Origin of the sequence: Pseudomonas sp. SG20052 (genome assembly GCF_031766055.1) — a bacterium.
Lineage (GTDB): Bacteria > Pseudomonadota > Gammaproteobacteria > Pseudomonadales > Pseudomonadaceae > Aquipseudomonas > Aquipseudomonas mandelii.
Window position 1 is genome coordinate 6065801 of the sequence record NZ_CP134498.1, and the last position, 461373, is coordinate 6527173.

Consider the following 461373-nt stretch of genomic DNA (forward strand, 5'->3'; position numbering starts at 1 on the left):
CGCTGCAAATTACTCGAACAACACCTTCGCGGCGAATAATCTTGCAGTTGCGGCACAGCTTTTTCACCGATGCACGAACTTTCATCACCAACTCCTCGAACCTTATGGGTACTCAGCGCAACATGCCGCTGCCGTAACCCTTCAGGTTGGCTTTCTTCATCAGGGATTCGTACTGGTGCGAAACGAGGTGCGATTGTACTTGGGACATGAAGTCCATCACAACCACGACGACGATCAGCAACGAGGTCCCGCCAAGGTAGAACGGAACGTTTGCTGCAACCACCAGGAACTGGGGCAACAGGCATACGGCCGTCATATATAGAGCACCGAACAGGGTCAAACGAGTCAGAACGCCATCAATGTAGCGCGCAGACTGCTCACCTGGACGGATGCCCGGAATAAAGGCACCGGACTTCTTCAGGTTTTCCGCTACGTCTTTCGGATTGAACATCAACGCCGTATAGAAGAAGCAGAAGAAAATAATCCCTGCACTAAACAGCAGAATATTCAACGGCTGACCAGGAGCGATCGACTGCGAGATGTCCTGCAGCCAGCCCATACCTTCAGACTGACCGAACCAGGTACCCAACGAAGCCGGGAACAGCAAAATGCTGCTCGCGAAAATGGCCGGAATAACACCGGCCATGTTCACCTTCAACGGCAAGTGGCTAGTCTGCGCAGCAAAGACCTTACGACCCTGCTGACGCTTGGCGTAATGAACAGCAATACGACGCTGACCACGCTCAATGAACACCACAAAACCGATAATCGCTACTGCCAGCAAACCGATGGCAACCAAGGCAAAAATGTTGATATCACCCTGACGCGCAGACTCGAAAGACTGCCCGATCGCTCTCGGAAGACCGGCGACGATACCTGCGAAAATCAACATCGAGATACCGTTGCCAACACCACGCTCAGTAATCTGCTCACCCAGCCACATCATGAACATCGCACCAGCCACAAACGTGGATACCGCGACGAAATGGAAGCCAAAGTCACCAGTGAACGCAACGCCCTGCCCCGCCAGACCAATGGACATGCCAATTGCCTGAACGAGAGCGAGGACGACAGTGCCGTAGCGGGTGTACTGGGCAATCTTGCGACGCCCAGCTTCACCTTCCTTCTTCAACTGCTCCAGCTGCGGGCTGACGGCTGTCATCAGTTGCATGATGATCGATGCCGAAATGTACGGCATGATCCCCAGTGCAAAGATACTCATCCGCTCCAGCGCGCCGCCGGAAAACATGTTGAACAAGCTAAGAATGGTCCCCTCATTCTGTCGAAACAGGTCCGCGAGTCGGTCCGGGTTGATACCTGGAACCGGGATGTGTGCGCCTATTCGGTAGACGATAATCGCCAGGAACAGAAAACGCAGACGAGCCCAGAGTTCAGACATACCGCCTTTGCCGAGCGCAGAGAGAGCACCTTGCTTAGCCATTTATTCCTCGAACTTGCCGCCAGCTGCTTCGATAGCCGAACGCGCACCTTTGGTGGCGCCGATTCCCTTTCCGATGGTAACAGCGCGAGTAACTTCCCCGGACAGCATGATTTTCACACGCTGTACGTTGACGTTGATCACGTTGGCATCTTTCAGGGACTGCACAGTGACGATGTCGCCTTCCACTTTAGCCAGCTCGGACAGACGCACTTCTGCGCGGTCCATGGCCTTCAGGGAAACGAAACCGAACTTAGGCAGGCGACGATGCAGCGGCTGTTGACCGCCTTCAAAGCCTGGAGCAATGGTGCCACCGGAGCGGGAGGACTGACCTTTGTGGCCACGGCCACCGGTCTTGCCCAAACCACTACCGATACCACGGCCCGGACGATGCTTTTCGCGACGGGAACCCGGCGCTGGACTCAGATCATTGAGTTTCATCGATTAACCCTCGACACGCAGCATGTAGTAAGCCTTGTTGATCATCCCGCGATTCTCGGGAGTATCAAGTACTTCTACAGTGTGACCGATGCGACGCAGACCCAGACCCTTAACGCACAGTTTGTGGTTAGGGATGCGGCCGGTCATGCTTTTGATCAGCGTAACTTTAACGGTAGCCATGATCAGAAGATCTCCTTGACGCTTTTGCCACGCTTGGCGGCAATGGATTCAGGAGACTGCATAGCTTTCAAACCTTTGAAAGTGGCGTGAACCACGTTTACCGGGTTAGTCGAGCCGTAGCACTTGGCCAGAACGTTCTGAACGCCAGCAACTTCGAGGACAGCACGCATAGCGCCGCCAGCGATGATACCGGTACCTTCAGAAGCAGGCTGCATGTACACCTTCGAAGCGCCGTGACCGGACTTCATTGCGTACTGCAGAGTGGTGCCGTTCAGATCAACTTGGATCATGTTGCGACGAGCAGCTTCCATTGCCTTCTGGATCGCAGCAGGCACTTCACGTGACTTGCCACGGCCGAAGCCAACACGCCCTTTACCATCACCTACCACGGTCAACGCGGTGAAAGTGAAGATACGGCCGCCTTTAACGGTTTTGGCTACGCGGTTAACTTGAACCAGCTTCTCAATGTAGCCTTCGTCGCGCTTTTGGTCGTTATTTGACATAACTTAGAACTCCAGCCCAGCTTCACGAGCAGCATCAGCCAGCGCCTTGACGCGGCCGTGGTACTTGAAGCCAGAGCGGTCGAAAGCCACCTGCGAGACGCCAGCGGCTTTTGCACGCGTAGCGACCAGCTGGCCAACCTTAGTGGCCGCGTCGATGTTGCCAGTGGCGCCATCACGCAGTTCTTTATCCAAAGTCGAGGCAGATGCCAGGACTTTGTTGCCGTCGGCCGAAATGACCTGGGCGTAGATGTGCTGCGACGAGCGGAACACGCAGAGACGCACGACTTCGAGTTCGTGCATTTTCAGGCGTGCTTTGCGAGCGCGACGCAGTCGAGTAACTTTTTTGTCGGTCATTTGCTATGCCCTACTTCTTCTTGGCTTCTTTACGACGGACGACTTCGTCCGCGTAGCGCACACCTTTGCCTTTGTACGGCTCTGGTGGACGGAAGTCGCGGATCTCGGCGGCCACTTGACCTACCAGCTGCTTATCGATGCCCTTGATCAGGATATCGGTCTGGCTAGGAGTCTCAGCGGTGATGCCTTCCGGCAGTTCATAATCCACTGGGTGCGAGAAGCCAAGAGCCAGGTTCAGCACTGTGCCTTTTGCTTGCGCTTTGTAACCAACACCGACCAGCTGGAGCTTACGCTCGAAGCCTTGGCTTACGCCTTGGACCATGTTGTTTACCAACGCACGAGTGGTACCAGCCATTGCGCGAGTTTGTTGATCGCCATTGCGAGCAGCGAAACGCAGCTCACCAGCTTCTTCAACGATCTCAACGGACGAATGGATGTTCAGTTCGAGAGTGCCCTTGGCACCCTTCACCGAAAGCTGTTGGCCTGCGAATTTTACTTCGACACCGGCTGGCAGCTTAACGGGGTTCTTAGCGACGCGTGACATGCTTATCCCCCCTTAGAACACAGTGCAAAGAACTTCGCCGCCGACACCGGCAGCGCGCGCAGCACGATCCGTCATCACACCTTTGTTGGTGGAGACGATAGACACACCGAGACCGCCACGAACTTTTGGCAGATCATCGACGGACTTGTACTGACGCAGGCCTGGACGGCTAACGCGCTTCACTTCCTCGATGACCGGACGGCCTTCGAAGTACTTCAGCTCGATGGACAGCAGTGGCTTGATTTCGCTGCTGATCTGATAACCCGCAATGTAACCTTCGTCCTTCAGGACTTTGGCAACAGCTACCTTCAAAGTAGAAGATGGCATGCTTACGACGGACTTTTCAGCCATCTGGGCATTACGGATTCGAGTTAGCATGTCCGCTAACGGGTCCTGCATACTCATGGGCTAGACGCTCCTAATACAAAAAAATTAGCCTTGCGGCTACTACTTGTCGCCGAGCTCATCCATGCGGAAAAAGCACGGGCTCAGGCGAGCCGGGTATTCTAGACACACCCCACAAATGAATCAAGCCCCAAAAGGGGCTTGATTCAAGTTCAAGGTCACCGGTGGTCAGGATCTTGCGATCCCGAACACCGAGACTTTGATAGTGCTTACCAGCTGGCTTTAACCAGACCAGGTACGTCACCACGCATTGCAGCTTCACGCAGTTTGTTACGGCCGAGGCCGAACTTGCGGTAAACGCCGTGTGGACGACCGGTCAGGCGGCAGCGGTTACGCATGCGCGAGGCGCTTGCGTCACGTGGCTGCTTCTGCAGAGCTACTGTAGCTTCCCAACGTGCTTCTGGACTTGCGTTCAGATCAACGATGATAGCTTTCAGTGCTGCACGCTTTTTGGCGTACTTGGCAACCGTGAGCTGACGCTTCAGCTCGCGGTTTTTCATGCTCATCTTGGCCATTTTCCTACTCCAATCAGTTGCGGAACGGGAATTTGAAAGCACGCAACAGGGCGCGACCTTCATCATCGTTCTTGGCAGTGGTGGTCAGGGTAATGTCCAGACCGCGGAGAGCATCGATCTTGTCGTAGTCGATTTCCGGGAAGATGATCTGCTCTTTTACGCCCATGCTGTAGTTACCACGACCATCGAAGGACTTGGCATTCAGGCCGCGGAAGTCGCGAACCCGAGGCAGGGAGATCGACAGCAGACGATCCAGGAATTCGTACATACGCTCACGGCGCAGAGTCACTTTGACGCCGATCGGCCAACCTTCACGGACTTTAAAGCCAGCGATGGATTTCCGAGCGTAAGTCACAACGACTTTCTGACCGGTGATCTTTTCCAGGTCGGCAACAGCGTGCTCGATGACTTTTTTGTCACCGACAGCTTCGCCCAGACCCATGTTCAGGGTGATTTTGGTAACGCGTGGAACTTCCATCACGTTCGAAAGCTTAAGTTCTTCCTTAAGCTTCGGTGCGATTTCCTTCCAGTAAATCTCTTTTAGTCGTGCCATGGTCTTCTACCTAGCAGTGTTCAAGCATCAACCGCTTTTTGGGTCGACTTGAAGACACGAATTTTCTTGCCGTCTTCTACTTTGAAACCAACGCGGTCAGCCTTGTTGGTTTCGCCGTTGAAAATGGCGACGTTAGAAGCGTCCAGTGGAGCTTCTTTTTCGACGATACCGCCTTGTACGCCCGACATCGGGTTAGGCTTGGTATGACGCTTAACCAGGTTCAGACCACCAATAACCAGACGGTTATTAGCGAGAACCTTAAGCACCTTACCGCGCTTACCTTTGTCTTTGCCGGCGATCACGATGATCTCGTCGTCACGACGAATCTTTTGCATGTCGGATCTCCTTACAGCACTTCTGGGGCGAGCGAGACGATCTTCATGAACTTCTCAGTACGAAGTTCACGGGTCACTGGCCCAAAGATACGGGTGCCGATCGGCTCTTGCTTGTTGTTCAGAAGAACAGCAGCGTTGCCATCAAAGCGGATAATGGAGCCATCAGCACGGCGTACGCCGTGACGAGTGCGGACTACAACAGCAGTCATCACTTGGCCTTTTTTCACTTTACCGCGAGGAATTGCTTCCTTGACGGTAACTTTGATGATGTCACCGATACCAGCGTAACGACGATGGGAGCCACCCAGCACCTTGATGCACATAACACGGCGAGCGCCAGAGTTATCGGCCACATCGAGCATGGATTGAGTCTGAATCATATAATTTCTCCGACCCCTAGTCCTTAGACTTCCACAGCGCGTTCGAGAACATCAACCAGCGCCCAAGACTTAGTCTTGGCCAAAGGACGAGTTTCACGAATAGTGACTTTGTCGCCGATGTGGCACTGATTGGTTTCGTCGTGCGCGTGCAGCTTAGTCGAACGCTTAACATATTTACCGTAGATCGGGTGCTTAACGCGACGCTCGATCAGAACGGTGATGGTCTTGTCCATTTTGTCGCTGACAACACGGCCAGTCAGCGTACGGACGGTTTTTTCGGCTTCAGCCATGATTACTTACCTGCCTGCTGTTTGAGCACAGTCTTCACGCGAGCGATGTCACGCTTAACTTGCCGGAGCAGGTGAGACTGCCCCAACTGGCCAGTTGCTTTCTGCATGCGCAGATTGAACTGGTCGCGCAGCAGGCCGAGCAGTTGCTCGTTAAGCTGCGGCGCGTCTTTTTCACGAAGTTCATTCGCTTTCATCACATCACCGTCCGTTTAACAAAAGCGGTGGCGAGCGGCAGCTTTGCAGCAGCCAGGGCAAAAGCCTCACGCGCCAGCTCTTCAGAAACGCCCTCGATTTCATACAGGACTTTGCCTGGCTGAATCTGGGCTACCCAGTACTCCACACTACCCTTACCTTTACCCATCCGAACTTCGAGTGGCTTTTTGGAGATAGGCTTGTCCGGGAATACACGGATCCAGATCTTGCCGCCACGTTTAACGTGACGGGTCAGAGCACGACGCGCTGACTCGATCTGACGAGCGGTGAGACGACCACGAGCTACAGACTTCAGCGCGAACTCGCCGAAGCTGACTTTGCTACCGCGCTGAGCCAGACCACGGTTGTGGCCTGTCATCTGCTTGCGGAACTTCGTACGCTTTGGTTGCAACATTTGGCGTACCCCTTACTTAGCAGCTTTTTTACGAGGCGCTGGTGCTTGTGGTTTCAGTTCTTCTTGGCGACCACCAATTACTTCGCCTTTGAAGATCCAAACCTTTACACCGATCACACCGTAAGTGGTGTGAGCTTCGTAGTTGGCATAGTCGATGTCGGCACGCAGGGTGTGCAGTGGCACACGACCTTCGCGATACCATTCAGTACGTGCGATTTCAGCACCGCCGAGACGACCGCTCACTTGGATTTTGATGCCTTTGGCACCAATGCGCATGGCGTTTTGTACAGCGCGCTTCATAGCGCGACGGAACATTACGCGACGCTCCAGCTGCTGAGCTACGCTCTGCGCAACCAACATACCGTCGAGTTCCGGCTTGCGGATTTCTTCGATATTGATGTGCACAGGCACACCCATTTGTTTGGTCAGGTCCTGACGCAGTTTCTCAACATCTTCACCTTTCTTCCCGATAACGATACCTGGACGAGCGGTGTGGATGGTGATACGTGCAGTTTGAGCCGGACGATGGATATCGATACGGCTTACGGACGCGCTTTTTAGTTTGTCTTGGAGATACTCACGCACCTTCAGATCAGCGAACAAATAGTCCGCATAAGTCCGACCGTCTGCGTACCAGACGGAGGTGTGTTCCTTGACGATTCCCAGGCGAATGCCAATGGGATGTACTTTCTGACCCATCTCTTCGACTCCGTTACTTGTCAGCAACCTTGACAGTGATATGGCAAGACCGCTTGACGATGCGATCAGCACGGCCTTTGGCACGTGGCATGATTCGCTTCAGCGAACGCCCTTCGTTGACGAAAACGGTGCTGACCTTGAGGTCATCAACGTCTGCGCCTTCGTTATGCTCGGCGTTGGCTACGGCCGACTCCAGCACTTTCTTCATGATCTCGGCGGCTTTCTTACTGCTGAAAGCCAACAGGTTGAGCGCTTCGCCCACCTTCTTCCCGCGGATCTGGTCGGCGACCAAGCGGGCTTTCTGGGCGGAGATTCGAGCGCCCGACAACTTAGCGGCTACTTCCATCGTTCCTTACCCCTTAACGCTTGGCTTTCTTGTCTGCCACGTGCCCACGATATGTGCGGGTACCGGCAAACTCGCCTAGTTTGTGGCCGACCATGTCTTCGTTCACGAGAACTGGAACATGTTGACGACCGTTATGAACTGCAATGGTCAGACCGACCATTTGTGGCAGGATCATCGAACGACGCGACCAGGTTTTAACTGGTTTGCGATCGTTCTTTTCCGCCGCCACTTCGATCTTCTTCAGTAGGTGAAGATCAATAAAAGGACCTTTTTTCAGAGAACGTGGCACTGTCGTATCCCTCTATTTACTTGCGACGACGGACGATCATTTTGTCGGTACGCTTATTACCACGAGTCTTCGCGCCCTTAGTCGGGAAGCCCCATGGCGATACCGGATGACGACCACCAGAGGTACGACCTTCACCACCACCATGTGGGTGGTCAACCGGGTTCATGGCAACACCACGAACGGTTGGGCGAACGCCACGCCAGCGTTTGGCACCAGCTTTACCCAGCGAACGCAGGCTGTGCTCGGAGTTCGAGACTTCACCCAGGGTCGCGCGGCATTCAGCCAGCACTTTACGCATCTCACCAGAACGCAGACGCAGGGTCACGTAGACACCTTCACGAGCGATCAGCTGAGCCGAAGCACCAGCGGAACGAGCGATTTGCGCGCCTTTACCTGGCTTCAATTCGATGCCGTGTACGGTGCTACCAACTGGAATGTTACGCAGTTGCAGAGCGTTGCCCGGCTTGATCGGCGCCAAAGCACCTGCGATCAGCTGGTCGCCAGCACTCACGCCTTTAGGGGCGATGATGTAGCGACGCTCGCCATCTGCGTACAGCAGCAGAGCGATGTGAGCAGTACGGTTTGGATCGTATTCGATACGCTCGACAGTGGCAGAGATGCCATCTTTGTCGTTGCGACGGAAATCGACCAGACGATAATGCTGCTTATGGCCACCACCGATGTGACGAGTGGTAATGCGACCATTGTTGTTACGACCACCAGTCTTCGATTTTTTCTCGAGCAGCGGTGCGTGAGGAGCGCCTTTATGCAGCTCCTGGTTGACCACCTTGACCACAAAACGGCGGCCAGGGGAAGTCGGTTTGCATTTAACGATTGCCATGATGCACCCCTTCCTTACTCAGCACTGCTGCTGAAATCGAGATCTTGGCCTGGCTGAAGGGAGATAACTGCCTTCTTCCAGTCATTACGCTTGCCCAGACCGCGAGCAGTGCGCTTGCTCTTACCCAGAACATTCAGGGTAGTAACACGCTCTACTTTCACGCTGAACAGGCTTTCGACGGCCTTCTTGATTTCCAGCTTGGTTGCGTCAGTTGCAACCTTGAAAACGAACTGGCCTTTCTTGTCAGCCAGAACCGTAGCCTTCTCGGAAACGTGCGGGCCAAGCAGAACTTTAAATACGCGTTCCTGGTTCATCCCAGCAGCTCCTCGAATTTCTTCACGGCCGACACGGTGATCAACACCTTGTCGTATGCGATCAGACTAACTGGATCGGAACCTTGCACATCACGTACATCAACGTGTGGCAGGTTACGAGCAGCCAGGTACAGGTTCTGATCAACTACTTCAGACACGATCAAGACGTCAGTCAGGCCCATGCCGGTCAGTTTGTTCAGCAGATCTTTGGTCTTCGGTGCATCAACAGCGAAGTCCTGAACCACAACCAGACGATCAGTACGCACCAGCTCAGCAAGGATGGAACGCATTGCTGCGCGATACATCTTCTTGTTCAGCTTCTGGGTGTGATCCTGAGGACGAGCTGCGAAAGTGGTACCGCCGCCACGCCAGATTGGGCTACGGATAGTACCGGCACGAGCACGGCCAGTACCTTTCTGACGCCATGGGCGCTTACCGCCACCACGAACGTCGGAACGGGTCTTTTGCTGCTTGCTACCTTGACGGCCGCCGGCCATGTAGGCCACGACTGCTTGGTGAACCAGCGTCTCGTTGAATTCGCCGCCAAATGTCAGTTCGGAAACTTCGATCGCTTGAGCGTCATTTACATTTAATTGCATGTCAGCTTCCCCTTAACCGCGAGCCTTGGCTGCTGGACGTACAACCAAGTTGCCGCCAGTAGCGCCAGGAACAGCGCCCTTGACCAACAACAGATTGCGTTCAGCGTCCACGCGCACTACTTCGAGGGACTGCACGGTCACGCGCTCAGCGCCCATATGACCGGACATTTTTTTGCCCTTGAATACACGACCAGGAGTCTGGCACTGGCCGATAGAGCCTGGAACGCGGTGGGACACGGAGTTACCGTGGGTATTATCTTGCCCGCGGAAGTTCCAACGCTTGATCGTACCCTGGAAGCCTTTACCCTTGGACTGACCGGTTACATCAACCAGTTGACCAGCGGCGAAGATTTCAGCGTTGATCAGATCGCCGGCCTGGTACTCGCCTTCTTCAAGGCGGAATTCCATTACGGTACGACCAGCGGCAACGTTCGCTTTAGCGAAGTGGCCAGCTTGAGCGGCTGTAACACGCGAAGCACGACGCTCGCCTACAGTGACTTGCACTGCACGATAGCCATCGGTCTCTTCAGTTTTGAACTGGGTGACGCGATTCGGCTCGATCTCAATGACCGTGACCGGAATGGAGACACCTTCTTCGGTGAAAATACGGGTCATACCGCATTTACGACCGACTACACCAATAGTCATGTTGTAAACCTCATGAGTGTACGGGGCTTTCACCCGCTATGGCCGCCCATTTCAGAGCGTTACACGACTAAGACCGAGTCTTAGCCGAGGCTGATCTGTACTTCCACACCGGCCGCCAGATCAAGCTTCATAAGAGCATCAACGGTTTTATCCGTTGGCTGGACGATGTCCAGTACGCGCTTATGAGTACGGATCTCGTACTGGTCACGCGCGTCTTTGTTGACGTGCGGGGAGACCAGAACGGTGAACCGCTCTTTACGGGTAGGCAGTGGAATTGGACCACGCACTTGAGCACCAGTACGTTTCGCGGTTTCCACGATTTCCTGGGTGGATTGGTCGATCAGGCGATGGTCAAAAGCCTTCAACCTGATACGGATTTGCTGATTTTGCATTGGATTTCAGACTCCGGCTGCTATTCCCACCGAGCGCAATACGCCCGTTAAAAGGAGGCGCAATTCTATAGACGCCCCATATAGGTGTCAACCCAATAAAAAAGCCCCCGCTAAGCGGGGGCTTTTTCAATTCATCAAAGCCAACTCGAAAAGAGCTTACTCGATGATTTTGGCTACGACGCCAGCGCCGACGGTACGACCGCCTTCACGGATAGCGAAACGCAGACCGTCTTCCATTGCGATGGTCTTGATCAGGGTGACAACCATTTTGATGTTGTCGCCCGGCATTACCATTTCAACGCCTTCCGGCAGTTCGCAGTTACCAGTCACGTCAGTAGTACGGAAGTAGAACTGTGGACGGTAGCCTTTGAAGAACGGAGTGTGACGACCGCCTTCTTCTTTGCTCAGAACGTAGACTTCAGCTTCGAACTTGGTGTGCGGCTTGACCGAACCTGGCTTAACCAGAACCTGGCCACGCTCAACGTCGTCACGCTTGGTACCGCGCAGCAGAACGCCGCAGTTCTCGCCAGCACGACCTTCGTCGAGCAGCTTACGGAACATTTCAACACCGGTGCAGGTGGTGACGGTAGTGTCACGCAGACCAACGATTTCCAGTGGATCCTGAACCTTGACGATACCGCGCTCGATACGGCCAGTTACAACAGTACCGCGACCGGAGATCGAGAATACGTCTTCGATTGGCATCAGGAACGGCTTGTCGATAACGCGAACTGGATCTGGAATGTAGCTGTCCAGAGTCTCAACCAGCTTACGAACGGCAGTGGTGCCCATTTCGTTGTCGTCTTGGCCGTTCAGAGCCATCAGAGCCGAACCGATGATGATCGGAGTGTCGTCACCTGGGAAGTCGTAAGTGCTCAGCAGGTCGCGCACTTCCATCTCAACCAGTTCCAACAGCTCAGCGTCGTCAACCATGTCAGCCTTGTTCAGGAAGACAACGATGTACGGAACGCCAACCTGACGGGACAGCAGGATGTGCTCACGGGTTTGTGGCATCGGACCATCAGCGGCCGAGCAAACCAGGATAGCGCCGTCCATCTGAGCAGCACCGGTGATCATGTTCTTCACGTAGTCAGCGTGACCTGGGCAGTCAACGTGAGCGTAGTGACGGATCAGCGAGTTGTATTCAACGTGCGCGGTGTTGATGGTGATACCACGAGCCTTTTCTTCCGGAGCGCTGTCGATTTTGTCGAAAGCAACAACGGCCGAACCGAAAACTTCGGAGCAGACGCGAGTCAGAGCAGCGGTCAGCGTGGTTTTACCGTGGTCGACGTGACCGATGGTGCCAACGTTGACGTGCGGGAGGGTACGGTCAAATTTTTCTTTAGCCACGACAATTAACTCCTAGCCTAAAGGGGCTGAATCAGCCTTGTTTTTTGGTAACGGTTTCGACGATGTGCGACGGAGCCGTATTGTATTTTTTGAATTCCATAGAGTAGCTTGCGCGACCTTGGGACATGGAACGGACGTCAGTTGCATAACCGAACATCTCGCCCAGCGGAACCTCAGCACGAATTACTTTGCCGGAGACCGTGTCTTCCATACCCAGGATCATGCCGCGACGACGGTTAAGGTCGCCCATCACGTCACCCATATAGTCTTCAGGTGTAACAACCTCTACCGCCATGATCGGCTCAAGCAACTCACCACCGCCCTTCTGGGCCAGTTGCTTGGTTGCCATGGAAGCAGCCACCTTAAACGCCATCTCGTTGGAGTCGACGTCGTGGTAAGAACCATCAAACACGGTAGCCTTCAGGCCGATTAGCGGATAGCCGGCCACAACGCCGTTCTTCATCTGCTCTTCGATACCCTTCTGGATAGCCGGGATGTATTCCTTAGGAACCACACCACCCACTACTTCGTTCAGGAATTGCAGACCTTCCTGACCTTCGTCAGCAGGAGCAAAACGAATCCAGCAGTGACCGAACTGGCCACGACCGCCGGACTGACGAACGAACTTGCCTTCAATTTCGCAGCTCTTCGTGATGCGCTCACGGTACGAAACTTGTGGCTTACCGATGTTGGCTTCGACGTTGAACTCACGGCGCATCCGGTCAACCAGGATGTCCAGGTGCAACTCGCCCATGCCGGAGATGATCGTTTGACCAGTCTCTTCATCAGTCTTGACGCGGAAAGATGGATCTTCCTGAGCGAGCTTGCCCAGAGCGATACCCATTTTTTCCTGGTCATCCTTGGTCTTAGGCTCTACGGCAACCGAAATAACCGGCTCCGGGAAGTCCATGCGAACCAGGATGATTGGCTTGTCAGCGTTGCACAAAGTCTCACCAGTGGTGACGTCCTTCATGCCGATCAAGGCCGCGATGTCACCAGCGCGTACTTCCTTGATTTCTTCACGGGCGTTTGCGTGCATTTGCACCATACGACCCACACGCTCTTTCTTGCCTTTAACCGAGTTGATCACGCCGTCGCCGGAGGCCAACACGCCCGAGTAAACTCGAACGAAGGTCAAGGTACCCACGAATGGGTCGGTAGCGATCTTGAACGCCAGAGCCGAGAACGGCTCGCTGTCGTCTGCGTGACGCTCCATTTCCTTGGTCTCGTCATCCGGGTCTGTACCCTTGATGGCAGGAATGTCGGAAGGAGCAGGCAGGTAGTCGATCACGGCGTCGAGAACCAGGGGAACACCCTTGTTCTTGAAGGAAGAACCGCAAACAGCCAGAACGATCTCACCAGCGATAGTACGCTGACGCAGAGCGGCCTTGATTTCCGCGTTGGTGAGTTCTTCACCTTCGAGGTACTTGTTCATCAGCTCTTCGCTGGCTTCAGCCGCAGCTTCAACCATATTGCCGCGCCATTCGTCAGCCAGTTCCTGCAGTTCTGCAGGGATAGGCTTGCGAACTGGAACCATGCCTTTGTCAGAATCATTCCAGTAAACAGCTTCCATAGCCATCAGGTCGATCTGACCCTGGAAGTTGTCTTCGGAACCGATAGCCAACTGGATTGGAACCGGGGTGTGACCCAGACGCTGTTTGATCTGACCGATCACGCGCAGGAAGTTCGCACCAGCACGGTCCATCTTGTTTACATAAACAAGACGTGGAACGCCGTACTTGTTGGCCTGACGCCATACGGTTTCCGACTGAGGCTCAACACCCGAGGTGCCGCAGAACACAACGACCGCGCCGTCGAGAACACGCAAGGAACGCTCAACTTCAATAGTGAAGTCAACGTGGCCCGGGGTGTCGATGACGTTGAAGCGATACTGGTCTTTGTGCTGCTTCTCGGAACCCTGCCAGAAGGCGGTAATAGCAGCAGAAGTAATGGTAATACCACGCTCCTGCTCCTGCACCATCCAGTCTGTGGTCGCGGCGCCGTCATGCACCTCGCCCATTTTGTGACTTTTGCCAGTGTAAAAAAGGACGCGCTCGGTGGTGGTGGTTTTACCAGCATCCACGTGAGCAACGATACCAATGTTACGGTAGCGATTAATCGGTGTAGTACGAGCCATAAAGCCCTCGCAAAATTAGTGACGCTAAAATTAGAAGCGGTAGTGCGAGAAAGCCTTGTTGGCTTCAGCCATACGGTGCACGTCTTCACGCTTCTTAACTGCAGCACCTTTGCCTTCAGCAGCGTCCAACAGTTCGCCAGCCAAACGCAGAGCCATAGACTTCTCGCCGCGCTTACGGGCGAAGTCTACCAACCAGCGCATTGCCAGAGCGTTACGACGGGACGGACGAACTTCGACCGGAACCTGGTAAGTAGCACCGCCTACACGGCGCGACTTTACTTCGACCAGCGGAGCGATGGCGTCGAGAGCTTTCTCGAAGATTTCCAGGGGATCGCTGTTCTTGCGTTCTTTAACCTTTTCCAGCGCGCCATAAACGATACGCTCGGCAACGGCTTTCTTGCCGCTTTCCATTACGTGGTTCATGAACTTGGCCAGGATCTGGCTGCCGTATTTTGGATCGTCAAGCACTTCGCGCTTGGCTGCTACGCGTCTTCTTGGCATGGATAAGCCCTCAAACGGTCTTCAGGTTCGCTCGGAATCGGTGCCCTTTCGGGACGCCTCCGACCTTACTCTTATCGACTCAGAAAAATAGAAAATCAGTTCTTACAAAAAGCCGCTACTACTTAGGCTTCTTGGTACCGTACTTCGAACGACCCTGGTTACGACCTTTAACGCCGGAAGTATCCAAAGAACCGCGTACGGTGTGGTAACGAACACCTGGCAAGTCTTTTACACGACCGCCGCGGATCAGTACCACGCTGTGCTCTTGCAGGTTGTGGCCTTCACCGCCGATGTACGAGGAAACCTCGAAACCGTTGGTCAGACGCACACGGCATACTTTACGCAGTGCCGAGTTAGGTTTTTTCGGCGTGGTGGTATACACACGGGTGCATACGCCACGACGTTGCGGGCAGTTCTGCAGCGCAGGCACGTCGGATTTCTCGACGATACGCTTACGCGGCTGACGTACCAGCTGGTTGATAGTTGCCATCTACTAGCTCCACTGTTGTCTTGCGACGCTATTGTCTTGCAAGAAAAGCAAAATGGCAGGAACGAATTCCCGCCAAATTTAGGGGTACAAGAGTCTAAAGAGGATCTTGTCCCCAGTCAAGGCAAGGCCCCGACCTCCCCGCTCATCCAACCTCGACAAATTGTCTCGATTCGATGAACGGAACGACCGGGGCCCCACACTCATTTACCGCAGAACTCAGTTACCGCTCGAGTTCAGTGCTTCGGTCAGTGCAGCTTCCACTTCACTGGCGCTAACGCGCAACGGTTTGTCAGCATCACGGCGGCGCTTGCGCTCGCTGTGATAAGCCAGACCGGTACCGGCCGGGATCAGACGACCCACGACTACGTTTTCTTTCAGGCCGCGCAGGTAATCGCGCTTGCCGGTTACCGCCGCTTCGGTCAGTACGCGAGTGGTTTCCTGGAAGGAAGCCGCCGAGATGAACGATTCGGTGGACAACGACGCCTTGGTGATACCCAGCAGCACGCGAGTGAACTTGGAAACGAATTTCTCGTCGCCAGCCAAACGCTCGTTCTCTACCAGAACGTGAGTCAATTCCATCTGGTCGCCCTTGATGAAACTGGAATCGCCGGATTCAGCGATTTCAACTTTACGCAGCATCTGACGCAGGATGGTCTCGATGTGCTTATCGTTGATCTTCACGCCTTGCAGACGATAAACGTCCTGGATCTCGTTCACGATGTACTTGGCCAGCGCACTCACACCCAGCAGACGCAGGATGTCGTGTGGATCGCTTGGGCCGTCGGAGATAACTTCGCCGCGGTTTACCTGTTCGCCTTCGAAGACGTTCAGGTGACGCCACTTCGGAATCAGCTCTTCATACGGATCGCTACCGTCGTTCGGGGTAATGACCAGACGGCGCTTGCCTTTGGTCTCTTTACCGAACGCGATGGTGCCGCTGACTTCAGCCAGAATCGAGGCTTCTTTCGGACGACGGGCTTCGAACAAGTCGGCAACACGCGGCAGACCACCGGTGATGTCACGGGTTTTCGAAGTCTCTTGCGGAATACGAGCGATAACATCACCGATCGCGATTTTCGCGCCGTCCGCTACACCGACCAGGGCGTTAGCAGGCAGGAAGTACTGAGCAATTACGTCGGTACCCGGCAGCAAGAGATCCTTGCCGTTGTCATCAACCATCTTCACAGCAGGACGGATATCTTTACCGGCAGCTGGACGGTCTTTGGCGTCGAGTACTTCAATGTTGGTCATACCGGTCAATTCGTCAGTCTGACGCTTGATCGTGATGCCTTCTTCCATGCCCACGTAGGTCACGGTACCTTTCATTTCGGTAACGATTGGGTGAGTGTGCGGATCCCACTTGGCCACGATTGCGCCAGCGTCGACCTTGTCACCTTCTTTAACCGAAATCACAGCACCGTACGGCAGCTTGTAACGCTCGCGCTCACGACCGAAGTCATCAGCGATCGCCAGCTCACCGGAACGGGACACAGCAACCAGGCAACCATCCACTCGCTCAACGTGTTTCAGGTTATGCAGACGGACGGTACCGCCATTCTTCACCTGAACGCTATCAGCTGCGGAGGTCCGGCTTGCCGCACCACCGATGTGGAACGTACGCATGGTCAGCTGGGTACCCGGCTCACCGATGGACTGGGCAGCGATAACGCCGACCGCTTCACCGATGTTCACCTGGTGACCACGAGCCAAGTCACGGCCGTAGCACTTGGCGCAAATGCCATAGCGGGTTTCGCAGCTGATCGGCGAACGCACGATCACTTCGTCGATGCTGTTCAGCTCGATGAACTCGACCCACTTCTCGTCTACCAGCGTGCCGGCAGGAACGATGATTTCTTCGGTACCTGGCTTGAACACGTCACGAGCAATGACACGACCCAATACGCGCTCGCCCAACGGCTCGACAACGTCACCGCCTTCAATGTGCGGAGTCATTACCAGGCCATGTTCGGTGCCGCAATCGATCTCGGTCACAACCAGATCCTGCGCCACGTCTACCAGACGACGAGTCAGGTAACCGGAGTTCGCAGTTTTCAACGCGGTATCCGCCAAACCTTTACGAGCACCGTGAGTGGAGATGAAGTACTGAAGTACGCTCAAACCTTCACGGAAGTTCGCAGTAATCGGCGTTTCGATGATGGAACCGTCCGGCTTGGCCATCAGGCCACGCATACCGGCGAGCTGACGGATCTGCGCAGCAGAACCCCGTGCGCCCGAGTCGGCCATCATGTACATCGAGTTGAAGGACTCTTGGTCGACTTCGACGCCATGACGGTCGATGACTTTCTCTTTCGAGAGGTTGGCCATCATCGCCTTGGAAACTTCGTCGTTCGCCTTGGACCAAAGGTCGATCACTTTGTTGTACTTCTCGCCCTGGGTTACCAGGCCGGAGGCGTACTGACTTTCGATCTCTTTCACTTCGTCGGTAGCAGCACCGATGATGCGGGCTTTTTCATCCGGGATAACGAAGTCGTTAACACCGATGGAAACGCCGGAGATGGTCGAATAAGCAAAACCGGTGTACATCAACTGGTCAGCGAAGATCACGGTCTCTTTCAAACCAACCACGCGGTAGCACTGGTTGATCAGCTTGGAGATCGCCTTTTTCTTCATCGGCTGGTTGACGACGTCGTATGACAGGCCAGGTGGAACAACCTGGAACAACAGCGCACGGCCGACAGTGGTGTCGACGATACGGGTGTTCTTGACGCTGCCACCATCACGATCGTTGACGGTTTCGTTGATCCGCACTTTGACCTTGGCGTGCAGTGCGGCTTCGCCGGCACGGAACACACGGTCAACTTCTTGCAGATCCGCGAACACACGACCTTCGCCTTTGGCGTTGATCGCTTCACGAGTCATGTAGTACAGACCCAATACAACGTCCTGCGACGGAACGATGATTGGCTCACCGTTGGCTGGCGACAGAATGTTGTTGGTCGACATCATCAACGCACGCGCTTCCAACTGGGCTTCCAGTGTCAGCGGTACGTGCACGGCCATTTGGTCGCCGTCGAAGTCGGCGTTGTACGCAGCACAGACCAGAGGGTGCAGCTGGATAGCCTTACCTTCGATCAGCACCGGTTCAAACGCCTGGATACCCAGACGGTGAAGGGTCGGTGCACGGTTGAGGAGAACCGGGTGTTCACGGATCACTTCAGCGAGAACGTCCCAAACCTCTGGCAGCTCGCGCTCGACCATCTTCTTGGCAGCTTTGATGGTGGTAGCGAGACCACGCATTTCCAGCTTGCCGAAGATGAACGGCTTGAACAGCTCGAGGGCCATTTTCTTCGGCAGACCGCACTGGTGCAGACGCAGGGTCGGACCTACGGTAATTACCGAACGACCGGAGTAGTCAACACGCTTACCGAGCAAGTTCTGACGGAAACGACCTTGCTTACCCTTGATCATGTCAGCCAGGGATTTCAGAGGACGCTTGTTCGAACCGGTGATAGCGCGGCCACGACGACCGTTGTCGAGCAGTGCATCGACAGCTTCCTGCAACATACGCTTTTCGTTGCGCACGATGATGTCCGGAGCGGACAGATCGAGCAGACGCTTCAAGCGGTTGTTACGGTTGATCACTCGACGATACAGATCGTTGAGGTCGGAAGTCGCGAAGCGACCGCCATCCAGCGGGACCAGTGGACGCAGATCTGGCGGCAGAACCGGCAGAACGGTCAGCACCATCCATTCTGGAAGGTTGCCGGAACCCTGGAAGGCTTCCATCAACTTCAAACGCTTGGACAGCTTTTTGATTTTGGTTTCGGAGTTGGTTTGCGGAATTTCTTCGCGCAGACGGCCAATCTCGTGTTCCAGGTCGATAGCGTGCAGCAGTTCACGGACAGCTTCGGCACCCATACGGGCATCGAAATCGTCGCCGAACTCTTCCAGCGCTTCGAAGTACTGCTCGTCGTTGAGCAGCTGACCTTTTTCAAGGGTGGTCATGCCTGGATCGATAACGACATAGCTCTCAAAATAGAGAACGCGTTCGATATCACGCAGGGTCATGTCCATCAGCAAGCCGATACGCGACGGCAGCGATTTCAAGAACCAGATGTGGGCAACTGGCGAGGCCAGTTCGATGTGCGCCATGCGCTCACGACGAACTTTAGCCAGCGCGACTTCAACGCCGCACTTCTCGCAGATCACGCCACGGTGCTTCAAGCGCTTGTACTTACCGCACAGGCACTCGTAATCCTTTACCGGGCCAAAGATCTTGGCGCAGAACAGGCCGTCACGTTCAGGTTTGAACGTACGGTAGTTGATGGTTTCCGGCTTTTTAACTTCACCGAACGACCACGAACGGATCATCTCAGGCGATGCCAATCCAATACGGATGGCGTCGAACTCTTCGACTTGACCCTGGTTTTTCAGCAAATTCAGTAGGTCTTTCAAGGCCTTTCCTCCTGGCGGAGCAGAGAGCGGGCAATCCTGCCCCGCTCTCGATTCGCGTCACGTGTTATTCGGTTTCCAGATCGATATCGATGCCGAGGGAACGAATTTCCTTGATCAACACGTTGAAAGACTCGGGCATGCCCGGCTCCATACGGTGATCGCCATCCACGATGTTTTTGTACATCTTGGTACGGCCGTTCACATCGTCCGACTTCACTGTGAGCATTTCTTGCAGAGTGTAAGCAGCACCGTATGCTTCCAGTGCCCAGACCTCCATCTCCCCGAAACGCTGACCACCGAACTGCGCCTTACCACCCAGCGGCTGCTGGGTAACCAGGCTGTACGAACCGGTAGAACGAGCGTGCATCTTGTCGTCTACCAAGTGGTTCAGCTTCAGCATGTACATGTAGCCAACAGTAACCGGGCGCTCGAACTTGTTGCCGGTACGGCCGTCGGTCAGCTGCATCTGGCCGCTTTCTGGCAGGTCTGCCAGTTTCAGCATGGCCTTGATTTCGCTTTCCTTGGCGCCGTCGAACACTGGAGTGGCCATTGGAACGCCGCCACGCAGGTTCTTCGCCAGATCCAGGATTTCCTGGTCGGAGAAGCTATCCAGATCTTCGTTACGACCGCCGATCTGGTTGTAGATCTCGTCGAGGAATTTACGAAGCTCAGCGACTTTGCGCTGCTCTTCGATCATCCGGTTGATCTTCTCGCCCAGACCTTTGGCCGCGAGGCCCAGGTGGGTTTCAAGGATCTGACCAACGTTCATACGCGAAGGTACGCCCAACGGGTTGAGGACGACGTCGACCGGAGTGCCATTGGCATCGTGCGGCATGTCTTCAACCGGCATGATCACGGAGACCACACCCTTGTTACCGTGACGACCGGCCATCTTGTCGCCCGGCTGGATGCGGCGACGGATTGCCAGGTAAACCTTGACGATTTTCAGCACGCCTGGAGCCAGGTCATCGCCCTGCTGCAGTTTGCGCTTCTTGTCTTCGAACTTGTCGTCCAGCAGACGGCGGCGATCAACGATGTAGGCCTGAGCCTTCTCAAGCTGCTCGTTCAGAGCATCTTCAGCCATGCGCAGTTTGAACCACTGACCATGCTCAAGACCGTCGAGAACTTCGTCGGTGATGTCCTGACCTTTCTTCAGGCCGGCGCCGCCTTCGGCTTTGTGGCCGACCAGAGCGGAACGCAGACGTTCGAAAGTGGCGCCTTCAACGATACGGAACTCTTCGTTCAGGTCCTTGCGGATCTCGTCGAGTTGAGTCTTCTCGATCGACAGTGCACGAGCATCACGCTCAACGCCGTCGCGGGTGAAGACCTGTACGTCGATGACGGTACCCTTGGTGCCGGTAGGCACGCGCAGGGAGGTGTCTTTAACGTCGCTGGCTTTTTCACCGAAGATGGCACGCAGCAGTTTTTCTTCCGGAGTCAGCTGGGTCTCGCCTTTCGGAGTGACCTTACCAACCAGGATGTCGCCTGCGCCTACTTCAGCACCTACGTAAACGATACCGGCTTCGTCCAGCTTGTTCAGTGCAGCTTCACCCACGTTCGGGATGTCTGCAGTGATTTCCTCTGGCCCAAGCTTGGTGTCACGCGCCACACAGGTCAGTTCCTGAATGTGGATCGTGGTGAAGCGATCTTCCTGAACCACACGTTCGGACAGGCAGATGGAGTCTTCGAAGTTGAAGCCGTTCCATGCCATGAACGCGATGCGCATGTTCTGACCCAGAGCCAGCTCACCCATATCGGTGGACGGACCGTCGGCCATGATGTCGCTACGCTGAACCCGATCACCTTTACGCACCAGCGGACGCTGGTTGATGCAGGTGTTCTGGTTGGAGCGGGTGTACTTGGTCAGGTTGTAGATGTCGACACCAGCTTCGCCGGTTTCAACTTCGTCATCAGCAACTCGAACCACGATACGGCTGGCGTCGACGGAATCGATAACGCCACCACGACGAGCCACGACGCAAACGCCGGAGTCACGAGCTACGTTACGCTCCATGCCGGTACCGACCAGCGGCTTGTCAGCGCGCAGAGTTGGTACAGCTTGACGCTGCATGTTCGAACCCATCAACGCACGGTTGGCGTCGTCGTGCTCGAGGAACGGGATCAGCGACGCAGCAACCGAAACTACTTGCTTCGGCGATACGTCCATCAAGGTGACGTCTTCAGGCGCCTTGACGGTGAATTCGTTCAAGTGACGAACAGCTACCAGCTCGTCGATCAGGACTTTCTTGTCGTTCATCGTGGCCGAAGCCTGAGCGATCACGTGATCAGCTTCTTCGATGGCGGACAGGAACACGATCTCGTCGGTGACCAGAGCGTCTTTCACCACACGGTACGGGCTCTCGAGGAAGCCGTACTGGTTGGTGCGCGCATAGGCAGCCAGGGAGTTGATCAGACCGATGTTCGGACCTTCCGGCGTTTCAATCGGGCATACACGACCATAGTGAGTCGGGTGTACGTCACGAACTTCAAAGCCAGCACGCTCACGAGTCAAACCGCCAGGGCCGAGTGCAGACACACGACGCTTGTGGGTGATCTCGGACAGCGGGTTGTTCTGGTCCATGAACTGGGAAAGCTGGCTGGAACCGAAGAACTCTTTCACCGCCGCAGCCACTGGCTTGGCGTTGATCAGGTCTTGCGGCATCAGGCCTTCGCTTTCAGCCATCGACAGACGCTCTTTGACCGCACGCTCAACACGTACCAGGCCAACGCGGAACTGGTTCTCGGCCATTTCGCCTACGCAGCGAACACGACGGTTACCCAGGTGGTCGATGTCATCGACGATGCCTTTACCGTTACGGATGTCGACCAGAGTCTTCAGTACCGCGACGATGTCTTCTTTGCACAACACGCCCGAACCTTCGATCTCGGTACGACCGATACGACGGTTGAACTTCATCCGGCCGACCGCAGACAGGTCATAGCGCTCAGGGCTGAAGAACAGGTTGTTGAACAGAGTCTCGGCAGCGTCTTTGGTTGGCGGCTCGCCTGGACGCATCATGCGATAGATCTCGACCAGCGCTTCCAATTGGTTGCTGGTGGAGTCGATCTTCAGAGTGTCGGAGACAAACGGACCGCAGTCGATATCGTTGGTGTACAGAGTTTCGATGCGAACAACCTGGGCCTTGGCGATTTTCGCCAGGATCTCGGTGTTCAGCTCGGTGTTGCACTCTGCCAGGATTTCGCCGGTTGCCGGATGCACGATGGCCTTGGCTGTAGTGCGACCCAGAACGTAGTCCAGAGGCACTTCCAGGGTCTTGAGACCGGCTTTTTCGATCTGGTTGATGTGGCGCGCAGTAATACGGCGACCAGCCTCAACGATGACCTTGCCCTTCTCATCCTGAATATCAAGAACAGCGATTTCACCACGCAGACGCGAAGCAATCAGTTCCAGACTGAGGGTTTCGCCGCTCAGGTGGAAAACGTTGGTGGTGTAGAACGCGTCGAGCACTTCTTCAGTGGTATAGCCGAGCGCGCGCAGCAGTACCGATGCAGGCAGCTTGCGACGACGGTCGATACGCACGAACACGCAGTCTTTCGGGTCGAACTCGAAGTCCAGCCACGAACCGCGGTAAGGAATGATGCGCGCGGAGTACAGCAGTTTGCCGGAGCTGTGCGTCTTGCCACGGTCGTGGTCGAAGAACACGCCCGGGGAACGGTGCAGCTGGGAAACGATTACACGCTCGGTACCGTTGATTACGAAGGTACCGTTCTCAGTCATCAGGGGGATTTCACCCATGTAGACTTCTTGCTCTTTAATGTCCTTGATCGCTTTGTTCGACGATTCTTTGTCGAAAATGATCAGACGCACTTTTACCCGCAAAGGTACGGCGTAAGTCACACCGCGCAATACGCATTCTTTGACATCAAATGCCGGTTCGCCCAGGCGATAACCGACGTACTCCAGCGCAGCATTGCCGGAGTAGCTGATGATCGGGAAAACGGATTTGAAGGCCGCATGCAGGCCCACGTCGCGGAACTGATCTTTAGTCGCTCCCGCTTGCAAGAATTCACGATACGAATCCAGCTGGATGGCCAGGAGGTACGGCACATCCATGACGTCCGGCAACTTGCTAAAGTCCTTGCGGATACGTTTTTTCTCAGTATATGAGTAAGCCATCAGCGTTCCCCAGCTTGGTCACCTGCTTGTTTGGCCCCTCCCGACGGGAGCAGCCAGAAAATCGTGCAAACCCCATGGTTTGCGCCACCGCATCGGGTGGTTACAGCTCGTTACCAGCACCGACCCAGTCGGCTGCCAATAACGGAAAAAGGCCGGTGGCAAGAGCCACCAGCCATCAGCCTTTCGCTTAACGCTCGGGCTGGAGGAGCAAAGTCGATGCTTACTTCAGCTCGACTTTAGCGCCTGCTTCTTCCAGAGTGGCTTTGGCTTTGTCAGCTGCGTCTTTCGAAACAGCTTCCAGAACGATGCCAGGAGCGCCGTCAACTACAGCCTTGGCTTCTTTCAGGCCCAGACCGGTCAGTTCACGTACTGCCTTGATCACGTTAACTTTCTTCTCGCCAGCTTCCAGCAGCATGACGTTGAATTCAGTTTGTTCTTCAACAACAGCAGCGACAGCAGCTGGACCAGCGGAAGCAGCGGCAGCAGAAACGCCGAACTTCTCTTCCATGGCCTTGATCAGCTCAACGATTTCCAGAACGGATTTTTCGCCGATTGCTTCGATGATTTGGTCGTTAGTCAGAGACATGACTATAAATTCCTGTATTGGGGTGACAGCCTACGCGGCCGTCGAAATAAACAATAAACGCTGAAAGGTGTCGCTCAGCCTTAGGCTGCAGCGGCTTCTTTCTGGTCGCGAAGAGCCGCCAGAGTACGAGCCAATTTGCTGGTTGCGCCTTGAATCACGCTCATCAGCTGAGAAATTGCTTCGTCACGGGTCGGCAGGCTTGCCAGTACGTCGATCTGATTAGCCGCGAGGAACTTGCCCTCGAACGCAGCTGCCTTGATCTCGAACTTATCCTGACCTTTTGCGAACTCTTTGAAGATACGAGCAGCAGCGCCCGGATGTTCTTTGGAGAATGCAATCAAGGTCGGGCCAGTGAACACGTCGTTGAGCACGTCATATTGAGTGCCAGCAACGGCGCGCTTGAGCAGGGTGTTACGTACAACACGTACGTAAACGCCAGCTTCACGAGCCTCTTTACGGAGTCCGGTCATAGCGCCTACTGTTACGCCACGGGCATCAGCCACGACAGCGGACAGAGCAACTTGGGCAGCCTTGTTGACTTCAGCGACGATGGCCTTCTTGTCTTCAAGTTTAATTGCCACGGGAAAAACTCCTGCTTGTTACCGTTTCATCCAACCGAGGCCAGATGTCGTTTTGGTGTCTGATTCGGTAAGGAACCGGGAGCACCATCTGCGTAGGCTTGAGGTTTAAGACTTGCGTCGCCTACGGTCTTGGATAGCCCCCGCCAGGCAGGGACCCCAATCTTTCAATTGGCGCAATCGCTTGCGCCAACCTGTGTCTTACGCGTCGAGCGAGCCTTGGTCGATGACCAGACCTGGACCCATGGTGGTGCTCAGGGTAACGCGCTTGACGTAAATACCTTTCGAGGAAGCTGGCTTGATACGCTTCAGATCAGCGATCAGGGCTTCAACGTTTTCCTTCAGCTTGACGGCATCAAAGCCGACTTTGCCAACGGAGGTGTGAATGATGCCGTTTTTGTCGGTGCGATAACGAACCTGACCAGCCTTGGCGTTTTTAACCGCGGTAGCTACGTCTGGCGTTACGGTGCCGACTTTAGGGTTAGGCATCAGGCCGCGCGGGCCCAGGATCTGACCCAACTGACCAACAACGCGCATGGCATCCGGGGATGCGATAACTACGTCATAGTTCAGGTCGCCGCCTTTCATTTCGGCAGCCAGGTCGTCCATACCTACACGGTCAGCGCCGGCAGCCAGAGCGGCCTCAGCAGCTGGACCCTGGGTGAACACAGCTACGCGAACGGTCTTGCCAGTGCCGTGTGGCAGCACAGTAGCGCTACGAACAACCTGGTCAGATTTACGCGGGTCAACACCCAGGTTTACAGCAACGTCGAACGACTCGCTGAACTTGACAGTCGACAGCTCAGCCAGCAGGGCGGCAGCATCTACAAAGTTGTAGGACTTGCCCGCTTCGATTTTGCCGGCGATAGCCTTTTGACGCTTGGTCAACTTAGCCATTACACACCCTCCACGTTAAGGCCCATGCTACGAGCAGAACCGGCGATAGTACGCACGGCTGCGTCCATATCAGCTGCAGTCAGATCCGCGTTTTTGGTTTTCGCGATTTCTTCCAGCTGAGCACGGGTCACGGTGCCAACCTTAACGGTGTTCGGACGAGCGGAACCGCTAGTCAGACCAGCAGCCTTCTTCAGCAGAACCGAAGCAGGGGTGGACTTGGTTTCGAAAGTGAAGCTACGGTCGCTGTAGACAGTGATGATCACTGGAGTCGGCAGACCTGGTTCAATACCCTGAGTACGGGCGTTGAAAGCCTTGCAGAATTCCATGATGTTCACGCCGTGCTGACCCAAAGCAGGACCAACAGGTGGGCTTGGGTTAGCCTGAGCGGCCTTCACTTGCAGCTTGATGTAAGCGGTAATCTTCTTGGCCATGAGGCACTCCAATTACGGGTTCGAACGCCTCGAAAGGCTCCCCGGTTACTTGCGCGTTTATCCCAGTGACGACAAAACCCCACAGCCTAGGGCTGCGGGGTTGGGATGCTTGCTCAGCTAGACCTTTTCGACCTGACTGAACTCTAACTCTACCGGAGTAGAGCGACCGAAAATGAGCACTGCCACTTGGATCCGGCTCTTTTCGTAGTTAACTTCTTCGACCGTGCCAGTGAAATCAGCAAACGGCCCGTCATTGACACGTACCGACTCACCCGGCTCGAACAACGTCTTCGGCTTCGGCTTGTCGCTACCATCAGCAACACGACGCAGAATCGCTTCTGCCTCTTTATCAGTGATCGGCGCAGGTTTATCAGCTGTACCACCGATGAAACCCATCACCCGAGGAGTATCCTTGACCAAGTGCCAAGTACCCTCATTCATGTCCATCTGAACCAGCACATAACCTGGGAAGAATTTGCGCTCGCTTTTGCGTTTCTGGCCATTACGCATTTCAACCACTTCTTCAGTGGGAACCAGAATCTCGCCAAAGCCATCTTCCATGCCAGCCAGCTTTACGCGCTCTACCAACGAGCGCATGACATGCTTCTCGTAACCGGAGTAAGCATGCACAACGTACCAACGCTTAGCCACGGGACACCCTTAGCCGACAATCAAGGAAACAAGCCAGCCGAGCAGGGAATCAAGCCCCCACAACAGCAACGCCATAACCAGAACAACAGCCACAACAATCAGCGTGGTCTGCGTGGTTTCTTGGCGAGTTGGCCACACGACTTTACGAATTTCGGTGCGAGCTTCCTTAACCAGTACAAAGAAAGACTTGCCCTTGACTGTCTGCAGGCCTACAAAGGCAGCTACGACAGCAATGGCGAGCAATGCAAGTACGCGGTACAGGATCGGCGAAGCAGAGTAATACTGATTGCCAACAACGCCAACAACCACCAATGCGACTACTACAAGCCACTTGAGCAGATCGAAGCGAGAGCCTTGAGCTTCAGCTTTAGGAGTCATCTATGAAGATCCTGTGAAAAGAAAGCCAGACACACCAAGTGAATCTGGCAGGTCAGGAGGGAATCGAACCCCCAACCTACGGTTTTGGAGACCGTCGCTCTGCCAATTGAGCTACTGACCTAAAACAAAATCAGGCCGACCATTATGCCGGCCCGAAAAAGACATTACAACAATTTACTCGATAACTTTGGCTACGACACCAGCGCCGACGGTACGACCGCCTTCACGGATAGCGAAACGCAAGCCATCTTCCATCGCGATGGTTTTGATCAGAGTGACAGTCATTTGAATGTTGTCACCTGGCATCACCATTTCAACGCCTTCTGGCAATTCGCAGTTACCAGTCACATCAGTTGTACGGAAGTAGAACTGCGGACGATAACCCTTGAAGAACGGAGTATGACGCCCTCCTTCTTCCTTGCTCAGAACGTAAACCTCAGCAGTGAACTTGGTATGCGGCTTGACTGTGCCCGGCTTGACCAGAACCTGGCCACGCTCGACATCATCACGCTTGGTACCGCGCAGCAGAACGCCGCAGTTCTCGCCAGCACGACCTTCGTCGAGCAGCTTGCGGAACATCTCAACACCAGTACAAGTAGTTTTGACAGTGTCACGAAGACCAACAATCTCAACTTCTTCCTGAATGCGGACAATGCCACGCTCAACACGACCAGTCACAACAGTGCCGCGACCGGAGATCGAGAACACATCCTCGATCGGCATCAGGAACGGCTTATCAATAGCACGCTCAGGCTGCGGAATATATGTATCCAGCGTCTCGACCAACTTCTTGACGGCAGTGGTACCCATCTCGTTGTCGTCTTGACCGTTCAACGCCATCAGCGCCGAACCAATGATGATAGGAGTGTCGTCGCCTGGGAAATCGTAAGTGCTCAACAGATCGCGCACTTCCATCTCAACCAGCTCCAACAGCTCAGCATCGTCAACCATGTCAGCCTTGTTCAGGAAGACAACGATGTACGGAACGCCAACCTGACGGGACAACAGGATGTGCTCACGGGTTTGCGGCATCGGACCATCAGCGGCCGAGCAAACCAGAATAGCGCCATCCATCTGAGCAGCACCGGTAATCATGTTCTTTACGTAGTCGGCATGACCTGGACAGTCAACGTGTGCGTAGTGACGCACAGCCGAATCGTACTCAACGTGAGCTGTGTTAATGGTGATACCACGTGCTTTTTCTTCTGGGGCGCTATCGATCTTGTCGAAGTCAACCTTTGCCGAACCGAAAACCTCGGAGCAGACACGGGTCAGCGCAGCGGTCAGGGTAGTTTTGCCGTGGTCTACGTGACCAATGGTGCCTACGTTGACGTGCGGCTTATTACGTTCGAACTTTTCCTTAGCCATCGAAGCAACCCCCAGCAGAAGATTTAAACAGTAATACCAGCCATTAAAACAAAGGCAGATATTTTCATATCTGCCTTGTTATATGGAGCTCTTGAGCGGATTTGAACCGCTGACCTCACCCTTACCAAGGGTGTGCTCTACCAACTGAGCTACAAGAGCGTAACGCCTTTGCAGGACCTGCAAACTTGGAGCGGGTAGCGGGAATCGAACCCGCATCATCAGCTTGGAAGGCTGAGGTTCTACCACTAAACTATACCCGCGGAGCTTGCAGCTCTCGCTAAAAATGGTGGAGGGGGAAGGATTCGAACCTTCGAAGTCGTAGACGTCAGATTTACAGTCTGATCCCTTTGGCCGCTCGGGAACCCCTCCTAAGCGAGCCGGCATTCTATATCATGCCGACCTTCTGTCAAGCATTTTCTCATTAAAAACCTGAGGTTAGCTGCGTTGACACCGCTTCGTACCGCTGACCGTTAAAGGTCTTCACTGCGAAGCGGGCGCCATTCTATGCAAACTATTCCGAAGGCGCAACCCCCTCGCACGGCATTATTTTATGTTTTAACTCATTGAATTCTTTGGAAAGGTTTAGCAACTGAAGATCATCCACTAAACGCCGGCTTTCAGGTGCTACACGGAGCCAGTAGCCAGACGGATCAGAGGAGTCTTTTGGCAAGGCTTGAACTTTGATATCCATCCTACCCAGTCGGCGCTCAGCTGCCAGGGCGACCTCCTGACGGGTGAAACCACCCAAATAAAGGCAGCCACTATCGGCCGACGCCAACTTTACCTTCTCACGTCCTGCATCAGCTGCCTCGCTTAGCAAACGGATATCCTGGTGCGATCCTCGATACAAACTCAAAGGCGTTACATCTTTCGCACGCAGCGGGGCCTCTTGTTGATGCCAGATGTAATAGAAGACATTGAGAACCAGCAACAGCAGGAACAACCAACGCATAAGAACCTCAAGACAAAGGGCATGCCATCGCCAGACCTACAAACACCAGGTCTGGAACCAGCCTGGCATCCGGTACGATTTCAGAGACGAGCGTCGCATCGCCTCCCGTGAGGAATACCGCAAAATCCTTCCCCCAATAACTACGCGCCATTTCCAGCTGAGTCAGGACAAACCCCCTCAACATCAGCGAACATCCACGCTCAACCGCCTCAACAGTTGTGCGACCAGGCACGAGGCTTTCCAGCGCACGCTCGGCAGCGATATCGCCATAGCGAATCTTACGGGTATGAGTTCGCAACTGGTTGCGCATCAGAGGCATTCCAGGGCAAATAAACCCGCCAAGATGCTCTCCGTCCCCCGCAATAAAATCAGCAGTCACTGCCGTACCGAAATCGAGCACCAGACACGCTCCTGGGGAAAGATGAAATCCACCAAGCATCGCAAGCCATCGATCAAGTCCCAACCGCTCGAACTCTTCGTATCCATTTCGAACGCCAGCCATCTCGCGCGCCGGCGCGGCACATATCGCGGACACTGAGAACGTTTGTGCCAGTAGAGAAGTCAATGCAGCAGTCTCTTCGGTCGTTCTCACGCTGACCAACCGGCAATGTTTGAGGGACAGCCCCTCAAGTCGATTCAGGCTTTCCAGCAACGCGAGATCCGAATCCACCACCCCCTCTCCAAACACCTGCTTGGCATCCGCATAGAGAACGCGCCACTTTATAAAACTGTTTCCGCAGTCGAGCTCAAGAATCATCACGCAACCTCAGGCTGAGCTCACCACCACTAAAGACTTTTTCCACACCATTTACCTTCAAGCGTAAGGCACCCTGGCTGTCGATACCCAACACCTCACCATCAATCTGGTTGACACCAGCAATCAACGAGACTGCCCGCCCTTGCCAAAGATGGTTCTGCTCCCATTCCCGCTGAATGGCGGAAAACCCATCAATCTGATGACGGGTCAGATACTTCTGAAGCATCAACCCTAATTGCGAGACAAGGTGATTGCGATCAAGCACCCCGCCCGACTCCAGCCGCACGGATGTCCATTGCTGATCAATCTCATCGGTTGCCTGCATGTTCACATTAATTCCAACACCCAGCACCACGTGACACACGTCAGCAGGATCACCCACCAACTCGAGCAATATCCCGGCGATCTTTTTCTGACCAACCAGAACATCGTTGGGCCACTTCAAGCCCGCGCCCGGGATACCGAGATCTCTCAACGTTTGCATGACAGCAAGCCCGACCACAAGACTCAACCCTTCAAGCTGACGCATTCCACCTTCGATGCGCAATACGAGGCTGTAATAGATGTTTTCTGCGAAAGGACTGGCCCAATTTCGCCCACGTCGGCCGCGACCCGCAGTCTGCCGTTCGGAGAGCACCAAAAATGGTGCAGCCTGGCCTCGGTGTATTGCGCGCAACGCTTCAGCATTAGTGGAGTCAATTGAGTCGAAGAGCAGAATAGGCCAGTCGCACGAGGGCGCCTGTTCTTTTATGCGGGCAGGATCAAGCAGCGTCAGTGGCGTAGCCAATTGATAGCCACGTCCGCGCACCTTGTGGATAGACAAGCCAAGCTCAGCTTCTAAATGCTGTAGCTGCTTCCATACCGCACTACGACTGATGCCCAAGGCGACGCCCAGGGCCTGACCCGAATGGAACTTGCCATCCTTAAGAAGCTTTAACAACGTCAGCATGCAAGTCTCGCCTCACAATGAGGCCCGCATGATAGCCATGCCCCGGGCCGTTGCATAGAAACCCGGAGAGCCAGATTTTCCTGCGGACAAAACAAAACCCCTACCTGCATACGCAGATAGGGGTTTCGGAATTTAATCTTGACGATGACCTACTCTCACATGGGGAAACCCCACACTACCATCGGCGATGCATCGTTTCACTGCTGAGTTCGGGATGGGATCAGGTGGTTCCAATGCTCTATGGTCGTCAAGAAATTCGGTAGCCAGGTCGCTTGCCTTACGGCGCACGCTCCAGCGAATGGGTATGTGATAGATCTCGGTGTTTGTGAACAATCGAACTTTCGGTTCATTTCGTCTTCACACACCGCAATCTGGTGCCTTTTCAGGTCAGCAAATTGCTTGGGTGTTATATGGTCAAGCCTCACGGGCAATTAGTATTGGTTAGCTCAACGCCTCACAGCGCTTACACACCCAACCTATCAACGTCGTAGTCTTCGACGGCCCTTCAGGGGACTCAAGGTCCCAGTGAGATCTCATCTTGAGGCTAGTTTCCCGCTTAGATGCTTTCAGCGGTTATCTATTCCGAACATAGCTACCCGGCAATGCCACTGGCGTGACAACCGGAACACCAGAGGTTCGTCCACTCCGGTCCTCTCGTACTAGGAGCAGCCCCTCTCAAATCTCAAACGTCCACGGCAGATAGGGACCGAACTGTCTCACGACGTTCTAAACCCAGCTCGCGTACCACTTTAAATGGCGAACAGCCATACCCTTGGGACCGGCTTCAGCCCCAGGATGTGATGAGCCGACATCGAGGTGCCAAACACCGCCGTCGATATGAACTCTTGGGCGGTATCAGCCTGTTATCCCCGGAGTACCTTTTATCCGTTGAGCGATGGCCCTTCCATACAGAACCACCGGATCACTAAGACCTACTTTCGTACCTGCTCGACGTGTCTGTCTCGCAGTCAAGCGCGCTTTTGCCTTTATACTCTACGACCGATTTCCGACCGGTCTGAGCGCACCTTCGTACTCCTCCGTTACTCTTTAGGAGGAGACCGCCCCAGTCAAACTACCCACCATACACTGTCCTCGATCCGGATAACGGACCTGAGTTAGAACCTCAAAGTTGCCAGGGTGGTATTTCAAGGTTGGCTCCACGCGAACTGGCGTCCACGCTTCAAAGCCTCCCACCTATCCTACACAAGCAAATTCAAAGTCCAGTGCAAAGCTATAGTAAAGGTTCACGGGGTCTTTCCGTCTAGCCGCGGATACACTGCATCTTCACAGCGATTTCAATTTCACTGAGTCTCGGGTGGAGACAGCGCCGCCATCGTTACGCCATTCGTGCAGGTCGGAACTTACCCGACAAGGAATTTCGCTACCTTAGGACCGTTATAGTTACGGCCGCCGTTTACCGGGGCTTCGATCAAGAGCTTCGCGTTAGCTAACCCCATCAATTAACCTTCCGGCACCGGGCAGGCGTCACACCCTATACGTCCACTTTCGTGTTTGCAGAGTGCTGTGTTTTTAATAAACAGTCGCAGCGGCCTGGTATCTTCGACCGGCATGGGCTTACGCAGTAAATGCTTCACCCTCACCGGCGCACCTTCTCCCGAAGTTACGGTGCCATTTTGCCTAGTTCCTTCACCCGAGTTCTCTCAAGCGCCTTGGTATTCTCTACCCAACCACCTGTGTCGGTTTGGGGTACGGTTCCTGGTTACCTGAAGCTTAGAAGCTTTTCTTGGAAGCATGGCATCAACCACTTCGTGTTCTAAAAGAACACTCGTCATCAGCTCTCGGCCTTAGAATCCCGGATTTACCTAAGATTCCAGCCTACCACCTTAAACTTGGACAACCAACGCCAAGCTGGCCTAGCCTTCTCCGTCCCTCCATCGCAATAACCAGAAGTACAGGAATATTAACCTGTTTTCCATCGACTACGCTTTTCAGCCTCGCCTTAGGGACCGACTAACCCTGCGTCGATTAACGTTGCGCAGGAAACCTTGGTCTTTCGGCGTGGGTGTTTTTCACACCCATTGTCGTTACTCATGTCAGCATTCGCACTTCTGATACCTCCAGCAAGCTTCTCAACTCACCTTCACAGGCTTACAGAACGCTCCTCTACCGCATCACCTAAGTGATACCCGTAGCTTCGGTGTATGGTTTGAGCCCCGTTACATCTTCCGCGCAGGCCGACTCGACTAGTGAGCTATTACGCTTTCTTTAAAGGGTGGCTGCTTCTAAGCCAACCTCCTAGCTGTCTAAGCCTTCCCACATCGTTTCCCACTTAACCATAACTTTGGGACCTTAGCTGACGGTCTGGGTTGTTTCCCTTTTCACGACGGACGTTAGCACCCGCCGTGTGTCTCCCATGCTCGGCACTTGTAGGTATTCGGAGTTTGCATCGGTTTGGTAAGTCGGGATGACCCCCTAGCCGAAACAGTGCTCTACCCCCTACAGTGATACATGAGGCGCTACCTAAATAGCTTTCGAGGAGAACCAGCTATCTCCGAGCTTGATTAGCCTTTCACTCCGATCCACAGGTCATCCGCTAACTTTTCAACGGTAGTCGGTTCGGTCCTCCAGTTAGTGTTACCCAACCTTCAACCTGCCCATGGATAGATCGCCCGGTTTCGGGTCTATTCCCAGCGACTAGACGCCCTATTAAGACTCGCTTTCGCTACGCCTCCCCTATTCGGTTAAGCTCGCCACTGAAAATAAGTCGCTGACCCATTATACAAAAGGTACGCAGTCACCCAACAAAGTGGGCTCCCACTGCTTGTACGCATACGGTTTCAGGATCTATTTCACTCCCCTCTCCGGGGTTCTTTTCGCCTTTCCCTCACGGTACTAGTTCACTATCGGTCAGTCAGTAGTATTTAGCCTTGGAGGATGGTCCCCCCATATTCAGACAAAGTTTCTCGTGCTCCGTCCTACTCGATTTCATGACTAAGAGATTTTCGCGTACAGGGCTATCACCCACTATGGCCGCACTTTCCAGAGCGTTCCGCTAATCTCAAAGCCACTTAAGGGCTAGTCCCCGTTCGCTCGCCACTACTAAGGGAATCTCGGTTGATTTCTTTTCCTCAGGGTACTTAGATGTTTCAGTTCCCCTGGTTCGCCTCTTAAGCCTATGTATTCAGCTTAAGATAACCATCTTATGATGGCTGGGTTCCCCCATTCAGACATCTCCGGATCAAAGTCTGTTTGCCGACTCCCCGAAGCTTTTCGCAGGCTACCACGTCTTTCATCGCCTCTGACTGCCAAGGCATCCACCGTATGCGCTTCTTCACTTGACCATATAACCCCAAGCAATCTGGTTATACTGTGAAGACGACATTCGCCGAAAATTCGATAATACTCAATTAAGAGCAACTCACAAATTTTACCTTAGCCTGATCCGTTACCAGTGAAAGTAACGTCCAGTCTATCTTTCTATCACATACCCAAATTTTTAAAGAACGATCTAGCCAAAGACTAGAAATCAACATTCACCATCATCACGATGGAATGCTCATTTCTAAGCTTTCAACAAACAGAAGCAGTAGTGGTGGAGCCAAACGGGATCGAACCGTTGACCTCCTGCGTGCAAGGCAGGCGCTCTCCCAGCTGAGCTATGGCCCCGTATTTCTACAGGTTCCCACACAAAATTGGTGGGTCTGGGCAGATTCGAACTGCCGACCTCACCCTTATCAGGGGTGCGCTCTAACCAACTGAGCTACAGACCCAATTTCGGGCTGCTTCTTATCGTCTTCTTCAATGAATCAAGCAATTCGTGTGGGAACTTATGGAGCAGCTGATGTCGTCGATTAAGGAGGTGATCCAGCCGCAGGTTCCCCTACGGCTACCTTGTTACGACTTCACCCCAGTCATGAATCACACCGTGGTAACCGTCCCCCCGAAGGTTAGACTAGCTACTTCTGGTGCAACCCACTCCCATGGTGTGACGGGCGGTGTGTACAAGGCCCGGGAACGTATTCACCGCGACATTCTGATTCGCGATTACTAGCGATTCCGACTTCACGCAGTCGAGTTGCAGACTGCGATCCGGACTACGATCGGTTTTCTGGGATTAGCTCCACCTCGCGGCTTGGCAACCCTCTGTACCGACCATTGTAGCACGTGTGTAGCCCAGGCCGTAAGGGCCATGATGACTTGACGTCATCCCCACCTTCCTCCGGTTTGTCACCGGCAGTCTCCTTAGAGTGCCCACCATTACGTGCTGGTAACTAAGGACAAGGGTTGCGCTCGTTACGGGACTTAACCCAACATCTCACGACACGAGCTGACGACAGCCATGCAGCACCTGTCTCAATGTTCCCGAAGGCACCAATCCATCTCTGGAAAGTTCATTGGATGTCAAGGCCTGGTAAGGTTCTTCGCGTTGCTTCGAATTAAACCACATGCTCCACCGCTTGTGCGGGCCCCCGTCAATTCATTTGAGTTTTAACCTTGCGGCCGTACTCCCCAGGCGGTCAACTTAATGCGTTAGCTGCGCCACTAAGAGCTCAAGGCTCCCAACGGCTAGTTGACATCGTTTACGGCGTGGACTACCAGGGTATCTAATCCTGTTTGCTCCCCACGCTTTCGCACCTCAGTGTCAGTATCAGTCCAGGTGGTCGCCTTCGCCACTGGTGTTCCTTCCTATATCTACGCATTTCACCGCTACACAGGAAATTCCACCACCCTCTACCATACTCTAGCTTGTCAGTTTTGAATGCAGTTCCCAGGTTGAGCCCGGGGATTTCACATCCAACTTAACAAACCACCTACGCGCGCTTTACGCCCAGTAATTCCGATTAACGCTTGCACCCTCTGTATTACCGCGGCTGCTGGCACAGAGTTAGCCGGTGCTTATTCTGTCGGTAACGTCAAAACAGATACGTATTAGGTAACTGCCCTTCCTCCCAACTTAAAGTGCTTTACAATCCGAAGACCTTCTTCACACACGCGGCATGGCTGGATCAGGCTTTCGCCCATTGTCCAATATTCCCCACTGCTGCCTCCCGTAGGAGTCTGGACCGTGTCTCAGTTCCAGTGTGACTGATCATCCTCTCAGACCAGTTACGGATCGTCGCCTTGGTGAGCCATTACCTCACCAACTAGCTAATCCGACCTAGGCTCATCTGATAGCGCAAGGCCCGAAGGTCCCCTGCTTTCTCCCGTAGGACGTATGCGGTATTAGCGTCCGTTTCCGAGCGTTATCCCCCACTACCAGGCAGATTCCTAGGCATTACTCACCCGTCCGCCGCTCGCCACCAGGTACAAGTACCCGTGCTGCCGCTCGACTTGCATGTGTTAGGCCTGCCGCCAGCGTTCAATCTGAGCCATGATCAAACTCTTCAGTTCAAACATCTTTGGGTTTTTAAGAAACCCTAAACTTGGCTCAGCAATCGTTGGTTACATCTTTGATTTCTCGCGGAGTAACTTGTGATGCTGATAATCTTGTTGACTATCAGTCTGACTCCACAAGCACCCACACGAATTGCTTGATTCAGTTGTTAAAGAGCGGTTGGTTAAGATCTTTCGTCTCAACCGAGGCGCGCATTCTACAGCAGCCTCTGTTGCTGTCAAGCGGTTATTTCAGAAGTTTTCAAAGTTTCCTTTGCAACTTCAACCACTTGCGCTTCCGATCTCTCGTTAGCGGGAGGCGAATTCTACAGCGTTACTCGCTGCTGTCAACACCTCTTTTTCTCCGCTTTCGACCGAGAAGATCGAACCGTCAATCAAGCCAAACAACCCTGCTTGATCAACTCCTTCTGGGCTTCGATGACCTGAAGCAACTCGCTGTCGAAAACTGCGTAACTCTTTGTTTACCAAGGAGTTTTCCGTTTCGACTGCGCCGGAAGTGGGGCGAATTATAGACTTCCAGAATCTGCCGTCAACCCCTAACTTAAGCTTTATTCAGATTTGAGCGTAATACGCGCAAATGCCTTCTTTCCGGCCTGGCAAACATGGGTCGCGCCCAGCACGTATATAAAGGCGCGATCAACAACCTCTCCATCTATACGCACACCGCCGGAATTCAGCAGATCACGGGCCACCGCCGAGTTCTTCACCAACCCTGCCTTATTAAGGACAGCAGCAATCGGCATGTCTTCAGTAGCCGTCAGCTCGATCTCCGGCAGATCGTCCGGCAACTCGCCATCCTTCATACGATTGCCCGCTGCACGGTGAGCATTGGCCGCGGCCTCTTCACCATGGAAACGCGCAACGATCTCTTCGGCCAGCTTGATCTTGATGTCACGAGGATTGGCGCCCGCCTCGACATCAGCACGGAATGCGTTGATTTCATCCATGGAGCGGAAACTGAGCAATTCGAAGTAGCGCCACATCAGCGCATCCGGAATAGAGACCAGCTTGCCATACATGACACCCGGCGCTTCCTGGATACCGACGTAGTTGCCCAAGGACTTGGACATCTTCTTCACACCATCCAGACCTTCGAGCAGCGGCATCGTCAGAATGCATTGAGCCTCCTGACCATAACCGCGCTGCAGTTCACGCCCCATCAGCAGATTGAACTTCTGATCGGTACCGCCCAACTCGACATCCGCGCGCAAAGCGACCGAGTCATACCCTTGAACCAGCGGATAGAGGAACTCGTGAATAGCGATTGGCTGGTTGGTCGTGTAGCGCTTGTCGAAGTCATCACGCTCAAGCATGCGAGCCACGGTGTACTGCGAAGTCAGACGAATGAAGTCCGCCGGCCCCATCTGGTCCATCCAGGTGGAGTTGAACGCCACCTCGGTTTTGGCCGGATCAAGAATCTTGAAGACTTGAGTCTTGTAGGTCTCGGCATTCTCGAGAACCTGCTCGCGGGTGAGCGGAGGACGCGTTGCGCTCTTGCCGCTCGGATCACCGATCATCCCGGTGAAGTCACCTATAAGGAAGATCACCTGGTGACCCAGTTCCTGGAACTGGCGCAGCTTATTAATAAGCACGGTATGGCCCAGGTGCAAATCCGGCGCGGTCGGATCGAAGCCTGCCTTAATACGCAGCGGCTGGCCACGCTTGAGCTTTTCGATCAGCTCGGACTCGACCAACAGTTCTTCCGCACCACGTTTAATCAGCGCTAGCTGCTCTTCAACCGACTTCATAACAGACCCGCAAGGCTCGAATTCAAAGGGGACCAACCATACAAGATCACGCGTCAAATACAAAGTTTGGCCGGCGCAATGACGCCAATCCGCTGGCAGAGTGACCGCGGACTTGCTTCAGAGATGATTTGGTTATATTTTATACAGTTATTTCATCTTCATCATGTCATTCATCTTTTCCAATTCATCTTTTTCAAAGTCAAAAATTACCTATGATCAAAGAATCGTCTAAAGCGCCACCGCTTTACCCGAAGACCCACCTGCTCGCAGCAAGTGGCATCGCCGCTCTTCTGAGCCTGGCGCTTCTGGTATTCCCTTCCAGTGATGTAGAAGCCAAAAAGACGACGCTGAGTCTTGAGCTGGAAAGCCCTGCTGAACAACTGACACAAGATCAAGACGCTGCTGAAGCCGTTCAAGCCACAAATGAACCGGCAGACTCCCCGTTCGCGCAGATCGAAAACAGCGCTGAAGAGCCACAGGAAACCGCCCAGGCCGAGCCTGTACCTGCCCCGGACATCGAAGAAAAGAAGACCCCAAACCACAGGGAAGTGATCGTTTCCAAAGGCGACACACTGTCCACGCTGTTCGAGGAAGTAGGCCTCCCCGCCACTTCGGTGCATGAAGTCATGGCCAGTGACAAGCAGGCCAAGCAATTCAGCCAGCTCAAACGCGGCCAGAAACTCGAATTCGAACTGACCCCCGACGGCCAGCTGAGCAACCTGCACAGCAAGCTCAGCGACGTCGAAAGTATTACCCTGACCAAGAATGACAAGGGTTATACGTTCAACCGCATTACCGCCAAGCCAACCGTGCGCTCCGCCTACGTTCACGGCGTGATCAACAGCTCGCTATCGCAGTCTGCCGCGCGTGCCGGGCTGTCCCACAGCCTCACCATGGACATGGCCAGCGTGTTTGGCTATGACCTCGACTTCGCCCAGGATATCCGCCAGGGTGATGAGTTCGATGTGATCTACGAACAGAAGGTCGTCAACGGCAAGGCTGTCGGCAACGGCCCGATCCTGTCCGCACGCTTCACCAACCGCGGCAAGACCTACACCGCCGTGCGTTACACCAACAAGCAAGGCAACAGCAGCTACTACACCGCCGACGGCAACAGCATGCGCAAGGCGTTTATCCGCACGCCAGTGGACTTCGCCCGCATCAGCTCGAAATTCTCCCTGGGTCGCAAACACCCGATCCTGAATAAGATCCGCGCTCACAAAGGTGTCGATTACGCAGCTCCACGCGGCACGCCGATCAAAGCGGCCGGTGACGGTAAAGTGTTGTTGGCCGGTCGCCGTGGTGGTTACGGCAATACCGTTATTATCCAGCACGGCAACACCTACCGTACGCTGTACGGCCATATGCAAGGCTTTGCCAAAGGCATCAAGACTGGCGGCAGCGTCAAGCAAGGCCAGGTAATCGGTTATATCGGCACAACCGGGCTCTCCACCGGCCCACACTTGCACTATGAGTTCCAGGTCAATGGCGTGCATGTCGACCCACTGGGCCAGAAAGTTGCGATGGCCGACCCTATTTCCAAAGGGGAACGCGCACGCTTTCTTGCGCAGAGTCAGCCGCTGATGGCGCGCATGGACCAAGAGAAAGCCACCATGCTGGCTTCGAAGCGCTAAATCATGACGCTCTATATCGGTGTGATGTCCGGAACCAGCCTCGATGGCCTGGACATTGCGCTAATCGAGCTGACCCCGGCGATCAACCTGATCGCCACGCACTACACCCCCATGCCTGACTCCCTGCGCGCCGAGCTGCTTGGCTTGTGCGCCAGCGGCCCGGACGAGATTGCCCGCTCCGCCATCGCCCAGCAGAACTGGGTGAAACTGGCGGCTCAGGGTATTAACACTCTCCTCCACCAACACAACCTGAAACCCGAAGACATTCGTGCGATTGGCAGCCACGGCCAGACCATTCGCCACGAACCGGCGCGTGGCTTCACGGTACAGATCGGCAACCCGGCCCTGCTGACCGAGTTGACCGGCATCACCGTGGTCAGCGACTTCCGCAGCCGTGATGTGGCCGCTGGCGGGCAAGGCGCGCCATTGGTGCCGGCCTTTCACGAAGCGTTGTTTGATGAACGTGCCGGCAATCGTGCGGTGTTGAATGTCGGCGGATTCAGCAACCTCAGCCTGATCGAGCCCGGCAAACCTGTCGCCGGTTTCGACTGCGGCCCGGGCAACGTCCTGCTGGATGCCTGGATTCATCAGCAACGCGGCGACAATTTTGATCGTGACGGCCAATGGGCTGCCAGTGGCAAGGTTGAACCGGTTCTGCTGAATGAATTGCTGAGTGATCCATTCTTCGTAACCAAAGGCCCGAAAAGCACCGGCCGCGAAGTGTTCAACCTGCCATGGCTGACACAGCATCTCTCGAAGCTCCCGCCCTTCGCCGCGGAAGATGTGCAAGCAACCCTGCTCGAACTGACAGCACTGACCATCGTCGAGTCATTGCAGCACGCCCAATCGGACACGCAGGAACTGCTGGTCTGCGGTGGTGGCGCGCACAACGCCACGCTGATGAACCGTTTGGCCGCCCTGCTGCCGAACGCGAGTGTCAGCAGCACTGCCGCTTACGGTGTGGACCCGGACTGGGTCGAAGCCATGGCATTCGCTTGGCTGGCTCATTGCTGCCTGGAAGGCATCGCCGCCAACCGCCCGAGCGTCACCGGCGCCCGCGGCCTGCGCGTACTCGGCGCCATCTACCCGGCATAAGCGCCGCACAGCAAAACGCCGCAAAGCCCTGAAGCCATGCGGCGCTTGATACTGCGGTGAAGCGCGATCAGATCGAGAACGAAGAGCCGCAACCACACGTGGTGCTCGCATTCGGATTCTTGATCACAAAACGCGAACCTTCCAGACCCTCCTGATAATCCACCTCGGCACCGGCCAGGTACTGGAAGCTCATCGGGTCTACGACCAGACTCACACCTTCGCGCTCGACAATGGTGTCGTCGTCGGCCACTTCTTCATCGAAGGTGAAGCCGTACTGAAAACCTGAACAACCGCCGCCCGTAACGAATACGCGCAGCTTCAAGCGATCATTCCCCTCTTCATCGACCAGGCTCTTCACCTTGTGCGCGGCACCGTGGGTGAATTGCAAAGCGGTGGGGGTGAAGGATTCGACGCTCATGCTGACTATCTCCCGGCGTTACGCCGCCATAATGCGTGATGACGCGCATTATCCGCTTCTCCTAGAAAATCGGTCAACTATTGTTATGGTATAGCAATAAAACCGATTGCCGGTTCGAAATGCAAAAAGGCCCGTCAGACGGGCCTTTTTGCTAAGCGGGATAAAGCCTTACGGCAGCATGCCGGCGTGGGACAGGCCCAGGCGCTCATCCAGCCCGAACAGAATGTTCAGGTTCTGCACCGCTTGACCCGACGCACCCTTGACCAGGTTATCGATTACCGACAGCACCACCACCAGATCGCCGTCCTGCGGACGATGCACGGCGATACGACAAACGTTGGCACCGCGAACACTGCGGGTTTCCGGGTGGCTGCCCGCCGGCATCACGTCGACGAACGGCTCGTTGGCGTAGCGCTTTTCAAACAACGCCTGCAGATCCACCGAGCGATCCACGACGGTCGCATACAGCGTCGAATGAATGCCGCGAATCATTGGCGTCAGGTGCGGAACGAAGGTCAGACCGACGTCCTTGCCCGCTGCACGACGCAGACCCTGGCGGATTTCCGGCAAGTGACGGTGACCTTTGACGGAGTAGGCTTTCATGCTTTCCGACGTCTCGGCATACAGCGAACCGACCGAAGCGCCACGACCGGCACCGCTGACACCGGACTTGCAGTCAGCAATCAAACGCGTGGTATCGGCCAGGCCGGCTTCCAGCAATGGCAGGAAACCCAATTGCGTCGCCGTTGGATAGCAACCCGGCACCGCGATCAGGCGCGCATCCTTGATTTGCTCGCGATTGACTTCCGGCAAACCGTAGACCGCCTCCTCCAGCAACTCCGGTGCGCCGTGAGGCTGGCCGTACCACTTGGCCCACTCGGCAGCGTCTTGCAGACGGAAGTCAGCCGACAGGTCGATGACCTTGGTCCCCGCCGCGAGCAACTCACCGGCCAGTGCATGGGCAACACCATGAGGCGTGGCGAAGAACACCACATCGCAAGCCCCCAGCGTCTTGATGTCCGGAACACTAAAGGCCAGGCCGTCGTAGTGGCCTCGCAGGTTCGGGTACATGTCGGCCACGGCCAGACCGGCCTCGGATCGGGAAGTGATCACAACCACTTCAGCTTGCGGATGCTGTGCCAACAGACGCAGCAGTTCGACACCGGTGTAACCCGTGCCGCCGACGATACCGACCTTGACCATAAACCTGCCCTCAACGAACCCACTGGAAAGCCGTCGATAATAGGGGCCGCGCGGCCCTGCGACAACCGCTTAGGTGACGTGTGGCGGCTCATGTGTCCCTTCTCGGGCATATCGCCCAACTTTTGGCGAGTGGCTTTTGTGGCCTGGCAAGGCCCCGCGACGAGTCATAGCTCGCTATGGCGAGGAGCGGCAACGCAGTCTGGCCGCAAAAGACGCCGTCAAAATTGAACAGTTATGTCCGAGACGGGACACTTTCTCTACTATTCGGGCTACCGTGAACCTGGGAATAACTAAAAATGCTTTATCTATGGCTCAAAGCGCTTCATATCGTCAGCATGGTCTGCTGGTTTGCCGGCCTGTTTTACCTGCCCCGTCTGTTCGTTTATCACGCCCAAAGCGAAGACACCGTCAGCAAGGAACGCTTCAGCCTCATGGAGCGCAAGCTGTACCGCGGCATCATGGGCCCGGCGATGATCGCTACCCTGATATTCGGCATTGCACTGATCTGGCTTAACCCGAGCCTCTTCAGTCAAGGCGCGTGGATTCACGCCAAGCTTACCCTGGTGGTGATCCTGATCGGCTACCACCACATGTGCGGCGCACAGGTGAAGCGTTTTGCCCGTGGCGAAAACACCCGCAGCCATGTCTTTTATCGCTGGTTCAATGAAGTGCCGGTTCTGATATTGCTGGCTATCGTAATTCTGGTCGTCGTTCGGCCGTTCTAATAAGCACAACTCACCGGGGTACTTCCAATGTCGCTGCCCGCTTTGCTCGAACAACGCTTGCGTCTGCCGGTAGTGGCAGCGCCGATGTTTCTGATTTCCAATCCGCAATTGGTGCTCGCCTGCTGCCGTAACGGCGTCGTCGGCAGCTTTCCTGCGCTGAACCAGCGCGAGAGCAGCGGCTTCAAGGCCTGGCTGGAAGAGATCGAAGCAGGGTTGGCGACACTGGAGAACCCGGCGCCTTATGCGGTCAACCTGATCGTTCACAACACTAACCCACGGCTACAAGCTGACCTCGCGATCTGCATCGAGCATAAAGTACCGATCGTGATTACCAGTCTCGGTGCAGTGAAAGAAGTAGTCGATGCCGTTCACAGCTATGGCGGACTGGTGTTCCATGACGTGACGACGCGGCGCCATGCCGAGAAAGCCGCCGAGGCCGGTGTGGACGGCTTGATCGCCGTGGCAGCGGGTGCCGGTGGACACGCTGGAACCTGGAGCCCGTTCTCGCTGATTGCCGAGATTCGCCAGTTTTTCGACAAGACCCTATTGCTGGCAGGCTGCCTTAACCACGGCCACGAGATCCTTGCTGCGCAATTGCTCGGCGCTGATCTGGCCTATTTCGGTACGCGATTTATCGGCACCACCGAAAGTCATGCGCCTGACGCCTACAAAGAGATGCTGCTGACGTCCAGAGCCGCAGACATCGTCCATACGCCGGCAGTGTCAGGCGTACCGGCGAGTTTCATGCGTCAAAGCCTGGAGGCTGCCGGTTTCGACATGGCGGCACTGCAAGGCAAGGGCGAAGTCGACTTCGGCTCCAAACTCAAGCCGATCAGCGATGAAGCCAAAGCCTGGAAAACCGTGTGGTCTGCGGGCCAGGGTGTCGGGGAAATCGATGATTTGCCGAGCGTCGATCAATTGGTCGCTCGACTTGACGCGGAATACCGCAAGGCTCTGGAACTGGCGGCCGAGCTGCCCAAACGCTGGCCACGATGAGATGAAAGTTTGGCCAGCCCGCCCCGGCTGGCCTTACAATCCACGCTTGAAACACACCCTATTACAAATTCTCGCGACAAGGATGCCTCGCAATGAGCGACAACCGTTTCAAGATCGTGTTCGACGGCGCTCTGCTGCCAGGCGTTGACGCCGCCAGCGCCAGAGAGAACCTGGCTAAACTCTACAACAGCCAAGTCGCAGCCGTCGAACGGCTATTCAATGGCAAGACGGTTACGCTCAAGAAAGACCTGTCGCACGCCGACGCGCAAACCTACCTTCAAGCGCTGACGAAAACCGGCATCGATGCTCGCATCGAAAGCGAATCGTCCATTGAGCTGAACCTGGACGAAGCCCACGAGCACAGGCCTGTCGCCAGCCAACCGGCATTTGCCGACCCCGCATCCCCTTACGCACCACCCCGAGCCACTGTCGGCGAAAGCCTGCCCGCGTATGCTCCACTCAAGCCATTCAGCGTTGAAGGCCGCATCGGTCGTTTGCGCTATCTCGCCTGGACGATGGTCCTGACGCTGGTCACCCTGGCCGTCGGTTCGGTATTGGCCATTTTCGCCTTCGCCATCATCAGCGCCGATTCGACCGCAGGCCTGATACTCGGTGGCCTGGTTGCGTTCATGCTGTTCATTGCCATGGCGGTCGTGAGCATTCAGATCAGTGTCCAGCGCCTGCACGACATCGGCTGGTCCGGCTGGCTCTGGTTGCTGAACCTCGTACCCTTCGTAGGCAGCTTCTTCCCGTTCGTGATCATGATCGCCCCGGGCACCAACATCGCCAATCGCTATGGCGCGCCGCCGCCACCCAACACCACGGCGGTCAAAGTGTTGTCTTCATTGTGGGTGGTGTTGATCGCCATCGTCTTGGTTGGCGCGCTGGCCGGAGGCCTTACGGCGATCCAGGAAGAGTATGAAACTGCTGCCGAAACCAGCTATGACAGCAGCTCGGTAATCACTGAAGAAGTGGAAGTCGAGCCGGCCGCAGAGGCTGAGCAGGCACCCGATTCTGCAGACGATGAAGCCGAATAAGCCCCAGTCCCTGTAGACTCTGCGAAAGAATGAACAGCGCTCCCCGCCCGTGACACCCGCGTCGCCGGCGCGGAGCTGCTGCGATGGAGAACTGCATGACCCGTTACGCTCTGATCACTGGCGCTTCCAGTGGGATCGGCCTGGCGATGGCCGAAGCGCTGGCCCGCCGAGGCCGCAGCCTGATTCTGGTGGCCCGACAACGTGATCAGCTGGAAAGTATTGCCATTGAACTGACCCAACGCTTTGGCGTGGAAGTGCTGTTCCGCGCCTGCGACCTCGGCGAACCGCTACGGCTGTCCGGGTTCCTGCTGGAACTGGAAGAAGGTGACCGGCAAATCGATTTGCTGGTCAACTGCGCCGGCATCGGCACCTGCGGACCCTTTCTGGCCCAGGACTGGATGACCGAGCAGGACCTGATCGAAGTGAACATCCTGGCCCTCACCCGCTTGTGCCATGCCATCGGGAACAGCATGGCCTTGCAGGGGGGCGGACAAATTCTGAACGTCGCTTCAATGGCGGCATTCCAACCCGGCCCGTGGATGAGCACGTACTACGCCAGCAAAGCCTATGTGCTGCATTTTTCCGAAGGGTTGCGCGTCGAACTGAAGAAATGTGCGGTCAAGGTCTCGGTGCTGTGCCCCGGCCCAACCCGTACCGGGTTCTTCCGTACCGCTCAACTGGACACCGGCAAACTGGCCGACAGCAACATGCTCATGAGTCCCGAAGAGGTTGCGCTGTATACGGTGCGCGCCCTGGAGAAAAATCGAGCGATCATCATTCCCGGTCGAGGCAATCGCTGGCGCGCCCTCCTGCCACGGCTTGGCTCTCGCTGGCTCAATCGGACAATCGCTGGCATGGTCAACAAGGCCTACTGCCCGCGCTGACCCGGCCTCAAGGTAAAAGGCTGGGCTCGGGGATAACCCATGAGTACACTCAAGCCAGCCCAAACAACGGAGAAAACAGCTGTGGATACTCTGTTCACCAAGATCATCAACCGGGAAATCCCGGCGAAGATCATCTACGAGGACGACCAGGTACTGGCCTTCCACGACATCGCCCCACAGGCACCGGTGCATTTTCTGGTCATTCCGAAAAAAGCGGTGCGCACCCTCAACGACCTCACCGAGGAAGACAAGGCTTTGGCCGGACATATTCTGTTCACCGCCCAGCGCCTGGCCCTGGAACTGGGCTGCGAAGAAGGTTTCCGTGTGGTCATGAACTGCAATGAACTGGGCGGGCAGACTGTCTACCACATTCATATGCATGTGCTGGGTCAGCGCCAGATGCACTGGCCGCCGGGCTGATTGCAAAAAGCTTCGAGGGAGTGGCCAGCCACTCCCGTATGACCCAGCGCAAACCTTCCCCGGCCGATTGGGTTAAACTGGCCGCCGAGATTCCTCCCGGAGGTCAGCATGACTACCCAGCGTCACTACTCGCCGATTGACCGTCTTCTGCTGCAAGCCGATGCCGCGATGCGAACGTTGCTGCCTTTCAGTGGCCAGCCATACCGTCCGTCGCCAGCCATCGTGCAGCCGGATGCGCAAATGAGTGACGAAGACACCCGCCACGTTGCTGGCTTGATGCGCATCAACCATACCGGTGAAGTCTGCGCCCAGGCGCTGTATCAGGGTCAGGCCCTGACTGCCAAGCTGCCGCACGTGCGGGCCGCCATGGAACATGCTGCCGAAGAAGAAATCGATCACCTGGTCTGGTGCGAGCAACGCATCCAGCAACTGGGCAGCCACACCAGCATTCTCAACCCGCTGTTCTACGGCATGTCGTTCGGGATTGGCGCAGTGGCCGGATTGATCAGCGACAAGGTCAGCCTGGGTTTTGTCGCCGCCACCGAGCATCAGGTGTGCAAACACTTGAACGAGCACCTCGAGCAATTGCCGGCGGAAGATGAAAAGTCCCGGGCCATTCTCGAGCAAATGCGGATTGATGAAGAACATCATGCCGAGAGTGCGCTGGATGCCGGAGGTTTTCGTTTTCCGGCGCCGGTGAAGTTCGGGATGAGTCTGTTGGCCAAGGTAATGACCAAGAGTACCTACCGGATCTGATCGATACGTTGCCTGACAGGGCCTCTTCGCGAGCAGGCTCGCTCCCACAAGGTTCTGTATTCCAGACATGAAAAAGGCGACTGCCGTGAGGAAGTCGCCTTTTTTGTGCTTGAAATCTTAGTTCGGCATGTTGCGCGCGTAGAAGATTTCCAGCATTTCGTGTTTCACACGGTCAGTCACCTGAGCACGCTGCTCGGAAGACAGGTTGCTGGTGGCATCGCCGAGCAGGTAGTTATCCAGTTCGAAGTTCTTCAGCAGCATTTTGGTGTGGAACAGGTTTTCCTGGTACACGTTCACGTCGGTCATCTGGTACGCGCCGCGGGTGTCTTCGGACAGGTAGTTCTGGATCGAGTTGATCTCGTGGTCGATGAAGTGCTTTTTGCCTTCCACGTCACGGGTGAAGCCGCGCACGCGATAATCCACGGTCACGATGTCCGAATCGAACTGGTGAATCAGGAAGTTGAGCGCTTTAAGCGGTGAAATCACGCCACAGGTCGACACGTCAATGTCCACACGGAATGTCGCAATGCCGTCGTCCGGGTGGATTTCCGGGTAGGTGTGCACCGTGATGTGGCTCTTGTCGAGATGGGCCAGGATAATCTCGGGCAACGGGCCCGGCGATTCTTCGATCTGGCTGTCGGTCGGGGTTACCGGCTCTTCAGAGATCAGAATCGTGACGCTGGCGCCCTGGGGTTCATAGTCCTGACTGGCAATGTTCAGGATGTTGGCACCAATGATATCGACAACTTCCGTGAGGATCTGCGTCAGGCGTTTCGCGTTGTACTCTTTATTGATGTACTCGACGTAAGCCTGTTGGTCTTGCGGGGTTTCCGCGTAGCAGATGTCATAGATGTTGAAGCTCAAGGTCTTTGTCAGGTTATTGAACCCGTGGAGCTTGAGTTTGCTTTTCACCGTTAAAAACTCTCTATGTATTGCGGCCCGGGCCGCGTGATCAAGCATGCCCGTCAGATGCGAACAACGCAGCTGCGTAGGACGGTTAACACCTCTTCGCGATGGCGATTTTGGTTGTCTGTTCGGGTTCGCAGCCTGTCGATGACGAGGCCGTTACCCTGAAAAAAGTGGCGCATTATGCAGACGTCAGCTTGGGATCGCCAGAGTCTGCACTGCTTTTATGATAGTTGAATGTCGATTCAACCGAGTTCGATGATTTCGTAGTCGTGGGTAATGGCCACGCCAGCCGCGCCCAGCATGATCGAAGCCGAGCAATACTTCTCCGCCGACAGCTCGATGGCGCGTTTGACCTGGGCTTCTTTCAGCCCCCGGCCCTTGACCACGAAGTGCATGTGGATCTTGGTAAAGACTTTCGGATCCTCGGTCGCACGCTCGGCTTCGAGAAAGGCTTCACAGCTTTCGACGGCCTGACGGGACTTCTTGAGGATGCTGACCACATCGAAATTGCTGCAACCGCCGACACCCAGCAGAAGCATTTCCATCGGCCGGACACCCAGGTTGCGACCACCTGCATCGGGCGGACCGTCCATGACCACGACGTGTCCACTGCCGGATTCACCGAGGAACATGGCTTCGCCAGCCCATTGGATGCGTGCCTTCATCGCCAGACTCCACTGCATAAAAAAGGGTCGCCAGCTTAGCACAGGGCCCCGGACTGACAGTGCCTTGCATTTGTAGGGCATAACCTTCTGAACCGTAGGTAAATTCTCGAATATTGCAGGAAGTGTCTGTTAAGCTGGCGCCAATTCGCTGGCGCATGGCCAGCCTTTGCGCAGCCGTCGTCTGCGACTCATAAAAAAACCAAACACACCGTGAAGTCTTTTCGGGATACAACCATGGTTGCTATTGCCCCAACCCCCAAAATCAAGAACCTCGACAAGCTGTTGATGCATTGCCAGCGCCGTCGTTATGCGGCCAAGAGCAACATCATTTGTGCCGGTGATCGCTCGGAAACGCTGTTCTTCATCATCAAGGGTTCGGTCACGATCCTGATCGAGGATGACGACGGCCGCGAAATGATCATCGCCTACCTGAACTCCGGGGACTTTTTCGGTGAGTTGGGTCTGTTTGAACAAGCTGGGCTTGAGCAGGAACGCAGCGCTTGGGTACGCGCGAAGATCGAGTGTGAAGTCGCGGAAATCAGCTATGCAAAATTCCGCGAGCTGTCCCAGCAAGATCCAGACATTCTTTACGTGCTCAGCGGACAAATCGCACAGCGTCTGCGCAATACCACGCGCAAGGTCGGCGACCTGGCCTTCTTCGACGTAACCGGTCGTGTCGCCCGCTGTCTGCTGGAACTGTGCAAACAGCCGGATGCCATGACCCACCCGGACGGCATGCAGATCAAAGTGACCCGCCAGGAAATCGGCCGGATTGTCGGTTGTTCACGGGAGATGGTCGGTCGCGTGCTCAAGGATCTGGAAGAACGCAACCTGGTGGACGTCAAAGGCAAGACCATGGTGGTCTTTGGTACGCGCTAAGCCTTGAACATGTCTGCCAGCAACTGGCGATAAAGCGCATCAAGCCGCCCGAGCGCATCGGGTGCGGCAAATTTCTCATGCAGGGCAATGTGGCTTTCGGCGCGAACCCGCTGCTCCAGGCCACAGGTTTCATTGAAGCGATTGACTGCGGCGACCATCGACTCGCGTTCGTTATCCAGCAACAACGCACCGTGTACCAACCCGACCGGACGCGTGCCGCCCTTGCTCTGGCGCCAGCGCTGGGCAGTGCCGACCACCTTGCGGCCGTCGAGGTTAACGTTGAAACGGCCATCGCAGAATGCGCCGTCGACTTCGCCCAAGGACGAAACGCCGCCCAGCTCATCCAGTAACTGACAGATCGGGTCGCAGAGTCGGCGGTAAGCGCTTTCGATTCGATTTTGATCGCCTTCGCTACGCGGGGGTGCGTAGACAAGGGCGATATTGATGGTGGAAGCCGATTGCGGCACTGGCTCGCCGCCGGTTTCACGCAACAGCACCGGCCAACCGGCGGCGGCTGAGACTTCGCAGGCCGTTTCGAAGCCGGGTAGACGATTCAGGCGTCGGGGCATGACCAGTGCGCGGTCGCTGGGTTGCCAGAACAGCAGACCAAACTCAACATCACCGGCACAGACAGACGCCAGCAGATCCTGTTCGGCCTGTAAGCCGGCTTCGACAGTCAAAGAGACGATTGAGGTCATAAGGTATTCCGTTGGACATGAAGTCTGTGGTGCTACTTATGCCGCCATCGCGAGCAAGCTCGCCCCCACAAGGAGTTTTCTGACACCGCAGATCCAATGTGGGAGCGAGCTTGCTCGCGATGGGGTCGACTCGGCCTGAGCCTGATCAGTCGAGGGTCGAACCGCTGACCGGACCGCCGCGCTCAGGAAAGAACAGGCGCTGCAGTTCAGTGCCCGGGCTTTCAGCGCGCATGAATGCCTCGCCCACCAGGAACGCGTACACGTCGCTGATTTCCATCAGTTCCACATCGGCCCGGTTGAGAATGCCGCTTTCGGTAATCACCAGGCGATCACGCGGAATACGTGGCAACAGGTCAAGGGTGGTTTCCAGGCTGACGTCAAAGGTGTGCAGGTTGCGGTTGTTCACGCCGACCAGTGGCGTGTCGAGGGTTTTCAAGGCCCGCTCCAGCTCGTTGCCATCATGGACTTCTACCAGCACATCAAGGCCGACGCTTTTGGCCACGGCCGCCAGCTCGGCCATTTTCACGTCGTCCAGTGCGGAGACGATCAACAACACGCAGTCAGCGCCCAAGGCACGGGCTTCGACGATCTGGTACGGGTCGATCATGAAATCCTTGCGGATCACCGGCAGGTTGCACGCTGCCCGCGCCTGCTGCAGATACGCATCGGCACCCTGGAAGTAATCGATATCGGTCAGCACCGACAAGCACGTCGCGCCGCCCTTCTCGTAGCTTTTGGCGATGTCGGCGGGAACGAAGTGCTCGCGGATCACGCCTTTGCTTGGCGACGCTTTCTTGATTTCGGCAATGACGGCCGGTTGTTTCGACTTGGCCTGAGCAATCAATGCCTGGGCAAAACCACGGGGTGCATCGGCCGCCTTGGCCAGACTTTCCAGCTCCGCCAGACTCACACGGGCGCTACGCTCGGCGACTTCCTGGACTTTGCGGGCCAGAATGTTTTCCAGAACCGTCGGTACACTCATCCCTCATTCTCCACTTTGAATACCGCGGTAAATGCACCCAACTCCTCAAGTTTTTCCCGAGCGAGGCCTGTGTGCAGCGCATCGTGCGCCAGGGCAACGCCTTCTTTCAAACTGGTCGCCAGGTCGGCGGCGTAAAGCGCCGCACCGGCATTGAGCACAATCATCTCGGCGGCTTTCTGACCGCTCTCGGTCTTGCGCTTGCCCAAAGCATCGCGAATCAGCTCAAGGGACGCCGCCGGACTTTCCACTGCCAGGCCGTGCAGGCTCTGGCTCTTCATGCCCAAGTCTTCTGGCTCGACCCAATATTCGGTGATCTGGTCATTCTTCAGTTCTGCCACATAGGTTGGCGCCGCCAGGCTGAACTCGTCCAGGCCATCCTTCGAGTGCACCACCAGCACGTGCTTGCTGCCCAGACGTTGCAAGACTTCGGCCAGTGGCCGGCACAACGCCTGACTGAACACACCCACCACCTGATGTTTCACGCCGGCCGGATTCGTAAGCGGGCCGAGCATGTTGAACAAGGTACGCAGGCCGAGATCCTTGCGCGGGCCGGCGGCGTGCTTCATGGCACTGTGATGGGTCTGGGCAAACATGAAACCGATGCCGACGTTATCGATGCAGCGAGCCACCTGCACCGGGGTCAGGTTCAGGTAGATCCCGGCCGCCTCCAGCAGATCGGCGCTGCCGCTTTTGCCCGACACCGCACGGTTACCGTGCTTGGCTACGGTGCAACCGGCTGCAGCGACTACGAAGGAGGAAGCCGTCGAGACGTTGAAAATGTTCGCACCATCACCGCCGGTGCCGACCACATCGACGACGCCGTCGAGGGTCTTGAGTTCGACCTTGTCCGCCAACTCGCGCATGACAGAGACCGCGCCGACGATCTCGTCGATGCTTTCGCTCTTCATACGCATGGCCATCATGAACGCGCCGATCTGCGCATCCGTGCATTGCCCGGTCATGATTTCGCGCATCACATCACGCATTTCATCGGTGCTGAGGTCGAGCTGATCGACGATACGGCTCAGGGCTGTCTTGATATTCATGAAAAGTCCTTAGCGCGTGCCGCCGGTTTGTTTGAGGAAGTTTGCGAACAGCTCGTGGCCCTGCTCGGTGAGGATAGACTCGGGGTGGAACTGCACACCCTCAATGTTCAATGTCTTGTGGCGCAAGCCCATGATCTCGTCGACCGAGCCGTCTTCGAGCTGGGTCCAGGCGGTCAGTTCCAGGCAATCGGGCAGGGTTTCGCGCTTGACGATCAGCGAGTGATAACGCGTCACCGTCAGCGGATGATTCAGACCTTCGAACACGCCCTTGTCCTCGTGGAATACCGGGCTAGTCTTACCGTGCATGACTTGGCGGGCGCGGACTACATCACCGCCAAAGGCCTGGCCGATGGACTGGTGGCCGAGGCAGACGCCGAGAATCGGCAGCTTGCCGGCGAAATGCTTGATCACGTCGAGCGAGATGCCGGCTTCGGTCGGTGTGCAAGGACCGGGGGACACGACGATGCGCTCAGGGTTGAGGGCTTCTATGTCGGCAATGGTGAGTTCATCGTTGCGCACGACTTTGACCTGGGAGCCGAGCTCACCGAGGTACTGCACAACGTTGTAGGTAAAAGAGTCGTAGTTATCGATCATCAGCAACATGGCGTTTGGAACCTCTTGAATTCACTGACTTTTAATACAGCCTTCGAATGATTACCCGCAGCGTCCTGCGCTTTTTCAGTCGCCGGGTGCGCCAGCAAAGCGGTATGTCATACGGGTGAAGAAGGCAAAGCGGTACAGGTCCGGCGGGGCCGGCAAAAGAATTCAGGCGCGCCAACGCCAGCGGGCGTGTGCCTTGATGACTTGATCCAGAAGTTTGCTGATGATCAACACGGGGAAGGTCTCATTCATACGTCTCGGCACAGTAACTTAGCTGGGCAGAGCGTGCAATATGGCCGTGGCGACTGGCTGCGAAACAATCGAAGGGTTCGCGACCGATGGCAAAAGGCCGGAAGTTTTTGGTACTGTCGTTTCGTTCACTACAACAATAAATAAACGGACTTGCTCATGATCAAACAGACGTTGTTTGTACCGCTCGCAGGATGCTTGCTCGCCGCGGCCTGCGCCCAGGCGATCGCCGCGCCTAACCCTTACTCCAATTTCGTCGTCTTCGGCGACAGTCTCAACGATGCCGGGACCTTTGCCGACACGGGCGGGCCTGCCGGCTCGACCCAGCGCTATACCAACCGCACGGGGCCGGTTTACCTGGATGGCAACGGTGAAGTCCGCTCGCTCAACTCCACGCAGATCCTGGGGGGGAAACTGGGGTTCTCGGCGGATCAGACCGCCTCATCGTCCTCGGCGGTACGTGCCAGCAATGGCCAGCCCGATGGCAACAACTGGGCCGTCGGCGGTTATCGTACCGACCAGATTCTCGACTCGATCACCAGCACCTCCGCCACGGGTGATCGCACCCGGGCAGGCTACCTGCCGTCGAACAATTTCCGCGCCGACCCGAATGCGCTGTATTACATTTCGGGCGGTGGTAATGACTTCCTTCAGGGGCGCGTGACCAGCCTGCCCCAGGCCAGCGCTGCCGCCGATCGTCTGGTCAGCAGCGTGCAAACCCTGCAACAGGCCGGTGCTCGCTACATCATGGTCTGGTTGCTGCCGGACATCGGCTTTACCCCGGCCTTCAACGGCACCCCGCTGCAAGCGTTCACATCCCAGCTCAGTTCTCAGTTCAACACCGAACTGGTAAGCCAACTGCAAAACGTCAATGCCAACGTCATCCCGCTCAACATTCCGGTGCTGCTCAAAGAGACGTTTTCCAACCCGGCGCAGTTCGGCCTGGCCACCGACCAGAACCTGAGCGCCACCTGTTTCAGCGGCAGCAGCTGTACCGAAAACGCCCGTTACGGCATCAACAGTGCGACGCCGGACCCGACCAAGCTGATCTACAACGACTCGGTGCACCCGACCGAAGCCGGGCAGCGTCTGATTGCCGATTACGCTTACTCGCTGCTGGCCGCGCCATGGGAAGCCACCCTGTTGCCACAAATGGCCCAGGGTACGCTGCGCTCTCATCAGGATGAGTTGCGCAACCAATGGCTGGCCGATTGGGAAAACTGGCAAGGCGTGGGCCAATGGCGAGCGATTGTCGCCGGCGGCGGACAGCACCAGGATTTCGACAGCCAGCGCAGTGGTGCCAGTGCTGACGGCAATGGCGCCAACCTCAACATCGGTGGCAGCTACCGGCTGAATGACGCGTGGCGTGTAGGTTTGGCGGCGGGCTTCTACAACCAGAAGCTCGAAGCCGGCGACAACGATTCGGACTACAAGCTCAATACCTACATGGGCACGGCATTCGCCCAGTACCAGCAGAATCGCTGGTGGGGTGACGCGGCCGTGACGGCCGGGCATCTGGATTACGACAGCCTCAAACGCAAATTCCAGCTGGGGGTCAATGAACGCGGGGAGAAAGGCGATACCGACGGCTACCTGGTGGCTTTCAGCGGTCGCGTGGGGTACGACATCGCGCCGATGGCGAGCAGCCCGTGGCACTTGTCGCCATTCGTGAGCGCTGATTTCGCCAAAGTTGAAGTCGACGGTTACTCGGAGAATGGCGCCGACTCCACTGCGCTGACATTCGACGACCAATCGCGCATTTCCCGGCGTCTCGGCCTTGGCCTCCAAGGTAAGTACCAGATCACCTCGCAAACCCAAGTCTTCGGCGAACTGGCTCACGAGCGTGAGTACAACGACGATACCCAGGATGTGACCATGAACCTCAACAGCCTGCCGAGCAACCGCTACACCCTGGCCGGCTATACCCCACAGACCAACCTGAACCGCCTGAACCTGGGCGTGAGCCACAACCTCACCAAGGACCTGGCTTTGCGGGCGAGTTATGACATTCGCAAGGATGATGACTTTACCCAGCAAGGCATTAACGTAGGCGTTGCGCTGGACTTCTAAACATCAGGCAAAAAAAACGCGGCGCCCTCCACAGGCGCCGCGTTTTTTTTATGCTGAACACTTATTGTGGCGAGCGATCTTGCTCGCGCTCGGCTGCGAAGCAGTCGTCGATTGGGCCTGCTTCGCAGGCCAACGGGAGCAAGCTCCCTCGCCACAACGGCTCACTCCCACAGATGTTGCGTGAACTCAGGCGTCCGGGGTTTGTTCGGCCAAGGCTACGGCGCGGAACATCGCGCGGCGCTTGTTCAGGGTTTCTTCCCATTCCAGCGCCGGCACCGAATCGGCGACGATGCCGCCGCCGGCCTGCACGTGCAGCTCGCCATCCTTGATCACGGCCGTGCGGATCGCAATGGCGGTGTCCATGTTGCCGTTCCAGGCGAAGTAGCCCACCGCCCCGCCGTAGACGCCACGCTTGACCGGCTCCAGTTCGTCGATGATTTCCATCGCCCGAATCTTCGGCGCGCCCGACAATGTGCCCGCCGGCAGAATCGCCCGCAGCGCGTCCATCGCAGTCAGCCCGGCTTTCAATTGGCCAGTGACGTTGGAGACGATGTGCATCACGTTGGAATAACGCTCGATGACCATCTTCTCGGTGAGTTTCACCGAACCGATTTCCGACACCCGACCGGTGTCGTTACGGCCCAGGTCGATCAGCATCAAGTGCTCGGCGATTTCCTTGTCGTCCGACAGCAGGTCTTTTTCCAGCGCCAGATCGGCCTCTTCGTTAGCCCCGCGTGGGCGAGTGCCGGCAATCGGGCGCACGGTGATCAGGTTGTCTTCGACCCGCACCAGCACTTCCGGCGAACTGCCGACGACGTGGAAGTCGCCGAAGTTGAAGAAATACATATAAGGCGTCGGATTGAAGCAACGCAGCGCCCGGTACAGATCGATCGGCGCAGCCTTGAAGTCGATCGACATGCGCTGGGACGGCACGACCTGCATGCAGTCACCGGCCAGGATGTATTCCTTGATGGTGTCGACGGCTTTTTCGTAATCGTCCTGGGTGAAACTCGAACGGAATACCGGGTCAGCCGACTGTTGCTTGCTGAAATCCAGGCCGCGGCGCGGGGTGATCGGCTGACGGAGTTTTTCCAGCAGCTCTTCCAGTCGCGCCTGGCCTTGCTCGAATGCATCGTCCTGCGACGGATCGGCGAGCACAATGGCGTGCATTTTCCCGGCGAGGTTGTCGAACACCACCACCGCGTCGGAGACCATCAGCAGAATATCCGGTACGCCCAGCGGATCCGGGTTCGGGCATTTGCCCAGACGTTTCTCCACATAGCGCACGCAGTCGTAACCGAAGTACCCCACCAGACCGCCATTGAAGCGCGGCAGGCCGGGAATGGTTGGCACGTTGTAGCGGGCTTTGAATGCTTCGACGAAGGCCAGCGGATCTTCGGCTTCATGGCTTTCGATCTCGACGCCGTCGTGGGTCACGCTGACGTGATGATCATGAACCCGCAGCACGGTGCGGCACGGCAGGCCAATGATCGAATAACGGCCCCACTTCTCCCCGCCCTGCACCGATTCCAGCAGGTAGGAGTTTGGCTCGTCGGCCAGTTTCAGGTAGATCGACAGCGGCGTGTCGAAGTCGGCCAGGGTTTCGCAGGCCAACGGGATACGGTTATAGCCGGCAGCGGCCAAACGCAGGAATTCTTCGCGGATCATGGGGTAGCCTCGTGGCTTGAGGTGCTAACAGTCAGGTATGCAAACGCGCCGGAAAGCCGGCCAGAATCGAGTCAGGCGCGCCAACGCCAGCGGGCCAGGGCCTTGATGACTTTCATCCAGAGTTTGCGAGTGACCACCACGATGACGTTTCCAGAAGGGGATTGAGCAACGTCGGGCAACGTTATCTCAGAGGCTGGATCCAGGCAACCGGGAATTAGCTTGCGCAGATCGTCGATCACCAGCGCCGGCGACTCTTCCGAAATCGGCCGACCGTGGTTGTAGCCGTAGCTGAGGGCCACGCACTTGACCCCTGCCGCTTTCGCCGCCAGCACATCGCTGCGTGAGTCGCCGACAAACAGCGACTGCGAGGCCGGTATGTTGGCCATTTTCATCACGAAAAACAGCGCGGCCGGGTCAGGTTTCTTCTGCGGCAAGGTGTCGCCGCCGATGATCCATTTGAAGTAACGGCCGATTTTCATCTGATCCAGCAGTGGCGCGACGAAGCGCTCCGGCTTATTGGTGATCAGCGCCATTTCGACACCCTGCTTGTGCAGCCATTTCAGGGTGTCACGCACGCCGGGATAGACCACGGTCAGATCATGGCTCTCGCTGTAAGCCTCCATGAAGATATCCAGCGCGCCCTCGGCTTCGCCATCGTCGACCGCCGAATGGTCGATGCCACCGGCCAGCGCACGGCGGACCAGCACCGGCGCGCCATTGCCGACCCATTCACGCACCGACTCGATGCCGGCGGGTTGACGCCCCAGTTTGAGCAGCATGTTATCCACGGCCACAGCGAGGTCGGGGACCGAGTCGACCAGCGTGCCATCCAGATCGAACATCACCAGCCGTGGCAGACGCCCCGGAAACAGCTGCTCAAAGCCACTCATGGACGAGCCAACGCCAGTTCGGAACGCATCTTTTCAATCACCTCTTGGTAGTTCGGTGCATTGAAGATCGCCGAACCGGCGACGAAGGTGTCCGCGCCAGCCGCAGCGATTTCACGGATGTTGTTCACGTTGACGCCGCCGTCGATTTCCAGGCGGATGTCACGGCCGGAGGCATCGATCAGCGCGCGTGCTTCACGCAGTTTGTCGAGGGTGCCGGGAATGAACTTCTGCCCGCCAAAGCCCGGGTTGACGCTCATCAGCAGAATCATGTCGACCTTGTCCATCACGTACTTGAGTACGTCCAGCGGCGTCGCCGGGTTGAACACCAGGCCGGACTTGCAGCCGCCCTCGCGGATCAGTTGCAGGGAACGGTCGACGTGCTGCGTGGCTTCGGGGTGGAAGGTGATGTAGGTCGCGCCGGCCTCGATGAAGTCACCGACAATGCGGTCCACCGGGCTGACCATCAGGTGCGCGTCAATCGGCGCGGTCACCCCGTATTTGCGCAGCGCGGCGCAAACCATCGGGCCGATGGTCAGGTTTGGCACATAGTGGTTGTCCATGACATCGAAGTGCACGAAGTCGGCGCCGGCGGCCAGGACGTTGTCCACTTCTTCACCCAGGCGGGCGAAGTCGGCGGAGAGAATCGACGGAGCAATGACGAAGGGCTGCATGACGCACCTTTTTTGAGCAGAATCACGATGGCGCGCATTGTATACCTCATGCTTTGACGCGCGCGACGTGGCCGCGATGATCAGTACGCCGCTCGGTAGATCTTCTCGATATCGACGGCGCTCAATTTACGTGGATTGTTGCGCATCAGGCGCTCGATCCCCGCCGCTTCCACAGCCATGGCCGGGATCGCATCCTCCGGCACACCGAAACTGCGCAGACCTGGCGGAATCTCTACCGCAGCGCACAATGCGGTCATTGCCTCCACGGCTTTGTCCGCTGCTTCATTGGCGCTCAGATGGACAGTCCTCACCCCCATGGCTTCGGCAATATCCTGCATACGCTCGACGCAGGCCATCTTGTTCCACGTCATGACATACGGCAGCAGCAAGGCGTTGCTGACGCCATGAGCGATGTTGAAACGCCCGCCCAGCGGATACGCCAGCGCATGCACCGCGCCGACCCCGGCATTACCGAAGGCCATGCCGGCCATCAGGCTGGCGGTGGCCATGTCTTCGCGGGCTTGCAGGTTGGACGGGTTGGCGTAGGCCTTGGGCAGCGCTTTGGCGATCAGCTTGATGGCGCCGATGGCCAGGGCATCGGTGATCGGCGAGGCGTTGACCGACAGGTAGGATTCGATGGCATGCACCAGCGCGTCGACACCGCTGGCGGCGGTGACGCTGCGTGGGCAGGTCAGGGTCATTTGCGGACTGACCAGCGCCACGTCCGGCAATAGATAGTCGCTGACAATGCCCTTCTTCAATTGCGCGACCTTGTCGGAGAGGATCGCCACATTGGTCACCTCCGACCCGGTGCCAGCCGTGGTCGGGATGGCGATCAGCGGCGGGCCTTTGCGCGGCACCTGATCCACACCAAACAGATCCTCCAGCGCACCGTGGTAACCGGCGTAGGCCGCGACGCTTTTGGCGATGTCGATGGCGCTGCCGCCGCCGAGGCCAATCAGACCGTCATGCCCGCCCTCGCGGTAAACCCGCATGCAGTCTTCGACGATGGCGATTTCCGGGTCTGGCAGCACACGGTCGAAAATCTCGTATGATCGATCGCCCAACTGCGCCAGCGCCAGCTCGACCGTGCCGGACTTGACCAGCGCCGCATCGGTGACGATCAGCGGGTTGTCGATATCCAGGCGGGTGAGTTCGGTGGCCAACTGCTCGATGGCACCTGCGCCAGTGATCAGTTTGTGAGCGATCTTGAAAGAGGAAAGACTCATCGTGCGCAGCCTCTTATAAATAGGGGAGCTGGGCACAATAGTAGCTGGGGATTGGGGTTTGTCTGCTATTCAGGTTGTGAATGACCCAACATCCCGAAACACCTTGAACTCCTGTGGGAGCGAGCCTGCTCGCGATAGCGGAGTATCAGTCGACATCAATATTGAATGTCAGTCCGTCATCGCGAGCAGGCTCGCCCCCACAGGGGATGGTGTGTGGGTTTAGACCTGGGCGGTGCGCAGTTTTTCGCTGCGGCCACGCAGCCACTCGAGGGTCAGCAACAGGATCACCGAGAAGGCGATCAGCAGGGTTGCTGCAGCGGCAATCGTCGGGCTGAGGTTTTCGCGGATCCCGCTGAACATCTGCCGAGGCAACGTCGCTTGTTCGGGACCGGCGAGGAACAGCGTCACCACCACTTCATCGAACGACGTCGCGAAGGCAAACAGCGCACCCGAGATCACACCCGGCGCAATCAGCGGCAACGTCACCCGGCGGAACGCCGTCAGCGGCGAAGCCCCCAGACTGGCAGCGGCGCGCACCAGGTTATGGTTGAACCCCTGCAAGGTCGCCGAAACAGTAATGATCACGAAAGGCACGCCCAGCACCGCGTGCACCACGATCAGCGAGAAGAAGCTGTTGCCCAGGCCCAACGGCGCAAAGAACAGGTAGCTCGCCACACCGATGATCACTACCGGCACCACCATCGGCGAGATAACCAGGGCCATGACCAGCGCTTTGCCCGGGAAATCACCCCGAGTCAGGCCAATCGCCGCCAGCGTTCCGAAGATCATCGCCAGCACCGTCGCCGCCGGAGCGACGATGATGCTGTTCCTCAATGCCCGCATCCATTCCGCCGAGGCGAAGAAGTCCTGATACCAGTGCAGCGAGAAGCCTTGCAGCGGATAGACCAGGAAACTGCCCGAGTTGAACGACAGCGGAATGATCACCAGCACCGGCAGAATCAGGAACAACAGAATCAAGCCGCAGAGAATCCGCAAGCTGTAGAACCACACCCGCTCAATGGGCGACATATAAGGACTCAGCATTTCATTCTCCCCTTAGCTCAGGCGCAGGCGACTGGCGCCCACCAGCCAGCTGTAAATCAGATAAAGCACCACGGTCGCCAACAGCAGCAGCCCACCGAGTGCGGTCGCCATGCCCCAGTTGATGCTGGTGTTGGTGTAGAAGGCGACGAAGTAGCTGACCATCTGATCGTTCGGGCTGCCCAGCAACGCCGGGGTGATGTAGTAGCCGATGGCGAGGATGAACACCAACAGGCAACCGGCGCCGACACCGGCATAGGTCTGCGGGAAGTACACCCGCCAGAAACTGGCGAACGGGTGGCAGCCGAGGGAAATCGCGGCGCGCATGTAGGTCGGCGAAATGCCTTTCATCACGCTGTAGATCGGCAGAATCATGAACGGCAGCAGGATGTGCACCATGGAGATGTAAACGCCTGTGCGGTTGAACACCAACTCCAGCGGCTTATCGATGATGCCCAGCGCCATCAGGCCGCTGTTGATCAAGCCACCCGATTGCAGTAACACGATCCACGCGGCCACCCGGACCAGGATTGAGGTCCAAAAAGGCAACAACACCAGAATCATCAGCAGATTACTTTGGCGTGACGGCAGGTTCGCCAGCAAGTAAGCCAAGGGATATGCCAGCAACAAGCAGATCACGGTGATGATCAGGCCCATCCAGAACGTGCGGGCGAAAATGTCGAGGTAGATCGCCTGGTCAGGCGTAGCCGGTGCGATTTCGCCGAGGTCGTCGATGCGATGATCGACAGCCGCCAGCAAATAGTACGGTGTGATGTTGCTGGTATTGCGGCGCACCGCTTGCCAATAGGCCGGGTCGCCCCAGCGTTCGTCGAGGCCTTCCAGCGCTTCTTTATAAGAGGCCGGTTCAGTGGCGAACGGCAAGGCGCGGGCGGTTTTGGTCAGCAGGCTGCGGTAGCCGGCCAACTCCATGTTCAAGCGCTTGGACAAGTCGCCCAGGGTCTGATTCTTGCGCGCTTCAGCGAGGTCTTCGCTGGCCGCTTTGTACACCGGCTCGGCGGGCAGGCCGCGGCCGTCCCAACTGGCGATGGCCGCCACAGTGCGCGGCATGCCGCCGACCACTTCTGGGTTACCAACGCTTTTGTAGAGCAGCGCCACGATCGGCACCAGGAACACCAGCAACAGAAACAGCACCAGGGGCGCGATCAAGGCCTGGGCCTTCCAGCGGTTGATCCGCTCGGCGTGCTTGAGCCGCTGCTTCAAGGTGGGGTCAGTGCCCGCGTTCAGGGGAATGGCGGTGGCCATGGCGTACTCCGGAAATCTTTGATCGTTGCAGAGGCAGGCAAGCCACCTCTGTTCCTGATAACTACATATCACCCCTGTAGGAGCGAGGCTTGCCCGCGAAAACGTCGGCACATTCAACATTAATGCTGACTGACACGCCGCCTTCGCGGGCAAGCCTCGCTCCTACAGGGGACTGATCGTTCCCACGCTCTGCGTCACAGGGACGCGGACCATCCCGGGCGGCATTCCCACGCAAAGCGTGGGAACGATCATCCGCAGAACCGTCGTCCTGTGTGACTTGCTTATTTGGCAGCCCAGGAATTGAAGCGCTGCTCCAGTTGCTCGCCGTTGTCAGCCCAGAAGCTGACGTCGATCTGCACCTGGTTGGCGATGTTTTCCGGGGTGGTCGGCATGTCTTTCAGGACATCCTTGTCCAACAACGGTACGGCTTGAATGTTGGCCGGGCCGTAAGCGATGTTTTCCGAGTAGGTCTTCTGCTGCTGCGGCGCCACCGAGAACGCGATGAATTTCTTCGCCGCTTCAGCGCGCTTGGCGTCCAGACCTTTCGGGATAGCCCATGCGTCGAAGTCGTAGATACCGCCGTTCCACACGACTTTCAGGTTGCTTTCTTTCTGCACGGCGGCGATCCGGCCGTTGTAGGCCGAGCTCATGACCACGTCACCGGACGCGAGGTATTGCGGCGGTTGTGCGCCGGCTTCCCACCACTGAATGCTTGGCTTGAGCTCATCGAGTTTCTTGAATGCACGGTCCTGACCGTCTTTGCCGGCCAGCACTTTGTAGACGTCTTTCGGCGCAACGCCGTCGGCCATCAGTGCGAATTCCAGGGTGTACTTGGCGCCTTTACGCAGGCCGCGCTTGCCCGGGAATTTTTTGGTGTCCCAGAAATCCACCCAGCTGGTCGGTGCCGAGGCCAGTTTGTCGGCGTTGTAGGCCAACACGGTCGACCACACGAAGAAACCTACGCCGCAAGGCTGGATCGCGCCCTTGACGTAATCTTCGGATTTGCCGAACAGCGCAGGATCAAGTTGCTCGAACATGTCTTCGTCGCAACCGCGAGACAGTTCTGGCGACTCAACTTCCACCAGGTCCCAGGACACGCTCTTGGTGTCGACCATGGCTTTGACCTTGGCCATCTCACCGTTGTATTCGCCAGCCACGATCTTGCCGTTGCCTGCCGCTTCCCACGGTGCGTAGAAGGCTTTGACCTGCGCCGCCTTGTTCGCCCCGCCAAAGGACACCACGGTCAAATCCTGGCCCGCCGCCATCGCGTGTGCCGCACCGATCATGCCTATGACCAAAGCGGTGAATTTCAGGGATCTCAACATTTATTGTTCTCTCCACGTGCAGGGTTGGTGTTGGTGTAGCCGGGGCGATCAGTTCGCCTCTAGAAGGGGGTCGAGCGCGCGAACGTGTTCGACCTGCCAGCCAAGCGGTACCACGTCGCCGACAGCCAGCGCGGGATCGAGCTCGGCAATCGGTTGTTTCACGAAGAAGTCGGTCTTGCCGCAGACTTCCAGGCGAACCCGGACGTGGTCGCCCAGATAGATGAATTCCGCTACCCGCCCTGAGAAGCGGTTGACGCAGGACTCGCTGGAGCCGTTGAGGCTTACGCGTTCCGGGCGAATCGACAGCGTGACCGGTTCGCCGGTTTTGCCGACGTTGACCGCCAGGGCTTCAACCTTTTCACCGCGGCCGAGCTCGACGATGCAGCGGTCGCCGGTCTGGCTGTGCAAGCGGCCGTTGAGGCGGTTGTTCTCGCCGATGAAATTGGCGACGAAGGTGTTTTTCGGCTCTTCATAGAGGGTGCGCGGCGCGGCGATCTGCTGGATCTCGCCCTGATGGAACACCGCCACGCGGTCGGACATGGTCAGGGCTTCGCCCTGGTCGTGAGTCACGTAGACCACGGTCACGCCGAGGCGCTGGTGCAGGTGTTTGATTTCCATCTGCATGTGTTCACGCAGTTGTTTGTCCAGCGCGCCGAGGGGTTCGTCCATCAGCACCAGTTGCGGTTCGAACACCAATGCGCGAGCCAGGGCCACACGCTGTTGCTGACCGCCGGACAGTTGTGCCGGGTAGCGCTGGGCGAAGGCATCGAGCTGAACCATGCTCAGCACGCGTTTGACCCGGTCACTGACATCGCTCTTGTTCAAGCCGCGCACGGTCAGCGGGAACGCCAGGTTCTCGGCGACGGTCATGTGCGGGAACAACGCGTAGTTCTGGAACACCATGCCGATGTCCCGCTTGTGCGGCGGTACGTTGTTGATGGAGCGTCCGGCCAGCTGGATTTCGCCGGCGGTGGGTGTTTCGAAACCGGCGAGCATCATCAGGCTGGTGGTCTTGCCGGAGCCGGAAGGCCCGAGCAAGGTGAGGAACTCGCCTTTGCGAATCTCCAGGTTGAGGTCTTTGACGATCAGGTTCTCGCCGTCGTAGCTTTTTTGCACTCCACGAAAGCTGACCAGAATGTCACTGGCCCCTGCGTTTGAATCGACCTGGCTCATACCCACACCTTTTTTGTTGATGACTGCTGTGGACTAAGCCTAGTGGACGCTGCCGACCGCGCAAATCGGGGCGCAGGAGAGAATCGCCTCAGCGGGATGGAAGGTTGGGTGTAGGGATTGCCCTACAAGGATGACGCGTTTTGGCAAACGCAGCGGCAAGTGGTCAGCTAAGGGCCGCAAGGACGGGCAAAAGCAGGTTTGCGGTGTGTCGCAAATGGATATGACGACGAGATTCCTGTAGGAGCGAGGCTTGCCCGCGAAGGCGCCCGCGCTGGCGCTAAAAGCTTCGCGGGCAAGCCTCGCGCCTACAGAGGATCGCATTCAGATCTAGAGGAGTTTGTGTTCCATCGCGTACTTCACCAGTTCCGCCAGTGAGGTGATGTTGAGCTTTTGCATCAGCCGCGCCTTATGGGTGCTGATGGTTTTGCTGCTCAGGGCCAGTTGCTGGGCGATATCGTTAACGTTGGCGCCCTGGGCCAGGCGTTCGAACACCGAGAACTCACGCTCCGAGAGCAATGAGTGCAACGGCCGCGAATCGGTCAGGCCGACTTCGAAGACCATGCGGTCCGCCAGGTCCGGGTCAATGTAGCGACCGCCCGCAGCGACCTTGCGGATCGCTGTCAGCAACAGCGCCGGATCGCTGTCCTTGGTCGCATAACCCGCGGCGCCGACCTTTAATGCCCGGGCAGCCATTTGTGCCTCGTCGTGCATCGACAACACCAGGATGGCCGGCGGATTGTTCAACGCACGAATCCTTGGAATCGCTTCCAGGCCATTGACGCCAGGCATGGAGATGTCCAGCAACACCACTTCGCAGGGCACATGCCGCAAGGTTTCGAGCAACTGCTCGCCATTGCTCGCCTCCCCTACCACCAGCAAGTCCTTGGCCAGGCCAATCAACTGCTTGATGCCTTCACGGACGATGGTGTGGTCTTCGGCTACCAGTACACGGATCACAGTCTTCTCCATTCTTTTTATGTAAGAGCCAAGATCATTCTCGGGCAAGCTCGCTCCTAAAGTGGACTGCGGGGTATATCAGCTATCTGCGCACCTGCCCGAATCCCTGTGGGAGCGAGCCTGCTCGCGATGACGAAAGCAAAGTCACCACGAAGACTTCAGCCCTCATCCACCGGCACTCGCACACTCAACGTGGTGCCCTCCCCCGGCTCACTCTCCAGCGACAACCGCCCGCCCATGATCAACACCCGCTCACGCATGCCGACCACACCGAAGGACGTTGCCCTGCCCGTGGCGGGGACAAATCCTACGCCATCATCGCTCACCGTCAGACACAACTCGTCACCTTCCAGCGTCAATGTCAGTTCGACAGTATGCGCCTGGGCATGCCGCATAACATTGGTCAGCGCTTCTTGAAGGATTCGGAACAGCCCAATGGCCTTGGCATCACTGAGCACCGGCAGGTTCTCCGGCACCTGCACCAGACATGGAATCTGCGTGCGCGCCTCGAAGCGCCGGGCCTGCCACTCGATCGCCGAGGCGATCCCGGCATCGAGAATCGGTGGTCGCAGCGCGGTCGCCACATCGCGCACCAGTTGGAACAGCTGCGCAATCAGGCGTTTCATGCTGTTCAAGCGCTCGTTCAGACCAGGGTCGAGCTGGGCGTAGGCCAATTCGCACATGGAGGTTTCCAGCTTCAGCACGGTGAGCATCTGACCCAGTTCGTCGTGGACCTCGCGGGCAATGCGCGCTTTTTCCTCTTCCCGTACGCTCTCCAGGTGAGCGGAAAGCTCACGCAGTTGCTCGCGAGAACTGGCCAGTTCCAGTTCGATGCGCTTGCTCTCGCTGATGTCCCAGACAATCCCGTCCCAGACATAGGCGCCATCTTCGAGCCGACGAGTGATGGCCTTGATCTCGGCCCAGCGCTGCTCGCCCGAACGAGTAAGAATCCGCCCCTGCCACGACCAGTCACTGTCGGTGTCCAGCGCATGGTCCTGAGTCTGGTGATAGCTGGCCTTGTCGTCCGGGTGCACCAGGCTGCGCAGGCCTTTGTCACGGTGGGCCAGGGTCGCTGGCGAATAACCCGACAGGCTCTCGCTGCCTTCGCTGATGTAGGCAAAGTCGATCTGCCCTGTCACCGGCGCCCGCTCAAGGCGGAAGACCAATCCCGGAACGTTGGCCGCAATCCCCTGCAACCGCGCTTCGCTTTCCTGCAACGCCGCCAGGGCGCGACGACGTTCGGTGACGTCGTTGAGGTAGACCACCAGGTATTCACCACCACGAAAGCGCATAAAGCTCAACGAAACATCGGTCGGCAGGATGCTGCCATCCGCTCGCACACAGTTGGTTTCGAAACTTTGCGGCCCTTCTTCGCTGGCCCGGGCACGCTTCCACAGGTTCAGCCAGCGGTCCATGTGCAGGCCCGGCTCAAAGTCGATCAGCGGCCGATCCATGATGCCGCCGACCGGATACCCGAGCATGGTTTCGGCCGCGCGGTTGGCGTAGCGCACGTGGCTGTCCCAATTGACCCAGAGGATGCCGACGGTGCTCTGATCGATGGAAAATTGCGTGAGGCGCAACGCCTCTTCGCTGGCCTCGCGCAGGGCGATGTCCTCGCGCGCCTCCAATAGTCGCTGTTCCAGACTGTGCTGCTGGCGGCGCTGCCAGAACACGATGGCCATGCTGCTCAACATCAACACCGCCATCAACAGGGTGAGGTTTTGCCAGAAGCCCGGGGTCTCGGTCAGGCGCGGGTATTTGGGTTGCAGCCATTGGTTGTGCAGCTGCTCCAGGTCCTTGGCCGGAATCGCCCGAAGTGCGCTTTCGACGATGCCCGCCAGTTCCGGTTGGTCCCGCCGAGTGGCTACTCGCAGCAATTGCGGCAAGCCGATGTCACCCACCACGACCAGCCCGGCAAATTCAGGCTCGACGGACAGCCGCCCCAATTGCGCTTCATCGACCACGGCATAACCGGCCTGCTGACTCAGCAACAATTGCAATGCCTGGCGCTCGGTCGGTACGCCTTGCAGGTTCAGGTGGGGATAGTTGCCGCGCAGATAGTCAGCCGTCGCACTGGGCATGCGCACAGCGACGCGGGTTTGGCTGTCGAGTTTTTCCAGCTCCACCGCGCCGGTGCTTTTCTGGTCACTGACCACCAGTTGCGGCACCCGCATGTAGGGGTCGGAGAATTGCCAGAACCGCAGGCCGGCGGGGGTTTGGGTGAGCCCGGGAGCGATGTCGATTTCACCCTCGCGCGCGGCGGCTTCCAGTTGCGCAAGGTCGGGGAAATTACGCCAGCTCAGCTCGACCTTGAGCACTTTGGCCAGCCATTTCATCAACTCGACGTTGACCCCCGACAGGCGCTGCAAGCGGCGATCGTATTGCGCGTAAGGCGCCTGCAGCACCAGCCCGACACGCAATTCGCTGTGCGCCGCCAGCCACTGTTGTTGCTGGGGCGACAGGGGCGCGACGTACGTCGGTGGCGCGGAAGCCGCCCAACTCATCAAGGGAAACCACAAACAGCCGATAACCCACAGGCAGCGAAAACGCATCATCGAAGTCTCACACACTGACAAATACTGACCAACCCATTAGGCTGCCGGAATAACTTCTGGCCTGGAATATCCGATGCCCCCTGTCTACCGCCTGGCACTGCCAGCATTGTGCCTGTCGCTGATCCTGCCTTGCGCCTTTTCCGTCGAGGCGGCCGACCCGGCGCCTGCCGCTGCGGAAAAACCCGCAGAAGAAAAACCGGTCGAACGCCAGCCACTGCTTGAGCGTAGTCAGGAAGAAGCGACAGCACTTGAGCGACAAATCCCCGCGCAGGAACAGCAACAGCTGCAAGCGGGCACCGACACCTTTCTTGCGCTGTGGAAACCGGCCAACACCGCCGAGCCCAAAGGCGCGGTGATTATCATCCCAGGCGCAGGTGAAACCGTTGACTGGCCGCAAGCAATCAGCCCGTTGCGTAACAAATTGCCCGACGCGAAGTGGAGCAGCCTGAGTATCACCTTGCCGGACGTGCAAAGCGACGCCATTGCACCACGCGTCATGGAAATGCCGCCAACGCTCAAGGCGCCGGAAACCGGCAGCAAGGACTCGACCACGGCAGCTCCCATCGAGCAAGCGGCAGGTGGTGAAGCGGAAGTAGCCGACAAGGCCATCGCCGAAACCACCGAGGAACAGTCAAAGGCCGCCGCCGAACGCATCTTTGCTCGAATTGATGCGGCCATTGCGTATGCCGAACAGCAAAGCGCTCGCAGCATCGTGGTGTTGGGCCATGGCACAGGCGCTTATTGGGCCGCGCGCTATTTGAGTGAGAAGCAGCCGTCGCAAGTGGAAAAATTTGTGATGGTCGCGGCACAGACGCCTGCCGCGGCGAAACCCGAACTGGTCGAACTGACGCCGACACTGAAGCTGCCGACGGCAGATATCTTCTACATGGATAAGCCGCTGGATCGCAACGCAGCACTGGCACGGATGCAGGCTAGCAAGCGCTTGAAGTCTTCGGCGTTCAGCCAGGTGTCGCTCAAGGCGTTGCCCGGTAATGCCAGGGCAGAGCAAGAGCAACTGGTACGCCGGGTGCGCGGGTGGTTGAATCCGCAGAAGGCGGCGGACTGAAAGACCGCGTCGCCCCCATCGCGAGCAAGCCTAGCTCTTACAGGTTCTGTGTTGTATGACGCGAAACCTGTAGGAGCGAGGCTTGCCCGCGAAGACGGTATCCCTGGCGACACGAATCTTTCCAGCTACCGAAAATCCCGCCGCTCACGAATCAACGTATAAGCCGTATGCAGTTCGCGAGTCTTGTCCGTCGCCTCACGCACCTGCAACGCCGTCGCACCGCTGCCGGCAATCTTGTCCGGATGATGGCGACTGAGCAGGCGTCGATAGGCACGCTTGATCTGCGCCGGCTCGCTGGTCGCCGTCACCCCCAACAACCGTAAGGCATCCTGATAAGTCAGGGTGCTGCTGACTTGCGGTCGCTTGTGCTGATCGTAGTCAGCCGCCAACGCCAGTACTTGTTGCGGCGTCCAGCCCAGCCACTTGCCCCACAGGGCCAGCAATTCACGTTCATTATTCCCCGCACGCCCATCGGCCCAAACCATGCGCCAACAGGCGCGCAATACGCCTTCCGCGGCGTGGGGCTGAGCACTCAAGCGCCGCAGATACCCGCGCAACCGGTCACGGCCCGACTTGCCGCGATTGAACGCGGCAATGGCACGACGCTGCGCCGGTTCGGTCATTTCCAGCGCACGCATTTCCTGGCGAGCCTGCTGGATGTGACCATCCACCACGTGTCCATCGCTCTTGGCCAACCGTCCCAGCAACACGAACAACAGTTCATCGTTGCGCAGCATCGGACGACCGCCGAGCTTTTCACGCAAATGCCCCCAGCTTTGCAGGTGCAAGCGCCGATCCAGCGCCTGTCCCAGCAAAGCACCGAGCATGGCCCCCGGAATGCTGGCTATGGCAAAGCCCGCTCCGGCTCCAATCAGAGTCCCTGGCCACAGCATCTCAGCGTCTCGCTTCTATCAGGGTTTCAACTTCAGCCAGGCGTTCGTGCGTGCCGACATCCACCCAGTGTCCGCTCAGGCGTTCGCCGGTAACCTGTCCATCCGCCATCGCTTTGCGCAGCAACGGCGCCAGTTTGAAGGCGCCGGCCGAGCAACCGTCGAACAGTTGCGGATGCAGCACGGCAATGCCGCTGTAGGTCAGGGTGTCGGCGTCGGGCTGACCGTCGCGCACTTGCCCGTCGACCAGCGTGAAATCGCCGGTCGGGTGATGGGCCGGATTGTCCGCCAGCACCAGGTGCGCCAACCCGGCGATGGGTTGATGCAGCACGCTGAAGTCGTAGTCAGTCCAGATGTCACCATTGACCACCAGGAATGCTTCATCGCCCAGCAGAGGCAATGCGCGGAAGATACCGCCGCCGGTTTCCAGTGGTTCCCCTTCCGGTGAGTACTGAATACGCAGGCCGTATTGCGAGCCGTCACCCAAGTAGCTTTCGATCTGCTGACCGAGCCAGGCGTGGTTGATCACAATCTCGGTAAACCCGGCGTTTGCCAGGGCTTTCAAGTGGTACTCGATCAGAGGCACGCCGCCGGCACGAACCAGCGGTTTGGGCGTGGTCAGGGTCAGCGGGCGCATGCGCTCGCCTTTGCCGGCCGCCAGAATCATCGCCTTCATGCAGGGGCTCCAGCGCGCAGGCTCAGCAGCAACACATCCAGCTCGGCCAGCTCAGGACGGCGGGCGATCACTGCATCTATATAAGCAAAGAAGCGCGGCACATCGGCCAGGTAGCGCGGCTTGCCGTCGCGATGACAGATGCGGGCGAAAATGCCGATCACTTTCAGGTGACGCTGCACGCCCATCAGGTCGCTGGCGCGCAGGAAGTCTTCGAAATCAGGCTGCACGGGAATGCCGAGATCTCTGGCTTGCTGCCAATAATTTTCCAGCCAGGCGTGCACACGCTCCTCGGGCCAACTGAGGAAGGCGTCCTTGAACAGACAAGTCACGTCATAGGTCACCGGGCCGTAGACCGCGTCCTGGAAATCCAGCACGCCGGGGTTCGGCTCGCTGAGCATCAGGTTGCGAGGCATATAGTCGCGATGCACCAGCACTTTAGGCTGGGCCAGGGCGCTGTCGATCAGCAGCTCAGTCACGTGCTGCCAGAGCATTTGCTGCGCCGAGTCGAATTCGATGCCCAACTCGCGCTTCACGTACCACTCGGGGAACAGCTCCAGCTCACGACGCAGCAAAGCCACGTCGTAACTCGGCAACGGCGCGACCATCGGCAATTGCTGGAAAGCCAGCAATGCTTGCAGGGCATCCTTGAACAAATCGTCGGCGTTTTCGCTATCAATCACGTCCAGATAAGTCTTGTTGCCCAGGTCATTGAGCAAAAGAAATCCGCGCTCGAGGTCTTCGGCATAAATTTTCGGCACATTTATTCCGGACTTCGCCAACAAAAAAGCGATATCCACGAAGGGTTTGCAGTTTTCCTGGGGCGGTGGCGCGTCCATCACGACGAAACTTCTGCCTTCGCCTTCCCAGCGGAAATAGCGCCGAAAACTCGCATCACTACTGGCCGCGGTCAATGTGGCCGGGGGTACGACGCCCCAGCCCTGTTCTGCAAAGAGGATAGCCAACTGCTCATCGAGCCAAACTTTCAGGTGTTGCAAACGTACATCTTGGTCAGGCATTGCAAGGGTCTCCGACGGCGCTAGCCGTCAAGCGGGTCATGCTTTATTATCCAGCATCTTTTTCAGACCATCGAGAGGCGTGCGGCCCACACCGCGGGCAGATGGCACGCAGGAAGCCCGGACTAATAAGATGGCATTGAAATCCCCCGCGTTTCGTAAAAAATTTCCGTTGTTGGTTACCGGCAGTCTGCTGGCCCTGCAACCCCTAGCCACTTCTTTCGTGGTCGCCGCGGAACAGTATGACTGCTCAGTCTCTGCTTCGGGTGCCTGGGACTGTGCGCCAAAAGCGCCAGCGGCGGCATTGCCTCCGCGTCCCGTCCATGACGGCAGCGCAGTTTCCGCCACCGGCGAACCTGCGTCCGAAAGTGGCACCAGTGAAGACACTGGCGCCAAGCCTGTGCTGGTTACCGAGTCCAAAGGACGCGGCCTGAAGTCGCGTAGTGCAGACTACAGTCACCTCGACTGGGTTCCGCGCGAGAACCTCACGGCAGCGCAACTGGCCGAGACCGGTCCTTACTGCTCTGGTTCCTATATCGAACCGATTCGTCCTGGCATGAATGACAAGACGAATAAAAGTGACGCTCCAACCTTTATCGGCGCGAAAGCCTCCCGCTATAAGCAGGAAGAGCAAGTCGCGACCCTGGCCGGTGACGTCGTCATGCGCCAGGGCAGCATGCAGGTTGAAGCCGACGAAGCGAATCTTTACCAGGCCGAGAGCCGTGGCGAACTGAGCGGCAACGTGCGCATTCGCGACAACGGCGCACTGATCGTGGGCGACCACGCCGACGTGCAGCTCGATACCGGTGAAGCCAAGGTCGATAACGCCGAATACGTGATGCACAAATCCCGTATCCGCGGTAACGCGCTGTACGCCAAACGTGCCGAAAACGCGATCATCCGCCTCAAGGATGGCACGTACACCACGTGCGAACCGAACAGCAACGCCTGGCAGCTCAAGGGCAACAACATCACCTTGAACCCGGCGACCGGCTTCGGTACCGCAACCAACGTGACACTGCGGGTCAAGGACATTCCTGTCCTGTACACGCCGTACATCTATTTCCCGATTGATGACCGTCGTCAGTCCGGCTTCCTGCCGCCGACTATCGGCACGGGCAGCGATACTGGCTTCATGCTGGTCACACCGTATTACTTCAACCTGGCACCGAACTACGACGCCACGTTGTATCCGCGTTACATGAGCAAGCACGGCCTGTTGATGGAAGGCGAGTTCCGTTACCTGACCCCGTCCAGCGAAGGTCAGTTTGGCGCCGCGTACCTCAACGACGAAGACACCGATCGCAGCAAGCAGACCGACTACCAGAAAAATCGCTACATGTATAACTGGCAGCACAAGGGTGGTCTGGATTCGCGGGTCTTCACGCAGGTTGATTACACCAAGATCAGCGATCCGTATTACTTCCAGGATCTGCAGACTGATCAAATTGGTGTGAAGAGCGCCGATTACGTGAACCAGCAGGGTTCCGTCACTTACCGTGGCGACAGCTATACCGCTCGCGTGAACGCTCAGGCTTTTCAGCTGGCGACCGTTTCAAACATCACGCCGTATGACCGTTTGCCGCAGATCACCTTTGATGGTGCACTGCCGTATCATCCGGGCGGACTGGATTTCAATTACAACACTGAAATCGTGCGGTTTGATCGTGACTTGGAAAACGGCTCCTTCACTGATGAAGACGGCAACGTGTCCCCACGCCTGGACACAAACGTTTTCGGGCTGGCTCGCGCAAACGGTGATCGCCTGAATGTCGCCCCGGTTGTCAGCTATCCGATGAATGCCAGCTATGGTTTCCTGAAGCCATCCTTGAAGTACCAGTACACACAGTACCAACTGGATCTGGACAACAAGGGTAAAGCCGACATTGCGGCGCAGAATGCGGAACAAGACAAACTCAACGGTACCTTCGGCACTAACCAGAGCCGTGGCGTGCCGATCGCGAGCATCGACAGCGGCCTGTATTTCGATCGCAACACCCAATGGTTCGGCAAAAACTATCGCCAGACACTTGAGCCGCGCCTGTACTACCTCTATGTCCCGGAGAAGGATCAGGAAGACATTCCTGTCTTTGATACCGGCGAATACACTTTCAACTACGCGTCGCTGTTCCGTGACAACCGGTTCTCGGGTTCCGACCGCGTCGGCGACGAAAACAAGCTGTCGCTGGGTATAACCAACCGCTGGATCGAAGACAACGGTTTCGAACGTCAACGCATCAGTGTCGGCCAGGCCTTGTACTTCAAGGACCGCGAAGTTCAGTTGCCGGGTATCGATGCAAAGACCCGCGACGATGCGCACTCCAACGTGTCGCCTTATGCGCTGGAATACGAATACCGCTGGAACCGCGATTGGCGCACCACGGCCGACTACAACTGGGACCCGGACAGCCGCAGCCCTCGCTCGGGCAGCGCGATGTTCCATTACCAGCCTGAAGACAACCCGAACAAGGTCATCAACGCCGGCTATCGCTATCGCAATGACCAGGTCCGTTACGACCAGAACACCGGTAAATGGTCGGTGGGCGGTGGTGACTACGGCACCCCTGGTCAACCTGGCTACGTGAAGGACTACTACAAAATCCAACAGCACGACTTCTCGGTGATCTGGCCGGTCGTGCCGCAATGGAACGTCATCAGTCGCTGGCAGTATGACTACAACCGCAACCGTACCCTGGAAGCCTTCGGTGGTTTCGAGTACGACAACTGCTGCTGGAAACTGCGCCTGATCAATCGTTACTGGGTTTCGTATGACGAATTCAGTCAGAACGCCCCGGAAAACGAAAAAGGCGACCACGGCGTATTCCTACAAATCGTTCTGAAAGGTCTCGGCGGCCTCACCGGCGCCAAAGTAGAGAGCTTCCTCGACAAAGGCATCCAAGGTTATCGTGAACGTGAAGACCAAGCTTTCTGATTGTCTGCGCCCGCTAGTGCTGGGCGCGCTGTTCCTGGGTACTGCGGCGAACGCCGCGGTACAGTCCATCGATAAAGTGGTGGCTATCGTCGACAACGACGTGGTCATGCAGAGCCAACTGGACCAGCGTGTTCATGAAGTTCAGCAAACCATCGCCAAACGCGGTTCTGCGGTTCCGCCGGCCGGCGTGCTGGATCAGCAGGTGCTTGAGCGTCTGATCGTCGAAAACCTGCAATTGCAGATCGGCGAGCGTTCCGGCATCCGCATTACCGATGAAGAACTGAACCAGGCTGTCGGCACCATTGCCCAGCGCAATAACATGTCGATTGATCAGTTCCGTGCGGCCCTGACTCGCGACGGCCTCTCTTATGAGGACGCACGGGACCAGATTCGTCGCGAAATGATCATCAGCCGTGTGCGCCAGCGTCGTGTGGCCGAGCGCATTCAGGTGTCTGAACAGGAAGTGAAGAACTTCCTCGCTTCCGACCTCGGCAAAATGCAGCTGTCCGAAGAATTCCGCCTGGCCAACATCCTGATTCCTACGCCGGAAAGTGCCAATTCCGAAGCGATTCAGAATGCGGCGAAACAGGCTGATGCGGTTTACCAGCAGCTCAAGCAAGGCGCTGACTTCGGTCAGTTGGCAATCGCCAAATCCGCCAGCGAAACCGCACTGGAAGGCGGCGATATGGGCTGGCGTAAAGCCGCTCAATTGCCACCTCCGTTCGATCGCATGCTGAGCACCATGACCGTTGGCGACATTACCCAGCCAATGCGCACGCCGGGGGGCTTCATCATCCTGAAGATCCTCGACAAGCGTGGCGGTGAGACCCAGACCCGTGACGAAGTGCACGTGCGTCACATCCTGGTCAAACCGAGCCCGATTCGTGACGAAGCAAAAACCAAAGCTCTGGCTGAATCGCTCTATACCCGAATCGAAGCGGGCGAAGATTTTGGCGAACTGGCGAAAAGCTTCTCGGAAGACCCGGGTTCCGCCCTCAACGGTGGCGACCTGAACTGGATCGACCCGAACGCATTGGTGCCCGAGTTCCGCGAAGTGATGGCCAAGACCCCGCAAGGTCAACTGTCCAAGCCGTTCCAGACTCAATATGGCTGGCACGTTCTGGAAGTCCTTGGCCGCCGCGCCACCGACAGCACGACCCAGGCCCGTGAGCAGCAGGCGATGACCGTACTGCGTAACCGCAAATACGACGAAGAACTGCAAACCTGGCTGCGTCAGATCCGTGACGAAGCGTATGTAGAGATCAAACTCCCTGGTGCAGACCAGGCAGCGCAGTGAAACCCAAGCGTTTCGCGCTGACACCCGGCGAACCGGCCGGCATAGGTCCTGACCTGTGCCTGCTGCTCGCCTCGCAAGCCCAGCCACATCCCCTGATTGCCATAACCAGCCGCGACCTGCTCCTTGAGCGGGCCGCGCAGCTGGGTGTGGTCGTCGATTTGCTGCCGGTAACACCGGACAGTTGGCCGGATGCCCCGGCACCCGCCAACAGCCTGTATGTCTGGGATACCCCGCTCAATGCACCGGTCATCGCCGGGCAACTGGACAAGGCCAATGCGGCTTTCGTTCTGGAAACCCTGACCCGTGCGGGCCAAGGCTGCCTCGACGGGCATTTCGCCGGCATGATCACCGCCCCCGTGCACAAGGGCGTGATCAATGAATCGGGCATTGCCTTCTCCGGGCACACCGAATTTCTCGCTGACCTGACCCATACCGCACAAGTGGTGATGATGCTTGCCACCCGCGGCTTGCGCGTGGCGCTGGTCACCACTCACCTGCCCCTTCGGGAGATTGCCGATGCAATCACCCCGGAGCGTCTGGAACGGGTCACACGCATTCTGTACTCCGACCTGCAACAAAAGTTCGGCATCGCCCGGCCACGCATCCTGGTCTGCGGGCTAAACCCGCACGCCGGTGAAGGCGGACATCTGGGCCATGAAGAAATCGACATTATCGAACCTACATTAGAGCGCCTGCGCGGCGAGGGCATGGACCTTCGCGGCCCCCTGCCCGCCGACACTCTGTTTACCCCCAAATATCTGGAGCACTGCGACGCGGTGCTGGCGATGTACCACGACCAGGGCCTGCCTGTGCTGAAATACAAAGGCTTCGGCGCGGCAGTCAACGTGACCCTGGGCTTGCCGATCATCCGCACATCGGTCGACCACGGCACTGCCCTGGATCTGGCCGGCAGCGGCAACATCGACACCGGCAGCCTGCAAGTCGCCCTGGAAACCGCCTACCAGATGGCCGAGACCCGTATATGACCGAGCATTACCAACACCGGGCGCGCAAGCGTTTTGGCCAGAACTTCCTGCACGATGCCGGCGTTATCGACCGCATCCTGCGCTCCATCCACGCCAAGCCTGAGGACCGCCTGCTGGAAATCGGCCCGGGCCAGGGTGCACTGACCCAGGGGCTGCTGGGCAGCGGCGCGCAACTGGACGTGGTGGAGCTGGACAAAGACCTGATCCCGATCCTCAATCAGCAGTTCGCCGGCAAGAGCAACTTCAACCTGCATCAGGGCGACGCGTTGAAGTTCGATTTCAACAGCCTGAACGCAGCCCCGGGCAGCCTTCGGGTCGTCGGCAACCTGCCATATAACATCTCTACGCCGCTGATTTTTCACTTGCTGCACAACGCCAGCCTGATTCGCGACATGCACTTCATGCTGCAAAAGGAAGTGGTCCAGCGTATGGCGGCGGGCCCTGGTGGCGGTGACTGGGGCCGTCTGTCGATCATGGTTCAGTATCACTGCCGGGTTGAGCATCTGTTCAACGTTGGCCCCGGTGCGTTCAATCCGCCACCGAAAGTCGATTCGGCCATCGTGCGTCTGGTGCCTCATGCGGTGCTGCCGCACCCGGCCAAGGATCACAAGCTGCTGGAGCGTGTTGTGCGCGAAGCCTTCAACCAGCGCCGCAAAACCCTGCGCAATACCCTCAAGTTGCTGCTGAGCAACGACGAAATCACGGCAGCCGGTGTCGACGGCAGCCTTCGTCCAGAGCAGCTCGACCTTGCCGCCTTCGTGCGCCTTGCCGACAAGCTCAGCGAACAAGTCTTGGCTACTCCCGCCGTCGACTGACAGCCGACGAGCGTTATCGGGTAGGACACCAGCGCCCATGTCTGGTTTACTACCCGATACTTGGCCTAGACTGAGCTCCATCAGCTACGCCCCGCGTCCCGCTTCGCTTTTAAGGCCTCTTGCATGTCCGATCCTCGTTATCAGGTCGACGTCAGCGTCGTCACCCGCTATCTGGCAGAACAATCGCAACCCGAGCACAACCGCTTCGCCTTTGCCTACACCATTACCGTGCACAACAATGGCGAGCTACCGGCCAAACTGCTGTCTCGGCACTGGGTCATCACCGATGGCGACGGACATGTCGAAGAGGTTCGCGGTGCGGGCGTTGTCGGCCAACAACCGTTGATCGAACCAGGCAAGAGCCATACCTACAGCAGCGGCACCGTCATGACCTCCAAGGTCGGTACGATGCAGGGTACTTATGAAATGATCGCCGACGACGGCAAACACTTTGACGCCGTTATCGCGCCATTCCGCCTGGCGGTGCCCGGAGCCCTGCACTGATGGCGACGTATGCCGTCGGAGACCTTCAAGGCTGCCTTGAAGCCCTGCAATGCCTGCTCAAAAAAGTCGCTTTCGACCCTGCAAAGGATCGCCTGTGGCTGGTGGGCGATCTGGTCAACCGTGGCCCGCAGTCGCTGGAAACCCTGCGTTTTCTCTACAGCATCCGCGAATCGCTGGTGTGCGTGCTAGGCAACCATGACCTGCACCTGCTGGCCGCCGGTAAGAACATAGAACGCCTGAAGAAAACCGATACCCTACGCGAAATTATCGAAGCCCCCGATTGCGCCGAGCTGCTGGAATGGCTACGCCAGCAAAAACTCATGCATTACGACGAACAACGTAACGTTGCGCTGGTGCATGCCGGTATTCCCCCGCAATGGTCGCTGCGCAAAGCACTGAAGTACGCCGCCGAGGTCGAGACGGCGCTGCGCGACGACAATCTGCTGCCGCCCTACCTCGACGGCATGTACGGCAACGATCCGGCGAAATGGGACAGCGACCTCAGAGGCGTCACGCGCCTTCGGGTGATCACCAACTATTTCACCCGCATGCGTTTCTGCACGGCCGAAGGCAAGCTGGACCTCAAGAGCAAGGAAGGCCTGGGCACTGCGCCACCCGGCTACAAACCCTGGTTCCAGCACAAGGAACGCAAGACCAAAGGCGTGAAAATCATTTTCGGGCACTGGGCCGCGCTTGAAGGCCAGTGCAACGAACCGGGCATCTCTGCGCTCGACACGGGTTGCGTCTGGGGCGGTGCCCTGACGATGATGAACGTCGACAGCGGCGAACGCCTGTCCTGCAAATGCGACGAGCATGGCCATGCCGCCGCGCCGCCAGTCGCCCCACGAACTAGCGAACAAACGCCAGCCAGCGCCCAGCGCTAGACTGCGCTTTCAGCCGAGCCACAGGAGCCCGCCATGAGCGAATTCAAACGTATCCCCCCAGAACAGGCACAGGCCCTGCGCGCACAAGGCGCCGTGGTGGTCGATGTCCGTGACCCCGCGACCTATGCCGCCCTGCACATCAGCGGCTCGAAGCATCTGGACAATCATTCCCTGCATGCCTTCATTCAGGCGGCCGATCTGGACGCACCGACCGTGGTGGTCTGCTATCACGGCAATTCCAGCCAGGGCGCCGCCGCATACCTGATCAGCCAGGGCTTTTCCGACGTGTACAGCATGGATGGCGGTTTTGAGCTGTGGCGTACGACTTATCCTGCGGAAACGGCGCAAGGCACTTCCGAATAATTTTTTTGTAACGTGCAAGCCCCGTCCCCTGTGGGCTCGCGCGGTGGCAGACGAACGGTCTGCCACAACTAATTACGTATCTCGCCTTTACCTCCTGAATAAGCAACTATCCTTAAGCGCAGGCCATCCAAAACAGGGGAGAGCCGGTACACCGGCGCGCGGGTCATCGGGAGTAGCTTTCGAGGTCGTCAGCTTCGAAAGAGTTCTGGGGGGTAAACAGCGACTGCATATCCGGTTGCTGCCAGCATCGACTGAATGATCCGGCGTCGGCTCCACGTATCGAGCGAGGTGACGTCATGAGTATCTTTAGCCACTTCCAACAACGCTTCGAGTCCACACGCCAGGAAGAACTCTCGCTGCAAGAGTATCTTGAGCTGTGCAAACAGGACCGCAGCGCCTACGCCTCCGCCGCCGAGCGTCTATTGCTGGCCATCGGAGAACCGGAGCTGCTCGACACCTCGACCAACTCGAGACTGTCGCGAATCTTTTCCAACAAGGTGATCCGCCGCTATCCGGCCTTTGAAGACTTCCACGGGATGGAAGAATGCATAGACCAGATCGTGTCGTATTTCCGCCATGCCGCTCAGGGCCTGGAAGAGAAGAAACAAATCCTCTATCTGCTCGGCCCCGTCGGTGGCGGTAAATCGTCCCTGGCCGAGAAGCTCAAACAACTGATCGAGAAAGTGCCCTTCTACGCCATCAAGGGCTCGCCGGTATTCGAGTCGCCGCTGGGTCTGTTCAACGCCACTGAAGATGGTGCGATCCTCGAAGAAGACTTCGGCATTCCGCGGCGCTACCTCAATACCATCATGTCTCCATGGGCCACCAAGCGCCTGGCCGAATTCGGCGGTGACATCAGCCAGTTCCGCGTGGTGAAACTCTATCCGTCGATCCTCAACCAGATCGCGGTGGCCAAAACCGAACCGGGCGATGAAAACAACCAGGACATCTCGGCGCTGGTGGGCAAGGTCGACATCCGCAAACTGGAGGAATACCCACAGAACGACGCTGATGCCTACAGCTATTCAGGCGCGCTGTGCCGGGCCAACCAGGGCCTGATGGAATTCGTCGAAATGTTCAAGGCGCCAATCAAGGTGCTGCACCCATTGCTGACCGCCACCCAGGAAGGCAACTACAACAGTACCGAAGGCCTCGGGGCGATTCCGTTTACCGGGATCCTGCTGGCTCACTCCAACGAATCGGAATGGCACACCTTCCGCAACAACAAGAACAACGAAGCCTTCATCGACCGGATCTATATCGTCAAAGTGCCGTACTGCCTGCGGGTCAGCGACGAGGTGAAGATCTACGACAAGCTTCTGTTCAACAGCTCTCTGGCCAAGGCCCATTGCGCACCCGACACCCTGAAAATGCTAGCCCAGTTCACCGTGCTCTCACGCCTCAAGGAGCCGGAAAACTCCAACATCTATTCCAAGATGCGCGTGTATGACGGCGAGAACCTCAAAGACACGGATCCGAAAGCCAAGTCGATCCAGGAATACCGCGACAACGCCGGTGTCGACGAAGGCATGAACGGTCTGTCGACCCGGTTTGCGTTCAAGATCCTGTCCAAGGTCTTCAACTTTGATCCGCACGAAATCGCCGCCAACCCGGTGCATTTGCTCTATGTGCTGGAACAACAGATCGAACAGGAACAATTCCAGGCCGAGACCCGTGAACGCTATCTGCGCTTCCTCAAGGAGTACCTGGCACCGCGTTATATCGAATTCATCGGCAAGGAGATCCAGACTGCCTATCTCGAGTCTTACAGCGAGTATGGCCAGAACATCTTCGATCGCTACGTGCTGTACGCAGACTTCTGGATCCAGGACCAGGAATACCGAGATCCGGAAACCGGCGAAATCCTCAACCGCGTCGCGCTGAACGAAGAGCTTGAGAAAATAGAAAAACCGGCCGGCATCAGCAATCCGAAGGATTTCCGCAACGAAATCGTCAACTTCGTCTTGCGCGCCCGGGCCAACAACAATGGCAAGAACCCGACCTGGCTCAGCTACGAAAAACTGCGGGTGGTCATCGAGAAGAAAATGTTCTCCAACACCGAGGACCTCCTGCCTGTCATCAGCTTCAATGCCAAGGCCAGCAAAGAGGACCAGCAGAAGCACAACGACTTCGTCACACGGATGGTCGAGCGGGGCTACACCGACAAACAGGTACGACTGCTGTCCGAGTGGTACCTGCGGGTCCGGAAATCGCAATGACGCAGCGGCAAGCCATAAGCTACAAGCGGCAAGAAAAAGCGCGTAAGCCCTGATATCCGGGCAGCTTCTACTTGCAGCGTGTAGCTCACAACTTGAAGCCGCCCGGAGGGGCCTATGAGCTATGTGATCGACCGACGTCTCAATGGCAAGAACAAGAGCACGGTGAACCGTCAGCGGTTTCTGCGGCGTTATCGTGATCACATCAAAAAGGCCGTCGAAGAGGCGGTCAGTCGGCGTTCCATTACCGATATGGAACACGGCGAACAGATCAGTATCCCCGGCCGCGACATCGACGAGCCGGTGCTTCACCATGGACGTGGTGGCAAGCAGACCGTCGTGCACCCCGGCAACAAGGAATTCACCAGCGGCGAACACATTGCCCGTCCGCCAGGCGGTGGTGGCGGCAGAGGCCCAGGCAAGGCGGGCAACTCGGGCGAAGGGATGGACGAGTTTGTCTTCCAGATCACCCAGGAGGAATTCCTCGAATTCATGTTCGAGGACCTCGAACTGCCGAACCTGGTCAAGCGCAACCTGACCGGCACCGACACCTTCAAGACCGTGCGCGCGGGTATCAGCAACGAAGGTAACCCGTCGCGAATCAACATCATCCGTACCCTGCGCTCAGCCCATGCCCGGCGAATCGCCCTGTCTGGCAGCAGCCGGGCAAAGTTACGGGAAGCCAAAGAAGAACTGCTGCGACTCAAGCGGGATGAACCGGATAACTTCGGCGATATTCAGGAGATCGAAGCAGAAATCGAAAAACTCAGTGCGCGCATCCATCGCGTTCCCTTTCTCGATACCTTCGACCTCAAGTACAACTTGCTCATCAAGCAGCCGAACCCCAGCTCCAAGGCGGTGATGTTCTGCCTGATGGACGTGTCCGGCTCAATGACCCAGGCGACCAAAGACATCGCCAAGCGCTTTTTCATCCTGCTGTACCTGTTTCTCAAGCGTAACTACGACAAAATCGACGTCGTTTTCATCCGCCACCACACCAGCGCCCGCGAAGTGGATGAGGAAGAGTTCTTCTACTCCCGGGAAACCGGCGGCACCATCGTCTCCAGCGCCTTGAAACTGATGCAGGAAATCATGGCCGAGCGTTATCCGAGCAATGAGTGGAACATCTACGCGGCCCAAGCCTCCGACGGTGACAACTGGAACGATGATTCGCCGATCTGCCGCGACATTCTGATCAACCAGATCATGCCGTTCGTGCAGTACTACACTTACGTTGAGATTACCCCGCGCGAACACCAGGCTTTGTGGTTCGAATACGAACGCATCGCTGAAGCTTTCTCTGACACTTTTGCCCAGCAGCAACTGGTCTCGGCCGGGGATATCTACCCGGTCTTCCGTGAACTCTTCCAGCGCAGGTTAGTGACATGACCGCCAAAGAGCAGAAGCGCCAACCCATTTCCACCGGCTCAGAATGGACATTCGAGCTGATCCAGGCCTATGACAAAGAAATCAGTCGCCTGGCGGCTCGTTATGCCCTGGATACGTACCCTAACCAGATCGAAGTGATCACCGCCGAGCAGATGATGGACGCCTACGCCTCCGTCGGCATGCCACTGGGTTATCACCATTGGTCCTATGGCAAACACTTCCTCAGCACCGAGAAGTCCTACAGCCGTGGGCAGATGGGGCTGGCCTACGAGATTGTGATTAATTCAGACCCATGCATCGCCTATCTGATGGAAGAAAACACCATCTGTATGCAGGCCCTGGTGGTCGCTCATGCCTGCTATGGCCACAACAGCTTCTTCAAGGGCAATTACCTGTTCCGCACTTGGACCGACGCCAGCTCGATCATCGATTACCTGGTTTTCGCCAAGCAGTACATCATGCAATGCGAAGAACGCCACGGCATCGATGCAGTGGAGGACCTGCTGGATTCCTGCCATGCGCTGATGAACTACGGGGTCGACCGCTACAAACGCCCGTATCCGATCTCGGCTGAAGAAGAACGCCGCCGGCAGAAGGATCGGGAAGAGCACTTGCAGAAACAGATCAACGATTTGTGGCGGACCATTCCAAAAGGGGCCGACAAGTACAGCGACAAGGACAACGCGCGCTTCCCCGCCGAACCTCAGGAAAACATCCTGTACTTCATCGAAAAACACGCGCCGCTGCTGGAGCCCTGGCAGCGGGAAATCGTGCGCATCGTGCGCAAGATCGCCCAATATTTCTACCCGCAACGCCAGACCCAGGTCATGAACGAAGGCTGGGCCACGTTCTGGCACTACACGCTGATAAACGACCTGTATGACGAAGGCCTCGTTACCGACGGCTTCATGATGGAGTTTCTGACGTCCCACACCAGCGTGGTCTACCAACCCGGCTTCGACAGCCCCTACTACAACGGCATCAACCCCTACACCTTGGGTTTTGCCATGTACCGTGACATCCGCCGCATGTGTGAACACCCTACCGAGGAGGATTACCGCTGGTTCCCTGAGATAGCCGGTACCGACTGGCTGTCGAGCATCAAGTTCGCCATGAGCAGCTTCAAGGACGAAAGCTTCATCCTGCAGTACCTGTCACCGCAGGTGATCCGCGACCTGAAGTTGTTCAGCATTCTCGATGACGACCAAAAGGACGACCTGCTGGTCCCGGCCATTCACGATGAAGGTGGCTACCGCACCATTCGCGAAACACTGGCCGCGCAGTACAACCTGGGTAATCGAGAGCCCAATATTCAGATCTACAGCATCGACCGGCGTGGCGACCGCTCCCTGACCTTGCGTCACCAGCAGCACGACCGCAAACCGCTGGGCGAGTCCACCGAGGAAGTGCTCAAGCACCTGCACCGGCTGTGGGGCTTCGACATTCATCTGGAAACGCTGCAAGGCGACCAGGTCATGAAAGTCCACCATGTGCCGCCCAGAAGCGAGCACAGCGAGGGGGATTACGGCCGGCTGGACCTCGCCGTCATTCATCTTTGATCCTGTTTCTGCCTCCGGAAGTTCGACGCAAAGGTTATTCTGTCGAGCTAACGGAGGTTTTTTATGCGGATTTATAAAGTCGGCGGCGCGGTACGCGATCGCCTGCTGGGCAAACCTGTCACCGATATCGACTGGGTCGTGGTCGGTGCCACCACTGAAGAAATGCTCGCCCAGGGTTATCGCCCCGTGGGTGCTGACTTTCCGGTATTTCTTCACCCCAAGAGCGGTGAGGAATACGCCCTCGCCCGTACCGAACGCAAAAGCGGACGTGGTTACGGCGGTTTCACCTTTCATGCCAGCCCCGAAGTCACCCTCGAAGAAGACCTGATCCGTCGCGACCTGACAATCAACGCCATGGCCGAAGATGATCAGCAGAATCTGACCGACCCTTACCACGGCCAGCGCGATCTCGAAGCCCGAGTGCTTCGTCACGTTTCCCCCGCGTTCGCCGAAGATCCGCTCCGTGTCCTGCGCGTTGCCCGCTTGGCAGCCCGATACGCAGGACTGGGCTTCACCGTTGCGCCTGAAACTTTGGAGCTGATGCGCCAACTAAGCGAATCAGGTGAATTGAAGGCGTTGACGGCGGAACGCAGCTGGAAAGAGATTTCCCGTGCACTGATGGAAGATCAGCCACGGGTGTTCATTGAGGTGCTGCGTGAATGTGGCGCGCTCAAAGTGTTAATGCCGGAAGTTGATGCTCTGTTCGGCGTGCCGCAACCGGCAACCCATCACCCTGAGATCGACACGGGGGTGCACACCCTGAGCGTCCTTGAGCAAGCGGCGCAGCACAAACAGCCGCTGACCGTGCGCTGGGCATGCCTGCTGCATGATCTGGGCAAAGGGCTCACGCCCGAGGAAGAATGGCCACGCCACATTGCCCATGAGCACACGGGCCTGAAGCTGATCAAAGCGGTGAATGAACGGTTCAAGGCACCGAAAGATTGTCAGGAATTGGCATTGCTGGTGGGTCAGTACCACACCCACGGCCACCGCGCCCTGGAGCTGAAACCCTCGACGTTACTGGACCTGCTGCAGAGTTTTGACGTTTACCGTCGGCCGCAGCGGTTTGAAGAGTTCATTGCGGCGTGCGAGATGGACGCCCGCGGCCGCAAAGGGCTGGAGCAGAGAAGTTACCCACAGGCGGATTATTTACGCGGAGCGGCGACTGCGGCGCGGAACGTGGCGGTACAGCCGTTGCTGGAGAAGGGATTCAAGGGGCCGGAGCTGGGTGAGGCGATCAAGCGTGAGCGACTAAAAGCGCTGAAGGCCTACAAAGAGGCGGCGTCTGCCTGAAAAGCTTCGCGGGCAAGCCTCGCGACTGCAAGATCCAAGTCGTTTGCGATGGGGCGAACGACGCAAAACTTGCAGGAGCGAGGCTTGCCCGCGAAGGCGTCATCCGCCTCACAACAAATTCGAAGGTGTCAGCTGTTCACCGCGCCACTCAAACGCCACCGGCGCCAACACCTGATCAATCTGCGCCTCACGCCACAACGTCGCAAAGCTTTTGCCTACCCCCGGATGCACTCTGTCCGGCGCAATCAGGGACAACGGCCACAGCACAAAGGCATTTTTCAGAATCTCTGCCCGCGGCAGGATCAATCCATCGAAATTGCCCACCAGATCGCCAAACAGCAGCACGTCGATATCCAGCGGTAAACCCTTGCGGTCGGGCGCGTACCGGCCATTGTCCGCCTCGATGAATTTCAATCGACGGTCCAGCTCCATCAGCGGCAAATCGGTGTAAGCCGACACCACGAAATTGAAGAACGGACCGCTCTTGATCCCCACTGGCTGGCTTTCGAACACCGCCGAGCAACGGATATCCACCAGGAAGCCTGCCAGGGCTTCCAGGCCCGCCTGCAAATGGGTTTCGCGCTCGATATTGCTACCGAGCCCGAGATACACCTGAGTCAGCGACATCCGCGCTCGATCTCCACGCCCACACCACCGGTGGCCGCCGGGACGGCGCCAGGCTTGGTCAGTTTGAGGCGCATCCAGGTGATCTTGAATTCGCTCATCAATACTTCAACCAGACGCTCGGCAAAGGTCTCGACCAGTTGGAACTGTGCCTGCTCGGCAAAGGCCTGGATGCGCGACGAAACGCTCGCGTAATCGAGCGCCAGGGTCAGGTCATCGCCTGCCGCTGCCGGGCGATTATCCCAGGCGAAGCTCAGATCAAGTCGCAGGCACTGTCGGATGCCTCGTTCCCAGTCGTAGGCACCAATCACGGTGTCGACTTCCAGGCCCTCGATAAACACTCTGTCCAAGCACTTTTCTCCGCTGCACGACAAGGGCGCAATGCGCCGTTAGAATCAGGGCGTCCTCGCCCGGAATAGTTAGCATGTTTTGGTTACTGGCGACCCTCGCCTACCTGCTCGGCTCTCTGTCCTTCGCCATTTTGCTCAGCCGCCTGACCGGTAACCCCGATCCGCGAATGAGTGGCTCGGGCAATGCCGGCGCCACCAACATGTTGCGCCTGGCCGGCAAAAAACTCGCCATCCTGACCCTGATCGGCGACCTCTGCAAAGGCCTGTTGCCGGTGCTGATCGCCGGTGTTGCGGGTCTTTCGCTGCAAGAACAGGCCTGGATCGGCGTCTGTGCCGTCATCGGCCACCTGTTCCCGCTGTACTTTCGCTTTCGCGGTGGCAAGGGTGTCGCCACCGCGGCAGGAATGCTCCTGGGCCTGTATCCGCCAGCTGCATTGCTGGCGGTTTGCGCCTGGTTGCTGACGTTCTACCTGACCCGCACCAGCTCCCTCGCCGCATTGATCGCCACGCCGCTGACCCTACCGCTGCTGGCCTGGCAAGCACCTGCGGCATTGCTACCCATGAGCGCACTCACGGGGCTGATCGTCTGGCGTCATCGCGGCAATCTACGCGACCTGTTTGCCGGGCGCGAACGGCATTTTTAAATACCGGACGTGAGCCCCGCTCATCACAGCGCCGACAGTTGCTCCATCGGCCAGCGCGCCTGCACGCTGATCGCCAGGCTTTCGTGCTGGCCGGCCTGCAAGCGCTGGCAACCGGCAAACGCAATCATCGCGCCGTTGTCGGTGCAGAACTCCGGACGGGCATAAAACACGTCGCCCTTCATGTCACCGAGCATCTTTTCCAGGGAGGTGCGCAGCGCCTTGTTGGCGCTGACGCCCCCAGCGATCACCAGACGCTTCATGCCCGCTTGTTTCAGGGCGCGCTTGCACTTGATGGTCAAAGTCTCCACCACGGCCTGCTGGAACGCCAGCGAGATGTCGCAACGGGCTTGCTCGCTGTCGTCCCCGGCGCTGACGCTCTGCTGCCAAGTGTTCAGGGCGAAGGTTTTCAAGCCACTGAAGCTGAACGCCAGGCCCGGGCGGTCGCACATGGGACGCGGAAAAGTGAAACGTCCTGAAACGCCCCGCTCCGCCAGCTTGGCGATTTCCGGACCGCCCGGATAATTGAGGCCCATCATCTTCGCGGTCTTGTCGAATGCTTCACCGGCGGCGTCATCGAGGGTCTCGCCCAAGAGCGTGTAGTGACCGATACCGTCGACCTGAACCAGCTGCGTATGACCACCCGACACCAACAAAGCGACGAACGGGAATTGTGGCGGCTGCGGCTCCAGCATCGGCGCCAGCAAGTGGCCTTCCATGTGGTGCACACCCAAGGCCGGAATGCCCCAGGCAAAGGCCAGCGCCTGAGCGCAAGAGGCGCCCACCAGCAAGGCACCGACCAGGCCAGGACCCGCGGTATAAGCGATGGCATCGATCTCGGTCGGCACACAGTCAGCTTCGGCCAACACCTGACGAATCAAGGGCAGCATACGCTTGACGTGGTCGCGCGAGGCCAGCTCCGGCACTACACCGCCATAGGCGCGGTGCAGGTCGATCTGACTGAACAGCGCGTCGGCCAGCAGGCCGCGCTCACTGTCATATAATGCGACACCGGTTTCGTCGCAGGAGGTTTCTAATCCCAGTACTAGCATGGGTTTGCGCCTTGTTTAGGCTGAATTCGAAGGCGCGCATAATAGTCGCCATGGGATGCCCCGACTAGCGGTTTTCGATCAGAGGCTTTGCATTCCGGTCGATGAGGAGTTAACATCCGCAACCCTTAAAAACCGACGTCTTCAAGTGCTCTTTTGCCGCGAGGATGTTGACCCCGGTAATGAATGAAGGTAGCTCTGGATGCCAGCCGTCAAAGTAAAAGAGAACGAACCCTTCGACGTAGCTCTGCGTCGTTTCAAGCGCTCCTGCGAAAAAGCCGGTGTACTGGCTGAAGTTCGTAGCCGCGAATTCTACGAGAAGCCTACTTCTGAGCGTAAGCGCAAAGCAGCAGCCGCTGTTAAGCGTCACGCGAAGAAAGTTCAGCGCGAACAGCGCCGCGCCGTTCGTCTGTACTAATACACAGACGTTCGTAGCAAGCTTCTGCCAAGCCCGGCCCTCAGCCGGGCTAATGGCATTTGCGGAAAACGCTTGATGCTTCACCGTCAAAGCCGCAGACGCGACCGAGACAAACCTGCTTCGCAGCGTCAGACCTGGCTCTTTTGCCAGCGGTGCACGTCTTTTCTGACGAGCCTTCCAAGGCTACTGACGAGCACACCCACTGATTCCTCTTACGACGATCAGCCCAAGGCACCTTCTTGCGTGCCCGCTTATGAGCTATCCGAGGCCCTCGACTGGCCGCAGCGGATTTCAGCGAAATACTTTCGTATAGTCGAATACTGATTGGTACTAACGTCAGTGGATTTTCGGCAGATACACTTCCCGACAGCGATTACGCAGACGACACCGGTCGAGCCGCACATTTTGCGCGCCTCAAACAACGACCCGCGTTCGGCCGCTCATCGTTTTGGGTCCATTTCAGCGCAGATGACGAGAACGCCATGGCCGGGCTAATTCCCCAGAGCTTCATTGACGACCTTCTGAACCGCACCGACATCGTCGATGTGGTCAGCTCGCGCCTGCAAATGAAAAAGGCCGGTAAAAACTACACCGCCTGCTGCCCTTTTCATAAAGAAAAAACCCCGTCCTTCAGCGTCAGCCCCGACAAGCAGTTCTATTACTGCTTCGGCTGCGGCGCGGGCGGCAACGCCCTCGGCTTCATGATGGACCACGACAACCTGGATTTCGTCCAGGCTGTCGAAGAACTGGCCAAAGCCGCGGGCATGGAAATCCCCCGCGAAGAAAGCGGTCGGCCGCACAAACCGCGGCAACCGACTGATTCGCCGCTTTACCCGCTGCTGACTGCAGCCGCCGACTTCTACCGGCAAGCCCTGAAAAGCCATCCATCGCGCAAAGCGGCTGTGGATTATTTGAAAGGTCGTGGGCTGACCGGCGAAATCGCCCGGGACTTCGGCCTCGGCTTCGCGCCGCCCGGTTGGGACAATCTGTTCAAGCACTTGAGCAACGACACCCTGCAACAAAAAGCCATGGTCGACGCCGGCCTGCTGATCGAGAACGCCGAAACCGGCAAACGCTATGACCGCTTTCGCGATCGCGTGATGTTCCCGATCCGCGACAGCCGCGGACGCATCATTGCTTTCGGCGGCAGGGTATTGGGCGACGACAAGCCGAAATACCTGAACTCACCGGAAACCCCCGTATTCCATAAAGGCCAGGAACTCTACGGCCTTTATGAAGCACGCAAGAACAACCGCAACCTCGACGAAATCATCGTCGTCGAAGGCTACATGGACGTCATTGCCCTCGCCCAACAAGGCTTGCGCAATGCCGTCGCGACCCTGGGCACCGCCACCAGCGAAGAGCACTTGAAGCGGCTGTTTCGCGTCGTGCCTAACGTGCTTTTTTGCTTCGACGGCGACCAGGCCGGCCGCAACGCTGCTTGGCGCGCACTGGAAGCTGCCCTGCCGTGCCTGCAAGACGGGCGGCGCGCGCGCTTTCTGTTCCTGCCCGAAGGTGAAGACCCCGACACGCTGGTCCGCTCCGAAGGCACTGACGCTTTCCGCGCGCGAATCAACCAGCACGCCCAACCGTTAGCGGATTATTTCTTTCAGCAACTGACCGAGGAATCGGACCCGCGCTCGCTCGAAGGCAAGGCCCACATGGCCACCCTCGCCGCGCCGCTGATCGACAAGGTCCCTGGCGCCAACCTGCGCATCTTGATGCGTCAGCGCCTGACCGAAATTACCGGCCTCAGCGGTGAAGCCGTGAGCCAACTGGTTCAAAGCGCACCTCAAGATGCGCCGCCGGCATACGACCCGGGCGTCGATTACGACGCCATGCCGGATTACAGCGACTACCATCAGCCGCAGGCACAAGAGATGTATGTGCCGCAGCAGGAATGGACGCCGAAGAAACCCGGAGCGGGCGGCAAGAAGTGGGACAAGAAGCCCTGGGACAAAAACGGCAAGCGAGGCGGTGATCGCGATCAACCTAGCGCCCCGCGCACACCGATTGCTGTGGAAGCCCCAACCCTGATCGCACTTCGCACGCTCATTCATCACCCCGATCTGGCTAGCAAGGTCGAAACCGCCAACCACTTCGCCAATGAGAGCAATACCTACGCTCAGTTGCTGGTAGCGCTGATCGAGGCCGTGCAAAAAAATCCTAAGCTAAACTCTATTCAGTTGATGGCCCGCTGGCACGGGACTGAACAGGGGCGTCTGCTCAAGGCTTTGGCGGAAAAGGAATGGCTGATTGACGGCGACAACCTTGAACAACAGTTTTTAGACACCATTACTAGGCTATCGGCAAGTCAACACACGGATAGCCTGGAAGTACTTATCAGGAAAGCAAGGCAGCCAGGATTGACCGCGGAGGAAGCAAATCAGATCGCAAATCAGATGCGCGACCTATTAAAACGCAATATGGCTGTATCAACCCCGACCTCAACTGGCGCGTGAGGTCATAGCTCAGGTATAATCCTCGGCTTGTTTTTTGCCCGCCAAGACCTTCAGTGGATAGGGTGTTATGTCCGGAAAAGCGCAACAGCAGTCTCGTATCAAAGAGTTGATCACACTTGGTCGTGAGCAGGGTTACCTGACTTACGCGGAGGTCAACGACCACCTGCCGGAGGATATTTCAGATCCGGAACAGGTGGAAGACATCATCCGCATGATTAACGACATGGGGATCAACGTATTCGAGGTTGCGCCAGATAAGGATTCCCTTATGCTGGCCGACGCCGATACTGACGAAGCCGCGGCCGAAGAGGCAGCAGCAGCGTTGGCAGCGGTCGAGACCGACATTGGTCGTACCACCGACCCAGTGCGCATGTACATGCGCGAAATGGGTACGGTAGAGCTCCTCACTCGTGAAGGCGAAATCGAAATCGCCAAACGTATTGAAGAGGGTATCCGTGAAGTGATGGGCGCAATCGCGCACTTCCCTGGTACGGTTGACCACATTCTCTCCGAGTACACTCGCGTTACCACCGAAGGTGGCCGCCTATCCGACGTCCTGAGCGGTTATATCGACCCGGACGACGGCATTGCGCCGCCTGCTGCCGAAGTGCCGCCGCCTGTCGATCCGAAAGCCGTTAAAGCGGACGACGATACCGACGACGACGAAGCTGAAGCCAGCACCGACGACGAAGAAGAAGCCGAAAGCGGTCCGGATCCGGTCATCGCAGCACAGCGTTTTGGCGCTGTCTCCGATCAGATGGAAATCACCCGCAAGGCGCTGAAAAAGCACGGTCGTGGCAACAAGCTGGCAATCGCCGAGCTGGTGCTGCTGGCTGAGTTGTTCATGCCGATCAAACTGGTTCCGAAGCAATTCGAAGGCCTGGTCGAGCGTGTTCGCAGTGCCCTGGATCGTCTGCGTCAGCAAGAGCGCGCGATCATGCAACTTTGCGTTCGTGATGCCCGCATGCCGCGTGCCGACTTCCTGCGCCAGTTCCCGGGCAACGAAGTTGACGAAAGCTGGACCGATGCACTGGCCAAAGGCAAAAGCAAATACGCTGAAGCCATTGGTCGCCTGCAACCGGACATCATTCGTTGCCAGCAAAAGCTGACCGCGCTGCAAACCGAAACAGGTTTGACGATCGCCGAGATCAAGGACATCAACCGTCGCATGTCGATCGGTGAGGCCAAGGCCCGCCGCGCGAAGAAAGAGATGGTTGAAGCGAACTTGCGTCTGGTGATCTCCATCGCCAAGAAGTACACCAACCGTGGCCTGCAATTCCTCGATCTGATCCAGGAAGGCAACATCGGGTTGATGAAAGCGGTAGACAAGTTCGAATACCGCCGCGGCTACAAATTCTCGACTTATGCCACCTGGTGGATCCGTCAGGCGATCACTCGCTCGATCGCCGACCAGGCCCGCACCATCCGTATTCCGGTGCACATGATCGAGACGATCAACAAGCTCAACCGCATTTCCCGGCAGATGTTGCAGGAAATGGGTCGCGAACCGACCCCGGAAGAGCTGGGCGAACGCATGGAAATGCCTGAGGACAAGATCCGCAAGGTATTGAAGATCGCTAAAGAGCCGATCTCCATGGAAACCCCGATCGGTGATGACGAAGACTCCCATCTGGGTGACTTCATCGAAGACTCGACCATGCAGTCGCCAATCGATGTCGCCACTGTTGAGAGCCTTAAAGAAGCGACTCGCGAAGTGCTGTCCGGCCTCACTGCCCGTGAAGCCAAGGTTCTGCGCATGCGCTTCGGTATCGACATGAATACCGACCACACCCTTGAGGAGGTTGGTAAGCAGTTCGACGTGACCCGTGAACGGATTCGTCAGATCGAAGCCAAGGCGCTGCGCAAGCTGCGCCACCCGACGAGAAGCGAGCATTTGCGCTCCTTCCTCGACGAGTGATCACAGAACCCCCGGCCCAGGCCGGGGGTTTTGCTTTCTACAGATAAAATCCCCCGTACCTCCCCCCCGCCGAATTGCCCGTCTACACTCGAAACATTCCCCGAGCCATAACGAGACCGTTATGCCCAGACTGCCGACCGTGCTTTTTTTGCTGTCGCTGATGACCTGGACCGCAACGGCTGGCGCGCTGACTCTGACCGACGAAGAACGTAGCTGGCTGGCGGCTCACCCGGACTTGCGCCTGGGTGTCGACGCGTCCTGGCCGCCGTTCGAATTTCGTGACGACCAGGGCCGCTATCAGGGCCTGGCGGCGGACTACATCAACGTGATCCGTCAACGGCTGGCCGTCAAACTGACGCCCATCGAACCGATCAGCTGGACCGAAGTCCTGCAACAGGCCAAGCAAGGCAAGCTGGACGTCTTGCCGGGCATCATGTCGACCCCGGAGCGCCAGTCGTACCTGTCATTCACTCGTCCCTACCTGGACTTTCCGATTGTCATCCTCGCCCATGTCGGAGGCCCCCAACCGCGCAAGCTCGAAGAGCTCTACGGGCTGAAGATCGCTGTGGTGGAAAACTATGCGCCCCATGAGCTGTTGCGCACGCACCACCCCGACCTGAATCTGGTGGCGATGCCCAATGTCAGCTCAGCCTTGCAGGCGTTGGCCACCGATGAAGTGGATGCGGTCGTGGGCGATCTCGCCTCCAGCGTCTGGAGCCTGCGTCAGCTCAAGCTCGACGGCCTGTATGTCAGCGGCGAAACGCCCTATCGCTATCAATTGGCGATGGCCGTGCCCCCCGACAACAAGATACTGGTCGGAATTCTGGACAAAGTCCTGGCGGACATGACTTCAAGTGAAATCAGCGCCATTCAGGAGCACTGGGTGGGCAATGTACTGGATCACCGAACCTTCTGGTCCGACTTGCTGGTCTACGGTCTGCCCGGATTGCTGTTTCTGATGATCACGCTGGCCGTGGTCATCCGGATCAACCGCCGGTTGAGTTCGGAAATCGCCCGGCGGGTCGACCTAGAACAAGAGCTGCGCAGCAGTGAATACCATTACCGCGGGCTGGTGGAGAGCCTTTCCGCAATTGCCTGGGAAGCACGGATCAGCGATTTCACCTACAGCTACGTGTCTCCGCATGCCGAAGAGCTGCTTGGCTATCCCCTGTCCCATTGGCTCATTCCGGGGTTCTGGCGCAACATCATCCACCCTGCGGACCTGACCCGGGCCCAGACATTCTGCGATCACGAAGTGCTCGCCGGGCGCGATCATAGCGTCGATTACCGCGTTATCACCGCCGACGGCCGCTGCCTGTGGGTGCGCGATATCGTCAGTCTTATCGAGCATGGCCATGAGCCGGTTATGCGCGGATTGATGATCGACATCAGCGACGCCAAGCGCACGGAAGAAGCGTTGAGACTCTCCGAGCAAAAATTCGCCTCCGTGTTTCAGCAATGCCCGGACATCCTGGTGATTGCGCGGCTGTCCGACGGCTGCCTGCTCGAAGTCAACAACGCGTTCGAAGAACAAATTGGTCTCAAGGCCGAAGATGTCATTGGCCAGACCGCCACCGACCTCAACATCTGGGGCATCCCCGGCGTCGGGCCGGGCCTGCTGCAGCGCCTGCAAGCCGGCAGCATCCGCAACCTGGAGATGCCTTTTCGACGCAGCAATGGCCAGGTGTTTACCGGTCTGATTTCCGCCGAGCCCTTCGACCTCGATACGACCCCTGCGCTGGTCGTCGTGGTGCGCGATATCAGTCAGCTCAAGGAAACCCAGCAGCAACTGCAAACCTCCGAAGAAAAATTCGCCAAGGCCTTCCACGCCTCACCGGACGGCTTGTTGCTGTCGCGGCAGAGCGACGGGTTGCTAATGGAGGTCAACGAGGGTTTCAGCCGCATCACAGGCTTCAACAGCGCGATGTCCGTGGATCGCTCAGCCCTGGAGCTGGGGATCTGGGTCAATCTCAACGAACGTAAACAGATGCTCGACTTGCTGCACCGGGATGGTTTCGTCCGCGACTTCAGTTGCCACATCCGCCGCAGTGACGGGCAGATCCGCCTTTGCGAGGTGTCAAGCCGTCCGCTGCCGATCGGCGACGAAGACTGCATGCTGACCATCGCCCGGGACATCACCGAGCGGCACCTGATGCAGGAGAAACTGCAACAGGCCGCCACGGTGTTCGAGAGCACCGCCGAGGGCGTGTTGATCACCGACACCCAACAGCACATCAGCGCGGTCAACCGAGCGTTCACCGAGATCACCGGTTACAGCGAGAGCGAAGCACTCGGCCACACCCCTCGCTTGCTCGCCTCGGGGCTTCACGACAGCGCGTTCTATGCGGCGATGTGGCATCAGCTGACGGACGAAGGTCACTGGCAAGGCGAGATTTCCAACCGACGCAAGAATGGCGAGCTCTACCCGAGCTGGCTGACCATCAGCGCCGTGCGTAACCGGGAAAAATTCATCACTCACTTCGTGGCGGTGTTCGCGGACATTTCCAGCCTCAAACACGCGCAGGCCAAACTCGACTACCAGGCGCACCACGATCCGCTGACCGGTCTGCCAAACCGTACGCTGTTCGAGAGCCGACTGCTGACCGCACTCAATACCCAACAGGAAAACGGTGGCCAGGGCGCGGTGCTGTTCCTCGACCTGGATCGCTTTAAACACATCAACGACAGCCTTGGCCATCCGGTGGGCGACCTGCTGCTCAAAGGCATTGCCGTGCGCCTCAAAGAGCAGCTGCGCGACATCGATACCGTCGCGCGCCTGGGGGGCGACGAATTCATCATCCTGCTGCCCGGCCTGCAACAATCCAGTGACGCCGACAACATTGCCACCAAGCTGCTCAATTGCTTCGCGGCACCTTTCCAGGCCGGCGAGCACGAGTTTTTTATCAGCGCCAGCATCGGCACCAGCCTGTACCCAAAGGATGGCTGCGACGTCGCCACGCTGGTCAAAAACGCCGATGCGGCGATGTATCGCTCCAAGGCCAAGGGCCGCAACCGGGTGGAAAGCTACACCCGCGACCTCACCGCCCAGGCCAGCGAACGCGTGGCGCTGGAACATGAATTGCGCCGCGCCATCGAGCGCAATGAGCTGTTTCTCTATTACCAACCGAAAATCAGCCTCGCCGACCATCGACTCGTCGGCGCCGAAGCGCTCATCCGCTGGCAACATCCGACCTTCGGCTCGGTGCCGCCGGAACACTTCATTCCCTTGGCGGAAGAAAACGGCATGATCCTGCAGATCGGCGACTGGGTGCTGGAGACAGCCTGCCGACAGATGAACGAGTGGAATCAGGTCTACGAGTGCCTCGGTCCCCTCTCCGTCAATCTCGCAGGTGCTCAATTGCGTCAGCCGAACCTGCTCGGACGGATCGAGCAACTGCTCAAAGACAACGGCCTGGCGCCCGGTTTACTGCAACTGGAAATTACCGAAAACTTCATCATGAGCCAGGCCGAAGAAGCGCTGGCAGTGCTGCACCAACTCAAACACCTGGGCGTGCAATTGGCCATCGACGACTTCGGGACCGGCTACTCGTCTCTGAGCTACCTCAAGCGCCTGCCACTGGACATCCTCAAGATCGACCAGTCCTTCGTCCGCGGCCTGCCTGACGATCCCCACGATGCAGCGATTGTTCGCGCCATCATTGCCCTGGGGCGCAGCATGCAATTCACCGTCATTGCGGAGGGCGTCGAGACCCTCGCACAGCAACAATTCCTCGCCGAAGAAGGCTGCGAACAGATCCAGGGCTACATCGTCAGCCTGCCGCTTCCCCCCGACGAATTCGCCGCGACGTTTCTTCGTATAGCCGTATCGGATTTTTCGGATAGCACAGCCGAGAAACCATCGCTATAATCCGCGGCCTACTGAGGGCCTATAGCTCAGTTGGTTAGAGCAGAGGACTCATAATCCTTTGGTCCACGGTTCAAATCCGTGTGGGCCCACCAAACAAGAAAGCCGCGCTGATGCGCGGCTTTCTTTTGATTTAACGAATCACGTCAATAGTGCTATCGAAGCGACTGACCGGATGAGATTGAGCGCTTCCCAGCGGCGAAAGCCGTAACTGCGCAACGCGGTTCGCAAGTGGTGTCCGGATCTGCTTTACCAAATCGAAGAAGACGCCTATGGCGTCTTTTTTCGTTTCTGCCCTAGCAATACAGCCCTGCTCATAATCCTTTGGTCCACGATTCCTCCGTGTGGACCCACCAAACACGAAAGCCGCGCAAATGCGCGGCTTTTTTTCTGCGACTAACGTTTGGCCTAAGAGATCAGACCAGCCGAACCACCAAGGCAACAGCAACAATAGTCACGAGCGCCAGCGCGGCACCGAGTCCAAACGGCAGTAGGATTGCTCGGGTCGCGATGGGGGATGGGCTACGCATGTCTTCGGCCAAGGCGGCCACGTCACGGTGTAACTGTTCAATGCTGGCTTGAATCGTAGGAGGTGTGGACATACTGCGTCTTCCTGCAGGGATCACGGGTCACGCCTAATGCGCTAACCCTTGTTAGATAAGGTGGGCTGCTAAGCGGTAAAACTCAAGCACCTCCGATCATTGATCGCTTCCGTGTGTTAGGGATTTTAAAGCTTGGACCACAATCCGACGGCGGCGACAACGGCGGTCACTAGACCGGCGCCTACTGCGAACGGATACCAAAAAGCCTCCTGCCTAAGCTTGCTTTCTTCCGCCATAAACTTGCGGGTTTCAGCAATGAATCTCCGGATTTCGACTTGAAGCTTATCGAGCTCCAGATTTTTGCGGTCATTTTGTAGCATCAGTCATCCTGTCGGGACTCGGGTCGCGTCCTGTGCGCTGCTCCGCGGCGGGACATGCGTTTTTTCCTGTCTGCCGTCTAGGTTATATTTTGCGCTGACGTGAGGTTATCGGATGACGTCTGCCAAGGTTGTAGGCAAACTCCGAGAATTGCGTAATGGGTGCGTTTGGGCACTTTGCCGCCTTGTTGGCGTTCTCTTCGACGGGATACTCTCCGGACGTCGCTGCAAATGCAGTGATCGGGTGTGGTAACCCGGTGAACCAGCGCAACAGTGCACTCATCACGAAGATAGGCAGTTTTTTATGCCTGTGATCTCGATATGGCAGCTGTGCGTGGGACGCCTTCGGGCGTGCCGGTTTCCTTGGTTCCCGGTTTACCACCCTGCGTACAGCTGCCACCCTTTCGTGTGGTAACGAAAGTGGCAGCTCCTCGAACCTAGGAGTTATATCGTGAATAAAATAAATCCATCCGCAATTTCAGACCTGAAAACCATCGGTTTCACCCCACTCATCTACTGCTCGGATCAGGCGTTGTTCAACGTCCGCGCCGGTGTCCCCATCGTTGATGCATTGTCACAAGCCTCCGATCTGCTGTTCCTCGCAAAATCATTTGCCGAGGACGCTGCCTACGCAAGAGACACTGACCGCCACGCCTGGGCCGCGCACTATCTGACGGCGATGGGTAAGGCGGTGATTGATGATGTGGTGAAGGTGCTAACGCCGAGACCGGCTCGGACCGCGACGGAATCAGAGGAGTAGCGCGCACTATCCCACTGAAAGACGCCCCGATTATTCGGGGCTTCCAGTCGTGACCGAGCGTGCAATGCGCGCCCGGAAGTTACTCCCTGTGCGAATCGGCACCATCGTTGCCAGCCCCAACGCGCAACCCCGGAATCGCCCGCACCAACCCCATCCGCTCAAGCCCCTCCCTCGTCAAAACACCCTCATACGTATCCGCCGACCGCCCCCATTGCTCCACGATACCCATGCCATCTACCAACGCTTCGCCCAACCCAATAATCGTATCGGCCAACTGCTCAACGATTGTTTGAGTCCGTAACCACAGGCGATCCGTAATCTCTTTCAGCTCGGCGGTTACGCGATCAGGCGAAGCCGGATCCGTATCGGGGTAGGTGATGTTGCGCAGCAAGTGCCGTAACTCCCTGATTTTTGCGTAGTCCTGTTCTGCCCCAAGTTCTCCCCTCAGGATGGCGGCCGCTTTCGGCTTATCGACGCGTTTGCCGGGCGAACGCTTTGAAGCCAATGACTGCGCCATGGCGCCCGCAAAGAGAACCATCATTCGGGCTTGCAGATGCTCCTTCATTGCCTCAATCGTCGTAATTGAACGCGCCAAGGTAATGGAAGCGCCCGCTTGATGCCTCAAGTCCATGGTCACTGTCAGGCTCACATCACCCGTTTCAAACCCCAAGACTCGGGCAACGACGTAGTGACCCATTTCGTGATTGGCAATCTGCACTGCGTGATCCCGGACAGCGGGAGGCATGTTCTTTGTCATTTTGATCACCTCGCATCCCTCGATTTCTCATTCGACTATGACTGACAGCTGGTGTCCATCCTGTCTTCCGCGCGGCGTCTGACGTTCTCTGACATCCGCCGTGCCAGCCGTGCTGTAACATGCCAGCCCACTGATTTGTGTTGCTGGAGACGACCCTTGCCTGACACCCGCCCACCCGTTCTTGACGAAATCGACCGCCAACTGATCGCGGCCTTGCAGATCAACGCCCGTGAAAGCGTGGCCATGCTCGCTCGCCAGTTGGGAATCGCACGGACCACGGTGACTTCTCGTCTGGCACGGCTGGAAAAGGCAAAAGTCATCACCGGTTACGGCGTGCGTTTGGGCCAACGGGTGGTGGACGGTGGATTGCAGGCGTACGTCGGGATCACGGTGCAACCGCGCTCGGGCAAGGAAGTGTTGCGCCGGCTCAGTGCCATGGCCCAGGTGCAGCAGTTGTGTGCGGTGAGTGGCGAGTTTGACTACGTGGCGTGGCTGCGCACGGAATCGCCGGAGCAGCTGGATCAACTGCTGGATCAGATTGGCAGTGTCGATGGGGTGGAGAAGACGACGACTTCGATCATCTTGAGCAGCAAGATTGATCGGGGGCAGCCGGTTTGATTTGCAGCGTCTTGAGGGCCTCATCGCGAGCAGGCTCGCTCACACATTGGTCAGTGTGTAGTAGTTTGTCGTCATAGTGACCAAAAAATTAGCAAAACGACGACACATTGCGTCTTATTAACGTGTTCTACGCTCTCTAGAATGGCTGCCATCTTTTCCTATACTCAGATGCGCATTCCGCGTCGGGTCGCCAGTAAGGTCAGTCATGAACAAGAACAATCGCCATCCTGCAGACGGTAAAAAACCAGTCACCATTTTCGGCCCGGACTTTCCTTTCGGCTTTGACGACTGGATCGAACACCCGGCCGGCCTGGGCAGCATTCCGGCACACAATCATGGTGCCGAAGTGGCGATTGTTGGCGCGGGTATCGCCGGTCTGGTGGCAGCTTATGAGCTGATGAAACTGGGCCTCAAACCCGTCGTCTACGAAGCTTCGAAAATGGGTGGCCGTCTGCGTTCCCAAGCGTTCAACGGGACCGATGGCATCGTCGCCGAACTGGGCGGCATGCGCTTTCCGGTGTCGTCCACGGCGTTTTACCACTATGTCGACAAGCTCGGTCTCGAGACCAAACCCTTTCCCAATCCGCTGACGCCAGCCTCTGGCAGCACCGTGATCGACCTGGAAGGCAAAACCCATTACGCACAGAAACTGGCAGATCTTCCTGCACTATTCCAGGAAGTGGCTGACGCTTGGGCAGATGCACTGGAGGCTGGCTCGCAGTTCGCCGATATCCAGCAAGCGATCCGCGACCGCGATGTGCCACGCCTCAAAGAGCTGTGGAACACCCTGGTTCCGCTGTGGGATGACCGAACCTTCTACGACTTCGTCGCTACCTCCGAAGCCTTCGCCAAGCTCTCATTCCATCACCGCGAAGTGTTCGGCCAGGTCGGTTTCGGTACCGGCGGCTGGGATTCGGACTTCCCGAACTCGATGCTGGAAATCTTCCGCGTCGTGATGACCAACTGCGACGATCACCAACATCTGGTCGTCGGCGGCGTCGAACAAGTGCCGCAAGGCATCTGGCGTCATGTGCCGGAACGTTGCGTGCACTGGCCCGAAGGCACCAGCCTCAAGTCGCTGCACAGAGGCGCGCCACGATCCGGGGTTAAAAAAATCGCTCATGCCCCGGACGGCCGTTTTGCGGTCACCGATAACAACGGCGACACCCGCGAATACGCGGCGGTACTGACCACCTGCCAGAGCTGGCTGCTGACCACCCAGATCGAATGCGACGAAACCCTGTTCTCGCAAAAGATGTGGATGGCCCTCGACCGCACCCGCTACATGCAATCGTCGAAAACCTTTGTGATGGTCGACCGGCCATTCTGGAAGGACAAGGATCCGGAAACCGGCCGCGACCTGATGAGCATGACCCTCACCGATCGCCTGACCCGCGGCACCTACCTCTTCGACAACGGCGACGACAAGCCGGGGGTGATTTGTCTGTCGTACTCGTGGATGAGCGACGCACTGAAAATGCTGCCGCACCCGGTGGAAAAACGCGTGAAGCTGGCGTTGGACGCATTGAAAAAGATCTACCCGAAAGTCGACATTGCCGCGCGAATCATCGGCGATCCGATCACCGTGTCATGGGAAGCCGACCCGCACTTCCTCGGTGCTTTCAAGGGCGCCCTGCCCGGCCACTACCGCTACAACCAGCGGATGTATGCGCACTTCATGCAGGACGACATGCCGGCCGAGCAACGCGGGATCTTCATCGCAGGCGACGACGTTTCATGGACGCCGGCGTGGGTTGAAGGCGCGGTGCAGACCTCGCTCAACGCGGTCTGGGGCATCATGAAACACTTCGGCGGTGAAACTCACGCCGAGAACCCGGGTCCAGGTGATGTGTTCAACGAGATCGGTCCGATCGCCCTGCCCGAGTAAAAGGAGTTCCAAATGCGCGTAGCCCTTTACCAATGTCCACCGCTGCCCCTGGATGTCGCCGGCAATCTGCAGCGCCTGCATCAACTGGCGCTGGAGGCCAAGGGCGCTGACTTGCTGGTGCTGCCGGAGATGTTCCTGACCGGCTACAACATCGGCATCGATGCCGTCAGCGTGCTGGCGGAGGTGCACAACGGTGAATCGGCGCAGCAGATCGCGCGCATTGCCAAGACCGCCGGGATCGCCATTTTGTACGGCTATCCCGAGCGCACCGAGGACGGGCAGATCTACAACGCCGTGCAGTTGATCGACGCCAACGGCGAGCGCCTGTGCAACTACCGCAAGACTCACCTGTTCGGCGACCTCGATCACTCGATGTTCAGCGCCGGGCAGGATGATTTCCCCTTGGTGGAACTCAACGGCTGGAAGCTCGGCTTTTTGATCTGTTACGACCTCGAGTTCCCGGAAAACGCCCGACGCCTGGCCCTGGCCGGTGCCGAGTTGATCCTGGTGCCGACGGCGAACATGGTGCCCTTTGACTTCGTTGCCGATGTCACCGTCCGCGCCCGCGCCTTCGAAAACCAGTGTTATGTGGCATATGCCAACTATTGCGGGCAGGAAGGTGAGATCAACTATTGCGGCCAGAGCAGCATCGCTGCACCGGATGGCAGCCGCATCGCCCAGGCGGGCCTGGATGAAGCACTGATTGTCGGTGAGCTGGATCGTCAGTTAATGGTCGAATCCCGTGCCGCCAATCGCTACTTGGTCGATCGCCGTCCTGAGCTTTACGGCGACCTTAACAAGCGCTGATCCATCGTAATCCGCTAGCATTAGCGCTTCTCTGTCCTGGAAGTGCTCATGCCTGCGCTGAATCATCCCCGCCCCCACACTGAAACCCTGGCCAATGGCCTGCGGGTGACGCTGCGTCATGCTCCCGATTTGAAGCGCTGCGCCGCGGCGTTGCGGGTTTTCGCGGGCAGTCATGACGTGCCGCTCGCATGGCCTGGCCTCGCGCACTTTCTTGAGCATTTGTTGTTTCTGGGGACGGAGCGCTTTCCCGCAGGGCAAGGGCTGATGGCCTACGTGCAAGGTCATGGCGGCCAGGTCAATGCGCGCACCAGCGAACGCACTACCGACTTCTTTTTCGAACTGCCGCCTCAGGCGTTTAGCGGTGGGCTGGAGCGTCTGTCAGACATGCTCGCTCATCCGCGTATGAATCCGGACGATCAGCGGCGGGAACGGGAAGTGCTGCACGCCGAATTTGTCGCCTGGTCCCGGGATGCCACGGCTCAACAGCAGTTCGCGCTGTTTGACGGGCTGTCGACGGCTCACCCGCTACGGGCGTTTCATGCGGGCAACCGTTACAGCCTGCCGGTGCCGCAGCCGGAGTTTCAGCAAGCGTTGAGGGATTTCTATCAGCGGTTTTATCGGACCGGGCAGATGACGTTGAGCCTGGCCGGACCGCAGAGTCTCGATGAGTTGAGGGCAATGGCTCAGCACTTTGGCGATCTTCTCGCCGTAGGGGAAAAGGTTGCGCAAGAAGCACCTGCACCGCTTATGGACTCTTCCGACAATAGTTATCAACAGGCTGGCGAACGTCGGCTCGATCTACTGTTCGCGTTCGAAGCGTTGCCCGACTCATCCCGCGAGGCATTAGCGTTCCTGTGCCATTGGCTGAACGCCGCTAAACCTGGCGGTCTGCTGGCTGAATTGCGCGAGCAAGGGCTGGCGGACAGCCTGAAAGCCGCGCCGCTGTATCAGTTCGCCGGCCAAGCCTTGCTGCACATTGAATTCACCACAACTAAACCGGGGAACGCGATCCGCGAACGGCTTGTGGATTGGCTGGGCTTTTTTGCCTCTCACCAGAACTGGACCGAGTTGCGCCAAGAGTACGCCGCCCTGCTCGACCGTCAGCAACACGTCAGCGGTGCCCTGCAACTGGCGCGACTGGACAGTGAGCAGCTTGAAGCCGGTTTATCCGAACAAGGCGTCATAGCGCTCAAGGACATCCTGAAAAAAATCGGCGCTGTGGATAACTTCTCCGGCGAATGGCAATTGCCAGCGCCAAACCCGTTTTTACGCACAGAAGCACCAGCGACCAATGCCGGATTGATTCGCGGCCAGACCAGCAAACACCGCGGCCTGCGGACGTTTGCCCAGGATCGCTCGCGCAGCCGTCGCGAAAACTCGCCGATGCAGTTCAGTCAGGCGTTGCCGGACAACACGGATGAGGGCGCGATTTATCTGCGCTGGCGACTGCAGGCCAAACCTCATCCCCGTGTTCAATCGAACCTGGAAAATCGCCTGCAACCCTTGCGTGAAGATGCCCGCCAGGCGGGGGTCGAGTTTTCCTTCAGTGCATCAGGCAATGAATGGCTGCTGAAGATGACAGGCCTGCAGGAGCCCATGCCGACCGTCCTCGAACATGTGCTGAAAGAGCTGACAAAACCCGATGTCGGTTTCCCACAGGAAGAACCGCCAAGCATGCCGTTGATACCGATCAGACAGCTGCTGAAAATGCTTCCCGAGCATTCACTTGAGCGCACCGCTGAAAGTGATGACGTGCAGCAGCTCTGGGCGAGCGCACGCTGGCAAGGTCTGGCGATGGGCCTGTCGGCGCAGACGCAAGCAGCGATGGGCCTGGCACTTAGCCGCGTGCCCGGTGCTGCGGACGATCAGCCGTCGCCGCCCACCTCGATAAACGCGCTGCATCTGTGGAGCACGCTCGACACCGGTTCCAGCGAACACGCGCTATTGCTGTTTTGCCCGCCGGCCACGCAAGACATCACCGACGAAGCCGCTTGGCGTTTGCTCGCTCACCTGTGCCAGACGCCGTTCTATCAGCGCCTGCGGGTTGAACTGCAATTGGGTTATGCCGTGTTCAGCGGCCTGCGTCAGTTCCATGGGCAGACCGGGCTGCTGTTCGGCGTTCAATCACCGAGCGTTGTCCCTCAGGATCTGCTGGAGCACATAGAGCGTTTCTTGAACGAAATGCCCGCACTGATTGAAGGCGTCGATGATGCGACCTTCATTGCCCAGCGCCAGGCCTTGGCCGACCAATTCCACGCCACCGCACTGCCCCACGCTCAGGCGGCCGAACTGCTCTGGCAGGGCAAACTGGCGGGCCACTCGTCGGATTATCTGGAGCGGTTGCCTGAAGCGATCCTGCTGATCGACCGCAACGCATTGGAAGAAGCAGCCCGGCGACTGAATCAGGCCGAAGGTGGCTGGCGCTGTCTGGCCAGCAGCGCCTGCGCGACAGCACCTTGGCAAGCGGCAAAATGATCATTACCGACGCTGCAATTAGCTTTCTCAAAGATTCGCGGCCAATCGCTCTGTAATTTTGAGTAACATAGCCACCTAACTATCTGAACATCTCCGACTGGAGGTGGACTATATGTATAGGTCTCAACTGTCTCATCACCTGAAGGAGCGCTCCCATGTCCTGGTCCAAACCTGCTTACACCGACCTGCGTATCGGCTTTGAAGTCACCATGTACTTTGCAAGCCGCTAAGGTCTGCCGTTGTAATGATGTGCAACGCCTCGGTTTACCGGGGCGTTTTTATTTTCAGCGTTGAAATGGAGCGCCCATGTTTGTCCAGATTCTAGGTTCCGCCGCCGGCGGCGGTTTCCCCCAGTGGAACTGCAACTGCGTGAACTGCGCCGGTTTTCGCAACGGCAGCCTGAACGCCAAGGCGCGTACCCAGTCGTCCATCGCGATTTCCGATGACGGCGTGAACTGGATCCTGTGCAACGCTTCGCCGGACATCCGCGTCCAGCTGCAAGGCTTCACCCCGCTGCAACCGGGCCGCGCCCTGCGCGATACCGGCATCAGCGCAATCATCCTGATGGACAGCCAGATCGATCACACCACAGGTCTGCTCAGCCTGCGCGAAGGTTGCCCGCATCAGGTCTGGTGCACCGACATGGTCCATGAAGACTTGAGCACCGGTTTCCCCCTGTTCACCATGCTCAAGCATTGGAATGGCGGGCTGAACTGGAACCGCATTGAACTCGACCGCAGCTTTACCATCCCGGCCTGCCCAAGCCTGCTCTTCACCCCGCTGCCCCTGCGCAGCGCCGCGCCGCCCTACTCGCCGCACCGCTTCGACCCGCACCCGGGCGACAACATTGGCCTGATCGTCGAAGACATGAACACCGGCGGCAAACTGTTCTACGCGCCGGGCCTGGGCAAAGTCGATGCGCCGCTGCTGGACATCATGGCCGCCAGCGATTGCCTGCTGGTGGACGGCACGATGTGGGACGACGACGAAATGCAGCGCCGTGGCGTCGGCACGCGCACTGGACGGGAGATGGGCCATCTGGCGCAAAATGGCCCCGGCGGCATGCTCGAAGTGCTGGAACAGTTGCCCAAGCAGCGCAAAGTGCTTATCCACATCAACAACACCAATCCGATTCTCGATGAAGATTCGCCGGAGCGTGCCGAGTTGGCTCGGCGCAAGGTTGAAGTGGCGTATGACGGCATGAGTATTGTGTTGTAGCGGATGGCCTCTTCGCGGGCAAGCCTCGCTCCTACAGTGATCGCGTGCCCCTGTAGGAGCGAGGCTTGCCCGCGAAGGCGTCGGACCAGACACCAGAGAATCCACCGGTCATCCCCGGAGAACCGCAATGACTGACACCCCAATGTCCCCCGCCGAATTCGAAGCAGCCTTGCGCGCCAAGGGCGCCTATTACCACATCTATCACCCGTACCACGTGGCGATGTATGAAGGCCGGGCGACCCGCGAGCAGATCCAGGGTTGGGTCGCCAATCGCTTCTACTATCAGGTGAACATCCCCCTGAAGGACGCTGCGATCCTCGCCAACTGCCCGGATCGCGAGATCCGTCGCGAGTGGATTCAGCGCCTGCTCGACCATGACGGCGCCCCCGGCGAAGACGGCGGCATCGAAGCGTGGCTGCGTCTGGGCCAGGCCGTCGGGCTCGACCCGGATCAGCTGCGCTCGCAGGAACTGGTCTTGCCGGGCGTACGTTTCGCCGTGGACGCCTACGTAAACTTCGCCCGCCGGGCCAGTTGGCAGGAAGCCGCCAGCAGCTCGCTGACCGAGTTGTTCGCGCCGCAGATCCACCAATCGCGCCTCGACAGCTGGCCGCAGCATTACCCGTGGATCGACCCGATGGGCTACGAGTATTTCCGCACCCGTCTCGGCCAGGCGCGCCGTGACGTGGAACACGGTCTGGCGATCACTTTGCAGCACTACACGACGCGTGAAGGCCAAGAGCGCATGCTGCAAATTCTCCAGTTCAAACTGGACATCCTTTGGAGCATGCTCGATGCCATGAGCATGGCCTACGAACTGAACCGCCCGCCGTATCACAGCGTGACCGACCAGCGGGTCTGGCATAAAGGAATCACCTTATGAGTTTCGATCGCAGCAAGACCCCGACGTGGCGTCAGGGCTACCGCTATCAGTACGAACCGGCGCAGAAAGGCCATGTCCTGCTGTACCCGGAAGGCATGATCAAACTCAACGACAGCGCTGCGCTGATTGGCGGTTTGATTGATGGCCAGCGTGACGTAGCGGCGATCATCGCCGAACTGGACGCGAAGTTCCCCGACGTGGCCGAGCTCGCTGAGGACATCGAGCAGTTCATGGAGGTTGCCCGTGCTCAGCACTGGATCGAACTTGCCTGATTCCGTGTCAGGCACGTTACCGCCAAAACCTGAAATCGGCCTGCCGCTGTGGCTGCTGGCCGAGCTGACGTACCGCTGTCCGCTGCAATGTCCGTACTGCTCCAACCCGCTGGACTTCGCCGAACAAGGCAAAGAACTGAGCACCGAGCAGTGGATCAAAGTGTTCCGCGAAGCCCGGGAAATGGGTGCCGCACAGCTGGGCTTTTCCGGCGGAGAGCCGCTGGTGCGCCAGGACCTTGCCGAGTTGATCGCCGAGGCGCGCAAGTTGGGTTTCTACACCAACCTCATCACGTCCGGCATTGGCCTCACCGAGCAGAAAATCAGCGACTTCAAGAAGGCCGGTCTGGACCACATCCAGATCAGTTTCCAGGCCAGCGACGAACAAGTGAATAACTTGTTGGCGGGTTCGAAAAAGGCCTTCGCGCAGAAGCTGGAAATGGCTCGTGCGGTGAAAGCCCACGGCTACCCGATGGTGCTGAACTTCGTGACCCATCGGCACAACATCGACAAGATCGACCGGATCATCGAGCTGTGCATCGCCCTTGAAGCGGACTTTGTCGAACTCGCCACCTGCCAGTTTTACGGTTGGGCACAGCTCAATCGGGTCGGCCTGTTGCCGACCAAAGAGCAATTGGTTCGCGCCGAACGCATCACCAACGAATACCGCGCCAAACTGGAAGCCGAAGGTCATCCGTGCAAGCTGATTTTCGTCACGCCGGACTACTACGAAGAACGCCCGAAAGCCTGCATGAACGGCTGGGGCAGCATTTTTCTTACAGTCACGCCGGACGGAACCGCACTGCCGTGTCACGGTGCCCGACAGATGCCGGTGCAATTTCCGAACGTGCGCGATCACAGCATGCAGCACATCTGGTACGACTCGTTCGGCTTCAACCGCTTCCGTGGTTACGACTGGATGCCCGAGCCATGCCGCTCCTGCGACGAGAAAGAAAAAGACTTCGGCGGCTGCCGCTGCCAGGCGTTCATGCTCACGGGTGACGCCAGCAATGCCGACCCGGTGTGCAGCAAGTCGGAGCATCATGGCGTGATTCTCAAGGCCCGCGAAGAAGCCGAACACGCGACCCAGACCATCGAACAACTGGCCTTTCGCAATGAACGAAACTCACGCCTCATCGCTAAAAGCTGAACCCTTCAGCGCTTCCCGGGCCGTCGCAGCCGGTATCGACTTCGCCGAGCTGTTAGTCGGCCAGCATGGCCTGTTCTGGAACGAATACCGTCCCGAAGATGCCGCCTGCAGGATCTGGCATTGGCGCGACGGCCAGGCCCGTTGCCTGACGTCGGCAGGCTTCAGCGTGCGCAGTCGGGTGTACGAATATGGCGGTGGCGCGTTTTGTCTGACGGATGACGGGATTGTTTTCGTCAACGAAGCAGACCAGCAACTCTACCGGCAATCGCTGGCGGGCGAGACGCCTGAGGTGCTGACCTCCGGGGAATGCCGTTACGGCGATCTGCAGTTTGCCAACGGACAGGTTTTGGCGGTTGAAGAGAACCGGGATCGGCACCGTCTGGTGGCGATTGATGTGGCTGACGGCCAGCGTCATCTGCTGGCCGAAGGCGCCGATTTCTATGCCGCGCCGACGCTGAGTCCGGACTCGCAACGATTGGCGTGGATTGAATGGAGCCGCCCGGATCAGCCATGGACCGCCACTCGCTTGATGGTTGCCGAGCGCCAGAATGATGGGAGCTTCGCTCAACCGCGTTGTGTGGCGGGCGATGGTGCGCAGGAGTCACTGCAACAACCGCGTTTCGACAGCGACGGCCACCTGTTTTGCCTGACGGATCGCGGCGGCTACTGGCAGCCTTGGGCGGAGTCCGCAGACGGCCTGAGCCAGCTGCCGAGTGCCGCCGCTGACCATGGGCCGGCGCCGTGGCAGCTGGGGGGCAGCACCTGGTTGCCGCTGGGCGAAAGCAGCTACTTGGCCAGCTGGACCGAAGGCGGGTTCGGCAAACTGGGAATCTGCGGTGACGCCGCTGAAGATTTCACCGGTGATTACAGCCGTTTTCGTCATCTCGCACTGGATGAACAACTCATCTATTGCATCGCGGCATCGCCGGTCAGTTCGTCGGCGGTGATCGCAATCGAGCGCGATACCCGCCAGGTCAAAATCATCGCCGGCGGGATCGCACCGTTGCCCGCCGAGCGCATCAGCGTCCCGCGAACCTTGCGCTACCCGAGCGGTTCGGGCGAGGCCCACGGCTTCTTCTATCCGCCGATGACCGGCGAGGCGAAACCGCCGCTGGTGGTGTTCATCCACGGCGGCCCGACCTCGGCCTGCTACCCGATGCTTGATCCACGCATTCAGTACTGGGCGCAACGCGGCTTCGCCGTGGCCGATCTCAACTACCGCGGCAGCAGTGGCTATGGCCGGGCGTATCGCCAGGCGCTGCATTTGAGTTGGGGTGACGTGGATGTCGAAGATGCCTGCGCGGTGGTCGCTTATCTTGCCGATCGCGGCTTGATCGACGGCGACAAGGCGTTTATTCGCGGCGGCAGTGCTGGCGGTTACACCACGCTGTGTGCGTTGGCCTTTCACAACGTCTTCCGCGCAGGCGCCAGCCTTTACGGTGTCAGCGATCCCGTGGCACTGGGCCGCGCGACCCACAAGTTCGAAGGCGATTATCTGGATTGGCTGATTGGCGATCCGGTTGAGGATGCCGAACGATACGCCGCGCGTACTCCGCTGCTGCATGCGAACAACATCAGTGTTCCGATGATTTTCTTTCAGGGCGAACTGGACGCCGTGGTGGTGCCGCAACAGACCCGCGACATGGTCAAGGCGCTACAAGACAATGGCATTCTGGTTGAAGCGCATTACTACGCGGACGAACGTCATGGCTTTCGCAAGGCGGGGAACCAGGCCCATGCGCTGGAGCAGGAGTGGTTGTTTTATCGGCGGGTGATCGAACTCGCAAGCTGAAACCGCGTCGCGCCCTTCGCGGGCAAGCTTCGCTCCTACAGGTACGGTGTTATCCCGTAGGAGCGAGGCTTGCCCGCGAAAGCGATCTATCTGACGCCGCAGAACTCAGCGCTTGGCGATGATGTACACCGCATGCACGATCCCCGGAATGTAACCGCACAACGTGAGCAAAATATTCAGCCAGAAAGCGCCGGCGAAACCGACTTGTAGAAACACGCCCAGTGGTGGCAACAGAATGGCAATGATGATGCGAATGAAATCCATGGGGCAGCTCCTGATGTGAAGTGAACTCGTGTGAGCCCTACTGCTAATCGACACGCGCCGTTCGTCAGGGTTCAGTAGGAACCTGGCGCAATAGCGAAACCTCATGAATCGCAGGCAAAAAAACGCCCCACGCGAAAGAATCAAACGTGGGGCGATGCGTTATTACCGCGAGACGGTTCTGGAATTCGTGCGGGAAAAGTCTGATCAGACCGCAATCCCCTTGCGGCACTGCAGTTGTGCGGTGCGTACGCGGGAAAAGGCGCGGGACAGGCGCAGGATCATTTCGTCGATGTTGGCGTTGCTGACCGTGAGCGCCGGGGTAAAGCGCAGGCAATCGGGTTGTGGGGCGTTGATCACCAAGCCTTCGGACAACGCGGCTTTGACCACGGCTTCAGCGGAATCGTCGGACAGGGTCAGTCCCCAGAGCAGCCCTTGCCCGCGCAACTCGCCGTGACCATAGCGATAGGACAAACGACTCAAGGCTTCGCGCAGGTGCTGACCGGTTTCAACCACATGATCGAGAAAAGCCTTGTCCTGAATCGTGTTCAACACGGCAAGACCGGCAGCGGTCATCAGCGCATTGCCATGATGAGCGCCCGACAGGTCGCCCACCTCGAAACAACAGGCCTTGCCCCGCGCCAACAACGCAGCCAATGGCACACCACCGCCAAGCCCTTCGCCGAGGACGACGATATCTGCCCGAACACCGTGGACCTGTTCGGCAAGCAACGTGCCGCAGCGACCGAGGCCGGTGTGCACGTCGTCGAGGATCAACAAAATGCCCAGCTCCCGACACAGGCGTTCGACACCCTTGAGGTAATGCGCGGTGGCCGGAATCACCCCGGCTTCGTTTTGGATCGGTTCGAGCAGGATGGCCACGGTCCGGGCATCGACCGCCGCGTGCATCGCCGCCAGATCATTGAAGGGAACGGGGTGAAAGTCCGACGGTGAAATCGTCCAGGGACTACGGCCATGGCAGCCGTTGCTGGCCACGATGATCCGTGAGGCCCCGCTGCGATGCAGTCGACCCCATTGACGTGCCAGTTGAATCGCGGCCTCACAGGCTTCGGTGCCGCTGTTGAGCAGGTACGCCTGATCACTGCCGGTGCTATTGCAGAGCCGCTCGGCAAGGTTGAGCATGCCGCGGTTATGCAGTGCGAAACCCGGGTTGATCAGCGATTGAGCCTGTTCTGATATCGCATTGACCAGCACCGAAGGGCTGTGGCCCAGGCTGTTGGCGCCGCCACCCTGCGAGAAATCCAGGTAAGCGCGGTCATCGCTGTCCCACAGCCAGGAGCCTTGGCCGCGGACAAAAATCTGCTTCGGCCGCTCGACACTGGGCATCAGGCACTCGCGGGAAAGGTTGTCGCGTCTGGACGCTTGGGAAGTGTCTACGACCAAGTCGTCGAGGCTCGGTGGAGTGCGACGCAAGTTGAACAGATTCATCCGCAAAAGCCTCGCTTGAGGTTTTTTGCCTTACCTATGCAAACACCATCAACGTAAACGGTATTCATCGTGCGCTCTGGCCCTGTAAGCCTTGTGAATGCGGTTAGACTAGGCCCAGACAAGGCGTTGAGCCATTTCGATTTCCCAGCATTTTCGATAAGCGCACCTTATGGATTTCAAGCAACTGCGTTATTTCGTCGCGGTCTATGAAGAAGGCCACGTCGGCCGGGCGGCCGAGCGACTGTCAATCTCCCAGCCGGCGCTGTCCCAGCAGATCCGCCAACTCGAACAAAACCTTGATGTAAGCCTGTTCGAACGCAGCAGCAAGCGCCTGCTACCCACTCTGGCCGCCCATACTTTGTACAACCACGCCCTACCCTTGCTCGATGGCCTGCAACGGGCCCGCGAGGCATTGGGCAACTTCAAGGGTCAGGCGCTGCGCACCTTGGCCATTGGCGTGTTGCAGACGGTTCACACCAGTCTGGTGCCGCAGATGCTCGAACGCGTGCGCAAGGCGCAACCGCATCTGGTGGTGCAGATCTATGAATTGACTGGCCTGGAAATCGAGCGGCGGTTGCTCAATGGTTCCCTCGACATCGGCATCAGCTACCTGCCGCCCCGACAGCCGGGGTTGCACGGCGTCATGCTGTACGAAGATGAACTGACCCTGGTGATCCCGGCGGACCACCCGTTGCGCGAGTTCAAGAAAGTCTCGATGAGTCAGGCCGCCGAGTTGCCCATGCTGTTGCTGGGTGAAGAGTTTCAAGTGCGGCAGATCTGGCAGACACAACTGGCCAATCTGGGACGACGGCCGCAGGTGCAGGCGGAACTGAACAACATGGCGGGGATTCTCGACAGTCTGCCCCACACCCGGCTGGCCACCGTGCTGCCCGGGCGCTCGCAAAAGGCGCTCGGCAACAATGAATTGCTCTGGAAACCGCTGACCGAGCCGCGAGTGCCGCTGAAAGTCGGATTGGTGTGTCGGGATGTGCAGCGGCAACAAGCCTCGCTGGCCCTATTGCGCACGCTGTTGGAAGAAGTGATGAACGGGCCCGACGACCGTTTGAACAGCTCGACTGCGCTCGACGGGCCGCGCTGAATACTTTTCTGCGGGCAAAAGAAAACCCCGCCGAAGCGGGGCTTTGCAGACTGTTTCCCTGACATCCATTTCACTCCGCCGTCCTAGCAGAATCCTACGTGTCCGTGTTGTTGCTTTGCGCTTCCTGCGCGACGTCCATGTGAAGTAGATTAGCTCTGGATCCAATCTTCGCCTATGGGAGAACAGCAGCACGTCATGTAAGAGAATGCTTACATGACGCTATCGGGTCAGAACTGTCCGGCGTCCAGCAGGAACAGCGACTCGCTCCCCGCCTTCACCGACGCACTCAACGAGTGAATACGCGGCAGCAGACGGGCGAAATAGAACCGCGCCGTGCCCAGCTTGCTCGCGTAGAAATCATCCTGCGCTTCTTTGCCGAAGGCCGCCTTGGCCATCAGGGCCCACATGTAGGCGTAAGCCACGTAACCGAAGGTTTGCAGGTACTCGACCGACGCCGCGCCGATTTCGTTCGGGTTGTTTTTCGCCCGGTCCAGCAACCACGAAGTCAGCTCGTCGAGGGTGGTGACGGCATCGTTCAGCGGCTTGGTGAACTCCGCGAGATCAGCGCTGGCGGTGGCGGTGAAATGACGAATCTCATCCGCGAACAGGTTGTAGAACGCCCCGCCCGTGCCGACGATCTTGCGTCCTACGAGGTCAAGCGCCTGAATGCCGTTGGTGCCTTCGTAGATCTGGGTGATGCGCACGTCGCGAACCAGTTGTTCCTGACCCCACTCACGGATGTAACCGTGGCCGCCAAAAACCTGCTGGCCGTGCACGGTGGTTTCCAGACCGAGGTCGGTCAGGAACGCCTTGGCTACTGGCGTCAGCAGTGCGACCAGATCTTCCGCGCGTTTGCGGACGGTCGCGTCTTCGCTGAACTTGGCCGTGTCCAGTTGCATGGCCACGTAAGTGGAGAACGCACGACCGCCTTCGTTCGAGGCTTTCATGGTCAGCAGCATGCGACGCACGTCCGGATGGACGATGATCGGGTCAGCGACCTTGTCCTTGTTCTGCGCGCCGGTCGGCGAACGGCTTTGCAGACGGTCGCGGGCGTATTCGACGGCGTTCTGGTAGGAGCGCTCGCCGGTGGCCAGGCCCTGGATACCGACGCCCAGACGCTCGTAGTTCATCATGGTGAACATCGCCGCCAAGCCTTTGTTCGGCTCGCCGACCAGGTAACCCACGGCTTCGTCGAAGTTCATCACGCACGTCGCGGAGGCCTGGATGCCCATCTTGTGTTCGATCGAACCGCAGTTCGCCGGGTTACGCGCGCCCAGGCTGCCATCGGCATTGACCATGAACTTCGGTACCAGGAACAGCGAAATGCCTTTCGGCCCCGCCGGGGCGTCCGGCAGTTTGGCCAGCACCAGGTGAATGATGTTCTCGGTCAGGTCGTGCTCGCCGCCGGTAATGAAGATCTTGGTGCCGCTGACCTTGTAGGAACCGTCGGCCTGAGGCTCGGCCTTGGTGCGGATAATCCCCAGGTCTGTACCGGCGTGCGGTTCGGTCAGGCACATAGAACCGGCCCAGACGCCGGCATACATGTTCGGCAGGTACGCAGCTTTCAGTTCTTCACTGGCGTGGGCGTTGATCGACAGGCAGGCACCGGCGGTCAGCATCGGGTACAGACCGAACGACAGGCTGGCGGAGTTGACCATTTCTTCGACTTGCGCCGACACGGCCTTGGGCATGCCCATGCCGCCGTAGGTCGGATCGCCACCGACACCGACCCAACCGCCTTCAGCGTAAGTCTGATAAGCCTGTGGGAAACCGGCCGGCGTGGTGACGGCACCGTCCGCCCAATGGCAACCTTCTTCGTCAGCTGCACGGCTCAGGGGCGCGATGCTTTTGCTGGTGACCTTGCCGGCTTCTTCGAGAATGGCTTCGACGGTTTCAGCATCAACGGTCTCGGCCAGCGCAGGCAGCTGCGCCCAGAGTTTGGCGACCTCGAAGACTTCATTGAGGACGAAGCGCATATCGCGCAGGGGCGCTTTGTAGTCAGCCATGGCAAACCTCGCAAGATCTAAACAGGTGATTCGTGGGAATGATGTTTTCGTTGGGCTCGAGTGTAACCCAACAACTTTTGCGACACATAGGGTCAGGCCGTGACCGTTTTGTAATTTTTAGTCAGCAGCATTTCAGCTGAGCAGTTCTCGTTGGCAGAACGCATTCGCGGGCAAGCCTCGCTCCTACAGGTCGGGGTCACGCATATCCCGTGAACGACACTGACCTGTAGGAGCGAGGCTTGCCCGCGAAGCTTTTAACAATCGTCAGAGCGCAAACAACTCCGCCGGCAACTTCATCAAACAATCACTCCCCGCTTCGATAGCCGCCCGATGAGCGGCAGTACGCGGCAGCAAACGCTTGAAGTAGAACTCGCTGGTCGCCAGTTTGCCTCGGCAGTAATCCGCATCACCGCTGCCAGCATCGAGTTGCGCCTGGGCCACCAGCGCCATGCGCAACCACAGATAGCCGAGGATGATGTAACCGCTGTACATCAAGTAATCCACCGACGCCGCACCGACTTCGTCCGGATTCTTCATTGCGGCCATGCCAACCTTGGCGGTCAACTCGCCCCACTGTTGATTCAGTCCATTGAGTTGCGCCACATAGCTGGCCAGTTGTGGATGCTCGGCATTCGCCGCGCAGAATTTGTGGACGATTTTGGTGAAGCCACGCAGCAATTTGCCCTGACTGCCGAGCACTTTGCGCCCGAGTAGATCCAGCGCCTGAATGCCGTTGGTGCCTTCGTAGATCGGCGCGATCCGGCAGTCGCGAACCAATTGCTCCATGCCCCATTCACGGATAAAGCCGTGACCGCCAAACACCTGCATACCGTGGTTGGTGACCTCCAGACCGGTGTCAGTCATGAAGGCTTTGCAGATCGGCGTCAGGAAGGCCAACAGGTCTTCGGCGTCCTGACACGCCGTTTCATCCGGGCTCAGGTGCGCGACGTCCAGCAGCTGCGCGGTGAAATAGGTCAGCGCGCGGTTGCCTTCGTTGAAGGCTTTCATGGTCAGCAACATCCGGCGCACGTCAGGATGAACGATGATCGGATCGGCGGCTTTGTCCGGTGCTTTCGCGCCAGTCAGCGCGCGCATTTGCAGGCGATCGTTGGCGTACTTGATGGCCCCCTGGAAACTCGCCTCACCCAGACACAACCCCTGCATGCCAGTGCCGAGCCGTGCGTGGTTCATCATGGTGAACATGCAGTTCAGGCCCTTGTTCGGCTCGCCGATCAAGAAGCCCTTGGCTTCGTCGAAGTTCAGCACGCAGGTCGCCGAGGCCTTGATGCCCATTTTGTGTTCGATCGAGCCGCAGGAGACGCCGTTGCGCTCGCCGGCTTCACCCTCGGCATCGGGTAGGAATTTGGGAACGATGAACAGGGAAATACCCTTGGTGCCTGCCGGAGCATCCGGCAGTTTCGCCAACACCAGATGAATGATGTTGTCGCTCATGTCGTGTTCGCCGGCCGAGATGAAGATCTTGCTGCCGGAAATCGCGTAGCTGCCGTCGGCTGAAGGCACGGCGCGGGTTTTGATGATGCCCAGGTCAGTGCCGCAATGCGCCTCGGTCAGGCACATGGTGCCGGTCCATTGGCCAGCCGTCAGTTTGCTCAGGTAGGTGTTCTTCTGATCTTCGGTGCCGTGGGCGTGGATGGCCGACATCGCCCCATGGGTCAGGCCGGGGTACATGCCCCACGAAGTATTGCTGGAGCCGACCATCTCACTGATGACCAGGCCCAGAGAACTTGGCAAACCCTGGCCGCCATACGCCGGATCAGCTGCCAGACCGTGCCAGCCACCTTCCACGTACTGTGCGAAAGCCTGCTTGAAGCCTGTAGGCGTTGTCACCACACCGTTGTCGAAATGGCAGCCTTCTTCGTCACCGCTGCGATTCAACGGTGCGAGAACGTTCTCACAGAATTTCGCGCCTTCTTCGAGGATCGCATTGACCATGTCCGGGCTCGCGTCGGTGGCGCCCAGCGCGGCGTAGTTGGTGTGGAAGTCGAAGACGTGGTCGATCAGAAAGCGCATGTCGCGCAGGGGAGCTTTGTATTCGGGCATGGTCGTTTCTCCGTCAGCAGATCGTTCAAACCTACTGCCGCCCACCCTGCCTCACAATCACAGTCCAGGCGCTGAATGCGCCATCATCACTCAACCCGCAGCGGCGTCCATGCGCACCGCGCCACGGCGAGTCTGACCGAATGCCACCACGCAATTTCGCCCGGCGCCCTTGGCGCTGTAGAGCGCTTCGTCCGCGGACTTGAGTACTTTTTCGGGGGTGCGCTGCTCTTGTCGTTCGGCCACGCCGATGCTGACAGTGACCGACACACTGGTAGCGCCCGAACCTGCACGTTTCTGGCGACCTTGCTGGTCGTCCTGAGGACGGCTGTCCTGATTGCGCAACTGAATGTTGTAGGTGGCGATGGATTCGCGGATGACTTCCAGGTGCGGCATGCACTCTTCGAGGGTCTTGCCCGCGAACACCAGGGCAAATTCCTCACCGCCGTAGCGATATGCCCTACCGCCTCCTCCGATTTTCGACAGCTTACTGGCGACCAGTCTCAAGACCTGATCGCCGACATCGTGACCATGGGTGTCGTTGAATTTCTTGAAGTGATCGACGTCGCTCATGGCCAGCACGTAATTGCGCCCCAGCCGCTGCATCCGCTCGTTCAAGGCGCGACGACCCGGCAGGCCAGTGAGCTCGTCGCGGAAGGCCATTTGATAGGCCTCGTGGGCGACCGCGGCGGCAATCATTAACATCACCTGACTGCACATGATGTTCAGGGTGAACGGCAGGATGAAAGTTTTCGGCAACGCCCAGAACAATCCGACCAACCCCACCAGTTGTGCGGCGTGCAAGGGTCTGGGGTTACGCCAGTATTGCCAGCTCAGCAGCAGGAACGAGGCGATGAACACGGGATAGGACAACTGGATCAGGCTCATCCAGGCGCCATGCAGCGCTGGCCAGCGGATTTCCGACAGCCACATCAACAAGGCCTGGGGATAACTTTGCTCCAGCCCGAGCGCGACACTGCCAACAGCGAGCAATACCGCGAAGCGCGCCACCATGTCCTGAAACAAGTGGGTGCGTTCCTGCCATGCGGCGAACACGCCGAACAACAGCGGCAGCAATAGGCAACACAGGTGGAACACCACTGCTGCATCTTCACGGACCTTGCCGTTGTCGCGGTAATAGTCGGTCTGGGTGTCGAGCAGAAAGTAGGCGATGTACACCGTCACCATCAGAAACAGTTCGCGCTGACGTCGGTAAACCGCGCAATACGCACCACCGAGTAACAGCACCAGGGTCGGCAACACGTTGAACAGCGAAGTGAAAAAGACGTTGAGGTCCTTGATGTAAGCGGCCGCAAGCCCCGCAAGCAAAAGCAGTAACGACGGTAGGAAATGGCTGATACGTACAGCGGAAGAACGCGGCAAGGGTAAAGCTCCGACCGTCATGACAATAGATGGCATTGTGCCCACCTACTGTAACGGCAGAAATGCCGACTTACTGAGTCGATTGTCAGGTTTTTTTAGCGGGTGTTTCAGTGGCCGCAGACCGAATTGGCAGTGACTGGCTCCCATCAAAGATCGCGGGCGAGCTTTTACTTTCTCCAAGAACAAAAAAGCCGCTACCCCGGAAGGGATAGCGGCTTTATGAAGAACTGCGTTGAGGCTTAGTAGCCCAGTGCGAAGTCTTCTTCTTTCATGTCCATCAAGTTGTTGGCACCCGACAGCATGGTTGCAACATGAGTGCGGGTGCGCGGCAAGATGCGCTGGAAGTAGAAGCGCGCAGTCTGCAGCTTGGCGGTGTAGAACGCCTCTTCGGAAGTGCCGGCAGCCAGTTTCTCGGCAGCCAGACGCGCCATGTCAGCCCAGAAGTAGGCCAGGCAGGCGTAACCGGAGTACATCAGGTAGTCCACCGACGCCGCGCCGACTTCTTCGCGGTCCTTCATGGCAGCCATACCGACCTTCATGGTCAGCTCGCCCCATTCTTTGTTCAGTGCAGCCAATGGCTCGACGAACTCTTTGACCGCTTCGTTGCCTTCGTTGGTCTGGCAGAACTTGTGGACGATCTTGGTGAAGCCTTTGAGGGCTTCGCCTTGAGTCATCAGCACTTTACGACCCAGCAGGTCGAGTGCCTGGATACCGGTGGTGCCTTCGTACAGCATCGAAATGCGGCTGTCGCGAACGTTCTGCTCCATGCCCCACTCGGCGATGAAGCCGTGGCCACCATAGATTTGCACGCCGTGGTTGGCAGACTCAAAACCGACTTCAGTCATGAAGGCTTTGGCGATTGGCGTCATGAACGCCAGCAACGCGTCGGCTTTTTTCTTCTCTTCTTCGTCTACGCCGTATTTGACGATGTCGACTTGCTTGGCGGTGAAGTAAACCATCGCGCGGTTGCCTTCGGCGAACGCTTTCATGGTCAACAACATGCGACGTACATCAGGGTGAACGATGATCGGATCAGCGGCTTTTTCCGGCGCTTTCGGGCCAGTCAGCGAGCGCATTTGCAGACGATCGCGAGCGTATTTCAGGCCGCCCTGGAAGCCGATCTCGGCGTGGGCCAGGCCTTGCAGCGCGGTGCCCAGACGAGCGGTGTTCATAAAGGTGAACATGCAGTTCAGGCCTTTGTTCGCCGGGCCGATCAGGTAACCGGTGGCTGCGTCGAAGTTCATCACGCAAGTGGCGTTGCCGTGGATACCCATCTTGTGTTCCAGGGAACCACAGGTCACGGCGTTGCGGGCGCCGATCGTACCGTCTGCGTTCGGCATGAACTTCGGCACGATGAACAAAGAAATGCCTTTGGTGCCAGCCGGTGCATCCGGGAGACGTGCCAGCACGATGTGGACGATGTTGTCGGCCATGTCGTGTTCACCGGCCGAGATGAAGATTTTGGTGCCGGAGACTTTGTAGGAACCGTCGGCTTGAGGTTCAGCCTTGGTGCGCAGCATGCCCAGGTCGGTGCCGCAGTGCGGTTCGGTCAGGCACATGGTGCCGGTCCATTCACCGGACACCAGCTTGGTCAGGTAAGCCTCTTGCTGCTCAGGCGTACCGTGCTCGGAAATGGTGTTCATCGCGCCGTGCGACAGGCCTGGGTACATGCCCCACGACCAGTTGGCTTCGCCAACCATTTCGCTGACGGCCAGACCCAGAGACTCCGGCAGGCCCTGGCCGCCGTGTTCTACGTCGTGGGCCAGGCTTGGCCAGCCGCCTTCAACGAATTGCTTGTAGGCTTCTTTGAAGCCAGTCGGGGTTTTAACGCCGGACTCGCTCCAGGTGCAGCCTTCGGTGTCACCCACGCGGTTCAGCGGAGCCAGCACCTGCTCACAAAACTTGGCGCCTTCTTCGAGAATGGCGCTAACCATGTCTGGAGTTGCGTCTGCGCAAGCCGGAAGGCTCTGATAGTGCGCTTCGTAGCCGAGCAGTTCGTCACGAACGAAGCGAATATCACGCAAGGGGGCCTTGTAGTCAGGCATAGCGATAAACCTCTGCTGATGTAACCGGGAATGAACGACCGTGTTGATTTGTTGTGACGGTCAAACAGTTGTTTGAAACATACGTTTACGCCCAAATCTTGTCAAGCGCCGATCTTTTGCCGTTCGTCATCACGCGCACAAATGCCGGACCGCAGCCGCGCCGCCGCCGTTGACAACGCAACAAGCCATGCAGGAAAGATTAGTTGAGGGAGAAGGACTTACGCACAAAAACGCCGCGAATAGTCGCGGCGTTGGCAGGACGGGTTCAGCGAGGGGTCAAGCGTAGGTATCAATCAACGTTCCAAGCATTTCATCGGACGCCTTGGCGACTTTCACGCCGGCCTCCACCTGAAACTTGCCCTGGGCCATCTCGACCATATTGCTGGCCAGGTCCGATTGCTGGCTGCGGTCAACCGAACGCAGGCGGTCTACCTGAACCTCGGAAGACTGGCTTGTCACCGAACGCTCGAGGGTACTGCTGGCGATCTGGCCGGAAGCCTGATCGACACGGTTCTGCCCTGTCTGAATAGTGCTCAGACCGGCATAAAAAGCGGTGTTTCCTGAGATTTCCATGGGAGAACTCGTCCTAAATAGGAACAACAGCGGCCATTGAAACAGACCTGATGGCAAAAGGCCCGACAAAAACACTAATGGCACAGTGCCTTGTCATAGGCAAAACCTCAATCCAGCAGATCCAGTTGCAGATGCTCCGCCACCGCTTCTGCGGTGACCGATTTGAGTTTTGGCACCCGTCCAAGGCAAGGCGCGGGAATGCGCTCGGCAAGGGTCGCGAGGTTTTCTTCCAGGCGCGAGGTCTTCGGATCGATGATATTGGCCACCCACCCCGCCAACTGCAAACCGTCCTGGGCAATCGCCTCGGCGGTCAGCAGCGCATGATTGATGCAACCCAGGCGCACGCCGACCACCAGGATCACCGGCAGGCCCAGCGCCATTGCCAGATCCGACAGATTGTCCTGATCCGCCAACGGCACGCGCCAGCCGCCGGCGCCTTCGATCAAGGTGAAATCGGCCTGCATGTCGAGAATCGCGAGCATCGGCGTCAACAGTGATTGCACCGTCAGCGCCACGCCCGCCTCCCGCGCGGCTAGGTGCGGAGCAATCGGCGGTTCGAACGCCACCGGGTTGACCTGTGCATAAGTCAGCGGCAACGAGCACTCGGCCAGCAGCGCCAGCGCATCGGAATTACGCAACCCCTTGGGCGTCACATCACAGCCGGAAGCGACTGGCTTGCCCGCCGCCGTGCTCATGCCCGCCGACCGCGCAGCATGCAACAGGCCGGCAGCAATGGTGGTCTTGCCGACATCAGTGTCCGTGCCGGTAATGAAATAAGCAGCGCTCATATGGGTTTCTCCAACACGGCGTAGACCACTTGATAAGTCGCCGGCAATCCTTCGGCCTGACGAAACTGCTCATAAGCCTCGACCAAGCCAAGGATCCGCGCCCGACCGGTCAAACCGCCCGGCCGACCGGGGTTCAAGTTGTGTGCGCCCAACGCCTTGAGTTCATGCGTCAGGCTGCGCACGTCCGGGTAATGCAACACATGAGGACGGGTCTCCAGACTGACAATCCGCAAGCCACTGGTCGCGCACAGCTGTTGATAAATACCGAACTCGCGGAAGCGATTGACGTGCACCATGCCATCCACTTGACGCCAGCTGTCACGCAACTCAAACAGCGTCCCTACACAAAGACTAGCAAACGCGAATACCCCGCCCGGCTTGAGTGCCCGAAACGCCTCACTGAGCACCGATTCGAAATCCGCGCACCACTGCACCGCCAGGCTGGAGAAGATCAGATCACAGGTCGAATCCTGCAACGGCAACCGTTCTGCATCCCCGGCGATGAAATGGGTGGCGCCGCCTAATGGCCGGGCGTGTTTGAGCATGCCCTCGGCGATGTCCATTGCCAGTCCGTTGCCCGAAGAAAAGCGCTCGCCCAATGCCCGGCTGAAATGCCCCGTACCGCAGCCCAGATCCAGCCAGACACCCGGCACAAAATCACCGGGCAAACGGCTCAACAACTGGCTGCCGACATCGCGCTGCAATTCGGCCACGCTGTCGTAGCTCGACGCCGCGCGGGAGAAGGAGGCCGCCACCTGGCGCTTGTCAGGCAAGCCGCCGGGTAGATTGGGGAAAGATAAATCAGTCATCACCGGACTCGTGCAAAAAGGCCTGGATCGCCCCCGCCACACCGTGGGGGTCTTCCAGCAGAAACGCATGGCTGGCCTGTTCGATCAGGCCGATTTCGACATCCGGCAGCAAGGCCAGCAACTCGCTCGCTGCCTCGGCCGGGACCAGACCGTCGAGGCCGGCGAACAAATGCAGTTGCGGACCACGAAATGCCTGCAAGGCTTGACGGGTATCTAGTTGGGCGAGCACTTCCAGACCGCTCATCAGCACTGTTTCAGAGGTGTGCGGCGCCCCACCGAGCAACAACCGCGACAGCCCGCGAGGATCTTCCGAGCCTTGGGCGCAAAGGAGTGAAAAGCGCTTCAACGTCATTCGCGGATCGGCCTTGCAACCGGCGAGAAACGCGTCGAAGGTTTCGCCAGCCATCGCGCTCGGCCATTGCTCATGGGCGACAAAAGAAGGATTGCTCGCCAGGGTCAGCAAGCCACAGCAACGATCACCACGACGCGCCGCCAGCTCAGACGCAAGCATGCCACCGAGGGACCAGCCACCGAGCCAGGTGTCTTGCGGGATCGTCGAATCCAGTTCATCGAGCCACTCTTCAATATCGCTCGATTCCAGTTCCGGCAACGGCTCGATCTCGACCCGCAGATGCTCATCCAGCCCCTGCAAGGCGGCCGCTAAAGGCTCCAGCGGTGAAATGCCGAGGCCCCAGCCGGGCAGCAGAATCAGTCGATCACGCATGGCTTGGCTCCGGTCCCAGTAATTGAAAACAATCGGCCAGTCCATTCAACAATAGCTGCACCTGCGCTTCGCTGTGGGCGGCGGTCAGGGTCACGCGCAGACGGGCGCTGCCGGCGGGCACGGTGGGCGGACGAATCGCCGTGACCATCAGTCCGCGCTCGCGCAGCATCTGCGACAGTCGCATCGCACGCCCGGCATCGCCGATCATGATCGGCTGGATCGGCGTGAAGCTGTCCATCAACTCCAGGCCGATCTGCTCGGCGCCATGGCGAAACTGGCGGATCAGCGTCTTCAGATGCTCGCGTCGCCAATGTTCAGTGCGCAGCAGCTCAAGGCTTTTCAGCGTCGCGCAAGCCAGGGCCGGTGGCTGGCTGGTGGTGTAGATATAGGGGCGGGCAAACTGGATCAGGCTTTCGATCAGTTCTTCGCTGCCGGCCACAAAGGCTCCTGCCGTGCCGAATGCCTTGCCGAGGGTGCCGACCAGCACCGGCACGTCTTCCTGACTCAGGCCGAAATGCTCGACAATCCCGCCGCCGTTGGCGCCCAGCGGGCCGAAGCCATGGGCGTCATCGACCATCAGCCACGCGCCCTTAGCCTTGGCTTCCCGGGCCAACGCCGGCAAGTCGGCAATATCGCCGTCCATGCTGAACACGCCGTCGGTGACCACCAGTGTATTGCCGGTAGCCTTCTCCAGCCGCTTGGCCAGGCTGACCGCGTCGTTGTGCAGATAGCGATTGAAACGCGCGCCGGACAACAAACCGGCATCCAGCAACGAGGCATGATTGAGGCGGTCTTCCAGCACCGTATCACCCTGCCCGATCAACGCGGTGACCGCGCCGAGGTTGGCCATGTAACCGGTGGTGAACAGCAGCGCACGCGGGCGACCGGTCAGGTCGGCCAACGCTTCCTCCAGCTCATGATGCGGCGTGCTGTGGCCAATGACCAAATGCGACGCCCCGCCACCGACACCCCAACGAGCAGCACCGGCGCGCCAGGCTTCGATCACTTGCGGATGATTGGCCAGGCCCAGGTAATCGTTGTTGCAGAACGCCAGCAATGGCTGACCGTCGACCACCACTTCCGGGCCTTGAGGGCTTTCGAGCAGGGGACGCTGGCGGTAGAGGTTTTCGGCACGACGGGCAGCAAGGCGTGCGGCGAGATCGAAAGACATGCAGGCCTCGTGGATCAGAATTCAGTAACGATCGCAGTACCTGTGGGAGCGAGCCTGCTCGCGAAAGCCATCGAACAACCAACATGTATGTTGAATGTGAATGCCTCTTCGCGAGCTGGCTCGCTCCTACAGGGTTTTGCATTCCTTCAGAAGGATCAGTGGAGCGTCAAACAGCCGCGTTATAGAACTGCTCGCTGCTCTTCTGCTCAACCAACGCTTGTTCGATCGCGGCCTGATGCACTTCGTCCGCGTGCTCTTCGCGCGCTTCCGGCAGGATCCCCAGGCGCGAGAACAGTTGCATGTCCTTGTCGGCCTGCGGGTTGGCGGTGGTCAGCAGTTTTTCGCCGTAGAAAATCGAGTTGGCACCGGCGAAGAACGCCAGGGCCTGCATCTGCTCGTTCATCGCTTCGCGGCCAGCGGACAGGCGCACGTGGGATTGCGGCATCAGGATGCGCGCGACGGCGAGCATGCGGATGAAGTCGAACGGGTCGATGTCCTCGGCGTTTTCCAGCGGCGTACCGGCGACTTTCACCAGCATGTTGATTGGCACCGACTCTGGATGCTCGGGCAGGTTGGCCAGCTGGATCAGCAGATTGGCGCGGTCATCGAGGGACTCGCCCATGCCGAGGATGCCGCCGGAGCAGATCTTCATCCCCGATTCACGCACGTAAGCCAGGGTTTGCAGGCGCTCGCTGTAAGTGCGGGTGGTGATGATGCTGCCGTAGAACTCCGGCGAGGTGTCGAGGTTGTGGTTGTAGTAATCGAGGCCGGCGTCGGCCAGCGCAACGGTCTGGTCCTGATCCAGGCGCCCCAGGGTCATGCAGGTTTCCAGGCCCATGGCTTTCACGCCTTTGACCATTTCCAGCACGTAAGGCATGTCTTTGGCCGACGGGTGTTTCCACGCCGCGCCCATGCAGAAACGGGTCGAACCGATGGCCTTGGCGCGAGCGGCCTCTTCGAGGACCTTCTGCACTTCCATCAGCTTTTCTTTTTCCAGGCCGGTGTTGTAGTGACCGGACTGCGGACAATATTTGCAATCTTCCGGGCAGGCGCCGGTCTTGATCGACAGCAGGGTGGAAACCTGGACGCGGTTGGCGTCGAAATGCGCGCGGTGCACCGTTTGCGCCTGGAACAACAGGTCGTTGAATGGCTGAACGAAAAGTGCTTTGACTTCGGCCAAAGACCAGTCATGACGCAGGGTGGCAGAGGTGCTGGCGCTCATGGGCGTTTCCTTGTTTATGCTTGGCAAGCGACTGGGGAAGGGAATACCCACAGACGCGACACGGATGTTCGGCATATTTAAGGAAGAGTGATGCACTGTCAACCACGATACGTAGGACCGGTTTACATCTGGTCAAATAATAACCAACACTGTTTGCTCTGCAGTGAAGCCACCGAGGACGTCAGGCCGATCTGCATGGCCTGTGAAACCGACCTGCCCTGGCTGGGCGATCACTGCCAGACCTGCGCGCTGCCGTTGCCTGCGTCAGGCCTGACGTGTGGCCCATGTTTAAAGCTGCCGCCGGCTTTCGAGCGGGTCGCCGCGCCCTGGACGTACAGCTTTCCGGTGGACACATTGATCACGCGCTTCAAGCACAGCGCCAAGTGGCCGTTTGGCCGCCTGCTCGGCGAACTTCTAGCGCAGTTCCTGCAACATCGCTTCGATGAGGACCTTGATCGGCCCGACGTTCTGGTCCCCGTTCCGCTGGCTGCAAAACGCCTGCGTCAACGGGGTTTCAACCAGGCCGCGATGCTCGCCCACTGGCTCAGTAGTAGCCTCGACATCCCTTGCGATGAACAACTGCTGCTGAGGATTCAGGACACCAGCGCGCAACAGGACCTGAATGCCGACGCTCGCAAAAAGAACCTGCGCAATGCGTTTGCCCTGACGGACGATGCGCCGGTCAAAGGGCGGCACCTGGCAATTGTGGACGACGTGCTGACCACCGGCGCCACGGCTCAGGCCCTGGCTCGCCTGTTGATGGACGCGGGCGCGGCTCGGGTAGATGTTTATTGCCTGGCCCGCACGCCCAAACCCGGCGACGCAGCCTGACGTAACGCCATGCACAAAACCTGTGGGAGAGAGCCTGCTCGCGATGGCGGTGTATCAGACACATCAACGGTGACTGTGATGGCCTCATCGCGAGCAAGCTCGCTCCCACAAGGACGTGGGCTGACTTGACTCCCAGGCTTCCAGCCGCCAACGTCCTCCCCATCGCCACAGCCCAAAGCGCCTTACCATGTCCTTGCCCACCTTGTTGTCCCAGCACATTGTCCGTCGCCCGCAGCGCATCGCGTTGCTGCAACATATTGCCGAACAGGGCTCGATCACCCGCGCCGCGAAAAGCGCGGGACTGAGTTACAAGGCGGCGTGGGACGCTATCGATGAGCTGAACAACCTAGCGCAAAAACCGCTCGTGGAGCGCAGCGTCGGCGGCAAGGGCGGTGGTGGCGCCAAACTTTCAAGTGAAGGCCAGCGAGTGCTGCGCCTTTATCAAAAACTGCAAGCCTTGCAGGCCCAGGTGTTGGAAGCCGCCGAAGATGCCAGCGACCTGGACCTGCTCGGTCGGCTGATGCTCAGAACCAGCGCGCGCAATCAATTGCACGGCAAGGTCGTGGCGATCGACAACCAGGGGCACAACGATTGGGTCCGTCTTGAACTGGCCGAAGGCTTGACCCTCGATGCGCAGATCACGCACGACAGCACCCTGCGCCTGGAGCTGGAGACCGGCACCGAAGTCGTGGCCCTGATCAAGGCCGGTTGGCTGGAGTTACTGGGCATCGATCAACAAGCGACACCGGGTAGCAACTTTCTGAATGGCATCATCGAAGAAATACTCGACGCCCCAGACGGCCCCAGCGAAGTGCGCATCGGCCTGCCCAATGGCCAGACACTCTGCGCGCTGGCCGAGCCGCAGCACCTGAGGAGCCAGGGGCTTGCCACCGACAAACCGGTGCGGGTGCAGTTCGCGCCGTCCAACGTCTTGCTCGGCACACCGCTCTGAAACAAAAGTTTCATCATTGCTCTTTAAGGTGGCTGCAAAACCAGCAGGGAGCCTGATGTGAGCCTATTAGAAGAAAACCAGTCCACCGACCTCGAGAAAATGGTCGGCCTCAGCCGTCGCGGTTTCATCAGCGCCGGCGCCCTCTGCGGTGCGGCCATGTTCCTCGGTGGCAACCTGCTGAGCCGCAGCGTATTGGCCGCGAGTGTCAGCGCAGGCTCCAGCAAATTGTTGGGTTTTGACAGCATCCCCGCCGCCACCAGCGACGCAATCACCCTGCCGCCGGGCTACAAGTCCTCGGTACTGATCAGCTGGGGCCAGGCATTGCAAAAAAACGGTCCGGCATTTGACCCGAGCGGTAACGGCACCGCCGAGCAACAGGAAGTCCAGTTCGGTGACAACAACGACGGCATGAGCCTGTTCGAATTTCCCGGGGAAAAAGACCGGGCGCTGATGGCAATCAACAACGAATACACCAACTATCGCTACCTCTACCCGCACGGCGGCATGCCGCAATCGGCCGAAGAGGTGCGCAAGGCACTGGCCTGCGAAGGCGTGTCGGTGATCGAAGTGCAACGCAAGAACGGCCAATGGGCGTTCGTCCAGGGCTCGCGCTACAACCGACGCATTCACGGCAACGCACCGATCAGCCTCAGCGGCCCGGCTGCCGGCCACGCACTGGTGAAAACCAGCGCCGACCCGCAGGGCAAGCATGTCCTCGGCACCTTCCAGAACTGCGCCAACGGCATGACGCCGTGGGGCACATACCTGACCTGCGAAGAGAACTTCACCGATTGCTTCGGCAGCAGCAATGCCGAGCAGAAGTTCGATGCCGCGCAGAAGCGTTATGGCGCAGTGGCGGCCAGCAAAGAGATCAACTGGCATCAACACGATGAGCGGTTCGACCTGGCGAAAAATCCGAACGAGCTCAACCGTCACGGCTGGGTCGTGGAAATCGACCCGTTCGATCCGCAATCGACGCCGGTCAAACGAACTGCGCTGGGCCGCTTCAAACATGAAAACGCTGCGCTGGCTGAAACCCATGACGGTCACGCCGTGGTGTACATGGGCGACGACGAACGCGGCGAGTTCATCTACAAGTTCGTCAGCCGCGACAAAATCAACCACAAGAACCCCAAGGCCAACCGCGACCTGCTGGACCACGGCACCTTGTACGTGGCGCGCTTCGATGCGGGCGACAGCAACGCCGATCATCCGAAAGGCCAGGGCGAATGGATCGAACTGACCCACGGTAAAAACGGGATCGACGCCAGCAGCGGTTTTGCCGATCAGGCCGAAGTGCTGATTCACGCGCGCCTCGCGGCCAGCGTGGTGAAGGCCACGCGCATGGACCGTCCGGAATGGATCGTCGTCAGCCCCAAGGATGGCCAGGTCTATTGCACGTTGACCAACAACGCCAAGCGTGGCGAGGACGGCCAACCGGTGGGCGGGCCGAACCCGCGCGAGAAGAACGTCTACGGGCAGATTCTGCGCTGGCGCACTGATCGTGACGATCACGGTTCCAAAAGCTTTGCCTGGGACCTGTTTGTGGTCGCCGGCAACCCGGGCGTCCACGCTGGCACGCCGAAGGGCGGTTCGTCGAACATCACGCCACAGAACATGTTCAACAGCCCGGATGGCCTGGGCTTCGACAAGGCCGGGCGGTTGTGGATTCTCACCGATGGCGATTCGAGTAATGCAGGCGACTTCGCCGGCATGGGCAACAACCAGATGCTGTGTGCCGATCCGGTGACCGGGGAGATTCGTCGGTTCATGGTCGGGCCGGTTGGTTGCGAGGTCACGGGGATCAGCTTCTCGCCGGATCAGAAGACGCTGTTTGTCGGGATCCAGCACCCTGGAGAGAACGGGGGCTCGACGTTCCCGGAGCATCTGCCGAATGGCAAGCCGCGGTCTTCGGTGATGGCTATCACGCGTGAAGATGGCGGGATCGTCGGCGCCTGATCGGGCCCCATCGCTAGCAGGCTAGCTCCCACACGGGATCTGCGACACACCGCAAATCCCCTGTGGGAGCTAGCCTGCTAGCGATGGCAACACCACTCATCTCAAGCCTTAACACTAAAGACGCCCCGTCTGCGCTACCATGCTTGGCCGGACGCGGCAGCCTGCTGCGCGCAGGAGTCAGCATGGCCCACCCGTTTGCAACCCTCACCCCAGACCTCGTGCTCGATGCCGTCGAAAGCATCGGCTTTCTCAGCGACGCACGCATCCTGGCGCTCAACAGCTACGAGAACCGCGTCTATCAAGTCGGCATCGAAGACTCCGAGCCGCTGATCGCCAAGTTCTACCGCCCACAACGCTGGACCAACGAAGCGATTCTCGAAGAACACCAGTTCACTTTCGAACTCGCCGAGTGCGACGTGCCGGTAGTGGCGCCGATGATTCACAACGGCGTCAGCCTGCATGAACACGCCGGGTTTCGTTTCACCCTGTTCCCCCGCCGTGGTGGCCGTGCGCCGGAGCCGGGCAATCTTGATCAGCTGTATCGACTGGGTCAGTTGCTCGGCAGGCTGCACGCCGTCGGCGCCACCAAGCCGTTCGAACACCGTGAAGCGCTGGGCGTGAAGAACTTTGGTCACGATTCGCTGACCACCCTGCTCGAAGGCAATTTCGTCCCCAAGAGCCTGCTGCCGGCCTACGAGTCCGTGGCCCGCGACCTGCTCAAGCGCGTGGAGGAGGTCTACAAGGCCACCCCGCACAAGAACATCCGCATGCACGGCGATTGCCACCCCGGCAACATGATGTGCCGCGACGAAATGTTCCACATCGTCGACCTCGACGACTGTCGCATGGGCCCGGCGGTGCAGGACATCTGGATGATGCTGGCGGGGGATCGCCAGGAATGTCTCGTTCAACTGTCGGAACTGATGGACGGCTACAACGAATTCCACGACTTCGACCCACGGGAACTCGCGCTGATCGAACCGCTGCGCGCCTTGCGCCTGATGCACTACAGCGCCTGGCTCGCCCGCCGCTGGGACGACCCGGCGTTCCCGCACAGCTTTCCGTGGTTTGGCAGTGAACGGTATTGGGGTGATCAGGTGTTGGCGTTGCGCGAGCAATTATCTGCTCTCAACGAAGAACCGTTGAAGCTCTTCTGACAACCAGATCCCCAGTAGGAGCGAGGCTTGCCCGCGAAGAACGATAACGCGGTCTGCCTGAGATACCGCGTTATCGTTCTTCGCGGGCAAGCCTCGCTCCTACAAAAAATACAACACATCTATACAATCCCCTCTTTGTTAGCTGCCTAAGCAAGGATTCTGCATGCAAGCTGCCAACCCGCGTCGCGGGTACATCCTGGGCCTGAGTGCCTACATCATCTGGGGCCTGTTCCCGATCTATTTCAAAGCCATCGCCAGCGTGCCGGCCGTGGAGATCATCATTCACCGTGTGCTGTGGTCGGCGCTGTTCGGCGGGTTGTTGCTGATGGTCTGGAAACACCCGGGATGGTGGCAGGAACTGCGGGATAACCCGAAACGCCTGGCGGTCCTGGCCCTGAGCGGCACGCTGATTGCGGCCAACTGGCTGACCTACGTCTGGTCGGTGAACAACGGGCGCATGCTTGAGGCCAGTCTCGGTTACTACATCAACCCTCTGGTAAACGTGCTGCTGGGGATGTTGATCCTCGGTGAGCGGCTGCGGCGCATGCAGTGGATCGCGGTGGGGCTGGCGGCCATCGGCGTGGCGCAGCAGGTGTGGCAAGTCGGCAGCTTGCCGTGGGTGTCGCTGGTGTTGGCGCTGACGTTCGGCTTCTACGGTTTGATCCGCAAGCAAGCGCCCGTCAAGGCGCTGCCCGGCCTGGTGGTGGAAACCTGGATGCTGGTGCCGATTGCCATTGCCTGGCTGCTGTTCAATCAGACGGCCACAAGCGCTCAGCCCGAGTTCTGGACCACATCCGAAGCCTGGTGGCTGGTCGCAGCCGGGCCAGTAACGCTGGTGCCGCTGGTGTGTTTCAACGCCGCCGCACGGCATCTGCCCTACACGACGCTGGGTTTCCTCCAGTACCTGGCGCCGACGCTGGTGCTGTTGCAAGCCGTGCTGTTGTTTGGCGAGCATTTGTCTTCCAGCACGCTGGTCGCGTTTATCTTTATCTGGGCAGGTCTGGCGGTTTACAGCGTCGATGCGGTGATCAGTCTTCGCCGCCGCAGCTGATCAAAAAACACACAAACCTCTGCGAGCCACGTCCTTCGTGGCCTGCAGTGATCCTTCCCAAGGTTATCCACAGCGTGATCCCCGCCGTTTGTGCGCAACTTGTTGAAACTGATGGTTTTTTGATCAGATCTAGAAGAAGCCCGGCCGGCGTGGGCTGGCGGGCTGTCTCTACAGGTTATCCACAGGCAGGTGCACGTTTAACTTGGATAACCCGGTCAGGGTTCACTGCGCAGCACCAATTCCACCATCAGATCGTCGGCCAGGGTTTCCAGGCGCGACTGCAAGACATCCAGCGATAAGGTCAGCGGCACCGCCAGGATCGCTTCGGCGTGAAACAACGGCTCGCTGCTCATCGGTGCCGGACGCACTTCGGTCACCAGACGCTCCAGGCTCACCCCTTGCTCACTCAGCAGGCGAGTGATGTCACGGACAATCCCCGGGCGGTCATTGCCCACCAACTCCATGGCAATCGGTTTCCAGGTGCAGGATTGCTCAATGCCGCTTTCGGCGATCAGCACGCGAATACCGTGGGCGGACAACGCCTTCAGGGCATCGACCAGCTCATCGTAAGCCTCGGCCGGCACGCCCACCCGAAGAATCCCGGCGAACTGCCCGGCCATGCGCGACATGCGGCTCTCCAGCCAGTTGCCGCCATGCTCGGCAATGCATTGGGCAATGCGCTCGACCTGCCCTGGCTTGTCCGGAGCGAAAACAGTGAGTACGAGGTGGTCCATGGCGCAGCCCTCTTTTGTTATAGAAAAAGAAGTATAGGCAAGGGTTGTTACGGCGTTGAATCGGCGGACGCCTTCGCGGGCAAGCCTCGCTCCTAGAAGGAGCCGCCCCCTGTAGGAGCGAGGCTTGCCCGCGAAAGGAGCGCCGCGAAGAACATCGCGAACAATAAATCGTGTACAAGTTTTTATATTTAACTGGAACAATCCAATAGTTTTTTGAGAACATCCCGTACCCCGACGTGACCGCAATGCGTCATGGGGTCGCAGAACGACGTAATTAGTCTAATTTTCACAAGCGCAATTCATCATGTAGTATGCCGCAGCGCGCACTACATAACGTTGGATCGATGTCTGCCACAGGCACACTCGCAGCCCTGATAGCCCTGTCAGCAAGGCCTCAAAGCCGTTGATCGGTTCCATCCCAGCCGCCCGAAATGGCATGTACTGGTGGAAGGGGTTTGTGGTTTAAATAGCCAGAGGCTTCATTGTTAATTTGAAGAGCTGAAAAGCGAAATAGCTGAGCAGAGTGAGGCAAGCAATGACTGAACACGTTCAAGTCGGTGGCCTGCAGGTCGCCAAAGTCCTGTTCGACTTCGTGAACAACGAAGCCATTCCCGGTACCGGCCTCACCGCCGATAAGTTCTGGGCCGGTGCCGACAAGGTCATCCATGACCTGGCGCCGAAGAACAAAGCCCTACTCGCCAAACGCGATGATTTCCAGGCTCGTATCGATGGCTGGCACCAATCCCGTGCCGGTCAACCACACGACGCTGTGGCCTATAAAGCCTTCTTGCAAGACATCGGTTATCTGCTGCCAGAAGCGGCTGATTTCCAGGCAACGACCCAAAACGTCGATGACGAAATCGCCCGCATGGCCGGTCCACAGCTTGTGGTTCCGGTGATGAATGCCCGTTTCGCGCTCAATGCCTCGAACGCCCGTTGGGGTTCGCTGTATGACGCGCTCTACGGCACCGATGCCATCAGCGAAGCTGACGGCGCGGAAAAAGGCAAAGGCTACAACAAGGTTCGCGGCGACAAGGTCATCGCCTTCGCCCGCGCCTTCCTCGACGAAGCCGCGCCCTTGGCGGCCGGCACTCACGTCGATTCCACCGGCTACAAGATCGTTGACGGCAAACTGGTCGTCGCCCTCAAAGGCGGCAGCAACACCGGCCTGCGCAACGATGCACAGCTGATCGGTTTCCACGGCGATACAGCCGCACCGACTGCAATCCTGCTGAAAAACAATGGCCTGCACTTCGAAATCCAGGTCGATGCCAGCACCCCGGTCGGCCAGACCGACGCTGCCGGTATCAAAGACATCCTGATGGAAGCTGCGCTGACCACCATCATGGACTGCGAAGACTCCGTCGCCGCTGTCGATGCCGATGACAAAGTGGTGATCTACCGCAACTGGCTCGGCCTGATGAAGGGCGACCTGTCGGAAGAAGTCTCCAAAGGCGGTCAGACCTTTACCCGCACCATGAACGCTGATCGCACCTACACCGGTGTCGACGGTAAGGAACTGAGCCTGCATGGTCGTTCGCTGTTGTTCGTGCGCAACGTCGGTCACCTGATGACCATCGATGCGATCCTCGACAAAGATGGCAACGAAGTGCCGGAAGGCATTCTCGACGGCTTGATCACCAGTCTGGCAGCGATCCACAGCCTCAACGGCAACAACTCGCGCAAGAACAGCCGCACCGGTTCGGTCTATATCGTGAAGCCGAAAATGCACGGCCCGGAAGAAGCCGCGTTCACCAACGAGCTGTTCGGTCGCATCGAAGAAGTCCTCGGTCTGCCGCGCAACACGCTGAAAGTCGGGATCATGGACGAGGAGCGCCGCACAACGGTCAACCTCAAGGCCTGCATCAAAGCTGCGAGCGAGCGCGTGGTGTTCATCAACACCGGTTTCCTCGACCGCACGGGCGATGAAATCCACACCTCCATGGAAGCCGGCCCGATGGTGCGCAAGGCGGACATGAAGGCCGAGAAGTGGATCGGCGCCTACGAAAACTGGAACGTCGATATCGGTTTGAGCACCGGCCTGCAAGGTCGCGCCCAGATCGGTAAAGGCATGTGGGCGATGCCCGACCTGATGGCGGCGATGCTCGAACAGAAAATCGCTCACCCGCTGGCCGGCGCCAACACCGCCTGGGTTCCATCGCCGACTGCCGCTGCGTTGCACGCGCTGCATTACCACAAGGTCGACGTGTTCGCCCGTCAGGCCGAACTGGCCAAACGTGCCCGCGCGTCGGTTGACGACATCCTGACCATCCCGCTGGCGGTGAACCCGCAGTGGACTGCGGAACAGATCAAGAACGAACTGGACAACAACGCCCAGGGCATTCTCGGTTACGTGGTGCGCTGGATCGATCAGGGCGTGGGTTGCTCGAAGGTGCCGGACATCAACGACATCGGCCTGATGGAAGACCGTGCGACGCTGCGGATTTCCAGCCAGCACATCGCCAACTGGCTGCGTCATGGCATCGTCACACATGACCAGGTCATGGAAAGCCTCAAGCGCATGGCGCCGGTGGTTGACCGCCAGAACGCCAACGACGCGCTGTATCGTCCGCTGGCACCGAACTTCGACAGCAACATCGCCTTCCAGGCGGCGGTCGAACTGGTGGTTGAAGGCACGAAGCAGCCAAACGGCTACACCGAGCCGGTCCTGCACCGTCGTCGCCGCGAGTTCAAGGCTGCCAATGGCCTGTAACTGAGCACTGACGCCGGACAAAAAAAAGGCCCTGATCGAAAGATCAGGGCCTTTTTATTTCAGATTCCGGTGCATCCATTCCCAACTCATGCTTGACCAGCGCCAACAGCTTGCCGGTATTGACAGGTTTGAGCAGGAAGTCGACCACGCTCAAGTGCATTGCAGCAATCGCGTCTTGTACATCGGCGTCGCCGGAAACGATGATGATCGGCATGGCCGCCCTTTCCGACTGGCGAACCTGGCGGATCAGGTCCAGGCCATTGATGTGTCCCATGCGCAGATCGGTAATCACCAGGCCGATCGAGGGTTTCTCGTCCAGCATTTTGAGTGCGGTTTCGCCACTGGCGGCGGTCATGCAACGAATACCGTCCAACGCAAGAATCTCCGACAACAGCTCACGCGAGTCTTTATCGTCGTCAACGATCAGCACCCGCTGCGCCGGTAAATCGGGTTCGAGCATGACGGCACTCAGCGCCTCGCGCTCGGCGTCACTCAAAATATCGTGGTCGGACATGGCTTTCTCTACGTTTTCAATTCAATCCCCTAGCACTTTCGTCAGACATCGCTAAGTAGACCTTCAATGTGCACTTCGTCGGAAACTTTTCCTATAGCCAATGTAGGAGGTTTTTCCTGCATTTGCGTCAGACATTTCCTAACTTCCGAAGCCTGCACGCCCCGACCTAGACTTACGTCCAATGGGCACCCTGCATGTACGAGCCGACCATGGGGGTAGTCATCCGACAACAATTCAAAAAAGACTGCGGTAATGGTTATGAGTAGAGAGGACGCCTTTACACAGGCAGGGAAAACCGCGGTGTTGCAGAACATCCAGGGCACTTTGCAATTCCTTCAGCGATTCCCGCCCTTCAATCAAATGGAACACGCGCACCTGGCGTATCTGGTTGAACAATGTCAGCTGCGTTTTTATGCGCCCGGCGAAAGCATCATCAAACCGGCCGACGGGCCGGTTGAGTATTTCTATATCGTCAAACAAGGACGGGTTGTGGGTGAGCGCCCGCATACGGCCAAGGGCGGCACCGAAACCACCTTCGAAATCACCACCGGCGAGTGTTTCCCCCTCGCCGCGCTGCTGGGCGAACGGGCGACCCGCACCGAACACTTGGCGGCCGAAGACACCTTTTGCCTTCAGCTCAACAAGCTGGCGTTCATCAAGTTGTTCGCCCTTTCCACCACGTTTCGCGACTTCGCCCTGCGCGGTGTCAGCAGCCTGCTGGATCAGGTCAATCAGCAAGTCCAGCAAAAAGCCGTGGAAACCCTAGGTACTCAATATTCGCTGAACACGCGACTGGGCGAATTGGCCATGCGCCACCCGGTGACTTGCAGCCCCGCCACGCCATTGCGTGAAGCCGTGACCCTGATGCATGAGCAACAGGTCGGCAGCATCGTGATTGTCGACGAGCGCAAAGCCCCGCTGGGCATTTTTACCCTGCGCGACCTGCGCCATGTGGTGGCCGACGGCACTGATGACTTCAACGAAGCGATCGAACGCCACATGACCCAGGCGCCGTTTTTCCTGTCACCGGACCACAGCGCCTTCGATGCGGCGATCGCCATGACCGAACGGCACATCGCCCACGTCTGCCTGGTGAAAGACCATCGTCTGTGCGGCGTGGTGTCCGAGCGCGACCTGTTTTCCCTGCAACGGGTGGACCTCGTCCATTTGGCGCGGACTATTCGCAGCGCCCAGAAAGTGGAAAACCTGGTGGCGCTGCGCGGCGAGATCGGCCAACTGGTCGAACGCATGCTGGCGCACGGTGCCTCCTCGACCCAGATCACCCACATCATCACCTTGCTCAACGATCACACCGTGTGCCGGGTGATCGAACTGACCCTCGCCGAAAAAGGCGACCCTGGGATTCCATTCAGTTGGCTGTGCTTCGGCAGCGAAGGTCGCCGCGAACAGACGCTGCACACCGATCAGGACAACGGCATTCTGTTCGAAGCCCGGGACGCGGCGCATGCCGCCGAAATTCGCGGCAAATTGCTGCCGATTGCCCAGCAGATCAACCAGAGCCTGGCACTCTGCGGCTTCACGCTGTGCAAGGGCAACATCATGGCCGGCAACCCCGAACTGTGTTTGTCCCGGGCCGAATGGGCGCGGCGTTTTGCGGCGTTTATTCGTGAGGCGACGCCGGAGAACCTGCTGGGTTCGAGCATTTATTTCGACCTGCGGGTGGTCTGGGGCGACGAACAAGGTTGCGAGCAGCTGCGTCGTGGGATTCTCGATCAGGTGAATGACAACCGGTTGTTCCAGCGGATGATGGCCGAGAACGCCTTGCGCAACCGCCCTCCGGTCGGACGTTTCCGTGAGTTCGTGCTGGCGCGCAAGAATGGCGAGAAAGCCACGCTGGATCTGAAGGTCCAGGGGCTGACGCCTTTCGTCGATGGCGCCCGATTGCTGGCCCTGGCCCATGGCATCGAGTCCAACAATACCCTGGAGCGCTTTCGCGAACTGGTGGCCAAAGAGGTCATCGAACGGCTCGACGGCGCTGCGTATGAAGAGGCCTACCACTTCATCCAGCAAACCCGCATGCAGCAACATCAGCTACAGACTCGGGAGAACCTGCCCTACTCCAACCGGGTCGATCCGGACAGCCTCAATCATCTGGACCGACGGATCCTGCGTGAGTCCCTGCGCCAGGCTCAACGCCTGCAAAGCAGCCTGGCCCTGCGGTATCAGCTATGAGCCTGTTTTCATGGCTGCGACCGGCAGGCCCAAGCCTGACCGCTGAACTCCAGCAACGTCTGCAACGCTTACCCTCGGCGGCCGATCTGAGCGAATGCAGCCTGCGCGAGCAGCGTTGGGTGGTGCTCGACCTGGAAACCACTGGCCTGAACCTGAACAAGGACCGGGTATTGTCCATCGGCGCGGTGGTGATCGAAGACGGAGCGATCGATTTCAGCCAGCAGTTCGAACGCACGCTGCAATGCGCCGATATGAAGGTAGGGCCCAGCGTATTGATTCATGGTCTGGGGCCTAGCGCGATTGCCGCTGGCAGCGATCCGGCTCAGGCACTGGTCGAATTTATGGAGTTCGTCAGAGACAGCCCGGTGCTGGCGTTTCATGCGCCGTTCGATCAACACATGCTGGGGCGTTCGCTGAAAGAGCATCTGGGCTACAAATTGCAGAATACGTTTCTGGATGTGGCGGACATCGCACCGTTGCTGTGTCCTCAGGCGCACATTCGCGATGCCGGGCTCGATGACTGGATCGACTGGTTCAAGCTGGAAGTCTTCGAACGGCACAACGCCAGCGCCGATGCGTTGGCCACCGCGGAGCTGGCGTTGATTCTGTTCAGCCGGGCGCGGCAGCAGCAGATTCATAGCCCGTTGGATTTGCAGCAGCGGGTGAGTCAGTGGAAACGCCGGCAGCGGGCGCCGTCCTTCTAAATCTGCGGCGCCTGTTCTGACGCCTTCGCGGGCAAGCCTCGCTCCTACAGGTTTTGTGTCGATCTGTGGAACGACGACATCCTGTAGGAGCGAGGCTTGCCCGCGAAGAACGATAACGCGGTCCACCTGAAGACTCCCCATCAAAAACCACCTGACCAGTGGCCAATTGCTTACCTCCCCCGCCTCTGCCACAATCGCGAACAATTCTCGTTAGTTAACACTTCCCAATCGGTGATGCTGCGTGTCGTCAGTCCAAAGCCCCCAAAGTGAGCTCGTTGGTGCGTTGTATCGCGACCATCGCGGATGGCTATTGGCTTGGCTGCGACGCAATGTGGCCTGCCCACAACGAGCCGAAGACCTGAGTCAGGACACCTTCATGCGCCTGCTCGGCCGTGATGAGCTGAAGGAGCCTCGTGAACCGCGGGCGTTTCTGGTGGCGATCGCCAAGGGCTTGCTGTTCGATTATTTCCGTCGCGCAGCGCTGGAACAGGCCTACCTCACCGAATTGATGCTGATCCCCGAAGGCGAACAACCGTCGGTGGAAGAACAGCAGCTGATCCTCGAAGACCTGAAAAACATCGACCGCCTGCTTGGCAAGCTTTCCAGCAAGGCCCGGGCGGCGTTTCTCTATAACCGCCTCGACGGCCTCGGCCATGCGCAAATCGCCGAGCGTCTGGGCGTGTCAGTGCCTCGGGTTCGCCAATACCTGGCCCAAGGCATTCGTCAGTGCTACATCGCGCTGTACGGTGAGCCGGTATGAGCCCGGCCAGTTCCAAACCGGTATCAGCCCAAGTGCTGGACGCCGCGATTGCCTGGCAATTGTCCCTGGATTCCGGCAGCCCGGTGGAGCGCGAAGAGTTCGCCAAATGGCACGCCGCCCACGAGGAACACGCGCGGGCCTGGCGCCAGCTGGGCATGCTCGACCAGCGTTTCAGCGTCGCCAGCGGCCCGGCGCGCACGGCGTTATTGCAATCGCGCGAAAGCCTTCGCCGGCGGGTGCGCAAGCTCGGCAGTGGCCTGGCCAGCGTCGTCGCAGTAATCGGCTTGGCGCTGTTCGTCGGTGATCGTCATTTGCCCATCGACTATTGGCTGGCCGACCAGCGCACCGCCACCGGCGAACAGCGCATCCTGCGCCTGAGCGACGGCACGCTGATCAACCTCAACACCCACAGCGCGGTGGACGTGCGTTTTGACGAGAAGCAGCGGCTGATCATCCTTCAGGAAGGGGAAATTCTCGTCGAAACCGGTCATGGCGACGCGCGGCCGTTTATCGTCGAAACCCGTGAAGGCAGCCTGCGCGCGCTGGGTACGCGGTTCCTGGTCAAGCGCGAGGACGACGGCACGCGACTGAGCGTGTTGCAGTCCGCGGTGGCCGCCCATCCGCAGTCGAGCCCTGAAGAGCAGATCCTGCGTGAAGGCCAGCAAGTGCTGATGCGCAGCAATGGCCTGGGCCCAATCGTCGCGCTGAACCTCGGCGCCGATGCCTGGACCCGCGGCATGCTGGTGGTGGACAACACACGACTGGAAGACCTGGTGCACGAACTCGGTCGATATCGACGGGGGCATTTGGGCGTTGCGCCGGAGGTGGCTGACCTGCGGATCACCGGTAGCTTCCCCCTGCACGACACCGACAAGGCGCTGAGCGCGCTGCTGCCGACCTTGCCCGTGCAGATCGAACAGCACACGCCGTGGTGGGTGACGGTGGCGAAGGCCGATGCGAAGCCCTGAGGGGTGTTGCGTCTGATCGGCCGCCTTCGCGGGCAAGCCTCGCTCCTACAGGATGTCATCGCTCCACAGGTCGACACAAAACCCGTAGGAGCGAGGCTTGCCCGCGAAGAGGCCGTCCACAACAGCACACATCTAGACTCAGCCCCCTCACTTACTGAATCGAAATTATTTTCATCCAGCCCTATCACTTTGGGATTCTCATTCGGCACCTAGGCAATTGAGAAATATTTCCATTCAGGAGCCGCTGTATGTCCCGTTCGCTAGACACCTTGTTGCGCCCCAGCTTGCTGGCCATCGCCATTGCCCTTTGCGCCCCGCTGGCCAGCAGTCAGCTGATTGCCGCTGAACAGGCGTCCAGCGTTCGCGCCTACAACCTGCCGGCCGCGCCATTGGCCAGCACGCTGAACCAGATCGCCAGCCAGGCGGGCCTCGCGCTATCGTTGAACCCTTCGCTGGCCGCGGGCAAGACCTCAGCGCCGGTCAAGGGCCAGTACGACGCCGCCAGCGCCCTGCGTGAAGCCTTGCGCGGCACCGGTCTGCAACTGGAACAAAGCAACGCCGGCACCTACAGCCTGGCCGCCATCCCCGAGGGGACGCTGGCCCTGCCGGAAACCGCCGTCATCGGTGTTCAAAACACTGAAAGCGCCTGGGGCCCGGTGGAAGGCTACGTCGCCACGCGCACCGCCGCCGGCAGCAAGACCGACACCGCGCTGGTCGAAGCGCCGCGCTCGATATCGGTCGCCACTCGCCAGCAAATGGAAGATCGCAATGTGCAGAACCTCGATGACGCCGTGCGCTACATGCCCGGCATCGTCGCCAGCAGCTACGGCAGCGACACCCGTGCCGACTGGCTGCGGGTCCGGGGCTTTGAGCCGACCCAGTTCCTCGATGGCCTGCCGCTGCCGAAAGGCACCTACGCCAACCCGAAACAGGAAACCTGGAACCTCGATCGCCTCGCCCTGCTGCGCGGCCCGGCGTCGTCGGTGTACGGCCAGACCCCGCCGGGTGGCTTGCTGGACATGGTCAGCCGCCGTCCAAGCGCTGAAGACAGCCACGAGATCCAGCTGCAATACGGCAGCGACAACCAGCGCCAGATCAACTTCGCCAGCACCGGCAAAATTGACGACGAAGGCCAGTTCCTCTATAGCCTGAGCGGCGTGGTGCGCGACAGCGGCACGCAGATCGACCACGTCGACAACAAGCGCTACAACATCGCGCCAAGCCTGACCTGGAACATCGACGAAGACACCCGCTTCACCCTGCTCACGCAATTCACCCGCGACGATACCGGCATCACGAGCCAGTTCCTGCCGGTGCAGGGCACCAAGATCGACATGCCGTTCGGCAAGGTTTCCCATCATAAGAATCTCGGCGACCCGGACTGGGAATACTACGACCGCACCTACTACGCTCTGGGCTATGCGTTCGAACATCGCTTGAACGACGTCTGGCAGTTCAAGCAGAACCTGCGTTACACCAAATCCGATCTGTCGTTCCAGGGGCTCACTGTCGGCTCGTATCCGTTCACCCAGGTGGATAACGAAGGCAACGTCGGGCGCACCAGCACCATCGTCGATGAAGACATCAGCCAGTTCGCCGTGGATAACAATTTCCAGGCTGACTTCGCCACCGGCGATGTCCGTCACACCCTGCTGCTGGGTCTCGACCACCAGCGCAGCAACACCAACTACACCTCGATTTTCGGCGACGGGCTGACCACCAACGTCAACAACCCGATCTATGGCCAGCCCATCGTTCGTCCACCGCGCTCCACCGCGTTCTACGACTACAACCAGAAGACCTATCAGACCGGCCTGTACGTGCAGGATCAAATGGCCCTCGACCAATGGCGCCTGACCGTCGGCGGACGCGAGGATTGGGTCCACACCAGCACCGAGTTCTTCAACAAGGGCGACGCCACCAACACCCAGCGTGACAAGAACTTCAGCGGCAACGCGGCAATCAGCTATGTGTTTGATTCGGGCTTCGTGCCGTACTTGTCGTACGCCGAATCCTTCCAGCCCACCACTGGCGCATCAGCCTCGGCCACCGAATCGTTCAAGCCGACCGAAGGCAAGCAGTGGGAATTGGGCATCAAGTACCAGCCACCGGGCAGCAACACCCTGCTCAGCGCAGCGGTGTATGACCTGACCCAGAAAAACGTCTCGGTCACCACCACCGTCGGCGCCACACCGATCACCAGCCAGACTGGCGAAGTGAAGGTCAGGGGCCTGGAGCTGGAAGCGGTGTCCGACGTGACCGAAAACCTGAAAATCATCGCGGCCTACACCTTGGCCAAATCCGAAGTGCAGAAAGGCGACTACAAGGGCAACCGACTGCAACTGATGCCCAACCAACAAGCTTCGCTGTGGGCCGATTACACCTGGCACACCGGCGTGCTGGATGGCTTCGGCATTGGCGCCGGCGCTCGCTACACCGGCAACACCTACGGCGATCAGGGCAACACCTGGCTGGGCAAGGCCGACGCCTACACCGTGTTCGACGCGGCGGTCCATTACGACCTCGGCCGCCTGGACAACAGCCTGAAAGGCGCGTCCCTGGCACTGAACGCCACCAACCTGCTGGACAAGGACTACATCTCTACCTGTGACAGTTTCTACTGCTACTACGGCGACCAGCGCAGTGTCGTCGCCAGTGCAACTTACAAGTGGTAAATGCCTGAGCTGAACGCTCCAAGACCAAGCCGTCCTTCGGGGACGGCTTTGGTATTTCTGAAGGCCATCAAATGAAAAGTAAAACAATTCGCCGCTGGTCGTTCATCCACACCTGGACCAGCCTGATCTGCACCGTGTTCCTGCTGATGCTGGCGCTGACCGGCCTGCCGTTGATCTTCCACCACGAGATCGACCACCTGCTGGGCGATGCCGCCGAGTTGAAGCAAATGCCGGCGGACACCCCGCAGCTGAATTTGCAGCAGTTGGTGCAGGCGGCGGAAAAACATCGCCCCGGCGAAGTCATGCAGTATTTCGGCTTCGACGAAGAAGAGCCCAACGCCGCGATCGCCATCATGGCGGCCACCGCCGGTACCGAGCCCAATTCGTCGCACACCTTCATGCTCGACGCCCGCACCGGCGAAGCGCTGGAGATGCCGTCGGCCAACGGCGGTTTCATGATGGTGATGCTGCGCCTGCACGTGGACATGTTCGCCGGTCTGCCGGGCAAGTTGTTGCTGGCGTTCATGGGGCTGATGTTTGTCGTGGCCATCATTTCCGGGACGGTGCTGTACCTGCCGTTCATGCGCCGCTTGAAATTCGCCAGCGTGCGCCAGGACAAATCCACTCGCCTGCGCTGGCTCGACCTGCATAACCTGATCGGCGTGGTCACCCTGACCTGGGCACTGGTGGTCGGGGTGACCGGCGTGATCAGTGCCTGCGCCGACCTGCTGATCGCCGCCTGGCGCAACGACGCACTGAGCACGATGATCGCACCCTACCGCGACGCGCCACCGCTGACGCAATTGGCACCCGCGACCCGTTTACTCGACATCGCCAAGGAAGTCGCGCCGGGCATGCAACCCGATTTCATCGCCTTCCCCGGCACGCGGTTTTCCAGCGAACACCATTACGCCGTGTTCATGAAAGGCAGCACCCACCTGACTTCGCACCTGCTGACCCCGGTGTTGATTGACGCCAGCACCCTGCAAGTCACGGCGGTGGCGGAACGACCGTGGTACATGGACGCCATGGGCATGTCGCAACCCCTGCACTTTGGAGATTACGGTGGCATGCCGATGAAAATCCTCTGGGCGACTCTGGATGGGCTGACCATCGTCGTGCTGGGCAGCGGGGTTTATCTGTGGGTAGTGCGGCGCAAGGCGGCAAAACCTGCGCTCGAGCAAGCGGAGGCTCAAGCATGAGGCCACGACAGTCGAACTTCTGGAAGGTCTTCGCCACGCCCACCGTGATCGCGCTGCTCAGTGCCGCGGGGTTGTTCGCCGCGTTGCTGGGCGACGGCGTGTGGGATGCCTTGAGCTGGCTTGGCCTGGGCGTCCCTGCCGTCCTGGCCCTGCGCGGCCTGCTGCAACGCCGCTGATCCTTGTGGGAGCGAGCCTGCTCGCGATGGCGGCCTGACATTCAACAGGGGTGCTGAATGTAAACGACCTCTTCGCGAGCAAGCTCGCCCCCACGATCTTGAGCAATCTCTTGAACGCGCTATGCTGCCCAGCATTGCCCAACTCCGAGACGCTGCCATGTCCGCCCCCAGCATGACCCTGTTCCACAATTCGTTATCGCCCTTCGTCCGCAAAGTCATGGTGCTGCTGCACGAAACCGGTCAGACCGACCGCGTGGCGTTGCAAGACTGCGTGCTCACACCGGTAAGCCCGGATCAGGCGCTCAACGAAGACAACCCGCTGGGCAAGATCCCGGCCCTGCGCCTGGCCGACGGCAACGTCATCCATGACAGCCGGGTGATCCTCGATTACCTCGATCATCAACACGTCGGCAACCCGCTGATCCCCCGCGACGGTTCGGCCCGCTGGCGCCGTTTGACCCTGGCCTCGCTGGCCGACGGGATCATGGACGCGTCGGTGGTGGTTCGGTACGAAGTGGCCCTGCGCGCCCCCGAAAAACAGTGGGACGAATGGCTCGATGGCCAGCGCGACAAGATTCGTCGCGCGCTGGCGCTGTTGGAGAAGGACGCGATTGCCGAGCTGACCAGCCATTTCGATGTGGCGGCGATCAGCGTGGCGTGTGCGCTGGGTTACCTCGACCTGCGCCATCCGGATCTGCAATGGCGCGAGGCGAATCCGCAATTGGCGGCCTGGTATTTTGAGGTGAGTCAGCGGCCGTCGATGGTGGCGACGATGCCGAAGGTTTGAATCTTCGCTGACGGTTCCGGCCTCATCGCGAGCAGGCTCGCTCCCACAGTTGATCGGTGGTGTGCACGAACCTTGTGTTCACTGCAGATCCCATGTGGGACCGAGCCCGCTCACGATGGCACCACACCGGGTCAACAGGAAACAAACCGAATATCCGCGCCACCAACTCTTCCCTCACCCGCTGATCCTCGCGCAACCCCAACGACCGGCTCATTCCACCGCCCCCAGATCAAACGCCAACGGCTTGGCCGGCTTCTGCCCGATCCCGTACCAATCCAGCTTGCGGGTCAGCACCATGAACACGCCGAGCAAGCCGAACAGCAGCAACGAGCCCATCAACAACGCGTAGTCCTCGGCACTCAACAAGCCGTAGAGCAAGCCATACAACGCCGCCAACCCCGCCGAAAAGCTCAAGCCGTGACGCGCGCTTCGCAACACATGGCAGACATAGAACCCGATCAGCAACACGCAGCCGCCGGCCGACAACAGATAAGCCAGGGCAAAACCGATGTGCTCCGACAGCGACAGCAGCAACAGGTAGAAGAATGCCAGCGCAACCCCCACCAATGCGTATTGCACCGGGTGCACCGCCAGGCTTTTCAGCACTTCGAAGAGGAAGAATCCGGCGAAGGTCAGCACGATGAACAGCAGTGCGTATTTGATCGCCCGATCGCTCTTGAGGTATTGGTCCACCGGATCAATGAAACTCACGCCAAAGCTGCGGCCGCTGTACGCCTCGCAGCCACCGCCGGATACGCAACTGCTCAGCGCTTCCTGCAGGTTGGTGGAGAAAAACGAGGTCTGCCAGTTGGCGGTAAACCCCTGATCGGTGACTTCACGCTGGGCCGGCAGGTAGTTGCCGATAAAGCTTGGGTGCGGCCAGTTGGCGCTCAGCGACACCTTGCTGGTCTTGCCCACGGGAAGGATCTGCAACTGACCGGTGCCTTGCAGCCGCAGGTCGAAACCGAAGGTCAATTCCGTGGCTTGCCTGGCATCCAGCGCTGGCAATGTCACGTGTACACCTTCGCCTAACCAGCCCACCTGGGTCCCCGGAACAAAGTCCAGCCGCTGGTCATTGAGTTCGAGTTTCAGGGCGTTTTCGATGCCGCGAATGTCGCTGATACCGACGGCCAGAAACGGCTGGTCGAACTGATAATCGGCAAAATCTTCCTTGATGCCCAGTTGTGCCGGGACCGAGAAATGCCCGCTGATGCGGTTGTCGGCGTGGAACAGGCGCGCCTCGTAAATGCCTCGGGAGCGCAGTTCGGTCTGCACCTGGCCATCGAGTTCGAAGCGTTCCGGGAGGAAATACAGACGACCGCGCTCCTCACCGACTTCCTGATAACGCTGGTTGGTTTTTTCGTTGAGCTTCCAGGTGCGCACCACTTTGCGATACGGCACCACCATCAGCGGCCCGTTCAGTTGCTGGCTGTAGCTGGAGCTGCGGGCAATGTCTTCAAGCACACCGTCGCGCAATTGCTGGCGGTCCTGGATGACGCCGTTGATCATCAGCAACGGAATCAGCAATAGCAGAATCAGAAGGGCGATTGCCCCCAGTTTTAGGGTCAGGCTGCGGTTCATGGGACTCTCCCTGTTTGGATGGGGAGAGTCTGGAATCGGTGTGTGGGGGATTTATGAGGGGAATATGGAGATTGTGTGGAGTCTGGGCCGGCCCCATCGCGAGCAGGCTCGCTCCCACAGTTGATCTGCGGTCCCCCAGCAGGAGTGAGCCTGCTCGCGATGGGCCGCAACTCGGTCCTAAGCCAGGCGCAACCTGACTTCAACACCACCCTCGACATTGCCGATGCTCAATGCCCCACCATGCAGCTTCACCACTTCCTCCACAAAGTTAAGCCCCAACCCGGTGCTCTTGCACCCACTGTCCGGGCGCGGCAGCGAGTAGAAACGTTCGCTCAAACGCGGCAACGCATAGTCGGGAATCGCCTCGGCCTGGTTGAACAACCTGAACTCGATCTGCTCGCCGACCCTCTCGGCGCTGAACCGCAGCAGCCCCTGAGGCGGGGTGAAATCCAAAGCATTCTCCAGCAGATTCCCCAGCGCCTGCCGCAACAGAAACGGCTCGCCATGCAGGGTCATATCCGGCGCGATCCTCTGTTCCACGCGCAACTTTTTTCCTTCGATCCGCGCGGCCTGGGCGTTGAGCAACTCATCCACCAAACCCGCCAACGGCACCGCCACCCGCTCTTCCAGCCCTTGACGCTGTTCGACCTGGGCCAGGTTCAGCAACCGCTCAATCAACTGCTGCATCCGCACACTTTCACTGTCGATGTTGCTGACGAAACGCTGCTGCTGAGCCAACGGCATTTCACCTTGCAGCAGCTCCGCTGCACCGCGAATCGCCGCCAATGGGCTTTTCAATTCATGGGTCAGGGTGTGCACATAACGCTCGACGTAGGCTTTGCCTTCCAGCTGGGTTCGCATCTGTTCCACCGCTGTCGCCAGTTGCTCCAGTTCCCCGCCACGGTAATGCGGCACCTCGACGCGCCGGCCTTCGCTGACAGCCTGAGCATAGGCGGTCAACCGCCGTAGCGCCGCACTCAGCCACCATGACAACAGCGCGCCGAACACCAGGCCCAGGCCGATCAACCCCGCGCCGTAGACCAGCAATCGACGTTCGGTGCGATCAACGTAAGGCTGCAACGAACTGTTGGGCTTGGCCACGGTGACCACGCCGATGATCTGGCCGTTGTCGCGAATTGGCGCGCCGACGTGCATCACCGAAGAGGTCGCATCGTTCGGATCGCTGCGGGTGGAACGTGCGCCGTATTCACCGCGCAACGTCAGGTAGACGTCGTTCCATCGTGAATAGTCCTGCCCCACCGCTGCGCCACTGGAGTCCAGCACCACGAGGCCTTTGGCGTCGGTGACGTAAATCCGGTGGTTGACCTGGTTCTTCGGCAAGCCCCAGATGCTTGCCTTCGGCTGCCGTTCGCCATAGGCCCTGAGCAGCTCGGGCCAGCGGTTCTGGTTGAGGGTGCCGGCCTTGAAATCGTCGCGCAGGATCTCGGCCATCAGGTTGGCGGTGTCGACCAGGGTTTCTTCCGTGGACTGGCGCACCCCTGGGCGGATTTCTTCCATCACGGTGTTGAGCACGAAGTAACCGGTCAGGCCGATAAACAGCACGTAGACCAGGAAAATCCGGATCCCCAACGGCATCAGCTGTGCCCCGGGCTGTAGCTGTAACCGAGGCCGCGATGGGTCTGGATCGGTTCGGCGTCAGCCTTCACCAGACGCAATTTGGCGCGCACGCTTTTGATATGGCTGTCGATGCTGCGCTCGTAACCGGCATCGGCGGCCACGCCCAGCGCATCGAGCAATTGCTCGCGACTGAAGACGCGTTCGGGTTGTTCCAGCAGGCATTGCAGCAGACGGAATTCGTGCCGGGTGAGATTCAATGGTTGATTGCGATAGCTGATCTGCACGCGTTCGCAGTCGACCCGAAACAACGCCGATGAGACTTCGGCCACCGGTCGCGGCGCCATGCGCTTGAGAATCGCCCGGACCCGCGCCGCGACTTCCCGGGGGCTGAACGGCTTGACCACGTAGTCGTCGGCGCCGATTTCCAGGCCCACGACGCGGTCGATTTCTGCGTCACGGGCGCTGAGGAAGATTACCGGCACTTCGCTGAAACGCCGCAGTTGCTTGCAGGTCTCGAAGCCGCTGATGTCTGGCAGGCCGATGTCGAGAATGATCAGGTCGGCCGGGGTCTGGCGCTGATGCTCCAGCGCCGCCGCGCCGAGGCTCAACCAGGTCGTGGTGAACCCCTCGCCCTGCAACGCGAATATCAGGGTGTCGGCAATCGCCGCTTCGTCTTCGACAATCAGGATATGAGGCATGGCGTCCGAGCCCGGCAGTTAAGTGGGCGAACGGTGCCCCAAGCCTCTCGTTCCGTCAATCAGCAGTCGGGTTTGTCGGCAGTGAAACGCCGCGCCGGGTTCACCGCCGCACCGAATTCACGCAAGGCCTTGGCACCGATCAACAGCGGATAGTTGAAGCTGCTGCGATCGGTAAGGTTGACCTCGACAGTGCGCTTGACGTTGCCCAGGCACAGTTCCAGATCGACTACCGGGCGCTTGGTCGGCTCGACGGCTTCCTTGTCATCGTCATCCTCTTCGGAGCGGGTCTTGATCTTGCTGATCCGCGCAACTTTGTGCTCGTAGACCTTGTTGCTCGCATCTTTGGTGGCGAGGCGGAAACGGACCCACTCGTCGCCGTCGCGGGTGAAGGTTTCGATGTCCTTGGCCGACAGCGAGGCCGTCAGGGCGCCGGTGTCCATTTTGGCCTTGAGGACTTCGCCGCCGATTTCCGGCAGCGCAATGTATTCGTAACGCCCGTACAGCGTCGGCTCGGCGGCCAGGACCGGCAGGGCCACGAGAGAAAGCAGTGCAAGGAGGGATTTCACGTAATGGGCATCCTTTGGGAATGGGGGCGCAGTGGCCAAATTCTAGACCGCAAACAATAAAGATAGTTGGACGGCCACCTACCTTTGTGGCGAGGGAGCTTGCTCCCGTTGGGCGGCGAAGCCGCCGTAAATCCATTCAACTCGGTGTTCCTGACACGCCGCTTCACATTAGCTTTTGGGGCCGCTTCGCAGCCCGGCGGGAGCAAGCTCCCTCGCCACAGGTGATCTCATCAGGCGGCAAGCATAACGATGTAAAGGTGAAACATTCGTCACCGCCGATTTGGCCTGCGGCCCGAAGCTGAATATCATGACGCGCCCAAACGCTTTCAAGAGTTACTTATGCGCCGCCTGCTCACCGGCTGTTTCGTTACCCTGCTGCTGTTGCTCAACACCCTGGTCCTGATCGGGCCGCTGATGGTGTTTGCCCTGCTCAAACTGGTCTTGCCTGGTCGCTATCGCGACTACGCCTCATGGGCGGTGATGTGGATCGCCGAAACCTGGGCCGAGATCGACAAGCTGATCTTCAAGTGGTGCATCCCGACCCAGTGGGACATTCGTGGTGGCGAGGGTCTGCGCGTCGATACCTCATACCTGGTGATCAGCAACCATCAATCCTGGGTCGATATCCCGGCGTTGATCCAGGCCCTGAACCGCCGCACGCCGTTCTTCAAGTTCTTCCTCAAGAAGGAGCTGATCTGGGTGCCATTCCTGGGGCTGGCGTGGTGGGCCCTGGATTATCCGTTCATGAAGCGCTACACCAAGGCATTCCTGGCGAAGCACCCTGAGTTGGCCGGCAAGGATCTGGAGATCACCAAAGCGGCGTGCGAGTTGTACAAGCGTCAGCCGGTGACCGTGGTCAATTACCTGGAAGGCACCCGATACACCGCAGCGAAAAGCACTCAGCAGCAGTCACCCTTCACTCACCTGCTCAAGCCCAAGGCCGGCGGCGTGGCGTTTGTCCTGGCGGCAATGGGCGAACAGCTGGATGCCGTGCTTGATGTGACGGTGGTGTATCCGCAGCAGCAGATTCCGGGGTTTTGGGATTTGCTCAGCGGCAACGTGCCGAGGGTCATCATCGACATCAAGACCCGAGAACTCGACCCGGCGCTGTGGCAAGGCGATTACGAAAACGATCCGGTGTTTCGCGAAACGGTCCAGAACTGGGTCAACCAGCTCTGGATCGAGAAGGATCAACGCATCGACGCGTTGCGCGCCGAGCGCCGTTGAATCAACTGCCGGTGCCGGCGCCCCAGATCCCGCCCAGGCTTTCCAGCAACGAGCCACCAACGCCCTGCTGACCGAGGTATTGCAACAGCACCGGGGCAAACTGGCCGATCATGCCGCTGTCCATGCCCAACGCGCTGAAAGCGTTGTTCAGATCGTTGGTGTTCTTCACGGCACCCAAGGCATTGTCCAGACCGGCCGCCTTGCCAGAAGACCCAAGCAGGCCGGCCAGCGCACCCAGCTCACCGCCGCCGGACAACTTGTCGATGCCCGGAACGCTTTTGGCCAGTTCCGAGTAATCGGTCGAGCTCAACTGATTCTTCGCCAGCCCCAGCATCGCTGCGGTGCCACCGACGGCTTGCTCGGGTTTAACGTTCAACTGCGAAGTCAGCGCGCCGAGCAGCCCGGCGGTTTCCTGCGTCGGTGCGGCGGCCGTGGCTGCGTTTCCGCCCTGCATGCTCGAGGCCGCTTTGGTCACATCGTCCAGGCTGAAACCGGCGAAGACCGGGCTGGCCGCGAGGGTCATCAGCGAAGCCAGTGCTAAACCGCGTGAAATCTTCATCCAGACATCCTCTTGCGCCGTGAGAGCCGCCCGTGTGTGGGCGGGAAAACTGCCGATTTGACCGGGGTTTTGGTCGCATTGTTCCATACCAACGTTGCCATTTTTTGTGCTGAAAACATCGCAAATTGACTAACTATAAAAAATACTAGTTTTTGCCACAGATATAAAAAGGTTATTCAATACATCAAGCCATTATAAAAACCTGTCAGATCTGACAGTTGCGACCATTCCACAGCGCAACTTAAGCTTAATTTGTGACAACGGTACCGGGGTATAAACCGCTACATGGCGGCTCGCACCTCTTCGTTTTTGAATACGTAGGAAGCATTGAATATGTCGAACAGACAGGAAGGTACGGTCAAATGGTTCAATGGGGAAAAGGGCTTTGGATTCATCACTCCTCAAGGTGGAGGAGATGATCTTTTCGTGCACTTTAAAGCAATAGAATCAAGCGATTTTAAAAGTCTGAAGGAGGGGCAAACCGTCAGTTTTGTTGCAGAAAAGGGGCAGAAAGGAATGGAGGCTGCGCATGTATGGCCCGATGGTAAAAATCCCGTAGATTATTGAAAACTCTATCAGACCTGCGCTGCCTGCTGGTTAGCGCGGGCCACTCTTATCGGAGATGCAGCGATGAGGCGAAAAACTGAAAAGTGCAATACCTCGGTCATACACGAATCTACTTCGTCGCCATCGAAAAGTCTGGAAATCATAGATCTGGAAATTCAGCCAATTATCTTTTGCATCAACCCTGGGGACTGTCATCCAAAGGTCAGCGATAAGGTGACGTATGACCTAGCCCAAGGCGATAACGGACAATGGCACGCAGAAAACATCATAGTTGTAAGCGACAAAAAGCCTCATTAGACCTTTTTGATCTTTGACAATAGGTCCAGCTTCTCTTGTGCATACCAACTGAAACTGTTGTTTTTTTGGTTACGGTAATTCGCTGGCAATAGGTATCAATGCGACTGCCTATTACGGATAACTAATAAAGACAGGAAAAACTCCATGCGAACAAAAATTATTGCAGCGTTTTAGCAATCCTGACCGTGAGTAACTATACTTACGCAGATACTTGCCCTGAACCCTCATCTATTTACAAAACAAAAAGTGGCTTTGAAGCCAAGGACAAATCCGGCCATATCTGGAAAGGAGAAGATCCGGGACAACCGGTCGATGTTAAGACTCTGGTTTTTGAAGATGCGGCGTATATCACTGAAGACGAAACCGAAAACGGGCCAGTGAAAGTCAGTCAGTTGAGTTGCCGCTACCAAAATCTGGCCTTGTTTCTAGACAATGTAGTCAACTGGAAAGCCGCGGCGCCTGCGAATTGGGACGAATCGAATCGCTGTTATTCTAAACCCAACAATGACTGCTCATTCTCTTTGAGCAATTAGGTGTCACCGGACAGCCATAAAAAAGGGCGACATCTCTGTCGCCCTTCTCCCGTCTTGCGTAACGCTTACGCCGCACTGAACAACTTATGCGGATCAATCACAAACTTCTTCGGCACGCCCGCATCGAACTCGCCATAACCGCGTGGCGCGTCATCAAGGCTGATGACTTCCACGCCAACGATGTCGGCAATGTGAATGCGGTCCCACATGATCGCCTGCATCAGCTGGCGGTTGTACTTCATCACGGGCGTCTGGCCGGTGTGGAAGCTGTGGGATTTGGCCCAGCCCAGGCCGAAGCGGATGCTGAGGCTGCCCATTTTTGCGGCAGCATCGACGGCACCTGGATCTTCGGTCACGTACAGGCCCGGGATACCGATTTTGCCGGCAACCCGTACCACGCCCATCAGCGAGTTGAGCACGGTGGCCGGGGCCTCGTGTTTCACGCCGTCATGGCCGTGGCCGCGTGCTTCGAAGCCTACGGCGTCGACGGCGCAATCCACTTCTGGTTCGCCCAGCAGTGCAGCGATTTGTTCGTGCAGCGGGGTGTCCAGGGACAGGTCGGCGATTTCGAAACCCTGGGCCTTGGCGTGTGCCAGGCGGACGGTGTTGACGTCACCAACAATCACCACCGCCGCGCCCAGCAGGCGGGCGGACGCGGCAGCGGCCAGACCGACAGGGCCGGCGCCAGCGATGTACACGGTGCTGCCTGGGCCAACGCCGGCGGTGACTGCGCCGTGGTAACCGGTCGGCAGGATGTCGGAGAGGCAGGTCAGGTCGCGGATTTTTTCCATCGCGCGATCACGATCAGGCAGTTTCAGCAGGTTGAAGTCGGCATACGGCACCATCGCGTATTCAGCCTGGCCGCCGGTCCAGTCGCCCATGTCGACATAACCGTAAGCACCGCCCGGACGCGCCGGGTTAACGCTCAGGCAAACACCGGTATGCATTTCCTTGCAGGAACGGCAGCGCCCGCAAGCCACGTTGAACGGCACGGAGACCAGATCGCCGATCTGCAGGTTTTCGACGTCGCTGCCCTTCTCGATTACTTCGCCAGTGATTTCATGGCCCAGCACCAGGCCGGTCTGAGCAGTGGTACGGCCGCGCACCATGTGCTGGTCGGAACCACAGATGTTGGTGGAAACCACACGCAGGATGACGGCGTGGTTAATCTTCCTGCCGCGCGGGTCCTGCATTTTCGGATAGTCGATTTTTTGCACCTCGACCTTGCCATTGCCGAGATACACCACACCACGATTGCCAGACATGCTTTCACCTCGCTGTTGTTTTTATGTAGCGGTCGCGTCGCCATGAAGCGGCGGCGCGTTGATTGCTCTGGTTGTTGCCTGTGTGTCTTGTGTTGCCTGATAGGGCCTCTTCGCGAGCAGGCTCGCTCCCACATTTAATCGGGGGTGTACACACGTCTGTGACCAACACAAAACCTGTGGGAGCGAGCCTGCTCGCGAAAGCGAACTAGAGAACGACCGTGCGATTGGCGTTGAGAAACACTCGTCGTTCAATGTGATACCCGACGGCCCGCGCCAGGGTCAGCCCTTCGATATCCCGACCTTTGGCGATCAAGTCTTCCGGGTAATGACTGTGGTCCACCGCCTCCACGCCCTGGGCGATGATCGGGCCTTCGTCCAGGTCGTTGTTGATGTAGTGCGCCGTGGCGCCGACCAGTTTCACGCCCTTGTTGTAGGCTTGGTGATAAGGCTTGGCGCCCTTGAAACCCGGCAGCAACGAGTGATGGATGTTGATCGCCTTGCCGTCGAGTTTGCGGCACAACTCTGGCGACAGGACTTGCATGTAGCGGGCAAGGATCACCAGTTCAGCGCCGGACTCTTCGATCACCTGCCACACCTGACGCTCTTGCGACGGCTTGTCGTTCGGGTCCAGCGGGAAGTGGTAATACGGAATCTGATGCCAGTCGGCCAACGGTTTGAGGTCCGGGTGGTTGGACACCACGGCGGCCACGTCCATCGACAATTGGCCAATACGTTGGCGGTAGAGCAAATCGTTGAGGCAGTGATCGGCCTTGGAGACCATGATCACCACTTTTGGCCGGTAGTTCGGCGGTGTCAGCTCGAAGACCATGCCGAAGGCTTTGCCACGCTCTTCCAGTCCGGCGCGGAAGGCTTGCTCGTCGAAGCCATCGGGCTGGCGGAATTCCACGCGAATGAAGAAACGGCCCGAGAGCCGATCATCGAAGGAATGGTGCTCGGTGACGTAGCAGCCCTGCTCGAACAGAAAGCGGGTCACCGCGTCCACGGTGCCGAGGACGCTTGGGCAGTCGGCGGTCAGAATCCATGTGTCTGGGGCGCGGCTCATAGTGCGGTGACTCCTGCTGCTACAACTGTGATCAGAGATAACTCTGTGGCGAGGGAGCTTGCTCCCGCTGGGTTGCGAAGCGACCCCAAAATCAGCGACCGCATTCACTCAGGAGGAATGCGGGCTCAGGTTTTACGACTGCTGCGCAGCCGAGCGGGAGCAAGCTCCCTCGCCACAGGGGAACGATCATTAAGCCTGGACGCTCAGGCCGTATTCCGCCGCCGCATCCTGCAACCACAACCACCAGTAATCCGAGAAGCTGCGACGGATCAGCAGTTCCCAGGTGTCTTCGGCGGTGTGGCGGATCACCAGTTGCGACTTGGCAAACACGGTGCCGACAGCCTTGCCCACCGGGAAACTGTTGGGGTGCACGTCGTAGCTGGTGGATTTCATCAGCACCTGGCGCACGTTCGGGCCGCTCAGTTCGAGGATCTGCTGGCCACCGCTGACGTTGGTGATCGCGATGTGCAGGTCGCCCAGCGCTTCACGCAGTTTTTGCTCGGCGGCGAATTCTTCACCGGTCGGCACGATCAGCAGCCATTCATCCGGCCCCATCCATTGCAGGCTGGTTTCGCCTTTGACGACGACGGTCAGCGCGGCCGGCAGTTCGATCCCGAGGGCTTTGTGCACGCCAGCGGCGAACGCCGCATCGTGGCCATCACCACGAATGGTCAGGTGGCCGAGGAGTTTTTTCTCACGCACGATCACGCCGGCGCTTTTACGGCCCTTGCCCACCAGGCTGGCGAGGTCGGCATGATGCAGCGACGACTCGGCCTTGGCCCCGGTGGTTGGGCGTTGTTGGTACACATTGGCTGCGGTCATAAAGCACCTTTCCTGAATTCTGTTGGTTCCTGTGGTGGCTGCACTGCCGTCATCGCCAGCAGGCTAGCTCCCACATTTGACCGCGATCTCCTGTGGGAGCGAGCCTGCTCGCGAAGGCGGTAGCAGGCACCCCACAGGACCCGAAGCCATTAGATGTTCTGGCGATCACCCTTTGGATCGAAGAACACCGAAGAAACGATTTCCGCCTCGATCACGCTGCCATCGGCCAGTGGTGCGAACACGCGCTCACCGATGCGCTTCAAACCGCCCTTCACCACGCCCATGGCAAACGAATAGCCCAGGGAGTTGTGCAGGTAGCTGGAAGTGACGTGACCGACCATCGTCATCGGGATGGTTTGCTTGGTGTTGAACACCAGTTGCGCACCTTCCGGCAGCCATTTGGTCGGGTCGATCGGTTTCAGGCCCACCAGCTGTTTGCGTTGATCACGCACGCAGTCTTCGCGGTTCATGCCACGCTGGCCAATCCACGAGAACGGTTTGGTGCGACCGACGCACCAGCCCATGTTCAGGTCGTCCGGGGTCATCGAGCCGTCGGTGTCCTGACCCACGATGATGAAGCCTTTCTCGGCCCGCAGGATGTGCATGGTTTCGGTGCCATACGGGGTCAGGTTGTACTGCTTGCCAGCCTCGACGATTTTCTCGAGCACGCCCATCGCATAGTCGGCTTGCACGTTGACTTCGTACGACAGCTCACCGGTAAACGAAATCCGGAAAATCCGCGCCGGCACACCGCCGACCAACGCTTCTTTCCAGGTCATGAACGGGAAGGCTTCGTTGCTCAGGTCGGCGTCGGTCACTTCGCTGAGCAGCTTGCGGCTGTTCGGCCCGGACAGGGTCATGGTTGCCCAGTGATCCGTCACGGACGTGAAGTACACCTTCAGGTCTGGCCATTCGGTCTGGTGGTAGATTTCCAGCCATTGCAGCACGCGAGCAGCGCCGCCGGTGGTGGTGGTCATCACGAAGTGGTTATCGGCCAGGCATGCGGTCACGCCGTCGTCGAACACCATGCCGTCTTCTTTGCACATCAGGCCGTAACGGGCCTTGCCCACGTCGAGCTTGGTCCAGGCGTTGGTGTAGATGCGGTTCAGGAACTCGCGGGTGTCCGGGCCCTGGATGTCGATCTTGCCCAGGGTCGAAGCGTCCAGCAGGCCGACGCTGTCGCGCACGGCTTTGCATTCGCGCTTCACCGCAGCGTGAATGTCTTCACCGTTTTTCGGGAAGTACCAAGGACGCTTCCATTGACCGACGTCTTCAAACTCGGCGCCGTTTTTCACGTGCCAGTGATGCAGCGCGGTGTGACGCACCGGTTCGAAGATGTGCCCACAGTGACGACCGGCCACGGCGCCGAAGGTTACCGGCGTGTAGTTCGGGCGGAACATGGTGGTGCCCATCTGCGGGATGGTCACGTTCAGCGAACGGGCGGCGATGGCCAGGCCGTTGACGTTGCCGAGCTTGCCCTGGTCAGTGCCGAAGCCCAGTGCGGTGTAGCGTTTGACGTGCTCGACCGACTCGAAGCCTTCGCGGGTCGCCAGTTCGATGGCGGCGGCGGTGACGTCGTTTTGCAGGTCGACGAATTGCTTCGGTCCGCGTGAGGTGCCTTTTTCGTGCGGCACCTGGAACAGCGCCAGGGTGGGCTCTTCGAGACGGCTCAGGGCTTTCGGCAACGTGCCTTCGACCACACTGAAACCGGCTTCGCTGGCTGCGCGAGCGCCGCCTTCAAAACCATCGGCCAACGAATCGCCGAGGCCATAGACGCCGTTGATGCCACCGACGCACACGCGTTTCTGCGGTGCTTCGCCCGGTACGAAACCGAGGATGTCTTCACGCCAGATCGGTTTGCCACCCAAGTGCGAAGCCAAGTGAACCACCGGACTGTAACCACCGGAGCTGGCAATCAAATCGCAATCAAGCCACTCGCCAGGGCTGGTCACGGCGTGTGCTTTGACATCGATCGCGGCGACGCGAGCGGCGGTCACGTGCTTGCTGCCACGGGCCTCGATCACGGCGCTGCCGGTCAGGATGCGAATGCCTTTGGCGCGCGCTTCTTCAACCAATGCACCGCGCGGATTGCTGCGGGCGTCGGCGATGGCCACCACTTGCAGGCTGGCATCGAGCCAATCCAGGGCAACGCGGTAGGCGTGATCGTTGTTGGTCGACAGCACCAGTTTCTTGCCCGGTGCCACGCCGTAACGGCGAACGTAAGTCGAGACAGCGCCGGCCAGCATGTTGCCCGGCACGTCGTTGTTGCCGTAGACCAGTGGACGCTCGTGAGCGCCGGTTGCCAGCACCACACGTTTAGCGCGAACCCGGTGGATGCGCTGACGCACCTGGCCAATCGGAGCACGGTCGCCGAGGTGATCGGTCAGGCGCTCGTGAATGGTCAGGAAGTTATGGTCGTGGTAACCGTTGACCGTGGCGCGCGGCAACAGCAGCACGTCCGGGGTGTCTTTCAGTTCGGCGATGACGCTGGCGACCCACTCGGCCGCTGGCTTGCCGTCGAGGCTTTCGCGGGAGTCGAGCAGGCTGCCGCCGAACTCTTCCTGTTCATCGGCGAGGATGACACGAGCACCGCTGCGCGCAGCCGCCAGTGCAGCGGCCAGACCTGCGGGGCCACCGCCGACGATCAGCACGTCGCAGTGCTGGTTCATGTAGTCGTAGGTGTCCGGATCGTTCTCGGTCGGCGAGCGGCCAAGGCCGGCGGCCTTACGGATGTACTTCTCGTAAGTCATCCAGAACGATTGCGGATACATGAAGGTTTTGTAGTAGAAGCCCGGCGGCATCAGCTTGCCGCCGACCTTGCCGAGAATCCCCATCATGTCGTTGTTCACGCTTGGCCAGCCGTTGGTGCTGGTGGCGACCAGGCCTTGATACAGCGCTTGTTGCGTGGCACGTACGTTCGGGATCTGCGTGGCTTCGGTCGCGCCGATCTGCAGCACGGCATTCGGCTCTTCGGCGCCGGCAGCGAAGATGCCCCGCGGACGGGAGTACTTGAAGCTGCGACCGATGATGTCGACACCGTTGGCCAGCAGGGCAGCGGCCAGCGAATCACCTTCAAAGCCTTTATAGACCTGACCGTTGAAGGTGAAGCTCAGCACTTTGTTGCGGTCGATCCGTCCGCCGTTGGACAGGCGATTGATCTGGCTCATACCTTCTCTCCCAGAGCCGTGGCGGCCGCTTTCGGGCTGTCGGTCTTGTCGGTGAACTGCGGCTTGGCGCCGATCTTGTAGGTCTCGAGAATCTCGTAGGTCACGGTGTCGCGGGTCGCGTTGAAATACTGACGGCAACCGGCGACGTGATCCCACAACTCGTGGTGCAGACCGCGAGGGTTATCGCGGAAGAACATGTAGTCGCCCCACTCCTCGTCGGTGCAGGTGTTCGGATCCAGTGGGCGCGGAATGTGCGCCTGGCCGGATGCGTGGAATTCCTCTTCGGAGCGCAACTCGCCGCAGTGAGGACAGAAGATATGCAACATGGGGATTTCTCCTGTTAGTGGGCAACCGCAGCAGCGCCGTGTTCATCGATCAACGCACCGTTGTGGAAACGGTCGATGGAGAAAGGTGCGGCCAATGGGTGCATTTCACCCTTGGCCAGACTCGCGGCAAACACGTTGCCCGAGCCAGGTGTGGCCTTGAAGCCGCCGGTGCCCCAACCGCAGTTGAAGAACATGTTCGGGACCGGGGTTTTCGAGATGATCGGGCAGGCATCCGGTGTGGTGTCGACGATGCCGCCCCACTGCCGGTTCATGCGCACGCGGGACAACACCGGGAACATCTCGACGATGGCCTGGATGGTGTGCTCGATCACCGGGTACGAACCACGCTGGCCGTAGCCGTTGTAGCCGTCGATACCGGCGCCGATCACCAGGTCGCCCTTGTCGGACTGGCTGATGTAACCGTGTACGGCGTTGGACATGATCACGCTGTCGATAATCGGTTTGATCGGCTCGGACACCAGCGCTTGCAGCGGATGGGATTCGATCGGCAGGCGGAAACCGGCCAGCTTGGCCATGTGCCCGGAGTTACCGGCGGTCACCACGCCGACGCGCTTGGCGCCGATGAAGCCTTTGTTGGTTTCAACGCCGATGCACACGCCGTTTTCCTTGCGGAAGCCGATCACTTCGGTCTGCTGGATCAGGTCCACGCCCAGTGCGTCAGCGGCACGGGCAAAGCCCCACGCCACGGCATCGTGACGAGCCACGCCGCCGCGACGCTGGACGGTCGCGCCCATTACCGGGTAGCGGGTGTTCTTCGAGCAGTCGAGGTACGGGATCTCGTCGGCCACTTGCTTGGCATCGAGCAGTTCGCCGTCGACGCCGTTGAGGCGGTTGGCGCTGACCCGACGCTCGGAATCACGGATGTCTTGCAGGGTGTGGCACAGGTTGTAAACGCCGCGCTGGGAGAACATGACGTTGTAGTTCAGATCCTGGGACAGGCCTTCCCACAATTTCATCGCGTGTTCGTACAGGTGCGCCGACTCGTCCCACAGGTAGTTGGAGCGAACGATGGTGGTGTTGCGCGCGGTGTTACCGCCGCCCAGCCAGCCTTTCTCGACCACGGCCACGTTGGTGATGCCGTGCTCTTTGGCCAGGTAGTAAGCCGTGGCGAGACCATGCCCGCCACCGCCGACGATGACCACGTCATAGACCTTTTTAGGGGTCGGCGTGCGCCACATTTTCTGCCAGTTTTCGTGATGGCTGAGGGAGTGTTTGAAGAGGCCGAAGCCCGAGTAGCGTTGCATAGTCATTTACTCCAAAACCGCGCTCAGCGATAAACCGGGAAGTCCGCGCACAGGGCCGACACTTGCTGGGCAACATTCGCTTCCACGTCGGCGTCGCCGAGTTTGTCGAGGATGTCGCAGATCCAGCCGGCCAGTTCCACGCACTGGGTCACCTTGAAGCCGCGCGTGGTCACCGCCGGGGTGCCGATGCGCAGGCCGGAGGTCACGAACGGCGACTGTGGATCGTTCGGGACAGCGTTCTTGTTGACGGTGATGTGGGCGCGACCGAGTGCTGCATCCGCCTCTTTGCCGGTGAGGCCCTGACGGATCAGGCTGACCAGGAACAGGTGGTTATCGGTGCCGCCGGACACTACATCGTAGCCGCGTTTGATAAACACGCCGGCCATGGCCTGGGCGTTGTCGATCACTTGTTGCTGGTAAACCTTGAAACCAGGCTCCAGCGCTTCCTTGAAGCACACGGCTTTACCGGCGATGACGTGCATCAGCGGGCCGCCCTGTGCGCCGGGGAATACCGCAGCGTTGAGCTTTTTCTCGATTTCTTCGTTGGACTTGCACAGGATCAGGCCGCCACGCGGACCGCGCAGGGTTTTGTGGGTGGTGGTGGTGACCACGTCGGCGTACGGCAGCGGATTCGGATACAGGCCAGCGGCGACCAGACCGGCCACGTGGGCCATGTCGACGAACAGTAGCGCACCGACCTTGTCGGCGATCTGACGGAAACGTGGGAAGTCGAGGGTCTTGGAGTAAGCCGAGAAGCCGGCAACGATCATCTTCGGTTTGCATTCGACCGCCAGGCGCTCGACTTCGTCGTAATCGATCAGCCCGGTTTTGGTGTCGATGCCGTACTGCACGGCGTTGTACAGCTTGCCCGAGGACGACACTTTGGCGCCGTGGGTCAGATGACCACCGTGGGCCAGGCTCATCCCGAGGATGGTGTCGCCCGGCTGGATCAGGGCCAGATACACAGCACTGTTGGCCGAAGAGCCGGAGTGCGGCTGGACGTTGGCGTAGTCGGCACCGAACAGTTGCTTGGCGCGTTCGATGGCCAGCGCTTCAACTTTATCGACGTGCTCGCAGCCACCGTAGTAGCGCTTGCCCGGATAGCCTTCGGCGTATTTGTTGGTCAGGCCGCTGCCTTGCGCTTCCATGACGCGTTTGCTGGTGTAGTTCTCTGACGCGATCAGCTCGATGTGATCTTCCTGGCGTTGCTCCTCGGCATTCATCGCCGCCAGCAGTGCATCGTCGTAACCCTGGATCTGGTCTTGCTTGCTGAACATCGCGTCTCTCCCAGCGGCATCTATGCGCCATTCGTCTCGGTAAGGCACCGGTGTTTCGACAGTGCCCTTTGATGCGATGGTATGACCGGCGCAGACAGGCCAAATGCCTACGGACGCCACGCAAAGGTGCGTTTACGACATAGCGGGAAATGGCATGCCGAACACACTCCTCAAATCACCAAGGAACCCCTGTAGGAGTGAGCCTGCTCGCGATAGCGGTGGGTCAGGAAACATCAATGCTGGCGGTGACGGCCTCATCGCGAGCAGGCTCACTCCTACAGGGGTCAGGCGATTGCCTGGCGCATTGCGAGCAACAGCAGAAAATGCAGCGGATACAAGGCATACGCCCAACGCCGCATTGGCGGCGGCTGGAAATGCCGGATATGTCGCAACAGGAACAACCCGAGCAATGGCGCAATCAGACAAGCGGCAATGCCGAGGAAGGCTGCTCGGTTGCCGATCCGCGCGGAGTAAAACAGCACCTCCCATTGATTCGCCGCCAGGCACACCAACCCCGGCAACAGGCTGAAATACCAGGGCCGGCGGATCACCAGCAACGTCGCCAGCGGCAGCAGCACCCCGAAGAATCCAAACATCAGCCACTGCGGGAACAGCGCCGCCAGCGCCAGCGCGACCACCGCGAGCAGTCGTGATTGCAGGCGTTGATCCTGCCAGCCACGGGCCACCAGCAATCCCAGCGCCAGCGTAGGCAACACGTTCAAGGTGTCGGGATCGGGAATGTACATCCGGTAGGGAATTTCGCTCAGGGCGCTGAACAACAGCAACCAGCCCAGGTAACGCCACTGGCCGTCGGTCGTCGTGGCACCAGTGCGCGCAAGGTTGGCCGCCATCGCCAGGCAGAACCACGGAAACGCCAGCCGTCCCGGCACATACAGCAGATCGACGGAGTAACCGACATATCGCAGGTGATCGAGCACCATGCTCAATAGCGCCAGCCACTTGAGCAGATCCAGTGCCCCATCCCTTTGCGTCATGTGCATAATTGCCCGTCGTCTTTGTAGTGTTCTGTCAGACGCATCCCGTGTGCTCGCCGGATGATCTTCGGTAAAGTGCGCACCATCATTGACCACGAGGCGCTTCACCATAAGCGTCTCGACCACGGAAAGCAGGGCCATGACCGATAAGAGCCAACAATTCGCCAGCGACAACTATTCCGGTATCTGCCCTGAAGCCTGGGCTGCCATGGAACAGGCCAACCACGGCCACCAACGCGCTTACGGCGACGATGAATGGACCGCACGCGCGTCCGATGATTTCCGCAAACTGTTCGAAACCGACTGCGAAGTGTTTTTCGCCTTCAACGGCACCGCGGCCAACTCGCTGGCCCTGTCGTCGCTGTGCCAGAGTTACCACAGCGTGATCTGCTCGGAAACCGCCCACGTCGAAACCGACGAGTGCGGCGCGCCGGAATTCTTCTCCAACGGTTCCAAGTTGCTCATTGCCCGTACTGAAAACGGCAAGCTGACCCCGGAATCGATCCGCGAAGTCGCCCTCAAGCGCCAGGACATCCACTACCCGAAACCCCGCGTCGTGACCCTGACCCAGGCCACCGAAGTCGGCAGCGTCTACACCCCGGAAGAAATCCGCGCCATCAGCGCCACCTGCAAAGAGCTGGGCCTGAACCTGCACATGGATGGCGCGCGCTTCTCCAACGCCTGCGCATTCCTCGGCTGCTCCCCGGCCGACCTGACCTGGAAAGCCGGCGTCGATGTGTTGTGCTTCGGCGGCACGAAAAACGGCATGGCGGTGGGTGAAGCGATTCTGTTCTTCAACCACAAACTGGCCGAAGACTTCGACTACCGCTGCAAACAGGCGGGGCAACTGGCCTCGAAAATGCGTTTCCTGTCGGCACCGTGGGTCGGGATTCTGGAAAACGACGCCTGGCTCAAATACGCCCGCCACGCCAACCATTGCGCGCAGCTTCTTGCAGAACTGGTCAGCGATATTCCCGGCGTGGAACTGATGTTCCCGGTACAGGCCAACGGCGTGTTCCTGCAACTGTCGGAGCCGGCCATCGCTGCCCTGACGGCCAAGGGCTGGCGTTTCTACACCTTCATCGGCAACGGCGGCGCACGCTTCATGTGCTCGTGGGATACCGAAGAAGAACGCGTACGTGAATTGGCGGCGGATATTCGCGAAGTCATGTCCCACTGATTCCTTCAAACAGCAACCCGATCCCCTGTGGCGAGGGAGCTTGCTCCCGCTCGGCGGCGCAGCCGTCGTAGAACCAGCCAATGCGGTCTGCCAGACAGACCGCATTCTCAGTATTCGGGGCCGCTTCGCAGCCCAGCGGGAGCAAGCTCCCTCGCCACAAAACCCCTTTCCCCCTCCCCTGATCACTCACCCTGAAACTCTTGGTCTACATTGATTGGCGAGCCGCTTCTATCCGCTCAGACAATAATAATCAGGAGCGTACGCATGTCCTTACAAGGCAAAACCCTGTTCATTACCGGTGCCAGCCGTGGGATTGGTCGTGAGATCGCGCTGCGAGCTGCGCGGGATGGGGCCAACATTGTGATTGCCGCCAAAAGCGCCGACCCCCACCCCAAACTGCCCGGCACGATTTTCAGCGTGGCCAAGGAAGTTGAAGACGCGGGCGGCAAGGCGCTGGCCTTGCAGGTGGATGTTCGCGATGAACTCGCGGTACGCGAGGCGCTGGCCCAGGCCCACGAACATTTCGGCGCCATTGATGCGCTGATCAACAATGCCGGGGCGATCAAGCTGACCGGCGTTCAACACATCGAGCTCAAGCGCTTCGACCTGATGCACCAGATCAACACCCGCGCCGTGTTGCTGTGCAGCCAGGCTGCGCTGCCCTATCTGAAAAAAACCAAGGGTCACATTCTTAACCTGTCGCCACCGTTGAACCTGGCGACGAAATGGTTCGCCCAATACAGCCCCTACACGGTGACCAAATACGGCATGAGCATGCTGACCCTGGGCATGAGTGAGGAATTTGCCAGTTATGGCATCAGTGTCAATTCGTTGTGGCCGCAGACGATGATTGCGACGGCGGCCATCGAGTTTCAGCTTGGCTCGAGGGAATCCTTCAAACACGCACGAACGCCGGCGATCATGGCCGATGCTGCTTACGCAATTCTGGACAGCAGCAGTCGCAGCATTACCGGGCGGTTGCTGATTGATGAGGACATTCTGCGGGAGCACGGCGTGACCGAATTCGATCATTACCGTTTCGAGCCCGGCACCAACGACACGCTGATGCCAGATTTGTTTGTCGACTGAAATACCAACACCTGTAGGAGCGAGCCTGCTCGCGATAGCGCCGGCACATTCACCACCGCTATCGCGAGCAGGCTCGCTCCTACAGGTTGCGCGGCGCGAATCAGAATTCGATGCGCACGTCGCCCTTCGGCACGCTGCAGCACGACAGGATGTAGCCTTCGGCTTCGTCTTCCTCGGTAATCCCGCCGTTGTGGTCCATTTCGACCTCGCCACCCAGCTTCAGCACTTTGCACGTGCCGCAAATGCCCATGCCGCAGGCCTTCGGAATCAGCAAGCCCAGCTTGGCCGCCGCCGCATGCACGGTTTCACCCGGGGCCACGCGAATGCTCTTGCCGGAGGAGATAAATTCGACTTGATGCAGGTCCGCCAGATCGACTTCCGGCGCGTCGGCAGCAATTTCGGCCTGTTCCACCGCATCGGCACGGGCTTCCGGCGGCGTGGCACCGAAGGATTCCTCGTGGTAACGCGACATGTCGAAACCGGCGGTCTCGAGCATGCGCTTGACCGCGTTCATGTACGGCGTCGGGCCGCAGCAGAACACTTCGCGCTCCATGAAGTCCGGGGCCATCAGTTCGAGCATCTTGTGGTTCAGGTAACCGCGATAACCCGCCCACGGCTCACCCAGACCATGCTTCTCGCAGATCAGGTGAAGGCTGAAGTTATCGATCCGCGACGCCATGTGTTCCAGCTCGCGGTGATAAATGATGTCTTTGGGCGAGCGGGCGCTGTGGATAAACACCATGTCGACGTTGCCGTTGGTGTCGTAGAACCAGCGCGCCATCGACATGACCGGCGTGATGCCGACGCCGCCGCTGAGGTACAACACCTTCGGCGCGGTGAAGTCCATGGCGTTGAACAGCCCGACCGGCCCGTGCACCGCCAGCTCCTGACCTTCATGCAGCGTGTCGTGCAACCAGTTCGAGACTTTGCCGCCCGGTACGCGCTTGATCGTCACCGAAAAGCTGTACGGCACCGATGGCGAGCTGGAAATGGTGTAGGAGCGCATGATCGGCACGCCTTCGATTTCCAGCTCCAGGGTGACGAACTGCCCCGGCTTGAAGAAGAACAGGATCGGCTGGTCAGCCATAAAGCAGAAGGTGCGCACATCCCAGGTTTCCTGGATGACTTTGACGCAACGGACGATGTGTCGACCGTTGGCCCAGGTCTGGGTGGTTACCGGATTCAGGAAGCTGTTGGACATGCTGTTCTCCACCGCCGATGGTCGGCCTTATGTTGGCGATTCTGCGTATAGCGCGAGCCACCCATTTACCTATCTGCGACATTCACATACTTATCGCGACCAGCCCCCAACTACCGGGGGTTGCGCGTCGGGAACAGATTGGGCCATGTCGCCCATGGATAAGGTTCTGCCCAGCGCCGGCCCCACACTCGCTCCATACCAAGACACAATCTTTACACTTTGCTTTACACCTTGCGTAGCAAACCGGTGGCCGGTGTAACGGGGTTGGGTGGAGCAGGTCCGGATGCATGAAATTCTGAGCCAAGGCGCCGCGACGACTCATAGCGCGCTATGGGGAGGAGCGGCAACGCAGGATCAGAACTTCATGCGCCGGACCTGCCCGCCCAACCCCGTTACACAGGCCACATAGCCACTTTCGCCGGCCACACAGAATGGCCTTGAGGATCAAATCGATGGACGTCACCGCAAAAATCAGCTTGGGCGATCCGCTGGAACCCGCACGCAAGGCCACCGCGCAGATGCTGCAAGAGCGCGAGCGCACTTTCTCGCTGCCGCAGCCGTTTTACTCTGACGAGCGGCTGTTTGATATCGACATGCAGGAAATCTTCCAGAAAGAGTGGTTGATCGCCGGCATGGCTTGCGAGATCCCGACCAAGGGCAACTACCTGACCCTGCAAGTCGGCAAGAATCCGATCATCGTGATTCGCGGCGCCGAAGGCGTGATCCATGCATTCCACAACGTCTGTCGTCACCGCGGCTCGCGTCTGTGCACCAGTGAAAAGGGCAAGGTTGCCAAACTGGTCTGCCATTACCACCAGTGGACTTACGAACTGGACGGTCGCCTGCTGTTCGCCGGCACCGAAATGGGCGCCGACTTCGACATGAAGCAGTACGGCCTCAAACCGGTGAACGTGAAGACCGCCGGCGGCTACATCTTCATCAGCCTGTCGGAAAACCCGCCAGCCATTGATGACTTCCTGTCGACGCTGAACCATTACATGGAACCGTATGACATGGAAAACACCAAGGTGGCGATTACCACCACCTTGATGGAAAAGGCCAACTGGAAGCTGGTGCTGGAAAACAACCGCGAGTGCTACCACTGCAACGCGTCGCACCCGGAACTGCTGAAAACCCTGCTGGAATGGGACGACGTCACCGACCCGCGTGCCGACCAGGCCTTCAAGGACCACGTCGCGGCCTCCGCCGCGGCCTGGGAAGCCGAGAAGATCCCTTACGCCCACGCCAGTTTCGGCCTGCGTAACCGCATCGTGCGCATGCCGCTGCTCAAGGGCACCGTGTCGATGACCCTGGACGGCAAACAGGGCTGCGCCAAACTCATGGGCCGCATCAAGAACCCGGACCTGGGCTCGATGCGCATCCTGCACCTGCCGCACTCGTGGAACCACTGCATGGGCGATCACATCATCGTCTTCACCGTGTGGCCGATCAGCGCTCAGGAAACCATGGTCACCACCAAGTGGATCGTCCACAAGGACGCGATTGAAGGCGTGGACTACGACGTGGAGCGCATGCGCCAGGTCTGGGACGCCACCAACGACCAGGATCGCCGTCTGGCCGAAGAGAACCAGCGCGGGATCAACTCCACGGCGTACCAGCCTGGGCCTTACTCCAAGACCTATGAGTTTGGTGTGGTGAACTTTGTGGACTGGTACAGCGAGCGTCTGTTGAGCAACCTCGGGGCCGAGCCTGCGCCTTACCTCAAGGGCGTTCCGGTTCAGGGCTAACAGCAAAAGCATCGCGAGCAGGCTCGCTCCCACAGGGGATCTTTGGTGCGCTGAAGATCGAATGTGGGAGCGAGCCTGCTCGCGATGACGGCCTCACATTCACCCGATCAACTTGAAGACCACCGCACGCTGCCATCCTCCCCGATAAACGTCTCTTCGATGTGCTCCCCCACCAACCGCACCTTCACATACCCATTCAACACCCGATCCGGGTACGCCTCATCCCGCGCATTCTCGGTTTCCGACCACAACACCCGTGTATGCCCGTCCAGCTCGCTGGCATTACCATACGGAATCGCCCCATGCCCGGCGCAACGCGCATGCAGTCCACCCTGGGCCGCATAGCAAATGCCATTGTGCAAATGCCCCCAATACCAGTAATCAGGCTCCCGACCCAACGCATCACAGACCGGCTGATACAACGCCGTCTTGTTGTGCCCGGAAATATCGAACCCCTGATGGTGACTGAGCACCATGATCTTCTTGCGCTGGGGCAGCTCTTTCATCCAGGCGATCTGCTCCTTGTTCAGCGTGCCGTCCATGTACAGATTGATAGCGTCTGACGCATAGGCCGTGTCGAGCCCGACCACCAGCCAATCGTCGTTGTACAACGCGAAATAACTGGTGCCCTGCTGCGCCGGAAAACGCTTGGCCAGTTCCTTGAAATAACCGTGGGCGCCGCTGTACATCTCGTGATTGGAATTGAGGGTGAACGAGCCGTGCTTGCCCATGGGCCAGCCGACCATGTCGACGTCTTCCTGGGAATGGGTACCGGCGTAATACACATCCCCCAGGTGAATAGTGAAATCGGCCTGAGCCAGTTGCATCTGGTTGGCCACCGCCACTGCCGGGGCGTGGCTGTCGAACGGACCGGTGCCCCAGTCGCCAGCGATCGCCAGCACCACGTCACTGTCCATCTTCATCAATGCCGGGTTAGTGGCGAACGGCGCGTGATGGCGCAGGTTTTCGATCCACTTGAGCAGCGCTTCGCTCCACAACAGATCCAGCAGTTCCCACTTGCGACAGCCCAGCAGACTGCCGTCCTTGAGCACCCGGGTCTGCAACTGGTCGACCGATTGCGGTAAAGGCGTGGCGTTGCCGATGTGCAGGATCGACAAACCGTGGGACAACTCCCACGGCACGCTCGGCTGATCGACCGGCAGATCGCCGTGTTTGAGCACGTATTGCGCCTGATCGTGGCCACGCTGCAACAGGGCGACGATGGCCTGGAACTCCTCGGGCTCAAGCTCGCTGATGAGCTTTTTCCAGGACATTTCCAATCGCGTGAACAGCCCATGCACGCGAACTTTGACCTTGTCGTATTCATGTTCCCAATGAGTAACTAATGACATGTTGGCATTCCTCCATCCGTAGTGGGATCACAGGGTTTTCATGAACTCGATGAGCGCCCGTTTATCGATGTCCGACAGTTGCGTGCCGTACAGGTGGCCGCTGTTGTGGTTGCCCTCCAGGCGCGTGTCGTATTTGAAGTCCGCCGAGGCCTTGGCCTGCGCCCCGCTCGTGACGAAGCCGACCTTTTCCTGGTCGTACACATCGGAGCCGGTGTAGAACACCGACGGCCGCTGTTCCGGCGTCTGCAGCAAATCCCACAGCGTGGGCACCGAACCGTTATGCAGGTAGGGCGCCCGCAGCCAGACACCATCGGTCGGCGTGTTGCTGTAGCTCTGGGTCTTGCGATAGGCGTTGAAGTCGAATGGCGGTTTCTTGAAGGTGTGGAAGGCCTCCACCAACCCCGTAGTGAACGAGTTCAGGCGATGGGGATCGGTGCCCAGTTCGTCGATGTGGGTGGTGACCTGGCCGGTGTCGGTGCGACCGAAGTCGTGACAACCGGCGCAGTTCTGATCCCAGAGCGGTTTGCCCTGGGCGACCTTGGCCTGGTCCAGCGCGAACGGCCAGGCGGGTGGCTTGGTGCCCAGCAGCCAGTTGGTCACGCGGTTGAAGCTTTCCGGCAGCACCGATTCCGGCGTCGCGCCCACGGCCATTGCCGCTGCGTAGTTGCGCTCGTGGATGTCGTTGTTGTTGCCGTCCCAGTGCAGGTACAGCGACTCCCGGGGTTTCTGGTTCCACACTTGCGGCAGGTCGACGGTGCCGATGGTCGAGTCATCCGGGAAGCCGAACACCACCATTTTCGTCGGGTTAAAGGTGTCGGTGCGCCCCGGTCCCTGTTGCGGGCGCAGCTTCTGCCAGGCGTAGGCCTGTTTCTGTTTGAGCAACGCGCTCTTGGCCATCGGAATGATCAGGTAGCGGTTGTACAAGCGCTCGAAAAACCCGAGTTGGAACTTGCCGTTGATCGCAGTCATCACCGCGTCGGTGGTGAATGTCGGATCGCTGGCGCAATCGTAGGCGAACCACTGAAAGGCTTGCAGTTGAAGGGTGTTGGCCGGGGCGGTGGCCACCGGGATGGCGACATCGCTGGCATTCGCCCGGTAGGAACCGGTGTGACACAGGGCGCAGTTCGGCTCCACGGTCGGGTAGCCAATTTGCCGCTTGGCCATGCCGATGGGCAGGTCCTTGCCGTTCTCAAAGAGGAAACCGAAGACTTCATAGCCGCCGGGTCTGGGCAGTTTCTCGGGGCACATCTGCGGCAGCACGGCGAACAGGTAATACGGGATGCGTGCTTCGATGCCGAGGCCGATGGCGGCGTACTTGTAGTGGTCTTCGTCGGAGGCGTACTTCTCGGCGGGCACCACCCGCAGCATCTGGTACCAAGTCTCGTAACCGATAAATCCCAGCACCAGGACCACGATCAGCGTGCCGACCTTGAAACTGTGCCGCTGCCAGCGCAGCGCCCAGCCGGCACGCCATTCCCGCCAGCCGTCACAGAGCAACGCCAACGGACGATTGGCCGGCGTGCTGCCCAGGTACAGCAGGATGCCGAGGATCAGGAACATGCTCAGATCGCCCATCAGCATCGGCACGAACACTGATGCCTGGCTGCTGGTGTTGATCAGGTAGATCCAGAACGCCACGGCGATCAGTCGCGACAACACACATAACCAGGAATGCACCACAAATCGCAGTGCGTTGAAGCCCGACGGCATGTAGAACACGCTGATACCCACCAGCAGCATGCCGGCGTTTTCAAGCCATGGATCGGAGAGTTGCGGTGGCATGCCGAGCATCGAGGTCAGCAGCGCCGGAGCGAAAAGCGCCGGGATCGCGAAGACCATGTTCATCACGATGCCTAGCCAGATGAAGCGTTGGAACCAGCGGATGTAACTGTCCATATCATCCATTTCCTTCTAATCCTGAACACCGTCCACTGTGGGAGCGAGCCTGCTCGCGAAAGCGGTGTATCAGGCAACGTCAATGTTGACTGTGCCGCCGCTTTCGCGAGCAGGCTCGCTCCCACAGGTTGTGCGAAAAATCTCCAGCCACTGGCGGTATTAGCCGAGGGCGGTTTTCTCCAGGTGTTGCAGGATGATCGGGTACACATCGACCACCGCGTCCTTGCCGAACATGCAATCGATATGGCCGTACCCCGGCACCACATGCCGGCTGTAACGCTCCGGCCCATGGACCTTGCACACGCGGTCATAAGTCTTGAGCGTGCTTTCCGGCAGGTAGCACTGGTTGTCCGCGCCGCTGATAAAGCAGATCGGCATGCTCAGCCGGTCAAAGTGCGGCATGTAGACGTCGTCACCCTTGAAGTCCACCAGATGGCCTTTGCGCACGATCAGCGCCAGGTGCTCGAAGGTGTGCATGTTCGACTCGCCAAACAATTCGTGCAGGTTGTCGTGCAGGGTTTCGTTGAGGGTGTCGTGGCGATACAACGACGCGTACATGAAGGTGATGCGATGGCACACCGGGTTGGTGCAGTAGCCTTGGGCCTCGATCCGGGCGTAGCCGTTGAGCGCCTTGTCGTAGAGCTTGTTGAACCAGTTCTCCTTGTTGTCGGCATACGCCGTGAGGGATTTGATGCCGATGGCGTCGAGCATGCCCGGCAGGTGCAAACCGGCCTTGAGCCCGGTTGCCGTGGCGACCACCGTATCCGCCGCGATCTGCGAGCAGACCACCGAGCGCACGCCCTGCAGACCGGCCAGCAACGACATGAAGAAGGTCGTCGCGCCGTAGCAATGCACCACGCACTGCACGTCCGCCGCCTCGGTTGCCTGGCGGATCTGCGCGATGGCCGCCTTGAAGTCGTACTGGGCGATCTGGTCGCCGTTCCATTCCTTCTTGCTCGCCGGCAGCAGGATGCTCACCCGCAAATCCAGGAGCCAGACGTCGTACTCGTGCTTGCACAAAAACTCCAGCAGGTTGGTCTGGATGGTGTCGGTGGAGAAAATATTCGAGCCCACGCCCAACCCATGAACCAGCATCACCGGCCCTTTGCTGCCGCCCTGATAACGGGTCACGCGCAATTCGACGTTGTCTTCGGTCTGGAAGAAATGCACCACCGGCGACGGCGCATCCAGGGGTCGTTTGAGCCGTGGCGGTGCGTCGGGATTGAAGTAGATGTCGCCGGCGAACACGCCGCCATAGCTCTCCCAGAGAATCCCGGCGAAGAACTTGCCGAACCGCGCCAGGCCTTCGATGCGTTCGCGTTCGTTGCGGGCGTTGAGCACCTTCATGGTGGTCATTTGCTTGGCAAAGTCGGTCGGATGGATGTGCATCACCCCGCTGCCGATCACCTCGCCGGTCTTGTCCGGCCCGCGATACAGCGTCACGTAGAGGGTGCTGGTGTCGTGCCAGATGTTCAGCACGCCGTTGTCCTCGGGCACGGTCTTGAAGGCGCTGAAGTAAAAGTCGCTGCCGTCCTCGGCGGTCAGTTTCATGTCGTACTTCATGTGGCGTACGCCGACCTGCTGCTGATACTGCTCGAACAGGTTGAACACGCCGTTGCTGGCGGTCAGCGGCTGCGGCGACAGGCTCGGGGCGTTGACCGTACCGACCAGCGTCGCGGCGTGCTCCGGCTCCTTGATCATGCGATTGAGGTCGTTGGCGGTGATGGTCAGGGTGAAATCGATGGGCGAGTTATCTGCCTCGCCGCGTTTGGCCGCCGCTTCGTAGACCTTCAGGTCAGTACTTTGGGCTGCGGTGAAGGCCCGGGAAAAGTAGCCTTTCATGGTTTCGGTGAATTGCACGCCGAGCGTTGGCGGCGCCACTTGTTTGCGTGGGGCCGAAGGCAGCGTGTAGTCGATCTGCCAGCCGCGATCGGCGGCCAGCAGGCCCATGTTGCGTTCGCTCACCGCGGAAATCGTCAGCAACGGATTGACCGCCAGGGACGTCGGAATTACCGCGCCGTCGGTCACGTACAAACCGGCATACACGTCAGTCCCGCTGGCGCCGCTGAACACCTGGCCCTTGTGGTTGACCACGCCCTGCCCCGCGTCCTCGCCCATGACGCAACCGCCCAGGGGGTGTACCGAGACGATGCTGTGCTTGAGCAATTTGGTCCAGATCGGGTTCTCGACCCAGATGCCGCCCAGCGCCTTGGTGCTCAAGTGCAGCCGTTCATTGCCGATCTTGACGTTTTCCTGCTCGCCAACGCCCGGCCAGTCGATGCGCAGCTGATCCTTGCTGTCCAGCACCATCCGGCCCTTGCCGTCGTCGTGGCTCATGATCAGGTACGTCTGCATGTTGTGCAGCGCGCCGTAATACGGGCCACGGAGGAAGCTTTCGGCTTCGCGTTCCTTGTACTTCAACTTGCCGGTAAAACTGTCGTCGGTGGGCTGACCGATCAGCTCGGCGAACCCGGCCATGCTCGGCACCATCGGCCGACCGAGGGCACCGGGGATCGATCCTTCTTCGATGACCATGCGGCTACGCCAGTCGCCTTCGGTGCGCATGTCGATGACCGAGGTGATGCACGGGCCGACCGGCTGCAATTCCTTCGCCGGATGCGCGCCGAAACCGATGCCATTGATCGGTTGTGCGCAATTGTGACCGAAGCCGAGGATGTCGCCGTTGCCGCTCATGTTCTCGCCGAGCTGGCCGGACATCGACAGGCCTTTATCCCGGGAGCGCAGGAGGATTTCGGTGGAGCCAAGGGTGCCGGCAGACACCACGACGATGTCGGCTTTGACGAACAGCGTCGGCGCCGAGAACTTCTCGCGGCCACTGTCCAGGTACTGGAAGTGCACGATCCAGCCATCGCCGTCGCGTTCCAGATGCCGCACTTGCGCCTGGCAGAAAATCTCCGCGCCATGGTTCCAGGCGTCCGGCAGATAATTCATCAGCGTGGTGTTCTTGGCCTTGTTGTTACAGCCCGAGACGCAGTCGCCGCAATGGTTGCAAGGCAGTTGCTCAACGCCGACATGGTTGAGGTTGTTCGGCAGTTTGTCGAAGGTCACGTTGATCGGCGGCCGGTAAAAATGCGCGCCTTGCTTGAGGTAGTCCGCCGACTTCTTGTTGGCTTCGAGTTTCGGCAACACCGGTGAAGTGCTGGGATACGGATTGGGCTTGAGCATTTCCCGCGCCCGGGCGTAACCGTCCTTGAGCAAGGTGTCGCGATGTTCGCGCACCGCCAATGGCCAGCGCGGATCGTCGAAGACACCGGGCTCCGGTTCGAGGGCGACGTTGGCGTTGATCAGCGACGTACCGCCCAGGCCGCAACCGACCACCACGTTCTGCTGGGCGTTGACGTGCAGATCGAACAACCCGGTGCGCGAACCGATGTGGCCGTCCGGGTCGTGCACCTGCAATTCCTCGGTGGCTGCCAGCATCGTGTTCGGGTATTCGCCGGGTTGTATCTCCCGGCCCCGTTCCAGCAGGCAGACCCGCTTGCCGGCGCGGGACAGGCGCGACGCCGCGATCCCGCCGCCGTAACCCGAGCCGATGACGATTACGTCGTAATGTTCCTTGATGTCGCTGATGGGCGTTGCGATCCGTGTCATGGGACTTTCCTCTATCAGGCAGATAGGGCAACTCTGCGGTTGCCTGCAATCGATGGGCGAACGAGTACCTGGCCACTGAGTGAACTCAACGGCAGCACGCGGGTGTCACTACGAAAGGTCGGGCGCTATAGGCGAGCGCGCTGATTGGCGGCGTGGCGGTGAATGCGTTTGCGCAACAAGACCGCCGGGAGGGGCACGCACGTTGCGAAGAAAATGGGGGCGGGCTGGCTATCCATCACGCGTTCTCCCTGAACCAGATGTGGATAAATGACGGCGGTCCTTGTGACCTGTGAGTGAAGACAGGCGACCGATCGAAGTCAAGCCAGCGGCTTAGAACTGTATGAAATCTGATCTATTCCATTCAAGCCTATACGGGACGTGGCTTTCAGGGTTTGGCGAACAAGTTATCCACACCTCCACCCACAGCTAATGGGGACAAGTGTGGATAGGCGGGAAACTTTCTCCACAGAAACCGAAGAAAAACCGTGACTTATCCAGAAGCCCGGTTTTCCACAGCGATTGGTTGTTTTTTGATCTAAAGCTTGCAGGGCACGTTATACGTGGCTTGCGGCGGATGGCGAACACCTTATCCACAGAAGCGCCAACAGACTTTGGGGGCAACTTCCGCCGATCTGTGGAAAACCTCTGAAAACCGCAATATATCGGGCTTTGCGGGTGATTAGTCGCGCAAAACCGCTGATTTGATCGTTTTTTAACCATCTACCTGACAAGCCCGTTTTATAAGGCCTATAGCGGACAGCGAACATCTTATCCACAGATGCGCTAACAGAGATTGGGGGCAAGTATTGGCTAGCGGACAAACTTATCCTCTGGAAAAAGCCTGTAAAAACCGCTAGTTAGCCTGGTTGTTTTTTGTACGAAGGTTTGCAGGGCTTGTTTTGTATGGTGTGTAGCGAAGGGCGAACATGTTATCCACAGAAGCGCTAACAGGGATTGTGGGTAACCATGGGTTTCCTATGGGATGGAAACGCCAACCTGAATCTGGCGCAACATCGGGTTAATGTTCATGGCCGGTACATCAGGTAGGCCTCCCCCGTGACCCGAATCATTGGATGGGGCGTGATCTGGCAGGTGTCGACGATGCGGAAGCCATGACGCTCATAGAACCGACGCGCGCCAGTGTTGGCGGCGTAGTCGATCAGGCTCAAGCCGTTGAGCCCGAGCCGGTTGGCACGGTCGTAGGCGTAGGCAAGGAATTGCTTGCCCAGGCCCAGGTTGCGCCAGCCTTCATGCAACGCCAGGCTGGAGATGTAGAGGGTGTCGGGGATTTCCATCTTCGCGTAGGGCGCCAGGACCGGATCGGTCGTCGGCTCTGCCAGCGGATCGTGACGCATCACGTAACTGTGCAGCATGCCGATGACCTGGCCCTCCGACTCTGCGATAAGGCAGTTCTGCCAGGAGAAATCCACGTCGTCGCGGGCGTAACGAATGGCGCCGACGTCCAGCAGATCCTGACCGGGCCGGGCGAGTTGGCTCCAAATGTAATCGGCAGCCCCCTCCGATGTGATTTGAAACAGACGCGCAATCTCACGCGCATCGGCGCGCACTGCCGAACGAAATTCTACTGCCATTGTTTCCCCATACATGTCGGTGACACGGACACCCTGTGGGAGTGAGCCTGCTCGCGAAAGCGGTTGATCAGTCGCAAGGATGTTGAAAGACCCACCGCTTTCGCGAGCAGGCTCGCTCCCACATGGGTTCTGTGCTGATTTTCGGTTAGCGGACGACGCCTTCTTCGATCAGCAACTTGAGAATCGCCTCAGCCCCGGCCTGCGCGGTCACGCCTTTGAGCACTTGCCCACCGCCGCCACTGGCCTTGGCCGTCGCAGCTTTCATCCGGTCCGCGCCGCTCTTGGCCTTGATCACCTTCAAACGTTTTGGGCGTGGCTTGGCCGGTTGCAGCGTGGCGACGGCCAACAATTCATCGTCGATCACTTCGACTTCATCGGCCTGCAGCACACCGCGCCGCGCCGGGCCGTAGGCGCTCTGCCGAGGTTTCGGTGCAGCGTTATCCACAGTTGCGAGAAACGGCAGCCGCACTTTCAACCGACGGCGTTGACCGCGAGGCAAGGCTTGCAGCACCAGCGCTGAATTACCGTCGATGGATTCCACTTGAGCCAGCCCCACCACCAGCGGCCAGCCGAGGCTTTCCGCCAGCAGGAACGGGAGCATGCCCGAGCCTTCGCCGGTTTCCGCCTGACTGCCGGTCAGCACCACTTGCGCCCCGGCGTCGCGCAGGTAAGCGGTCAATGCCGGCAGTGCATCGGCGCCTTGCGGTTGTTCGAGCACATGCAGTTGTTCCAGGCCCATGCCCAGATAAGCGCGCAACGCCGGCTCTGCGACATCGCCGGCATGCAGCACGTGCAAGTTATCCCCAGCCAGTTGCAGACCCAGTTCCACCGCCCGCGCATCCTGCTCCGCGCGACGTGGCCGGCCGGAGGTCGGGTGGGCGCCGATGGACACCAGGCTGATGATTTTCGTGCTCATAACCCTTTCCTTTCCTTAAGCCGCATCGCGCTTGGCTTCGTTGCGGTAAGCCTCTACCGCCGCGATCAAGGCTTGAAGAATCTCGGCGCTCTCACCGATCACCGACAGGTCGGCTCGTTTGATCATGTCGCAGCCAGGGTCGAGGTTGATTGCCACCACCTTGTCGCAGGCACCAATGCCTTGCAGGTGCTGGATCGCCCCGGAAATCCCCACCGCCACGTAAACCCGCGCGGTGACCCAGGTACCGGACGCGCCGACTTGGCGATCGCGCGCCATGAAGCCATCGTCCACCGCCACCCGCGACGCGCCTTCGGTGGCGCCAAGGGCTTCAGCGGTCCTGTGGAAAAGTCCCCAGTCCTTGACTCCGTTGCCGCCGGAGAAGATGAATTCGGCTTCGGCCATCGGAATCGCCGCCGGATCCACCGCCACCGCGCCCAAATCTTCAATGCGCGACAAGCTGCGTGCGACGGCTGTGGATAACTCCACGGGCAACGCTTCGTGACGGGTTTCGCTGACCGGTTCTGCGCACTCGACAGCGGCCAGAATCAAGCGTGCGACCGGACGCGCAAGGTCCTGTAAACCGGCACCGGCGCGGCCGATGCATTCCTGATCCTTGACCTGCCAGACCCGCGTGGCCGGGCGTTCGCCCAGTGCGGCGGCAAAGCGCCGACCGAGTTCACCGCCACCGCTGCGGCTGTCCGGCAGCAGCCAGTGACGCGGACTGAACTGGTTATCCACAGCCCGCAGGCCCTGGACGCGTTGCTCCGGTGCATAACCGCTGAATTCATCGCCGTCCAATACCAGCAAGCGATCGACGCCTGCGGTAGTGAAAGCGTTTTCTTTGTGTTCGCCGAAAACCACGGCCAACACCGCGCCTTCCTTGCCGGCCAGTTGATGAGCCAGACCGAGCAAGTCGCGGTCGTGGCTGCTCAAGCGGCCGCCGACCATGTCCGGCACCACGCTGATGTAAAACGCAGGTGCAGGCACTTGATGCAGTGGCAATTGCACTTCCACAGCCGCCGAGCGTTTGGTCGCGCCGCCCTGCTGAGCGCCGCTGCGGTCAATGCGCTTGATGCCGTTGGGACCGATAAAACCGATGCCGTGCAGGTTCTTGCGGATGACGCCGTTAGGGCCCATCCAGCTGTGTTGCGCCGGTTGCATGGCCGCGTGCAGCGGGTGCAGGCGGTTACGGGCAATCCATTCGGCGCGGGGGTCGCGGCGGATAATGTCGCTCATCAGTGGGCCTCCGCAGGTTCACGTTGGGCCGGTTTGGTCGGCTTGCTCGGCGCCGCGTCTTCGAGCAACGCGTCCGCCACCAATTCGGCGATGTCCTTGATCAGCGGACGCGGTTCGACCACGCCTTCGAGCATCGCGGTGCATTGCGGGCAACCCACGGCCACCAGTTCGGCGCCGGTTTCGCGGATGTCGTCCATGCGCATGTCAGGGATCCGTTGCTTGCCCGGAATGTCGGTGATCGGCGCCCCGCCACCGCCGCCGCAGCAGCGCGAGCGGAAACCGGAGCGTTGCATCTCTTTGACTTCAATGCCGAGGGCGCGCAGCACTTCACGCGGCGCCTCGTATTCGCCGTTGTAGCGGCCGAGGTAGCACGGGTCGTGATACGTCACGCTGCTGCCTTTGTGCTGGCCAAGGTTCAAGGCGCCAGCGCCGATGATTTCGGCCATGTAGGTGCTGTGGTGCTGCACCAGGTAGTTGCCGTCGAAGGCGCCGTATTCGTTTTTCAGCACGTGGAAGCTGTGTGGGTCGCAGGTGACGATGCGGTTGAAGCTGTACTTGGCCAGGGTCTGGATGTTGCGTTTGGCCAACAACTGGAACGTCGCTTCGTCGCCCAGGCGTCGGGCCACGTCACCGCTGTCGCGCTCTTCGAGCCCCAGCACCGCGAAGTCGACCTTGGCTGCTTTCAACACTTTGACGAAAGCGCGCAGGGTGCGCTGGTTGCGCATGTCGAAGGCGCCGTCGCCAACCCAGAACAGCACGTCGACGGATTTCTTCTCGCTCATCAGGTTGAGGTTCAAATCCGCCGCCCAGTTCATCCGCCCGCCCGGCGCGAAACCGCCCGGGTTATCGGTGGCGATCAGGTTTTCCAGGACTTCGGCGCCCTTGTTCGGAGTGGCGCCTTTTTCCAGGGTCAGATGGCGGCGCATGTCGACGATGGCGTCGACGTGCTCGATCATCATCGGACATTCCTCGACACAAGCCCGGCACGTGGTGCAGGACCACAGGGTCTCGGCGTCCACCAAACCGTTGACGATCGGTTGATGCGGGTTGCCGGCGTGCTCGCCGATGGCCTTGCCCGGATACGGGCTGCCAGCGAACTTGGCGTCGGTGCCACCGGCCAGGCCGACGACCATGTCCTGTATCAGTTTTTTCGGGTTCAGCGGCTGGCCGGCGGCGAATGCGGGGCACGCGGCTTCGCATTTACCGCACTGCACGCAGGCGTCGAAGCCGAGCAGTTGGTTCCAGGTGAAATCCTTGGGTTTTTCCACGCCCAACGGTGCGCTCGGGTCGTTCAGGTCCAGCGGTTTCAAACCGGTGGAACGGCCGCCGCCAAAGCGTTCGGCGCGACGGTGCCAAGCCAGGTGCAGGGCCCCGGCAAAGGCATGCTTCATCGGCCCGCCCCAGGTCATGCCGAAGAACAGTTCACTCACACCCCACAAAACACCGAGGCCGAGGATCGCTGCCACCACCCAACCGCCGAAGTTTTCCGGGAGGATGCCGGCCACCGGCAGGGTCAACAGGAAGAAGCTCGCCGAGAACGCCAACAGGCTTTTCGGCAGGCGCATCCATGGCCCTTTGGACAGGCGCGCCGGTGGGTTGCGACGACGCAGGTAGACAAAGATCGCACCGACGAACATCACCACCGTCATCAACAGCAGCGCGTAACCGAGGATGCGGTTATGCAGGCCGAAACCGTGCACCAGAATCGCCAGCACGATGGACGCCACCGCACCACCGGCGGTGGCCACGTGGGTGTTGGCGATGTATTTGTCCCGCGCCACGACGTGGTGCAAATCGACCATGTAGCGCTTGGGCATGGCGAACAGGCCGCCGATCAGGTCGACCTTGGAGGCACGGCCCCGGCGCCACATAGCCACCCGCCGCAACGCGCCGAGGACGGCAAGGCCCAGGGCAGCGAACAACAGGATTGGAAGAAGGGTGTTCAACATGGTGGAGCTCCCAAAGACCGCAGGGTCTTGCAGGCCAAACTACCTGGATGCCTTGCCCGATTCCTTGTAGGAGCGAGGCTTGCCCGCGAAGGCGATGGATCAGCCGACATCACTGTTGAATGTCAGGACGCCTTCGCGGGCAAGCCTCGCTCCTACAAGGGTTATCCACAAGCTCTTAGAAATCCTTGCACAACCGCAGCGCGTCGTAGATCGCGGCGTGTGTATTGCGCTGCGCCACGCAGTCGCCGATGCGGAACAGCAAGTAGCCGTCGCCCGCCTGGCTCAGCGAAGGTTGCGGCTTGATCGCGAACAGGGCTTCGATGTCCATCTGGCCTTTGTTGCGCGAGCCTTCCTTCATGGCGTAGTAGATTTCTTCGTCCGGACGCACGCCGTTTTCAACGACAACCTGGTCCACCACCCGCTCCTCTTTGGCGCCGGTGTATTCGTTTTCCAGCACCGCCACCAGCTTGTCGCCCTCGCGGTAGACCTTCTCCAGCATCATGTCGCCGGTCATGATCACTTCTTTGGGGTACATGCTGCGGTAGTACGTCGGGAATGACGTACCGCCAATCGCCACGCCCGGCTTGATGTCGTCAGTAACGATCTCGACCTGGCTGCCTTTGTCAGCGAGGAAGTCGGCGGTCGACATGCCGGTGAATTCGCAAATGGTGTCGTAGACCAGCACGTTCTTGCCCGGCGCGACCTTGCCGTCGAGGATGTCCCAGCTGCTGACCACCAGGCCTTCAGCCGCGCCCCAGTGTTCGTTTTGTTCCAGGAACGGATGACCGCCAACGGCGAGCACCACCACATCCGGACGCAGGTCGAGAATGGTGGCCGCATCGGCCGCCACACCCAGGCGCAGGTCGACTTTCAGACGCGCCAATTCCAGCTGGAACCAGCGAGTGATACCGGCAATCTGGTCCCGTTGCGGGGCTTTCGAAGCGGTAGTGATCTGCCCGCCAATGAATTCTTTCTTCTCGAACAGGGTCACGTCGTGGCCACGTTCGGCCGACACACGCGCCGCTTCCATCCCGGCAGGACCGGCACCGACCACCACAACCTTGCGCTTCACACCGGTCGATTTCTCGATGATGTGCGGCACGCCCATGTATTCACGGGAAGTCGCGGCGTTCTGGATGCACAACACGTCCAGGCCCTGATACTGACGGTCGATGCAGTAGTTGGCGCCGACGCATTGCTTGATCTGGTCAACCTGACCCATTTTGATCTTCGCGATCAGGTGCGGGTCGGCGATGTGGGCGCGGGTCATGCCGACCATGTCCACGTAGCCGCCTTCCAGAATACGGGTCGCCTGGTTCGGGTCCTTGATGTTCTGCGCGTGCAGGACCGGGGCCTTGACCACTTCCTTGATACCGGCCGCCAAATGCAGGAACGGCTCCGGTGGATAACTCATGTTGGGGATAACGTTGGCCAGGGTGTTGTGGGTGTCGCAACCCGAACCCACTACGCCGATGAAGTCGATCATGCCGGTGTCGTCGTAGTACTTGGCGATCTGCTTCATGTCCTCGTGGGACAAGCCGTCCGGGTGGAACTCATCACCGCACAGACGGATGCCGACGCAGAAATCCGGGCCGACTTCAGCCCGCACAGCCTTGATCACTTCCAGGCCGAAACGCATGCGGTTCTCGAAGCTGCCGCCCCATTCGTCGGTACGCTTGTTGACCCGCGGGCTCCAGAACTGGTCGATCATGTGCTGGTGCACGGCGGACAGCTCGACGCCATCCAGGCCACCGGCCTTGGCCCGTGCCGCAGCGCTGGCATAGTTGCCGATCACCCGCCAGATTTCTTCCGGCTCGATGGTTTTGCAAGTCGCACGGTGCACCGGCTCGCGGATGCCCGACGGCGACAGCAGAGTTGGCCAATGCTCGCCATCCCAGCGGGAACGACGGCCCATGTGGGTAATCTGGATCATGATCTTGGCGCCATGCTTGTGCATGGCATCGGCCAGGTTCTGGAAGTGCGGAATGATCCGGTCGTCGGCCAGGTTGACCGACTTCCACCAGCCTTGCGGGCTGTCGATGGCCACGCTGGAGGAACCGCCGCAAATCGCCAGGCCGATCCCGCCCTTGGCTTTCTCTTCGTAATACTTGACGTACCGGTCGGTGGTCATGCCGCCGTCGGTCGCGTAGACCTCGGCGTGCGCGGTACTGAGCACGCGGTTGCGGATGGTCAGTTTGCCGATCTGGATCGGCTGGAACATTGCTTCGAAAGCCATGGCGGGTTCCTCGACTTACAACGGCTTGACGGTGAACAAACCGTCGTCGTGGCCTTCTTCGGAGCCACCGTAAACCTGTTCGGCGACAGTGCGGATCTTGCTGCCACGGGCTTGCAGAATCTGGTCCATGGCCCCGGCAAACCAACCGGTGAACATGTAGTCGACCTTGCGCCCGACCTTGCCGTACACGTAGACGAACGCCGAGTGTTCGAGCTTGACGCTGGCGGTGCCCTTATCGAGGTCGATGTCCTGGATCTTGAACAGGCCCCAGCCGCGTTGCGACAGGCGCTTCATGTAGTGCTCGAACACCGCGACGCCTTCCAGGCCGTGGCACTCAGCTTCTTTTTCACACCAGTGCCAGGCGGATTTGTAGCCGGCCTTGTAGAGGATTTCGGCGTAGGCGTCGGCGCCCAGCACTTCCTCGATGCCCATGTGGTTGTTGACGAAGAAGTGACGCGGCACATACAGCATCGGCAGGGCGTCGGAAGTCCAGACACCGGTTTCGCTGTCGACTTCGATTGGCAATTGCGGGGCGATCTTGGCCATGGAAACTTAACTCCAGAAAATTTTGGGTGTTGCCCCCGGCGCGGACGGCCGGGGGAAAGAATTCTTCAGATGCGGCGGCTTATTCGCCCCAAACGTCTTTCAAGACGTTGACCCAGTTCTCGCCCATGATCTTGCGCACCACACGCTCGGAGTGGCCGCGCTTGAGCAGGGTTTCGGTCAGGTTCGGGAACTCGCCGACGGTGCGGATGCCCAACGGGTTGATGATCTTGCCGAAGCTGGTCAGGCGGCGGGCGTAGCCCTTGTCATGGGTCAGGTACTCGAAGAAGTCCTGGCCATGGCCCTGGGTGAAGTCGGTGCCGATACCGATGGCGTCTTCACCAACGATGTTCATGGTGTATTCGATGGCCTCGGCGTAGTCGTCGATGGTCGAATCGATGCCCTTGGCCAGGAACGGCGCGAACATGGTCACGCCGACAAAACCGCCGTGATCGGCGATGAACTTCAGTTCTTCATCGGACTTGTTGCGCGGATGGACTTTCAGGCCCGACGGCAGGCAGTGGGAGTAGCACACCGGTTTCTTCGATTCGAGAATGACTTCTTCAGACGTCTTGGAGCCGACGTGGGACAGGTCGCACATGACCCCGACGCGGTTCATCTCGGCAACGATTTCACGACCGAAACCCGACAGGCCGCCATCGCGCTCGTAGCAGCCAGTCCCCACCAGGTTCTGGGTGTTGTAGCACATCTGCACGATACCGACGCCGAGCTGCTTGAAGACCTCGACGTAGCCGATCTGGTCTTCAAACGCGTGAGCATTCTGGAAGCCAAAGAGGATGCCGGTCTTGCCCTGCTCCTTCGCTTTACGGATGTCGGCGGTAGTGCGAACCGGAATCACCAGGTCGCTGTTCTCGCGGATCAGCTTCTGGCTGGCGGCGATGTTGTTGACGGTGGCCTGGAAGCCCTCCCACACCGACACGGTGCAGTTAGCCGCGGTCAGACCGCCCTTGCGCATGTCTTCGAACAGCTCACGGTTCCACTTGGCAATAATCAGCCCGTCGATAACGATGCTGTCGGCGTGCAATTCGGCTGGGCTCATCAGGCTGTCCCCTATTAGCGATTCATGCGCCGAATCGTGTGCCGGCGCTTTGGGGCCAGCATATGCCTGAGGACCGGGGCAGCCGGGTGCAAAAACGACAGGGGGTTTGCCGAAAGCGTCAATCCGCGACAAAGGGTCGTTGATCGACGCAATCGCCCACCTGTTCAAGGGCCGCTGCTTGGGCCAGAATCCGCTGCATTACTGAATAGGCACTGAAAAATAGGGGCTGCGTCGCAATGAGAACGATCTTCCTGGCTTTGGCACTGATAGCGACCGGCGTACACGCAGCTGAAGAGGCCGACGACAACCCCTGCGACAAGGTCGAAAACGACGTCCAGACCCTGGAATGCTCCGCCTACAGCAGAACCACGGCCGAAGACCTGCTCAAGGACAACTACCAAAGCCTGACCGAGCGCATGCAAACGGCCTACGGCAAGAACCCGGCGCAACTGAGCGACATCACCGCCAAGCTCAAGGCCGCGCAGCAGCAGTGGCTGAAAACCCGGGATGCGGATTGCGCGGTGGAAGCGTTTCCGGCGACCAGTGGCAGCAAGGCGTTCACCATTGCGCAGAACGATTGCGTGGCGCGGATGAGTGATGAGCGGTCGGAGTTTTTGGAGTCGATTGGGCAGGAGTGAAAACATAAATATGGAGAATGATTTGATCCCTCACGAAGTAGTCAGCCTTATCGTTGATGGCGCGTTACCGGTCAGGGCCTGGCGTGAGCACCTTAACCTTACACAGGATGAGGTGGCCAAACGCATGGGCATTTCTCAACCTGCTTTTGCCCAGCAAGAGACTGTAGCGAAGCCTCGCAAGGCCACCCGCGAGAAAATTGCCGCGGCGTTTGGCATCACGGCTAATCAACTTGAGCTGTAGGCTGCACACAACCATTTGTGAAAGGGATCGAAATGAAAATCTGCGGCATCGAAATCAAAGGCAGCGAAGCGATCATTGCCGTCGCGTCCCTGGACGGTCAGACGCTGAGTCACGTAGCCCTGCCCACCAAGAAAATCGCCCTCGACGATGACGACGAAGCCGCGAACGTCAAAGTCTTCGCCGCTCAGGTGGCGTCGTTTGTACGCGAGAACTCCATCGACCGGATCGCGATCAAGAAGCGCAGCAAGAAAGGCGAGTTCGCCGGTGGACCGACCACGTTCAAGATCGAGGGTGTGTTTCAGCTGCTGGAAAATTGCGAGGTGACGCTGCTGTCGCCGCAAACGATCAATGCGCAGAGCAAGAAGCACAACGTGGAACTGCCAGCGACGCTGAACAAGTATCAGCATGAAGCCTACAAAGCAGCCTGCTCGGCCTTAATGAAGAAATAAGATCCACAACAAATCATAACTGTGGGAGCGAGCCTGCTCGCGAAAGCGGTGGGTCAGTCGACATCAATGGCGGCTGACAGATTGCATTCGCGAGCAGCCTCGCTCCCACAGGTTTTTTTGGTGTTGTTGGAATCTGTGCTCAGACCAGCTCTCGCCCATCCCCAAGCCGTCGGCGATCCTCGCGCGGGCACCGCGCAAACTTCGCCCGATAGCTGCGGGTGAAATACGACGGCGATTCAAAACCGCACGCAATGCTCACCTCCAGCACACTCATGTCCGTCTGTCGCAGCAACTGCCGGGCCTTCTCCAGCCGCAAGCGCAGGTAGAAATTGCTCGGCGTGTCGTTCAGGTGCAACCGAAACAGGCGCTCCAACTGGCGCCGCGTCACCTTGATCGATTCGGCTAACTCAAGCGTACTCAGCGGTGGTTCGCTGTGCTGCTCCATCTCCCCAATCACATGCACCAACTTCTTGTTGCTGATGCCATAGCGCGTGGCGACTTCCATGCGCTGGTGGTCTTTGCGCGGGCGGATGCGCCCGAGCACGAATTGTTCGCTGACCTGGATCGCCAGGTCCGGGCCGTGGGCCTGGGCGATCAGGTCGAGCATCAGGTCGATGGAGGCTGTACCGCCGGCTGAGGTGATACGGCGGCGATCGATCTCGAACAGCTCCTGGGTGACGCTGAGCTGTGGATAAGACTCCTTGAACGCGTCGATGGCTTCCCAGTGCAGGGTCAGGCGATGGCCGTCGAGCAGGCCGGCTTCGGCGAGGACGAAGCTGCCGGTGTCGATGGCGCCGAGAGTCACGCCCTCGTTGTCCAAGCGGCGCAGCCAGTGCTCCAGCGCGGGCGTGGCGAATTTCAGCGGTTCGAAGCCGGCGACCACCAACAGGGTTGCACCTTTCTTTAGCGGCTCCAGCGCCGCGTCGGCGTTGACCGACATGCCATTGCTGGCCAATACCGCCCCGCCGTCAGCGCTCAGCACGTGCCAGCGATACAACTCGCCGCGAAAGCGATTGGCGACCCGCAGCGGCTCGATGGCCGAGATAAAACCGATGGCCGAGAAACCCGGCATCAACATGAAGTAGAAGTCCTGGGACATGGAGCGCACTCGACTGGCAGGTAACGAGAGGGCGGGTAGCGTGTGGACGTTGATACGCCACTTGCAACAGGCTTTCAAGAGCGCAGGTCGCTGCAGTGCAAGAGCTGGTCGCCGCAGTGCGCTTTCACGGGGCCTTAGCTGCGTAACTTGGCATCACCGGCGCACAAAGATGCCGGAACCCACAATAACGTCTGCCGAGGAACCCCGACATGAAACGACTGATCAGCAGCTGTGTTCTTGCACTCAGCGGTACCGCCTTCTTGAGCGCCAGCGTCATGGCGGCCGAACCTGCTTCATGCCAGAACGTGCGCATGGGCGTCGTGAACTGGACCGACGTGATCGCCACCAGTGCCATGACCCAGGTCCTGCTCGATGGCCTCGGCTACAACACCAAACAAACCAGCGCTTCCCAGCAAATCATCTTCGCCGGGATCCGCGACCAGCGCCTGGACCTGTTCCTGGGTTACTGGAACCCGTTGATGACCCAGACCATCACGCCGTTCGTCGACGCCAATCAGGTCAAGGTGCTTGAAGCGCCTAGCCTGAAAGACGCCCGCGCCACCCTCGCCGTTCCGACTTACCTCGCCGACAAGGGTCTGAAAACCTTCGCCGACATCGCCAAGTTCGAAAAAGAACTGGGCGGCAAGATCTACGGCATCGAGCCTGGCTCGGGCGCTAACACCCAGATCAAGGCAATGATCGCCAAGAACCAGTTTGGCCTCGGCAAATTCCAGCTCGTCGAGTCCAGCGAAGCCGGCATGCTCGCGGCGGTGGATCGCGCCGTGCGCCGCAAAGAAGCTGTGGTGTTCTTCGGCTGGGCGCCGCACCCGATGAACGTCAACGTGCAGATGACTTACCTCACCGGCAGCGAAGACGCTCTCGGCCCGAACGAAGGCATGGCCACGGTCTGGACCGTCACTTCGCCGAACTATGCGCAACAGTGCCCGAACATCGGCAAATTGCTGAGCAACCTGACCTACACCGCCGAAGACGAGAGCCGGATGATGCAGCCGCTGCTGGATCACAAAGACGCTTTCGAATCGGCCAAACAATGGCTGAAAGATCACCCGCAAGACAAGCAACGCTGGCTCGAAGGCGTCACCACCTTCGATGGCAAACCGGCCGCTGACAATTTGAAACTGACCAGCAAATAAACCCCGATTGAACCACCGGATCGCAGCCCTACGGGGCTGCGAACGGAATCATCACGCCTGCAAGGAACCCGCCTCATGAACCACGACGTCATCATCACCTGCGCACTCACCGGTGCTGGCGACACGACCAGCAAGAGCCCACACGTGCCGGTCACCCCGAAACAAATCGCCGCTGCCGCCGTGGAAGCCGCCAAGGCCGGTGCCACGGTCGTTCACTGCCACGTGCGCAACCCCGAAACCGGCAAATTCAGCCGTGACGTGGCCTTGTACCGCGAAGTGATGGAGCGCATCCGCGAGGCGGACGTCGACATCATCGTCAACCTCACCGCCGGCATGGGCGGCGACCTGGAAATCGGCGCGGGCGAGAACCCGATGGAGTTCGGTCCGAACACCGACCTGGTGGGTCCGTTGACCCGTCTGGCCCACGTTGAAGCACTGTTGCCGGAAATCTGCACCCTCGACTGCGGCACCCTGAACTTCGGCGACGGTGACACCATTTACGTGTCCACCCCGGCGCAACTGCGCGCAGGCGCCAAACGCATTCAAGAGCTGGGCGTGAAGGCCGAGCTGGAAATTTTCGACACCGGTCACCTGTGGTTCGCCAAGCAGTTGATCAAGGAAGGCCTGCTCGACGATCCGCTGTTCCAGCTGTGCCTGGGCATTCCGTGGGGCGCGCCGGCCGACACCACCACTATGAAAGCCATGGTCGACAACCTGCCCGCGAACGCGGTGTGGGCCGGCTTCGGCATCGGTCGCATGCAAATGCCGATGGCGGCGCAAGCGGTGCTGCTCGGCGGCAACGTGCGGGTTGGCCTGGAAGACAACATCTGGCTGGACAAGGGTGTGCTGGCGACCAACGGCCAACTGGTCGAACGCGCCTCGGAAATCCTCAGCCGCCTCGGTGCCCGCGTCCTGACTCCGGCGGAAGGCCGGGCAAAAATGGGCCTGACCAAGCGCGGCTAATCCTCCACGCACATAACCTGTAGGAGCGAGGCTTGCCCGCGAAGGCGGCATTCCTGCCGGAAGAGATCCGTCGGATGTACCGGCCTCTTAGCGGGCAAGCCTCGCTCCTACAGAGATCACCGAATTCTTTTAGGACGACGCCATGAGCTTTATCACCGAAATCAAAACCTTCGCAGCCCTGGGCAGCGGTGTCATCGGCAGCGGTTGGGTATCCCGCGCCCTCGCCCACGGCCTCGACGTTGTCGCCTGGGACCCGGCGCCTGGCGCCGAAGCCGCGTTGCGCAAGCGCGTCGCCAATGCCTGGGGTGCGCTGGAGAAACAAGGCTTGGCACCGGGTGCTTCACAGGATCGGCTGCGCTTTGTCGCAACCATTGAGGAATGCGTTCGCGACGCCGACTTCATTCAGGAAAGCGCCCCTGAGCGCCTCGATCTGAAACTGGAACTGCACAGTAAAATCAGCGCGGCGGCCAAGCCCAATGCCTTGATCGGTTCCAGTACTTCCGGTCTGTTGCCGAGCGAGTTCTACGAGAGTTCGACGCACCCGGAACGCTGCGTGGTCGGGCACCCCTTCAACCCGGTTTACCTGCTGCCGCTGGTGGAAGTGGTCGGCGGCAAAAACACCGCACCGGAAGCCGTTCAAGCGGCGATGAAAGTCTACGAATCCCTGGGCATGCGTCCGCTGCATGTGCGCAAGGAAGTGCCGGGGTTCATCGCCGACCGTTTGCTCGAAGCGCTGTGGCGGGAGGCGCTGCACCTGGTCAACGACGGTGTGGCGACCACCGGAGAAATCGATGATGCGATTCGCTTTGGCGCGGGTCTGCGCTGGTCATTCATGGGCACGTTCTTGACGTATACCCTGGCGGGTGGCGATGCCGGTATGAGGCACTTCATGGCGCAATTTGGGCCGGCGTTGCAGTTACCGTGGACGTATCTGCCGGCACCGGAGCTGACCAACAAGTTGATTGATGATGTGGTGGATGGCACCAGCGATCAGTTGGGCACGCACAGCATTTCCGCGCTGGAGCGCTATCGTGATGATTGCTTGCTGGCGGTGCTGGAAGCGGTGAAGACCACCAAAGAGAAGCATGGGATGGCGTTCGCTGACTAAACACCCCCCCTGTAGGAGCGAGGCTTGCCCGCGAAGGCAATTTCCCTGCCGCAAGAGATCCGTCGAATGTACCGGCCTCTTCGCGGGCAAGCCTCGCTCCTACAGGCCTCAACCATTTCGGATGTGACGACATGCCCGCACTCACCACCTACCAAACCAAAATCATCCCCGACTGGGTCGACTACAACGGCCACCTGCGCGATGCCTTCTACCTGCTGATTTTCAGCTACGCCACCGACGCCCTGATGGATCGCCTGGGCATGGACAGCAACAACCGCGAAGCCAGCGGCAATTCGCTGTTCACCCTCGAACTGCACCTCAATTACCTGCATGAAGTGAAGCTCGACGCTGACGTCGAAGTGCGTACCCAAATCATCGGCCACGACAGCAAACGCCTGCACCTCTATCACAGCCTGCATCTGGTCGGCGACGACAAGGAACTGGCGGGCAACGAACAAATACTGCTGCACGTGGACCTCGCCGGACCTCGCTCCGCACCGTTCAGCGAAGACACCTTGAGCAAGCTGCAAGCCATCGTCGCCGAGCAAACCGACCTGCCAACCCCCGCCTACATTGGCCGAGTGATCGCATTACCCCCTAAAAAATAACAAGGAGATCGCCATTGAACACCGCCGCTTTTGCCGACTTCCGTACCTACCCGTTGATCAGCGCGTTGTCCGCCGTGCAAACCCTGGCGGATCGAATTCAAGTGCAGTGGGCTGACGGCCGGGTCAGCCCCTTTCATCATCAATGGCTTCGAGATAACTGCCCGTGCCCGCAGTGCGTCTACACCGTGACCCGCGAGCAAGTGCTGGAAATCGTCGACGTCGCAGAGGACCTGGTGCCGACAGCGGCAAACGTCGACGCCGAAGGTTGCCTCAGCGTCGAATGGCAGGACGGCCACCTAAGCCGCTTCGACCCGGGCTGGCTGCGGGCTCACGCCTATGACGACGAGTCCCGTGCCGAACGCCGTGCCGGCAAACCAAAATCCAGGCTGTGGAAAAGCGACTTGCAGCTGCCGGCGTTCGAATACCAGGCGCTGATGAACGACAACGACGCCTTGCTGCAATGGCTGCTGGCGGTGCGCGATATCGGCCTGACTCAAGTGCGCGGCGTACCCACCGAACCCGGCTCACTTAAACTGATCGCCCAGCGGATTTCCTTCATCCGCGAGAGCAATTTCGGCGTGCTGTTCAACGTGCAATCCAAGGCCGATGCCGATAGCAACGCCTACACCGCCTTCAACCTGCCGCTGCACAGCGATTTGCCGACCCGAGAGTTGCAACCGGGGCTGCAATTTCTGCATTGCCTGGTGAATGACGCGGACGGTGGCGAGAGTATTTTTGTCGACGGCTTTGCCATTGCCCAAGCGTTGCGCGAGGAAGATCCCGAGTCGTTTAAAAGCCTCTGCGAAATCCCGGTGGAGTTCCGCAACAAAGATCGCCACAGCGACTACCGCCGTCTCGCGCCGATCATCGCGCTGGATGCCTTTGGGCAGGTGTCGGAAATCCGCATGGCGAACTTTCTACGCGGACCGTTTGATGCCTCGGTCGAGGACATGCCCAAGCTGTACCGCGCTTATCGGCGGTTTATTGCAATGACCCGCGAAGCGCGATTCCGGGTCATGACGCGGCTCAATCCCGGTGAGCTGTGGTGCTTCGACAACCGCCGCACCCTTCATGCCCGCAATGCGTTTGATCCCGCCAGTGGCGCCCGTCATTTTCAAGGGTGCTATGTTGATCGGGATGAATTGTTGTCGCGGATCCTTGTGTTGCAACGCTAGACCGCGTCATCGTTCTTCGCGGGCAAGCCTCGCTCCTACAGGGGATCGCATATCCCCGTGGGAGTGAGCCTGCTCGCGATGTCGTCAGCCCGGACACCCCATCCCGCCCTGATTCACAGGCAAAAAAAACCCCGATCAAGCCGTGACAGGATCGGAGCTGAGGAGGGTACTGTTGAGGAGCCTTCGCGCGAGGGTGACCAAACCTTCGTGTTGCCAGCTGAATCCAGTGTGCCCACTCTCCCCTTTCGCAAGTTAGCCGAAAACGACCTGTTCATAGGTATCGCGGCCATTGCGACAAAACGTCCTTGCCGCCACCTCTTGCCCCGATGAGAATCGAATCACGACACCGTTCCCTGAAGAAGGATTGCGTCATGATGTACGCCGATTTGATTGACCAGGAAGACCTGTTGGGCCAGCTCAAGGCGTTAGGATTTGCAGTGCCCCCTGGCGCTAACGCCGAGCAGGCCTGCGAGTGCGCGGTACGGGGTTTGAACAACGAACGGGCAACGGAACTGCGAACCATGGTCAAGCAGATGTACACCAGCAGCGCGACCATTCTGCCGGCCGTGCGCCAGGCGATCGACAAGCAATTGCTGCCGGCGCTGGCGGAGTATCAGCAGAGCCGTAGCGCCTGAGTAGCGCCTCACCATGATCGTTCCCACGCGCTGCGTGGGAATGTAGCCCGGGAAGCTCCGCGTCCCTGCCGAAGCGGACGCAGAGCGTCCATTGAGGCATTCCCACGCAGCGCGTGGGAACGATCAGAGCATTAGAGCCTTACGCTGGCAAACGTCGACTCATTACGCGCCTGACTCAGCGCCGACAACGGCCCGGACAGCGGTGACAGCACCAGTGCTTGCGGCAACGGCATCATCGCCACCTGTTGCGTGGTGTTGGAACCTACGCGTTCGTCACGCGGCGGAATGCCGAAGTATTCGCGGTAGCACTTGGAGAAGTGCGGCGTGGACACGAAGCCGCAGACCGACGCCACTTCGATGATCGACATCGGCGTTTGCTTGAGCAGCTGCCGGGCACGGATCAGGCGCAGTTTGAGGTAGTAACGCGACGGCGAGCAGTGCAGGTATTTCTGGAACAGGCGCTCCAGCTGACGACGGGAAACAGCGACATACACCGCCAGTTCGTCGAGGTCGATCGGCTCTTCCAGGTTAGCTTCCATCAGCGCGACGATTTCCTGCAACTTCGGCTGGTTGGTGCCGAGCATGTGCTTGAGCGGCACGCGCTGGTGATCCTGCTCGTTGCGGATGCGCTCGTAGACGAACATTTCCGAGATCGCGGCCGACAGTTCACGACCGTGATCGCGGCTGATCAGGTGCAGCATCATGTCCAGCGGCGCTGTGCCGCCGGAGCTGGTGAAACGGTTACGGTCGAGGGTGAAAAGGCGTGTGCTCATGGCTACACGGGGGAAAGCTTCCTGCATCGCGGCCAGGCATTCCCAGTGCACGCTGCAATCAAAACCGTCCAGCAGGCCGGCGCACGCCAGGGCCCAGCTGCCGGTGCAGACCGCACCGAGACGGCGGGACTGACGCGCCTGGCTTTGCAGCCACGACACGTGCTCGCGGGTAACGGTGCGCTGGATGCCGATGCCGCCGCAGACAATGATGGTGTCCAGTGGGGGCGCTTTGTGCATGGAGCAGTCGGGGGTGATCTGCAGACCGTCACTGGCCCAGACCTGACCACCGTCGACGGTGAGCGTGGTCCAGCGATACAGCTCGCGGCCGGACAATTGGTTGGCCATGCGCAGGGGTTCTACTGCGGAGGCCAGAGAAATAAGCGTGAAATTGTCCAGCAGCAGAAAGCCGATGGATTGAGGCGCACGGTTCTGGGGTTGAGCCCCGGAGTTGAACGTCGTCATCGCGGTATCTCCTCACACAAAGCGGGTGATGGCCTCAGGCGGAGGCTCTTGTTATTGCCATCGTTCTCGCGTGGGAGACGGGCTTTGTAATGACAGAGCAATTGCCATGCCTAAAGTTGAATGGTCATTCAATAACTCCTGAAAACGACATCGCGGTGTGTCTAAATAAGCCTTGCCGCGAGTGGGGGTTATAAGTGCCATTATCGGCGGGTGGCGCTCTGCCCCGTTGGGCATGAGCAAATCGGTAGCACTTGTGGGAACAGGGCTACGGCGACTTATTGGAGAGTGTCACCACAAGCACAGGTGACAGGCGGTAATGGCCAGGTTGGATCCCTGTCCTGGGTGAAGCCGCTTATCCGTAAGCGACGCGCCAAAACGTGGCGCGTTTTAATTCTGGTGTTCACTTAGCGCGCAGTTTTGACTGGTCTTCTCTCGCAGATGACTTTTCTGTGGCGAGGAAGCTTGCTCCCGCTGGGGCGCGAAGCGGCCCTGAAAACTGCAAACGCGAACTTTCAGATATACCCGGTCGCAGGCTATTCGGCTGCTGCGCAGCCGAGCGGGAGCAAGCTCCCTCGCCACAGATATTCATTTCACCAGAGAGTTAAGCGTTATCAGCACTCAACCGCGCTCACCGCCAACCCTCCCCGCGAAGTCTCTTTGTATTTGTCATGCATATCGGCGCCGGTATCACGCATGGTGCGGATCACCCGATCCAGCGAGATAAAGTGCTGACCATCCCCGCGCAGCGCCATCTGCGCCGCGTTGATGGCTTTCACCGCGGCAATCGCATTGCGCTCGATGCACGGCACTTGAACCAGCCCGCCCACCGGGTCGCAGGTCAGGCCGAGGTTGTGTTCCAGGCCGATTTCCGCCGCGTTGCACAACTGCTCCGGGGTCGCGCCAAGGATCTCCGCCAACCCGGCCGCAGCCATCGCGCAGGCTGAACCGACTTCGCCCTGACAACCGACCTCGGCCCCGGATATCGAAGCGTTCTTCTTGCACAGAATTCCCACCGCCGCAGCACTGAGGAAATAGTCGACCACGTTGGCGTCCGTCACCGCCTCGCTGAACTTCATAAAGTAGTGCAACACCGCCGGAATGATTCCCGCCGCACCGTTAGTCGGTGCCGTCACCATGCGCCCACCGGCAGCGTTCTCTTCGTTGACCGCCAAGGCGAACAGATTGACCCATTCCATGGCGCTCAAGGTCGAGCCGATGACGTTGGGTTTGCCCAGCTCTTGCAGGCTGCGATGCAACTTGGCCGCACGACGGCGCACATTCAGGCCGCCAGGCAAGATGCCCTCGTGCTTGAGGCCCTGATCGACGCAATCCTGCATGGCGCGCCAGAGCTTCATCAGACCGCTGCGAATCTCTTCCTCGCTGCGCCAGACCTTCTCGTTAGCCATCATCAATTCGGCGACGCGCAGGTTGTGCTTCTGGCACAGGCTGAGCAGTTCGACAGCGCTGGAGAAATCGTAGGGCAACACGGTGCGATCCAGATCGACCACGCCGCTGGAAGCCTGCGCTTCATCCACGACAAAACCACCGCCGATGGAATAGTAGGTGTCGCGATGCAACTCACCGTGTTCGCCTTCGACGATCAGGGTCATGGCGTTGGGGTGGAACGGCAGGTTTTCGTCGATCAGGCGCATGTCGCGGGCCCAGATAAACGGCACCGACAAGCGACCGTCGAGCAACAGCGTGTGGGTCTCGCGCAAGGTTTCAATACGGATGCCGATTTGCGACGGATCAATCGCGTCCGGCCACTCGCCCATCAGGCCCATGATCACAGCGTTGTCGCTGCCGTGACCGATGCCGGTGGCCGATAACGAACCATAAAGCTGAACTTCAACGCGCCGCACTTGTTCCAAAAGACCCTGCTCACGCAAACCTTGCACGAACAGCGCGGCGGCCCGCATAGGTCCCACGGTGTGCGAACTGGAAGGGCCGATACCGATTTTGAACAGGTCGAAAACACTGATAGCCATTACTGCCGAACTCCTGGATGTGCCAACTCCAGACGCAAAAGCGCCCAGTGACGGAGCTGCTACGCTCAAGCTGCAATCCGCCGAGATTGGCCGCATCATCAGGCTTTTTCCGTGTCGTTCGACGTCTCACACCGACGCACTCATGCTCACTAACGCCGCAGGCGTTTTACGCTGCGTTTTCGCCGTTTTTTTGCGGATCAGGGAGGCAAAGGAGGCTGAAAAAAGCTGTAAACGACGTCACCGACACTGGATGCGACCATCCCTGTACTGGTTACGACGCACCCTGTAGGCGTCAGATTTTCACTGGTACATGATCGTATCGACTCGATTGCAAGGCGCCGTGGTAGAGCTGTCTCCAAAACGCCATCCAACCGCAACCTATAAGTGCGGTGGTCCAGTCGGAACACTGCCAAAAAAAACACCAAGGAGTCCATCCATGAAAGGTTCCCCGTCGTTGTTGTTGGCCGCCATGCTGAGTCTGCCGTTACTGGCTCAAGCTGCAGAACCCGCTCAGTGCAGCACCGTAAACTTCTCCGATGTCGGCTGGACTGACATTACCGTCACCACCGCCACTACCAGCGTCGTTCTCGATGCCCTGGGCTACAAGACCAAAACCACGATGATTTCCGTTCCGGTGACCTACAAGTCCCTGGCCGACGGCAAGAACATGGACGTGTTCCTGGGCAACTGGATGCCGACCATGGAAAACGACATCAAGGCTTACCGTGATGCCGGTACCGTGGAGACCCTGCGCGCCAACCTCGAGAACGCAAAATACACCCTCGCCGTGCCCGAAGAGTTGTATAACAAGGGTCTGAAAGATTTTGCCGACATCGCCAAGTTCAAGAAAGAACTCGACGGCAAGATCTACGGCATCGAACCGGGCAACGACGGCAACCGCCTGATTCAGAGCATGATCGACAAGAACGCCTTCGGCCTGAAAGACGCCGGCTTCAAGGTGGTCGAGTCCAGCGAGGCAGGCATGCTCTCGCAAGTCGATCGCGCCCAGCGCCGCAACACCGCCGTGGTGTTCCTGGGCTGGGAACCGCACCCGATGAACACGCGTTTCAAGATGAAGTACCTGACCGGCGGCGACGACTTCTTCGGCCCGAACTTCGGTCAGGCGACCATCTTCACCAACACCCGCAAGGGCTACGCGCAGGAATGCAGCAACGTCGGTCAGTTGCTGAAAAACCTGGTGTTCACCCTCGACATGGAAAGCACGCTGATGGGCAACGTCCTGGACGACAAAATGAAGCCTGACGCGGCCGCCAAGGCCTGGCTGAAAAAGAATCCACAGGTGCTCGATACCTGGCTCGCTGGCGTAACCACCATTGACGGTAAACCTGGCCTGGAAGCCGTGAAAGCCAAGCTCGCGCAGCCTTGATTTAGGAAGCATCGCTTACGCCGGGCGGGTTCGCTCGCCCGGGCTGTTTATTTCCTTGCATGCGGACGTTCACTACCATGCTGATTGATCAGAAAATACCTCTAGGCCAGTACATCGCGGGCTTCGTTGAATGGTTGACGCAACACGGCGCCAACACCTTCGACGCCATCGCCGTGTCACTGGAAACGATGATCCACGGCGTGACTTTCGCGCTGACCTGGTTCAACCCGCTGGCATTGATCGGCCTCATTGCACTACTGGCTCACTTCGTTCAACGAAAGTGGGGGCTGACCGTTTTCGTCATTGCCTCCTTTCTGCTGATCCTCAACCTGGGGTACTGGCAGGAAACCATGGAAACCCTCGCCCAGGTGCTCTTCGCGACCCTGGTCTGCGTGGTCATCGGCGTACCGTTGGGTATCGTCGCCGCGCACAAACCGATGTTCTACACACTGATGCGGCCGGTGCTCGATCTGATGCAGACCGTACCGACGTTTGTGTACCTCATTCCTACCCTGACCCTCTTCGGGCTGGGCGTGGTCCCGGGTCTGATCTCCACGGTAGTGTTCGCGATTGCCGCGCCTATCCGCCTGACCTACCTGGGCATCCGTGATGTTCCCGCAGAACTGATGGACGCCGGCAAAGCCTTCGGCTGCTCGCGCCGCCAGTTACTCGCACGCATCGAACTGCCTTACGCCATGCCAAGCATCGCGGCCGGTATCACCCAGTGCATCATGCTGTCATTGTCGATGGTGGTGATTGCGGCTCTGGTGGGCGCCGACGGCTTGGGCAAACCTGTGGTCAACGCACTGAACACTGCTGATATCGCCCTGGGCTTCGAAGCCGGCCTGGCGATCGTACTGCTGGCGATCATGCTCGACCGTATCTGCAAACAACCCGACGCTAAAGCAGGGGGTGACGCATGAGCATTATTCGCTTCGAAGACGTCGACGTAATCTTCTCCAAAGATCCACGCGAGGCGCTCAAGCTCCTCGACCAAGGCATGACCCGCGACCAGATCCTGAAAAAAACCGGGCAGATCGTCGGCGTTGAAAAAGCCAGCCTGGACGTGGAAAAAGGCGAAATCTGCGTGCTGATGGGCCTGTCGGGCTCCGGCAAATCCAGCCTGCTGCGTTGCATCAACGGCCTCAACACCGTGAGCCGTGGCAAGTTGTTCGTCGAGCACGAAGGCAAGCAGATCGATATCGCTTCCTGTACCCCGGCAGAACTGAAAATGATGCGCACCAAACGCATCGCGATGGTGTTCCAGAAATTCGCCCTGATGCCGTGGCTGACGGTGCGCGAGAACATCAGTTTCGGTCTGGAAATGCAGGGTCGCCCGGAGAAAGAACGCCGCAAACTGGTGGACGACAAGCTTGAGCTGGTGGGCCTGACCCAGTGGCGCAACAAGAAGCCTGACGAACTCTCCGGCGGTATGCAGCAACGCGTGGGCCTGGCCCGTGCGCTGGCGATGGATGCGGACATTCTGCTGATGGACGAACCGTTCTCGGCGCTCGACCCGCTGATCCGCCAAGGCCTGCAGGACGAATTGCTGGAACTGCAAAGCAAGCTGAGCAAAACCATTGTGTTCGTGAGCCACGACCTCGATGAAGCCCTGAAGCTCGGCAGCCGTATCGCAATCATGAAAGACGGCCGAATCATCCAGTACAGCGTGCCGGAAGAGATCGTGCTCAACCCGGCGGACGACTACGTGCGGACCTTCGTCGCGCACACCAACCCGCTGAACGTGCTGTGCGGTCGCAGCCTGATGCGCACCCTGGACAACTGCAAACGCATCAACGGTTCGGTGTGCCTCGATCCGGGCGGCGATTCATGGCTGGACCTGGCCGAAGGCAACACCATCAAAGGCGCCCGCCAGAACGGCGCGAGCCTGGATCTGCAGAACTGGATTCCAGGGCAAGCGGTTGAAGGCCTGGGTCGTCGGCCAACGCTGGTGGACTCGAACATCGGCATGCGCGATGCGCTGCAGATTCGTTATCAGACCGGCAACAAACTGGTGCTGCACGACAACAACAAAGTGGTCGGGATTCTGGGCGACAGCGAGCTGTATCACGCACTGCTCGGCAAGAACCTGGGTTAAGGCAACAGACACAAAAACGCCGCGAGAGGATCGCGGCGTTTTTGTTAGTGCAGATATTTGGCTTGGAATGCTGATAACTGTGGCGAGGGAGCTTGCTCCCGCGGGGTTGCGTAGCAACCCCAAAACCAGACACCACGGTCATTCAGAAAGACCGCGTTATCGTTAAATGCGACTGCTACGCAGTCGAGCGGGAGCAAGCTCCCTCGCCACAATGGATCTGCGGTGCAGCAACTTGCACCGCATGACCTCAAGTTTCAGCTATAGACACGGCCAAGGAGCTGCCGATGGCTTTCGAACTGATCGAGCACGTCACGGGTGATCTGATCCTGAGTGAAGCCCATCAAGTCGTAATCCTGGCTGCCGTTGTGCAGGTAAACCTCGGCGCGGTAATAGCGCGCACGCGGTTCGTCAGCGCTTTCGGCCGACACCGTTTCACTCGCCGCCGCCAGATAGCCATCCAGGCTCACTTCGTAGACAAAAGGGTTGCCCTCTTCCATCTCGATGCGCACACCCATGCAGCGCTTGGACTTGCCCAGCAACGTTTGCACGTCCAGACCCTGGGTACGCAATTGCACGGCCGCATCTTCCAGCGCCGGGCTGACTTGCTTGTCCATGAAACGCTGAACGATCGACTGATTCGGTTGCAGGTCCAGCTGCGTCAAACGCTCGCTGAAACCACGGCGACCGCGTGCTGCGAGCTCCGCTTGCTCCTGTTCGATCTGCACGTCCTGGCGCATCGCCTTGTGCAGGCCAAACATGAAGAACACCAGCACCACCGAGAACGGCAGACCGGCCAACACCACCATGGTTTGCATCGCTTCGAAGTTACCGGCGAACAGCAGGCCGATGGTCACCAGGGTGATCACCGCCGACCAGAAGATCCGCAACCAGTGCGGCGCATCTTCATCGACGTTGCCGCCCTTGCAGGAAAGGTTGGCCATCATCACCGCGCCAGAATCCGCCGGGGTCAGGAACAGCACGAAACCGACGAAGATCGACACGCCGATCACAATCTTCGATGCCGGGTAATGCTCAAGCAATTGGTAGATCGCCATCGACGGCTGTTCGAGCGCCGTCTTTCCGAGCTCCACCGCCCCATGGTTCATCACCAGGTCCAGGGCCGAGTTACCGAAGATCGACAGCCACGCCAGGGTGAACCCCAGCGGGATCAGCAGCACGCCGGCCACCAGTTCACGCACCGTGCGACCACGGGAAATACGCGCGATGAACATGCCGACGAATGGGGCCCAGGAAATCCACCAGGCCCAGTAGAACAGGGTCCACAAGCCCAGCCAGCGGTCGGACTTCTCACTGTCGCCTTCGTAGACGTAGAGGTCGAAAGTCTTCAGGACCACGCCGTTCAGGTAGTCGCCGACGTTCTGCACGAAGCCGTTCAACAGGTGCAAGGTCGGGCCGAACAGCAGCACGAAAATCAGCAGACCGCTGAACAGTACGATGTTCAGGTTCGACAGACGGCGAATGCCGTTTTCCACACCCGACACAGCCGCGATGGTCGCCACGGTGCTCATCACGATGATCACGATCAGCAGGTTGGTGTTGCTGTGTTCCATGCCGAACAGGTTTTCAAGGCCCGACGACACTTGCAGCGAACCAATCCCCAGGTTCGTCACCAGCCCCAGCAGGGTTACGAACATGCCGAAACCATCCACCGCATGGCCGGCCGCGCCTTTGACCCAACGCTCGCCCACCAGCGGATACAACGCCGAACGCAACGCCAGCGGCTGGTTATGACGGTAGGCAAAGTACGCCACGGCCAGGCCGACCAAGGCGTAGATCGCCCAGCCATGCAGGCCCCAATGCAGGAATGTCAGCTGCACAGCCTGACGGGCGGCCATGTTGCTGGCAGCCACGCCTTCCGGCGGGTTGAAGTAATGGTCCAGCGGCTCGGAAGCACCGAAGTACAGCAGCGAAATGCCGATACCCGACGAGAACAGCATCCCCGCCCACGCGCCGTAGCTGAAGTCCGGGGTGTCGTCCTTGCTGCCCAGCTTGAGCTTGCCGTAGGACGAAAACGCCAGGCCGACGACAAATACCAGGTAGGCGGCGATCACCACCATGTAGTACCAGCCGAAGCTGCGGGACAACCAGGCCTGGGCGATGCCGAGCAATCTGCCGGCCTCTTGCGGGGCGATGATCAGAATGGCGGTCAACAACAGAATCAGCGCGGTAGAGGTGTAGAACACCCAACCGTTGACCGTCACCTTCTCGGGCGGGGTCTTTATTAGAGAGGCAGAACTCATGGCACAGATGCTCCAGGCAGTGCGAGAGAAGAACACAAGGCAACGCGGTACCCGACCAATCGGTTAGTTGGCAGCCGACCGACGGGTGATATAAAGACACCCCGAAAAAAGCCCGAAGCCCGGAACGCCAGTGCGTAGGGGTTTCGAGCCGTTTTGGATGTCGGTTTATCGTCATTTACACGTAGGAAAAATCTGTAAGCAGCGACGAATTGTCGCAGATCTTATTCTTTGTTGATTGAACGTTCAATCAAAACAAAATAGACTGGCCCTCAATCCGATAGACGTTTTACGTCCGCCGGAAGGCCTAAGGAGATGTGCAAGATGCCCAAGGTCGGTATGCAACCCATCCGCCGCCAGCAATTGATCGAAGCCACATTGCAGGCGGTTGATCAGGTCGGAATGGGGGACGCCAGCATTGCGCTGATCGCCCGTTTGGCCGGTGTCTCGAATGGCATCATCAGTCACTATTTTCAGGACAAGAACGGCCTGATTGCTGCCACGGCGCAGTATCTGATGAGTGTCCTGAGCGAGAACGTCACCGCGCGCCGTCAGGCGCTGGAGGACAGCAGCCCGCGGGCGCACCTCCAGGTGATCATCGAAGGCAACTTCGACGCCAGCCAGGTCAATGGCCCGGCAATGAAAACCTGGCTGGCCTTCTGGGCCACCAGCATGCACCACCCGTCTTTGCACAGGTTGCAGCGGATCAACGATCACCGCCTGTATTCCAACCTGTGCTGCCAGTTCCGCCGTGTATTGCCGCTCGATGACGCGCGCAGTGCAGCCCGGGGCCTGGCAGCCCTCATTGACGGTTTGTGGTTGCGCGGCGCGCTGTCGGGAGATGCTTTCGACACCGAGCAGGCGCACCGGATCGCTTACGAATACATGGACTTTCAACTGGCCAAGCAGGTGAGTTAGAGCACACATAAATCGCTCAACCCCTGAACTGCTGCTGATCGGTGTTGCCACAACCCTATGGCTTCACTCCAGTGGCCTACGCCAACCACTTATGCACTTGCGAGGACACTATGGCCCGTTTCGAACTGCAAAAACTTTACATCGATGGCGGTTACTCCGACGCCAGCAGCGACGCCACCTTCGAAGCCATCAACCCGGCTAACGGTGAAGTCCTCGCAACCGTACAGCGTGCGACAAAGGAAGACGTTGAGCGCGCCGTCGTCAGCGCCGAAAAGGGCCAGAAAATCTGGGCCGCAATGACCGCCATGGAGCGTTCGCGCATCCTGCGTCGTGCCGTTGACATCCTGCGCGAGCGCAACGATGAGCTGGCCGCCCTGGAAACCCTGGACACCGGCAAGTCGTTCTCCGAAACCAAGTATGTCGACATCGTCACCGGTGCTGACGTGCTGGAGTACTACGCAGGCCTGGTGCCCGCCATCGAAGGCGAGCAGATCCCGCTGCGTACCACGTCGTTCGTCTACACCCGTCGCGAGCCGCTGGGTGTCGTCGCCGGTATCGGCGCGTGGAACTACCCGATCCAGATCGCCCTGTGGAAATCCGCGCCAGCCCTGGCGGCCGGTAACGCGATGATCTTCAAGCCAAGCGAAGTCACTTCCCTGACCACGCTGAAACTGGCCGAGATCTACACCGAGGCAGGCCTGCCAGCCGGCGTGTTCAACGTGTTGACCGGCAGCGGCCGTGAAGTCGGCACCTGGTTGACCGAGCACCCACGCATCGAAAAAATCTCCTTCACCGGCGGCACCGACACCGGTAAGAAGGTCATGGCCAGCGCTTCCGCTTCGTCGCTGAAAGACGTGACCATGGAACTGGGCGGCAAATCCCCGCTGATCATCTTCGACGACGCCGACCTCGATCGCGCCGCCGACACCGCGATGATGGCCAACTTCTACAGTTCCGGTCAGGTCTGCACCAACGGCACTCGCGTGTTCGTGCCGACTCACCTGAAAGCCGCTTTCGAAGCCAAGATCGCTGAGCGCGTTGCGCGCATCCGCATCGGCAACCCGGAAGACGAGGACACCAACTTCGGCCCGCTGGTCAGCTTCGCCCACATGGAAAGCGTGCTGGGTTACATCGCCAAAGGTAAGGAAGAAGGTGCTCGCGTGCTGTGCGGCGGCAATCGTCTGACCGAAGGCGACTTCGCCAAAGGCGCGTTCGTGGCCCCGACCGTGTTCACCGACTGCACCGACGAGATGACCATCGTTCGCGAAGAAATCTTCGGCCCGGTGATGGCGATCCTGACCTACGACACCGAAGAAGAAGTGATCCGTCGTGCCAACGACACCGACTTCGGCCTGGCCGCCGGCATCGTCACCAAGGATCTGAACCGCGCTCACCGCGTGATTCATCAACTGGAAGCCGGTATCTGCTGGATCAACGCCTGGGGCGAGTCCGACGCGAAGATGCCGGTCGGCGGCTACAAGCAGTCCGGTGTTGGTCGTGAAAACGGGATCAGCTCTCTCAATAACTTCACGCGCATCAAGTCCGTGCAAGTCGAACTGGGTGAGTACGTTTCGGTATTTTGATTAGCTGATCCAGCGACAAGCGGCAAGCTTCAAACTGCAAGTAAAAGCAGTTTGGTTTGCCGCTCCATCTCAACACCGCTCGCTGCTCTCTTGCAGCTTGAAGCTTGAAGCTTGAAACTCCCGGAGGGCCTATGTCCCAAGAATTCGATTACATCATCATCGGTGCCGGCTCGGCCGGTAACACCCTGGCGACCCGTCTGACTGAAGACGAAGGCGTCACCGTCCTGCTGCTCGAAGCAGGCGGCCCGGACTACCGTCTGGACTTCCGCACGCAAATGCCGGCCGCCCTGGCGTTCCCGCTGCAAGGCCGTCGCTACAACTGGGCCTACGAAACCGATCCAGAGCCACACATGGACGGTCGCAAGATGGAATGCGGTCGCGGCAAGGGCCTCGGCGGTTCCTCGCTGATCAACGGCATGTGCTACATCCGCGGCAACGCGATGGACTACGACAACTGGGCCAAGCTTCCAGGTCTTGAAGACTGGGACTACCTGAACTGCCTGCCGTACTTCCGCAAGGCTGAAACCCGCGACATCGGCCCGAACGACTACCACGGTGGCGACGGTCCGGTCAGCGTGACCACGCCGAAAGCCGGCAACAACCCGCTGTTCCACGCGATGGTTGAAGCAGGCGTACAGGCCGGTTACCCGCGCACCGAAGATCTCAACGGTTACCAGCAAGAAGGCTTCGGCCCGATGGACCGCACCGTGACGCCGAACGGCCGCCGCGCCAGCACCGCTCGCGGTTACCTGGACATCGCCAAGAAGCGTTCGACCCTGACCATCGTCACCCACGCCCTGACCGACAAGATCCTGTTCGAAGGCAAGCGTGCCGTTGGCGTGCGTTACTTGATCGGTGCCGCTGAAGAGCGCGTTGAAGCCCGTGCCCGCAAAGAAGTGCTGCTGTGCTCCGGCGCCATCGCGTCGCCGCAGATTCTGCAACGCTCCGGCGTCGGCCCGGCTGAACTGCTGAACAAGCTCGACATCCCGGTGGTCCATGACCTGCCCGGCGTCGGCGAAAACCTGCAGGATCACCTCGAGTTGTACCTGCAATACGCCTGCACCCAACCGGTCTCGCTGTACCCGTCGCTGCTCTGGTACAACCAGCCGGCCATCGGCGCCGAATGGCTGTTCAACGGCACCGGCATCGGCGCCAGCAACCAGTTCGAAGCGGGCGGTTTCATCCGTACCCGCGAAGAATTCGATTGGCCGAACATCCAGTACCACTTCCTGCCGGTCGCGATTAACTACAACGGCAGCAACGGTGTGAAAGAGCACGGTTTCCAGGCGCACATGGGTTCCATGCGTTCGCCGAGTCGTGGTCGCATCCAGGCCAAGTCCAAGGATCCGCGCGAGTACCCGAGCATCCTGTTCAACTACATGGCCACCGAGCAGGACTGGCAGGAATTCCGCGACGGCATTCGCCTGACCCGTGAAATCATGCAACAGCCCGCACTGGACGCTTTCCGTGGTCGCGAAATCAGCCCGGGCATCGACGTGCAAACCGATGAGCAGCTCGACAAGTTCATCCGCGAACACGCCGAAACCGCGTTCCATCCTTCCTGCTCGTGCAAGATGGGCACCGACGAGATGGCCGTGGTCGATGGCGAAGGTCGAGTGCATGGTCTGCAAGCCCTGCGTGTGGTCGATGCCTCGATCATGCCGATCATCACCACCGGCAACCTGAACGCACCAACGATCATGATCGCCGAGAAAATCGCCGACAAGATCCGTGGTCGCCAGCCGTTGCCACGCAGCAAAGCCGATTACTACGTGGCCGGCGATGCGCCGGTGCGTGGCAAGCCGTTGCGGGAAGTGAGCCTTACCGCTCAGTAAGACTTAATACCGAGGTGCGCCCTTCGCGGGCAAGTCGAATCGTCGCACCGCTCGCTCCTACAAGGGAACGCGATTACTTGTAGGAGCGAGGCTTGCCCGCGAAGGCGCCCGACCAAGCAACACATCTCTAACTGACACATACCGGTAATCCCTTCCTACACCGCTCCACCCTTGATCCTACCCCCCGCCCAGGCCTAATCTAGCGCCACGCAAACGTTTCACCCCCCTTCGCAACACCGCTGCACCGCCACTCCAGACCAAGGAGGTTCCCGAATGTTCGATTTCCACCCCCAGCTCAAGCAGCGCTTCGCTGCCTTGCGCACGGGCGCTGAATTCTTTTCGCTGCGTTATGTACGCGAGTCCGGCCAGTACCTGTCGGTGCGCAAGAATGTCGCCGAACCTCCGAGCCTGAGCCGTGACGAAGGCGCGATGCTGACCGTGCGTGTCAACGGCGTCGAAGCCTACGCCGCGACCAACGACCTGTCGCAACAAGGCCTGCAAGCCGCACTGGAGAAGGCCGAGCAACAAGCGCGCCGACTCAAGCCCCACGCCCTGCTCGACCTGAGCGCACAGGTGGTCTCCAGCGACCGCGCCGACTACTTTTCGCCGAACCTCGACCAGCCCTTCCCTTCCCTGAGCGATTGTTACCAACTGCTCGGCGCCGAATCCGCATCCGTGCCCAAGGACGAGCGACTGGTGAACTGGGAAGTGAGCATCGGCATCACCCATGTCGAACAGATCTACCTCAGCAACGCCGGTGCCGAACTGCGCCAGGCCCAGCGGTTCGTCTACCCGAGCCTGGAAGTCACGGCCTACGACGGCAACGACAGCCAGACCCGAACCCTGGGCCGCGAGAACTTCGGTCAACAGGGCGGTTTTGATGTGATCAGCCGCTGCGGCCTGGTCGGCGCCGGTCCGAAAATCGCCGATCAGGCGCTGCAATTGCTGCTGGCGCCGAACACCCCGAAAGGCCCGCGTGACCTGCTGCTGATGCCGGACCAGATGATGCTGCAAATCCACGAATCGATTGGCCACCCATTGGAACTGGACCGCATCCTCGGTGACGAGCGCAATTACGCCGGCACCAGTTTCGTCAAGGCAGACGACTTCGGCAGCCTGCAGTACGGCTCGAAACTGCTGAACGTGACCTTCGACCCGGAGATTCCCGAACAGCTCGCCAGCTATGGCCATGACGACGACGGCACTGCTGCCAGCAAACAATTCCTGATTAAAGAAGGCTTGCTGCTGCGCCCATTGGGCGGCGCGCTGTCGCAGTTTCGCGCGGGCATGGATGGCGTGGCCAACAGCCGCGCCTGCAGCTGGAACCGTCCGCCGATCGATCGCATGGCCAACCTGAACATCGAGGCAGGCGATCAACCGCTGGAGCAGATGATCGGCAACATCGAGCACGGCATCTTGATGAGCACCAACCGGTCCTGGTCCATCGACGATGCCCGCAACAAATTCCAGTTCGGCTGTGAATGGGGCCAACTGATCGAAAACGGCGAACTCAAAGGCGTAGTCAAGAACCCGAACTACCGGGCGATTTCCGCGCAGTTCTGGAAAAACCTCAGCGCCGTTGGCGATGCCAACTCCGTCAAGGTCCTGGGCACGCCGAACTGCGGCAAGGGCGAACCGAACCAGGTGATCCGCGTCGGCCATGCCTCGCCGGCCTGTGTGTTCAGCAACGTTGATGTGTTTGGGGGGGATGCCTGATGAGTACTTCAAAAAGTCAGGCCGATGCGTTCAAGGCCTTGGTCAATTGGCTGCGTGATGCGATTCGCGAGCCGGAACAGTTCACTCTAAGTTACGCCGCCGAATCCTCGGCCTTCGTGCGCTTCAACCACGCCAAGGTGCGTCAGGCCGGCCAGGTGCAGCAGGCGAGCGTCGGTTTCAAGCTGATCAACGAGGGTCGGCATGCTGACCTCAACATCACGCTGGCCGGCGATCAGGAAGTCGACCTTCAGCGCCTGGCCGAAGGTCTGCAACAGTTGCGCGAAACCTTGCCGCTGCTGCCGCAGGATCCCTACCTGCTGCTCAACCACAACAGTTGGCAGAGCAAGAACGTGCAGGAGCATCCGCTGCCGGACACCGAGCAGGTCGTGGCCGAAATCACCCAGGCCGCCGAGGGGCTGGATCTGGTCGGCTTCTACGCCGCCGGCCCGATCAGTCGTGGTTTCGCCAGTTCTTCGGGGGCGCTTGGCTGGCATCAGGCCAACAGCTTCAACTTTGATTTCAGTCTGGTCCATGAAAACGGCCAAGCGGTGAAAGCCAGTTACGCCGGGCACGACTGGAACAGCGAAGGTTTTGCCAAGCGCTTTGCGCAGGCGCGTGAGCAGTTGGCATTCCTCGGCAGACCGCAACGCACCCTGGCGCCCGGTCAGTACCGCGCCTATCTGGCACCGGCAGCCTTGGGAGAAATAATGGACATGCTGGGCTGGGGCGGTTTCTCGGCACAGTCGATTGCCACCAAAAGCAGCCCGTTGCAGAAGCTGTATGCGGGCGACAGTGCGTTCAGCCCATTGGTGTCGGTTGATGAAAAGGTCAGCGGTTCGTTGAGCCCGGCGTTCTCGGGCGAAGGTTATCCGCGCAGCGATCTTGGCTTGATCGTCGAAGGCAAGGCGGGCGCGCAGATGGTCAGTTCACGCAGTGCCGCCGAATACGGCCTGACCGCCAATGGCGCCAGCGGCGGTGAAATGCCGAGTGCTGTGAACATGGCCGCCGGTACGCTGCCCGATGCAGAGATTCTCAAGCAACTGGGCACCGGTCTGTACATCAGCAACCTCTGGTACCTGAACTACTCGGACCAACCGGCGGCACGCCTGACCGGCATGACGCGATTCGCGACGTTCTGGGTCGAGAACGGCGAGATTCAGGCGCCGGTGAGCACCATGCGCTTTGATGACAGTGCTTACAGCCTGCTTGGTTCCCAACTGGAAGCGTTGACCGAGGAGCGTGAGCTTATGTTGTCGGCCAGCACCTACAGCCAGCGGGCCACAGCCTCGGCGTTGTTGCCGGGGGCGCTGATCAGCAAGCTGACCTTGACCCTCTGACACCGATCGTGCCCACGCTCTGCGTGGGAATGCCTCAATGGACGCTCCGCGTCCGCTTCGGCAGGGACGCGGACCGTCCCGGACTGCATTCCCACGCGGAGCGTGGGAACGATCATTAACTCCGACTCACACGAGGTCCCATGCCCAACCGCCCGCCTCTCGACGCTGTCACCGCCCGCTGGGTGCCGTGGGTCGTCGCCATCGCCTTCTTCATGCAGTCCCTCGACGGGACCATCCTCAACACCGCCCTGCCCGCCATGGCCCGGGATCTGGCCGAAGATCCGCTGCGCATGCAGGGCGTGATCATTGCCTACATGCTCACCGTCGCGCTGCTGATCCCCGCCTCAGGCTGGATCGCCGACCGCTTCGGCACCAAGAAAATCTTCTTCGGCGCAATCCTGCTGTTCAGCCTCGGCTCATTGCTCTGCGCCTTGTCGAGCACCCTGAGCATGCTGATCGGTGCCCGAGTGATACAAGGCCTGGGCGGTGCGTTGATGCTACCGGTCGGGCGACTGGTGGTGCTGCGCGCCTATCCGCGCTCGGAGCTGGTGCGGATCATGGGCTTCATCACCATCCCCGGCCTGCTCGGCCCGTTGATCGGCCCGACCATGGGCGGCTGGATGGTCGAATACCTGACCTGGCACTGGATCTTCCTGATCAACCTGCCGGTGGGCGCCATCGGCTGCTACGCCGTGTGGAAGTTCATTCCCGACCTGCGCGGCACTGAACGCACGCGTTTCGACAGCCTGGGCTTTTTGCTGTTCGGCGCGGCGATGATTCTGATCACCATCGCCATGGAAGGCCTCGGTGAACTGCACCTGCCGCACTTGCGGGTGATGTTGCTACTGTTCGGCGGCATGGCGTGTCTGGCGGCGTATTGGCTGCGCGCCGGGCGCATCGATAATCCGCTGTTCGCGCCGTCGCTGTTCAAGACCCGGACGTTTGCCGTGGGCATCCTCGGCAACCTGTTCGCCCGCCTGGGCAGCGGCGCCCTGCCGTTCCTCGTGCCGCTGCTGCTGCAAGTGGCGCTGGGTTATTCGCCGTCACAAGCCGGGATGAGCATGTTGCCGTTGGCCGCTGCGGCGATGGTCGCCAAATCGGTGGCGCGTCCGCTGATTGAGCGCCTGGGCTATCGCATCGTGCTCACCGGCAACACCCTGGCGCTGGGGCTGATGCTGGCGAGCATGGGCCTGGTCAGCGAGCAGACGCCGTACTGGCTGCTGCTGGGGATGCTGGCAATTCTCGGCGCGATCAACTCCTTGCAGTTCACCGCGATGAACACCGTGACCCTGATCGACCTCGACGACGCCAGCGCCAGCAGCGGCAACAGCCTGCTGTCGGTGGTCGCGCAATTGTCCCTGAGCCTTGGCGTTGCCTGTGCCGGCGCGTTGCTCGGCGGCTTTACGGCAGAGATCGGCAACGATGGCGTGGACACGGTGCTGGGTGCGTTCCAGCTGACGTTTGTGACGGTCGGAATCATGGCGATGCTGGCCGCGACGATCTTCTCCCAGCTCTCAAAGGAAGACGGACGGCGCGTCAGAAGCCCGGAAGAACACATAGAGCCTTAGTTTCCAGACGATAAGTGCCTGCGCTCGGCGACTTCTCGTCTGGAAACTACGGGCGAATGGCCATGGGACTGATACACTGCGCGACATTTTGTTTTGCAGGCCAGTCCCGTGACCACCATTGCCACCGCTTTTAATACTTTGCCGCTATCCGCCGCCATGCTGGCTAACCTCGACTCTTTGGGTTATGCCGAGATGACGCCGATCCAGGCGCAAAGCTTGCCGGTGATCCTCAAGGGGATGGACCTGATCGCCCAGGCCAAGACCGGTAGCGGCAAGACCGCCGCCTTCGGTGTCGGCCTGCTGAACCCGATCAATCCGCGCTTCTTCGGTTGCCAGGCGCTGGTCATCTGCCCGACTCGCGAGTTGGCCGACCAGGTCGCCAAGGAAATCCGTCGCCTGGCCCGCGCCGAAGACAACATCAAGGTCCTGACCCTATGCGGCGGCGTGGCTTTCGGCCCGCAGATCGGCTCGCTGGAGCACGGTGCGCACATCATCGTCGGCACTCCTGGTCGGATTCAGCAGCACCTGCGCAAGGGTTCGCTGATTCTCCATGGCCTGAACACGCTGATCCTCGATGAAGCCGACCGCATGCTCGACATGGGTTTCTACGATTCCATCGAAGAAATCATCGCCCAGAGCCCTGAACGTCGCCAGACCCTGCTGTTCTCCGCCACCTATCCGACGGGCATCAAGCAATTGGCGGCGAAATTCATGCGTAACCCGCAGATCGTGAAGGCCGAAGCGTTCCACGACGACACGCAGATTGAGCAGCGCTTCTACGAAATCTCCCCGGAAGAGCGCATGGACGCGGTGGTCAAAGTCCTCGCGCATCACCGTCCGGCGTCCTGCGTCGCCTTCTGCTTCACCAAGCAGCAGGTTCAGGAAACCGTCGATCACCTGACCTCCAAAGGCATTTCCGCCGTCGGCCTGCACGGCGATCTGGAACAGCGTGACCGTGACCAGGTGCTGGCCATGTTCGCCAACCGCAGTACTTCGGTACTGGTCGCCACCGACGTTGCCGCGCGCGGCCTGGACATCGATGCGCTGGACATGGTGATCAACGTCGAGCTGGCCCGTGACTCGGAAATCCACATTCACCGTGTCGGCCGTACCGGTCGTGCTGGCGAGAAAGGCATTGCGATCAGCCTGGTCGCGCCGTCCGAAGCGCACCGCGCCCAGGCCATCGAGCTCCTGCAGAAGTCGCCGTTGAGCTGGGATCAGCTGGACAACCTCAAATCCCAGGGCGGCGCACCGCTGCTTCCGGTGATGAGCACACTGGTCATCGGCGCAGGCCGTAAAGACAAAGTGCGTCCGGGCGACATTCTGGGTGCACTGACGGGCGATGCCGGTATTCCGGGCGCTCAGGTCGGCAAGATCGCGATTTTCGACTTCCAGGCATATGTGGCTGTTGAACGCGGGATCGCCAAGCAAGCCTTGCAGCGCCTGAACGACGGCAAGATCAAAGGCCGTTCGTTGCGCGTTCGTATCCTCTAAGAACGCCGCAACTCCCCCTGCCTGATCGTTCCCACGCTCCGCGTGGGAATTCATCCCGTGACGCTCCGCGTCACAGAGCGGACGCAGAGCGTCCATGGCGGCATTCCCACGCAGAGCGTGGGAACGATCAATATAAGCTCCTGTGTGAGGACACCGTTTTGCGCTCTACCGAAGTCGTGATCATTGGCGCTGGCGCCGCAGGGTTGATGTGTGCGCTGACCGCCGCCGGACGTGGGCGCAAGGTGATGTTGCTCGACCATGCGAACAAGGCCGGCAAGAAAATCCTGATGTCGGGCGGTGGCCGCTGCAATTTCACCAACATGTACACCGAACCGGGCAATTTCCTCTCGCAAAACGAACACTTCTGCAAATCCGCACTGGCGCGCTACACCCAGTGGGATTTCATCGGCATGGTCGCCAAGCACGGCGTGCCGTATCACGAGAAGAAACTCGGCCAACTGTTCTGCGATAACAAATCCAGCGACATCCTTGAGATGCTGCTCACCGAATGCGATCAGGTCGGCGTCAGCCTGCACCTGGACACCTCGATCCAGACCATCGAGAAGCTCGAAAGCGGTTACTTGCTCGACACGACGCTCGGTCAACTGACCTGTGAATCCCTGGTCATCGCCACGGGTGGTCTGTCGATTCCGACCCTGGGCGCCACCGGTTTCGGTTATCAGGTCGCCAAGCAGTTCGGTCACGACCTGCTACCGACCCGTGCCGGCCTGGTGCCGTTCACCATCACCGATCAGCTCAAGGAACTGTGCACCGAGCTGTCCGGTACATCGGTGGATTGCCTGGTGAGCTGCAACGACCAGAGCTTTCGCGAGAACATCCTGTTCACCCATCGCGGCCTCAGTGGCCCGGCGATTTTGCAGATTTCCTCGTTCTGGGAATCCGGCGACACGGTCGAGATCAACTTGATGCCGGACCACGACGTGCCGAGCTGGCTGCAACAGCAGCAAGCCGAACGCCCGAACAGCGAGTTGAAAACCCTGCTCGGTGAAATCTTCACCAAGAAGATGGCCAACTTGCTGGCGGACAACTGGTTCGTCTCCAAACCGATGAAGCAATACACCCACGCGGAAATCGCCGACATCGCCGAAAAACTGGCGAGCTGGAAAGTGGTTCCTGCCGGCACCGAGGGCTATCGCACTGCGGAAGTGACTTTGGGCGGTGTCGACACTCATGAAGTGTCATCCAAGACCATGGAATCGCTGAAAAGCCCTGGCCTGTATTTCATCGGTGAAGTGCTCGACGTCACCGGACACCTGGGCGGCTTCAACTTCCAATGGGCCTGGGCCTCGGGTTATGCCGCCGCGCAGTACGTCTGATACACCGCGTCATCGTTTTTCGCGGGCAAGTCGGATCGCGAAGGCGTCCGAACAGACAACACTGAACAATCAAGGAACAGATTTTGCTGTCAGATGTGATCGGCGCCATTGCGTCGACGTCATTACTGGCTCAATTTAGCGGCATTGCCTCGGAAGGCCTTCGCACTTCATGTCATCGACCTCATTTCGTCAGTCGCTGCGCCGTCTCTGGGCGCTGGATAAATTCAGCTACAGCGTGCGGGTGTTCATCGCCCTGACCGGCAGCATGGCCGTCTGTTGGTATCAGGATGAAATGGGGCTGCTGATCCCTTTGTTCCTGGGGATCATCGCCAGCGCCCTGGCCGAGACCGACGACAGTTGGCAGGGCCGCCTCAACGCGCTGGCCGTGACGCTGGTGTGCTTCAGCGTCGCCGCCCTCTCCGTCGAATTGCTGTTCCCCTACCCCATCGTTTTTGTCATCGCCCTGGCCCTCGCCAGTTTCGGCCTGACCATGCTCGGCGCCCTCGGCGAACGCTATGGCGCGATTGCCTCGGCGACGTTGATTCTGTCGGTCTACACCATGATCGGCGTGGATCAGCGCGGCGGCGCGGTCACCGATTTCTGGCACGAACCGGTGCTGCTGGTGGCCGGCGCCGCCTGGTACGGCTTGCTCTCGGTGCTGTGGCAGGCGATGTTTTCCAACCAGCCGGTGCAGCAGAGCCTGGCTCGGTTGTTCCGTGAACTGGGTTTTTACTTGAAGCTGAAATCGTCGCTGTTCGAGCCGATTCGGCAGATGGACGTGGAAGCACGCCGACTGGAACTGGCGCAGCAAAACGGTCGAGTTGTCGCGGCACTCAACGCTGCCAAGGAAATTATCCTGCACCGGGTCGGCAATGGACGACCGGGTTCGAAAGTCAGCCGCTACCTCAAGCTGTACTTCCTCGCTCAGGACATCCACGAGCGCGCCAGTTCTTCGCACTACCCTTACAACGCGCTGGCCGAGGCGTTCTTTCACAGCGACGTGCTGTTCCGTTGCCAGCGTCTGCTACGCCAGCAAGGCAAAGCCTGCCGGGCGCTGGCGGAATCGATCCAGATGCGCCAGCCGTTCATCTATGACGCCAGCTTCGCCGAAGCGTTGAGCGACCTGCACGCCTCCATCGAACACTTGCGCATCCAGAGCAACCCGGCCTGGCGCGGTCTGTTGCGCTCTTTGCGGGCATTGGCCGCCAACCTCGGCACCCTCGACCGTTTGCTCAGCGACGCCAGCAACCCCGACGCCCTGGCCGACGCCACCGACAGCAGCCTGCTCGACCGCTCGCCGCGCAACCTCAAGGATGTATGGATTCGCTTGCGCACGCAGCTGACGCCGACCTCGCTGCTGTTCCGCCATGCACTGCGCCTGCCCCTGGCCTTGAGCATCGGCTACGGCATGGTGCACTTGATTCACCCCTCGCAAGGTTACTGGATCATCCTCACCACGCTGTTTGTCTGCCAGCCAAACTACGGCGCCACTCGACGCAAACTGGGCCAACGGATCATCGGCACCGCGATTGGCCTGACGGTGGCCTGGGCGCTGTTCGATCTGTTCCCCAATCCGCTGGTCCAGTCGTGCTTCGCGATCGCAGCCGGAGTGGTGTTCTTTATCAACCGAACCACGCGCTACACGTTGGCGACCGCCGCGATTACCTTGATGGTGCTGTTCTGCTTCAATCAGGTCGGTGATGGTTACGGGCTGTTCCTGCCGCGGCTGTTCGACACCTTGCTCGGCAGCTTGATCGCCGGGCTTGCGGTGTTCCTGTTCCTGCCGGACTGGCAGGGCCGACGCCTGAACAAAGTGCTGGCCAATACCCTGACCTGCAACAGCATTTACCTGCGCCAGATCATGCAGCAATACGCCGCCGGCAAAAGCGACGACCTGGCCTATCGCCTGGCCCGGCGCAATGCGCACAACGCTGATGCGGCATTGTCGACGACGCTGGCCAACATGCTCATGGAGCCAGGGCATTTCCGTAAGGAAGCGGATGTCGGGTTTCGCTTCCTGGTGCTGTCGCACACGTTGCTCAGCTACTTGTCGGGATTGGGTGCGCACCGTGAAACCCAGTTACCGACGGATGTTCGCGAGCATTTGATCGACGGCGCGGGCGTGAGCCTGGCGGCCAGCATCGACGAGATCGCCCAAGGGTTGGCGAGCAAACAGCCAATTGCGATTCAGAGCGATGCCGAAGAGGCGCTGGCCAATGAGTTGGAGCAAATGCCGGATGAGATCGATGAAGGGCAGCGGCTGGTACAGACGCAGTTGGCGTTGATCTGCCGGCAGTTGGGGCCGTTGCGGACGTTGGCGGCGCATCTGATCAAGGACACCAGTGAAGCCTGAGATCTGTAGTGACTGGGCGAGCCCCATTGCGAGCAGGCTCGCTCCCACAGATTCGGTGCAAATCCTGTGGGAGCGAGCCTGCTCGCGATAGGGCCATCAGCCACACCGAGGCTTACATCCCATGCTGCTTCATCAACCGCTCATAACTGCCATCAGCCTTCATCTCCGCAATCTCGCGATCGAAACCGGCGACGATCTGTTCATGCTGCGGATTTTTCAGGCTGACCAATATGTGCAAGCTGTTCTCGCTCAATGCCTTGGGCAGGAACTCCACGGCATTACGCACCTTGGATGATTCCCGAGCCAGGTAATAACGGGCGACGTATTCGTCTTCCAGCGTCAACTTGACCCGGTCTGCCGCGACCATGCGCACGGCCATGGCGAAGTTATGCACGGGGACTTTCTGCAACGACACGTCCTCATCGAATTCCGGTGAATAGGCATAACCGCGCACCACTGCAATCGGGTAAGTGTGCAATTGCTGCAAGTTGTTGTATTCGATGGGCGCGTCTTTACGCTTGAGAAAACGCACGCGGTTGAGCAGGTATTCGCCGGAAAACTGGCCCAGCTTGGTGCGCTCGTCGGTGTACCAGGCGTTGACCAGCACGTCGTAACGGCCTTCACCGACGCCGAGCAACGCTCGCGCCCAGGGCACCTGCTCGAAATCACTGGCGTAACCGGCCCGTGCCAGCGCAGTGCTGACAATGTCAGTGGCCAAGCCACCGTTGACCAGCGTGGCGTCGGTAAACGGTGGCCAGGCGTCGGCGACCAGACGCAGCTTCTCCGCTGCCGCGCTCTGTGTCAGCAACAGCAGCACGATCAAAGCAAACGCTCGATGCAATCGCGGCATGCTAGAAAATCCTTAGCGGGCGGGCTGCCCGACGCATTTTTCTGCCAAAACTCCAAGACACATGTATCAGCACCCAAGTACTCAACATTAGCTCATTGAAGCCACTGCACTGCGCTCAATCGCAGATTACACAAAGAAGACAGTGCCGCGAGAAATGAATGATGGCATTTTGGCCTTCGTCACAGATTGCTCCGTCATAAAGACATATATCGCCGGGACGCTTAGTATCCGAAGGACGTTGCTCAAGGAAAGTGAAGATGACAATCGATTGGGTCTGCAAACACCACAGCGATCTGGGGAAAGAGCAGCTGTACGCCATTCTCCAGTTGCGCGCAGAAGTGTTCGTCGTCGAACAGAAATGCGCTTATCAGGATGTCGATGGCCAGGATCTGGAAGGGGACACCTGCCATTTGATGGCGTGGGACGGGGATCGGCTGGTGGCCTATCTGCGCTTGCTCGACCCGGAAACGCAGGGCGGCGACGTAGTGATCGGGCGGGTGATTATTGCGCCTGGCGCCCGTGGCACCGGGCTGGGGCACGAGTTGATGGCCCAGGCGTTGAAGCAGGCCGCGAAACGCTGGCCCGAGGTGCCGATCTATCTTTCGGCCCAGGCGCATTTGCAGGGGTATTACGGGCGGTACGGGTTTGTGGTGTCGGGTGAGGAGTTTCTGGAGGATGACATTCCGCATATCGGGATGCGTCGCCCCTGAGTGGCTCTTCGCGGGCAAGCCCCGCTCCTACAGGGATTTCACCGCACCTGCAGGAGCGAGGCTTGCCCGCGAAGGCGTCATTGGCAACGCCACAAATCACGGGTATTCCAGCACCGCTTTAATCTGCCGCAGATTCCGCTCGATCCACCCCCGATCAATCGCCCCCCACTCGCGAATCCGATAGCGCCCCGCATGGTTGCGCGCGCCCTCTTCCTGCTCGAACTCGCAAATGATGTCCAGGTCCGCCAATGCGGCAATTGTGTCCTGCGCCGTGCGCCGGGGCATGCCGGTTGCTTCGGTCAGCGCCGGGACGCTGCTGGCCAACCCGCTGTCGATCAGGTAGGCCACGTACAACCGGCGATAAAAGCTGCTCTTGGTCTTGCTTACATCCATTCAAACACTCCCTTTACTGCATATCCCGCCACGTCAGGTACACCCGCAGATCAAATTCCACCTGGTGATACCCCGGCAACATGTGTTCGCAGAGCTTGTAGAACGCCTTGTTGTGATCCGACTCTTTAAAGTGCGCCAGCTCATGCACGACGATCATTTTCAGAAACTCGGAGGGTGCTTCCTTGAACAACGAGGCCACCCGGATTTCCTTCTTGGACTTGAGCTTGCCGCCCTGCACCCGCGAGATTGTCGTGTGCAGGCCAAGGGCGCGATGGGTCAGGTCGAGGCGGTTGTCGAACAGCACCTTGTCGATGGCCGGCGCGTTGCGCAGGTATTCCTGCTTGAGGTCCAGCGCAAAGGTGTACAGCGCCTTGTCGCTCTGCACCGCGTGTTTTTCCGGGTAGCGCTTGCTCAGGTAGTCGCCCAGCCGACCTTCGGTGATCAGCTGGCGCACCTGGTCCTGCAACGCAGCGGGATAGGCCTGGAGGTATTTCAACGCGGTCATCAGGGTCGGCAACACGAATCACGAAAAGGTCGCCAGTGTAGCGAATTCAGCGGATCAGCGCGCTCCAGTCAAACGGCGTCACAAAGTCGCCGGCATCCTCGGCCATCATCGGCCGCCCCACCAGAAAACCTTGCACGTACTGGCAGCCGTTGGCTTGCAGCCATTCATATTGCGCGATGGTTTCCACCCCTTCGGCAATCACCAGCATCCCGTATTGCTTGCACAGGTCGATCACATTGCGCACCAGCGCCGCGTCCCGTTCTGACGCCGGCAATCGGGCGATCAAATGCCGGTCAAACTTGAGCGTGTCCAGTTCCAGATCGCGCAGATGCGCCAGTGAGCACGGTCCGGAGCCGAAGTCATCCAGCGCCACCCGCACTCCAAGATTGCGCAGCAAGCGCAGGGTCTTGCGGGTTTCTTCGGGGTTTTGCATCAACGCTTCTTCCGTCACTTCGACTTCCAGATAACGCGGCTGCAAGCCGTGACGCTCCAGCACCTGGCGCAATTCAGTGACCAGGTTGGGCATGCCGAACTGGGTGCTGCTCAAACTGACGCCCAGCACCAGGTCTTCGGCAAACAAGGTTTCCCACGCTTTGCGCTGGCCGGCCCCGCGATGGTAAATCCAGCTGCCCAGACGACTGATCAGCCGCGCCTCTTCCAGCAACGGCAAAAACAGCCCCGGCGGCACGTCACCGACGCTCGGGTGCTGCCAACGCAGCAGCGCTTCGAAACCACGAATCTGCCCGCTGTCTATCGCCACCTGCGGCTGATACACGAGGTTGAAATCACGGTTCTCAATGGCGGTGCGCACGCTATCTTCGAGCATCAGCCGCGAGCGCGCCCGGCCATTCATGTCGTGATCGTAGAAACGGTATTGCTGACGGCCGGCCCGTTTGGCTTCGTACATGGCAATGTCCGACGCACGCAGCAAGCCGTCGAGGTTCGAACCGCAATCCGGGTACGTGGCGATGCCGATGCTGGCGCCCAAGGCGATATCCAGACCATCAATCTGCTGACAGATCGACACCCGCTCAATAAGTTTCTCGGCGATCTTCGCCGCTTGCTCCGGGAACTCCAGATCCAGCAGCGCCGTGAACTCATCGCCGCCCATGCGCGCCAGAATGTCAAAGGGCCGCAGACAGGCTTTCAATTGCTCCGACACCCAGCGCAGCACCCGGTCGCCGGCATCGTGGCCGAGGGAATCGTTGACGCGCTTGAAGCCGTCGAGGTCCAGGTACAGCAGCACCCAGGCGCTGTCGGACCGTTCACCCCGCAACAGCAGATTCTCCACAGTTTGGTAGAAACCGCGACGATTGAGCAGCCCGGTCAGCGGATCCGTCACCGCCTGGAATTCCAGTTGCTGATGCAGATGGCGCACCACCGACATATCCAGCACCGTCACCACCATCGCATGTTGTTCGCTAGGCAATGGCGCACAAGACAGGGCCACCGGCACTTGCTGGCCGGGCGCCGTTCGCAGCAACGCGTCGTGCAGGCGCAGGGTCTCGCCGCGCCGGTAACCGGTATAAAAGTCAGAGTCCGCCCAGACCGGGATGTGCGGCTTTTGCAGGAAATCCAGAAACTCTTTGCCTTGCAGGTCTTGCACCGTGGCATTGAGCAACCGGGACATCGCCGGGTTGGCAAAGCGGATCACACCGTCTTCACCCACCACCAGGATGCCTTCGGCGGCGTTGTCCAGCACCGAGGCATTAAACGCGCGAGCGACCTCCAGATCGTGGCTCAGGCGCTGCAAGGCACGGCGATTGCGTTGATGCTCGAGCAACGCCTGAACTTTGGGCTTGAGAATTTGCGGGTCGAACGGCTTGAACAGGTAATCCACCGCACCACTGGCATAGCCCTTGATCACGGCGTCCTGGGACTGTTCGTTAGCGGTCAGGAAAATAATCGGTGTGAGACGGGTTCGCTGACTGCCGCGCATCAGGCGCGCCACTTCAAAACCATCCATGCCCGGCATCTGCACATCCAGCAGCACCAGGTCGACATCGTGTTCGAGCAACAGACTGAGCGCTTCGAAACCGGAAGCTGCGGTAATGACCTGCCAATCCTGGCGCTGGAGCAACGCGCGCAAGCTGATCAGGTTTTCAGGGTAATCATCGACGATTAAAAGGATCGAGCTGCCTTCAGCTGGCGTGGGGTGCGCGCATTCCATGCTGCTTCTCTTATTTCGGGGCGTCAGGCCAGTCTCTCGTGAAAACCGGCCAAATACTGAGCCTTCACTCTAGACCGGGATCCGCAAAAGCAGAAGCTGCCAGTGCGCCATCATTTAACCATCACGTACATTTGCCGACTAACGGTCGCTTCTACAGCCCCCTGAAACCGGGGAAGATGGCCTTTTGACAGGATTTTGACGCCATCCATCTGTCATTTTCGCATTAACAAATTGAACTTCTACGCTTATAAGGATGGCCCCCAAGGCGCGCGCCAGAGCTTCTGGCACGGGCGTGCAGCAAAAAAATCGTGGAAGCTTTTGACTATGATCGATCTCGCAACCTGGAACCTTAGCGTTCCTGTCGGCAGTCCGCCGTACACCGTTGACACCCCCAAACTGGTGAACGGCTTCAAGGATCAATACTTCCACTCCGACACCGGCACCCTGTTTTTCTGGTCCCCGGTCACCGGCTCCAAAACTGCAAATGCAAAATACCCCCGCACCGAACTGCGCGAAACCTACAGCAACGGCACCCTGAAAAACTGGCTCTACCCGGACGCCGACAACTCCCTGCGCGCCACCCTCGCAGTCAACCAGGTACCGAGCACGGGCAAAATCGTCATCGGCCAGATCCACGCCTATGAAAGCCAGAAACCCATGGTGAAGCTCGAGTATCAGTACAAGACCAGCACGCAATCGGGCAACATCGTCGCCAAGGTGCGCATGCGCCCGGATGACGACGAAGGCCGGATCATCACCATCGCCACCGGGGTGAAACTTGACCGGGAGTTCTCCTACCTCATCCACCTGAGCCCGGGCGGCGCGCTGGGCATCAGTGCGGCGGGGTATCAGTGGGACACCGACATCAGCAAGACCTGGCGCGACAAGCCGCTGTATTTCAAGGCCGGGGTCTATGTGCAAGACCACACCGGGTACACCAGCGAAGGTGGGAAAGTGACGTTCAGCAAGTTGGATATTGATCACGATAAGTAAGAACACCTCTGCCCCTGTAGCAGTTGTCGAGCAACGCGAGGCTGCGTTCGAGGATGAAGTCCTCTCAATCTCGACAGCTGCTACATCGTCCGAAAAACGCGTAGGACGCCTCTGACTGTGGCGAGGGAGCTTGCTCCCGCTGGGCTACGAAGTAGCCCCAAATCCTGCCACCTGATTCCCACAGACACACCACGCCACCGATTCACGGCGCCCACGTCGCCGAATGGGAACGAGTGCCCTTGCCACAATGACCGCATACACGTCCTACAGCCCGGTTGCGGCTACCCGAATCGCTGTCTTCTAAAGTTGGCCTGTCGCTGACATCGTTAGCGATAGGGTTTCGCAGCCCTGACGATACGTGTAGTAACCTAGCGCCTCGAAAAAAGGGGCACGTAAACGCTCGACCTCCTTTGTTATGGTGGCTGTGTGTGGGAGACCTTCGGGTCTGCCGGGTTCCTCGTATCCTCGGTCTGCGAACCCGCACACAGCTACCACCTAATTCGTTTCGCAGCGAAAGGCAGTAGCTCTTCTTTTAGATTCGAGGAGCTTTACTTATGACAATGAACAACCGCCCCGCCGCTTCACCCCCATGTCCCAAATCGCCACCGACTACCCCGTCCTGCTCATCGACAACGACGCCCCATTACGCGAACTCCACAACTGCGTCAGCGAACGCCTCAACGTCGTCCTCAAATATTTGAATCTGATGGCGTGCACCAGCCTGCCGGACTATGCGGAGCACGACATCAACACCGTCACCAACATTGCCCGGATCATGGTTCAGGACGTCGCCGACGTTTTTGGAGTCATTGAACAGCGCGGATTTGATACACCTAAGCAGCAGTAAAAATCAGGCAATAAAAACCCGCATCACTGCGGGTTTTTACTTAAATCAAGATAAAAATCATGGCGAACCGAAATACTACAGCCGGCCCGCAGCGCGCCCTGACTTTCATCTCGCTCTTGCTGTTATCTGCGGAACACGCAGGTCCTTTATAGTTTTTACTAAAATCTCTTTATCATGATCAGTGCCAACCAACGTCAACTTCAGCTTATTATCTTCAGACGAAACAAAAAGACCTGACACTGTGGCGCCATCATCCAGAGTCACATCAATCCGCTCCCCGCCATTCAGCGAACTCAATCGAGCCGAAATAGAAAGTTGAGTATTACTCCCGCCAAATTTACTATTTTCCATGACCCTGCTCTCCTTCAATAATAGTAAAAAGAAACCAAGAAAGGGGACAGATTTATTTAACACTTCCCTTCCTTTTCTCTCGGTTACGCATTAAACAATAGGCGGCAGCCAGCATTAAATCACCTGTAATAAATGACAGTTTTTTATACATTTTTGCGATAACGGAGTTAACTAAAAAGCAAGCGACAACTCGAAGCAAACAAAGGGGACAGATTTATTTAATCGATTATCTGCTGCTATGCTTCACCCATCACTACAAGGACGTAGGAGGCTATATGCCCAGAATGGGACGAGTTGTTTTACCCAATTATCCGCATCATGTCGTGCAACGAGGCCACAACAGGCAGGTCGTGTTCGCCGAGCCAGGCGACTTCCAGCGCTACCTCGAAGATCTGCGAGAGCTCAAAACGCTATACGACGTTAAAGTCTATGCCTTCTGCTTGATGACCAATCATGTCCATCTACTACTCGCACCAGGTAACTCCGTTGCGAGTCTCGGACAATTGATGAGAGGCCTGGCAGGCCGCATGACGCGCTATCGCAACAAGCTGGAAGGACGCTCCGGAACCTTGTGGGAGAGCCGATACAAATCCAGCGTGGTTCAGACCGACACCTATTTGCTGGCTTGTAGTCGATACATCGAGCTAAATCCGGTGCGAGCGCAAATGGTTCAGCATGCACAGGATTACCCTTGGTCGAGCTTGCACCTACGCCTCAACGAATCGGCTGAAAATCATTGGCTGGATGAAGATCTCTATTTCACCGAACTCGGTAAAACTAAAAATGAACGCCTTGCTCGCTATACCTCATTTATGGAACAGGCGATCCCATCTGCGGAGTTACAGCTGATTAGAGGTGCCCTTCAGCGTGGACAATTGACGGGTAATCCTCGATTCACAGATGAGATTGAAAAAATCACTGGATTGCGAATATCTCATCGAGCGCGAGGCAGGCCTGCGAAGCGACTCGAATAGAAGCATTAGGGGGCGATTAAATAAATCCGTCCCCTTGTCCCCTTTTCGGTTGAATCTCACATCGAGTGCAAGGCAGACCTGCAAAACGACTCGAACAGAAGAACGCCGGGGACGATTATTAAATAAATCTGTCCCCTTTAAGTTTTCCGAGCAAACAGGCGTGTCTGTTCGGCGGTGTACGCCGAGCCGTTGTCGCTTAGCCATTGCACCGGCGTAGCGGGCAGTTGATCACCAAAGCGCTTCTCCACGCTTTCCAGCATCAAGTCGCGGATATCATCGCCGCTGTACCCGGTCGGGCTCGCGACCCAGCCGATGGCTTCGCGATCACAGCAATCGAGGGCGAAGGTCACGCTCAGTTTGGCGCCGTCCTCGCAACGGAACTCAAAGCCGTCCGAGCACCAACGCGTATCGCTGGTTTGCACCGCAATACGGCCTTCGTGCCGACGCGGCACGCCGGGCTGTTTGATCCGGCGTTCAAGCAAAAGGTTGTGGTCACGCATCACCCGGTAAACCCGTTTCACGTTGACCGCCGGCAGCGACCGCTTTTCACGTGCACGACGCAGCAGTCCCCAGACGCGACGGTATCCATAGCTGGGCAGTTCGCTGACCTCTTGCTGGATTTCAGCGACCAGCTCTACATCGTTCACAGGCCTGCTTCGCCGCACTTTGGGCGATACCGATTGCTTGATTCGAACCGTTAATTGCGAGCGCGCCACACCGAGACATTCGCTGACCAGCTTCACTGGTCGTCCCCCGGCAACAAGGGTGAGTGCGCAATCCATTTTCGCGACCGGGCGATCTCCACGGCCTCTTTGAGGATTTCGGCTTCCATCGTTTTCTTGCCCAGCATCCGTTGCAGTTCACGGATCTGCTTGAGCGCATCGCTCAGCTCCGAGGCAGGCACCACGGCTTCGCCAGCACTGACCGCCGACAGGCTGCCGTCCTGATACAGCTTGCGCCACAAGAACAACTGATTGGCATTGATGCCGTTGCGCCGAGCGACGACCGACACACTTTGTCCTGGCTCAAGGCTCTCGCGAACCATGGCCAGCTTTTGCTCTGGACTCCAGCGGCGCCGCCGCTCCTGGCCCAAAAGCTCCCCACTCTTGTCGTTGCTATTAGTCATAAACATAACCGTTTGCCCATCCCTTATCGTAAGGGGAAACGGTGTCCTGTCTTTCATGGGGCTCGTTCAAAAACGAAGACCTCAAGCCTACCCCTTGCTGACCAAATCACGTCGGTCAGCAAGGGCGGATGTCAGGAAAAATGGGCACGCTAAACATGTTTAGTAAGTGCCCTTCAACACAGCCTCACTTTTCCTCTACCGGAAAGGCAGTTTCTTATTCCTGCAGCTCCCCCATACTCACGTAAACATTGCGACGAAAAAACGACAAGCGGTAGCGTTTTTGCTCAATTAAAGGGGGCTACCTGTCAGGTTTGACAGTAGCGGTGCATTTGGGAAAGGAGTTTCATAACTTTGCATTACCAAATTTACCGACGTGTAATAGCATGGAGAGAAAAAATGGCAACGGAAATCGTGACAACAACATTCCACGGGGTCGTTAAGTCCAGGACTGAGCCTCCTTCCGAGCCTTACTCAGGCCGCGGCTATGTCCCTCCCAAAGAATACACCTACATCGTTACCATTGAAGGCACGTGTAAAGACGCTAGTGTTACATCCGCAAATTACGCTGAAGTGGGAGACAAAGTTTCATTTACGGAAACCACTGGCGCTAAGGGGACTCTGGTGGCTGGGTTTGTAAGATCTTGATGAAAAAACACTAACCATGTCATAGAAGCCAAGCAGCATCGCGATTCGCCCGATACCGGCGAATGACATTTTACGGACCTGGACTTGGCCGGTACATGATGTTGGGGCTTCCAGATCATCCCCCTGGAGAATCGTCAGTTAACCGGGGATTGGATAATCTCAATTCACCGCAATAGCCATAAGTAACGTGAAACCCGCCCTTTCTTTTATGGGTATGGCGGGTTTTATCGTTTCCATCCCCCCTCCTCGCAATTAACTTCTTAGTACACAGAAAATAACGAATACGTGTTCAAACACCCAAGGAATCAATCACTTTGACTGGCGAACCCGACGTTAGCTGCGAGTACAATGTATGTGCCTGGGCTCCAATCTTGCAGACCATGCTTGCGTAACCACATCAGAACAGTCGTTTTGCCTTGAATCCCGTAGCACTCCTGAGCCTCTTTATAACTCAGCTCGCCTTTTTCGAACTTGTCGACGACCGACAATTTAAAATCAACGTGTAGTCTCGCTGACTACGCCTTTTCCTGCTTCCATTACGCCCTCCTAAAAATAGATCAGAAGGTATAAACCTTATTCAGGACGGGACACGGGCATAACAAAGGGGACAAAAAAAGGGGGACGACTATTAGACCGCCCCTTTTTATCCGTCACTCATCCACAAAAAACCGACACCCCTATAGCAAAAAGATATTAAAGACTGTCATTTATTACAGGTGACTGCGCCTACTCACAAAACTAAACTTATTTACGCAACACAAAGACAAGAACAGGGCACATAAATAAATCCGTCCCTTTTTCTTTGTTTTCTTTTAGTTTAGAAACTTCAATTAAAACATACGGAGATGTTAAACATGCCACAGACACCAGTATTCGCAAGCGCTAACGGTGCTTCGGGGCTTGGCTCAAGTCCTCGATTTTTCGGCAGCGCAGACCCCAACTACAGCGTTGAGATTGCTATTGCTAATGTTGGCACTGTACTCGGAAGAGGCGTTACCAACCCAAACGGACAATGGGCTGTCGACTTAACCGTCACACCGGGCGTATGGTATACAATTCAAGCTCGGAGCTACGTAACTCCGTCAGACCCCAACTCATATTCAGCCTGGAGTTCACCTATAACTTTCGCCGGCTAATCGCATTACTCGTTTAAGCGCTAAAAAAAACCCGCATCGCTGCGGGTTTTTTATTAACATTTTCAGACCTAGTTAACCTTAGCGTTCAACTCACCCTTCAAATACCGCTGGTACATCGCTTCCAACGAGATCGGCTTGATCTTCGAAGCGTTGCCAGCGGTACCGAATGCTTCGTAACGAGCGATACAAACGTCGCGCATCGCAGTCACAGTCGCGCCAAAGAACTTACGCGGATCAAACTCGCTAGGATTGGTAGCCATCAAACGACGCATCGCACCCGTCGAAGCCAGACGCAAGTCAGTATCAATGTTGACCTTACGCACACCGTACTTGATGCCTTCAACAATCTCTTCAACCGGCACGCCGTAGGTTTCTTTGATGTCGCCGCCGTACTGGTTGATGATCGCCAGCCACTCTTGCGGAACCGAAGAAGAACCGTGCATGACCAGGTGGGTGTTCGGGATGCGCTTGTGGATTTCCTTGATGCGGTCGATGGCCAGCACGTCGCCGGTAGGTGGCTTGGTGAATTTGTACGCGCCGTGGCTGGTGCCGATGGCGATGGCCAGGGCGTCGACCTGGGTGCGCTTGACGAAGTCAGCGGCTTCTTCCGGGTCGGTCAGCATCTGGCTGTGATCCAGAACGCCTTCGGCGCCGATACCGTCTTCTTCACCGGCCATGCCGGTTTCCAGCGAACCCAGGCAGCCCAGCTCGCCTTCTACCGAGACGCCGCAGGCGTGAGCCATGGCCACGGTTTGTTGGGTGACACGGACGTTGTAGTCGTAGTCGGTCGGGGTCTTGCCGTCTTCGCCCAGGGAACCGTCCATCATTACCGAGCTGAAGCCCAGCTGGATGGAGCGCTGGCAAACGTCAGGGCTGGTGCCGTGGTCCTGGTGCATGCACACCGGGATGTGCGGGAATTCTTCGATGGCGGCCAGGATCAGGTGACGCAGGAACGGTGCGCCGGCGTATTTGCGAGCACCGGCCGAGGCCTGGACGATCACCGGGGAGTCAGTCTTGTCAGCGGCTTCCATGATGGCGCGCATCTGCTCAAGGTTGTTGACGTTGAAGGCTGGAACGCCGTAGCCGAACTCGGCTGCGTGGTCCAGCATCTGGCGCATGCTGATAAGTGCCATTGTGTGTGTTTCTCCCGGTTTGGGTCGTTAATCGTGCCAGCCTGCCGGAGCGGCGGCGGCTATTCAAGTTATTGCAGATCGGGGGTTGGCCCGGGCTGCGAATTCGGTGTTGCCTGAATCTCTACAAGCCATCGAATTCCCGTAGGAGCGAAGCTTGCTCGCGAAAGCGGTTTAACTGGCACCCCATGTGTTGAATGTGATGACGTCTTCGCGAGCAAGCTTCGCTCCTACAGGTTTCTCACAGGCCTTCAATTACTGCGCTTTACAACCGCGGCCAATCAAATCATTGGTGGCGACCCAGTACACCAGGCCTTCCTCACCTTTTACGTGAAACGCCAGCATGTCGTTGCTGTACAGCGAACCTTCGGCGCCCGGTTCAAGCTTCAAGCGGTAGACCTGATCGGCCCCGCCGAGGCGCACGTCGACTTCCTTGCGGCTGTCGTCGGTGTAGCGCCAGAGCACTTTGGCCTGGCTGTCGCAGGTCCAGGTGGTCCAGTTGTCCGTCGATTCGGCAGGCTTGAACAGGTTGAAATTCGAGCAACCGGCCAGCAATGCCAACGCCGTAACGGCGATAAAACCTTTCATCCATGTTCCTCGACTGACGGCGCACGCCGCCAGCCCTGAGTAAAGTGTCTGACCCGTCAAGGGCAACCATGTTCCTTGGCCGGGGTCTGGGTCTCGTATTTCTCCAGGCCATCAGGCCCGGAACGCTTGTTGATCACAGGATTGGTTTCCGCTTGCCAGTCGGCCTGGTAGCAGCCTTTTTCCACTGACTGCGGCGCAGGTTCCGGCTTGGCTTTCGGGTTACTCCCGCAAGCCACCAGCATACCCGCGGCGATCAACAGCGCTAATGGCTTGACCATGAGAACACTCCTTTGCGTGGCCAAATGAATGACCTCAGCCCTTGGCCCGGCTTTCCAGGACTTCAACGGCAGGCAAGACCTTGCCTTCCACGAACTCGAGGAACGCGCCGCCGCCGGTAGAAATGTAGGAGATCTGGTCGGCAACGCCATATTTATCGATGGCAGCCAGGGTGTCGCCGCCGCCAGCGATGGAGAACGCCGAGCTTTCCGCGATGGCCTGGGCCAGCACTTTGGTGCCGTTACCGAACTGGTCAAATTCGAACACGCCCACCGGACCGTTCCACAGGATGGTCTTGGACGACTTCAGCAGCTCGGCGAAATTCGCCGCGGTCTGCGGGCCGATGTCCAGGATCATGTCGTCGGCGGCTACGTCAGCAATCAGCTTGACGGTGGCGGTCGCGCTTTCAGCGAATTCCTTGGCCACCACGACATCGACCGGCAGCGGCACGCTGACCTTGGCGGCGATGGCGCGAGCGGTGTCCAGCAGGTCCGGCTCGTACAGCGACTTGCCGACCGGGTGACCGGCAGCGGCCAGGAAGGTGTTGGCGATACCGCCGCCGACAATCAGCTGGTTGCAGATCTGGCTCAGGCTGTTCAGGACGTCGAGTTTGGTCGAGACCTTGGAACCGGCAACGATAGCAGCCATCGGCTGGGCCGGGGCGCCAAGGGCTTTGCCCAGTGCGTCCAGCTCAGCTGCCAGCAGCGGGCCAGCGGCGGCGACTTTGGCGAACTTGGCCACGCCATGGGTCGAACCCTCGGCGCGGTGAGCGGTGCCGAAGGCGTCCATCACGAACACATCGCACAGGGCGGCGTATTGCTGGGCCAGTTCGTCAGCGTTCTTTTTCTCGCCTTTGTTGAAGCGCACGTTTTCGAACAGCACGATGTCGCCCGCTTTCACGTCAACGCCGCCCAGGTAATCGGCGACCAGCGGCACTTCGCGGCCCAAGGCCTTGGTCAGGTAGTCAGCGACTGGCTTGAGGCTGTTCTCGGCTGAGAATTCGCCTTCGGTCGGACGACCCAGGTGCGAGCAGACCATCACGGCCGCGCCTTTTTCCAGGGCCAGCTTGATGGTCGGCAGCGAAGCCAGGATTCGCGCATCGCTGGTGACAACACCGTCCTTGACTGGGACGTTGAGGTCTTCGCGGATCAGTACGCGCTTACCTTGCAGATCGAGGTCGGTCATCTTCAACACGGTCATGGGTCGCAATTCCTGGGTTACTGTTTTTTGGAAATAGCTGTTTGCAGATAGTGTTCTGCAACGTCCAGCATTCGGTTGGCAAAACCCCATTCGTTGTCGAACCAGGCCAGGATGTTCACCAGCCGTGGGCCGGAAACTCGGGTCTGACTGGCATCGACGATGGCCGAATGTGGGTCATGGTTGAAATCACAGCTTGCATGGGGAAGCTCGGTGTAGGCCAGAAGGCCTTTGAGCGGGCCGCTGGTGGCAGCCTCGCGCAGAATCCGGTTGACCTCGGTGGCGTCGGTGTCGCTGACGGTCTGCATCGTTATGTCGAGGCAAGACACGTTAACCGTCGGCACCCGCACGGCTTTGGCCTGAATTCGCCCGGCAAGTTCCGGCAGCAGGCGTTCGATGCCACGTGCCAGACCAGTGGACACCGGAATCACCGACTGGAACGCCGAACGCGTGCGGCGCAGGTCTTCGTGATGATAGGCGTCGATGACCGGCTGATCGTTCATTGCCGAGTGAATGGTGGTGATCGACACGTATTCCAGACCAATGGCCTGATCCAGCAGACGCAACAGCGGAACGCCGCAGTTGGTGGTGCAGGACGCGTTGGACACCAGCAGCTCATCGCCGGTCAGGCAATCCTGGTTTACGCCGTAGACGATGGTGGCGTCGACATCCGCCTCACTGGCCATCGGCTGGGAAAACAGCACGCGGGGTGCGCCGGCGTCGAGGAAACGCTGGCCATCGGCACGCGTGTGGTAAGCGCCGGAGCACTCCAGCACCAGATCGACGCCCAGGGACGCCCAATCGATGCCTTCGGGGGTGGCACTGCGCAGGACTTTCACGCAGTCACCATTAATATGCAGACAATCGCCCTCTACTCGCACTTCGCCGGGAAAGCGCCCGTGAGTGGAGTCGAAGCGTGTCAGGTATTCGATGCTGGCCATGTCAGCCAGATCGTTGATCGCAACAATTTCAAACCCGGCCGCCGAGCCTCGCTCAAACAACGCACGCAAGACGCAACGACCAATCCGGCCGTAGCCGTTGAGTGCAACTTTGTAAGGACGCGGTTGAGGCATGGGGTTCTCGATGACGCTTGGGAATGAGGTTGCCTGGACTGCCGCCTCCGCGGGCAAGCCTCGCTCCTACAGGTCTTCGGTTGTCTTGAAAACAACGCGATCCCTTGTAGGAGCGAGGCTTGCCCGCGAAGACTTCAGCCCCGATAACGCTACTTCTGGATCAGTCTTCCAGCAGCTCTTCAGCCTGACCCAGGATGTTTTCCAGGGTAAAGCCGAACTCTTCGAACAAGGCAGGCGCAGGCGCCGACTCGCCGTAGGTGGTCATGCCGATCACGCGGCCTTCCAGGCCCACGTACTTGTACCAGTAGTCCGCGTGCGCGGCTTCGATGGCGATACGGGCGCTGACTTGCAACGGCAGAACCGCTTGCTTGTAGCCGGCGTCCTGGGCATCGAACACGCTGGTGCACGGCATCGAAACAACACGCACCTTGCGACCTTGCTCGGTCAGCTTGTCGTAGGCCTGAACCGCCAGACCGACTTCCGAACCGGTGGAGATCAGGATCAGCTCAGGCTCGCCTGCACAGTCCTTCAACACGTAACCGCCACGGGCGATATCCGCGATCTGCAGCGCGCTGCGTTCCTGATGCTGCAGGTTCTGACGCGAGAAGATCAGCGCCGAAGGGCCGTCCTTGCGCTCGATGGCCTGTTTCCAGCAAACGGCCGATTCAACGGCATCGGCTGGACGCCAGGTGTCGAGGTTCGGTGTGCTGCGCAGGCTGGTCAGTTGCTCGATCGGCTGGTGAGTCGGGCCGTCTTCGCCCAGACCGATGGAGTCGTGGGTGTAGACGAACACCACGCGCTTCTTCATCAGCGAAGCCATGCGCACGGCGTTGCGGGCGTATTCCATGAACATCAGGAAGGTGGCGCCGTAAGGCACCAGACCGCCGTGCAGGGCCACGCCGTTCATGATCGCGCTCATGCCGAATTCGCGAACGCCGTAGTACATGTAATTGCCGCTGGCGTCTTCAGCCGAAACACCTTTGCAACCTTTCCACAGGGTCAGGTTGGAACCGGCCAGGTCAGCGGAGCCGCCGAGCAGTTCAGGCAACAGCGGGCCGTAGGCATTCAGTGCGTTCTGGCTGGCTTTACGGCTGGCGATGGTCTCGCCCTTGGCCGCAACTTCAGCGATGTAAGCCGAGGCTTTTTCCGCGAAGTCTTCTGGCAGATCGCCGCCCAGGCGACGGACCAGTTCGTTGGCCAGCTCAGGGAAAGCCGCAGAGTAGGCAGCGAAACGCTGATCCCACTCGGCTTCGGCCGCGCGGCCAGCTTCCTTGGCGTCCCACTCGGCATAGATGTCAGCCGGGATTTCGAACGGGCCGTGGTTCCATTTCAGCGCGGCACGGGTCAAGGCGATTTCCGCGTCACCCAATGGGGCGCCGTGGCAGTCTTCTTTACCTTGCTTGTTCGGCGAACCGAAACCGATGGTGGTCTTGCAGCAGATCAGGGTTGGCTGATCGCTTTTACGCGCGGTTTCGATCGCGGTCTTGATCTCTTCCGGGTCATGACCGTCGACGTTGCGGATCACCTGCCAGTTGTAGGCTTCGAAACGCTTAGGCGTGTCGTCGGTGAACCAGCCTTCGACTTCGCCATCGATGGAGATGCCGTTGTCGTCGTAGAAAGCGATCAGCTTGCCCAGGCCCAATGTACCGGCCAGGGAGCCAACTTCGTGGGAAATGCCTTCCATCATGCAGCCATCACCCAGGAACACGTAGGTGTGGTGATCGACAACATTGTGGCCAGGACGGTTGAACTGCGCCGCCAGGACTTTTTCAGCCAGGGCGAAACCGACGGCGTTGGCCAAGCCTTGGCCCAGAGGACCGGTGGTGGTTTCAACGCCCGGGGTGTAGCCGAATTCCGGGTGACCCGGGGTGCGGCTGTGCAGTTGGCGGAAATTTTTCAGGTCATCGATCGACAGGTCGTAGCCGGTCAGGTGCAGCAGCGAGTAGATCAACATCGAGCCGTGACCGTTGGACAGCACGAAGCGGTCACGGTCGGCGAACGATGGATTGCTCGGGTTGTGCTTCAGGTAGTCACGCCAAAGTACTTCGGCGATATCCGCCATACCCATCGGGGCACCGGGATGGCCGCTGTTGGCTTTTTGCACGGCATCCATGCTGAGGGCACGAATGGCGTTGGCACGCTCACGACGGCTGGGCATCGCTGTTCTCCTGCGGGTTCTGTATCGAGAGTGAATAAAACGAAACGGAAAAAAGGCGAGCATTTTCCCTCACCCACCCGCCTCGGGGCAATGACAGATAGTCATCTGGAGGCGTTTTTCCAATTGTTAACAGCGGTTTCGACTGATGAAACCTTTCTGCAGTTCGTTTGTTGACTGAACCTAACGTCTGGAAGTGCCATCTATCGACCAATATCAAAACTTTTTGATATTGCCCTTGCGGTGATTTCTGAGCGTCACTAGACTGCTGGCCTTATGAATTTACGCGTGCCTTCCATTCAACATGACGATTGCGATGAGCTGGCGGCCCTGTGCAAGGCCGGCGGTGATCCTCTGCGGCTGAATGTATTGCGTGCGCTGGCCAACGATTCGTTTGGCGTACTGGAACTGGCGCAGATCTTCGGTATCGGTCAGTCCGGCATGAGCCACCACCTCAAGGTCCTGGCCCAGGCCGACCTGGTGGCGACCCGCCGTGAAGGCAACGCGATTTTCTACCGTCGCGCCCTGCCCCACACCGACCTGCTGGGCGGCAAGCTGCACGCCGCCTTGCTCGAAGAAGTGGACAACCTGACGTTGCCGGCCGATGTGCAGTCGCGGATCGCTCAGGTCCATGGACAACGAGCGGCGGCCAGCCAGGACTTTTTCTCACGGGTGGCGGAGAAGTTTCGTGCCCAGCAAGACTTGATCGCCGGCCTGCCGCAATACCGCGAAAGCGTGGTGGCGCTGCTTGACAAGCTGAGTTTCAGAGACGGCGCGACGGCCATTGAAGTCGGCCCCGGCGACGGTGAGTTTCTGCCGGAACTGGCGCGCCGCTTCACCGAGGTCACGGCGCTGGACAACAGCCCGGCGATGCTCGAACTGGCGCGCCAGGTCTGCGAACGTGAAACGCTGGCTAACGTCAGCCTGCAACTGGCCGATGCATTGAATGGCGTGAGCCTCAAGGCCGATTGCGTTGTACTGAACATGGTGCTGCACCATTTCGCCGCGCCGGCCGAAGCACTCAAGCACATGGCCGACTTGCTGCAACCGGGCGGTAGCCTGCTCGTGACAGAGTTATGTAGCCACAACCAGAGTTGGGCCAGGGAGGCCTGCGGTGATCTGTGGTTGGGGTTTGAACAGGACGATTTGGCCCGTTGGGCCACCGCTGCGGGACTCGTTCCCGGGGAAAGCCTCTATGTAGGCTTACGTAATGGTTTCCAGATCCAGGTCCGCCATTTTCAGCGACCGGCTGGCGACACTCACCATCGGTAAATTCAGGAAAAAATCGAGATGAGCGAATACTCCCTCTTCACCTCCGAGTCCGTGTCCGAAGGGCACCCGGACAAAATCGCCGACCAGATTTCCGATGCGGTGCTGGACGCCATCATTGCTGAAGACAAGTTCGCCCGCGTAGCGTGCGAAACCCTGGTTAAAACCGGCGTGGCAATCATCGCAGGTGAAGTCACCACGTCGGCCTGGGTCGACCTGGAAGAGATCGTGCGTAACGTCATTCTGGACATCGGCTACAACAGCTCCGATGTCGGCTTCGACGGTGCCACTTGCGGCGTGATGAACATCATCGGCAAGCAGTCCCCTGACATTAACCAGGGTGTCGACCGTGCCAAGCCTGAAGATCAGGGCGCTGGCGACCAGGGCCTGATGTTCGGCTACGCCAGCAACGAAACCGACGTGCTGATGCCAGCACCGATCACTTTCTCGCACCAGCTTGTGCAGCGCCAGGCCGAAGCCCGTAAATCCGGCCTGCTGCCTTGGCTGCGCCCGGACGCCAAGTCGCAAGTGACTTGCCGTTACGAAGGCGGCAAGGTCGTCGGTATCGACGCCGTTGTACTGTCGACCCAGCACAACCCTGAAGTGTCGTACAAAGACCTGCGCGAAGGCGTGATGGAGCTGATCGTCAAGCACGTGTTGCCTGCCGAACTGCTGACCAAAGACACCCAGTTCCACATCAACCCGACTGGCCAGTTCATCATCGGTGGCCCGGTGGGTGACTGCGGCCTGACCGGTCGCAAGATCATCGTCGACAGCTACGGCGGCATGGCCCGTCACGGCGGCGGCGCGTTCTCCGGCAAGGATCCATCGAAGGTTGACCGTTCGGCAGCCTACGCCGGTCGTTACGTGGCCAAGAACATCGTTGCGGCCGGCCTGGCCGAGCGTTGCGAGATTCAGGTTTCCTACGCGATCGGTGTTGCCCAGCCGACTTCGATCTCGTTGAACACCTTCGGCACCGGCAAGATCAGCGACGACAAGATCGTCAAACTGGTCCGCGAAATCTTCGACCTGCGTCCATACGCGATCACCACCATGCTCGACCTGCTGCACCCGATGTACCAGGAAACCGCTGCGTACGGCCACTTCGGTCGCACCCCGGCAACCAAGACTGTGGGCGAAGACACCTTCACCACGTTCACCTGGGAAAAGACCGACCGCGCCGACGACCTGCGTACTGCAGCCGGCCTGTAAGACTTTCCTGGCGGTACCAAAAGCCCCGCACGGTTCGCCGTGCGGGGCTTTTTATTGGTTTCGCTTTACACCGGATCGCCCCCATCGCGAGCAGGCTCGCTCCCACATTAGTCCTGTCATGCGCCAGCTTTGCCCTCACTGAAGATCCAGCCCGGAAACACCAGGCAAAACACCCACTCCTTCCTAAAAAAAATACTGACTAACCTTCAAGCATCCCCCCTGAGCAAGGACGCTCACGATGCTTCTGCGCCTGTTTTCCGCTTTGTTCCTGACCCTGCTTTGCCTGAGTTCGAACGCTGCCGACTGCCCCGACTGGTCACCCGCCCGCGCCCTGGACGAAATCACTGCCCTGCAAAAACAGATCGATTTCTGGGACGACAACTATCACCGCCACGGACGCTCGCTGGTCGCCGATGAAATCTATGATCAATCCCGCGCGCGATTGAGCGAATGGCGTGAGTGCTTTGATTTGAGTCTGGCGCCCGACCCCTTGCGCACGGCGGGCGGCAAGATGGCCCACCCCATCGCTCACACCGGCCTGGAAAAACTGCGTGATGGCGGAGCAGTCGAGCATTGGCTACGCGAGCGCAATGACATCTGGATACAACCCAAGGTCGACGGCGTGGCCGTGACGCTGATCTATCGCAACGGCTCGCTGCATCAGGCGATCAGCCGCGGTGACGGCGTCAATGGCCAGGACTGGACCGCCTCGGCCCGACAGATTGCGGCCATTCCCCGGCATCTGCCGCAACCATTGGATGTGCTGGTGCAAGGCGAACTCTACTGGCGCCTGACCGACCATGTGCAAGCCAAGGCAGGCAGCCTCAACGCCCGCTCCACGGTGGCCGGGTTGATGGCCCGCAAAGAGCTGACCGCCGAGCAGGCAGGTGGTATCGGGTTGTTTGTCTGGGATTGGCCGCAAGGCCCGGCAAGCCTGCCGGCGCGCGTGGCGGCTCTCGATGAAATGGGTTTTCCGGGCACGGCGCCCTACAGTCAGCCGATCAAGGTGTTCGCCGACGCTGAACGATGGCGCGATCACTGGTATCGCACGCCACTGCCCTTCGCCAGTGACGGCGTCGTTTTGCGTCAGAGCCAGCGACCACCGGCAGAACGCTGGCAGGCGCGCCCCTCCTTCTGGAGCGTTGCCTGGAAGTATCCGTTCGCCCAGGCACTGGCCGAAGTGCGCAAGGTCCACTTCAAGATTGGTCGCACGGGGCGGATTACTCCGGTGCTGGACCTGACGCCGGTGAAGCTGGATGACCGACAGATCAAACGGGTAAGCGTCAGCTCCCTGCGACGCTGGGAAGAGCTGGATGTCCGCCCTGGGGATCAGGTGTCCATCAGCCTGGCGGGACTGACCATTCCAAGGCTCGATGGCGTCGTGCTGCGCAGTACCGAACGCACTGAATTAAACGTGCCATCGGCAGCAGACTTTCACCATTTGAGTTGCTGGCAACCGACATCAGGCTGCGAGAGCCAATTCCTCGCGCGCCTGACCTGGCTCAGCGGCAAGCAAGGACTGGCTTTGCCCCATCTCGGCCCTGGCACCTGGGAGAAACTTTTCGAAACAGGCCGCCTCGACAGCCTGTTGGATTGGTTGACCCTCGATGCTCAAGAGCTTGCTAACATTGATGGCTTCGGCGAACGCAGCGCGGCTCGTCTTCTAAACAGCTTCAACAGCGCCCGGCAACGCCCTTTCGCTCGCTGGCTCAAAGCCTTGGGGTTGCCGCCGACCGGCCAGGCACGGCTTGCCGATTCATGGCAGGAACTGGCGAATAGAAGCACCGAACAATGGCAGGCAGAAGCAGGTATCGGCCCGGGACGCGCAGCGCAATTGAGCGCCTTTTTCCGCGACCCGCACGTCCTGGCACTGAGTCAAACATTACGTATGGCCGGGATTGACGGCTTTTAAACGCCGAGCCCCCGGCAGCCCGGGAACCCAAAGGGGCCGACGGGCTCAAACGCCCATCGCCACATCGACCCGATTGTCTTCGCACTTGGAGCTTTTATGAAATTTCTTTCACCACTCGCCTTGCTGACCCTTTGCAGCGTGATGGCCGCTCCCCTGATGGCCGCCGAAGAAGCCCCGGGGCTGACCGGCTGCGCCGCCAAGAAACAGGGGATCATCAATCAGATCGAACTGGCCAAATCCCACGGCAATGCTGAACAGCAGGCTGGCCTCGAAACAGCCCTGAGCGAAGTCACCACCCATTGCACCGACGCCTCGCTGAAGAAAGAACGGGAAAACAAGGTGCTCGACGCCAAGCATGAAGTCAGCCAGCGCCAGGCCGATCTGGACAAGGCCATGAAGAAAGGCGATCCGGACAAGATCAACAAGCGCAAAGACAAACTTGCCGAGTCCCGAAAGGAATTGCAGAACGCGCTCGACGAGTTGGACAAGTAACCCCCGAATTGAGCGAGGGAGCTTTTGTGACGAGGGGCTTGTCGGAACGCCCCCCCTCGCCACAGGAATGCATTGCCAATCAATGATCCCGAAACTCTTTATGGCAGGCACTACAGGCATCTTCGACTTTCTGCACCGCCGGGCCCAGGTTACTGGCCTTGTAAGGCTGAACCTTGCTGGCAATCACCAATTCACCGGTGGCGGCTTCAAGGGTGCGGGCCATGTCCTGGAAGCGTGCCTGCTGCTGCCACACATTGTCCTTGGCGCTGCTGTGATCTTCTTCACGCACTTGCGGGAAATGTTTCCAAGGCTCACGGGACAAGGTGTCGAGTTTCACGGCGCCTTCGGCAAATTTCGGACCGTCGAACGGGATACGACCACGCAACATACCGCCCAGGTCTTCACCGGTCTTGAGCATCTGTTTGAAGATCGCCTTGCGTTGTCCCAGCGGCGAATTCGGATCAACGCCACCGCAGGCAGACAAGGTCAGGCAGGCCAGCAATACAACAGAAAGTCTTTTAAGAGTCATGGTGGCTTCAGGTCACGGGAAACGGCGGCCAGTATCCTCGTGTCATCGGCAAAGACCAATAGCCCTATTATCAATACGGGTTGTTTGAGCGCATGGAGCACTCAGGCAACCGACAAAGGAATTACTCCATGAACAGCCGTTTCAAGGCATGGCGTCACCACCTCGTGTGGACTCTTCCAATGGTGGCCGTGCTCGCCGGCTGCACCGGCGGCGATAAAGACACCCCTAAAACCCACGCCCTGGCGACCTACTCCAGTACCAGCTGGGAAGCATTGCCGGCGGTGTCCGACACCGACCTGGTCGCCGGCTTCGGCTCGTGGCGTAGCGCCTGCACCCGACTCAAGGCCGACCCGGTCTGGGGATCGACCTGCGCGGCTTCCGCCAATGTGCCGCAGACCGCCAGCGACATTCGCGGCTTCCTCAAGCAGAACCTCGACGTCTACGGCCTGCGCGCCGCCAATGACAATCCCAACGGTTTGATCACCGGCTATTACGAGCCGGTCTACCCGGGCAGCCTGACCCAGACCGAAGTGGCGAACATTCCGGTGTACGGCGTGCCCGAGGACATGATCATTGTCTCGCTGGACAGCATCTACCCGGAACTCAAAGGCAAACGCCTGCGCGGACGCCTCGAAGGTCGCGTGCTCAAGCCTTATGACGATGCGGCAACGATTGAGACCAATGGAGTAAAAGCGCCAGTGGTTGCGTGGCTGACCGACCCGATGAACCTGCAATTCCTGCAAATCCAGGGTTCGGGTCGCATCCAGCTCGACGACGGCCGCCAACTGCGCATTGCCTATGCTGACCAGAACGGCCATCCCTATCGCCCCATCGGGCGCTGGCTGGTGGAGCAAGGCGAGCTGAAGAAGGAAGACGTGACCATGGGCGCCATCAGCACGTGGGCAAAAGCCAATCCGTCGCGCATTCCGGAACTGCTGGGCAGCAACCCCAGTTACGTGTTCTTCACTCGCAACCCGGACAGCAACGAAGGGCCACGCGGCTCGCTGAACGTTCCGCTGACGGCCGGTTACAGCGCGGCAGTGGACCGCAAAGTCATTCCGCTGGGCAGCCTGTTGTGGTTATCCACGACAAAACCGGACGGTACTGCACTGATACGGCCCGTGGCGGCGCAAGACACTGGCGGCGCGATTGCCGGCGAAGTGCGTGCGGATCTGTTCTGGGGCACTGGCGAGGCGGCCGGGCAATTGGCCGGGGACATGAAACAGCAAGGGCAGATCTGGATGCTCTGGCCTAAAGGCGCGGCGTTGCCGCAAGTGCCGCAGGTTGCCGATGCGGCGAAGGCCAACCCGTAAGCCTTGTATTTGCAGTTAGATAGTCATCGCGAGCAGGCTCGTTCCCACAGTAGATCTCGGTTGTACACAGCATTTGTGTTCACTGAAGATCAACTGTGGAAGCGAGCCTGCTCGCGATGAGGCCAGACAAATCACCGCAATACTTTCAGACCGACACCACAAAGAAACTGGCAATCAACCCCATCCCCACAAACCACACCAGCGACCGCAATATCGCCCAGTCCGCCAGGTAGCAAATGATGTACAGCAGCCGACTGGTGATAAACAGCACCGCCAGCACGTTGACCGTCACCAACTGCGCCGTGCCCACCAGATGCGCAACAATCACCGCGATCGCAAACGCCGGGGTCACTTCAAAGCTGTTCAGTTGCGCCGCATGCGCGCGCCTGCCCAGACCATTGAGCGACTCGAGAAAGTCCCGGGGGTCATGGTTGTCTTGCAGCCTGAACCTGCCACTGACCTTGGCGATGACCGTGCAGAGATAGGGCAGGAAAATCGCGATCAAAACGCACCACAGAGCAACCGTCATAAAGCAGTCCTTTCTTCAGTTTTGGAATGTTGAGTGCCCGTTAGAACTTCATGACCAAAATACCGATCAGTACGAGCCCACAGGCTAAGAGCCTTGGCCTGCCGAAAGGTTCTTTCAGGTAACGCATGCCGAACAGCACCACCAGAATCACGCTGATCTCGCGCAACGCCGCCGCTTCGGCAATCGACCCCAGCTGCATTGCCCACAGCACCAAAGCGTAGCTGAACAACACGCAGAACCCGACCGCCAGCCCCAGCCGCCACTGTTCACGCCAAAACAGCATGAACGCCGTGCGCTTGCTTACCAGCGCCAGCAACGGGAACGGCCAAGCGCTGAGCAACGTGACCCAGACCAGATAGTCCAGAGGGTGCGACCAGCGCCGTAACGCCTGGCCATCGATGAAGGTGTAGCAGCCGATGCACAGGCCGATCAGCGCCACCACCGGCAACATCGACCACGGCAGACGCGCACCACCACCGCCCTGCCAGAGCAGGCACAGCATGCCAAACGGAATCAACAGGATTCCGAAGATCTGCTGATTCGTCAGCACTTCGCCAGCGAAGATCAGCGTCAGTGCCAGCACCACCAGCGGCGACAGCCCACGCATCAACGGATAGACCAACCCGAGGTCGCCGACCCGATACGCCTGGATCAGCAGATAGCGATAGAGCAGTTCGAACGCCGCCGACGCCAGAATCCATGGCCAGATTTCAATCGGTGGTAGCGCCACGAACGGCAGCATCAGGGCGACAAACAGCATCGCGACGCTATCCATGCAGGCCACCACCAGCAGCCGTTCGGCGCTGAATTTGATCAGGGTATTCCACGCCGCGTGCAACAGCGCCGCCACCAACACCAAAGCCGTCGCAAGCACGGCACGCTCCTTTTATTGACCGCCGCGCCCCTGTCGGAGCCAGGCTTGCCGGCGAAGGCAATCTCAAGGACGCCTTCGCCGGCAAGCCTGGCTCCTACAGGACACGCGTGGATAATTGATTCGCCATATGTCAGCAGCTGTTTATACTGCAAGCGACCACGCCGCACTCAGTTGCGCACAGACTAATTCCAATAATTTCTGCCCCTGCCCGCGCTCATCGAGAACGGTCATCGGCATGCGTATGCCTGATCAAAGCGTCAAGACTACCGACAGAGACCTTGCGCATGCCACTCGCCTTGCTCGCCCTCGCTGTTGCCGCGTTCGGCATCGGCACCACTGAATTCGTCATCATGGGTTTGCTGCCCGACGTCGCCCGCGACCTCGCCGTGAGCATTCCCCACGCCGGTCTGCTGATCACCGGCTACGCCTTGGGCGTGGTGTTCGGCGCGCCGATTCTTGCGATCGGCACCGCCAACATGCCGCGCAAAGCCACGCTGCTGGGCATGACGCTGATGTTCATCCTCGGCAACGTGCTGTGCGCATTGGCACCGAACTATGCCACGTTGATGGCCGCGCGAGTGGTCACCGCGCTGTGCCACGGTGCGTTCTTCGGCATTGGCTCGGTAGTCGCGGCGGGCCTGGTTGCACCGAACAAAAGGGCGCAGGCCATTGCCATGATGTTCACCGGCCTGACGCTGGCCAATGTGCTCGGCGTGCCGTTGGGCACCGCGCTCGGGCAATACGCCGGTTGGCGTTCGACGTTCTGGGCGGTCTCGGTGATCGGGGTGATTGCAGCGCTCGCGCAGTGGCTCTGGCTGCCGAAGGACATCGCGATGGACAAAGCCAACCTCGCCAGCGAGTTCAAAGTACTGGGCAAGGTCAATGTGTTGTTGGCATTGGGCATGAGCGTGCTGGCGTCGACCAGTCTGTTCAGCGTGTTCACCTACATCGCGCCGATTCTGCAGGACATCACCGGTGTCAGCCCCCATGGCGTGACGATTATGCTGTTGTTGTTTGGCGTCGGCCTGACGGCGGGCAGCATGCTGGGTGGTCGCCTGGCGGACAGCCGATTGCTGCCTTCATTGGTGGGCATGGCGCTGGCCGTGGCGGTGGTATTGGCTGCCTTTAGCCAGACCAGTCACTCGGTGATTCCGGCGGCGATCACACTGGTGCTGTGGGGGATTTTCGCGTTTGCCCTGTGCCCGATTCTGCAACTGCTGATCATCGATCAGGCGCATGAAGCGCCGAACCTTGGCTCGACGCTGAACCAGAGCGCCTTCAATCTTGGCAACGCAGCAGGTGCGTGGATCGGCGGGCTGGTGGTTGCCAGCGGTGCGGATCTGGCGGATCTGCCGTGGACCGGTGCGCTGGTCAGTGGCCTGACGGTGCTGACCGCGCTGTTCTACATCTATCTGCAACGCCGCGGTGCGACTGCGGTCAATGTGTCCGGCTGAATCATTGCGTCGCTGCTGACACCGCTATCGCGAGCAGGCTCGCTCCCACAGTGGATCTCCAGTGCACACAGATTCTGTGTACGACCGAATTCCATGTGGGAGCGAGCCTGCTCGCGAAGAAACTGACTCGGTGCAACTGCCTTAACCCCCCGGATGCTCGAACTTGTCGCTGCCTTTATCTGCCTGACCACACTCCTCACCTACGTGAATTTCCGCTTCATCGGCCTGCCTCCGACCATCGGGGTCATGGTCACCGCGCTGATGTTTTCCCTGCTGCTGCAAGGCCTGAGCTTGCTCGGCTACCCCGGCCTCGAAGAGCGCATTCAGCAACTGATCAGCCAGATCGACTTTGGCGATCTGCTGATGAACTGGATGCTTTCCTTCCTGCTGTTCGCCGGCGCCCTGCACGTCAACCTCAATGACCTGCGCAGCTACCGCTGGCCTATCGGGCTGCTGGCGACCTTCGGCGTATTGATCGCCACGGCGGTGATCGGCAGCCTCGCCTATTACATTTTTGCCCTGTTCGGCTGGCACGTGAGCTTCCTTTATTGCCTGCTGTTCGGTGCGCTGATTTCCCCCACCGACCCGATCGCGGTCCTCGGCGTGCTACGGACTGCCAATGCGTCCAAGCCTCTGAAAACCACCATCGTCGGCGAGTCGCTGTTCAACGACGGCACGGCCGTGGTGGTGTTCACCGTGTTGCTGGGCATTGCGCAACTCGGCGAGACCCCGACCGTCGGCGCCACAGCGATGCTGTTCGCCCATGAGGCGATTGGCGGCGTGCTGTTCGGTGGGCTGATCGGTTATCTGGTGTACCTGATGATCAAGAGCATCGAGCAGCATCAGATCGAGGTCATGCTGACCCTGGCGCTGGTGATCGGCGGCTCGGCCATGGCGTCGGAGCTGCATGTGTCCGCCCCCATCGCGATGGTCGTCGCGGGTCTGATCATCGGTAACCTGGGCCGCAACCTGGCGATGAACGACATGACGCGCAAGTACCTGGACGGCTTCTGGGAATTGCTCGATGACATGCTCAACGCCCTGCTGTTCGCTCTGATCGGCATGGAGCTGTTGCTGCTACCGTTCAATTGGCTGCACGTGCTGGCGGCGAGTTTGCTGGCACTGGCGATTCTGCTTTCGCGCCTGCTGACGGTCGCGCCGGCCATCGTGCTGCTGCGGCGCTGGCGCACCGTGCCGCGCGGGACAATCCGGATTCTGACCTGGGGTGGTTTGCGCGGCGGTGTTTCGGTGGCCCTGGCCCTGGCCCTGCCGCTGGGCCCGGAGCGCGACTTGCTGCTGAGCATCACCTACATCGTGGTGCTGTCGTCGATCCTGCTGCAGGGTTTGAGCATCGGCAAACTGGTCAAGCACGTGACCCGGGATGAGCCTGCGCCAGCGGCACAGGCCGAGCATCACTGATTACTTTTTGCTCTTCTGCGGATCAGGCTCTGACGCCTGATCCGCCGTCTTCTTCGGCGGACCGCTCTCGCTGCGGATCTGCGCGTGGCTGATCAGCGCGAAGATGAAGCTGCCGCCGATGATGTTCCCCGCCAGCGTCGGCCCGGCGAACACCAGCCAGAAATCCTTCCACGGCAATTCGCCGGCAAACACCAGGTACGAGACCTCGGCCGAACCGACCACGATGTGGGTGAAATCCCCCAGCGCCATCAGGTAAGTGATGAGGATGATGATCCACATCTTGGCGCTCTCCATGGACGGGATCATCCAGACCATGGTGGCAATCATCCAGCCCGACACGATGCCTTTGGCGAACATCTGGCTGGCGTCGTTTTCCATGATCTTGCGCCCGATATCGAGGAAGGCCAGGTCGGTCTTGCTGTCGAAAATCGGCAGATTGAGCATCACGTAGGCCACGAGCAGCGTGCCGCAGAGGTTGCCGACCAGCACCACCGACCACAGGCGTAGCAATCGCCCGAAATTGTTCAGTGTGGGTTTGGTCATGATCGGCAGCACGGCCGTCAGGGTGTTCTCGGTGAACAACTGCTGACGGGCGAGGATTACCGCAAGAAAGCCAGCGCAATAGCCGAAACTGGCGATCACCTTGAAGCCTTCACCGTCCGGCAGTCGAGAATTGAGCAGTCCCATGGCCATCAGCGACAGGCCCATGGTCAGGCCGGCGGCGAGTGCCGACCACCACAAGGCGGCGACGCTGCGTTCGAGCTCCTGATCGCCCTGGGTGCGGATGATTTCATGCAGCACCGCGGCCCGCGGTGGCTGATTTTTGTCGACGTCGTGCTGTTCTTCCGGCGACAGGTTTGGGGTCTTGCCGTCTTGCTTGATGTCCATAGCGCTCCGGAACAGGTGATGTGTCATGTAGGTACGACACGCGCGGCCCGGAGCTGTTCACTGACCGTCCAACGAAACTGGCTCTGTAGGAGCGAGGCTTTCCAGCGAAGGGTTCACCTCGGTATTGCTGGTGACACAAATGACGCCTTCGCGAGCAAGCTTCGCTCCTACGGGGGCTCGCATTACTCGCTGGCGACGTCGTCCTTGAACTGGTCTTTGACGTACTTGATCTCGGTCTGGCCGTGCGGCGCGGGCAAGCCGTCTTCACCCAGGTTGACGAAGACAATCTTATCCACCGTCAGGATGCTTTTGCGGGTGATCTTGTTGCGTACTTCGCATTTCAGGGTTATCGAGGTACGACCGAACTCGGTGGCAGTGATGCCCAGTTCGATGATGTCGCCCTGGCGCGAGGCGCTGACGAAGTTGATCTCGGAAATGTACTTGGTGACCACTCGCTGATTGCCCAGCTGGACGATGGCGTAGATCGCCGCTTCTTCGTCGAGCCAGCGCAACAGGCTACCGCCGAACAGTGTGCCGTTGGGGTTGAGGTCTTCGGGTTTTACCCATTTGCGGGTGTGGAAATTCATAGGGGGCTCCAGGTTTGAGGCGTTTGAGCGATAGAGTTCTGCCCCCAGCTTCAAGTTTTAAGCGCCAAGCTGCAAGTAAATGCAGATTCGCTGTTGCTTGCCGCTTGTAGCTTGTCACTTGCCACTAGCCGGACAAAGGAAGCTATAATCGCCACCGATTTAAAACGGCTACTACCGTTTTCCCGCCACCTGTCCGAGGGGCGCTGCAGCAGGTTCGACCTGTCAGGCTCGGATGGGGCGTTGACTGGCCATGATCGGCCGGACACTAAACGCACAACGGCGCCCATTCGCATACATTACGAATGGAGGCTCATCATGAGCGCTGTTATCACGCCTGCAGATTTTAACGATTACAAAGTGGCCGACATGTCCCTGGCTGCCTGGGGCCGTCGCGAAACCATCATCGCCGAATCCGAAATGCCAGCCCTGATGGGTCTGCGCCGCAAGTACGCCGGTGAGCAGCCACTCAAAGGCGCCAAGATCCTTGGCTGCATCCACATGACCATTCAGACTGCCGTGCTGATCGAAACCCTGGTTGCCCTGGGTGCCGAAGTGCGTTGGTCGTCCTGCAACATTTTCTCGACTCAAGACCAGGCCGCTGCCGCTATCGCAGCTGCCGGTATCGCGGTTTATGCCTGGAAAGGCGAAACCGAAGAAGAGTACGAGTGGTGCCTGGAGCAAACCATCCTCAAAGATGGCGCGCCTTGGGATGCCAACATGATCCTCGACGACGGCGGCGACCTGACCGAGCTGCTGCACAAGAAATACCCGGCGATCCTGGACCGCGTCCACGGCGTCACCGAAGAAACCACCACTGGCGTTCACCGCCTGCTGGACATGCTGGCCAAGGGCGAGCTGAAAATCCCGGCCATCAACGTCAACGACTCGGTAACCAAGAGCAAGAACGACAACAAGTACGGCTGCCGTCACAGCCTGAACGATGCGATCAAGCGTGGTACTGACCACCTGCTGTCCGGCAAGCAAGCGCTGGTCATCGGTTACGGTGACGTGGGCAAGGGCTCCGCTCAGTCCCTGCGTCAGGAAGGCATGATCGTCAAGGTCTCCGAAGTCGACCCGATCTGCGCCATGCAAGCCTGCATGGACGGCTACGAGCTGGTTTCGCCGTTCATCGACGGTATCAACAACGGTACTGAAGCCAGCATCGACAAAGCCCTGCTGGGCAAGATCGACCTGATCGTGACCACCACCGGCAACGTCAATGTTTGCGATGCAAACATGCTCAAAGCCCTGAAGAAGCGCGCTGTTGTCTGCAACATCGGCCACTTCGACAACGAAATCGACACCGCTTTCATGCGCAAGAACTGGGCATGGGAAGAAGTGAAGCCGCAGGTTCACAAAATTCACCGTACCGGCCCTGGCGCATTCGATGCCCAGAACGACGACTACCTGATCCTGCTGGCCGAAGGCCGTCTGGTTAACCTGGGTAACGCTACCGGTCACCCAAGCCGCATCATGGACGGTTCGTTCGCCAACCAGGTTCTGGCGCAGATCTTCCTGTTCGGCCAGAAGTACGCCGACCTGTCGCCAGCCCAGAAAGCCGAGCGCCTGACCGTTGAAGTACTGCCGAAGAAACTCGACGAAGAAGTGGCCCTGGAAATGGTCCGCGGTTTCGGCGGCGTTGTGACTCAACTGACCAAGACCCAGGCCGACTACATCGGCGTGACCGTCGAAGGTCCGTTCAAGCCGCACGCTTACCGCTACTAAGACAAAGCAGCTGCGAGCTTTAAGCTTCAAGCGGCAAGCAAGGTCAAAAGCCGAACTTGCCGCGCGAAGCTCGAGAGCTCTGCCCCTATTCCAAAACAGTTTCAGGCAGCAGGCTCCAGGCACAAGAGATCAGCGCACCTCCGCTTCTCTTGCAGCTCGCAGCTTGCAGCTTGTAGCTGGAGGTTCCCTCCATGTCCCAAGACCGTCGCTACAGCTTCGAGTTCTTCCCTACGAAGACCGACGCTGGGCATGAAAAGCTACTCGCCACTGCCCGTCAGCTGGCCACGTACAACCCCGATTTCTTCTCCTGCACTTATGGCGCTGGCGGTTCGACCCGTGATCGCACGCTCAACACCGTGTTGCAGCTCGAAAGCGAAGTCAAAGTCCCGGCTGCGCCGCATCTGTCTTGCGTTGGCGACAGCAAGGACGACCTGCGCGGCCTGCTGGCTCAATACAAGGCAGCCGGCATCAAGCGTATCGTTGCCCTGCGCGGTGACCTGCCATCCGGCATGGGCATGGCCAGCGGCGAAATGCGCCACGCCAACGACCTGGTTGAGTTCATTCGTGAAGAAACCGGCGATCACTTCCACATCGAAGTCGCCGCCTACCCGGAGATGCATCCGCAAGCGCGCAATTTCGAAGACGATCTGAACAACTTCGTGCGCAAGGCTAACGCTGGCGCCGACAGTGCGATCACCCAGTACTTCTTCAACGCCGACAGCTACTTCTACTTCGTCGAGCGTGTACGGGCGATGGGCGTGAACATCCCGATCGTGCCGGGGATCATGCCGATCACCAACTACAGCAAGCTCGCGCGTTTCTCCGACGCTTGCGGTGCGGAAATCCCGCGCTGGATCCGCAAACAGCTGGAAGCCTACGGCGACGACACCCAGAGCATTCAAGGCTTTGGTGAGCAAGTCATCACCGAAATGTGCGAACGCCTGCTGCAAGGTGGCGCACCGGGGCTGCACTTCTACACACTGAACCAGGCTGAAGCGAGCCTGGCGGTGTGGAACAACCTGAAGCTGCCGCGCTGAAACAGTGCAGCACTCCAATGAAGGCTCTGGCGCAATCCAGGGCCTTTTTTATGGATTGCGCCTCGGGCCAGAGCTTCTGGATCCGATTTCTGGCTCTTTATGACTTCTCGTCGTAATCTCAAGCCATGCCTCTGATCGCACAGTTACTCACCGTGTTTCTATTCTCTTGCCTGAGCTTTGCCGCCCGGGGCGAGAAGCTGCGCATTGTCACCGAGCCGTGGGCGCCTTATGTCTATGAGGAAAACGGCAAATCCCTGGGCCTGGATTACGAAACCACGGCGATCGTGTTCAAACGCCTGGGGATCGAAGTGGACTGGCAGTTCCTGCCATGGAAACGCTGCCTGTCGATGCTTGAAACGGGCCAGGCGGATGGAGCGCTGGACATTTTTCACAGCGATGAACGCGACGCTACCTTGCTCTACCCCAGCGAACCGCTGTCGGAAGTCGAGTTCGTGATGTTCTACGCTAATGAGCGGCCCCATCCGTTCCGCACCCTCGACGACCTGAAAGGCCTGACCGTCGGCACCTCGCCGGGCTACCTCTATAGCAAGGATTTCAGCGAGTCGACTCTGTTCACCCGGGAGCCGGCGCCAACCCATGAAGCCAACTTCGGCAAACTGGTGCGCGGGCGGATCGACCTGCTGATCACTGATCGCCGGGTCGGGCAGCACTTGCTCGACGAATTGGGCATCCGCGACAAGATCACCGAAAACCCCACCGTCATCAGCCGCCAGAGCCAGTTTTTGGCGGTACGCCGTAACGCCGGCATGGATTTGCTGGTGCAGCGTTTCGGTGCCGAACTCAAGCGCTTCAAGCGCGAGCCCGCCTACGCTGAGCTCAGCGCCCGTTATGGCGCAGGCCCGGGGGTGCAAGCCGCCGCCACCACCACCGAAAAAACCGTTGAGCAGCAGGAAAGCGGCGCGCAGTGATTGCTCTGTTATACTCCGGCCTTCCCGCCAGGCTCACGCCCGGACGCTCGGACTTGTTCAAGGCATCTCGATCCGCTACAGCGCAGCTTTTCAGCCCGCGCGAGCGCTCCAGACGAGCTTTCAAGGCCCAGCAGGACCGGACGGGATTGCGTTCCTCTTAAACGCCATTCGCGCCAGGCAAGACTCCCATTGGGCCAAGCCCTAACTAAAACAGGATTACTCATGTCCTTTGCTTCCCTCGGTCTCTCCGAGGCTTTAGTCCGCGCCATCGAGGCAGCGGGCTATACCGAGCCTACTCCGGTGCAACAGCGGGCTATCCCCGCCGTGTTGCAAGGTCGCGACCTGATGGTCGCGGCTCAGACAGGTACTGGTAAAACCGGCGGCTTCGCCCTTCCGATTCTGGAGCGGTTGTTCCCCAACGGTCACCCGGACAAATCCCAGCGTCACGGCCCGCGCCAACCGCGCGTACTGGTCCTGACCCCTACCCGCGAACTCGCGGCTCAAGTACACGAGAGCTTCAAGGTGTATGCCCGTGACCTGAAGTTCGTCAGCGCCTGCATCTTCGGCGGCGTCGGCATGAACCCGCAGGTTCAGGCCATGTCCCGTGGTGTCGACGTGCTGGTGGCCTGCCCTGGCCGCCTGCTCGACCTCGCCGGCCAAGGCAGCGTCGATCTGTCCCACGTGGAAATCCTCGTGCTGGACGAAGCCGACCGCATGCTCGACATGGGCTTTGTCCATGACGTGAAGAAGGTCCTGGCTCGCCTGCCGAGCAAACGTCAGAACCTGCTGTTCTCGGCGACCTTCTCCAAAGACATCACCGACCTTGCCGGCAAGCTGCTGCACAACCCGGAACGCATCGAAGTCACACCGCCGAACACCACGGTCGAGCGCATCGAGCAACGCGTCTTCCGCCTGCCAGCCAACCACAAGCGTTCGCTGTTGGCGCACCTGATCACCGCTGGCGCCTGGGAACAGGTCCTGGTGTTCACCCGCACCAAGCACGGCGCCAACCGTCTGGCCGAGTACCTGGACAAACACGGCCTCAGCGCCGTCGCGATCCACGGCAACAAGAGCCAGAACGCCCGCACCAAAGCCCTGGCCGACTTCAAGGCCGGTGAAGTGCGCATTCTGGTCGCCACCGACATCGCCGCTCGCGGCCTCGACATCGACCAGTTGCCACACGTGGTCAACTTCGAGCTGCCGAACGTCGACGAAGATTACGTTCACCGTATCGGCCGTACCGGCCGCGCCGGTCGTTCGGGCGAGGCGATCTCGCTGGTCGCCCCGGACGAAGAAAAGCTGCTGAAAAGCATCGAGCGCATGACCAAGCAGAAGATTGCCGATGGCAACCTGATGGGCTTCGACTCCAGCGCTGTAGAAGCCGAGAAACCGGAAGTTCGCGAGCGTCCGGATGTGCGTAACCCACGTAACCCACGTGGCCCGCGCGGCGACGGCCCGAACGGCACCGGCGGTGGCGGCGGTCGTAAAGACAAGGGCAAGGACAAGGGCGGCAAAGAAAAAGCGCCCGCCACTGGCCGTGGCGATCGCCCGGCCCGTGAACACAAGCCACGCGAAGGCACCCCGGCTCGCGAGCAACAGCGTCCGGCTCCTCGTGCTGCCGTTGATCGTGCTCCGGATGAGTTCCTGGACGACGATGTGGATAACTTCGGTAACCGCGTTGACTACGTGCCTCAAGCCAAACCGGCTCAGGGCCGTGGCCGCCGTCCGGGTGCTCCGGCACCAGGCGCGGCAGCCGGCGCAGGTGCTCCACGCACCGGCGGCAAGCCTCAGGGTCGCCAAAACGGTCCGCGCAGCAGCGACGGCGCCACCACCGGCACGCCGCCGGCCAAGCGCAGTGGCCCACGTAACGGCGCTCCACGTGACGGCCAGGCCCGTCGTGAAGAGTCCCGCAACCGTCGTCCGGCTCGCACCGACGACCAGCCGCGTTCGGAACCGGCCGTGCAAAACCCGCGCGGCCCGGCACCGAAGATCATTCACAAGGAGTCGAAAACCGATCGTTTCCCGACTCCAGAGCAACTTGATCAACTGCCAGGCCGTCCACGCGGTGAGAAGCCAGCGTTGCTGACCCGCAATCGCTGATTTAACACTGCCATAAAAAATGCCCCGGCTCTCACGACCCGGGGCATTTTTTTGGCCTGACGCAACCCCCTGTAGGAGCGAGGCTTGCCCGCGAAGGGGTCAACCGGATTTCTGTGGAGAGGCCGCTGGCGCTTTCGCGGGCAAGCCTCGCTCCTACAGGATTTTGGGTGCGACGCAGATTATGTTCGGCCATAAAAAACGCCCCCGATCGCGAGATCGGGGGCGTTTTCGTGTCAGGGGCGAAAATTACTTCGCCTTCACACCTTCAAACGAAACGTACAACTCGACGGCATCGGACGCTGGGCCCAGGTCTTTCTGCTTGCCGAAGTCGGAACGCTTGATGCTGGTGGTGCCTTCGAAGCCGGCACGGTAGCCGCCCCATGGATCCTTGCCTTCGCCCAGGAAGGTAGCCTTGACCACGACTGGCTTGGTCACGCCAAGGATGGTCAGGTCGCCGGTCACGTCGGCAGTGTCTTTACCAGCGGCGTTTTTGCCGGTGGATTTAACGCTGGTGGAGACGAACTTGGCTTTGGACCCGTCCAGGAAGTCTTTGCTGGCGATGTGCTTGTCGCGCTCGGCATGGTTGGTGAACACACTGGCGGTGTTGACGTTGAACTCGATCTTGCTCGCTTCCGGCTTGGCCGCATCGAAGCTGAACTTGCCGTCGATGTCCTTGAAGGTACCGGTGATGTAGCTGTATCCCAAGTGGCTGATCTTGAAGTCAACGAAGGCGTGCTGGCCTTCTTTGTCGACGACGTAGTCAGCCGCCATCACGTTAGCGGACAGCAGAGCCGAACCGATTGCCACAGCAGCGAGTGTTTTTTTCAACATGCTTTCTATTCCTTTGGAGTCGAGGTTGAACTTCAGGCTTTGCGGCCCAGCATTCGATTGAGGGTCGCATCACGATCGATAAAGTGGTGCTTCAATGCTGCCAACGCGTGGAGACCGGAAAAAATTACCAGCGCCCACGCCAGATACAGATGAATCACACCGGCGGTGTCTGCCTGGTCCGGTAGTCCGGAAACCAGCGCAGGAATTTCAAACAGGCCAAACACCGAAATCCCGACACCGTCTGCGGTGGAAATCAGGTATCCGGCAATCATCACAGCAAACAGGCTGAAGTACAGGAACGAATGACCGAACTTGGCGCCGAGACGCGTCATGCGGCTATATGTCTCCAGTGTCGGCGGTGGCGGGCTGATAAAGCGCCACAACACCCGCAGGACCATGACAGCCAACAACACCAGGCCAATGCTCTTGTGCAATTCCGGCGCGTCTTTGCGCCAGGTGCTGTAGTAGTCGAGACCGACCATCCACAAGCCCAGCGCGAACAAACCGAAGACCGCCAGCGCCACGCCCCAGTGCATGAAGACGCTGACCCAACCGTAGCGGGAAGAAGAATTACGTAGCTGCATTGCCCAAATCCTGTGAGAACTGCGACCAAGACTATCGAGTTATCTATCGAATTAAAGCGGAAAATTTCGCTTTGAAATATCGAGAAATACGATCAAGAGTCTGAAATAGAGTCGTTAAGGAAAGATTAAAGACCAATGTGTAATAAAAAATGAAGTCCAGCCATGGAACACCTGCGCCACAAGATTTATTCGATTCTTGTGATTGGTTTCTTTCAGGCATAAAAAAACGCGGCATGTCTGCCGCGTTTCTTTGAGTGCCAAAAGCTTACTGCGCTTTGGTTTCCGTCGCCGGGGTCGTAGAAGTTTTTGCCGCTGGTTTCTTCGCGGTTTCAGCCTTCTTCGCCGGGGCTTTGGCCGGCGCTTTTTTGGCTTCGGTCTTGGCAGCAGGCTTTTTCACCGGGGCTTTCTTGGCCGGCTCGGCTTTCACCGGGACCACAGGCTTCGGCGCTTCAACCGGTGCAGGTGCTGGAGTCGGTGCCGGCGTTGGAGCAGGTGTCGGCGCCACTGGCTCTGGTGCCTTGACCGGTTCCGGCTTCTTGTCGTCATCGGACGAACCACCGAACAGGTTGGTGAAGAAGTTGCCTTTCTTCGCCGCCACCGCGCCGGCCGCTACAGCGGTCGCTGCCGGCACAACCTTCGCAGGCTCAAACGACTTGCCCGCCGCCAGGTCTTCAACCTGACTGGCTGCACGTTGACCGGTGCGCAATGCGCCTTCCAGCGTGCCTGGGTACAAGGTGTCGGTGTGTTCGCCAGCGAACGCTACGCGTTGCAGCGGGCGTTCCCACAGACGCCAGTATTTACTGATCTGGCCCGGGCCGAAGGCCAGGTAAGCGCCGCCCATCGACGGGTCGGTGCTGTAGCGGCGGATTTCATAACCGGTGAACGAACCGCGCGCCTGTGGATAAAACGCGTGCAGACGAATCAGCACCTGGTCGACCATCTGCTTGTCGCCGAACGCCTGCATCACCCGTGCGTTGTCGCCGGACAGGTTGATCACCACGTTGGCGCCACCCTTCAGCGCCGGCTCGACCCACAACATGCCCAGGCCGGTGTTGCTGTAGATCTCGCCGGACATGCGCGCCTTGCTTTCCCACACTGGCGTCTTGAACTTCAGCATGATCTGGTCACGCCAGCCGTAGTTGGTGCCCTTGATGGCACCCAGGTGCTGGGCGTCCAGCGCCGGGATCATCTGAATCTTGTTCAGGGCGCGCAACGGCACGGCCACCACCACGTAGTCAGCCTGATAGCCAACGCTGCCGACTTTGACGGTCACACCGTCCTTGTCCTGGTTGATGGACGACACCGGAGAGCTGGTCTTGATGGTTTTCAGCTGTTTGACGAAGGCCTGGGCCAGTACCGGGCTGCCGCCGAGCAGGCGCGAAGCGCGCAGATCACGGTCGGAGACGCCACGGTAAACACGGCTCTGCTGTGCGAAATACAGCAGCGACAGGCGCGAAGGTTCGTCGTAACGGGTACGAATCTGCTGGTTCACCAACTGGCGTGCCGTGGCTGGCAAGCTCAGACGGTCGAGCCAGTTGGAAACGTTGATCTGATCCAGAGCGTGCAGCGTACTGTTGGCCGCCGGGTTCTGTGGATCTTCGATCGAACGCGCCAGATCGTCCAAGGTCTTTTCGTAGCGCTTGAGGGCTTCGGCGGTGGCCGGTTCCTTGGTGGCCAGGTCGGCGGCGGTGTAATACACGCCATCGATCAGGTAGCTCGGGGTCCGCACGAATTCAGGGGCTGGCGTGGTGCTCAGCTTGAAGGTCGATACGTATTTGTTCAGCACCGGTTGGGTCTTGTCGTTGCCGATCCACTCACTGGTGGCCATACCGGAGCGACCGCCCAGGCTCGGCTTGGCTTCCAGCAAGGTCACCTGCCAGCCTTTGTTCTGTAGTTCATAAGCGGCAGTAAGGCCCGAGAGCCCGCCGCCGATCACGATCGCCGTTTTATCCTTGGCCAGCGCAGACACGCTGAACAGCCCCAACATCACCAGCGCACAGGCGCGCAGCCAACCAGCAGACATTCAGCGAACTCCGGAAATACACGAGGAAATAGCGGTTTTACGAGTCAGACGACTCAAAGAACCGCGAAGAATACGTCAGCCATCAAAAGGCCGCCAGCGACGTCTATCGACCTATACAAAGTAGCTCAATCGACACAATGGGTTGTCCCCGTGCGATGCATTGCATAGGCTTGCGCGATTGTTTGCCCGCGAAACCAGCGAGCCGCCTCGAGGAGACTGAACATGGGCCTGAATAATCAGTGGATGCAACGCGATCTTGCGGTGTTGTGGCATCCCTGCACCCAGATGAAAGACCACGAACAGCTGCCACTGATCCCGATCAAGCGCGGTGAAGGCGTATGGCTGGAAGACTTCGAAGGCAAACGCTACCTCGACGCCGTTAGCTCCTGGTGGGTCAACGTGTTTGGCCACGCCAACCCGCGCATCAACCAGCGCATCAAGGATCAGGTCGATCAGCTGGAGCACGTGATTCTGGCCGGTTTCAGCCATCAGCCGGTGATCGAGCTGTCGGAGCGTCTGGTGAAGATGACGCCGGAAGGCCTGACGCGGTGCTTCTACGCCGATAACGGTTCGTCCTGCATCGAAGTCGCGCTGAAAATGAGCTTTCACTACTGGCTCAACCGCGGCCAGCCGAACAAGAAGCGCTTTGTCACCCTGACCAACAGCTACCACGGCGAAACCATGGCGGCGATGTCGGTGGGCGATGTGCCGCTGTTCACCGAGACCTACAAGGCGTTGCTGCTGGACACCATCAAGGTGCCGAGCCCCGATTGCTACTTGCGCCCCGAGGGCATGAGCTGGGAAGAACACTCGCGGAACATGTTCGCGGCCATGGAACAGACGTTGGCCGAGAACCACGACACCGTCGCGGCAGTGATTGTCGAGCCGTTGATCCAGGGTGCCGGCGGCATGCGCATGTATCACCCGGTGTACCTCAAACTGCTGCGCGAAGCCTGTGATCGCTATGGCGTACACCTGATCCACGACGAAATCGCCGTCGGCTTCGGCCGCACCGGGACGATGTTCGCCTGTGAACAGGCCGGCATCCGCCCGGACTTCCTCTGCCTGTCCAAGGCCCTGACCGGCGGCTACCTGCCGCTGGCGGCCTGCGTCACCACCGACGATGTCTACAGCGCGTTCTACGACGACTACCCGACCCTGCGCGCCTTCCTGCATTCGCACAGCTACACCGGCAACCCGCTGGCGTGCGCGGCGGCTTTGGCGACGCTGGATATCTTCGAAGAAGACAACGTCATCGAGAACAACAAGGCATTGGCGCAGCGCATGGCCAGCGCGACCGCGCACCTGGCCGATCACCCGAACGTTTCGGAAGTGCGCCAGACCGGCATGGTGCTGGCCATCGAGATGGTCAAGGACAAGGCAACAAAAGAAGCTTATCCGTGGCAAGAGCGTCGCGGTTTGAAGGTGTTCCAGCACGCGCTGGAGCGCGGTGCTTTACTTCGACCGTTGGGCAGCGTGGTGTATTTCCTGCCGCCGTATGTGATTACACCGGAGCAGATCGATTTTCTGGCCGAAGTGGCCAGTGAAGGGATCGACATCGCGACCCGTGAAGGCATCAGCGTGTCGGTGCCGAAGGACTTCCACCCCGGCTTCCGCGATCCGGGCTGAGTCACCGAAAAACCCTGTGGCGAGGGAGCTTGCTCACGCTCGGCTGCGAAGCGGTCGTACTCCGGCTTGCGCGTTTTAACTGACAAATCGCGGTCGCCGGGTTTGGGGCTGCTTCGCAACCCAGCGGGAGCAAGCTCCCTCGCCACAAAAGCTGATTGAGCACGCTGCTATATTCGACTTTTACAGAGATCCAAGATGAGACTGTCCCGCTTCTTTATCGACGCCCCCTTGAGCACCGGCGAACACGAATTGCCCGAGGCCCAGGCCCATTACATCAGCCGCGTGCTGCGGATGGCCGAGGGTGATGCGCTGCAATTGTTCGACGGCTCAGGCCATGAGTTTCGGGCCACGCTGGTGGAGGTCGGCAAGAAGCGCGTCGTCGTGCAGATCGATGAAAGCTTCGCCGGGCAAATCGAGTCGCCCTTGCAGATCCACCTCGGCCAGGGCTTGTCCCGAGGCGAGCGCATGGATTGGGCGATTCAGAAAGCCACTGAACTGGGCGTCACCGAAATCACCCCGATCTTCAGCGACCGCTGTGAAGTCCGCCTGAAGGATGAACGCGCCGACAAACGCCTGATGCACTGGCGCCAGGTGGCGATCAGCGCGTGCGAGCAATGCGGGCGTTCACGGGTGCCAGTGATTCATCCGCCGCTGTTGCTGGCGGACTGGTTGAAGCAGACCGAGGCCGAGTTGAAACTGGTGCTGCATCCGGTGGCTGAGCCGTTGGTGAGTCATGCCAAACCGACAACCTTGGCGTTTCTGATCGGGCCTGAGGGCGGGTTGTCCGATGCTGAAGTCGAGCAGGCCAAGGCTGGCGGTTTTCACGCCGCCCGCCTCGGTCCTCGCGTATTGCGCACCGAAACCGCACCCGTCGTGGCGTTAGCGGTGGCGCAACAACTGTGGGGCGACTTCTAGGTTCTGATCGTTCCCACGCTCCGCGTGGGAATGCAGCCCGTGACGCTCCGCGTCACTGGACGCAGAGCGTCCCTAGAGGCATTCCCACGCAGAGCGTGGGAACGATCTGTCCGCAACTACTGCACCGGATCACTCACCGGTTTGGCGATGATGGCTTTCAGCTCGCTGGTCATCGGGAATTCCAGGTTCAAGCCTTTGGGCGGGATCGGCTGTTGGAACCAGCGATTGTAGATGCCGTTGATTTCGCCCGAGCTGTACAGGTCAGCCAGTGTGGAGTTGACCAGTGCCAGGAACTGCGGATCATCCTTGCGCACCATGCAACTGTAGATTTCCCGCGACTGCTCCTCACCCACCACCACCCACTTATGCGGATCGCGGGCCTTCGCTCGTTCACCATAGAGCAGCGCGTCGTCCATATAGAACGCCGCCGCCCGACCCGACTGCAGCATCTGGAAAGCCTCGCCATGGTCCTTGGCGCTGATCACGAACATATCGATCTTGTGATCGACGTTGTAACTCTTCAGAAACCGTTCATTCGTTGTGCCCGCGGTGGTCACGACGTTCTTGCCGCGCAGGTCAGCGAAACTCTTGATGCCGCTGTCCTTCGCCGTGAGCAACTGACCCTTCACGTAGATAAACCCGTAGGAAAACGCCACTTGCTGCATGCGCTCGGCGGTCACGCCGGTGGAGCCGCACTCAAGGTCGACCGTGCCGTTCTGCACTAGCGGAATGCGCGTTTGCGAGGTCACCAGGTTGTACTTCACCTGCAGATCCGGCAGTTCAAGCTTTTGCTTGATGCGCTCGACAATCTTGCTCGCCAGGTCCACCGAATAGCCCATCGGCTGCCCCGTGTGATCACCCACGTAGGAGAACGGCACCGACGCGTCGCGATAGCCCAGCGTGATGCTCTTGGCATTGGCAACCTTGTTCAGCGTACCGGTCAGTGGCGTTTCGTTGGCCTGGACCTGACTGGCGAGCAGCAGACCGAGGGTGCAGCCGATCAACGTGATTTTTTGCATTGTTATTCTCCGTTGTGGGTTGAGCGATTAGCGGCGCGCTGCGATCACGGTGATTTCCACCAGGACCTCGGGACGGGCCAGTTGCGCCTGCAAAGTAGTGCGGGTTGGCGCTTTGCCCGGTGACAGCCACTGCGACCAGACCTCATTCATGGCGGCAAAGTCGCGGCCAATGTCGTTCAGGTAAATGGTCGCGTTGAGCAGATGATCCTTGTCGCTGTCGGCTTCGGCCAGCAACGCATCGATCTTCGCCAGCACCTCGGCGGTTTGGCCGGTGACGTCGAGGCTGTCACCCGGAACCTGTCCCGAGAGAAACACCAGATCGCCAAAGGTCACCGCGCCAGAGAGCCGGCTGTTGCTGTTGATACGGTTGATGCTCATCGGTTTTTCCTTTTCAAGTCAGGCGACGCGGGGGGCGAGGCCCTGCATTTCAATCGAGGGTGCGCGCCGGGCGATCAACTCGCTGAGCAACCGGGCGCTGCCGCAAGCCAGGGTAAAACCCAGGGCGCCATGGCCCAGGTTGAGCCACAGGTTGCGGTACGCCGTGGCCCCGATCAACGGCACGCCGCTGGGGGTGGCCGGGCGCATGCCGGCCCATTCGATGGCGGCGGTGTAATCGCCGGCATTGGGTAAGGTTTCCTGCGCCTGGCGCTTGATCAGCGCCAGACGTTTGGGGTCGAGCGCCGGGTCGAAACCGACGATGTCGACCATCGCCGCCACGCGCAGTTGATCACCGATGCGGGCATAAACGATCTTGCGGTTGTAATCGGTGATGCTCAGCTCCGGCGCGCGATGTTCGGTGCGCACGGGCAAGGTCAGGCTGTAGCCCTTGAGCGGATACAGCGGCAGGTGCATGCCGGGCAGCGCCAGCGCCGGACTGCGATGACCGGCGGCGATCACCAGTTGCTCGACCGGCAGCACGTGCGAACCCATTTCTACAGCCTGCACCGCGCCATCCGCGTGGCGAATGCCGGTGACCTTGCGTCCCAGCAAAAACTCGCAACGCCCCGACGCCTGGAGCCGAGCCAGCAGTTGCTGGCAGAAAGCATGGCAATCGGCGACTTCTTCATCAGGCGTATAAATCGCGCCCACAAACGGCGCCTCGGCAAGCGCAGGCTCCAACTGTGCGCATTCGGCACGCGACAGCACGTGCTGCTGTTGCGGATCGGCCAGGCCATGGCGCGCATGCTCAAAACTCGCGGCTTCACGAAACGTCACCAGTTTGCCGTTGCGCCGCCAAGCGAAGCCGTCGAGACGGTCTTCGTCCCGCCAGCCTTGCAGCGTGGACTGGCTCAGCAGCGCCAGACGCAGCAGGTGCGCGCCGTTGCGCTGATTCACAGAACGACGGCACGCCGCCAGGAAGGACCCCATCCAGCGCCATTGCGCCGGGTCCAGGCGCGGACGCAACTTCAGCGGAGAGTCACCGCGCAGCATCCAGCCAAGCGCCTGCAACGGCACGCCGGCATCGGCCAGTGGCGCGACATAACGGTAGGACAACTGGCCGCCGTTGGCGAAACTGGTCTCGCTACCCAGCGAATCCCGGGCCTCGATCAGCGTCACGTCGATGCCGTCGCGAACCAGTGCGTAAGCCGTCGTCAGGCCGATGACGCCGCCACCGATGATGCAAACCCGCTGAGCCATGTCTGTCCTTAACCGTTGTTGAAACAGGCTTCAGGTTAGGACCAGGTGACAGACCTTGAACAATGCATAAAGATGCCTGACCCATAAACAAAGGTTATGGACTTGCCATGCGACTGCGACACATCGAGATTTTCCAGGCCATCCGCCAGACCGGTTCGGTCAGTGGCGCCGCGCAGTTGCTGCACGTGTCGCAGCCGGCGGTGAGCAAAGTGCTGCAACACGCCGAGCAGCAACTGGGCTTCCCGTTATTTCTGCGGGTGCGCGGTAAATTGCAGGCCACGCCCGAAGCGCTGGAGCTTGAGCGCGAAGTCGACAAAGTCACCGAAAGCCTGCAAGGCGTGCGACGTCTGGCCCAGAGCCTGCGTCGCGAGCCGGGTCACAGCGTAAGGATCGGCGCGATCCCGGCGCTGGCCTTGTCGCTGCTGCCGCCGGCCATCAACGAGTGGACGCAACGCTACCCGGACATTGTCTGCGAGCTGTCCAGCGCCCACAGCCGTGAGTTGATGCAGAATTTATTGATGCGCGAAGTGGATGTCGCGCTGACCTTGCAACCGCCGGATCATCCGGGCCTGAAGGCGCAGCCCCTGGCCTGCGGGGTGTTGGTGGCGCTGGCGCCGTTGGGCTATTGGACCGACGACGCCTTGGGCCAGCCATTACCCTTGATCGAACTGGCCGGCGCGCCGCTGATCGGCCTGTCCAGCGCCGATCCGCTGGCGGCCAGGCTCGACAGCTACCTTGAGGCGGTCGAGCCGCCACCACGGGTTCGCATCGCCGTGCAGACCTATTCGCTGGCGCGGGCGATGGTTGAATCCGGTGCCGGGCTGGCGGTGATCGACCCGTTTACTGCGCTTGGCGCATCCCCCGCCACCACGGCGATTCGACCTCTGGCGCCAGCGTTACCGATCACGTTGTATGCGGTCACCCGCGCCGACGAACCGCCGCCCCATACCTTGAGCGATTTGTTGCAGGTGTTCAGCCGACGGGCGCAGGCGCAACTGGATCGCCTGTGTTCCTGAGGGAGCATGCCTGCTCGCGAATGCGGTGGATCAGTCAGCGATGATGTCGACTGACCTGGCGCTTTCGCGAGCAGGCTCGCTCCCACAGGTTTTTCATATAGCTGCGGTGCGATCTACAAGACATAAAACATAATCGCCACGAAGTGCAGCAGACTCCCGGCGATCACGAACAGATGCCAGATCCCGTGGGCATGACGCAAACGACTGTCCAGCGCAAAAAAGACAATGCCCACGGTGTACAACACGCCGCCCGACGCCAGCCAGGCAAAACCTGTGCTGCCCAGCGCCGCCAGTAGCGGCTTGACCGCCACCAGCACGATCCAGCCCATCACCGCGTAGATCACGATCGACAGAATCCGCGCTTCCGAACGCGGTTTGATCTCTTGCAAGATGCCGATCAGCGCCAATCCCCAGACAATTCCGAACAAGGTCCAGCCCCACGGCCCGCGTAGCGTCACAAGACAGAATGGTGTGTAACTGCCGGCAATCAGCAGGTAGATCGAAAAGTGATCGACCTTCTGCATGATCGCTTTCTTGCGCCCGCGCACGCTGTGGTAAACGGTCGATGCGCTGTAAAGCACCATCAAGGTAAATCCGTAAATCGCCACGCTGACAATCTTCCACGGGCTGCCGTCCATGCTGGCAATCACCAGCATCCACACCACCCCGACCATCGCTGCCACCGCACCGACCAAATGCGTCCAGGCGTTCAATCGTTCCCCGTGATACATGTGTCGCCCACCTCAACATTCGTTACAACATGGCGCAAGGCTCAGCCCTTGAGCTTAAAAGCGCAATGTTTCAGATCACAAATCCGCGCATACGTGCACAATCGAGCCATTCGACCAAGAGTCACGCCCATGCTGATCGACGAAGAGTTGACCCTGAAAAAACTCGAGGTGTTCCTCGCCTTCATGCGCACCGGCAACCTGGCCCGGGCCGCCGCCGAGTTGCAGACCAGCAACGTCAGCGTGCACCGCGCCATTCACTCGCTGGAAAGCGCCTTGCGCTGCCCGTTGTTCAAGCATGAAGGCCGCAACCTGACACCGCTGGAAAGCGCTTATGTGCTGGAAGAGCGCGCCCAGAAGCTGATTCAGGACGTGGTCGAAACCGTGCGCCTGACCCGCGAAGCGGCCGGGTTCTCCGCCGAACGCTTCAAGCTCGGTTCGTTGTATTCGCTGACGGTGAAGACGGTGCCGCAGCTGATCATGGGCCTGAAAATCCGTCGCAGCGAGCTCAACATCGATTTGATCCTCGGCTCGAATTTCGACCTGCTGTACAAGCTCAAGAACATGGAAGTCGACGCGATCCTGGTGTCCCTGGACGACAGCGTCAACGACCCGGACTGCGAGCAGATTCCACTGTTCTCCGATGACATCTTCCTGGCCACGCCAGCGGATTCGAAGTTTGCCCAACGGGCGGAAGTCGACCTGGCCGAAGTGCGCGACGAAACTTTCATCACACTCACTCAGGGGTTTGCCACGCATCAGGACGGCAACCGGGTGTTCAAGCAGGCGGGGTTCGAGCCGAAGGTGGCGATGCAGGTCAACGACATCTTCACCCTGCTGAGCATGGTCAGCTCGGGGGTGGGTTATGCGTTGCTGCCGGGGCGGATTGCGGCGGTGTATGAGAACCGTGTGAAGCTGATTCCGTTGCAGGAAAAGTATCGGTTGCAGCAGCACATTGGCGTGGTGTTTTTGAAAGCCAAAGAGCGCGATCCGAATCTGCTGGCGTTGTTAGCAGAGTGTCGGATGTATGCCAATCGCCAGGCCTGAGACCCTGTCGCGCCCTTCGCGGGCAAGCCTCGCTCCTACAGGCATTGCGCAGATCCTGTGGGCGCGTGGCTTACCCTCTAGCGCATCAGCCCATTAATCCGCGCATGATCAGAAACAGCAACGAAGGCCCGAGTAAACAGCCCAATGCCGTGTAGAACGCGGCGGTCAGGCAACCATAAGGCACCAGTTTCGGATCCGTGGCCGCCAAACCGCCCGCCACACCGCTGGATGTCCCCATCAAGCCCCCGAAGATCACCGCACTGCGTGGGTTGTTCAGACCAATCATCGGCGCCACGAACGGCGTCATGACCATCACCAGAATGGCTTTGATCAACCCTGCGGCAATCGACAGCGCCATGACCTCGGAACTGGCACCGATGGCAGCCCCGGTCACCGGACCGACGATATACGTCACAGCCCCGGCACCAATGGTGGTCAGGCTGACCGCATCGGTGTATCCGAAGGCCATGGCCACGGCGACACCCGCGATGAACGACGTCCCGACGCCGACGAACAACGCCAGTACTCCGACAAAACCGGCACGTTTGAGCTCATCGACACTGACGCCGAACGCCGTGGCCACAATGGCGAAATCGCGCAACATGGCACCGCCCAGCAGGCCGATCCCGGACAGCAACGGGATGTCCACCACGCCTTTCTGGCCACCGGTCAACGCACCACCGACATACGACAACAACAGGCCGAGCAAAATGGCGATGGCCGAGCCGTGCAAGCGGCCTTTAGTGAACGTATTGGAAATCCAGTAGGACACCCACATGGTCACGCCGACAATCAGAAAGCCACTGATCAGGCTGTAACCGGTAATTACCTTCATCATCGATTCGTACATGGCGATCACCCTACCGTCTTCGGAGGAATGACAGAGGCGGGTTCCTTGTTGCCGATGCGTACCAGCACCGGCACCAAGGCAAAGGCGATAACCACCGCTGCCGTCCCCGCCAGAATCGCCATCGGCCCACCCTTGAGTGCGCCATAGACGTTTTGTTGCGCCGCCATGGCGACGACGATCGGGATATAAATTGCGCTCCAGAACTCCACGCCCTGCTCTGTCTTGCCTTTGAACCAACCACTTTTATTCAGGTAACTGCCGAGGCCGATCAACAGCAGCATCGCAATACCTACACCGCCAACGTTGGCCGGTACGCCAATCAGCTTGCCGAGCAGTTCACCGACAAAAATACCCACCAGGGTACAAAAGGCGAGAAACGCCACACCATAAATAATCATTGTTGTTGTCCTCAAAGTGCATCGTCGAATGTTGTTTTTGTTGTTCGAAGGCTTGAGTCGGTGGTCTAGGGTTGGCGGCTTCCCTCCTCACGCAACAGCGCCTGCAAGGTATCGAGGCGAGCACCGTCGAAGGCAATGACGGTGCCCTGCTCGAACACCCGGCGCGCCAGCCCGGTCAGCACCGCACCGGGCGGCAGTTCGATCTGTAGACGTACGCCACGCTCATAAGCGCTTTGCACCGTGCCGCGCCAATCCACCACGCGGCACATGTTGAAAGCCAGGTCATCGCGCAAGGCTTCGGTGTTGATGACGGGCCGGGCGCGGCTGCCGCTCAGGTAACTCAATGTCGGTGTTTTCAGTTGTACGTTGGCGAAGGCTTCGGCCAGGGTTTTCGCCGGAGCTTCCAGCAGCGGGCAATGGGAAGGCACGCTGACGGCCAATCGTTTTGCCAGACCTGCCCCGCGACCTCGGGCCAGTTCGGCGACAGCTTTCATCGCCGCATCGCTGCCGGCAATGACCACTTGGTTATCGGCATTGATATTGGCCAGGTAAACCGGCATATCGACGCGGTGAACCTGCGCCAGCAACCCTTCCACTGTCGCCAGATCCAGACCGATGATCGCGGTCATGCCGTAGCCCTGAGGATAAGCCTGCTGCATCAGCTCACCACGCAGGCTGACCAGATGCAGCGCATCGCTGAAGCTCAAGGCGCCCGCCGCCACCGCTGCCGGGTAGGCGCCGATGGACAATCCCGCCACGTAATCCGCTGCCATTGATAACTGGCGTGAAGCCGCGACGCCGGCAATCAACAGGCAAAGCTGAACGGCCCTTGTCGATTTCAACGCCTCGGCGCAATCCAGCCGCAACACGTCTTCGCCCAGCACTTCACTGGCCTCATTCACCGTTTCGAGAGGCAAACGGTGGAGCATGCCCGGTTGCTGCGCGCCCTGGCCTGGGAACACCAGCAAACTGCTCACGCTGCTTGCTCCCAAGGATCAATCACCAGGCAGGCTTCACGGGCGTTTTTCAGCAAAACCCGGCGGGCAGCACCAGCCCATTCGCGCAGGGCGACGGCACCGAAAGGCGTCTGCAACTGCATGTCTACCTGGCACGCAGCCGTGTCCAGAATCTTCACCAGCGCCTGCGCTTTCAATCGATCCAACGGTTGCGGGGTGCGCAGGATCAAGTCGAGATCACTGCCTTCGTGCAACGCTTGAACACCGCTGGCCAATTCAAACCCGGCGCTGCCGCTGACGCCCCACGCCCAACCGAAGTCATCGAGCATCGGCCGCAAATAATTGAGGGCGCGTACTGCTGGCAAATCCCGCTCGATCAAGGCATGACAAAGGTCTTCCGGTCTGACGCGACGAGCAATCGCAGCGATCGACATCACCGTTGCAAAGCGCTGCTCACGCAACCGCCCACGCAACCCGACCGCGATGTAATCCGGCGCACTCAACGCACGCCGAACCACCACCGGCTGACCTGCGCTGACCGACTCGATCGCCCATGCAGGCGCGTCCACCGGCAGCTGCTCCGGGGTCATCCCCCAAAGCAGGTCGTGGGCCAGAAACGTATTCACCACTGCGCTCTCAGCAATTGGCGAACGGTGCTTGATGCCGCACGGTTGGTCGCGCCCAAGCGGCTGCCCAAGTCACGTCCGCTGGTGGCGACATCGCCAATGGCAAGGTTCAGGCATTCAGTCACCCGCGCCAGATCCGCCGCTGTCGGCTGCTCGATCTGCTCTACCGACAAGGTTTCCCAAAGCAATCCCAGACTCGCATAGCTGTCGATGTCATAAGCCATCGGCGGCACGCTGGAAGCCAGGGCTTCGAGTTCTTCGACGCTGCGCAACGTCACCCGCGCTGCCGATGCCTTGCCCATCGCATGGACCATCACGCCCGGATCACGCAAGGCAATCAAGCGATTGGCCTGATACCCATGGGCCAGAAACGCCCCGGACATCGCCTTGCCCACCAGCAAGCCAATCACCGCATGACCGGCCAACCGGGCGCGGGCATAACTGTCTGCCGCACCCGCCAGGGCCTGATGAATGCCGAGCGCTTCTTCGCGCCGACCGTAAGCCTGGCTCGGCACATCGACGATGGCGACCAAGGCGCGTTTGTGCGGTTTATCCGTGTCTTCGGCGATGACGTCATCCACCGCCTTGGCCAGGCCCCAACCTTCCAGCAGACCGACCTCGCCATTGCGGGCGCGGACGAAACGGTTGTCGGGATCAGCCACCACCGCGATAAACCGTACAGACTGATCACCCAATACACCGTCGGCGACCTTCAACGAAGCGGGCAAACCTTCGACCTGTTTCGCGCCCGCACTCAAGGCGTTGAACCAGTTCAAACCTCTCAGGGAATACGAACTCATGAGTGCTCTCCTTGATACAGATCGCGAACCACTGACGGCTCGATTTGCGGTTCGGCGTCCAGACGGGCCAGCCGCTGCAGGAACAGATCGGCCTGACGGCTGCGTTGTTGTGCCGGCAAACCTTGCTTGAGTAACTCACCGACCTGCTGCTGGATCTGCGCCACATCGTCGGCCACATAACGGTCTACCAAACCACTGGCAAAACGCTGCTCGCCACCGGTCAGGCTCCAGATGAAAGGACGGTCGCGGGAGTCGTATTCCTCAAGCCCGGCTTCCTGTTCGATCACTTGCGGACCGTTGAGGCCAAGCCGCGCTTCCTGAGTCACCAGCAAATAGCTGCACAACCCGGCGGCAATCGACATCCCGCCAAAGCAACCCACGCTGCCGGCGACTACACCGATAACCGGCTGGTATTGGCGCAGGTCGACAATCGCCGCATGAATATCGGCAATCGCCGCCAGCCCAAGATTGGCTTCCTGCAAACGCACGCCGCCGGTTTCCAGCAGCAACACGGCGCGAGTGGGAATGCCATTGCGGTTGTCTTCGGCGGCGAGTTCCAGCGCACCGGCAATCTTCGCCCCGCCGACCTCACCGAGGCTGCCGCCCTGAAATGCACCTTCGATGGCGGCGATCACCACCGGCAATCCACCGATGCTGCCCTTGGCGATCACCACGCCGTCATCGGCTTGCGGCACCACGCCCTGGCGCGACAGCCACGGCGACATGACGCGTTGAAACGGGTCGAGCAATTCGCGGAAGGTGCCAGGGTCGAGCAAGGCTTTCGCCCTTTGCCGGGCGCCGAGTTCGACGAAGCTGTGCTTGTGTAGGAGTTCTTTACTGTCAGTCATGATCGATCTCCTCAAAGCCTTGTTCCAGACGCAAGCGCACCACGCCGGGGGTCGCGCCGAAATCGTGGATATCAATGGCCATCGCTGGTGGTGTCTGGCCGTCGAACATCCGTGCAAACAGGTGCTGCCAGCGTTGTTCGGCGCCATTGACCGAGGTCTGCACCTTGATCGTCAATTTGCCAGCCTGACCCGGTTCGATCAGCACTTCCAGATCGCCCGAACCGACACAGCCCACCAGCGTGCGGCCCCGTGGCGGCTGCCCGGCGGGGAATTCAAAGGATAAGGTTTCCATCAGAAAGCTCCCGACTCGATGCGGTCGATAAACAGGCAGGCGGCGAGCAAATCCGCGGCACCGCCGGGCGACGCATTCAATGCGATTAATTGTTCGTCCAATTCGTGCAGACGGCGGCGACCGGCGAGGCTGGCGCTGCCGCCCGCATCGAGTACCGCTTGGGCACCAAGCTGCATGGTTTGCAGGCCGTGTTCGCCGGCGCGGTAGAGCACGCAGGTGTCGGCCAGGTTCGTCATGATTGCGAGCAAGCCGTCGAGCCGGGCGTTCTGCTCGCCATGGCCCAAGGCGCGGCTGCGTTTGAGTTGTGGCAGTGCGCGTTGCAGAACCGAAGGAAAGCCGAGTTGGGCTTCTTCACGGGCACCGCGAGCGCCGTAGCGTTGGGCAACCTGGGCGCCATGGCTGAGTGGACGTGGTGCGTAACGGTCGTCGATTAACGCGAGTCGGGCAGCACGCAAAGCAATCGGGCCTGCGGCACTGGATTCAGGCTCAAGCGCGCAGGCCGTGACCAAAAGACCCAAGGCCCAGATCGCCCCGCGATGGGTGTTCACGCCAGCCGTCGTGGCGAGCATCGCTTGCTCCCCTTCCCGACCGATCCGTCCAACGGCTTCACGCAGCGGCACACCGACTTCGCCAGATTCAATGGCCGCTTGCGCCATTTCCTTGAATGCAGGCCACAGCGACAGCGCCGAGGCGTGCATCAGCCCGAGGTGCAAATCGGTATGAGCGCCATTGCCACGACGGTCGACCAACGCCGGTTTCGGCGACAGGTCCGCTTCGTCGATCAATGCGTCCACCGCCAGGTCCGCCAGCCGTTCAGCCAGGGAAAGCGTTTTCGGTTGCAGGTTGAATGCGTGCATTACCAGCTCCTGAACTTGGCGGGCGGGTTGTAGAGGCCACCGGACCACTCGACCAGATCAGCCACGCTCTTGGCCGCGAGCAATTCGCGGGTGGCGTCGGTACGGCGGATGCCGAGGTCTTCCGGCAAGGCGATCAAGCCTTCGCGGCGCATGCGTGCGGTGTCTTTCGGGTTGTGGCGCAGGCCAATGGCGGTCACTCCGGCGACGGCGGCGATCATCGCCTGACGTTCTTCCAGCGAACGGGCCTTGTACAAATAGGCGATGCCTTCTTCGGTCAGCAAGTGGGTGACGTCGTCGCCGTAGACCATGATCGGCGCCAGCGGCATGCCGCTTTTCTTCGCCACTTCTATTGCATCGAGGGTTTCGACGAAGGTCGGTTTGCCGCCCTCCTGGAAGGTCTCGACCATTTGCACCACGAGTTTTTTGCCGCGCTCGAGCAAGGCTTCGGGCGCGTCGTCATGGCGCATGTCGAGCCAGGCCGGCGTGCTATGACGGCGACCGCGCGGGTCGTGGCCCATGTTCGGCGCGCCGCCGAAACCGGCCAGGCGCCCACGGGTCACGGTGGAAGAATGGCCGTCGCCATCGACTTGCAGGGTTGCGCCGATGAACAGGTCCACCGCGTATTGCCCGGCGAGTTGGCAGAACATCCGGTTGGATCGCAGAGAGCCGTCGCGCCCGGTGAAGAACACGTCCGGCCGAGCGGCGATGTAGTTTTCCATGCCCAGTTCTGTGCCGAAGCAATGCACGCTTTCGACCCAGCCGCTTTCAATCGCCGGGATCAGCGTCGGGTGCGGATTGAGCGTCCAGTTGCGGCAGATCTTGCCCTTCAGGCCTAGGGATTCGCCGTAGGTCGGCAGGATCAATTCGATAGCGGCGGTGTTGAAACCGATGCCGTGGTTCAGCGACTGAACGTTGTGTTTTTCGTAGATCCCACGGATCGCCATCATCGCCATCAGCACGTGCACAGGCTTGATGTGCCGTGGGTCGCGGGTGAACAGCGGTTCGATGTAGAACGGCTTGTCCGCCACCACCACGAAATCGACCCAGGATGCGGGAATGTCGACGCGTGGCAGGTCGCTGACATCGTCCACCAGTTGGTTGACCTGGACGATGACAATGCCGTCGCTGAAGGCGGCCGGCTCGATCAAGGCGGGGGTGTCTTCGGTGCTCGGGCCGGTGTAGATGTTGCCAGCGCGGTCGGCCATGAAACCGGCCGAGAGCACGACGTTGGGAATCAGGTCGACCACCAGCCGCGCATAGAGCTCGATGTAGGTATGGATCGCACCGATTTCCAGCAGGCCGTCTTCCAGTAACTGGCTGATGCGCAGGCTCTGGGTGCCGGCGAAGGAGAAGTCGAGCTTGCGGGCGATGCCGCGCTCGAACAGGTCCAGGTGCTCGGAGCGGCCGACGCTGGGCATGATCATGTGCAAATCATGCAGCTTGGCGGGATCGGCCTTGGCCAGGGAGCGAGACAGGAAATCCGCCTGCTTCTGGTTATTGCCTTCCAGCACCACGCGGTCGCCGGGCAGGATCAGAGCTTCCAGTGCCGCGACGATGTTGTCGGTGGGCAGGACCACACCGTCGGCCAGACCCCGCACCAATTCGAGACGCCGCTGCTTTTCGCTGCGCCGCCGCGTCCATCGCGAGTCGGGGGATATTGTTGTTGTCATGACCACTCCACGGGTTCGCTGTCGTGGGAGTCACCTTAGGAGGGTTGGGTGGGGAGCATCAATCAAGCACAGAGACGGATCGTTACGATCACCGTAACGATCCACACCGACCCGATCGATCCCACGCTCTGCGTGGGAATGCCTCAAGGGACGCTCCGCGTTCCAGCTCCCGAATGGGACGCGGAGCGTCCCGGGCTGCATTCCCACGCGGAGCGTGAGAACGATCATCAGTCCCAAAAAAGGACCGATCAGTCCCTTTTTGGGAATCTTCAACCTTCGCCAGCCTAGCGGTGGGTTTGTGTTTAAAAGTTTGTCCGAAGGAAGGGTTAGCGGCTACGTGGCCTGGCGTCGCAGCCTACAGCAATGCCGGAAGCCGCTCGCCAATCTGTAATCGGAAACTCATTATGTCCAAGGTAACGACCAACCCAGCAGATAACTCTGACATCGATTCCCAAGCGTCCCTTGAAGCCGAGAAACTTAAAGAAGCTGCCGACCGCGTCTTCTCCTATTACTTTCCCCCTGCTCACGAAAAAACGTCGAGGCGCCGTAATAAGTCCCGGCTCTTCACTGTATGCCCCGACATCGACACCGAAGCCTTGCTGGCCAATGCTTCCGAAGACTTGCTGTCCATCAGCGCCATTGCTGCCGATCTGGCGGACGATGTGGAAGGCTCGGGCCGGGGTTTGCCGTGAAGTATTCGGTAAGGTGAAGGCCGCCTTCGCGGGCAAGCCTCGCTCCTACAGGTTTGGCGCAGTCCTTGTAGGAGCGAGGCTTGCCCGCGAAGGGGCCCGTCAGACTAGCCCGGCACTCACCAACAACTCCTCCAGCGCCAGCAAATCAGGCACCTTGGCCACTTGCTCCCCCACCTGCACCGCCGCCTGCTCCAGCGGACACAACGGCACATCGACGTAACTCAACTGACTGTCCAGTTTGTACGACCGCGGAATCCCCTGAACCAACAGCGCAATGAACTTCAACTCTGGCCGCCCACCCAGTGCATTGAGAATCACGATGCGCGCGCGCTCGCCGATGACGGTTTTATTGCCGCACGCCGACTCGAAACTCAGCAACGGAATCTGCCGGTCCCGCCACGTCACCAACCCCAGGTACCACGGCGGTGTGTCCAGATCGAACGCCCCCGGTTGATAGTCAATCAACTCCGCCACCGCCACGTTGGGCAGAATCAGGTTGCGGTCAGCCAGGGGCAGCAGCAGGCCGGTGAGATTGCTGGTGCGATGCTCAAGCATGGGTTTTGCTCCACAACGCGATGCTGTCGAGCAGCACCGATTCCTGGTACGGCTTGCCGAGGTAGTCGTTGACGCCGATGGCCATGGCGCGGTCGCGGTGTTTCTGGCCGGTGCGGGAGGTGATCATGATGATCGGTAAATGCTGCAAACGTTCGTCGCTGCGCACCTGGGCCGCCACTTCGAAGCCGTCCATGCGCGGCATCTCGATGTCGAGCAGCATAACGTCGGGCATATGTTCTTCGAGCAGCAGCATGGCGTCGACCCCATCCTTGGCAGTCAGCACGTTCATGCCGTGACGTTCGAGCAGGCGGCTGGTGACCTTGCGCACGGTGACCGAATCGTCGACCACCAACACCAGCAGCGGTTATGCGGCTCGACCTCAACGTCCTGTGTCGCCGACTGTTGCGGCACTCGGGCCTGCATGGCGCGGATCGGCGCCAGCAAATCGAGAATCAGCACCACCCGGCCATCGCCCAGAATCGTCGCCCCGGATAACCCCTGCACCGACGCAAATTGCGGGCCGAGGCTTTTGACCACGATCTCCCGCGTGCCAGCCGTGGAATCCACCTGCACGGCGATGTGCCGCTCGTTGCATTGCACCAACAAGACCGGCAGCGGCAGGCTCTGGCCCAACAGTTTCGGGCGGGTGCTGGTTTTCAGCAGCTCGCCGAGGTAGCACAACTCATAGGTTTGCCCGGCGTATTCATAAGTCGGCGGATCGAGCCGGTAATGCCCTTCGAGCTCGTTGGGCAGCACGCGAACGATGCCGTCGATGGTGTTCAACGGGATCGCGTATTGATCCTCCAGACACTGCACCATCAGCGCGCGGTTGACCGACACGGTGAACGGGAGGCGAATCCGAAAGTGCACGCCCTGCCCCGGTGTCGAGTCGATGACCATGGTGCCACCGAGCTGCCGGACTTCTTCGTGAACCACGTCCATGCCCACGCCACGCCCGGAAATCTGAGTGATTTTCTCAGCGGTGGAGAACCCCGGTTGCAGGATGAATTGCAGCACATCGCGGTCGCTGACCTCGGCGTCCGGGGCCAACAAGCCGCGCTTGATCGCCTTGCGCCGCACCGCGTCCAGCGGCACGCCCGCGCCGTCGTCGCGGATGTCGAAAATCATGTCGCCGCCCTCGCGGGACAGGTCGAGAGTGATTCGTCCCTGGGCCGGTTTGCCGGCCGCAATACGCACCTCGGCCGATTCCAGGCCGTGGTCCACGGCGTTGCGCAGCATGTGTTCCAGCGGCGCCGCCATGCGCTCAAGCACGTTGCGATCCATCTCGCCTTCGGCGTTGCCGACCACGAACTCGACGTCTTTGCCCAGTTCACTGGAGACCTGGCGGACGATGCGCCTCAAGCGCGGCAGCATGCGCTCGAACGGCACCATGCGCGTGCGCATCAGGCCTTCCTGCAATTCGGTGTTGATGCGGCCCTGCTGTTGCAGCAGGTTTTCCGCATCCTGATTGCGTCGATCGAGGGTTTCCTTGAGGTCGAGCAGGTCGGAGGCGGATTCGAACAGCGCCCGCGACAACTGCTGCAACTGCGAGTGACGGTCCATTTCCAGCGGATCAAACTCCTCGTAGCCCAGACGTTCCGCTTCGACTTGCTGGCGGCTGAGAATCCGTCCCTGGGTTTCGGTGTCGAGCCGTCGCAACTGATCGCGCATCCGCTCGATGGTGGTTTCCATCTCGCTCAGGGCCACCCGCGCATCGTTGACCTGTTGCTCGATACGGCCACGGAAGATCGAGGTTTCACCGGCCAGGTTGACCAGATCGTCGAGCAGTTCTGCCGAGACCTTGACCATGTCGACGCCCACTTCGGCTTGCGCCACCGGGGCGTCGGGTTTCGGCGTGGCGGGCACGATCACCGGCGTATCAAGAACAGCGGGATGGCTGAAGTTCTTGATCGCGTCGATCAACCGATCAGCCGGCGGCAAGGGCTGGCCGGCGCGGGCGGCGTCGAGCATTTGCGCCAGTCGGTCATGACTGCTTTGCAGCAGGGCGAACAGCGCCGGGGTCGGTTGCAGCACGCCAGCGGACAGACCTTCGTAGAGAAATTCCAGCTCATGGGCGAGGTCGCCGATGGGGGCAATTTCCACCATCCGCGCACCACCCTTGAGCGTGTGCAGGTCGCGCAGCAGGGTTTCCACTTCCTGACGGTTCGACGGTTCGGCTTGCCAGCGCACCAGCGCCGCGCCGGAGTTTTCGATGATGTCGAAACCTTCCTCAAGGAAGATCTCCAGCAGCTCGGGGTCATGCCCCGGCGAGTCATTGGCCGGCGCAGGTTCCGCCACTTCGGCGGTGTTGGCATTGCCTTGACGGAACTCGCGAATCGCCTCGATCAGCTCGCTCGGGGCACCCAGGGTGTGCTGGTTTTTCAGCTGTTCGAGCAACACCGCGAGCCGGTCATGGCTCTGTTGCAGCAACTGCGCAAGGGTTTCGCTGTAGCTGTAACGGTGGTCCACCAGGCCTTCGTAAAGACTTTCCAATTCATGGGCCAGGTCGCCGACCGGCTCGACCTCGGCCATCCGCGCGCCGCCCTTGAGAGTATGCAAGTCCCGCTGCAAGGACGACAGCGGCGCGGCGTTATCCGGGTCGTTCAGCCAGCGCTGCAAGGCCTGGCCAGCACTCTCGAGAATATCCACCGCTTCTTCGAGAAAGATCGAAACGATCTCATCGTCCAGCTCGACCTGAGTCGCGGTCTGTTCCAGTTCTGCGGTGGCGCTGCCCAGTTCGCGGATGCTCAGGGTGCGGCTGCCATCGCTGCGGATCAGGCCCATGGACGATGGATCAAGGCTTTCATCGAGCAGGCCGCGCAAGGCCCGGATGCGTTCCGGTTGCGGGCTGACTTCCTGGCCGGCGGCCAGTTCGTCGAGCATATTGATCAGCGCTTCGTGGGCACTTTGCGCCTCGTGGAAAAACCGGTCGCTGACTGCCAGGCTGCTCTCTTCCACCGCGCCGTACAGGTCGAGCAACGCTTCGCACAATTCATCCACCGGATGCAGATCGGCGAGGTGCGCGCCTTCGCCCAAGGTGGTCAATTCGTCCAGCAACGCGCTGAGTTCCTGGCGCTCGCCGGGGTGCTGCTGCCAGCGCTGCAACAGGCTTTCGGCGTCCAGCAGGATGTCCATGCCCTGGGCCAGGAAGTTGTTGATCAGTTGCGGATCACGCTTGATTCGCAGCGCGGTGTTCGGCGCTTTCAACAGCGCATCCAGACGCTCAGCGAGCAGCGCCTTGGTGCGCTCGATCAGTAAATCGGCATCCGGTATTTCGGCCAGCGGATCAGTCTTGAGTTGCCGCAGCCCGAGACGGAACAGACCTTCGGCTTCCAGCAGCAGTTCGACTTCGTCGAGGTCGAGGGCGATCAGGTGCGCTTTGTATTCGCGGGCCAGTTGATCCAGCGGCGTCGCCAGCTCGGCGATCGGCAATACGCCGGCCATCGAGGCGCTGCCCTTCAAGGTATGCAACGCCCGCTGCAACTCGTCACTGGCTTGCAGCGGCACGTGCTCGGCGGCTTGATCGAGGAAACGGTTGAGGCTGGCGAGATGGGTCTCGGCTTCCTTGCGGAAGATCTCCAGCAACAGCGGATCGAGGGCAGCGACGTCCTGGGTGTCCTCATCGCTGGCGGGCGTATCGCCCTTGGCGAGGGCATGGGCGCGAGCGGCCAGTTGGTCGACCTGGTTGTTCTGGCGCTGGGCATTGGCGGCAAACTCGGCCACCAGTTGCGGCAGCAGCTCCAGTGTATCGAGGAGCAATTGTTGCACTGCCGCCCCAGGCGCAACGCTACGCTCCAGCACGCGGTTGAGCAGGTTTTCCACCGCCCACGCCAGCTCGCCCAGCACCAGCGCACGGACCATCCGGCCACTGCCTTTCAAGGTGTGGAAAGCCCGGCGCAATTCACTCAACGCGGCGTTATCGTCCGGGTTGGCCGTCCAGCGCGGCAAGTACTCCCGGAGGATTTCCAGGACTTCATCGGTTTCTTCGAGGAAGACTTCCCGCAGCTCTTCGTCCACCGGTTCTTCGCCGGCGGGCGGTGGCAGCAGGCTGCCCGGAATGGTCAGCGCCGGCGGATTGACCGAAGACACCGGGCTGGCCAGGACATCGGCCAGCGACTGCACGGTATCGGGGTCATCGAGTTCTTGCAGGTCCTGCATCACCTGGGCTTCACTCGGGCTCAGCACATCCTCAAGCATCGGCACCTGTTGTTCACTGGGGAAAAACCCAAGGGACGCCAGGCTCTTTTCCGCCACGTCGAGCAGTTGTTCACCGGGTGCCTCGGGGTCGTCGCTGAGACGCTCCAGGTAATACTCGATGCTGGTGATGACGTCGGCCAGGCTGTCCAGTTCCTGCCAGCCGGGCTGGCCCGGGTCCAGCAGCAGATGCTCGCGAATGAAGTGGTTGCAGGCTTCGATCAGGCTCGCCGCACGACCCAACGGAATCATCGACAGCGCACCGCGTACCTGGGTCAGCAACGCCGGCAAGGCCTGCAAATGCTGGCGATCCCAGTCGGCGTCGATGTAGTCGACGATCATGTCCTTGGCCTGTTGCAGGCAGATGCGGGCTTCCTTGATCACGATCTGATGGATCTGCGTCAGATCGGTGGTCGGCAAGTGGCTTTCTTCCTGGCTCTCCGGCTCTACGGTGCCGACCATGCCGGCCAGCGTCGCTTCGACGTAGAGCAAGGCCCCGGCAACGTCCATGAGAATGGCGTCGTTGGGTTCACGCTGGCCCTGGGCGAGGCTCAGCACCACCGCCAGTTGATCGATGATGACTTTGCGCGGCTGGCCGAAACCCAACACCGCCAGGGTGTCGGCGATTTGCCGCAACGGCGCCAGCAGGGTTTCGAGGTCCGAGGTGTGCTGGCGGTCGCTGCGCACAAACAGGTCCAGGCGTTCCTTGACCCGCACCAGCTCTTCACACAGCGCGGCCAGCACCGAGCGCATGGCGTCACGGTCCGGTCCGGCCAGGCGGGCGCGTTCTTCGTCGACCATTGCGCTGTCAGGCAGCGCGTCGTCCAGTGAGTAACGATCTTTCATGGTCAGCATCTGCCCGGTGGGATGTTCGGCCTTGGCAATGTAGAACAGCAAACTCTTGAGCAACTCCGGCGGTGCCGGCTGATTGATGCCGCGTATGCCCTGTTCGAGCAAGCGCTTGAGTTCTTTGTCGGCGTCCTTGAACAGGCTGCGCAGCGCCGGGCTGTTGGCAATCGAGCCGCCGCGCATGCCTTCGACCAGCGCCGAGGCGACTTGCCACAACGGGCTCAAAGGCGCGTTGCCGCACAGTCCTTCCAAGCGTGAAAAAACCTTGGTCAGATAGCCAAGGTTAGTCTCGTCATCCTGCTCGCGCAGCAACCCGACCAACGCCATTTGCAGCATCTGCCGCAACTTGCGCAGCACATTGGCAAAATCCGCCGGTTCCAGCAGGGCCAGCGATTCTTCGTCCAACACCGGCAGGTCGAGCAATTGCGGGCTGAACAGGCTGGTTTCCGACAACAGGCTTTCGCCCCGGGCACTGCGTAAATCGTTGATCAGCGGCAGCACCACCAAGGGCAGGTCACGGCGCGCGCCTTGCACCCGGTCGAGGTAGATCGGCAGTTGCCCGAGGGCTTGCAACAGCAGATGAAGCGCCTCGTCGCGATGGTTGATGCGGTCTTGCTGCAAGGCGGTGGCCAGGTGTTCCATTTCTTCGGCGAGCAAGGCCGCGCCGTAGAATTCGACCATCTGCAAACTGCCGTGGACCTGATGGATGCACGCCAGGCAATCGCTCAGGGCGTGCGTCGCCTGGGGATCATCAAGCAGGGTTTCGATCGCTTGATGAGCCACTTTCAGCGTTTCGGCAATCTCGCCTTTGACCCACTCGAGGGCCACATAGTCGTGCCGATCACCCATAACCACTCCAAATCACTGCTCTACTCAAAAAAACCCGAACGCCTACGGGCGCTTCACACTTTATCCGCCGCCTGCGCCTTGGCCGCCGGCAAGGTAAAACCGGACACCGAGCGCCGCAGCTGACTGGCCATTTTCGCCAGGTTGCCAATGCTCTCGGCGGTGGCGGTCGAGCCCGACGAAGTCTGCGTGGTGATCTGCTGGATCACGTTCATGGTCAGGGAAATCTGACCGGCTGAAGACGTCTGCTGCTGCGCAGCGTTGGAAATACTCTGGATCAACGCCGCCAGGGTCTTCGACACGCCTTCGATTTCTTCCAGGGCCACACCGGCATCCTGCGCCAGACGCGCGCCGCGCACCACTTCGGTGGTGGTCTGTTCCATGGAAATCACGGCTTCGTTGGTGTCGGTCTGGATCGCTCGCACCAGGGTTTCGATCTGCCGGGTAGCGGCGGACGAACGCTCGGCCAGACGCTGCACTTCGTCGGCTACCACTGCAAAACCGCGCCCGGCATCACCGGCCATCGAGGCCTGGATCGCCGCGTTGAGCGCAAGGATGTTGGTCTGATCGGCAATGTCATCGATCAGGCTGACAATGTCGCCGATTTCCTGAGAGGACTCGCCCAGACGCTTGATGCGCTTGGCAGTGTCCTGGATCTGCTCGCGAATGTTGTCCATGCCGTGGATGGTGTTGTGCACCACCTCGTTGCCCTTGTTGGCGATTTCCACCGAACGTTCCGCCACCGCCGAGGACTCGGCAGCGTTGGCGGAGACCTGGTCGATGGACTGGGCCATGTCGTTGATCGCGGTGGAGGCTTCGCTGATCTGTTGCGCCTGATGTTCCGACGCCTGGGCCAGGTGCATGGCGGTGGCCTGGGTTTCCTGCACGGCGGCGGCGACCTGGCCGGCGGTGAGGTTGATGGTCGCCACCAGGTCGCGCAGTTGATCGACGGAATAGTTGATCGAGTCGGCGATGGTGCCGGTGAAGTCTTCGGTCACCGAGGCCGTCACGGTGAGGTCGCCGTCGGCGAGGTCTTCGATCTCGTCGAGCAGGCGCATGATCGCGGTCTGGTTGCGCTCGTTCTTCTCGGCGGTTTCGCGCAGCTGGCGGTTGGTTTCGCGCACCATCACCAGGCCGATAAGGATGATCGACATCAGCGCCAACAGGCCCAGCACGTAGCCGCCAATGGTGTCGGTGTCGCGCCCGCCGGCAAGGTTTTCGAACCCGCTGGCCAGGTGCGAGGCTTCGTCGAGCAGGGTCTGCGACAAGGTGAAGATGTTGGTCGCCGATTCGCGAACCTTGAACAGCTCCGGCGAGGTTTCGAGGATTTCATCCACAGAACCGGAGACAAACTCGAACAGCTCGGAAATCTCGGTCAAGCGGGCACGCGCATCGCGGTCTTCGACCTGGCTGACCCGCAGCGACGTATTGCCCTGGAGCATGCCATTGAGTACCTGGCCGAATCGGGCAGCGTCGCGACCGAACGCGTCGGCGGCCTGTTGTGAATTTTCATCGCCGGACAGCACGGTGTTCACCGCGCCCAGGATGCGTTCGGCCAGCAGCGACTGACGCTGGGCCATGGCCACCTGAGCGGCTGGCGCGCCGCGCTGCAAGAGGATTTCGACGACTTTTTCGTATTCGACCTGCAACTGCGGCACGGTTTCGGCCAGCGTCGCGGCGACCTGATGCAGCGAGAGTACGGTCTGCTCGCTGGAGAGGATGGCGTCGGTGTTTTTCAGCAGCCGTTCCCAGTCCAGCTGAACGGCGCGCATTTCCGGGCGCACGGCGGACGGCGCTGGCGGCAGGCCGGTGGCCGGGTCGCCCTTCTTCAAGTAACCCCAGCGCTGGGCGAAGTCGTTGCGTGCATCGCTCAGCAGCTTGAACGCCGCCGCCTTGCCGGCAGCGGCTTCGGTGGCGTTTTTGGCGATGCGTTGGGACAGCACGCGCAGTTCGCCGGCGTGGCCGATGTACTGTTTGTCATACGTGGCTTGCGTGTTGAGGTAAGCGAAGTTGGCAAACAGCAGCATGATGAAGATGATCAGCGCGATGAACAGCACGATGATCTGCGAGCGGCTGCGCGATCCTTCTGGCTTGCCTGTTTTTGTTTTTATCATCGGTCCTCGCCTGTACTGCCTGATTCAACGACGCCCTTGCAAGAGCGAGGCTTGCCCGCGAAGCAGGCGCTACGGTCTTACGGGAACACCGCGTTTTCGTTCTTCGCGGGCAAGCCTCGCTCCTGCAGGATTGGGGCGTCGCCTTGATTACAGCGCTACATGCATAAAGCTTTGCGACTGCGCCAGCGTAAACGGGCTGAATATTTGCCACGTCTGCTCACGCTGAAACCGGCCCTGGACGAACGCGGCAATCGGCCCGTGCAGATCGGCCATCGACACCGGTTCCAGACTGTCCTGGGCAAAGTGCTGCAAGCCGAAGACTTCGTCGACCATCAACCCGGCAAACACTTCACCGTGTTCCACCACCAACACCCGCCGCTGTTTGCGCAGGGTCGACTGCTCATGTCCGAAGAAGCTGCACAAATCCATGATCGGCAGCAATCGTCCGCGCAAGTTGGCCACACCCTTGACCCAGGGTTTGACGCCCGGCAATTGGGTGAAACGCGGTTCGTGCAGGACCTCGCTGACTTCGCCCATGGGCGCGACGTACCAGTTTTCGCCCAAGCGAAAGCCGATGCCGCTCCAGCGGTCCTGTCGGGTTGGCTGGGATGGCAGATCCGCCGCCAGCAGACGACAGCGCTGGTCAATCTGCAGCAGCAGTTCGAAAGCCGTCAGCGACTCGGTCATGGCCGGACGATCAACCGGCCAGCACGTTGTTCAGGGTTTTGATCAGGGTCTCTTCGTCGACCGGTTTGGTCAGGTAATCCTTGGCGCCCTGGCGTGTGCCCCAGACTTTGTCGGTTTCCTGATCCTTGGTGGTGATGATGATCACCGGGATGTGCCCGGTGTCCGGGTCTTTGGTCAACTGGCGGGTCGCCTGGAAACCGTTGAGGCCGGGCATGACGATGTCCATGAGCACCGCGTCGGGTTTTTCCTGACGGGCCAGGGCCACGCCGTCGGCGCCGTTTTCGGCTTTCAACACTTCATGACCGTGCTTTTCCAGCATGCCGGTCAGTTTGTACATTTCGGTCGGCGAATCATCGACGATCAGAATACGTGCCATGGTCTTCCCCATTCTTGTCAACGCCGGGCCCGCTGGCCGAGCGTCACTGTGCGTGTCCTACTGCGGCAAAACGGCGGCGAAGCCCGGTACATGGGCCTGGATCGCGTTCAGCAGTTCTTCCTTGCTGAAAGGCTTGGTCAAAAACTGGTCGGAGCCGACGATGCGCCCCTTGGCCTTGTCGAACAGCCCGTCCTTGGACGACAGCATAATCACTGGCGTGGACTTGAACGCACTGTGGTTCTTGATCAACGCGCAGGTCTGATAGCCATCCAGGCGCGGCATCATGATGTCGACAAAGATGATGCCGGGATGGTTATCGGCAATCTTGGCCAGGGCATCGAAACCATCGATGGCCGTGATGACTTCACAACCCACGTTTTTCAACAGCGTTTCGGCGGTACGACGAATCGTCTTCGAATCGTCGATCACCATGACCTTCAAGGCGCTGGAATGCTGTTCCATAAATGCTCTACCGTCGCCTTTGCGAATCAAATTGTCCGTTTACGGACCTTCGGTGGCTCGAAACCCTTGATGTTCAAGGGCCAGCACGACATGGCAGCCTTTTTAGCACAGTCTCCAACACCAATCTATCGGGCGACTGACACGGTGGTTTTTCCTTGACCGGGAACACACTGGGCGCCAATCTGACGCCACTTTTTCGTGTCCATCCGGACCACCCCAATTCGAGGAAAAACCCATGAGCGTTCGCGTCGGGATTGTCATGGACCCTATTGCCAGCATCTCCTATAAAAAGGATAGCTCGCTGGCCATGCTGCTGGCCGCACAGAAGCGCGGCTGGGAACTGTTCTATATGGAACAGAGCGATTTGTACCAGGCCGAAGGTGAAGCCCGAGCGCGGATGCGTCCGCTGAAAGTCTTCGCCAACCCGGAAAAATGGTTCGAACTGGAAGCCGAGACCGACGCGCTGCTGAGCGATCTTGACGTGATCCTGATGCGCAAGGATCCGCCATTCGACATGGAGTTCGTCTACTCCACGTACCTGCTGGAGCAAGCCGAGCGCGCTGGCGTGCTGGTGGTCAACAAGCCGCAAAGCCTGCGCGATTGCAACGAAAAGCTGTTCGCCACGCTGTTCCCGCAGTGCACGCCGCCGACCATCGTCAGCCGTCGCCCGGACGTGCTGCGCGAGTTCGCCGATCACCACGGCGATGTGATCCTCAAGCCGCTGGACGGCATGGGCGGCTCGTCGATCTTCCGTCACACCGTCGGCCACCCGAACCTGTCGGTGATCCTCGAAACCCTGACCTTGCATGGCAAGCAGCAGATCATGATCCAGGGTTACTTGCCGGCAATCATCGATGGCGACAAACGCATCCTGATGATCGACGGCGAACCCGTGGATTACTGCCTGGCACGGATCCCGGCCGCCGGTGAAACCCGTGGCAACCTGGCGGCCGGCGGTCGTGGCGAAGCCCGCCCGTTGACCGACAAGGATCGCTGGATCGCTGCTCAGGTCGGCCCGACCCTGCGTGAGAAAGGCCTGCTGTTCGTGGGTCTGGACGTGATTGGTGAGCACCTCACCGAAATCAACGTCACCAGCCCGACCTGCATTCGCGAGATTGATAATGCGTTTGGCACCGACATCGGCGGCATGCTGATGGATGCCATAGAGAAGCAGCTGCAAGCTTCAAGCCGCAAGCTGCAAGCTTGAAACTGACGCCCTACAGCTTGTCGCTTGATACTTGTAGCTTGAAGCTAAAAACCAACATTGCGTTATCATGCCGAGCCCGTAAAAACGCGATGTTGGTTTTTTTGTCATGACACTTCCGTCCGATCTGCCCCCTGAACTCGCCCATCGTGGCGTGCGCCCGGCCGATCGCCTCGGATTTACCCTGTTTCTAGCGGCGCTGATTCACCTGGCCTTGCTGTTGGGCGTCGGGTTCACGATGGTCGAACCCAAGCAGATCAGCAAAACCCTGGAAATCACCCTCGCCACCTTCAAAAGCGAAAAGAAGCCTGCGAAAGCTGATTTCCTTGCCCAGGAGAATCAGGAAGGCAGCGGCACCCTGGATAAAAAGGCGATTCCCAAGACCACCGAGGTCGCGCCCTTCCAGGACAACAAGGTGCAGAAAGTCACGCCACCGCCGGCCGCCAAGCCGCCAGTGCCGGAAGCCGCGCCCAAGGCTGCCGTGACCACGGTCGCGCCGAAGCCGAAAAAAGCCCCGGCCAAGAACGAAGAGATCAAGCCGATAACCAAGCCTGCGGTGGCGGCGCCGACGTTCGACACTGAACAGCTGTCCAGCGACATCGCCAGCCTGGAAGCGGAACTGGCCAACGAACAACAGCTGTACGCCAAGCGCCCGCGCATCCACCGCCTGAGCGCTGCTTCGACCATGAAAGACAAGGGCGCCTGGTATAAGGACGAATGGCGCAAGAAGGTCGAGCGCATCGGCAACCTGAATTACCCCGACGAAGCGCGGCGCAAGCAGATCTACGGCAATTTGCGCCTGATGGTTTCGATCAACCGCGATGGCTCGCTGTATGAAGTGCTGGTGCTGGAATCCTCCGGGCAACCGCTGCTGGATCAGGCGGCGCAGCGGATTGTGCGGCTGGCGGCACCGTTTTCACCGTTTACCGGGGATTTGTCGGACATTGATCGGCTGGAGATCATCCGCACGTGGAAATTCGCCCGTGGGGACCGGTTGTCCAGTAATTGATCAATTGATTTGTAGTGATTGAGCCGGCGCCTTCGCGTGCAAGCCTCGCGTCTACAGGTCATGCGCCACTTTTGCGGTACATACCGAACCTGTAGGAGCGAGGCTTGCACGCGAAGAGGCCCTCAAGCAAAACCCGGATCAAAAGACACCCGCCCAGGCATTTCCTGTGCATCCCCAGCTTGTCAGTTCGCCCCTCCAACGCCACACTAGCGCTCATGAAGAACGTCAGCCCCAGCTACCTCAAGCATCACTTCCTGATCGCCATGCCTCACATGGCCGACCCGAACTTTGCGCACACCTTGACCTACATCGTCGAGCACACGGCCAATGGTGCCATGGGGCTGGTGGTCAACCGCCCGCAAGACCTGAATCTGGCCGATATCCTCGAGCAATTGCGCCCCGACATCGAACCGCCGGTGCTCTGCCAGCATGTGCCGATCTTCATCGGCGGCCCGGTGCAGACCGACCGTGGTTTTGTCCTGCACCCTTCGGGCAAGACCTTCCAGGCGACCGTTGATCTGGAAGGCGATCTTTCCTTGTCCACCTCCCAGGACGTGCTGTTCGCCATCGCTGACGGCGTCGGCCCGGCCAAAAGCGTCATTGCCCTCGGTTACGCTGGCTGGGAAGCCGGACAGCTTGAAGCCGAACTGGCGCAGAACGCCTGGCTGACCTGTCCGTTTGACGCCGACATCCTGTTCAACACCAGCAGCGAACTGCGCCTGGATGCAGCGGCCAAGCACCTCGGGGTCAATCTCAGCCTGCTGACCAGCCAGGCGGGCCACGCCTGATGGCCCTGCGACTGATTCTGGGTTTTGACTACGGCACCAAACAGATCGGCGTTGCGGTCGGCCAGGTGATTACCGGTCAGGCCCGCGAGCTGTGCACCTTGAAGGCGCAAAACGGTATTCCCGACTGGAACCAGGTCGAAGCCCTCATTAAAGAGTGGAAGCCTGACGCCGTGGTCGTCGGCCTGCCCCTGAACATGGACGGCACGCCGAGCGACATGTGCCTGCGCGCGGAGAAATTCGCCCGCCGCCTCAATGGCCGCTACAACCTGCCCTTCTATACGCACGACGAACGCCTGACCACCTTCGAAGCCAAAGGCGAGCGGCGTGATCGCGGCGGGCAAAAAGGCAGTTACCGCGACAACCCGGTCGACGCCATCGCCGCCGCCCTGCTGTTGCAAGGCTGGCTCGACGAAAATACCGCACTGTTCGAATCCTGAAGCGCCGTCACAGCGTCTCTCTTAGCTACAACCCGAGCCAAACCCCGCACGCACCGGCTCGGGCCCAAGAAGGAGCAACCATGAGCCTGCCCAATCCCGCCGAACTGATCAGCCAGATGGCGATCCGTCTCAAGGCACATCTGGAACACCGTGGCATTAGCGAACCGCGTTACATCGGCATTCGTACCGGCGGCGTCTGGGTCGCCCAGGCGTTGCTCGATGAACTGGGCAGTGATGCGCCCCTCGGCACCCTGGACGTGTCCTTCTACCGCGACGATTTCAGCCAGAACGGCCTGCACCCGCAAGTGCGCCCGTCCGCCCTGCCGTTCGAAATCGAAGGCCAGCACCTGGTGCTGATCGACGACGTGTTGATGAGCGGTCGAACCATCCGCGCCGCCATGAATGAACTGTTCGACTACGGCCGCCCGGCCAGCGTGACGCTGGTGTGCCTGCTGGACCTGGACGCCGGCGAGTTGCCGATCCGCCCGAACGTGGTCGGTGCGACGCTGACGCTTGCGGCCCACGAGCGGGTGAAGCTGTCCGGCCCGGAGCTCAAGCTCGAACTGCAAGACCTCGCCCTTTAATCCGCCCTATTGAGAGTCCCCCTCGCGATGACGCCTCTAGAAACCAAGCGCCCGCTGCAGCTCAATGATCAGGGCCAGCTGCGCCACTTCCTCTCGCTCGACGGTTTGCGCCGCGAGTTGCTGACGGAAATCCTCGACACCGCCGACTCGTTCCTCGAAGTCGGCGCCCGGGCGGTGAAGAAAGTCCCGTTGCTGCGCGGCAAGACCGTGTGCAACGTGTTCTTCGAGAACTCCACCCGCACCCGCACCACCTTCGAGCTGGCGGCCCAACGGCTATCGGCCGACGTCATCACGCTGAACGTGTCGACCTCGTCGGCGAGCAAGGGCGAAACCCTGCTCGACACCCTGCGCAACCTGGAAGCCATGGCCGCCGACATGTTCGTCGTGCGTCACGGTGATTCCGGTGCGGCGCACTTCATTGCCGAACATGTCTGCCCGCAAGTGGCGATCATCAACGGCGGCGACGGCCGTCATGCGCACCCGACCCAGGGCATGCTCGACATGCTGACGATCCGCCGGCACAAGGGCGGCTTTGAAAACCTCTCCGTGGCCATCGTCGGCGACATCCTGCACTCGCGGGTGGCGCGCTCGAACATGCTGGCGCTGAAAACCCTCGGCTGCCCGGACATCCGTGTGATCGCGCCGAAAACCCTGCTGCCGATCGGCATCGAGCAATACGGCGTGAAGGTGTACACCGACATGACCGAAGGCCTGAAAGACGTCGATGTGGTGATCATGCTGCGCCTGCAACGCGAACGCATGACCGGCGGCCTGCTACCGAGCGAGGGCGAGTTCTACCGCCTGTTCGGCCTGACCACCGCGCGCCTGGCCGGGGCCAAGCCGGACTGCATCGTCATGCACCCGGGGCCGATCAACCGTGGGGTGGAGATTGAGTCGGCGGTGGCCGACGGTCCGCACTCGGTGATCCTCAACCAGGTCACCTACGGCATCGCGATTCGTATGGCCGTGTTGTCCATGGCCATGAGCGGGCAGACTGCGCAACGTCAATTCGAGCAGGAGAACGCCCAGTGAAGCTCAGCATTCTCGGCGCACGTGTCATCGATCCGGCCACAGGCCTGGATCAAGTTACCGATATCCATATTGAAGCCTGCAAGGTCGTTGCCTTGGGCGCCGCGCCCGCCGGTTTTGTGCCCGTCGACACCATTGACGCCAAAGGCCTGGTGGCCGCCCCTGGCCTGGTTGACCTGAACGTCGCCCTGCGCGAGCCGGGCTACAGCCGCAAAGGCTCGATCATCAGCGAAACCCGCGCCGCCGCGGCCGGTGGCGTGACCAGCCTGTGCTGCCCGCCGAAAACCAAACCGGTGCTCGATACTTCGGCCGTGGCCGAACTGATCCTAGACCGCGCCCGCGAGGCCGGCAACACCAAAGTCTTCCCGATCGGCGCCCTGAGCAAAGGCCTGGACGGCGAACAGCTGGCCGAACTGGTCGCCTTGCGCGATGCCGGCTGCGTGGCCTTCGGCAACGGTCTGGAGAGCTTCCGCAACACCCGCACGTTGTGCCGGGCGCTGGAATACGCGGCGACCTTCGACCTGACGGTGATTTTCAACTCTCAGGATCATGATCTGGCCGAAGGTGGTTTGGCCCACGAAGGCCCGACCGCCAGTTTCCTCGGCTTGCCGGGCATTCCGGAAACCGCCGAGACCGTGGCCCTGGCCCGGGACCTGCTGCTGGTCGAGCAAAGCGGCGTGCGTGCGCACTTCAGCCAGCTCACCAGCGCTCGCGGCGTGGCGCTGATCGCTCAGGCCCAGGCCCGTGGCCTGCCGGTGACCGCCGATGTGGCGTTGTATCAACTGATACTGACCGACGAAGCGCTGATCGACTTCAGCAGCCTCTATCACGTCCAGCCGCCGCTGCGCACCCGCGCCGACCGCGATGGCTTGCGTGCAGCGGTGAAGTCGGGCGTGGTTTCGGCCATCTCCAGCCATCACCAGCCCCACGAACGGGATGCCAAACTGGCACCGTTTGGCGCGACCGAGCCGGGCATCAGCAGCGTTGAACTGCTGCTGCCGCTGGCGATGACGCTGGTGGAGGATGGGTTGCTGGATCTGCCAACGTTGTTGGCGCGCCTCAGCACCGGGCCTGCCGAGGCGTTGCGCTTGCCGGCGGGCAAGTTAGCCGTAGGCGGGCCGGCGGACATCGTGCTGTTTGATCCGGCGGCTTCGACCGTGGCCGGTGAGACCTGGCTGTCCAAGGGTGAGAACTGCCCGTTCATTGGGCATAGCCTGCCAGGCGTCGTGCGCTACACCCTGGTGGATGGACGGATCAGCCACCAGTCTTGAGCTGAGCTGTCCCAATCGCTAGCAGGGCTAGCTCCCACGCAGGATCTGTGAACAACACAAATCCCCTGTGGGAGCTAGCCTGCTGGCGATGGCTTACTGGAAAGTGCCGCGATTCTGCGCGTTACGCACGGACACCTGGTCATTCAGTGTCCAGAAGTCATACAGCACCCCCAGAAAGAACAACCCGCCCGTCACCAGGTACAGCAAACCGCTGAGCCACTTCCCCTGATACATCCGGTGTACGCCGAAGACACCGAGAAACGTCAGCAGAATCCACGCCACGTTGTACTCGATGGGCCCAGCGGTAAAACGCAGGTCCGCTTCACGGTCCATGGCCGGGATCAGGAAGATGTCGATCAGCCAGCCAATACCCAGCAAACCGAAGGTGAAAAACCAGATCGTCCCGGTCACCGGCTTGCCGTAATAGAAGCGGTGAGCCCCGGTAAAACCAAAAATCCACAGCAGGTAGCCGATCACTTTGCTGTGTGTATCTTGCTGCTGGCCAGCCTGTTGATAGGTGTTCATGAAGGACCTCGATTCACACGATAGATAAATATTCTTGAATTCTTTGTGACTTTTTTACAGGTTGCCGACGTATGGCACATGCTACCTTCGGTTGCGTCAAAGCCTTATACCACCTGACTTCTGTCCGACAATTGCGTCCATTTGCCGCTTATTTGGTTCCGTTGACCACAAGTTGAATCGACCAACGGCCTCGGAAGGGCAAAAAAAGCTGTTATAAAGTTGCGCGCTAACCCATATGAGCCTTGCCTAATGCGTCCATTTTTCAAGACATGGCTAACCATTTGCCTTTTGATGCCACTGGCCGCCCACGCCACCAATCGTGAGCAACGTCTTCCAAACGTTAATGGTTACACCCAAAAATCCCATGTTTCTGCTCCTTCGAGCAAAAACAAGAAAACCGAAAAACGTGCTCCACAGCTGGCTAGTAAAAGCAGCCTTGTTCCGCCGATGGCGACCAAGGAAAGCAGCAATGTGCTGAGTCGCGCCGTCAACGTCCTCGGTACACCTTACCGTTGGGGCGGCAGCAGCCCAAGTAAAGGGTTCGATTGCAGCGGCCTGGTGAAATACGCGTTCAACGACGCCACGTTCGACCTGCCACGCACGTCCAATGCCATGGCCAGTGGTCATGGCGAGAAAGTCGATCGCAAGGATCTGAAGCCGGGCGACCTGATTTTCTTCAACATCAAGAGCCGTCGGGTCAATCACGTTGCCATCTACCTGGGTAACGACCGTTTTATCCACGCACCGCGCCGTGGCAAGTCGGTGACCATCGACACCTTGAAGAAACCGTACTGGGAAAGCCACTACGTGGTTGCCAAGCGGGTTCTGCCGAAAGAGAAGAACACACTTCAGGTTGTTCAGCGCTGATCTGAAGTCCCGGGGTCAGACCCGGCACTTGCTTCGGTCATGACGCCCTCTTCGCGGGCAAGCCTGGCTCCTACAGGTCACGTGCCATTTTTTGCGGCACATGCCTGACCTGTAGGAGCGAGGCTTGCCCGCGAAGGCGTTTCTGGCCTCCTCAGAAGTTATCCGGCGTCCGCGCCTTCTCCCGGGCATGCTCCCGGCTGATCAAGCCCTTGGTCACCAAGTCCTTTAAGCACATGTCCAGCGTCTGCATCCCCAGGCTGCCCCCGGTCTGAATCGACGAGTACATCTGCGCCACCTTGTCTTCGCGGATCAGGTTACGGATCGCCGACGTGCCGAGCATGATTTCGTGCGCCGCAATGCGCCCACCGCCGATCTTCTTGATCAGGGTCTGCGACACCACCGCCAGTAACGACTCGGACAGCATCGACCGCACCATCGACTTCTCGTCCCCCGGAAACACGTCCACCACCCGGTCGATGGTCTTCGCCGCTGACGTGGTGTGCAGCGTGCCGAACACCAGGTGACCGGTCTCGGCGGCGGTCAATGCCAGGCGGATGGTCTCCAGATCACGCATCTCCCCCACCAGAATCACGTCCGGGTCTTCCCGCAGCGCCGAGCGCAGGGCCGTGGCGAAGCTGCGGGTATCACGGTGGACTTCGCGCTGGTTGATCAGGCATTTACGCGATTCGTGGACGAATTCGATGGGGTCTTCGATGGTGAGGATGTGGTGATGGCGATGGTTGTTCAGGTAATCGATCATCGCCGCCAGGGTGGTGGACTTGCCGGAACCGGTGGGGCCGGTCACCAGCACCAGGCCCCGCGGGGCCTCGGTGATCTTGCGAAACACCTCGCCCATGCCGAGGTCGTCCATGCTCAGGACTTTCGACGGGATGGTCCGGAACACCGCACCCGCACCCCGGTTCTGGTTGAAGGCGTTGACCCGGAAACGCGCCACGCCGGGCACTTCGAAGGAAAAATCAGTCTCCAGGTGTTTCTCGAAGTCCACCCGCTGGGTGTCGTTCATGATGTCGTAGATCAGCTCATGCACCTGTTTGTGGTCCAGGGCCGGCAGGTTGATGCGCCGCACGTCGCCGTCGACGCGAATCATCGGTGGCAGGCCGGCAGACAGGTGCAGGTCGGACGCGCCCTGTTTAGCGCTGAAGGCCAGCAGCTCAGTGATATCCATAGCGCTCCTCAATTCCAGTAGAATGCCGCCAACCTTCAAACCGCCGGCGCCTCTTGATGTCCACGATAGCAGACAACATTCTTCAGGTTAGTTCGCGCATCCGCGCCGCCGCCCTTGCCGCCCACCGCGACGAGCACAGCGTTCAACTGCTGGCGGTGAGCAAGACCAAGCCTGCCGAGGCCATGCGCGAGGCGTATGCCGCAGGCGTGAGCGATTTTGGCGAGAATTACTTGCAGGAAGCCTTGGGCAAACAGCTCGAATTGGCCGACCTGCCCTTGATCTGGCACTTCATCGGCCCCATTCAATCGAACAAGACTCGCGCTATCGCCGAGCACTTCGCCTGGGTGCATTCCGTGGATCGCTTGAAAATCGCACAACGCCTGTCCGAACAACGCCCTGCCGATCTGCCGCCCTTGAACATCTGTATACAGGTCAATGTCAGCGGTGAAGCCAGCAAATCCGGCTGCACCCCGGCCGACCTGCCGGCCCTGGCCAAGTCCATCAGCGAATTGCCGCGCATCAAGTTGCGAGGGCTGATGGCGATCCCTGAGCCGACTGAAGATCGCGCCGCCCAGGATGCCGCTTTTGCTGCCGTGCAAAGCCTGCAAGCCAGCCTGAATCTGCCGCTAGACACACTTTCCATGGGCATGAGCCACGACCTCGAGTCGGCCATCGCCCAGGGTGCCACTTGGGTCCGCATCGGTACGGCCCTGTTTGGCGCCCGCGACTACGGTCAACCATGACAATGGCTGACGCCTCTCTTGATAAGGACCTGACATGAGCAAGACTCGTATTGCCTTTATCGGTGCCGGAAACATGGCCGCCAGCCTCATCGGCGGTCTTCGCGCCAAAGGCCTGGACGCCGCACAGATCCGCGCCAGCGATCCGGGCGCCGAAACCCGCGCCAAGGTGCAGGCTGAACATGGCGTTGAAGTATTCGCCGACAATGCCGATGCCATTCAAGACGCTGACGTTGTGGTGCTGGCGGTCAAGCCGCAGGCCATGAAAGCCGTGTGCGAAGCAATTCGCCCAAGCCTGAAATCGAATCAACTGGTGGTTTCGATTGCGGCCGGCATCACCTGCGCCAGCATGAACAACTGGCTCGGCGCCCAGCCGATCGTGCGCTGCATGCCCAACACCCCGGCGCTGCTGCGTCAGGGCGTAAGCGGTTTGTTTGCCACGGCCGAAGTAAACGCTGAGCAACGTCAGCAAGCCGAAGAGCTGTTGTCGGCCGTCGGCATTGCCCTGTGGCTGAACGAAGAGCAGCAACTGGACGCGGTCACCGCCGTTTCCGGCTCGGGTCCGGCGTACTTCTTCCTGCTGATCGAAGCCATGACCGCCGCTGGCGTGAAACTCGGCCTGCCAGCGGACATCGCCGCACAATTGACGGTACAAACCGCGTTGGGTGCCGCACACATGGCGGTTGCCAGTGATGTCGACGCTGCTGAATTACGCCGTCGCGTGACGTCCCCTGCGGGCACCACGGAAGCGGCAATCAAATCGTTCCAGGCCGGCGGCTTTGAAGCGCTGGTCGAAAAAGCACTCGGCGCCGCTGCGCACCGTTCGGCCGAGATGGCTGAGCAACTTGGCCGCTAATCAGCTCTTACAAAGGAATTAATGATGCTTGGACTCAATGACGCTGCCATTTTCATAATTAAAACCCTGGGCAGCCTGTACCTGCTGATCGTACTGATGCGCTTCATCCTGCAATTGGTCCGGGCGAACTTCTACAACCCGCTCTGCCAGTTCATCGTCAAGGCCACGCAACCGCTGCTCAAGCCGCTGCGCCGGGTCATCCCGAGCATGTTCGGGCTGGACATGTCGTCACTGGTATTGGCGCTGATCATTCAAATGCTGCTGATCGCGGTGATCCTGCTGCTCAAAGGCTTCATGGTCGACTGGCTGTTCCTGGTGCCATGGGCCCTGATCGCCCTCTTCTCTCTGTTCTTGAACATTATTTTCTGGGCGATGATCATCAGCGTGATTCTGTCCTGGGTCGCCCCAGGCAGCCACAACCCAGGTGCAGAACTGGTCGCGCAGATCACTGAACCGGTACTCGCCCCGTTTCGTCGGATCATTCCGAACCTGGGTGGCCTCGACATCTCGCCGATCTTCGCGTTTATCGTGATCCAGTTGCTGCAAAGCTGGCTGATCCCGCGCCTTGCGAACTTCGCCCTGATGCCGATGGGGCTGCTCGGCCTGATCTGATGAGCTACTTTCGCTGGGACGGTGATGATCTGATTCTGGAATGTCACCTGCAACCGGCAGCCCGCAGCGATGACTTCTGCGGGCTGCACGGGGATCGGCTGAAGATTCGCCTGACCGCACCGCCGGTCGAAGGCAAGGCCAACGCGTATCTGATGGCGTTTCTGGCCAAGGCGTTTGGGGTGTCCAAGAGTCAGGTCAGTTTGATCAGCGGGGAGTTGAACCGGCAGAAGCGGGTGCGGATCTGTTCGCCGAAGAAGCTGCCGGATTTGCCGGATCTGCTGCGTCCGCCAGGTTAACCGCGTCATCGTTCTTCGCGGGCAAGCCTCGCGCCTACAAGATGACGCAATCCCTGTAGGAGCGAGGCTTGCCCGCGAATGCCGCATCTCGGTCCAGCTGAATGAAATCAGGCCCGCCCTTTGCTTGCCGCTGACCCCACCGGTCTTTAGACTTACGCCTCATTTCAACGAGAGCAGGGTCGATGCCAACTGCCTTTCCCGCCGATTCTGTCGGTCTGGTGACGCCGCAAGTGGCGCACTTCAGTGAACCCCTGGCCTTGGCCTGTGGCCGTTCGCTCCCAGCTTATGACCTCATTTACGAAACCTACGGCACGCTGAACGCCACGGCGAGCAACGCCGTGCTGATCTGCCACGCCTTGTCAGGTCACCATCACGCTGCCGGCTTCCACAGCCCCGACGACCGCAAACCCGGTTGGTGGGACAGTTGCATCGGCCCCGGCAAGCCGATCGACACCAACAAATTCTTCGTGGTCAGCCTGAACAACCTCGGCGGCTGCAACGGCTCCACCGGCCCCAGCAGCATCAATCCGGAGACCGGCAAGCCGTTTGGCGCTGACTTCCCGGTCCTGACCGTGGAAGACTGGGTGCATAGCCAGGCGCGCCTGGCCGACCTGCTCGGCATTCGCCAATGGGCCGCCGTAATCGGCGGCAGCCTCGGCGGCATGCAGGCGATGCAGTGGAGCATCACCTACCCGGAGCGCATTCGTCATTGTCTGGCCATCGCCTCGGCCCCCAAGTTGTCGGCGCAGAACATCGCCTTCAACGAAGTGGCGCGCCAGGCGATCCTCACCGACCCCGATTTCCACGGCGGCTCGTTCCAAGAGGCGGGCGTGATCCCCAAGCGCGGTTTGATGCTGGCGCGGATGGTCGGGCACATCACCTACCTGTCGGATGACTCGATGGGTGAGAAATTCGGTCGTGGCCTCAAGAGCGAAAAGCTCAACTACGACTTCCACAGCGTCGAATTCCAGGTTGAAAGCTACCTGCGTTATCAGGGCGAAGAGTTCTCCGGGCGTTTCGACGCCAACACGTACCTGCTGATGACCAAGGCGCTGGACTACTTCGACCCGGCAGCCAACTTCGACGATGACCTGGCGAAAACCTTCGCCAATGCCCAGGCCAAGTTCTGCGTGATGTCTTTCACCACCGACTGGCGCTTCTCCCCTGCCCGCTCGCGGGAACTGGTGAATGCGCTAATGGCGGCCAAGAAGGACGTTTGCTACCTCGAGATCGACGCTCCGCAAGGCCACGACGCCTTCCTGATTCCGATCCCGCGTTACTTGCAGGCCTTCAGCAATTACATGAACCGCATTACGTTGTGAGAAAGCCATGAGAGCTGATCTGGAAATCATCCAGGAATGGATCCCCGCTGGCAGCCGCGTGCTCGACCTCGGTTGCGGCGACGGCGAACTGCTGACCTGGCTGCGCGATAACAAACAAGTGACGGGCTATGGCCTGGAAAACGATCCGGACAACATCGCCGAATGCGTGGCCAAGGGCATCAACGTGATCGAGCAGGACCTGGACAAGGGCCTCGGCAACTTCGCCAGCAACAGCTTCGACGTCGTGGTCATGACCCAGGCGCTGCAAGCCGTGCATTACCCGGACAGGATCCTCGACGAAATGCTGCGGGTCGGCCGCCAGTGCATCATCACCTTCCCCAACTTCGGTCACTGGCGCTGCCGCTGGTACCTGGCGAGCAAGGGCCGGATGCCGGTGTCGGAGTTTCTGCCATACACCTGGTACAACACGCCGAACATCCACTTCTGCACCTTCGAAGACTTTGAAGCGTTGTGTCGCGAACGTGAAGCCAAGGTCATTGATCGGCTGGCCGTGGATCAACAACACCGCCACGGGTGGGCCAGTAAGCTATGGCCTAATCTATTAGGTGAAATCGGTATTTACCGCGTCAGCAGCCCAGGGTTGCAGGATCACAAAATCGCGGTCTGAACCACGACATTCCAAGGAGAACGATCATGGGTCGTCTAGCGCTGTTTGTACTTACTGCCTGCCTGAGCGTCACGGCCATGGCCGCCGACGTCATCAAAGGTGATCGTCAGGAGAAGTTTGGTGATGTGACGGTGCATTACAACACCTTCAACTCGACCTTTCTGACCCCTGATATCGCTAAAGCCGCGGAGCTCACCCGCAGCAAGAATCAAGGCGTGATCAACGTTTCGGTAATCAAGGAAGGCAAACCCCAGATGGCTCAGGTCAGCGGGACGGTCAAAGACCTGACCAGCCAAAGTGTGCCGCTGAAATTCAAACAGATCACCGAACAGGGCGCGATCTACTACATCGCCCAGTTCCCGGTGGATCAGCAGGAAGTCCGCACCTTCGAGATCAAGGTGCAGAACGGCGATAAAATCAACACCATCAATTTCAACCAAGAGCTTTTCCCCGGCGAATGATGAACTTCACGCAACTCGTACTGGCCAGCCATAACGCCGGCAAACTCAAGGAACTCCAGGCCATGCTCGGCGAGTCGGTGCAACTGCGCTCGATCGGCGAGTTCAGCAGCGTCGAGCCTGAAGAAACCGGCCTGTCGTTCGTCGAGAATGCCATCCTCAAGGCCCGCAACGCCGCGCGCATCTCCGGTTTGCCGGCGCTGGCCGACGATTCCGGGCTAGCGGTGGATTTCCTTGGCGGTGCGCCGGGTATCTATTCGGCTCGTTACGCGGATGGCCAGGGTGATGCGGCGAACAACGCCAAACTGCTCGATGCGTTGAAGGATGTGCCGGAATCTGAGCGCGGCGCACAGTTCGTCTGCGTGCTGGCGCTGGTGCGACATGCCGACGATCCGCTGCCGATCCTCTGCGAAGGCCTGTGGCACGGGCGCATCTTGACGGCGGCCAGCGGTGAACACGGGTTTGGCTACGACCCGCTGTTCTGGGTGCCGTCGCGCGATTGCTCCAGCGCCGAACTGAGCCCGAGCGAGAAGAACCTCATCAGCCACCGCGCCCGTGCAATGGATCTGCTGCGCCAGCGTCTAGGCCTGATATGACCCACGACTCATCCGCGTCACCGCTGATTTTCGGCGGTGCCGCCCCCTCGCCTCGGGCCGCGCTCCCCGTGCTGCCGCCCCTTGCGTTGTACATCCACATTCCGTGGTGTGTGCGCAAATGCCCTTATTGCGACTTCAACTCCCACACTGCCAGCCCGGTGCTGCCGGAAGAAGAGTACGTCGACGCGTTGCTGGCCGACCTCGATCAGGACCTGCATGCGGTTTACGGTCGTGAGCTGAGCTCGATTTTCTTCGGTGGCGGCACGCCGAGCCTGTTCAGCGCCGAAGCCCTGGGTCGTTTGCTCAAAGGTGTCGAGCAACGCATCCCGTTTGCCAGCGACATCGAAATCACCCTGGAAGCCAATCCGGGAACGTTCGAGCAAGAGAAATTCGTCGCCTACCGCGCGCTGGGCATCAATCGCCTGTCGATCGGCATCCAGAGTTTTCAGGAAGAGAAGCTCAAGGCCCTGGGGCGAATTCACAACGGCGACGAAGCGGTGCGTGCTGCCGGCATGGCGCGTCAGGCCGGGTTCGATAACTTCAACCTGGACTTGATGCACGGCTTGCCGGATCAGTCGCTGGACGATGCGTTGAACGACCTGCGCCAGGCCATCGCCCTGAAGCCGACGCATTTGTCCTGGTATCAACTGACGCTGGAGCCGAACACGGTGTTCTGGAACCAGCCGCCGACGCTGCCGGAAGACGACACGCTGTGGGACATTCAGGAAGCCGGTCAGGCGCTGCTTGCCGAACACGGTTACGCGCAATACGAAGTCTCGGCTTATGCTCAGCCTGGTCGCCCGGCGCGGCATAACCTCAACTACTGGAGTTTCGGCGACTTCATCGGCATCGGTGCCGGTGCCCACGGCAAGCTCAGCCATCCGGACGGGCGCATCGTGCGCACCTGGAAAACGCGCCTGCCGAAGGATTACCTGAACCCGGCGAAAAGCTTCAAGGCCGGAGAGAAAGCGCTGACCAACGACGAGCTGCCGTTCGACTTCCTGATGAACGCCCTGCGCCTGACTGAAGGCGTGGAATCGCGCCTGTATCCGGAGCGCACCGGACTGCCGCTGGAAAGCCTCGCCGAAGGCCGGCGGGAAGCCGAACAAAGCGGCCTGTTGCGGGTCGAACCGTCACGTCTGGCGGCGACTGATCGCGGACAGCTGTTTCTCAATGACTTGCTGCAAACATTTCTGAGCTGATTTCAGCCTTAGGGGAAAACGAATGGATTTGATACTCGACCTGCTCGCCACCGTCTCCCGCTGGAGCCGCAGCAACCTGTCGGAAATCTCTCTGGCGCTGGTGGGCTGTCTGCTGGTGTTGTTTGGCGCCGATATCAAAGGCTGGGTCGACCAACGCCTGGGCAGCATCGCCGGCGCCTTGCGCGTCCCGCTGATGGCATTGGTGTGCATGGTCGGCAGCGGCGTCGCGTTGATCTATGCCACCCCGTGGATCATCAAAGGCCTGAGCCAGTTCAACAACTACAGCCTGGCGCCGGTGTTGTTGGTGGTGCTGGTACTGATCGGTGTAGTCGCCGACCGCCGCTGACCTTTGACTACACCCAAAACAACTGTGGGAGCGAGCCTGCTCGCGATGGCGTCATAACATTCAACATCTTCGTTGACTGTCAGACCGCCATCGCTGGCAAGCCCGCTCCCACATTTTTTACAGCGTTACGGCTCAGGACTGTTTTTCGAACTTCAGGTCCCAAACTCCATGCCCAAGTCGCTCGCCGCGGCGTTCGAACTTGGTGATCGGGCGTTCGGTCGGGCGCGGGACGCATTTGCCGTCTTCGGCCAGGTTTCGATAACCCGGCGCAACGTTCATCACTTCCAGCATGTACTCGGCGTACGGTTCCCAGTCGGTGGCCATGTGCAGGATGCCGCCGACTTTCAGCTTGCTGCGCACCAGCTCAGCGAACGACGCCTGAACGATACGACGCTTGTGGTGACGACTCTTGTGCCATGGATCCGGGAAAAACAGCATCAGGCGATCGAGGCTGTTGTCGGCCACGCAACGGTTGAGCACTTCGATTGCATCGCAATCGTAGACCCGCAGGTTGGTCAGGCCCTGCGTCAGAACGCCATTGAGCAGCGCGCCGACACCCGGACGGTGCACTTCCACGCCAATGAAATCCTGTTCCGGCGAGGCCGCGGCCATTTCCAGCAGCGAATGGCCCATGCCGAAACCGATTTCCAGCGAGCGCGGCGCCGAACGACCGAACACTTGGTCGAAGTCTACCGGCGCGTCGGCCAATGGCAGCACGAACAGCGGCGTGCCCTGGTCCAGACCGCGTTGCTGGCCTTCGGTCATGCGCCCGGCGCGCATCACGAAACTCTTGATGCGGCGGTGTTGGCGCTCGTCGCCTTCTTCCGTCTGGATTGGCGTGTCGTTTGATTCAGTCATCAATGGCTCTTACTTGATCAGACCATCCAGCGGCGAGGAGGCGCTGGCATAGAGTTTTTTCGGCATGCGACCGGCGAGGTAGGCCAGGCGGCCCGCGACGATGGCGTGTTTCATGGCTTCAGCCATCATGATCGGCTGCTGGGCGTGGGCGATGGCCGAGTTCATCAGCACGGCTTCGCAACCCAGTTCCATGGCGATGGTGGCGTCGGAAGCGGTACCGACACCGGCATCCACCAGCACGGGAATCTTGGCTTCTTCGAGGATGATCTGCAGGTTGTACGGGTTGCAGATCCCCAGGCCCGAACCGATCAGACCGGCGAGCGGCATGACCGCGATGCAGCCGATTTCCGCCAATTGACGGGCGATGATCGGGTCATCGCTGGTATAGACCATCACGTCGAAGCCTTCCTTGACCAGTGTTTCGGCGGCCTTGAGGGTTTCGATCACGTTGGGGAACAGGGTTTTCTGGTCGGCCAGCACTTCCAGCTTCACCAGATTGTGCCCATCGAGCAGCTCACGGGCTAGGCGGCAGGTGCGCACGGCTTCAATGGCGTCGTAGCAGCCCGCGGTGTTCGGCAGGAAGGTGTAGCGATCCGGCGACAGCACTTCGAGCAGGTTCGGCTCGCCTTCGATCTGGCCCAGATTGGTACGGCGCACGGCGAAGGTGACGATCTCGGCACCCGAAGCTTCGATGGCCAGGCGGGTTTCTTCCATGTCGCGGTACTTGCCGGTGCCTACCAGCAAACGCGACTGGTAAGTACGACCGGCCAGGACGAAGGGCTTGTCGCTACGAACGATGCTCATGGGAAATCCTCTGTAGGGGTGAGGTTCTTGCAGAATTCTGTGCCCTTGCGGGCCGGGCGACTAGCCGCCGCCGATGGCGTGGACCACTTCGACGGAATCGCCATCGTTGAGCGTGGTTTCTGCATGCTGGCTGCGCGGGACGATATCCAGATTGAGTTCGACCGCCACCCGGCGTCCGGTCAGTTCCAGACGGGTCAGCAGGGCCGCAACGGTTTCACCGTCGGGCAGTTCAAGGGATTCGCCGTTCAACTGAATGCGCATACCGAATGCCGCCATCATTTTTAGGGGCTGGCATTCTAGCCCGATCAGTCTTGGCGACCCAAGCCATTCGTCATGAAATGGACTGCCCGGTCAGCTCAACCGCCAGGCGGCAAGCCCCAGGCAGAACCAGCCGACCAGGAATGCCAGGCCGCCGAAGGGGGTGACGATCCCCAGCTTGCTGACGCCGGTCAGGGTCAGCAAGTACAGGCTGCCGGAAAACAGCAGGATGCCGATGGCAAACGAGGCGCCGGCCCAAGTGATCAAGCGTCCCGGAATCTGCGTGGCCAGCAGCGCCACACCCAGCAACGCCAGGGTGTGCACCAGTTGGTAGGTGACGCCGGTATGGAAAATCGCCAGGTACTCGGGAGTCAGACGGTTTTTCAGGCCGTGGGCGGCGAACGCGCCAAGGGCAACGCCGGTGAAGCCGAAGAAAGCGGCCAGCATCAGAAAGCCACGCAGCATGAAGAACTCCAGTCAGACTCGATCCACAGGGTCTGTATAATGGCCCGCTCAACGGGTTCGGCCAAGTCATCTCTATGCTGCGTTTATTTTTAAGACGATTTACCAAGGCCGTGCTCTGGTTCGCGGCCGGCAGCGTGCTGCTGGTACTGATCTTTCGCGTGGTCCCGCCACCGGGAACGGCATTGATGGTCGAGCGCAAGGTCGAATCCTGGTTCGACGGCGAGCCCATTGACTTGCAGCGCACCTGGAAGCCCTGGGATGAAATCTCTGACGACCTGAAAGTCGCGGTGATCGCGGGCGAGGATCAGAAATTCCCGGAGCACTGGGGTTTTGACTTTGGTGCGATCCAGAAAGCCCTGGCCCATAACGAGCTCGGTGGTTCGATTCGCGGTGCCAGCACTCTGAGCCAGCAAGTCTCGAAGAATCTGTTTTTGTGGTCCGGCCGCAGTTGGCTGCGTAAAGGCCTGGAGGCGTGGTTCACCGGGTTGATCGAGGTGCTCTGGCCCAAGCAGCGGATTCTTGAGGTGTACCTGAACAGCGTCGAGTGGGATGACGGGGTGTTTGGCGCGGAAGCGGCGGCCCGGCATCACTTTGGTGTGAGCGCTAAAGGTCTTAGTCGCCAGCAATCGAGCTTGCTCGCGGCGGTGCTGCCAAACCCGCGGGTGTGGAGTGCAAGTCATCCGACCAACTATGTTGCGCGTCGGGCCGGGTGGATTCGGCAGCAGATGAGCCAGTTGGGTGGCGATAGCTATCTGGTTGGCATTAATGATTCACGCCGGGCACCTTGGTCCCAATAACGAGTCCGAGACGACGCAAATCACCCGTAGGAGCGAGGCTTGCCCGCGAAGGCGGTATGTCAGCCAACCCCTTCATCGACTGATACACCGCCTTCGCGGGCAAGGCTCGCTCCTACAGGAGGCGGCTTGTCACTAGTAGGCACACACAAAAACGCCCCGATCATCACTGATCGGGGCGTTTTTTATTGCCGCTTCGCAGGTCAGGCGGCGATCGACAACTTGAGCTTGTTCATCGCGCTCTTTTCAAGCTGACGAATACGCTCGGCCGACACGTTGTACTTCTGCGCCAGGTCGTGCAGCGTAGCTTTTTCTTCCGCCAGCCAGCGCTGGTAGAGGATGTCACGGCTGCGGTCGTCCAGCACTTCGAGCGCTTCGTGCAGGTTGTGGTTGGAGTTGTCGCTCCAGTCGGCATCTTCCAGTTGACGCGCCGGGTCGTACCGGTGGTCTTCCAGGTAGTTGGCCGGCGACTGGAAAGCGCTGTCGTCGTCCGCTTCCGCGGCCGGGTCGAAGGCCATGTCATGGCCTGTCAGGCGACTTTCCATCTCGCGCACTTCCCGCGGCTCTACGCCGAGGCTTTCCGCCACACGGTGGACTTCCTCGTTGTTCAGCCACGCCAGACGTTTCTTCTGGCTGCGCAGGTTGAAGAACAGCTTGCGCTGGGCCTTGGTGGTCGCGACTTTCACAATGCGCCAGTTGCGCAGAATGAACTCGTGAATTTCCGCCTTGATCCAGTGCACTGCGAACGAAACCAGACGCACACCCATTTCCGGGTTGAAGCGCTTCACCGCCTTCATCAGACCGACGTTACCTTCCTGGATCAGGTCAGCCTGAGCCAGGCCGTAGCCGGAATAGCTACGGGCGATATGTACAACAAAACGCAGGTGGGCGAGCACCATCTGCCGAGCCGCCCCCAAATCCTGCTCATAATAGAGACTCTCGGCCAGTTCACGCTCCTGCTCCGGAGTCAGCAATGGAATGCTGTTCACGGTGTGCACATAGGCCTCCAGGTTCGCACCCGGGACCAGAGCATATGCAGGTTGCAAAGAATTGGTCATACGAAAAAACCTCCGACTTACATAACTCGTGCAGTTCAGCACTGCGAAAATTGACCGGAAACCGAAAGACAAGTTCCCATAAACGCTGAAAGGTCAATACGAGCAAAATGATACTACTTAGGCGCAAGCTCCCTCAGGTGGCGTGCGACTGCAATCCATGCACCGATATACCCCAACAGCACCGCGCCAAGCAAGAGAGACAGACCGTCGGCAACTGGCACTCCGGCCAGCGCGAAATCACTGCCATACAAACCGGCCAGCCCGACAACTGCGTCGTTCAGCCAATCAAGGCCAAACGCCAATACACCCCAGGAAAGAATCCCCGCACCGAAGCCATAAAGCGCCCCCATGTACAGAAAGGGCCTGCGCACATAGCTGTCCGTGCCGCCGACGAGTTTAATCACTTCTATCTCTGTGCGGCGGTTTTCAATATGAAGACGAATGGTATTGCCTATCACCAAAAGTAATGCAGAAACCAGAAGCACTGTCAGACCGAAGACAAAACGGTCACCCAGCTTGAGGATCGCTGCCAGACGCTCGACCCAGACTAGATCAAGTTGAGCCTGTTGTACCTTGGGCAGCTCGGAAAGTTTTTGTCGTAATGCTTCAAGCGCGGGCTTGTCGACTTCGTTCGGGGTCACCAGCACCACGCCTGGCAGCGGGTTTTCCGGCAGTTCCTTAAGCGCCTCGCCCAGTCCGGACTGCTGCTGAAACTCCTCCAGCGCCTGATCTCGGCCGATATATTCAGCATCGGCTACGCCAGGCATGCCTTTGATCTGCTCGCGCAACGACTCGCCTTCAGCCGGGCTGGCCTCGAGTTGCAGGTACAGGGAAATCTGCGCCGCTCGCTGCCAGGAACCGCCGAGACGCTCGACGTTACTCAGCAAAAGTGACAGGCCCATCGGCAAGCTCAGGGCGACCGCCATCACCATGCAGGTGAAAAAGCTCCCGATTGGCTGTTTACCCAACCGACGCAAGCTGTCCAGCAGACTGGCGCGATGGCTTTCAACCCAGGCACGAAACAACGTGGCGAAATCCGGGCCGTCGTCATCGTTGCGCTTTTTCTTCTGCGGTTGCGGATCGGCGGCTTTCGGCGCCACGCGCTCGGAAACCTTGGGGCTGCGTGTCGCACTCATACGCCCGCCTCCCCGTCGCCGATCAATCGGCCGCGTTGCAGGGTCAGCATCCGATGACGCATGCGGGCGATCAAGGCCAGGTCGTGACTGGCGATCAGCACGCTGGTGCCCAGGCGGTTGATGTCTTCGAACACGCCCATGATCTCGGCCGCCAGACGCGGATCGAGGTTACCGGTGGGTTCGTCCGCCAGCAGCAAGGCCGGACGGTGGACGATGGCGCGAGCGATGCCGACGCGCTGTTGCTGCCCGGTGGACAGGTCGCCGGGGTACAGATCGGTTTTATCCGACAGCGCGACACGCTCAAGCGCCGAATCCACACGTTTGACGATCTCGGCCTTGGACAGCCCAAGAATCTGTAACGGCAGAGCGACGTTGTTGAACACCGTGCGATCAAACAGCAGTTGGTGGTTCTGGAACACCACGCCAATCTGCCGGCGCAAGTACGGAATCTGCGCATTGCTGATGGTGGCGAGGTCCTGGCCGGCCAGCAGCAATTTGCCGGTGGTCGGACGCTCCATCGCCAGCAGCAGCCGCAACAAGGTGCTTTTACCGGCGCCGGAATGGCCGGTTACAAACAAGAATTCGCCCCGACGGACTCGAAAGCTCAGCTCATGCAAGCCGACGTGACCGTTCGGGTAGCGTTTACCGACCTGTTCGAAACGAATCATGAACGCTCCCGCTCGGCAAACAGTGCCTGGACAAAGGGTTCTGCTTCAAAAGTACGCAAGTCATCGATGCCTTCACCGACGCCGATGTAGCGAATCGGCAAACCAAATTGCTTGGCCAGGGCGAAAATCACCCCGCCCTTGGCGGTGCCGTCGAGCTTGGTCAGCGCCAGGCCGGTCAGTTCGACGGTCTGGTTGAATTGCTTGGCTTGGCTGATTGCGTTCTGGCCAGTACCGGCGTCGAGCACCAGGAGCACTTCGTGCGGCGCGTCGGCGTCGAGTTTGCTGATAACCCGGCGAACCTTTTTCAGCTCTTCCATCAAATTGTCTTTGGTGTGCAGGCGACCGGCGGTGTCGGCGATCAGCACATCAATGCCACGGGCCTTGGCGGCCTGTACGGCGTCGAAGATAACCGAAGCGGAGTCGGCACCGGTGTGCTGGGCGATGACCGGGATCTTGTTGCGCTCGCCCCAGACCTGCAATTGCTCAACGGCGGCGGCGCGGAAGGTGTCACCGGCCGCGAGCATGACTTTCTTGCCTTCGAGTTGCAGCTTCTTCGCCAGTTTGCCAATGGTGGTGGTTTTGCCGGCACCGTTGACGCCGACCACCAGAATCACGAAAGGCTTGTTCTGCGAGGTGATTTTCAGCGGCTGCTCGACAGGCTTGAGCATCGCGGCGAGTTCAGCCTGCAGGGATTTGTACAGCGCGTCGGCATCGGCCAGCTCCTTGCGCGCAACCTTTTGGGTCAGGCGCTGGATGATGACCGAGGTCGCCTCGACCCCGACGTCGGCGGTCAGCAGACGGGTTTCGATGTCTTCGAGCAGTTCGTCATCGATGATTTTCTTGCCCAGGAACAGGCTGGCCATGCCTTCGCCAATGCTGGCGCTGGTCTTGGACAGGCCTTGCTTGAGGCGGGCGAAGAAACCGGCTTTGGTTTCTTCGCTACGCGGCGGCTCGGCCGGGACTTCGGCGGGAACTGCGGGCGCGGCGACTACCGGAGCAATAACAGGAGCAGGCGCAGGTGCTTCAACCACAGGAGCGACGAACGCAGGAATCACAGACTCTGGAACAACCGGCTCAGGCTCAGTCACGATAACCGGCGCGACAACCGGCTCAACCACCGGCACCTGAACGGGCTCGGGGGCAAACGCGGTCGGTGCAGGAATCGTCGGCGTCACATGCGGCGCCAGCTCATCTTCGACCAAGGCCACCGGCTCTTCCGCCACTGGCAACGTCAGCCACGGCTCTGGAGCGGGTGCCAGCGGATGCTCGGCAATGACTTCGGGTTCAGCCTCGGCGACCGGCTGCAGCAGCGGCTCGGCCATCGGCAAGACAACCGGCGCCGGCGCTTCTTCTATTACCGGCGCGGGTGTTGGCTCAGGAATTGGCTGTGGCTGTTCGACGACGGGTTCCTGCGGCTTTTTGCGCAGCCATCCGAACAGGCTTTTCTTCTCGCCAGCCGCAGCTGGGGTCTTCTTGTCGTCGTTGGAACCAAACATGGAGGACGGCTATCTCACGGTAGCGACGCGCCAAAGGGCGCCCCGGCAAATAAATATTCGATGCAGAACAGACTGCGATTGACCCAGCTTGTTCACGCGCAACATTTTGTCGAGGTGCAAACAGCACCTCAAAGGTTGACTAATACGAAGGACTGGTACGGCATCTTCTGCGAAAACGCAGAGTTTAGCTGACAAAACCAAGGTTCCGCAGGTAACCCATGCAACCGTCCGGCCGATCAAAGGCCTGATAGACGTGGCCGCCAGTAAAACGGACCAGTATCCTAGCACCCTCTCGCCCGCCGACGCTAAGCCAAGCGGGCAGCTCAACAGGTTTAAAAACGAATGAATGCTTTAGCCCGCCGCGCTGCAGGCCTGCTGCTCAGCACAGTTTGTCTGCCCCTCTCGGCCCTGGCTGCCGATCCACAACCCACCCACGAATTCACTCTGGATAACGGCCTGAAGGTCGTTGTGCGCGAAGACCATCGTGCGCCAGTGGTGGTTTCCCAAGTCTGGTACAAGGTCGGCTCGAGTTACGAGACGCCGGGCCAGACCGGTTTGTCCCACGCCCTCGAGCACATGATGTTCAAGGGCAGCGAGAAAGTCGGCCCCGGCGAAGCGTCGCTGATCCTGCGCGACCTCGGTGCCGAAGAGAACGCGTTCACCAGCGATGACTTCACCGCGTATTACCAAGTGCTGGCCCGCGACCGCCTGGGCGTGGCCTTCGAGCTGGAAGCCGACCGCATGGCCACCCTGCGCCTGCCGGCCGACGAGTTCGCCCGCGAGATCGAAGTCATCAAGGAAGAACGTCGCCTGCGCACCGACGATAAACCGATGTCCAAGGCCTACGAACGCTTCAAGGCCATGGCTTTCCCGGCCAGCGGTTACCACACGCCGACCATCGGCTGGATGGCTGATCTGGACCGCATGAAAGTCGAAGAGCTGCGCCACTGGTACCAATCCTGGTACGTGCCGAACAACGCCACGCTGGTGGTGGTCGGCGACGTGACCCCGGACGAAGTCAAAACCCTGGCCCAGCGCTATTTCGGCCCGATCGCCAAACGCGATGTGCCAGCGGCGAAAATCCCGCTGGAACTGGCCGAGCCTGGCGAACGCCAGATCACCCTTCACGTACAGACCCAGTTGCCGAGCCTGATGCTGGGCTTCAACGTGCCGAGCATCGCCACCGCCGAAGACAAGCGCTCGGTGAATGCCTTGCGCCTGATCTCGGCCCTGCTCGACGGCGGCTACAGCGGACGCATCCCGACGCAACTGGAGCGCGGCGAAGAGCTGGTGTCCGGTGGTTCGTCGAGTTACGACGCTTACACTCGCGGCGACAGTCTGTTTACCCTGTCGGCCACGCCGAACACCCAGAAAAAGAAAACCATGGACCAGGTCGAAGCGGGCCTGTGGAAGCTGCTCGATCAGCTGAAAACCACTGCGCCGTCCGCCGAAGAACTGGAACGCGTCCGCGCCCAGGTCATCGCCGGCCTGGTCTACGAGCGTGATTCGATCACCAGTCAGGCCACCTCCATCGGCCAATTGGAAACCGTCGGCCTGTCCTGGAAACTCATGGACACCGAACTCGCCGACCTGGAAAGCGTGACACCGCAAGACATCCAGAAAGCCGCCAAGCTGTATTTCACCCGCGAACGTCTCAGCGTCGCCCATGTACTGCCACTGGAGACGACTCATGAGTGAGCGTAAAAAATCCCGTCTGGTCCTGATCGGACTGATCGCTGTCGCCCTGATCGGCTCTGCTGCGTTCTATTTGTCGAAAAGCGAAGACTCCACGGCCAGCGAAGCCCTCGACAAGGCCAAGTCCAGCCAGAAGCTGCAATCGCTGAGTGAACTCGACGGCAAGGCGCCGAGCCACCGTTCGCTCGACGTACAGACCTGGAACACCGCCGAAGGCGCCAAGGTGATGTTCGTCGAAGCCCGCGAGCTGCCGATGTTCGACCTGCGCCTGATTTTCGCCGCCGGCAGCAGCCAGGACGGCAACGCGCCCGGTCTGGCACTGCTGACCAACGCGATGCTCAACGAAGGTGTGGCCGGAAAAGATGTCGGCGCCATCGCTCAAGGCTTCGAGGGCCTGGGCGCAGACTTTGGCAACGGCGCCTTTAAAGACATGGCACTGGCTTCCCTGCGCAGCCTCAGCGCCGCAGACAAGCGCGAACCGGCGCTGAAACTGTTCTCCGACGTCGTCGGCAAACCAACCTTCCCTGCCGACTCCTTTGCGCGCATCAAGAACCAGATGCTTGCCGGTTTCGAATACCAGAAGCAGAACCCGGGCAAACTGGCGAGCCTGGAGCTGATGAACCGCTTGTACGGCGATCACCCCTACGCGCATTCCAGCGACGGCACGGCGACAACCGTCCCGGCGATTACCGTGGCGCAAGTCAAGGCGTTCCACGAGAAAGCCTACGCAGCCGGCAACGTGGTGATTGCGCTGGTGGGTGATTTGTCCCGCGCCGAAGCCGAGGCGATTGCCGCGCAAGTCTCCAGCGCGTTGCCGAAAGGCCCGGCACTGGCAAAAATTGCGCAGCCTGAAGAACCGAAAGCCAGCATCGGCCACATCGAGTTCCCGTCCAAGCAGACCAACCTGATGCTTGCGCAACTGGGCATCGACCGTGACGATCCGGACTACGCAGCACTGTCTCTGGGCAACCAGATCCTCGGCGGCGGTGGTTTCGGCACCCGATTGATGAGTGAAGTGCGCGAGAAACGTGGCCTGGCCTACGGCGTCTATTCGGGCTTCACCCCGATGCAGGCACGCGGCCCGTTCATGATCAACTTGCAAACCCGCGCCGAGATGAGTGAAGGCACGTTGAAACTGGTGCAGGACGTGCTCGCCGACTACCTTAAAACCGGCCCGACCCAGAAAGAACTCGACGACGCCAAGCGTGAACTGGCCGGCAGCTTCCCGCTGTCCACGGCCAGCAACGCCGACATCGTCGGCCAGCTCGGCGCCATGGGTTTCTACAACCTGCCGCTGAGTTATCTGAATGACTTCATGCGTGAGTCGCAGAGCCTGACTGTCGAACAGGTCAAAGCTGCACTGAACAAACACTTGAGCACGGACAAAATGGTCATCGTCAGCGCTGGCCCGACCGTGCCGCAAAAGCCGTTACCGGCCCCAACTGATAAACCTGCCGAGCAGCCGCTCGGGGTTCCGGAGCATTGATGGCCACTCGTCCTAAGAAACCTGTTCACAACGTCCACAACGGCGTGAACCAATTGCGCATCATCGGCGGCGAATGGGGCAGCCGGAAGCTGAGCTTCCCCGACGCCCCGGGCCTGCGCCCAACCCCGGACCGGGTGCGTGAAACCCTGTTCAACTGGCTCGCGCCTTACATCGCGGGCGCCAAGGTACTTGATCCATTCGCCGGCAGCGGCGCGTTGTTCCTTGAGGCGCTGTCCCGTGGCGCGGCGATGGGCCAGGCACTGGACGCCAGCAACATCGCGGTCTCAAGCATCAAGGAACATCTGGGCACCCTGCGCTGCACCACCGGCCAGATTCAGACGGCCGATGCCTTGCGCTATCTGGAGACCCAGACCGCGACCGCCTACGACGTGGTGTTCCTCGACCCTCCGTTCAATCAGAACCTGTTGCCGACCGTTTGCACGCTGTTGGAAGAGCGCCAATGGCTGGCGGACGATGCGTGGGTGTACACCGAAAGCGAAACAGCACCCTCGACGCTCGGCCTGCCGGCCAACTGGCGCCTGCACCGTGAGCAGAAATCCGGGCGCGTCTACTATTCGTTGTGGCAGCGAAGCACTGAAATATCTTCTTAAAAGAGTAACCTGGACAGGTGAACCGCCTGTCCAGGGTGCCCTCCCGTTTTTTCAAACAGCAACATAACCAGTTTGCTTAGTTCTTTTCCTTTCGTTCACTGTGAACCTGCGAAACAACTCGCATGGACGCAAAGGACTGTTAACGGAATGAAAGCATCAGCTAACGAGACAACTTCCAGTTCAACTACCGAGTTCACACTCGACAATGGCCTCAAGGTCATCGTGCGCGAGGATCATCGGGCACCGGTGGTAGCTTCCCAGGTCTGGTACAAGGTCGGCGCCAGCTACGAACCTCCGGGTCAGACCGGCTTGTCCCACGCTCTGGAACACATGATGTTCATGGGCAGCAAAAAAGTCGGCCCAGGCAAAATCTTGCCGCTCCTGCGCGAGCTCGGTATCCAATTCAACGCCTTCACCAGCAGCGACTCCACCGCGTACTACCAGACGCTGGCTCGAGATCGTCTGAGCGTGGCCTTCGAACTGGAAGCGGACCGCATGGCCAATCTGCTCCTGCCGGTCGACGAGTTCGTCCGGGAGATTGAAGTCATTAAAGAAGAACGTCGCCTGACCACTGATGACAAACCAATGGACAATGCCTACGAACGCTTCAAAGCGATGGCCTACCCGTCCAGCGGTTATCACACGCCGACCATCGGCTGGATGGCGGACCTCGACCGGATGAAGATCGAAGAGCTGCGCCACTGGTATCAATCCTGGTATGCGCCGAACAACGCCACGCTGGTGGTGGTCGGCGACGTGACCCCGCACGAAGTCAAAGCCCAGGCCCAGCGCTACTTCGGCGCGATCGCCAGACGTGATGTGCCGGCCGCGAAAAGACCGCTGGAACTGGCCAAGCCCGGCCAACGCCAAATCACTCTGCACGTGAAGACCCCACTGCCCAGCTTGATGCTGGCCTTCAACGTGCCAAGCATCGCCACCGCCGAAGACAAACGCTCAGTGAATGCCTTGCGTATGATTTCGGCCCTGCTCGGCAACGGCCACAGCTCACGCATCCCAATGCAACTGCAACGCGTTGAAGAGCTGGTGTCCGACGGTTCGTCGAGTTATAGCGCTTACACCCGGGGTGACAGCCTGTTCCTCCTGTCGGCAACACCCAACAGCCGTAAAAACAAAACCATCGCCCAGGCCGAAGCCGGTTTGTGGAGGCTGCTCGAACAGCTGAAAATCACTGCGCCGTCCACTGAAGAACTGGGACGCGTACGCGCGCAGGTCATCGCCGGGCTGGTTTACGAGCGCGACTCAATCACCCGCCAGGCCACCGCTATCGGTCGACTGGAAACCTTCGGCCTGTCGTGGAAACTGATGGACACCGAACTGGCCGAACTGGAAAGCGTAACGCCAGAAGACATCCAGAAAGCCGCCAAGCTGTATTTCACCCGCGAGCGGCTCAGCGTCGCCCATGTACTGCCAATGGAGGTGAATAAAGAGGATGGGGATGAGTCCGGCGCCGGCAAAGTACCAGACAAGGAAAACTCCGACCAAGGGCTGCAATCGCTGGCTGAGCTCGACGGTCAGGCGCCAAGTCCCCGCACGCTTGATATTCAGGCTTGGAATACTGCCGAAGGCGCCAAAGTGTTGTTCGCCGAAGCCCGAGGGTTACCGATGTTCGACATGCGCCTGACCTTCGCAGCCGGCAGCAGCCAGGATGGAGGCACTCCGGGTCTGGCCATGCTGACAAACTTGATGCTCAACGAAGGTGTTGCCGGCAGGGATGCCAACGCTATTGCCCAAGATTTCGAAAGCCTGGGCGCACAGTATGCCCCCAGCACTGGTCTGGATACGGCGCAGGTCTCCCTGCGCTGCCTCAGCGCCAAGGATAAACGCGATCCGGCATTGACACTCTTCGCCGAAGTCGCAGGCAAGCCGACCTTCCCTGGCGATTCGTATGCACGCCTTCGCAATCAGACCCTCGCCGCTTTCGTAGATAAGCAGCATGACCCGAGCAAACTGGCGAGCCTTGAGTTGATGAACCGTCTGTATGGCGATCATCCTTACGCGCACGCCAGCGATGGCATGGCGCAAGCCATTCAGTCCGTCACCCCGACACAGCTGCGCGCGTTCCACGAAAAAGCCTACGCGGCCGGCAACGTGGTGATCGCGTTGGTGGGCGACTTGTCCCGTGCCGAAGCTGAAGCCATTGCCGCGCAGGTATCCGCTACCCTGCCCCAAGGCCCGGCCCTGGCGAAAATCCCGCAACCGATCGAACCCAACGCCAGCATCAGCCACATCGAATTCCCATCGAAACAGACCATTCTGATGCTCGCGCAACTGGGCATCGACCGTGACAATCCAGACTACGCGGCACTGTCCATGGGCAATCAGATCCTTGGCGGCGGCTTTGGCACTCGACTGATGAGCGAAGTGCGCGAGAAACGTGGCCTGACTTACGGCGTGGTTTCGACCTTCACCCCGATGCAGGCGCGCGGTCCGTTCATGATCAAGTTGCAGACCCGCTCCGAAATGAGCGAAGGCACTCTGAAACTGGTACAGGACGTGCTCGCCGACTACCTTAAAACCGGCCCGACCGAAAAAGAACTTGATGATGCCAAGCGCGAGTTGGCTGGCAGCTTCCCGCAGTCCACTGCCAGCAACGCACAAATCGTCTCGAAACTGGCGTCCATCGGCTTTTATAACCTGCCGTTGAATCACTTGGACGACTTCATGCAGCAGTCCCAGCGCCTAACCGTAGAGCACGTCAAAAGCGCATTGAACAAACACCTGAGCATGGACAAATTAGTCATCATCAGCACAGGACCGACCGTCCCGCAAAAGCCATTGCCGGAGCCTACTGGCAAACCTTCTAGGTAATCGCTCAAACTGTCAGGAAACCTGCACCGCATCGGAAAGCAGAAATCCGGGCAGGTGTATTACGCGTTGTGGCAACGTATGGCAGAGATCGCCGGTTAACCGACCGGCCTGAAAAAGGTGCGCACCGGTTGCGCACCGCTGCATCGAGAGCAATCGTGTCCTTTCCGTCAGAACGCTTCACCCCCGCCTTCGGCCTCGGCAACCCGCACCTGCAAACCTTGTGGGGACCGCTGTGGCGCAAAACCACGCACATCGAACGCGAGCGCGAACGCTTGTGGCTTGAGGATGGCGACTTTCTCGATATGGACTGGCACGGCCCGCACACTGCCGATGCGCCGCTGGTGCTGGTGCTGCACGGGCTGACCGGCTCTTCGAATTCGCCCTACGTGGCCGGTGTGCAAAAGGCGTTCGCTGCCCAGGGTTGGGCCAGCGTCGCGTTGAACTGGCGCGGTTGCTCCGGCGAGCCGAATCTGTTGCCACGCAGCTACCATTCCGGCGCCAGTGAAGACCTGGCCGAAGCCATCAGGCACCTGCGGGCCAAGCGCCCTCTCGCACCGCTGTATGCAGTCGGCTATTCCCTGGGCGGCAATGTCTTGCTCAAGCATTTGGGCGAGACTGGCAGTGACAGCGGCGTGTCAGGCGCGGTGGCAGTGTCGGTGCCGTTTCGTCTCGATCAATGCGCTGATCGCATCGGGCAAGGTTTCTCGAAGGTCTATCAGGCGCATTTCATGCGCGAGATGGTGGCCTACATCAAAAACAAGCAGCGCCAGTTTCAACATGACGGGCGCGAGGATGGACTGGCGGCGTTGGCGGCACTGGGCTCGCTGGAGAACATGCGCACCTTCTGGGATTTCGACGGCCGGGTCACGGCGCCGCTGAACGGTTTCGTCGATGCCGAGGATTACTATCGCCGCGCTTCGAGCCGGTATTTCCTTGGAGAAATTCGCACACCGACCCTGATCATTCAGGCGGCCGACGACCCCTTCGTGTTCCCCCATAGCCTGCCGCAGGCGATGGAGCTGTCCGCCTCCACTCAATTCGAGTTGCAAGCCAAGGGTGGGCATGTCGGTTTTGTCGATGGCTCGTTCCGCCAGCCAGGTTATTACCTGGAGCGCCGCATTCCGCAGTGGCTGAGCGCCGTGGGTCGCGGGTAAGCCATGGATGCCGACCAAGGCGAGTCGATCCGATTCTGGCAAACGGCGCCATTGGCCGGCGTCGAGTTATTGTCCGCGCGCTACATCGAACATCGCTTCGCGCCCCACGTGCATGACGGTTATGTGATCGGCATGATCATGGCCGGCGCCCAGCGCTACCGCTATCGCGGCGCCGAGCACCTGGCCGGCAGCGGCACGCTGGTGTTGATCAATCCTGATGAACTGCACACCGGCCACAAAGGGACGGAGGATGGCTGGTTGTACCGGGCGTTTTATCCGGACAGCGGGCAGATTCTCTCGCTGCTGGACGAACTGGAGCTGCCGACCAACAACCTGCCGGGGTTTGGCGCGACGTTGTATCGCGACCCGGACCTGGTGAAGGGTTTCTGCCAACTGCATCGCTTGCTGGAAAGTCCGTCCACCGCCTTGCAACAGCAAATGGTCTGGCGCGAGATGATGCTGTTGCTACTACAACGTCACGCCTCCGTGCCGATCGCCGGCAAACCCGGCAAGGAGCACCGGGCGGTGACGCTGGCCAAGGATGTGCTGCATGCACAATTGGCGGCGCCGCCTTCGCTGGAAGAACTGGCGGCACTGGTCAACCTTTCACCGTTCCACTTCGCCCGGGTCTTTCGCCGCGCCACGGGCATGCCGCCGCATACCTGGCTGATGCAGCAACGCATCGCGCAGGCAAGGGCGCTGTTACAGAACGGATGTTTGCCGCTGGAAGTCGCGATGCAATTGGGGTTTGCCGACCAGAGTCATCTGAGTCGGCAGTTCAAGCAGGTTTACGGGGTTGGGCCGGGGGCGTATCGCAGCGCCCGGCAATTATCAGGAAGTTGAGCTCGACACAGGTCCAAAAGTGGGAGCGAGCCTGCTCGCGATGGCGGCGGGTCAGTCAGCAATGATGTTGACTGACCCGCCGCCATCGCGAGCAGGCTCACTCCTACAGGGGTGTAGCGTTTATTCGCCGATGGCGATGCCGTGCGCAGGATCGTTGATCCACTCGCTCCACGACCCGGCATACAACGAGCCCAACGGATAACCCGCCAGGCACAGCGCGAACAGGTTATGGCATGCCGTCACGCCGGATCCGCAATACGCCACCAGATCGGTCGGCGCACGATCGCCGAGTTTCGCGGCAAAGCGCTGCTTGAGCTGATCGGCCGGCAGGAAACGTCCGTCACTGCCCAGGTTCTCGGTGAAGGCTGCGCATTGCGCACCGGTGATGTGCCCGGCAACCGGGTCGATCGGTTCGACTTCGCCCTTGAAACGCGGCAAGGCGCGAGCATCGAGCAAGGTCAGCGCGGGTTGGCCGAGACGTTTTTGAAGCTGTTCGGCACTCAAGATCAGCGCGTCGTCCGGCGTCCCGGCAAAGGTGCCGCGCGGGGTGTCGCACGCATCCAGGCTCAGCGGCAACCCGGCGGCGTGCCAGGCCTTGAGCCCGCCATCGAGAATAAACACGCCGTCACGCTTGCCCAGCCAGACCAGCAACCACCAGGCCCGCGCCGCGTAGGCACCGGGGCCGTCATCGTACAAAACCACTTCGCTGTCGGCGTTGATGCCCCAGGCTTGCAGACGCTCGATCAACTCTTCAGGCTCAGGCAACGGATGGCGCCCGGTCACACCCTTGACCACTGTCCCGCTCAAATCACGCTCAAGATCGGCAAAACTCGACCCGGCGATATGCCCTTCGGCATAACTACGCTGGCCGTAATCCGGGTCTTCGAGGGCAAAACGACAATCCAGAATCACCAGCCCAGGTGCATCCTTTTTCAGGTCCAACGCTTGCGGGCTGATCAGTTGCGCAATGGGCATAACGGGCTCCTGTGATTAAGTCGGTCTTGAATCCTACTGCACTTCTTCCAGCGCCTGGGCCAGTGGCACGTAAAACTCTTCGTACAGCGCGTTGACTGCGTCGCGAGACTGTTCCGTGACGAAACCGGCCTCAAGCACCAGCACCTGATACACCCCACGTTTAATCGCCTGCTCACTCAGGTGATTGGAGTTTTCCCGCGTGGTGCACAGAAAACGCACCCAGGACGTCAGGATAATCCAGGCATTGAGCGTCAGGGATTCGATCTGGACTTTGTCCATTTTCAGGATGCCGGCGTCGACGAAGGCAGCGTAGATGTGGGTGCCATGGATCAGGCAGCGCTGGGAGAAACGCCGATAACGGGCAGCCAGTTCGGGATCGCTGTCGAGCAAATGCTCAAGATCGCGATGCAAAAACCGGTAGCGCCACATCGCCGCCAGCAGTTCCTGAAGGTAGAAGCGTTTGTCTTCCACCGTGGACGCTCGACCCTGGGGCGGGCGCAGGAAGCTGTCCACCAGGCTTTCGTACTCACTGAACAGCACGGCGATGATCGCCTGCTTGTTGGGGAAGTGGTAGTACAGGTTGCCCGGAGAAATCTCCATGTGGGCAGCAATGTGGTTGGTGCTGATGCTGCGCTCGCCCTGTTGATTAAACAGCTCCAGGCTGTTCTGCACGATGCGCTCGCTGGTTTTGATCCGAGGGGCCATGGCTTGAGCTTTAATTCAGAGTGCGTTGGCAGGCATCTTACGACCTATCGGCGAGTGGATAAAACAATGCTGCGCCAGGATGCCATTTGACTTTATAGAGCTTAGACTCTAAAAAGTGCGTCATTACAACAAAAACCGGAGCCGATCATGACCGCCGACATCGCTTATCTGCAGAACCTGCAACAGCCGCTGGACGAGCTCCAGGCCCTGTTCGATGCGCAGCGTGCGGCGTATGCGGCCAACCCGATGCCACCGGCCGCCCAGCGCCAGCAATGGCTCAAAGCCCTGCGTGATCTGCTGAGCAACGAACGCCAGTCCTTGATCGATGCGATCAGCCAGGATTTCAGCCACCGCAGCGCCGATGAAACCCTGCTCGCCGAACTGATGCCGAGCCTGCACGGCATTCACTACGCCAGTCAGCACCTCAAAGGCTGGATGAAGCACTCGCGGCGCAAGGTCGGTATCGCGTTTCAGCCGGCTTCGGCGAAAGTGGTTTACCAGCCGCTGGGCGTGATCGGCGTGATCGTGCCGTGGAACTACCCGCTTTATCTGGCTATCGGGCCGCTGGTGGGTGCGTTGTCGGCGGGCAATCGGGTGATGCTCAAACTCAGTGAGTCGACCCCCGCCACCGGCTTGCTGCTCAAGGAACTGCTGGGCCGGATCTTCCCGCAAGACCTGGTCTGCGTGGTGCTGGGCGAAGCCGATATCGGTGTCGCGTTTTCCCGACTGCGTTTCGATCACCTGCTGTTTACCGGCGCCACCAGCATCGGCAAGCACGTGATGCGCGCGGCAGCCGAGAACCTGACGCCGGTGACCCTTGAGCTGGGTGGCAAGTCCCCGGCCATTGTGTCCCTCGACGTGCCGCTCAAGGACGCCGCCGAACGCATCGCATTCGGCAAGACGCTCAATGCCGGGCAAACCTGCGTGGCCCCGGACTACGTGCTGGTGCCGGAAGATCGTATCGGCGCTTTCGTCGAAGCCTATCGCCACGCGGTTCGCGGGTTTTATCCGACACTGGCCGACAACCCGGACTACACGGCAATCATCAATGACCGGCAACTGGCGCGACTCAATAACTACGTCAGCGACGCCACCAGCAAGGGCGCGCTGCTGATTCCGCTGTTTGATCAGGGCCAGGGCCGGCGCATGGGTCATAGCGTGCTGCTCAACGTCAGCGACGACATGACCGTGATGCAGGATGAAATCTTCGGCCCGCTGCTGCCGATCGTGCCGTACAAGACGCTTGATCAGGCGTTTGCCTACATCAATCAACGACCTCGTCCGCTGGCGCTGTATTACTTCGGCTACGACAAGCGCGAACAAAATCGTGTACTCCACGAAACCCATTCCGGCGGTGTTTGCCTCAACGACACCTTGCTGCACGTGGCGCAGGACGATATGCCGTTCGGTGGTATCGGCGCTTCGGGCATGGGCCATTACCACGGCCACGAAGGTTTCCTGACCTTCAGCAAGGCCAAAGGCGTACTGATCAAGCAGCGCTTCAACGCGGCGAAACTGATTTACCCGCCCTATGGAAAATCCATTCAGAAACTGATTCAGAAGCTGTTTATCCGCTAACAATCGCACCCTCGGGTAATAACAATAATGAGCCCAAGCCTGTCAGATACACCCGCGCTGTCGCGGCGCGGCCTGCTTAAATTCAGCCTCGGCGCGAGTGCTTTCCTGGCGACGGCCGGATTGGGCGCGAGCCTCAGCGGCTGCTCATCGAGCATTCCGGCCAGCGGTTTCGCGACCCTGCGCAGCGGCGATCTGTTGTTTCTGCGGGCATTGGTCCCGGTAATGCTCGAAGGCGCCGTGGCCGCCGAAAAAATGCCGGCCGCCGTCGATGGCACCCTGAAAACCCTGGATAACGGCCTGAATCACCTGTCGCCGGAAATGCTCAAGCTCACTCGGCAATTGTTCGACGTGCTGGGGATGGCGGTGACCCGCGGGCCGCTGACCGGGATCTGGGGCAGCTGGGAAAACGCCAGTGCCGATGAGATCCGGCACTTTCTCGATCGCTGGGAAAACAGCTCGTTGAACCTGTTGCGCATGGGGCACAGCTCGTTGCTGCAACTGGTGATGATGGCGTGGTACAGCCGCGCGGAATCGTGGGTACATTGCGGGTATCCGGGGCCGCCTGCCGTTTAAGACTGGGTCGACCCCTTCGCGGGCAAGCCTCGCTCCTACAACGGCTTACGCGGTTCTGTAGGAGCGAGGCTTGCCCGCGAAGGCATCCTCATGAACACCACTGCATCCAAAACCATAACAACTAGAGAACCCGAAGATGCCCGTACCCGACCCGTTCCGCGAAGGCATGGCCCGTGGCTGGAAAACCTACAACGGCTCGCAACTGACCCAGGACCTGACCCTGGACGCGGACGTGGCGATCATCGGCAGCGGCGCGGGCGGCGGGACCACCGCGGAAATTCTCAGCGCCGCCGGCTACAAGGTGTTGCTGATCGAAGAAGGCCCGCTCAAGACCAGCAGCGACTTCAAGATGCTCGAAGACCAGGCCTACACCAGCCTCTATCAGGAAGGCATCGGCCGCATGAGCAAGGACGGCGCGATCACCATCCTCCAGGGCCGCGCGGTGGGCGGCACCACGCTGATCAACTGGACATCGAGCTTTCGCACGCCCGACCCGACGCTTGAGCATTGGGCCAGGGAACACAACGTCAAAGGCCACAGCCCGGCCGAGATGGCGCCTTGGTTCGAGAAAATGGAACAGCGCCTGGGCGTTGCGCCCTGGATGGTGCCGCCCAACGCCAACAACGACGTGATCCGCAAAGGCTGTGAGCAGCTCGGCTACACCTGGCATGTGATCCCGCGCAACGTGCGCGGGTGCTGGAACCTTGGCTATTGCGGCATGGGCTGCCCGACCAACGCCAAGCAGTCGATGATGGTCACGACCATCCCCGCGACCCTGGAAAAAGGCGGCGAGCTGCTGTATCTGGCCCGCGCCGAAACGCTCTCGATCAAGGACGGCAAGGTCACGGACCTGCAATGTGTGGCGATGGACGACCGTTGCGTCGCACCTACCGGACGCACGATCACGGTCAAGGCGCGGCATTACGTGCTGGCGGGCGGCGGGATCAACAGCCCGGCGCTGCTCCTGCGCTCGGAGGCGCCCGATCCGCACCAGCGGTTGGGCAAACGCACATTCCTGCACCTGGTGAACATGTCCGCCGGGCTGTTCGATGAGGTGATCAACCCGTTCTACGGTGCGCCGCAGTCGATCTATTCCGACCACTTCCAATGGCAGGACGGCACCACCGGCAAGATGTCCTACAAACTGGAGGTGCCGCCACTGCACCCAGCGCTGGCCTCCACCCTGCTCGGCGGTTTTGGCAAGGAAAACGCCGGGCATATGGAAAATCTGCCCCACACCCACGCGATGCTGGCGCTGTTGCGCGATGGTTTCCACCCGGACAGCCCCGGCGGCAGTGTCGAATTGCGCGGCGACAACACGCCGGTGCTCGACTATCAAGTTTCACCCTACGCCTGGGACGGCTTGCGCCGGGCCTTTCACAGCATGGCCGAGATCCAGTTCGCCGGCGGCGCCAACGCGGTCATGCCGATGCACGCCGACGCGCGCTACGTGAAAACCCTGGCCGAAGCGCGCACGTTGATCGACGGTTTGAGCCTTGAGTTGTATCGCACCCGCCTGGGCAGCGCTCATGTGATGGGCGGTTGTGCCATGGGTGAAGACCCGAAAAACGCCGTGACCGACAGCCTTGGCCGGCATCACCAGATCAGCAATCTGTCGATCCACGATGGCTCGCTGTTCCCCACCAGCATTGGCGCAAACCCGCAATTGTCGGTCTACGGATTGACGGCGCAACTGGCGACTTCTCTGGCTGAACGTTTGAAAAACCCATGAAAACGGAGAATATTCCAATCGTCTATAGTGCTTTCTTACCCAACAGGCGACTTGGCCGACCGGGAAGGCTGCGATACCATCCGACTCCCCAACGGACTCCCGCCAGGACGACGCGATGAACCGAGTGTTGTACCCAGGTACCTTCGACCCTATTACCAAGGGCCATGGCGACTTGGTCGAACGCGCCGCGCGCCTGTTCGATCATGTGATCATCGCCGTCGCTGCCAGCCCGAAGAAAAACCCGTTGTTTCCCCTGGAACAACGTGTGGAGCTGGCCCGCGAGGTCACTAAACATCTGCCCAACGTTGAAGTCGTCGGCTTCTCGACGCTGTTGGCGCATTTCGCCAAAGAGAAGAACGCCAATGTGTTCCTGCGTGGTTTGCGCGCGGTGTCGGACTTCGAATACGAATTCCAGCTGGCCAACATGAACCGCCAACTGGCGCCGGATGTGGAAAGTCTGTTTCTCACACCGTCCGAGCGTTATTCGTTCATTTCCTCGACGCTGGTCCGTGAAATCGCAGCGTTGGGCGGCGATATCACCAAGTTCGTCCACCCTGCGGTGGCGGATGCCCTCACCGAACGCTTCAAGAAGTAACGACCGCTCAAGCGGCGCCCGCGTGCACTGCGGGCGCCAATGCGGCACAATTGCGCGCATTGGTTTATTGCGCCCGGGCCGTCCGCCCTGGCTGGAGTTAGCATGTCCCTGATCATCACCGACGATTGCATCAACTGCGACGTCTGCGAACCCGAGTGCCCGAACGCCGCTATTTCCCAAGGCGAAGAGATCTACGTGATCGACCCGAACCTGTGCACGCAGTGCGTCGGCCACTACGACGAACCTCAGTGCCAGCAAGTGTGCCCGGTGGATTGCATTCCGCTGGATGAAGCGCATCCGGAGACTGAAGAGCAGTTGATGGCGAAGTATCGCCAGCTTACCGGCAAGGCTTGAGGCAGGCATTTTTGTAGTGCCTGTGCCGGCCTCATCGCGAGCAGGCTCGCTCCCACAGTTGATTTGTGGTGCTCACATCATTTGATTCACAACACAAATCAACTGTGGGAGTGAGCCTGCTCGCGATGAAGCCATCAGGTACACCGAACATGTAACTGATTCACTCCCGCTGCTCAAACCCCTCCCCGATACACCCCAGGCACCGCACAAATGCGGCTTTCGCCGGATCAACCACCAGCGCCTGTCCCGCATCGCCGATGCCGCCGCCCAAGGCCGTGAACGGCAACGACACCACAAACGCCCCGGCACCGATCACCGTCGCCACCACCAGCAACGGTCTGGCGATCAGCAAGTCACCGAGCATGGCGTAGGCCGGGGGATTCTGGATGGTGTAACGCGGATCACCGCTGCCGCTGCTGGCCGCCAGCGCGGGCGCACCGACGCTCAGCAGCAGCGCAACAACAAGGGTTCGAAACGAATTCATGGCGCGGTCCTTCGGCTAGGCAGTGAGAACACTGACTATAGACCGTCGTACGTATCAGCTCTGGCAGCGTGGGCAAAAGACGCTGGCGCGCTGCCCCAGTTTCACTTCGCGCAGTTCAGTGCCACAGACTTTGCAGGGCTCACTGCCCCGGCCGTAGACAAACAATTCCTGCTGGAAATACCCCGGCTGACCGTCGCCGCCGATAAAGTCCCGCAGCGTCGTACCGCCCCGCTCAATGGCCGCGGCCAGAATGCGTTTGATCTCGATCGCCAGCTTCAAATAGCGCGCCCGGGAAATGCTCTTGGCCTCGCGACGCGGGTCGATGCCGGCGGCGAACAGGGCTTCGGTCGCGTAGATGTTGCCGACGCCGACCACCACCGCGTTATCCATGATGAACGGCTTGACCGCCATGGATCGTCCGCGGGACTGCTGAAACAAGCGATCGCCATCAAACAGGTCGGTCAACGGCTCCGGCCCCAGGCGAATCAACAGTTCGTGGTTGAGCGGATCGAGACTCCAGAGCATCGCGCCAAACCGGCGCGGGTCGGTATAGCGCAGGGCCAGGCCGGACTCGAGTTCGATGTCCACATGCTCATGCTTCGCCGCCGGCATACCGACTTCAACCAATCGCAGGTTGCCCGACATACCCAAGTGACTGATCAGCGTGCCCACTTCAGCATTGATCAGCAGGTACTTGGCGCGGCGTTCCACCAGCACGATGCGCTGGCCGGACAGGCGCACATCGAGGTCTTCAGGAATCGGCCAGCGCAATCGGCGGTCACGCACGATCACCCGGCTGACGCGCTGGCCTTCCAGGTGCGGCGCAATCCCGCGGCGGGTGGTTTCGACTTCCGGCAGTTCAGGCATGGTGTTCTCGAATCAGGGCGCTCGAATAAATGCGGCAGCCGATGTTCAGCGGTGGGCGCCGAGGTCACGAATCGTTTGCTTGAGGGTCTCGAAGTCGTAGTCCGAGAGGCCGACATAATCGAGCACCAGATGACCGATGCTGTTCCACTCATGATCTTCGGTCTGATTACCCAACACCCGGTATGACGCACAAATGTGCTCGGCCATCTTCAGGATCGCCAGCAGGTTCTTGAGCTGAGCGTTGCGCGAAGATTCGTCGCTGAAGATCGCCAAGGCGTTGTGGTGATTGGCGATAGCGGCGGTCACATGCTCCGGCAGGCGCCAGGACTTGGCCGTGTAGTAACCGACCACCGCGTGGTTGGTGTTGAACACCCGGTTCTCGGTGTCGACCACCCGGCATTCGGCACTGGCGTTGGCGTAGGCCTCTTCCAGAACGGTCATGTAGTTGGGGAACCGTTGCAGCATCAGCGGCACGCCGCAGTCGTGGAACAGACCCAACGCGTACGCTTCGTCACCGGCCTGGGCGCCGATGCGCTTGGCCAGCGTCAGGCAGGTCATCGCCACGTCCTGAGCCGTATCCCAGAACCGGTTCAGGGTGACGATGGTGTCGTCGTTCATCTCGCCCTTGATCGACTGCGCGTTGATCAGGTTGATGATCGAACGGCTGCCCAGCAGGTTCACCGCACGCTGGATCGAGGCGATCTTGTTGCTCAAGCCGTAATACGGCGAGTTGACGATCTTCAGCAAGGCACCAGAGAGCCCTGGGTCCTGGGAGATCAGCTTCGCGATCACTTCCAGGTCCGGGTCGGGCATGTACTGCTCCATCTGCAAATCCACCATGATTTGCGGCTGGGCAGGCACACTGATGCCTTGCAGGGACTGTTGAATCTGTTCGGAAGTCAGCTCTTGGGACATAAGTACACACTCTGGGCCAGGGGGCGATTCTAACCTTTATAAAGTTGGATCCGACACACCGGCCGACACATTGGCGAAATGTTTCATTTCTGCATAGCCATCGAAATAGCTTTCGCGGGCAGCCTCGCGCCTGCAGATTCACACGATCCAGCAGGAGCGAGGCTTGCCCGCGAGGAGTCCATCAGCGTTTCATCGCCCGCCCGGCCCGCCGCAAGCCTCAACACGCTATACTCCCGCTCTTTTTTCCGGAGCGACGTCATGTCCCTGCCTAGCCTGCGCCTCAAAGCCAACGCCGACCGTCGCCTGCGAAACGGCCACTTGTGGGTCTATAGCAACGAAATCGATGTAGCGGCGACCCCTTTGCACGGTTTTCAAGCCGGCGACCAGGCGATCCTCGAAGCCGCCGGCGGCAAGACGCTGGGCATCGTGGCCATGAGCCCGAACAACCTGATCTGCGCCCGTCTGCTGTCGCGCGACATCAAGTTGCCGCTGGACAAGTCGCTACTGGTCCATCGCCTGAACGTTGCCTTGTCCCTGCGTGATCGCCTGTTCGACAAGCCGTTCTATCGCCTGGTCTACGGCGACTCCGATTTGCTGCCAGGCCTGGTGGTCGACCGCTTCGGCGACATCCTGGTGGTGCAGATCGCTTCGGCGACCATGGAAGCCCATAAAGAAGACGTGATCGCGGCGCTGACCCAAGTGCTCAAGCCAAGCGGCATTCTGTTCAAGAATGACTCCGCTGCCCGTGACGCCGAAGGCCTCAACCGTTATGTCGAAACCGTGTTCGGCCTGGTGCCGGAGTGGGTCGCGCTGGAAGAAAACGGCGTGAAGTTCGAAGCACCGGTCATCCAGGGCCAGAAAACCGGCTGGTTCTACGACCACCGCATGAACCGCGCACGCCTGGCTCCTTATGCCAAAGGCAAACGCGTGCTGGACCTGTACAGCTACATCGGCGGCTGGGGTGTGCAAGCGGCCGCGTTCGGCGCCAGTGAAGTGTTCTGCGTCGACGCGTCGGCCTTCGCCCTCGACGGCGTCGAGCGCAACGCCGCGCTGAACGGTTTCGCCGAAAAAATGACCTGCATCGAAGGCGACGTGTTCGAAGCCTTGAAAGAGCTGAAAGCCAGCGAAGAACGCTTCGACGTGATCGTTGCCGATCCACCCGCCTTCATCAAGCGCAAGAAAGACATGAAGAACGGTGAAGGCGCCTACCGCCGCCTGAACGAGCAAGCCATGCGCCTGCTCAGCAAGGACGGCATCCTGGTCAGCGCGTCGTGCTCGATGCACCTGCCGGAAGACGATCTGCAGAACATCCTGCTGACCAGCGCCCGCCACCTGGACCGCAACATCCAGATGCTTGAGCGCGGCGGTCAGGGCCCGGACCACCCGGTCCACCCGGCCATCGCCGAAACCCGCTACATCAAGAGCATCACCTGCCGGTTGCTGCCAAACAGCTGATGACACCGGTTTGACGGGGAGCCAGAGGGCTCCCCGTTTTATTATCTGTTATTGAATTCCGTTCAAACTTCCTACACTTGCGATCCTACGGACTTGCAGGACGTTTCCCTGCGCCTTTCACTATTCAGCATTCAACTGACAAAACTTGTTCATGCCCAAGATCGATCCGACGAAATTACTGGAAGTTTCCTACCCAATATCGCCTTGATAAGCGCTCATTACACTCTATGATTGAGAGCGTCACCACGAAGTGACACTTACTTTCAATTACAAGGAGTTCCAAATGAAAGCAATTACTCTGGAAGCTAACAGCATCGCCAACCTGGCTTTCCTGGTCGCCCCTAAAGCCCGCTAAGTAAATGAGACGCTGGGGAGTGCCGGCTACCCAGCGTTTTCTATGGCATTGCCCAGAGCGAACCGCCCATCATGCAGATCAGTCCTCATTTATTCATACTTCCACGCACGCCCGGTCAAATAGTCTGGGATTACAAGAATCACAAACAGTTTGAACTGAACCTGAAGTATTCAACCCGACTGGCAGAACTTATCGACAACCCCGAAAAGTTCAACGAACGCAATACAATTGACACCCAGCTACTTGACGCTGGAATACTGACAACTGCAATAACAGATACTACAGATTGGGGCTGGGACGAACTGTCGAAGATATTTCATATCGGCACCAAGAACATTCCGTGCGAACACGTTCCGCAAAATATCAATGAATGGTCAAAACAATACCTTGATCATTGCAGCGACGTCCTGAGCACGCCCTCGCCGAAAGCCAGGCGCTCGGAACGCCTGGGATGCGAGCTGATTACCCTGCCAAAACCTTCCTGCCTGCCGGAAGGTTCCCTGGCAAACGCCCTGGTCAATCGGAAAACCTGCCGCACCTTCACGGGTGAAGCCGTTTCCCTCGAAGCCGTCAGTACATTGCTGTACCTGTCCCTCGGCTATCTGCATGAGCGCGAAAACGACGTCGACGAAAGCATCGTCGAAGGTCTCGGCGCCCGGCGCAGCAGCCCGTCCGGAGGCGGACTGAATGCCTGCGAAGGCTTTCTGCTGGTGCAAAACGTCAGCGGCCTGCCACCCGGTGTCTACGCCTATCACCCCACCGGGCACGCGCTGAGTCTGGTTAATCCGCTGCCTCCCCAGCCTTTAGGGCAACTGATGTGCGGACAACACTTCATCAATAACCTGCCCGCAGGCCTGTTCATCACCAGCCGATTCGACAAGCTGTGGTGGAAATATGAACACTCGCGGGCCTACCGAATGGCCTACGTCGAGGCCGGTCATATTTCCCAGACCTTTCAACTGGCGGCCACCGCGCTGGGATTGAACACCTGGCTGACCGGTGCATTGACGGACGACCAGGTCGAAGCGCTGCTGGGACTTGAGAACAGCGCAGAGCAACCGCTGTTCTTTGTCGGCTGCGGCCAGAGCGACGGGCAAGTGATGTGCAAGGAATTGAAAGCCCTGCTGAGCAGTCGGGGGGCGGAACAATGACCGAGCCCCTCATCGACCCCGCGTCAGCCCCTGCCTCATGGGCCCATCGCTTCACCCTTGGAGACTGGAACACCCGAGCCTCGGTGCGGATCAGCGAACACACCTACCAATTGCCGCCGGACCTGAAACGGCAACTGGAAACCCGCCACTGGTTTGCGCCGGAATTTCTGCCCTACCTGAATCATCCGGCAATCAAAGCAGCAGGCAGAGCAATCACTCATCGCCTGTCCGCCAACCATCTGGTGTATTTCCTCGACTACACCACCCTGCTGGAACACCGCATCGTCAACCGTTCCGTGGAAACCATCGTCCACAACGAACTGGGGGTATCCATCCCCCCACGGATGAAAACCGCCGCGCTGCAGCTCTATACGGATGAGGCTTATCACGCACTGTTTTCCAACAGCCTCGCCGAGCAGATTGCCGATATTTACGACATGACAGATCGCCCGGTCGTGCCCCACCGGATAGCCCGGCTGAACGCCCTGCTCGATCGCACACCGGACAAGCACAAGGCACTGGCGTGGTTTCTCGTCGGCTTCGTCTCGGAAACGATTATCGCCAAGGAACTGCTCGACGTTTGCCGTGACACGCTGGTGAGCAGCGTTCAGGAAATGCTCAGGGATCACCTGGCCGACGAAGCGCGTCACAGTCGCTACTTTTGCGAAGTATTCCACCATCTGTGGGTGCAATTGAACTGCGGCCAACGCACGTTCACCGCCAGGTCGCTCGCGGAAATCCTGCTGATTTTCTTTGAGATAGATGAACGCTGGCTTGGGGAAAGCCTGCGCAGCGCCGGCCTGAGTGAAGCGTCTGTCGCGCAGATCCTTGGGGATCTGACCGGCTCGCAAGCACAGCGCCTGCGCGTCCGATCGAGTGCTGGTGCCACGCTCAACGCAATGAAAAAAGCCGGGTTCTTCGATCTGCCTGCCAATCGCCAACTTTTCTCCAGGGCAGGGCTGTTCGATGAATGACGGAAAACAGGTAGCCCGGGGCGAACAACGTGCCATGGTCATTCTGTTGATGACCATGACGCTGCTCGGCGTCTTTCCCCTGGATGTGGTGCTCCCCTCCTTTCCCGATCTTTCTGACTACTTTCGGACCTCACCGTCCGACATCGCCCTGTCGGTGAGCGTGTTCGCCATTGGCCTGGCGTTGTCCGTGGTGCTGGTCGGCCCATTGTCGGATTTGTGGGGACGCAAGAAACTCCTGCTGGCCGGTATCGCAATTGCGGTGGTCGGAGCGACAGGGTGTGTGGTGTCCAGCGAATACAGCTGGTTTTTGTTCTTCCGGGTGATCCAGGCCGTTGGTTGCGGGTCATTCGTCCTGTCACAGGCGTTGGTTCAGGATCTGTTCGTCGGCAAGGAACAGGAGCGAATCAGAATCTGGATGGTGACCGGCGGCGGGGTATTCATTTCGATTTCGCCGCTGCTGGGGACCTGGTTGCAATTGCAGCTAGGCTGGCAGGGCAGCTTTTATGTGTTTATCAGCCTGGCCGTCATTGTCTGGCTTAAAGCCTTCTTTCTGCTCAGGGAAAACCCTCACCTTCATACCACGGCACCTGAACGTTTTTTCAGCGCCTATTGGCGGCTGTGTTCGGATTTGCGCTTCATGGGGTATTGGTTGATTTCAGCCTTGGCTTTCGCCTGCCATTTCTCGTTCATCGTCATTTCACCGATCATTTTCATGGAGCGGCTGGCGCTGTCGCCTTACGCATTTGCCTGGGCGTTGCTGCTGTATGGCGTGGCTTATGTGTTTGGCGGGATTGTCGCCAGCGCGCTGCATCGGTACCTGCAGGCCAACACACAAATAGTCATTGGCCTGGGGCTGATCGCTTTGTCAGGGCTGGTCATGCTGTGGTTGGCGGAACAGTTCGGGCTCTCTGCGGCAGCGGTGCTGATACCCATGTTGATTTGTACGGCAGGCACCACCATTGCCCGGCCCATCGCCAACTCCAAAGCCATGAGTCTCTACCCCCGGAATGCCGGAACCTCGACCTCGGTAGGCGGCGTGCTGATTTTCATGTGCGGCGGTGTGATCAGCGTAGTGATCAACCTTGCCTCCGAAGACCTGACCACGGCACTAGCCCTGTGCTTCCTGAGCTTGAGTGCTACGGGCCTTGGCCTGAATGTCTTGATTACACGACGGCATCTGGCGCTGAAGGCGGGCTGAAACCTGCCAGTCGTCATCCCGCACGTTGTGTCAGCGCCGGATCAACGCTTCCCGGCATTCCCTCCTGACGCCAGCCGTGTAGAATCGCGACATTCATCGCCAGTCATCCCCCGGCGGGTTTATGAGCTCAAGCTGAAGCGCGCGGCGATCCCGCAAAGTTATCGGCAACTTCCGGACACACGGCCATTTCTGGGTGTTCCAGACGTCAATAGAAGCTCACTTCCCTTTTGATACCTGATTAGCCGCCCGGAGTGCTTCATGCCTGATTACCGCTCGAAAACATCCACCCACGGCCGCAACATGGCCGGCGCCCGCGCACTGTGGCGCGCCACGGGGATGAAAGATGACGACTTCAAAAAGCCGATCATCGCCATTGCCAACTCGTTCACCCAGTTCGTACCGGGCCACGTCCACCTCAAGGACCTGGGCCAGCTGGTCGCCCGCGAAATCGAACGCGCTGGCGGTGTGGCAAAAGAATTCAACACCATCGCCGTGGATGACGGCATCGCCATGGGCCACGACGGCATGCTCTATTCGCTGCCGAGCCGCGAGATCATCGCCGACTCCGTCGAATACATGGTCAACGCCCACTGCGCCGACGCCATCGTCTGCATCTCCAACTGCGACAAGATCACCCCTGGCATGCTGATGGCCGCCCTGCGCCTGAACATCCCGGTGATCTTCGTTTCCGGCGGCCCGATGGAAGCCGGCAAGACCAAACTGGCCAGCCACGGTCTCGACCTCGTCGACGCCATGGTGATCGCCGCCGACTCCAGCGCTTCTGACGAGAAAGTCGCCGAGTACGAGCGCAGCGCCTGCCCGACCTGCGGCTCGTGCTCCGGCATGTTCACCGCCAACTCGATGAACTGCCTGGTCGAAGCCCTGGGCCTGGCATTGCCGGGCAACGGTTCGACCCTGGCGACCCACAGTGATCGCGAACAGCTGTTCCTGCAGGCCGGCCGTACCATCGTCGAGCTGTGCAAGCGTTACTACGGCGAGAACGATGAGTCGGTACTGCCGCGCAACATCGCCAACTTCAAGGCGTTCGAAAACGCCATGACCTTGGACATCGCCATGGGCGGCTCTACCAACACCATCCTGCACTTGCTGGCCGCCGCCCAGGAAGCCGAGATGGAGTTCGACCTGCGCGACATCGACCGCCTGTCCCGATTCGTGCCGCAACTGTGCAAAGTCGCTCCGAATATCCAGAAATACCATATGGAAGACGTGCACCGCGCTGGCGGGATCTTCAGCATCCTCGGCTCGCTGGCCCGTGGCGGCCTGCTGCACACCGACCTGCCGACCGTGCACAGCAAGACCCTGGCCGAAGGCATCGCCAAGTGGGACATCACCCAGACCGACGATGAAGCCGTGCATCACTTCTTCAAAGCCGGTCCTGCGGGCATCCCGACGCAAACCGCATTCAGCCAGTCGACCCGTTGGGAAACCCTGGACGACGACCGTGAAAACGGCTGCATCCGCAGTGTTGAGCATGCCTACTCGAAAGAAGGCGGCCTGGCCGTTCTCTACGGCAACATCGCACTGGACGGCTGTGTGGTGAAAACCGCTGGCGTCGACGAATCGATCCACGTGTTCGAAGGCAACGCGAAGATCTTCGAAAGCCAGGACAGCGCCGTTCGCGGCATCCTCGCCGACGAAGTGAAGGCCGGCGACATCGTGATCATCCGTTACGAAGGTCCGAAAGGCGGCCCGGGCATGCAGGAAATGCTCTATCCGACGTCGTACCTGAAATCCAAAGGCCTGGGCAAAGCCTGCGCCCTGCTCACCGACGGCCGCTTCTCCGGCGGCACCTCGGGCCTGTCCATCGGCCATGCTTCGCCGGAAGCCGCTGCAGGCGGCGCGATTGGTCTGGTGCAGGACGGTGACAAGGTGCTGATCGACATTCCGAACCGCTCGATCAATCTGTTGATCAGCGACGAAGAAATGGCCGGCCGTCGTGCCGAGCAGGATCAGAAAGGCTGGAAGCCTGTGGAAAAACGTCCACGCAAGGTGACCACTGCACTGAAGGCCTACGCCCTGCTGGCGACCAGCGCCGACAAGGGTGCCGTGCGTAACAAGGCAATGCTCGACGGGCTGTAAGGCTTAACCGTCGAACAAAAAATGCCCCGCCAAGTGCGGGGCATTTTTTTGACCACGATCCCCCAAACACTGGAGATCAACTGTAGGAGTGAGCCTGCTCGCGATAGCGGTATGTCTGTCACCATCGATGTCGTCTGACACTGCGCTATCGCGAGCAGGCTCACTCCCACATTGGATTTTTGGTGCTTACTGGATTTCCTCCGGTTTCACGATCACCCAGTTCTTGTCCGCCGTCACCGGCAACCCTTCCTTGGCCTGTGCTGCCGCGTGCTTGGCCATCATGCCGTTAATCTGGGTCATGTATTTGTCCTTGCGGTTGATCCACAAGTGAATGCCGCCCTTGGCCACGTCGACGCTGTGGAACAGCATGAAGCCGTCGCTGGTCGGGGTGTCGCCGCCGACGAGCACCGGTTTTTTCCATTCATCGATGTAGGTCAGGATCGCCGCTTGCTTACCCGCCATCCAGGTCGCCGGGGTCCACAGGTACGGGGTCAGTTCGAGGCCAAGGTTGGCCTTCTCGTCATACTTGCCCGCAGTGATTTGCTTACGCGCCGTGGTCAATTCGCCGGACTTCGGGTCCTTGAGCAGCAGGCTCACGCCAATGACGTTTTGCGGTTTGACGTTGTAGCCGTACTTCGGATCGGAAGCGACCATGCGCACCAGCTCTTCCGAGGCGGCGGTCATCACGTAGACCTCGATGCCGTTCTCCATCAGCTTGTTGTAGAGCTCTTTCTGACCGGTGAAGATTTTCGGCGGGTTGACGTCGAGGTTCTTGACCACATCGCCTTCGTAATAGGTCGCCGGCACTGGCTTGTCCAAGGCCATCAGCTCATCGACGTAGCCTTTGAGTTCCTGGAGGGTGAAACCGGAGAACACTTGCGCGACCCATGGATAGCACACCATGTCGTCGAGTTCGCAGAGGCGATAGTAGTAGCTGAACAGGCTTTCCTTATGGTCGGCGGTGTCCTTGAACGGGATCAGTTTCAGGGAGGGGTCGAGTTTCTCGCGGGTGATCAGGCCTTTGCTTTCCATGTACGGCAGCAACGACTCTTCGAGATCGTAGCGGTAACTGGTGTTGTCCATGTCGAACACCGCGTAGTTACCTTTGTTCGCGTTGGCTGCAATCATCGCGTCCAGCGCCTTGGCCTGATCGGCTGGCCAGTGCTTCAAATCCGTGGCGAAGACCTGGCCGGCGAGGCCAAGACAGAGTACTGCTGCGAGAAATTTTGGTGCGAGCTTCATCGGCGGTTTCTCCCTGATCCAAAGATATCGACGCTAACAAATAAGTGTGACAACTCTCGTCCACTAGCGACCGCACACGTCCCTTTCGCGTCAAGTGCATCCCCGACAGCGACACCGGCTTATTCCAAAAACGACAGTTATCAGACTTTTTTGATATTAATTCTTTGCAAATCAAGCTGTTAGGCTTGCCGGTTCGCAGCTGCCCCGGAAGGTGGCTGGCACAAGTCACTTTCGGAGTTCTCATGAATCTGCCGCTGATCCTCAATCTGCTGGTGTTCCTCGCGTTACTGTTTGGCCTCGCGCAAACCCGCCACACGACCTGGAGCCTGGCGAAAAAAGTCCTGCTCGCGTTGGTATTGGGCGTGGTCTTCGGTGTCGCGTTGCACACGATTTACGGTGCCGGCAACCCGGTGCTGAAAGCCTCGATCGGCTGGTTCGATCTGGTGGGCAACGGGTACGTGCAGTTGCTGCAAATGATCGTCATCCCGCTGGTGTTCGCCTCGATCCTCAGCGCCGTGGCCCGTCTGCACAACGCCTCGTCGCTGGGCAAGATCAGCTTCCTGACCATCGGCACGCTGCTGTTCACCACGGCCATTGCGGCGCTGATCGGTATCGGCTTGACCAACCTGTTCGGCCTGACCGCCGAAGGCCTGGTCGCCGGCACCCAGGAAATGGCTCGCCTACAAACCATCCAGACCGACTATGCCGGCAAGGTTGCCGACCTGAATGTGCCGCAGCTGCTGCTGTCGTTCATTCCGCAAAACCCGTTCGCCGACCTCGCTCGCGCCAAGCCGACGTCGATCATCAGCGTGGTGATCTTCGCCGCGTTCCTCGGTGTCGCGGCGCTGCAACTGCTCAAGGATGACGTCGAGAAAGGTCAGAAAGTGATCAACGCCATCGACACCCTGCAAGCCTGGGTGATGCGTCTGGTGCGTCTGGTGATGAAGCTGACCCCCTACGGCGTATTGGCGCTGATGACCAAAGTGGTCGCCGGTTCCAACCTGCAAGACATCATCAAGCTCGGCAGTTTCGTGGTGGTTTCCTACATCGGCCTGGGCCTGATGTTTGTGGTCCATGGCCTGTTGGTGTCGGCGGCCGGGATCAACCCGCTGCGGTTCTTCCGCAAGATCTGGCCGGTGCTGACGTTCGCGTTCACTAGCCGCTCCAGCGCCGCGACGATTCCACTGAGCATCGAAGCGCAGACCAGCCGCCTGGGCATCCCGCAATCCATCGCCAGTTTCGCCGCGTCGTTCGGCGCGACCATTGGCCAGAATGGCTGTGCCGGTCTGTACCCGGCGATGTTGGCGGTGATGGTGGCGCCGACTGTCGGCATCAACCCGCTGGACCCGCTGTGGATCGCAACACTGGTGGCGATTGTGACCTTGAGTTCAGCCGGTGTGGCGGGCGTGGGCGGCGGTGCGACGTTTGCCGCGCTGATCGTGCTGCCGGCGATGGGTTTGCCGGTGTCATTGGTGGCGTTGCTGATTTCGGTTGAGCCGCTGATCGATATGGGCCGCACGGCGTTGAACGTGAGTGGTTCGATCACGGCCGGGGCGATTACCAGCCAGATCATGCAGCAGACGGATAAAGCACTGCTGGATGCCGATGAGCATGCGGAGTTGGCGCACGCTTAAGTTTTTTAGCGTCTGAGCTGGCCTCTTCGCGGGCAAGCCTCGCTCCTACCAGAATTTGTGTCGTACGCAATTTTCGCGATCGACACAAATCCTGTAGGAGCGAGGCTTGCCCGCGAAGCTTTTAGACTTTCTCCCAAACTTCAAAGTCGTACGCTGGTTTGTCGCCTTCAGCCGGATTCTGGGTGTTGGAGACCAATGTCCACTGCCCCAAATCAAACTCCGGAAACCACGCATCCCCTTCCGGGCTCAACGCTACTCGGGTCAGATACAACCGATCCGCCTGCGCCATCCCCTGCGCATACAATTGCGCGCCGCCAATCAGCATCACTTCATCGACGCCCTGCTCGTTCGCCCATTCCTGCGCGCGAGCCACGGCCGCCTCCAGCGACGGATAAACCTCCGCGCCTTCCAACACCAGATCCGCCTGACGGCTGACCACGATGTTCAATCGGCCCGGCAGCGGCCGGCCGAGGGAATCCCAGGTCTTGCGACCCATGATGATCGGTTTGCCGAGGGTGGTGGCCTTGAAGTATTTGAAGTCCCCCGGCAAGTGCCAGGGCATGCTGTTGTCGACGCCGATCACACGGTTTTCACCGAGGGCTGCGATCAGGCTGAGGGGGAGTGATTTAGTCATGCCGGCGAGGATACCAGAGCCTCCCGTACCCCGATAAGCGCCACAGCGGTTATGCTCACAGCTCATTTGAGCGACGGGATGCCGCGTGACTGAACTGACTCCACTGCAAAACCTCTGGCTGACCGAGACGGTGCGCCTGCGTGAAGAACACGCCGGCCCCCTGGAGGATCTGGAAGCCAACCGGCTGGCCCGCAGCGCCGGCGGCGACTTGCCGACGCGAATTCAGCGCCGTGCCGTGTGGCTGGCCGAGCGCGACGGTTTGTCCGACGCCCTCAAGCATTGGCTGCAAGGCGCGCGACTGGCGCTGATCGTCATGGCGGTGCTGGCCATCGTCAGCGGTGCTGGCCTGGCGTTTGCCGCACTGGGTGATGGCCAGACCCCGGTAAATGTGTTCTGGGCCCTGGGCAGTCTGCTTGGGCTCAATCTGATTCTGCTGCTGAGCTGGGCGTTGGGCCTGGTGTTTGCCGGTGAGCACGGCGCCAGCCTTGGACGCTTATGGCTGTGGCTCAGCGAAAAACTCGCTCGTGATGCCAAAGCCGCGCAACTGGCACCCGCCCTGCTGCTGTTATTGCAGCGACGCAAACTCAATCGCTGGGCGATCGGCGTGCTGGTCAACGGCTTGTGGTTGCTGGCGTTGCTCAGTGCGCTGGTTATCGTGCTGATGCTGATGGCGACCCGGCGCTACGGCTTTGTCTGGGAAACCACCATTCTGCGCGGTGACACCTTCGTCGCCATGACCCAGGCTCTCGGCGCCCTGCCGGCCTTGCTCGGTTTCAGCGTGCCCAGCGTGGAGATGATCCGCGCCAGTGGCGATGCCGCGCTGAACATCGAAAGCGCTCGTCAGGCCTGGGCCGCTTGGCTGGTGGGCGTGTTGCTGGTCTACGGGGTGTTGCCGCGTTTGTTGCTGATGCTGTTCTGCCGCTGGCGCTGGACCTCCGGCCAAGCCGCTTTGCGCCTGGATTTGAACCTGCCCGGTTACGCCCAATTGCGCGAACGGCTGATGCCCACCAGCGAACGCCTCGGCATCAGTGATGCCGCGCCTGCGCAACTGCATCGTGTCGAAAGCGGCGTCAGTGAGCAGCAAAGCGACGGCGCGTTGCTGGTGGCCATCGAGCTGGACGATCAACGCCCGTGGCCGCCGCAACTGCCGAAAACCGTGAACAACGCCGGCATCCTCGACAGTCGCGAATCGCGCAACAAACTGCTCGAACAGTTGAGTCGTTTCCCTCCGGCACGCCTGGCGATTGCCTGCGATCCGCGACGTTCGCCCGACCGTGGCAGCCTGGCCCTGATCGCCGAACTGGCGCGCAATGCCGCTGCCACCCGTGTCTGGCTGCTGCAAGCGCCGCCCGGCGAAGCACTGGATGCCGAACGTCTCGGCGACTGGCACGTAGCGCTGCAACAGCTGGACCTGCCGTTCGCCGATTGCGCGCCCGTGAACTGGCTGGAGACCGGCCATGACTAATGCCTGGAAAGCGCCCTTGAAGCTGGCCGTGGTCGGCCACACCAACGTCGGCAAAACCTCGTTGCTGCGCACGCTCACCCGGGACGTCGGTTTCGGTGACGTGTCCCATCGCCCCAGCACCACCCGCCATGTCGAAGGCGCGCGGTTGTCGGTGGACGGCGAGCCGTTGCTCGATCTCTACGACACGCCCGGCCTCGAAGACGCCATCGCCCTGCTCGACTACCTCGAGCGCCTGGAACGTCCCGGCGAACGCCTCGACGGCCCGGCACGGTTGGCCCGATTCCTCGACGGCAGCGAAGCCCGGCAGCGCTTTGAACAGGAAGCCAAAGTACTGCGCCAATTGCTCGCCTCGGACGCCGGCCTCTATGTGATCGACGCCCGGGAGCCGGTCCTGGCCAAGTACCGCGACGAACTGGAAGTGTTGGCCAGTTGCGGCAAACCGCTGCTGCCGGTGCTGAATTTCGTCAGCAGCGCCAACCATCGCGAGCCGGATTGGCGTGAAGCCCTGGCACGCTTGGGCCTGCATGCCCTGGTGCGTTTCGACAGCGTTGCACCGCCCGAAGATGGCGAACGTCGACTCTATGAAAGCCTCGCCTTGCTGCTGGAAAACTCCCGCGAACAATTGGAGCGCCTGATCGCCGATCAACAGGCTCAACGCCTGGCTCGCCAACAGAGTGCGGCGCGATTGATTGCCGAGTTGCTGATCGATTGCGCCGCGTGCCGGCGTAGCGTGGTCAGCGACGCGGAGCAGGAACAACAGGCGATCAGCGAACTGCGCAAAGCCGTTCGCCAACGGGAACAGCGCTGCGTTGAAGGTTTGCTCAAACTCTATGCCTTCCGCCCACAGGACGCTGCGGCCAGTGAGCTGCCGCTGCTCGATGGCCGCTGGGGCGATGATTTGTTCAACCCGGAAACCCTCAAGCAATTGGGCGTGCGGGTCGGCGGTGGCATCGCGGCCGGCGCGGCGGCCGGTGCCGGGGTTGATTTACTGGTGGGCGGCCTGACCCTCGGCGCGGCGGCACTGGCCGGCGCCATTGCCGGCGGCGCCCTGCAAACCGCCCGCAGTTATGGCAGCCGGTTAATGGGCAAGATCAGAGGTCAGCGAGAATTGACGGTCGACGACAGCGTGTTGAGGCTGTTGGCCTTGCGTCAGCGCCAATTGCTGCAAGCGCTGAATGCCCGTGGTCATGCGGCGATGGACAGCATCCAGGTGGCCACGCCACAGGACAAAACCTGGCGCGAAGGCAAACTGCCCGAAGCCCTGAACAAGGCCCGGGCACATCCGCAGTGGTCGTCGCTGAATCCGCAGGCGAAGTTGAGTCAGGCGGAGCGGCAAGAGCAGGTTGAGGTGTTGGCGCAGCAGTTGTAAACCTTGGTAATTGGGGTGTCCGGGCTGGCCCCTTCGCGAGCAGGCTCGCTCCCACATTGGAATGCGTTCCCCTGTGGAAGCGAGCCTGCTCGCGATGGCAGCGACCCGGTTTCGAGCTATTACGCAGCCAACAGCCGCAACGCCTTATCCTTCAACACCCCCAGATCCATCACCGGCACGCCCATGTCCTTGGCCTGTTCATCCCACTGGCGCATCCGCAAACTGGCCTTGCATAACGGATCCTTCTCGAAGGCTTCAGCCTCTTCCGCGGTCATCACCCCACCCTGGTATTCCAGGGTCCGGCGGCTGGCTTCGCTCAATCGCTCGTAGTACCCGGGCTCTTTAAGCGTCAGATAACGCTTGGCCTGAACGTGGTATTCCACCAGCCGCGCCAGGCGCTCGCTGAAACCGGCCCGACGCAAGTAATCGGCGCCCAGACGTTCGTGGCTGACCACACCAAAACCACCCATGTTCTCGGCGCTCTCGCCACAGATATGCCCGATGTCATGGAAGAACGCGGCCAGCACCACTTCGTCATCAAAGCCCTCGGCCATGGCCAGTTCGGCGGCCTGGGACATGTGTTCGATCTGCGACACCGGCTCGCCGATGTAATCGCTGTCGCCAAAGCGTTCGTACAGCCCAAACACCTCGGCGATCACTTGCTCATTGCTGTCCATCAATGCTCTCCCAATAAGGTGGCGACGTTACGTTCGGCCAGCGCCGGGCCGACGCTCATGCCGACACCGGTGTGCATCAGCGCCACGCTCACACCCGGCATCGGGAGCAGAAACGAGAACGGCCCCGGCCCCCGTGAACCATAGACGCCCTGCCAGCGCTCGACCACCTGCACCTTGCACCCCAGGGTTTGTTCAGCGAGTCCGATCATCCAGTCATCGACCTGCTCGGCATTGAACGGCGATGGATCGCGGCCGTAATGGTGGGAGTCGCCGATGATCAACTCACCGTAAGGCGTCGGGCTGATCAGCAGGTGGATGCCGTTTTCATGCAAGTGTGGCTCCTCGCGCAGAATCTGCGCCTGCACCGCTGCCGCTTCCGGCAGATCGGCGAAGGCGCCGTAATGCACGCAACTTAAACCGGTGAGCAATGCGTGTTGCAGGTTGAGGTTGATCTGCGGCCGGGCGCGGAGCATTTGCAGGCGGCAGATTTGCGGGTTGAGCGCGGCGATCGGCTCGGCCAGCAAGGTCTGATAATCGTGGCCGGAGCAGACGATAATCTGATCGGCGCTGAACGTGCCAGCCGTGCTGCGCAGGCGACCCGGCTCGATATCGCGCACCAGGGTAGAGAAGTGAAACGCGACGCCGAGCTCGCGACGCAAGTAGTCGATCAACGCCGGAATCGCTTCACGGGAATACAGTTGCTGATCGTCCAGGCCGTGCAACGCCGCGCGGTGATGGCGGAACTGACCGCCGTAGAGATCGCGCAAGGCAGCACCGCGCAGCAGGTCGACGCGGTAACCGTATTCCACGGCGCGGCCGGTGCAGAAGGCTTCGAGCAGGTGTTCTTCGGCTTCGCTGCGAGCGAACAAATACGAGCCGTTGCGCTTGAGTTGCAACCCGGTCAGTTGTGCCCATTGGCCCCAGATCTCGCGGCTGGCCCTGGCCAGTTCGAGCATCGGGCCCGGGGGTTGGCCGGTGACGAGGGCCTGGCCGAAGTTGCGGACCGAGGCGCCCAAGGGGGTTTCGCTGCGTTCGAAAACCGTGACCTTCAGACCGCGTCTGGCGGCGGCGTAGGCGTGGGACAAACCGAGAATGCCGGCGCCGACGATCAGCATGTCGTTGTGGTGTGTCATCAAGTGATGTCCTGAATTTGAAGCCGCCTTCGCGGGCAAGCCTCGCTCCTGCAGGGTTGCGCGTTATCACAAACGACACCAACCCTGTAGGAGCGAGGCTTGCCCGCGAAGAGGCCCTTCAGCCGATAGAGATCTTACTTGGCAGCCACTTTCTCGGACTTGCCGTCATACCGCTTGCGCCACTCGCTCAGGATTTCGTCGCGATTCTTCGACGCCCAGGCAAAGTCGTTCTTGATCAAACGCTGCTCATAATCCGCCGGCAATTCGGTCTGCGGCTTGGCAATCCCCGGTTGCGCGAGCACCGCGAAGTTCTCTTTATAAAGCTCCATCGCCGCCGGGCTGGCCGAGAAGTCAGCCAGTTTCTTCGCCGCCTCTTCGTGTGGTGTGCCCTTGATCACAGCGGTCGCTTCGATCTCCCAGCCCAGGCCTTCCTTCGGCAGGATGATGTCCAGCGGTGCGCCCTGACGCTTCAGCTGAACCGCCGGGTATTCAAAGGAAATGCCGATCGGGAATTCACCCGAAGCCGCCAGCTTACAAGGCTTGGAACCGGAGTGAACGTACTGGCCGATGTTCTGGTGCAGGTCGTCCATGTACTGCCAGCCCTGCTTCTCGCCGAAGGTTTGCAGCCAGGCGCTGACGTCGAGGAAACCGGTGCCGGACGAGGCCGGGTTGGGCATCACGATCTTGCCTTTGTACTCAGGCTTGGTCAGGTCCTGCCAGCTGACCGGCTTGGTCAAACCCTGCTTTTCGGCTTCGACGGTGTTGAAGCAAATGGTCGCCGCCCAGACGTCCATCCCGACCCACGCGGGCGGGTTGGCGGCATCGCGGTAGTTGCCGCCGATCTTGCCCAGGTCCTTCGGCGCGTAGCTTTGCAGCATGCCCTGCTGATCGAGGATGGCCAGGCTCGACGCCGCCAGGCCCCAGACCGCATCAGCCTGCGGGCGGGCTTTTTCGGCCAGCAGTTTGGCAGTGATAATCCCCGTGGAGTCGCGCACCCACTTGATCTCGACGTCCGGGTTAGCCTTTTCGAAGGCTTCTTTGTAAGTCTTCAGTTGCTCGGCTTCGAGGGCGGTGTACACCGTCAACTCGGTTGGCGCCGCGAAGGCGTTCAGGCTGAAAGCGGTGAGGACAGCAGCGGCCAGGGCCATAGGCTTGAACATGATCTTTTCCTGTTTGAGTTGAGGGTTGGTCTTTTATGGGGACAGATTTATTTACCAGGAGCGGTCTGCCGCCAGGCCTGGGAACGGCGCAGCAAGCCGCGCGAGGCCCAGGCCAGCAGCAGGGACACGCCTGCCGAAGTGAACAGAATCAGGGTCGACATCGCCGCCGCGCCGCCGACGTTGCCGGCGTCGTCCATGTTCAGCACCGCCACCGCTGCGAGGATGGTGTCGGGGCTGTAGAGGAAGATCGCGGCTGAAACGGTGGTCATGGCCGAGACGAACAGGTAGCGCACGATGTCCAGCAGCGCCGGCAGGCAGATCGGCACGGTGACTCGCAGGTAGTGCCGATACAGCGGCGCCTTGAGTGACAACGCGGCGGCCTCGAACTCGGCGTCGAGTTGACGTAGCGCCGTGGTCGCGGTCATTTGTGCGGTGGTCAAATAGTGAGCAATGGTGCAGACCACCAGCAGCGTCATGGTCCCGTAGAGCACATGCAGCGGGTTGCCGCTGAGGTTGAAGAAGAAAACGTAACCCAGGCCTAGCACCAGACCCGGCACCGCCATCGGCACGAAACTGAGCATGCGCAAGGTCAGGTTCAGTCCGCGCTGGCCTTTGGTTTTCTCCATCAGGTAGGCGCCGGTGAAGATCAGCACGCTGCCGATCAACGCCGTGCACAAAGCCATTTTTACGCTGTTGCCGTAGGCCAGCCAGCCGCCGCCCGCGGTGTCGCTGAACTGGTAATGGTTGAGCGACAGCGACAGGTTGTACGGCCAGAACTTCACCAGCGAGGAGAACACCGCCATGCCGAACACCAGTAGCAACACCGCGCAGATCAGCAGCACGATGGCCAGATAACAACCGTCCCGCCGCTTCGACGGCGCGGGTTTGAAGACTTGGGCGCGGCCGCTCATGGCGTCGCCGTGACGTCGACGCAACCAGGCATCGACTGCAAAACTGAAGAGTGCCGGCAGCAGCAGGACCATGCCGATCAACGCGCCGCGACCGAATTGCTGCTGGCCGACCACGGCCTTGTAGGCTTCCAGCGCCAGCACTTGATAGTCGCCACCGACCACTACGGGCACGCCGAAGTCAGTGATGGTCAAGGTGAACACCAGGCAGAACGCCGCGAACACGGCCTGACGGGTCGCTGGCCAGGTGATGCTGCGAAAGGCTTTCGCCGGACTGGCGCCCATGCTGGAGGCGGCATCGAAAAGTCGCGCATCCGCCAGGGAAAGCGCCGACAGAAGAATCATCAGCGCGTGTGGGAAGGTGTAAATGACCTCGCCCAGAACAATGCCCCAGAAACCGTAGATATTGTCCGAGAGCAAGCCGCGCAACATGCCCTGATTGCCGAACAGATAAACCAGCGCAATCCCCGGCAGCATCGACGGCGCCATCAGCGGCAACAACGAAATTGCGCGCCAGATGCCTTTGCCGGGAATCAACGTGCGTTGCAATGCGTAGGCAAACAGGTAGGCCAGCGGTACGACGATCGCCGCCACGCTGAGGGAAACTTTCAGGCTATTGCCGAGCAACCAGTGGAAGTTCGCACTGGTCACCAATTCGCGCGCAGCCACCAGGCCACCGCCCTGCCCGGCCTCGGAACTGAAACCGCGCCAGAAGATCGCCAACAACGGCATCAACACCGCGAGGCCGAGCAACACCAATAAAAGGAGTTTGCCGCCGACCACGAACACCCGGTCGCCGATCTCGGCACGGGAGGTCTGCCGAACCTGCTTGTGCGGTATCGGCAGCGCGATGTTCGCGCTCATCAGGCAAACACCTGCAGGCTGCGCGGGGGCAAGGCGACCATGATCTGCTGCGCACCGAGGCGCGGCATGGCTTCCGGTGCCAGTTCGGCCAGCAATGCGTGGCCGGGCAGTTGATCGAGTTCGAAGCTCATGCGGCAGCGGTTACCGAGAAAGGTGATCTCGCGAACCTTGGCCGGGAACAGGTTTTCTTCATGCACCGGCGGGTTGACGTTGATCGCTTCCGGTCGGCAAAAAAGACGGCCCGACGTGGTTTTAGCGCTGCCATCCGCCAGGCGCATGCTCATCCCGCCGACCTGGGCGTGGCTGTCACTGCTGCGGCTGAATGGCAGCCAGTTGCCCTGGCCGACAAACTCCGCCACAAACGGCGTGGCCGGGCGGTCGTAGATGTCCTGCGGCGTGGCGTACTGCTCGACCTTGCCGTTGTTCATCACGGCGATGCGGTCGGCCATCAGCATGGCCTCGTCCTGATTGTGCGTGACCATCAGGGTGGTGACGCCGAGGTTGCGCTGCAGTTGGCGCAGTTCTGTGCACAAATGCTCGCGAACCCGGGCGTCGAGGGCCGACATCGGTTCGTCCAGCAGCAACAACGATGGCGCCGGCGCCAATGCCCGAGCCAGCGCGACACGTTGCTGTTGGCCGCCGGACAACTGGCCGGGGTACTTTTTCTCGCTGCCGGTCAGGCCGACCAGTTCCAGCATCTGACCGACACGTTTGCGCACTTCATCACGACCACTGCCGGCGAGGCCGTAGGCAATGTTCGCTTCGACGGTGAGGTTGGGGAACAGCGCGTAGGACTGAAAGAGAATGCCGTAGTCCCGGGCCTGGGGTGCCAGGTGGGAAACGTCGCGATCGCCGAGGTACAACTCGCCGCTGTCCTGTTTCTCCAGGCCGGCGATGCAACGCAGCAACGTGGTTTTGCCACAGCCGGACGGGCCCAGCAGGCACACCAGTTCACCGGCCGCCACGTCGAGGGAAACATTGTCCAGCGCGGTGAAGGCGCCAAAGCGTTTCTGCACACCGCGCACTTTCATCGGGGCGCCGGGGTTGGTCAGGGCAGTTGCGATCGAGTGGTTCATGGACAGGCCTCATCAAGCAGATGAAGCCCATCCTAGGTTTGTAATGCGTCCGTCATGTGGCAGTGAGGCAAAATCGGCTGATAGTGGTATTCAAGAATTTGGGTTGGATACGTTGGTGCACTGACGGACGCCTTCGCGGGCCCGCCTCGCTCCTACAGGGGAATGCGATCACCTGTAGGAGCGAGGCTTGCCCGCGAAGGCGCCCTCACATTCAACACAAATCTCACGCGGGGGCCATTTCCTGCGCCAAACCCAGGAACGCCGCCGGCAACCGCGCGCCTTTGCGCTCCTTGAGGCAGTACAGATACTCCGGAATCTGCGGCGCATTCTCAATCGTCAGCACGCGCAATTGCGGGTCATGCGGCACTTCCTGTCGGGCAATGATGCTGATGCCGATGTTGCGCAGCACCGCCTCGCGAATCGATTCACGGCTGCCAATTTCCAGCAACGGCCCGAAACTCACCCCGGCGCTGGCGAGCAATTCTTCGGTCAGGCGTCGAGTGGTCGAGCCTGATTCGCGCATCAACAAGGTATGCCCGGCCAACGCGCTGAGCGGCACATGATCGTGCGCCGCCAGCGGATGGTTGCGATGCACCGCCAACACCAGCGGATCGCTGCCGAGCACCCGCCGAATCAGTCGCGCGTCATCGAGCAATTGTGACGACGCCGCGACATCCACCCGGTAATCCTCCAGCGCTTCCAGCACCTGCTGGGAGTTGCCGATTTCCACCGACACTTCCACTTGCGGCAAGCGCTCGCGGAAAGTCTTCACCAGGTCGAGGATGTAATACGGCGCAGTAGCAGCAATGCGCAATGTGCCCTGGACCTGGCCACTGTTGCGCAGGAAAAACTCGATGTCGGCTTCCTGCTGCAACAGCGCCTTGACCATCGGCAACAGCCGCGCGCCTTCATCGCTGACGCTGAGGCGGCGGCCGCCACGGTAGAACAGCTCAACCGAATACTGGCTTTCCAGATGGCGGATCTGCGTGGTCACCGTGGGTTGGCTCAGGCCGAGCTTTTTCGCCGCCAGGGTAATGCTGCCCAGGCGGGCAACCATGTAAAACGCCTTCAGCTCGGCACTCAGCACACCCGTCCCTCATCGCTTACTTGCGCAGCAGGCGCAAACCGTTGAACACCACCAACAGGCTGACACCCATGTCGGCGAACACCGCCATCCACATGGTGGCGATCCCGGCGAAGGTTACCCCAAGAAAGATCACCTTGATGACCAAAGCGAGGGCGATGTTCTGTTTGAGAATGGTCGAGGTTCGACGCGACAGGCGGATGAACGCAGGGATCTTGCGCAGATCGTCGTCCATCAGGGCGACATCGGCGGTCTCGATGGCGGTATCGGTGCCGGCGGCGGCCATTGCGAAACCAATCTGGGCGCGGGCCAGCGCCGGCGCATCGTTGATGCCGTCGCCGACCATGCCAACACGATGGCCCTGTGCATAAAGTGCCTCGATGGCTTGCAGCTTGTCGTTGGGCAGCAGATCGCCCTTGGCCTCGTCGATGCCGACTTGCGCGGCAATCGCCTGGGCGGTGTGGACATTGTCGCCGGTCAGCATCAGGGTTTTGATGCCCAGATCGTGCAACTGCTGGATCGCTTCGCGGCTGGACTCTTTCACCGTGTCGGCCACGGCAAACAGCGCCAACGGGCCGGACTTGTCGAGCAACAGCACCACCGATTTGCCCTGTTTTTCCAGGGCAAACAGCTTCTCTTCCAGCGCAGGCGAACACAGGCCCAAGTCCTCCACCAGGCGATGGTTACCCAAGTGGTAGAGCTGACCGTTGATTTCCCCGCGTACACCGCGACCGCCCAGGGCTTCGAAGTTATCCACAACGAGCGGCGCGAATTGTTTATCCACCGCCGCATTGGCGATGGCCAACGACACCGGGTGGTCCGAGCGACCGGCCAGCGCTGCGGCAATCGCCGGGGCAGTGGCGTCTGCGGTGGGATCAAGCGACACATAATCGGTCTGCACCGGTTTGCCGTGGGTCAGGGTGCCGGTCTTGTCCAGGGCCAGGTAATCGAGTTTGTGGCCACCTTCCAGATAAACGCCGCCCTTCACCAGGATGCCTTTGCGTGCCGCCGCGGCGAGGCCGCTGACGATGGTCACCGGAGTGGAAATCACCAACGCGCATGGGCAAGCGACCACCAGCAAGACCAACGCGCGGTAGATCCATTCGAACCAGACGGCGCCCATGAACAGCGGCGGAATCACCGCCACGGCCAAGGCCAGCAGGAACACCGCCGGGGTATAGATTTTCGAGAACTGATCGACGAAGCGCTGGGTCGGCGCCCGTGCGCCCTGGGCCTGTTCCACGGCGTGGATGATCCGCGCCAGTGTGGAATTGTTCGCCGCTGCAGTGACCGAATACTCCAGCGAGCCTGCTTGGTTGATGGTGCCGGCGAAGACCTTATCGCCCACCGTCTTCTCGATCGGCAGACTTTCGCCGGTGATCGGCGCCTGATCGATGGTCGAACTGCCCGACACGACTTCGCCGTCCAGGCCAATCCGCTCGCCGGGACGCACCCGCACTCGCGCACCGAGCTCGATGGTTTTGACCTCTTGCGTGACCCAGCTGCCGTCGGCTTGCTGCACCGTCGCCTGTTCCGGGGTCATCTGCATCAAGCCGCCAATGGCGTTACGCGCCCGGTCCAGCGACTTGGCCTCGATCAACTCGGCCACGGTGAACAGGAACATCACCATCGCCGCTTCCGGCCATTGCCCGATCAGGATCGCGCCGGTGACTGCGATGCTCATCAACGCGTTGATGTTCAGGTTGAGGTTCTTGAGCGCGATCCAGCCCTTCTTGTAAGTGGTGAGGCCGCCACTGAGGATCGAAATCAGCGCGATGATCGCCACCACCCAGTCCGGCGCGGCACTAGTGAAGTGGATCACTTCTGCCGCCAGCGCACCCACGCCGGACAGTGCCAGAGGCCACCAGTGCTTTTTCTCGGCGATCGGCGCTGGCGCTTCGGCGCCCTGTTCCATCGGTTCAGCCACCATGCCCAGCGACTTGATCGCCTCGATGATCGGCGCAGTGCTCGGCAGGTCATGGGTCACGCCCAGGACCCGATTGATCAGGTTGAATTCCAGTTGCTGCACCCCCGCAAGCTTGCCCAGTTTGTTCTGGATCAGCGTCTGCTCGGTCGGGCAGTCCATGGCGTCGATGCGGAAGCTGCTCAGCCGCGCGCCGTCGGTCGGCGTGTCGCTCAACTTGATCAGCGAAGGCGCTGCCGCCTTGGAGGAACAGCAGGAGTCGCCGTGCCCGCCATGGTCATGCTTCTGCACAGGCTGCAGCTTGTGGCTGTGATCGTGATCGTGATCGTGATCGTGATCGTGATCAGCCTCGGGTTTGTGGGTGTGAAGGGAATCGCTCATTGGTTGCGTCCATGAAGGTGCCTGTTGCCAAGTAAAGACCCTGTAGCCACTATAGGGTCAAGCACCCTTTTGGAGATTGCTGTCATGAAGATTGGAGAACTGGCGAAACTCACCGACTGCGCCGTCGAAACCATCCGCTACTACGAGCGCGAAAACCTGCTGCCGGAGCCCGCCCGCAGCGACGGCAACTACCGCGTCTACACTCAGGCCCACGCCGAACGCCTGACCTTCATCCGCAACTGCCGCACGCTCGACATGACCCTGGAAGAGATCCGCAGCCTGCTGGCCCTGCGCGACAGTCCGCAGGATCAGTGCGAAAGCGTGAACGCGTTGATCGACGAGCACATTCATCACGTGAAAGCGCGGATCGACGGATTGATGGCGTTACAGACGCAACTGCTCGACCTGCGCCAACGCTGTGGCGAGGGCCCGGACATTGATCAGTGCGGGATTTTGCAGCGGCTGGAAGTGAGTGGCGGGGTGGTGGCGACGGAAGTTGAGCATTCCCATGTCGGCAGGAGTCATGGGCATTAGCCCCATCGCCACATCAGCGACTAGATCAACTTGAATTCCAATATGCCTCGATGCCCCATGCCGTAACCGATGCCCGGGACCATGCCCGAGCCCAGAAAAAGGCTGCAGCGCAGGTGAACGGTCTCACCGCGATGCTTTTGATAGACAGAGGGCTCAATCCGAAACTTGAGGGGTGAATCGGGATTGACCGTCAACTTGCGCTGATAGTCTCTCCAGGCTCCGCCCTGCCCGCCATTCGCGCTACTTACCCAGAGCATTTCAATGGCGTTGTTTGTTCGCAGGTTTTCAATCCGCGGAATGGTCAGAACGACGCCATCGGGATGTGGGTCAATCTCCAGAACGCCCTCAGAGACGCCCTCAATAGAAACCGGGCCGGTTTGAATCAGTGCCGGGGCGAAGGTCATGAGCAATGATGCAGAAGGTATAGCGCCCCCGCCTCTTTCGATGACAAAAATGGCCTCGACCCGGTCTCCTTCAAACTGCCTTGCCGTGTCGTCGGGCACAACAAAATGCAACGGCATAAAACTCTGTACGGACTGCGGCTGCGACTGATAATTGCCCCCCGAACCGCCAAACGCCGCCCATTGCACTCGAACCTGATCGCCGATCTGAAATTCTCTATCGTTTACCGCCACGACCACTCGAAGTGAATCGACGAAGATCGGTGCGCCGGTGAAAACCTCCATGGGCACCACGCATCCCCATGGATCGAGGCCCGGAATGAAATGAAAGAGCCCCGACTGGCTTTCACAGCCAATGAACGGCGCTCCTGTCAATCCGCTCCTTAGAGGGCTTGTGCCGAAATGTCGCTCCGAAAAGCCGTCCGTTCCACCGGCCGCAGTGTTATTCATGACAAGGCTCCTGAAATAAAAAGAGGGTGTTGCTGACCACGGCCTGATGGCCTCGTGATCAGTCAAACACCCTCTCATTTATTCGCCTACTGGCAGAAATGACAGTCAGGTAGAACCGTTTCTAATAAACAGCCCTGCCCGTCAAACAATCAGACGGCCATCGGTGCCGTCATCGGCGCGTGATGCTGATACCCCTCAAGCGAGAAATCGCTCGGCTCGATCAACTCCAGCCACTCCGGCTGATACAAGCCGGTCTCGGCAAACTCCGGCACACGGTCACTGATCACCAGTTTCGGCATCGGGAACGGCTCGCGCTTGAGCTGTTCGTTGAGCATGTCCAAATGGTTTTCGTAAACGTGGGCATCACCGATGAAATAGGTGAACCAGCGCGGTGTGTAGCCGGTCAGTCGGCCGATCAGGCTCAGCAACGCGGCGCCTTCGGTGAGGTTGAACGGCGTGCCCAGGCCCAGGTCGTTGGAGCGGATGTAGAGCGTCAGGGAGATTTCCCTGGTCTCGACATTCGGGTGGAACTGGTACAGCAGGTGGCACTTTTGTGGACAGGGTATTCGGTGTCAAAATTACAAAGCCCATTAAAATTAGAGTGATATACATATCGCCTCTCAAGTTTTTCACACCGAGAATTTGACACCGAGAGATCAGGTGTAATCGCTACCCATCCAAACGGCACCAGCCACTTGGGCAGCTGATTAGCTACTCATAAATTCAATAGTTACGAATTCTATTCTTAGATAGCTTAACGAAATCTAAAACCACACAGCACTCATGCCAATTACACCTTCCACATGAGAAAGTTGCTTTTCCATAATGCAAACCATCAAAGCATGTAAACATTACGCGCATTTTAGAGCATATACTCTAACGATACTTATATATTGACAGCAAAGCAACCCTAAATATTACGTTGCAGCTCAACAGGTTATGAGTTTCATCAACCGCAGTAAGAAATAATTATTGACGCTCGCTTACTTCACTCCTTAGGATAAATATAAATATTCTACGGTGACAACCATGGAAGTTAAAGTTAAAGAAGAAGACAGGAAAATATTGTTAACTATACCAAACGAAAGGCTGCGACAAGGGTATCAATGCCTGCCCATCCGCTATCCTGAAATAATTAAACACTGTGAAGCGGAAGTTTTTGCCAAAGCATTGTTGAATACTTGCTTCGGAAAAAAATTACACTCCTGCATCTTACCATTTGTGAAAAGCCACTTTAGATATATTAGAATCAACCAAGTAGAACTAGCCAACATAGAGAACTGGGATATATTTTTTCTAAATTTCTTTCGATATTACCTAACTGATGACAGCCACACTAAGGCGTCAACTAAAACGCGCTTAAATAATTGGACTGTCGGCAAAGCATATATCGAGAATCTTAAGCTATTAGGCATTGTTCCGCGAAACACGGTGATTCCAGATTCCAGGATTAAAACGGAACGAAGCCGCAGCGCTAGTAGCGAAAGCCAAGTATTGACCGGGAAGAGAAAATATCAAAGCGGACGAGTGAACAATATTGAACAAAAGTATTTAATAGACTTTTCTTACGCAAAGTCAGAGAAAATCTACTTCGACGATATCAAAAAAGAACTTCTTAGCACTGCAAATTCCGTTCAGCGAGAAGCCCAAGACTATTGGCGCAAGATGAAACAATGTCATACCTTAGGAAGGTCACTTGTTGAGCTAATACCTTCTTCATTACTAGATGAAGAGATCGGAAAGATTAACGAACCTAAGTCAGCCTCGCACACCAAGACGCCTCTTATAAAATTTAGTACCCCTGAATTGACTCTCGCTTGGTTTCTAGCATGCTTCCAGCGGCTTTTTTTACGAGGCGAAATCAAAGCCATTTCAATTACAGAAATACAAAATGCGCGTTACTTCAGGAAACATCTTAACGGCTACTACATTGATATGATTCAGCGCACTGCTAGGGAAATGTTAGATAAATTGACCCACCCTAAAATGCCTTTTCCTGAAGTAATTTCAAGGCTGCTGGGAATGTTCAGCGCCCGAGATTGTGCCGTTGCTTCAGCCATTCTAATTGATGAAGATTGCTCAATAAATCCAGACACCATCGGTTCAGCCCAATATGAAGACAAAGACGGCAAGAAATATATTACGCTCCTTGAGAATTCAGAAGAAGTCATTCTTAGCCTCTCCAAAGACAGAGCAGTAAAGCGATTTCAAGTCCTCACCCCTGAGATATCCACGCAAGTAGTTCTCGACATTATCGACTGCACAAAACTAATTAGGGACTACTTAACTCCCAGCAATCCAGGTGCAGCAAATTATTTATTCCTCGTAGCGACTAGGAACGGATTTGGGCCGCCAAACAACATATCCCTGCAGATGAAGGGCGGCTCGGGACTACCATGGTATGACTATTCCAAGGAAAATTTTGAGCGTAAGAAGGTAGCCAAGGAAAACTTTAATCTTTCTGCTATACGAAGTACTCGGGGAATCATAGTTTGGTTAGAAACGGGTTCTGTAAGGCGCATGGCAAAGGCTCTTGGTAATACTGAGCGAATTGTAATGAAGTCCTACCTTCCGCAATGGCTTATTCGAAAAAGGAACGAACGAAATGCTAGAATATTTCAACAGACTTTGATTCTTATAGCATGTGCAGGAGCACCTTGGCTGCTTGAGGCTTCGGACTTTCATACACTGCTAGATCTGGAACAGTTTGTTTTAAGTGCCCTCTCATCAGAGAATAACCAAAGTGATTTGTCTTCCGAACTTAAAAGGCTATATCAACCCGACAATAGTGTCGAAAGCCATTGCAGAAATGCCCTGTCATTAAACCTTAGTGAGCAATCCCTTACTGCCCTTTATACCTATGCAGATTGGGCATCAGAAGAACAGTTCTCAATGGATGATATATTAAGGTGCGCTCTGGTTGATCTTGCAGTGTTACTTCAAGCGACAGCTGAACAGCCAGTCGGCACAGATTACAAGTGTGATATTGTTCGCTCGAATATTCAAGGCGACTCCCACCTCGATTTCCAGGCTTTGAACAAAAAAGCTTTATTAAACAAGTCGATCGCTTTGGCCTCCATTAAGCAAATAACAGTAGCTTAGGTTAGTTATGAAAACTGGCTGTGAAGACGAATACATATTCCGTTTGCTAGCGCAGGCACAAGATAAGCTTGACGTTTTTAGAGGGCCTTTAAAAGCTAGTTGGTTACTTGAGGGTGGTGAAGGTTCTGCAGTTTGGTTGCTGTCGAATGCCGGAAAAGAAGAATTTACAAACGGCAACTGGTCAAACGTAAAAAAAGTTAATTTCGAAAGCACACTTCCAGACCGCAGTAATTTACTGGATCAAGAAAACAAAATCTTGCTCAATACAATTCAACGCTGGGCTTTTGTTATGAAATCCGGCCTGCTTGGCCACAGTTGTACGCCGGACAATTTAGTAGGTGGTGTAGGTTGGATAAAAAACTTAGCCAGCTGGTTGATTTTACACCAACACATTTATCGCCCTAAACAAAATGGATTTATGGATCTCGATCAAGACGGACTGTCGACGTTATTCAGAGCTTTAAGCATCGATGGCTGGAGCGAGGCCCTCGACTACATACCAAGAGCGTTGTCAGCGCTGTTAAATCAGTGTGATATGGATGACGAGTACAGTGGCTTAATATTGGCTCCATTTGATATCACGAGCGATATTGCGCATCGCATTCATACTGCACTGAAAAACAGGGGTTTGATTTCTGGACGTGGGGAGAAATCCAGAATCTCCAGAAGCTACCTAGCTCAAAGCCTTGGCACGCATCCTACCGCATTCAATACTACGAAAATGCGATTGTTTCTACAGCAGTTTGAAGGACGACAAACGCTCAAAGGAATATTGTCTTCCGCCAGAAAAGGCTCCAAGCACCAAAGCCAAAATACCCTAACGGTCAATGAAGCATTGAGTAAACGGGCATCCATTGCTTCGCTTGTTAAAAATTCAGAATACTTAACTCAATTCTTGTCTGGCAATAAAAAACTACCCGATCAAATTCCAGTAAAAGACGAATTCGATATCGAATCGCTCGTAAACGCGAACAAAAAAAACTGTGAATCATCCTCCCATACCAAACTCATATCACTTTCTACAGGTCTGAAAGTCCTCCGAGAATCTAGTAAATGGGTTACATGTTATGGAGACGGTTTGGTTACATTGATCCTCGATACTATAAAGCAAAAACTTCTACTAGAGCGCAAAGGTTTAGACGGGATCAAGACTTTGCAATTACTCTCCATACAAATTGCTTCTAAAGCGAGCGAAATTCAGGTGAGAAATCCTAATACACTGGTGCCTGAGCCACTTAACAAATCTATTAATGAAGAGTTTTTAAGATCGGGTTTTGACTTAGATCTTAATTCGACCCACGGTGTCCGAACTGCAATGCGAGCATTGATAGGTTCCTGCGCTGTACTTATTGCGATGCTTAAGCCGTCCAGAGATGACGAGATCGCTGATCTCAGAAATGATTGCTTGATTGCGCTGGGTAACGAAAAAATCAGCTATTGGCTTGAGCACAAAGTAGGTAAAAGTGGTTTCGAAGACTTTAACCTCGATGCAGCAAAACCGATTCCTTACATAACTGCGAGGGCAATAACCTTGCTCCAGCGGCTTCAAAAAGAAGCATGTTTTCTATATAGCGATACTAGCAAGATGGCCGAAAAATTATTTTATTTCCCTGAAAACAAATCGTTCTCACAACCTGGTTATAAAGACCTATCCGGGAGAATTAATTATTGTATTGATACACTTTGCGACATCGCCGGTACGGATATTGACGAGTATGGACGGCGCTGGTATGTACGCATCCATGAAATGCGAAAATTCTTTCTTATCACTCTGTTTTGGCAAGGAAAGTATCATGTTTTAGATACTGTTCGGTGGATGGCAAGCCATACGAATGCGGAACACAGTTACGCGTATCTTGAGGCGAACTGCCCAGGCACCGAAATTTCGCGTATTGAAGCCGAATATGTCGACCAGAAACTACTGAGATTGGAAGATGGAAATATCCCCGACGCTGAATCAGGGCTTGTGCAATTGTACAACCGAGTAAAAAATCATTTTGGCGTTTCAAAGATAGAAGGCATTCGTGGCAAAGATTATTTTGATTTTCTTATTGACCTGAAAGATTCCGGCATATATTCAGTCCGACCTTACACTATAAAAATTGAAACTGAACACGGGACTGTGAGCGACTTAGAAATAGCTATACGATACAAGGAGCTCTAACATGAAAATGCGCACACTCGATAATGCAAAATCTCGTATTACATGGCTGCGCAGAATAATAGCAGGAGATTATAAACCAACAAAACTTGAGTGTTCGAAGCTAATTAACCTAAGAGAGTTTTGCACTTTAGAAACAGCAACATACAAGCCAACATCATATAACTCGCTAAAGAATGCCTCTCAGGCTATTTTATATAACCCTCAGGAGAATAGCTATCCTTCTGCTTGGTATGAGATCAAATCGCTGCGCGAATCAGCTTGGAATATTAGCCTAGAGAAAGTTAAAAAAAGCAATCCAAAAATTAGTAATAATGACAACTTTAAAGAACAGGCAAAATCTTGTCTACTGCACGCGCAATTATGCAGCCTAGCCTATTTTGAATTATTAACGCAGATCAATTCGCTAATCAGACCTGGCAATCGAAGGATTGACGAAAAGTCAAAACTCGCGATAAACCAAGTAATCCAAAACAGCCGAGCCAAATTTGATTCAATTGTTTCGACAGTTCCAAACCCAAATATCGACCCCAATATCGTTTGGCTCAATGAAAGGCGGTAAGCTTATGAGAGGGCAGCTTTTCACGACCTACGACTCAGTCTTATTACCGTCATACATTCGAATTTCCAATGTAGCGGGAGAGTTAAGCGTTCAAACTAACGAGCTTGCCAAATTAGCTTTAACTATTTGGCCAGACGGTCGGCCTTGCGCGATCGTTAACTACTGGCTGACCGAGCAAGCTTTGAACTTAACAGGCGATTCAATCACAACATATGCCTCACAGCTTACGCACTTAATTAAATTCTGCCACAATAATAAAAAGAACTTTCACGAACTCAACGATCAGGATATTTTTGACTTCGTCCGTCAAATGAAAACCCCCACAATCCTAGCTGGCAAAAGAAAAAGAGCAAGCAATAATCAAATACGGCAGATTCTCAAACTTTCATTGCGTTTTTTAATGTGGTTTCAGAACTCTAAAATTTACTTTAGCGATAGAATCTTGATCGGCACTGCGGAAGTTAATGCAAAAATAACAATAACCTGGAAACAGAGCTCATATACTCGTGCCCGGTACATTCATCACATGGCCATGCCACCAAAAAATAGTCAAATACGAGAAAAGTCACCTATATCCAATGAGGTAATTACCAGTCTTGAGAATAGTATTCCAATAGATCCCACAACATCAAATGGATACAAAACAGAACAGCCCATCAAAAATTACATTACCGATTATTTGTACGAGCGAAGAACTTTTTGTTTGTGGATCTTTAAAAGATCTGGTTTAAGACCTGCTGAACTGACAGAGATTCCGGTTGACGAAAATCGTGACCATCTTTCTTCTGGAGCCATTCTCCTTCCCACAAAAAAGACACGAAACTCCAAACCTATTTTACGCACGTTTTATCTTTCGATGAGTGAAGGAAGTCGCGTAGCACGATACCTAAGGGCACGAAGCGCCTTTTTAGCCAATCTGAAAAAGCATGGGCGTGTTGTAAGTGGATCAAACGTTTTTTTACTGACTAACAATGGCCAACAATTAACCCGACTAGCGTTAACAAAAGAGTTTCAGCGCCTAGTAACCAGAGCGGGGCATGCCAACCAGAAGGTCTGCATGTCTATGTTCCGTCATCGCTTTATAACGAAGGAGATCCAACTGTATTTGAAGGAGTTTTCGATAACGCAAGATAGATATGATTTCAGCGACGATGTTCTGTTTCAAAGCATTTTGAAGCGCATAGCCACTAAGACCGGCCATAAGTCTATTCGATCTTTATGGAGCTATATAAATCTAGCCATCAATGACTTATTCATTTTTGCTGAAGCCGATGAGCTTATAGAACAAAACAACCTCTACACTGAAGGAATGCAGCTATCCGCGTCTCTTAGGCGAACAACAAAGGTTGTAGCGCGGCGAAATAAATCATTAGCAGATGAGATACAAACTGACCTTAACAATTTCGAAGCGCTTATGAAAAAATTATTTAGGAAAGCGTGATCTCGCTATATATATATTACAATAAGTCCAAGACGTATTTTTCGTCACAGACTTAATACCCCGAGCAATCCGGGTATGCGAACAGCGTTCGAGATCTTGCACTATCGATAAAATGGTAACTTAGCTGATACTTGCTTATTAAAGCCTCGGCAAAGTCTACGCGGCCTAAAGCAAATAAAGATATCAAAACATTTTTCAAGCCATTAGTTTTGTTAAAAATATGCTTAAGCTCATCTTCTAAATCGGAAGCTGCAGCCGAGGCTCTTAATTCATATTCATAAATCAGCTGATAGCGTTCAACGAAAATATTTTCGCGCGCGAAGTAGAACAACGATCTCAGTCCTGCCACGACGCCAGGTGTTAATGAAGCTCGCATTTGATTGTAGATTTCCCCCCAAACTTTCTCAGAAAAAATAATGTCTTCAACCAGGCTCTTTTTATGTAGTACGGAAAAATTCACGATCTCTATTTTGTGCCTTTCTCGGAAAATCGGATGGCGACGAACCCAGTGATCAAAAAACTCTAAAATCGTTTCCTCAGATATACCTAGCAATGGTAGTGGATCATCTATCAAGCTCGAAAGGTAGTAATGAGACTTGATTTTCCCAAGCACTTTTCCGAAATCATTGCTCGTGATTCCATATTCCGAGCGAATAGCGTGTTTAACCGGTTCCAATGCTCCGCCAGCCCACGTCGATTTTGGCGGTAGTCTCTTGGCCACACTATATATTTGTGGCCGACTAAGCTTTCCCGTAAATGTACCTTGTTGATACTCCTCACAAAGAAACTGAGTAAGTTGATGAAGCTTGTCCAGATTTTCTTCAAGCTCTGCAAATTTTTTGAACAAAACACGAAAGTTTATTGATGCCACTTCAGTCAAATGTTTTTGGCTAGTGTTACTTATCGGGTAGCGAAAGGTCTGCCCTGTGGCGTCAACGCTTGCTATATCAAGTACTGTCGGATCGATAACCGAATTGATCCGCGCAAATCTATCATCTAGCCGCTCGGAGATAGACTTAAAATATTCCCAAATCGAACCAATGTCGTGTGAACCAGCATCATCGAATTCAATGCGGATATTCTTGAGCTCGGCAATTAGACTGAGCTCTTTAATCGCCCCCTTGAGCCTCAACTCTACGGAATGCCTCATATTGAAACACACCGGATAAATGAGGTCGTCAACGCTAAGGTTCATACCACTGTCGTTCAGCACTAGCTCGATCAGAAGATTTGCAGCCTGCGAGAATCCTCGCGAGTATTCAACGTAACTAGGGTTTCCGTTGTTACCCACACATGCATTAGCCCAACCAGGCTCAGCCTCACGGAATGTGCTGTTGTCCTTCATCAAGAATCTCCCTGTACGAAGCGTTATTTGCTTCAAAGAGGATACCAAACAACGTGACAGCCAGGAGAAACGAGACAGCGGCAATGCGCCTCGTGGACGCACTGACGAATGACTGCCTGCAGTCAGTGATGAAGCGAGAGCTACCTCTATTAGGCGTCCGTTAGGCAATGCTCGGCGTACGTCTTCTATTGCGCTCTCAATCGCGTCATATGCAGGGTGTGCTGCACGGACAAACTCCAACGCCAAGCGGCCTGGCTGTCCGACCCAATGCATCACCACAGCCTACTTCCGCCAGATGCTATCTCTGTTGCGCATTGATCACTACAAGCTTATTGGGACGGGCCACGAATTATGCCCAGACCTATGGAACTGGAAACGCAGTAACAGAAAAGGCCCACGAGGGGCCTTTTGTACTCAAACCAAAATCACTTGGTCAGCCAAGACTCCACGGTCGCGGCGCCATTTTCTGCTTTCCACTCCTTCAGAGTCTTGTGATTGCCGCCTTTGGTTTCGACGACTTCGCCGGTGTGAGGATTTTTATAGACCTTCACTTGACGTGGCTTACGGGTGCCGGCCTTGGACTCGACGGCTGGAGCGCGGCGGCGCGCTTGCGGATCAAGCAAGTTGATCACGTTAGGCAAGCTGTATCCGTACTCAGCGAGCAAAGCGCGCAACTTCGTTTCAAATTCTATTTCTTTTTTCAGGCCGGCATCGCCTTTCAGCGCTTCGAGAGCCTTGAGCTGCTCAGCGAGGTGCTTTTCTAGTTGGCGGAACTCTGCAAGTTTAGACATCGTAACTCTCCATCGATTAATGCTTAAAGTATATCAACATTTATCGATGCCAGATGATGCTGACGAAGCATAATGTTTTTGAATTTGATCGAAGAAAAAATCGATAGGGACTTCAGATATTGCTGACGGAATTTCTTTTAAGAATTAGTAAGATGGATGTGTCAGATTGGCACATTGCATCTGTCCGCAAATGCGAGCTCCTACATTTTATAAGGAAAGAGCGATGCAGCACCTACGTTTATCTAACTCAATTTTAACGAAGAATACTTCCCCGCTAGCGCCAGCGGTGAGAGCAGTGAATCAGCTAGGAACTGCACTACAGGTACGGCGACGCCATCTCCTATTACCTTAGCGGCATGAGTCTTTGCGGCTGGGAGCGAATAATCGTCCGGCAAACCCATCAATCGAGCGGATTCTCTAGCGGTCATATGCCTTGTTTTTATCGTTTCACCCTCAATAAAAATCAGCATTTGCCTTGAAGACCCGCCATCTGAAGCTCGCAAGCACCCTGCAACTCCATCAAGTCTTACTTCTGTAAAGGATCTCATTTGTCCTTCATGCGGGCGCATCCGCCTAAATAAAGTTCCTACCACTAAGGAATCCGGACTGGATACTTTTCTGATTTTACCAATGTTAATGAGTGACATGGCGGCCATGAGCTTCTGAGTCTGCTCAGGTGTATGCCAAACAGAAGCATCACGCTCTAAAACATCAGATAGAGTCAAAGCTACGAGCGGAGGGGGAGGTAAGCGCCACCAAACATGGCGTTGCCGTAACGCTTTTGGAAGATTGTCTAATGCGCTAATTAAATCATCGGGGTGCCAAATTTCAGCAGGATCAGGAGATAGTAGGTGGGCCGGTATTTCAATATCGTCTCGAACTGCCACCAGAAAAATTCGTGGCCGACTCTGCGGCAGAAAGTGAATGGCATCAACTACCACGACACCAAAATTATATCCCCCAAACCCAAAACTTTCGGCGACAGTCTTAAAATCCTGCCCATTTCGGGACTTCAAAAGTCCTTTCACATTCTCTAATACAATGATTTTTGGATGAGTGCCGGAAATGTATTTTTTTTGAATAATTTCCCACCAGGCCGTGAATACAGAAGATGATGCACCTAGCAGTCCCTCCCCCATACCCGCTGAGCTGAAATTTTGGCAAGGGGTGCTGGCCCATGCAAGATCTAAATTGTCAGGGACGATATTAGGAGTAACTGATCTAATATCTCCAGGAATAAGATCATCGATTCCCCAGTTTTCTGCATAACATTTAACTTTTATAGAGTCAAAGTCATTGGCAAGCACGCACTTCCATCTATTACCGAGCCCCGCTCTGGCCATACCTCCGCCTGCAAAAAACTCTGCCCATTGAAGGCACGGCTCTTGGGCAGGGAAGGTTAAGTTGGTCAAAGATATCGTCTCAGTGAATTTTGGTGCCGGATTCTATCACAAAATTTGCGAAATTAGCTGACGGCTCAATCATATTTTCCATTTCCCAATTAAACATCAATGCTTCTCTGCGCCTTGCGAATTCAAAGTATTGTCCACTTAGATACAACTCGTAGAGTTCTGGCGTCACAAAATGGGCTAACGATTCATTTTCGCTCATAAGGCGGATATCAAAATTTCTGGCAGGCGTATCTCCCAGTAAAAAATAAAATCCTGGGCGGCGTTCATTCTTTATAAATTCTTTAGGCCGAATAGGTATGAGCCTTTTCTCACTGCCCTTATAAGATTTAATGTTATACGACTCAAGCTTTGCAGCCAAAGCCAGCACCCAAGTTTTTATTCGGCCAGCATTAAGATTTACTTTAATGCCTTCGAGAGGGAGCAGGGCAGGCCCTTGATTTAGCGACCACCCCAATTTTCCGGTTTGAAGGTAACCATTTAAGTCGGTAAGTGCTCGTTGAGAGTTTCTGGCTGTAGTGCCAAAAGCGTTCGTGTAAGCTGAAAGATAAAACCAGCTCACGAGCATATCTGGAGAACAATTTGGGTTGTCGAGAAAAGCTCGAGCGATTCCAAGCATCTGGAGACGATATGGGAAGGCTGCGGGGGAGTCGATATTTAAATGATTATTTGCGAACTCCGCGAGCCGCTCAATAGCTTCAAATATTTCCGAAACGGAACCGTCATTTATATGCTTTGCTAGTTTATCAGTTTCTTTCGAGTATATTTCGTAGCCTAGTTTTAACTTTAAAAGCATTAATACAAATTCAGTGTCTATCTCCTTCCACTTCGACGCCTCATCAAAATATTTTTCATTATAAAGTTCAAGGCTTCCCAACAAATCAAATTTATCAGTGTAGCTCAAAGCATTTAACATATGAGCTTCAGACATAACTGTTCCGCGACTGTTGATTCGCTCAAAGCTTTTAGTAACTAAAGCCTGATCATCGGACTCTAGCGGGATGACAGGGATTTTATAATCCTTGAAGGCGCTCACTACAGCGTCACACCTATCCACCAGCCCCTCCATGTGAGCAGGAATTAAGCGCTGAAAGCGTAACAGTTCTTTGCTTTTGAATACTAAATCCAATGGCATATACATGTAATTTTTTCTAACGAGCTCATCCGCACTGAGTTCGTCGCGAAATAGAAACATGTTCTCTACGTTATCTGCGGATAAATCGCAGTACATTAAAAAATCGCTAACACTGTTTTCGCTTATATATTTGTTGCTGATTTTGTCAACGGGATGAAGGAGCATGCAGTAGAGGGTAGATAGCCTCTGCAAGCCGTCCATTAGATAAATATTTGAGGAAGACGATGGAGCTTTCTCAACAAGGAATGGCCCAATATGATCATATGTATTTATGTTATCGAGTCTAGTATTCCAAACTAGGAGCGCGCCAATCGGAAGGCCTTCATAAATACTGCACAACAGTTCTCGCTGCTGTTGTCTTTTCCAAACTAAACTCCGCTGGAATCTAGGGATTTTAAGAACCCCCTCATAAATATCTTTTAGGAGAGCGGACAGAAACGAAACTCTCGGTTCCATTGTGAATTTAAAACTCATACCGGCCTCCCCAGTAGGCTTGCGAGATGATTTAGTTTAGAGCCAAACTCATCAAGTGTCGAATTTTTCTGATGGACTTTATAGATTTCTTCGTGTGCTCCAATACAAGAAAACGTTTTAGTCGCGAAGCGCTTTCCAAACCCTTGCGTCAGTTCAGCAAGAGTTTCCGGAGGTAAATCATTATAAAGCTCGGAAGCTTTGTCAGCGACGGAAAGACCGTCTTTCATATTGAGATGAGAAATTTGGTCTTCATTCATTGAGTAAACTGCCTTTGCTCGTTCATTCAAAGGCCCTCGATGAGTCAGTCTATATATATCTTCACTAATATAGTTTTCAATTGCTCGTTTTTTTAAGCAGTGATATGTCAGTGCTTTCTGCTCGCAAACATCAATTATCTCTTGAGTGGCTTTTACCACTACACCAGGTTGAGGCGCGTCACTGTCAAACATTGTCCAGCTTAGCAAGCGAAATCCTTTTTCACCCCCTCTCAACTCAAGTATTTTTTTAAGTTCCCCATTACCCCCGCCGAGAACTTCTATGTGTCCTTTACTGCTCAACACATCAATTCTGTCTCGATATTTTTCCGGAAGCAGTGTTTTAAGGAAAAGCAGGTCATTTCTCGAGTTTTCTAGGGCTAGCTTGATGCTTTGATCAATTAGAGAGAAGGCATCATTAAGAGATACTTCTACGGTTCCGTCCCAACTGCTTTCTTCGATATCAGTAACATGTACAATAAGTTCTGATGGGTATGTTTTCTTTATATTGAATCTTGCACTGAGCTGGATGGAGTGCCTCAGAAGCATTGACCATCGGTCTTTGTGTGGTTTGGATAGTGATGCAATCCAATTTTCAGCAACTTGCAGATCATCAAACTCTATGAATATCCTGCCATCTTCATATCGGTGAATGAAAAGTAATAATAAAACTTCGTTGTCTTCGTTAAGCAAAGCGGATGAAATATTGAAGAACACCTTACTCTCCTTTATTATTATCTCGAACATCCATTAACGTCTTCGCCTGCTCGTATATTTCCTGGAACACTTCTTCGGGGAAGTTTCTCAAGATATAGCCGCTTTCATCAAATTCTACTTTGCTTAAAAAGCTCCCTTCCTCGGAAGCACCTTTTGAAACCCAGTATGTACATAAATCATCTAGTGAAAGATCACCTGCTGCCAATGCGGTTTGAATCGCTAAAAGCAGGCTTTCGGAATGCGTTTCAATGATGAAGCTAGCACGCTTATTTTTTTTGATACATTTAACAAGAAAGTTTGCCAGTGTTACAACCGCTCGCGGATGGAGGTGCAATTCCGGCTGTTCTAGCATTATGATAGGGTTTATTCCAAGCTCGCCAGTGGCTGCTTGAGCGCATAAAGTAACAACTGGTAACGCTTGAGAAATACCTTCGCCAGAGTCAAGAATTGGAATTCGAATGGAAGAGCTGCTCGCGGTATCATTTACGGAAATCGTCTCGAGTTTACAAACGGTTTTATCGTTGTTTGAGCTCTGTGAGAGGAGATTTATATCAATCGCTCTGCCGCAGGTTTCTACGAGCCATTCGTTTATATCATCAAGTGCGGGACTTTTTACTCGAGACATTTTCCAAATGGTTTCAGCCGTGCCCGAACCATCGTATTTTATGCCTGCTAGGACACTAGGATTAACTGCAAACTCTCTAGGAGGTTGAGTCCTAATAGAATTCAACCAGAAAACAGACCTAGAGAAATCTTTTAGCTTCCTATCTATTGATTTGTGAACAATAGGATTTTCGCTGTCATCGCTTCGGATAGTAAAGTTGTCCAGCAACACCGTCTCATGTTTTTTTTCTTTTAACTGATACCGTAATTCTGCTGGTTCAAAATCATCGCTTATTTGATAATCGAATAATTCCAGTTCGGCAGCGCTCCGCTCTTGTATTGTTATAGCAGAAATACTTTCTTCGTCTTCGCCTACTTGTGTGAGGTCAAAATTAATCGACTCGCCATCCTCCCACTCAAGTCCAAAAGACATTTTGTTGCCTGCTGCGTGCGCAAGATTATTGAAAGCGGCACCTCTCAGGCAGGGCGCGGTATAATCAAGATAGCTTTTTATCAGTGTCTGACGTTTGTTTTCGGAAAAACTCGCCGCCAACATTGGCATCAGTCTTATGGCCGCACTTTTACCGGAGTTATTATATCCAAATAATATAGTTAATGGTTTGATGCCTATCGACTGCGGGGACTTAAACGCTTTATACCCGGTAAAGCTGACCGTGCTAACTTTGACGTCGTCCATATTTCCCCCATGCCCAATATGATTTTCATCAAGATAATACAAGAATTATCGTTTTTAGCCAAGTTTTGCATTCAGATGTTGCCAGGTTGAAATTTGCTTTTGGTTACTGACGTATTATATGGATATTTAAACTAAAACAGCTTTACATCGCTTGATATATTTTATTGCTGGCATCGACTGGACTTCAATGTTTCTAATTATAGTTTAAACGTACTTGTTAGATTCGTAATGTTTTCCTATCAGCAGATCCTAGCTAGTTTGCGCTACCGCTCAGCCTTTGCTGACCCGAAGCATAGAGCTTCACAGGCGCCAAAGGGCATGACGTCGGTTTCTAGCACGAGGATCGGGGGAGGCTAGCAGATGCGCTCAGCCAAAATGTCCATCTCCAGAGCTTGCGTATCAAGCGTCCGCTTGAGGCATTGCATCTTCTCGAGACAGCTATCGGCCCAATAACGGCAACTGATCTGCTGTCGTGTAAGAATTATGGCTCAGCAATAATTATTGCTGAGCCATAATTTTGAATAATCGCAAAAGGCCTCCTTAGATGCGCCGGACAGCAGTGCAACCTACCAGCATGACACCGTCCCAAGGGGGGTCACACGCTAGTTAACCTCGGCTTATCACCTATCTTATGCATCCCCCAATCTGGAACGCTCGACAGACGCTAGGCTCCGACTCCCTAACCGACGCGAAAATGACGGAGTAGATGAGGCCCTGCGGGATAAGGCAAGCTGAGCCCGCAGGCGTGAGGGTGGAAGTCCAAAGGGGCCATGTCTTTGTCAAAAAAGGCCCGGGTTTGCTACACGACAAATGCCAAGCGAGCGAAGGGGATGCCAAGCCCTCGGGCGAGCCCGGCGTTGAGATGCACCTCAACCGGGGTCGCTAATTTTGTAGTGAGTTCTAGCGGTGGTCTGCTGTACATGGTCGCCGCGATCACCATACTCATAATGACTGCCCCATACGGGAGAGCGCTCATGTTAAGAAATCCATGCTACCGAGCTAGCTAGGCACCGGCTGATGCGGCAGCATAGATTCCGCCCTGCATTTCCCGACGCGCAAGCATCGCCTGATTCATTTTCCAACAGTGCTGGTCTAGCATTCGCAAGGCGAGTTAGGCCCACGCACACTAATGCCATGGATAGCTGAGAGCCCAAGTAATGTCAGTCGATTACCCAACACTCGATGAAGCCCAGGAAAAGCGGATTGCTGCTGTTCATGGGGGCTTCCTGTATCAGCATCTGTTTGCCGTTGGTTGCCTGCTAAAAGCCAATGGTTCAGATGTCCTGAAGGTGGTGATTGAGCGTGATGAGGACGTTGAAATCGTTCTTGCAGACGTCCGCATCTACGTCCAGGTCAAAACCCGCAGCGATCCACTTATACCGAGTGACCTGGGCACCGCCTTTGAGCGGTTCCAACAGCTTCGCGAACAGCACGCACAGGGAATACGGCATGGCCGGCCTCTTTTTGTGGTCGCATCCAACCAACCCCCAGGGCCGAAGCTTAGCGCTAGCATCGAGCGCAAGGAGCTGGAGAACGATATCCAATTCATCCATCCATATATGGCGATGCCGGCAGAGCTCGCTTGCCTACCGGATTGCTGGGCTGACTTGAGCGGTGCCGTAGCCGACTGTGTGAGATTGGCAGAAGCAGTCCCCCACGGCTCCTTGGTGCCAGAGTCACTGGTCTGGAAACTAGAGGGGAAGGTACAAGCCGCTGCCACTGGTCGCCAGGATCTTGGTGGTTACACCTTTCACTCAGAAGCGCTACCCGCTCTCTTCGAACAGTTACTGACGCAGTTGCAACGGCTTCCGGCCCTGCAGGCACACTACCTCCCTCAGATTGACGAACCTGAGCTCTTCAACGGAGAGCGTGTTCGCATCGTTTGCGGCTTCTCTGGAGCAGGGAAGACTTCGTGGTGCGCGCAAGCTGCAACGCACAGTCCTGAACCTTGTATTTACTTCGATGCCCGTGAAACCGCAGGCCCTGCTTTCGCACGATCACTGGTTAGGGAGATTGCCGGTGGTCTGGTCGAAAACCCTCATGAAATAGGGGAGATCTTCGCACCTAGCGCCTCAGGCATCGACTCGATGACCGCCCTTGATCGCCACTTGGAAGCTCGAGGTATACATCCGCTAATCGTCATCGACAATGCTCACGAAATGCCCGCAACTGATCTACAAGCGGTATTCAGTTGCACCCCGCACATGCGCTTCATTCTTCTGTGTCAGCCAACAGGGTCGATTCAGGAACTCGAGCAACTATCAGGACTACGTCGAGAGGTGCTTAAGGGATGGAGTCTGGATTCCGTTGCGGCGGAATCCTCTCGTTTGGGGGCATGGGGTGACGTCGCGACCATGGAAAGAGTGCGCACCATTACAGCCGGAATGCCACTGTACCTTCAAAGCGCCGCCCGACTCGCAGCCCAGGATTACGCAGGTGATCTGTCCTTGCTTTGCACAGCGCTGGAGCGGCAGGCCACGCTGGAGACGACCGCACAGGAACTCATCCTCACGAAGGTGTATGAGGGGCTTACACAAGCGAGCCAGCAGATCGTCACCCTTCTGAGCATGGTCGATGTCGCTATCACGCAAAGCGAGTTACAGAATTTGATGGAGTGCTACGCCAAGGCGCCATCTGCTGCAGTAAACACAGCAATCCGTACGCTTCGTGTACTTGGAGTTCTGGAAGTTCAAGGCAACCGCGAGATCAAACTCCACGATGCCATGCGACTGGTTGGGGTGGGCGAGTTGTACGCTGTAGAAAAAGAGCGACTGCGCGCGACGAAAACGATACTCAAAGACATGCTGCTAGCCTCCTTGCAGCAGGCGCGTAACCATCACAGGCTGAGGCTTCTTATCCGTACCTTGCTGGACTTGGAGGAGCGAGAGTTACTCATTGATCTAGCCGGCCAAGAGATGTTTAAGGAGACCGGCCTCGGTGCGATGCTCATCGACTTCTTGGAAGCCGCTTCCACTGCTGTAGATCTCGATCCCGAAACAAGATACTGGGCAGTCGACTCTCTCTTTTTCCTCCTGCACCAATCAGCAGATCCACGAAACAAGCCAGAACAGCTCGCGTTGATGGCTCAATTAGTGAATGACAGCGCGCTCTCCGAACGTGCAGTTATCTCTTATCACCTCAAGAACATGGATTGGCTGGGAATGCAGGGAGACGCACCCGGCGTCTACAGGGCAATCGATGTTGTAAACGGATTGCCTGGGCTTTCTCCGGAGCGCATCCCACCCTTCCATTACAACGCTGGAGTTGCGCTCTGGCGAGCAGGTGAATATCGGGCAGCCGAAAGGCTCGTTGATAAGGCCATCAAAGAATATCTAGACGTTCTGAATATCAGCGAGCAGTGGATCTTGGGCCGTGCAATGTCCGACGTCTCTGCCTTCTTTCGTGACTCGTCTGCTGATTCGGAGGTCGTAAACCACCTTGCAGGCGCCTATGAAGTTAAGTCGATCCTTCTAAAACAGCGCCGAGTAAATCCAATAGCGTATCGCCTCTTTGCCTTCAAATTCTTCGGCTGTGTAGGAGCACACGGCTCGGCGGTGAAGACAGGCCTAGATGCTGCGCAGGATATGCTGGATATGCGTGATTTCGAGGCTGCACGAACGATGGTTAGGGATAACGTCATTCCCCTAATCTTGGAAGCTAACCTGTTGGGCGAGCTCACCAGTTCTAGAAGCTTCTATGCCGTGATCCTGGCCTACTGCAGAGATTTCGAGGCCGCTCACCGCGAGATGGCATCACTCGCGCCCTTCCGCGCTGGGTTCACGGAGGAACAGCGCGAAGAATACGGCTTTCAACTTCAGCTGATCAGGAATATACAGGCAGGCCGAGTCAGTTAACTTAGCCGAGCCTGGATAGTCCAGTGGGGTGTGCGCGGTAGCAAAAAACGATCCTAGCCTGCCAGCATTGCACAAACGCAGCCACTCAACTGCGATAACGACGACCGATCTCACTCCATGATCAGTGCATCGCTGATGAAAGCGGTGATTGGCACTGTGTATTTGGGACGGCTTGCTTGCACCAAGCGACGCAATTGAAAGCCACTCAAATACTTACTATGGAATTCCAGCTCAATTACTTCAGGCATTCGCCTCAAGCTCAAAACGGCTCCGTATAAAATTGTCTGCGAGCATTGGGCTTACCCTGCTTTCATCGAAAAAGCAGCAGCAATGCTAGCCTCTTTTCTCAGTCCTGCCCCAAGCAGGAGATAGACAGTTTTTTTGGTTTCAAACATGTAAGGGCTGGAAGAGATACCGAAATTGCTGCGAACCCACATTTGAGGCTGGAAGCGTCCTTTGCTGTCCAAAACGATTTCGTGAGCGAAAAGTGTCGCGGGGAGTAGACCGAGCCTGGAGAGCTTTTCTTTCTCAGCAGGGTTAACCGTAAGGTCGATCAGGATCCACTGCTTCACAACACAGAAGGCTTTGCCAGGGAAGGCGTTTGCGGCCAATGCAATTAGCGCGTCTTGGGTGCCCTGCCAACCAGGCATCTCCTCGCCTGCGCCGTAAAGCAACTGCGAGATTTCTTCTAACGTGACCATGTAATTTTCTCGAATTCGTACGCAGCGAAATTCAGTTCGCTGAGGTTCGTTGGGGAACGACTACTCGTCAAATCTCGATCAGAAAATCCGGATTGAAACCGGTTTGTTGACTCGGATAGCCGCGCGGATTAGAAACCACACGACACCCATTCTTAAGGAAATCCGCTGAGACGTGGGTATGCCCGTAGACCCAAAGGTCAGCCTTATGCAAAAGCTCGGGCCAATCGTTCGCATAGGCTGCAATTAAGTTTTTAGGAAGCGTGTCACCTACGTAATCCAACACAGGTGCATGGTGGGTAACTACAACAGTTTGTCCGTCAAAGGGCTTTTCCAACTCTTGCGTCAGCCACGCATAGGCGGTCTTTGATTTGGCGATTAGGTCATCCGGATGCAAACGCCGATAACCTTCATCGGCTCGGATCACAGCGAAGTCATTCATGCATTCCCATGCAGCGCGTTTTGAGTCCACCACATCGCCGGTGGACGAGTAATCCGTCCACGCCGTTGTGACCAAAAACCGGGTTTGATCTAGGATTAGCACTTCGTTTTCGAATACGTGAACATGTGGCGCTGCAGCCTTTTTCATTTTCCGCAGCGTGTGATCGATGTGGCCGCCGTAGTACTCATGATTTCCGCAAACGTAAATCACCGAGCACTGGAATGTGTCGTTAGCCCATGAGACTCCACGCGATTTGATATCAATGTCACCAGCGAGAATGACTACGTCTGCGTTGCTTGAGGCGGGTTCGAATCGGGCGAAGCCGAGGTGCAGATCTGAATAGATTTGTAGCTTCATGGATTAACCAGCTGCCGTTGTAGTGGCAGAGCGATTCGGGGTCTGAGAGTTGGCGCAATGGAAATGCTTCCCGGCGGCAGTCGTGGCGTCGTAAATCATTCGAATATTGCTGAGCAAGCCTGCGTCAGTCACACCGGGAGAGCTGCTGTAGATTGCTCCGCTATCGACTTTATGAAGAAGTACGCACTCACCGTTTCCGTCGTAACCGACGATCGCACTGATCAGCTTTTCCATCTGTTCTAAAGAGCCCCCATTAATGCAAGCGGGAGTCACAACCTGAACCACCTCAATCTTGTGCTCTGGGCTCCGCTGCGAGAGTAGGTGTGTCAGCATCGAAGGGTCTGATGGCATAAATTTTTTGAACCGAGCCCCTGCCCCTTCACAAATGCGAAAGCGAACGTGATACCAAAAATCTTCCGAGTCTCGCTCGACCATCCGCCAAGCCGTGCGGCCAGGCCCCGGGAAGCCAGGTAGACCTACCAAACAGGATTCATCTGAAATAAACATGTCGCTTTTTCCTTCCAATCCGATCCATGTTGCGTCGAGCCGATCTACATTACGATCTGGCATGTATCAGCTTTTCATCAATCAATTCCGAGCCATCTCTAAAGGTGGGAGGAGGATCACTAGCTGCTCGGACGTCATCGAATCCCAGCCCAAAAACTTCTGGCAATACATGTGATACATGCGGTGCCAATGCTGAGCTCATTTTTTTCAGAGGTGTCATCCATGTGCCCCGGGCCATTAGCACTAGGTGGATGTCTAAAGCAGGCAGCTTGAAGGGCTCGAATTTAATGTGCAGTCAGATAGGACGAGTGCTTTCATCTCTTCTCACAAACGATTAAGCCTTCAATGGGTCTAGCAGCACTCCGATCCTGACACGGGTCGACAGAATTCAAAGGCCGAGCTAAGCCTGACTCTTCATATGGCGCGTCAGCCATATCAATAATAGGGCGACATGCCCGATAATTACAATATACGTAGTTTATTTGGCACGTAAAGCTGTGGCTATATCCTCATTTTTTGGGGATGTATGTCGCTGAAAATTGAAGTCGCTGCGGTGCTGAGGGCCCTGCGCCAGCTGCAGGGTGGGGGCTACGCGCGCCTATCAGAGCGTACCGCTCGGCGTACGATTGGCGAGCTTGAGCGCGCTCAAAGCGGCGTTACGCTGGACAAACTCGCTGAACTAGCTGATGCGCTGGAGTTCGATCTCCCTGCATTCGTGGTGTTGTGCGTTTGCCTGCAGCGAGATATTTCGCCCAGGGAAGTAATTCAGTCGACGATGGCCTGCCTTGATTCATTCAGTTCGGCTGGGGGGATTGAGCTGGTGAAAGACGAAATCGCAGACGGCGCGATCATTAAGCGCCCTCGCGGAAAACCTCGTAATCACCATGTGGTGTCAGAGATTCAGCGACTACGAGCCGATGGCAGGAACCAGTCCGAGGCGGCGAGGGAGTTGGGGGTACCTCGCTCCACTGTTCAGAGGTATTGGCACAGCCAGCCCGCGAACAAACTCGAATAATGAACCTCCCTGGCAGTCTAGAAGGAACTACTCCATGGCTCGAAATGTGTTCTTCAGCTTTCACTTTGCAAATGACTTCTGGCGTACCCAACAAGTGCGCAATATCGGAGCTTTGGAGGGACAAAAGTTGTATACCGCCAATGAATGGGAAGAGGTCAAACGGAAGGGCAACGCTGCAATCGAAAAATGGATCGACGATAGCCTGGTCGGTAAATCATGCGTAGTTGTCCTGGTTGGCTCCGAGACTGCTGCCCGGCCATGGGTATTGGAAGAGATCGTCAAGGGTTGGAACGCGGGCAAAGGTGTCGTCGCCATTCGGATCAATCGCCTTCTTGACACCCAGCAAAAAACCTCTGCAGCTGGATCAAACCCCTTCGATGCAGTCACGTTGAGAAATGGCACTGTGGCACTGTCGAGCTATGCGAAGCTCATGACCCCTGCGGGCAGTGATAGCAAAGAGGTTTATGCGTCCATCCAAGCCAATATTGAGACCTGGATCGAGAACGCGATCACTATTCGCAACAATTACAAACCTTGAAAGCTCGCTCCAAACTTAAATGGGGCGGTTGAGGTCTGCGCATCGCACAACGAAGGACGTGATATGACCAATGCGGCCATGAACCGTTTTCTGACTGAATATCCTGACGCGCTGAATGATGGGCTCGGAGCCATTTTCATTGGCGCTGGCGTCTCCATGGCTGCCGGCTACCCTTCATGGTCGGGTCTGCTGAGCGACATTGCCGATGAGTTGGATATCAACCCAAGAAACGTACATGACTTGGCGGCACTTGCGCAGTGGAGCATTCAGGAAAGCGGTGGTGCCACTCGTGTTCGCAACGTCATCAGAAAGGAGATTGGCCCAGATAAGCCAATCCCTGAGACCTTGGATATCGTCGCTCGGCTACCTGTCAGGCATATTTGGACGACCAACTATGACCGTTTGGTGGAAAGAGCTTTCGCAGCCATCAGCCGCCCACTCAATCCCATCTCCGCCCCAAAAGACCTCGCTCTCAGAACCACCCCTGGTGCGGCGCTGCTCTACAAAATGCACGGCTCCGTGGATCGTCTCGACGACATTGTAATATCCACAGATGACTACGAGCTTTTTCGATCCCGGCGGGGTCAATACCTTCCGCTATTCCAAGCGCATCTGACCAGTATGTCGATGCTTTTCATCGGCATCAGCTTCACTGATCCAAATGTTCGGCACGTGCTTTCATTAATAAGGGAAAGCTTCACTGACTCGCCCCCAGAACACTTTGCTATCGTCCGAGCGCCAAAGAAATCGGACTTCAAAACTAAAGATGAATTTTCAGCCAGACTCGCTCAGCACAAGCTTTGGACAAAAGACCTCAAGCGCTATGGCCTGCTAGCTGTTGAGATTGATGACTATGACGAGGTACCGGCCCTTCTTCGGCAAATCGAAAGACGGGTTGCTGCGCGCAGGATCTGGGTAAGCGGTAGCTGGCCACTTGAGCACGGCGGCAGTGAGCCGGCGAATATTCATGCAATTGCCGAGGAGGTTGGCCGAAGGATTGGAGAGTCCAATCGATATTTAGTAACAGGAGCAGGATTATTGGTCGGTTCCGCCTCGCTTTCTGGCTTTCTCACCGCCCTCCGCAACGGAGGAGGTTGGGATTTAGACCGTCGACTCATCGCCAGGCCGTTTCCTCAGCCTTTGAAGGCAGGCATCCCCAAGGACGAGGAATGGGCTGCGCTTCGTCAAGAGTTAGCGCGCCAAGCCGGCATCGCAGTTTTCATTGGCGGCGCCAAGTTGAGTAATGGCATTCCAGTTCCTGCTGACGGGGTTGAAAGCGAATTCGAGTTTGCCAAGGCCGCCGGGGTCTTCCTTCTGCCCATTGGCGCCACAGGCGGGGCTGCCGAGAAAATATGCAACCAGCTGCGAAACTCGGGACTTGCCTCTAAGGGCAGCTCAGCTATGCGACCTACTGATAAGGAGCTCAAAGCTCTATCAGATAACACCGCTATGGCTACCACAGAAGGACGAAGCTCTCTGGTGGATCTGGTTTTTCAGATCATTGACCGGGTAGCCCGTATTGGCTGAGATTGCCCAATTTAGGAAAGACGGCTATGCCTCGTAACGTAACAACAGCGGAGCTACGAAACAGCTCCGCAAACAGTACTCAAAATACTCGCGATCAATTGTTTAAATCCACGGCAAGCACCGCTGTAATGAGCACGTTTCTTTCACACTCCAGTAAGGACAAGGAAATTCTCGCGGGTGCGATCCAGGTGCTCCAGAATCATGGCGCCTTCGTCTACATCGACGAAATTGACCCCGAAATGCCACCTTACACATCCGAGGAAACAGCCGCCTTACTCAAGCAACGCATTTCTCAAACGAAAAGATTCGTGCTGCTTACTACAAAAAACAGCAAGGAGAGCCGTTGGGTACCTTGGGAACTGGGCATCGCCGATGGGGCAAAAGGGCTTTCGAAAATCGCGATTTTTCCAGCCTCTGATACTACAAACGATGACAGCTGGGCCAGTTGGGAGTACCTGGGACTGTATCGGCGAGTCGTCTGGGGATTATTGCAAGGGCACCCCCAAGAGCTCTGGATGGTGCTTGATACGAAGGCAAACACGGCTGTACCGCTGAGGGACTGGCTAGCGGGGTACTGACAGCACCTCGGTCGCGTTCCTCCCCCATCTGATCAAAAAAACAGCTCTAGAAAGCCCCAATACCCGCCGTGGAAAATTGGCGGTTATGTCCCCCCTGTTATCTCTAGACTGCTACGGGCGCTTTGATACCGGGATAGGGGTCATAGCCCACGATCTCAAAATCTTCAAAACGATAGCCGTATATCGAATCCGGACGGCGCAGAATCTTTAGTTGAGGAAGCTGCCTTGGACTGCGAGTGAGCTGCTCCTGGATCTGCTCCATGTGATTAGAGTAGGCGTGTGTGTCGCCAGTGGTCACGATGATCTCGTGGGGGATCAGGTCGCATTGCTGGGCAAGCATGTGAGTCAGGAGAGCTAAGGCAGCCGTGTTGTATGGCAGCCCTAGGAAAACGTCAGAGCTCCTGATGTACAGCTGCATCGAAAGATGTCCATCGTGAACGAAGGCCTGGTAGAGGACGTGGCAAGGAGGGAGAGCCTGCAGCCCGTTCCGAGCGTTCTCCTGCGGGCTCTTACGCTCGTCAGGAAGGTATTCGACGTTCCAACCGTGGAAGAGGATGCGACGGCTGTTGGGATTCGTCTTCAACGTCTCAACCATGTAGTCAATCTGGTTGATGGTGCGGCCATCTTTTGTGGGCCAAGCGGCCCATTGCTGACCGTAAACCGGCCCGAGATCGCCGTCCTCTGTGGCCCACTCATCCCAGATGCTCACCCCATTCTCGTTGAGCCACTTCACGTTCGTATCGCCGTTGAGCATCCAGATAAGCTCATTGGCAATGCTCTTGAAGTGAAGCTTTTTTGTCGTCAACAGCGGGAAGCCATCTGCGAGATTGTGCCGAAACTGCCGTGCGAACACCGCTTTGGTGCCCGTACCCGTCCGATCACCTTTGACCAATCCGTTGGTGATCACATCGGTCAAGAGATCTAGGTACGCTTTCATGTTGGCCTCTACTCTGTCGAGCGTGGGACGCGCGACTTCTGAAAAAAAATACGATGATACCGAAAATAAAGAGGAGCGGTCTGTCTCAGGCCAGCAGTGAAAATGACACTACATTGGCGCTGTCCACAAAATGGCACGGCGGCAAAGCCATTTCATCGAGCTGGGCGACGTTCCAGCCGTGGAACAGAATGCGGCGGCTGCCTGGGTCCTTGATGATGGTGTCGACGCACTGGCGGATCTGGTCGATCGCCTTGTACAGAACGACATAGGCCTGACCGTCTTCCTCGCCTTCGGCGATCTGACGATAACCCTGGCTCAGGGTCTGTTCGATAGCGGCCTGATTGCTGACCGGAATCTGCTTGTACGCCGGCCATTTGCGCCATTGCACGCCGTAGATTTCGCCAAGGTCGTCTTCACCCTGACGGAACGGATTGGCCAGCCACTGCGCGTTTTCGTTGGCGTTCTGATCCCAGACCTTGCAGCCCAGCGCGCGGAATTCGGCGGCGTTGTTCACGCCACGCAGGAAACCACACATCTCGCCGATGGCCGATTTGAAGGCCATCTTGCGCGTGGTGATCGCCGGGAAACCTTCTTTCAGGTCATAACGCAGCATCGCGCCCGGAAAGCTGATGGTGTTCACGCCGGTGCGGTTGGCTTGCTTGGTGCCGTTCTTGATGACGTGGGCGACCAGTTCGAGATATTGCTTCATGAATTACCTGTGTCCTTGAACCCGGGGCCGTCACCCCGGGATTCGAATTTATACGGCAGCCGCTGGAGTCGCCGGGGCGCGGTGATACGCCAGCCAGATCAGGAACAGCCCGCCAACGATCATCGGTACGCAGAGCACTTGGCCCATAGTCAGCCAGTTCCAGGCCAGATAGCCCAGTTGCGCGTCCGGTACGCGGACAAACTCCACGATGAAACGGAAGATGCCGTAGAACAGGGCAAACATCCCGGACACCGCCATGGTCGGCCGCGGCTTGCGCGAGAACAGCCAGAGAATGGCAAACAGAACCACGCCTTCGAGCGCGAACTGGTACAGCTGCGACGGGTGACGCGCCAGTTGCGCCGGATCGGTCGGGAAGATCATTGCCCACGGCACGTCGGTCGCCTTACCCCACAACTCGGCGTTGATGAAGTTACCGATGCGCCCGGCACCCAGGCCGATCGGCACCATCGGCGCGACGAAATCCATCAGCTGGAAGAACGACTTGTTGTTCTTCTTGCCGAACCACAACGCCGCCAGCATCACGCCGATGAAGCCGCCATGGAACGACATGCCGCCCTTCCACACTTCGAAAATCAGTGTCGGGTTGGCCAGATAAGCGTTCAGATCGTAGAACAGCACATAGCCCAGGCGGCCGCCGACAATAACGCCCATCGACATCCAGAAGACCATGTCGGAAAGCTTTTCCTTGGTCCAGGTCGGGTCGAAACGGTTGAGCCGGCGCGATGCCAGCAGCCAGGCGCCGCCGATGCCGATCAGGTACATCAGACCGTACCAGTGGATTTTCAGCGGACCGATGGCCAGGGCCACCGGGTCGATCTGCGGGTAAGGCAGCATTGCGACTCCTTGTTGAAAGTTGAAACCAGAATTCCCGGGCGACGCTGCCACCTCAGGATTAAGCCAGCATTGCGAGCTAGAGCAGGAAGCTCAGGCCTACGCAGAACAGCAAAGCCGCGAACAGCCTTTTCAGCAACTTTGGCGACAGCCTGTGGGCCAGTCGCGCACCGAGGCGGGCGAACACCATGCTGGTCAGGGCAATCCCCAGCAGCGCCGGCAAATAGATAAAACCGAGACTATGGGCCGGCAGCAAGGGATCGTGCCAGCCCAGAATCATGAAACTTGATGCACTGGCCAAGGCGATGGGCAGGCCGCAAGCCGACGACGTCGCCACGGCTTGCTGCATCGGCACGCTGCGCCAGGTCAGGAACGGCACGGTCAACGAGCCGCCGCCAATGCCGAAAATCGCCGAGGCCCAGCCAATCACACTGCCGGCCACGGTGAGACCGAGTTTGCCGGGCACCGTTCGACTGGCCTTGGGTTTGACGTCCAGCGCCAGTTGCGCGGCGATGATCAGCGCAAACACACCGATGATTTTCTGCAGATTCGGGCCGGAGATCGCTTCGGCCGTCAGCGCCCCGAAACCGGCACCCATCAGAATTCCGACGGTCATCCACACGAATATCGGCCAACGCACGGCGCCACGACGATGATGTTCGCGGACGGCATTGACCGACGTAAAGATGATCGTTGCCAGGGACGTGCCGACCGCCAGGTGGGTCAGGATCGAGGCGTCGAAGCCCTGCAAGGTGAAACTGAACACCAGCACCGGGACGATGATGATCCCGCCACCTACCCCGAACAGCCCGGCCAGCACGCCTGCGCAGGCGCCCAGCGCCAGATAGAGCAGAAATTCCATGGACGATCTCAATGCTTAGGCAAAACCGGAGCGGCATGGTAACGGATGCGTGGCCTCGGGCTCCACTGCGGATGGCAATGGAACGACAGGCGACGACTGCGTAGAGTGGGCAAAAAACACACAAGGACCACCTTATGTGCCTGATTGTTTTTGCCTGGCGACCGGGTCACGCCCAGCCGCTGATCGTGGCGGCCAACCGCGACGAGTTCTATGCCCGGCCCAGCCAGCCCCTGGCGCAATGGCCGCACGCACCGCATGTCTACGCCGGTCTCGACCTCGAAGCCGGCGGCACCTGGCTCGGTATTGGTGCCAATGGGCGTTTTGCTGCGCTGACCAATATTCGTGATCCGAATCAGTCGCCATCGCGAAAATCCCGAGGTGAGCTGGTGGCGGGTTTTCTCTTGGGCAATATGCCAATTGATGATTACTTAAGCGACGTTGTCGGACGTTCGCTGGAATATGCCGGATTTAATCTGCTGATCGGCAATACCAACGAGCTGTGGCACTTCAATGCGCGGGAGTCTAAGGCAGTGATGCTGGCGCCTGGGATTTATGGGCTGTCGAATGCCGGGCTGGATACGCCGTGGCCGAAATTGCTCAAGGCACGGGCGGCGCTGGAGGAAGTGCTGGAGGATCCGCAGCCAGAGGCGTTACTGGCGTTGCTGAAAGATCCGCAGACCGCACCCTTCGCCGAGTTGCCGGATACCGGGGTGGGGTTGGCGACCGAGACGTTGCTGTCGAGTGTGTTTATTGCCAGTCCGACTTATGGGACGCGTGCGAGTACGGCGTTGATTGTTCAGGCGGATGGGACGCGGCGTATGGTCGAACGGAGTTTCGGGCCGTATGGGGGGCATTTGGGGGAAGTGGAGATCAAGATTTGAAGGCTAGCGATCACCTGTGGCGAGGGAGCTTGCTCCCGTTCGGTTGCGCAGCAGCCGCAAAACGATTGGGAGCGCTTCGCACTCCAGCGGGAGCAAGCTCCCTCGCCACAGGGCCATCAGCCTTTCAGAGGGTTTTGACCACAGCCGGATTGACCATCCGCGCCAACCCAAGGTTTTTCAGCGCCAATTGCAGCGAGCTGTGGATCACTTGCGGGTTGTCGATGGTCATCAGTTCGGCCAGCAATTCCTGGGCCTTGCTCAGGTTGATCTGACGCAGCATCCACTTCACTTTCGGCAGGTTGGTGGCGTTCATCGACAGGCTGTCGAAGCCCATCGCCATCAACAGCACCGCCGCTGCCGGGTCACCGGCCATCTCGCCGCAAATGCTCACAGGCTTGCCTTCGGCGTGGGCATCACGCACCACGTTCTGCAACGCTTGCAGCACCGCCGGGTGCAGATAGTCGTAAAGGTCGGCTACACGCGGGTTGTTCCGGTCCACCGCGAGCAGGTATTGAGTCAGGTCGTTGGAGCCGACCGACAGGAAGTCCACCTGCCGCGCCAGTTCCTTGGTCTGATACACCGCCGCCGGAATCTCGATCATCACGCCAATCGGCGGCATTGGCACGTCGGTGCCTTCGTCGCGGACTTCGCCCCACGCCCGGTGAATCAGGTGCAGGGCTTCTTCGAGTTCGTGGGTGCCGGAAATCATCGGCAGCAGAATCCGCAGGTTGTTCAAGCCTTCACTGGCCTTGAGCATGGCGCGGGTCTGCACCAGGAAGATTTCCGGGTGGTCGAGGGTAACGCGAATGCCGCGCCAGCCGAGGAACGGGTTGTCTTCCTTGATCGGGAAGTACGACAGCGACTTGTCGCCGCCGATGTCCAGGCTACGCATGGTGACCGGTTGCGGATGGAACGCGGCGAGTTGCTCGCGGTAGATCGCCAGCTGCTCCTTTTCGCTCGGGAACCTCTGGTTGATCATGAACGGCACTTCGGTGCGGTACAGACCGACCCCTTCGGCACCACGCTTCTGCGCTCGCGCCACGTCCGCCAGCAGACCGGTGTTGACCCACAGCGGCATGCGGTGGCCATCGAGGGTCACGCACGGCAAGTCGCGCAAAGAGTCGAGACCCAGCGCCAGCTGTTTCTCTTCTTCCACCACTTCGGCGAACTGCTTGCGCAGCACGTCGCTGGGGTTGGTGTAGACCTCGCCGCGATTACCATCGACGATCAATTCGATGCCGTCGACCTTGGCATAGGGCAGGTCGACCAGGCCCATCACCGTCGGGATGCCCATCGCCCGGGCGAGGATCGCGACGTGGGAGTTACCCGAACCGAGGACCGAGACCAGACCGACCAGCGTGCCTTCCGGCACCTCGCCGAGCATGGCCGGCGTCAGTTCTTCGCTGACCAGAATGGTTTTTTCCGGATAAACCAGATTCTGCTGACGCTCTTCCTGCAAGTAGGCGAGCAAACGGCGGCCAAGGTCCTTGACGTCCGAGGCGCGCTCACGCAGGTAGGCGTCGTCCATCAATTCGAAACGGTTGACGTGCTCGGTGACCACCTGACGCAACGCACCCTGGGCCCACTGACCGGTCTTGATCACCGTGGTCACTTCGTTGCCCAGCGCTTCGTCGGCGAGCATCATCAGGTAGACGTCGAACAAGGCCCGCTCTTCGGGGCGCAGCTGCGAGGCCAATTTGGCGGACAAGGCACGCATGTCGGCGCGAACGCCTTCGATGGCGGTCTTGAACAGCCCGAGTTCGGCGGCGATATCGGAGATGGTCTTGTCGGGCACCACGTCCAGGTCGGCCGGCGGCAGCATGACCACCGCGGTCCCGACCGCCGCACCCGGCGAACCCGGTACACCGACGAACTTGGCTTCCTGGATGCCTTTGCCCTGACGGCCCAGGCCACGGATCGAACCGGTGGCTTCGGCGTGGGCGATAACGCCGGCGAGCTGCGCGCTCATGGTCACGAGGAAGGCTTCTTCACCTTCATCGAACTGGCGGCGTTCTTTTTGCTGAATGACCAACACGCCGACGACGCGGCGGTGGTGAATGATCGGCGCCCCGAGGAAGGAGGCGTAGCGCTCCTCGCCCGTTTCGGCGAAGTAGCGGTAGCGCGGGTGATCCGCGGCGTTTTCGAGGTTCAGGGGTTCTTCACGCGTGCCGACCAGGCCAACCAGACCTTCGTTGGGTGCCATGCTGACTTTGCCGATCGAGCGCTTGTTCAAGCCCTCGGTCGCCATCAGCACGAAGCGGTTGGTCTCGGGGTCAAGCAGGTAGACCGAGCAGACCTGGCTGCCCATGGCCTCTTTGACGCGCAACACAATAATCCCCAACGCCGCCTTGAGATCCTTGGCGGAGTTAACTTCCTGGACGATCTTGCGCAGCGTATTGAGCATGGCTCGGGGTCGAACTCCGTCGTCAGTCGCGCGTTAAAAGGCGCGGGGCAAGCTCTTTGAGAGCGCGTCGATACACCTCGCGCTTGAATGTCACCACCTGGCCCAACGGATACCAATAACTGACCCAGCGCCAGCCATCGAACTCCGGTTTACCGGTCAAATCCATCCGCACCCGCTGCTCGTTGGAGATCAGGCGCAGGAGAAACCATTTCTGTTTCTGGCCGATGCACAGCGGTTGGCTGTGTGTTCTGACCAGACGTTGCGGCAAACGATAGCGCAACCAGCCCCGGGTGCAGGCGAGAATTTCAACATCTTCGCGCTCAAGACCCACTTCTTCGTTCAACTCGCGGTACAAGGCGTCTTCCGGCGTCTCCTGGGGGTTGATCCCGCCCTGTGGAAACTGCCAGGCATCTTGATTGATACGGCGAGCCCATAGCACCTGTCCGGCATCATTCGTGAGAATGATCCCGACATTGGGGCGGAAACCATCGGGGTCGATCACGGCAACAACCTCGCAAACGCATGTCGCCGCATTGTTCCACAAAGGTTGTGAAGGCAGCAACGAGCCGACCTACCTTATGTGCACTCTTGTGAAAAGTCCGTATTCTGGACGCCTTTCTACAGACTTTTCAGCGAGTAACTGCAATGCGGCTGGCTTTATTCGACTTGGACAACACGCTTTTGGGCGGCGACAGTGACCACGCCTGGGGCGATTACCTGTGCGAGCGCGGCTTCCTCGATGCCGTCGCCTACAAGGCACGCAACGACGAGTTCTATCAGGATTACCTGGCCGGCAAGCTGGATAACGATGCTTATCTGAACTTTTGCCTGGAAGTCCTCGGCCGCACCGAGATGGCCACACTGGATCAATGGCACCTGGATTACATGCGCGATTGCATTGAGCCGATTGTGCTGCCCAAGGCTATCGATTTGCTGGCCAAGCACCGCGAGGCTGGCGACAAATTGGTGATCATCACCGCGACCAACCGCTTCGTCACCGGGCCGATTGCCCAGCGTCTGGGGGTTGAAACCCTGATCGCCACGGAATGCGAGATGGTTGATGGCCGTTATACCGGGCGCAGCACCGATGTTCCGTGCTTCCGCGAAGGCAAGGTCACGCGGTTGAATCGTTGGCTGGAAGAGACCGGGCATTCGCTGGAAGACAGCTATTTCTACAGCGACTCGATGAATGATTTTGCGTTGCTGGAGCAAGTGGCGAATCCGGTGGCGGTCGATCCTGATCCGAATTTACGCGCCGAGGCCGAGCAGCGTGGCTGGCCGGTAATTTCGTTGCGCGACTGAAATTGCTTTCGCGGGCAAGCCTCGCTCCTACTGGATTTGTGGTGGTAGCCGACTACAGACTCGACACATCACCTGTAGGAGCGAGGCTTGCCCGCGAAGGGATCGCCTCGGTTTCAAGCCTTAAACCGGCTTGGCGCCCATCAACCCCGCGATGGCGATAAAGCAGACAAAGCTGAACAGCGCGAGAGCAAAGGTGAACTTGCCGCTGCCGCCCGGCGCAGTACGCAGCTTGTTCAGCCGCACCAACAACCAGAACCACCCCAACGCTGCCAGGGTGTAAAGCACACTCGACGCGAGCAACCACGTCTGCCCCAACGGCCAGCCCACCAGATGCACCATCCACCAGCCGGTGAATGGCATGCTCAGCAGCGCCAGGCCCATCAACAGCCAAACGAACACCCGAGGCCGTTGCAACGTGCGCGCTGCAGCAGTCGCATCACCACGACGCCGCGTTTGCCAAAACCATATCCCCAAGCCCAGCGCACAGCCCAACAATATTGCCGTCGCCGCGGTGTGCGCCATTTTCAGGGCGGTTAACGTTTCCATTGTTCGACTTCCTTAGAGACTGCCCATCAGCGTAGCCGCTCAGCCGAGAAACAGCTGATAGGCCGGATTGTCGCTTTCATCCCAGTACGGGTAACCGATTTCCTCAAGCGCCGCAGGAACCAGATGACGTTCGTCGTGAGGCACTTGCAAGCCCGCGACCACACGGCCATCCGCCGCGCCGTGGTTGCGGTAGTGGAACATCGAGATGTTCCAGCGCCCGCCGAGCTTGTTGAGGAAGTTGAACAGCGCACCCGGACGTTCCGGGAATTCAAAGCGCAGCACCACTTCATCGACGACCTGGGCCGCGCGGCCACCGACCATGTGACGTATGTGCAACTTGGCCAGTTCGTTATCGGTCAGGTCCAGCACCGGGAAACCTTGCTCGCTGAGGCTGGCGATCAGCGCACTGCGCGGGTCGGTTTCCGGATGCGTCTGCACGCCGACGAAGATATGCGCTTCGCTGCCAGTGTTGTAGCGGTAGTTGAATTCGGTGATCTGGCGCTTGCCGATGGCTTCGCAGAACGCCTTGAAGCTGCCCGGTTTCTCGGGGATGGTCACGGCGATGATCGCCTCGCGACCCTCGCCCAGCTCGGCGCGCTCGGCAACGTGGCGCAAGCGGTCGAAGTTGACGTTGGCGCCGGAATCGATGGCGACAAAGGTGTGCCCGGTGACACCGCGTTGCTCGACGTACTTCTTGATCCCGGCCACGCCCAGGGCGCCGGCAGGTTCGGTGATCGAGCGGGTATCGTCGTAGATGTCCTTGATCGCCGCGCAGATTTCGTCGGTGCTGACGGTGATCACTTCATCGACGTAGTCTTTGCAGATATCGAAGGTGTGCTGACCGATCTGCGCCACCGCGACACCATCGGCGAACAGGCCCACGGTCGGCAGCACCACGCGCTCGCCGGCCGCCATGGCCGCTTGCAGGCAGTTGGAATCGTCCGGTTCGACGCCGATGATTTTGATTTCAGGGCGCAGGTATTTCACATACGCCGCGATCCCGGCGATCAACCCGCCGCCGCCCACCGGAACGAAGATCGCATCCAGACGCCCGGGGTGCTGGCGCAGAATCTCCATCGCCACGGTGCCCTGCCCGGCAATTGTGTGGGGATCGTCGTAAGGGTGAATGTAGACGTAGCCTTTTTCGTCGACCAGTTTGAGCGAGTAGGCCAGGGCTTCCGGGAACGAATCGCCGTGCAGCACGACTTTGCCGCCACGGGAGCGCACGCCTTCGACCTTGATTTCCGGGGTGGTCTTGGGCATGACGATGGTGGCTTTCACGCCCAGCACTTTTGCCGCCAGGGCCAGGCCCTGCGCGTGGTTGCCCGCCGAGGCGGTGACCACACCGCGAGCGCGCTCTTCATCGCTCAACTGCGTCAACTTGTTGTAGGCGCCGCGAATCTTGAACGAGAACACCGGCTGCAAGTCTTCACGCTTGAGCCAAATGGAATTGCCCAGCCGCTCGGAGAGCTGGCGAGCAGTCTGCAACGGGGTTTCTACGGCAACGTCATAAACGCGCGAGGTGAGGATCTTTTTGACGTACTGTTCGAGCATCGGAAAGCATCACTGAGCGGGTTGGGCAGGGCCAAGGAGTCTAACCCGGCTTTCGGCCGGACGACCACACTAAACAGGTGGTTTTACCGTCCATGGAAGGGATCATGAACCTGTGGGAGCGAGGCTTGCCCGCGAAGAGGCCGTCACATCCAACATAAATGTTGGCGGTACGATCGCTTTCGCGGGCAAGCCTCGCTCCTACAGGTAACGGTCGTGGCCCGCCAATCGGGCAATGACCTTCCCTGCCCCGAAGCCTATAATGCTGGCCTTTCGTTCCCTCCTTCGGCACTTCGGAGCCCGCATGACCCAGGATCAACTCAAACAGGCAGTGGCTCAGGCCGCCGTCGACTTCATCCTCCCGAAACTCGACGACAAGAGCATTGTCGGGGTCGGCACCGGCTCCACCGCCAACTGCTTCATCGACGCCCTGGCCAAGCACAAAGGCGCGTTTGACGGCGCGGTCGCCAGCTCCGAAGCCACCGCCGCTCGCCTCAAGGGCCACGGGATTCCGGTGTATGAGCTGAACACCGTCAGCGACCTGGAGTTTTATGTCGACGGCGCCGATGAAAGCGACGAGCACCTGAACTTGATCAAGGGCGGCGGCGCGGCCCTGACTCGCGAGAAAATTGTCGCGGCCGTGGCCAAGACCTTCATCTGCATCGCCGACGCCAGCAAACTGGTGCCGGTGCTCGGCGCGTTCCCGCTGCCGGTCGAAGTGATCCCGATGGCCCGCAGCCATGTGGCGCGCGAGCTGGTGAAGCTCGGCGGCGACCCGGTCTACCGTGAAGGCGTGTTGACCGACAACGGCAACATCATCCTCGACGTGTTCAACATGCAGATCACCAACCCGGTGGAGCTGGAGGCGCAGATCAACGCCATTGTGGGCGTGGTCACCAATGGTTTGTTCGCGGCGCGTCCGGCGGATTTGCTGCTGCTGGGCACTAGCGAAGGCGTGAAAACCCTCAAGGCCTGACCCCGCACTCCCAGTAGGAGCGAAGCTTGCTCGCGAAGAGGCCGTAACAATCGACAGAGATGTTGAATGTGACGGCCTCTTCGCGAGCAAGCTTCGCTCCTACAATTGGTTTGCGGTGTTTGTTAGTTCTGCGCTGGTTTTTTGAAGACGTAGAACAGGTTCGGCTCGCTCACCAGGTACATCGTGCCATCGTCATCCATGGCGATGCCTTCCGCTTGCGGCACGGTCTTCTGCAACCCCTGTCGCCCCTTGCTCAGCGACATGGTGCTCAGCGGTCGCCCGTCCACATCCAGCTCCAGAATCAGCCGCGACTCGTCGGACAGCGCCAGCAAATGGCCGCTGCGCTCGTCGTATTGCAGGCTCGACAGGTCTCGCACGAACATCCCGGCATCGCGCTTGGGGTTGTTGACCACATGCACCGCGTAGGATTTCTCCGGGTTGTAATGTGGGAAGCCCTGCACTTCGTAGATCAGCATCGGGTCGCGCTCCTTGGCGACGAACAGGCGCTTGCCCACCGAATCGTAAGCCAGGCCTTCGAAACCCTTGTTGCCGCTCATGTGCACGCCGAGGGTCATCTGCTCGGCGTCCGCCGCGTCGAGGAACGTCGTGCCCTTATCCAGATGAATCTTGATCAGCCGCTGCTGGCGTTCATCGGTGATCACGTATGTGTCGGCGCTGATGAACTCCACCGCCTCCGGATCACCGAAGCCGACCAGCGAAATGCGTCGGACGATCCGCCCGTCCAGCGACAGCTCGATCAGCTCGGCGTTTTTGTTGGTGACGGTAAACAGGCTTTTGCGCACCGGATCGAAGGTCAGCGCCGACACGTCGTCGTTCAGCCCGTCAATGACCCGGGCTTCGATCTCCACCCGGTATTGATCCAGGCCGATGGACTCGCTGCTTAAAGGTTGCCAGAGGGTGTGCAGGTTGAACCAGGCGCGCTCGAACAGACGCATGTATTGGCCAACCGCAATCAGCGCGACCAGTGCAATGACTGTCAGGATCAAAATAAGGGGTTTGGGACGGGCAAGTCGGCGCATTCAGGCGGGCTCGGAAACAGAAACAGGCGGATGAAATATCACGTCTGTATGAATTCAAGCTTAATGGCCAGTTGCCTTTGACCACAACGCCTGGATTCTGAGCGCCTATTTCTGCTTTTCGAAACGGTAGAACAGGTTCGGCTCACTCACCATGTACAGCGTGCCCGCCTCGTCCATGGTCACGCCTTCGGCGCGCGGAATGGTCTTCTTCAAGCCGTTGAAGCCGCCCAGCAAGGTCATGAAGCTGACCTGCTCGCCCTTCTCGTCCAGTTCCAGCAACAAGTGGGAATCGGCGGACAGCACCAGGGTGTGGCCTGTACGCGGGTCGATGGCCAGTCCCGACAGGTTGCGGATGTCGAGTTCGTCATTGGCGAGTTTCTGCTTGTCGCCCTTGAGGGTCTGGCTGCCGTCGCTTTTCCAGCTGAACAGCGCAGGCGGACGCTCCTCACCCAGGAGGATTTGCTGATTGCGCGGGTCATAGACGATGGCTTCGAAGGCCTTGTTCTGGTCTTTCGAAGGGCCGAGGTCGTATTTAGGGAAGTTGGCGATATTCAGTTCACGCGTGTCGGCATCGACCTTGACGATGGAGAGCATATGCTCACGCTCATCGACGATGGCCAGCAGACCATTGCCCATCATGGTCAGGCCTTCAGGGTTGCTCCAGCCCACCAGCGGCATCTTACGCAGGACATCGCCTTGCAAGGTCAGCTCAACGAGGAACGGGTTTTTGCCCATGACCGAAAACAGGGTTTTGGTGTGCGGGTTGTAAGCCAGGTCCGACGCTTCGTCCTTCTCCATGCCCGGCAGCAGCTTGGCGTCGATCACTGCGCGGTAATCCGGTAGCCAGATACTTTCCTGACGCTCGGCCGGGCTTTCAAAACGCTCATGCAGCCAGAGCACACCGCGATCGTCCCAATGCATCGCAAAGGCGAGGCCATAAACGGCGACGGCCACCAGCAAAAGCCAGGAATACCAACGCATGACAAAGCGCGAGCGGCGGGCAGTTTTGACAGTGGGCAGCGGTCGGGTGGCCATTCAGGATGCGTTCCAGAAATTCAGGCTACGGGTAATAGCACAATTGGGACCGGCTCAGACGCCGGAATCCGCGGAATTATCCAGACAAGATGTGAAAAAAACGGGAAATGGCGGGATTGCCCTTCTGCGGGCCACCACAAACCGATGTCGGAGCGAGCCTGCTCGCGATGAGGGCGTGTCAGTCAACAGAGATGTCGAATGACAGGCCGGTATCGCGAGCAGGCTCACGCCTACAGGGTTTTGCGGTGTTTGGGTTAACGGACGCTGCTGGTGAAACTGCTCGCGCCGGACAGTTCGATCACCAGTTCATCACCGACATTCAGCGGGCCAACGCCCACGGGCGTGCCGGTCAGGATCACGTCCCCGGCCTGTAGCGAGAAGCAACCGGCCATGTGCTGGATCATCGGCACGATCGGGTTGAGCATGGCGCTGCTGTTGCCATCCTGGCGCACTTCGCCATTGATGGTCAGGCGAATGCCGATGTCAGTCAGGTCGGCAAAGGTGCTGCCGGACACGAACGGCGCAATCACCGCCGCGCCGTCGAAGGACTTGGCGATTTCCCACGGCAGGCCCTTGGATTTCAGCTCGGCCTGCTTGTCGCGCAACGTCAGGTCCAGGGCCGGGGCGAAACCGGAAATCGCATCCAGCACCTCTTCACGGCTTGGCTTGGTCGACAACGGCTTGCCGATCAACACCGCGATTTCCGCTTCGTAATGCACCGAACCGCGCTCGGTCGGAATGCTGAAACCGCCTTCCAGCGGCACCACGCAACTGCCTGGCTTGATGAACAGCAGCGGCTCGGTAGGCACCGGATTGTCCAGTTCCTTGGCGTGTTCGGCGTAGTTGCGGCCAATGCACACCACTTTCCCCAGCGGGAAGTGAATACGCGTACCGTCGACATACTGGTGCTGATAGCTCATTACCGACTCCTGTTCCGTTGATTCAAACAGCGAAGATCTTGCCCGGGTTCATGATGCCGTTCGGGTCGAACACCGCCTTGACGGCTTTCATGTATTCGATCTCGACCGGCGAGCGGCTGTAGGTCAAGTAATCACGCTTGGTCATGCCCACGCCGTGTTCGGCGGAAATCGAGCCGTTGTACTTCTCGACCGTTTCGAACACCCACTTGTTGACGGTGGCGCACTTGGCGAAGAACTCGTCCTTGCTCAGGTTTTCCGGCTTGAGAATGTTCAAGTGCAGGTTGCCGTCGCCGATGTGGCCGAACCAGACGATTTCGAAATCCGGGTAGTGTTCGCCGACAATCGCGTCGATTTCCTTCAGGAATGCCGGGACTTTCGACACGGTGACCGAAATGTCGTTCTTGTATGGCGTCCAGTGGGAAATGGTTTCGGAAATGTATTCGCGTAGTTTCCACAGGTTCTGCAGCTGGGTTTCGCTCTGGCTCATGACGCCGTCCAGCACCCAGCCCTGCTCGACGCAGTGCTCAAAGGTTTCCAGGGCGTGGTTGGCCACTTCTTCGGTGGTCGCTTCGAATTCCAGCAGCGCGTAGAACGGGCAATCGGTTTCAAACGCCGCCGGCACGTCGCCGCGGGCCATGACCTTGGCCAGGGCCTTGTCGGAGAAGAACTCGAAGGCGGTCAGGTCGAGTTTGCTCTGGAACGCGTGCAGCACCGGCATGATCGAGTCGAAATCGGCGGTGCCGAGGACCATCGCGGTGAGATTTTTCGGCGCACGGTCCAGGCGCATGGTCGCTTCGACGACAAACCCGAGGGTGCCTTCGGCGCCGATGAACAGCTGACGCAGGTCGTAGCCGGTGGCGTTCTTGATCAGGTCGCGGTTCAGTTCCAGCAGATCGCCCTTGCCGGTGACGACTTTCATGCCGGCTACCCAGTTGCGGGTCATGCCGTAGCGAATCACCTTGATTCCGCCGGCATTGGTGCCGATATTGCCGCCAATCTGGCTCGAACCCGCCGACGCAAAATCCACCGGGTAATACAGGCCTTTTTCTTCAGCCACGTTCTGCAGATGCTCGGTGACCACGCCTGGCTGGCACACCGCCGTGCGGTCGGTCAGGTTCACGTCGAGAATCTGGTTCATGTAGTCGAACGACACGACCACTTCACCATTGGCCGCCACCGCAGCGGCGGAAAGACCGGTACGACCGCCGGACGGCACCAGCGCCACCTTGTGCGTGTTGGCCCAACGGACAATGGCCTGGACCTGCTCGATGGTCTTGGGGAACACGATGGCGGTCGGGGCCGGGGCGAAATGCTTGGTCCAATCCTTGCCATAAGTATTCAGGGAGTCGGCGTCGGTCAACACCTTGCCAGGCTCAACCAGGGTCTTCAGCTCATCAATCAGGGCAGGATTGGTCATCGACAGAACTCTCGAACAATTCATGGTCATCCTGAGAACGCTTCACGTCGCAGGAATGAGTGTTTAGCGGGGTGCGTATGCTAGCATACCGACCCCGCAGGGTAGTGCCCAACGGCTATTCTGCGGTGACGGCATTCTTGCCGTCCGGGTCAGCGTTATGTGCCCTGTTTTATACGTACGATCCTCTTTTGGCGAGTGGCTGTTGTCGTCAGGCAAGGCGCCGCGACGAGTCATAGCCCGCTATGGCGAGGAGCGGCAACGCAGCATGACGGCAACAGACGCCGTCAAAAAGGATCAGTACGTATAAGACAGGGCACCCTGACTATTTCCTGCCATTTTTCTCCGGGATACAGGTTTACGCAGATGAGCAAGACTTCTCTCGATAAGAGCAAGATCAAGTTCCTTCTTCTCGAAGGCGTCCACCAATCGGCTGTCGACGTCCTCAAGTCGGCGGGCTACACCAGCATCGAGTACCTCACTGGTTCTCTGCCGGAAGCCCAGCTGAAGGAAAAGATCGCTGATGCGCACTTCATCGGCATTCGCTCTCGCACCCAACTGACCGAAGAGATCTTCGATCACGCGAAGAAGCTCGTGGCTGTAGGGTGTTTCTGCATCGGCACCAACCAGGTCGACCTGAACGCGGCGCGCGAACGCGGCATCGCGGTGTTCAACGCCCCGTACTCCAACACTCGCTCCGTTGCCGAGCTGGTGCTGGCCGAAGCGATCCTGTTGCTGCGCGGCATTCCTGAGAAAAACGCATCCTGCCACCGTGGCGGCTGGATCAAGAGCGCGGCCAACTCCTTCGAGATCCGCGGCAAGAAGCTGGGCATCGTCGGCTACGGCTCGATCGGCACTCAACTGTCGGTCCTGGCGGAAGGCCTGGGCATGCAGGTGTACTTCTACGACACCGTGACCAAGCTGCCATTGGGCAATGCAACCCAGGTCGGTAACCTGACCGAGCTGCTGGGCATGTCCGACATCGTTACCCTGCACGTTCCGGAAACCGCGGCGACCCAGTGGATGATCGGCGAGAAGGAAATCCGCGCCATCAAGAAGGGCGGAATTCTGATCAACGCCGCACGCGGCACCGTGGTCGAACTGGACGCCCTGGCGGACGCGATCAAGGACAAGCACCTGATCGGCGCGGCCATCGACGTGTTCCCGGTGGAGCCACGCTCCAACGACGAAGAGTTCGAAAGCCCGCTGCGTGGCCTGGACAACGTGATCCTGACCCCGCACATCGGTGGTTCCACCGCCGAGGCGCAGGCCAACATCGGTCTGGAAGTGGCAGAAAAACTGGTCAAGTACAGCGACAACGGCACCTCGGTGTCGTCCGTGAACTTCCCGGAAGTGGCCCTGCCGGCTCACCCTGGCAAGCACCGCCTGCTGCACATCCACCAGAACATTCCGGGTGTGATGAGCGAGATCAACAAGGTCTTCGCCGAAAACGGCATCAACATCTCCGGTCAGTTCCTGCAGACCAACGAGAAAGTCGGCTACGTGGTCATCGACGTAGACGCCGATTACTCGGAAATCGCCCAGGAGAAACTGCAGCACATCAACGGCACTATTCGTTGCCGCGTGTTGTTCTGACAGTGACTTGAGCGACAAAAAAAGGAGCCCTTCGGGGCTCCTTTTTCATGCGCTACCGTGTCATTTGACGTTGACGGTGATCTTCTTCGACACGATGGGCGGATCGAACGGCATGTGTCCGCTGTCGCCCAGCTCAAGCTGCAAGGTGTGTTTGCCCGGGGCCAGTTTGATTTCGGCCTGGGTCTGCGCCTTGCCGAAGTGCATGTGGTTAGCATCCAGCGGAATCGGTGCGCCGGCGGCCGGCAGTTTGTCGACATCGATCAGCAAGTGGTGGTGACCGGTGTTCTTGGTGACATCCCCGGCCGGTGCCAGGGCGATGTCCTTGACGCCGAATTTGACGGTGAAGGTTTCCGGGACAGTGGCGCCGTCTGCGGGAGATACGATAAACACTTCTGCACCCTTGGGCGCCGGAGTCGCAGCCGTTGCCAGCATCGAAGCACTCAGCAGCAGCCCAGCCAATGCTGCTCGTGACATAAACGTTTTCATTCTCTTCTCCAGTTTTTCCGTAAAATCCGCGTGGCCGAGACAACTTCACGGCCATTTGTTGTCGAAGGACCTCGACAACCATAGCAAAGCGAGCCTGAATCAGAGCATCGCGATAAATGTATTCAAAGGAGTGACCATGCGCTTTTTGCCTGGCCTGATCTGCCTGCTACCCCTTTTGAGCCCTTTGGCCCATGCCGAACTGATTGACGATGTAAACGATCGGGGCGAACTGCGTATTGCCCTTGAGGCTAATACACCCCCCTTCAATTTCAAGGACGAGGGCAAACTCACCGGCTTCGAAGTGGAATTGGGCCAACAGCTGGCCAAAGAACTGGACGTGCGGGCCGACTTCGTCGTGACCGATTCCAGCGACCTGTTGTCCGGCGTTGAAACCGGCAAGTACGACATCGCCATCAACCACATAGCAATGACCCCGGATCTCAAGGATCGTTTCGACTTCACCGAGCCTTACATTCAAACCAATGCGCAATTGATCGCGCAGAAAGAAGAGCCGCGTTCGATCCTGTTGGTGCAGTCGCTGACGGAAGAAAAGCCGAAAACCGCCCCGGCTGTGGATTTGGCGATTCCGTTTCAGAAGGGTAACCCCGCGTTTCACGCCAGCCTGGAAGCTGCGTTGAAGCGGATCAAGGCGGATGGTCGACTGGGGGCGCTGGAGCAGAAGTGGTTTGGGGCGGATGCGAGTGTGGCGCCCAAACCCTGATCCCGGACTGACGACCAACCCTGTAGGAGTGAGCCTGCAGGGTGTGAAGGTGGTTAGTCTTGCGCGGTCAATGCAGCGGACGCTTCGGCCAGCTCCAACTCACTGAAGACTTGCACACCATGGCGTTTGAGCAACGCCGCCGTCACCCCCTCGCCGCTGACCTTCACACCGCTGAAGCTCCCGTCATACGTCAGCAAATTCCCGCACGACGGGCTGTTGGCCTTGAGCACGGCGATGCGGATGCCGTGCTTTCGCACCAACTCCAGCGCCTGATAAGCCCCCGAGAGAAACTCGGCGCTGACGTCCTCACCCTCGGTAGTGATGACGGAGGCGTGGCCATCCAGCACTTCACCGCCCTGCCCGCCCGGAATTTCCGCTGCGGCCCTGGGTGTTGGCAAACCACCGGCAACCTCCGGGCACAACGGCACCACGCGACCTTCATCGAGCCACTGTTGAAGCTGATCGAACGGCCCGCTCGCCCCGCCGTCGTAACGCACGCGATGGCCCAGCAGGCAGCGGCTTACCAGAATCTTCTGCATGATCAGAACGGCTCGTTACCGCGGCGCCGGAACCAGCCCGTCAATGACAGGCGATCCCGGGTCGCGGGCAGGACTTCGTGAGGCACCTCGCCTGACAGAAACACCACCAGGCATCCGCCAGTGGGCACCACGTCGTGTTCGACGCCGTCCCCCAAATACATGCGCAACTGGCCTCCGTGCTCGGGCAGCCAGCCGTCATTGAGGTAGATCACCGCCGAAACCATGCGCCGGTCGTCATCCCGAAAACGATCGACATGCTTGAGGTAAAACGCACCGGGCGGGTACAGGGCGAAATGGCTTTCGAAATCTTCCAGGCCCAGGTACAACCCGCGATTCATCGCCTCGCGCAGGCTGTCCATCAAGCTCAGGTAACTGTCGCACGCCAACGCCTGGCCGGGCTCGATCCACTGGATGTGGTCGCCGCGGATCCCCTCGCGAATCTCCGACGTCGGCCCTCGCCCCACGGCCGCCGGGGCCAGTTCGCCCTCAGCTGCACGTTTACGGCACTCAGCCGCCAGTTCCCGGGTCAGACCCAGAGGCAGGAAAATATTCTGCTGCGACCAGCCGCGCTCGGCCAGGTCGTCGACGATACGTAACAGCAGCGGGTGATCAGAGGATATTTGCATGGCGCGCATAGTATTCCTGTGCCTGCAAATCCGACAGAGCCGCGCGGCGGAGGATTTGTCGGATTACTGATACGAATTCTCGACAAGTACGAAAGCCGCACGGAGAATAGTCGCCTGCTGACAGGAGTCCCTATGCGCCGTTTGTTTTTTTCATTGCTGATGCTCTGTGTGTTGCCCGCTTGGGCAGACGGCCACGACCAGTTGTACAAGGTCGCCGGTTGGCCAGATCAGCGCGCGCATTTTAACGACGCCCTCTCTGCCGCTCAGCAGCGCTACCAGAACAGCCTGCCACCGGCGGTGTTTCAAGCCTTGGTGAACAACAGCAATCAACGTTTCGCCTCCCAGGCCGTGGACCAGCGCGCCGAAGCTCAATTGCGCAAAAGCCTCGCCGATCCGCAACCTGCGCTGACCTTCTTTCAATCCCCGCTGGGCAAGAAAATCGTCGCCGCCGAATTGCTGGCGACCCGTCGCGATCAACTGGCGAAAAACGCCAAGGGTTTGCCGAAGATTCAGGCCAGTGACAGCCGTCTGCTGATCATCGGCCACCTGGCCCAGGCCCTGCCCGCTCGCGAGGCTGGTGCGGAAGTCAGCCTGGCGATCGCCGGTGTCGCGGCTGACAGCCTGAGTTCGATGATCCCGGGGTTGCTCGGTGGCGGTCAGGCGCAAGGGGTGTTGAACGGACAGCGCCAGCGTTTGATGGAACAGATTGGTGCTGATCTGAACAACACGCTGTTGTATGTGTATCGCGATCTGTCGGATGAAGAACTGGAAGAGTTCGCCACGTTTGCCGAGTCCACCGAGGGCAAGGCGTATTACCAGGCAGCGCTGGCAGCCATTCGGGCGGGGTTGGCGGTGGGGCAGGATCCGGCGAATCTCAGTCAGTAATCTTTAGCGCCTGATACACCGACTTGCCCGCGATGAGGCCCTCACTTGCGCTAAAGATTCCGACCCTTGATCCGCTTGGTCAAAAACCCGAAATACTCCCGCCGCAACCCAACCGTCTCATTCGCCAGATGATGCCGCGCCTCCGGCAGCATCAATACCTGCGGCCGATCAAACTTGGCCTTCAACACCTCAAGGTTATGCTCCCAATCCACCGTCATGTCCGACTGCCCCTGCACAATCAGCGGTCGCCGTGGACTGTTCGGTGCCGCCTCGATTCGCTTGATCCACCGCGCCAACGCACCGACCCACGCCGTTGGCAGTCGCAGCGCTTGCAACGGATCGGCTTGCAGGAACGACAGGAACTCAGGGTCGTTGGAATTCTCGCTGAAGCGCCGGGCAATGCCGTTCACGAAAGGCTTGAGCAGGTAATAACTGAGCTGCGACCAGCCCCAGGCGCGCGGCCGAACCAGCGGTGACAGCAGAATCACCTGACCCTGGGCCGGACTGTCTGCACCGTGGTTAAGTACATGATCGATCACGATCGCCCCGCCAGTACTTTGCCCGCACAGGTGCCACGGCTGTGGGAGGTCGAGCGACTGCGCCTCGGCAAGCAACCCTTCCAGGGTGTGCTGATACTCGGCGAAATCCTTGATGCTCGCCCGCTCGCCACTGGACAGGCCATGCCCCGGCAAGTCGCAGGCAATCACTGCGAAGCCCTGATCCAGCGCCCACTCGATCACATGCCGGTAGAGCCCGGTGTGGTCGTAGAAGCCATGGAACATAAACAGCGTCGCCTTCGCCTGGTCAGGCCACCAGACCTGGCTGACCACTTCGTAGCCATCGACCTCGAAACGCCCCAACCCGCGGCTCAAAATTCGCCCCGGAAAATCCAGCCCGTAAAACCGCTGATAGGCCAGCGCCTCCACCGAAAGCGGCTGCCATTCGGCCAATGGCCGCAGGCTGGCGCGCAAATGATCGGGGTCGAAAGTGGCAGACATGAGCTATTTCCAGAGCGTTAAACAGACTTTATGGGCCTGCGATATTCATCTGTCGCGGCAAGCATGGCAAGCTAGCCGACCTTCGAGGATTGAAACCCATGCGCCCGGCCTACCGCACCACACTGCTTGCCAGCCTGCTCGCCCTCGTGTGTGCCGGCGTCTTGTGGGCGGCCTATGACTGGTTTCAGGGGCGCTACCTGCGCGCCTTCAGTTCACACACCGCGTTATTTTCCGGTGATCCGCTGCGCCTGCCCGCCGACCTCGCCGGCCCCGGCGCCATACGCCTGGTGCACTTCTGGGACCCGGCCTGCCCGTGCAATGTCGGCAACCAGCAACACCTGACTGAACTGGTCGATCAATACGTACCGCAGGGCGTGGAGTTTTACGCGGTCCAAAAACCCGGCAGCCACGGTCAGTTGCCCAGCACCTTGAGCCGCCTGAAAACCATCACCGTTCTCCCGGGTTCCGAACAGATCCCCGCCAGCCCGGCGGTGGCGATCTGGGACCGCAGCGGCAAACTGGCCTACTTCGGCCCGTACAGCGAAGGCCTGACCTGCAATTCGAACAACAGCTTTATCGAGCCCATCCTGCAAGCACTCAGCGAAGGTCGTGCGGTGGGCGCCACCCATACGCTGGCGGTCGGTTGCTACTGCCCTTGGCCGGAGGAAGCGAAGTAAGGCAATCCTGACTTTTCCAGGACCGTGATGCCCGGCACAGAAGGTCTGTGCTACATGTTTGCAGCCCGCACGGGCGGCAATCCCGAAGAACAAGGAGTCACCATGAAACGCGTCCTGACCGTACTTGTATTGCTGATCGTCACGCTCGTCATCGGGGTCGGCGGGTACGTGTACATCAAGCAGCCGACGCGCCAGGGCCAGGTGGAGTTGCAGCATCTTCAGGGCTCGGTGACCGTGCGTTACGACGAGCGCGGCGTGCCGCATATCCGCGCCGAAAACGAAACCGACCTCTACCGCACCCTCGGCTACGTGCAGGCTCAGGATCGGTTGTTCCAGATGGAAGCCATGCGCCGCCTCGCCCGGGGTGAGCTGGCCGAAATCCTCGGACCGAAACTGATCGACACCGACAAACTGTTCCGCAGCTTGCGTATCCGGGAGCGCGCCGAGAGTTATGTGGCCGCACTGGATCGTCAGTCACCGGCATGGAAGGCGCTGGAAGCCTATCTGGATGGCATCAACCAGTATCAGGACACTCACGCGGCGCCCATGGAGTTCGACGTGCTGGGCATCCACAAGCGCCCGTTCACCGCCGAAGACAGCATCAGCGTCGCCGGTTACATGGCGTACAGTTTTGCCGCCGCGTTTCGCACCGAGCCTTTACTGACGTTTGTGCGCGACCAACTGGGCGTCGAGTACCTGAGTGTTTTCGAACTCGACTGGCAGCCCAAAGGCGTATTGGCCAAGACGCGCACACCCGGCCCCGCCCTCGCTGCCGGTGACTGGAAAGACCTGAACGCCCTCGCCCGCCTGAGCGAACAGGCCTTGGCCGACAACGGCCTGCCGCAGTTCGAAGGCAGCAACGCCTGGGTGATTGCCGGCAACCGCAGCAAAAGCGGCAAGCCGCTGCTGGCCGGTGACCCGCACATTCGCTTCTCGGTGCCGTCGGTATGGTACGAGGCGCAATTGTCGGCGCCGGGCTTCGAGCTCTACGGTCATCATCAGGCGCTGGTGCCGTTTGCCTTTCTCGGCCACAACCTGGACTTCGGCTGGAGCCTGACGATGTTCCAGAACGACGACCTCGACCTGATCGCCGAGAAAATCAACCCGGACAACCCGAACCAGGTCTGGTATCGCGGCAAATGGGTCGACATGGTCAACACCGAGCAACAGATCGCGGTGAAAGGCCAGGCGCCGGTCACCCTGAGGCTGCGCCAGTCGCCCCACGGCCCGATCATCAACGATGTGCTGGGCAGCGCCGCCGGCAAGACACCGGTGTCCATGTGGTGGGCGTTCCTTGAAACGCCGAACCCGATCCTCGAAGGTTTCTACCAGCTCAACCGCGCCGACACCCTGGCCAAGGCCCGCGCCGCAGCGGCCAAGGTTCAGGCACCGGGATTGAACATTGTCTACGCCAACGCCAAGGGCGACATCGGTTGGTGGGCCTCGGCGCTGCTGCCCAAGCGTGCGGCCGGGGTGAAGCCCGGTTTTATCCTCGACGGCAGCACCAATCAGGCGGACAAGGAGGGTTTCTACCCGTTCAGCGCCAACCCGCAGGAAGAAAATCCGGCGCGCGGCTACATCGTCTCGGCCAACTTTCAGCCCGTTTCGCCGACTGGCATAGAGATTCCCGGTTACTACAACCTCGCCGATCGCGGCCAGCAACTCAATCATCAGCTCAGAGACAAGAGCGTGAAATGGGACAACGAGGCCAACCAGAAGCTGCAACTGGGCACCACCACCGCCTACGGCCCGCGTCTGTTGGCGCCGCTGTTGCCGGTACTGCGTGAAGGGGTGAGCGATCCCGCCGAACTGAAACTGGTCGAGCAACTGGCGCAATGGAAAGGCGATTACCCGCTGGATTCCACCAGCGCCACGCTGTTCAACCAGTTCCTGTTCAACCTGGCCGACGCGACGATGCACGATGAGCTGGGGAATGATTTTTTCGAGACCCTGCTCTCGACTCGCGTGATCGACGCTGCGCTACCCCGCCTGGCCGCGACGGCCGATTCGCCGTGGTGGGACAACCGCAACACCCTCGGCAAGGAAACCCGCGCCGATACAGTGAAAGTGGCCTGGCAAGCGAGCATCGCCCACCTAAAGACCACCCTTGGCCCTGACGTCGCGCACTGGCAGTGGGGCAAGGCGCACACCCTGACCCACGATCACCCCTTGGGCGTGCAGAAGCCGCTGGACCGAATCTTCAACGTCGGCCCGTTCGCGGCGCCCGGCACCCATGAAGTGCCGAACAACCTCTCGGCCAAGATCGGCCCGGCGCCGTGGCCGGTGACGTATGGCCCATCGACGCGGCGCCTGGTGGACTTTGCCGACCCGTCCCACAGCCTGACCATCAACCCGGTCGGCCAGAGCGGCGTGCCGTTCGACAGCCATTACGAAGACCAGGCCGAGGCGTATGTCGAAGGGATTTACTACGAGGCGCACTTCAATAACGAAGAAGTCACGGCCAATACGCGCAGTACGTTGAAGCTGTTGCCGGCGCGAAGTGCTCAATAGTTTTGTATTGGCTGGACTGGCCTCATCGCCAGCAGGCTGGCTCCCACAGTGATCCTGTGCACGCGGATCCATTGTGGGAGCCAGCCTGCTGGCGATGAGGCCCGCAAGAACAACGCCTGTTCATGGCTCAAACCATTGCCGCAAAATTCAACCTGAACTGCTGCGGCGTCACTCCCAATCGGCGACTGAACACCGTGCGCATGTGCTGGGCATCGCGAAACCCGCATTGATACGCCACCGTTTTGAGCGGTGAATGGGTGCTTTCAAGCAGCACCCGCGCCGCGTCCACCCTCGCCCGCTCGACGAATTCCGCCGGGGTGATTTTCGCCTCCTTGGCGAACACCCGGGAAAAGTTGCGGGCGCTCATGTTGGCCGCGTTCGCCAGATCGGCAATGGTCAGGTCGCCGGTCAGGTTGGCCAGGACGTAGAGTTGCACCAGTGCCACCGCCGACGTCGGTTCGGCGTGGGGCGTGAGGAACGGGCTGAACTGCGATTGCCCGCCCGAGCGTTGGGTGAACACCACCAGCCGCTTGGCCACGCTCAATGCCACTTCCGGTCCGTGGTCCCGAGCCAAGAGGTACAACGACAAATCAATCCCCGCCGTGACGCCGGCCGAGGTGAAGAGCTCACCGTCCTGAACGTAGAGGCGATCGGCATCGACCTGAGTCGATGGGCACGCTGTCGCCAACGCCGCGGCATCATCCCAATGGGTGGTGACGGTCCGTCCTTCGAGCAATCCGGCCCGGGCCAGCATGAACGCGCCGTTGCAGATCGAACCAAATCGTTGCGCCCGCGCACAGGCATCGCGCAACCAGCCATCGAAGGCCGGGCCAAAATCCAGGAACGGCAATTGCGGCCCGCCGGCCACCAGCAGCAAGTCATAAGCCTCCAGCGCTTCGCTGAAATGCCGATGGGCATTGAGCGACAAACCGTTGGAGCACGCCATCATCCCGTGCTCGACGCCGATAACCTCTAGCCGGTAATGGTCATGCGGTTCGAGGAAGCGATTGGCTTCGCAAAACACATCCATGGGACCGGTGACGTCCAACGACTGGACGCCAGCGAACACTACGATGGCAACGGTTTTACTCATGGTTGGACTGCCTCTACGGGTCACACTTACCTGTGGCGAGGGAGCTTACTCGCGCTGGAGTGCGCAGCACTCCCATTCCTGTCACTACTGTTTGCCTGGTGTAATTGAGTTGCAGGTTTTGGAGCCGCTTCGCAGCCCAGCGGGAGCAAGCTCCCTCGCCACAAAAGCGTATTCGCCGGTACCAAACTTAGCCAACCCGGGCGCAACAAGCGAGGTTGGCGCGATTTGCATGCTCATTGGCCGGGATCGCAGCCATGGATCGATTGTCCGGTTTTGGAGGCCGGAACAGACTTGTTCCATCAGCGCCGCCACGGCGTTCCCCACGAGGAAAGCACCATGAGCAGCATCATTGCCGGTATCAAAATCCCCGACAGCGCGTTGGCCAAGGCCACCACCGAATACATTCGCGACGCCGAGTCCGATTTGCTTTACCACCATTCGCGCCGGGTGTTTCTGTTCGGCGCCTTGAGCGGTGAGCGCAAGCAGTTGGCCTACGATCCAGAGATGCTCTACGTCGGCGCCATGTTCCATGACCTGGGCCTGGTGGAAGGTCATCGCACGGACAACGAGCGCTTCGAAGTCGATAGCGCCAACGCCGCCAAAGCGTTCCTCAAGCCGTATGGGTTGTCGGATGGCGATATCGAGCAGGTGTGGCTTTCGATTGCCCTGCACACCACGCCGGGCGTACCGCAACACTTGCGGCCTAACGTGGCATTGGTCACGGCCGGTGTGGAAATGGATGTGCTGGGTATCGATTACGCCGCGTTTCCCACCGTGCAGCGTGAGGAAGTGGTGCATGCGCACCCACGGGGCGAGGGGTTCAAGGAATGCATCCTGTGCGCGTTCGCCAATGGCTTCAAACACAAGCCGGACACTACGTTCGGCACGGTGAACGCAGATGTGCTGGTGGACAGCGAGCCGGGGTTCAAGCCGATGAACTTCGTCGAGATCATCCGCAAGTCTCCCTGGATGTCCTAAAACAACTGTGGGAGATTCTATGGTTGAGGGGAAACCCTCAACTGACCTTTGACTGATATTCGCTTTGCCCTTTCAGCAAGGCGAATGCCACCCGCGCAAGCTTGCGAGCCAGCATCACCAGCGCCTCAGTAGTGCTGAAGCCCCGGGCTCTTTGGGCTTCGTAAAACCCTTTCCAGGCTTTCGTACGGCTAGCCGACATCGCTGCATTGTGCAGAAGCCGGCGGGCCTCGGGGTCACCGCGCTTGGTCAAACTGCGGCGACCGTCCTTCTGTCCTGATTTAGACACCCGTAAATCCATGCCCAGGAAGGCGATAAACGCATCCGCGTTTCTAAAATCCCCGCGCTGAAATGCAGTTATCAAGCGAGCCCCAGTCAAAAATCCAATGCCTTCAACTTTCAGGCAACGTTTCAGTTGACCGAGTAAACCGGCTTCTTTGAGCTGATCGTTGATCGTCTTTTCGATCAGCGTTTCAAGCTGCTGCATGGACTTCACTTGTTCTGCAAAAGCCGCTTTCAGCAGCGGCTCATTCGACCAACTCTGCACCAGGCCAACCCTAGCCTGGACCAAGGCAGCCCGGCGGCGGAAGAGGCTCAGGAGCTGGCGGTACAGCGGTGATGGAGGGGTCCAGGGGCGCAACTCCTCGGCTTCGTTCTTCAGGTAACGGGCCAGCAACTTGGCGTCCAGCGCGTCGGTTTTGGCGCGGATCTTCACGCCTTCGCGATAATGTTTGAGTTCATAGCCTCCCACCATGTAAATCGCACATCCGGCCTCATAGGCCAGATCAGCAAAGTCCAGGTGATAGATGTTGGTCGCCTCAATGGCAATAGCCACCGTCCCCGGCAACGTATTCAGCCACTGCTTGATGGATGTTTTAGTGTTGGGAATCTCTTTAAGCAAATCGTTATCAGCCTGATAAATCACCAGTTCATTCTTGGCGACATCCACGCCCACGATCGGTTTTGATAGAGAGACCGGCATTGCCATAGGATTTCCTCCGAGATAAGGTTTGAGCACTTGAAGGGCTCACCCAGAGGCGCAGGCTTGTTCCTATCGTCGGTCTAGCCAGATGCATTCTTTATCGGCGCTTGGGTGAAAGGAGGAGGGGCGAAATCTCCCACAGTCTGTACTGCGTCAACAGTCAGAATCGAGCCTTGTCCCTCCTCCTCCCTTCAAGTCCTACCATACAAGCGAGCCTGCTCGCGAATGCGGTGTGTCAGTCGACATCTCTATCAACTGACACGACCTCATCGCGAGCAGGCTCGCTCCCACACTGGATCGGGGTTGGCCACATAATCGTGGCCAACCATCAAGCCGCTTCCGGCGCCTGCTGGGCGCGACGCACGTCCGGTTGTTTCCAGGAGTCGGCCGCGCTTTCTTCGATCGCCTGCTGGATCGCACGCTTGCGCGCTTCTTCGGCACGGCGGCTGAAGAACCAGACCAGGAAGGTCATCAGCGAAACCGCCAGCAGAATCAGGCTGGCCACGGCGTTGATCTCGGGTTTAACCCCAAGGCGCACCGCCGAGAACACTTCCATCGGCAGGGTCGTGGAGCCCGGGCCCGACACGAAGCTCGCCAACACCAGGTCATCCAGGGACAGGGCGAACGACATCATGCCGCCGGCACCCAGGGATGGCGCGATCATCGGGATGGTGATCAAGAAGAACACCTTCCATGGCCGCGCACCGAGGTCCATGGCTGCCTCTTCGATGGACAGGTCCAGCTCACGCAAGCGCGCCGACACCACCACCGCCACATACGCCGCACAGAACGTGGTGTGAGCGATCCAGATGGTGACAATGCCGCGTTCCTGTGGCCAACCGATCATCTGCGCCATGGCCACGAACAGCAGCAACAGCGACAGACCGGTGATCACTTCGGGCATCACCAGCGGCGCGGTGACCAGGCCGCCGAACAGCGTGCGACCCTTGAAGTGGGTGATACGGGTCAGCACAAATGCCGCCAACGTACCCAGTGCCACCGCCGCCACCGCCGTGTAGCAGGCGATTTCCAGCGAGCGCACCACCGAGCCCATCAATTGAGTGTTGTCCATCAAACCGACGTACCACTTGATCGACCAGCCGCCCCACACCGTCACCAGTTTCGAGGCGTTGAACGAGTAGATCACCAGGATCAGCATCGGCGCGTAGATGAACAGCAAGCCCGCGATCAGCATGAAACTCGAGAAACGGAAGCGCTTCATTCTTTACCCTCCATTTCCTTGGCCTGACTGCGGTTGAACAGAATAATCGGCACAATCAGGATCGCCAGCATCACCACCGCCAGGGCAGACGCCACCGGCCAGTCGCGGTTGTTGAAGAATTCTTGCCAGAGCACTTTACCGATCATCAGAGTTTCCGGACCGCCGAGCAGTTCCGGGATCACAAACTCGCCCACCACCGGAATGAACACCAACATGCAGCCGGCGACGATGCCGTTCTTCGACAGCGGAATAGTGATCTTCCAGAAGCTGTTGAACGTGCTCGAACCCAGGTCCGACGCGGCTTCCAGCAGACTGTTGTCGTGCTTCACCAGGTTGGCGTAAAGCGGCAGGATCATGAACGGCAGGTACGAATAGACAATGCCGATGTACACGGCGAGGTTGGTGTTGAGGATCTGCAGCGGTTCGTTGATCCAGCCCATGGTCATCAGGAAACCGTTGAGCAGGCCGTTGTTGCTGAGGATGCCCATCCACGCATACACGCGGATCAGGATCGCCGTCCAGGTCGGCATCATGATCAGCAGCACCAGCACCGTTTGCAGCTCTTTACGGGCACTGGCGATGGCATAGGCCATCGGGTAGCCAATCAGCAGGCAGAGGACGGTGCTGATCAGCGCCATCTTCAGCGAGCCAAGGTAAGCAGCGATGTACAACTCGTCGCCGGCCAGCATCGCGTAGTTGCTCAGGTTAAGCAGCAACTGCACCTTCTGGTCGATGTAGCTGTAGATCTCGGTGTACGGAGGAATGGCTACGTCGGCTTCAGCGAAGCTGATCTTCAGGACGATCAAGAACGGCAGCATGAAGAACAGGAACAGCCAGATGAACGGAACCCCGATGACCAGCTGGCGGCCACCGGGAATTATTCGATTGAGGCGGCGTTTGAATTTGCGCATGTTCATGAGCGAAGTACCACGCCGCTGTCGTCTTCCCAGTACACGTAAACCTGGTCACCCCAGGTTGGGCGCTGGCCACGGCGCTCGGCGTTGGCGACGAACGACTGGACGATCTTGCCACTCGGCAGCTCGACGTAGAACACCGAGTGACCGCCGAGGTAGGCGATGTCGTGCACCTTGCCGCTGGACCAGTTGTATTCGCAGGTCGGCATGGTCGGGGTCACCAGCAGTTTTTCCGGACGGATCGCGTAGGTCACGGATTTGTCCTGCACCGAGGTGCTGATGCCGTGGCCCACGTAGATCTTCCGGTCGAGGTCCTTGCAGGTGATGATCGCATGACCCTCGGCGTCATCGATCACTTCGCCGTCGAAGATGTTGACGTTGCCGATGAACTCGCAGACCAGGCGGCTGGTCGGGGTTTCGTAGATGTCGATCGGGCTGCCGATCTGAGCGATCCAGCCCAGGTGCATGATCGCAATGCGCTCGGCCATGGTCATGGCCTCTTCCTGATCGTGGGTCACCATGACGCAGGTCACACCGACGCGCTCGATGATCTCGACCAGTTCCAGCTGCATCTGCGAACGTAGCTTCTTGTCCAGCGCACCCATCGGCTCGTCGAGCAGCAACAGCTTCGGCCGCTTGGCCAACGAGCGCGCCAGGGCCACACGCTGACGCTGGCCACCGGACAACTGATGCGGCTTGCGTTTGGCGTATTGGGTCATCTGCACCAGCTTGAGCATGTCTGCGACACGGGCATCGACTTCAGAGGCGGGCAGCTTGTCCTGCTTGAGGCCGAAGGCGATGTTCTGCGCCACGGTCATGTGCGGGAACAACGCGTAGGACTGGAACATCATGTTGATCGGCCGCTCGTATGGCGGCATGTCAGTGATGTCTACGCCATCGAGGTAAATGCGCCCCTCCGTGGGCCGTTCGAAGCCTGCGAGCATGCGCAGCAACGTGGATTTGCCCGATCCAGAACCGCCGAGCAAGGCGAAAATCTCGCCTTTCTTGATTTCCAGGGACACATCGTCCACGGCAATCGTCTCGTCGAACTTCTTCGTGACCCGGTCGATTTTGACCAGCACCTGTTTAGGTGTCTGGTCGCCCTCGAGGGCTTTCTTATAGGCGCCGGAGGCAACTGCCATTTACGAAACTCCCAGAAAAAAAGAGTGCAGTTCGCTCAAGGTGAGCCAACCTTGGATAGTTTGAGCCTTGTCGCTATTTACCCGACTTGACCTTGGTCCAGCTGCGGGTCATCAAACGTTGAATGTTTGGTGGTAACTCGACGGACACATAGGTCTTGTCGAGAACGGCTTGCGGTGGATAGACCGACTCGTCGGTGCGGATGGACTGTTCCATCAACTTGTCCGAGCCAGGGTTGGGGTTCGCATAGCCAACAGAATCACTGACCTGTGCGATCACCTCGGGTTTCAACAAATAGTTGATGAAGGCGTGGGCTTCTTTGACGTTGGCCGCATCCTTGGGGATTGCCAGCATGTCGAACCAGAGTGCGCCGCCCTCTTTCGGAATCGAGTAGGCGATGTTCATGCCCTTGCCGGCCTCTTCCGCGCGGGCCTTGGCCTGGAACATGTCACCGGAGAAACCGATGGCGATGCAGATGTCGCCGTTGGCGAGGTCCGCGATGTATTTGGAGGAGTGGAAGTACGTCACGTAAGGTCGCACCGCCAGCAACTTGGCTTCGGCCTTTTTGTAATCTTCGGGGTTGGTGCTGTTGGCGTTGAGGCCCATGTAGTTGAGGACGGTGGGCATCATTTCATCGGCGGAATCGAGGAACGCGACGCCGCAAGCGTGCAGCTTCTTGATGTTCTGCGGTTCGAATACCGCGCTCCAGGAGTCGATCTTGTCGACGCCCAGTACCGCCTTGATCTTGTCGACGTTATAACCGATGCCGTTGGTGCCCCACAGGTAAGGCACGGCGTACAAGTTGCCCGGATCATTTTGCTCAAGACGCTTGAGCAGTACCGGATCGAGGTTGGCATAGTTAGACAGCTTCGACTTGTCGAGCTTCTGGAAGGCGCCCGCCTTGATCTGTTTGCCCAGGAAGTGGTTGGACGGCACGACCACGTCGTAACCGGTGCGCCCGGCCAGCAACTTGCCTTCCAGGGTTTCGTTGGAATCGAAGACGTCATAACCCGGTTTGATGCCGGTCTCTTTCTGGAAGTCGGCCAGCGTCGTCGGGCCGATGTAGTCCGACCAGTTATAAATATGCACAGTGCCAGCGGCCTGGACACTGACAGCGAGTGTCAGCCCGGCGCCGACCAGCATGGAATTGCGCAACAAAGAAAAAATAGGCAAGTGGAGGTCCTCTAAAATTAGTTGGGCCCAAGTTGCCCCGCGTTACATGACAGGCATGGCTGCCCAGCAACAAAACCGGCGCGCAACTTACCCTCGAAAAACCGTTCCAGCAAAACTTTCTGTCATTTAATTACACCTGTTGCCGTCACCGCGCAGGCGACGGCAACAGGTTGTTGCCTCAAAACGGCTTATTTACCCGATTTGATCTTGGTCCAGCTGCGCGTCATGATCCGCTGGGTCGCGGCCGGCAAGTCGGCAATCGCGTACAACTTGGCCAGCACTTCTGCCGGCGGGTAGATGCCCGGGTCGGCGGTGATTTCTTTATCAACCAAGGCGGTGGCGGCCGCGTTACCGTTCGGGAAGCGCACGGCGTTGGTGATTTCAGCCATGATTTCCGGCTTCTGCAGGAAGGTCATGAACTTGTAGGCGCCTTCGACGTTTTCGGCATCTTTAGGGATGGCGACCATGTCGTAGAAGCTACCGGCACCTTCTTTCGGAATGTTGTAGCTGACTTTCACCTTGTCACCGGCTTCAGCCGCGCGGGACTTGGCCTGGTAGATGTCACCCGAGTAACCCACGGCCACGCAGATGTTGCCGTTGGCCAGGTCGGAGATGTACTTGGACGAGTGGAAGTAGCCCACCGAAGGACGAATCTTCAGGAACAGCGCTTCGGCTTCGGCCAGTTGTTTTTTGTCCTGGCTGTCGGTTGGATAGCCCAGGTAGTGCAACGCCACCGGAATCATCTCGGTTGGCGAATCGAGGAAACTGATACCGCACGACTTCAACTTGGCGGCGTTTTCAGGTTTGAACAGCAGGTCCCAGGAATTGGTTGGCGCATCGGCACCCAGGGCAGCCTTGACCTTCTCGGCGTTGAAGCCAATGCCGATCGAACCCCACATGTACGGGAAAGCGTGTTCGTTGCCCGGGTCGCTCACCGACACAGCCTTGAGCAGGTCAGTGTTCAGGTTTTTCCAGTTAGGCAGCTTGGACTTGTCCAGCTTCTGGTAAACGCCGGCCTTGATCTGCTTGGCCAGGAAGTTGTTCGACGGTACGACAATGTCGTAACCGGACTTGCCTGCCAGCAACTTGGCTTCCAGGGTTTCGTTACTGTCGAATACGTCGTAGACAACCTTGATGCCGGACTCGGTCTCGAACTTCTTGATGGTGTCCGGCGCGATGTAGTCGGACCAGTTATAGACGTGCAACACCTTGTCGTCCGCCTGAACCGCACCCGCCATTATGCCCATCAGGGACATGGCGAGAAGTGTCTTGCCAGCAAGCTTTTTTCCTAATGCCTTCATGCGTAATGCTCCAAATTTTTTCTTTTTTGAACCACTTTGTTCAGCGGCCGAACCCGGACAACTGGAACCGCGGCTAGTCTGGCAAGATCCGAGGCGGTCTTTCAAGGAAAGGCCTCCCTTAGAACTGCTCTGAGCGAAAGTTTCATGACTCCCGCCCAGAGCCTAGCACTTAGCCCTGCAACGCACTCAGGGTCAGGTCCAGGCACTTGCGTGCCTTGGTTACCAGTTCATCGATTTCAGCCTTGGTAATCACCAGCGGCGGAGCAATGATCATGGTGTCCCCCACGGCGCGCATGATCAGGCCGTTGTCGAAGCAGAACTGGCGGCAGATCATGCCGACGCCCTTGCCTTCGTAACGCTTGCGAGTGGCCTTGTCCTGAACCAGTTCGATAGCCCCCAACAGACCGACCCCACGCACTTCCCCCACCAACGGGTGATCGTTCAGTTCCCGTAGACGCTTTTGCAAATAGGGTGCCGTTTCGGCATGAACGCGCTCGATAATTTTTTCTTCGCGCAGGATGCGGATGTTTTCCAGTGCCACCGCAGCGGCCACCGGGTGTCCGGAATAAGTGAAACCGTGGTTGAAATCACCACCTTCGTTGAGCACGGCGACCACTTCGTCACGCACGATCAGGCCACCCATCGGAATGTAGCCGGAGGTCAGGCCCTTGGCGATGGTCATCATGTCGGGCTTGAGGTCGTAGAAATCGGTACCAAACCACTCACCGGTGCGGCCGAAACCACAGATCACTTCGTCCGCCACGAACAGGATGTCGTACTTGGCGAGGATTTCCTTGATGCGCGGCCAGTAGGTGTCTGGCGGAATGATCACGCCGCCAGCGCCCTGGATCGGCTCGGCAATAAAGGCACCGACGTTGTCCACGCCGAGTTCCAGAATCTTTTCTTCCAGCTGATTGGCCGCCCACACACCGAACTCTCCCGGTGTCATGTCGCCGCCTTCGCCGAACCAGTACGGCTGAGCGATGTGGACGATGCCAGGGATCGGCAAGTCGCCTTGTTCGTGCATGTAGGTCATGCCGCCCAGGCTCGCGCCGGCCACGGTGGAACCGTGATAGCCATTCTTGCGGCTGATGATGACTTTCTTCTTCGGCTGGCCCTTGATCGCCCAATAGTGGCGGACCATCCGCAGCATGGTGTCGTTGCCTTCGGAACCGGAACCGGTGAAGAACACGTGGTTCATGCCTTGCGGTGCGATGTCGGCGATGGCCTTGGCCAGTTCCAGCACCGGCGGGTGGGCCGTCTGGAAGAACAGGTTGTAGTAAGGCAGTTCGCGCATCTGTTTGCTGGCGGCATCGGCCAGTTCATCGCGACCGTAGCCAATCGCAACGCACCACAGACCGGCCATGCCGTCGAGGATCTTGTTGCCTTCGCTGTCCCAGAGGTAAACGCCTTTGGCGCTGGTGATGATCCGCGGGCCTTTCTCTTTCAGCTGCTTGAAGTCGCTGAACGGGGCCAGGTGGTGATCGTTGCTCAGGGTTTGCCATTCACGGGTTTGCGGATTGTTGCTAGTCATACCAATCTCCAAAAAAAATCAGGTGAAAGCGCCGCCCGACAACGACGGCGCCCGGCGTATCAGACGGCGAAGAGCAGGAATTCCCGCTCCCATGAGCTGATCACGCGCTTGAAGTTTTCATGCTCGGCCCGCTTGACCGCGACGTAGCCAGTGATGAATTTCTTGCCCAGGTATTTCTCGATAGTCGCGCTGTTTTCCATGCGTTCCAGCGCGTCTTCGATGGTCAGTGGCAGGCGCAGGTTGCGGCGTTCATAGCCACGACCCACCACCGGCGCACTCGGGTTCAAGCCTTCGACCATGCCGATGTAACCGCAGAGCAGGCTCGCGGCAATCGCCAGGTACGGGTTGGCGTCGGCGCCCGGCAGGCGGTTTTCCACCCGACGGTTTTGCGGCCCGGCATCCGGAACCCGCAGGCCCACGGTACGGTTCTCTTCGCCCCACTCCACGTTCACCGGTGCCGAGGTGTCCGGCAGGAAGCGGCGGAACGAATTGACGTTGGGTGCGAACAGCGGCAACAGCTCGGGGATCAGCTTCTGCAAGCCACCGATGTGGTGCAGGAACAGCTGACTCATGGTCCCGTCTTCATTAGAGAAGACGTTCTTGCCGGTTTCGAGGTCGATGATGCTTTGGTGCAAGTGCATGGCACTGCCGGGCTCGCCGGTCATGGGTTTGGCCATGAAGGTGGCCGCCACGTCGTGCTTGAGCGCGGCTTCGCGCATGGTGCGTTTGAACACCAGGATCTGGTCGGCCAGGGACAGGGCATCGCCGTGACGGAAATTGATTTCCATCTGCGCCGTGCCGTCCTCGTGGATCAGCGTGTCGAGGTCCAGCTCCTGCAATTCGCACCAGTCGTAGACGTCCTCGAACAGCGGATCGAATTCGTTCGCGGCTTCAATGGAGAACGACTGACGACCGATTTCCGGGCGCCCGGAACGGCCGATAGGCGGTTGCAACGGGTAGTCCGGATCGTCACTGCGCTTGGTCAGGTAAAACTCCATTTCTGGCGCAACGATCGGCTGCCAGCCCTTCTCGGAATAGAGTTTGAGCACTTTCTTGAGTACGTTGCGAGGCGACAGCTCAATCGGGTTGCCCTGCTTGTCATAGGTGTCATGGATCACCTGCGCGGTGGGCTCGACGGCCCAAGGCACCAGGAACACCGCGTTCTGATCGGGGCGGCAGATCATGTCGATGTCGGCCGGGTCGAGCAGTTCGTAATAGATGTCGTCTTCGACATAGTCGCCCGTCACGGTCTGCAGCAGAACGCTCTCGGGCAGGCGCATGCCTTTTTCAGCAATGAACTTGTTGGTCGGCGAAATCTTGCCCCGGGTGATCCCGGTCAAGTCGGCGATCATGCATTCGACTTCTGTGATCTTGTGGTCTTTCAACCAATCGGTGAGCTGGTCGAGGTTGTTACTCATAAATGCCTCTTAGGCTGAGTTTCCTGACTCTTATAAGTCAGGCGTTGTTTGACGCACGGGCGTCGCGTGATACAGATTGCCACTGCAATAGCCGCGCACAAGTACCCACACGGGTAATGGCGCGGGTCAGTGAGAGCGTAGTGGAGCGTGCAGAATCATGAGCAGAAGCCGACGCGTTGGTCGGGCTGCCAGGACGAAATGGAACTATATTGGATAAAGAGGCAGTCAAGAGAATGTCGTGCAGACCGTCCAGAATATCGGACGGTGCCAGCAGGTTCGCCGGGGAAGTAAGAGTCGACGGCACGCCTTGGGCAGCGCTTGCCTTGGCGTGGACGCTACGATCGCCACTGATGTGATAAGCATACAGACCGATCTGCCTTGAGCAGATGGCGACGCCGATTAACGGCAGGCGAGACATGAAGCACCCCGGTATTATTGCTGTTATGGGTTTGAATCGAGCTTAGCCTTGTTCATTTTTTTACACAACACCCCCGTAAAAAATACAACACGGCCCGCTCAAGCTCGCGGGCGCTAAAGCGCTCAAAGGCATAAAAACGCCCCAAACTGCCTCAAAAAAGCCCTACGAGCGCTTTTTTAGGGCAAAAAAGGCCTCGCTTGACTTCGGCATGCCGTTCGGGTTGACTGAAACCCGAAGAGATCAATGATTGATATTTTTAACAACAAAGGTGTTGCATCATGTCGGTACCCCCGCGTGCCGTTCAGCTTAACGAAGCGAACGCGTTCCTTAAGGAACATCCTGAGGTTCTGTACGTTGACCTTCTGATTGCGGATATGAATGGTGTGGTGCGCGGCAAGCGCATTGAACGCACCAGTCTCCACAAGGTTTACGAGAAAGGCATCAACCTGCCGGCCTCTCTATTTGCTCTGGATATCAATGGCTCGACGGTGGAAAGCACCGGCCTGGGCCTGGACATCGGTGATGCTGACCGAATCTGCTATCCAATCCCCGACACCCTGTGCAATGAACCCTGGCAGAAGCGCCCTACTGCGCAACTGTTAATGACCATGCACGAACTCGAAGGTGAACCTTTCTTCGCGGATCCCCGTGAAGTCTTGCGTCAAGTTGTTACCAAGTTTGACGAGATGGGTTTGACCATCTGCGCCGCGTTCGAACTTGAGTTCTACCTGATCGACCAGGAGAACGTGAACGGTCGCCCACAACCTCCGCGCTCGCCGATTTCCGGCAAACGCCCGCATTCGACCCAGGTTTACCTGATCGACGACCTCGACGAATACGTCGACTGCCTCCAGGACATTCTGGAAGGTGCAAAAGAGCAAGGCATCCCTGCCGACGCGATCGTCAAGGAAAGTGCTCCGGCGCAGTTCGAAGTGAACCTGCACCACGTGGCTGACCCGATCAAGGCCTGCGACTATGCGGTCCTGCTCAAGCGTCTGATCAAGAACATCGCCTACGACCATGAGATGGACACCACCTTCATGGCCAAGCCTTATCCAGGCCAGGCGGGTAACGGTCTGCACGTTCACATCTCGATTCTTGATAAAGATGGCAAAAACATTTTTGCCAGCGAGGATCCCGAGCAGAACGCCGCACTGCGTCACGCGATCGGCGGTGTGCTCGAGACCCTACCGGCGCAGATGGCTTTCCTCTGCCCGAACGTCAACTCCTACCGTCGTTTCGGCGCACAGTTCTACGTGCCGAACTCGCCGTGCTGGGGCTTGGACAACCGTACTGTGGCGATCCGCGTACCGACCGGTTCCTCCGATGCCGTGCGCATCGAACACCGTGTGGCCGGTGCCGACGCCAACCCGTATCTGTTGATGGCTTCGGTCCTGGCAGGCGTGCATCACGGCCTGACCAACAAGATCGAGCCGGGCGCCCCCGTGGAAGGCAACTCCTACGAGCAGAACGAGCAAAGCCTGCCGAACAACCTGCGCGATGCATTGCGCGAGCTGGACGACAGCGAAGTCATGGCCAAGTACATCGATCCGAAATACATCGATATCTTCGTCGCGTGCAAAGAGAGCGAGCTGGAGGAGTTTGAACACTCCATCTCCGACCTTGAGTACAACTGGTACCTGCATACCGTGTAAGCGGTTGCAGTAAAAAACAACGCCGCCGGCTATTGAAGCCTGCGGCGTTTTTTTATGGCCAACATCAAACCTGTGGCGAGGGAGCTTGCTCCCGCTGGGTTGCGAAGCGGCCCCAAAACAGTCAATGAGGTGTGTCTGACAGAACCGTATCGCTGTTACAGGGAGTCCTTCGGCCTCCAACGGGAGCAAGCTCCCTCGCCACAGGGGATATGGAACATGTGCCCGCTCTGCGTACAATGCCCGCTGCCCCGCAGGAGGACTCCAATGACGCGCACCGCCACCGTTCGCAAACCCCGCGCCCGCAGCCAGGCCCGGATCGATTCGATACTCGATGCCGCCCGCACGCTGCTGGCGGCCGAAGGCGTGGCCAGTCTGTCGATCTACAGCGTCGCCGAGCGCGCGGAGATCCCGCCCTCCTCCGTCTACCATTTCTTCGCCAGCGTCCCGGCGCTGCTTGAAGCCTTGACGGCCGACGTCCACGCCGCCTTCCGCGCCTGCCTGCAAGCGCCCATCGACCACGAAGCCCTCAACGGCTGGCGCGACCTGTCGCGAATCGTCGAGCAGCGCATGCTCGACATCTACGACGAAGACGCTGCCGCCCGGCAACTGATCCTCGCCCAGCACGGACTCACCGAAGTCACCCAGGCCGACCGTCAGCACGACATCGAACTCGGCGACCTGATGCACAAACTCTTCGATCATCACTTCGAATTGCCGAGATTGCCGACCGATGTCGATGTGTTTGCCCTGGCGATGGAGCTCGGCGACCGCGTCTACGCCCGTTCAGTGCAGCAGCATGGGCAGATCACGCCGCGCATGGCCGAAGAAGGGATGCGGGTGTTTGATGCATACCTGGGGCTTTATCTGCCGCCGTACCTGCCGAAGCGCCCCATTTACGCCTGATTTTTGCGGTGCCTGCGATGGCTTCTTCGCGAGCAGGCTCGCTCCCACATTGGATCTTCAGCGGGCATAGCGTCTGTGTACTGCACAACTCCCTGTGGGAGCGAGCCTGCTCGCGAAGGCCGCACCGCTAAACTCACTGATTCAAACACATAAAAAACCCCGAAGGGTTCACACCCTCCGGGGTTGTCTGCACGGCATGCCCTTACAACCTGGCGATCGACACCTCGGTGGATTTCACAAACGCGATCACTTCACTGCCGACCACCAGTTCCAGCTCCTTCACTGAACGCGTGGTGATCACCGAAGTGACGATGCCGGAAGCGGTCTGTACGTCGATTTCCGACAGCACGTCGCCCAATACGATTTCCTTGATCGAGCCTTTGAACTGGTTGCGAACGTTGATGGCTTTGATAGTCATACGATTTCTCCTGAGGTCGAAATGAGCAGCAGGTGGCAAGCTACAAGTGGCAAGTAAAAGCGCCCTGCTTCTTCTTGCAGCTTGAAGCTTGCAACTCGCCGCTGCGTCTATTGCGCCCAACGCAATTGCGTGGGCAAGGGTGAAACAGCTTCCGGTTCCGGCGGTTGGCCGGGCAGCGCCAGCACGCGATTGAGCACTTCGGTTTCCAGCGCCGCCAGCCGATGGGATCCGCGCACGCGTGGGCGGGGCAATTCAACGGGCAGGTCGAGGCCGACTTCGCCCTCTTCGATCAGGATCACCCGATCGGCAATCGCCACCGCTTCGCTGACGTCGTGGGTTACCAGCAACACGGTGAAGCCGTGCGTCTGCCAGAGCCGTTCGATCAACTGCTGCATTTCAATTCGGGTCAGGGCGTCCAGCGCACCCAGGGGTTCGTCGAGCAACAGCAAGCGCGGTTGATGGATCAGCGCGCGGGCCAGGGCCACCCGTTGTTTCTGGCCACCGGACAATGCGGCGGGCCATTCATTGGCGCGATCCGCCAGGCCGACCGATTCCAAGGCTTCCAGCGCTTGTGGCCGCCAGTTGCCCTTGAGCCCGAGGCCGACGTTGTCGATGACCTTTTTCCACGGCAGCAGACGCGCTTCCTGGAACATCAATCGGGTGTCTTCCCGGGCATCGTTCAGCGGCGCGGAGCCGGCGAGCAATTCGCCCCCGGTGGGTTTGTCGAGACCGGCGAGCAACCGTAGCAAGGTACTTTTGCCGCAACCGCTACGACCCACCACGGCAACGAACTGACCGGCTGGAATGTGCAAATCGATCTCACGCAACACCTGCCGAGAACCAAAGGCCTTTTGCAGCTTACGCACCACCAGCGGGATTCCGCGCTGCAACCGTGGAGGTTGTTGAGCCGTCATGCCGCACCTCCTTTAACAACTTGATAGGCTGGGTGCCAGCGCAACCACACGCGCTCAAGCCCGCGGGCCGCGAGGTCGGCGAGTTTGCCGAGCACGGCGTACAGAAGAATCGCCAGCACCACCACGTCGGTCTGCAAAAACTCCCGGGCATTCATCGCCAGGTAGCCAATGCCGGCGCTCGCGGAAATGGTTTCCGCGACGATCAGCGTCAACCACATGAAGCCCAGCGCGAAGCGCACACCCACCAGAATCGAAGGCAGCGCCCCCGGCAGAATCACCTGGCGAAACAGGCTGAAACCGGACAAGCCATAACTACGCGACATTTCCACCAACGCCGGATCGACGTTGCGGATACCGTGATAAGTGTTGAGGTAAATAGGGAACAACGTGCCCAACGCCACCAGGAAAATCTTCGCCGACTCGTCGATGCCGAACCACAGGATCACCAACGGAATCAGCGCCAAGTGCGGCACGTTGCGGATCATCTGCACCGAACTGTCGAGCAGGCGTTCGCCCCACTTCGACAGACCGGTGATGAAACCCAAGGCCAGGCCGATGCCGCCGCCAATGGTGAAGCCCAGCGCAGCACGCCAGCCGCTGATTGCCAGGTGCGTCCAGATTTCGCCGCTGCGCACCAGGCTCACGCCGGCCTCAATGACCGCGATCGGCGCCGGCAGAATCCGTGTCGACAACCAGCCCGCCGACACTGACAACTGCCACACCGCGAGCAGCAACACCGGCAACGCCCAGGGCGCGAGGTTGTGGATAAGTCTCTTCATGCGCGCCTCAGCTCTGGGACGCGGCTTTGGGAAGAATGTCGTTGGCGACCATCTCACCGAACGGGCTGACGTAATTGGCGCCTTGGGGCAGTTCCGGACGTTCGATGTCGAGGTGCGGGAACAGCAATTCCGCAACCCGGTACGACTCTTCCAGGTGTGGATAACCGGAGAAGATGAAGGTATCGATGCCCAGGTCCGCGTATTCCTTCACGCGGGCAGCCACGGTCGGACCATCGCCCACCAACGCCGTACCGGCGCCGCCACGTACCAGGCCGACACCGGCCCACAGGTTGGGGCTGACTTCCAGGTTGTCGCGGCTGCCGCCATGCAGCGCGGCCATGCGTTGCTGGCCGACCGAATCGAACCGGGCCAGAGAAGCCTGGGCTCGGGCGATGGTTTCATCGTCGAGATGGGAGATCAGCCGATCCGCCGCTTGCCAGGCTTCGGCATTGGTTTCTCGGACGATCACGTGCAAGCGAATGCCGAAACGCACGGTGCGACCCAGCTTCGCGGCTTTGGCTCGCACTTGTTCAATCTTCTCGGCAACGGCGGCCGGTGGCTCGCCCCAGGTCAGGACCATTTCCACCTGCTCGGCCGCGAGGTCTTGCGCAGCTTCCGACGAACCGCCGAAGTACAGCGGCGGACGCGGTTGCTGGATCGGTGGATAGAGCAACTTGGCGCCTTTCACGCTGATGTGCTGACCGTCGTAATCAACGGTTTCGCCTTCCAGTACGCGACGCCAGATGCGGGTGAATTCCACCGAGGCTTGATAGCGCTCTTCGTGAGTCAGGAACAAACCGTCGCCGGCCAATTCTTCCGGATCACCGCCGGTGACCAGGTTGAACAACGCACGGCCGCCGGACAGGCGATCCAGGGTCGCCGCCTGACGCGCGGCCACCGTCGGGGAAATGATCCCGGGGCGCAGCGCGACAAGGAATTTCAAACGCTGAGTCACTGGAATCAGCGACGCCGCCACCAGCCACGAGTCTTCGCAGGAGCGACCGGTGGGAATCAACACCCCGCCGAAGCCCAGGCGATCCGCCGCCTGGGCGATTTGTTGCAGGTAACCGTGGTCGACGGCGCGGGCGCCTTCGGCGGTGCCAAGGTAATGGCCATCGCCGTGGGTAGGCAGGAACCAGAAAATATTGAGGCTCATGGAGTGGTCTCCTTGGGGAATCGAATTACTGCGTTTTGGCAACGGCTGCCGGTGGCGTCCAGATCACGTCTTTGATGCTCAACGGTTTCGGGATCAGCTTGAGCTGGTAGAAGCTGTCGGCGATTTTCTGTTGGGCGGCGACCACTTCAGGCGTGAGGAACAACGCGCCGTAACCCTGACGTTTCATCGAGGTCAGGGTGATGTCCGCCGGCAAGCCGAGCAGTGGCGAAACCTGTTGGGTCACCTCGACTGGATTGACCTTGGACCACTCGCCGACGGCGCGCACTTCTTCCACGAGGGTCTTGATCACCTCAGGGTTTTTCTGTGCGTAAGGCTTGGTCGCCAGATAGAACTGGTGGTTGTCGACGATGCCCTGGCCATCGCGCAGGGTGCGCGCTTGCAGTTGCTGTTCGGCGGCAGCCTGGTACGGGTCCCAGATCACCCACGCATCGACGCTGCCACGCTCGAACGCAGCGCGGGCATCGGCCGGCGGCAGGAATACGGTCTGGATATCGGTGTATTTGAGGCCGGCGTCTTCCAGTGCGCGGACCAGCAAGTAGTGGACGTTGGAGCCTTTGTTCAGGACGACTTTCTTGCCCTTGAGGTCCTGCACCGATTTGATCGGTGAATCCTTCGGCACCAGGATCGCTTCGCTGTGTGGCGCTGGCGGTTCGTAGGCGACGTAGAGCAGATCGGCGCCGGCGGCTTGAGCAAAGACTGGTGGGGTTTCGCCGGTGACGCCGAAGTCGATCGAGCCGACGTTCAGGCCTTCAAGCAACTGCGGGCCGCCGGGGAATTCAGTCCATTGCACGTCCACGCCTTGGGCGGCGAGGCGTTTTTCCAACGTGCCTTTGGCTTTGAGCAGCACCAGGGTGCCGTACTTTTGATAACCGATTCGCAACGTCTCGGCTTGAGCTTGAGTAATGGCGCCGAAGGTGACAGCCGCTGCAAACAGAGCGACCAGACCACGACGCAAAATGACAGTGCGCATGGCGCTCTCCTTTTTGCAGTTGGGTATTGGCTGCACCTGCTTGCCCGTTAGCGGGCGAGTAAGGCCAGTACATCAATTTCAGGTGTGGCTTTAGTGCTGACTTAAATGCTCCAGCGAGCACTCAACAAACGTTCATTCAACAGCTTCGGATCGATCGGCTTGGGCCGTCGGGCCATGGCGCTGAAAAACAGCTCCAGCGATTCCTTCAGTCGTTGTTCCAGCTCTGGCGCCAACTGCGCCTGGGCGCTGCCTTCGCCGTAAGCGATCTGGCTGTCTACCGCGAAAACCCCATGGAGCATTTCCTGGGCTTTCAACGCCGACAGCACCGGCTTGAGCGCGTAATCCACCGCCAGCATGTGGGCGATACTGCCGCCGGTCGCCATGGGCAAAACCACTTTGTGGTCCAACGCGCGCTCGGGCAGCAAATCCAGCACGGTTTTCAGTGCGCCGGAGAACGACGCCTTGTAGACCGGAGTGGCGATCAACAGGCCATCGGCATTTTCAATCTGTTGCAGCAGGTCGATCACCTTAGGGCTGTCGAAGCGTGCATGAAGCAAGTCTTCGGCCGGGAAGTCCCGCACCTGGTAACTCACCACTTCCACACCCTGCTCCTGCAACCAGCGTTGGGAGCGCTCCAGCAGCACCCCGGAGCGGGAACGTTGGCTGGGACTGCCACCGAGTGAGACGACCAGCATTCAAATGATTCCTTGCACGGTGTTGGCGATTCGCAGTTTGCGATCTCGCTGTAATGGAGATGACCTTAACAGGTGATTGTTATATCTATAAATCATATTTATTCATTTGGATATGCACATTAGATATATAAGAAGCCACTTCCTGCGGGCGAAAAAAAGGCCGTCGAAACGGCCTGAAATCCCCTGCTTTATGGATACGGTCAATCTTTCTGCGGTGCCTGCAATTCCGTCATCGCGAGCAGGCTCACTCCCACAACGGATAGCGTTTTACCTGCCCGTGATGGCGATACCAGCCACACCGAAAATGCTGATGGCTTACCTGTTGGGCTGCGGCGTCAGACGCAGGTACGGCTTTACCGCGCGGTAGCCCTTGGGAAAGCGCTTCTTGATTTCGTCTTCGTCCTTGAGCGACGGCACGATCACCACTTCATCACCGTCCTGCCAGTTGGCCGGGGTGGCCACCTTGTAGTTGTCGGTAAGTTGCAGCGAGTCGATCACCCGAAGGATCTCGTGAAAATTGCGCCCGGTACTCGCCGGGTAGGTGATGGTCAGCCGAATCTTTTTGTTCGGGTCGATCACGAATAGCGAGCGCACGGTCAGGGTGTCATTGGCGTTCGGGTGGATCAGGTCATAGAGGTCGGAGACCTTGTGGTCCGCGTCGGCCAGGATCGGGAAATTGACGAGCGTGTTCTGGGTTTCATTGATGTCCTCGATCCACTTGTGATGCGAGTCCACCGGGTCCACGGACAGGGCGATAGCTTTGACGCCGCGATTGGAAAACTCATCCTTGAGCTTGGCAGTGAAGCCCAGTTCGGTGGTGCACACCGGCGTGAAGTCCGCCGGATGGGAAAACAGCACGCCCCAGCTATCGCCCAGCCATTCGTGGAAACGGAGGGTGCCGGCGCTGGAATCCTGTTCGAAGTCGGGGGCGATATCGCCCAGTCTGAGGCTCATGGTGCTGCTCCTGATGAGTGCTTGTCGGGCTCAACTGTGCCTGTGTTCCTTATAGATTAAAAAGAATAAATATCGATTTATTTAGATCATAAGTGAATATTAAATATCTCTTCACTGGACCTCCACGAACATCAGGACGAACATCGCCGACAAGGTTCGAGAAGGCCTTGAGTTGCTGCAAAGAGGGAGTTTTCACGGCGGGATTACGGGGGTGACCCCGCCTTGAAAACGCAAAAGCCCCGCCCGGCGAGATGCCGGGCGGGGCTTTTTTTTCAGCGGTTACGCGAGCGCTGTTACAACAGCGGGATCGAGTAGCTGACGATCAGACGGTTTTCGTCCTGGGAGCGAACGCCCGGGATGTTGGTGCGCCAGGTGGCGTTTTTCCACATCAAGCCAACGTTCTTCAACGGGCCTTCCGGTACGACGTAACCGACAGTCAGGTCGCGTTCCCACTCGGTGCTGTTATTACCGGCTGCAGCAGTAGAGGTGCGATTGGTGTCGATATCGTCGCCACGCAGATAAACCATACCTGCGGTCAAGCCAGGCACGCCGACTTTGGCGAAGTCAAACGAGTAGCGAGCTTGCCAGGTGCGCTCGCCGGCACGGCCGAACTTCTGGATTTGCATGTCGGTGATGGTGTAGTTCGACGAACCGTCGCCCTGGTTCAGCCAAGGGAAGTCGCTGCTGCCGTTGCTGACCTGATAGCCACCACCGAAGGTGTGACCGGCAACGGTGTACAGGAACAAGCCGCTGTACAGATTGTTGTCGACCTTGCCTTTGCCATTGGAGGTGCTGCTGTAGTTGCCGGAGCTGTAGTACAGCGGGTCGTGACCGTTTGCGCCGTCATCCGAGCTGTTGAAGTAGCGCAAGTCAGACTTCAACACGCCAGGGCCGATAGCCCAGTTGTGTACCAGACCCAGGAAGTGCTGCTTGTAGAAGTCTTCCAGATTGCCGTAGTAGTACTGGGCAGTCAGGTCTTTGGTGATTTTGTAATCACCACCGGCATAGATGAACTTGTTGCTGTCGCGGCCGCTGGCAGTACGAGCGTTGGCGCCGCCGATGCTCAGCTGCTCATTGTTGCTGGAGTTACGTCCCTTCACGGCTTCGATCTGACCGCCAACCAGCGTCAGGTCCTTGATCTCGCCGGAAGTGATCTGACCACCCTGCCAGGTTTGTGGCAGCAGACGACCGTCGTTGGTCACGATAACCGGGTTCTTTGGCTGCAACGTGCCCAGCTTCAGTTCGGTCTGGGAGATCTTGGCTTTTGCAGTCAGGCCCAGGCTGGAGAAGTTATCAACTGCTTCGCCGTTGGACTTGCTTGGAAATACAGTACCGCCATAAGAACCATAGTTCGTGGCGGTTGCAGGGCTCGCACCATTAGTGCCGCCGCCCGAATCCAGACGCACGCCCAGCAGGCCGATCGCATCGATACCGAAGCCGACAGTGCCTTGGGTGTAACCGGAGATGAAACGCAGGTCGAAGCCTTGGCCCCACTCTTCGTTTTTGTTCGCGCCCGAACCATCACGGTTATCGGTGTTGATGTAGAAGTTACGCAGACCCAGAGTGGCCTTGCTGTCTTCGATGAAACCGGCGGCGCTTGCCTGCTGCGCCAAAACCCCTACGGCCACGGCCAGGGCCAAGGTGGACTTGTTCATTTGTTTCGCTCCTATCGTTTCTAATTTTTTATGCTTCTGGTCCTAGGTCGGATGCCCTGGATCCTGAAAAGCGCGGTTAGCGCCAGACCGCATGTCAACGTGACAACGCGCATCTACGGTCGCGGCCTACCCGCTGTGATTTTTTGGGGGGCGCATGGTAAAACCGAAAAACATTTATTTCATTATTTTTAATGCCATTTCGGAATATAGCTATGCGCGCCGAACACAGGGTATCGGCTCCTTGGCTTGCCACTTTAGGCGCCCGGATAAAAATCCAAAAAGAATAATAAATTACTATTTAAGGTCTATTTGGAATATCAAATAAAACGCGAAAAAAAGCCCCGCCCTGAGGCGAGGCTATTTCTTGTGGGTGTTACAGGAAGCTGTAGGTGTAGTTGAAGATCAGACGGGTCTGGTCCTGGCTGGCGATACCGGTATCGCTGCCACGGTAAGTGCCATGACGCAGTGTTGTGCCGAAGCCTTTGAGTACGCCTTGCTGGATGGTGTAGTCCACACGCAGGTCGCGTTCCCACTCGGACTGATCAGGGCTCGTACCGTTTTTGGCCTTGATGTTATCGCCATACAGGTAGGCGGCCGAGGCTTTCAGACCTGGCACACCCAACGCAGCGAAGTCGTAGGAGTACTGACCGAACGTTGTGTTTTCACCGGCCCGGACAAAGCCGTTGATCATGGAATCGGTGAACAGGTAGAAGCTCGCGCCGCCCGCTTCTTCGCTGCGACGGTTGTCATTCACAACGCTACCCTGGTTCAGGTAGACGAATCCGCCGTCATCGTTGACGCGCTGATGACCCAGCAGGAACGCGTTGCCACCCAGGGTGTAGGTGAACATGGCGCTCCAGGTCTTGTTGTCGACCTCGCCCGGGGTCTTGGCGAAACCACCGTTGTTGTTGAACTGATAGCCAGCATCGCCGTTCTTGCCATCGGAACTGCTATCGAAGTAGCGCAGGTCCGTCTTGAAGGACTGATTGGTACCAATCGGCCAGACATGCACCAGACCCAGGAAGTCCTGTTTGTAGTAGTCCTTCAGATTCGCATGGTAGTACTGCAGAGTCAGGTCTTTGGTGACCTTCCAGTCGGCACCGGCATAACGGAACTGGTTGCTCTCTTCGGTACCACCAGCCACGGCCAGACCGGTGCTGTTGGAAGAGGCGCGACCCGCCGCGTGCTCCAACTGACCAACGTTGAAGGTAACGTTGTCGATTTCCTTCGAGGAGATCGTGCCACCCTCAAAGGTCTGTGGCAGCAGACGGCTGTCGTTCGCGACCAGAATCGGCATGTTCGGTTGCAACGCGCCGCCCAAGTGGGCCTCGGTCTTGGAGAAGCGTGCCTTTACGTTAGCTGACGCACGGCTCCACTCACTCGCCGCCGAACCATCGGAGTCGCTTGGGAAGAATGAGCTCGGGTACGGATGATGCCCCTTGCCGCCGTCCAGATGGATACCGACCAGTGCTTGAGCGTCGATACCGAAGCCGACAGTACCTTGGGTGAAACCGGACAGATAATCAAATTTGAGGCCTTCTGCGGTCTCTTTCTGATCGGCACCGCCGTCACGGTTATCGTTGTTGAAATACATTGTGCGCGAACTGACGGAAGCCTTGCTGTCTTCGATAAAACCCGCGGCGCCTGCTTGCTGCGCCAAAACCCCTACGGCCACGGCCAAGGCCAAGGTGGACTTGTTCATTGTTTTAGCTCCTCTCGTTTCTAATTCTTGTATTCCTGGCCCTGAGTCGAATGCCCGGGATCCTAAGATGCGCGATTAGCGCCAGACCGTGACTCACAAGTCAATCGTAACTATGTGTGTCTACGACCATGGTCTAATCCCCGTTTTTTTTTAGTCCTTGCAGGGTCGTGCGTTCGTCACAAACCCAAAAAGAATTGGTCTGTTCTTTTTAATACCTTTTAGGAATGAAGCTCCGCTCCATTCCTCGTCCCGGGCCAGAGCGGCCGGCTCGAAAATTAATTCCTAAAAGGTATTTTTTAGCGATTTTTTAGATCAATCAGCTTTGACGCCATTCGGAAACAATCCCCTCCCGAAAGGCCACGCCATGACGACCAAACGCGCACTATCCAGACCAATTGTTACAGTTTGTGTATCGCTATTATTTTTCACTCAGCGGTCAAACGGCGACCCTCACGGTCGGTTATCGAACCGGCATCGACCCCAGCCCCCCCCCCCAAGCGGACGGTGTTTACGAAAAGACCATGGGTGGAAAATCGACTGGCGTCGTTTCAGGGCCTGGATGCCTCGAAGGTCAAAGTGGTGAACGGCAACCGGCGGAAATCGCTGCCGCCTGCAAGCGTGGCGCTGCTGGACGGCGGCACGGCCAATGCCATTGGCGAGACGGCGAAGTTCTTGAAGGAGCAAGGGAAGGGTCGAGACGGTGCTGCCGGATTATTCGGCGTATGTCAGCGCGAAGTTCGTGCAGGAGTAACACAAACCCTGTGGCGAGGGAGCTTGCTCCCGCTGGGCTGCGGAGCGCCCCCAAACCCGGTAAACGCGTTGTGTCTGATAGACCGAGTTGCCGGGTTTGGGAGTCCTTCGGCCTCCAGCGGGAGCAAGCTCCCTCGCCACAAAAGCCCGCAGTTACAGGGCTTTTTCGAAGATCTTCGAATTACGCTGATAGTTGTACAGCGACGCTCGCGCCGACGGCAGGCGTTCGACGCTGCTCGGCACGAACCCGCGTTCGCGGAACCAGTGAGCGGTCCGGGTCGTCAGCACGAACAGGGTTTTCAAGCCCTGGGCCCGGGCGCGGGTTTCGATGCGCTCTAACAGCTCATCACCGCGACCGCCGTGGCGGTATTCCGGGTTGACCGCCAGACACGCCAACTCGCCAGCGTCCGAATCGGCAATCTGATACAACGCCGCACAAGCGATGATCATGCCTTCGCGCTCAACCACGCTGAACTGCTCAATCTCGCGTTCCAGCACCTCGCGGGAACGGCGCACCAGAATCCCTTGCTCTTCCAGCGGGCTGATCAGGTCCAGCAAACCACCGACATCTTCGATGGCCGCTTCGCGCACGATCTCGAATTGCTCCTGGGCCACTAGCGTACCGCCACCGTCGCGGGTGAACAGCTCGGTCAGCAGCGCACCGTTTTCGGCATAGCTGACGATATGGCTGCGGGCAACGCCGCCCCGGCACGCTTCAGCCGCGGCATCCAGCAGTTCCGCCTGATAGTTGCTGCCCAGGCGCTGCAAATGCGCCGGGACTTGTTGCGGACGCAGCTCACGCACCAGCCGACCGTTTTCATCGATCAAGCCAAGGTCAGCACCAAACAGCAGCAGTTTGTCCGCACCCAGGTCGATGGCCGCGCGCGTGGCAACGTCTTCGCAGGCGAGGTTGAAAATCTCCCCGGTCGGCGAGTAGCCCAATGGCGACAGCAGCACGATGGAGCGCTCGTCCAGCAGGCGATTGATGCCCTTGCGGTCAACCCGGCGCACTTCGCCGGTGTGGTGATAGTCGACGCCTTCCAGCACGCCGATCGGCCGTGCCGTCACCAGGTTGCCGCTGGCCACCCGCAGGCGCGAGCCCTGCATCGGCGACGAGGCCATGTCCATCGACAGCCGCGCTTCGATGGCGATGCGCAACTGGCCGACCGCATCGATCACACACTCCAGGGTCGCGGCATCGGTGATGCGCATCCCGTGGTGGTAATGCGGGGTCAGGCCGCGTGCGGCGAGACGGGTTTCGATTTGCGGACGGGAACCGTGAACCAGCACCAGGCGCACGCCGAGGCTATGCAGCAGCACCAGGTCGTGGACGATGTTGCCGAAATTCGGATGCTCAACACCGTCGCCGGGCAGCATGACGACGAAGGTGCAATCGCGGTGAGCGTTGATGTAAGGCGAAGCGTGACGAAGCCAATTAACGTATTCGGGCATGAACCTGGGCCTGTAATAAATAGCAGCCAAAAAATGGGCGAAACTGAAAACGCACAGCGGGCTGATGGTTATCGTCGGAACAGGCTTGGCGACACGCGCGCTCTCCTCATGAATACGGGTTGTGACACTGGCAATTTACACCAGTAGGAGCCGGCTTGCTGGCGATGCAGGCGCCGCGGCTCATCAGGAGAACCGCGTCATCGTTCATCGCCAGCAAGCCGGCTCCTACAGGTTCAACCACCTGACATTGGCGTTTGGGCCGGTGTCAGGCAGTAATGTTCAATCAATTGACGTAATAGATGCACGGTAGGCTGCAAACGTGACATTTCGAGGTATTCACCCGGTTGGTGCGCACAGGCGATATCACCCGGGCCGAGTACCAGCGTTTCGCAGCCAAGACGCTGAAGATAAGGCGCTTCGGTGCCGAACGCCACTGCTTCGGCGCGATGGCCAGTGAGCTTTTCGGCGACCCGGACCAATTCGGCGTCCTCGGCCTGCTCGAACGGCGGCACTTCGGGGAACAGCGGCGCGTAATTGATCTTCACCTGATGGCGTTCGGCAATCGGGTTGAGCCGCTGCAGAATGGCCGCGCGCAGGGCTTTGGGGTCCATGCCCGGCAACGGCCGCAAGTCGAATTCCAGTGAACACTGGCCGCAGATGCGGTTGGGATTGTCGCCGCCATGGATACAGCCGAAGTTCATGGTCGGTGTCGGCACGCCGAATTGCGGATTGCGGAATTCACGCTGCCACAACAGGCGCAGGCCACGCAGCTCGCCGATGGCATCGTGCATGGCCTCAAGGGCGCTATGTCCCAGGCGCGGGTCCGAGGAATGGCCGCTCTGCCCGAGGATGTCGATGCGCTCCATCATGATGCCTTTGTGCATGCGGATCGGCTTCAGTCCGGTCGGCTCGCCAATCACCGCCGCACGCCCCAGCGGACGGCCGGCTTCGGCCAGGGCACGAGCGCCGGACATCGAGCTTTCTTCATCGCACGTGGCGAGGATCAGCAGCGGTTGCTTGAAAGGCTGATCGAGCAGCGGAATAACCGCCTCGATGGCCAGGGCAAAAAAGCCTTTCATGTCGCAACTGCCAAGGCCCACCCAGCGGCCATCGACTTCGGTCAGTTTCAGCGGATCGGTCTGCCACAGTGCGCCATCGAACGGCACCGTATCGCTATGCCCGGCCAGCACCAGGCCACCGGGGCCGGAGCCGAAACTGGCCAGCAAGTTGAACTTGCCGGGGCTGACCTGCTGGATGTCGCAGGCGAAACCAAGGTCACCGAGCCACGTCGCCAGCAAGTCGATGACCGGACGGTTGGATTGATCAAGGCTGGGCTGGGTACAGCTGACCGTCGGCGCAGCAATCAGCGCAGCGAACTGATCTTTCATGGACGGCAAAGGCATCGCTGACTCCAACTCGCGAATTGAAGACCATCATAGAACCATCTGGCGACAGGAATAAACCGTCGCGGCACGTAGGACTAAGGAGTCCTGTACACTGCACGGCCTTGGCAGCCACACATTTCCCCCGGCTGCGCTCCCGATCCTGGATTTTCCGGCCATGCAGAAAGAAACCGAAATCAAACTCCGCGTCAGCCGCGAAACCCTCGCGGCCCTGCGCGAGCACCCGCTCCTGAAAAAACGCAACAAAAGTGGCTGGGAACGCCGTGAGTTGATGAACCAATACTTCGACACGCCTGAGCGCGACCTGGCCCGCGCCAAGGTTGCCCTGCGCCTGCGCAAGGACGGCGAAGAAGTGATTCAAACGCTCAAGACCCGAGGCCAGAGCGTCGCCGGTCTGTCCGAGCGTAACGAATACGACTGGAACCTGCCCAAAGCCAAGCTCGACGTGAAAAAACTCGACGGCGAATGCTGGCCAGAAGAATTGGCCGAGCTGGACAAGAAAACCCTGAAACCGATCTTCACCACCGATTTCGTTCGCGAACGCGCTGAAATCGCTTGGGGCCGCGGCAAGACCAAAGTGGTCATCGAAGCCGCGCTGGACCTGGGCCACGTGGTGGTCGGCAAGCAGAAAGAAGAAATCTGCGAGCTGGAACTGGAACTGCGCGAAGGCGAGCCGGCTGCCCTGCTTGAACTGGCCGCCGAACTGGCCGCGACCCTGGCCCTGATGCCGTGTGACATCAGCAAGGCCGAGCGCGGTTATCGCTTGTACGACGCCAACAGCTATTCGTTGAGCCTGCCGGCACCGCAAATCACCGCTGAAACGCCGCTGGACGATGCGTTCGCCGCGCTGAGCTGGCATTTGCTGAGCAGCAGCCAGCGTCTGGCCGAGCAGTATCGCTTCAATGGCCACTGGCGCTTGTTGCAGGACTGGGTCGAGAACCTGGCCGAATTGCGTGCCTTGCTGAGCAGCCTGGGCCAGGCCGCACCGCGTCAGTCGACTCACGATCTGCGCGTTGCTCTGGATGCCTTGCTCGAAGACTGGCGCCCTCTGGTGCAAGCCGGTATCGACGACGAAGACGTGCGCAAAGCCGCGCCGGAGCAATTCCTCGAAGAACTGGAAGACCCGCGCTGGGGCTTGTTCTCGCTGAACACGTCGCGTTGGTTGCTGGCCCGCACCTGGGCAGCTGATCGCAACGTCCGTGGCAATCGCCAGGGTGCTGCGCAGTTGGGTAGCTGGTTGCCGCGTTTGCTGGGTGAAGAAGCGACCTCCCTGCAATTGCAGCGTTATCAGCAACAGCCGGAAGACCTGGCCGAGCAACTGCCGCGCATCGAGCGCATCCAGGCCTGGCTGCACCATGCCCGTGGCGTGCTGGACATTCCGGAAATGGACCGCCTGTACGGCGAGCTGAAGCAGCTTGCCCAATTGGCGAACGAGCCGATCACCGATGAATCGCTGGATGCGCGCAAGCAGCAGGCCATTGCGGTTTATCAGAATCGTGCCTGGAAAATGCTGCTGCGTATGTAATGACGCCTTCGCGGGCAAGCCTCGCTCCTACAGTATTTTCGTTGACCCCAATTCGGCGGCCGACTCAAACCTGTAGGAGAGAGGCTTGCCCGCGAAGAGGCCAGCACATTCACCGCATACCCTAGACAGGCAAACTCGTCGTCGACTTGATCTCCGACAACGCCACAATCGAGTTCACTTCCTGAATCCCCGGCACCATCGACAGCTTTTCAAAGAAAAACCGCTCATACGCCTCAATGTCCGCCGTGACAATCCGCAGCAAGAAATCCACCGACCCCATCAGCACATAACACTCCAGCACCTCGGGAAAGCCGCGAATCGCCTCGGTAAACTCAGTGAAGTTCGAACGCCCGTGCGCGTTGAGTTTGATCTCGGCAAAGATCTGCGTGTTAAGCCCGATCTTCTTCCGGTCGAGCAACGTCACCTGCCCGCGAATGATCCCCTCCTCCTTCATCCGCTGAATCCGCCGCCAGCACGGCGACTGAGAAAGTCCCACCTGCTCGGCAATCTGCGCGCTGGAGAGCGAAGCGTCTTCTTGCAGCAACGCGAGAATCTTGCGGTCGTAGCCATCCAGCTCGCTGTGCATAAATAAACCCGTAATTGATAGCTTACCGAATCAAACAATTCGAAAAATAGCCAATAAGCCCCATCATAGATAAGAAATGCCCGGCACCGAATGTAAAAATTCCTCCATAGATTTGGAGACCGACCATGCCGCACCTGGAAGCTGTGAACACCTCGCCTAACCGCGCCGATGTCTGGCACGCCGGCAACGCGCACTGCCGCGTTCATTACCAACTGCTGGCCGAAGCCGAGCCGGACCTGCTGTGCCGGGCGCTCAACCTGTTCGCTTTGCAGTTTCTGACGCCGCAACAGGTCAGCGCGCAGCGGATGGACGATCTGATGTCGATCGACATCGTCATGGACGGGTTGAGCTGGCATCGCGCCGAAGTGATTGCGGAAAAATTACGTAACCTGATCAACGTGTGTTCGGTGGAGCTGCAAGCGGCTGATTCCCTGCGGGAAGCGCCTGTTCAGGCGGCGGGCTGACAAACCTCGACACGGCTTCGTCGGGTAGTGGCCCAACGGTCGGCGGGTCCGCGACTATCCTTTGCGAACTGTTGTTCATGAGGAGCCCGCATGTCCGTTCAACTTGCCATTCAGGACCGCTGGCTGGATCTCAATGATTTGCTGCGTGAACTGGTCGCCCAGGGCTTTATCAGCCAGGACTCGGCCGAACACGCGCTCAATGCCCGCCGCCGCCACGCCACCCATGGCCAGATGCATCCCCTGGAATTCATTGCCAGCCAGCACCTGGACGACCTCAGCCGTCCCGGTAAACACCTCGACCTGGAAAGCCTGACCCTGTGGCTGTCGCAGCAGGCGGGCCAGCCTTACTTGCGCATCGATCCGCTGAAAATCAACGTGGCGGCGATTACGCCGCTGATGTCCTACGCCTTCGCCCAGCGTCACAAGATTCTGGCGGTGTCCATCGACCGCGACGCGGTGACCGTGGCCAGCGCCCAGCCTTACGTCAACGGCTGGGAAGCTGACCTGACTCATGTGCTGAAACTGCCGATCAAACGCGTAGTGGCCAACCCGGTGGACATCCAGCGCTTCAGCGTCGAGTTTTTCCGGCTGGCCAAATCGGTCAGCGGTGCGACCAACAACGATCAGCAGGCCAGCAACCTGGGCAATTTCGAACAATTGCTCAACCTCGGCGCCAGCGATCAGGAACCGGACGCCAACGACGCGCACATCGTCAACATCGTCGACTGGCTGTTCCAGTACGCCTTCCAGCAGCGCGCCAGTGATATCCACATCGAACCTCGACGCGAGCAAGGCACGGTGCGCTTTCGCATCGACGGCGTGCTGCACAACGTCTATCAATTCCCCCCGCAAGTGACCATGGCCATCGTCAGCCGCCTGAAAAGCCTGGGGCGGATGAACGTTGCGGAAAAGCGCAAACCCCAGGACGGCCGGGTGAAGACCAAGACCCCGGACGGCGGCGAGGTCGAGCTGCGGCTGTCGACCTTGCCGACGGCATTCGGCGAAAAAATGGTCATGCGGATCTTCGACCCGGAGGTGCTGCTCAAGGACTTCGATCAGTTGGGCTTCTCCGCCGAAGACCTGCGCCGCTGGCAGGACATGACCCGCCAGCCCAACGGCATCATTCTGGTGACCGGGCCGACGGGTTCGGGCAAAACCACCACGCTTTACACCACGCTGAAGAAACTGGCGACGCCGGAGGTCAACCTCTGCACCATCGAAGACCCGATCGAAATGGTCGAGCCGGCCTTCAATCAGATGCAGGTCCAGCACAACATCGACCTGACCTTCGCCGCTGGTGTTCGCGCACTGATGCGGCAGGATCCGGACATCATCATGATCGGCGAGATTCGCGACCTCGAAACCGCAGAAATGGCGATCCAGGCCGCGCTCACGGGTCACCTGGTGCTCTCGACCTTGCACACCAATGACGCGCCCAGCGCGATCAGCCGCTTGCTGGAACTCGGCGTGCCGCATTACCTGATCAAAGCCACGGTGCTCGGCGTCATGGCCCAGCGCCTGGTGCGAACTTTGTGCTCGCACTGCAAGGCACCACTGACGTTGGGTGAAGAAGACTGGCAAACCCTGACCAAACCCTGGCAAGCGCCACTGCCCACCAACGCCCAGCGCGCCATCGGCTGCCTGGAATGCCGCGACACCGGCTACCGCGGCCGCGCCGGGGTCTACGAAATCATGCAACTGACGGATGGTGTTAAGGCGCTGATCAATCCCGACACCGATCTGCTGGCGGTACGGCGCCAGGCGTTCAAGGAAGGCATGCGCAGCCTGCGGCTGTCGGGGGCGCAGAAAGTGGCCGCAGGGTTGACGACGATCGAGGAAGTATTGCGCGTGACGCCGCAGAGTGAGCAGAAATAGCTGCGCTACCAGTCGGCCAGGCCCAATCCGGTATTGGGCTTGATCCATAGCACTGCACCGTCCGAGCTCCGCTGCAGGATCGAGTGACCCGCCTTCAGCATTTCGCCTGTGCGCAGGTTGTGTGCGGGGTTTGATTTGTTCGGGCTGAACAGCAGCGTGTGCGGCGAGTCCTCGCGTACCCTCGTCAGACGCGGGTATTGCCAATCGCCAAAGGTGATCCTGTCATTCAGTTGCCCCTCCCAACCCACGGCTTTTTGCTGTTTATCCAGTTTCAGGGTCAGGGTCGGGCCGGACAACGCAACACGTTGAAGGACAACCCGCTCGCGTTTCCCCCCCGGCGTCAGTTCATATTCCTCACCGTAACGGTGAACGTAACTGCCGGACGGCCAGGTCAACCCGCCCATCTCGGTGTTCGCCACCAGTGTGCAGGACTCGAAGCGCCAGCGATCCGGTTGCAGGCGAGTCTCTTCGTCGATCTCGAAAGTCACCCAGGTATCATTCGCACAAGGCCAGCCATCAACGGCTTGATCGCTGGCCAGCCGCAGTTTCACATACGGCGGGCCAAACATTTCCAGCGCCGTGACGTTGATACCCTTGATCCGGTGCGGTGCGACAAATTCGGCAGCAATGAGGCTGGGCAGGCCATGGGCTTGTGGTTGATCGTATTGATCCAGCGGGTCGACCGTACTCAGATGCAGTCTGGTGCCGGCAGGCAGCGGCAGACCTTCGACTTGTACGTCATGCTCAAGTGTAGGCTTTCGCGCCCGATCGTTGGCAGCATCCAGCCAGTAGTTGCCTGACATGGCGCCGACCACGCTCAAACAGACCAAACCAAGCGCACCGAACCTGCGGGGTTGGCGCAACATCTGTCGGCGCCAGGCGGGAACGCACAGCGCAATCAACAGTGCGGGTAGGCCGACAAACGCCAGCAGTACCACATTCAACACAGTGACGTACAGCATTGCGCCAATAGCCAAGGGAAGCATCCATGCATCGAGAATAATCGGCCATGGTGCCAAACAACCTCTGAGCCTGCACCCCATGTGGGTCAAATGGGCAACATCTAGCGAGTCGAACCATCTGAATGAGCCGTCATGGAACTGGATTGGGGAAATGGCGATCCAACCCCGTAGTTAACCAGTGGAGTCACCCATCATGCGTCTCAAACTTGCTATCGCTACCATCGCTTTGTTGTCCCTTCCAGTCGGTTCGGCGATGGCCGATAGCTTTTGGCGTAACGTCATTTCGTCCGGTGCCACCACCGGTTCGACCTACCTGACCTTCAAGGATCACAAGCTGATCGTTGCAGCGCAGGACGATGCCGGCAGCTTCGTCGCCAGTGATGGCGGCATCCGCGGTCCTTATCTGGAAGCCGCGATGCAGAAAGTACGCTCCGACAATCCGGGCCTGCAGGCGACGGATATGGAACTGGCGAACGCGATCCTGGCAAAGAATGCCGTCGCTTCGGAATAAGCTGTTCAGCTGAATAAAAATGCCGCTCCCGTGAGCGGCATTTTTTTGCCCGACACAAAACCCTGTAGGAGCGAGCCTGCTCGCAATAGCGGTGGATCAGTCAACATTTCAGCGACTGTTGCACCGCTATCGCGAGCAGGCTCGCTCCTACATTGGATTTGCGTAGTCCGGGCGATCAGCGGTAATCATCGACGGGCACGCAGGCACAGAACAGATTCCTGTCGCCATAGACGTTGTCCACCCGATTCACCACCGGCCAATATTTATGCGCCTTGGTGTGCGCATCCGGCGTCACCGCTTGCTCGATGCTGTAAGGCCGCTCCCAGACCCCGGTGATATCGGCCAGGGTGTGCGGCGCTCGCTTCAGCGGATTGTCTTCGGCGGGCCAGTTACCGTTCTGCACCTCGGTGATTTCCGCGCGAATGCTCAGCATCGCCCCGATAAACCGATCCAGTTCGGCCTTTGATTCGCTCTCGGTCGGCTCGACCATCAGTGTCCCTGGCACCGGAAACGACATGGTCGGCGCATGGAAACCGTAATCCATCAGGCGCTTGGCCACGTCCTCTTCACTGATCCCGGTCAGCGCCTTCAATGGCCGCAAATCGAGGATGCATTCGTGCGCCACCCGTTCGTTGCGCCCGGTGAAGAGCACTGGAAACGCCCCGGACAAATGTTGCGCCAGGTAATTCGCAGCGAGGATCGCCACCTCGCTGGCATCCGCCAATTGCGGGCCCATCATGGCAATGTACATCCAGCTGATCGGCAAAATGCTCGCGCTGCCCCAGGGCGCTGCGCTGACCGCACCGTTCTGCGCCAGCGGTCCCTCAATCGGCACCACCGGGTGATTGGCGACGAACGGCGCCAAATGCGCGCGCACGCCTATCGGCCCCATGCCCGGCCCGCCGCCGCCATGGGGAATGCAGAACGTCTTGTGCAAGTTCATGTGGGAGACGTCGGCGCCAATGTCCGCAGGCCGCGCCAATCCCACCTGCGCGTTGAGGTTGGCGCCGTCCATGTACACCTGGCCGCCGTGGCTGTGGATAACTTCACAGATTTCGCTGATGCCTTCCTCGTACACGCCATGGGTCGACGGATACGTCGCCATCAGGCAGGCGAGTTTGTCGCCTGCGTACGCGGCCTTGCCTTTCAGGTCATCCAGATCGACGTTGCCGGCCTCGTCGCACTCGACGATCACCACGCGCATCCCGGCCATCTGCGCCGAGGCGGGGTTGGTGCCGTGGGCCGAGGACGGAATCAGGCAAATCTCTCGCGCCCCCTGATGACGGCTCTCGTGATATTTGCGGATTGCCAGCAGCCCGGCGTACTCGCCTTGAGCGCCGGAGTTGGGTTGCATGCAAATCGCGTCGAAACCGGTGATTGCGCAGAGCCAGCGTTCCAGTTCCTCGATCATCAGCGAATAACCCACCGCCTGCTCTTTCGGTACAAACGGATGCAGGTTGGCGAATTGCGGCCAGGTGATGGGGATCATCTCGCTGGTGGCATTGAGTTTCATGGTGCAGGAGCCCAGCGGGATCATTGATTGGTTGAGCGCCAGGTCTTTGTTTTCCAGTTGCTTGAGGTAACGCAGCATCTCGGTTTCGCTGTGATGGGCGCTGAATACCGGATGACGCAGATAAGGCGAGGTGCGCAGCAGACCTGCCGGAATACCGGAAGCAAGGGTTTGAGCGTCCAGTTCGTCGACGTTCAGCCCATGATCGGAACCGAGGAACACATCAAACAGTTTCGCTACCGTGGATTCGTCAGAGGTTTCGTCGAGGCTCAGCCCCAACTGCCCGCGCCCGAGAATGCGCAAGTTGATCTGTGCTGCCTGGGCGCTTTCGATAATTGCGGTCTGAGTACCACCAACCTCCAGCGTCAGCGTGTCGAAAAAGTGAGTGTTGAGGCGAGTGATGCCGTGACGCTCCAGGCCAGCGGCGAGGATGCAGGTCAACCGATGGACGCGCTGGGCAATGCGTTTGAGTCCTTCCGGGCCATGGTAGACCGCATAGAAACTGGCGATGTTGGCCAGCAGCACCTGAGCGGTGCAGATGTTCGAGTTGGCCTTCTCCCGGCGGATATGTTGCTCACGGGTTTGCAGGGCCATGCGCAGCGCGACATTGCCGCGAGCATCTTTCGACACGCCGATGATCCGCCCGGGAATCGCCCGTTTGTACTCATCGCGACTGGCAAAAAACGCCGCGTGCGGCCCGCCGTACCCCATCGGCACACCGAAGCGCTGGGACGAGCCGAACACCACGTCGGCGCCCAACTCCCCAGGCGGGGTCAGCAACAGCAGGCTCAGCAGATCCGTCGCGACACAGGCCAGCGCCTGTTGGGCATGCAGATGATCGATCAACGGACGCAGGTCGCGGATCTCGCCGTGGGTGTCGGGATATTGCAGCAACGCGCCAAACACCTCGTGCTGTTTCAAGTTATCCACAGCGTCGATGATCAGCTCGAAACCGAACCCTTCGGCCCGGGTCTGCACCACGGAAATGGTTTGCGGATGGCAGTTCTCATCGACGAAGAACAGATTGCTCCGGGACTTGGCGACCCGCTTGGCCAACGCCATGGCTTCCGCCGCCGCCGTGGCTTCATCGAGCAGCGAAGCGTTGGCCAGTTCGAGGCCCGTGAGGTCGATGGTCAATTGCTGGAAATTCAGCAGCGCTTCGAGCCGCCCCTGGGCAATCTCCGGCTGATAAGGGGTGTAGGCGGTGTACCAACCGGGATTTTCCAACACGTTGCGCAGAATGACGGCCGGCGTGAGGGTGCCGTGGTAACCCATGCCGATCAGGCTGGTCCAGACCTGGTTTTGCTCGGCGTACCCGCGCAGCTTGGCCAGCGCAGCCTCTTCGTCGAGGGCCGGCGGCAAATCGAGCTCGCGGTTCAGGCGGATTCCCGGCGGTACCGTCTGTTCGATCAGTTCGACCCGGCTGCCGAGGCCGAGGCTGTCGAGCATCGCCTGTTGCTCGGCAGCATCGGGGCCAAGGTGGCGGCGAAGGAAGGCATTGGGATCGCGTAACTGGCTCAAGGACGGCAACTGGGACATGACGGGCTCTCTCTAGGCTGGCGCTCAACGTCGATGCAACACGGTCAAACCAGCATAGCAGCCGCTGCCAACAGCGAACCCGTGCAGGAGCGAGGCTTGCCCGCTCCCACAGGGAAATCCGTCAGGCGAAAAAAAGCCCCGACACGTCGGGGCTTTGGGATGACGCTGAAGGCTTAGTCGCCGATGGCGGCCTTGTAGCCGGCTGCATCGAGCAGCTTGTCCAGCTCAGCCTTGTCGCTTGGCTTCAGTTTGAAGATCCACGCGCTGTATGGGTCAGAGTTGAGGCTTTCCGGAGAGTCACCCAGAGCGTCGTTGACAGCGGTCACTTCACCACCGATAGGAGAATAGATATCGGAAGCGGCTTTGACCGACTCGACCACACCGGCAACATCACCGGCAGCGAAAACTTTTCCAACTTCAGTCAGCTCAACGAACACCACATCGCCCAAGGCTTCCTGAGCGTGATCGCTGATGCCCACGGTAACGGTGCCATCGGTTTCCAGACGGGCCCATTCGTGACTTTCGGCAAAACGCAGGTCGGCAGGGATATCGCTCATGTTCTGTGTCCTCAAGAGAATTGTCAGCGGTCGTTGCCCGCCAAAAAGGTTAGATCAAGGTTTTGCCATGGCGGACGAAGGTCGGTTTGACCACCCGGACCGGGTACCACTTGCCACGGATTTCCACTTCTGCGCGGTCGGCAGTTGCCATCGGCACGCGCGCCAGTGCTATCGACTTGCTAAGCGTAGGAGAGAAACTACCACTGGTGATCTCTCCTTCGCCAACATTGGCGATACGGACCACTTGATGAGCGCGCAAAACCCCACGTTCCTCAAGGACCAGACCGACCAGTTTGTGCTGCACACCACCCGCCCGCTCGGCTTCCAGGGCGCTGCGACCAATGAACTGGCGAGTGGCCGGTTCCCAGGCAATGCTCCAGGCCATGTTCGAGGCCAGCGGTGAAACGTCTTGATGAATGTCCTGGCCGTACAGGTTCATGCCGGCTTCGACACGCAAGGTATCCCGGGCACCCAGGCCGATAGGAGAAATGCCCGCGCCCACCAGGTCGTTGAAAAACCCTGGCGCCTGATTGGCGGGTAGAACGATCTCCAGGCCATCTTCACCGGTATATCCGGTGCGCGCGATGAACCAGTCGCCGTCAGGCTGACCTTCAAAAGGCTTGAGCATCTGGATCAGGTTGCCGCGGGACTGGGTCACCAGTTCGGAAATCTTGTGCCGGGCATGGGGGCCTTGAATCGCCAGCATCGCCAGTTCGGAGCGCTCGTTGAGCTGCACATCGAAACCATCGAGATGGGCCTGCATCCAGGCGAGGTCCTGATTGCGGGTGGAGGCGTTGACCACCAGCCGATAACCGTCCTCGAGACGGTAGACGATCATGTCGTCGACGATGCCGCCGCGCTCGTTGAGCATGGTGCTGTACAAGGCACGGCCAGGGCTGTGCAGGCGCTCGACGTCATTGGCCAGCAAATGCTGGAGCCAGGCCTTGGCCTGGGGGCCGGTGACATCAATCACGGTCATGTGGGATACATCGAAAACCCCGCAATCGCGGCGCACCTGATGGTGTTCCTCGACCTGCGATCCGTAATGCAGAGGCATATCCCAACCGCCAAAATCGACCATCTTCGCGCCAAGGGCGAGATGAAGGTCATACAGAGGCGTGCGCTGTCCCATGGGTTTCTCCTTCCGGGCGTGGCGAAGGTGCGGGCCGGTGCTTTACGGGCGAAAGCCTTGAAATAGAAGGCTTTGAGCCGATGTCAGCTACCAGGTCCGTAGGACGGACCGCACCGAATGCCGCGCATTGTAGCCTCAAGGTGTAGGACTGACACCTAGGCGTTTCGATGCGCCGAACGTCGAATCAATCCGATGACCGGTAACAGCCCGACCAAAACCAGAGTCAAGGCCGGCAACGAAGCTCTCGCCCACTCCCCTTCGCTGGTCATTTCAAAGATCCGTACCGCCAGCGTGTCCCAGCCAAACGGGCGCATCAGCAGGGTCGCGGGCATTTCCTTGAGCACATCGACGAACACCAGCAACGCGGCACTCAACGTGCCGGGCAGCAATAAGGGCAGATACACTTTGAAAAACAGTCGTGGCCCACTGACCCCAAGGCTACGTGCCGCTTCGGGCAAAGATGGCCGTATTCGCGCCAGGCTGCTTTCCAGCGGTCCGTAGGCCACGGCGATGAAACGCACCAGGTAGGCCAGCAACAACGCCGACAGACTGCCCAGCAGCAATGGCTTGCCCGCGCCACCGAGCCAGCCCGACAGCGGGATGACCAGCTCGCGATCCAGATAACTGAACGCCAGCATGATCGACACCGCCAGCACCGAACCCGGCAGGGCGTAGCCGAGATTGGCCAGGCTGATACCGGAGCGGATCGCCCGGGTCGGTGCCAGGCGCCGGGCAAATGCCAGCACCAGGGCAACGCTGACGGTGATCAGCGCGGCCATGCCGCCCAGGTACAAGGTGTGGACGATCAGACCGGCGTAACGCTCATCCAGGTCGAAGCGTCCACGCTGCCAGAACCACACCACCAGTTGCAGCATCGGAATGACGAAGGCACAGGCGAACACCAGGCCACACCAAGTCATGGCCGCCAACGCCTTGAAACCCCGCAGGTGGTACAGCGCCTTGATGCGAGGTCGTTCATTGCTGGTGCGGTTGGCCCCGCGAGCACGCCGTTCGCCGTACAACACGACCATCACCACCAGCAGTAACAGGCTGGCCAGTTGCGCGGCGGTGGAGAGGCTGAAAAATCCGTACCAGGTTTTGTAGATGGCCGTGGTGAACGTGTCGAAGTTGAACACTGACACCGCGCCGAAGTCCGCCAGGGTTTCCATCAATGCCAAGGCCACACCGGCACCAATCGCCGGCCGCGCCATGGGCAAGGCCACTCGCCAGAACGCCTGCCACGGTGATTGCCCCAGCACCCGCGCCGCTTCCATCAGGCCTTTGCCTTGGGCCAGGAACGCAGTGCGCGCCAGCAGGTAGACATAGGGATAGAACACCAGCACCAGAACAAGGATGACGCCGCCGGTGGAACGCACTCTCGGCAATCGCAGCTCGGTGCCGAACCATTCGCGCAGCAAGGTTTGCACGGGGCCGGCGAAATCCAGCAGGCCGACGAAGACGAAGGCCAGCACGTAAGCAGGAATGGCAAATGGCAGCATCAGCGCCCAGTCCAGCCAACGCCGGCCGGGAAATTCGCAGAGGCTGGTGAGCCAGGCGAGGCTCACACCCAGGAGCGTGACGCCGATACCGACGCCGAGCACCAGGGTCAGGGTATTGCCCAGCAGGCGCGGCATCTGGGTGTCCCAGAGGTGGGACCAGATTTGCTGATCGATGGTTTGCCAGGAGAAGAACAGGACGCTCAGGGGCAGCAGGACCAGCGCGGCGATGGCGAAGACCAGGGGATACCAGCGGCGTTGGGCGGGGTGGGCCAAGGGGATTCTCTAGAAAATATGGGCCGACTCTAACCTGAAGTCGGCTCCATTTTGTGGCGAGGGAGCTTGCTCCCGCTCGGGTGCGAAGCAGCCGCAGGAGGTTATCAGATCATCTCGATCCTGACCTGTCGACGCCAACGGGGCCGTTTCGCAGCTCAGCGGGAGCAAGCTCCCTCGCCACAGGTAGCCGCTCGCCACAATAACGGTGAAGTCAGTTCCAGCCAGCCCGATCCATCATGCGAATCGCTTCAGCCTGACGCTTGCCGGCAATTTCCACCGGTAGCGTATCCGCCACAAACTTGCCCCAGCTCGCCACTTCCGCAGACGGTTGAACCGCAGGGTTAGCCGGGAATTCCTGGTTCACGTCAGCGAAGATCTTCTGCGCTTCAGGGGTAGTCATCCATTCAACCAGGGCTTTGGCGGCTTCTGGATGCGGTGCATGCTTGGTCAGGCCGATGCCCGACAGGTTCACGTGTACGCCGCGATCGCCCTGGTTCGGCCAGAACAGCTTCACGGCCAGGTCAGGCTTCTGTTTGTGCAGGCGGCCATAGTAGTAAGTGTTGACGATGCCGACGTCGCATTGGCCAGCGTTGATCGCTTCCAGCACCGCGATGTCATCGGAGAACACATCGGTGGACAGGTTGTTGACCCAACCTTTGAGGATCTTCTCGGTTTTTTCGGCGCCGTGCACTTCGATCATGGTGGCGGTCAAGGACTGGTTGTAGACCTTCTTCGCCGTGCGCAGGCACAGGCGACCTTCCCAGTTTTTATCGGCCAGCGCTTCGTAAGTGGTCAGCTCGCCCGGTTTCACCCGCGCGGTGGAGTAGGCGATGGTCCGGGCCCGCAGGCTCAAGCCAGTCCAGGCGTGAGCCGAGGAGCGGTATTGCAGCGGGATGTTGGCGTCGATCACCTTGGAGGTGAAGGGTTGCAGGATGCCCATCTGCTCCGCCTGCCAGAGGTTGCCGGCATCGACGGTCAGCAGCAGGTCGGCGGTGGCGTTCTCGCCCTCGGCCTTGATCCGCTGCATCAAAGGCGCTTCCTTGTCGGTGATGAACTTCACCTGCACACCGGTTTTCGCGGTGTAGGCATCGAAGACCGGCTTGATCAGCTCGTCGATACGCGAGGAGTAAACCACCACCTCGTCGGCGGCCTGGGCAGTGGTGCTACCGATCAGGGTCAGGGCGAGTGCAGTCAGTAGACGCTTCGGTGCCAACATGGGAGCGATCTCTCGATTGGAAAATTGAGGGCAAATGATAAGGACTCACATTTAGCTTCTCAATCGAACAGTTCGCGGAGGCGTTACCAAATGTTGCATGGTCGACATGGGGGGGGTGAATGTACCAACGCCATCGCGAGCAGGCTCGCTCCCACAGGGGAATGCATTTCAATTGTGGGAGCGAGCCTGCTCGCGATGAGGCCGTCTGCCGCAATGAAGATGTCAGGCCTTGGCCAGCGCCGGCAAATCCCCGATCAACCCCAGCGCTTCGCGCACGAACAACGCCTTGGCTTCCGGCATCTGGTCAACCATCTTCAACCCGGCATTACGCAACCAGCGAACCGGCAACGGATCCGCCTGGAACAAGCGTTCAAAGCCTTCCATCGCCGCCATCAACGCCAGGTTGTGCGGCATGCGCCGACGCTCGTAACGACTCAGCACCTTCACATCCGCCAATCGCTCGCCGCGCCCTGCCGCTTGCAGCAGCACTTCGGCCAGCACAGCGGCGTCGAGGAAACCGAGGTTGACGCCCTGCCCGGCCAGCGGGTGAATGGTATGCGCCGCATCACCGATCAACGCCAAACCTTCAGCCACATATCGCTTGGCATGCCGCTGACGCAGCGGCACACACAAACGCGGGTCGGCGCTGAGCACCGTGCCGAGCCGGCCTTCAAAGGCGCGTTCCAATTCGAGACAGAAAGCGCCGTCGTCCAGCGCCATCAGGCGTTCGGCTTCGCTCGGCGTGGTCGACCAGACGATCGAACACCAATCCTGCTGACCGTCCCGCTCCAACGGCAGAAACGCCAATGGACCGTTGTCGGTGAAGCGCTGCCACGCGGTCATTTGATGAGGTTTGGAGCTGCGCACGCTGGTGACGATCGCATGGTGCAGATAGTCCCACTCGCGCGTGGCCACGCCGGTCAGGCGCCGCACCGCCGAATTGGCGCCATCCGCCGCTATCACCAGGGGCGCGCGCAAGGTGCGCCCATCGGCCAGGGTCAGCAGCCAGTCATCGCCGGAGCGGCGCATCTGCTCCAAACGCGCATTGGCCAGCATCCCGAGGTCGCAGTCGTGCAGACGATCCAGCAAGGCATCCTGAACCACGCGGTTCTCGACGATATGGCCCAGCACGTCGGCATGCACACTGGCGGCCGAGAAACGGATCTGCCCGGTGCCGCTGCCATCCCAGACCTGCATGTCGGTGTAAGGGCTGCTGCGGCGATTGGCGATGCCGTCCCACACGCCCAAGCGCTCGAGAATGCGCTGGCTGGCCGCCGACAAGGCACTCACCCTCGGTTCGAACGGCGCCTGGGCATCAAAGGGTTTGACGCTCATCGGGCTGCCGTCCAGCAACAGGACTTCCAGCCCGCTGTCTTGCAACGCCAGCGCCAGGGCGCTGCCGACCATTCCGGCCCCGACAATCAGCAGATCTGCGCGCATTTCCATGCTTTAAGCCTGTCTCGCTTGCGGTTTGAGCCGCACGTAAAGGGTTTTCTGCACCCGCGCCACCAGGGCGCCAGCACCGTCATGAATATCGACCTGCAACTGCGGCAGGTACTTTTCGCCGTTCGCTGTCTGTCGACGGATCTCGTCGAGCAAGGTCTCGTCGATGCTGAAGCGGGCGAACACCGGGCCTTTGCCCGGCGCGATGAAATCGATGTCGGCAGCCTTGTCCCAGACAATGAACTGACGACCGAGGTTTTCCATCAGCATCAGCATGTAGAACGGATCGACCATCGAATACAGGCTGCCGCCAAACTGGGTACCGACGTAATTGCGGTTGTACCAACTCAGTCCCATGGACACTTGAATGTCCCGGAAGTCATCGCTGATGTGCTGCACCCGCACCCCGGCACCGAGGTACGGCGGGTAGAAGGTCATGAACCACCGCATCAACCGCGCTTTACCGAACGTATCAGTCAGCCACTTAAGCATCGGGACGCGTACCCAGGCCCATGGCTTGCCGGGCGAACCAGCGCTTGGCCGGCGGCAGCAGATCGAGACCGAGCAGGCCGATGTTGCGGCCCAGCGAAACCAGTGGCTGGGTGCTGCCGAACAAACGGGTCACCTGATCGGAGAACCCCACAGTCAGGTTCTGATCCATGCGCTGACGCTCGCGATAAGCCTGCAAGGTCGCGAAGTCGCCGGGCGACGTGTCGCTCGCCAGCAGCGCATCGGCCAGGGCTTGAGCATCACGCAACGACAGGTTGAAGCCCTGGCCGGCAATCGGGTGCAGGCTGTGGGCAGCGTTGCCGAGGATGGCCAGATGCGGACGCACTTGCTCTTCGGCTTCGATCAGCGTCAATGGGTACAGATGCCGCGCGCCCACCTGCTTCAGGGTGCCAAGGCGATAACCGAACACGCCCTGCAACTCGCTGAGGAAACTGCGCTCATCCAGCGCCGCCAGTCGTTGCGCGTCCATGCCCAAACGGGTCCAGACCAGGGCGCAGCGGTTGTCCGGCAGTGGCAACAACGCCATCGGGCCGTCATCGGTGAAGCGCTCGAAGGCCACGCCGTTATGCGCTTCGCTCGGGGTGATGTTGGCAATCAGTGCGCTCTGGTTGTACGGACGCTTTTTGATGCCGATGCCCAATTGCTCGCGCAGGCCCGAACGGCCGCCATCAGCGAGCACCGCAAGGTCGCATTCCAGGGTGGTTTCATCGTTGAGGGTCAAGCGATAGCCATCGCTCAGCGGTTCCATGCGCGTGACTTCCGCCGGGCAACGCCAAGTGACCACATCCTTGTCCAGGCCCTGCCAGAGGCATTGGCCGAGCCAGGCGTTTTCCACCACATAACCCAGCGCCGGCACGCCCTCTTCCATCGCCGACAAACGTGCGGTGGAAAAACGTCCACGGTCGGAGACATGAATCTGCTTGATCGGCTCGGCGCGGCGGGAGATTTCCTGCCACACGCCCAACCGTTGATAAATCTGTTTGGCCCCGTAGGACAGCGCCGAAGAACGGGCGTCATAGCTCGGTTGATAGGTGTCGCCCGGGGCGAATGGCTCGATCAGCACGATCTTCCAGCCACGGGCCTTGGCCCCGGCCTGCAACGCCAATGCTAGGCTGGCGCCCACCAGGCCGCCACCGATAATTGCCAGATTGACTCGACTCATGCCGCTTGTGTCCGCGCAGCAGCCATCAAGGCCTCGATCTCGGCGACCGTTTTCGGCACACCTTGGGTCAGGATTTCACAACCGTTTTTGGTGACCACCACGTCGTCCTCGATGCGCACGCCAATGCCGCGCCATTTCTTCGCTACGTTCTGGTTGTCCGGGGCAATGTAGATGCCCGGTTCCACAGTGAGCGCCATGCCGACTTCCAGCACCCGCCATTCGCCGCCGACCTTGTATTCGCCGACGTCATGCACATCCATGCCCAACCAATGGCCGGCACGATGCATGTAAAACGCTTTATAGGCTTCGCTGGCGATCAACTCGTCGACGTCGCCCTGCAACAGGCCCAACTTCACCAGACCGGAGGTAATCACCCGGACCGTGGCTTCGTGCGCCTGATTCCAGTGTTTGTTCGGGGCGATTTCGGCGAATGCGGCTTCTTGCGACGCCAGCACCAACTCGTAAATCGCTTTCTGCTCCGCTGAATACTTGCCGTTGACCGGCCAGGTGCGGGTGATGTCGCTGGCGTAGCAGTCGATCTCGCAACCGGCATCGATCAACACCAGGTCGCCATCCTTGAGCACGGCATCATTCTGCTGGTAATGCAGGATGCAGCTGTTGCGCCCCGCGGCAACGATCGAACCGTAGGCCGGCATCTTCGCCCCGCCCTTGCGGAACTCGTAATCGAGTTCGGCTTCGAGGCTGAACTCGTGCAACCCGGCCCGACTGGCCTGCATCGCCCGGATATGCGCCTGGGCGGAAATCCGTGCGGCTTCGCGCATCACCTTCACTTCTGCCGCCGATTTATACAGGCGCATGTCGTGCAGCAGATGATCCAGGGCAACGTATTCGTTCGGCGGCTGGGCGCCGAGGTGCGCTTTAGAGCGGATCACGTTGATCCACTCCATCAGGTGCCGGTCGAATTCCGGGTTGCTGCCCATGGCCGAATACACCCGGTCGCGCCCTTCGATCAGGCCCGGCAGGATGTCGTCGATGTCGGTGATTGGAAACGCATCGTCGGCGCCGAAGTCGCGGATCGCGCCTTCCTGGCCGGCGCGCAGGCCGTCCCACAGTTCTCGCTCGGCGTTGCGTTCACGGCAGAACAGAATGTACTCGCCATGTTCGCGACCGGGCATCAGTACGATGACGGCCTGAGGCTCGGGGAAGCCGCTGAGGTACTGGAAGTCGCTGTCCTGCCGGTAGACGTGCTCGACGTCGCGGTTGCGTATGGCTACTGCGGCGGCGGGCAGGATGGCGATGCTGTTGGGTTCCATCTGCGCCATCAGGGCCTTGCGGCGACGGCTGTATTCCGATTTCGGGATATGAATCATGGGCAGATGGCGTTCCCTGGCAACAATTAATGCAGCGACGGCTTGGCCGCAGCCGGCTCTTCCGCTTTTTTGGTTTCGGAGAACAGCAGCAGCGGCGCAACGCGCAGGTATTCCATCACTTCCATGTAGTCGCTTTCGCCGTCTTCGGACTCTTCCAGGGCGTCTTGCACCTGGGAAATGGCCGCCAGATCCTGCAACACTTCGGTGGCTTCGGTGCTCAGCATGCTGCTGTCGCGGCAGTTCAGGCCGAAACCGCTGAGAAAGCCCTGGCACCATTGGCCCAGTGCCGCGGCACGGTCAGCCAGTGGCGCGTCATCGGTCGGCAGCAGCAGAACTACAGTGACGTCGTCGCCGGTGAGCTCGCCCTTGACCATCTCCTGCAAGCCGATCAAGGCATTGCGGACATTATCCTGGGGCTCAGTTTCGAGCAGTTCGGCGGCATCGACCAGCCAGCCTTCGGCATCGAAACCTGCACCGGCGCAGCTGCGGCCGAGCAGCAGGCCGTGCAGTTCGGCAGGCGAGACGTTATGACCGCTGGAAGTCAGCAGGGTGGCGAAGGCTTGGTACGGGGAATTCTGAATGGGCATGGGCAGCTAGGCGCCAGACGGCGCTATGTCTAGAATGAAGGCCTTGTATCCTACATCGACAGACTCGCCAAGACTATTAAAGGCTGTCCGCCCGTTACCCCCATCAGACTATTCAGTGGACACAATGGAAGACACCGACCTGCAAGCGCTGATGGCCAGACTCGAACTGCTAATTAATCGGGTCGAGCAACTTAAGAGTCAAAACGGACTCCTATTAGCTCAGGAAAAAACCTGGCGCGAGGAACGCGCTCACCTCATTGAAAAGAACGAAATCGCCCGGCGTAAGGTCGAATCAATGATTTCGCGCCTCAAGGCCCTGGAGCAAGACTCATGAGTTCAAGCAATAGCGTTACCGTGCAGATCCTCGATAAAGAATATTCGATCATCTGCCCCCAGGAAGAGCGCAGCAACCTGGTGAGCGCCGCCCGTTACCTGGACGGGAAGATGCGTGAAATCCGCAGCAGCGGCAAAGTCATCGGCGCCGACCGCATTGCCGTGATGGCCGCGCTGAACATCACGCACGATCTTCTGCACAAGGAAGAACGCCCGGATGTGCAGGCCAGTGGCTCGACTCGCGAGCAGGTTCGCGACCTGCTGGATCGCGTCGATCTGGTGCTCGCCACCGATCCGGACGTCACCAAGGGCTGAAACACGAAACCGCTTGGGGTATACTCGCATCACTCCCTGGGGTGCTTGCCAGTTGACCACGTCCCTGAGCCGATTCGCACTACCCTGGAGGCTGCACGTTGGGCTGGTGTGCATGTCCGCTAGACGGAAAGCCTTAAAGCCTACTGCATCTTCCACCTTGAACTTTCGGGTTCAAGGGCTAAGTCAGCAGCGGTTCATCCGGGGAGCCTGATTCCAGTCCGATGCCGGTTTAAATACCGGCATCGGCTTTTTTACGGGTACGCTTTACGTATCTGTCCTGTCGAAGCCTGAATCCATGACCGAACCTGCGCTGCTGCCCCGCCCGCAACTTCGACGCATGCTGCGCAAGGCCCGCCGCGCACTGACCCCCAGTCAGCAACGCCAGGCTGCTCGCGGGCTGTACAAGCAATTGGCTCAGCAGCCGTTGTTTCGCCGGGCCAAACACATCTCCCTCTACCTGCCCACCGACGGTGAAATCGACCCGCGCCTGTTGCTGCGCGCGGCGCAACGTCGGGGCAAGGCGACTTATCTACCGGTACTCAGTGCCTGGCCGCGGACCAAAATGGTGTTCCAGCGGATTCGTCCCGGTGAAAAACTCAAACCCAACCGCTTTCGTATTCTCGAACCCCGGCACAACCTCGCCCGCCAGCGCAAAGTCTGGGCGCTGGACCTGGTGCTGTTGCCATTGGTGGGATTTGACGACGTCGGCGGCCGCCTGGGAATGGGCGGCGGTTTCTACGATCGAAGCCTCGCCTACCTGGCGCGGCGAAAAAACTGGCGCAAGCCGACGCTGCTGGGCCTGGCCCATGAATGTCAGAAGGTAGAACGATTGGCTCAGGCGAGCTGGGATGTGCCGTTGCAAGGAACGGTTACCGACAAGGCGTGGTATTTCGCAGGCTAGACGCCACTGGAATCAGCGGCGCCCGAAAAACAGGCTCAGCGCTTGAAGGCCGACGGCTGTTGTTGCTGTGCGATTTCGATTGGCGCGTCAGTCTTGTTGTTCCACAGGCTTTGGGCATAGCCGGTGGTCACGACGCCGAGGCCGAACAAAATAACCAAAATCCATAGTAAATCCGGTTTGCGTTTCATCGATTGCCCCCCAAAGGCACATCAACACGATGACAGCAGCGGTTTCCGTTGTAGGTGTAGGCCGTGCAGCAGCGTCAAGCTTAGAAGGCCGGCATTTTGCGGCAACGTGAACTGACACGCAAACGCTGGCGTCAACCGACTGTCGGTTTGTCATAAAATTGCCCGACAACTTGCCCAATCACCTCGCAAGGAGCAAAAACCATGGCCTATTGGCTGATGAAATCCGAGCCCGATGAACTCTCGATCAAAGACCTGGCGAAGCTTGGCAAAGCGCGCTGGGATGGGGTTCGCAACTATCAGGCGCGTAACTTTTTGCGGACGATGGCGGTGGGCGACGAGTTTTTCTTCTATCACTCCAGCTGCCCGGAGCCCGGGATTGCCGGGATCGGAAAGATTATTCAAGCGGCGTATCCGGACCCAACGGCGCTGGAGCCGGAAAGTCATTACTACGATCCAAAGGCCACGCCAGAGAAAAACGCCTGGAGCGCGATTGATGTTGCGCATGTCGAGACGTTTTCCAAGGTGTTGAAGCTGGATTACTTGAAGCAGCAGACGGCGTTGGCCGAGATGCCATTGGTGCAGAAAGGCTCAAGGTTGTCGGTGATGCCGGTTACCGCCGAGCAATGGACAGCGGTGCTCGGCCTGCGCTAAACAAGCTGAACCGCCCGGCGCTCTGACCTGGATCGGTCAGACGTGACACCCCGTTGACGGATATCAAGTCGCCCCGCCGCTTGCCTGTCAGACTACGACGCTACAGACGCAGGATGCCGACATGTCGATTCACCGCCGCTCTTCACTTTTTTTCGCCTTTTTACTGGGGGCAGTGTTACTGGCCGCTGGGGGTTTTGGTTATTGGAAGTCGACCCTTAGCCGACTGCCCGAAGGGTTGTATGTCGGTAATGGCCGACTTGAAGCCACTGAAGTACAGATCGCCAGCAAAACAGCCGGCCGGCTGGCCGAAGTCCTGGTCGATGAAGGCGACAAGGTGACCAAGGGTCAACTGCTGGCACGCATGGACACCCGGACCCTCGAAGCCCAGCGCAACCAGGCCGAAGCCGAAGTGATACGCGCCCGGGAAAACCTCAATGCCGCACAGGCCAATGTGCAACTGCGCCAGAGCGAGCAACGGCTTGCCCACCAAGAGCTCAGCCGTTCTCAGGAATTGTTCAAACGCGGCTTCTCCAGTGGCCAGACCATCGATCAGCAACAATCTCGCTTCGAAACGAGCAACGCGGCCGTCACCGCGGCCCGTGCGCAGGTGTCCGCCGTCGGCGCCGCCATTGGCGCGGCGCAGGCACAAGTCGCTCAGCTGACCAGCGAGATTGACGACAGCAGCCTGCGGGCGCCCATTGACGGGGTGATTCAGCTGCGCATGGCCGAACCCGGTGAAGTCCTCGGTGCCGGTGGGCGAGTGTTGTTGCTGATTGATCCGAACGATCAGTACATGAACCTCTATCTCGCCACATCCGTAGTGGGACGCCTGGCGGTCGGTGATGAAGCGCGGATCCTGCTGGACGCCCTGCCCGGCCAGCCGTTGCCGGCGAAAATCAGCTTCGTGGCAGCCAAATCGCAATTCACCCCCAAAGAAGTCGAGACCCGCGACGAACGTCAGAAACTGGTGTTTCGGGTCAAGCTGCGCCTGACCCAACCCAGCAGCGTGCCCCAGGCCAAACCGGGGATGCCCGGTAACGGCTACGTGCGCACCGCGCCCATTGGCTGGCCGGCCAATCTTCAATGACCGGCCTGGCGCTGCAAGCCACCGGCCTTCAGCACCGATACGGCCAACAGCAGGTGCTGACCGACATCACGTTCAGCCTGCCCGCCGGCACCCGGTGCGGCTTGATCGGTCCGGACGGCGCCGGGAAATCCAGCCTGCTGGGATTGATTGCCGGCGTGAAGACGCTGCAAGACGGCCAACTGGACGTGCTCAGCGGCTCGATCCAGGACCGGCGCCACCGTATCAGCCTCTATTCGCGAATTGCGTTCATGCCTCAAGGCCTGGGCGGCAACCTGTATCCCGAGCTGTCGATCAGCGAAAACATTCACTTCTTCGCCACTTTGTTCGGCCTGTCCGGAGCCGAATGCGATCAGCGCATGCAAAGTCTGTTGCTGGCCACTGACCTGCAGCGGTTTGCCGAGCGCCCGGCGGGCAAGTTATCGGGCGGCATGAAACAGAAGCTCGGCCTCTGTTGTGCGCTGATTCATGAACCCGACCTGTTGATCCTCGATGAACCGACCACCGGCGTCGATCCGCTGTCCCGGCGGCGCTTCTGGGAATTGATTGATGACGTCCGGCGTCAACGTCCGCAATTGACGCTGTTGGTTGCCACCGCGTACATGGAAGAGGCCGAGCAATTCGAACACTGCCTGATGCTCGATGGCGGCAAACTGATTGCCGCCGGCTTGACCCGCGACCTCGGGGCAGCGACCCCCAGCGGCAAGCTCGATGAGGCCTTTACTCACTTCCAGGGCGACAGCGGCCGTGACAACCAGCCGCTGGTGATCCCTGCCCGAACCAACGCCACGGCCGACATCGCCATCGAAGCCCATGACCTGACCCTGCGCTTCGGCGATTTCACGGCGGTGGACAAGGTCAGCTTCGCCATCGGCCGCGGCGAAATCTTCGGGTTTCTGGGCTCCAATGGCTGCGGCAAAACCACCACCATGAAAGTCCTCACCGGGCTGATCCCGGCCAGCGAAGGCCGCGCCACGCTGCTGGGCAATCCAGTGAATGCCAAGGATCTGGCTACCCGCAAGCGCGTCGGCTTCATGTCCCAGAGCTTCTCGCTCTATGGCGAACTCAGCGTGCGGCAGAATCTGGACTTGCACGCCCGGCTGTTCGATTTGCCCAAGGCCGAGAGCGCACAGCGCATCGATGAGCTGATCCAGCGCTTCAACCTGGGCAGCGTCGCTCATCAGCCGTCCGGAGCACTGCCACTGGGCCTGCGCCAACGCTTATCCCTGGCGGTGGCAGTGCTGCATCGCCCCGAAGTGCTGATCCTCGACGAACCGACGTCCGGCGTCGACCCGGCCGCACGGGATGATTTCTGGCGGCTGCTGATCGAATTGTCCCGCGAACAGGGCGTGACGATTTTCCTCTCCACGCATTTCATGAACGAAGCCCAGCGCTGTGACCGCATCTCGCTGATGCACGCCGGCAAGGTCCTGGCCTGCGACACCCCGGCAGCCCTACAATTGCAGTTCAAGGGCCAGACACTGGAGGCGGCGTTCGTCACCTGCCTGGAGCAGGCCCAGGGCCCGATCGTAACGGCGGCGCCACCAACGCCCATCGACACGACGCTCGCCCCCGTCGCCCCGATGCAAGACAGCCGCTTCAGTTTTGGACGGTTGCGGGCGCTGGCGAGTCGTGAAGGCAAGGAGTTGCTGCGCGATAAAGTGCGCATGGCCTTTGCCCTGCTCGGGGCGATGTTCATGATGGTGATTTTCGGCTACGGCATTTCCCTGGATGTGGAAAAACTCGCCTTCGCGGTTTACGACCAGGACCAGACGCCACAAAGCCGGGCGTATCTGGAGGCTTTCCGCAGCTCCCGTTACTTCGACGAACAACCGCCTATCAGCGATCCGGCGCAATTGCATCGACGATTACAGCGCTCGGAAATCAAACTGGCGCTGGAAATCCCGCCGGGATTCGGCCGGGACTTGTTCGCCGGTCGCCAACCCGCTGTCGCGGCCTGGCTCGATGGCGGCATGCCGTTTCGCGCCGAAACCAGCCGCAATTACGTGGAAGCGGTACACCAGGGCAACCTGTTGCAATTGGCCGAGCAGTCCAGCCCCGCACTGAACCGGCAAGCGGCAGCCCAACTGGAAACCCGCTTCCGCTACAACCAGGATGTCGTCAGCGTCAACGCCATCGGTCCCGGGGTGATGGCGCTGATCCTGGCGTTCATCCCGGCCATGCTGACGGCGCTGGGCATCGTGCGGGAGAAAGAACTGGGCTCGATCACCAACTTCTACGCCACACCGCTGACGCGACTGGAGTTCCTGCTAGGTAAACAAGCGCCGTATCTGGCCATCAGCCTGATCAACCTCGCCGTCCTGACGGCTATGAATCGCTGGCTGTTCGGCGTGCCTTTCAAGGGCAGCGGCCTGACCCTGGCCTTCGGCGGGCTGCTCTACGTGCTGGCGACCACCAGCATGGGCCTGTTGATTTCGGCGTTCACCCGAACCCAGATTGCCGCCATTCTCGGCACCATGATCATTACCAGTCTGCCGACCATTCAGTTTTCCGGCTTGATCGTGCCGCGCTCGTCACTCGATGGCGCGGCCGCTGTCATGGGGATGCTGTTCCCGGCGGGTTACTTCCTCGATATTGCCGTTGGCACGTTTACCAAGGCCCTGGATATCCGGCAGTTGTGGCCGCAATGCCTGGCACTGTTCGGGTTCTTCCTGGGGTTTACCGGCCTTAGCCTGGCCATGCTGAAAAAGCAGGAGGCCTGATGCACAAGCTTGCGCACATCCTGCGACTTGGCCTCAAGGAACTCACCAGCCTGCGACACGACAGCGTGTTGCTGCTGTTCCTGTTCTATGCCTTCACCGTCGCGATCTACATGCCGGCCGCGGGCTCGGTGATTGGCGTGCACAACGCCAGCGTGGCCATGGTCGATGAAGATCACAGCCACCTGTCACGACAATTGGCGCAAGCCCTGCAGCCGCCGGAATTCCAGGCGCCGGTGTCGTTGCCCTATGAACAACTGGACGATGTACTGGACAGCGGCCGATTCACCTTCGTCATCAATGTCCCGGCCAATTTCCAGACAGATCTGTTGGCTGGCCGCCAGCCAGCCGTGCAGGTCAACGTCGACGCCACGGCCATGAGCCAGGCTTTCATGGGGGCGGGCTACATCGGACGGATTTTCCAGCGCGAACTGCAGACCTACAGTGAGCAGGGCGATGCGGCGAGCAAAGCCCCCGTGCTGCTGACCACGAGGGCGCTGTTCAATACCAATCTGGAGGGCGGCTGGTTCCTGGCGGTGATTCAAATCGTCAACAACATCACCATCCTCGCCATCATCCTGACCGGCACAGCGTTGCTGCGTGAGCGCGAACACGGCACCCTCGACCATTTGCTGGTGCTGCCGCTCACGGCGCTTGAAATCATGCTGGCGAAAATCTGGAGCAACATGCTGGTGGTGGTGCTGTGCACCTGGATCTCGCTGGAGGTGATCGTCAAAGGTGCACTCGGCGTGCCGCTGGCCGGTTCCATGACCCTGTTCCTGATGGTGACGGCCGTTTATCTGTTCGCCAGCACAGCGCTGGGGATATTCCTTGCGACCCTCGCCCGCTCGACACCGCAATTCGGCCTGCTGGCGATTCCGGTGATCATCCCGATGTTGCTGCTCTCCGGCGGCAGTACGCCGCTCGACAGCATGCCGCAATGGCTGCAATGGGTCATGCAGGGCTCGCCATCGACCCACTTCGTCAGCCTCAGCGCCGCGATACTGTTTCGCGACGCGGGGATCAATGTGGTGTGGCCGGACTTGCTGGCATTGAGCGCCATTGGCCTGCTGTTTTTTAGCGTGGCGCTGATGCGGTTTCGCAAGAGCCTGGCGTCCTGAATCGCGGGCAAGCCGGCGCCCACAGGGTTCTGCTCAGGTCCTGTGGGAGCGGGATTGCTCGTGAAGAGGCCGGCCCGGGCAGCGAGAGACTTACTGAATGATGAGGTTGTTGAACAACAAATCCTCAACCATCGGCTTGCCGGTCTCATCGTTCATCACTTGCTGAGTCTGCTTCAGGGCTTCCTGACGCAGCTTCTCCTTGGCTTCAACGTTGCTCATCGCTTCGGTCGTCTGCTGGGCAAACAACGCCACCAGCTGATTACGGATCAACGGCTCGTTGGCCTTCACTGCCTTGGTCGCCTCCTCACCGGTCACGCGCAATGCCACATCGGCCTTGTAGACCTTGAGCTTCGGCGTACCGTCCAGCCCATAGTTGCCCACGAACGGCGGGCTCAGGGTGATGTAATTGACCTTCGGAGCTTCACCTTCTTTGGCTTCTTCGGCCATCGCTGCCACAGGCAGAGACAGGGCCAGCAACAACATGATCCACGCTTTCACAATTCGCTCCTTATCCGGTTTGCGGCCTAGCATAACGACCCGCCGCTCAAGCACAAGCTTATGGCTGACTATCAGGGTCGGGCATGCTCGTTGACCCATCGACTCACACACCTACACTTATCGGCCATCACTCCCAAAGGAATAGCCCTGATGAAAGCCGTGCTGTGCAAAGCCTTCGGCCCTGCCGAATCGCTGGTGCTGGAAGACGTCGCCAGCCCTGTCGCGAAGAAGAATGAAATCCTGCTGGACGTGCATGCCGCCGGGGTGAATTTCCCGGACACGCTGATCATCGAGGGCAAATACCAGTTCAAGCCGCCCTTCCCGTTTTCCCCGGGTGGCGAAGCGGCCGGTGTGGTCAGTGCAGTGGGCGAAAAAGTCAGCCACCTCAAGGTCGGTGACCGGGTCATGGCCCTGACCGGCTGGGGCAGTTTCGCCGAGCAGGTCGCCGTGCCGGGCTACAACGTGCTGCCGATCCCGCCCTCGATGGACTTCAACACCGCCGCCGCGTTCAGCATGACTTACGGCACCTCGATGCACGCACTCAAGCAACGGGCCAACCTGCAACCGGGTGAAACCCTGCTGGTGCTCGGCGCTTCCGGCGGTGTTGGCCTGGCCGCCGTGGAAATCGGCAAAGCCATGGGCGCCCGCGTGATCGCCGCCGCCAGCAGTGCCGAAAAACTTGCGGTGGCCAAGGCAGCCGGCGCCGATGAACTGATCAACTACAGCGAAACCAGCCTCAAGGACGAAATCAAACGCCTGACCGACGGCCAGGGTGCCGACGTGATTTACGACCCGGTCGGCGGCGATCTGTTCGACCAGGCCATCCGCGCCATCGCCTGGAACGGCCGCTTGCTGGTGGTCGGCTTCGCCAGCGGACGCATTCCGGAACTACCGGTGAACCTGGCGCTGCTCAAGGGCGCTGCCGTAGTCGGCGTGTTCTGGGGCTCGTTTGCCCAACGCCAGCCGCAGGACAACGCGGCGAACTTCCAGCAGTTATTTGGCTGGTTTGCCGAGGGCAAACTGAGGCCGTTGGTTTCGCAGGTGTATCCGCTGAGCAATGCGGCGCAGGCGATCAATGATCTTGGCCAGCGCAAAGCGGTCGGGAAAGTGGTGGTACAGGTTCGCTGAACCTTAAAAAGCGGGCCGGATTGTCCGGGCCGCTTTTTCAGGACGCTTGAAATGCCTCATCAACCGCCGCCCAGGACCATTCCCAAAACGCCCTTCACTTATACCTGTGCGACATGTTCATAAAGGAACACGCAACTGCCCACATTTCCGCTGTTTGGTCGATGCGAACCGGTGCTATTTTCGGTAACGAAACTGTAACATTCGCATCCGCAGTCAAAACAAGAAATCTGGAGCTCTTGAATGTTTGCTTTCTTTCGTCCTGCCGCACATCAGGCTCCATTGCCTGAAGAAAAAATAGACGACACCTATAAACGCCTCCGCTGGCAGATCTTCGCCGGGATTTTCATCGGGTATGCGGGTTACTACCTGCTGCGCAAGAACTTCACCCTGGCGTTCCCCGATCTGATCGCCCAAGGCTATACGAAGGGTCAACTGGGTGTGGCCATGTCGGCGATTGCCATCGCCTACGGCCTGTCCAAGTTTTTGATGGGCATCGTGTCCGACCGCTCCAACCCGCGTTACTTCCTGCCCTTCGGCCTGGTGGTCTCCGCCGGGGTGATGTTCGTTTTCGGTTTCGCACCGTGGGCGACGTCCAGCGTGACCATGATGTTCATCCTGTTGTTCATCAACGGCTGGGCGCAAGGCATGGGCTGGCCGCCAAGTGGCCGCACCATGGTGCACTGGTGGTCGCAGAAAGAACGCGGTCAGGTGGTGTCGATCTGGAACACCGCGCATAACGTCGGCGGTGGCTTGATCGGCCCGCTGGCGATTCTCGGCATGGGCTGGTTCAACGACTGGCACAGCAAGTTCTACGTCCCGGCTGCAGTGGCGCTGCTCGTTGCCGTGTTTGCGTTCATTGTGATGCGCGACACGCCGCAATCGACAGGCCTGCCGCCGATCGAGAAGTACAAGAACGATTACCCGGAAGGCTACGACGCCAGCCACGAAGAAGAATTCAGCGCCAAGGAAATCTTCGTCAAATACGTGCTGCGCAACAAAATGCTCTGGTTCATTGCCCTGGCTAACGTCTTCGTCTACCTGCTGCGCTACGGCATCCTGGACTGGGCACCGACTTACCTCAAAGAGGTCAAGCACTTCGACTTCGACAAGAGTTCGTGGGCGTATTTCCTCTATGAGTGGGCAGGCATTCCGGGCACGTTGCTGTGCGGCTGGATGTCGGACAAGGTTTTCCGTGGCAACCGTGGCCTGACCGGCATGGTGTTCATGGCATTGGTGACCGTTGCGACGATCGTGTACTGGCTGAATCCGCCGGGTAACCCGATGGTCGACATGATCTCGCTGTTCGCGATCGGCTTCCTGATCTACGGCCCGGTGATGCTGGTGGGCTTGCAAGCGCTGGAACTGGTACCGAAAAAGGCCGCCGGTACTGCCGCGGGCTTTACCGGTCTGTTCGGTTACTTGGGCGGGTCAGTCGCGGCCAGTGCGCTGATGGGCTACACCGTGGACTACTTCGGCTGGGATGGCGGCTTCATCCTGTTGGTCGCCGCCTGCTTGCTGGCAATGGCGTTCCTGGCGCCCACGCTGGGGCACAAGCAAATCGCCAGTCAGACCCGCGAAGAAGCGATCGCCTGATCGGTTTTTGATTGGCAGCGCTTGAGCCGCGCCTCCAGATTCCGGTCTGGCATGGCGTGGCTACGCAGGGCGTTGGCGGTCTGCTCGACATAATCGCGAGTGGTGCCGTAACGCCCGCAAGCGTTCTCGAACACATGGCTCAGCACATGATCCGGCAAGTTGCCGGCATAGCTGGGCAAGTGCCGCTCCAACACAAATCCCAAGGCCTGAACCTGGCTTCCGTCTTCGAGACGGCAGTTGAGCCAGTGTGGCCGATAAGACGGGAACGGCATTTCGCGCTGCCAAAGCGCATAAAGCGAGGCTTCCAGTTGTTCTTCGGGCAAACGGTAAGCGAAGCCGCTGCAAGAACCGCCGCGATCCAGGCCAAAGACCAGACCAGGGACTTCCGGCGTGCCGCGATGTTCGTGGGACCACAGGTATAACCCGCGATGGTAGCCATGCACTCGGCCGCGCACTCGCTCCACCGCCGCACATTCAGGGCGCCAGATCAGCGAACCATAAGCGAATAACCAGACGGGCCCGCCCTTGTGTCGAGCCATGGTCGACTGCATCGAGCTGAGTAATTGTTCGTGCGTAAGCTGCGGCCCCAGATCGAGCCGCGGAGGGTACGCCAGATTCAAAAATGAAGATTCAATGGCGCTCATGGCGAATAGCGTTCAGCTCCCCGCAGATAAAGAATTACTAAATAGAACGCACCGCTGTAACAATAAGGCACATATGTTTTCAGGCAATTTAAGTGCCATGGCACAGTTCTTAAATAATTGCCTTGCTTGGATATAACCTACCGGCATTTATATAAAACTATAAATACCGATCGGCTATATGGGGAGTTATAACGATTAAAATCGCGGATCAAGATCGCGGATCAAGATCGTGGCGCGTACGCAAAGACGTCGGCACGCATTTGATGGGCATCCATCCCCGCTTCAACCAACGCATCCAGCGTGCCGTAGACCATGGCCGGTGAGCCGCTGGCATATACGTGCAGCGCTTTCAGATCAGGGAAGTCCTCACACACTGCCTCATGCAACATGCCGCAACGCCCCTGCCAGCCGCATTGATCGCTGACGACTTTATGCAGGAACAGATTGGGCAGTTTCAGCCACTCATCCCAATGTTCGATTTCATAAAAGTCTTCAGGCCGACGCACACCCCAATACAGATGCACCGGATGTTTAAAACCCGCGGCCCGGCAATGTTCGATCAGGCTGTGGATCTGGCCCATGCCGGTGCCAGCGGCAATCAGCACCAGCGGACCGTCCGGCAGTTCCGCCAGATGGGTATCGCCGAACGGCATCTCGATCCGCACCATCGGGTTGCGTTGCAGTTGTTCGATCAGGCTCAGCGCACTGCTTTCGCGCGCCAACACATGAATTTCCAGGTCGCGGCCGGAATGCGGTGCCGAGGCCAGGGAGAAGGCGGATTTCTCGCCGTTTTCACGTTCGATCATCAAATACTGACCCGCGTGATAACGCGGTGGCTTGCCGGCTGGCGCCCGCAGATGCACGCGAAAGGTATCGCCGCCGACGTCCCTGCATTCAATGACCTGACACGAAAAGCTGCGCACAGGCAGTTCTCCCAGCGCGAGCACGCCATCCCACAGCACGATGCAGTCTTCCAGCGGCTCTGCTATGCAAGTGTAGAACTCGCCATGGTCACGCACACCGCCGTCCTGTTCGACCCGGCCTTCCACCAGCAACGCCGCGCACACGTGGCAATTGCCGTTACGACAGCTTTGCGGGCATTCATAGCCCAGGCGCCGCGCGCCATCGAGAATACGCTCGCCGGGCAGAATCTCTAGCACTGCTCCGGAAGGCTGCAAGGTTACACGCATCAATCTATTCCTAACTGATTCCAGATGGCATCGATCCGTTGGGTCACGGCGTCGTCCTTGACGATCACCCGGCCCCACTCGCGAGTGGTTTCGCCCGGCCATTTATGCGTGGCATCGAGCCCCATCTTCGAACCCAGCCCGGAGACCGGCGAGGCGAAGTCGAGGTAGTCGATCGGCGTGTTGTCGATCATCACCGTGTCGCGCTTGGGGTCCATGCGCGTGGTGATGGCCCAGATCACGTCGTTCCAGTCTCGCGCATTGATATCGTCGTCTGTGACGATAACGAACTTGGTGTACATGAACTGTCGCAAAAACGACCAGACACCGAGCATTACCCGCTTGGCGTGGCCCGGATACGACTTCTTCATGGTCACGATGGCCATGCGGTACGAGCAACCTTCCGGCGGCAAGTAGAAGTCGGTGATTTCCGGGAACTGCTTCTGCAGGATCGGCACGAACACTTCGTTCAGCGCCACGCCGAGAATCGCCGGCTCATCCGGCGGACGGCCGGTGTAGGTGCTGTGGTAGATCGGTTTGATCCGATGGGTAATGCGCTCGACGGTGAACACCGGAAAGCTGTCGACTTCGTTGTAGTAGCCAGTGTGATCGCCGTAAGGGCCCTCGTCGGCCATCTCGCCCGGATGGATCACGCCTTCAAGGATGATCTCGGCGGTGGCCGGCACTTGCAGGTCGTTGCCGCGGCACTTCACCAGTTCGGTGCGGTTGCCGCGCAGCAGACCGGCGAAGGCGTATTCGGAGAGGCTGTCCGGTACCGGCGTCACGGCGCCAAGGATGGTCGCCGGGTCAGCGCCCAGGGCCACGGAGACCGGGAACGGCTGGCCGGGATGCTTTTCGCACCACTCACGGTAATCCAGCGCGCCGCCCCGGTGGCTCAGCCAGCGCATGATGACCTTGTTGCGGCCAATCACTTGCTGACGGTAGATGCCGAGGTTCTGGCGGTCTTTGTTCGGACCTTTGGTGACGGTCAGGCCCCAGGTGATCAGCGGGCCGACGTCGCCGGGCCAGCAGGTCTGCACCGGCAGCATCGCCAGATCGACGTCGTCGCCTTCGATGACCACTTCCTGGCACACCGCGTCTTTCACGACTTTCGGCGCCATCGCAATGATCTTGCGGAAGATCGGCAGCTTGGACCAGGCGTCTTTCAAGCCCTTCGGCGGTTCGGGCTCTTTGAGGAAGGCCAGCAGCTTGCCGATCTCGCGCAGCTCGCTGACCGCCTCGGCGCCCATGCCCATCGCCACCCGCTCGGGGGTGCCGAACAGGTTGCCGAGCACCGGAATGTCGTAGCCGGTCGGGTTTTCGAACAGCAGCGCCGGGCCTTTTGCCCGAAGCGTGCGATCACAGACTTCGGTCATCTCCAGCACTGGAGAGACGGGGATCTGGATGCGTTTCAACTCTCCGCGCTGCTCAAGCTGCTGCACGAAATCCCGAAGATCCTTGAATTTCATTGACGATGGCACCCCTAAAATAGGCGTACATCCTACCTGCTCTGCCGCCCGCTGGCAGCTTATCGCTGCTTACTTGGCCGCATTTGCGTTGCCATTGCCCAGTGTCGTGCGGGCCTGCAAGCGCTTGAACAGCGGCTCAAGCACCGGCGCGATAAAGCGCGCACCGACTTCCGACAGGTGATTGTCGTCGGTATACAGCGAATGACCGTCGAGTTCGGCGCGGCACAGGCCCGCGTGATCGCACAGCAATGGCGCCGGATCAACCACGGTCACGCCGGGGTTCGCCGCCGCTATCTGCGCGAACAGTTGACTGATGAACGCCTGGCGCTTGAAGTGCTCAGCCACTGCTAAACCGACGTCATCGGTCGGACGATGCAGCATGGCCAGGCGGCTGAGGCGGTAAGGCGGGCTGAAGGGTTGCAACGGCGCTTCCTTGATCAGCCAGACGCGATGCCCGCCATTGCGCAATTGCCGGATGGTCGCCTGCAACCCTTCCGCCAGTTGCTGCTCGGCATTGGCCCTTTCGTAACGACCATGGGCATCTTTCAGTGCATGCCCGAGATCGCCTTTCGCATCACCATAGAGATACAGGCTCCAGCGCGCGACAAGCACCACATCGCCCACCGACTGCGGCTTCAACTCCTGCTCGACCCGGCGATTGAAACGGGCGCACCGTTGATCGTGCTCAAGCCCTTCCACCGGGAGGCAGCCCGTGGAGCTGGCGAGAATCACGCTGACACCATGCTTCTGCGCCCCCTCATCGAATACCGGAATCAGCGCGGTGGCGTGACTGTCGCCCCAGACCAGCAACCGTGACGACAACGCCGGCGCCCCGTAGTGACAGAAGAGCTTGTCGTCAGGGGTTTTGTCGTCGGCCAGGCAGCGCATCAGTTCCGGTCGCCATTCCTTCGCCTTGGCGTACTGCAACGCTTGATCGGACAGGCGCGAAGGCAAGCCATGGGTCCAGCGTAACGTTTGCCCGGCCAACCCCAGCACCAGTACACCGACGCCCGCCGCCAGCAGCATCTGCCGACGCCCCGCCAGCAGCCGTCGTTCACGGAACGGCGTCTCGACAAATTTCCACGACAAGTAGCCCAGCACCAGGGTGAGCAGAATCAAGCCGGCAATATCAAACGGACCGGGCTCCTCGACACTGGCGTAACTGGCGAAGACAAACACCGGCCAATGCCACAGGTACCAGGAATAGGAAATCAGCCCGAGACCGACCAGCACGCGACTGGCCAGCAGCCCACCCACCAAGGTCTGGCGATGGCCGTTGGCCCAGATCAGTGCAACCACGCCCAGGGTCGGCAACAACGCCGCGACACCGGGAAATGGCGTGCTTTTGTCGTAACCCACTATCGCCAGCAGAATCAACCCGAACCCGGCCAGGCTGACCACTTGAGCCCCGGCGGTGGTCAGGCGCCATTGGCTTCTGGGCGCCACGGCCAGCATGGCGCCGGCCAACAACTCCCAGGCGCGCATCGGCAACAGGAAAAACGCTTTCTCAGGGTGATGCGCAACGGCCCACACACTGAGCCCGAAAGACACCAGCAATACGGCGAACAGCGCCAGACGCCAGGCTTTCAGGCGACTCGACAACAGCGTCAGCAACAGCGGGAAAACGATATAGAACTGCTCTTCAACCGCCAGCGACCAGGTATGCAGCAACGGCTTGAGGTCGGAAGCAACGTCAAAGTAGCCGTCCTGACGCATGAACAGGATGTTGGAGACAAACATCACCTGGTAACGCACCGAGCGCCCCAGTTCTTCATAGTCCTTGGGCGCTAACAGAAACCAGCCCACCGCCAGCACGGCAATGATCATGGCAAACAGCGCGGGGAGGATTCGCCGGGCACGGCGGGCCCAGAAGTCGACAAAGCTGAAACGCCCGGCCTGACGCTGGTTCCAGATGATCGAGGTGATCAGGTAGCCGGAAATCACAAAGAAGATGTCCACGCCGACGAACCCGCCGGTAAACCCTGGAACGCCAAAATGGAACAGCACCACGGCAATCACGGCGATTGCGCGTAAACCGTCGATATCCCTTCGATAAGCAAGCGTGCTCATAAACAGTAAGGCCAGTCAGTTGATTGTTTTTACGATCGTTTTTTTGTTTTCTAACTGACCGGAGTTAATCACAAACCTCCCATTTTTCTGGCAAAAAAAATGGCGCCCCGAAGGACGCCATTTTAAGCGGATGTAAAAACCGCCTTACTTGCGCTTCATCGACAAGAAGAACTCGTCGTTGGTCTTGGTCGTTTTCAGCTTGTCGACCAGGAACTCGATGGCCGCAATTTCGTCCATCGGGTGCAGCAGCTTGCGCAGAATCCACATGCGCTGCAACTCGTCGTCGGCCGTCAGCAACTCTTCGCGGCGGGTGCCGGAACGGTTGATATTGATGGCCGGGAACACGCGTTTTTCAGCGATACGACGGTCCAGAGGCAGTTCCATGTTGCCGGTGCCTTTGAATTCTTCGTAGATCACTTCGTCCATCTTCGAGCCGGTTTCAACCAGCGCGGTGGCGATGATGGTCAGCGAACCGCCTTCCTCGATGTTCCGCGCGGCGCCAAAGAAACGTTTCGGTTTCTCCAGTGCGTGGGCATCGACACCACCGGTGAGTACTTTGCCGGAGCTCGGGATCACGGTGTTGTAGGCACGAGCCAGACGGGTGATGGAGTCGAGCAGGATCACCACGTCTTTCTTGTGTTCGACCAGGCGCTTGGCCTTCTCGATCACCATTTCTGCAACCTGCACGTGGCGGGTTGGCGGCTCATCGAACGTCGAGGCAACCACTTCGCCGCGCACGGTGCGCTGCATTTCGGTCACTTCTTCCGGACGTTCATCGATCAGCAATACGATCAGGTGAACTTCAGGGTTGTTACGAGCGATGTTGGCGGCGATGTTCTGCAGCATGATCGTTTTACCGGCTTTCGGCGGTGCAACGATCAGACCGCGCTGGCCTTTGCCGATCGGGGCGCACAGGTCGATGACACGACCGGTCAAGTCTTCGGTGGAACCGTTGCCGGCTTCCATCTTCATGCGCACGGTCGGGAACAGCGGGGTCAGGTTCTCGAAGAGAATCTTGTTTTTCGCGTTCTCGGGACGATCGTAGTTGATCGTGTCGACCTTGAGCAGCGCGAAATAACGCTCGCCTTCCTTCGGAGGGCGGATCTTGCCAACGATGGTGTCACCGGTGCGCAAGTTGAAGCGACGGATCTGGCTCGGCGAGACGTAGATATCGTCTGGGCCGGCGAGATAGGAAGCGTCAGCGGAGCGCAGGAAGCCGAAGCCGTCCTGGAGAATCTCCAGCACGCCATCACCGGAGATTTCCTCGCCGCTTTTCGCGTGCTTTTTGAGCAGGGAGAAAATCACGTCCTGCTTGCGCGAACGGGCCATATTTTCTATGCCCATCTGTTCGGCCAATTCGAGCAGTTCGGTAATCGGCTTTTGCTTGAGTTCAGTCAGATTCATATAGGAATGACGTAATCATTTATGGAGGGGGGGAAATTAAGCTTTTGGCTTAATGAGGCCGCGCCGCAGAGAAGGCGACAGGATCGCGTACTTATTCGAAAAGGAGTGCGTCGGCGACGGCTAGCAGGGGGCAATGGAGAAACCAGTGCGGGGCCGAATGTACCACCTGAGTTTCGGAGCGTCTAGCCCTCAATAACGAAAAGGCCCCGCAATATGCGGGGCCTTTTCCTGACGCTTTATAACAACGCTTAAATGTTGGCGTCGAGGAAGGCCGCCAGTTGCGACTTCGACAGTGCGCCGACCTTGGTCGCTTCAACGTTGCCGTTCTTGAACAGCATCAGAGTCGGGATACCACGCACGCCATGCTTGGCCGGGGTTTCCTGGTTCTCGTCGATGTTCAGCTTGGCAACGGTCAGTTTGCCTTTGTAGGTTTCAGCAATTTCGTCCAGGACAGGAGCGATCATTTTGCAAGGGCCGCACCATTCAGCCCAGTAGTCGACCAGTACAGCGCCTTCGGCCTTGAGGACGTCGACGTCGAAGCTAGCGTCGGTGACGTGTTTGATAAGATCGCTGCTCATGGAAGTCTCCAGGTTGTAAGCAAAAAAACGTGGCCCATCATAGCCGCCCTTCCCTCGTTCAGGAAGGTGCAGTTGATTGAGTCTCGCTATGGTGGCGCATGACTTTGGGTATAGCTCAAGTCACGGGGTGGCGGGAGCGACGAAGGCAATTCCGGTACGCAGGGCTGCATTGCGTACATGTTCCTGCATGGCTTTCTGCGCCGCGCCGGACGAACGCCGGGCTAGCGCACGGAGGATTTTGCGGTGTTCCTGCCAGGTTTCCATGGCGCGTTCGGCCCGGATGAACGGTAGCTTCTGGCTCTCCAGAAAGATGTCGGCGCTGGCCGTGAGGATGCTCAGCATTGCCTGATTACCGCTGGCCAGCAGGATGCGTCGGTGAAAATCGAAATCCAGTCGTGCCGCCGCCTCGAAGTCACCTGCCTTCAATTCGTTGCGCATGGCGGCCACGTTGTCTTCCAGCGTATCGAGCTCGTGAGTGCTCAGGGTCACCGCGGCCAAACCGGCGGCAAAACCTTCCAGGGCATAACGCAACTGGAAAATATCCAACGGCGATGCCTGGGCTGCGAAGGGCCAGCTCAGTGCCGCATCGCCGCGCGGCAAATCCACCGGCGACTGCACGAATACGCCCTTGCCCGGCTGGATGCTGATCACGCCCAACGCACTCAACGACGACAGCGCCTCACGCAGGGACGCCCGACTCACCCCCAATTGCACCGCCAGATCTCGCTGCGAAGGCAAGGCATCGCCCGGCGCGAAACCCTGTTCGGTGATCAGTTTACGGATGGCTTGCAGCGCCACTTCAGGTACGGCTCTGGAAATCGAATTCATGGTTTTTTCAGACGAACCAGGACAATGAGCGGCTAGTTGTAAAGCTATTCGCAGCCCTCGGCAAGTCGTGCCCCATGGGGGTTCGGCACGTTTCACGGATGCGCCATGAGGGTGCGAAATGCCCATCCACTGTTCAGACCAGTAAGACCGAAAGAATCCAGTAAAACCGTGGCCTGCGGCCCCCAAATCCGCTTCTTGGCATGGCCCGTGCTCTGTCGATCCGCAGAATTCATTCCTCGTCGATTCGGAGATTCGCCATGACCCTGCGTTACAGCGCCCTTCTCACTGCCCTGTTTGCCAGCCTGATGTTGAGCCAGGCACCCGCTCACGCCGACGGCCTGGAGGATGTAGTCAAACGCGGCGTCCTCAAGGTCGCCGTGCCTCAGGACTTTCCGCCGTTCGGCTCGGTCGGCCCGGACATGAAACCCCGCGGCCTCGACATCGACACCGCCAAACTGCTGGCCGAGCAACTCAAGGTCAAACTTGAACTGACCCCGGTCAACAGCACCAACCGCATTCCATTCCTGACCACCGGCAAGGTCGACCTGGTGATCTCCAGCCTGGGCAAGAACCCCGAGCGCGAGAAAGTCATCGACTTCTCCAGCGCCTATGCGCCGTTCTACCTCGCCGTGTTCGGTCCGCCGGATGCCGACATCAAAGGCCTGGACGACCTCAAGGGTAAAACCGTCAGCGTCACCCGGGGCGCCATCGAAGACATCGAGCTGACCAAAGTCGCTCCCGAAGGTGTGACCATCAAACGCTTCGAAGACAACAACTCGACCATTGCCGCCTACATCGCCGGGCAAGTCGACCTCATCGCCAGCGGCAACGTGGTGATGGTCGCGATCAGCGAGAAGAACCCTAAACGCATTCCAGCGTTGAAAGTGAAGCTCAAGGACTCGCCGGTCTATGTCGGCGTGAACAAGAACGAGCCGGCGCTGTTGGGCAAGGTCAATCAGATCCTCGCCACCGCCAAAACCGACGGCGCACTGGAGAAAAACTCCCAGACCTGGCTGAAAGAGCCATTGCCGGCCGACCTCTGATCGTCGCTCGGGAGATTTGATATGGCCTATCAGTTCGACTTTC

General features: G+C 58.8%; 407 protein-coding genes, 7 tRNA genes, 3 rRNA genes, 1 other RNA gene, 10 pseudogenes and 1 riboswitch (2 of these 429 only partly in view). Of the genes and pseudogenes, 178 read left to right on the plus strand and 250 right to left on the minus strand.

Translation table 11 applies throughout. The features are described from left to right. The 49 genes from rpmJ to tyrS form a co-directional block, all read right to left on the minus strand. Positions 1-85 carry the 5' portion of a 50S ribosomal protein L36 gene (gene rpmJ / locus RHP74_RS27890; protein ID WP_002555468.1) on the minus strand. Its footprint begins 32 nt before the window's first position, so 85 of the gene's 117 nt are visible here — the first part of the coding sequence; its start codon is at positions 83-85; its stop codon lies beyond the left edge, outside the window. Positions 86-112: 27 nt separating this feature from the next. Continuing rightward, positions 113-1441 carry a preprotein translocase subunit SecY gene (secY, locus tag RHP74_RS27895; RefSeq protein WP_007896784.1) on the minus strand — a complete coding sequence of 443 codons (1329 nt, stop codon included), beginning with the start codon at positions 1439-1441 and terminating at the stop codon, positions 113-115. Then, positions 1442-1879, minus strand: coding sequence for a 50S ribosomal protein L15 (rplO, locus tag RHP74_RS27900; protein ID WP_010467269.1), 438 nt, complete (start codon positions 1877-1879; stop codon positions 1442-1444). Between the two features lie 3 nt (positions 1880-1882). Continuing rightward, positions 1883-2059 (minus strand): 50S ribosomal protein L30, encoded by a 177-nt coding sequence (gene rpmD, locus RHP74_RS27905; RefSeq protein WP_003186033.1) that lies wholly within the window; start codon positions 2057-2059, stop codon positions 1883-1885. A 2-nt stretch (positions 2060-2061) separates the two neighbouring features. After that, on the minus strand, positions 2062-2562 hold the full coding sequence (rpsE, locus tag RHP74_RS27910; protein ID WP_007943782.1) for a 30S ribosomal protein S5: 501 nt from the start codon (positions 2560-2562) through the stop codon (positions 2062-2064). A 3-nt stretch (positions 2563-2565) separates the two neighbouring features. After that, entirely contained in the window at positions 2566-2916 is a 351-nt protein-coding gene (gene rplR / locus RHP74_RS27915) for a 50S ribosomal protein L18 (RefSeq protein ID WP_003186037.1), read from the minus strand. A 10-nt stretch (positions 2917-2926) separates the two neighbouring features. After that, complete coding sequence (gene rplF, locus RHP74_RS27920) at positions 2927-3460, minus strand: 50S ribosomal protein L6 (RefSeq protein WP_003176412.1); 534 nt, start codon at positions 3458-3460, stop codon at positions 2927-2929. Positions 3461-3472: 12 nt separating this feature from the next. Beyond that, the gene (rpsH, locus tag RHP74_RS27925) at positions 3473-3865 is read right to left on the minus strand and encodes a 30S ribosomal protein S8 (RefSeq protein WP_003186040.1); all 393 of its coding nucleotides are present in this window, start codon (positions 3863-3865) and stop codon (positions 3473-3475) included. 209 nt (positions 3866-4074) lie between these two features. Continuing rightward, on the minus strand, positions 4075-4380 hold the full coding sequence (gene rpsN / locus RHP74_RS27930) for a 30S ribosomal protein S14 (RefSeq protein ID WP_003176414.1): 306 nt from the start codon (positions 4378-4380) through the stop codon (positions 4075-4077). A 13-nt stretch (positions 4381-4393) separates the two neighbouring features. Then, positions 4394-4933 (minus strand): 50S ribosomal protein L5, encoded by a 540-nt coding sequence (gene rplE / locus RHP74_RS27935; protein WP_003176415.1) that lies wholly within the window; start codon positions 4931-4933, stop codon positions 4394-4396. Between the two features lie 20 nt (positions 4934-4953). After that, the gene (gene rplX, locus RHP74_RS27940) at positions 4954-5268 is read right to left on the minus strand and encodes a 50S ribosomal protein L24 (RefSeq protein WP_003176416.1); all 315 of its coding nucleotides are present in this window, start codon (positions 5266-5268) and stop codon (positions 4954-4956) included. Between the two features lie 11 nt (positions 5269-5279). Further along, positions 5280-5648, minus strand: a complete 369-nt coding sequence (gene rplN, locus RHP74_RS27945; RefSeq protein ID WP_002555479.1) for a 50S ribosomal protein L14 — start codon at positions 5646-5648, stop codon at positions 5280-5282. Positions 5649-5671: 23 nt separating this feature from the next. Beyond that, complete coding sequence (rpsQ, locus tag RHP74_RS27950; protein ID WP_003176419.1) at positions 5672-5938, minus strand: 30S ribosomal protein S17; 267 nt, start codon at positions 5936-5938, stop codon at positions 5672-5674. Positions 5939-5940: 2 nt separating this feature from the next. Then, complete coding sequence (gene rpmC, locus RHP74_RS27955; protein WP_008030901.1) at positions 5941-6132, minus strand: 50S ribosomal protein L29; 192 nt, start codon at positions 6130-6132, stop codon at positions 5941-5943. Beyond that, on the minus strand, positions 6132-6545 hold the full coding sequence (gene rplP / locus RHP74_RS27960) for a 50S ribosomal protein L16 (RefSeq protein ID WP_007896757.1): 414 nt from the start codon (positions 6543-6545) through the stop codon (positions 6132-6134). The genes rpmC and rplP overlap by 1 nt, the downstream gene beginning before the upstream one ends. Positions 6546-6557: 12 nt before the next feature. After that, positions 6558-7244 (minus strand): 30S ribosomal protein S3, encoded by a 687-nt coding sequence (rpsC, locus tag RHP74_RS27965; protein WP_003176422.1) that lies wholly within the window; start codon positions 7242-7244, stop codon positions 6558-6560. A 13-nt stretch (positions 7245-7257) separates the two neighbouring features. Then, positions 7258-7590 (minus strand): 50S ribosomal protein L22, encoded by a 333-nt coding sequence (rplV, locus tag RHP74_RS27970; RefSeq protein ID WP_003103908.1) that lies wholly within the window; start codon positions 7588-7590, stop codon positions 7258-7260. 13 nt (positions 7591-7603) lie between these two features. Beyond that, a complete protein-coding gene (rpsS, locus tag RHP74_RS27975; RefSeq protein ID WP_002555486.1) occupies positions 7604-7879 on the minus strand; it encodes a 30S ribosomal protein S19 in 276 nt (91 codons plus the stop codon). A gap of 16 nt (positions 7880-7895) precedes the next feature. Then, positions 7896-8720 carry a 50S ribosomal protein L2 gene (rplB, locus tag RHP74_RS27980; protein WP_003176423.1) on the minus strand — a complete coding sequence of 275 codons (825 nt, stop codon included), beginning with the start codon at positions 8718-8720 and terminating at the stop codon, positions 7896-7898. Between the two features lie 14 nt (positions 8721-8734). Then, complete coding sequence (gene rplW / locus RHP74_RS27985) at positions 8735-9034, minus strand: 50S ribosomal protein L23 (protein WP_002555488.1); 300 nt, start codon at positions 9032-9034, stop codon at positions 8735-8737. Continuing rightward, a complete protein-coding gene (gene rplD, locus RHP74_RS27990; RefSeq protein WP_007896707.1) occupies positions 9031-9633 on the minus strand; it encodes a 50S ribosomal protein L4 in 603 nt (200 codons plus the stop codon). The genes rplW and rplD overlap by 4 nt, the downstream gene beginning before the upstream one ends. A 12-nt stretch (positions 9634-9645) precedes the next feature. Continuing rightward, a complete protein-coding gene (rplC, locus tag RHP74_RS27995; protein ID WP_003186059.1) occupies positions 9646-10281 on the minus strand; it encodes a 50S ribosomal protein L3 in 636 nt (211 codons plus the stop codon). Positions 10282-10361: 80 nt separating this feature from the next. Beyond that, positions 10362-10673: a 30S ribosomal protein S10 gene (gene rpsJ / locus RHP74_RS28000; protein WP_003186070.1), complete on the minus strand. Its 312-nt coding sequence runs from the start codon at positions 10671-10673 to the stop codon at positions 10362-10364. A gap of 156 nt (positions 10674-10829) precedes the next feature. Continuing rightward, entirely contained in the window at positions 10830-12023 is a 1194-nt protein-coding gene (gene tuf / locus RHP74_RS28005; RefSeq protein WP_007896660.1) for an elongation factor Tu, read from the minus strand. Positions 12024-12054: 31 nt separating this feature from the next. Beyond that, entirely contained in the window at positions 12055-14160 is a 2106-nt protein-coding gene (gene fusA, locus RHP74_RS28010) for an elongation factor G (protein ID WP_010467261.1), read from the minus strand. 30 nt (positions 14161-14190) lie between these two features. Then, positions 14191-14661 (minus strand): 30S ribosomal protein S7, encoded by a 471-nt coding sequence (rpsG, locus tag RHP74_RS28015; protein WP_002555493.1) that lies wholly within the window; start codon positions 14659-14661, stop codon positions 14191-14193. Positions 14662-14779: 118 nt separating this feature from the next. Then, positions 14780-15151: a 30S ribosomal protein S12 gene (gene rpsL, locus RHP74_RS28020; RefSeq protein WP_002555494.1), complete on the minus strand. Its 372-nt coding sequence runs from the start codon at positions 15149-15151 to the stop codon at positions 14780-14782. A 216-nt stretch (positions 15152-15367) separates the two neighbouring features. After that, entirely contained in the window at positions 15368-19567 is a 4200-nt protein-coding gene (gene rpoC, locus RHP74_RS28025) for a DNA-directed RNA polymerase subunit beta' (RefSeq protein ID WP_007896632.1), read from the minus strand. Between the two features lie 64 nt (positions 19568-19631). Next, entirely contained in the window at positions 19632-23705 is a 4074-nt protein-coding gene (rpoB, locus tag RHP74_RS28030; RefSeq protein ID WP_010467260.1) for a DNA-directed RNA polymerase subunit beta, read from the minus strand. A gap of 220 nt (positions 23706-23925) precedes the next feature. Continuing rightward, positions 23926-24291 carry a 50S ribosomal protein L7/L12 gene (gene rplL, locus RHP74_RS28035; RefSeq protein ID WP_077749256.1) on the minus strand — a complete coding sequence of 122 codons (366 nt, stop codon included), beginning with the start codon at positions 24289-24291 and terminating at the stop codon, positions 23926-23928. 80 nt (positions 24292-24371) lie between these two features. Then, positions 24372-24872, minus strand: a complete 501-nt coding sequence (rplJ, locus tag RHP74_RS28040) for a 50S ribosomal protein L10 (RefSeq protein WP_010467255.1) — start codon at positions 24870-24872, stop codon at positions 24372-24374. A gap of 198 nt (positions 24873-25070) precedes the next feature. Further along, entirely contained in the window at positions 25071-25766 is a 696-nt protein-coding gene (rplA, locus tag RHP74_RS28045; protein ID WP_007896626.1) for a 50S ribosomal protein L1, read from the minus strand. Beyond that, complete coding sequence (rplK, locus tag RHP74_RS28050; protein ID WP_003210097.1) at positions 25766-26197, minus strand: 50S ribosomal protein L11; 432 nt, start codon at positions 26195-26197, stop codon at positions 25766-25768. The genes rplA and rplK overlap by 1 nt, the downstream gene beginning before the upstream one ends. 117 nt (positions 26198-26314) lie before the next feature. Continuing rightward, entirely contained in the window at positions 26315-26848 is a 534-nt protein-coding gene (gene nusG / locus RHP74_RS28055) for a transcription termination/antitermination protein NusG (protein ID WP_007896622.1), read from the minus strand. Between the two features lie 9 nt (positions 26849-26857). Further along, entirely contained in the window at positions 26858-27226 is a 369-nt protein-coding gene (secE, locus tag RHP74_RS28060; protein WP_154913634.1) for a preprotein translocase subunit SecE, read from the minus strand. Between the two features lie 45 nt (positions 27227-27271). Further along, positions 27272-27347 (minus strand) — tRNA-Trp (locus RHP74_RS28065). Positions 27348-27400: 53 nt separating this feature from the next. After that, a complete protein-coding gene (gene tuf, locus RHP74_RS28070; RefSeq protein ID WP_010467251.1) occupies positions 27401-28594 on the minus strand; it encodes an elongation factor Tu in 1194 nt (397 codons plus the stop codon). A gap of 83 nt (positions 28595-28677) precedes the next feature. Further along, positions 28678-28753 (minus strand) — tRNA-Thr (locus tag RHP74_RS28075). Positions 28754-28780: 27 nt separating this feature from the next. Next, positions 28781-28854, minus strand: a tRNA-Gly gene (locus tag RHP74_RS28080). 24 nt (positions 28855-28878) lie between these two features. Beyond that, positions 28879-28963 (minus strand) — tRNA-Tyr (locus tag RHP74_RS28085). Positions 28964-29105: 142 nt separating this feature from the next. After that, positions 29106-29546 (minus strand): hypothetical protein, encoded by a 441-nt coding sequence (locus RHP74_RS28090; protein ID WP_200667143.1) that lies wholly within the window; start codon positions 29544-29546, stop codon positions 29106-29108. Positions 29547-29553: 7 nt separating this feature from the next. Beyond that, on the minus strand, positions 29554-30303 hold the full coding sequence (locus RHP74_RS28095) for a pantothenate kinase (protein ID WP_200667145.1): 750 nt from the start codon (positions 30301-30303) through the stop codon (positions 29554-29556). Continuing rightward, positions 30293-31252: a bifunctional biotin--[acetyl-CoA-carboxylase] ligase/biotin operon repressor BirA gene (gene birA / locus RHP74_RS28100; RefSeq protein WP_282410500.1), complete on the minus strand. Its 960-nt coding sequence runs from the start codon at positions 31250-31252 to the stop codon at positions 30293-30295. The genes RHP74_RS28095 and birA overlap by 11 nt, the downstream gene beginning before the upstream one ends. 136 nt (positions 31253-31388) lie before the next feature. Continuing rightward, a 5S ribosomal RNA gene (rrf, locus tag RHP74_RS28105) occupies positions 31389-31504 on the minus strand. Positions 31505-31662: 158 nt separating this feature from the next. Continuing rightward, positions 31663-34554 (minus strand): 23S ribosomal RNA (locus RHP74_RS28110). Positions 34555-34803: 249 nt separating this feature from the next. Then, positions 34804-34879: transfer RNA gene (locus tag RHP74_RS28115), tRNA-Ala, on the minus strand. Positions 34880-34906: 27 nt separating this feature from the next. Further along, positions 34907-34983: transfer RNA gene (locus RHP74_RS28120), tRNA-Ile, on the minus strand. A gap of 82 nt (positions 34984-35065) precedes the next feature. Next, positions 35066-36604, minus strand: a 16S ribosomal RNA gene (locus RHP74_RS28125). The 16S, 23S and 5S rRNA genes sit together here with 2 tRNA genes alongside, the layout of an rRNA operon. 551 nt (positions 36605-37155) lie before the next feature. Further along, entirely contained in the window at positions 37156-38355 is a 1200-nt protein-coding gene (tyrS, locus tag RHP74_RS28130; protein ID WP_311096756.1) for a tyrosine--tRNA ligase, read from the minus strand. Positions 38356-38567: 212 nt separating this feature from the next. Here tyrS and RHP74_RS28135 point away from each other — a divergent pair, with 212 nt between their 5' ends. Both RHP74_RS28135 and RHP74_RS28140 read left to right on the plus strand, forming a co-directional pair. Then, positions 38568-39989 carry a peptidoglycan DD-metalloendopeptidase family protein gene (locus RHP74_RS28135; protein WP_311096757.1) on the plus strand — a complete coding sequence of 474 codons (1422 nt, stop codon included), beginning with the start codon at positions 38568-38570 and terminating at the stop codon, positions 39987-39989. A 3-nt stretch (positions 39990-39992) separates the two neighbouring features. Further along, positions 39993-41084, plus strand: coding sequence for an anhydro-N-acetylmuramic acid kinase (locus RHP74_RS28140; RefSeq protein ID WP_102595482.1), 1092 nt, complete (start codon positions 39993-39995; stop codon positions 41082-41084). 67 nt (positions 41085-41151) lie between these two features. Here the strand turns inward: RHP74_RS28140 and erpA are convergent, their stop codons facing one another. Both erpA and argC read right to left on the minus strand, forming a co-directional pair. Then, positions 41152-41502, minus strand: a complete 351-nt coding sequence (erpA, locus tag RHP74_RS28145; RefSeq protein ID WP_007947969.1) for an iron-sulfur cluster insertion protein ErpA — start codon at positions 41500-41502, stop codon at positions 41152-41154. A 168-nt stretch (positions 41503-41670) separates the two neighbouring features. Then, a complete protein-coding gene (gene argC, locus RHP74_RS28150; RefSeq protein WP_010467224.1) occupies positions 41671-42705 on the minus strand; it encodes an N-acetyl-gamma-glutamyl-phosphate reductase in 1035 nt (344 codons plus the stop codon). Between the two features lie 296 nt (positions 42706-43001). On the opposite strand from argC, the gene hemJ reads away from it, so the two are divergent. The 6 genes from hemJ (at position 43002) to coq7 (ending at position 47523) form a co-directional block, all read left to right on the plus strand. Beyond that, complete coding sequence (gene hemJ / locus RHP74_RS28155; protein WP_010467221.1) at positions 43002-43430, plus strand: protoporphyrinogen oxidase HemJ; 429 nt, start codon at positions 43002-43004, stop codon at positions 43428-43430. A gap of 27 nt (positions 43431-43457) precedes the next feature. Next, on the plus strand, positions 43458-44426 hold the full coding sequence (locus tag RHP74_RS28160) for a nitronate monooxygenase family protein (RefSeq protein WP_010467219.1): 969 nt from the start codon (positions 43458-43460) through the stop codon (positions 44424-44426). A 92-nt stretch (positions 44427-44518) separates the two neighbouring features. Further along, on the plus strand, positions 44519-45463 hold the full coding sequence (locus tag RHP74_RS28165; protein ID WP_221107511.1) for a DUF805 domain-containing protein: 945 nt from the start codon (positions 44519-44521) through the stop codon (positions 45461-45463). A gap of 95 nt (positions 45464-45558) precedes the next feature. Beyond that, positions 45559-46347: an SDR family oxidoreductase gene (locus RHP74_RS28170; RefSeq protein WP_010467216.1), complete on the plus strand. Its 789-nt coding sequence runs from the start codon at positions 45559-45561 to the stop codon at positions 46345-46347. A gap of 81 nt (positions 46348-46428) precedes the next feature. Further along, positions 46429-46767, plus strand: a complete 339-nt coding sequence (locus RHP74_RS28175) for a histidine triad nucleotide-binding protein (protein ID WP_010467214.1) — start codon at positions 46429-46431, stop codon at positions 46765-46767. A gap of 108 nt (positions 46768-46875) precedes the next feature. Beyond that, entirely contained in the window at positions 46876-47523 is a 648-nt protein-coding gene (gene coq7 / locus RHP74_RS28180; RefSeq protein ID WP_010467212.1) for a 2-polyprenyl-3-methyl-6-methoxy-1,4-benzoquinone monooxygenase, read from the plus strand. A 117-nt stretch (positions 47524-47640) separates the two neighbouring features. Here the strand turns inward: coq7 and speD are convergent, their stop codons facing one another. Both speD and RHP74_RS28190 read right to left on the minus strand, forming a co-directional pair. Further along, on the minus strand, positions 47641-48435 hold the full coding sequence (gene speD / locus RHP74_RS28185; protein ID WP_311096758.1) for an adenosylmethionine decarboxylase: 795 nt from the start codon (positions 48433-48435) through the stop codon (positions 47641-47643). Between the two features lie 239 nt (positions 48436-48674). Continuing rightward, a complete protein-coding gene (locus tag RHP74_RS28190) occupies positions 48675-49097 on the minus strand; it encodes an OsmC family protein (protein ID WP_007941657.1) in 423 nt (140 codons plus the stop codon). 234 nt (positions 49098-49331) lie between these two features. Between RHP74_RS28190 and crp the strand changes: the two genes are divergently transcribed. Continuing rightward, positions 49332-49976: a cAMP-activated global transcriptional regulator CRP gene (gene crp, locus RHP74_RS28195; protein ID WP_008027103.1), complete on the plus strand. Its 645-nt coding sequence runs from the start codon at positions 49332-49334 to the stop codon at positions 49974-49976. Here the strand turns inward: crp and RHP74_RS28200 are convergent. The 4 genes from RHP74_RS28200 to RHP74_RS28215 form a co-directional block, all read right to left on the minus strand. Further along, positions 49973-50674 (minus strand): lipoyl protein ligase domain-containing protein, encoded by a 702-nt coding sequence (locus RHP74_RS28200; protein ID WP_311096759.1) that lies wholly within the window; start codon positions 50672-50674, stop codon positions 49973-49975. The genes crp and RHP74_RS28200 overlap by 4 nt on opposite strands. A 145-nt stretch (positions 50675-50819) precedes the next feature. Then, positions 50820-51656, minus strand: a complete 837-nt coding sequence (gene trpC / locus RHP74_RS28205) for an indole-3-glycerol phosphate synthase TrpC (RefSeq protein WP_010467200.1) — start codon at positions 51654-51656, stop codon at positions 50820-50822. Next, positions 51653-52702 (minus strand): anthranilate phosphoribosyltransferase, encoded by a 1050-nt coding sequence (trpD, locus tag RHP74_RS28210; protein ID WP_010467198.1) that lies wholly within the window; start codon positions 52700-52702, stop codon positions 51653-51655. The genes trpC and trpD overlap by 4 nt, the downstream gene beginning before the upstream one ends. A gap of 9 nt (positions 52703-52711) precedes the next feature. Then, entirely contained in the window at positions 52712-53305 is a 594-nt protein-coding gene (locus tag RHP74_RS28215; RefSeq protein ID WP_010467196.1) for an aminodeoxychorismate/anthranilate synthase component II, read from the minus strand. A 405-nt stretch (positions 53306-53710) separates the two neighbouring features. On the opposite strand from RHP74_RS28215, the gene estP reads away from it, so the two are divergent. Further along, positions 53711-55621 carry an esterase EstP gene (gene estP / locus RHP74_RS28220; RefSeq protein WP_282411603.1) on the plus strand — a complete coding sequence of 637 codons (1911 nt, stop codon included), beginning with the start codon at positions 53711-53713 and terminating at the stop codon, positions 55619-55621. Positions 55622-55807: 186 nt separating this feature from the next. On the opposite strand, the gene trpE is transcribed toward estP, so the two are convergent. The 10 genes from trpE to RHP74_RS28270 form a co-directional block, all read right to left on the minus strand. Next, positions 55808-57289, minus strand: a complete 1482-nt coding sequence (trpE, locus tag RHP74_RS28225) for an anthranilate synthase component I (RefSeq protein WP_010467190.1) — start codon at positions 57287-57289, stop codon at positions 55808-55810. A 71-nt stretch (positions 57290-57360) separates the two neighbouring features. Next, entirely contained in the window at positions 57361-58179 is an 819-nt protein-coding gene (locus RHP74_RS28230) for a phosphoglycolate phosphatase (protein WP_102595487.1), read from the minus strand. Further along, complete coding sequence (rpe, locus tag RHP74_RS28235; protein ID WP_008035979.1) at positions 58176-58850, minus strand: ribulose-phosphate 3-epimerase; 675 nt, start codon at positions 58848-58850, stop codon at positions 58176-58178. The genes RHP74_RS28230 and rpe overlap by 4 nt, the downstream gene beginning before the upstream one ends. An 80-nt stretch (positions 58851-58930) precedes the next feature. Then, the gene (locus RHP74_RS28240) at positions 58931-60079 is read right to left on the minus strand and encodes an iron-containing alcohol dehydrogenase (protein WP_311096760.1); all 1149 of its coding nucleotides are present in this window, start codon (positions 60077-60079) and stop codon (positions 58931-58933) included. A gap of 219 nt (positions 60080-60298) precedes the next feature. Further along, positions 60299-61123 (minus strand): ABC transporter permease, encoded by an 825-nt coding sequence (locus RHP74_RS28245; RefSeq protein WP_010467184.1) that lies wholly within the window; start codon positions 61121-61123, stop codon positions 60299-60301. 12 nt (positions 61124-61135) lie between these two features. Beyond that, complete coding sequence (locus RHP74_RS28250; RefSeq protein WP_010467183.1) at positions 61136-62383, minus strand: ABC transporter permease; 1248 nt, start codon at positions 62381-62383, stop codon at positions 61136-61138. A gap of 281 nt (positions 62384-62664) precedes the next feature. Continuing rightward, positions 62665-63708 carry an ABC transporter substrate-binding protein gene (locus RHP74_RS28255; protein WP_311096761.1) on the minus strand — a complete coding sequence of 348 codons (1044 nt, stop codon included), beginning with the start codon at positions 63706-63708 and terminating at the stop codon, positions 62665-62667. 48 nt (positions 63709-63756) lie between these two features. Further along, positions 63757-64881 carry an ABC transporter ATP-binding protein gene (locus RHP74_RS28260; protein WP_010467179.1) on the minus strand — a complete coding sequence of 375 codons (1125 nt, stop codon included), beginning with the start codon at positions 64879-64881 and terminating at the stop codon, positions 63757-63759. A 327-nt stretch (positions 64882-65208) separates the two neighbouring features. Further along, complete coding sequence (locus RHP74_RS28265; RefSeq protein ID WP_154501908.1) at positions 65209-65850, minus strand: response regulator transcription factor; 642 nt, start codon at positions 65848-65850, stop codon at positions 65209-65211. A 146-nt stretch (positions 65851-65996) separates the two neighbouring features. Beyond that, the gene (locus RHP74_RS28270; RefSeq protein ID WP_311096762.1) at positions 65997-68393 is read right to left on the minus strand and encodes a PAS domain S-box protein; all 2397 of its coding nucleotides are present in this window, start codon (positions 68391-68393) and stop codon (positions 65997-65999) included. 73 nt (positions 68394-68466) lie between these two features. Here RHP74_RS28270 and RHP74_RS28275 point away from each other — a divergent pair, with 73 nt between their 5' ends. After that, positions 68467-69459 carry an alpha/beta hydrolase family protein gene (locus tag RHP74_RS28275; RefSeq protein WP_311096763.1) on the plus strand — a complete coding sequence of 331 codons (993 nt, stop codon included), beginning with the start codon at positions 68467-68469 and terminating at the stop codon, positions 69457-69459. A 125-nt stretch (positions 69460-69584) separates the two neighbouring features. On the opposite strand, the gene RHP74_RS28280 is transcribed toward RHP74_RS28275, so the two are convergent. The 3 genes from RHP74_RS28280 to RHP74_RS28290 are packed head-to-tail and all read right to left on the minus strand — an operon-like array spanning position 69585 to position 72041. Beyond that, a complete protein-coding gene (locus RHP74_RS28280; RefSeq protein WP_311096764.1) occupies positions 69585-70352 on the minus strand; it encodes a TerB family tellurite resistance protein in 768 nt (255 codons plus the stop codon). A gap of 1 nt (position 70353) precedes the next feature. Then, entirely contained in the window at positions 70354-71025 is a 672-nt protein-coding gene (gene murU, locus RHP74_RS28285; RefSeq protein ID WP_154501910.1) for an N-acetylmuramate alpha-1-phosphate uridylyltransferase MurU, read from the minus strand. Next, positions 71022-72041, minus strand: a complete 1020-nt coding sequence (locus RHP74_RS28290) for a phosphotransferase (protein WP_311096765.1) — start codon at positions 72039-72041, stop codon at positions 71022-71024. Before RHP74_RS28290 ends, murU begins: the two co-directional genes overlap by 4 nt. 130 nt (positions 72042-72171) lie before the next feature. On the opposite strand from RHP74_RS28290, the gene RHP74_RS28295 reads away from it, so the two are divergent. From RHP74_RS28295 to RHP74_RS28345, 11 genes are all read left to right on the plus strand, one after another. After that, positions 72172-74970 (plus strand): LPS-assembly protein LptD, encoded by a 2799-nt coding sequence (locus RHP74_RS28295; protein ID WP_311096766.1) that lies wholly within the window; start codon positions 72172-72174, stop codon positions 74968-74970. Next, positions 74945-76267 (plus strand): peptidylprolyl isomerase SurA, encoded by a 1323-nt coding sequence (gene surA, locus RHP74_RS28300; RefSeq protein ID WP_221107527.1) that lies wholly within the window; start codon positions 74945-74947, stop codon positions 76265-76267. The genes RHP74_RS28295 and surA overlap by 26 nt, the downstream gene beginning before the upstream one ends. Further along, positions 76264-77253: a 4-hydroxythreonine-4-phosphate dehydrogenase PdxA gene (pdxA, locus tag RHP74_RS28305; RefSeq protein ID WP_172791806.1), complete on the plus strand. Its 990-nt coding sequence runs from the start codon at positions 76264-76266 to the stop codon at positions 77251-77253. The genes surA and pdxA overlap by 4 nt, the downstream gene beginning before the upstream one ends. Beyond that, positions 77250-78068 (plus strand): 16S rRNA (adenine(1518)-N(6)/adenine(1519)-N(6))-dimethyltransferase RsmA, encoded by an 819-nt coding sequence (gene rsmA / locus RHP74_RS28310; protein ID WP_010467164.1) that lies wholly within the window; start codon positions 77250-77252, stop codon positions 78066-78068. The genes pdxA and rsmA overlap by 4 nt, the downstream gene beginning before the upstream one ends. A 123-nt stretch (positions 78069-78191) precedes the next feature. Continuing rightward, on the plus strand, positions 78192-78572 hold the full coding sequence (apaG, locus tag RHP74_RS28315; protein WP_010467163.1) for a Co2+/Mg2+ efflux protein ApaG: 381 nt from the start codon (positions 78192-78194) through the stop codon (positions 78570-78572). Next, a complete protein-coding gene (locus RHP74_RS28320) occupies positions 78572-79456 on the plus strand; it encodes a symmetrical bis(5'-nucleosyl)-tetraphosphatase (protein WP_010467162.1) in 885 nt (294 codons plus the stop codon). The genes apaG and RHP74_RS28320 overlap by 1 nt, the downstream gene beginning before the upstream one ends. 33 nt (positions 79457-79489) lie before the next feature. Beyond that, positions 79490-79819 carry a thiosulfate sulfurtransferase GlpE gene (gene glpE, locus RHP74_RS28325; RefSeq protein WP_077747310.1) on the plus strand — a complete coding sequence of 110 codons (330 nt, stop codon included), beginning with the start codon at positions 79490-79492 and terminating at the stop codon, positions 79817-79819. 296 nt (positions 79820-80115) lie between these two features. Continuing rightward, the gene (locus RHP74_RS28330; RefSeq protein WP_010467160.1) at positions 80116-82038 is read left to right on the plus strand and encodes a PrkA family serine protein kinase; all 1923 of its coding nucleotides are present in this window, start codon (positions 80116-80118) and stop codon (positions 82036-82038) included. Between the two features lie 114 nt (positions 82039-82152). Continuing rightward, positions 82153-83424 carry a YeaH/YhbH family protein gene (locus RHP74_RS28335; RefSeq protein ID WP_010467159.1) on the plus strand — a complete coding sequence of 424 codons (1272 nt, stop codon included), beginning with the start codon at positions 82153-82155 and terminating at the stop codon, positions 83422-83424. Then, positions 83421-84983: a SpoVR family protein gene (locus RHP74_RS28340; protein ID WP_010467158.1), complete on the plus strand. Its 1563-nt coding sequence runs from the start codon at positions 83421-83423 to the stop codon at positions 84981-84983. The genes RHP74_RS28335 and RHP74_RS28340 overlap by 4 nt, the downstream gene beginning before the upstream one ends. Before the next feature lie 63 nt (positions 84984-85046). Beyond that, the gene (locus tag RHP74_RS28345; protein ID WP_311096767.1) at positions 85047-86276 is read left to right on the plus strand and encodes a multifunctional CCA addition/repair protein; all 1230 of its coding nucleotides are present in this window, start codon (positions 85047-85049) and stop codon (positions 86274-86276) included. 108 nt (positions 86277-86384) lie between these two features. Here the strand turns inward: RHP74_RS28345 and folK are convergent, their stop codons facing one another. Together folK and folB are read right to left on the minus strand one after the other, a co-directional pair. Continuing rightward, entirely contained in the window at positions 86385-86903 is a 519-nt protein-coding gene (gene folK, locus RHP74_RS28350; RefSeq protein WP_010467156.1) for a 2-amino-4-hydroxy-6-hydroxymethyldihydropteridine diphosphokinase, read from the minus strand. Further along, positions 86894-87250: a dihydroneopterin aldolase gene (gene folB / locus RHP74_RS28355; protein ID WP_008051601.1), complete on the minus strand. Its 357-nt coding sequence runs from the start codon at positions 87248-87250 to the stop codon at positions 86894-86896. The genes folK and folB overlap by 10 nt, the downstream gene beginning before the upstream one ends. A 74-nt stretch (positions 87251-87324) precedes the next feature. On the opposite strand from folB, the gene plsY reads away from it, so the two are divergent. Next, complete coding sequence (gene plsY, locus RHP74_RS28360; protein ID WP_077747307.1) at positions 87325-87894, plus strand: glycerol-3-phosphate 1-O-acyltransferase PlsY; 570 nt, start codon at positions 87325-87327, stop codon at positions 87892-87894. Between the two features lie 23 nt (positions 87895-87917). Here plsY and tsaD read toward each other — a convergent pair whose 3' ends face one another. Continuing rightward, complete coding sequence (gene tsaD / locus RHP74_RS28365; protein WP_010467153.1) at positions 87918-88943, minus strand: tRNA (adenosine(37)-N6)-threonylcarbamoyltransferase complex transferase subunit TsaD; 1026 nt, start codon at positions 88941-88943, stop codon at positions 87918-87920. A 199-nt stretch (positions 88944-89142) separates the two neighbouring features. Between tsaD and rpsU the strand changes: the two genes are divergently transcribed. From rpsU to RHP74_RS28390, 5 genes are all read left to right on the plus strand, one after another. Beyond that, on the plus strand, positions 89143-89358 hold the full coding sequence (rpsU, locus tag RHP74_RS28370; protein ID WP_002551877.1) for a 30S ribosomal protein S21: 216 nt from the start codon (positions 89143-89145) through the stop codon (positions 89356-89358). Between the two features lie 482 nt (positions 89359-89840). Beyond that, a complete protein-coding gene (gene dnaG / locus RHP74_RS28375) occupies positions 89841-91820 on the plus strand; it encodes a DNA primase (RefSeq protein WP_311096768.1) in 1980 nt (659 codons plus the stop codon). 67 nt (positions 91821-91887) lie between these two features. After that, positions 91888-93738, plus strand: coding sequence for an RNA polymerase sigma factor RpoD (gene rpoD / locus RHP74_RS28380; protein WP_010467151.1), 1851 nt, complete (start codon positions 91888-91890; stop codon positions 93736-93738). 121 nt (positions 93739-93859) lie between these two features. Next, entirely contained in the window at positions 93860-97606 is a 3747-nt protein-coding gene (locus tag RHP74_RS28385) for an EAL domain-containing protein (RefSeq protein ID WP_083375636.1), read from the plus strand. 15 nt (positions 97607-97621) lie between these two features. Continuing rightward, a tRNA-Ile gene (locus tag RHP74_RS28390) sits at positions 97622-97698 on the plus strand. Positions 97699-98330: 632 nt separating this feature from the next. Here the strand turns inward: RHP74_RS28390 and RHP74_RS28395 are convergent. Then, positions 98331-98525, minus strand: coding sequence for a hypothetical protein (locus RHP74_RS28395; RefSeq protein ID WP_109635340.1), 195 nt, complete (start codon positions 98523-98525; stop codon positions 98331-98333). Between the two features lie 448 nt (positions 98526-98973). Here RHP74_RS28395 and RHP74_RS28400 point away from each other — a divergent pair, with 448 nt between their 5' ends. Next, on the plus strand, positions 98974-99282 hold the full coding sequence (locus RHP74_RS28400; protein WP_010467147.1) for a DUF3077 domain-containing protein: 309 nt from the start codon (positions 98974-98976) through the stop codon (positions 99280-99282). 79 nt (positions 99283-99361) lie between these two features. On the opposite strand, the gene RHP74_RS28405 is transcribed toward RHP74_RS28400, so the two are convergent. Beyond that, on the minus strand, positions 99362-100039 hold the full coding sequence (locus RHP74_RS28405) for a peptidase M41 (RefSeq protein WP_102595093.1): 678 nt from the start codon (positions 100037-100039) through the stop codon (positions 99362-99364). A gap of 156 nt (positions 100040-100195) precedes the next feature. On the opposite strand from RHP74_RS28405, the gene RHP74_RS28410 reads away from it, so the two are divergent. The 10 genes from RHP74_RS28410 (at position 100196) to RHP74_RS28455 (ending at position 111136) form a co-directional block, all read left to right on the plus strand. Continuing rightward, a complete protein-coding gene (locus RHP74_RS28410; protein WP_109635345.1) occupies positions 100196-100657 on the plus strand; it encodes an Lrp/AsnC family transcriptional regulator in 462 nt (153 codons plus the stop codon). A 205-nt stretch (positions 100658-100862) separates the two neighbouring features. Further along, positions 100863-102545, plus strand: a complete 1683-nt coding sequence (locus tag RHP74_RS28415) for an NAD(P)/FAD-dependent oxidoreductase (RefSeq protein WP_010467144.1) — start codon at positions 100863-100865, stop codon at positions 102543-102545. Positions 102546-102557: 12 nt separating this feature from the next. After that, positions 102558-103352: a carbon-nitrogen hydrolase family protein gene (locus RHP74_RS28420; protein ID WP_010467143.1), complete on the plus strand. Its 795-nt coding sequence runs from the start codon at positions 102558-102560 to the stop codon at positions 103350-103352. A gap of 48 nt (positions 103353-103400) precedes the next feature. Further along, entirely contained in the window at positions 103401-105827 is a 2427-nt protein-coding gene (gene pqqF, locus RHP74_RS28425; RefSeq protein ID WP_311096769.1) for a pyrroloquinoline quinone biosynthesis protein PqqF, read from the plus strand. A gap of 155 nt (positions 105828-105982) precedes the next feature. Next, on the plus strand, positions 105983-106057 hold the full coding sequence (gene pqqA, locus RHP74_RS28430; protein ID WP_009045898.1) for a pyrroloquinoline quinone precursor peptide PqqA: 75 nt from the start codon (positions 105983-105985) through the stop codon (positions 106055-106057). A 76-nt stretch (positions 106058-106133) separates the two neighbouring features. Beyond that, complete coding sequence (pqqB, locus tag RHP74_RS28435; protein ID WP_311096770.1) at positions 106134-107045, plus strand: pyrroloquinoline quinone biosynthesis protein PqqB; 912 nt, start codon at positions 106134-106136, stop codon at positions 107043-107045. A gap of 127 nt (positions 107046-107172) precedes the next feature. Then, positions 107173-107925, plus strand: a complete 753-nt coding sequence (gene pqqC / locus RHP74_RS28440) for a pyrroloquinoline-quinone synthase PqqC (protein ID WP_311096771.1) — start codon at positions 107173-107175, stop codon at positions 107923-107925. Beyond that, positions 107922-108197, plus strand: coding sequence for a pyrroloquinoline quinone biosynthesis peptide chaperone PqqD (pqqD, locus tag RHP74_RS28445; protein ID WP_311096772.1), 276 nt, complete (start codon positions 107922-107924; stop codon positions 108195-108197). The genes pqqC and pqqD overlap by 4 nt, the downstream gene beginning before the upstream one ends. 4 nt (positions 108198-108201) lie before the next feature. Further along, a complete protein-coding gene (gene pqqE, locus RHP74_RS28450) occupies positions 108202-109344 on the plus strand; it encodes a pyrroloquinoline quinone biosynthesis protein PqqE (protein WP_167362294.1) in 1143 nt (380 codons plus the stop codon). Beyond that, positions 109310-111136: a S9 family peptidase gene (locus RHP74_RS28455; protein ID WP_311096773.1), complete on the plus strand. Its 1827-nt coding sequence runs from the start codon at positions 109310-109312 to the stop codon at positions 111134-111136. The genes pqqE and RHP74_RS28455 overlap by 35 nt, the downstream gene beginning before the upstream one ends. Positions 111137-111241: 105 nt before the next feature. Here the strand turns inward: RHP74_RS28455 and RHP74_RS28460 are convergent, their stop codons facing one another. Continuing rightward, positions 111242-111400 (minus strand): YqaE/Pmp3 family membrane protein, encoded by a 159-nt coding sequence (locus RHP74_RS28460; RefSeq protein ID WP_007904205.1) that lies wholly within the window; start codon positions 111398-111400, stop codon positions 111242-111244. Positions 111401-111604: 204 nt separating this feature from the next. After that, positions 111605-112846: an aminotransferase class III-fold pyridoxal phosphate-dependent enzyme gene (locus tag RHP74_RS28465; RefSeq protein ID WP_311096774.1), complete on the minus strand. Its 1242-nt coding sequence runs from the start codon at positions 112844-112846 to the stop codon at positions 111605-111607. 169 nt (positions 112847-113015) lie between these two features. Between RHP74_RS28465 and RHP74_RS28470 the strand changes: the two genes are divergently transcribed. Continuing rightward, positions 113016-113945, plus strand: coding sequence for a LysR family transcriptional regulator (locus RHP74_RS28470; RefSeq protein ID WP_010467132.1), 930 nt, complete (start codon positions 113016-113018; stop codon positions 113943-113945). A gap of 227 nt (positions 113946-114172) precedes the next feature. On the opposite strand, the gene RHP74_RS28475 is transcribed toward RHP74_RS28470, so the two are convergent. The 10 genes from RHP74_RS28475 to bioB all read right to left on the minus strand — a co-directional run bounded on the left by RHP74_RS28475 (position 114173) and on the right by bioB (position 126724). Continuing rightward, positions 114173-115951, minus strand: a complete 1779-nt coding sequence (locus tag RHP74_RS28475) for an acyl-CoA dehydrogenase C-terminal domain-containing protein (RefSeq protein ID WP_077747298.1) — start codon at positions 115949-115951, stop codon at positions 114173-114175. Positions 115952-116215: 264 nt separating this feature from the next. Further along, entirely contained in the window at positions 116216-118012 is a 1797-nt protein-coding gene (locus RHP74_RS28480) for an acyl-CoA dehydrogenase C-terminal domain-containing protein (RefSeq protein WP_311096775.1), read from the minus strand. A gap of 90 nt (positions 118013-118102) precedes the next feature. Next, positions 118103-119392 (minus strand): GGDEF domain-containing protein, encoded by a 1290-nt coding sequence (locus tag RHP74_RS28485; protein WP_010467125.1) that lies wholly within the window; start codon positions 119390-119392, stop codon positions 118103-118105. A 239-nt stretch (positions 119393-119631) separates the two neighbouring features. Then, a complete protein-coding gene (locus RHP74_RS28490) occupies positions 119632-121437 on the minus strand; it encodes a phenylacyl-CoA dehydrogenase (RefSeq protein WP_077747296.1) in 1806 nt (601 codons plus the stop codon). Between the two features lie 276 nt (positions 121438-121713). Then, positions 121714-122010 (minus strand): hypothetical protein, encoded by a 297-nt coding sequence (locus tag RHP74_RS28495; protein ID WP_010467121.1) that lies wholly within the window; start codon positions 122008-122010, stop codon positions 121714-121716. Between the two features lie 107 nt (positions 122011-122117). Further along, positions 122118-122798 (minus strand): dethiobiotin synthase, encoded by a 681-nt coding sequence (gene bioD, locus RHP74_RS28500; RefSeq protein ID WP_010467119.1) that lies wholly within the window; start codon positions 122796-122798, stop codon positions 122118-122120. Then, the gene (bioC, locus tag RHP74_RS28505; RefSeq protein ID WP_010467118.1) at positions 122795-123607 is read right to left on the minus strand and encodes a malonyl-ACP O-methyltransferase BioC; all 813 of its coding nucleotides are present in this window, start codon (positions 123605-123607) and stop codon (positions 122795-122797) included. Before bioC ends, bioD begins: the two co-directional genes overlap by 4 nt. Continuing rightward, entirely contained in the window at positions 123600-124331 is a 732-nt protein-coding gene (locus tag RHP74_RS28510; RefSeq protein WP_311096776.1) for an alpha/beta fold hydrolase, read from the minus strand. Before RHP74_RS28510 ends, bioC begins: the two co-directional genes overlap by 8 nt. Continuing rightward, positions 124324-125502: an 8-amino-7-oxononanoate synthase gene (gene bioF, locus RHP74_RS28515; RefSeq protein ID WP_010467116.1), complete on the minus strand. Its 1179-nt coding sequence runs from the start codon at positions 125500-125502 to the stop codon at positions 124324-124326. The genes RHP74_RS28510 and bioF overlap by 8 nt, the downstream gene beginning before the upstream one ends. A 166-nt stretch (positions 125503-125668) precedes the next feature. Then, positions 125669-126724 (minus strand): biotin synthase BioB, encoded by a 1056-nt coding sequence (bioB, locus tag RHP74_RS28520; protein ID WP_010467114.1) that lies wholly within the window; start codon positions 126722-126724, stop codon positions 125669-125671. A gap of 90 nt (positions 126725-126814) precedes the next feature. Between bioB and RHP74_RS28525 the strand changes: the two genes are divergently transcribed. From RHP74_RS28525 to rarD, 5 genes are all read left to right on the plus strand, one after another. Then, positions 126815-127555 carry a ComF family protein gene (locus tag RHP74_RS28525; protein ID WP_311096777.1) on the plus strand — a complete coding sequence of 247 codons (741 nt, stop codon included), beginning with the start codon at positions 126815-126817 and terminating at the stop codon, positions 127553-127555. A 187-nt stretch (positions 127556-127742) separates the two neighbouring features. After that, complete coding sequence (locus tag RHP74_RS28530) at positions 127743-128507, plus strand: TOBE domain-containing protein (protein ID WP_311096778.1); 765 nt, start codon at positions 127743-127745, stop codon at positions 128505-128507. A 57-nt stretch (positions 128508-128564) separates the two neighbouring features. Next, positions 128565-130466: a PhoX family phosphatase gene (locus RHP74_RS28535; RefSeq protein ID WP_311096779.1), complete on the plus strand. Its 1902-nt coding sequence runs from the start codon at positions 128565-128567 to the stop codon at positions 130464-130466. 182 nt (positions 130467-130648) lie between these two features. Further along, on the plus strand, positions 130649-131623 hold the full coding sequence (locus RHP74_RS28540) for a serine/threonine protein kinase (protein WP_077747291.1): 975 nt from the start codon (positions 130649-130651) through the stop codon (positions 131621-131623). 163 nt (positions 131624-131786) lie between these two features. Continuing rightward, entirely contained in the window at positions 131787-132674 is an 888-nt protein-coding gene (gene rarD, locus RHP74_RS28545; RefSeq protein ID WP_010467094.1) for an EamA family transporter RarD, read from the plus strand. 215 nt (positions 132675-132889) lie between these two features. Here the strand turns inward: rarD and RHP74_RS28550 are convergent, their stop codons facing one another. After that, complete coding sequence (locus tag RHP74_RS28550; RefSeq protein WP_010467092.1) at positions 132890-133408, minus strand: glycine cleavage system protein R; 519 nt, start codon at positions 133406-133408, stop codon at positions 132890-132892. A gap of 535 nt (positions 133409-133943) precedes the next feature. Here RHP74_RS28550 and RHP74_RS28555 point away from each other — a divergent pair. Further along, on the plus strand, positions 133944-136121 hold the full coding sequence (locus RHP74_RS28555; protein WP_010467089.1) for a malate synthase G: 2178 nt from the start codon (positions 133944-133946) through the stop codon (positions 136119-136121). A gap of 43 nt (positions 136122-136164) precedes the next feature. On the opposite strand, the gene RHP74_RS28560 is transcribed toward RHP74_RS28555, so the two are convergent. Continuing rightward, on the minus strand, positions 136165-136635 hold the full coding sequence (locus RHP74_RS28560) for a response regulator (protein ID WP_145309936.1): 471 nt from the start codon (positions 136633-136635) through the stop codon (positions 136165-136167). Positions 136636-136887: 252 nt separating this feature from the next. Between RHP74_RS28560 and RHP74_RS28565 the strand changes: the two genes are divergently transcribed. The 8 genes from RHP74_RS28565 to RHP74_RS28600 all read left to right on the plus strand — a co-directional run bounded on the left by RHP74_RS28565 (position 136888) and on the right by RHP74_RS28600 (position 146100). Further along, the gene (locus RHP74_RS28565; RefSeq protein WP_311096780.1) at positions 136888-138828 is read left to right on the plus strand and encodes a putative nucleotidyltransferase substrate binding domain-containing protein; all 1941 of its coding nucleotides are present in this window, start codon (positions 136888-136890) and stop codon (positions 138826-138828) included. Further along, entirely contained in the window at positions 138825-139532 is a 708-nt protein-coding gene (locus RHP74_RS28570; RefSeq protein ID WP_311096781.1) for a 3'-5' exonuclease, read from the plus strand. The genes RHP74_RS28565 and RHP74_RS28570 overlap by 4 nt, the downstream gene beginning before the upstream one ends. A 241-nt stretch (positions 139533-139773) precedes the next feature. Next, positions 139774-140292: an RNA polymerase sigma factor gene (locus RHP74_RS28575; RefSeq protein ID WP_010467082.1), complete on the plus strand. Its 519-nt coding sequence runs from the start codon at positions 139774-139776 to the stop codon at positions 140290-140292. After that, on the plus strand, positions 140289-141260 hold the full coding sequence (locus tag RHP74_RS28580) for a FecR family protein (RefSeq protein ID WP_311096782.1): 972 nt from the start codon (positions 140289-140291) through the stop codon (positions 141258-141260). Before RHP74_RS28575 ends, RHP74_RS28580 begins: the two co-directional genes overlap by 4 nt. 248 nt (positions 141261-141508) lie before the next feature. Then, a complete protein-coding gene (locus RHP74_RS28585) occupies positions 141509-143935 on the plus strand; it encodes a TonB-dependent siderophore receptor (RefSeq protein WP_311096783.1) in 2427 nt (808 codons plus the stop codon). Positions 143936-144006: 71 nt separating this feature from the next. Further along, positions 144007-145137, plus strand: a complete 1131-nt coding sequence (locus tag RHP74_RS28590; RefSeq protein ID WP_145309930.1) for a PepSY domain-containing protein — start codon at positions 144007-144009, stop codon at positions 145135-145137. After that, positions 145134-145313 carry a hypothetical protein gene (locus RHP74_RS28595; RefSeq protein WP_010467072.1) on the plus strand — a complete coding sequence of 60 codons (180 nt, stop codon included), beginning with the start codon at positions 145134-145136 and terminating at the stop codon, positions 145311-145313. Before RHP74_RS28590 ends, RHP74_RS28595 begins: the two co-directional genes overlap by 4 nt. A gap of 157 nt (positions 145314-145470) precedes the next feature. Next, positions 145471-146100: a glutathione S-transferase gene (locus RHP74_RS28600; protein WP_010467070.1), complete on the plus strand. Its 630-nt coding sequence runs from the start codon at positions 145471-145473 to the stop codon at positions 146098-146100. Between the two features lie 210 nt (positions 146101-146310). Here the strand turns inward: RHP74_RS28600 and creD are convergent, their stop codons facing one another. The 4 genes from creD to RHP74_RS28620 all read right to left on the minus strand — a co-directional run bounded on the left by creD (position 146311) and on the right by RHP74_RS28620 (position 150523). Beyond that, positions 146311-147681, minus strand: coding sequence for a cell envelope integrity protein CreD (creD, locus tag RHP74_RS28605; RefSeq protein ID WP_172791841.1), 1371 nt, complete (start codon positions 147679-147681; stop codon positions 146311-146313). A gap of 177 nt (positions 147682-147858) precedes the next feature. Further along, positions 147859-149277 carry a two-component system sensor histidine kinase CreC gene (gene creC, locus RHP74_RS28610; protein ID WP_311096784.1) on the minus strand — a complete coding sequence of 473 codons (1419 nt, stop codon included), beginning with the start codon at positions 149275-149277 and terminating at the stop codon, positions 147859-147861. Next, the gene (gene creB, locus RHP74_RS28615) at positions 149277-149957 is read right to left on the minus strand and encodes a two-component system response regulator CreB (RefSeq protein ID WP_010467062.1); all 681 of its coding nucleotides are present in this window, start codon (positions 149955-149957) and stop codon (positions 149277-149279) included. Before creB ends, creC begins: the two co-directional genes overlap by 1 nt. Positions 149958-150016: 59 nt before the next feature. Then, positions 150017-150523, minus strand: a complete 507-nt coding sequence (locus RHP74_RS28620; RefSeq protein WP_010467060.1) for an ATP-dependent zinc protease — start codon at positions 150521-150523, stop codon at positions 150017-150019. Between the two features lie 339 nt (positions 150524-150862). Between RHP74_RS28620 and RHP74_RS28625 the strand changes: the two genes are divergently transcribed. Next, the gene (locus RHP74_RS28625) at positions 150863-151750 is read left to right on the plus strand and encodes an acyltransferase (RefSeq protein WP_077747280.1); all 888 of its coding nucleotides are present in this window, start codon (positions 150863-150865) and stop codon (positions 151748-151750) included. Position 151751: 1 nt separating this feature from the next. Here RHP74_RS28625 and RHP74_RS28630 read toward each other — a convergent pair whose 3' ends face one another. Then, positions 151752-152309 (minus strand): DUF2780 domain-containing protein, encoded by a 558-nt coding sequence (locus RHP74_RS28630; protein WP_311096785.1) that lies wholly within the window; start codon positions 152307-152309, stop codon positions 151752-151754. 333 nt (positions 152310-152642) lie between these two features. Here RHP74_RS28630 and RHP74_RS28635 point away from each other — a divergent pair, with 333 nt between their 5' ends. Next, on the plus strand, positions 152643-152876 hold the full coding sequence (locus RHP74_RS28635) for a cold-shock protein (protein WP_311096786.1): 234 nt from the start codon (positions 152643-152645) through the stop codon (positions 152874-152876). A 482-nt stretch (positions 152877-153358) separates the two neighbouring features. After that, complete coding sequence (locus RHP74_RS28640; RefSeq protein WP_311096787.1) at positions 153359-153706, plus strand: DUF3757 domain-containing protein; 348 nt, start codon at positions 153359-153361, stop codon at positions 153704-153706. A 65-nt stretch (positions 153707-153771) separates the two neighbouring features. Here RHP74_RS28640 and fdhA read toward each other — a convergent pair whose 3' ends face one another. From fdhA to RHP74_RS28680, 8 genes are all read right to left on the minus strand, one after another. After that, positions 153772-154971: a formaldehyde dehydrogenase, glutathione-independent gene (gene fdhA / locus RHP74_RS28645; RefSeq protein ID WP_077747277.1), complete on the minus strand. Its 1200-nt coding sequence runs from the start codon at positions 154969-154971 to the stop codon at positions 153772-153774. Positions 154972-155176: 205 nt separating this feature from the next. After that, entirely contained in the window at positions 155177-156034 is an 858-nt protein-coding gene (gene purU, locus RHP74_RS28650) for a formyltetrahydrofolate deformylase (protein WP_010467046.1), read from the minus strand. Positions 156035-156223: 189 nt separating this feature from the next. Further along, positions 156224-156856: a sarcosine oxidase subunit gamma gene (locus tag RHP74_RS28655; RefSeq protein WP_010467044.1), complete on the minus strand. Its 633-nt coding sequence runs from the start codon at positions 156854-156856 to the stop codon at positions 156224-156226. A gap of 149 nt (positions 156857-157005) precedes the next feature. After that, positions 157006-160023: a sarcosine oxidase subunit alpha gene (locus RHP74_RS28660; RefSeq protein ID WP_077747275.1), complete on the minus strand. Its 3018-nt coding sequence runs from the start codon at positions 160021-160023 to the stop codon at positions 157006-157008. Beyond that, positions 160020-160349, minus strand: a complete 330-nt coding sequence (locus tag RHP74_RS28665) for a sarcosine oxidase subunit delta (protein ID WP_304875006.1) — start codon at positions 160347-160349, stop codon at positions 160020-160022. The genes RHP74_RS28660 and RHP74_RS28665 overlap by 4 nt, the downstream gene beginning before the upstream one ends. 14 nt (positions 160350-160363) lie before the next feature. Then, the gene (locus RHP74_RS28670) at positions 160364-161614 is read right to left on the minus strand and encodes a sarcosine oxidase subunit beta (RefSeq protein ID WP_007947735.1); all 1251 of its coding nucleotides are present in this window, start codon (positions 161612-161614) and stop codon (positions 160364-160366) included. 23 nt (positions 161615-161637) lie between these two features. Beyond that, positions 161638-162891 carry a serine hydroxymethyltransferase gene (gene glyA / locus RHP74_RS28675; RefSeq protein WP_311096788.1) on the minus strand — a complete coding sequence of 418 codons (1254 nt, stop codon included), beginning with the start codon at positions 162889-162891 and terminating at the stop codon, positions 161638-161640. A gap of 284 nt (positions 162892-163175) precedes the next feature. Further along, complete coding sequence (locus RHP74_RS28680; protein WP_311096789.1) at positions 163176-163892, minus strand: TraX family protein; 717 nt, start codon at positions 163890-163892, stop codon at positions 163176-163178. 133 nt (positions 163893-164025) lie between these two features. On the opposite strand from RHP74_RS28680, the gene RHP74_RS28685 reads away from it, so the two are divergent. Together RHP74_RS28685 and RHP74_RS28690 are read left to right on the plus strand one after the other, a co-directional pair. Then, on the plus strand, positions 164026-165066 hold the full coding sequence (locus tag RHP74_RS28685) for a low specificity L-threonine aldolase (protein WP_010467030.1): 1041 nt from the start codon (positions 164026-164028) through the stop codon (positions 165064-165066). Positions 165067-165330: 264 nt separating this feature from the next. After that, positions 165331-166155 carry an NAD(P)-dependent oxidoreductase gene (locus RHP74_RS28690; protein ID WP_311096790.1) on the plus strand — a complete coding sequence of 275 codons (825 nt, stop codon included), beginning with the start codon at positions 165331-165333 and terminating at the stop codon, positions 166153-166155. 100 nt (positions 166156-166255) lie between these two features. Here RHP74_RS28690 and gbcB read toward each other — a convergent pair whose 3' ends face one another. Beyond that, positions 166256-167356, minus strand: coding sequence for a glycine-betaine demethylase subunit GbcB (gbcB, locus tag RHP74_RS28695; RefSeq protein WP_010467027.1), 1101 nt, complete (start codon positions 167354-167356; stop codon positions 166256-166258). Positions 167357-167808: 452 nt separating this feature from the next. Here gbcB and gbcA point away from each other — a divergent pair, with 452 nt between their 5' ends. Then, on the plus strand, positions 167809-169104 hold the full coding sequence (gbcA, locus tag RHP74_RS28700; RefSeq protein WP_311096791.1) for a glycine-betaine demethylase subunit GbcA: 1296 nt from the start codon (positions 167809-167811) through the stop codon (positions 169102-169104). 107 nt (positions 169105-169211) lie between these two features. On the opposite strand, the gene RHP74_RS28705 is transcribed toward gbcA, so the two are convergent. From RHP74_RS28705 to RHP74_RS28755, 10 genes are all read right to left on the minus strand, one after another. Continuing rightward, entirely contained in the window at positions 169212-170456 is a 1245-nt protein-coding gene (locus tag RHP74_RS28705) for a metallophosphoesterase (RefSeq protein ID WP_077747271.1), read from the minus strand. 27 nt (positions 170457-170483) lie between these two features. Continuing rightward, a complete protein-coding gene (locus RHP74_RS28710; protein ID WP_311096792.1) occupies positions 170484-172352 on the minus strand; it encodes a hypothetical protein in 1869 nt (622 codons plus the stop codon). Positions 172353-172511: 159 nt separating this feature from the next. Then, positions 172512-175964 carry a GMC family oxidoreductase N-terminal domain-containing protein gene (locus tag RHP74_RS28720; RefSeq protein ID WP_311096793.1) on the minus strand — a complete coding sequence of 1151 codons (3453 nt, stop codon included), beginning with the start codon at positions 175962-175964 and terminating at the stop codon, positions 172512-172514. 1025 nt (positions 175965-176989) lie between these two features. Continuing rightward, on the minus strand, positions 176990-177556 hold the full coding sequence (locus RHP74_RS28725) for a GNAT family N-acetyltransferase (protein WP_311096794.1): 567 nt from the start codon (positions 177554-177556) through the stop codon (positions 176990-176992). Positions 177557-177701: 145 nt separating this feature from the next. Next, a complete protein-coding gene (locus RHP74_RS28730; protein ID WP_010467008.1) occupies positions 177702-178472 on the minus strand; it encodes an electron transfer flavoprotein subunit beta in 771 nt (256 codons plus the stop codon). Between the two features lie 15 nt (positions 178473-178487). Then, entirely contained in the window at positions 178488-179708 is a 1221-nt protein-coding gene (locus tag RHP74_RS28735; protein WP_010467007.1) for an electron transfer flavoprotein subunit alpha/FixB family protein, read from the minus strand. After that, the gene (dgcB, locus tag RHP74_RS28740) at positions 179708-181657 is read right to left on the minus strand and encodes a dimethylglycine demethylation protein DgcB (RefSeq protein WP_010467006.1); all 1950 of its coding nucleotides are present in this window, start codon (positions 181655-181657) and stop codon (positions 179708-179710) included. Before dgcB ends, RHP74_RS28735 begins: the two co-directional genes overlap by 1 nt. 175 nt (positions 181658-181832) lie before the next feature. Beyond that, a complete protein-coding gene (dgcA, locus tag RHP74_RS28745; protein WP_008151900.1) occupies positions 181833-183893 on the minus strand; it encodes a dimethylglycine demethylation protein DgcA in 2061 nt (686 codons plus the stop codon). A 15-nt stretch (positions 183894-183908) separates the two neighbouring features. Then, on the minus strand, positions 183909-184439 hold the full coding sequence (locus RHP74_RS28750; RefSeq protein ID WP_008033249.1) for a DUF5943 domain-containing protein: 531 nt from the start codon (positions 184437-184439) through the stop codon (positions 183909-183911). Positions 184440-184518: 79 nt separating this feature from the next. Beyond that, positions 184519-185496 (minus strand): dipeptidase, encoded by a 978-nt coding sequence (locus RHP74_RS28755; protein WP_007907542.1) that lies wholly within the window; start codon positions 185494-185496, stop codon positions 184519-184521. Between the two features lie 236 nt (positions 185497-185732). Here RHP74_RS28755 and RHP74_RS28760 point away from each other — a divergent pair, with 236 nt between their 5' ends. The 3 genes and pseudogenes from RHP74_RS28760 (at position 185733) to RHP74_RS28770 (ending at position 186824) form a co-directional block, all read left to right on the plus strand. Continuing rightward, entirely contained in the window at positions 185733-186134 is a 402-nt protein-coding gene (locus RHP74_RS28760; RefSeq protein ID WP_169857139.1) for a lysozyme inhibitor LprI family protein, read from the plus strand. 10 nt (positions 186135-186144) lie between these two features. Further along, positions 186145-186375: pseudogene (locus RHP74_RS28765) on the plus strand (helix-turn-helix domain-containing protein); the annotation flags it as partial. Positions 186376-186407: 32 nt separating this feature from the next. Continuing rightward, positions 186408-186824, plus strand: coding sequence for a DUF3010 family protein (locus RHP74_RS28770; protein ID WP_027926650.1), 417 nt, complete (start codon positions 186408-186410; stop codon positions 186822-186824). Between the two features lie 139 nt (positions 186825-186963). Here RHP74_RS28770 and RHP74_RS28775 read toward each other — a convergent pair whose 3' ends face one another. Beyond that, positions 186964-187923, minus strand: a complete 960-nt coding sequence (locus RHP74_RS28775) for a GlxA family transcriptional regulator (protein ID WP_311096795.1) — start codon at positions 187921-187923, stop codon at positions 186964-186966. A 209-nt stretch (positions 187924-188132) separates the two neighbouring features. Between RHP74_RS28775 and RHP74_RS28780 the strand changes: the two genes are divergently transcribed. From RHP74_RS28780 to RHP74_RS28805, 6 genes are all read left to right on the plus strand, one after another. After that, the gene (locus RHP74_RS28780) at positions 188133-189077 is read left to right on the plus strand and encodes a choline ABC transporter substrate-binding protein (RefSeq protein ID WP_010467000.1); all 945 of its coding nucleotides are present in this window, start codon (positions 188133-188135) and stop codon (positions 189075-189077) included. Between the two features lie 75 nt (positions 189078-189152). Next, complete coding sequence (locus tag RHP74_RS28785) at positions 189153-190040, plus strand: 3-keto-5-aminohexanoate cleavage protein (protein WP_008151915.1); 888 nt, start codon at positions 189153-189155, stop codon at positions 190038-190040. 142 nt (positions 190041-190182) lie between these two features. After that, positions 190183-191148: an L-carnitine dehydrogenase gene (locus RHP74_RS28790; RefSeq protein WP_311096796.1), complete on the plus strand. Its 966-nt coding sequence runs from the start codon at positions 190183-190185 to the stop codon at positions 191146-191148. Between the two features lie 131 nt (positions 191149-191279). Beyond that, positions 191280-191756 (plus strand): thioesterase family protein, encoded by a 477-nt coding sequence (locus tag RHP74_RS28795; RefSeq protein WP_311096797.1) that lies wholly within the window; start codon positions 191280-191282, stop codon positions 191754-191756. 14 nt (positions 191757-191770) lie between these two features. After that, on the plus strand, positions 191771-192931 hold the full coding sequence (locus tag RHP74_RS28800) for a gamma-butyrobetaine dioxygenase (protein ID WP_311096798.1): 1161 nt from the start codon (positions 191771-191773) through the stop codon (positions 192929-192931). A 371-nt stretch (positions 192932-193302) separates the two neighbouring features. Then, positions 193303-193566 carry a hypothetical protein gene (locus tag RHP74_RS28805; RefSeq protein ID WP_109635469.1) on the plus strand — a complete coding sequence of 88 codons (264 nt, stop codon included), beginning with the start codon at positions 193303-193305 and terminating at the stop codon, positions 193564-193566. A gap of 131 nt (positions 193567-193697) precedes the next feature. On the opposite strand, the gene RHP74_RS28810 is transcribed toward RHP74_RS28805, so the two are convergent. Both RHP74_RS28810 and RHP74_RS28815 read right to left on the minus strand, forming a co-directional pair. Continuing rightward, a complete protein-coding gene (locus RHP74_RS28810; RefSeq protein WP_010466992.1) occupies positions 193698-194801 on the minus strand; it encodes a GlxA family transcriptional regulator in 1104 nt (367 codons plus the stop codon). Positions 194802-195412: 611 nt separating this feature from the next. Next, positions 195413-196789 (minus strand): L-serine ammonia-lyase, encoded by a 1377-nt coding sequence (locus tag RHP74_RS28815; protein ID WP_010466990.1) that lies wholly within the window; start codon positions 196787-196789, stop codon positions 195413-195415. 436 nt (positions 196790-197225) lie between these two features. On the opposite strand from RHP74_RS28815, the gene RHP74_RS28820 reads away from it, so the two are divergent. The 3 genes from RHP74_RS28820 to choV all read left to right on the plus strand — a co-directional run bounded on the left by RHP74_RS28820 (position 197226) and on the right by choV (position 200274). Further along, entirely contained in the window at positions 197226-198176 is a 951-nt protein-coding gene (locus RHP74_RS28820; protein WP_010466989.1) for a choline ABC transporter substrate-binding protein, read from the plus strand. Positions 198177-198253: 77 nt separating this feature from the next. Then, positions 198254-199099: a choline ABC transporter permease subunit gene (gene choW, locus RHP74_RS28825; protein ID WP_311096799.1), complete on the plus strand. Its 846-nt coding sequence runs from the start codon at positions 198254-198256 to the stop codon at positions 199097-199099. Further along, entirely contained in the window at positions 199096-200274 is a 1179-nt protein-coding gene (gene choV, locus RHP74_RS28830) for a choline ABC transporter ATP-binding protein (protein ID WP_010466986.1), read from the plus strand. The genes choW and choV overlap by 4 nt, the downstream gene beginning before the upstream one ends. A gap of 254 nt (positions 200275-200528) precedes the next feature. On the opposite strand, the gene RHP74_RS28835 is transcribed toward choV, so the two are convergent. Beyond that, positions 200529-202478, minus strand: a complete 1950-nt coding sequence (locus tag RHP74_RS28835; RefSeq protein ID WP_311100599.1) for a BCCT family transporter — start codon at positions 202476-202478, stop codon at positions 200529-200531. A 378-nt stretch (positions 202479-202856) separates the two neighbouring features. Here RHP74_RS28835 and betI point away from each other — a divergent pair, with 378 nt between their 5' ends. From betI to yccS, 9 genes are all read left to right on the plus strand, one after another. Beyond that, a complete protein-coding gene (gene betI / locus RHP74_RS28840; protein ID WP_010466984.1) occupies positions 202857-203450 on the plus strand; it encodes a transcriptional regulator BetI in 594 nt (197 codons plus the stop codon). Positions 203451-203560: 110 nt separating this feature from the next. Next, positions 203561-205033 carry a betaine-aldehyde dehydrogenase gene (betB, locus tag RHP74_RS28845; RefSeq protein WP_311096800.1) on the plus strand — a complete coding sequence of 491 codons (1473 nt, stop codon included), beginning with the start codon at positions 203561-203563 and terminating at the stop codon, positions 205031-205033. Positions 205034-205164: 131 nt separating this feature from the next. Beyond that, a complete protein-coding gene (betA, locus tag RHP74_RS28850) occupies positions 205165-206868 on the plus strand; it encodes a choline dehydrogenase (protein WP_077747261.1) in 1704 nt (567 codons plus the stop codon). Positions 206869-207141: 273 nt separating this feature from the next. Beyond that, positions 207142-208584, plus strand: coding sequence for a TldD/PmbA family protein (locus RHP74_RS28855; RefSeq protein WP_311096801.1), 1443 nt, complete (start codon positions 207142-207144; stop codon positions 208582-208584). Beyond that, positions 208584-209921, plus strand: a complete 1338-nt coding sequence (locus RHP74_RS28860) for a TldD/PmbA family protein (RefSeq protein ID WP_083375595.1) — start codon at positions 208584-208586, stop codon at positions 209919-209921. The genes RHP74_RS28855 and RHP74_RS28860 overlap by 1 nt, the downstream gene beginning before the upstream one ends. A gap of 140 nt (positions 209922-210061) precedes the next feature. Beyond that, complete coding sequence (gene mdtD, locus RHP74_RS28865) at positions 210062-211489, plus strand: multidrug transporter subunit MdtD (RefSeq protein ID WP_154912926.1); 1428 nt, start codon at positions 210062-210064, stop codon at positions 211487-211489. A gap of 156 nt (positions 211490-211645) precedes the next feature. Further along, on the plus strand, positions 211646-212983 hold the full coding sequence (gene dbpA, locus RHP74_RS28870) for an ATP-dependent RNA helicase DbpA (RefSeq protein ID WP_229801809.1): 1338 nt from the start codon (positions 211646-211648) through the stop codon (positions 212981-212983). A gap of 158 nt (positions 212984-213141) precedes the next feature. Then, positions 213142-214320, plus strand: coding sequence for an NAD(P)/FAD-dependent oxidoreductase (locus RHP74_RS28875; RefSeq protein ID WP_077747258.1), 1179 nt, complete (start codon positions 213142-213144; stop codon positions 214318-214320). Between the two features lie 169 nt (positions 214321-214489). Then, complete coding sequence (gene yccS, locus RHP74_RS28880; protein ID WP_102593726.1) at positions 214490-216673, plus strand: YccS family putative transporter; 2184 nt, start codon at positions 214490-214492, stop codon at positions 216671-216673. 112 nt (positions 216674-216785) lie between these two features. Here the strand turns inward: yccS and RHP74_RS28885 are convergent, their stop codons facing one another. After that, the gene (locus RHP74_RS28885) at positions 216786-217523 is read right to left on the minus strand and encodes an ABC transporter substrate-binding protein (RefSeq protein WP_010466971.1); all 738 of its coding nucleotides are present in this window, start codon (positions 217521-217523) and stop codon (positions 216786-216788) included. Between the two features lie 257 nt (positions 217524-217780). Between RHP74_RS28885 and RHP74_RS28890 the strand changes: the two genes are divergently transcribed. Further along, complete coding sequence (locus RHP74_RS28890; RefSeq protein ID WP_010466969.1) at positions 217781-218233, plus strand: GNAT family N-acetyltransferase; 453 nt, start codon at positions 217781-217783, stop codon at positions 218231-218233. A 96-nt stretch (positions 218234-218329) separates the two neighbouring features. On the opposite strand, the gene RHP74_RS28895 is transcribed toward RHP74_RS28890, so the two are convergent. The 3 genes from RHP74_RS28895 to RHP74_RS28905 are packed head-to-tail and all read right to left on the minus strand — an operon-like array spanning position 218330 to position 221301. Then, positions 218330-218626, minus strand: a complete 297-nt coding sequence (locus RHP74_RS28895) for a helix-turn-helix domain-containing protein (RefSeq protein WP_010466964.1) — start codon at positions 218624-218626, stop codon at positions 218330-218332. A gap of 13 nt (positions 218627-218639) precedes the next feature. Further along, positions 218640-219131, minus strand: coding sequence for a M48 family metallopeptidase (locus RHP74_RS28900; RefSeq protein ID WP_010466956.1), 492 nt, complete (start codon positions 219129-219131; stop codon positions 218640-218642). 46 nt (positions 219132-219177) lie between these two features. Further along, positions 219178-221301, minus strand: a complete 2124-nt coding sequence (locus RHP74_RS28905; RefSeq protein WP_077747257.1) for a bifunctional diguanylate cyclase/phosphodiesterase — start codon at positions 221299-221301, stop codon at positions 219178-219180. A gap of 324 nt (positions 221302-221625) precedes the next feature. Between RHP74_RS28905 and RHP74_RS28910 the strand changes: the two genes are divergently transcribed. Next, on the plus strand, positions 221626-222294 hold the full coding sequence (locus tag RHP74_RS28910; RefSeq protein WP_145306765.1) for a polysaccharide lyase family 7 protein: 669 nt from the start codon (positions 221626-221628) through the stop codon (positions 222292-222294). Between the two features lie 589 nt (positions 222295-222883). After that, a complete protein-coding gene (locus tag RHP74_RS28915; protein ID WP_311096802.1) occupies positions 222884-223141 on the plus strand; it encodes a fructose-bisphosphate aldolase in 258 nt (85 codons plus the stop codon). 105 nt (positions 223142-223246) lie between these two features. On the opposite strand, the gene RHP74_RS28920 is transcribed toward RHP74_RS28915, so the two are convergent. After that, a complete protein-coding gene (locus tag RHP74_RS28920; RefSeq protein WP_311096803.1) occupies positions 223247-223492 on the minus strand; it encodes a hypothetical protein in 246 nt (81 codons plus the stop codon). Positions 223493-223767: 275 nt separating this feature from the next. On the opposite strand from RHP74_RS28920, the gene RHP74_RS28925 reads away from it, so the two are divergent. Next, complete coding sequence (locus RHP74_RS28925; protein WP_311096804.1) at positions 223768-224466, plus strand: transposase; 699 nt, start codon at positions 223768-223770, stop codon at positions 224464-224466. Between the two features lie 149 nt (positions 224467-224615). Here RHP74_RS28925 and RHP74_RS28930 read toward each other — a convergent pair. From RHP74_RS28930 to tkt, 8 genes and pseudogenes are all read right to left on the minus strand, one after another. Next, positions 224616-225592: pseudogene (locus RHP74_RS28930) on the minus strand (IS3 family transposase); the annotation flags it as partial. Positions 225593-226593: 1001 nt separating this feature from the next. Beyond that, positions 226594-226805: pseudogene (locus RHP74_RS28935) on the minus strand (hypothetical protein); the annotation flags it as partial. 636 nt (positions 226806-227441) lie between these two features. After that, entirely contained in the window at positions 227442-228506 is a 1065-nt protein-coding gene (fba, locus tag RHP74_RS28940; protein ID WP_007913760.1) for a class II fructose-bisphosphate aldolase, read from the minus strand. Positions 228507-228758: 252 nt separating this feature from the next. Further along, positions 228759-229091 (minus strand): MliC family protein, encoded by a 333-nt coding sequence (locus tag RHP74_RS28945; protein WP_077747251.1) that lies wholly within the window; start codon positions 229089-229091, stop codon positions 228759-228761. Between the two features lie 56 nt (positions 229092-229147). Then, a complete protein-coding gene (locus RHP74_RS28950; RefSeq protein ID WP_010466937.1) occupies positions 229148-229369 on the minus strand; it encodes a hypothetical protein in 222 nt (73 codons plus the stop codon). Between the two features lie 34 nt (positions 229370-229403). Then, complete coding sequence (locus RHP74_RS28955; RefSeq protein ID WP_311096805.1) at positions 229404-230567, minus strand: phosphoglycerate kinase; 1164 nt, start codon at positions 230565-230567, stop codon at positions 229404-229406. 17 nt (positions 230568-230584) lie between these two features. Then, the gene (gene epd, locus RHP74_RS28960) at positions 230585-231637 is read right to left on the minus strand and encodes an erythrose-4-phosphate dehydrogenase (protein WP_010466935.1); all 1053 of its coding nucleotides are present in this window, start codon (positions 231635-231637) and stop codon (positions 230585-230587) included. 160 nt (positions 231638-231797) lie between these two features. Next, complete coding sequence (gene tkt / locus RHP74_RS28965; protein ID WP_154912929.1) at positions 231798-233795, minus strand: transketolase; 1998 nt, start codon at positions 233793-233795, stop codon at positions 231798-231800. Between the two features lie 273 nt (positions 233796-234068). On the opposite strand from tkt, the gene RHP74_RS28970 reads away from it, so the two are divergent. The 4 genes from RHP74_RS28970 to RHP74_RS28985 all read left to right on the plus strand — a co-directional run bounded on the left by RHP74_RS28970 (position 234069) and on the right by RHP74_RS28985 (position 238677). Then, entirely contained in the window at positions 234069-235064 is a 996-nt protein-coding gene (locus tag RHP74_RS28970) for a metalloregulator ArsR/SmtB family transcription factor (protein ID WP_010466932.1), read from the plus strand. Positions 235065-235082: 18 nt separating this feature from the next. Next, positions 235083-236273, plus strand: coding sequence for a methionine adenosyltransferase (gene metK, locus RHP74_RS28975; protein WP_010466931.1), 1191 nt, complete (start codon positions 235083-235085; stop codon positions 236271-236273). Positions 236274-236511: 238 nt separating this feature from the next. Then, on the plus strand, positions 236512-238185 hold the full coding sequence (ligB, locus tag RHP74_RS28980; protein WP_311096806.1) for an NAD-dependent DNA ligase LigB: 1674 nt from the start codon (positions 236512-236514) through the stop codon (positions 238183-238185). Positions 238186-238281: 96 nt separating this feature from the next. After that, positions 238282-238677, plus strand: a complete 396-nt coding sequence (locus RHP74_RS28985; protein ID WP_010466929.1) for a DUF1090 domain-containing protein — start codon at positions 238282-238284, stop codon at positions 238675-238677. Between the two features lie 79 nt (positions 238678-238756). Here the strand turns inward: RHP74_RS28985 and RHP74_RS28990 are convergent, their stop codons facing one another. Next, positions 238757-239206, minus strand: coding sequence for a cytochrome c (locus RHP74_RS28990; protein WP_042932506.1), 450 nt, complete (start codon positions 239204-239206; stop codon positions 238757-238759). Positions 239207-239334: 128 nt separating this feature from the next. Between RHP74_RS28990 and RHP74_RS28995 the strand changes: the two genes are divergently transcribed. Beyond that, positions 239335-240519, plus strand: a complete 1185-nt coding sequence (locus RHP74_RS28995) for a murein transglycosylase A (protein WP_221107589.1) — start codon at positions 239335-239337, stop codon at positions 240517-240519. Positions 240520-240664: 145 nt separating this feature from the next. Here the strand turns inward: RHP74_RS28995 and RHP74_RS29000 are convergent, their stop codons facing one another. Together RHP74_RS29000 and RHP74_RS29005 are read right to left on the minus strand one after the other, a co-directional pair. Next, positions 240665-241048, minus strand: a complete 384-nt coding sequence (locus RHP74_RS29000; protein ID WP_010466926.1) for an MAPEG family protein — start codon at positions 241046-241048, stop codon at positions 240665-240667. A 40-nt stretch (positions 241049-241088) separates the two neighbouring features. Then, on the minus strand, positions 241089-241922 hold the full coding sequence (locus tag RHP74_RS29005) for an EamA family transporter (protein WP_010466925.1): 834 nt from the start codon (positions 241920-241922) through the stop codon (positions 241089-241091). A gap of 284 nt (positions 241923-242206) precedes the next feature. On the opposite strand from RHP74_RS29005, the gene RHP74_RS29010 reads away from it, so the two are divergent. Then, positions 242207-243376: an MFS transporter gene (locus RHP74_RS29010; protein ID WP_077747245.1), complete on the plus strand. Its 1170-nt coding sequence runs from the start codon at positions 242207-242209 to the stop codon at positions 243374-243376. Positions 243377-243529: 153 nt separating this feature from the next. Continuing rightward, entirely contained in the window at positions 243530-244795 is a 1266-nt protein-coding gene (locus RHP74_RS29015; RefSeq protein WP_010466923.1) for a sodium:proton antiporter, read from the plus strand. Here the strand turns inward: RHP74_RS29015 and RHP74_RS29020 are convergent, their stop codons facing one another. Together RHP74_RS29020 and RHP74_RS29025 are read right to left on the minus strand one after the other, a co-directional pair. Continuing rightward, entirely contained in the window at positions 244796-245683 is an 888-nt protein-coding gene (locus RHP74_RS29020; protein ID WP_154912931.1) for a formate/nitrite transporter family protein, read from the minus strand. A 182-nt stretch (positions 245684-245865) separates the two neighbouring features. After that, entirely contained in the window at positions 245866-246270 is a 405-nt protein-coding gene (locus RHP74_RS29025) for an acyl-CoA thioesterase (RefSeq protein ID WP_010466921.1), read from the minus strand. 189 nt (positions 246271-246459) lie between these two features. Next, a riboswitch (S-adenosyl-L-homocysteine riboswitch) is annotated at positions 246460-246562 on the plus strand. Between the two features lie 23 nt (positions 246563-246585). Here RHP74_RS29025 and ahcY point away from each other — a divergent pair. The 4 genes from ahcY (at position 246586) to RHP74_RS29045 (ending at position 252061) form a co-directional block, all read left to right on the plus strand. Next, positions 246586-247995 carry an adenosylhomocysteinase gene (gene ahcY / locus RHP74_RS29030; RefSeq protein WP_077747242.1) on the plus strand — a complete coding sequence of 470 codons (1410 nt, stop codon included), beginning with the start codon at positions 246586-246588 and terminating at the stop codon, positions 247993-247995. Between the two features lie 191 nt (positions 247996-248186). Next, entirely contained in the window at positions 248187-249032 is an 846-nt protein-coding gene (metF, locus tag RHP74_RS29035; protein ID WP_010466919.1) for a methylenetetrahydrofolate reductase [NAD(P)H], read from the plus strand. Between the two features lie 125 nt (positions 249033-249157). Continuing rightward, a complete protein-coding gene (locus RHP74_RS29040) occupies positions 249158-249961 on the plus strand; it encodes an ABC transporter substrate-binding protein (protein WP_010466917.1) in 804 nt (267 codons plus the stop codon). Between the two features lie 222 nt (positions 249962-250183). After that, positions 250184-252061, plus strand: coding sequence for a DEAD/DEAH box helicase (locus RHP74_RS29045; RefSeq protein ID WP_311096807.1), 1878 nt, complete (start codon positions 250184-250186; stop codon positions 252059-252061). A 246-nt stretch (positions 252062-252307) separates the two neighbouring features. Here RHP74_RS29045 and RHP74_RS29050 read toward each other — a convergent pair whose 3' ends face one another. The 3 genes from RHP74_RS29050 to RHP74_RS29060 form a co-directional block, all read right to left on the minus strand. Continuing rightward, a complete protein-coding gene (locus RHP74_RS29050; protein WP_010466914.1) occupies positions 252308-252892 on the minus strand; it encodes a YceI family protein in 585 nt (194 codons plus the stop codon). A gap of 32 nt (positions 252893-252924) precedes the next feature. Beyond that, positions 252925-253476 (minus strand): cytochrome b, encoded by a 552-nt coding sequence (locus RHP74_RS29055; protein ID WP_010466911.1) that lies wholly within the window; start codon positions 253474-253476, stop codon positions 252925-252927. Between the two features lie 265 nt (positions 253477-253741). Beyond that, the gene (locus RHP74_RS29060; RefSeq protein ID WP_169857147.1) at positions 253742-255499 is read right to left on the minus strand and encodes a flavin monoamine oxidase family protein; all 1758 of its coding nucleotides are present in this window, start codon (positions 255497-255499) and stop codon (positions 253742-253744) included. A gap of 222 nt (positions 255500-255721) precedes the next feature. On the opposite strand from RHP74_RS29060, the gene RHP74_RS29065 reads away from it, so the two are divergent. Together RHP74_RS29065 and RHP74_RS29070 are read left to right on the plus strand one after the other, a co-directional pair. Further along, on the plus strand, positions 255722-257128 hold the full coding sequence (locus RHP74_RS29065; RefSeq protein WP_154912934.1) for an adenosylmethionine--8-amino-7-oxononanoate transaminase: 1407 nt from the start codon (positions 255722-255724) through the stop codon (positions 257126-257128). Between the two features lie 195 nt (positions 257129-257323). Beyond that, positions 257324-258043, plus strand: coding sequence for a 16S rRNA (uracil(1498)-N(3))-methyltransferase (locus tag RHP74_RS29070; RefSeq protein ID WP_010466899.1), 720 nt, complete (start codon positions 257324-257326; stop codon positions 258041-258043). A 116-nt stretch (positions 258044-258159) separates the two neighbouring features. Here the strand turns inward: RHP74_RS29070 and RHP74_RS29075 are convergent, their stop codons facing one another. The 3 genes from RHP74_RS29075 to RHP74_RS29085 are packed head-to-tail and all read right to left on the minus strand — an operon-like array spanning position 258160 to position 260700. Further along, on the minus strand, positions 258160-259062 hold the full coding sequence (locus RHP74_RS29075) for a transporter substrate-binding domain-containing protein (RefSeq protein ID WP_017341248.1): 903 nt from the start codon (positions 259060-259062) through the stop codon (positions 258160-258162). Positions 259063-259089: 27 nt separating this feature from the next. Then, entirely contained in the window at positions 259090-259440 is a 351-nt protein-coding gene (locus RHP74_RS29080) for a RidA family protein (RefSeq protein WP_010466895.1), read from the minus strand. A gap of 18 nt (positions 259441-259458) precedes the next feature. After that, positions 259459-260700, minus strand: a complete 1242-nt coding sequence (locus RHP74_RS29085) for a D-amino acid dehydrogenase (RefSeq protein WP_145306749.1) — start codon at positions 260698-260700, stop codon at positions 259459-259461. 107 nt (positions 260701-260807) lie between these two features. On the opposite strand from RHP74_RS29085, the gene RHP74_RS29090 reads away from it, so the two are divergent. Beyond that, entirely contained in the window at positions 260808-261716 is a 909-nt protein-coding gene (locus RHP74_RS29090; protein WP_077747237.1) for a LysR family transcriptional regulator, read from the plus strand. A 113-nt stretch (positions 261717-261829) separates the two neighbouring features. Here RHP74_RS29090 and trhA read toward each other — a convergent pair whose 3' ends face one another. Next, on the minus strand, positions 261830-262447 hold the full coding sequence (trhA, locus tag RHP74_RS29100; protein WP_010466891.1) for a PAQR family membrane homeostasis protein TrhA: 618 nt from the start codon (positions 262445-262447) through the stop codon (positions 261830-261832). A 129-nt stretch (positions 262448-262576) separates the two neighbouring features. Here trhA and RHP74_RS29105 point away from each other — a divergent pair, with 129 nt between their 5' ends. Further along, entirely contained in the window at positions 262577-263491 is a 915-nt protein-coding gene (locus tag RHP74_RS29105; protein ID WP_077747236.1) for a LysR substrate-binding domain-containing protein, read from the plus strand. Positions 263492-263576: 85 nt separating this feature from the next. On the opposite strand, the gene madM is transcribed toward RHP74_RS29105, so the two are convergent. The 9 genes from madM to mdcA form a co-directional block, all read right to left on the minus strand. Next, entirely contained in the window at positions 263577-264341 is a 765-nt protein-coding gene (gene madM / locus RHP74_RS29110; RefSeq protein WP_311096808.1) for a malonate transporter subunit MadM, read from the minus strand. 5 nt (positions 264342-264346) lie between these two features. Further along, positions 264347-264739, minus strand: coding sequence for a malonate transporter subunit MadL (gene madL, locus RHP74_RS29115; protein WP_010466888.1), 393 nt, complete (start codon positions 264737-264739; stop codon positions 264347-264349). Between the two features lie 65 nt (positions 264740-264804). Beyond that, positions 264805-265716 (minus strand): malonate decarboxylase subunit epsilon, encoded by a 912-nt coding sequence (gene mdcH / locus RHP74_RS29120; protein ID WP_311096809.1) that lies wholly within the window; start codon positions 265714-265716, stop codon positions 264805-264807. Next, positions 265713-266324: a malonate decarboxylase holo-ACP synthase gene (locus tag RHP74_RS29125; protein WP_311096810.1), complete on the minus strand. Its 612-nt coding sequence runs from the start codon at positions 266322-266324 to the stop codon at positions 265713-265715. Before RHP74_RS29125 ends, mdcH begins: the two co-directional genes overlap by 4 nt. Then, positions 266318-267121, minus strand: coding sequence for a biotin-independent malonate decarboxylase subunit gamma (gene mdcE / locus RHP74_RS29130; protein ID WP_311096811.1), 804 nt, complete (start codon positions 267119-267121; stop codon positions 266318-266320). Before mdcE ends, RHP74_RS29125 begins: the two co-directional genes overlap by 7 nt. Continuing rightward, entirely contained in the window at positions 267118-267969 is an 852-nt protein-coding gene (locus RHP74_RS29135) for a biotin-independent malonate decarboxylase subunit beta (RefSeq protein ID WP_102594549.1), read from the minus strand. Before RHP74_RS29135 ends, mdcE begins: the two co-directional genes overlap by 4 nt. After that, positions 267962-268261, minus strand: coding sequence for a malonate decarboxylase subunit delta (locus RHP74_RS29140; RefSeq protein WP_311096812.1), 300 nt, complete (start codon positions 268259-268261; stop codon positions 267962-267964). The genes RHP74_RS29135 and RHP74_RS29140 overlap by 8 nt, the downstream gene beginning before the upstream one ends. Further along, the gene (locus RHP74_RS29145) at positions 268261-269118 is read right to left on the minus strand and encodes a triphosphoribosyl-dephospho-CoA synthase (RefSeq protein ID WP_311096813.1); all 858 of its coding nucleotides are present in this window, start codon (positions 269116-269118) and stop codon (positions 268261-268263) included. The genes RHP74_RS29140 and RHP74_RS29145 overlap by 1 nt, the downstream gene beginning before the upstream one ends. Beyond that, complete coding sequence (gene mdcA, locus RHP74_RS29150) at positions 269118-270788, minus strand: malonate decarboxylase subunit alpha (protein WP_010466882.1); 1671 nt, start codon at positions 270786-270788, stop codon at positions 269118-269120. Before mdcA ends, RHP74_RS29145 begins: the two co-directional genes overlap by 1 nt. A 404-nt stretch (positions 270789-271192) precedes the next feature. Here mdcA and RHP74_RS29155 point away from each other — a divergent pair. Further along, positions 271193-271474, plus strand: a pseudogene (locus tag RHP74_RS29155) (DUF6124 family protein); the annotation flags it as partial. 105 nt (positions 271475-271579) lie between these two features. Here the strand turns inward: RHP74_RS29155 and RHP74_RS29160 are convergent. The 6 genes and pseudogenes from RHP74_RS29160 to pilG all read right to left on the minus strand — a co-directional run bounded on the left by RHP74_RS29160 (position 271580) and on the right by pilG (position 281563). Continuing rightward, positions 271580-272035 carry a chemotaxis protein CheW gene (locus RHP74_RS29160; RefSeq protein WP_010466875.1) on the minus strand — a complete coding sequence of 152 codons (456 nt, stop codon included), beginning with the start codon at positions 272033-272035 and terminating at the stop codon, positions 271580-271582. Then, positions 272028-277927 (minus strand): annotated as a pseudogene (locus tag RHP74_RS29165) (Hpt domain-containing protein). The gene RHP74_RS29160 and the pseudogene RHP74_RS29165 overlap by 8 nt, the downstream one beginning before the upstream one ends. A gap of 53 nt (positions 277928-277980) precedes the next feature. Continuing rightward, a complete protein-coding gene (locus tag RHP74_RS29170) occupies positions 277981-280038 on the minus strand; it encodes a methyl-accepting chemotaxis protein (RefSeq protein ID WP_010466865.1) in 2058 nt (685 codons plus the stop codon). Positions 280039-280185: 147 nt separating this feature from the next. Further along, positions 280186-280725 (minus strand): chemotaxis protein CheW, encoded by a 540-nt coding sequence (locus tag RHP74_RS29175; RefSeq protein ID WP_010466863.1) that lies wholly within the window; start codon positions 280723-280725, stop codon positions 280186-280188. Positions 280726-280735: 10 nt separating this feature from the next. Continuing rightward, on the minus strand, positions 280736-281101 hold the full coding sequence (gene pilH / locus RHP74_RS29180) for a twitching motility response regulator PilH (RefSeq protein WP_027926574.1): 366 nt from the start codon (positions 281099-281101) through the stop codon (positions 280736-280738). Positions 281102-281158: 57 nt separating this feature from the next. Continuing rightward, positions 281159-281563, minus strand: coding sequence for a twitching motility response regulator PilG (gene pilG / locus RHP74_RS29185; RefSeq protein WP_010466861.1), 405 nt, complete (start codon positions 281561-281563; stop codon positions 281159-281161). Between the two features lie 235 nt (positions 281564-281798). Between pilG and gshB the strand changes: the two genes are divergently transcribed. The 7 genes from gshB to RHP74_RS29220 all read left to right on the plus strand — a co-directional run bounded on the left by gshB (position 281799) and on the right by RHP74_RS29220 (position 287885). Continuing rightward, positions 281799-282770, plus strand: a complete 972-nt coding sequence (gene gshB, locus RHP74_RS29190; RefSeq protein WP_077747230.1) for a glutathione synthase — start codon at positions 281799-281801, stop codon at positions 282768-282770. Between the two features lie 106 nt (positions 282771-282876). Then, positions 282877-283776, plus strand: a complete 900-nt coding sequence (locus tag RHP74_RS29195; RefSeq protein WP_083375545.1) for an energy transducer TonB — start codon at positions 282877-282879, stop codon at positions 283774-283776. 215 nt (positions 283777-283991) lie between these two features. Further along, positions 283992-284564: a YqgE/AlgH family protein gene (locus RHP74_RS29200; protein WP_077747229.1), complete on the plus strand. Its 573-nt coding sequence runs from the start codon at positions 283992-283994 to the stop codon at positions 284562-284564. Further along, entirely contained in the window at positions 284564-285001 is a 438-nt protein-coding gene (gene ruvX, locus RHP74_RS29205; RefSeq protein ID WP_005792259.1) for a Holliday junction resolvase RuvX, read from the plus strand. The genes RHP74_RS29200 and ruvX overlap by 1 nt, the downstream gene beginning before the upstream one ends. An 80-nt stretch (positions 285002-285081) precedes the next feature. Beyond that, entirely contained in the window at positions 285082-285585 is a 504-nt protein-coding gene (pyrR, locus tag RHP74_RS29210; RefSeq protein ID WP_010466851.1) for a bifunctional pyr operon transcriptional regulator/uracil phosphoribosyltransferase PyrR, read from the plus strand. 27 nt (positions 285586-285612) lie between these two features. Further along, positions 285613-286617: an aspartate carbamoyltransferase catalytic subunit gene (locus tag RHP74_RS29215; protein WP_007897943.1), complete on the plus strand. Its 1005-nt coding sequence runs from the start codon at positions 285613-285615 to the stop codon at positions 286615-286617. Continuing rightward, positions 286614-287885 carry a dihydroorotase gene (locus RHP74_RS29220; protein ID WP_010466848.1) on the plus strand — a complete coding sequence of 424 codons (1272 nt, stop codon included), beginning with the start codon at positions 286614-286616 and terminating at the stop codon, positions 287883-287885. The genes RHP74_RS29215 and RHP74_RS29220 overlap by 4 nt, the downstream gene beginning before the upstream one ends. 93 nt (positions 287886-287978) lie before the next feature. On the opposite strand, the gene RHP74_RS29225 is transcribed toward RHP74_RS29220, so the two are convergent. Continuing rightward, complete coding sequence (locus RHP74_RS29225; protein WP_010466845.1) at positions 287979-288410, minus strand: NINE protein; 432 nt, start codon at positions 288408-288410, stop codon at positions 287979-287981. A 249-nt stretch (positions 288411-288659) separates the two neighbouring features. On the opposite strand from RHP74_RS29225, the gene RHP74_RS29230 reads away from it, so the two are divergent. After that, the gene (locus tag RHP74_RS29230; RefSeq protein WP_077747226.1) at positions 288660-289277 is read left to right on the plus strand and encodes a C40 family peptidase; all 618 of its coding nucleotides are present in this window, start codon (positions 288660-288662) and stop codon (positions 289275-289277) included. Between the two features lie 151 nt (positions 289278-289428). Here the strand turns inward: RHP74_RS29230 and RHP74_RS29235 are convergent, their stop codons facing one another. Then, entirely contained in the window at positions 289429-290463 is a 1035-nt protein-coding gene (locus RHP74_RS29235) for a type IV pilus twitching motility protein PilT (RefSeq protein WP_010466841.1), read from the minus strand. 56 nt (positions 290464-290519) lie between these two features. Between RHP74_RS29235 and RHP74_RS29240 the strand changes: the two genes are divergently transcribed. From RHP74_RS29240 to RHP74_RS29285, 10 genes are all read left to right on the plus strand, one after another. After that, positions 290520-291206 carry a YggS family pyridoxal phosphate-dependent enzyme gene (locus RHP74_RS29240; protein WP_304817228.1) on the plus strand — a complete coding sequence of 229 codons (687 nt, stop codon included), beginning with the start codon at positions 290520-290522 and terminating at the stop codon, positions 291204-291206. 34 nt (positions 291207-291240) lie between these two features. Beyond that, positions 291241-292059, plus strand: a complete 819-nt coding sequence (gene proC / locus RHP74_RS29245; protein ID WP_311096814.1) for a pyrroline-5-carboxylate reductase — start codon at positions 291241-291243, stop codon at positions 292057-292059. A gap of 24 nt (positions 292060-292083) precedes the next feature. Beyond that, positions 292084-292671, plus strand: a complete 588-nt coding sequence (locus tag RHP74_RS29250) for a YggT family protein (protein WP_010466835.1) — start codon at positions 292084-292086, stop codon at positions 292669-292671. Further along, on the plus strand, positions 292671-292967 hold the full coding sequence (locus RHP74_RS29255; protein WP_010466832.1) for a DUF167 domain-containing protein: 297 nt from the start codon (positions 292671-292673) through the stop codon (positions 292965-292967). The genes RHP74_RS29250 and RHP74_RS29255 overlap by 1 nt, the downstream gene beginning before the upstream one ends. Before the next feature lie 182 nt (positions 292968-293149). Continuing rightward, entirely contained in the window at positions 293150-294289 is a 1140-nt protein-coding gene (locus RHP74_RS29260; protein ID WP_154502062.1) for a homoserine O-acetyltransferase, read from the plus strand. Positions 294290-294296: 7 nt separating this feature from the next. Beyond that, entirely contained in the window at positions 294297-294917 is a 621-nt protein-coding gene (gene metW / locus RHP74_RS29265) for a methionine biosynthesis protein MetW (RefSeq protein ID WP_010466828.1), read from the plus strand. Positions 294918-294943: 26 nt separating this feature from the next. Beyond that, positions 294944-295378, plus strand: coding sequence for a DUF4426 domain-containing protein (locus tag RHP74_RS29270; protein ID WP_077747223.1), 435 nt, complete (start codon positions 294944-294946; stop codon positions 295376-295378). Next, positions 295375-295971 (plus strand): RdgB/HAM1 family non-canonical purine NTP pyrophosphatase, encoded by a 597-nt coding sequence (gene rdgB, locus RHP74_RS29275; RefSeq protein WP_077747222.1) that lies wholly within the window; start codon positions 295375-295377, stop codon positions 295969-295971. The genes RHP74_RS29270 and rdgB overlap by 4 nt, the downstream gene beginning before the upstream one ends. Continuing rightward, positions 295968-297173 carry a radical SAM family heme chaperone HemW gene (hemW, locus tag RHP74_RS29280; RefSeq protein WP_311096815.1) on the plus strand — a complete coding sequence of 402 codons (1206 nt, stop codon included), beginning with the start codon at positions 295968-295970 and terminating at the stop codon, positions 297171-297173. The genes rdgB and hemW overlap by 4 nt, the downstream gene beginning before the upstream one ends. Before the next feature lie 22 nt (positions 297174-297195). Continuing rightward, a complete protein-coding gene (locus RHP74_RS29285; protein WP_010466821.1) occupies positions 297196-297519 on the plus strand; it encodes a DUF3392 domain-containing protein in 324 nt (107 codons plus the stop codon). Between the two features lie 132 nt (positions 297520-297651). On the opposite strand, the gene trmB is transcribed toward RHP74_RS29285, so the two are convergent. From trmB to RHP74_RS29305, 4 genes are all read right to left on the minus strand, one after another. Next, entirely contained in the window at positions 297652-298377 is a 726-nt protein-coding gene (gene trmB / locus RHP74_RS29290) for a tRNA (guanosine(46)-N7)-methyltransferase TrmB (RefSeq protein WP_083375541.1), read from the minus strand. 9 nt (positions 298378-298386) lie between these two features. Beyond that, the gene (locus RHP74_RS29295) at positions 298387-299181 is read right to left on the minus strand and encodes a thiazole synthase (protein WP_010466815.1); all 795 of its coding nucleotides are present in this window, start codon (positions 299179-299181) and stop codon (positions 298387-298389) included. Between the two features lie 60 nt (positions 299182-299241). Continuing rightward, positions 299242-299442 carry a sulfur carrier protein ThiS gene (thiS, locus tag RHP74_RS29300; RefSeq protein WP_007897898.1) on the minus strand — a complete coding sequence of 67 codons (201 nt, stop codon included), beginning with the start codon at positions 299440-299442 and terminating at the stop codon, positions 299242-299244. 90 nt (positions 299443-299532) lie between these two features. Continuing rightward, positions 299533-299904 (minus strand): DUF423 domain-containing protein, encoded by a 372-nt coding sequence (locus RHP74_RS29305; protein ID WP_010466813.1) that lies wholly within the window; start codon positions 299902-299904, stop codon positions 299533-299535. Between the two features lie 74 nt (positions 299905-299978). Here RHP74_RS29305 and mtgA point away from each other — a divergent pair, with 74 nt between their 5' ends. After that, positions 299979-300701 (plus strand): monofunctional biosynthetic peptidoglycan transglycosylase, encoded by a 723-nt coding sequence (gene mtgA, locus RHP74_RS29310; protein ID WP_042932499.1) that lies wholly within the window; start codon positions 299979-299981, stop codon positions 300699-300701. A gap of 200 nt (positions 300702-300901) precedes the next feature. Here the strand turns inward: mtgA and rpoH are convergent, their stop codons facing one another. The 4 genes from rpoH to ftsY form a co-directional block, all read right to left on the minus strand. Beyond that, positions 300902-301756: an RNA polymerase sigma factor RpoH gene (gene rpoH / locus RHP74_RS29315; RefSeq protein ID WP_007897890.1), complete on the minus strand. Its 855-nt coding sequence runs from the start codon at positions 301754-301756 to the stop codon at positions 300902-300904. Positions 301757-301869: 113 nt separating this feature from the next. Then, the gene (gene ftsX / locus RHP74_RS29320; protein ID WP_010466810.1) at positions 301870-302892 is read right to left on the minus strand and encodes a permease-like cell division protein FtsX; all 1023 of its coding nucleotides are present in this window, start codon (positions 302890-302892) and stop codon (positions 301870-301872) included. Further along, a complete protein-coding gene (gene ftsE, locus RHP74_RS29325; protein ID WP_010466809.1) occupies positions 302889-303560 on the minus strand; it encodes a cell division ATP-binding protein FtsE in 672 nt (223 codons plus the stop codon). Before ftsE ends, ftsX begins: the two co-directional genes overlap by 4 nt. Then, complete coding sequence (gene ftsY, locus RHP74_RS29330; protein WP_311096816.1) at positions 303557-305056, minus strand: signal recognition particle-docking protein FtsY; 1500 nt, start codon at positions 305054-305056, stop codon at positions 303557-303559. Before ftsY ends, ftsE begins: the two co-directional genes overlap by 4 nt. Before the next feature lie 342 nt (positions 305057-305398). Here ftsY and RHP74_RS29335 point away from each other — a divergent pair, with 342 nt between their 5' ends. The 7 genes and pseudogenes from RHP74_RS29335 (at position 305399) to RHP74_RS29370 (ending at position 313674) form a co-directional block, all read left to right on the plus strand. After that, a complete protein-coding gene (locus RHP74_RS29335; RefSeq protein WP_154502074.1) occupies positions 305399-306754 on the plus strand; it encodes a pitrilysin family protein in 1356 nt (451 codons plus the stop codon). Continuing rightward, positions 306747-308237, plus strand: coding sequence for a pitrilysin family protein (locus RHP74_RS29340; RefSeq protein ID WP_010466806.1), 1491 nt, complete (start codon positions 306747-306749; stop codon positions 308235-308237). Before RHP74_RS29335 ends, RHP74_RS29340 begins: the two co-directional genes overlap by 8 nt. Further along, positions 308237-308848 (plus strand): 16S rRNA (guanine(966)-N(2))-methyltransferase RsmD, encoded by a 612-nt coding sequence (gene rsmD / locus RHP74_RS29345; RefSeq protein ID WP_311096817.1) that lies wholly within the window; start codon positions 308237-308239, stop codon positions 308846-308848. Before RHP74_RS29340 ends, rsmD begins: the two co-directional genes overlap by 1 nt. A 147-nt stretch (positions 308849-308995) precedes the next feature. Further along, a pseudogene (locus tag RHP74_RS29350) lies at positions 308996-310297 on the plus strand (M16 family metallopeptidase); the annotation flags it as partial. A gap of 33 nt (positions 310298-310330) precedes the next feature. Beyond that, positions 310331-311677, plus strand: a pseudogene (locus tag RHP74_RS29355) (M16 family metallopeptidase); the annotation flags it as partial. Between the two features lie 155 nt (positions 311678-311832). Continuing rightward, positions 311833-312831 carry a hydrolase gene (locus RHP74_RS29365; protein WP_077747218.1) on the plus strand — a complete coding sequence of 333 codons (999 nt, stop codon included), beginning with the start codon at positions 311833-311835 and terminating at the stop codon, positions 312829-312831. 3 nt (positions 312832-312834) lie between these two features. After that, the gene (locus RHP74_RS29370) at positions 312835-313674 is read left to right on the plus strand and encodes an AraC family transcriptional regulator (protein WP_311096818.1); all 840 of its coding nucleotides are present in this window, start codon (positions 312835-312837) and stop codon (positions 313672-313674) included. A 120-nt stretch (positions 313675-313794) separates the two neighbouring features. Here RHP74_RS29370 and RHP74_RS29375 read toward each other — a convergent pair whose 3' ends face one another. Continuing rightward, entirely contained in the window at positions 313795-314649 is an 855-nt protein-coding gene (locus RHP74_RS29375) for a sulfurtransferase (RefSeq protein ID WP_311096819.1), read from the minus strand. 33 nt (positions 314650-314682) lie between these two features. Next, the gene (locus RHP74_RS29380) at positions 314683-315354 is read right to left on the minus strand and encodes a TetR/AcrR family transcriptional regulator (protein ID WP_010466800.1); all 672 of its coding nucleotides are present in this window, start codon (positions 315352-315354) and stop codon (positions 314683-314685) included. Between the two features lie 147 nt (positions 315355-315501). On the opposite strand from RHP74_RS29380, the gene RHP74_RS29385 reads away from it, so the two are divergent. The 5 genes from RHP74_RS29385 (at position 315502) to RHP74_RS29405 (ending at position 320186) form a co-directional block, all read left to right on the plus strand. Then, the gene (locus RHP74_RS29385) at positions 315502-316932 is read left to right on the plus strand and encodes a coniferyl aldehyde dehydrogenase (RefSeq protein ID WP_221107690.1); all 1431 of its coding nucleotides are present in this window, start codon (positions 315502-315504) and stop codon (positions 316930-316932) included. A 27-nt stretch (positions 316933-316959) separates the two neighbouring features. Further along, a complete protein-coding gene (locus tag RHP74_RS29390) occupies positions 316960-317505 on the plus strand; it encodes a twin-arginine translocation pathway signal protein (protein ID WP_145306707.1) in 546 nt (181 codons plus the stop codon). Between the two features lie 136 nt (positions 317506-317641). Beyond that, positions 317642-319237, plus strand: a complete 1596-nt coding sequence (locus RHP74_RS29395) for a GMC family oxidoreductase (RefSeq protein ID WP_288114922.1) — start codon at positions 317642-317644, stop codon at positions 319235-319237. Between the two features lie 115 nt (positions 319238-319352). Then, on the plus strand, positions 319353-319832 hold the full coding sequence (gene coaD / locus RHP74_RS29400; protein ID WP_007945531.1) for a pantetheine-phosphate adenylyltransferase: 480 nt from the start codon (positions 319353-319355) through the stop codon (positions 319830-319832). Between the two features lie 102 nt (positions 319833-319934). After that, a complete protein-coding gene (locus tag RHP74_RS29405; protein WP_145306703.1) occupies positions 319935-320186 on the plus strand; it encodes a YfhL family 4Fe-4S dicluster ferredoxin in 252 nt (83 codons plus the stop codon). A gap of 160 nt (positions 320187-320346) precedes the next feature. On the opposite strand, the gene RHP74_RS29410 is transcribed toward RHP74_RS29405, so the two are convergent. From RHP74_RS29410 to RHP74_RS29420, 3 genes are read right to left on the minus strand one after another with little or no spacing between them, the layout of a single operon-like run. Next, positions 320347-320670: a multidrug transporter gene (locus RHP74_RS29410; protein ID WP_010466790.1), complete on the minus strand. Its 324-nt coding sequence runs from the start codon at positions 320668-320670 to the stop codon at positions 320347-320349. A gap of 54 nt (positions 320671-320724) precedes the next feature. Continuing rightward, on the minus strand, positions 320725-321537 hold the full coding sequence (mutM, locus tag RHP74_RS29415; RefSeq protein WP_010466788.1) for a bifunctional DNA-formamidopyrimidine glycosylase/DNA-(apurinic or apyrimidinic site) lyase: 813 nt from the start codon (positions 321535-321537) through the stop codon (positions 320725-320727). Between the two features lie 45 nt (positions 321538-321582). Then, positions 321583-322398 carry an HDOD domain-containing protein gene (locus RHP74_RS29420; protein ID WP_169857237.1) on the minus strand — a complete coding sequence of 272 codons (816 nt, stop codon included), beginning with the start codon at positions 322396-322398 and terminating at the stop codon, positions 321583-321585. A gap of 312 nt (positions 322399-322710) precedes the next feature. On the opposite strand from RHP74_RS29420, the gene RHP74_RS29425 reads away from it, so the two are divergent. The 5 genes from RHP74_RS29425 to ilvD all read left to right on the plus strand — a co-directional run bounded on the left by RHP74_RS29425 (position 322711) and on the right by ilvD (position 329685). Then, positions 322711-323907 carry a class I SAM-dependent rRNA methyltransferase gene (locus RHP74_RS29425; protein WP_003195152.1) on the plus strand — a complete coding sequence of 399 codons (1197 nt, stop codon included), beginning with the start codon at positions 322711-322713 and terminating at the stop codon, positions 323905-323907. Between the two features lie 426 nt (positions 323908-324333). Beyond that, positions 324334-325413: a SagB family peptide dehydrogenase gene (locus tag RHP74_RS29430; RefSeq protein ID WP_145306695.1), complete on the plus strand. Its 1080-nt coding sequence runs from the start codon at positions 324334-324336 to the stop codon at positions 325411-325413. After that, on the plus strand, positions 325410-326387 hold the full coding sequence (locus RHP74_RS29435) for a diiron oxygenase (protein WP_311096820.1): 978 nt from the start codon (positions 325410-325412) through the stop codon (positions 326385-326387). Before RHP74_RS29430 ends, RHP74_RS29435 begins: the two co-directional genes overlap by 4 nt. Further along, complete coding sequence (locus tag RHP74_RS29440) at positions 326380-327585, plus strand: MFS transporter (protein WP_083375533.1); 1206 nt, start codon at positions 326380-326382, stop codon at positions 327583-327585. Before RHP74_RS29435 ends, RHP74_RS29440 begins: the two co-directional genes overlap by 8 nt. 258 nt (positions 327586-327843) lie before the next feature. Beyond that, a complete protein-coding gene (ilvD, locus tag RHP74_RS29445) occupies positions 327844-329685 on the plus strand; it encodes a dihydroxy-acid dehydratase (RefSeq protein WP_010466773.1) in 1842 nt (613 codons plus the stop codon). Between the two features lie 186 nt (positions 329686-329871). Here the strand turns inward: ilvD and RHP74_RS29450 are convergent, their stop codons facing one another. Continuing rightward, on the minus strand, positions 329872-330927 hold the full coding sequence (locus RHP74_RS29450) for a phosphorylcholine phosphatase (protein ID WP_010466771.1): 1056 nt from the start codon (positions 330925-330927) through the stop codon (positions 329872-329874). A 242-nt stretch (positions 330928-331169) separates the two neighbouring features. On the opposite strand from RHP74_RS29450, the gene RHP74_RS29455 reads away from it, so the two are divergent. Then, entirely contained in the window at positions 331170-332561 is a 1392-nt protein-coding gene (locus RHP74_RS29455) for an L-cystine transporter (protein ID WP_145306687.1), read from the plus strand. 121 nt (positions 332562-332682) lie between these two features. On the opposite strand, the gene RHP74_RS29460 is transcribed toward RHP74_RS29455, so the two are convergent. Next, positions 332683-333195 (minus strand): dihydrofolate reductase, encoded by a 513-nt coding sequence (locus RHP74_RS29460; RefSeq protein ID WP_010466767.1) that lies wholly within the window; start codon positions 333193-333195, stop codon positions 332683-332685. A gap of 85 nt (positions 333196-333280) precedes the next feature. On the opposite strand from RHP74_RS29460, the gene RHP74_RS29465 reads away from it, so the two are divergent. After that, entirely contained in the window at positions 333281-334660 is a 1380-nt protein-coding gene (locus RHP74_RS29465; protein WP_077747205.1) for a DUF2868 domain-containing protein, read from the plus strand. Beyond that, complete coding sequence (locus RHP74_RS29470) at positions 334653-336029, plus strand: GTPase/DUF3482 domain-containing protein (RefSeq protein ID WP_010466762.1); 1377 nt, start codon at positions 334653-334655, stop codon at positions 336027-336029. The genes RHP74_RS29465 and RHP74_RS29470 overlap by 8 nt, the downstream gene beginning before the upstream one ends. 119 nt (positions 336030-336148) lie before the next feature. Here RHP74_RS29470 and RHP74_RS29475 read toward each other — a convergent pair whose 3' ends face one another. The 7 genes from RHP74_RS29475 to RHP74_RS29505 all read right to left on the minus strand — a co-directional run bounded on the left by RHP74_RS29475 (position 336149) and on the right by RHP74_RS29505 (position 345236). Further along, a complete protein-coding gene (locus tag RHP74_RS29475) occupies positions 336149-336706 on the minus strand; it encodes a phosphonate degradation HD-domain oxygenase (protein ID WP_311096821.1) in 558 nt (185 codons plus the stop codon). Then, a complete protein-coding gene (locus tag RHP74_RS29480; protein WP_311096822.1) occupies positions 336706-337839 on the minus strand; it encodes a TIGR03364 family FAD-dependent oxidoreductase in 1134 nt (377 codons plus the stop codon). Before RHP74_RS29480 ends, RHP74_RS29475 begins: the two co-directional genes overlap by 1 nt. A gap of 134 nt (positions 337840-337973) precedes the next feature. Further along, the gene (locus RHP74_RS29485) at positions 337974-338999 is read right to left on the minus strand and encodes a putative 2-aminoethylphosphonate ABC transporter substrate-binding protein (protein WP_010466757.1); all 1026 of its coding nucleotides are present in this window, start codon (positions 338997-338999) and stop codon (positions 337974-337976) included. A 47-nt stretch (positions 339000-339046) separates the two neighbouring features. Next, complete coding sequence (locus RHP74_RS29490; protein WP_221107710.1) at positions 339047-340771, minus strand: putative 2-aminoethylphosphonate ABC transporter permease subunit; 1725 nt, start codon at positions 340769-340771, stop codon at positions 339047-339049. Further along, positions 340771-341847: a putative 2-aminoethylphosphonate ABC transporter ATP-binding protein gene (locus RHP74_RS29495; protein WP_010466754.1), complete on the minus strand. Its 1077-nt coding sequence runs from the start codon at positions 341845-341847 to the stop codon at positions 340771-340773. Before RHP74_RS29495 ends, RHP74_RS29490 begins: the two co-directional genes overlap by 1 nt. Positions 341848-342070: 223 nt before the next feature. After that, complete coding sequence (locus RHP74_RS29500) at positions 342071-342934, minus strand: LysR family transcriptional regulator (RefSeq protein WP_010466752.1); 864 nt, start codon at positions 342932-342934, stop codon at positions 342071-342073. A gap of 16 nt (positions 342935-342950) precedes the next feature. Continuing rightward, positions 342951-345236, minus strand: coding sequence for a heavy metal translocating P-type ATPase (locus tag RHP74_RS29505; RefSeq protein WP_311096823.1), 2286 nt, complete (start codon positions 345234-345236; stop codon positions 342951-342953). An 84-nt stretch (positions 345237-345320) separates the two neighbouring features. On the opposite strand from RHP74_RS29505, the gene cadR reads away from it, so the two are divergent. Continuing rightward, entirely contained in the window at positions 345321-345770 is a 450-nt protein-coding gene (gene cadR / locus RHP74_RS29510; RefSeq protein WP_010466748.1) for a Cd(II)/Pb(II)-responsive transcriptional regulator, read from the plus strand. Positions 345771-345790: 20 nt separating this feature from the next. Here cadR and RHP74_RS29515 read toward each other — a convergent pair whose 3' ends face one another. Beyond that, entirely contained in the window at positions 345791-346621 is an 831-nt protein-coding gene (locus tag RHP74_RS29515; RefSeq protein ID WP_311096824.1) for a hypothetical protein, read from the minus strand. A 149-nt stretch (positions 346622-346770) separates the two neighbouring features. Further along, positions 346771-347169: pseudogene (locus RHP74_RS29520) on the minus strand (thymidylate synthase); the annotation flags it as partial. 481 nt (positions 347170-347650) lie between these two features. Here RHP74_RS29520 and RHP74_RS29525 point away from each other — a divergent pair. From RHP74_RS29525 to RHP74_RS29540, 4 genes are read left to right on the plus strand one after another with little or no spacing between them, the layout of a single operon-like run. Then, the gene (locus RHP74_RS29525; RefSeq protein ID WP_311096825.1) at positions 347651-349723 is read left to right on the plus strand and encodes a hypothetical protein; all 2073 of its coding nucleotides are present in this window, start codon (positions 347651-347653) and stop codon (positions 349721-349723) included. 7 nt (positions 349724-349730) lie between these two features. Continuing rightward, complete coding sequence (locus tag RHP74_RS29530; protein WP_311096826.1) at positions 349731-351887, plus strand: hypothetical protein; 2157 nt, start codon at positions 349731-349733, stop codon at positions 351885-351887. A 1-nt stretch (position 351888) separates the two neighbouring features. Further along, positions 351889-352446 carry a hypothetical protein gene (locus RHP74_RS29535; RefSeq protein ID WP_311096827.1) on the plus strand — a complete coding sequence of 186 codons (558 nt, stop codon included), beginning with the start codon at positions 351889-351891 and terminating at the stop codon, positions 352444-352446. Next, positions 352433-353887 (plus strand): hypothetical protein, encoded by a 1455-nt coding sequence (locus RHP74_RS29540; protein WP_311096828.1) that lies wholly within the window; start codon positions 352433-352435, stop codon positions 353885-353887. Before RHP74_RS29535 ends, RHP74_RS29540 begins: the two co-directional genes overlap by 14 nt. Positions 353888-353939: 52 nt before the next feature. Here the strand turns inward: RHP74_RS29540 and RHP74_RS29545 are convergent, their stop codons facing one another. The 6 genes from RHP74_RS29545 to RHP74_RS29570 all read right to left on the minus strand — a co-directional run bounded on the left by RHP74_RS29545 (position 353940) and on the right by RHP74_RS29570 (position 361312). Continuing rightward, complete coding sequence (locus tag RHP74_RS29545; RefSeq protein WP_311096829.1) at positions 353940-355232, minus strand: hypothetical protein; 1293 nt, start codon at positions 355230-355232, stop codon at positions 353940-353942. Between the two features lie 425 nt (positions 355233-355657). Then, positions 355658-356023 carry a histone-like nucleoid-structuring protein, MvaT/MvaU family gene (locus RHP74_RS29550; protein WP_311096830.1) on the minus strand — a complete coding sequence of 122 codons (366 nt, stop codon included), beginning with the start codon at positions 356021-356023 and terminating at the stop codon, positions 355658-355660. A gap of 242 nt (positions 356024-356265) precedes the next feature. Continuing rightward, complete coding sequence (locus tag RHP74_RS29555) at positions 356266-357366, minus strand: DNA cytosine methyltransferase (RefSeq protein WP_311100602.1); 1101 nt, start codon at positions 357364-357366, stop codon at positions 356266-356268. Positions 357367-357445: 79 nt separating this feature from the next. After that, positions 357446-359041, minus strand: a complete 1596-nt coding sequence (locus RHP74_RS29560) for a DUF262 domain-containing protein (protein WP_311096831.1) — start codon at positions 359039-359041, stop codon at positions 357446-357448. After that, the gene (locus RHP74_RS29565) at positions 359038-360012 is read right to left on the minus strand and encodes a hypothetical protein (protein WP_311096832.1); all 975 of its coding nucleotides are present in this window, start codon (positions 360010-360012) and stop codon (positions 359038-359040) included. Before RHP74_RS29565 ends, RHP74_RS29560 begins: the two co-directional genes overlap by 4 nt. Position 360013: 1 nt before the next feature. Beyond that, positions 360014-361312, minus strand: a complete 1299-nt coding sequence (locus RHP74_RS29570; protein WP_311096833.1) for an AAA family ATPase — start codon at positions 361310-361312, stop codon at positions 360014-360016. A gap of 1157 nt (positions 361313-362469) precedes the next feature. Here RHP74_RS29570 and RHP74_RS29575 point away from each other — a divergent pair. After that, positions 362470-365166, plus strand: a complete 2697-nt coding sequence (locus tag RHP74_RS29575) for an ATP-binding protein (protein ID WP_311096834.1) — start codon at positions 362470-362472, stop codon at positions 365164-365166. A 299-nt stretch (positions 365167-365465) separates the two neighbouring features. On the opposite strand, the gene RHP74_RS29580 is transcribed toward RHP74_RS29575, so the two are convergent. The 3 genes from RHP74_RS29580 to RHP74_RS29590 form a co-directional block, all read right to left on the minus strand. Then, a complete protein-coding gene (locus RHP74_RS29580) occupies positions 365466-365867 on the minus strand; it encodes a DUF6957 family protein (protein ID WP_311096835.1) in 402 nt (133 codons plus the stop codon). A gap of 67 nt (positions 365868-365934) precedes the next feature. Further along, positions 365935-366663, minus strand: a complete 729-nt coding sequence (locus tag RHP74_RS29585; RefSeq protein WP_311096836.1) for a metallophosphoesterase — start codon at positions 366661-366663, stop codon at positions 365935-365937. 3 nt (positions 366664-366666) lie between these two features. Beyond that, complete coding sequence (locus RHP74_RS29590) at positions 366667-367170, minus strand: hypothetical protein (protein ID WP_311096837.1); 504 nt, start codon at positions 367168-367170, stop codon at positions 366667-366669. Positions 367171-367696: 526 nt separating this feature from the next. On the opposite strand from RHP74_RS29590, the gene RHP74_RS29595 reads away from it, so the two are divergent. The 4 genes from RHP74_RS29595 to RHP74_RS29610 all read left to right on the plus strand — a co-directional run bounded on the left by RHP74_RS29595 (position 367697) and on the right by RHP74_RS29610 (position 370828). Further along, entirely contained in the window at positions 367697-368185 is a 489-nt protein-coding gene (locus RHP74_RS29595) for a transcriptional regulator (RefSeq protein WP_311096838.1), read from the plus strand. A 34-nt stretch (positions 368186-368219) separates the two neighbouring features. Beyond that, positions 368220-368723, plus strand: coding sequence for a TIR domain-containing protein (locus RHP74_RS29600; protein ID WP_311096839.1), 504 nt, complete (start codon positions 368220-368222; stop codon positions 368721-368723). A 63-nt stretch (positions 368724-368786) separates the two neighbouring features. Continuing rightward, complete coding sequence (locus tag RHP74_RS29605) at positions 368787-370250, plus strand: SIR2 family protein (RefSeq protein ID WP_311096840.1); 1464 nt, start codon at positions 368787-368789, stop codon at positions 370248-370250. 26 nt (positions 370251-370276) lie between these two features. Beyond that, positions 370277-370828, plus strand: coding sequence for a toll/interleukin-1 receptor domain-containing protein (locus tag RHP74_RS29610; RefSeq protein WP_311096841.1), 552 nt, complete (start codon positions 370277-370279; stop codon positions 370826-370828). Between the two features lie 103 nt (positions 370829-370931). Here the strand turns inward: RHP74_RS29610 and RHP74_RS29615 are convergent, their stop codons facing one another. The 4 genes and pseudogenes from RHP74_RS29615 to RHP74_RS29630 form a co-directional block, all read right to left on the minus strand. Continuing rightward, on the minus strand, positions 370932-371765 hold the full coding sequence (locus RHP74_RS29615; RefSeq protein WP_311096842.1) for a thymidylate synthase: 834 nt from the start codon (positions 371763-371765) through the stop codon (positions 370932-370934). Between the two features lie 124 nt (positions 371766-371889). Then, a pseudogene (gene thyA, locus RHP74_RS29620) lies at positions 371890-372474 on the minus strand (thymidylate synthase); the annotation flags it as partial. 48 nt (positions 372475-372522) lie between these two features. Continuing rightward, a complete protein-coding gene (gene lgt / locus RHP74_RS29625; protein WP_311096843.1) occupies positions 372523-373329 on the minus strand; it encodes a prolipoprotein diacylglyceryl transferase in 807 nt (268 codons plus the stop codon). Between the two features lie 76 nt (positions 373330-373405). Continuing rightward, positions 373406-374188, minus strand: coding sequence for a sulfite exporter TauE/SafE family protein (locus RHP74_RS29630; protein WP_077747197.1), 783 nt, complete (start codon positions 374186-374188; stop codon positions 373406-373408). Positions 374189-374322: 134 nt separating this feature from the next. On the opposite strand from RHP74_RS29630, the gene RHP74_RS29635 reads away from it, so the two are divergent. Then, positions 374323-375069 (plus strand): NRDE family protein, encoded by a 747-nt coding sequence (locus tag RHP74_RS29635; protein ID WP_311096844.1) that lies wholly within the window; start codon positions 374323-374325, stop codon positions 375067-375069. A gap of 124 nt (positions 375070-375193) precedes the next feature. On the opposite strand, the gene ptsP is transcribed toward RHP74_RS29635, so the two are convergent. Next, on the minus strand, positions 375194-377473 hold the full coding sequence (gene ptsP, locus RHP74_RS29640) for a phosphoenolpyruvate--protein phosphotransferase (RefSeq protein WP_172791888.1): 2280 nt from the start codon (positions 377471-377473) through the stop codon (positions 375194-375196). A 22-nt stretch (positions 377474-377495) separates the two neighbouring features. Further along, entirely contained in the window at positions 377496-377975 is a 480-nt protein-coding gene (locus tag RHP74_RS29645) for an RNA pyrophosphohydrolase (protein WP_007945562.1), read from the minus strand. A 143-nt stretch (positions 377976-378118) separates the two neighbouring features. Between RHP74_RS29645 and RHP74_RS29650 the strand changes: the two genes are divergently transcribed. After that, positions 378119-378775 carry an HAD family phosphatase gene (locus tag RHP74_RS29650; protein WP_010466731.1) on the plus strand — a complete coding sequence of 219 codons (657 nt, stop codon included), beginning with the start codon at positions 378119-378121 and terminating at the stop codon, positions 378773-378775. A gap of 120 nt (positions 378776-378895) precedes the next feature. On the opposite strand, the gene RHP74_RS29655 is transcribed toward RHP74_RS29650, so the two are convergent. Next, positions 378896-379321, minus strand: a complete 426-nt coding sequence (locus tag RHP74_RS29655; protein WP_077747195.1) for a DUF2269 domain-containing protein — start codon at positions 379319-379321, stop codon at positions 378896-378898. A 39-nt stretch (positions 379322-379360) separates the two neighbouring features. Then, entirely contained in the window at positions 379361-380875 is a 1515-nt protein-coding gene (gene ilvA / locus RHP74_RS29660) for a threonine ammonia-lyase, biosynthetic (protein WP_010466728.1), read from the minus strand. Positions 380876-381176: 301 nt separating this feature from the next. On the opposite strand from ilvA, the gene rpiA reads away from it, so the two are divergent. Continuing rightward, a complete protein-coding gene (gene rpiA / locus RHP74_RS29665; RefSeq protein ID WP_010466726.1) occupies positions 381177-381848 on the plus strand; it encodes a ribose-5-phosphate isomerase RpiA in 672 nt (223 codons plus the stop codon). Between the two features lie 122 nt (positions 381849-381970). On the opposite strand, the gene RHP74_RS29670 is transcribed toward rpiA, so the two are convergent. The 4 genes from RHP74_RS29670 to RHP74_RS29685 all read right to left on the minus strand — a co-directional run bounded on the left by RHP74_RS29670 (position 381971) and on the right by RHP74_RS29685 (position 386260). Beyond that, complete coding sequence (locus tag RHP74_RS29670) at positions 381971-382888, minus strand: SdiA-regulated domain-containing protein (protein WP_311096845.1); 918 nt, start codon at positions 382886-382888, stop codon at positions 381971-381973. 105 nt (positions 382889-382993) lie between these two features. After that, positions 382994-383923, minus strand: coding sequence for an SdiA-regulated domain-containing protein (locus tag RHP74_RS29675; protein WP_154502110.1), 930 nt, complete (start codon positions 383921-383923; stop codon positions 382994-382996). A 254-nt stretch (positions 383924-384177) separates the two neighbouring features. Continuing rightward, a complete protein-coding gene (locus RHP74_RS29680) occupies positions 384178-384843 on the minus strand; it encodes a fumarylacetoacetate hydrolase family protein (RefSeq protein ID WP_010466720.1) in 666 nt (221 codons plus the stop codon). Between the two features lie 22 nt (positions 384844-384865). Beyond that, positions 384866-386260 carry an FAD-binding oxidoreductase gene (locus RHP74_RS29685; RefSeq protein ID WP_154913141.1) on the minus strand — a complete coding sequence of 465 codons (1395 nt, stop codon included), beginning with the start codon at positions 386258-386260 and terminating at the stop codon, positions 384866-384868. 363 nt (positions 386261-386623) lie between these two features. Here RHP74_RS29685 and serA point away from each other — a divergent pair, with 363 nt between their 5' ends. Beyond that, entirely contained in the window at positions 386624-387853 is a 1230-nt protein-coding gene (serA, locus tag RHP74_RS29690) for a phosphoglycerate dehydrogenase (RefSeq protein ID WP_010466716.1), read from the plus strand. 60 nt (positions 387854-387913) lie between these two features. Here serA and RHP74_RS29695 read toward each other — a convergent pair whose 3' ends face one another. Further along, positions 387914-388339 (minus strand): DUF4399 domain-containing protein, encoded by a 426-nt coding sequence (locus tag RHP74_RS29695; RefSeq protein WP_077747193.1) that lies wholly within the window; start codon positions 388337-388339, stop codon positions 387914-387916. Between the two features lie 136 nt (positions 388340-388475). Between RHP74_RS29695 and RHP74_RS29700 the strand changes: the two genes are divergently transcribed. Beyond that, positions 388476-389060 carry a transporter substrate-binding domain-containing protein gene (locus tag RHP74_RS29700; RefSeq protein WP_145306662.1) on the plus strand — a complete coding sequence of 195 codons (585 nt, stop codon included), beginning with the start codon at positions 388476-388478 and terminating at the stop codon, positions 389058-389060. 53 nt (positions 389061-389113) lie between these two features. Here RHP74_RS29700 and RHP74_RS29705 read toward each other — a convergent pair whose 3' ends face one another. Together RHP74_RS29705 and RHP74_RS29710 are read right to left on the minus strand one after the other, a co-directional pair. Further along, positions 389114-389599 (minus strand): DUF523 domain-containing protein, encoded by a 486-nt coding sequence (locus RHP74_RS29705; RefSeq protein WP_102594808.1) that lies wholly within the window; start codon positions 389597-389599, stop codon positions 389114-389116. Positions 389600-389601: 2 nt separating this feature from the next. Beyond that, entirely contained in the window at positions 389602-390234 is a 633-nt protein-coding gene (locus RHP74_RS29710; RefSeq protein ID WP_311096846.1) for a 2OG-Fe(II) oxygenase, read from the minus strand. Between the two features lie 123 nt (positions 390235-390357). Here RHP74_RS29710 and RHP74_RS29715 point away from each other — a divergent pair, with 123 nt between their 5' ends. Continuing rightward, positions 390358-391110 carry a DUF2059 domain-containing protein gene (locus tag RHP74_RS29715; protein WP_010466707.1) on the plus strand — a complete coding sequence of 251 codons (753 nt, stop codon included), beginning with the start codon at positions 390358-390360 and terminating at the stop codon, positions 391108-391110. Between the two features lie 50 nt (positions 391111-391160). On the opposite strand, the gene RHP74_RS29720 is transcribed toward RHP74_RS29715, so the two are convergent. Next, positions 391161-392108, minus strand: a complete 948-nt coding sequence (locus RHP74_RS29720; protein ID WP_311096847.1) for an alpha/beta hydrolase — start codon at positions 392106-392108, stop codon at positions 391161-391163. Positions 392109-392206: 98 nt separating this feature from the next. On the opposite strand from RHP74_RS29720, the gene RHP74_RS29725 reads away from it, so the two are divergent. Together RHP74_RS29725 and RHP74_RS29730 are read left to right on the plus strand one after the other, a co-directional pair. After that, positions 392207-392785, plus strand: coding sequence for a DUF6436 domain-containing protein (locus tag RHP74_RS29725; protein WP_083375517.1), 579 nt, complete (start codon positions 392207-392209; stop codon positions 392783-392785). Positions 392786-392887: 102 nt separating this feature from the next. After that, complete coding sequence (locus RHP74_RS29730; RefSeq protein ID WP_311096848.1) at positions 392888-395296, plus strand: penicillin acylase family protein; 2409 nt, start codon at positions 392888-392890, stop codon at positions 395294-395296. A gap of 127 nt (positions 395297-395423) precedes the next feature. On the opposite strand, the gene RHP74_RS29735 is transcribed toward RHP74_RS29730, so the two are convergent. Then, entirely contained in the window at positions 395424-396389 is a 966-nt protein-coding gene (locus tag RHP74_RS29735; protein WP_311096849.1) for a GlxA family transcriptional regulator, read from the minus strand. Between the two features lie 336 nt (positions 396390-396725). Here RHP74_RS29735 and RHP74_RS29740 point away from each other — a divergent pair, with 336 nt between their 5' ends. Further along, positions 396726-397367, plus strand: coding sequence for an HD domain-containing protein (locus RHP74_RS29740; RefSeq protein WP_077747187.1), 642 nt, complete (start codon positions 396726-396728; stop codon positions 397365-397367). Positions 397368-397404: 37 nt separating this feature from the next. Here the strand turns inward: RHP74_RS29740 and RHP74_RS29745 are convergent, their stop codons facing one another. From RHP74_RS29745 to RHP74_RS29785, 9 genes are all read right to left on the minus strand, one after another. Then, positions 397405-398352 (minus strand): IS110 family transposase, encoded by a 948-nt coding sequence (locus RHP74_RS29745; protein WP_042932411.1) that lies wholly within the window; start codon positions 398350-398352, stop codon positions 397405-397407. Between the two features lie 322 nt (positions 398353-398674). Beyond that, complete coding sequence (locus RHP74_RS29750) at positions 398675-399568, minus strand: ABC transporter permease subunit (protein ID WP_010466694.1); 894 nt, start codon at positions 399566-399568, stop codon at positions 398675-398677. Then, on the minus strand, positions 399565-400446 hold the full coding sequence (locus RHP74_RS29755) for an ABC transporter permease subunit (protein WP_178113220.1): 882 nt from the start codon (positions 400444-400446) through the stop codon (positions 399565-399567). Before RHP74_RS29755 ends, RHP74_RS29750 begins: the two co-directional genes overlap by 4 nt. 35 nt (positions 400447-400481) lie before the next feature. Next, on the minus strand, positions 400482-401624 hold the full coding sequence (locus RHP74_RS29760; protein ID WP_010466690.1) for an ABC transporter ATP-binding protein: 1143 nt from the start codon (positions 401622-401624) through the stop codon (positions 400482-400484). A gap of 73 nt (positions 401625-401697) precedes the next feature. Continuing rightward, on the minus strand, positions 401698-402795 hold the full coding sequence (locus tag RHP74_RS29765; RefSeq protein ID WP_311096850.1) for a polyamine ABC transporter substrate-binding protein: 1098 nt from the start codon (positions 402793-402795) through the stop codon (positions 401698-401700). Between the two features lie 188 nt (positions 402796-402983). Continuing rightward, the gene (locus RHP74_RS29770; protein WP_010466686.1) at positions 402984-404096 is read right to left on the minus strand and encodes a polyamine ABC transporter substrate-binding protein; all 1113 of its coding nucleotides are present in this window, start codon (positions 404094-404096) and stop codon (positions 402984-402986) included. A gap of 169 nt (positions 404097-404265) precedes the next feature. Continuing rightward, entirely contained in the window at positions 404266-405630 is a 1365-nt protein-coding gene (locus RHP74_RS29775; RefSeq protein ID WP_311096851.1) for an aspartate aminotransferase family protein, read from the minus strand. Between the two features lie 59 nt (positions 405631-405689). After that, positions 405690-407048: a glutamine synthetase family protein gene (locus RHP74_RS29780; RefSeq protein ID WP_010466683.1), complete on the minus strand. Its 1359-nt coding sequence runs from the start codon at positions 407046-407048 to the stop codon at positions 405690-405692. 37 nt (positions 407049-407085) lie between these two features. After that, positions 407086-407466, minus strand: a complete 381-nt coding sequence (locus tag RHP74_RS29785) for a gamma-glutamyl-gamma-aminobutyrate hydrolase family protein (protein ID WP_311096852.1) — start codon at positions 407464-407466, stop codon at positions 407086-407088. A 278-nt stretch (positions 407467-407744) separates the two neighbouring features. Here RHP74_RS29785 and RHP74_RS29790 point away from each other — a divergent pair, with 278 nt between their 5' ends. Continuing rightward, entirely contained in the window at positions 407745-409121 is a 1377-nt protein-coding gene (locus tag RHP74_RS29790) for a glutamine synthetase family protein (RefSeq protein ID WP_010466681.1), read from the plus strand. A 264-nt stretch (positions 409122-409385) separates the two neighbouring features. Beyond that, positions 409386-410024, plus strand: coding sequence for a TetR/AcrR family transcriptional regulator (locus tag RHP74_RS29795; protein WP_145306647.1), 639 nt, complete (start codon positions 409386-409388; stop codon positions 410022-410024). 202 nt (positions 410025-410226) lie between these two features. Here RHP74_RS29795 and RHP74_RS29800 read toward each other — a convergent pair whose 3' ends face one another. The 9 genes from RHP74_RS29800 to RHP74_RS29840 form a co-directional block, all read right to left on the minus strand. Continuing rightward, the gene (locus RHP74_RS29800; RefSeq protein WP_311096853.1) at positions 410227-410442 is read right to left on the minus strand and encodes a TOBE domain-containing protein; all 216 of its coding nucleotides are present in this window, start codon (positions 410440-410442) and stop codon (positions 410227-410229) included. 107 nt (positions 410443-410549) lie between these two features. After that, entirely contained in the window at positions 410550-411356 is an 807-nt protein-coding gene (gene ssuB / locus RHP74_RS29805; protein ID WP_311096854.1) for an aliphatic sulfonates ABC transporter ATP-binding protein, read from the minus strand. Further along, entirely contained in the window at positions 411353-412135 is a 783-nt protein-coding gene (ssuC, locus tag RHP74_RS29810; RefSeq protein ID WP_145306644.1) for an aliphatic sulfonate ABC transporter permease SsuC, read from the minus strand. Before ssuC ends, ssuB begins: the two co-directional genes overlap by 4 nt. A gap of 7 nt (positions 412136-412142) precedes the next feature. Next, a complete protein-coding gene (gene ssuD / locus RHP74_RS29815) occupies positions 412143-413291 on the minus strand; it encodes an FMNH2-dependent alkanesulfonate monooxygenase (protein WP_010466669.1) in 1149 nt (382 codons plus the stop codon). A 25-nt stretch (positions 413292-413316) separates the two neighbouring features. Beyond that, the gene (locus RHP74_RS29820) at positions 413317-414282 is read right to left on the minus strand and encodes a sulfonate ABC transporter substrate-binding protein (RefSeq protein WP_311096855.1); all 966 of its coding nucleotides are present in this window, start codon (positions 414280-414282) and stop codon (positions 413317-413319) included. Between the two features lie 101 nt (positions 414283-414383). Next, complete coding sequence (ssuE, locus tag RHP74_RS29825) at positions 414384-414977, minus strand: NADPH-dependent FMN reductase (RefSeq protein WP_010466665.1); 594 nt, start codon at positions 414975-414977, stop codon at positions 414384-414386. 315 nt (positions 414978-415292) lie between these two features. Continuing rightward, positions 415293-415931, minus strand: coding sequence for a peroxiredoxin (locus tag RHP74_RS29830; RefSeq protein WP_311096856.1), 639 nt, complete (start codon positions 415929-415931; stop codon positions 415293-415295). Between the two features lie 293 nt (positions 415932-416224). Next, positions 416225-417586 (minus strand): OprD family porin, encoded by a 1362-nt coding sequence (locus RHP74_RS29835; protein ID WP_282411608.1) that lies wholly within the window; start codon positions 417584-417586, stop codon positions 416225-416227. Positions 417587-417959: 373 nt separating this feature from the next. Next, positions 417960-419288, minus strand: a complete 1329-nt coding sequence (locus RHP74_RS29840; protein ID WP_311096857.1) for an OprD family porin — start codon at positions 419286-419288, stop codon at positions 417960-417962. A 364-nt stretch (positions 419289-419652) separates the two neighbouring features. Here RHP74_RS29840 and tauA point away from each other — a divergent pair. Further along, positions 419653-419844 (plus strand): annotated as a pseudogene (gene tauA, locus RHP74_RS31515) (taurine ABC transporter substrate-binding protein); the annotation flags it as partial. Positions 419845-420191: 347 nt separating this feature from the next. On the opposite strand, the gene argA reads toward tauA, so the two are convergent. Beyond that, positions 420192-421490, minus strand: a complete 1299-nt coding sequence (argA, locus tag RHP74_RS29850) for an amino-acid N-acetyltransferase (protein ID WP_010466657.1) — start codon at positions 421488-421490, stop codon at positions 420192-420194. A 233-nt stretch (positions 421491-421723) separates the two neighbouring features. Beyond that, positions 421724-422893, minus strand: a complete 1170-nt coding sequence (gene argE / locus RHP74_RS29855; RefSeq protein WP_010466655.1) for an acetylornithine deacetylase — start codon at positions 422891-422893, stop codon at positions 421724-421726. Positions 422894-423050: 157 nt separating this feature from the next. Between argE and RHP74_RS29860 the strand changes: the two genes are divergently transcribed. Further along, on the plus strand, positions 423051-424418 hold the full coding sequence (locus RHP74_RS29860; protein ID WP_077747177.1) for an inorganic triphosphatase: 1368 nt from the start codon (positions 423051-423053) through the stop codon (positions 424416-424418). A 121-nt stretch (positions 424419-424539) separates the two neighbouring features. Here RHP74_RS29860 and RHP74_RS29865 read toward each other — a convergent pair whose 3' ends face one another. Continuing rightward, complete coding sequence (locus RHP74_RS29865) at positions 424540-425004, minus strand: Lrp/AsnC family transcriptional regulator (RefSeq protein ID WP_046045137.1); 465 nt, start codon at positions 425002-425004, stop codon at positions 424540-424542. A gap of 125 nt (positions 425005-425129) precedes the next feature. Between RHP74_RS29865 and RHP74_RS29870 the strand changes: the two genes are divergently transcribed. Together RHP74_RS29870 and RHP74_RS29875 are read left to right on the plus strand one after the other, a co-directional pair. Beyond that, entirely contained in the window at positions 425130-425468 is a 339-nt protein-coding gene (locus RHP74_RS29870) for a hypothetical protein (RefSeq protein WP_172791897.1), read from the plus strand. 90 nt (positions 425469-425558) lie between these two features. Further along, positions 425559-427343, plus strand: coding sequence for a GspE/PulE family protein (locus RHP74_RS29875; protein ID WP_077747176.1), 1785 nt, complete (start codon positions 425559-425561; stop codon positions 427341-427343). A gap of 5 nt (positions 427344-427348) precedes the next feature. On the opposite strand, the gene RHP74_RS29880 is transcribed toward RHP74_RS29875, so the two are convergent. Further along, the gene (locus tag RHP74_RS29880) at positions 427349-428329 is read right to left on the minus strand and encodes a hypothetical protein (protein ID WP_311096858.1); all 981 of its coding nucleotides are present in this window, start codon (positions 428327-428329) and stop codon (positions 427349-427351) included. Between the two features lie 166 nt (positions 428330-428495). On the opposite strand from RHP74_RS29880, the gene RHP74_RS29885 reads away from it, so the two are divergent. Then, on the plus strand, positions 428496-428816 hold the full coding sequence (locus RHP74_RS29885) for a DUF2388 domain-containing protein (protein WP_177346219.1): 321 nt from the start codon (positions 428496-428498) through the stop codon (positions 428814-428816). A gap of 175 nt (positions 428817-428991) precedes the next feature. Here RHP74_RS29885 and gcvP read toward each other — a convergent pair whose 3' ends face one another. From gcvP to RHP74_RS29935, 10 genes are all read right to left on the minus strand, one after another. Next, a complete protein-coding gene (gene gcvP / locus RHP74_RS29890) occupies positions 428992-431865 on the minus strand; it encodes an aminomethyl-transferring glycine dehydrogenase (protein WP_311096859.1) in 2874 nt (957 codons plus the stop codon). 173 nt (positions 431866-432038) lie between these two features. Next, the gene (gene gcvH / locus RHP74_RS29895) at positions 432039-432422 is read right to left on the minus strand and encodes a glycine cleavage system protein GcvH (protein ID WP_311096860.1); all 384 of its coding nucleotides are present in this window, start codon (positions 432420-432422) and stop codon (positions 432039-432041) included. A gap of 49 nt (positions 432423-432471) precedes the next feature. After that, a complete protein-coding gene (gcvT, locus tag RHP74_RS29900; protein WP_010464981.1) occupies positions 432472-433554 on the minus strand; it encodes a glycine cleavage system aminomethyltransferase GcvT in 1083 nt (360 codons plus the stop codon). Between the two features lie 155 nt (positions 433555-433709). Next, positions 433710-435326, minus strand: a complete 1617-nt coding sequence (locus tag RHP74_RS29905; RefSeq protein ID WP_010464983.1) for an iron ABC transporter permease — start codon at positions 435324-435326, stop codon at positions 433710-433712. A gap of 211 nt (positions 435327-435537) precedes the next feature. Beyond that, positions 435538-436542, minus strand: coding sequence for an extracellular solute-binding protein (locus RHP74_RS29910; protein WP_083375503.1), 1005 nt, complete (start codon positions 436540-436542; stop codon positions 435538-435540). 222 nt (positions 436543-436764) lie between these two features. After that, a complete protein-coding gene (locus RHP74_RS29915) occupies positions 436765-437982 on the minus strand; it encodes a 2-octaprenyl-3-methyl-6-methoxy-1,4-benzoquinol hydroxylase (RefSeq protein WP_167362292.1) in 1218 nt (405 codons plus the stop codon). 9 nt (positions 437983-437991) lie between these two features. Then, positions 437992-438477: a DUF4442 domain-containing protein gene (locus tag RHP74_RS29920; protein ID WP_010464988.1), complete on the minus strand. Its 486-nt coding sequence runs from the start codon at positions 438475-438477 to the stop codon at positions 437992-437994. Beyond that, positions 438470-439657 carry a 2-octaprenyl-6-methoxyphenyl hydroxylase gene (ubiH, locus tag RHP74_RS29925; protein ID WP_311096861.1) on the minus strand — a complete coding sequence of 396 codons (1188 nt, stop codon included), beginning with the start codon at positions 439655-439657 and terminating at the stop codon, positions 438470-438472. The genes RHP74_RS29920 and ubiH overlap by 8 nt, the downstream gene beginning before the upstream one ends. After that, a complete protein-coding gene (gene pepP / locus RHP74_RS29930) occupies positions 439654-440988 on the minus strand; it encodes a Xaa-Pro aminopeptidase (protein ID WP_077747170.1) in 1335 nt (444 codons plus the stop codon). The genes ubiH and pepP overlap by 4 nt, the downstream gene beginning before the upstream one ends. Positions 440989-441014: 26 nt before the next feature. Beyond that, positions 441015-441575 (minus strand): YecA family protein, encoded by a 561-nt coding sequence (locus RHP74_RS29935; RefSeq protein ID WP_010464994.1) that lies wholly within the window; start codon positions 441573-441575, stop codon positions 441015-441017. 124 nt (positions 441576-441699) lie between these two features. Here RHP74_RS29935 and RHP74_RS29940 point away from each other — a divergent pair, with 124 nt between their 5' ends. The 4 genes from RHP74_RS29940 (at position 441700) to RHP74_RS29955 (ending at position 443124) form a co-directional block, all read left to right on the plus strand. Next, positions 441700-441909, plus strand: a complete 210-nt coding sequence (locus RHP74_RS29940) for a TIGR02449 family protein (RefSeq protein WP_003213954.1) — start codon at positions 441700-441702, stop codon at positions 441907-441909. Continuing rightward, positions 441906-442223, plus strand: coding sequence for a cell division protein ZapA (locus RHP74_RS29945; protein ID WP_007942435.1), 318 nt, complete (start codon positions 441906-441908; stop codon positions 442221-442223). Before RHP74_RS29940 ends, RHP74_RS29945 begins: the two co-directional genes overlap by 4 nt. Before the next feature lie 30 nt (positions 442224-442253). Then, positions 442254-442432, plus strand: a non-coding RNA gene (gene ssrS / locus RHP74_RS29950) — 6S RNA. A gap of 86 nt (positions 442433-442518) precedes the next feature. Beyond that, on the plus strand, positions 442519-443124 hold the full coding sequence (locus RHP74_RS29955) for a 5-formyltetrahydrofolate cyclo-ligase (RefSeq protein ID WP_010465002.1): 606 nt from the start codon (positions 442519-442521) through the stop codon (positions 443122-443124). A gap of 35 nt (positions 443125-443159) precedes the next feature. Here the strand turns inward: RHP74_RS29955 and RHP74_RS29960 are convergent, their stop codons facing one another. Next, positions 443160-443312, minus strand: coding sequence for a hypothetical protein (locus tag RHP74_RS29960; RefSeq protein ID WP_007942433.1), 153 nt, complete (start codon positions 443310-443312; stop codon positions 443160-443162). A 201-nt stretch (positions 443313-443513) separates the two neighbouring features. Here RHP74_RS29960 and RHP74_RS29965 point away from each other — a divergent pair, with 201 nt between their 5' ends. The 4 genes from RHP74_RS29965 (at position 443514) to RHP74_RS29980 (ending at position 448888) form a co-directional block, all read left to right on the plus strand. Next, positions 443514-443963, plus strand: a complete 450-nt coding sequence (locus RHP74_RS29965; RefSeq protein WP_077747168.1) for an EVE domain-containing protein — start codon at positions 443514-443516, stop codon at positions 443961-443963. Positions 443964-444084: 121 nt separating this feature from the next. Next, positions 444085-445050: an HlyD family secretion protein gene (locus RHP74_RS29970; protein WP_077747167.1), complete on the plus strand. Its 966-nt coding sequence runs from the start codon at positions 444085-444087 to the stop codon at positions 445048-445050. Further along, complete coding sequence (gene rbbA, locus RHP74_RS29975; protein ID WP_311096862.1) at positions 445047-447770, plus strand: ribosome-associated ATPase/putative transporter RbbA; 2724 nt, start codon at positions 445047-445049, stop codon at positions 447768-447770. Before RHP74_RS29970 ends, rbbA begins: the two co-directional genes overlap by 4 nt. Then, a complete protein-coding gene (locus tag RHP74_RS29980; protein WP_311096863.1) occupies positions 447770-448888 on the plus strand; it encodes an ABC transporter permease in 1119 nt (372 codons plus the stop codon). Before rbbA ends, RHP74_RS29980 begins: the two co-directional genes overlap by 1 nt. Before the next feature lie 90 nt (positions 448889-448978). Here the strand turns inward: RHP74_RS29980 and RHP74_RS29985 are convergent, their stop codons facing one another. After that, entirely contained in the window at positions 448979-449386 is a 408-nt protein-coding gene (locus RHP74_RS29985; RefSeq protein WP_010465012.1) for a flagellar basal body-associated protein FliL, read from the minus strand. A gap of 150 nt (positions 449387-449536) precedes the next feature. Between RHP74_RS29985 and RHP74_RS29990 the strand changes: the two genes are divergently transcribed. Together RHP74_RS29990 and glpT are read left to right on the plus strand one after the other, a co-directional pair. Then, positions 449537-450514: an NADPH:quinone oxidoreductase family protein gene (locus RHP74_RS29990; protein WP_010465014.1), complete on the plus strand. Its 978-nt coding sequence runs from the start codon at positions 449537-449539 to the stop codon at positions 450512-450514. A gap of 240 nt (positions 450515-450754) precedes the next feature. After that, positions 450755-452107 carry a glycerol-3-phosphate transporter gene (gene glpT / locus RHP74_RS29995; RefSeq protein WP_145306621.1) on the plus strand — a complete coding sequence of 451 codons (1353 nt, stop codon included), beginning with the start codon at positions 450755-450757 and terminating at the stop codon, positions 452105-452107. Here glpT and RHP74_RS30000 read toward each other — a convergent pair. From RHP74_RS30000 to RHP74_RS30030, 7 genes are all read right to left on the minus strand, one after another. Continuing rightward, on the minus strand, positions 452080-452751 hold the full coding sequence (locus tag RHP74_RS30000) for a gamma-glutamylcyclotransferase (protein WP_145306619.1): 672 nt from the start codon (positions 452749-452751) through the stop codon (positions 452080-452082). The genes glpT and RHP74_RS30000 overlap by 28 nt on opposite strands. A gap of 221 nt (positions 452752-452972) precedes the next feature. After that, positions 452973-453941 carry a CDP-6-deoxy-delta-3,4-glucoseen reductase gene (locus RHP74_RS30005; RefSeq protein ID WP_010465021.1) on the minus strand — a complete coding sequence of 323 codons (969 nt, stop codon included), beginning with the start codon at positions 453939-453941 and terminating at the stop codon, positions 452973-452975. Then, positions 453941-455407 (minus strand): 4-hydroxy-3-polyprenylbenzoate decarboxylase, encoded by a 1467-nt coding sequence (gene ubiD / locus RHP74_RS30010; protein ID WP_007942423.1) that lies wholly within the window; start codon positions 455405-455407, stop codon positions 453941-453943. The genes RHP74_RS30005 and ubiD overlap by 1 nt, the downstream gene beginning before the upstream one ends. Before the next feature lie 69 nt (positions 455408-455476). Next, a complete protein-coding gene (locus RHP74_RS30015; protein ID WP_311096864.1) occupies positions 455477-457477 on the minus strand; it encodes an acyltransferase family protein in 2001 nt (666 codons plus the stop codon). Positions 457478-457621: 144 nt separating this feature from the next. Continuing rightward, positions 457622-458881, minus strand: coding sequence for a transcription termination factor Rho (gene rho, locus RHP74_RS30020; RefSeq protein WP_007942421.1), 1260 nt, complete (start codon positions 458879-458881; stop codon positions 457622-457624). Between the two features lie 248 nt (positions 458882-459129). Then, positions 459130-459459, minus strand: a complete 330-nt coding sequence (trxA, locus tag RHP74_RS30025; RefSeq protein ID WP_008150340.1) for a thioredoxin TrxA — start codon at positions 459457-459459, stop codon at positions 459130-459132. 120 nt (positions 459460-459579) lie between these two features. Then, on the minus strand, positions 459580-460287 hold the full coding sequence (locus RHP74_RS30030; RefSeq protein WP_010465028.1) for a FadR/GntR family transcriptional regulator: 708 nt from the start codon (positions 460285-460287) through the stop codon (positions 459580-459582). Between the two features lie 257 nt (positions 460288-460544). Between RHP74_RS30030 and RHP74_RS30035 the strand changes: the two genes are divergently transcribed. Together RHP74_RS30035 and RHP74_RS30040 are read left to right on the plus strand one after the other, a co-directional pair. Then, positions 460545-461330, plus strand: a complete 786-nt coding sequence (locus RHP74_RS30035) for a transporter substrate-binding domain-containing protein (protein WP_172791904.1) — start codon at positions 460545-460547, stop codon at positions 461328-461330. A gap of 21 nt (positions 461331-461351) precedes the next feature. Beyond that, on the plus strand, positions 461352-461373 hold the start of the coding sequence (locus RHP74_RS30040) for an amino acid ABC transporter permease (protein WP_010465033.1). It continues 647 nt past the right edge of the window; only the first 22 of its 669 coding nucleotides appear in the window; the start codon lies at positions 461352-461354; its stop codon lies beyond the right edge, outside the window.

Excerpts from the sequence above, each read along its gene's own strand:
- secY (WP_007896784.1), bottom strand. The coding sequence starts at position 1,441 with ATGGCTAAGCAAGGTGCTCTCTCTGCGCTCGGCAAAGGCGGTATGTCT.
- rplO (WP_010467269.1), bottom strand. The coding sequence starts at position 1,879 with ATGAAACTCAATGATCTGAGTCCAGCGCCGGGTTCCCGTCGCGAAAAG.
- rpmD (WP_003186033.1), bottom strand. The coding sequence starts at position 2,059 with ATGGCTACCGTTAAAGTTACGCTGATCAAAAGCATGACCGGCCGCATC.
- rpsE (WP_007943782.1), bottom strand. The coding sequence starts at position 2,562 with ATGTCAAATAACGACCAAAAGCGCGACGAAGGCTACATTGAGAAGCTG.
- rplR (WP_003186037.1), bottom strand. The coding sequence starts at position 2,916 with ATGACCGACAAAAAAGTTACTCGACTGCGTCGCGCTCGCAAAGCACGC.
- rplF (WP_003176412.1), bottom strand. The coding sequence starts at position 3,460 with ATGTCACGCGTCGCTAAGAACCCCGTTAAGCTGCCAGCCGGTGTCGAA.
- rpsH (WP_003186040.1), bottom strand. The coding sequence starts at position 3,865 with ATGAGTATGCAGGACCCGTTAGCGGACATGCTAACTCGAATCCGTAAT.
- rpsN (WP_003176414.1), bottom strand. The coding sequence starts at position 4,380 with ATGGCCAAGATGAGCATGAAAAACCGCGAGCTGAAGCGTCAGCTCACG.
- rplE (WP_003176415.1), bottom strand. The coding sequence starts at position 4,933 with ATGGCACGACTAAAAGAGATTTACTGGAAGGAAATCGCACCGAAGCTT.
- rplX (WP_003176416.1), bottom strand. The coding sequence starts at position 5,268 with ATGCAAAAGATTCGTCGTGACGACGAGATCATCGTGATCGCCGGCAAA.
- rplN (WP_002555479.1), bottom strand. The coding sequence starts at position 5,648 with ATGATTCAGACTCAATCCATGCTCGATGTGGCCGATAACTCTGGCGCT.
- rpsQ (WP_003176419.1), bottom strand. The coding sequence starts at position 5,938 with ATGGCTGAAGCCGAAAAAACCGTCCGTACGCTGACTGGCCGTGTTGTC.
- rpmC (WP_008030901.1), bottom strand. The coding sequence starts at position 6,132 with ATGAAAGCGAATGAACTTCGTGAAAAAGACGCGCCGCAGCTTAACGAG.
- rplP (WP_007896757.1), bottom strand. The coding sequence starts at position 6,545 with ATGTTGCAACCAAAGCGTACGAAGTTCCGCAAGCAGATGACAGGCCAC.
- rpsC (WP_003176422.1), bottom strand. The coding sequence starts at position 7,244 with ATGGGTCAGAAAGTACATCCCATTGGCATTCGCCTGGGAATCGTCAAG.
- rplV (WP_003103908.1), bottom strand. The coding sequence starts at position 7,590 with ATGGAAGTAGCCGCTAAGTTGTCGGGCGCTCGAATCTCCGCCCAGAAA.
- rplB (WP_003176423.1), bottom strand. The coding sequence starts at position 8,720 with ATGGCAATCGTTAAATGCAAACCGACTTCCCCTGGCCGCCGTTTTGTG.
- rplW (WP_002555488.1), bottom strand. The coding sequence starts at position 9,034 with ATGAACCAGGAACGCGTATTTAAAGTTCTGCTTGGCCCGCACGTTTCC.
- rplD (WP_007896707.1), bottom strand. The coding sequence starts at position 9,633 with ATGCAATTAAATGTAAATGACGCTCAAGCGATCGAAGTTTCCGAACTG.
- rplC (WP_003186059.1), bottom strand. The coding sequence starts at position 10,281 with ATGACTATTGGTGTAGTCGGTCGTAAATGCGGTATGACCCGTATTTTC.
- rpsJ (WP_003186070.1), bottom strand. The coding sequence starts at position 10,673 with ATGCAAAATCAGCAAATCCGTATCAGGTTGAAGGCTTTTGACCATCGC.
- fusA (WP_010467261.1), bottom strand. The coding sequence starts at position 14,160 with ATGGCTCGTACTACACCGATTAATCGCTACCGTAACATTGGTATCGTT.
- rpsG (WP_002555493.1), bottom strand. The coding sequence starts at position 14,661 with ATGCCAAGAAGACGCGTAGCAGCCAAGCGCGAAGTGCTTGACGATCCA.
- rpsL (WP_002555494.1), bottom strand. The coding sequence starts at position 15,151 with ATGGCAACTATCAACCAGCTGGTACGTCAGCCGCGTAAGCGTATCGTC.
- rpoB (WP_010467260.1), bottom strand. The coding sequence starts at position 23,705 with ATGGCTTACTCATATACTGAGAAAAAACGTATCCGCAAGGACTTTAGC.
- rplL (WP_077749256.1), bottom strand. The coding sequence starts at position 24,291 with ATGTCTCTGACTAACGACCAAATCATCGAAGCAATCGGCGAAAAATCC.
- rplA (WP_007896626.1), bottom strand. The coding sequence starts at position 25,766 with ATGGCTAAGTTGACCAAGCGTCAAAAGGCTATCGCCGGCAAAATCGAA.
- rplK (WP_003210097.1), bottom strand. The coding sequence starts at position 26,197 with ATGGCCAAGAAGATTACCGCTTACATCAAGCTGCAAGTGAAGGCCGCT.
- secE (WP_154913634.1), bottom strand. The coding sequence starts at position 27,226 with ATGACTCCTAAAGCTGAAGCTCAAGGCTCTCGCTTCGATCTGCTCAAG.
- tuf (WP_010467251.1), bottom strand. The coding sequence starts at position 28,594 with ATGGCTAAGGAAAAGTTCGAACGTAATAAGCCGCACGTCAACGTAGGC.
- RHP74_RS28090 (WP_200667143.1), bottom strand. The coding sequence starts at position 29,546 with ATGCGTTGGTTGTTCCTGCTGTTGCTGGTTCTCAATGTCTTCTATTAC.
- RHP74_RS28095 (WP_200667145.1), bottom strand. The coding sequence starts at position 30,303 with ATGATTCTTGAGCTCGACTGCGGAAACAGTTTTATAAAGTGGCGCGTT.
- birA (WP_282410500.1), bottom strand. The coding sequence starts at position 31,252 with ATGCTGACGTTGTTAAAGCTTCTTAAGGATGGCAAGTTCCATTCGGGT.
- tyrS (WP_311096756.1), bottom strand. The coding sequence starts at position 38,355 with ATGAAGTCGGTTGAAGAGCAGCTAGCGCTGATTAAACGTGGTGCGGAA.
- RHP74_RS28135 (WP_311096757.1), top strand. The coding sequence starts at position 38,568 with ATGATCAAAGAATCGTCTAAAGCGCCACCGCTTTACCCGAAGACCCAC.
- RHP74_RS28140 (WP_102595482.1), top strand. The coding sequence starts at position 39,993 with ATGACGCTCTATATCGGTGTGATGTCCGGAACCAGCCTCGATGGCCTG.
- erpA (WP_007947969.1), bottom strand. The coding sequence starts at position 41,502 with ATGAGCGTCGAATCCTTCACCCCCACCGCTTTGCAATTCACCCACGGT.
- argC (WP_010467224.1), bottom strand. The coding sequence starts at position 42,705 with ATGGTCAAGGTCGGTATCGTCGGCGGCACGGGTTACACCGGTGTCGAA.
- hemJ (WP_010467221.1), top strand. The coding sequence starts at position 43,002 with ATGCTTTATCTATGGCTCAAAGCGCTTCATATCGTCAGCATGGTCTGC.
- RHP74_RS28160 (WP_010467219.1), top strand. The coding sequence starts at position 43,458 with ATGTCGCTGCCCGCTTTGCTCGAACAACGCTTGCGTCTGCCGGTAGTG.
- RHP74_RS28165 (WP_221107511.1), top strand. The coding sequence starts at position 44,519 with ATGAGCGACAACCGTTTCAAGATCGTGTTCGACGGCGCTCTGCTGCCA.
- RHP74_RS28170 (WP_010467216.1), top strand. The coding sequence starts at position 45,559 with ATGACCCGTTACGCTCTGATCACTGGCGCTTCCAGTGGGATCGGCCTG.
- coq7 (WP_010467212.1), top strand. The coding sequence starts at position 46,876 with ATGACTACCCAGCGTCACTACTCGCCGATTGACCGTCTTCTGCTGCAA.
- RHP74_RS28190 (WP_007941657.1), bottom strand. The coding sequence starts at position 49,097 with ATGAAGGCACGCATCCAATGGGCTGGCGAAGCCATGTTCCTCGGTGAA.
- crp (WP_008027103.1), top strand. The coding sequence starts at position 49,332 with ATGGTTGCTATTGCCCCAACCCCCAAAATCAAGAACCTCGACAAGCTG.
- RHP74_RS28200 (WP_311096759.1), bottom strand. The coding sequence starts at position 50,674 with ATGACCTCAATCGTCTCTTTGACTGTCGAAGCCGGCTTACAGGCCGAA.
- trpC (WP_010467200.1), bottom strand. The coding sequence starts at position 51,656 with ATGAGTGTACCGACGGTTCTGGAAAACATTCTGGCCCGCAAAGTCCAG.
- trpD (WP_010467198.1), bottom strand. The coding sequence starts at position 52,702 with ATGAATATCAAGACAGCCCTGAGCCGTATCGTCGATCAGCTCGACCTC.
- RHP74_RS28215 (WP_010467196.1), bottom strand. The coding sequence starts at position 53,305 with ATGTTGCTGATGATCGATAACTACGACTCTTTTACCTACAACGTTGTG.
- estP (WP_282411603.1), top strand. The coding sequence starts at position 53,711 with ATGATCAAACAGACGTTGTTTGTACCGCTCGCAGGATGCTTGCTCGCC.
- trpE (WP_010467190.1), bottom strand. The coding sequence starts at position 57,289 with ATGATCCGCGAAGAATTCCTGCGTTTGGCCGCTGCCGGCTATAACCGT.
- RHP74_RS28230 (WP_102595487.1), bottom strand. The coding sequence starts at position 58,179 with ATGAGTGGCTTTGAGCAGCTGTTTCCGGGGCGTCTGCCACGGCTGGTG.
- rpe (WP_008035979.1), bottom strand. The coding sequence starts at position 58,850 with ATGCAGCCCTTCGTCATTGCTCCGTCGATTCTCTCCGCCGACTTCGCC.
- RHP74_RS28240 (WP_311096760.1), bottom strand. The coding sequence starts at position 60,079 with ATGAGTCTTTCCTCTTTCAAGATCGCTCACAAACTGATCACTGGCGCA.
- RHP74_RS28245 (WP_010467184.1), bottom strand. The coding sequence starts at position 61,123 with ATGCTGAGTCCTTATATGTCGCCCATTGAGCGGGTGTGGTTCTACAGC.
- RHP74_RS28250 (WP_010467183.1), bottom strand. The coding sequence starts at position 62,383 with ATGGCCACCGCCATTCCCCTGAACGCGGGCACTGACCCCACCTTGAAG.
- RHP74_RS28255 (WP_311096761.1), bottom strand. The coding sequence starts at position 63,708 with ATGTTGAGATCCCTGAAATTCACCGCTTTGGTCATAGGCATGATCGGT.
- RHP74_RS28260 (WP_010467179.1), bottom strand. The coding sequence starts at position 64,881 with ATGAGCCAGGTCGATTCAAACGCAGGGGCCAGTGACATTCTGGTCAGC.
- RHP74_RS28265 (WP_154501908.1), bottom strand. The coding sequence starts at position 65,850 with ATGGAGAAGACTGTGATCCGTGTACTGGTAGCCGAAGACCACACCATC.
- RHP74_RS28270 (WP_311096762.1), bottom strand. The coding sequence starts at position 68,393 with ATGATGCGTTTTCGCTGCCTGTGGGTTATCGGCTGTTTGTGGTTTCCC.
- RHP74_RS28275 (WP_311096763.1), top strand. The coding sequence starts at position 68,467 with ATGCCCCCTGTCTACCGCCTGGCACTGCCAGCATTGTGCCTGTCGCTG.
- RHP74_RS28280 (WP_311096764.1), bottom strand. The coding sequence starts at position 70,352 with ATGCTGTGGCCAGGGACTCTGATTGGAGCCGGAGCGGGCTTTGCCATA.
- murU (WP_154501910.1), bottom strand. The coding sequence starts at position 71,025 with ATGAAGGCGATGATTCTGGCGGCCGGCAAAGGCGAGCGCATGCGCCCG.
- RHP74_RS28290 (WP_311096765.1), bottom strand. The coding sequence starts at position 72,041 with ATGCCTGACCAAGATGTACGTTTGCAACACCTGAAAGTTTGGCTCGAT.
- RHP74_RS28295 (WP_311096766.1), top strand. The coding sequence starts at position 72,172 with ATGGCATTGAAATCCCCCGCGTTTCGTAAAAAATTTCCGTTGTTGGTT.
- rsmA (WP_010467164.1), top strand. The coding sequence starts at position 77,250 with ATGACCGAGCATTACCAACACCGGGCGCGCAAGCGTTTTGGCCAGAAC.
- apaG (WP_010467163.1), top strand. The coding sequence starts at position 78,192 with ATGTCCGATCCTCGTTATCAGGTCGACGTCAGCGTCGTCACCCGCTAT.
- RHP74_RS28320 (WP_010467162.1), top strand. The coding sequence starts at position 78,572 with ATGGCGACGTATGCCGTCGGAGACCTTCAAGGCTGCCTTGAAGCCCTG.
- glpE (WP_077747310.1), top strand. The coding sequence starts at position 79,490 with ATGAGCGAATTCAAACGTATCCCCCCAGAACAGGCACAGGCCCTGCGC.
- RHP74_RS28330 (WP_010467160.1), top strand. The coding sequence starts at position 80,116 with ATGAGTATCTTTAGCCACTTCCAACAACGCTTCGAGTCCACACGCCAG.
- RHP74_RS28335 (WP_010467159.1), top strand. The coding sequence starts at position 82,153 with ATGAGCTATGTGATCGACCGACGTCTCAATGGCAAGAACAAGAGCACG.
- RHP74_RS28340 (WP_010467158.1), top strand. The coding sequence starts at position 83,421 with ATGACCGCCAAAGAGCAGAAGCGCCAACCCATTTCCACCGGCTCAGAA.
- RHP74_RS28345 (WP_311096767.1), top strand. The coding sequence starts at position 85,047 with ATGCGGATTTATAAAGTCGGCGGCGCGGTACGCGATCGCCTGCTGGGC.
- folK (WP_010467156.1), bottom strand. The coding sequence starts at position 86,903 with ATGTCGCTGACTCAGGTGTATCTCGGGCTCGGTAGCAATATCGAGCGC.
- plsY (WP_077747307.1), top strand. The coding sequence starts at position 87,325 with ATGTTTTGGTTACTGGCGACCCTCGCCTACCTGCTCGGCTCTCTGTCC.
- tsaD (WP_010467153.1), bottom strand. The coding sequence starts at position 88,943 with ATGCTAGTACTGGGATTAGAAACCTCCTGCGACGAAACCGGTGTCGCA.
- rpsU (WP_002551877.1), top strand. The coding sequence starts at position 89,143 with ATGCCAGCCGTCAAAGTAAAAGAGAACGAACCCTTCGACGTAGCTCTG.
- dnaG (WP_311096768.1), top strand. The coding sequence starts at position 89,841 with ATGGCCGGGCTAATTCCCCAGAGCTTCATTGACGACCTTCTGAACCGC.
- rpoD (WP_010467151.1), top strand. The coding sequence starts at position 91,888 with ATGTCCGGAAAAGCGCAACAGCAGTCTCGTATCAAAGAGTTGATCACA.
- RHP74_RS28385 (WP_083375636.1), top strand. The coding sequence starts at position 93,860 with ATGCCCAGACTGCCGACCGTGCTTTTTTTGCTGTCGCTGATGACCTGG.
- RHP74_RS28395 (WP_109635340.1), bottom strand. The coding sequence starts at position 98,525 with ATGCTACAAAATGACCGCAAAAATCTGGAGCTCGATAAGCTTCAAGTC.
- RHP74_RS28405 (WP_102595093.1), bottom strand. The coding sequence starts at position 100,039 with ATGACAAAGAACATGCCTCCCGCTGTCCGGGATCACGCAGTGCAGATT.
- RHP74_RS28415 (WP_010467144.1), top strand. The coding sequence starts at position 100,863 with ATGAACAAGAACAATCGCCATCCTGCAGACGGTAAAAAACCAGTCACC.
- RHP74_RS28420 (WP_010467143.1), top strand. The coding sequence starts at position 102,558 with ATGCGCGTAGCCCTTTACCAATGTCCACCGCTGCCCCTGGATGTCGCC.
- pqqF (WP_311096769.1), top strand. The coding sequence starts at position 103,401 with ATGCCTGCGCTGAATCATCCCCGCCCCCACACTGAAACCCTGGCCAAT.
- pqqB (WP_311096770.1), top strand. The coding sequence starts at position 106,134 with ATGTTTGTCCAGATTCTAGGTTCCGCCGCCGGCGGCGGTTTCCCCCAG.
- pqqC (WP_311096771.1), top strand. The coding sequence starts at position 107,173 with ATGACTGACACCCCAATGTCCCCCGCCGAATTCGAAGCAGCCTTGCGC.
- pqqD (WP_311096772.1), top strand. The coding sequence starts at position 107,922 with ATGAGTTTCGATCGCAGCAAGACCCCGACGTGGCGTCAGGGCTACCGC.
- RHP74_RS28455 (WP_311096773.1), top strand. The coding sequence starts at position 109,310 with ATGAACGAAACTCACGCCTCATCGCTAAAAGCTGAACCCTTCAGCGCT.
- RHP74_RS28460 (WP_007904205.1), bottom strand. The coding sequence starts at position 111,400 with ATGGATTTCATTCGCATCATCATTGCCATTCTGTTGCCACCACTGGGC.
- RHP74_RS28465 (WP_311096774.1), bottom strand. The coding sequence starts at position 112,846 with ATGAATCTGTTCAACTTGCGTCGCACTCCACCGAGCCTCGACGACTTG.
- RHP74_RS28470 (WP_010467132.1), top strand. The coding sequence starts at position 113,016 with ATGGATTTCAAGCAACTGCGTTATTTCGTCGCGGTCTATGAAGAAGGC.
- RHP74_RS28475 (WP_077747298.1), bottom strand. The coding sequence starts at position 115,951 with ATGGCTGACTACAAAGCGCCCCTGCGCGATATGCGCTTCGTCCTCAAT.
- RHP74_RS28480 (WP_311096775.1), bottom strand. The coding sequence starts at position 118,012 with ATGCCCGAATACAAAGCTCCCCTGCGCGACATGCGCTTTCTGATCGAC.
- RHP74_RS28490 (WP_077747296.1), bottom strand. The coding sequence starts at position 121,437 with ATGCCTGACTACAAGGCCCCCTTGCGTGATATTCGCTTCGTTCGTGAC.
- RHP74_RS28495 (WP_010467121.1), bottom strand. The coding sequence starts at position 122,010 with ATGGAAATCTCAGGAAACACCGCTTTTTATGCCGGTCTGAGCACTATT.
- bioD (WP_010467119.1), bottom strand. The coding sequence starts at position 122,798 with ATGAGCGCTGCTTATTTCATTACCGGCACGGACACTGATGTCGGCAAG.
- bioC (WP_010467118.1), bottom strand. The coding sequence starts at position 123,607 with ATGACTGATTTATCTTTCCCCAATCTACCCGGCGGCTTGCCTGACAAG.
- RHP74_RS28510 (WP_311096776.1), bottom strand. The coding sequence starts at position 124,331 with ATGCGTGATCGACTGATTCTGCTGCCCGGCTGGGGCCTCGGCATTTCA.
- bioF (WP_010467116.1), bottom strand. The coding sequence starts at position 125,502 with ATGTCTTTCGATCTCGCCGCACGCCTTGCTGCCCGTCGTGCCGAAAAC.
- bioB (WP_010467114.1), bottom strand. The coding sequence starts at position 126,724 with ATGAGCGCCAGCACCTCTGCCACCCTGCGTCATGACTGGTCTTTGGCC.
- RHP74_RS28525 (WP_311096777.1), top strand. The coding sequence starts at position 126,815 with ATGCACTGTCAACCACGATACGTAGGACCGGTTTACATCTGGTCAAAT.
- RHP74_RS28530 (WP_311096778.1), top strand. The coding sequence starts at position 127,743 with ATGTCCTTGCCCACCTTGTTGTCCCAGCACATTGTCCGTCGCCCGCAG.
- RHP74_RS28540 (WP_077747291.1), top strand. The coding sequence starts at position 130,649 with ATGGCCCACCCGTTTGCAACCCTCACCCCAGACCTCGTGCTCGATGCC.
- rarD (WP_010467094.1), top strand. The coding sequence starts at position 131,787 with ATGCAAGCTGCCAACCCGCGTCGCGGGTACATCCTGGGCCTGAGTGCC.
- RHP74_RS28550 (WP_010467092.1), bottom strand. The coding sequence starts at position 133,408 with ATGGACCACCTCGTACTCACTGTTTTCGCTCCGGACAAGCCAGGGCAG.
- RHP74_RS28555 (WP_010467089.1), top strand. The coding sequence starts at position 133,944 with ATGACTGAACACGTTCAAGTCGGTGGCCTGCAGGTCGCCAAAGTCCTG.
- RHP74_RS28560 (WP_145309936.1), bottom strand. The coding sequence starts at position 136,635 with ATGTCCGACCACGATATTTTGAGTGACGCCGAGCGCGAGGCGCTGAGT.
- RHP74_RS28565 (WP_311096780.1), top strand. The coding sequence starts at position 136,888 with ATGGTTATGAGTAGAGAGGACGCCTTTACACAGGCAGGGAAAACCGCG.
- RHP74_RS28570 (WP_311096781.1), top strand. The coding sequence starts at position 138,825 with ATGAGCCTGTTTTCATGGCTGCGACCGGCAGGCCCAAGCCTGACCGCT.
- RHP74_RS28580 (WP_311096782.1), top strand. The coding sequence starts at position 140,289 with ATGAGCCCGGCCAGTTCCAAACCGGTATCAGCCCAAGTGCTGGACGCC.
- RHP74_RS28585 (WP_311096783.1), top strand. The coding sequence starts at position 141,509 with ATGTCCCGTTCGCTAGACACCTTGTTGCGCCCCAGCTTGCTGGCCATC.
- RHP74_RS28590 (WP_145309930.1), top strand. The coding sequence starts at position 144,007 with ATGAAAAGTAAAACAATTCGCCGCTGGTCGTTCATCCACACCTGGACC.
- RHP74_RS28595 (WP_010467072.1), top strand. The coding sequence starts at position 145,134 with ATGAGGCCACGACAGTCGAACTTCTGGAAGGTCTTCGCCACGCCCACC.
- RHP74_RS28600 (WP_010467070.1), top strand. The coding sequence starts at position 145,471 with ATGTCCGCCCCCAGCATGACCCTGTTCCACAATTCGTTATCGCCCTTC.
- creD (WP_172791841.1), bottom strand. The coding sequence starts at position 147,681 with ATGAACCGCAGCCTGACCCTAAAACTGGGGGCAATCGCCCTTCTGATT.
- creC (WP_311096784.1), bottom strand. The coding sequence starts at position 149,277 with ATGCCGTTGGGGATCCGGATTTTCCTGGTCTACGTGCTGTTTATCGGC.
- creB (WP_010467062.1), bottom strand. The coding sequence starts at position 149,957 with ATGCCTCATATCCTGATTGTCGAAGACGAAGCGGCGATTGCCGACACC.
- RHP74_RS28625 (WP_077747280.1), top strand. The coding sequence starts at position 150,863 with ATGCGCCGCCTGCTCACCGGCTGTTTCGTTACCCTGCTGCTGTTGCTC.
- RHP74_RS28630 (WP_311096785.1), bottom strand. The coding sequence starts at position 152,309 with ATGAAGATTTCACGCGGTTTAGCACTGGCTTCGCTGATGACCCTCGCG.
- RHP74_RS28635 (WP_311096786.1), top strand. The coding sequence starts at position 152,643 with ATGTCGAACAGACAGGAAGGTACGGTCAAATGGTTCAATGGGGAAAAG.
- fdhA (WP_077747277.1), bottom strand. The coding sequence starts at position 154,971 with ATGTCTGGCAATCGTGGTGTGGTGTATCTCGGCAATGGCAAGGTCGAG.
- purU (WP_010467046.1), bottom strand. The coding sequence starts at position 156,034 with ATGAGCCGCGCCCCAGACACATGGATTCTGACCGCCGACTGCCCAAGC.
- RHP74_RS28655 (WP_010467044.1), bottom strand. The coding sequence starts at position 156,856 with ATGACCGCAGCCAATGTGTACCAACAACGCCCAACCACCGGGGCCAAG.
- RHP74_RS28660 (WP_077747275.1), bottom strand. The coding sequence starts at position 160,023 with ATGAGCCAGATCAATCGCCTGTCCAACGGCGGACGGATCGACCGCAAC.
- RHP74_RS28665 (WP_304875006.1), bottom strand. The coding sequence starts at position 160,349 with ATGTTGCATATCTTCTGTCCTCACTGCGGCGAGTTGCGCTCCGAAGAG.
- RHP74_RS28670 (WP_007947735.1), bottom strand. The coding sequence starts at position 161,614 with ATGCAACGCTACTCGGGCTTCGGCCTCTTCAAACACTCCCTCAGCCAT.
- glyA (WP_311096788.1), bottom strand. The coding sequence starts at position 162,891 with ATGTTCAGCAAGCAAGACCAGATCCAGGGTTACGACGATGCACTGCTG.
- RHP74_RS28680 (WP_311096789.1), bottom strand. The coding sequence starts at position 163,892 with ATGCACATGACGCAAAGGGATGGGGCACTGGATCTGCTCAAGTGGCTG.
- RHP74_RS28685 (WP_010467030.1), top strand. The coding sequence starts at position 164,026 with ATGACCGATAAGAGCCAACAATTCGCCAGCGACAACTATTCCGGTATC.
- RHP74_RS28690 (WP_311096790.1), top strand. The coding sequence starts at position 165,331 with ATGTCCTTACAAGGCAAAACCCTGTTCATTACCGGTGCCAGCCGTGGG.
- gbcB (WP_010467027.1), bottom strand. The coding sequence starts at position 167,356 with ATGTCCAACAGCTTCCTGAATCCGGTAACCACCCAGACCTGGGCCAAC.
- gbcA (WP_311096791.1), top strand. The coding sequence starts at position 167,809 with ATGGACGTCACCGCAAAAATCAGCTTGGGCGATCCGCTGGAACCCGCA.
- RHP74_RS28705 (WP_077747271.1), bottom strand. The coding sequence starts at position 170,456 with ATGTCATTAGTTACTCATTGGGAACATGAATACGACAAGGTCAAAGTT.
- RHP74_RS28710 (WP_311096792.1), bottom strand. The coding sequence starts at position 172,352 with ATGGACAGTTACATCCGCTGGTTCCAACGCTTCATCTGGCTAGGCATC.
- RHP74_RS28720 (WP_311096793.1), bottom strand. The coding sequence starts at position 175,964 with ATGACACGGATCGCAACGCCCATCAGCGACATCAAGGAACATTACGAC.
- RHP74_RS28725 (WP_311096794.1), bottom strand. The coding sequence starts at position 177,556 with ATGGCAGTAGAATTTCGTTCGGCAGTGCGCGCCGATGCGCGTGAGATT.
- RHP74_RS28730 (WP_010467008.1), bottom strand. The coding sequence starts at position 178,472 with ATGAGCACGAAAATCATCAGCCTGGTGTCCATCGGCGCCCACCCGACC.
- RHP74_RS28735 (WP_010467007.1), bottom strand. The coding sequence starts at position 179,708 with ATGAGCGACATTATCCGCCGCGACCCCCGCGCCGAATGGATTGCCCGT.
- dgcB (WP_010467006.1), bottom strand. The coding sequence starts at position 181,657 with ATGTTGAACACCCTTCTTCCAATCCTGTTGTTCGCTGCCCTGGGCCTT.
- dgcA (WP_008151900.1), bottom strand. The coding sequence starts at position 183,893 with ATGGCTTTCGAAGCAATGTTCCAGCCGATCCAGATCGGCAAACTGACC.
- RHP74_RS28750 (WP_008033249.1), bottom strand. The coding sequence starts at position 184,439 with ATGGCCAAGATCGCCCCGCAATTGCCAATCGAAGTCGACAGCGAAACC.
- RHP74_RS28755 (WP_007907542.1), bottom strand. The coding sequence starts at position 185,496 with ATGAGCCCAGCCGAATTGCACGCCGACAGCATCGTTATCGACGGGCTG.
- RHP74_RS28760 (WP_169857139.1), top strand. The coding sequence starts at position 185,733 with ATGAGAACGATCTTCCTGGCTTTGGCACTGATAGCGACCGGCGTACAC.
- RHP74_RS28770 (WP_027926650.1), top strand. The coding sequence starts at position 186,408 with ATGAAAATCTGCGGCATCGAAATCAAAGGCAGCGAAGCGATCATTGCC.
- RHP74_RS28775 (WP_311096795.1), bottom strand. The coding sequence starts at position 187,923 with ATGTCCCAGGACTTCTACTTCATGTTGATGCCGGGTTTCTCGGCCATC.
- RHP74_RS28780 (WP_010467000.1), top strand. The coding sequence starts at position 188,133 with ATGAAACGACTGATCAGCAGCTGTGTTCTTGCACTCAGCGGTACCGCC.
- RHP74_RS28785 (WP_008151915.1), top strand. The coding sequence starts at position 189,153 with ATGAACCACGACGTCATCATCACCTGCGCACTCACCGGTGCTGGCGAC.
- RHP74_RS28790 (WP_311096796.1), top strand. The coding sequence starts at position 190,183 with ATGAGCTTTATCACCGAAATCAAAACCTTCGCAGCCCTGGGCAGCGGT.
- RHP74_RS28795 (WP_311096797.1), top strand. The coding sequence starts at position 191,280 with ATGCCCGCACTCACCACCTACCAAACCAAAATCATCCCCGACTGGGTC.
- RHP74_RS28805 (WP_109635469.1), top strand. The coding sequence starts at position 193,303 with ATGATGTACGCCGATTTGATTGACCAGGAAGACCTGTTGGGCCAGCTC.
- RHP74_RS28810 (WP_010466992.1), bottom strand. The coding sequence starts at position 194,801 with ATGACGACGTTCAACTCCGGGGCTCAACCCCAGAACCGTGCGCCTCAA.
- RHP74_RS28815 (WP_010466990.1), bottom strand. The coding sequence starts at position 196,789 with ATGGCTATCAGTGTTTTCGACCTGTTCAAAATCGGTATCGGCCCTTCC.
- RHP74_RS28820 (WP_010466989.1), top strand. The coding sequence starts at position 197,226 with ATGAAAGGTTCCCCGTCGTTGTTGTTGGCCGCCATGCTGAGTCTGCCG.
- choW (WP_311096799.1), top strand. The coding sequence starts at position 198,254 with ATGCTGATTGATCAGAAAATACCTCTAGGCCAGTACATCGCGGGCTTC.
- choV (WP_010466986.1), top strand. The coding sequence starts at position 199,096 with ATGAGCATTATTCGCTTCGAAGACGTCGACGTAATCTTCTCCAAAGAT.
- betI (WP_010466984.1), top strand. The coding sequence starts at position 202,857 with ATGCCCAAGGTCGGTATGCAACCCATCCGCCGCCAGCAATTGATCGAA.
- betB (WP_311096800.1), top strand. The coding sequence starts at position 203,561 with ATGGCCCGTTTCGAACTGCAAAAACTTTACATCGATGGCGGTTACTCC.
- betA (WP_077747261.1), top strand. The coding sequence starts at position 205,165 with ATGTCCCAAGAATTCGATTACATCATCATCGGTGCCGGCTCGGCCGGT.
- RHP74_RS28855 (WP_311096801.1), top strand. The coding sequence starts at position 207,142 with ATGTTCGATTTCCACCCCCAGCTCAAGCAGCGCTTCGCTGCCTTGCGC.
- RHP74_RS28860 (WP_083375595.1), top strand. The coding sequence starts at position 208,584 with ATGAGTACTTCAAAAAGTCAGGCCGATGCGTTCAAGGCCTTGGTCAAT.
- mdtD (WP_154912926.1), top strand. The coding sequence starts at position 210,062 with ATGCCCAACCGCCCGCCTCTCGACGCTGTCACCGCCCGCTGGGTGCCG.
- dbpA (WP_229801809.1), top strand. The coding sequence starts at position 211,646 with ATGCTGGCTAACCTCGACTCTTTGGGTTATGCCGAGATGACGCCGATC.
- yccS (WP_102593726.1), top strand. The coding sequence starts at position 214,490 with ATGTCATCGACCTCATTTCGTCAGTCGCTGCGCCGTCTCTGGGCGCTG.
- RHP74_RS28885 (WP_010466971.1), bottom strand. The coding sequence starts at position 217,523 with ATGCCGCGATTGCATCGAGCGTTTGCTTTGATCGTGCTGCTGTTGCTG.
- RHP74_RS28890 (WP_010466969.1), top strand. The coding sequence starts at position 217,781 with ATGACAATCGATTGGGTCTGCAAACACCACAGCGATCTGGGGAAAGAG.
- RHP74_RS28895 (WP_010466964.1), bottom strand. The coding sequence starts at position 218,626 with ATGGATGTAAGCAAGACCAAGAGCAGCTTTTATCGCCGGTTGTACGTG.
- RHP74_RS28900 (WP_010466956.1), bottom strand. The coding sequence starts at position 219,131 with ATGACCGCGTTGAAATACCTCCAGGCCTATCCCGCTGCGTTGCAGGAC.
- RHP74_RS28905 (WP_077747257.1), bottom strand. The coding sequence starts at position 221,301 with ATGGAATGCGCGCACCCCACGCCAGCTGAAGGCAGCTCGATCCTTTTA.
- RHP74_RS28910 (WP_145306765.1), top strand. The coding sequence starts at position 221,626 with ATGATCGATCTCGCAACCTGGAACCTTAGCGTTCCTGTCGGCAGTCCG.
- RHP74_RS28915 (WP_311096802.1), top strand. The coding sequence starts at position 222,884 with ATGTCCCAAATCGCCACCGACTACCCCGTCCTGCTCATCGACAACGAC.
- RHP74_RS28920 (WP_311096803.1), bottom strand. The coding sequence starts at position 223,492 with ATGGAAAATAGTAAATTTGGCGGGAGTAATACTCAACTTTCTATTTCG.
- RHP74_RS28925 (WP_311096804.1), top strand. The coding sequence starts at position 223,768 with ATGCCCAGAATGGGACGAGTTGTTTTACCCAATTATCCGCATCATGTC.
- fba (WP_007913760.1), bottom strand. The coding sequence starts at position 228,506 with ATGGCACTTATCAGCATGCGCCAGATGCTGGACCACGCAGCCGAGTTC.
- RHP74_RS28945 (WP_077747251.1), bottom strand. The coding sequence starts at position 229,091 with ATGAAAGGTTTTATCGCCGTTACGGCGTTGGCATTGCTGGCCGGTTGC.
- RHP74_RS28950 (WP_010466937.1), bottom strand. The coding sequence starts at position 229,369 with ATGGTCAAGCCATTAGCGCTGTTGATCGCCGCGGGTATGCTGGTGGCT.
- RHP74_RS28955 (WP_311096805.1), bottom strand. The coding sequence starts at position 230,567 with ATGACCGTGTTGAAGATGACCGACCTCGATCTGCAAGGTAAGCGCGTA.
- epd (WP_010466935.1), bottom strand. The coding sequence starts at position 231,637 with ATGCCTCAACCGCGTCCTTACAAAGTTGCACTCAACGGCTACGGCCGG.
- tkt (WP_154912929.1), bottom strand. The coding sequence starts at position 233,795 with ATGCCCAGCCGTCGTGAGCGTGCCAACGCCATTCGTGCCCTCAGCATG.
- RHP74_RS28970 (WP_010466932.1), top strand. The coding sequence starts at position 234,069 with ATGAATTTACGCGTGCCTTCCATTCAACATGACGATTGCGATGAGCTG.
- metK (WP_010466931.1), top strand. The coding sequence starts at position 235,083 with ATGAGCGAATACTCCCTCTTCACCTCCGAGTCCGTGTCCGAAGGGCAC.
- ligB (WP_311096806.1), top strand. The coding sequence starts at position 236,512 with ATGCTTCTGCGCCTGTTTTCCGCTTTGTTCCTGACCCTGCTTTGCCTG.
- RHP74_RS28985 (WP_010466929.1), top strand. The coding sequence starts at position 238,282 with ATGAAATTTCTTTCACCACTCGCCTTGCTGACCCTTTGCAGCGTGATG.
- RHP74_RS28990 (WP_042932506.1), bottom strand. The coding sequence starts at position 239,206 with ATGACTCTTAAAAGACTTTCTGTTGTATTGCTGGCCTGCCTGACCTTG.
- RHP74_RS28995 (WP_221107589.1), top strand. The coding sequence starts at position 239,335 with ATGAACAGCCGTTTCAAGGCATGGCGTCACCACCTCGTGTGGACTCTT.
- RHP74_RS29000 (WP_010466926.1), bottom strand. The coding sequence starts at position 241,048 with ATGACGGTTGCTCTGTGGTGCGTTTTGATCGCGATTTTCCTGCCCTAT.
- RHP74_RS29010 (WP_077747245.1), top strand. The coding sequence starts at position 242,207 with ATGCCACTCGCCTTGCTCGCCCTCGCTGTTGCCGCGTTCGGCATCGGC.
- RHP74_RS29015 (WP_010466923.1), top strand. The coding sequence starts at position 243,530 with ATGCTCGAACTTGTCGCTGCCTTTATCTGCCTGACCACACTCCTCACC.
- RHP74_RS29020 (WP_154912931.1), bottom strand. The coding sequence starts at position 245,683 with ATGGACATCAAGCAAGACGGCAAGACCCCAAACCTGTCGCCGGAAGAA.
- RHP74_RS29025 (WP_010466921.1), bottom strand. The coding sequence starts at position 246,270 with ATGAATTTCCACACCCGCAAATGGGTAAAACCCGAAGACCTCAACCCC.
- ahcY (WP_077747242.1), top strand. The coding sequence starts at position 246,586 with ATGAGCGCTGTTATCACGCCTGCAGATTTTAACGATTACAAAGTGGCC.
- metF (WP_010466919.1), top strand. The coding sequence starts at position 248,187 with ATGTCCCAAGACCGTCGCTACAGCTTCGAGTTCTTCCCTACGAAGACC.
- RHP74_RS29040 (WP_010466917.1), top strand. The coding sequence starts at position 249,158 with ATGCCTCTGATCGCACAGTTACTCACCGTGTTTCTATTCTCTTGCCTG.
- RHP74_RS29045 (WP_311096807.1), top strand. The coding sequence starts at position 250,184 with ATGTCCTTTGCTTCCCTCGGTCTCTCCGAGGCTTTAGTCCGCGCCATC.
- RHP74_RS29050 (WP_010466914.1), bottom strand. The coding sequence starts at position 252,892 with ATGTTGAAAAAAACACTCGCTGCTGTGGCAATCGGTTCGGCTCTGCTG.
- RHP74_RS29055 (WP_010466911.1), bottom strand. The coding sequence starts at position 253,476 with ATGCAGCTACGTAATTCTTCTTCCCGCTACGGTTGGGTCAGCGTCTTC.
- RHP74_RS29060 (WP_169857147.1), bottom strand. The coding sequence starts at position 255,499 with ATGTCTGCTGGTTGGCTGCGCGCCTGTGCGCTGGTGATGTTGGGGCTG.
- RHP74_RS29065 (WP_154912934.1), top strand. The coding sequence starts at position 255,722 with ATGGGCCTGAATAATCAGTGGATGCAACGCGATCTTGCGGTGTTGTGG.
- RHP74_RS29070 (WP_010466899.1), top strand. The coding sequence starts at position 257,324 with ATGAGACTGTCCCGCTTCTTTATCGACGCCCCCTTGAGCACCGGCGAA.
- RHP74_RS29075 (WP_017341248.1), bottom strand. The coding sequence starts at position 259,062 with ATGCAAAAAATCACGTTGATCGGCTGCACCCTCGGTCTGCTGCTCGCC.
- RHP74_RS29080 (WP_010466895.1), bottom strand. The coding sequence starts at position 259,440 with ATGAGCATCAACCGTATCAACAGCAACAGCCGGCTCTCTGGCGCGGTG.
- RHP74_RS29085 (WP_145306749.1), bottom strand. The coding sequence starts at position 260,700 with ATGGCTCAGCGGGTTTGCATCATCGGTGGCGGCGTCATCGGCCTGACG.
- RHP74_RS29090 (WP_077747237.1), top strand. The coding sequence starts at position 260,808 with ATGCGACTGCGACACATCGAGATTTTCCAGGCCATCCGCCAGACCGGT.
- trhA (WP_010466891.1), bottom strand. The coding sequence starts at position 262,447 with ATGTATCACGGGGAACGATTGAACGCCTGGACGCATTTGGTCGGTGCG.
- RHP74_RS29105 (WP_077747236.1), top strand. The coding sequence starts at position 262,577 with ATGCTGATCGACGAAGAGTTGACCCTGAAAAAACTCGAGGTGTTCCTC.
- madM (WP_311096808.1), bottom strand. The coding sequence starts at position 264,341 with ATGTACGAATCGATGATGAAGGTAATTACCGGTTACAGCCTGATCAGT.
- madL (WP_010466888.1), bottom strand. The coding sequence starts at position 264,739 with ATGATTATTTATGGTGTGGCGTTTCTCGCCTTTTGTACCCTGGTGGGT.
- mdcE (WP_311096811.1), bottom strand. The coding sequence starts at position 267,121 with ATGAGTTCGTATTCCCTGAGAGGTTTGAACTGGTTCAACGCCTTGAGT.
- RHP74_RS29135 (WP_102594549.1), bottom strand. The coding sequence starts at position 267,969 with ATGACTGACAGTAAAGAACTCCTACACAAGCACAGCTTCGTCGAACTC.
- RHP74_RS29140 (WP_311096812.1), bottom strand. The coding sequence starts at position 268,261 with ATGGAAACCTTATCCTTTGAATTCCCCGCCGGGCAGCCGCCACGGGGC.
- RHP74_RS29145 (WP_311096813.1), bottom strand. The coding sequence starts at position 269,118 with ATGCACGCATTCAACCTGCAACCGAAAACGCTTTCCCTGGCTGAACGG.
- mdcA (WP_010466882.1), bottom strand. The coding sequence starts at position 270,788 with ATGACAACAACAATATCCCCCGACTCGCGATGGACGCGGCGGCGCAGC.
- RHP74_RS29160 (WP_010466875.1), bottom strand. The coding sequence starts at position 272,035 with ATGCTTGAGCATCGCACCAGCAATCTCACCGGCCTGCTGCTGCCCCTG.
- RHP74_RS29170 (WP_010466865.1), bottom strand. The coding sequence starts at position 280,038 with ATGATAAAAACAAAAACAGGCAAGCCAGAAGGATCGCGCAGCCGCTCG.
- RHP74_RS29175 (WP_010466863.1), bottom strand. The coding sequence starts at position 280,725 with ATGACCGAGTCGCTGACGGCTTTCGAACTGCTGCTGCAGATTGACCAG.
- pilH (WP_027926574.1), bottom strand. The coding sequence starts at position 281,101 with ATGGCACGTATTCTGATCGTCGATGATTCGCCGACCGAAATGTACAAA.
- pilG (WP_010466861.1), bottom strand. The coding sequence starts at position 281,563 with ATGGAACAGCATTCCAGCGCCTTGAAGGTCATGGTGATCGACGATTCG.
- gshB (WP_077747230.1), top strand. The coding sequence starts at position 281,799 with ATGAGCGTTCGCGTCGGGATTGTCATGGACCCTATTGCCAGCATCTCC.
- RHP74_RS29195 (WP_083375545.1), top strand. The coding sequence starts at position 282,877 with ATGACACTTCCGTCCGATCTGCCCCCTGAACTCGCCCATCGTGGCGTG.
- RHP74_RS29200 (WP_077747229.1), top strand. The coding sequence starts at position 283,992 with ATGAAGAACGTCAGCCCCAGCTACCTCAAGCATCACTTCCTGATCGCC.
- ruvX (WP_005792259.1), top strand. The coding sequence starts at position 284,564 with ATGGCCCTGCGACTGATTCTGGGTTTTGACTACGGCACCAAACAGATC.
- pyrR (WP_010466851.1), top strand. The coding sequence starts at position 285,082 with ATGAGCCTGCCCAATCCCGCCGAACTGATCAGCCAGATGGCGATCCGT.
- RHP74_RS29215 (WP_007897943.1), top strand. The coding sequence starts at position 285,613 with ATGACGCCTCTAGAAACCAAGCGCCCGCTGCAGCTCAATGATCAGGGC.
- RHP74_RS29225 (WP_010466845.1), bottom strand. The coding sequence starts at position 288,410 with ATGAACACCTATCAACAGGCTGGCCAGCAGCAAGATACACACAGCAAA.
- RHP74_RS29230 (WP_077747226.1), top strand. The coding sequence starts at position 288,660 with ATGCGTCCATTTTTCAAGACATGGCTAACCATTTGCCTTTTGATGCCA.
- RHP74_RS29235 (WP_010466841.1), bottom strand. The coding sequence starts at position 290,463 with ATGGATATCACTGAGCTGCTGGCCTTCAGCGCTAAACAGGGCGCGTCC.
- RHP74_RS29240 (WP_304817228.1), top strand. The coding sequence starts at position 290,520 with ATGTCCACGATAGCAGACAACATTCTTCAGGTTAGTTCGCGCATCCGC.
- proC (WP_311096814.1), top strand. The coding sequence starts at position 291,241 with ATGAGCAAGACTCGTATTGCCTTTATCGGTGCCGGAAACATGGCCGCC.
- RHP74_RS29250 (WP_010466835.1), top strand. The coding sequence starts at position 292,084 with ATGCTTGGACTCAATGACGCTGCCATTTTCATAATTAAAACCCTGGGC.
- RHP74_RS29255 (WP_010466832.1), top strand. The coding sequence starts at position 292,671 with ATGAGCTACTTTCGCTGGGACGGTGATGATCTGATTCTGGAATGTCAC.
- RHP74_RS29260 (WP_154502062.1), top strand. The coding sequence starts at position 293,150 with ATGCCAACTGCCTTTCCCGCCGATTCTGTCGGTCTGGTGACGCCGCAA.
- metW (WP_010466828.1), top strand. The coding sequence starts at position 294,297 with ATGAGAGCTGATCTGGAAATCATCCAGGAATGGATCCCCGCTGGCAGC.
- RHP74_RS29270 (WP_077747223.1), top strand. The coding sequence starts at position 294,944 with ATGGGTCGTCTAGCGCTGTTTGTACTTACTGCCTGCCTGAGCGTCACG.
- rdgB (WP_077747222.1), top strand. The coding sequence starts at position 295,375 with ATGATGAACTTCACGCAACTCGTACTGGCCAGCCATAACGCCGGCAAA.
- hemW (WP_311096815.1), top strand. The coding sequence starts at position 295,968 with ATGACCCACGACTCATCCGCGTCACCGCTGATTTTCGGCGGTGCCGCC.
- RHP74_RS29285 (WP_010466821.1), top strand. The coding sequence starts at position 297,196 with ATGGATTTGATACTCGACCTGCTCGCCACCGTCTCCCGCTGGAGCCGC.
- trmB (WP_083375541.1), bottom strand. The coding sequence starts at position 298,377 with ATGACTGAATCAAACGACACGCCAATCCAGACGGAAGAAGGCGACGAG.
- RHP74_RS29295 (WP_010466815.1), bottom strand. The coding sequence starts at position 299,181 with ATGAGCATCGTTCGTAGCGACAAGCCCTTCGTCCTGGCCGGTCGTACT.
- thiS (WP_007897898.1), bottom strand. The coding sequence starts at position 299,442 with ATGCGCATTCAGTTGAACGGCGAATCCCTTGAACTGCCCGACGGTGAA.
- RHP74_RS29305 (WP_010466813.1), bottom strand. The coding sequence starts at position 299,904 with ATGCTGCGTGGCTTTCTGATGCTGGCCGCTTTCTTCGGCTTCACCGGC.
- mtgA (WP_042932499.1), top strand. The coding sequence starts at position 299,979 with ATGCTGCGTTTATTTTTAAGACGATTTACCAAGGCCGTGCTCTGGTTC.
- rpoH (WP_007897890.1), bottom strand. The coding sequence starts at position 301,756 with ATGACCAATTCTTTGCAACCTGCATATGCTCTGGTCCCGGGTGCGAAC.
- ftsX (WP_010466810.1), bottom strand. The coding sequence starts at position 302,892 with ATGAGTGCGACACGCAGCCCCAAGGTTTCCGAGCGCGTGGCGCCGAAA.
- ftsE (WP_010466809.1), bottom strand. The coding sequence starts at position 303,560 with ATGATTCGTTTCGAACAGGTCGGTAAACGCTACCCGAACGGTCACGTC.
- ftsY (WP_311096816.1), bottom strand. The coding sequence starts at position 305,056 with ATGTTTGGTTCCAACGACGACAAGAAGACCCCAGCTGCGGCTGGCGAG.
- RHP74_RS29335 (WP_154502074.1), top strand. The coding sequence starts at position 305,399 with ATGAATGCTTTAGCCCGCCGCGCTGCAGGCCTGCTGCTCAGCACAGTT.
- RHP74_RS29340 (WP_010466806.1), top strand. The coding sequence starts at position 306,747 with ATGAGTGAGCGTAAAAAATCCCGTCTGGTCCTGATCGGACTGATCGCT.
- rsmD (WP_311096817.1), top strand. The coding sequence starts at position 308,237 with ATGGCCACTCGTCCTAAGAAACCTGTTCACAACGTCCACAACGGCGTG.
- RHP74_RS29370 (WP_311096818.1), top strand. The coding sequence starts at position 312,835 with ATGGATGCCGACCAAGGCGAGTCGATCCGATTCTGGCAAACGGCGCCA.
- RHP74_RS29375 (WP_311096819.1), bottom strand. The coding sequence starts at position 314,649 with ATGCCCATTGCGCAACTGATCAGCCCGCAAGCGTTGGACCTGAAAAAG.
- RHP74_RS29380 (WP_010466800.1), bottom strand. The coding sequence starts at position 315,354 with ATGGCCCCTCGGATCAAAACCAGCGAGCGCATCGTGCAGAACAGCCTG.
- RHP74_RS29385 (WP_221107690.1), top strand. The coding sequence starts at position 315,502 with ATGACCGCCGACATCGCTTATCTGCAGAACCTGCAACAGCCGCTGGAC.
- RHP74_RS29390 (WP_145306707.1), top strand. The coding sequence starts at position 316,960 with ATGAGCCCAAGCCTGTCAGATACACCCGCGCTGTCGCGGCGCGGCCTG.
- RHP74_RS29395 (WP_288114922.1), top strand. The coding sequence starts at position 317,642 with ATGCCCGTACCCGACCCGTTCCGCGAAGGCATGGCCCGTGGCTGGAAA.
- coaD (WP_007945531.1), top strand. The coding sequence starts at position 319,353 with ATGAACCGAGTGTTGTACCCAGGTACCTTCGACCCTATTACCAAGGGC.
- RHP74_RS29405 (WP_145306703.1), top strand. The coding sequence starts at position 319,935 with ATGTCCCTGATCATCACCGACGATTGCATCAACTGCGACGTCTGCGAA.
- RHP74_RS29410 (WP_010466790.1), bottom strand. The coding sequence starts at position 320,670 with ATGAATTCGTTTCGAACCCTTGTTGTTGCGCTGCTGCTGAGCGTCGGT.
- mutM (WP_010466788.1), bottom strand. The coding sequence starts at position 321,537 with ATGCCTGAACTGCCGGAAGTCGAAACCACCCGCCGCGGGATTGCGCCG.
- RHP74_RS29425 (WP_003195152.1), top strand. The coding sequence starts at position 322,711 with ATGTCCCTGCCTAGCCTGCGCCTCAAAGCCAACGCCGACCGTCGCCTG.
- RHP74_RS29430 (WP_145306695.1), top strand. The coding sequence starts at position 324,334 with ATGCAGATCAGTCCTCATTTATTCATACTTCCACGCACGCCCGGTCAA.
- RHP74_RS29435 (WP_311096820.1), top strand. The coding sequence starts at position 325,410 with ATGACCGAGCCCCTCATCGACCCCGCGTCAGCCCCTGCCTCATGGGCC.
- RHP74_RS29440 (WP_083375533.1), top strand. The coding sequence starts at position 326,380 with ATGAATGACGGAAAACAGGTAGCCCGGGGCGAACAACGTGCCATGGTC.
- ilvD (WP_010466773.1), top strand. The coding sequence starts at position 327,844 with ATGCCTGATTACCGCTCGAAAACATCCACCCACGGCCGCAACATGGCC.
- RHP74_RS29450 (WP_010466771.1), bottom strand. The coding sequence starts at position 330,927 with ATGAAGCTCGCACCAAAATTTCTCGCAGCAGTACTCTGTCTTGGCCTC.
- RHP74_RS29455 (WP_145306687.1), top strand. The coding sequence starts at position 331,170 with ATGAATCTGCCGCTGATCCTCAATCTGCTGGTGTTCCTCGCGTTACTG.
- RHP74_RS29460 (WP_010466767.1), bottom strand. The coding sequence starts at position 333,195 with ATGACTAAATCACTCCCCCTCAGCCTGATCGCAGCCCTCGGTGAAAAC.
- RHP74_RS29470 (WP_010466762.1), top strand. The coding sequence starts at position 334,653 with ATGACTAATGCCTGGAAAGCGCCCTTGAAGCTGGCCGTGGTCGGCCAC.
- RHP74_RS29475 (WP_311096821.1), bottom strand. The coding sequence starts at position 336,706 with ATGGACAGCAATGAGCAAGTGATCGCCGAGGTGTTTGGGCTGTACGAA.
- RHP74_RS29480 (WP_311096822.1), bottom strand. The coding sequence starts at position 337,839 with ATGACACACCACAACGACATGCTGATCGTCGGCGCCGGCATTCTCGGT.
- RHP74_RS29485 (WP_010466757.1), bottom strand. The coding sequence starts at position 338,999 with ATGTTCAAGCCTATGGCCCTGGCCGCTGCTGTCCTCACCGCTTTCAGC.
- RHP74_RS29490 (WP_221107710.1), bottom strand. The coding sequence starts at position 340,771 with ATGAGCGCGAACATCGCGCTGCCGATACCGCACAAGCAGGTTCGGCAG.
- RHP74_RS29495 (WP_010466754.1), bottom strand. The coding sequence starts at position 341,847 with ATGAACCACTCGATCGCAACTGCCCTGACCAACCCCGGCGCCCCGATG.
- RHP74_RS29505 (WP_311096823.1), bottom strand. The coding sequence starts at position 345,236 with ATGAGCGATTCCCTTCACACCCACAAACCCGAGGCTGATCACGATCAC.
- cadR (WP_010466748.1), top strand. The coding sequence starts at position 345,321 with ATGAAGATTGGAGAACTGGCGAAACTCACCGACTGCGCCGTCGAAACC.
- RHP74_RS29515 (WP_311096824.1), bottom strand. The coding sequence starts at position 346,621 with ATGAATAACACTGCGGCCGGTGGAACGGACGGCTTTTCGGAGCGACAT.
- RHP74_RS29525 (WP_311096825.1), top strand. The coding sequence starts at position 347,651 with ATGGAAGTTAAAGTTAAAGAAGAAGACAGGAAAATATTGTTAACTATA.
- RHP74_RS29530 (WP_311096826.1), top strand. The coding sequence starts at position 349,731 with ATGAAAACTGGCTGTGAAGACGAATACATATTCCGTTTGCTAGCGCAG.
- RHP74_RS29535 (WP_311096827.1), top strand. The coding sequence starts at position 351,889 with ATGAAAATGCGCACACTCGATAATGCAAAATCTCGTATTACATGGCTG.
- RHP74_RS29540 (WP_311096828.1), top strand. The coding sequence starts at position 352,433 with ATGAAAGGCGGTAAGCTTATGAGAGGGCAGCTTTTCACGACCTACGAC.
- RHP74_RS29545 (WP_311096829.1), bottom strand. The coding sequence starts at position 355,232 with ATGAAGGACAACAGCACATTCCGTGAGGCTGAGCCTGGTTGGGCTAAT.
- RHP74_RS29550 (WP_311096830.1), bottom strand. The coding sequence starts at position 356,023 with ATGTCTAAACTTGCAGAGTTCCGCCAACTAGAAAAGCACCTCGCTGAG.
- RHP74_RS29555 (WP_311100602.1), bottom strand. The coding sequence starts at position 357,366 with ATGGCCAGAGCGGGGCTCGGTAATAGATGGAAGTGCGTGCTTGCCAAT.
- RHP74_RS29560 (WP_311096831.1), bottom strand. The coding sequence starts at position 359,041 with ATGAGTTTTAAATTCACAATGGAACCGAGAGTTTCGTTTCTGTCCGCT.
- RHP74_RS29570 (WP_311096833.1), bottom strand. The coding sequence starts at position 361,312 with ATGGACGACGTCAAAGTTAGCACGGTCAGCTTTACCGGGTATAAAGCG.
- RHP74_RS29575 (WP_311096834.1), top strand. The coding sequence starts at position 362,470 with ATGTCAGTCGATTACCCAACACTCGATGAAGCCCAGGAAAAGCGGATT.
- RHP74_RS29580 (WP_311096835.1), bottom strand. The coding sequence starts at position 365,867 with ATGGTCACGTTAGAAGAAATCTCGCAGTTGCTTTACGGCGCAGGCGAG.
- RHP74_RS29585 (WP_311096836.1), bottom strand. The coding sequence starts at position 366,663 with ATGAAGCTACAAATCTATTCAGATCTGCACCTCGGCTTCGCCCGATTC.
- RHP74_RS29590 (WP_311096837.1), bottom strand. The coding sequence starts at position 367,170 with ATGTTTATTTCAGATGAATCCTGTTTGGTAGGTCTACCTGGCTTCCCG.
- RHP74_RS29595 (WP_311096838.1), top strand. The coding sequence starts at position 367,697 with ATGTCGCTGAAAATTGAAGTCGCTGCGGTGCTGAGGGCCCTGCGCCAG.
- RHP74_RS29600 (WP_311096839.1), top strand. The coding sequence starts at position 368,220 with ATGGCTCGAAATGTGTTCTTCAGCTTTCACTTTGCAAATGACTTCTGG.
- RHP74_RS29605 (WP_311096840.1), top strand. The coding sequence starts at position 368,787 with ATGACCAATGCGGCCATGAACCGTTTTCTGACTGAATATCCTGACGCG.
- RHP74_RS29610 (WP_311096841.1), top strand. The coding sequence starts at position 370,277 with ATGCCTCGTAACGTAACAACAGCGGAGCTACGAAACAGCTCCGCAAAC.
- RHP74_RS29615 (WP_311096842.1), bottom strand. The coding sequence starts at position 371,765 with ATGAAAGCGTACCTAGATCTCTTGACCGATGTGATCACCAACGGATTG.
- lgt (WP_311096843.1), bottom strand. The coding sequence starts at position 373,329 with ATGCTGCCTTACCCGCAGATCGACCCGGTGGCCCTGGCCATCGGTCCG.
- RHP74_RS29630 (WP_077747197.1), bottom strand. The coding sequence starts at position 374,188 with ATGGAATTTCTGCTCTATCTGGCGCTGGGCGCCTGCGCAGGCGTGCTG.
- RHP74_RS29635 (WP_311096844.1), top strand. The coding sequence starts at position 374,323 with ATGTGCCTGATTGTTTTTGCCTGGCGACCGGGTCACGCCCAGCCGCTG.
- ptsP (WP_172791888.1), bottom strand. The coding sequence starts at position 377,473 with ATGCTCAATACGCTGCGCAAGATCGTCCAGGAAGTTAACTCCGCCAAG.
- RHP74_RS29650 (WP_010466731.1), top strand. The coding sequence starts at position 378,119 with ATGCGGCTGGCTTTATTCGACTTGGACAACACGCTTTTGGGCGGCGAC.
- RHP74_RS29655 (WP_077747195.1), bottom strand. The coding sequence starts at position 379,321 with ATGGAAACGTTAACCGCCCTGAAAATGGCGCACACCGCGGCGACGGCA.
- ilvA (WP_010466728.1), bottom strand. The coding sequence starts at position 380,875 with ATGCTCGAACAGTACGTCAAAAAGATCCTCACCTCGCGCGTTTATGAC.
- rpiA (WP_010466726.1), top strand. The coding sequence starts at position 381,177 with ATGACCCAGGATCAACTCAAACAGGCAGTGGCTCAGGCCGCCGTCGAC.
- RHP74_RS29670 (WP_311096845.1), bottom strand. The coding sequence starts at position 382,888 with ATGCGCCGACTTGCCCGTCCCAAACCCCTTATTTTGATCCTGACAGTC.
- RHP74_RS29675 (WP_154502110.1), bottom strand. The coding sequence starts at position 383,923 with ATGGCCACCCGACCGCTGCCCACTGTCAAAACTGCCCGCCGCTCGCGC.
- RHP74_RS29680 (WP_010466720.1), bottom strand. The coding sequence starts at position 384,843 with ATGAGCTATCAGCACCAGTATGTCGACGGTACGCGTATTCACTTCCCG.
- RHP74_RS29685 (WP_154913141.1), bottom strand. The coding sequence starts at position 386,260 with ATGACCAATCCTGCCCTGATTGATGAGCTGAAGACCCTGGTTGAGCCT.
- serA (WP_010466716.1), top strand. The coding sequence starts at position 386,624 with ATGAGCAAGACTTCTCTCGATAAGAGCAAGATCAAGTTCCTTCTTCTC.
- RHP74_RS29695 (WP_077747193.1), bottom strand. The coding sequence starts at position 388,339 with ATGAAAACGTTTATGTCACGAGCAGCATTGGCTGGGCTGCTGCTGAGT.
- RHP74_RS29700 (WP_145306662.1), top strand. The coding sequence starts at position 388,476 with ATGCGCTTTTTGCCTGGCCTGATCTGCCTGCTACCCCTTTTGAGCCCT.
- RHP74_RS29705 (WP_102594808.1), bottom strand. The coding sequence starts at position 389,599 with ATGCAGAAGATTCTGGTAAGCCGCTGCCTGCTGGGCCATCGCGTGCGT.
- RHP74_RS29710 (WP_311096846.1), bottom strand. The coding sequence starts at position 390,234 with ATGCGCGCCATGCAAATATCCTCTGATCACCCGCTGCTGTTACGTATC.
- RHP74_RS29715 (WP_010466707.1), top strand. The coding sequence starts at position 390,358 with ATGCGCCGTTTGTTTTTTTCATTGCTGATGCTCTGTGTGTTGCCCGCT.
- RHP74_RS29720 (WP_311096847.1), bottom strand. The coding sequence starts at position 392,108 with ATGTCTGCCACTTTCGACCCCGATCATTTGCGCGCCAGCCTGCGGCCA.
- RHP74_RS29725 (WP_083375517.1), top strand. The coding sequence starts at position 392,207 with ATGCGCCCGGCCTACCGCACCACACTGCTTGCCAGCCTGCTCGCCCTC.
- RHP74_RS29730 (WP_311096848.1), top strand. The coding sequence starts at position 392,888 with ATGAAACGCGTCCTGACCGTACTTGTATTGCTGATCGTCACGCTCGTC.
- RHP74_RS29735 (WP_311096849.1), bottom strand. The coding sequence starts at position 396,389 with ATGAGTAAAACCGTTGCCATCGTAGTGTTCGCTGGCGTCCAGTCGTTG.
- RHP74_RS29740 (WP_077747187.1), top strand. The coding sequence starts at position 396,726 with ATGAGCAGCATCATTGCCGGTATCAAAATCCCCGACAGCGCGTTGGCC.
- RHP74_RS29745 (WP_042932411.1), bottom strand. The coding sequence starts at position 398,352 with ATGGCAATGCCGGTCTCTCTATCAAAACCGATCGTGGGCGTGGATGTC.
- RHP74_RS29750 (WP_010466694.1), bottom strand. The coding sequence starts at position 399,568 with ATGAAGCGCTTCCGTTTCTCGAGTTTCATGCTGATCGCGGGCTTGCTG.
- RHP74_RS29760 (WP_010466690.1), bottom strand. The coding sequence starts at position 401,624 with ATGGCAGTTGCCTCCGGCGCCTATAAGAAAGCCCTCGAGGGCGACCAG.
- RHP74_RS29770 (WP_010466686.1), bottom strand. The coding sequence starts at position 404,096 with ATGAAGGCATTAGGAAAAAAGCTTGCTGGCAAGACACTTCTCGCCATG.
- RHP74_RS29775 (WP_311096851.1), bottom strand. The coding sequence starts at position 405,630 with ATGACTAGCAACAATCCGCAAACCCGTGAATGGCAAACCCTGAGCAAC.
- RHP74_RS29780 (WP_010466683.1), bottom strand. The coding sequence starts at position 407,048 with ATGAGTAACAACCTCGACCAGCTCACCGATTGGTTGAAAGACCACAAG.
- RHP74_RS29785 (WP_311096852.1), bottom strand. The coding sequence starts at position 407,466 with ATGTCTCGCCTGCCGTTAATCGGCGTCGCCATCTGCTCAAGGCAGATC.
- RHP74_RS29790 (WP_010466681.1), top strand. The coding sequence starts at position 407,745 with ATGTCGGTACCCCCGCGTGCCGTTCAGCTTAACGAAGCGAACGCGTTC.
- RHP74_RS29795 (WP_145306647.1), top strand. The coding sequence starts at position 409,386 with ATGACGCGCACCGCCACCGTTCGCAAACCCCGCGCCCGCAGCCAGGCC.
- RHP74_RS29800 (WP_311096853.1), bottom strand. The coding sequence starts at position 410,442 with ATGACTATCAAAGCCATCAACGTTCGCAACCAGTTCAAAGGCTCGATC.
- ssuB (WP_311096854.1), bottom strand. The coding sequence starts at position 411,356 with ATGACGGCTCAACAACCTCCACGGTTGCAGCGCGGAATCCCGCTGGTG.
- ssuC (WP_145306644.1), bottom strand. The coding sequence starts at position 412,135 with ATGAAGAGACTTATCCACAACCTCGCGCCCTGGGCGTTGCCGGTGTTG.
- ssuD (WP_010466669.1), bottom strand. The coding sequence starts at position 413,291 with ATGAGCCTCAATATTTTCTGGTTCCTGCCTACCCACGGCGATGGCCAT.
- RHP74_RS29820 (WP_311096855.1), bottom strand. The coding sequence starts at position 414,282 with ATGCGCACTGTCATTTTGCGTCGTGGTCTGGTCGCTCTGTTTGCAGCG.
- ssuE (WP_010466665.1), bottom strand. The coding sequence starts at position 414,977 with ATGCTGGTCGTCTCACTCGGTGGCAGTCCCAGCCAACGTTCCCGCTCC.
- RHP74_RS29830 (WP_311096856.1), bottom strand. The coding sequence starts at position 415,931 with ATGAGCCTCAGACTGGGCGATATCGCCCCCGACTTCGAACAGGATTCC.
- RHP74_RS29835 (WP_282411608.1), bottom strand. The coding sequence starts at position 417,586 with ATGAACAAGTCCACCTTGGCCCTGGCCGTGGCCGTAGGGGTTTTGGCG.
- RHP74_RS29840 (WP_311096857.1), bottom strand. The coding sequence starts at position 419,288 with ATGAACAAGTCCACCTTGGCCTTGGCCGTGGCCGTAGGGGTTTTGGCG.
- argA (WP_010466657.1), bottom strand. The coding sequence starts at position 421,490 with ATGCCCGAATACGTTAATTGGCTTCGTCACGCTTCGCCTTACATCAAC.
- argE (WP_010466655.1), bottom strand. The coding sequence starts at position 422,893 with ATGCCTTTGCCGTCCATGAAAGATCAGTTCGCTGCGCTGATTGCTGCG.
- RHP74_RS29860 (WP_077747177.1), top strand. The coding sequence starts at position 423,051 with ATGCAGAAAGAAACCGAAATCAAACTCCGCGTCAGCCGCGAAACCCTC.
- RHP74_RS29865 (WP_046045137.1), bottom strand. The coding sequence starts at position 425,004 with ATGCACAGCGAGCTGGATGGCTACGACCGCAAGATTCTCGCGTTGCTG.
- RHP74_RS29870 (WP_172791897.1), top strand. The coding sequence starts at position 425,130 with ATGCCGCACCTGGAAGCTGTGAACACCTCGCCTAACCGCGCCGATGTC.
- RHP74_RS29875 (WP_077747176.1), top strand. The coding sequence starts at position 425,559 with ATGTCCGTTCAACTTGCCATTCAGGACCGCTGGCTGGATCTCAATGAT.
- RHP74_RS29880 (WP_311096858.1), bottom strand. The coding sequence starts at position 428,329 with ATGCTTCCCTTGGCTATTGGCGCAATGCTGTACGTCACTGTGTTGAAT.
- gcvP (WP_311096859.1), bottom strand. The coding sequence starts at position 431,865 with ATGTCCCAGTTGCCGTCCTTGAGCCAGTTACGCGATCCCAATGCCTTC.
- gcvH (WP_311096860.1), bottom strand. The coding sequence starts at position 432,422 with ATGAGCGATATCCCTGCCGACCTGCGTTTTGCCGAAAGTCACGAATGG.
- gcvT (WP_010464981.1), bottom strand. The coding sequence starts at position 433,554 with ATGGGACAGCGCACGCCTCTGTATGACCTTCATCTCGCCCTTGGCGCG.
- RHP74_RS29910 (WP_083375503.1), bottom strand. The coding sequence starts at position 436,542 with ATGTTGGCACCGAAGCGTCTACTGACTGCACTCGCCCTGACCCTGATC.
- RHP74_RS29915 (WP_167362292.1), bottom strand. The coding sequence starts at position 437,982 with ATGCGCGCAGATCTGCTGATTGTCGGGGCCGGAATGGTCGGCAGCGCC.
- RHP74_RS29920 (WP_010464988.1), bottom strand. The coding sequence starts at position 438,477 with ATGCTTAAGTGGCTGACTGATACGTTCGGTAAAGCGCGGTTGATGCGG.
- ubiH (WP_311096861.1), bottom strand. The coding sequence starts at position 439,657 with ATGAGTCGAGTCAATCTGGCAATTATCGGTGGCGGCCTGGTGGGCGCC.
- pepP (WP_077747170.1), bottom strand. The coding sequence starts at position 440,988 with ATGATTCATATCCCGAAATCGGAATACAGCCGTCGCCGCAAGGCCCTG.
- RHP74_RS29935 (WP_010464994.1), bottom strand. The coding sequence starts at position 441,575 with ATGCCCATTCAGAATTCCCCGTACCAAGCCTTCGCCACCCTGCTGACT.
- RHP74_RS29940 (WP_003213954.1), top strand. The coding sequence starts at position 441,700 with ATGGAAGACACCGACCTGCAAGCGCTGATGGCCAGACTCGAACTGCTA.
- RHP74_RS29945 (WP_007942435.1), top strand. The coding sequence starts at position 441,906 with ATGAGTTCAAGCAATAGCGTTACCGTGCAGATCCTCGATAAAGAATAT.
- RHP74_RS29955 (WP_010465002.1), top strand. The coding sequence starts at position 442,519 with ATGACCGAACCTGCGCTGCTGCCCCGCCCGCAACTTCGACGCATGCTG.
- RHP74_RS29960 (WP_007942433.1), bottom strand. The coding sequence starts at position 443,312 with ATGAAACGCAAACCGGATTTACTATGGATTTTGGTTATTTTGTTCGGC.
- RHP74_RS29965 (WP_077747168.1), top strand. The coding sequence starts at position 443,514 with ATGGCCTATTGGCTGATGAAATCCGAGCCCGATGAACTCTCGATCAAA.
- RHP74_RS29970 (WP_077747167.1), top strand. The coding sequence starts at position 444,085 with ATGTCGATTCACCGCCGCTCTTCACTTTTTTTCGCCTTTTTACTGGGG.
- rbbA (WP_311096862.1), top strand. The coding sequence starts at position 445,047 with ATGACCGGCCTGGCGCTGCAAGCCACCGGCCTTCAGCACCGATACGGC.
- RHP74_RS29980 (WP_311096863.1), top strand. The coding sequence starts at position 447,770 with ATGCACAAGCTTGCGCACATCCTGCGACTTGGCCTCAAGGAACTCACC.
- RHP74_RS29990 (WP_010465014.1), top strand. The coding sequence starts at position 449,537 with ATGAAAGCCGTGCTGTGCAAAGCCTTCGGCCCTGCCGAATCGCTGGTG.
- glpT (WP_145306621.1), top strand. The coding sequence starts at position 450,755 with ATGTTTGCTTTCTTTCGTCCTGCCGCACATCAGGCTCCATTGCCTGAA.
- RHP74_RS30000 (WP_145306619.1), bottom strand. The coding sequence starts at position 452,751 with ATGAGCGCCATTGAATCTTCATTTTTGAATCTGGCGTACCCTCCGCGG.
- RHP74_RS30005 (WP_010465021.1), bottom strand. The coding sequence starts at position 453,941 with ATGCGTGTAACCTTGCAGCCTTCCGGAGCAGTGCTAGAGATTCTGCCC.
- ubiD (WP_007942423.1), bottom strand. The coding sequence starts at position 455,407 with ATGAAATTCAAGGATCTTCGGGATTTCGTGCAGCAGCTTGAGCAGCGC.
- RHP74_RS30015 (WP_311096864.1), bottom strand. The coding sequence starts at position 457,477 with ATGAGCACGCTTGCTTATCGAAGGGATATCGACGGTTTACGCGCAATC.
- rho (WP_007942421.1), bottom strand. The coding sequence starts at position 458,881 with ATGAATCTGACTGAACTCAAGCAAAAGCCGATTACCGAACTGCTCGAA.
- trxA (WP_008150340.1), bottom strand. The coding sequence starts at position 459,459 with ATGAGCAGCGATCTTATCAAACACGTCACCGACGCTAGCTTCGACGTC.
- RHP74_RS30030 (WP_010465028.1), bottom strand. The coding sequence starts at position 460,287 with ATGAATTCGATTTCCAGAGCCGTACCTGAAGTGGCGCTGCAAGCCATC.
- RHP74_RS30035 (WP_172791904.1), top strand. The coding sequence starts at position 460,545 with ATGACCCTGCGTTACAGCGCCCTTCTCACTGCCCTGTTTGCCAGCCTG.